This is a genomic window from Streptomyces rubrogriseus (genome assembly GCF_027947575.1).
In the GTDB taxonomy this organism is placed as follows: Bacteria; Actinomycetota; Actinomycetes; order Streptomycetales; family Streptomycetaceae; genus Streptomyces; species Streptomyces rubrogriseus.
The window spans coordinates 2508236-2951773 of sequence record NZ_CP116256.1; the positions used below are offsets into that span (position 1 = coordinate 2508236).

The following is a 443538-nucleotide window of genomic DNA, read 5'->3' on the forward strand; positions in this document are numbered from 1 at the left end:
GCGGGCTACAACACCGGCATCCGGGTCGAGAAGGGCGAGAGGTACGACTTCTCGGTCTGGTCCCGGGCCGAACACGGCACCACCCTCACCGTGACGCTCACGGACGCCGCGGGCACCCTCGCGAAGGCGCGCCAGGTGTCGGCGAAGGGGCAGTGGCGCAAGTACACGGCCACCTTCACCGCGACCCGCACCAGCAACCGCGGCCGCCTCGCCGTCACCACCACCGCCCCCGCCGCCCTCGACATGGTGTCCCTCTTCCCCCGCGACACCTACCGGCACCAGCCGAACGGCCTGCGCAAGGACCTCGCGGAGAAGATCGAGGCCCTGCACCCCGGCTTCCTGCGCTTCCCCGGCGGCTGCCTGGTCAACACCGGCTCCATGGCGGACTACAGCGCGGACTCCGGCTGGCAGCGCAAGCGCTCCTACCAGTGGAAGGACACGATCGGCCCGGTCGAGGAGCGCGCCACCAACGCCAACTTCTGGGGCTACAACCAGAGCTACGGCCTCGGCTACTACGAGTACTTCCGCTTCGCCGAGGACATCGGCGCCATGCCGCTGCCCGTCGTCCCCGCCCTGGTCACCGGCTGCGGCCAGAACAAGGCCGTCGACGACGACGCGCTGCTGAAGCGGCACATCCAGGACACCCTGGACCTCATCGAGTTCGCCAACGGCCCCCGCACCAGCGAGTGGGGCGGCAAGCGCGCGGAGATGGGCCACCCCAAGCCCTTCCACCTCACCCACCTCGAAGTCGGCAACGAGGAGAACCTCCCGAAGGAGTTCTTCGCCCGCTTCGAGCAGTTCCGCGCCGCCATCGAGGCGAAGTACCCGGACGTCACCGTCGTCTCCAACTCCGGTCCCGACGACTCCGGCGCCACCTTCGACACGGCCTGGCAGCTGAACCGCGACGCGGGCGTCGACATGGTCGACGAGCACTACTACAACAGCCCGCAGTGGTTCCTCCAGAACAACGACCGCTACGACTCCTACGACCGGAACGGCCCCAAGGTCTTCCTCGGCGAGTACGCCTCCCAGGGCAACACCTGGAAGAACGCCCTCGCCGAGGCCGCGTTCATGACCGGCCTCGAGCGCAACGCCGACGTGGTCAGGCTGGCCTCCTACGCCCCGCTGCTGTCCAACGAGGACTACGTGCAGTGGAGCCCGGACCTGATCTGGTTCAACAACCACGCGTCCTGGGGCTCGGCCAACTACGAGGTCCAGAAGCTGTTCATGAACAACACCGGCGACCGCGTCGTCCCCTCCACGGCCACCGGCACCCCCGACGTCAGCGGCCCCATCACCGGCGGCGTCGGCCTGTCGACCTGGGCGACCAGCGCGGCGTACGACGACGTGAAGGTGACCTCGGCCGACGGGGAGACCCTCCTGTCCGACGACTTCTCGGGCGACGCCTCGCGGTGGGCCCACTCGGGCGCCGGCAGCTGGACGGTCCAGGACGGCCAGTACGTCCAGACCGACGCGGCCGCCGAGAACACCATGGTCACGGCGGGCGACCCGGCCTGGCACGACTACGACCTGCACGTGAGGGCCACGAAGAAGTCCGGCAAGGAGGGCTTCCTGGTCGCCTTCGGCGTCAAGGACACCGGCAACTACTACTGGTGGAACCTGGGCGGCTGGAACAACACCCAGTCCGCCGTGGAGCAGGCCTCCGACGGCGGCAAGTCCACGCTGCTGTCCAAGGCCGGCTCGATCGAGACGGGCCGCGCCTACGACATCGACGTCGAGGTCAGGGGCCGCCAGGTCACCCTCTACCTCGACGGCGAGGAGTGGGGCAGCTTCACCGACGACAAGCCGGCCGAGCCGTTCCGCCAGACCGTCACCCGCGACGACCGCACCGGCGAGCTGATCGTCAAGGTCGTCAACGCCCAGGACACCGCGGCCCGCACCGCGGTGGACCTCGGCGGCGCGAAGGTGGCGTCCAGGGCCGCGGTCACCACGCTGGCCGCCGACCAGGACGCGGTCAACACCGAGACGGACGCCCCGGTGACCCCGGTGACCTCGACCTTCTCCGGAGCGGCGAGCGAGTTCACGTACACCTTCCCGGCGAACTCGGTGACGTTCCTGCGGATCAGGCAGCGCTGACCGTCGCCGGGCCCGGCGACCGGCGCACCGCGTCGCCGCCGGGCCCGGCTAGCGTTGGGCCCATGATCGTATGGCTGAACGGCACCCACGGCGCCGGCAAGACGACGACCGGCGCGCTCGTGCAGCGACTGCTCCCGGACTCCCGGGTGTTCGACGCCGAGAAGGTCGGCGAGACGCTCATGGACATCACACCGGGCCTGCCCGACACGGACAACTTCCAGCACTGGCCGCCGTGGCGGCCGCTCGTCGTCGAGACCGCCCGACGGGTGCTCGACTACACCGGCGGCACCCTGGTGATGCCGATGACGGTCCTGGTCGAGGAGTACTGGCGGGAGATCGCGGGCGGCCTCGCCGCGCACGGGGTCCCCGTACGGCACTTCGTGCTCCACGCCGACCAGGAGACCCTGCGGGCACGCATCGCGGGGGACAGCGTACTGGGACCGGACTCGCCGTTCCGCCTGCGGTACCTGGAGCCGTACGCCGAGGCCGCCCGCACCTGGCTGCACGCCGAGGCCGAGGTCGTCGACACCACGCACCTCACGCCCGCCGGGGCGGCGCTGCGGATCGCGGAGGCCGTCAAGGCGTAGGGGTGCGGTAGCGCCGGATCAACGCGGTCGTCTCCTGGTTGTACTTCGAGCGGCGCCGGGCGATCCACACGACGAGGGCCGCGCCGACCGGAGCCACCGTGTACTGGACCACCGCGTGCCGAAGCAGGGTCCCGCGGTCGGCGACCGCCCAGTCGCGGCCACCGAAGAGCGGGATGTCCTCGACCAGCTCCTCCTCGGCGGTGAAGTCCAGACCGTCGATCCTGCCCCGGCCCCGGCTGCCGTCCGCCAGCGTCCACGCGCCCCGGCACGGCCCGTCCCACTCGCAGTCGACGAACCCTTCGGTCACGGTCGGCTGCCCCTGCCGGTACCGGTCCGTGTTCCCCGCGGCGAACCACAGGGGAAGCGCGAGGGAGCACAGGCACACGACGAGCGCCGCGCGCTGCCACGGCCTCAGCCCGCCGACCAGCTCGACGATCCACGCACGCACAGCCACCCCCACGGTGCTCGGAGTCCGGAAGCGGCAGGCTAGCCGACGCCGCGGCAGCGCCCCGGGGCCGTCCCGTATCGCGTTGCATAAACGTGCATCGGCACGTATAGTCATGCTCTCCAGGAGGAGGGTTTTCCATGGCGGTACGTGCGGCGGTGGCCGGAGCGAGTGGGTATGCGGGTGGTGAGCTGCTGCGGCTGCTCCTGGCCCATCCCGAGGTCGAGATCGGCGCCCTGACCGGCAACTCCAACGCGGGGCAGCGGCTCGGCGCGCTGCAACCGCACCTGCTGCCGCTGGCCGACCGGGTGCTGGAGGCGACCACCCCCGAGGTGCTCGGCGGTCACGACGTCGTCTTCCTCGCGCTGCCGCACGGGCAGTCCGCCGCCGTCGCAGAGCAGCTCGGGCCGGACGTCCTCGTCGTCGACATGGGTGCCGACTTCCGGCTGAAGGACGCCGGGGACTGGGAGCGGTTCTACGGCTCCCCGCACGCCGGCACCTGGCCCTACGGCCTCCCCGAACTTCCGGGTGCCCGCGCCGCGCTGGAGGGGTCCAAGCGCGTCGCGGTGCCCGGTTGCTACCCCACGGCCGTGTCCCTGGCCCTCTTCCCGGCGTACGCCGCGTCGCTGGCCGAGCCCGAGGCCGTGATCGTCGCCGCCTCCGGCACCTCCGGCGCGGGCAAGGCGGCCAAGCCGCACCTGCTGGGCAGCGAGGTCATGGGCTCCATGTCGCCGTACGGCGTCGGCGGCGGCCACCGGCACACCCCCGAGATGATCCAGAACCTCGGCGCGGTGGCGGGGGAGCCGGTCACCGTCTCCTTCACGCCGACCCTCGCACCGATGCCGCGCGGCATCCTCGCGACCTGCACCGCGAAGGCGAAGCCCGGGGTCACCGCGGAGTCGGTCCGGGCCGTCTACGAGAAGGCCTTCGCCGACGAACCGTTCGTGCACCTGCTGCCCGAGGGCCAGTGGCCCGCGACCGCCTCCGTGTACGGCTCCAACGCCGTCCAGGTGCAGGTCGCGTACGACGCCGCCGCCGGCCGCATCATCGCCATCAGCGCCATCGACAACCTGGCCAAGGGCACCGCGGGCGGTGCCGTCCAGAGCATGAACCTCGCCCTCGGTCTCGACGAGACCACCGGACTGACGACGATCGGAGTTGCGCCGTGAGCGTGACGGCAGCGAAGGGATTCACGGCGGCGGGCATCGCCGCCGGGATCAAGGAGAGCGGCAACCCCGACCTGGCCCTCGTGGTCAACACCGGGCCCCGACGCTCCGCCGCGGGCGTCTTCACCTCCAACCGCGTCAAGGCCGCGCCCGTCCTGTGGTCGGAGCAGGTGCTGAAGAGCGGCGAGGTGACCGCCGTCGTCCTCAACTCCGGCGGCGCCAACGCCTGCACCGGACCCAAGGGCTTCCAGGACACCCACGCCACGGCCGAGAAGGTCGCCGACGTGCTCGGGACGGGGGCGGGCGAGGTCGCCGTCTGCTCCACCGGACTCATCGGCGTACTGCTGCCCATGGACAAGCTGCTCCCGGGCGTGGAGACGGCCGTCGGCCGGCTTTCCGAGCACGGCGGCGAGAAGGCCGCCATCGCCATCAAGACCACCGACACCGTGCACAAGACGTCCGTCGTCAGCAGGGACGGCTGGACCGTCGGTGGCATGGCCAAGGGCGCGGGCATGCTCGCCCCCGGCCTCGCCACCATGCTCGTCGTGATCACTACCGACGCCGACCTGGAGACCGAGGCCCTGGACCGCGCCCTGCGCGCCGCCACCCGGGTCACCTTCGACCGGGTCGACTCCGACGGCTGCATGTCCACCAACGACACCGTGCTGCTGCTCGCCTCCGGCGCCTCCGGCACCACCCCCGAGTACGACGCCTTCGCCGAGGCCGTCCGCACCGTCTGCGACGACCTCGGACAGCAGCTCATCCGGGACGCCGAGGGCGCCAGCAAGGACATCAGGGTCGAGGTCGTCAACGCCGCGACCGAGGACGAGGCCGTCCAGGTGGGCCGCACCATCGCCCGCAACAACCTGCTCAAGTGCGCCATCCACGGCGAGGACCCCAACTGGGGCCGCGTGCTCTCCGCCATCGGCACCACCGACGCGGCCTTCGAGCCCGACCGGCTGAACGTCGCCATCAACGGCGTGTGGGTCTGCAAGAACGGCGGCGTCGGCGAGGACCGCGAGCTGGTCGACATGCGCTACCGCGAGGTGCACATCGTCGCCGACCTCGCCGCGGGCGACGCCACCGCCACCATCTGGACCAACGACCTCACCGCGGACTACGTCCACGAGAACAGCGCGTACTCCTCATGAGCGACGGAACGAGCAACGCACCCACGCGGAAGCACACCGCGCTGCCCAAGGCCCAGATCCTCATCGAGGCGCTGCCCTGGCTGACCCGGCACCACGGCAAGACCGTCGTCATCAAGTTCGGCGGCAACGCCATGATCGACGAGGACCTCAAGGCCGCCTTCGCCCAGGACGTCGTCTTCCTGCGGCACGCCGGCCTCAAGCCCGTCGTCGTGCACGGCGGCGGCCCGCAGATCAGCGCCGCCCTCGACAGGCACGGCATCGTCAGCGAGTTCAAGGCCGGACTGCGCGTCACCACCGAGGACGCCATGGACGTCGTACGGATGGTGCTCGCCGGGCAGGTGCAGCGCGAACTGGTCGGGCTGCTCAACCAGCACGGGCCGCTCGCCGTCGGCCTCACCGGCGAGGACGCGCACACCCTCACCGCCACCAAGCACCAGCCCGAGATCGACGGTGAGCTCGTCGACATCGGGCGGGTCGGCGAGATCACCGAGATCGACACCGGCGCCATCGAGGCACTGCTCGCAGACGGCCGCATCCCGGTCGTCTCCTCGATCGCCCGTTCCCAGGACGACCACCACGTCTACAACGTCAATGCTGATACGGCGGCTGCGGCACTCGCTGCTGCGCTCGGCGCCGAGACTCTCATGGTCCTCACCGACGTGGAGGGCCTCTACGAGGACTGGCCGAACTCCGACGAGGTGATCAGCCGCCTCACCGCGTCCGAGCTGGAAAAGCTGCTGCCCGACCTCTCCAGCGGCATGGTGCCGAAGATGGAGGGCTGCCTGCACGCCGTACGCGGGGGCGTCACCACCGCCCGGGTCATCGACGGCCGGGTCCAGCACTCGATCCTGCTGGAGATCTTCACCGACGAGGGGATCGGCACGATGGTCGTGCCGGACGAACAGGGGGAGTCGTGAGCAACGAAGAGCTGACCGAGCGGTGGCAGGGCACCCTCATGAACAACTACGGCACGCCGCGCCTGCCCCTGGCGCGCGGCGAGGGCGCCCGGCTCTGGGACGCCGACGGCAAGGAGTACCTGGACTTCGTCGGCGGTATCGCGGTCAACGCGCTCGGCCACGCCCACCCGGCGGTGGTGGACGCCGTGAGCCGGCAGATCGCCTCCCTCGGCCACGTCTCCAACCTCTTCATCGCCGAGCCGCCCGTCGCCCTCGCCGAACGGCTGCTCCAGCACTTCGGCCGCGACGGCAAGGTCTACTTCTGCAACTCCGGCGCCGAGGCCAACGAGGGCGCCTTCAAGATCGGCCGGCTCACCGGCCGGCCGCACATGGTCGCCACCCGCGGCGGCTTCCACGGCCGCACCATGGGCGCCCTGGCGCTGACCGGCCAGCCCGGCAAGCAGGAGCCGTTCCTGCCGCTGCCCGGCGACGTCACGCACGTGCCGTACGGCGACCCGCAGGCGCTGGCCGCGGCGGTCACCGAGGAGACGGCGCTGGTGATCATCGAGCCGATCCAGGGCGAGAACGGCGTCGTCGTCCCGCCCCCCGGCTATCTGAAGGCGGCCCGCGCCATCACCGCCGCCACCGGTGCGCTGCTCGTCCTGGACGAGGTGCAGACCGGCGTCGGCCGGACCGGGCACTGGTTCGAGTACCAGGCCCACGAGGGCGTCCTGCCGGACGTCGTCACCCTCGCCAAGGGCCTCGGCGGCGGACTGCCGCTCGGCGCGACGGTCGCCTTCGGCCGCGCCGCCGACCTGCTCCAGCCCGGCCACCACGGCACCACCTTCGGCGGCAACCCGGTCGCCTGCGCCGCCGGACTCGCCGTCCTGGACACCATCGCCGACGAGGGACTGCTCGACAACGTCAAGCGGCAGAGCGAGACGCTGCGCGGCGGGGTCGAAGCGCTCGGCCACCCGCTCGTCGCCCACGTCCGGGGCGCCGGACTGCTCCTGGGTATCGTGCTCACCGAGCCGCTCGCCGCCCAGGTGCAGCAGGCGGCTCAGGACGCCGGAATCCTGGTGAACGCGCCCGCACCCGATGTCGTACGGCTGATGCCCGCGCTGAACCTCGGCGACGACGTGGTGGAGGCGTTCCTCGGGGCGCTGCCCGGCATCCTTGACCAGGCCGCCGAGACGGCCCACGGGGACGGACGATCCGGAGAATGAGACGACGATGAGCCACGCGCAGGAGCACGAGCAGACGGCAGGGCCCGCCCTGCCGCAGACCCGCACCGCACGCCACCGCCGGATCGTGGACATCCTCAACCGGCAGGCGGTGCGCTCGCAGAGCCAGCTGGCGAAGCTGCTCGCCGACGACGGGCTCACCGTCACCCAGGCGACGCTCTCCCGGGACCTGGACGAGCTGAACGCGGTCAAGATCCGCAACACCGACGGCGACCTCATCTACGCGGTGCCCAGCGAGGGCGGCTTCCGCACCCCGCGGGCGCCGCTCGGGGAGTCGGCGAAGGAGGAGCGGATGCGGCGGCTCTCCGCGGAGCTGCTGATCTCCGCGGAGGCGTCGGCGAACCTCGTGGTCCTGCGGACCCCTCCGGGGGCGGCGCAGTTCCTCGCCTCGGCGATCGACCAGGCGGAGCTGCACGACATCCTGGGGACGATCGCGGGCGACGACACGCTGATGCTGATCAGCCGGGAGCCCACGGGCGGGCAGGCCCTGGCGGACCACTTGCTGCGGTTGGCTCAGAACGGGGCCTGAAAGGGGCGGTGCGGTGATCTGCCGGCTGCGGGTAGTCGGTGGCTGGTCGCGCAGTTCCCCGCGCCCCTGAGGGCGTTGCAGTGAGGCGGGCCATAACGTCACCCCCCGGCGCAACCTGCGGGCATTCGTGCCGCCTGGGGCGGCACGGGTGGGCGATGGGGGTACCTCCCAGGCCGTTCAGGCACTGGGGGAGGCACCCGCCAACGCGGGCCAGTGCCACGCCGGTACCTCATCCCAAGCGGGCCCCCAGCCCTCCCGTGCAGCGCACCTCGTCCCCCGCCGTGATCAGCAGCCCCTCGACGCCGGGCAGCGACTCCAGCCACCGCAACCCCTCCCGCGACCCCATCGCGAACGCCGCCGTCGCCCAGCAGTCCGCCCACGTCAGCCGGGACGCCACCACCGTCACGGACAGCAGGTCGGTCACCGCCGAGCGTCCGGTGCGCGGGTCGACGACATGCGCCCCCCGCTCGGCGGAGCCGGACGTCGCCACGGCCAGCTCCGCCACCCCCGCCGCCGAGACGACCGCCGCGAGCCCGCCCGGCCGCAGCGGGTCGGACACACCGACCCGCCAGGGCCGCGCCGCCCCGGGCGTCCCGAGCAGCTGCACGTCCCCGCCCCCGTTGACGCTGACCCCGCTCGCGCCGCATGTCGCCGCGATCCCGCGTGCGGCGCGCTCCACGGCCCAGCCCTTGACGATCCCGGTCGGGTCGAGCCGGCCCCGGTACCGGGTGCTGAACCAGCCGTCGCTCACCCGCTCCGCCTCGGCCGCCAGCTCCAGCACCTCGGCGACCTCCGGCGCGCACGCGGCGACGGTCAGTTCCCCGCGCGCCAGCCGGGAGATCTGGCTGCCGTCCCGGTACGTACTGAACACCTCGTCGACCCGGTGCAGCCCGGCGACCGCCTCGTCCAGTGCCGCCCGTACGGCCGCGGGTTCCCCGCCGCGGACGTCGAAGGAGAAGACGGTCCCCATCGCCTCCTCCGCATGACGCACCGCGGCGGGAGCCTCGGCGGACCCGGTCACGGTGTCAGCCACCGGCCCGGTCCAGCGCCGACTGGAGGGACTGTTTGTACCCCGCGCTGGTGTAGGTGGCGCCGGACACGGCGTCGATGTCGGCGGTGCCCGCGGTGACGGCGGCCCGGTTGAGCCTGGGTACGGCGTCGGCCGTGACCTGGTCGCTGCGGCCGCCCCGGGGCGCCTGGAGGGCCTCGGCGCCGGTGATCCTCCCGCCGCTGACGGTGACCCGGACCTGCACGGGTCCGTACTGGGTCTGCGCGGCGTCCCCGGTGAGCACCTGCGTGCCCTGCCCGGCGCCGCCCGCGCCCCGTCCGCCCTCGCCCGAGCCCGAGCCGCTCGACTCCTGCCCGGCGGGGCCGGCGGCCGCGGCCGCCTTGTCGAGTGCCGACTGGAGGGACTTCCGGTACCCGGCGCTGGTGTAGGTGGCGCCGGACACGGCGTCGATGTCGGCGGTGCCCGCGGTGACGGCGGCCCGGTTGAGCCTGGGTACGGCGTCGGCGGTGATCCGGTCGCTCTGCCCGCCCCTGGGCGCCTGCACGGCCTCGGCCCCGGTGACCCTGCCCTCGCTCACCGTGACCCGGACCTGCACGGGTCCGTACTGGGTCTGCGCGGCGTCACCCGTGAGCGTGCCGGCTCCGGCGCCCCGGCCGCCCTGGGGCGACTGCGCGGCCACGGGCGGTGCCGCGCCGCCCGCCGCCGGGCCGGCGCCCGGGTCGGACGCCGGTTTCAGCGACAGCAGCAGCACGATCCCGGACACGGTGGCGGCCCCGGCGAGCACGGCACGCCGAACGGGGTGGCTTTTCCTCATCTGTCCTGGACTCCCGATGTCCGTCGCTCACATCTCGAACGACTCGTGGTGGATACGGCGAGCGGGGACCCCCGCGCCGCGCAGTGCCTCGTACACCGACTGGGCGAAGCCGGGCGGCCCGCACAGGAAGACGTCGTGGCGCTCGACGTCCGGGATCTTCCGGGCCAGGGTCTCCGCCGAGATGTCCGGGCGCTCCCCGTCCGGGCTGTTGACCGCGTACATCAGCCGGGCCCCCCGCTCGTCGGCGATCCCGGCCAGCTCGTCCCAGAGCGCCAGGTCCTGGGTGCTGTTGGCCCGGTAGAGCAGCGTGATGTCGCCGGACGCGCCGGGCAGCGTCTCGAACAGCGCCCGCATCGGCGTGATCCCCACCCCGCCGGCCACCAGCAGCACCTTGCCGCGGCTGCGGCGCTGGGCGGTCAGGGCGCCGTACGGGCCCTCCGCCCACACCCGGGTGCCCGGGGTCAGCTCACGGAGCCGGGCGCTGTGGTCGCCGATCGCCTTCACGGTGATCCGCAGCATGTCCGGGCGCGGTGCCGCCGACAGCGAGTACGGGTGCGAGCTGAACCGCATGCCGGGCGCCAGGAACCGCCAGCGGAAGAACTGACCCGCCTCCGCGCCCATCCGGTGCAGCCGGCGCCCGCCGATGAGCACCGACACGATGCCGGGCGTCTCCTCGATCACCGCCTCCACCCGCATCCGGTGCCGCAGGTTGAGCCGGAGGGGCGTCAGCACCCGGTACCAGAGCAGCAGCGCGGTCACCGAGCCGTACAGCACGTACCAGACCGTCCCGGCGACCGGCTCGACGGCGAAGTCGTTGCCGGTGGTCAGCTGGTGCCAGAAGGTCAGGAACACCGCCGCGTAGGTGAGCAGGTGCACGTGGTACCAGGCGTCGTACGGGATCCGGCGGCGGATGGGGCCGACGGACAGGAGCCCGATGACGACCAGCAGGCCGGTGCCGATGGCGGCCTTGCCCATGTCGGGCAGCTGGTTCACGGAGTCGACCGTCTGCGCGACGACGTCGCCGAGGCCCCGGCCGGCCTGCGCCGCGTAGCCCCACATGATCAGGAAGACGTGGGCCAGGACCAGGCAGAGGGTGTAGCGGCCGGTCATGGCGTGCCAGCGGGCGACCCGGTCGGAACCGACGCGCCGCTCCAGCGCAGGCACCCGCGCCATCTGGAGGACCACGAGCGCCATCAGGTACCCGGCGAGCAGGCCGGTGATCCGGCCGGCGCCGAGGATCCTGCCGGTGTCGTCGGAGATGGCGGGCGTGTTGCGCCACCACAGCCACAACACGCCCGCCGCGCCCGCCCACACGGCGAGCAGCAGGGGGACGGCGGGGGAGCGGCGCGGACGGATGCGCCGCATCGTCTGACGGCGGGCGGCACGGCCGCCGGCGAGCGTGGTGGTCACGGTTCCTCCGTGGGGACTTGACCCTTGGCCCACAGATACGCGCCGTGCCGGTCGAGCGTTCAGCCCGTACCGGCGATGCCGCCCGCGTTCAGTACCGGGTGACCGCCGTCGGCCCGCCCGAGGTGCCGATCGCGATGTGCGGGCGCTCCGCCGGATCGGCCCACCGCAGGATCCGCCGCATCGCCTCCTTCGGCACCGACACGCATCCGGCCGTCGCCCCGCGCCCGTCGACGTGCAGGAAGATGCCCGCGCCGCGGCCGCGCACCGGGCGGTCGTAGTTGAAGCCGACGACCAGGGCGTGCGCGTACTGAGCCGAGTAGGTGATCAGGTGCTCGGCCTCGGCGGCGTCGCAGTCGGCGGGGCGCGGCTCGGTCCAGCGGTTGTAGGCGGGGGAGGCGTTGTCCTGGCACCACCAGGAGTCCTCGTGGACCGGCCGGTACCGGTACGCCGTGCCGCGCGGTGCCGCCTCGATGCCGAAGGCGTACGGCAGGTCGTACAGCCCGGTCGGCGTGGTGTTCGTGCCCTGGACGCGCGTCGCCCCTTCGATGAGCCCGCCGGAGCCGAAGCGGGCCGGCGCGGAGCCGGCCGCCACCCAGCGACCGCGGTCCCCGCCCTCGCGGTCCCACCAGGTGATGGTGCCGGTGGTCGAGCCGGTGTCCGGTGCGACGGCGGTGATCAGCTGGGTGCCGCCGCCGGTGTCCGCCATCCGGTCCGGCAGCGGCCGGGGAGCCGACCCGTCGGCGGGGGCGGCGCCGAGCAGGAGGAGGGAGGCGGACACGAGGACGGCGACGACACCGGGGCGCATGGGTCAGACGGTAGAGGGAGGCAGCGGCAACGGCAGCCCGGGGAGGCCGTCGATGCTGGAGGCGATGTGCTCCTTCTTGGTGAAGTACGCGCTGAGCGAGGCGTCGTCCTCCCGCGCGAACCGCTTGCCGTGCAGGTCCCGGTCGCTCTCGTACGCCATGAAGGGAACGGCGTACCCGCAGGTGTCCCGGACGAGTTCGGCGCTCACGACGATCACGGCGCGCAGTCCGTGCACGGTGGGGTCGATGTCCGGGAAGTGGGTGAGCAGCTCGGGGAAGCGGGGGTCGTCGCGGAAGACCGGTTCGCCCCGGCCGTGCACCCGCACGATGTTCGGGGGGCCCTGGAAGGCGCACCACATCAGGGTGATCCGCCCGTTCTCCCGCAGGTGGGCGATGGTCTCCGCGTTGGAACCCGCGAAGTCGAGGTAGGCCACGGTCAGTTCGTCGAGCACCGCGAAGCAGCCCGTGAGGCCCTTGGGGGACAGGTTGACCGTGCCGTCGCCGGCCAGGGGAGCGGTGGCGGTGAAGAAGAGGGGCTGCGCCTCGATGAAGGCGCGGAGTCTGCCGTCTATGCGCTCGTAAGTCTTTCCCATGTCTAACGATTATGCGGGAGCGGGACGCCGGTGGCGGCGGTAACCTGCAAGATTGACGAAACATGCAGAGTTCTGCATACTCATGCATGACAGTGATCGTACGGTGAGGAGCGACCCAAGTGAGCAGCAACAGCGGTGACGTCCGGCTCTGGGGCGGCCGTTTCGCCGACGGTCCCGCCGAGGCCCTGGCGAAGCTGTCCGCGTCCGTCCACTTCGACTGGCGGCTCGCGCCCTACGACATCGCCGGTTCGCGCGCCCACGCGCGCGTGCTGCACAAGGCGGGCCTGCTCACCGAGGACGAGCTGACCCGGATGATCGCCGGACTGGACCGGCTGGAGGCGGACGTCGCCGACGGCTCCTTCACCGGCACCATCGCCGACGAGGACGTCCACACGGCCCTGGAGCGCGGGCTGCTGGAGCGCCTCGGCCCCGACCTCGGCGGCAAGCTGCGCGCCGGGCGCTCCCGCAACGACCAGGTGGCGACCCTCTTCCGGATGTACCTGCGGGACCACGCCCGGACCGTCGGCTCGCTGATCGCCGACCTCCAGGACGCGCTGGTTGGCCTCGCCGAGGCCCACCCGGACGTGGCCATGCCCGGCCGCACCCACCTCCAGCACGCCCAGCCGGTGCTCTTCGCCCACCACGTCCTCGCCCACGCCCAGGCGCTGGGCCGGGACGCGGAGCGGCTGCGCCAGTGGGACGAGCGCACGGCCGTCTCCCCGTACGGCTCGGGCGCGCTCGCGGGCAGCAGCCTCGGCCTCGACCCGGAGGCCGTCGCCCGCGACCTGGGCTTCGAGCACGGCAGCGCCGGCAACTCCATCGACGGGACGGCCTCGCGCGACTTCGTCGCCGAGTTCGCCTTCATCACCGCCATGATCGGCGTCAACGTCTCCCGGATCGCCGAGGAGATCATCATCTGGAACACGAAGGAGTTCTCCTTCGTCACCCTCCACGACGCCTTCTCCACCGGCTCCTCGATCATGCCGCAGAAGAAGAACCCCGACATCGCCGAGCTGGCCCGCGGCAAGTCCGGGCGGCTGATCGGCAACCTGACCGGCCTGATGGCGACCCTCAAGGCGCTCCCGCTCGCGTACAACCGCGACCTCCAGGAGGACAAGGAGCCGGTCTTCGACTCCATCGACCAGCTGGAGGTCCTGCTCCCCGCCTTCACCGGCATGATGGCCACCCTCACCGTGCACCGCGAGCGGATGGAGGAGCTGGCCCCGGCCGGGTTCTCGCTCGCCACCGACATCGCCGAGTGGCTGGTCAAGCAGGGTGTGCCGTTCCGCGTCGCGCACGAGGTGGCCGGCGAGTGCGTCAAGGTCGCCGAGGCCGACGGCAAGGAGCTGGACGAGCTGACCGACGAGCAGTTCGCCAAGATCTCCGAGCACCTCACCCCCGAGGTCCGCACCGTCCTCAACGTCCCCGGCGCCCTCGCCTCCCGCGACGGCCGCGGCGGTACGGCGCCCGGCGCGGTCGCCGTCCAGCTCGCCGAGGTCAAGGCGGACGTGGCGGCCCAGCACGCCTGGGCGGACGCCAAGAAGTAGCGGCAGGCCGCGCCGGCAAGCGGCGGCAGGCAGCAGCAGCCGGTGTGTCCGAGGGGCATCGCGGTTACGTTGGTCAACAGCTCAACAGCTCAACAGCTCAACAGCTCAGCAGCTCAACAGCTCCAGCAGTCGACCGAACGGAGTCCGCGATGCCCTTCGCCCGCCTGGCCGCGGCGACCACCCCCACCTGTCACATCGGGCTGGGACTCGCCGCCGTCGGCCGCCCCGGCTACATCAACCTCGGCCGCGACCGGGACCTGCCGGCCGACCGGACCGTCGAGGCGTTGCGCGAACGCACCCACGACCTCCTGGACGCCGCCTACGCGCAGGGCGTCCGCTACTTCGACGCGGCCCGCTCCTACGGCCGTTCGGAGGAGTTCCTGGCCGGCTGGCTCCGGGACCGCCCCGACGTCGACGACGTGGTGGTCGGCAGCAAGTGGGGCTACACCTACACGGCCGACTGGTCCACCGAGGCCGAGCGGCACGAGGTCAAGGACCACGGCGTCGCCACCTACGACCGGCAGCGCGCCGAGACCGACGCCCTGCTCGGCGACCGGCTCGACCTGTACCAGATCCACTCGCTCACCCCGGACAGCCCGGCCCTCACCGACAAGGAGCTGCACGCCAGGCTGGCCGAGGCCGCCGCGCAGGGCAGCACCGTCGGCTTCTCCACCAGCGGCCCCGCCCAGGCCGACGCCATCCGCGCCGCGCTCGCCGTGACCGTCGACGGCGAGCCCCTCTTCCGCACCGTCCAGTCGACGTTCAACGCGCTGGACACCTCCGCCGGACCCGCGCTGGCCGAGGCGCACCAGGCCGGGCTCACCGTGATCGTCAAGGAGGGCATGGCCAACGGCCGCCTCGCGGAGCCGCACGCTCCCGGCGTCCTGAAGGCCGTCGCCGAGGAGACGGCCCTGGGCTGCGACGCGGTCGCCCTCGCCCTGGTCCTGCGGCAGCCCTGGGCCGGTGTGGTCCTGTCCGGCGCGGCGACGGTCAACCAGCTCGGCTCCAACCTGCACGCCGCCGTGGTCGACCTCGACGACGACCAGGTGGCGCGCCTCGGCGCACTCGCCGAGGACCCGCACGTCTACTGGGAGCGCCGCGGGCAGCTGCCCTGGCACTGAGAGCGCCGACCCGCTGAACCCGTGACCGCCCCGAGAGGTGAGTCACGCATGCCCGACATGAGACAAGATTGTCTCATGTGGGTTATCGTTGTCTCATGGCCGTCGATCGAGAACAGGTACTGCGCAGCGCCGCGGCCCTGCTGACCCGGAAGTCCACCGCGACCATGGACGAGGTCGCCAGGGCCGCCGGCCTCAGCCGGGCCACGCTGCACCGGCACTTCGCCGGGCGCGACGCCCTCGTCCGGGCGCTGGAGTCGCTGGGCATCGCCGAGTGCGAGGCCGCCCTCGCGGCGGCCCGCACCGACGAGGGCCCGGCGGCCGACGCGGTGCGCCGGCTGGTCCGCGAGATGGAACCCTCCGCCGGTCTGCTCGCCTTCCTCTACACCGAGAACCAGCTGTTCGAGGGCGAGGAGCAGAACGAGGGCTGGGCCCGCATCGACACCGGGCTCACCGAGCTGTTCCGCAGGGGTCAGGAGGGCGGCGAGTTCCGCATCGACCTCACGCCCGCCTGGCTCACCGAGGCGCTGTACGGCCTGCTGGCCTCCGGCGCCTGGGCGGTGGCCGAGGGCCGCGTGGCCCGCAACGACTTCACCCACATGATCGTCGAGCTGCTGCTCGGCGGCGCACTCCGGAGAGAGGAACCATGAACCGCACCCTGCAGCCGGTCCACCCGACCGAGGCGGTGAAGCGCCCCGGCCGCTGGCTGGCGCTGTCCGTCCTGGTGCTGGCCGTGCTGCTGGTGGCCGTCGACGCGACCGTCCTCGGTCTCGCGACCCCCTACATCAGCGAGGACCTGGCACCCTCCGGCACCCAGCTGCTCTGGATCGGCGACGTCTACTCCTTCGTCATCGCCGGTCTGCTGGTCTCCATGGGCAGCCTCGGCGACCGCATCGGCCGCAAGCGCATCCTGCTCGTCGGCGCCACGGCGTTCGGCGCGATCTCCGTCCTCAACGCCTACGCGCACAGCCCCGAGGTGATGATCCTCGCCCGGGCCCTGCTCGGCGTCGCGGGCGCCACCCTGATGCCGGCCACCCTGGCCCTGATCCGCAACCTCTTCCACGACCCGCGCGAACGCAGCCTCGCCGTCGGCATCTGGGGCGCGGCCGCCTCCGCCGGTGCGGCGGTCGGCCCGGTGGTCGGCGGGTTCCTGCTGGAGCACTTCTGGTGGGGCTCCGTCTTCCTGATCAACCTGCCCGTGATGGCCGTCCTGGTCGTCGTCGGCGTGAAGATGCTGCCCGAGTCCCGCAACCCGAACCCGGGCCCCTGGGATCTGCTCAGCGTCGTCCTCTCCCTGGTCGGCATGGTCGGAGTCGTGTACGCGGTCAAGGAGACCGCCGCCCACGGGTTCGCCTGGCCCACGCTCGTCGCGGGGCTGCTGGGCGCCGCCGCGCTCTACGGCTTCGTCCGCCGCCAGCTGACCATGCCGGTCCCGCTGCTCGACATGCGGCTGTTCCGCAACCGCGGCTTCAGCGGCGCGGTCCTGGCCGACCTGCTGACCATCCTGGGCCTGTCGGGGCTGGTGTTCTTCCTCTCCCAGTACCTGCAACTCGTCCAGGGCAGGCGGCCCTTCGAAGCGGGCCTGGCCGAACTGCCCGCGGCCGTCGGCGCGGTGGTCGCCGGTCTGATCGCCGGCCGCGCGGCCCGGCGCTTCTCGGTCCGTGCCGTGGTCGCCGGCGGACTCGCCGCCGTCGGTCTCGCGCTCGCCGCGCTGACCGTCATCGGCCAGCACACGGGCTACCCGCTGCTCGGAGCGGCCCTGCTGGTCGTCGGCCTCGGCGCGGGCTTCGCGTTCACCGTCACCGCCGACGTGATCCTCTCCAGCGTCCCCGGTGAACAGGCGGGCGCCGCCTCCGCGGTCTCCGAGACGGCGTACGAACTCGGCGCCGCGCTCGGCATCGCGGTGCTCGGCTCCATCGTGACCGGCGTCTACCGCGACTTCACCGGGCCCGCGGGCACCCCGGACGCCGCCCACGAGTCACTGGGCGGCGCGGTGGAGGCCGCCGCCCACCTCCCCGGCCCCGCCGGCGAGGCGCTCCTCGACTCCGCCCGGCAGGCCTTCGTCGACGGCCTGACCCTCGCGGCGGGCGTAGGCGCCGCCGTGCTCCTGGCCGCCGCCGCGGCGTCCTGGTACCTGCTGCGCGGCCAGCGCCTGGAGGACGGGGTGGAACACCCGTAGCCCCGGGGCCGGAACACCCGTAGTTCAGGGGCGTGGAAACGCGACACGGCGGACCGCTCACCGAGCGGTCCGCCGTATCGCGTACGCCGGTCGGCGGCGCTACGCCGCCTTCGCCTTGCTCGCGTACATGTCCACGTACTCCTGGCCCGACAGCCGCATGACCTCCGTCATCACCGAGTCGGTCACCGCCCGCAGCACATAGCGGTCGCGGTCCATGCCCTCGTAGCGGGAGAACTCCATCGCCTCGCCGAAGCGGACCGTGACCCGGCCCGGCCGCGGCAGACCGGCGCCGCCCGGCTGGAGCTTGTCGGTGCCGATGACGGCGAACGGGACGACCGGGGCGCCCGTCATCAGGGTGAGCCGGGCGATACCGGTGCGGCCGCGGTAGAGGCGGCCGTCGGGGGAGCGGGTGCCCTCCGGGTAGATGCCGAAGACGTGGCCCTCCTCCAGGATGCGGCGGCCGGTCATCAGGGCCGCCACCCCGCCCCGGCCGCCGTCCCGGTCGACCGGGACCATGCCGACCCCGGTGAAGAACCACGCCATCAGCCGGCCCTTGAGGCCCTTGCCGGTGACGTACTCGTCCTTGCCGATGAAGAAGACCTGCCGGTCGCAGGTCAGGGGCATGATCACCGAATCGATGAAGGTGAGGTGGTTGCCGGCCAGGATCACCGGACCGTCGCCCGGGATGTTCTCCACACCCTCCACCCGTGTGCGGAACATCAGGCGCATGATCGGACCGAGCACTGCCTTGATGAACACGAAGCGGGACAACGTGGCCCTCCGGTGTCGGGGATGCGGTATGAGTCTGTGCAGGTGAGGACATTACTCGCGGCCCGGGGGATCACGCACCCCGGGTCACCCGGGGCCGGCGCGGCATCGACGCGAAATTGACGCGTGTTCACCGGACACGGCCCGGATCGAAGCACACACGGCACCCGGGCCGCGTGAGGCGCGCCGCCCGGGCGACGCCACCGGGCCCATGTCCTTTCGCCTACCCCGGCGTGCCGCCGCCAAGCCGACGCCACGTCAGCCGCCGCCGCACACGACATCCCCCCGCACCCGCGTGTTCCGGCCGCGGTCTCCCGCTCGTCATGTACGCGCCCCTACGATCGGCCCGCACGGGACGGTCAACGGCAGGAGGGCCCCATGGGAACGCAGGAGTCGGACGAGCGGGCGGGCGGCACCGGACGGCGGGCGCTCCTCGGCGCGGCGGTGCTCGGCGCGGGCGGCGCCGTACTGGGCGTGCCCGGCACGGCGAGCGCCGCGGGCACCCGGCACGGCGGCGGGGTGCGGAGCCTGCCCGTCCCGACCGTCATCGGACACCGGGGCGCCAGCGGCTACCGCCCCGAGCACACCTTCGGCTCCTACGAACTGGCCCTCGACCTCGGCGCCGACATCGTCGAGGCCGGTGACCTGGTCCCCACGAGGGACGGCCACCTCGTCTGCCGGCACGAACCGGAGATCGGCGGCACCACGGACATCGCCGACCACCGGGAGTTCGCCGACCGCAAGCGCACCAAACTGCTCGACGGGGTGTCCACCACCGGCTGGTTCACCGAGGACTTCACGCTCGCCGAGCTGAAGACGCTCCGCGCCACCGAACGCATCCCGGCCAACCGCCCGCACAACACCCTCTACGACGGCCGCTGGGAGATCCCCACCTTCGAGGAGGTGCTGCGCTGGCAGAACGAGCAGACCCGCAGGCGCGGCAAGCAGGTCTGGATCTACCCCGAGCTGAAGCACCCCACCTACTTCCGCAAGCTGGGTCTCGGCACGGAGGAGCGCCTGGCCCGGCTGCTGCGCAAGTACGGCAAGGACCGCAAGAACTCGCCCGTCATCATCCAGTCCTTCGAGCCCACCAGCATCCAGCGGATGAGCAGGCTGGTCCGCAACCCCCTCGCCGTTCTGCTGTCCGGCGCGAACAGCCGCCCCTGGGACTTCGTCGAGACCGGCGACCCGCGCACCACGGCCGACCTCGTCACGCCCAAGGGGCTGAAGGAGATCGCCTCCTACGCGCAGGGCATCGGCCCGACCCTGGACCTGATCATCCCGAAGGACTCCGCGGGGCGGCTCACCGAGCCGACGACGCTCGTCCGCGACGCGCACCGCGCGGGCCTGGTCCTGCACCCCTACACGATGCGCAACGAGAACCCCTTCCTGCCCGCGGACTTCCGCAGGGGCGGCGACCCCGACGCCTACGGCGACGTATTCGGCGCGTTCCGGACGTACTTCGCCACCGGTATCGACGGCATCTTCACCGACAACCCGGACACGGGCGTGCTGGCGCGCGAGGACTACGTCAACGACTGAGCGACCGCCCCCGGTTGGGGTGAACCTCCGGCCGCCCGGGCAACCCGCCGCCCGGGCGGCCGCGTCGATGTGCATATGACGCACGACCTGGTCACCTCCCTGCGCCCGCTGCTCACCGCCGAGGCCTCGGCCGAGGCATATGCGTCCGGAGCCGAGCCCGGCGACCTGGAACAAGCCGTCTGGCTGCGCCTGCTGGAACGCCTGGAGGCCGACGGCCCGCCCCCGGACCCGCACCGCTGGCTGCGCAGCGCCGTGCGCACCGAGGCCCGCCGCACCCGCCGCAGGGCCCGTCACGAGCGGCCGTACGGGACCGAACCCGCCGGTGTCGCCGGGTACGCGTACGAGCCGGAGCGGCTCGCGCTCACCGCGGCCCGGCACCGCGCCCTGCGCGAGGCCGTGCGCCGGCTGCCGGGGCGCTGCCCCCGGCTGATCGAGGCCCTGTTGTCGCCCAGGGACCTCACATACCGGGAAATCGCGGGGGAGTTGGGTATCTCACAGGGCAGTCTTGGTCCGGAACGCTCCCGATGTCTGGGATGTCTGCGTCGATTGCTGACGCCGGAGGTTGCGGCCGGCTGAGGACGGGGATAGGAGTGGGGGACCACAGGTGATCAGGTGAGCGGGAGGCATGCGCACATGGGCATGAGCGTGACCATCTCGGCGGCGACCGAACAGGATGCCGAGCAGATCTTCCGGCTGCAGTACCTCTGCTTCCAGAGCGAGGCGGCGCTGTACGCCAACTACCGCATCGACCCGCTCGTCCAGACCCTGGACTCCGTGCGCCAGGAGGTCGCCGCCGACTGCGTCTTCGTGGCGCGGCTCGGCGACGAGGTCGTCGGCTCGGTGCGGGGGCGGGTGACCGAGGACGGGGCGGCGTCCATCGGCAAGCTCTGCGTCCATCCCCGCCTCCAGGGGCACGGCATCGGGGCCCGGCTGCTGCGGGCCGCCGAGTCCAGCCTGGGCGGGGAGCGCGGCGCCAAGCGGTTCCGGCTGCACACCGGGCACCGCAGCGAGAGCAACCTGCGGCTCTACCGCCGGGTCGGCTACGAGACGGTCGGGACGGCCGAGGGCGCCGACGGCGTACCCATGATCGTCCTGGAGAAGCCGGCCGGGACGTACGCGACCACGGCCTGAGGGTCCTGGCCCGAAGCGCGCGTCCCGGGGGCGACCGCCCTACGGCCGCCGGGCCCGCGACCGCTACGCGGTGCGGGCCCGGCGCAGCCAGTACAGGGCCGACAGCGGCAGCAGCACGGGAATGAAGAGGTACCCCATCCCGTAGTCCGACCACACGGTCGCGTCGGCGAAGGCGGACGGCTCCACCAGTGTCCAGGTGCCGACGGTCAGCACCCCCACCAACTCGGCGGCGCAGCACACCTGCGCGGCCTTGCGGGCCGTCTCGCCGCCGCGCACCAGGGTGTACGTGATGAACCCGTAGACGACGCCCGCGAGGGCCGACAGCGAGTAGGCGAGCGGGGCCCGGTCGAACTCGGTCGCGATCTGGTACGCGGACCGCGACACCGCGCCGACGACCATCACGCCGTACAGCCACACCAGCAGGATGCCGGGCCCGCCGATCAGCCGCTGCCCGGCCCGCTTCTCCTCCGTGGCCACCACGTCAGCCTCCCCAGATGTCGAACAGCCGCACCTCGAGGACGGCGAGGACGACACCGCCGGCCGCGACCGTCACCGAGCCCCAGCGGGTGCGCTCGGCCAGCGACATGAACCCCGCAGCCGGCACACACGCGAAGGCACCCAGCAGATACGCCACGAAGATCGTCGTGCCCTGCTCCGGGTCCTCGCCCCGCGCCAGCTGCACGATCCCGACCACCAGCTGGATCAGCGCCAGCGCCGAGACCGCGGCCATGCCGATGAAGTGCCAGTCCTTCGTCGGCTGGTCACGGTAGGCGGCCCAGCCGCACCAAGCGGCCAGCAGCAGTGCGGCGACGCCGGTCACCAGCGTCAGGACGTCAAGCATGGCAGCGAGCCTATTACGGCCGAAAAGGGCCGCGGTCCCCGGGCCCGCAGGGCCGCGGTCCCCGGCCCCGTAGGGTCGCGGTCCCGGCCCGTAGGGTCGGGGGGCATGAAGCTCCACGCACAAGCCCTCCTGTTCGACAACGACGGCACCCTCGTCTCCTCCCTGGAATCCGTGCGCCGCTGCTGGACGCGCTGGGCCGTCGAGTACGGGATCACCGCCGAGCAGTTCGGGCAGGTGGAACTGCACGGGCGGCCGGCCGCCGAGATAGCCGCCGACCTGCTGCCCACCGCGAGGGTCGCCGAGGCCGTCGCGCGGATCGAACAGCTGGAGGTCGAGGACGTGCCGGGCGGGGGCGTGCACCTGCTGCCCGGCACCCGCGCGTTCCTCGACGCGCTCCCGGCCGACCGCTGGGCCGTCGTCACCTCCGCCACCCGCCGCCTCGCCGAGGCCCGCCTCGACGCCGTCGGCATCCTGCCCAAGACCCTCGTGGCCGCCGACGACATCACCCGCGGCAAGCCCGACCCCGAGCCCTACCTGCTCGGCGCCCGCGCCCTGGGCGTCGACCCGGCCGACTGCGTCGTCTTCGAGGACGCCCCCGCCGGGCTCCAGGCCGGCCGGGCCGCCGGGATGCGGACCGTGGCGTTGGCCACAACCCACCGGGCCGACGAACTCGACGCCGACCTCGTCGTCACCGACCTCTCGGCCTTGTCGGCACTGGCCACCGAGGGCGGAGTCGAGATCACCGTCCGGGGCTGATCCGCGCCCGCCGCGACCGTCCGTCGTCCACCGCTGTCCAGTATCCGGACAGCGGTCTCCGGCCAGGGGCATACGTCTGCTTTACTGATCGGCATGAGCACCACGAGCGACCGCACCCCTGCGACCGAGGCGACCACGACGCCCGGTGCTCGTTGTATGTGCCGCCGAATGTGCGCCTTCTAGAGGGCCCCCGCACCACCTGAGTCTCGCGCCCCGAAGCGAGCGCCCCCTCGTGCCCGCCCGCGCCCCACGCGCACGCGGCCGAGCCACGCCCCGCGCACGTTTCTCCCCGGTCCCACCGCCGTGGCGCACCGCCACCGCGAGAACCGTGCCGCGTTCCGAAGGGCCCCGAGAACCCGAAGAACAACGCCCCGTGCCCGGCGCACACCACCGCGCCGCGCACTCGACAGTGACGGAAACCCACGTGATCACCACATCGGGCCTCACCAAGGTCTATCGTTCACGCGGCCGTGAGGTCACCGCCCTGGACGGCGTCGACCTGCACGTCCGCGAGGGCGAGGTGTACGGCGTCATCGGCCAGTCCGGCGCCGGCAAGTCCTCGCTCATCCGCTGCGTCAACCTCCTGGAGCGCCCCACCGCCGGCACGGTCACCGTCGCGGGAGCGGACCTCACCGCGCTGGCCGGCCGCGGCCCCCGCGCGGGCCGGGAACTGCGGCAGGCGCGCAGCCGCATCGGCATGGTCTTCCAGCACTTCAACCTGCTCTCCTCGCGGACCGTCCAGGACAACGTCGAACTACCGCTGGAAATCCTCGGCAAGTCCGGGAAGGAACGTTCCCGCAAGGCGCTGGAGCTGCTCGACCTCGTCGGTCTCGCCGACAAGGCCAAGGCCTACCCCGCCCAGCTCTCCGGCGGCCAGAAGCAGCGCGTCGGCATCGCCCGCGCCCTGGCCGGCGACCCCAAGGTCCTGCTCTCCGACGAGGCCACCAGCGCTCTCGACCCGGAGACCACCCGCTCCATCCTCCAGCTGCTGCGCGACCTGAACCGGCAGCTCGGACTGACGGTCCTGCTCATCACCCACGAGATGGACGTCGTCAAGAGCATCTGCGACTCGGCCGCACTCATGGACCGGGGCCGCGTCGTCGAGTCCGGCACGGTCGGCGAACTGCTCGCCACTCCGGGCTCCGAGCTGGCCGCCGCGCTCTTCCCGGTCGGCGGCGAGGCGTCCGGCGACGACCGCACCGTCCTCGACGTGACCTTCCACGGCGAGGCCGCCACCCAGCCCGTCATCTCCCAGCTCTCGCGCACCTACAACATCGACATATCGATCCTGGGCGCCGCCATCGACACCGTCGGCGGCCTCCAGATCGGCCGGATGCGCATCGAACTGCCCGGACGCTACGAGGACAACGTCGTGCCCGTCGGCTTCCTGCGCGAACAGGGTCTCCAGATCGACGTGGTGAACGAGACGCCGGGGACGCCGGAGACGCCGACGACACCGGCCCAGTCGGCTTCGCTGGTGAAGGAAGGTGCCAAGTGACCTGGTCGCAGATGCAGCCGCTGCTGGAGCAGGCGTCCTGGGAGACCCTGATCATGGTCGGCTGGTCCACCCTGATCGCCGTCGTCGTCGGTCTGCCGCTCGGCGTGCTCCTCGTCCTCACCGACCGGGGCGGCCTGCTGCAGAACGTCGTGGTCAACAAGGTCATCGGGCAGATCGTGAACATCGGCCGCTCGATGCCGTTCATCATCCTCATGGTCGCGCTGATGAGCTTCACCCGCTGGGTCACCGGCACCACCATCGGCAGCGAGGCCGCCATCGTGCCGCTCGCCATCGGCGGCATCCCGTTCTTCGCGCGGCTCGTCGAGACCGCCGTGCGCGAGGTCGACGGAGGGCTCGTCGAGGCCGTCCAGTCCATGGGCGGCAACACCTGGACCATCGTCCGCAAGGTGCTGGTCCCCGAGGCGCTCCCGTCGCTGATCGCCAGCACCACCACCACCGTCATCGCCCTCATCGGCTACTCCGCCATGGCGGGCACCGTCGGCGGCGGCGGCCTCGGCGACCTCGCCGTCCGCTACGGCTACCAGCGCTTCGAACCCGACTTCATGTGGATCACCGTCGCGCTCCTCGCCGTCGCCATCTCGCTCATCCAGTTCGCCGGCGACTACGCGGCCCGCACCCTGCACCGCCGCGGCGGACGCGGCGGAGCCGCACCCAGGCTCCGGCTGCTCAGGGCCAAGGAGCCCGCCGCGGCCGACGTCGGCAAGGTCGCCTGACCGCGTCCCCACAGACTCCCCGCCGTACCGGGCGGGGCCGCACCACCTCAGGAAAGGCACTTTTCGTGCGTAACACCGCCAAGTTCACCACCGCCGTCCTCGCCGCCGGAGCCCTCACCCTCGGGCTGACCGCCTGCGGCTCCGACAAGGACTCCGCCTCCGACACCTCGGGACCGCTGGTCGTCGCCGCGAGCCCCACCCCGCACGCCGAGATCCTCGACTACGTCAAGGACAACCTGGCCAAGGACGCGGGCCTCGACCTCGAGGTCAAGGAGTTCACCGACTACGTCACGCCGAACACGGCGACGGAGGACGGCTCCGTGGGGGCCAACTACTTCCAGACCCAGCCCTACCTCGACGAGTTCAACAACAAGAACGGCACCCACATCGTGTCCGTCGTCGACGTGCACCTGGAGCCCCTGGGCCTCTACTCCCACAAGGTGAAGAAGGCCGACGACCTGAAGAGCGGTGCGACCGTCGCCGTCCCCAACGACACCGTCAACGAGGGCCGCGCGCTGCAGCTGCTCGCCGCCAACGGGATCATCACCCTCAAGGACGGCGTCGGCACCGCGGCGACCCCCTCGGACATCACCGAGAACCCGAAGAAGCTGGAGTTCAAGGAGCTGGAGGCGGCCCAGACCCCGCGCTCCCTGGACGACGTGGACGCCGCGGTCGTCAACGGCAACTACGCCATCGAGGCCGACCTGAAGCCCGCCCAGGACGCCCTCGTCCTGGAGAGCGCCAAGGGCAACCCGAACAGCAACCTCCTCGCCGTCAAGGAGGGCCACGAGGACGACCCGCGGGTCAAGAAGCTCGCGAAGCTCCTCAACTCGCCCGAGGTGAAGAAGTTCATCGAGGACAAGTACGCCGGCGCGGTCCTGCCCTCCTTCTGAGCCTCCGGCCGAGGCTCCCTCCGGTCCGCCGTCCGGGCCGGACACCGCGCCACCCACCGGGTCCGCTCCGTGCACACGGGGCGGACCCGGTGGTGTGGTTGAGTGCTTTCATGCTGCATGCTGGGCAGTTCGAGCAGGCCCTGACGGTTACACAGGTTACGGAGCGGCGCATGACGAGCACCTTCCCCAACATCTCCATCAGCACGGAGCGGTTGGTGCTGCGCCCCCTCGACGAGGACGACGTCCCCGCACTGGCCGCGATGATGAACGACGAGCAGGTCGCCGCCTGGACCCACGTCCCCCAGCCCTTCACCGAGGACAACGCCGCCACCTGGATCGGCGACCACGCCCCCGCCGAGCGCACCGCGGGCCGGGGACTCGACCTCGCCGTCACCGAGTTCCTCACCCAGCGACTGGTCGGCGTCGTCCAGCTGACCAAGACCAACTGGCACGTACGCTCCACCGAACTCTCCTACATAGTCGCCCCCTGGGCCCGGGGTGAGGGGTACGCGTCCGAGGCGGCGCTCGCCACCGCCCAGTGGCTCTTCGGCGACCAGAAGTTCGAACGCGTCGAGCTGCGCACCGCGGCCGACAACACCGCCTCCCAGCAGGTCGCCCAGAAGATCGGCTGCATCAGCGAGGGGGTGCTGCGCGGCGCCTGCATAGCGAGGGCACGCACCGACGACGGCGTCTGGACGGACGTCCGCACCGACTTCATCGTGTGGAGCCTGCTGCCGGAGGACCTCGAGGGCGCCACCGGACAGCTGACCGACCCCAACGGTTTCACCACCTTCACCGACTGGAACTGATACACGAGGGGCGACCCGCGCCACCACCCCGGACCAGGCCGCACCGGATACCCCCACGGGGCGCGCCCGCGACGGTTCCACGACCACGACCTGCGAAAACCCTGGAGACTGACGACGATGGCCGACCGGGTCACGGTGATCGGCTGGGACGGCTCGCCGCTGACCGCCGCGGCACGCTCCGCGCTGGGCGCCGCCACCCTGGTGGCCGGCGCAGCCCACCACCTGGCACTGCCCGAGGTACCGCCCGCCGCCGAACGCATCCGCCTCGGCAGCGTCGCCCTGGCCGCCCGCCGCCTCGCCGCGCACCGCGGCACGACGGTGGTGCTGGCCGACGGCGACCCCGGCTTCTTCGGCGTCGTACGCACCCTGCGGGCCCCCGAGTTCGGCCTGGAGGTGGAGGTCGTCCCCGCCGTCTCCTCCGTGGCCGCCGCCTTCGCCCGTGCCGGGATGCCCTGGGACGACGCCCAGGTGGTCGTCGCCCACCCCCGCACCCTGCGACGCGCCGTGAACGTGTGCCGCGCCCACACCAAGGTCGCGGTCCTCACCTCACCGGGCGCCGGACCGGCCGAACTCGGTCTGCTGATGGAGGGCGTCCACCGCACCTTCGTCATCTGCGAGGAACTCGGGACCACCCGCGAACGCGTCACCGTCGTCACCTCCGACAAGGCAGCCGACCACACCTGGCGCGACCCGAACGTCGTCATCGTGGCCGGCGGCAGCGCAGGACCGTCCACCGCTGGCGACGGCACCGGCTGGATCACCGGCCGCGACCCCGCCACCGGACCGCGCGGCTGGTCCCTGCCCGCCGCGGTGTACGGCGGTGACCTGGGCGAGGGCGAGGCCGACCTGCTGCGCACCGCCCAACTCGCCCGCCTCGGGCCCCGCCTCGGCGACCTGGTCTGGGACATCGGCTGCGGCAGCGGCGCCTTCGCCACCGAGGCCGCCCGCGCCGGCGCCGCCGTCATCGCGGTCGACCGGGACCGGGACGCCTGCGCCCGTACCGAGGCCACCGCACGGCACTTCGGCGTACAGCTCCAGACCGTGCACGGCAACGCGCCCCACGTCCTGGAGGACCTCCCCGAACCGGACGTCGTCCGGGTCGGCGGCGGGGGAGCGGCCGTGGTCTCCGCGGTCGCCGACCGCCGCCCGCAGCGCATCGTCGCGCACGCCGCGACCCGCGACGCGGCCGAACTCGTGGGCAGGGACCTCACGGAGCACGGGTACCGCGTCGAGTGCTCCCTGCTGCAGTCCGTCGGGCTCGACACCCGGGCCTGGACGGAAACGGAGCGGAGCGTCGCGTTCCTGCTCAGCGGAGAGATCGTGCGGCGCGAGGCACCCCGCTGAGGACCGACGAGGACCGCGCCCCGTGATCGGTTGTTCATACCGCGCGGGGTAGGCTGGCGGATTGTTGTACCGCATGCGGACACCCGGCAGTTCGTCAGTCGATGTCCGTAAAAACCCGCACCTTCGGAGGTGGGTGTGGTACGGCAGAACCGGAGGACGCGCAACGTGGCGCAGTCCACAGCGGGCCGTCGCGGATCAAGCTGTCGTGGCGGGGGGACGACCGCGACAATGGCACTCAATGGCTTTGTCGTCTTTTCCCGCGGGTCGTTCGTGCCGCTGGGCACGCCCGCTCGTTCTTCACTACGGGCGGTCGGTGCGCCGTCCCGGGTGAGCTGGTCGTAGAAGCACTAACCGATGGGCGAGGGGTTACGCATGACCGACACCGGCCAGATCCCGGGCGAGGGGCTGCCGGAGAACGCAGGCATGGTGGAGCAGCCGGGCGCCCCCGCACCCGGCGCGTACACCTACCTCTCCGAGGCCACCGCCGAGGACGAGGACCTGTTGTTGCTGCCGGGAGCCCAGAGTGCCTGGGGCAACGAGGTCGCGCCGCCGGCGCCGGAGCCGGTCGTCGAGACCGTGCACCAGCCCGGACCGCACGAGATGTCCGGCCGGGACAGCGGCTCGGTCGACCTCGGCGGCGTCCGCCTGCCCGACCCGGCGCAGGACCCCGCGGCCGCCCCGGTCCCGGCGCGCAGGCCCCTTCACCTCGGTCCGCCGATCCCCGACACCTCCGCCAGCCCGGTCCGCTCCCTCGCCGACCGCGGCCCCGCCGACGCGCCGGTACGGCATCCCGGCCCGCCCACCGCGGGCCCCGAGTACCTCGACGTCCCGCAGGCGGCCGTGCCGACCCCGCAGGCGGCGGCACCCTGGGGAGCGCCGCAGGCCCAGGAGGCCCCGGTGAACGCCGGGGCGGGGCATGCGGAAACGGTTGTTCCGGTACCGGAGCAGCAGGTGGCCGAGCCGGTGGGCGCGGCCCAGGCGCTCGTGACCCGCGTGGCCACGGAGGCCGTGGCGGCGACCGGCGGGACGCCCGCGGGCGCCGGGGAGCCCGCCGAACCGCAGGAGGCGCCCGCACCGGAGGCGGCGCACACCGACGCGGGGCAGCCGGTCGAGTCGGCGGACGAAGCCGTACCGGTCCCCGCGGCGCCCACGGCTCCCGTGACCGAGCCCGTCCAGACGACGGCCGAGGACGATGCCGGGCCCGAGGAGGCGCTCGCGGTCCCCGAGGTGCCCGAGGCCCAGGAGCTGTCCGCGCAGTCGGCTCCGGAAGAAGCGCCGGCGGAAGTACCCGCAGGGGTACCCGCGGAAGCACCGCAGGCACTCGACGAACCCCGCATGGCCGACGACGCCCCCGAGGCGCCCGTGCCCGCGCCGCAGGAAGCACCGTCCTCCGTGGCACCCGAGCCCGCACAGGGCGACGCCCAGGCACCCGACGCGCCCGTGGCCGTCGCGGAGCCCGAGGCGTCGGCACCTGAGGCGTCGGCACCTGAAGCGTCCGCGCCCGAAGCATCCGTGCCCGGGGCCGCCGTCCCCGGGCCCGCGCCGTCCCCGGCGCCTGAGCAGCCCGCTCCGGTCCAGGTGGAGGCCGCGCAGCCGACGCCGCCGGAGGCACAGCCCGCCCCGGAGGAAGCGCCGCACCCGCAGCCGGACGTCCAGCCCGCGCCGCAGCCCGCCCAGGGACCCCAGTCCCTCATGGACGCCACCATGCAGCAGGAGCAGGAGCAGGAGCAGGAGCAGGAGCAGGAGCAGGAGCAGGAGCAGGAAGAGGCGGCCGTGGTCGTGGCCGACGGCACCGCCGAGCCCGTCGTGGCGCACGCGCCCGCCACCGGCGCGCAGGAACCCGCGCCCGTACCGGCCCCGGTCGCCCAGGAACCGCACCCCGCCCAGCCCGTGGGGCAGTTCCTGCCCGTCGACGGCGGGCAGGTGCCCACGACCCCGCACCTCGCGCCCACCCCGCCCGAGGCAGTCCTGGTCCCGCCGGAGGCGGCCCCCGAACCGGAGCCCGTCGCCGCGGCCCCGGTGGCCGAGGAGGCCGTCGCCCCGGTACCGGCGCCGCGCGAGGCAGACCCGGAACTCGTCCAGAGCGTCGATGACCTGGACACCCGGGGCGCCGACGAGGACGACCACGCCGCCGAAGCCGCCGAAGCCGCCGAGGAGACCGCGGACGCGACGGAAGCGCCCGCCGTGGACCCCGCGTCCCAGGATGCCCTCGCCCCCCAGGATGCCCCGCACGACGGGAGTTCGGCCGGGGCCGCGGAAGCACCGCAGCCCGTCGGACCGGCGGCCCCCGCCTACGACGACGCCGAGCGCGCGGCCGTGCTCAAGGTCATGCGCGAACGCCGCGACATCCGCAACGGCTTCCGCAGCGACCCCATCCCGCACGAGGTACTGCTCCGCGTCCTGGAGGCCGCCCACACCGCGCCCTCCGTCGGCCACTCGCAGCCCTGGGACTTCGTCGTCATCCGCTCCGCCGACACCCGCCGCGCCATGCACGAACTGGCGACGCGTCAGCGCGACGCGTACGCCAAGTCGCTGCCGAAGGGCCGGGCCAAGCAGTTCAAGGAACTGAAGATCGAGGCCATCCTCGACACCCCGGTCAACATCGTCGTCACCGCCGACCCGACCCGCGGCGGCCGCCACACCCTGGGCCGCCACACCCAGCCGCAGATGGCGCCGTACTCCTCCGCGCTCGCCGTCGAGAACCTCTGGCTCGCCGCCCGCGCCGAGGGCCTCGGCGTCGGCTGGGTCAGCTTCTTCGACGAGCGCGAGATGGTCCGCGCCCTCGGTCTGCCCGAGCACCTGGACGTCGTCGCCTACCTGTGCGTCGGCTACGTGGACGAGTTCCCGGACGAGCCCGAGCTGATGCAGGCCGGCTGGTCCAAGCGCCGCCCGCTGTCCTGGGTGGTGCACGAGGAGACGTACGGCCGCAGGGCCCTGCCCGGCGAGGCGCCGCACGACCTGCTCGCCGAGACCGTCGCGCAGATCCGCCCGCTGGACGCCAAGGCGCTGGGCGAGGCGTGGGAGCGGCAGAAGCGGATGACCAAGCCGGCCGGCGCGCTCGGCATGCTGGAGATCATCTCCGCCCAGCTGTCCGGCCTGTCCCGGCAGTGCCCGCCGCCCATCCCGGAGCCCGCCGCCGTCGCGGTCTTCGCCGGTGACCACGGCGTGCACGCCCAGGGCGTCACCCCCTGGCCGCAGGAGGTCACCGCCCAGATGGTGGCCAACTTCCTGGGCGGGGGCGCGGTCTGCAACGCCTTCGCCACCCAGGTCGGCGCCGAGGTGTGCGTCGTGGACGTCGGGGTCGCCACCGACCTGCCCGCCACACCCGGCCTGCTGCCGCGCAAGGTCCGCGCGGGCACCTCCGACATGACCACCGGCACGGCGATGACCCGCGAGGAGGCCAAGCAGGCCATCGAGGTCGGCATCGAGACCGCCCGCGACCTGGTGGCGGCCGGCAACAAGGCGCTGCTCACCGGCGAGATGGGCATCGCGAACACCACCGCGTCCGCCGCGCTCATCTCCGTCTTCACCGGCGCCGACCCGGCCGAGGTCACCGGCCGCGGCACCGGCATCAACGACGAGACGCTGGCCCGCAAGACCGAGGTCGTCCGCCGCGCCCTCGAACTCCACCAGCCGGACCCGGCCGACCCGATCGGCGTGCTCGCGGCGATCGGCGGCTTCGAGCACGCGGCGATGGTCGGTCTGCTGCTCGGCGGCGCCTCGCTGCGCACACCGGTGATCCTGGACGGCGTCAGCGCCGGTGCCGCCGCCCTGGTGGCCCGCGCGATCGCCCCCGAGGTGCTCGCCGCCTGCATCGCCGGCCACCGCAGCGCCGAGCCCGGCCACGTGGCCGCGCTCAACAAGCTGGGCCTGCGTCCGCTGGTCGACCTCGACCTCCGCCTCGGCGAGGGCACCGGCGCCCTGCTCGCGCTCCCGATGGTGCAGAGCACCGCGCGCGCCATGCACGAGGTGGCGACGTTCGACTCGGCGGGCGTCACCGAGAAGTAGCGGTCGCACGACGCGGGGCCCGGGACCACGTGCCGGGCCCCGCGGGGCCCCCGTGCCCGCGGCCCCGTCCGCCGGCCGTCCAGCCACCGGACCAGCGGTCCACCCACCGGACCAACCGAGCCCCCACGGGCCACCCCGCCGTAAAATCCGCACGTCAGCGCCACCGCCGCAAGAGGAGCCGTCCCCTCATGGCCGAACACCCCGCCTACCCCGTAGGCCTCCGTCTCGCCGGCCGTCGCGTGGTCGTCCTCGGCGGCGGACAGGTCGCCCAGCGCCGCCTGCCCGCCCTCGTCGCGGCCGGTGCCGACATCCGCCTCGTCTCCCCGGAGGCGACTCCGTCCGTCGAGGCGATGGCGGACGCGGGCGAGATCACCTGGGAGCGGCGCCCGTACGCGGAGGGGGACCTCGCCGACGCCTGGTACGCCCTGATCGCCACCAGCGACACCGCGGCCAACGACGCCGCCTCCGCCGAGGGCGAGCGGCACCGCGTGTGGTGCGTCCGCTCCGACGACGCCGACCGGGCCACGGCCTGGACCCCGGCGACCGGACACAGCGAGGGCGTCACCGTCGCCGTACTCACCACCGACGCCCGCCACCGCGACCCCCGGCACACCGCCGCCATCCGCGACGCGGTGGTGGAGGGCCTGCGCGACGGCACCCTCGTCGCCCCGCACCAGCGCACCCGCACACCCGGCGTCGCCCTGGTCGGCGGCGGTCCCGGCGACCCGGACCTGATCACCGTCCGCGGCCGCCGCCTGCTCGCCGAGGCCGACGTCGTCATCGCCGACCGGCTCGGCCCCCGCGACCTGCTCGCCGAACTGCCGCCGCACGTCGAGGTCATCGACGCCGCCAAGATCCCGTACGGGCGCTTCATGGCCCAGGAGGCCATCAACAACGCGCTGATCGAGCACGCCAAGCAGGGCAAGGCGGTCGTACGGCTGAAGGGCGGCGACCCGTTCGTCTTCGGCCGGGGCATGGAGGAGGCGCAGGCGCTGTCCGAGGCGGGCATCGCGTGCACCGTCGTCCCCGGCATCTCCAGCACCATCTCGGTCCCCGGCGCGGCCGGCATCCCGGTCACCCACCGGGGCGTCGCCCACGAGTTCACCGTGGTCAGCGGGCACGTCGCCCCCGACGACGAGCGCTCCCTGGTCGACTGGCCGTCCCTCGCGAAGCTCACCGGCACGCTCGTGATCCTGATGGGCGTCGACAAGATCGGCAAGATCGCCGGGACCCTGATCGCGCACGGCAAGTCCCCCGACACCCCGGTCGCCCTCGTCCAGGAGGGCACCACGGCCGCCCAGCGCCGGGTGGACGCGACCCTCGCCACCGTCGCCGAGGTGGCCGTCGCCGAGGAGGTCAGGCCGCCCGCCGTCATCGTCGTCGGCGAGGTCGTCGCCGTAGGCCCGCACGGGACGGCCTGACGTGGCCGACCTCATCACGATCCACGACCCCGACGACCCGCGCCTGCACGACTACACCGGCCTCACCGACGTCGAGCTGCGCCGCCGCCGCGAGCCCGCCGAGGGCCTGTTCATCGCCGAGGGCGAGAAGGTCATCCGGCGGGCCGGCGAGGCGGGCTACGCGATGCGCTCGATGCTGCTGTCCGCCAAGTGGGTCGACACCATGCGCGACATCATCGACGCGGCACCCGCCCCGGTGTACGTCGTCGCCCCGGCGCTCGCCGAACGGGTCACCGGCTACCACGTGCACCGCGGCGCGCTGGCCTCGATGCAGCGCAAGCCGCTGGACACGGCCGCCGGCCTCCTGACGACCGCCCGCCGTGTCGTCGTCATGGAGTCCGTCAACGACCACACCAACATCGGGGCGATCTTCCGCTCCGCCGCCGCGCTCGGCATGGACGCGATCCTGCTCTCCCCGGACTGCGCGGACCCCCTGTACCGGCGCAGCGTCAAGGTCTCGATGGGCGCGGTCTTCTCCGTGCCGTACGCCCGCCTCGACACCTGGCCGGCCGGTCTGGCGACGGTCGGTGAGGCGGGCTTCACGCTCCTCGCCCTCACCCCCGACGAGCGGGCCGAGCCCCTCGACGCGGTCGCCCCGCACCGCATGGACCGGGTGGCCCTCATGCTGGGCGCCGAGGGCAGCGGCCTGACCCGGCGCGCCCTGGCGGCGTCCGACACGTGGGTGCGCATCCCTATGTCCCACGGCGTCGACTCCCTCAACGTCGGCGCGGCGGCCGCGGTCGCCTTCTACGCGGTGACGGCGGGACGCCCCTCGGCCTAGGGCCCGTCAGGCCGGGGCCCGGGCCCCGGTTCGGACCCTCAGCGCCCGGGGGTCCGCGGCTCCGGGAGGCCGCCCGGCGGGTCCGCCTGATCCTGCTGCGTCGCCCGCACGCCGCCGCCCCGGTCGTCGCCGAGCCCGCGCGCGGGCCCCTGGCAGCCCTGTGCGGCGGCGATACCCAACGCGACCAGCAGCGTCACGACCACGAACACGAACAGCCGCTGCCGCAGCAGCCGCGGATTGGCGGGCCGCCGCCAGCCGGACCCCGTCGTCCTGGGCCCCGTACGGCCGGATCCGCCGCGCGATGCGGGCCGGCCACCGTCGTTGCGCGAGGGGTTCCGGCCGGTCGTGTCGCGGGACGGCGTGGGCCGGGACCCGGACCGCGCCCCCGTACCACCACCGCGCGACGACGTGCCACCGCGGGACGGAGTGCCACCGCGCGAGGGCGTTCCGCCACGAGAGGGCACGCCGCCCCGCGACGGGCCGGAACCGCGGGGCGCGGATCCCCGCGACCCCGAGGTGCCGCGCGGCGCGGGAGTGCCCTGCGGACCCGGCCGGCCCTGCGGACGCCGCTGGGCACGCTCCGGGTAGGTGTCGGCGAGCCGCCCCGTGGGCACGTCCGCCTCACCACTGCGCGGCGCGGGCGGCCGTACGTCGGCCATGCCCTGGGCCTCCCGGGCGGCGATCTCCTTGAGCCGCAGCGACAGTTGCAGGGTGCTGGGGCGTTCCTCGGGGTCCTTGGCCAGGCACGCCCGCACCAGCGGGGCGAGCGCGTCCGGGACGCCGTGCAGCTGGGCCTCCTCGTGCACCACGCGGTACAGCATCACCTCGGAACTGCCGTGTCCGAAGGGCGAGTCGCCCATCGACGCGTACGCCAGCGTGGCCCCGAGCGAGAACACGTCCGTGGCCGGAGTGACCGCGGCCCCGCGCACCTGCTCCGGCGCGAGGAACCCGGGGGAGCCGACCGCCGTCCCGACGTGCGTGAGGGTGGAGGCACCGGTGGCCCAGGCGATGCCGAAGTCGATGATCCGCGGCCCCTTCGGGGACAGCAGGATGTTGGACGGCTTCAGGTCCCGGTGCACCACCCCGGCCTCGTGCACGGCGACCAGGCCCTCGGACAGCGCGGCGCCCACGGCCGCGACGTCGGCCGCGACGAGCGGGCCCCCGTCGACGACCTTGTCGTGCAGAGAGGGGCCGGGCACGTACTGCGTGGCGAACCAGGGACGGTCCGCCTCCAGGTCCGCGGCGACCAGCCTGGCGGTGCAGCCGCCCCGGATGCGCCGGGCCGCCGAGACCTCACGGGCGAACCGCGACCGGAACTCCTGGTCCTCCGCCAGGTCCGGCCGGATGACCTTCAGCGCGACCCGCTGCCCCTTCTTGTCGGAGCCCAGGTAGACCACGCCCATTCCACCCGCGCCGAGCCGCCTGTGAAGCCTGAACGAGCCGACGACGCGCGGGTCCTCGCGCCTCAGGCGCATCATCGCCATGTTCATCCCCGCTGCCCGGTCCCTGTGACGTGCCACAGCTTACGTTTCCACGGCCGCCCGCGCGCAGAGGCCGCGCCCTCTCGCGACAACGGATTGTCAGTGCCCGGCGCGAGAGTTGAGCGGCGGTCAGCACCCGCGCGGGCCGCCTGGCCGCGCTCCGCCCTTGATCCCAACCGGCCGCAGGAGCCGGGAGATTGGTGCGGGGGAGGGGGACCGGCCGGGGAGGGGCGGGGGTGGTGGGGAGCGGCCGCGCACCTGCGGCGCGACGGCGGGCGGGGAGCGGCCCGGGGCGGTGGCGGGGGCGCGCGGGGAGGCGGCCGGAGTGAGGGAAGTCACCGGACAGCCCGGAGATACCGGGACACGGTGGGCACCCCCGTCCAGGAAGACCCCGAGACCAGTGGGGCGGTCTCCACCCAGGGGAGTAGTCGGCCGGTCACGGCTCATCCTCCGGGAGGCCCGGCAATCGGTACGAGGGCATGACGTCCGGCGATCGCCCGACGCATAGATTTGAGGTCAAGCGGCGGGTGCAGCACTCGTCCCCCGAGGTCAGACACCCGCCGCTGCAACGAGACAACACTGATGACTCGACGAACGGTCAGGAGAGGGACCATGGCCCAGACGGCGCCGCGGACGCTGGTCCGCACACGGGAAAACCGCCGTCAGGGCCGTCGCCACCCCGCGGTGGCGACGCTCATGGCCCTCCCCCTGGCGGTCCTGCTCCTCCTCGTCTTCGACGGGTGGGAGACAGTGGCCACACAGGCGTCGTCCGTGGGTGTGGTGCTGGGGCGCTGAGCGGCGACCCCAGGCCCGGAAGAGCGGTCCGGGCGGGGACATCCATCCATGAAACCCCGTGGGGACGGGGGTGCGGCGGACGGCAAAAATGCCGGCGCAGCTGGGGAGCTGCGCCGGCATTGCTTTTCCCTCCCCGAGCGGCGCCGGGCCGGGCAGCGCGGCGGCGAGCCCCGCCTGCGTACCCTCACCCTCGTGACCACGGACGCCCCCGCCCTCCTCCCCGCCCTCCAGGCCCGCGTCAGGGAAACGGCCCACGCCCGCACCCCGGCCTGCCCCTGCGGCGCGGCCACCCTCGCCGACCGCCCCGACGCCACCGTCGTCCGGCACGCGGGCACCGTCGCCAAGGCCCACGCCGCGGACGCCGACCCCGCCGAGCTGTCCCTCCGTGTCACCGCGGCCGCCCGGCTCCCCGGCGTGCTGCTGCCCCCGCTCGCCCCGGCGCCCGTCGACCTGCACGGGCGGCTCGTCACCTACTGGCCCTACGGCACGCCCGTGGACCCCGAGGATCCGGACGCCGCCCCGTGGGAAGCCGCGGCGACCCTGCTCGCCCGCCTCCACCGCACGCCGGTCCCCGCCGCCCTGCCTCCCATGCGCGGCCCCGCGAAGGCGGCCCTGGCCGCGGCACGCCTGAGCGACACCGCCCCCGACCACCCCGCCACCGCGCCCGTGCTGGCGGCCTGGGCGGCACTCCCCGCCTGGGCGCGCGGCGAGGCCGCCATGCCGGGCCCGGCCGCCCTCTGCCACGGCGACCTCCACCTCGGCCAGCTCATACGCCACCCCGCCCCCGACGGACCCTGGCTGCTGATCGACGTCGACGACCTCGGCACCGGCGTCCCGGCCTGGGACCTGGCCCGCCCCGCGGCCTGGTACGCCTGCGGGCTGCTCCCGCCCGAGGAGTGGCACCGCTTCCTGACCGCCTACCGCGCCGCCGGCGGCCCCGCCGTCCCCGCCGAGGGCGACCCGTGGCCCGCCCTGGACGTCCCGGCCCGCGCCCTCACCGCGCAGACCGCCGCCCGGGCCGTCTCCAAGGCGGTCCTGGCCGGCCGGGCGCTGGACGAGGTGGAGCGCTCCCTCGTCGACGCGTGCGCGCGCATGGCGTCCGTACCGCCCGCAGACCCACGGGGCTGAGCCGAAGTTCCGCGAAGTAGGGTGCAACCGACCCGGGGCGGGACGGAGTCTGTCCTGGCGATACGCGAAGCAGGACCGACCGGCGAGGAGTTGAGCCGAGCATGCAGTGCCCCAAGTGCCACGCACCGATGCACACCTACAACCGCAACGGCGTTCAGATCGAGCAGTGCAGCGGCTGCCGAGGCATCTTCCTCGACTACGGCGAGCTGGAGTCGCTGACCCGCCTGGAGGCCCAGTGGTCCCAGCCCGCTCCGCCGGCCCCGCCCGCCGCGCCGCAGGCGTACCCGGCGGCCCAGGCGCCGGCCTGGGGTGCCCCGCACGGCGGCGGTCACGGCCACTACGGCCACCACCGCCAGAAGAGCTTCGGCCGCATGCTCTTCTCGAGCTGAGCCGCCCACGACGAAGCCCCCGGCCGCTCGAGGCGGCCGGGGGCTTCGTTCTGTGTGGACGATACTGGGATTGAACCAGTGACCTCTTCCGTGTCAGGGAAGCGCTCTCCCGCTGAGCTAATCGTCCGGGAAACACCAGGTGCGGTACTGCGTGCGCGATACTGGGATTGAACCAGTGACCTCTTCCGTGTCAGGGAAGCGCTCTCCCGCTGAGCTAATCGCGCGGGGATCCGTACGGATCGGTGATCCTTGCGGATCAGTGGACGATACTGGGATTGAACCAGTGACCTCTTCCGTGTCAGGGAAGCGCTCTCCCGCTGAGCTAATCGTCCTTGGAGGTGGAGACGGGATTTGAACCCGTGTAGACGGCTTTGCAGGCCGTTGCCTCGCCTCTCGGCCACTCCACCAGGAGTGTAGGAGACCCGGGAGGCCTCCTGTTCCTGCGAGCGGACGACGAGGCTCGAACTCGCGACCTCAACCTTGGCAAGGTTGCGCTCTACCAACTGAGCTACGTCCGCCTGTCGGTTCGGTCCGCTTGCGCGGCCCGGCGACGTGATGAACTCTAGCGGATTCCGGAGCCAGCACAAAAACGCGTTTGTGCAGCGTGCTGCGGTGCGTCCGGTCGCGGACCTGGTCAGGGCACCCGGAAGGACACGTTCGGGTCACCCGGGAGCCACCCGCCTAGACTCGACAGTGTGCTCGACCTCCCTCCCCTCGCTCGCTTCGGCGACCGTCTCGCCACCGGTCTCCTCGACGTCACGAGCGATCCCGCCGCCCTCGAATCCGAGGGCTTCTGGGCCGTCTGCGCGGCCTTCGAAGGCGGCCTGACCTGCGCACGCTTCGCGGAGGTACGGACCGAGCCGGTGCCCGTGCCCACGCCGGGAAAGTGGCGGGGCCCCGCCGTCGGCGACTGGACGTCCTCGCTCGACCGCGCCGCGTACACGACGGGCGTACGGCGCATCCGCGCCCACATAGCCGCGGGCGAGGTCTACCAGGCCAACCTCTGCCGGGTGCTGACGGCACCGATCGGCCCGGGCGCCGACGTGGACGCCCTCACCGCCCTGCTGGCCCGCGGCAACCCGGCGCCGTACGCCGGGACGGTCCGGCTGCCGGAGCACGGCGTCGAGATCGCCACCGCCTCGCCCGAGCTGTTCCTGCGCCGGGACGGCCGCACGGTCGAGTCCGGGCCGATCAAGGGGACCGGGCGGACCGAGGCCGACCTGCTGGAGAAGGACTACGCCGAGAACGTCATGATCGTGGACCTGGTCCGCAACGACCTGGGGCGCGTCTGCGCCACCGGCACGGTCACGGTGCCCGACCTGTGCGCCGTCGAGAAGCACCCGGGCCTCGTCCACCTGGTTTCCACGGTGCGCGGCGAGCTGCCCGCCGACGCCGGCTGGCCGGAGCTGCTCGACGCGGCCTTCCCACCCGGGTCCGTCACCGGCGCGCCCAAGTCCAGCGCCCTGCGGATCATCGACGCGCTGGAGACCGCGCCCCGGGGCCCGTACTGCGGGGGCGTCGGCTGGGTCGACGCCGACCGGGGCACGGGCGGGCTGGCCGTCGGCATCCGCACCTTCTGGATCGAGCGGGCCGCCGACGGCGCGGCCCGGCTGCGTTTCGGCACCGGCGCCGGCATCACCTGGGGCTCCGACCCGGAGGGCGAGTGGCGGGAGACCGAACTGAAGGCCGCCCGGCTGCTCGCGGTAGCGTCGGGGGCGTACGAGGTGCACGCGACGGGAGAGGCGCTGGCGACGTGAAGATCTGGCTCGACGGCGGGCTGCAGGACATCGGCGCTGCCCGCGTCTCCGTCCTCGACCACGGGCTGACCGTGGGCGACGGCATCTTCGAGACCGTGAAGGCGGTGGACGGCAGGCCGTTCGCGCTGACCCGGCACCTGGACCGGCTGACCCGCTCGGCCCGCGGCCTCGGCCTGCCCGCCCCCGACCACGACGAGGTCCGGCGCGCCTGCGCCGCCGTGCTGAAGGCCAACCCGATGCCGCTGGGCCGGCTGCGCATCACCTACACCGGCGGCCACGGCCCGCTCGGCTCCGACCGCGGCGAGCATGGCCCGACCCTCGTCGTCGCCCTCGGCGAGACCGGCCGCCGCCCCGACTCCACCGCCGTGATCACGGTGCCCTGGACCCGCAACGAACGCGGCGCGCTCACCGGCCTGAAGACCACCTCCTACGCCGAGAACGTCGTCGCCCTGGCCCGCGCCCGCGAACGGGGCGCCTCCGAGGCGCTGTTCGGCAACACGGTGGGCCGGCTCTGCGAGGGCACCGGGTCGAACGTCTTCGTCGTCCTCGACGGCGAGATCCACACCCCGCCGGTCGCCTCCGGCTGCCTCGCCGGGATCACCCGCGCCCTGGCCGCCGAGTGGACCGGTGCCCGCGAGACCGACCTCCCGCTGGACGTCCTGGAGCGCGCCGACGAGGTCTTCCTGACCTCGACGCTGCGGGACGTCCAGGCCGTACACCGGATCGACGACCGCGAACTGCCGGGTGCCCCGGGACCGGTGACGGCCAAGGCCATGCGGATCTTCGAGGAGCGGTCTGGGGACGACCTGGATCCGTGACCCGGACCGGCGACCCGCATCCGCGACCGGGATCGGGGAACGGCATCCGCGACCGGATCCGGGACCCGCACCCGCGAAGCCGCCGATATTCGGCTGCCGTTCTGGTCCGCGGTGGGTAGAACTGCCGTGATGACCACGACCCTGCGGCCGACCGAGCCGCTCCAGCGCGCCGCCGACGGGACCCGTTCGCGCCACTACCAGGTGTGTGTGAACAGCCGCCCCGTCGGTGTGCTGCACCTCGGCACCTCGCCCAGCCTCGGCGACTCGGTGGCCGTGATCCACAAGCTGCGCGTCGACGAACCGGACCGCCGACGCGGCCGGGGCACGGTGGCCGCGCTCGCCGCGGAGGAGGTGGCGCGCTCCTGGGGCTGCCGGCAGATCGAGGCGGGCGTCGACGGCGACGCCGAGGCGGGCACGCGGCTCGCGCAGGTGCTCGGCTACGCGGTGCGCAACCGCACCATGGCCAAGCCGCTCGGCGACACCCCGCCCGCCCTGCCCGCGGGCAGCCGGGCGCGGCCCATGACACCGGAGGACTTCGCCGCCTGGCACGCGTACGAGTCGGAGCGCTACGCCCGCACCTGGATGGAGCGGGGCGTGCCCGAGGCCGACGCGCACGCGAAGGCCCGCCGCGATCACGAAGTGCTGCTGCCCCAGGGGGCGGCCACCGAGAACATGCTGTTCAGCGTGTTGGAGCACGAGGGCGAGCGGGTCGGGATCCTGTGGCTCGCGCTGCGCGAGGACCGGGCCTTCGTCTTCGACGTCGAGGCCGACGCCCCGCACCGGGGCCGGGGACACGGCCGCACCCTGATGCTGCTGGCGGAGGCCCAGGCGGTCACCGCCGGCCACTCCCTGATCGGCCTCAACGTCTTCGCGGGGAACACCGCCGCCGAGCGGCTCTACGAGTCGCTCGGCTACGAGACCACGCGGTACAGCTACTGCAAGCCGCTGCTGTGACGGCGGCGGGCGATCCGGTCCCGGTCCTGCTCTCGGTAATTCTCCCGCTCCCCGCCACGGTCACCGGCACTCAGTCCCGCGGCTGGGCCAGCAGCCGGTCCGCGATCTCCTCGATGCGCTCGCGCAGCCCGTCCTGGCTCTTGCCGCCGTCGAGACGCTCGCCGCCGATCACGTAGGTGGGGGTGCCGGTCACGCCGATCGCCTTGCCCTCGGCCTGGTCGGCGTCGACGATCAGGATGTGCCGGCCGTCGATGAGCGCCGTGTCGAACTCCTCGGCGTCCAGTCCCAGTTCCCGGGCGACCTCGACCAGGAAGGGTTCTCCCCCACGGTCCAGCTCCGCCACCCGGTCCAGGACCGCTTCGGCGTACGGCCAGCCCCGGCCCTGGGCGACGGCCTCCTCGGCGGCCTGCGCGGCGGCGAAGGCGTGCTTGTGCTTCTCCAGCGGGAAGTGCCGCAGCCGCACCTCCAGACGGTCGCCGTAGCGGGCCCGCAGGGCACGGACGTCGTCCAGGGCGGTGTGGCAGTCCGGGCACTGGAGCTCGCACCAGACGTCGAGGACGGGCCCGGTGGGACGGGCGGGGGAGGAGTCGCTCATGCCCCCATCCTCCCAGCCCGCGGCACGCCGTCCCAACCGGCGTCGTACCGGGCCCGCCGGCACCTGCGGAGGAGCCGACCCCGAGATCTCCCTGATCTCGGTCCCCCGGCATGGCCTCGCGGCGGGCGGACGGTGCAGGATGGAAGGGACGAAGTACTCATGCCCGACCGGGCCCAGCCCTGGAGGACCGGATGATTGCCGAGACCGTCTGCTCCGCGGTGTCCGCGGCAGGCCTGGGCATCGCGGCGGTCACCGCGTACCGCAGGCGATTCCTCACCGCCGCCCGTGTCGCCGCCTACTCGCTGGTCCCGATCGGCCTGGTGATGACCGGGGTCGTCGAGTGGCTGGCCGACACGGCCTTCAGCCCGGTGGCCTGGGCCGGCTTCGGGGTGCTGGGCGTGGCCTGGGTGCTCTTCATGACCACGCGCGCGGTGGAGCGCCGTCGCGGCGGCACCCGCAAGGAGCGCAAGGAGGCCCGGGCCGCGGCACGGCGCGACGCGGTGGCTCCGGGCGCCTCCGCCCCCTCCCTCGGTGCGGGCTCCAGCTCGCCCAGGCCGGCCGCCCAGCCGGCGTCCCGCCCGGCGAAGGCGTCCCGGGGCGGTGACGACGACTTCAGCGACATCGAGGCGATTCTCAAGAAGCACGGGATATGAGGGCCGGGACGTGACAGCCGCCCCCCGGGGGCTGAAACGACACAGCGGTCCGAGCCCGACAGCCCGTGCTCCGGAATGATCAAGATCCGACCGGACATTGCGACATTCAACCAACACCCGGTCGTAACGGGCGTGTTGATCGCGTGGACCCCGCCCGCTGCGTCATCATCGCGGCGAGATGCCGGACACCACTCAGCTGGATTCCCAGCTGGACACGAGACAGAGCGAAACCGCGCGGGTGCAGGACGAACCACGCGGCTGCCTCTTCGCCCTTTCCCAGCCACCGCTCATGATCTTCCTAGCGGTGATCGGGTGTCTGCTGCTCATGGCTTCGTTGCACGATCTGCTGTTGCTGTGAGCCGTACCCGCGCTCCCCCGGCGCCACCCGCCGGGGGCCGCGTCGCCGTCCCCGAGTCCACGGCCGCACCGGCCCCGAAGGGCGGCGTCAGCCCGCCGCCTCCTTGCGCCGGGCCCGGTAGGCGGCCACGTGCAAGCGGTTTCCGCAGGTGCGGCTGTCGCAGTACCGCCGCGAGCGGTTCCGGGAGAGGTCGACGAAGGCGCGCCGGCAGTCGGGGGCCTCGCACCGCCGCAGCCGCTCCTGCTCCCCGGCCACCACGAAGAACGCCAGGGCCATCCCGCAGTCCGCGGTCAGGTGGTCCGCGACGGAGGCGCCGGGCGCGAAATAGTGGATGTGCCAGTCGTAGCCGTCGTGGTCGGTCAGCCGGGGCGTGGTGCCCGCGGCGGCGACGAGGTCGTTGATCAGTCCCGCGGCGGTCCGGGCGTCCGGAGCGGCGAAGACCGCCGCGAACCGCGCGCGGATCCGCCGCACCGCCGAGAGATCGAGTTCGGTGAGCACACCGACGTCGCTGATCTCGTGCGTTCCCACGAATTCCTGGAGGGCCGCGACGTCCGGCAGCCCGTCCGGAGCCGATTCGTCCTCCGGCACGGTGTTCACCAGATCCACCACGGTGTCGAGCGCGCACCGGGTGTCGTGGGTGATCAGCACATTTCGCTCCCTGGCCTGGGGGTCGGGCGGGCGCCCGCCGATGCTGGCCGATGGTAGTGGCTCGCGCGGCGGGCGAACCGGCCGCGAGCCGGTCCCGGCCGCCGATTGCCCCGAAGACTGCCCCTACAACGACGGCAGGCCCGCCTTCGTTCCCGGCACCGCGCACGCAGCGGCGGCGCTCCCGCACGCAGCGGCACCGCTCCCGCGCACGCAGCGGCGCCGCCCCCGCGGGAGATCCGCGGCGACGACGCCGGTGTGTGCCGTATGCGGTTGTCCGGGCCCGTGCCGTCACCCCGAGTCGACGGCGACGGGCGGCTTCACGCGGGGCCCCGCCCTAGCTTTCCGCCAGGATGTGCGAGAGCTCCTGATCGAGATCGAAGTGCCGGTGTTCCGTGCCGGGGGGCACGGCGGCGTCTGTGCGCTTCAGGAAGGACTCCAGGGCCCGCGCCGGGGCCTCGAGCAGTGCCTCGCCCTCCGGGGAGCTGAGAGCGATGCACACGACGCCCTGGCCGTGACTGCGGGACGGCCAGACACGGACGTCGCCGGTGCCGGTGGGACGGTGGAGACCTTCGGCGAGGAGGTCGCGGGCGAACACCCACTCGACGGTCTCCTCGGCTCCGGTGTGGAAGGTGGCGTGCACGGCGTAGGGGTCGGCCGTGTCGTACCGCAGGCCTGCGGGGACAGGCAGGGAGGACTCGCTCGACACAACGAGGCGCAGGTGCAGCTCGCAGCTGACCGTGGTGTTCATAAGCGCCAGGGCCTTTCGCTCAGTGTGCGCTCGGGGATTCGCACGTCGGCGAAATCGACATGCCACCTACGGTGCCGTTGTAAACCCCTCTGAGTGTTTTGCGTGCGTTTACGTAACTCTTCCGGCCGATGGATCGTTCGAGTCGTACGCCCATTCCGGTGACAGGTTTCGCTCCGGTAGTGTTTGGCCGTATGAACACGGGGAGTAACAAGCCCGGCGAGGCAGCCGTGGCGGCAGACCGTACGGGGACGGACGAGGCCACGGCCGAGCGGGCGCTCGGTTCGCGGGCGCCGGAATTCGTCAAGGCGCGCCGTGCGCTGCACCTGAGCTGGCAGGTCGGCGTCTTCATCGTCGGCCTCGCGGTCGTGGTGGCCGGCATCATCATGCTGCCGCTGCCCGGACCGGGCTGGGTCGTGATCTTCGGCGGCATGGCGATCTGGGCGACCGAGTTCGTCTGGGCCCAGCTGGTGCTGCGCTGGACCAAGCGCAAGGTCACCGAGGCGGCGCAGCGTGCCCTCGACCCGAAGGTGCGGCGCCGGAACATCATTCTGACCTCGATCGGCGTGGTGATCATCGCCGTGCTGGCCGGGATCTACCTGTGGAAGTTCGGCCTCGAGATGCCCTGGAAGATCAAGGACCAGTGATCACCCGCGGCGGTGCGCCCGACCGCCCGCGGGGTGCGGCAGATGCGGCCCCCGCTGGTCACCGGCGGCTCTGACATGGGGTAATGTTCTTCCTGCGTCCGGGCGATTAGCTCAGTGGGAGAGCGCTTCGTTCACACCGAAGAGGTCACTGGTTCGAACCCAGTATCGCCCACCGGATCAGCAGGCGGCCCGGCTCACGATCGTGAGCCGGGCCGCCTTCGTGTGCGCCGCCTCCAGGTGCCCGGGCGTTCCGCTTCCGCCCGCCTTCACCCAACCGTGACCTTCGGCGGCGCGGCCCTCCGCGGCCCCGCGGCTGTTCGGCCGGTCGGTCGCGCCGCGCCGACCTGTGGGTTCTCCGGGCTGCCGGACGGCATTCATGGAGAGGTGTGCCGGACCGGTCGCGACCCCCGTCCAGCAATTCCTGTCCGAATCATTGACGCACTCCCGGGCCCTCCGTACCTTGTGCCAGCAAGCGCTTACTTGAAACGATTCATGAGGCGAGAGCGACGTCGCGGGGAGGCTCGTATGCAGCAGGGCGGGAATGCGGAGCGGCAGGCCGGAAGGCGCACGATCCTCAAGGCGGCGGGGGCCTCGCTGGCCGTCGCCGGACTCGGGGCCACGGCCACCGCGTGCGGTGGCGGCAGCGGCTCCGGGGACGGAACGGTGACGATCCGTTACTCCTGGTGGGGCGCCGAGGACCGGGCCGAGCGCATCAACAAGACCATCGCGCTCTTCGAGAAGAAGTATCCGAAGATCAAGGTCAAGACCGACTTCCAGCCGTACACCGACTTCTGGAAGAAGTTCAACACCCAGGCCTCCGGGGGGAATCCACCGGACGTCTTCCAGAATGCCATCGGATTTCTCCGCAAATACGATGCCAAGAATGTCCTGCTCGATCTGAGCGGCCAGGTCGACGCGGGAAACCTCTCCATGGACGGATTCCGCGCGGGCCTGGAGAAGTTCGGCGAGATCGACGGCAAACTCCTCGGCGTGCCCGTCGGTTCCAACTCGATGGCCCTGGTCATCGACAAGCCCGTCTACACCCGGGCCGGCAACAAGCCGGAACAGGGCTGGACGTGGGACGACTTCGACGAGGCGATGACGAAGGTCCGCGACAGGACCGGCCGCGCCGGGGACAGCGGCATGTACGGCGTCATGTACCTCTACGACCTGTACCTGCGCCAGAACGGCAAGGCCTTCTTCACCGAGGACGGACTCGGCTTCACCGAGGCCGACCTGACCACCTGGTGGACCAAGGCGGAGAAGGGCGTGAAGTCCGGACTCTTCGCCGATGCCAAGAAGGTCGCCCAGATCAAGCCCAAGTCGGCCCTCTCCGCGGAACTCGCCGGCAGCGAGTTCACCTGGGACAACTTCACCGTCCGCTACACCTCCGAGGGCAAGAGCGAGTACGGACTCGCGCCGATCCCGACCACGGACGGGAAGCGCACCGGCCAGTACCTCGGCTCGCTGATGCTCAGCGGCTACAAGCGCACCGAGCACCCCAAGGAAGTCGCCCAGTTCATCGACTTCATGGTGCACGACCCCGAGGTCGCCAAGATCATGGGCTACGACCGCGGTGTCCCCACCACACAGGCCCAGTACGACGCCTACCGGCCGACCGACCCGGTCAACAAGGCCATCGCCGCCTACGAGGAGTCGCTCGTCGAGGCCGGTGTCCTGGAGCAGATCACCCCGCACCCCAACGGCGCCGACATCTGCGAGGCCGCGTTCCTGCGCATCGCCGAGGAGATGGCACTCGGATCGCGGTCCGTCGAAGAGGCCGTCGAGCAGTTCTTCACCGAGTCGAAGACGGCTCTCGCCGGCTGATGGGAAGCGCCGTGACACACGCCCCCGCGCTGGAGGGCCGGGCGGACCCCGAGCCGCGGCACGGCCCGGTGAAGTCCCCGCGCCCCGCCGAGCTGAAGCGGCGGGGCCGCCGGGAGAACCTGGCCGGATACCTCTTCATGTCCCCCTGGATCGCCGGGTTCCTGCTGCTGACGGCCGGCCCGATGGTCGCCTCGCTCTACTTCGCGTTCACCGACTACAACCTGTTCGACGCCCCCCGGTGGATCGGCCTGGACAACTTCTCCGAGATGTTCGGCGACCCGCGCTGGCGCCACTCGGTCAGGATCACGCTCTGGTACGTGGTCGTCGGCACGCCGATCAAGCTGATCGCGGCGCTCGGGGTCGCGCTGCTGCTGGCCCAGAAGCGGCGCGGACAGGCCTTCTACCGGGCCGCCTTCTACGCCCCGTCACTGATCGGCGCGAGCGTGTCCGTCGCCATCGTGTGGAAGGCGATCTTCTCGGACGACGCGGTCGTCGACCGTACCCAGCAGCTCTTCGGAATCGACGCCGGCGGCTGGACCGGCGACCCGGAACTGATCATCTACAGCCTCGTGGCACTCACCGTCTGGCAGTTCGGCGCCCCGATGGTGATCTTCCTGGCCGGTCTGAAGCAGGTCCCGCGCGAGCTGTACGAGGCGGCCGACGTGGACGGCGCGGGGAAGCTGCGGCAGTTCTGGAACATCACCCTGCCGATGATCTCCCCGGTCCTCTTCTTCAACGTCCTGCTGGAGACCATCCACTCCTTCCAGATCTTCAGCTCGGCCTACATCGTCGGCGGCGGCGCCGGAGGCAACGCCTGCGGTCCCGCGGACGGCACGATGGTCTACACCTGCTACCTGTACGTCCAGGGCTTCGAGAACAGCCGCATGGGCCTGGCCTCCGCCATGGCGTGGATGCTGCTCGTCGCGGTCGCCCTGGTCACCGCGGTGCTGTTCTGGTCCCAGAAGCGCTGGGTGCACTACGAGGAGGGCGGCCGATGAGCGCGCAGGCCACCGACGTCACACCGGACACCGACGCCCCACCGGCCCGGTCCACCAAGGCGGCGGCGTTCCGGCGCAGGCTGCCCGGGTCGCTCGCCTGGCACCTCGGGTCGCTGGCGATCCTCGCCGTGATCCTCTACCCGGTGCTCTGGGTGATCGGCGGTTCCTTCAAGGAGAGCGGCGACATCGTCGGCAGCCTGGACCTCTTCCCGGGCGACCCGATCACGGACAACTACACGAGCCTCGCCGACGGCATCGCGGACATCTCGATCTCCACGTTCTTCGTCAACTCGCTCTTCCTCGCCGTCGGTTCCGTGATCGGCATCGTGGTGTCCTGCTCGCTGACGGCCTACGCCTTCGCGAAGATCAGGTTCGCCGGCCGCAACCTGCTCTTCACGCTGATGATCGGCACCCTGCTGCTGCCCTACCACGTGCTGCTGATCCCGCAGTACGTGCTCTTCCGCAACCTGGACATGATCAACACGTACACCCCCCTCCTGCTGGGGAAGTACCTGGCCACCGAGGCGTTCTTCGTCTTCCTGATGGTGCAGTTCATGCGCAACCTGCCCAGGGAGCTGGACGAGGCCGCCCGCCTCGACGGCTGCGGACACCTGCGGATCTACTGGTCGATCGTGCTTCCGCTGTGCCGGCCGGCGCTGATCACCAGTGCGATCTTCACCTTCATCAACTCCTGGAACGACTTCATGGGCCCGCTGATCTACCTCAACGAGCCCGGCAAGTACACGATCTCCCTCGGCCTGAAGATGTTCGTGGACCAGGAGGGCCTGGCGAACTACGGCGGCATGATCGCCATGTCGCTGGTCGCCCTGCTGCCGGTCCTCGCGTTCTTCCTGGCCTTCCAGCGCTATCTGATCGACGGCATGGCGACGTCCGGCCTGAAGGGCTGAGGTGGGATTCCGATGACCGAAGCGCGTGCCAAGGCCCGTCCGGAGCCGGGGGAGTCCCGGTTCGCCCAGGGCTTCGCCCTGTTCGCCGAGTGCCTGCTCACCGGCGTGTGGATCGCGGTGGCGGCACTTCCGCTGGTCACCTACCCCGCCGCGTTCGCGGCCGGCGCGCGGCACCTCGGGCGCCGGCTGGCCCACGAGCGGGGCGGCTGGCGGGAGTTCGCCGCCGACTTCCGGGCGGCGGTACGCCACGGGTGGCTCGTCGGGGTCGCCGGCTGGGCCGCCCTCGCGGTGGTGTGGATCGACGTACGGGCCGTACGGGACGGTCTGCCGGGCGGTCCGGTGGTCGGCGCCCTCGGCGTCCTCGCCCTGATCGGCGCGGCCGTCGCGGGGCTGCGCGCGGCGGCGGCCTGGCACCCCGGCGCCTCCTGGCGGACGCTGCTCGCGTCGGCGGGCCGGCGCACCGTGCTCGACCCCGCCGGTTCCTTCCTCCTCGTCGGCGGGCTGGCCGTCGTGGTCTGCTCCGGCTGGTTCAGCGCACCGCTGGCCGTCGCCGTCCTGGGCGCCGTCGCCGCGGCGGCCGTGGCGGTGGAGGAGCGCTACCGGCGCCGCTGACCCGGCGCCTTCGCCCCGGTGCGGTCCGGTGCCGCGGCGGCCTCCCCTCCGTACCCGAGGCCGGTGTCTCCGAGCCGCACCTCGATCTGTCATGCCCTTGACACCCCTGCACACCCGCACGGAAAGGAAAGGCCATGTCCCCCATCCCCCGCAGGTCCCTCCTCAAGGCGGCCGCCGTCGCCGGCGCCGCCGCCCAGTTCAGCTGGGCGCTGGGCACGAAGAACGCACAGGCCGCGCCCGCCACCGCCCCGGTCGCCGACGACGGTCCCGTCACCCTGACCTGGCTGGAGGACGGCGGCCTCGGCGCCGCCCCCGGCTCCACCGTCGGCGTCCCCTGGCCCCGGGGCACCTTCCAGGAGGGCCAGGCGTTCGCCGTCACTGACGCCGACGGCAAGGCCGTACCCGTGCAGACCTGGCCGCTCGCCCACTGGCCCGACGGCTCCCTCAAGTGGACCGCCCACGCCGTCGCCTCGGGCAACGGCAGGCTCACCCTCGCCGCCGGCGCCCCGGCCGCTCCCGCCAAGAAGGTCGCCGTCGCCCGGCACGGCGGCACCATCGACATATCGACCGGTGTCATCACCGCGAGAATCGGCACGTCCGGATCGGCGCTGATCAAGTCGGTCACCCGGGGCTCCACCGAGATCGCGAAGAACGGCCGCCTCGTCCTGCTGCGCCAGCCCGAGATCGAGGACGGCGACCAGGGCACGGTCAAGTACGAGCGCTTCGACGGCGCGATCGACGACGTGAAGGTCGAGCAGGAGGGCCCCGTCCGCGCCGTCGTCCGCATCGACGGCAAGCACCGCAAGGGCCGCCGCGGCTGGCTGCCCTTCTCCATCCGTCTCTACTTCTACGCGGGCGCCGACTCCTTCCGCATGGTGCACACCCTCACCTTCGACGGGACGCAGGACCCCGGCAGGGCGAGCGGCGACTTCGTCCGCGGCCTCGGCGTCCGCTTCACCGTCCCCATGCGCGACGCCTCCTACGACCGCCACATCCGCATCGGCGGCGAGGGCACCGGACTGCTCCGCGAGGCCGTCAAGGGCGTCACCGGTCTGCGCCGCGACCCGGGGGCCGCCGTCCAGGCGGCACAGTTCGCCGGGGAGAAGCTGCCCGACCCCGCCACCTGGGACCAGCGGGTCACCACCCGCCTGAAGTACATCCCCGAGTGGGGCGACTACACCCTCTCCCAGCTGTCCGCCGACGGCTTCACCCTGCGCAAGCGCACCAAGAAGGGCCACGGCTGGATCGGCGCGGGCGGCGGCCGTCGAGCCTCCGGCTTCGGCTACGTCGGCGGCGCGAGCGGCGGCCTCTCCTTCGGCCTGCGCGACTTCTGGGAGAAGTACCCCGCCCAACTCGACATCCGCGACGCCCAGACCGACGAGGCGGAGGTGACCCTCTGGCTCTGGTCACCCGAGGCCCAGCCCATGGACCTGCGCTTCTACCACGACGGCATGGGTCAGGACACGTTCCCCGAGCAGCTCGAAGGCCTCAACATCACCTACGAGGACTACGAGCCGGAGTTCGGCACGCCCTACGGCATCGCCCGCACCTCGGAACTCCTCTTCTGGGCCAACGACGCCACCCCGAGCGCCGAGCGGCTCGCCGAACAGGTCGAGGCCGTGCGCGTACTGCCCCAACTGGCCGCCCCGCCCAAGCAGCTCATCAAGGCCGGGGTCTTCGGCCCGGGACTCTACTCCGAGCCCGACCGCTCCACCCCCGCCAGGACCAGGATCGAGGACCACCTCGACTTCCTCTTCACCTACTACAAGGACCAGGTGGAGCAACGCCGTTGGTACGGCTTCTGGGACTACGGCGACATCATGCACACCTACGACGCCGCCCGGCACACCTGGCGGTACGACATCGGCGGCTACGCCTGGGACAACTCCGAACTCTCCCCGGACCTCTGGCTCTGGTACGCCTACCTGCGCTCCGGCCGCGCCGACATCTTCCGCTTCGCCGAGGCCATGACCCGGCACACCGGCGAGGTGGACGTCTACCACCTGGGCCAATGGGCCGGGCTCGGCACCCGGCACGGCGTCCAGCACTACGCCGACAGCGCCAAGCAGCAGCGCATCGCCAACACCACCTACCGGCGCTTCTACTACTTCCTCACCGCCGACGAACGCGTCGGCGACCTCATGCACGCCAACGTCGACTCCGACGAGACCTTCCTCGCCCTCGACCCGCTCCGCAAGATCCGCACCGAGCCCTACACCCCCGACCGCAACGCCCTGTCGGTCGGCTTCGGCACCGACTGGAGCGGCCTGGTCTCGGCCTGGCTCACCGAGTGGGAACGCAAGGGCCCCAAGTGGGAGAAGGCCAGGGACCGCGTCCTGTCCACCATGGAGACCATCGCCGCCCAGCCCAACGGCTTCGTCCAGGGCAGCGGCCTGTACGACCTGGACACCGGGAGGTTCGCCGTCGCCGACACCCCGAAGGTCGAGGTCTCCCACCTGTCCGCCGTCTTCGGCCTGAACGAACTGTGCGCCGAACTGATCGACCTCGTCGACATGCCGAAGTTCGAGGAGGCGTACTACGACTACTGCCGCTACTTCAACGCGGGCAAGACCGAACAGGCCGAGCGCTACGGCACCAACTTCGGCAGCCTCATCCTCTTCCAGGGCCACTCCCGCCTCGACGCGTACGCGGCCGTACGCACCGGTGACGACAAGCTCGCCACGCGCGCCTGGCAGAAGTTCTACGACTCCGACGGCTACAAGGAGTCGGCGCCCTGGACCACGGAGAAGCTGAGCGGCCCCGTCGCCCTGGTCCCGGGCAGCGAGGCGAGCTGGGTGTCCACCAACGACACCGCGCTCTACGGCCTGGCCGCCATCGAGAACCTCGCACTCCTGGGGGACAGGATGCCGTAGCGGGCCCGTACGGGGCGCGGGCGCGGGCACACTGCACGGGTGGACTGGAACCATTACCGCTTCCGCAGCCGGTGGCCGCTGCCCGCGCCCGCCCCGGACGTCTACCGGGCACTGGAACGCATCGAGGACTACCCCCGCTGGTGGCCGCAGGTCCGCGAGGTCACCCGGCTCGACGACACCAGCGGCCTCCTCCGGTTCCGCTCCCTGCTTCCGTACGACCTCACCGCGACCGTGCGGGAGCGGCGCCGGGACCCGGCCGAAGGGGTGCTGGAGGTCGCGATGAGCGGCGACATGGAGGGCTGGGCACGCTGGACGGTCGCCCCGCGCGGCTCCGCCACCCTCGTCCGCTACGACCAGGAGGTCGTAGTCCGCAAACCGCTGCTGCGCCGCCTCGCCGTACCGGGACGGCCGCTGTTCCGGGCCAACCACCGCCTCATGATGCGGGCGGGGCGACGAGGTCTCGCGGCGCACCTGGCAGGCGGCCGGCAAGCGGTTTGATGGAATCGCCGGGCGCCCTGTATTGTTCGGTGCGTTCCCGGGCGATTAGCTCAGTGGGAGAGCGCTTCGTTCACACCGAAGAGGTCACTGGTTCGAACCCAGTATCGCCCACGCTCGGGAGAGCGACGTGTGTCCGCAAACTACGCGGACCACGTCGCTCTCTTCGTTTCCGCGCGGCTTCGCCGCGCGTTGTGGGGGCTCCGCCACCACGCCCCCGTCCCGGCGTCGTCCCGGGCCGGAGGGGAAGGCTCACGCCGCCGCCGGCAGGTCCGGGCGCAGCGGCCACGCCGGGTCCACCGCTTCCTCGGTGCCGTTGAGCGCGAACCACGCCTGCAGCCCGCGGGCCTGCCCGGCGTGCCACACCGCCTGGAGGGTGTGCAGCTCGGCGGGGGAGAGGCGCTCGAGGCGCGCCTGGAAACGGCGCCCCACCGCCCGCACGACCTCCAGCGCCGCCTGGGCGTCGGCCGCCGCGTCGTGCGCGCCCTCCAACTCCACGCCGTAGTGCGCGCACAGGTCGGTGAGCGTACGGCGGCCCTTGCGGTAGCGGTCCAGGTGCTTGTCCAGCACGTGCGGGTCCAGCACGTGCAGCGGCGTCCGCTCCAGCCAGCGGCCGAGCGACGAGGCGCGGTGCCGGCGCAACTCCCGGTCCAGCAGCGTCAGGTCGAACGGCGCGTTCATCACCACCAGCGGACGCCCCGCGCGGGCCTGCTCGGTCAGCGCCTCCGCCATCTCGTACATCACCGGCGCCGGCCACCGCCCGTGCCGCTGCACGTACTCCTCCGTCAGCCCGTGCACCGCCGTCGCCGACCCGGGCACCGGCACGCCCGGGTTCACCAGCCACCGGGTCACCCGCGGGCGCAGCCCCGGCGCGTCCTGGACGACGAGAGCGGCCGACACGATCCGGTCGGTCTCGGTGTCCACACCCGTCGTCTCCGTGTCGAAGGCGGCCAACGGCCCCTCGAACCAACTCGTCATAGGGCACTCAACTCCTCTTTCGAACACGGCAGCTGACGCGCCGTCCCTTGTCCCGGTTCGGTGATACCCGGGCTGTTTGCGACGTACGCCGGAAGGACACAACAGGAGTACGGGTCTTTGCAGTTCACAGACCCGCAGCGGGGATTCACCAGTTCTGGAAGGCTGTTGGTCATGGCCATTGCGCAGCCCGAACGGGGCGGGCTGCTGCCGGAGCACACCACGCCCGTACGCGGCTCTCTCGCCACCACCGCCTGCATGGAGACCTTGCAGGTCGGATACCTCCACGCGGTCGCCGCCGCGGCGGGCTGCTCGCTCTCCCAGCCCTTCCCGGACAACGGCATCGACTGGCACGTCAGCCACAGCGCCCCGGGCCACACCGTCGACGACGAGGTCACCATCAAGGTGCAGCTCAAGGCCACCTACCAGATCGCCCCCGGACCCCCCGGCCGCTCCTTCTCCTTCACCCTCGACAACGACCACCTGGCGAAGCTCGCCCGCACCCCGGTGTCGGTGCACAAGATCCTGGTCGTGATGATCGTCCCCCGGTCCCGGGACCAGTGGCTGCGCGCCGGCCACGACCGGCTCGACCTCAGGCACTGCTGCTACTGGACGAACCTCGCCGGCCACCCGGTCACGGGCCGGCAGCGCACCACCGTGCGGATACCGACCGCGCGGATCTTCGACGACCGGGCGCTGTGCGAGATCATGACGCGGGTCGGGACGGGAGGGAAACCATGACGCACCGCCCGACCGGCGACGGCCCCCCGCGGCCCGTCGAGCCCCTGCGGCCCGTCAAGCCCCCGGGGGCCGTACGGCCGCACCCGGCCGACGCCCCCGGCGACCGGCCCCGCGACGGCACCCCGCCCGAACCCGGCACCGTCGACCCGGCCGTGCTGACCGCCCTACTCCACCGGCACGGCTGGCGACGGCGCGGCGGTGCCCCCGGCCGCTACGGCCGCTGGACCCCACCGGGCCCGGCCGCGGGGGTCACCAGCCTCCTGGTGCCCGTCAGCCGCGCCTTCCCCGACAGCGACGACCTGCTCGGCGAGGCGCTGCACGCCCTGTCCCGCAGCGGCACGCCCGCCGCCCGCGAGATCCTGCTCTCCCTCGCCGTCCCCAGCGACGAGATCCGCTGGGAACGCGACATGCCGACGGGGCCCGGCGCCACGGCGACCTGGACGGCGGAGGAGCAGCTGCGCGCCGCCGCCCGCCGCATGCTGCTCGCCGGGGCGCTCGCCACGCGCGCGCGTGCCGGCTACTACGGCGCCCGGCACCGGCGTGCCGCCGAGACCGCCCTGGAGAACGTCCTGGTGGGCCCCGCCCCCGGCGGCCGCCATCTCGCGGCGTTCCTGCCGGTCGGCACCGGCCGCCCGCTGGCCGTACGCCTGCACCAGGCCCTGTACGCCGCCCGTGAGGCCGTCGACTACCGGCGGGCCACCGGTGGCGCGGAGGCCTTCGACTCGGCCGTCGCGGCAGGGGTCAGCCACGAGCTGACCGAGTCCCTGGTCGCCCTGGTCCGGGGCACCGAGGGCGCCCGGATAGCCGTCGGCTGGGCTCCTGCCGCGGGCGTGCCCGAGGGCTGCGGCACCCTCACCGAACCCGTCGAGTTCTCGCCGGGCGACCTGCCCGCCCTGCGCGAGGCCGCCGCCCGCTACCTGCGCGCGGAGCCCTCCGTGCCGGTGCGCGTCACCGGCACCGTGGTCCGTATGCGCCGGCCCGGACCCCGCGGCCCGGGCACCGTACGGCTGCGGGTGCTGGCCGGGGCCGAGGTGCCGCACGTGCGCGTCGCGCTGGACGAGGAGGCCTACCGGATCGCCGGGCACGCCCACCTCGTCGGACTGCCGGTGCGGATGCTGGGGCGGCTGGAGAGCCGGGGCGGGTTCCGCCGGCTCACCGGCGCCTGCGAGATCACGCCCGTCCAGGTCGACGACGCGGAGCGGGACCGGCTGCTGAAGGCCGTCCAGGAGCACGTCGAGGTCGCGGCCTTCTTCGAGGAGGCCTGCGGCGACGGAGGGGACTGCCGGGACTGATTTCGCGGTGGGCGTGCCGGGGTCGGTACGATCGCCCTCATGCGCGCGCTCCGGTATGGCGCCGCGGCCCCACCTTCAGTCAGGAGAGACCGGTGTCAGACGTCCGTGTGATCATCCAGCGGGATTCCGAGCGGGAAGAACGCGTGGTGACGACGGGCACTACGGCCGCCGAGCTCTTCGCCGGCGAGCGCTCGATCATCGCCGCCCGTGTCTCCGGCGACCTCAAGGACCTCGCCTACGAGGTCAGGGACGGCGAAACCGTCGAGGCCGTCGAGATCACCTCCGAGGACGGCCTCAACATCCTGCGCCACTCCACCGCGCACGTCATGGCCCAGGCCGTGCAGGAGCTGTTCCCCGAGGCCAAGCTGGGCATCGGCCCGCCGGTCAAGGACGGCTTCTACTACGACTTCGACGTCGAGAAGCCCTTCCACCCCGATGACCTCAAGGCCATCGAGAAGAAGATGCAGGAGATCCAGAAGCGCGGGCAGCGGTTCTCCCGCCGTGTGGTCACCGACGAGGCCGCCCGCGAGGAGCTGGCCGACGAGCCGTACAAGCTGGAACTGATCGGCCTCAAGGGCTCCGCGTCCAGCGACGACGGCGCGGACGTCGAGGTCGGCGCCGGCGAGCTGACGATCTACGACAACCTCGACGCGAAGTCCGGCGAGCTGTGCTGGAAGGACCTCTGCCGAGGCCCCCACCTGCCCACGACCCGGAACATCCCGGCCTTCAAGCTGATGCGCAACGCCGCCGCCTACTGGCGCGGCAGCGAGAAGAACCCGATGCTCCAGCGCATCTACGGCACCGCCTGGCCGACCAAGGACGAGCTGAAGGCGCACCTGGAGTTCCTCGCCGAGGCCGAGAAGCGCGACCACCGCAAGCTCGGCAGCGAGCTGGACCTGTTCTCCATCCCGGAGCAGATCGGCTCCGGCCTCGCCGTCTTCCACCCCAAGGGCGGCATCATCCGCCGGGTCATGGAGGACTACTCGCGGCGCCGCCACGAGGAGGAGGGCTACGAGTTCGTCTACACCCCGCACGCGACCAAGGGGAAGCTCTTCGAGACCTCGGGCCACCTGGACTGGTACGCCGACGGCATGTACCCGCCCATGCAGCTCGACGAGGGCGTGGACTACTACCTCAAGCCCATGAACTGCCCGATGCACAACCTGATCTTCGACGCGCGGGGCCGGTCCTACCGTGAACTTCCCCTGCGTCTCTTCGAGTTCGGCACCGTGTACCGGTACGAGAAGTCGGGCGTCGTGCACGGCCTGACCCGGGCCCGCGGCTTCACCCAGGACGACGCGCACATCTACTGCACCCGCGAGCAGATGTCGGAGGAGCTGGACAAGACCCTCACCTTCGTCCTGAACCTGCTGCGCGACTACGGCCTGAACGACTTCTACCTGGAGCTGTCCACCAAGGACCCGGAGAAGTTCGTCGGCTCCGACGAGGCCTGGGAAGAGGCCACCGAGACGCTGCGCCAGGTCGCCGAGAAGCAGAACCTGGAGCTGGTGGCCGACCCGGGTGGCGCCGCGTTCTACGGCCCGAAGATCTCCGTGCAGGCGCGCGACGCCATCGGCCGCACCTGGCAGATGTCGACCATCCAGCTCGACTTCAACCTGCCGGAGCGCTTCGACCTGGAGTACACGGCCGCGGACGGCACCAAGACCCGTCCGGTCATGATCCACCGTGCGCTGTTCGGCTCCATCGAGCGGTTCTTCGCGGTGCTCCTGGAGCACTACGCGGGCGCGATGCCGCCCTGGCTCGCCCCGGTGCAGGCGGTGGGTATCCCGGTGGGGGACGCGCACGTGCAGTACCTGGAGGAGTTCGCGGCGGAGGCACGGCGGAAGGGGCTGCGCGTCGACGTGGACTCCTCCTCGGACCGGATGCAGAAGAAGATCCGCACGCAGCAGAAGCAGAAGGTCCCGTTCATGATCATCGTCGGCGACGAGGACATGCACGGGGGCACGGTGTCGTTCCGCTACCGCGACGGTTCGCAGGAGAACGGCATTCCGCGCGACCAGGCACTGGCGAAGCTCGTTGACGTGGTGGAGCGCCGGATCCAGGTCTGACATTCTCCCGCGATCGCGGTGATCGGCCCCCGGGAGAAGCTCCCGGGGGCTCTTTCGGCTTCCCCGCGCCGACGCCATATGCTGCACGCATGACGAGTGAGCCGGAGCAGCAGCTGGGAGTGGGGACGCCGGACGCTTTCCAGCGTCTGTGGACGCCCCACCGGATGGCCTACATCCAGGGCGAGAACAAGCCGAGCGGCCCCGGCGCCGACGACGGCTGCCCCTTCTGCTCGATCCCGGCCAAGTCCGACGAGGACGGTCTGATCGTCCGGCGCGGCGAGCACGTGTACGCGGTGCTCAATCTCTACCCGTACAACGGCGGCCACCTGATGACCGTGCCGTACCGCCACGTCGCCGACTACACCGAGCTGAACGCCGTGGAGACCGCCGAGCTGGCCGAGCTGACCAAGCAGGCGATGACGGCACTGCGCGCCGCGTCCGGCGCCCACGGCTTCAACATCGGCATGAACCAGGGCACGGTGGCGGGCGCGGGCATCGCCGCCCACCTGCACCAGCACGTCGTGCCCCGCTGGGGCGGCGACACGAACTTCATGCCCGCGATCGGTCACACGAAGGTGCTGCCGCAGCTGCTGGGGGACACCCGCAAGATGCTGGCGGAGGCCTGGCCCTCCAGCCCGTCCGGCGTTTGAGGACGAGGCCGTTCAGGCCGAAGCGGGGGCCTGGGGGCGGCAGCCCCCGGGGAGGCCCGCCCCGGCCCCTCGCCAACCGCCGGAGGCCTACGCGTCGTAGACGTCCGCCTTCTTCGGCACCGCCTCCTGCACCGCCCCGCTGAGACCGCCCGCCCGGGCACCGAACTTCTCCGTGTCCACGCCGTTCTCCTTCAGCACCTTGATCGCCGCCGAGTGCACCGCCCGCAGCACCGGCGTGGCCGCCCGCAGCGCGTCGTCGGCCATGAAGCGGTGCCGCCACGGCCGGTCCGCCCAGGCGTGCCGCACGCCGAAGGGCTCGGGCAGCGTGAGCTTGCCGCCCAGCCAGTACAGCAACGGGGGATACCAGGTCAGCGGTGCCCGCGCGGCCAGCCGTACTACCTCGTCGGTGTCGACCAGCGGGAGCTTCACCGTGCGGGTCTCCCAGAACTTGACGGACTTCTGGACCGTCTTCTCCTTGGCCGCGGGCTTGCTGGTGAACAGGGAGTGCACCGGTCCCAGGGCGTGTCCGGTGACCTCGATGCGCAGCGTCTCGTGCAGCACCGTCACCGTGATCAGCATGGAGATGACCAACTGGCCGTCCCACAGCGTCCACTGGACGCCCAGGTAGTGCCGGTCGCCCGCGCCGAACTGCTGCTTGTCGCAGATCTCCTGTATGGCGTGCTGCTTGACCTGGTACGCCTCGACGTCGGTGCCCTCGGGCCGGGACACCGAGTCGGCGTTCTCACCGATCGGGGTCACGATCCAGTGCCGCACGGTCGGCTTGGTGAAGCCGCCGGTGTGCAGCGGGCCGCGCTCCAGCATCCGCAGCCGGTCGTGGATGGCCTTGATGACGTCCCAGCTGCGGAACGGGTTGATCTCCCGGTCCGGGTCGACGGGGACCAGTTCCTCGGCGAGCTGCCAGTTGCCCCAGCGGGTGCCCATGCCGAGGATGCCCTTGGGACCGGCGTAGAAGACGGAGTTGGACTGCTGCTCGGCGCTGAGCCGGGCCAGTGACTGCCGCAGTTCCTCGGCCGCCGTCTCGCCGGGGCTGCTCGGCACCGCCTCGGGCACCTTGGCGCCCACGCCCGCGCCGGACAGCAGGCCGCTCCAGCGCTCCCGGAGGTCCCGTGCCGTGCGCTCGCAGATCCGCTTGGCCCAGAACCAGCCGATCACCGGGGCCACGACGCAGGCGCGCGCGTACCAGGCCCAGAAGCCGCTGAAGGGCATCTTGAGCAGGAAGAGCACGGCGAGGACCGCCATCGCGAGCAGCAGGGCGGTGGCGAGGGCGCCGGCCCGCTTGTCCTCGCGCCGGGCGACGGTGGTGCGGATCTGGAAGACCAGGAGCCAGATCAGCAGTCCGGGCAGGAACAGCAGGCCGCACAGCACCATGACGGCGCTCAGCCAGTTGTCCCGGTCCCTGCGTATGCGGTGCGCCGCGAGGCTGTGTTCCACGACGACCTGCGGCTGGGTGCCGAAGGACTGGATGAGCGGGGCCCGCTTGGGACCGAGCATCCGGTCGATGATCGCCCGCGAGTACGCCTCGCCCAGGTTGGGCCGGAAGAGCTTGATCCGCGGCTTGCTCACGGCCGACTTGTGCCACTCGCTGTTGGCCTTGAGTATCTCCTCGGCCTCGCTGTCCCGGTAGGCGGCCGAGGCCAGCGCGAACGTGGCCGTCTGGCCGCCGTCGTCCGTGCGCGGCACCTGCGGTCCGAAGAAGTCCGCGTAACCGCCGTCAACGGTCATTCCCGCCCCCGATCGCCACCACTGTCGTTCCTGCGGCCTTCCCGACTTCCCTGCCCCGCACACCTGTTGATCTGGTCATCAGCGTATCCGCCGGGACCGCCGTGCGTCACGGGACGGCCAAAGGCGCCCCCGCGCGCCCGGATTGACCGCCGGGCGCGCCGTCGTACGCCGGGGCGGGCGGCAGCCTCCGGTGCGAGCAATGGACGCTGGTGCGGAGAGCGGGCCCCGGTGCGGCCGGACCGCGCACCGGAGCCCCGCGCTCCGTCGGGATGCGGCCCCGCACCCTTCTAGGACGCGACCCGCACCTCCTCGCGCAGCCGGTCCGCGACCTGCGCCGGCATCGGCTCGTGCCGGGCGTAGCGGCGGTCGAGGCGCGCGGTGCCGTGGGAGAGGGCGCGCAGGTCCACGGCGTAGCGGCCGATCTCGATCTCGGGCACCTCGGCCCTGATCAGGGTCCGGCCGCCGCTGGTCTGCTCGGTGCCCAGCACCTTGCCGCGCCGCCCGGACAGGTCGCTCATCACCGCGCCCACGTAGTCGTCGCCGACCAGCACGCTCACCTCGGCCACCGGCTCCAGCAGGTGGATCCGCGCCTCGGCCGCGGCCTCCCTGAGCGCCAGCGCGCCCGCGGTCTGGAAGGCGGCGTCGGAGGAGTCCACCGAGTGCGCCTTGCCGTCGAGCAGCGTGACCCGCACGTCGATCAGCGGGTGGCCGGCGGCGACCCCCTTGGCGGCCTGGGTGCGCACGCCCTTCTCGACGGACGGGATGAACTGCCGGGGCACCGCGCCGCCGACCACCTTGTCCACGAACTCGATGCCCGAGCCGCCCGGCAGCGGCTCCACCTCGATCTCGCAGATGGCGTACTGGCCGTGCCCGCCGGACTGCTTCACGTGCCGCCCGCGCCCGGCCGCCCGGCCGCCGAAGGTCTCGCGCAGGGAGACCCGGTGGGGTACGACGTCGACCTGGACGCCGTAGCGGCTGCGCAGCCGCTCCAGGGCCACGTCGGCGTGGGCCTCGCCCAGGCACCACAGGACCACCTGGTGGGTGTCCTGGTTGTGCTCCAGGCGCATCGTCGGGTCCTCGGCGACCAGCCGGGCCAGCCCCTGGGAGAGCTTGTCCTCGTCGGGTTTGCTGTGCGCCTCGATGGCGAGCGGCAGCAGCGGGTCGGGCATCTCCCAGGGAGCCATCAGCAGCGGGTCCTCCTTGGCCGAGAGCGTGTCCCCGGTCTCCGCGCGGGTCAGCTTGGCCACGCAGGCGAGGTCGCCCGCGATCACGTGCGAGACCGGCCGCTGCTGCTTGCCGAACGGCGTCGACAGGGCGCCGATCCGCTCGTCGACGTCGTGGTCCTCGTGGCCCCGGTCGGTCATCCCGTGTCCGGACACGTGCACCGTCTGGTCGGCGCGCAGGGTGCCGGAGAAGACGCGGACCATCGAGATCCGGCCGACGTACGGGTCCGAGGACGTCTTGACGACCTCCGCGACCAGCGACTCCTCCGGATCGCACATCCGCAGTTCGCGTCCGGCGCCCTCCGGAGTGGTGACCCTGGGTGCCGCGCGCTCCAGGGGTGTCGGGAAGCCGCGCGTGATCAGTTCCAGCAGTTCGACCGTGCCCAGTCCCTGCCGGGCTCCGTCGGCTGCGGGCGCGGCGGCCAGCACCGGGAAGAACACCCCGCGCGCGACGGCCCGTTCCAGGTCCTCGATCAGCGTCTTGACGTCGACCTGCTCGCCGCCGAGATAGCGCTCCATGAGGGTCTCGTCCTCGCTCTCCGAGATGATCCCCTCGATGAGCATGGAGCGGGCCTCGTCGAGCTGCGGCAGCTCCGCCTCGCCCGGCTCCGAGGCCACGCGCTCGCCGGACGCGTAGTCGAACAGCTTCCGCGACAGCAGTCCGACGAGCCCCGTCACGGGCGCGTGCCCGTCGGGGGCCGGCGGGCCGTGCAGCGGGAGGTACAGCGGCAGTACGGCGTCGGGGTCGTCGCCGCCGAAGGCCTCCGCGCAGATCCGGGTCATCTCCTCGAAGTCCGCGCGGGCGGCCTCCAGGTGCGTGATCACGATGGCGCGCGGCATGCCGACGGCGGCGCACTCCTCCCAGACCATGCGGGTCGAGCCGTCCACCCCGTCGGAGGCCGAGACGACGAAGAGGGCCGCGTCCGCCGCGCGCAGACCCGCCCTCAGCTCACCGACGAAGTCGGCGTACCCGGGAGTGTCCAGGAGGTTGATCTTGATGCCGTCCCATTCCACCGGCACCAGGGAAAGCTGTACGGAGCGCTGCTGGCGGTGCTCCATGTCGTCGTAGTCCGAGACGCAGCCGCCGTCCTCGACGCGGCCCGCCCGGTTCACCGCTCCCGCCGTCAGCGCGAGAGCTTCCACCAATGTCGTCTTGCCCGATCCGGAGTGGCCGACCAGCACCACGTTCCGTACGGACGCGGGGTGGTCGGCCGCCGTTGCCCTTCCGGCGGCTCCGGGATGGGTGTGTGCCTTGTCGCCCATGTCCTTGCCTCCCGTGCACGGTGAGGTCGCTGTGGGCGCGGACACGCGGGACCGCGTGCACTGGCGGCTCCGGCGACGCCCGCGGTCCTTCGAGCTTTCCACTCCCGTCACGCCGCGTCCATACGAAGGACCCGATCCCGGCGGCCACCGGCCGCCCGGCGGGGGCTCAGGGTGCCCGGCCACCGTCCGGGCGCGCGCGTGACTACGATGGGCCAGCCGGTGGCCAGCAAGGGCCGCGGCGCCACACCGACCGTCGGGAAGGCCATGCTGAACAAGTACGCGCGTGCATTTTTTACGCGTGTCCTCACACCGTTCGCCGCGTTTCTCATCCGCCGGGGCGTCAGCCCGGACACGGTCACGCTCCTCGGCACCGCCGGTGTGGTCGCGGGTGCGCTGGTCTTCTACCCCATGGGTGAGTTCTTCTGGGGCACGGTGGTGATCACCCTCTTCGTCTTCTCCGACCTGGTCGACGGCAACATGGCCCGCCAGCTGGGCCGCTCCAGCCGCTGGGGCGCGTTCCTGGACTCCACCCTCGACCGGGTCGCCGACGGCGCGATCTTCGGCGGCCTCGCCCTGTGGTACGCGGGCGGCGGTGACGACATCGTGCTGTGCGCCGTGTCGATCTTCTGCCTGGCCAGCGGCCAGGTGGTCTCGTACACCAAGGCGCGCGGCGAGGCGATCGGCCTGCCGGTCGCCGTCAACGGGCTGGTCGAGCGCGCCGAGCGCCTCGTCATCTCGCTGGTCGCCGCCGGATTCGCCGGGCTGCACAAGTTCGGCGTGCCCGGCATCCAGTACCTGCTGCCGATCGCCCTGTGGATCGTCGCCGTCGGCAGCCTCGTCACGCTGGTCCAGCGGGTCGTCACGGTCCGCCGTGAGGCCGCCGAGGCGGACTCCGCCGCGCAGCAGAGCCAGGGCACCGAGGCGGCCAAGTGAGCGCTCGGGACCGGCTGACCGACGGCCTGTACGGCGCCGGCTGGGGCACCGTGAAGAAGCTCCCCGAGCCCGCCGCCGTGCGCCTCGGCCGCACCATCGCCGATGTGGCCTGGAAGCGGCGCGGCGCGGGGGTGCGCCGCCTGGAGAGCAACTACGCGCGCGTGGTGCCCGGCGCGAGCCCCGAGCGGCTCGCCGCCCTCTCGCGCGCGGGCATGCGCTCGTACCTGCGTTACTGGATGGAGTCGTTCCGGCTTCCGGCGTGGAGCACCGAGCGGATCAAGGGCGGCTTCGCGCCCAAGGACCTGCACCACCTCACCGACGGCATGGACGCCGGCAAGGGCGTGATACTCGCCCTGCCGCACCTGGCCAACTGGGACCTCGCGGGCGCCTGGGTCACCACGAAGCTCGGCATCCCGTTCACCACCGTCGCCGAGCGCCTCAAGCCGGAGACCCTCTACGACCGTTTCGTCGCCTACCGCGAGGGCCTCGGCATGGAGGTCCTGCCGCACAGCGGCGGCACCGCCTTCGGCACGCTGGCCCGGCGGCTGCGCGACGGCGGCCTGGTCTGCCTGGTCGCCGACCGCGACCTGTCCGCCTCCGGCGTGGAGGTCGGCTTCTTCGGCGAGACGGCCCGGATGCCGGCCGGTCCCGCCCTGCTCGCCCAGCAGACCGGCGCGCTGCTGCTGCCGGTGACGCTCTGGTACGACGACTCGCCGGTGATGCAGGGCCGGGTGCACCCGCCGGTCGAGGTGCCCGAGTCAGGCACCCGGGCCGAAAAGACGTCTGTCATGACACAGGCGCTGGCCGATGCCTTCGCCACGGGGATCGCCGACCACCCGGAGGACTGGCACATGCTGCAGCGCTTGTGGCTGAAGGACCTCGACCCCGCCAAGGCACCGGGGGTGGCCGACGGGCGGGGCGGCGCGTCGTGAGGATCGGCATCGTCTGCCCGTACTCCTGGGACGTGCCGGGCGGCGTCCAGTTCCACATCCGGGACCTCGCCGAGTACTTCGTCCGGCTCGGCCACGAGGTGTCCGTCCTCGCCCCGGCCGACGACGACACGCCGCTGCCGCCGTACGTCGTCTCCGCGGGCCGCGCGGTGCCGGTGCCGTACAACGGCTCGGTGGCCCGGCTCAACTTCGGCTTCCTGTCGGCGGCCCGGGTCCGGCGCTGGCTGCACGAGGGCGGCTTCGACGTCATCCACATCCACGAGCCGACCTCGCCCTCGCTGGGCCTGCTGACCTGCTGGGCGGCGCAGGGCCCGATCGTGGCCACCTTCCACACCTCCAACCCGCGCTCCCGCGCGATGATCGCCGCGTACGCGATCCTCCAGGCCGCCCTGGAGAAGATCAGCGCCCGGATCGCCGTGAGCGAGTACGCCCGCCGCACGCTCGTCGAGCACCTGGGCGGCGACGCGGTCGTCATCCCCAACGGCGTCGACGTCGACTTCTTCGCCGACGCGGAGCCGAACCCCGAGTGGCAGGGCGACACGATCGGCTTCATAGGGCGCATCGACGAGCCCCGCAAGGGCCTGCCGGTGCTCATGCGGGCGCTGCCCGCGATCCTCGCCGCCCGGCCGCGGACCCGACTGCTCGTCGCCGGGCGCGGGGACGAGGAGGAGGCCGTCGAGAGCCTGCCGAAGGAGCTGCGCTCCCGCGTGGAGTTCCTCGGCATGATCAGCGACGAGGACAAGGCCCGCTTCCTGCGCAGCGTCGACCTGTACGTGGCGCCCAACACCGGCGGCGAGAGCTTCGGCATCATCCTGGTCGAGGCCATGTCGGCCGGCGCCCCCGTCCTCGCCGCCGACCTGGACGCCTTCGCCCAGGTCCTCGACCAGGGCGCGGCCGGCGAACTCTTCCCGAACGAGGACGCCGACGCCCTCGCCGAGGCGGCCGTACGCCTGCTGGCCGACCCGGAGCGGCGCGCCGCACTGCGGGAGCGGGGCAGCGCCCACGTCCGGCGCTTCGACTGGTCCACGGTCGGCGCGGACATCCTGTCCGTCTACGAGACGGTGACCGCGGGAGCGGCGGCGGTGGCGACGGACGACCGGGCGACGGGCCTGCGCGCCCGCTTCGGCCTGGCGAGGGACTGACCCGCCGGGACAGTCCCGCCCACCGATAGGGTTGCGGCCCGTGACCGCAACCCTCATCTGGATCCTGGTCGTCCTCGTCGCCGTCGGCCTGTACCTCAGCTGGACGGCGGGCCGCCTGGACCGGCTGCACGCCCGGATCGACGCCGCCCGTGCCGCCCTGGACGCACAGCTGCTGCGCAGGGCGTCCGTGGCCCAGGAACTCGCCACCTCCGGCGTGCTCGACCCGGCCGCCTCCATGGTCCTCTACGAGGCCGCGCACGCCGCCCGGCAGGCCGAGGAGGAGCTGCGGGAGGTCGCCGAGAGCGAGCTGAGCCAGGCCCTGCGCGCCGTGTTCGCCGACGCGCAGCAGGTGGACGTACTGCGCGAGGCGCCCGGGGGGGAGGCGGCGGCCCACGAACTGGCCGAGGCCGTACGGCGGGTGCCGATGGCCCGGCGCTTCCACAACGACGCGGTGGGGGCGGCCCGCAGGCTGCGTGAGCACCGAAAGGTCCGCTGGTTCCGCCTCGCCGGGCACGCGCCCTTCCCGCTGGCCTTCGAGATGGACGACGAGTCGCCGGCCGCCCTGGTGGAGCGGGCGGCGTAGCGCCCGGGGGACGAAAACGATCCACCGCCTTCTCATTGGCCCTTGCTGTGGCCTGCTCGCCTCACGTTTCCTCGTTGCTGCACAACCCCCCTTCTCCCCAGCGAGGTACCCGTGTCCAGCACGCTCTCCGAAAACCAGGCACCCGAGACCGGCACCGCCCGCGTGAAGCGCGGCATGGCCGAGCAGCTCAAGGGCGGCGTCATCATGGACGTCGTCACGCCGGAGCAGGCGAAGATCGCCGAGGACGCGGGCGCCGTGGCCGTCATGGCCCTGGAGCGCGTCCCCGCCGACATCCGCAAGGACGGCGGCGTGGCCCGGATGTCCGACCCGGACATGATCGAGGGCATCATCGGCGCCGTGTCCATCCCGGTGATGGCCAAGTCCCGCATCGGCCACTTCGTGGAGGCCCAGGTCCTGCAGTCCCTCGGCGTCGACTACATCGACGAGTCCGAGGTCCTCACCCCGGCCGACGAGGTCAACCACAGCGACAAGTTCGCGTTCACCACCCCCTTCGTCTGCGGCGCCACCAACCTGGGCGAGGCCCTGCGGCGGATCGCCGAGGGTGCCGCGATGATCCGCTCCAAGGGCGAGGCCGGCACCGGCAACGTCGTCGAGGCCGTTCGCCACCTGCGCCAGATCAAGAACGAGATCGCCCGGCTGCGCGGCTACGACAACAACGAGCTGTACGCCGCCGCCAAGGAGCTGCGCGCCCCGTACGAGCTGGTCAAGGAGGTCTCCGAGCTGGGCAAGCTCCCCGTGGTGCTCTTCTCGGCCGGTGGCGTCGCGACCCCCGCCGACGCCGCGCTCATGCGCCAGCTCGGTGCCGAGGGCGTCTTCGTCGGCTCCGGCATCTTCAAGTCCGGCGACCCGGCCAAGCGCGCCGCCGCCATCGTGAAGGCGACCACCTTCTACGACGACCCGAAGATCATCGCGGACGCGTCCCGCAACCTCGGCGAGGCCATGGTCGGCATCAACTGCGACACCCTCCCCGAGACCGAGCGCTACGCCAACCGCGGCTGGTAAGGACCCCGATCCATGAGTGACACCCCCGTCATCGGCGTCCTGGCCCTCCAGGGCGACGTACGGGAGCACCTCGTCGCCCTGGCCGTGGCCGACGCCGTGGCCAGGCCGGTGCGGCGCCCCGAAGAACTCGCCGAGGTGGACGGCCTGGTCATCCCGGGCGGCGAGTCCACCACCATCTCCAAACTCGCCGTCCTCTTCGGCGTGATGGAACCCCTCCGCGCGCGCGTGCGGGACGGCATGCCCGTCTACGGCACCTGCGCCGGCATGATCATGCTGGCCGACAAGATCCTCGACCCGCGCTCCGGGCAGGAGACGGTCGGCGGCATCGACATGATCGTGCGCCGCAACGCCTTCGGGCGGCAGAACGAGTCCTTCGAGGCGGCCGTCGACGTCGAGGGCGTCGGGGGCGAGCCCGTGGAGGGCGTCTTCATCCGTGCCCCCTGGGTCGAGTCCGTGGGCGCCGCCGCCGAGGTGCTCGCCGAGCACGACGGCCACATCGTCGCCGTCCGCCAGGGCGACGCGCTGGCCACGTCGTTCCACCCGGAACTGACCGGCGACCACCGCGTGCACCGGCTCTTCGCCGACATGGTGCGCGCGAACCGGGCGGCTCAGTCCTTGTAGGATTCCTGCGTTCGTTGCAGGAGATGGGTTACGCGAAGGAGACAGGCAGATGTCCGGCCACTCTAAATGGGCTACGACGAAGCACAAGAAGGCCGTGATCGACGCCAAGCGCGGCAAGCTCTTCGCGAAGCTGATCAAGAATATCGAGGTCGCGGCGCGCATGGGCGGCGTCGACATCGAGGGCAACCCGACGCTGTACGACGCCATCCAGAAGGCGAAGAAGCAGTCGGTCCCCAACAAGAACATCGACTCCGCGGTCAAGCGCGGCGGCGGCCTGGAGGCCGGCGGCGCCGACTACGAGACGATCATGTACGAGGGTTACGGTCCCAACGGTGTCGCGGTGCTCATCGAGTGCCTCACCGACAACCGCAACCGCGCCGCCTCCGACGTCCGCGTCGCCATGACCCGCAACGGCGGCTCCATGGCCGACCCCGGCTCGGTGTCGTACCTGTTCAACCGCAAGGGCGTCGTGATCGTACCCAAGGGCGAGCTGGCCGAGGACGACGTCCTCGGCGCCGTCCTGGACGCGGGGGCCGAGGAGGTCAACGACCTCGGCGAGTCCTTCGAGGTGCTCAGCGAGGCCACCGACCTGGTCGCGGTCCGCACCGCCCTCCAGGAGGCCGGCATCGACTACGAGTCCGCCGACGCCAACTTCGTCCCGACCATGCAGATCGAGCTCGACGAGGAGGGCGCGCGGAAGATCTTCCGGCTCATCGACGCCCTGGAGGACAGCGACGACGTGCAGAACGTCTTCGCCAACTTCGACGTGAGCGACGAGATCATGGAGAAGGTGGACGCATAGGCCGCGCCCTGTGCTCAGCGGGCCGACGGGGACACCACCCGTCGGCCCGTCGCGTTGTCGGTGGCACCCGATAGCCTGCACAAACAGGTGATCGACGAGAGGGGCCTGCTGGTGCGCGTACTGGGGGTGGACCCGGGGTTGACCCGTTGCGGGATCGGCGTCGTGGAGGGCGTCGCGGGCCGGCCGCTCACCATGATCGGCGTCGGCGTCGTCCGCACGCCCGCGGACGCCGACCTCGGCCACCGCCTCGTCGCCGTCGAGCAGGGCATCGAGCAGTGGCTCGACGAGCACCGGCCGGAGTTCGTCGCCGTCGAGCGCGTCTTCAGCCAGCACAACGTCCGCACGGTGATGGGCACCGCCCAGGCCAGCGCCGTGGCGATCCTGTGCGCGTCCCGCCGCGGCATCCCCGTCGCCCTGCACACCCCGAGCGAGGTGAAGGCCGCCGTCACCGGCAGCGGCCGCGCCGACAAGGCACAGGTCGGCGCCATGGTCACCCGCCTGCTCCGGCTCGCCGCCCCGCCCAGGCCCGCCGACGCAGCCGACGCCCTCGCCCTCGCCATCTGCCACATCTGGCGCGCCCCCGCGCAGAACCGCCTCCAGCAGGCCGTCGCCCTGCACACCGCACAGGGCCCGCGCCGCTCACCGAACTCCCACCCGTCGAAAGGCCGCCCCGCATGATCGCCTTCGTCAGCGGCACCGTCGCCGCCCTCGCACCCGACGCCGCGGTGGTCGAGGTCGGCGGCGTCGGCATGGCCGTGCAGTGCACGCCCAACACCCTCTCCACCCTCCGGCTCGGCAAGCCCGCCAAGCTCGCCACCTCCCTCGTCGTGCGGGAGGACTCGCTCACCCTCTACGGCTTCGCCGACGACGACGAGCGCCAGGTCTTCGAGCTGCTCCAGACCGCCAGCGGCGTCGGCCCCCGCCTCGCCCAGGCGATGCTCGCCGTGCACCAGCCCGACGCCCTGCGCAGAGCGGTCTCCACCGGGGACGAGAAGGCGCTCACCGCCGTCCCCGGCATCGGAAAGAAGGGAGCGCAGAAGCTGCTCCTGGAACTGAAGGACCGGCTCGGCGAGCCCATCGGCGCCCCCGCCGTGGGCGCCCCGGTCAGCACCGGCTGGCGCGACCAGCTGCACGCCGCCCTGATCGGCCTCGGGTACGCGACCCGCGAGGCCGACGAGGCCGTCTCCGCCGTGGCGCCGCAGGCCGAGGCCGCCGGGGGCACGCCGCAGGTGGGCGCGCTGCTCAAGGCCGCCCTGCAGACGCTGAACCGCGCCCGCTGACCACGCCCGTCACCACCGACCCGGTGCGCACGGCAAGGAGAATCAAGTGAACTGGGACGACACGACCGACGCGGAGGCCGCCGCCGAGCGGCTGGTCGGCGCGGCCGCCGACGGCGAGGACCAGGCCGTGGAGGCGGCCCTGCGCCCGAAGGACCTGGGCGAGTTCATCGGCCAGGAGAAGGTCCGCGAGCAGCTCGACCTGGTGCTGCGGGCCGCACGCGCGCGCGGGGCGACCGCCGACCACGTGCTCCTCTCCGGCGCCCCGGGCCTCGGCAAGACCACCCTCTCGATGATCATCGCGGCCGAGATGGAAGCCCCCATCCGCATCACCTCGGGCCCCGCCATCCAGCACGCCGGCGACCTCGCGGCGATCCTCTCCTCGCTCCAGGAGGGCGAGGTCCTCTTCCTCGACGAGATCCACCGCATGTCGCGGCCCGCCGAGGAGATGCTCTACATGGCGATGGAGGACTTCCGCGTCGACGTCATCGTCGGCAAGGGCCCCGGTGCGACCGCCATCCCCCTGGAGCTGCCCCCGTTCACCCTGGTCGGCGCCACCACCCGCGCGGGCCTGCTGCCGCCCCCGCTGCGCGACCGCTTCGGCTTCACCGCCCACATGGAGTTCTACGGACCGGCCGAGCTGGAACGCGTGGTGCACCGCTCCGCGGGTCTGCTCGACGTCGAGATCGACGCCACCGGCGCCGCCGAGATCGCCGGCCGCTCCCGCGGCACCCCCCGCATCGCCAACCGCCTGCTGCGCCGGGTCCGCGACTACGCCCAGGTCAAGGCCGACGGCCGGATCACCCAGGAGATCGCCTCGGCCGCCCTCGCCGTGTACGAGGTCGACGCCCGGGGCCTGGACCGCCTCGACCGCGGGGTGCTGGAGGCGCTCCTCAAGCTGTTCGGCGGCGGACCGGTCGGCCTGTCCACGCTCGCCGTCGCCGTGGGAGAGGAGCGTGAGACAGTGGAAGAGGTCGCCGAGCCCTTCCTCGTACGGGAGGGTCTGCTCGCCCGCACCCCACGCGGACGGGTGGCCACTCCGGCCGCGTGGGCACACCTCGGCCTCACCCCGCCGCGTCCGCAGAGTTCAGGAAACGGACAACCGGACTTGTTCGGGGCGTGACGACCCGCTCACGCGGGGCACATTCGCCGGAGCAGGAACCCCGGTGCCATGCTGGGCGTTGTTCCATGCGCGCGGACTCGCCTAGACTCCGCCGATGCCGCCCTTGTCGGCGGTGTACACACCCCCAACCATCAGGCCGCTCCCCATCGCGGTCGTGTGAAGGAAGTACCGACCCGTGAGTCTCGTGACCCTCCTCCCGTTCATCGTGCTCATCGGGGCCATGTTCCTGATGACCCGGTCGGCGAAGAAGAAGCAGCAGCAGGCCGCCAACATGCGGAACGAGATGCAGCCCGGAACCGGTGTCCGCACCATCGGGGGCATGTACGCCACGGTCAAGGAGGTCAACGACGACACCGTCCTCCTCGACGCCGGCCCGGGGGTCGAGCTGCTCTTCGCCAAGAACTCCATCGGTGCCGTCCTCACCGACGACGAGTACAACCGCATCGTCCACGGCATCGAGCACGACCTGAAGTCCGACGCGGACGTCGTTCCCGACGACGCCTCCTCCCTCACCGAGACCGACGCCTCCGACGACGACGCCTCCGACGACAAGTCCGTCGACCTCGGCAAGAAGGCCGAGCCCGCCGACGAGACGGCCGACGAGCCCAAGGTCGACGCCGCGCCCGCCGAGGCGAAGACGGACGAGCAGGCGAAGAAGTCCGACGGCGGTTCCGAGGCGAAGTAAGCCGTGCCCCGGGGTGCGCGGGACGGGTTCCCGCGCACCCCGCGTGACGCGCGGCTCGCACGGATCCGGACACCATGTGATGGCCGCCGGTGACGCCTTCTGGGCGCGAAGCGGCCCGAGAGGGAGTACACAAAGGTGGTAGCACCTAAAAAGGGAAAGAATGCGAGCGCTCAGAGTAAGCCCGGGCGCTCGCTGGCCCTGATCCTGATCGCCATCGTGGCGCTCACCGGGGGCATGTTCGCCTCCGGACACACGACTCCGCGTCTCGGCATCGACCTGGCGGGCGGTACCAGCATCACGCTCCGGGCCGTGCCGGAGGCGGGCCAGGAGTCCGCGATCAACAAGACCAACATGGACACCGCGGTCGAGATCATGAACCGCCGTGTCAATGGTCTGGGTGTTTCCGAGGCCGAGGTCCAGACCCAGGGCGACCGGAACATCATCGTCAACATCCCCAAGGGGACGAACTCGAAGGAAGCCCGGCAGCAGGTCGGCACCACCGCCAAGCTGTACTTCCGCCCGGTCCTCGCCACCGAACTCTCCGGCGCCAACGCGACCGGCACCCCCTCGGCGAGCGAGACCGGCGGCGCCTCCGACAAGGCGACCGACAAGGCCACGGACAAGGCCACCGACGGCGACAAGGCCACCGACGGGGACAAGGCGAGCGGCACGCCGTCCGACTCCGCCTCGGCGAGCGCCACCAGCCAGGGCCGCGCCGCCAGCGACGCCCTGAAGGCCGACCCCAGCCCGTCCGCGACCAGCTCCGACGGAACCTCCCCGTCCCCGAGCGCCAGCGCCTCCGGTGACGACGCCACCGCCAAGCTGCAGCAGCAGTACGCGGCCCTGGACTGCACCGACAAGAACGCCCGCGCCAAGGCCGGCGACGGCGCCAAGCCGAGCGAGCAGACCGTGGCCTGCGGCCAGAACTCGCAGGGCCAGTGGCAGAAGTACATCCTCGGCGCCGCCGCGGTCGACGGCACCGAGGTCGACGAGGCCGAGGCCGTCTACAACACGCAGACCGCCGCCGGCTGGACCGTGACGATGAAGTTCACGGACAAGGGCAGCAAGAAGTTCGCGGACATCACCGGCAAGCTGGCGCAGAACCAGTCCCCGCAGAACCAGTTCGCCATCGTCCTGGACAACGAGGTCGTCTCCGACCCGTACGTCAGCCAGGCGCTCACCGGCGGCAACGCGGAGATCTCCGGCAGCTTCGACCAGGAGGAGGCCCAGAGCCTCGCCAACATGCTGTCCTACGGCGCGCTGCCGCTGACCTTCAAGGAGGACAGCGTCACCACCGTCACCGCCGCGCTCGGCGGTGAGCAGCTCCACGCCGGTCTGATCGCGGGCGCGATCGGTCTCGCCCTGGTCGTCCTCTACCTGCTGTTCTACTACCGGGGCCTGTCGTTCATCGCCGTCTGCTCGCTGCTGGTCTCGGCCGGCCTCACGTACGTGATCATGGCGCTGCTCGGCCCGACCATCGGCTTCGCGCTGAACCTGCCGGCCGTGTGCGGTGCCATCGTCGCCATCGGCATCACGGCGGACTCGTTCATCGTGTACTTCGAACGCGTCCGCGACGAGATCCGGGAGGGCCGCACGCTGCGTCCCGCCGTCGAGCGGGCCTGGCCGCGCGCCCGGCGTACCATCCTCGTCTCCGACTTCGTGTCCTTCCTCGCCGCCGCGGTGCTCTTCGTCGTCACCGTGGGCAAGGTGCAGGGCTTCGCGTTCACGCTCGGCCTGACGACCCTGCTCGACGTGGTGGTGGTCTTCCTCTTCACCAAGCCGCTGCTGACGCTGATGGCCCGGCGCAAGTTCTTCTCCAGCGGTCACAAGTGGTCCGGCCTCGACCCCAAGGCCCTGGGTGCCAAGCCTCCGCTGCGCCGCACCCGCCGTCCGTCCCGTCCTGCCGCCGGCCATGTCGACCCGAAGGAGGCGTGAGAGATGTCGAAGCTCGGCACACTCGGCGCCCGACTGCACCACGGCGAGGTCGGCTACGACTTCGTCAAGAACCGCAAGATCTGGTACGGCATCTCGATCCTCATCACCATCACGGCCATCGTCGGCCTGGCGGTGCGCGGCCTGCACATGGGCATCGAGTTCCAGGGCGGCGCGGTCTTCACCACCCCGAAGAACATGAGCGCCTCGGTCGCCCAGACCGAGACCTGGGCGGAGGAGGCCTCCGGCCACGACGCCATCGTCCAGAAGCTCGGCGACGGCAGCCTCCGCATCCAGATCGCGGGCACCGACACCCAGCAGTCGGACCAGATCAAGGAGGACCTCTCCAAGAACCTGGACGTCTCCGCGGAGAAGATCAACGCCGACCTGGTCGGCCCCAGCTGGGGTGACCAGATCGCGAACAAGGCCTGGCAGGGCCTCGGGATCTTCATGGTCCTCGTGGTGATCTACCTGGCGATCGCGTTCGAGTGGCGGATGGCACTGGCCGCCTTCGTCGCACTGATCCACGACATCACCATCACCGTGGGCATCTACGCCCTGGTCGGCTTCGAGGTCACGCCCGGCACGGTGATCGGTCTGCTGACGATCCTCGGTTACTCGCTCTACGACACGGTGGTCGTCTTCGACAGCCTCAAGGAGCAGACCCGGGACATCACCAAGCAGACCCGCTGGACCTACGCGGAGATCGCCAACCGCTCGATCAACAGCACCCTGGTCCGCTCCATCAACACCACGGTGGTCGCGCTGCTGCCGGTGGCGGGCCTGCTGTTCATCGGCGGCGGTGTCCTCGGTGCCGGCATGCTCAACGACATCTCGCTGTCGCTGTTCGTCGGTCTCGCCGCCGGCGCCTACTCGTCGATCTTCATCGCCACGCCGCTCGTCGCCGACCTCAAGGAGGCCGAGCCGCAGATGAAGGCCCTCAAGAAGCGGGTCCTCGCCAAGCGTGCCCAGGGGGCCGCCAAGGGCGAGAGTGCGGAGTCCGCGGCCGACGAGGGGGCGTACGACGCCGACGAGCCGGACGACGCCGCGCCCGCGGTCGTCGGTCCCCGCAACCAGCCCGCGTCCCGCGGCAGGGGCCGCGGCCGACCCTCGGGGAAGCGCCGATGACCGAGCCGACCGGCATCACGGAGCTGCTGCTCAGCCGCATCCGTGACGTGGCCGACTACCCGGAGCCGGGCGTGGTGTTCAAGGACATCACCCCGCTCCTGGCGGACCCGGCGGCCTTCGCCGCGCTCACCGGCGCCCTCGCCGACGTGGCCCGGGGCACCGGTGCCACCAAGGTCGTCGGCCTGGAGGCCCGCGGCTTCATCCTCGGCGCCCCGGTGGCCCTGAGGGCGGGCCTCGGCTTCATCCCCGTGCGCAAGGCGGGCAAGCTCCCCGGAGCCACGCTCAGCCAGGCGTACGACCTGGAGTACGGCTCCGCCGAGATCGAGGTGCACGCCGAGGACCTCACCGCGGGCGACCGCGTGCTGGTCGTCGACGACGTCCTCGCCACCGGCGGCACCGCCGAGGCCTCGCTGGAGCTGATCCGCCGGGCCGGGGCCGAGGTCGCGGGCCTCGCCGTCCTGATGGAGCTGGGCTTCCTCGACGGGCGGGCCCGGCTGGAGCCGGCGCTGGCCGGGGCACCGCTGGAGGCGCTGCTCACGGTCTGAACCACGCGAACCGCACCGCTGGGGCGGGCCCGGAGGAATCCGGCGCCCGCCCCAGGCGTTGCAGGGGTTGACGGCCGTCACAGGCCCTCACATTGGCCAGAAGGCGATCCTGGAGGGCAGGATCGCTACCATGGGGTATCCGGAGCCTGACCGGGGGACCCGGATCGCGCACGAGGAGTCCTCTTGCCAGACGAGGCCCAGCCACTGACCGCCGCAAAGCCCGAGTCCGCCTCGGCGTCCGCGGCGAAGCCCGCGCCGAGCGCGCCCCAGGCGAAGAACGACACGCACGGGCCGATCCAGCACGCCCCGGCCGCGCCGGTCGACAAGCCCGCCGAGCAGCAGCCGCGTCCCAAGCCGCTGCCGGCCGAGCGCCCGCAGAACGCGCCCGTGGTCCGCGCCCCCGCCGGGCAGCCCGCCCGCTCCGGCTCCTCCAACCGCGTCCGCGCCCGCCTCGCCCGCCTCGGCGTCCAGCGCGCCAACCCGTACAACCCGGTCCTCGAGCCGCTGCTGCGCATAGTGCGCGGCAACGACCCCAAGATCGAGACGGCGACCCTGCGCCAGATCGAGCGCGCCTACCAGGTCGCCGAACGCTGGCACCGCGGCCAGAAGCGCAAGAGCGGCGACCCCTACATCACGCACCCGCTGGCCGTCACCACCATCCTCGCCGAGCTGGGCATGGATCCGGCCACGCTGATGGCCGGGCTGCTGCACGACACCGTCGAGGACACCGAGTACGGCCTGGAGGACCTGCGCCGCGACTTCGGCGACGTGGTCACCCTGCTCGTCGACGGCGTCACCAAGCTGGACAAGGTCAAGTTCGGCGAGGCCGCGCAGGCCGAGACCGTGCGCAAGATGGTCGTCGCCATGGCCAAGGACCCGCGCGTCCTGGTCATCAAGCTCGCCGACCGCCTGCACAACATGCGCACCATGCGCTACCTCAAGCGCGAGAAGCAGGAGAAGAAGGCGCGCGAGACCCTGGAGATCTACGCGCCGCTCGCCCACCGGCTGGGCATGAACACCATCAAGTGGGAGCTGGAGGACCTCGCCTTCGCGATCCTCTACCCCAAGATGTACGACGAGATCGTCCGCCTGGTCGCCGAGCGCGCCCCCAAGCGCGACGAGTACCTCGCCGTCGTCACCGACGAGGTCCAGCAGGACCTGCGCGCGGCCCGCATCAAGGCGACCGTCACCGGCCGCCCCAAGCACTACTACAGCGTCTACCAGAAGATGATCGTCCGCGGCCGGGACTTCGCGGAGATCTACGACCTGGTGGGCATCCGCGTCCTGGTGGACACCGTCCGCGACTGCTACGCGGCGCTCGGCACGGTCCACGCCCGCTGGAACCCGGTTCCGGGGCGGTTCAAGGACTACATCGCGATGCCCAAGTTCAACATGTACCAGTCGCTGCACACGACGGTCATCGGGCCCGGCGGCAAGCCGGTCGAGCTGCAGATCCGCACCTTCGACATGCACCGCCGCGCGGAGTACGGCATCGCCGCGCACTGGAAGTACAAGCAGGAGGCCGTCGCCGGCGCCTCCAAGGTGCGCACCGACGCCCCCCGGTCCTCCGGCAAGAGCAAGGACGACCACCTCAACGACATGGCGTGGCTGCGCCAGCTGCTGGACTGGCAGAAGGAGACCGAGGACCCCGGGGAGTTCCTGGAGTCCCTGCGCTTCGACCTCTCCCGCAACGAGGTCTTCGTCTTCACCCCCAAGGGCGACGTCATAGCGCTCCCCGCCGGGGCCACCCCGGTGGACTTCGCCTACGCCGTCCACACCGAGGTCGGCCACCGCACCATAGGGGCACGGGTCAACGGACGGCTGGTGCCGCTGGAGTCCACCCTGGACAACGGCGACCTGGTGGAGGTCTTCACCTCCAAGGCGGCCGGCGCGGGCCCCTCGCGCGACTGGCTGGGTTTCGTGAAGTCGCCGCGCGCCCGCAACAAGATCCGCGCCTGGTTCTCCAAGGAGCGCCGCGACGAGGCGATCGAGCAGGGCAAGGACGCCATCGTCCGCGCCATGCGCAAGCAGAACCTGCCGATCCAGCGCATCCTCACCGGCGACTCCCTGGTCACGCTCGCGCACGAGATGCGCTACTCGGACATCTCCGCGCTGTACGCCGCGATCGGCGAGGGCCACGTCTCCGCGCCGAACATCGTGCAGAAGCTGGTCCAGGCGCTCGGCGGCGAGGAGGCGGCCACCGAGGAGATCGACGAGTCGGTGCCGCCGTCCCGCGGCCGCGGCCGCAAGCGCCGGGCGAACGCCGACCCGGGCGTGGTCGTCAAGGGCGTCGAGGACGTGTGGGTCAAGCTGGCCCGCTGCTGCACGCCCGTGCCCGGCGATCCGATCATCGGCTTCGTCACCCGCGGCAGCGGCGTCTCCGTCCACCGCAGCGACTGCGTGAACGTGGACTCGCTCTCCCGCGAGCCCGAGCGCATCCTCGAGGTCGAGTGGGCGCCGACCCAGTCCTCGGTCTTCCTGGTCGCCATCCAGGTCGAGGCGCTGGACCGCTCCCGGCTGCTGTCGGACGTCACGCGCGTGCTGTCCGACCAGCACGTCAACATCCTGTCGGCGGCCGTCCAGACCTCCCGGGACCGGGTGGCCACCTCCCGCTTCACCTTCGAGATGGGCGACCCGAAGCACCTGGGGCACGTCCTGAAGGCCGTACGCGGCGTCGAGGGCGTCTACGACGTGTACCGGGTGACTTCGGCGCGCAGGCCGTCGTAGCGGGCCGCACAGGCGCACACACGAGAGGGGCTCCCGTACGCACCGTACGGGAGCCCCTCTCGTGTCCGGTCGGCGACGTCAGCCGCCGAACTCGTGCAGTCCCTTGAGCGCCTGGTCGAGGAGCGCCTGGCGGCCCTCCAGCTCACGCGCGAGCTTGTCGGCCCTGGCGTCGTTGCCTTGGGCGCGCGCCTGCTCGACCTGGGAGCGCAGCTTGTCCACGGCGGCCTGGAGCTGGCCGGTCAGACCCTCGGCACGCGCGCGTGCCTCCGGGTTGGTCCGGCGCCACTCGGCCTCCTCGGCCTCCTGGAGGGCCCGCTCGACCGCGTGCATCCGCCCCTCGACCTTCGGCCGGGCGTCACGCGGCACGTGGCCGATGGCCTCCCAGCGCTCGTTGACCGAACGGAACGCGGCGCGGGCGGACTTGAGGTCGGTGACCGGGACGAGCTTCTCGGCCTCCGTGACCAGCTCCTCCTTGAGCTTGAGGTTCTCCGCCTGCTCGGCGTCCCGCTCGGCGAAGACCGAGCTGCGGGCGGCGAAGAACACGTCCTGGGCGCCGCGGAAGCGGTTCCACAGGTCGTCCTCGTGCTCGCGCTGGGCCCGGCCCGCGGCCTTCCACTCGGACATCAGGTCGCGGTAGCGCGCGGCCGTCGGTCCCCAGTCCGTCGAGTTCGACAGCGCCTCTGCCTCGGAGACCAGCCGCTCCTTGATCCGCCGGGCCTCCTCGCGCTGTGCGTCGAGCTGCGCGAAGTGCTGCTTGCGGCGCTTGGAGAACGCCGAGCGGGCGTGCGAGAAGCGGTGCCACAGCTCGTCGTCGGACTTGCGGTCCAGACGCGGCAGACCCTTCCAGGTGTCGACCAGGGACCGCAGCCGCTCACCGGCCGCCCGCCACTGGTCCGAGCGCGCCAGCTCCTCGGCCTCGGCGACCAGGGCCTCCTTGGCGCCGCGCGCCTCGTCGGACTGCTTGGCCCGCTGGGCCTTGCGCTCCTCGCGCCGGGTCTCCACGAGCGCGACGAGCTGGTCCAGCCGGGCCCGCAGGGCCTCCAGGTCACCGACCGCGTGGTGGGCGTCCACCTGCTCGCGCAGGTGGTCGACGGCGGTCTGGGCGTCCTTGGCCGACAGGTCGGTGGTCTTCACCCGCTTCTCGAGGAGGCCGATCTCGACAACCAGGCCTTCGTACTTGCGTTCGAAGTAGGCCAGTGCCTCCTCGGGGGAGCCTGCCTGCCAGGATCCGACGACCTTCTCGCCGTCGGCCGTACGCACGTACACGGTCCCCGTCTCATCGACGCGGCCCCACGGGTCGCTGCTCACAGCGCCTCCTCCACATGATGCCTGCGGAGGGCTTCGCTACCCCCGGGCATCGTCCACAGTTTCGTCTCGGCCAACATAGGCGACCGGCGGGTGGCCTGTCCGCATCCCGCACGACCGAACTTTCGCTGATGGGGATCAGGATTTCGTGACGGTCGCCTTGTCGATCACGACCGTCGCGTTGGGCGCGGTGTTGCCCGTCGTCGGGTCCGCGGGCTGGGCTCCCGCGGCGGCGATCTTCTTCAGTACCGCCATGCCCTCCTTCGAGACGGTGCCGAACGGGGTGTAGCTCGGGGGCAGCTGGCTGTCCTGGTACACGAGGAAGAACTGGCTGCCGCCCGAGTCCGGCTGGCCGGTGTTCGCCATCGCCACCGTGCCCGCCGGGTACACGTTGTCCTTGAGGCTCTTGTCCTTCAGGTTCTCGTCCGGGATGTTGTAGCCGGGGCCGCCGTTGCCCTGGGCCGTGGGGTCGCCGCACTGGAGCACGTAGATGCCCTCGGTGGTGAGCCGGTGACACTTGGTGTGGTCGAAGTAGCCCTTGCCGGCCAGGAAGTCGAACGAGTTGACCGTGTGCGGGGCCGCCTTCGCCTTCAGCGCGATGTCCATGTCGCCGCACGTGGTGGCCAGCTTCATCGTGTACTTCGCCGACTCGTCGACGGTCAGCGCCGGCTCCTTCTTCCAGGTCTGCGTCTCGACCTTGCCCTCGGCCGGCTTGTCGCACGGGTCCGGCGCCTTGCTGGGCGCCGAGGCGCTCGGAGTGACCTCCGCGCCCGCGTTCGTCTTGTCGTCGTCGTCCCCCAGGACCACGCCGGTCGTGTACAGCGCGACACTGCCGATCAGAATCACGCCGAGCACCGACGCTATGGCGGCGTTGCGCATGCGTGCCTTGCGTCGCGCCGAGGTGCGTCGCTGCTGCTGCCGCAAGAACTTCTCCCGGGCGAGCTGACGCCGCCGCTGCTCCTGGGTGACCACCGGGTTCTCTCCTCATGCGTCTTCGTGTGCCGACCGGTACGCGTGGGTGCGATGAGCCGACCGTGGGCGTGTAGCCCCGTACCGTATATGGGTTCGCTGAGGAATCGGCACCGCCGGTAGGCTCTGACCATGGGCGCGACCCGTTCGCAAGCCCACCCGTACCGACCCAAACGAAGGACGATCGTGCTCATTGCCGGGTTCCCCGCCGGTGCCTGGGGGACGAACTGCTATCTCGTCGCCCCCGCCGCCGGTGAGGAGTGCGTGATCATCGACCCGGGCCACCAGGCGGCCCCCGGAGTCGGGGAAGCGATCCGCAAGCATCGGCTCAAGCCCGTCGCCGTCGTCCTCACCCACGGCCACATCGACCACGTCGCCTCGGTCGTCCCGGTGTGCGGCGCGCACGACGTGCCGGCCTGGATCCACCCCGAGGACCGCTTCATGATGAGCGACCCCGAGAAGGGGATCGGCCGCAGCATCGGCATGCCGCTCATGGGCGAGCTGACCGTGGGGGAGCCGGACGACGTCAAGGAGCTGACCGACGGCGCGAAGCTGGCGCTGGCGGGCCTGGAGCTGACCGTCGCGCACGCCCCGGGCCATACCAAGGGGTCGGTGACCTTCGGCCTGCCCGAGGCGGCGGACATCCCGCCGGTGATGTTCTCGGGCGACCTGCTGTTCGCCGGCTCCATCGGACGCACCGACTTCCCCGGTGGCTCCATGGACGACATGCTCGAGTCCCTGGCACGCGTGTGCCTGCCGCTCGACGACTCGACCGTGGTGCTCTCCGGACACGGCCCCCAGACGACCATCGGCCAGGAACGCGCCACCAACCCGTACTTGCGGCAGGTGGCGGCCGGCCAGGGCGCTCCGAACGCGCCCCGACGAGGAATGTGACGAGACCTTCCGTGAGCACCTTCAAGGCCCCCAGGGGCACCTACGACCTGCTGCCGCCCGACTCCGCCAAGTACCTGGCCGTCCGCGAGGCGATCGCCGCCCCGCTGCGCAACTCCGGCTACGGCTACATCGAGACGCCCGGCTTCGAGAACGTCGAGCTGTTCGCGCGCGGCGTCGGCGAGTCCACCGACATCGTGACCAAGGAGATGTACGTCTTCGAGACCAAGGGCGGCGACCGCCTCGCCCTGCGCCCGGAGACCACCGCTCCCGTGCTGCGCGCGGTCCTGGAGGCCAACCTGCACAAGGCGGGCAACCTGCCGGTGAAGGTCTGGTACTCGGGCTCGCAGTACCGCTACGAGCGCCCCCAGAAGGGCCGTTACCGCCACTTCTCCCAGGTGGGCGCCGAGGCGATCGGCGCCGAGGACCCGGCCCTGGACGCCGAACTGATCATCCTGGCCGACCAGTCGTACCGCGCGCTCGGACTGCAGGACTTCCGCATCCTGCTCAACTCCCTGGGCGACCAGGAGTGCCGCCCGGTCTACCGGGCCGCCCTCCAGGACTTCCTGCGAGGACTCGACCTGGACGAGGAGACCCTGCGCCGCGCGGAGATCAATCCGCTGCGCGTCCTGGACGACAAGCGCCCGGACGTCCAGAAGCAGCTCACCGACGCCCCGCTGCTGCGCGACTACCTGTGCGACGCCTGCAAGACGTACCACGAGGAGGTGCGCGAGCTGATCACGGCGGCGGGCGTGGTCTTCGAGGACGACCCGAAGCTGGTGCGCGGCCTGGACTACTACACCCGCACGACGTTCGAGTTCGTCCACGACGGCCTCGGCTCCCAGTCCGCGGTGGGCGGCGGCGGCCGCTACGACGGCCTGTCCGAGATGATCGGCGGCCCCTCGCTGCCCTCGGTCGGCTGGGCCCTCGGCGTCGACCGCACCGTCCTCGCCCTGGAGGCGGAGGGCATCGAACTGGACATCCCGTCGGCCACCTCCGTCTTCGCGGTCCCGCTCGGCGAGGAGGCCCGCCGGATCCTGTTCGCCAAGGTCACCGAGTTGCGCAAGAACGGCGTCGCCGCCGACTTCTCCTACGGCGGCAAGGGGCTCAAGGCCGCGATGAAGGCCGCCAACCGCTCGGGCGCCCGCTACACCCTGGTCCTGGGCGAGCGCGACCTCGCCGAGGGCGTCGTCCAGCTCAAGGACATGGAGTCCGGCGAGCAGACCGCGATCGGCGTCAACGAGATCGTGGCGGAGCTGGAGTCGAGGCTCGGCTAGCGGGCCGACTCGGCTGGCGGGCCGACACCCTTCAGGGGCACACGTTTTCGCTCGCGCGTGCCCCTGAAGAACGGGTGGTGGCCGGAACGCGCCGCTCCGGAGTGATCGCCGATCCGTTCATAGGCTCATCGAACGGTGCCCCTACAGGCTTGTGCGGCACAATGGCCCCTGCCCGAAGCAGGTCCCACTCCCCAGTGACGGAATCGGCGTGATGAGCAAGACGACAGTGAAGGACGTCTCCACCGTGGCAGAGTCCGCGCCGGACAGCGGCACCCGCACCCCGCGCACCGAGGGCGGCAGCCGGGCCCTCGCGCTGCTGCTGGTGATCACGGGCGCGGCCGGCCTGCTCGCCGCATGGGTCATCACGATCGACAAGCAGAAGATCCTCGAGGCCAAGGTCGCCGGCACCACGTTCACGCCCGGCTGCAGCCTCAACCCGGTCGTCTCCTGCGGCAACATCATGGAGAGCGACCAGGCCTCGGTCTTCGGCTTCCCCAACCCGATGCTCGGCCTCGTCGCCTACGGCATCGTCATCTGCGTCGGCATGAGCCTGCTGGCCCGTGCCACCTACCCGCGCTGGTACTGGCTGACCTTCAACGCCGGCTGCCTGTTCGGCGTCGCGTTCGTCTCGTGGCTGCAGTTCCAGTCCCTGTACCGGATCAACTCGCTGTGCCTGTGGTGCTGCCTGGCCTGGGTCGCCACGATCCTGATGTTCTGGTACGTGACGTCCTTCAACGTCCGCAAGGGCTTCCTGCCCGCGCCGGGCTGGCTGCGCGGCTTCTTCGGCGAGTTCACCTGGGTCCTGCCGGTACTGCACATCGGCATCATCGGCATGATGGTCCTCACCCGCTGGTGGGACTTCTGGACCAGCTGACCGGCCTTCCGCGCGGGCGGGCCCACCGGGCCCGCCGCGTTGTCGGTGCGGTCATTTAGGGTTCAAGGCGTGGAGCCCGATCTGTTCACCGCCGCAGCCGAAGAACGCCAGGAGAAGGACCCGACCGGCAGCCCCCTCGCCGTGCGGATGCGCCCGCGCACCCTCGACGAGGTCGTCGGTCAGCAGCACCTGCTCAAGCCCGGATCCCCCCTGCGCCGCCTGGTCGGCGAGGGCGCGTCCGGTCCCGCGGGGCCCTCGTCGGTCATCCTCTGGGGCCCGCCGGGCACCGGCAAGACCACCCTGGCGTACGTCGTCTCCAAGGCCACCAACAAGCGGTTCGTCGAGCTGTCGGCGATCACCGCGGGCGTCAAGGAGGTCCGCGCGGTCATCGACGGCGCCCGCCGCGCGGTCGGCGGGTACGGCAAGGAGACCGTCCTCTTCCTCGACGAGATCCACCGCTTCAGCAAGGCCCAGCAGGACTCCCTGCTGCCGGCCGTGGAGAACCGCTGGGTCACCCTGATCGCGGCCACCACCGAGAACCCGTACTTCTCGGTGATCTCCCCGCTGCTCTCCCGCTCCCTCCTGCTCACCCTCGAACCCCTCACCGACGACGACGTCCGGGACCTGCTGCGCCGCGCCCTGACCGACGAGCGCGGCCTGAAGGGCGCCGTCACCCTGCCCGGGGACACCGAGGAGCACCTCCTGCGCATCGCGGGCGGCGACGCCCGGCGCGCGCTCACCGCGCTGGAGGCCGCCGCCGGGGCCGCGCTCGACAAGGGCGAGGCGGAGATCGGGCTGACCACGCTGGAGGAGACGGTCGACCGGGCCGCGGTGAAGTACGACCGCGACGGCGACCAGCACTACGACGTCGCCAGCGCCCTGATCAAGTCCATCCGCGGTTCCGACGTGGACGCCGCCCTGCACTACCTGGCCCGGATGATCGAGGCCGGCGAGGACCCCCGCTTCATCGCCCGGCGCCTGATGATCTCGGCCAGCGAGGACATCGGCCTGGCCGATCCGAACGCGCTGCAGACCGCCGTCGCCGCCGCCCAGGCCGTCGCCATGATCGGCTTCCCCGAGGCCGCCCTCACCCTCAGCCACGCCACCATCGCCCTGGCGCTGGCCCCCAAGTCCAACGCCGCGACCACCGCCATCGGCGCCGCCCTGGACGACGTGCGCAAGGGGCACACCGGACCGGTCCCGGCCCACCTGCGCGACAGCCACTACAAGGGCGCGGGCAAGCTCGGACACGGGCAGGGCTACGTGTACCCGCACGACCTGCCCGAGGGCATCGCCGCCCAGCAGTACGCCCCGGACGGACTCAAGGACCGGACGTACTACACGCCGACCCGGCACGGCGCGGAGGCCCGGTACGCGGACGCGGTGGAGTGGACCCGCGGGCACCTCGGTCGCAAGCCGTCCTGAGCAGCCTGTAGACTCCCTCGGAGTGCCGTGTCCCGTGCAGTCAGAACGGGACGACCGGCCGGAACCCTCACGGGTTCCAGGAGCGTCGCGCACCGTCGATGGTGTCGCGGGCAGCCCACCACCACCCGGGGTCCCGGGAGCGGTCGGTGGGCCACTCGCGTGCTGCACGTATGTGCCCAGACCAGGGAGCGGCTGCCCGGCAGGTCCCGAGCGGACCCGGCGGGTTTCCCCGGCTGCGGATGCGACCTCCCTCAACCCTGACAAGCCGGAAACCCAGAAAAGAGACACAGACAGTGGCGAACCAGCCCCGCCCCAAGGTCAAGAAGTCGCGTGCCCTCGGCATCGCGCTGACCCCGAAGGCCGTCAAGTACTTCGAGGCCCGCCCCTACCCGCCGGGTGAGCACGGCCGCGGCCGCAAGCAGAACTCGGACTACAAGGTCCGTCTGCTCGAGAAGCAGCGTCTGCGCGCGCAGTACGACCTCAGCGAGCGTCAGCTCGTCCGCGCCTACGAGCGTGCCTCCAAGACCAACATGAAGACCGGCGAGGCCCTGGTCATCGAGCTCGAGCGCCGTCTCGACGCGCTGGTCCTGCGTTCGGGCATCGCCCGCACGATCTACCAGGCCCGTCAGATGGTCGTCCACGGCCACATCCAGGTCAACGGCCAGAAGGTCGACAAGCCGTCCTTCCGCGTCCGTCCGGACGACGTGGTGCAGGTGCGCGAGCGCTCCAAGGAGAAGACGCTCTTCACCATCGCCCGCGAGGGTGGCTTCGCCCCCGACGGCGAGACCCCGCGCTACCTCCAGGTGAACCTCAAGGCCCTGGCGTTCCGCCTGGACCGCGAGCCGAACCGCAAGGAGATCCCGGTGATCTGCGACGAGCAGCTCGTCGTCGAGTACTACGCCCGCTGATCCAGCGGAAACGCTGAACGAGCAGGCGCAGTACCAGCGGTACCTCAGCCCGCCGTCTCCCCGCCCTTCCGGGTGGGCGAGGCGGCGGGCTTCGCCGTCCGGGCGCCCGCCGGAGCCCGCCGCACGGCCGTCGGACGCGGCGCCGGCAGCGAGGCCCTCGCCCCGGGCTGGCGCAGGGCCCGCGCCACCGCTTCCCGGCGCCCGAGCCGCGCCCCGTGCCGTACGCACTCCTCGTACCGCTCGTCGCCCAGCTGCTCCCGGGCCGCGGCCTCGCACAGCTCGTGCGGCGCGTTGTAGTGCGCCGAGCCGAACAGCGCCAGCCCCACCGAGGGCCACATCCGCCCCGCCGCGCCCTGCAGCACCGCCGCCTCCGCCGCGTCGCCCTCCGCCACCGTGACCAGGGCCAGCAGCTCCACCGCGAGCACCGAGCCCAGCTGGTCGCGGAAGCGGTGCGCACTGCCCAGGCAGTCGGCCAGCAGCTCGCGGGCGCGCACCGGCTCACCGTCGCTCCAGGCCGCGTAGGCGAGGACGTACAGGGCGTACCCGCGAGCCCAGCGCTCGCCGTGGTCCTCGCACACCTGGCGCACGTCCTCGCACAGCCGCACCGCGTCCGGCAGATCGCCCTGGAAGGCCCGGGCCATCGCCAGCTCCACCTGGCCCATCAGCACGTTGCTGTTCAGCTCGCCGATCTCCCGGTAGCGGTGCAGCGCCGAGCGCAGCAGCGTCTCCGCGCGCGGCAGGTCGTCCGTCACCAGCGCCAGACAGCCGGTGCGGTGCTCCGCGTACGCCGCCGCCGTCGGATTCGCCGAGCGCTCCGCCTCCTCGCGGCACTCCTGGAGCGCCGCCAGCGCGGGCACCGTGTCGCCCTGGAGGATCGCCACGTAGGCGAGCACCCACAGCGCCTTCAGCCGGGACTGCTCGCCGGCCGTCGGCTCCGCGTCCAGCCGCACCGCCTGCTCCAGCCAGTGCCGCCCCTCCGACAGCCGTCCGCAGCCCACCCAGTGGAACCACAGGGCGCCCGCCAGGTACTGGCCCAGGTGCGCGCCGTCCGGTTCGTCCAGGCAGTGCTCCAGGGCGCTGCGCAGGTTGGGCAGTTCGGCGTCCACCCGCGCGGCGACCTCGCCCTGGCGCGGCGAGAACCACTCCAGCTCGCACCAGGTCGCCAGGCCCACGTACCAGTCCCGGTGCCGCCGCCGCAGCCGGTCCGCGTCCCCCGTCGCCGCCAGCCAGTCGGCGCCGTACGCCCGTACCGTGTCGAGCATCCGGTAGCGCACCCCGGCCGGGGACTCCTCGCGGGTCAGCACGGACTGGGAGAGCAGGGCGGAGAGCACGTCGAGCACGTCGTCGGCCGGCATCCCGTCCCCGCTGCACACGTACTCGGCGGCCTCCAGGTCGAACGGCCCGGCGAACACCGAGAGCCGCGCCCACAGCAGCCGCTCCGGCGGCGTGCACAGCTCGTGGCTCCAGCCGATCGCCGTGCGCAGCGTCCGGTGCCGGGGCAGGGCGGTACGGTCCCCGCCCGTCAGCAGCCGGAACCGGTCGTCGAGGCGGCGCAGCATCTGCCCCGGGGACAGCGCGTCCAGGCGCCCCGCCGCCAGCTCGATCGCCAGCGGGATGCCGTCAAGACGCCGGCACAGCTCGCGCGCCTCCCGCTGGTCCGCGTCCGGGTCCGCCTCGTGGCCGCAGGCGACGCTCCGCTGCCCGGCCCGGACCGTCAGCAGCTCCACCGCCTCCTCCGTGCCCAACGGTGCCAGCGGAACCAGCCGCTCGCCGGCCACCCCCAGCGGTCTGCGCCCCACGGCCAGCACCCTGAGCCCCGGCGCACGGCCCAGCAGCTCGGTCACCAGCGCCGCGCAGGCGTCCACCAGGTGCTCGACCCCGTCCAGGAGCAGCAGCAGCTCCCGCTCGGCCAGGTGCGCGAGCAGCGTCTCGCGGGGCAGCCGGGTCGTGTGGTCGGTCAGACCCAGCGCCTCCACGACCGCGTAGTCGACGAACTCCTCGTCCCGCACCGGCGCCAGCTGCACCCGCCACACCCCGTCCCGGGGCGCGCGGCGCGCGGCCGCCCGCGCGGCCAGCCGGGACTTGCCGACACCGCCGGAACCGGTGACGGTCACCAGTCGCGCGGAGTCCAGCGTCCGCGCCAGCTCCGCCAGCTGCGCCCCTCTCCCGACGAAGGCGTCGAGTTCCAGTGGGAGGTTGCCGTGCGGGATGCCGTCGCGCCGATGGTCTCGCATGAAACACGGAGCGTACTGAACCGTGTTCACTCCGTACAATCGCTTCGCCGAACCCCGCCGCACCGCGCCGCGCGCGACGGGGAATCCGGTACGGAGCCCCGCGCCCGGCGCGATAGGCTCGGTGCACGACTTTCCCGATGTTCAGGCACGTCTTTCAGGGAGCGGGTGCACACAGTGTCCGGTGGCGAGGTGGCCGGGATCCTGGTGGCCGTCTTCTGGGCGATCCTGGTCTCCTTCCTCGCCGTCGCACTGGCGAGGCTGGCCCAGACGCTCAGGACGACCACCAAGCTCGTGGCGGACGTGACCGACCAGGCCGTCCCGCTGCTGGCCGACGCCTCGGCGGCGGTGCGCAGCGCGCAGACCCAGATCGACCGGGTCGACGCGATCGCCTCCGACGTCCAGGAGGTCACCTCGAACGCCTCCGCGCTGTCCACCACCGTGGCCTCCACCTTCGGCGGCCCGCTGGTCAAGGTCGCGGCGTTCGGGTACGGCGTGCGCCGGGCACTCGGCGGTCGCAAGGAGGACATGTCCGCCCCGGCCGACCAGGCACGGCGTACCGTGATCGTGGGCCGCACGCTCCCGGCCGCGCGGCGGACGAAGCGGAAGAAGGGCTGACCGAGCGATGTTCCGCCGTACGTTCTGGTTCGGCACCGGCGTGGCCGCCGGTGTGTGGGCCACCACCAAGGTCAACCGGAAGCTCAAGCAGCTCACCCCCGACAGTCTCGCCGCCACCGCGGCGAACAAGGCGCTCGACGTGGGCACCCGGGTCAGGGACCGCGCGGTGGGTTTCGCACTCGACGTCCGCGACAACATGGCCCAGCGGGAGGCCGAACTGGACGACGCGCTGGGCCTGAAGGCCCCCGTCGACCGTGAACTGCCCGCACTGAGGCACCACGCCGCCATCGAGAACAGCAAGGACCCCAAGTACGTCGTCGACGACAGGACGACGCACTCGTACAACCGGAATGAGGACCACTGATGGAGTCGGCCGAGATTCGTCGCCGCTGGTTGAGCTTCTTCGAGGAGCGCGGTCACACCGTCGTCCCTTCGGCGTCGCTCATCGCGGACGACCCGACTCTGCTCCTCGTCCCGGCCGGCATGGTGCCCTTCAAGCCCTACTTCCTGGGTGAGGTCAAGCCGCCCTTCGACCGCGCCACCAGCGTGCAGAAGTGCGTGCGCACGCCGGACATCGAAGAGGTCGGCAAGACCACCCGGCACGGCACGTTCTTCCAGATGTGCGGCAACTTCTCCTTCGGCGACTACTTCAAGGAAGGCGCCATCAAGTACGCCTGGGAGCTGCTCACCAGCGCCCAGGACAAGGGCGGTTACGGCCTCGACCCCGAGCGCCTGTGGATCACCGTGTACAAGGACGACGACGAGGCCGAGCGCATCTGGCACGACGTCGTGGGCGTCCCCTCCGAGCGCATCCAGCGCCTCGGCAAGAAGGACAACTACTGGTCCATGGGCGTCCCCGGCCCCTGCGGCCCCTGCTCCGAGATCAACTACGACCGCGGTCCCGAGTTCGGCGCCGAGGGCGGCCCCGCCGTCAACGACGAGCGGTACGTGGAGATCTGGAACCTCGTCTTCATGCAGTACGAGCGGGGCGAGGGCATCGGCAAGGAGGAGTTCGAGATCCTCGGCGAGCTGCCGAGCAAGAACATCGACACCGGCCTCGGCCTGGAGCGCCTCGCCATGATTCTGCAGGGCGTGCAGAACATGTACGAGATCGACACCTCCATGGCCGTCATCAAGAAGGCCACCGAACTGACCGGCGTGGCCTACGGCGACGCCCAGGCCTCGGACGTGTCCCTGCGCGTGGTCACCGACCACATGCGCACCTCCGTGATGCTCATCGGCGACGGCGTCACCCCCGGCAACGAGGGCCGCGGCTACGTACTGCGCCGCATCATGCGCCGCGCCATCCGCAACATGCGCCTGCTCGGCGCCACCGGCCCGGTCGTCAAGGACCTCATCGACGTCGTGATCGGCATGATGGGGCAGCAGTACCCCGAGCTGGTCACCGACCGCGAGCGGATCGAGAAGGTCGCCCTCGCCGAGGAGAACGCCTTCCTCAAGACGCTGAAGGCCGGCACCAACATCCTCGACACCGCCGTCACCGACACCAAGGCCGCGGGCGGCACCGTCCTCGCCGGCGACAAGGCGTTCCTGCTCCACGACACCTGGGGCTTCCCGATCGACCTCACCCTGGAGATGGCCGCCGAGCAGGGGCTGTCCGTGGACGAGGACGGCTTCCGGCGCCTGATGAAGGAGCAGCGGGAGCGCGCCAAGGCCGACGCCCAGGCCAAGAAGACCGGTCACGCCGGTGCCGGTGCCTACCGGGAGATCGCCGACAAGGCCGGTGCCACCGACTTCGTCGGCTACACCGACACCGAGACCGAGTCCACGATCGTCGGCATCCTCGTCGACGGCGCCTCCTCCCCGGCCGCCACCGAGGGCGACGAGGTCGAGATCGTGCTGGACCGCACCCCGTTCTACGCCGAGGGCGGCGGCCAGATCGGCGACACCGGCCGGATCCGGGTCGACACCGGCGCCGTGATCGAGGTCCGCGACTGCCAGAAGCCGGTCCCGGGTGTGTACGTCCACAAGGGCGTCGTCCAGGTCGGCGAGGTGACCGTCGGTGCCAAGGCCCAGGCCTCCATCGACGACCGCCGCCGCAAGGCCATCGCCCGCGCCCACTCGGCCACCCACCTCACCCACCAGGCCCTGCGTGACGCCCTCGGCCCGACGGCCGCCCAGGCCGGTTCCGAGAACCAGCCCGGCCGCTTCCGCTTCGACTTCGGCTCGCCGTCCGCCGTGCCGACGGCCGTGATGACCGACGTCGAACAGAAGATCAACGAGGTGCTCGCCCGCGACCTCGACGTGCGCGCCGACGTCATGGGCATCGACGAGGCCAAGAAGCAGGGCGCCATCGCCGAGTTCGGCGAGAAGTACGGCGAGCGCGTGCGCGTCGTCACCATCGGCGACTTCTCCAAGGAGCTGTGCGGCGGCACCCACGTGCACAACACCGCCCAGCTCGGCCTGGTCAAGCTGCTCGGCGAGTCCTCCATCGGCTCCGGTGTGCGCCGCATCGAGGCCCTGGTCGGCGTGGACGCCTACAGCTTCCTCGCCCGCGAGCACACGGTCGTCGCCCAGCTCCAGGAGCTGATCAAGGGCCGTCCGGAGGAGCTGCCGGAGAAGGTCTCCGCGATGCTCGGCAAGCTCAAGGACGCCGAGAAGGAGATCGAGAAGTTCCGCGCGGAGAAGGTCCTCCAGGCCGCCGGCGGTCTCGCCGACTCCGCCAAGGACGTGCGCGGCGTGGCCCTGGTGACCGGCCAGGTCCCCGACGGCACCACCGCCGACGACCTGCGCAAGCTGGTCCTCGACGTGCGCGGCCGCATCCAGGGCGGCCGGGCCGCGGTCGTGGCCCTGTTCACCACGGTCAACGGCAAGCCCCTCACGGTCATCGCCACCAACGAGGCCGCCCGCGAGCGCGGCCTCAAGGCCGGTGACCTGGTGCGCACCGCCGCCAAGACCCTCGGTGGCGGCGGTGGCGGCAAGCCGGACGTCGCCCAGGGCGGCGGCCAGAACGCGGCCGCCATCGGTGACGCCGTCGACGCCGTCGAGCGCCTCGTGGCGGACACCGCCAAGTGAGCACGCCCGAGAACGACCAGGTGGACGGTCCGGCGATGCGCCGCGGCCGCCGCCTGGCCGTCGACGTCGGCGACGCCCGCATCGGGGTCGCGTCCTGCGACCCCGACGGCATCCTCGCCACCCCGGTCGAGACCGTCCCCGGCCGCGACGTCCCGGCGGCGCACCGACGGCTGAGGCAGCTGGTCGCGGAGTACGAGCCGATCGAGGTCGTGGTCGGCCTCCCCCGTTCCCTCAAGGGGGGCGAGGGCCCGGCCGCCGCCAAGGTCAGGCGCTTCGCGCAGGAGCTGGCCAAGGGCATCGCGCCCGTCCCGGTCCGGCTGGTCGACGAACGCATGACGACGGTCACCGCCAGCCAGGGACTGCGCGCCTCCGGAGTGAAGTCCAAGAAGGGCCGGTCCGTCATCGACCAGGCCGCCGCCGTGATCATCCTCCAGCAGGCCCTGGAATCCGAACGGGTGTCAGGCAGGCCACCCGGCGAGGGCGTCGAAGTGGTCATCTGATCGCGGTACGGTAACGTTCCGCGCGATGCGGAGGCATTCGAACAGCCACCGCACAGCAAGAGGCGGAACGGAAGCGGGCTCTTCGGCAAGGGGGCCCCGGTCCCCGTCGCCTCGCGGCTCTAGGGGATCGATGACTGAGTATGGCCGGGGCCCAGGCTCCGAACCGTGGCATCCGGAGGACCCGTTGTACGGGGACGGCGGATGGGGCGGACAGCAGGCCCAGGCGGGTCAGCAGTCCCCCTACGGCGGCCAGCCGCAGCAGTATCCGGAGCAGCAGGCGCAGCAGGGTTACGGCGACTGGAGCAACGGCGGCCAGTCGTCGTACGGCGGCGGGCAGCCCCAGTACGACCAGTACGCCCACCAGCACCCCGAACAGCAGTACGACCCGTACGGTCAGCAGCAGTACGACCAGCACCAGTACGGTCAGCAGCAGTACGACCAGCAGTACGCGCCCCAGGCCCAGCCGCAGCAGGGCTACGACAACGGCGGCTGGGGCGGCGGCGCACACCCCCAGGCGCAGTACCCGGCCGACCCGTCCGACCCCTACGGACAGCAGGCCGGCGGCTACGGCGCCGAGCAGCCCGACTTCTACGGCACCCCCGAGGCGTACCCGCCGCCGGAGCCGCCCACCCGCCGGCGCGCCGAGCCCGAGCCGCAGCGCACCGACTGGGACCCGGGACCGGACGAGGGGGAGCACGCCTTCTTCGCCGGCGGGGACGCGGACGAGGACGATGGCGCGCCGGGTGACGGCCGCGACAGCCGGGAGGACCGCAGAACCAGGGGCGGCGGCAAGCCCAAGAAACGCCGCAGCGGATGCGCCTGCCTGGTGGTCAGCCTGGTGCTCGGCGGCGGCGTGGCGGGCATCGGCTATTTCGGCTACCAGTTTTACCAGGATCGTTTCGGCGCGGCCCCGGACTTCGCGGGCGGCGGCAACGGCGAGCAGGTGACCGTCACCATCCCCAAGGGCGCGGGCGGTTCCACGATCGGCCAGGAACTCAAGCGGCAGGGCGTGGTGAAGAGCGTCGACGCGTTCATCTCCGCCCAGCAGAGCAACCCCCGCGGCAAGAGCATCCAGGACGGCGTGTACACGCTGCAGAAGGAGATGTCGGCCGAGAGCGCGGTCGAACTCCTGCTCAGCCCGAAGAGCCGCAGCAACCTGATCATCGCCGAGGGCAGGCGCAACGCCGACGTCTACAAGCTCATCGACAAACGCCTCGAGGTGAAGGACGGCACCACCGCCAAGGTCGCCAAGTCCGAGTACAAGAGCCTCGGCCTGCCCGACTGGGCGCTGAACCACAAGGACGTCAAGGACCCCCTGGAGGGCTTCCTCTACCCGTCCAGCTACTCGGCGGCCAAGGGCCAGAAGCCCGAGGACGTGCTCAAGCAGATGGTGGCACGTGCCAGCGAGCAGTACGAGAAGATCGGCCTCGAACAGAAGGCCGAGGGCCTCGGCCTGGAAGGCCCGTGGGAGCTGCTCACCACCGCGAGCCTGGTGCAGGCGGAGGGCAAGACGCACGACGACTTCCGCAAGATGGCCGAGGTCATCTACAACAGGCTCAAGACCGACAACACCGAGACGAACCAGAAGCTCCAGTTCGACTCGACCTTCAACTACCTCATGCGCCAGAGCAAGATCCACATCAGCGAGTCCGAGATCAACACCAACCCGGACCCGTACAACACCTACTACCACCGGGGCCTGCCGCCCGGACCCATCAGCAACCCCGGCGAAGAGGCCCTGCAAGCGGCGCTCAACCCCACCGAGGACGGCTGGATCTACTTCGTGGCCACCGACGGCGTGAAGAAGACCGAGTTCGCCAAGACCCACGACGAGTTCCTGAAGCTGAAGGACAAGTTCGATGCCAGCTCCGGCAACTGACCGGCGCCGGGCCGCCGTACTCGGCTCCCCGATCGCCCACTCCCTCTCCCCGGTGCTGCACCGCGCCGCCTACGCGGAGCTGGGCCTCGCCGACTGGACGTACGACCGCTTCGACGTGGACGAGGTGGCCCTGCCGGGCTTCATCGAAGGGCTCGGTCCCGAGTGGGCGGGGCTGTCGCTGACCATGCCGCTCAAGCGGGCGGTGATCCCGCTGCTCGACTCGGTCAGCGAGACGGCGGCCTCCGTGGACGCGGTGAACACCGTCGTCCTCACCGAGGACGGCCGCAGGATGGGCGACAACACCGACATCCCCGGCATCGTCGCCGCCCTGCGCGAGCACGGCATCGAGAAGGCCGAGTCCGCCGCGATCCTCGGCGCCGGCGCCACCGCGTCCTCGGCGCTCGCCGCACTGGCCCGGATCTGCACCGGCGAGATCGCCGTCTACGTGCGCAGCGCGGCGCGCGCCGACGAGATGCGGGGCTGGGCGGAACGGCTCGGCGTCGAGGTACGCCTCGCCGACTGGGCGGACGCGGCGGAGGCACTGCGTTCCCCGCTGGTCGTGGCCACCACCCCGGCCGGTGCCACCGACGCACTCGCGGCCGCCGTCCCCGAGATGCCCACCACGCTCTTCGACGTGCTCTACGCCCCCTGGCCCACCGCGCTCGCCGCCCGCTGGTCGGCTTACGGCGGTGCCGTCGTCAGCGGCCTGGACCTGCTGGTCCACCAGGCGGTACTCCAGGTGGAGCAGATGACCGGCCGGGCCCCCGCGCCGCTGGCCACCATGCGAAAAGCGGGAGAGCAGGCGCTCGCGGATCGCTAGCATCCCTCCGGTTCCGCAGGGGGCGGAACGGGAGGGGAAGACGTTCCATGTACACAGGTGTGCCGCTGGCCTCGGCCAAGAGCCAGATCTTCGAGGCCGTCCTGGGCTTCCTGCCCGACTGGGTGCAGATCACGGTGCTCGCCCTCGTCGTGCTCGCCGTCGTCGCGAGCTGGGTGGTCAAGGTGCGGCGCGGGCTCGCCCGGCGCCGCGCGAACCGCGCGGGGCTGCCCCTGTCCGGGGAGGCACGGCCGGGGCAGAGCGGGGCCGACTTCCTCGGTCCCTACGCGCCGGCGCAGCGGCCGGAGAGCGGCGCGGACTTCCTCGGTCCCTACGCGCCTGCGCGGCGGCAGGGCGACCGTCCCGCGTGACGCCGCCCGGGTCCGCCGCGTCCGGCGGGCGCTCCGTCCGCGTTCCGTCCGTGTGATCAGTCCGCGTTCCGTGCGCGCGTCCCGTCCGCGCGTCCGGCAAATGGACCGGCGACCGGGTCCGACGGCCGGACGTGGGAGGATCGGAGGCGGCGGACCGGGGCCGCGCACCCGGTCGGACCGTCGCGTACGCGAAGAAGGCGCGTATGCGGGGCATACCGGGGCGCGAGCACTGAGGAGCACCGTTGAGCAGGTTGCGCTGGCTGACCGCGGGGGAGTCCCACGGTCCCGCACTCGTCGCGACGCTGGAGGGGCTGCCCGCCGGCGTGCCGATCACCACGGAGATGGTGGCGGACCACCTGGCCAGGCGGCGGCTCGGTTACGGCCGCGGTGCGCGGATGAAGTTCGAGCGCGACGAGGTGACCTTCCTCGGCGGTGTCCGGCACGGGCTGACCATGGGTTCCCCGGTCGCCGTGATGGTCGGCAACACCGAGTGGCCCAAGTGGGAGCAGGTCATGGCGGCCGACCCGGTGGACCCCGAGGTGCTGGCCGGTCTCGCCCGCAACGCCCCGCTGACCCGGCCGCGCCCCGGCCACGCGGACCTCGCCGGGATGCAGAAGTACGGCTTCGACGAGGCCCGGCCGATCCTCGAGCGCGCCTCCGCCCGTGAGACGGCGGCCCGTGTCGCGCTGGGCGCGGTGGCCCGGTCGTACCTGAAGGAGACGGCCGGCGTCGAGATCGTCAGCCACGTCGTCGAGCTGGCCTCGGCGAAGGCGCCGCACGGGGTCTACCCGACGCCGGCCGACGTGGAGCGGCTGGACGCCGACCCGGTGCGCTGCCTGGACGCGGACGCGTCGAAGGCGATGGTCGCCGAGATCGACCAGGCCCACAAGGACGGCGACACGCTCGGCGGTGTCGTCGAGATCCTCGCCTACGGCGTGCCGGTGGGCCTCGGCTCGCACGTCCACTGGGACCGCAAGCTCGACGCGCGCCTGGCGGGTGCCCTCATGGGCATCCAGGCGATCAAGGGCGTCGAGATCGGCGACGGCTTCGAACTGGCCCGGGTGCCCGGTTCCCGGGCCCACGACGAGATCGTGAACACGCCGGAGGGCATCCGCCGCGTCTCCGGCCGCTCCGGCGGCACCGAGGGCGGGCTCACCACCGGTGAGCTGCTGCGGGTGCGCGCCGCGATGAAGCCGATCGCGACCGTGCCGCGCGCCCTGAAGACCGTGGACGTGACCACCGGCGAGGCCGCGCAGGCCCACCACCAGCGCTCCGACGTGTCCGCAGTGCCGGCCGCCGGCATCGTCGCCGAGGCCATGGTGGCCCTGGTCCTGGCCGACGCGGTGGCGGAGAAGTTCGGCGGCGACAGCGTGCCCGAGACCCGCCGCAACGTGCGTTCCTACCTCGACAACCTGGACATCCGATGAGCGCGCCGCTGATCGTCATGGTCGGCCCGATGGGGGTGGGCAAGTCCACCGTCGGGCAGCTCCTCGCCGAGCGGCTCGGCACCGGATACCGGGACACGGACGAGGACATCGTCACCGCCCAGCGGCGGGCCATCGCCGAGATCTTCGTGGACGAGGGCGAGGCCGCCTTCCGAACCCTGGAGAAGGAGGCCGTGCGGACCGCGCTCGCCGAGCACGAGGGCGTCCTCTCCCTCGGCGGCGGCGCGATCCTGGACGCGGACACCCGCGCGCTGCTGGCCGGGCAGAGCGTCGTCTACCTCTCGATGGACGTCGAGGAGGCCGTCAAGCGCACCGGCCTGAACGCGGCGCGCCCGCTGCTGGCGGTCAACCCCCGCAAACAGTGGCGCGAGCTGATGGAGGCCCGCCGGCACCTCTACGAGGAGGTCGCCACGGCCGTCGTGGCCACGGACGGCCGTACGCCGGAAGAAGTCACCCAAGCCGTCCTGGACGCAGTGGAGTTGCAGACTGTATCTCCCGGGGGACAACCCCCGGACCCCCGGCCGGAGGACGCTGTGGTGAACGACGTGACAAGGATCGAGATCGGCGGCACGGCCGGCTCCGAGCCCTACGAGGTCCTGGTGGGCCGTCAGCTCCTGGGCGAGCTGGGGGGCCTGATCGGCACGAAGGCCAAGCGCGTCGCGGTGATCCACCCCGAGGCACTCGCCGAGACCGGTGACGCCCTGCGTGCCGACCTCGCCGGACAGGGCTACGAGGCGATCGCCATCCAGGTGCCCAACGCCGAGGAGGCCAAGACCGCCGAGGTCGCCGCGTACTGCTGGAAGGCGCTGGGCCAGTCCGGGTTCACCCGCACCGACGTCATCGTCGGGGTCGGCGGCGGCGCCAGCACCGACCTGGCCGGGTTCGTGGCCGCGACCTGGCTGCGCGGGGTGCGCTGGATCGCCGTCCCCACCACCGTGCTGGCCATGGTGGACGCGGCCGTCGGCGGCAAGACCGGCATCAACACGGCCGAGGGCAAGAACCTGGTCGGCTCCTTCCACCCGCCGGCCGGTGTCCTGTGCGACCTGGCCGCCCTGGACTCACTGCCGGTCAACGACTACGTCTCCGGACTGGCAGAGGTGATCAAGGCCGGTTTCATCGCCGACCCCTCGATCCTGGACCTGATCGAAGCCGACCCGCAGGCCGCGCGGACGCCGGCCGGTCCGCACACCGCCGAGCTGATCGTGCGCTCCATCAAGGTCAAGGCCGAGGTCGTCTCGTCCGACCTGAAGGAAGCGGGCCTGAGGGAGATCCTGAACTACGGCCACACCCTCGGCCACGCCATCGAGAAGAACGAGCGCTACAAGTGGCGCCACGGCGCCGCCGTAGCGGTCGGTATGCACTTCGCCGCCGAACTCGGCCGCCTCGCGGGCCGACTGGACGACGCCACCGCCGACCGCCACCGCACCATCCTCGAATCGGTCGGCCTCCCGCTGCACTACCGCTACGACCAGTGGCCCAAGCTCGTCGAGAACATGAAGGTCGACAAGAAGTCGCGCGGCGACCTGCTGCGCTTCATCGTCCTGGACGGCCTCGCCAAGCCCACCGTTCTGGAGGGCCCCGACCCGGCCGTCCTCCTCGCCGCCTACGGCGAGGTGGGTGAGTAGTACCCCGGTGCGCCGTTCCGCCCGATTCGCCGGGCGGGACGGGCACTTCGGGCCGCCCTCGGCCGTTCACCAAACGACGGCCGGGGGCGGTACCGTTCGGTAGCACGACGGCGGGCCCCTTCCCGTCGTCAGCGCCCATCGCCTGTACGAGACGGAGTGGCACCGGATGCAGCACCCCGTGGGTTCTCCGCTGCCGCCGCCCCATCAGCCGGGGCACGGACCGGTCCCCGGCTGGTCCCCGGCCGCACACCACCCCGGCCCGCCCCAGGGGCCCGCCCCCGTGCCCCTCCGGCGCCGGGGTACCCCATGGCACCGCGGCAGGCCCCGGCCCCGCACCCGGGTCCCGCCCCGGCCCCACACCCGGGTCACGCCCCGGCCCCGCAGCAGCCGGCTCCCGGCCCGCCCGCGCCGGACACCACCGGCCACGTGCCGCTGCCGCCCGGCGGTCCGGTGGCCGTGCCCAGCGTGCCCCCCGCCACGGCCGCCGCGCCCGACCCCACCACGACCACCCTCGCGGTGCTGCTCATCGGCCCCGCGGGCGCGGGCAAGACCAGCGTGGCCAAGTACTGGGCGGACCACCGCCGGGTCCCGACCGCGCACATCAGCCTCGACGACGTGCGCGAGTGGGTCCGCTCCGGCTTCGCCGACCCCCAGACCGGGTGGAACGAGCACTCCGAGGCGCAGTACCGCCTCGCCCGCCGCACCTGCGGCTTCTCCGCGCGCAACTTCCTCGCCAACGGCATCTCCTGCATCCTCGACGACGCGGTCTTCCCGGACCGCCCCGTCGTCGGCCTCGGCGGCTGGAAGCGGCACGTCGGCCCCGGCCTGCTCCCCGTCGTCCTCCTGCCGGGCCTGGACATCGTCCTGGAGCGCAACGCCGAACGCAGCGGCAACCGGCGCCTCACCGACGAGGAGGTCGCCCGCATCCACGGCCGCATGGCCGGCTGGTACGGCTCCGGCCTCCCCATCATCGACAACTCCCAACTCGACATCCCGGAAACCGCCCACCTCCTGGACGAGGTCCTCTCCCGCTCCATAGCCAGCCCACCCAGCTGGTAAGCGCCCCGCAGGGGCGCGGGGAACTGCGCGACCAGCCCCCACCGGCCGGCCGGACGCGACACGACAACAGGCCCCCATCCCACTTGGCGCACCCCGCGTCCCCGGCCCCCGCCCACTCGGCCCACCCAAGCGGCGCCCCCACCGGCGGAGCCATACGCTCGGCTCATGTCAGAGGTCTACGCGGCCCGCCGGACGCGCCTACGGGAACGCTGCAACGCGGGCGGCAGCGCGGCGGCGCTCGTCTCCCGGCCCGCCAACGTGCGCTATCTCGCGGGCGCCGCCCCGCACGGCGCCGTGCTGCTCCTCGGCAGGACCGAGGACCTGCTCGTCTGCTCGGGCTCGCCGGACGACCGGCCGACGCAGGGCCGCCCCGACGAGTCGCTGCCGGTGCGTGCGCTGCCCGGCCCCGGCGGCGATCCCGCCGTCGCGGCCACCGACCTCGCCGCGGACCAGGGCGCCGAGTCCCTCGCCACCGAGGACCATCACCTCACCGTGGTCCGGCACCGCGCCATGCGCTCGGTCGCGCCGGCGCTGCGCCTGACCGACCTCGGTCAGGCCGTCGAGCAGCTCCGGGTGGTCAAGGACGAGGAGGAGATCTCCTGCCTGCGCATCGGCGCCGAGATCGCCGACCAGGCGCTCGGCGAGCTCCTGGAGTCCATCCTGGTCGGCCGCACCGAGCGGCACCTCGCCCTGGAGCTGGAACGCCGCCTCGTCGACCACGGCGCCGACGGCCCCGCCTTCCCCACCTCCGTGGGCACCGGACCCAACTCGGGGCGCCGCGGTCACCGGCCCACCGACCGGAGGGTGGAGGAGGGCGACTTCCTCTCCGTGTGCCTGGGCGCGACGTACCGCGGTTACCGCTGCGAGATCGGCCGTACGTTCGTCATCGGCACCTCGCCGGCCGACTGGCAGATCGAGTTGTACGACCTCGTCTTCTCGGCCCAGCGCGCCGGACGGGAGGCCCTCGCACCCGGCGCCGCCTGCCGCGACGTGGACCGCGCGGCCCGCCAGCCGCTGGACTCCGCGGGGTACGCGGAGCACCTTCCGGCACTCACCGGGCACGGTGTCGGACTCGAAATCGACGAGGACCCTCAATTGGCCCCCGCGGCCATGGGTAAACTGGACGCTTGTGTGCCGGTCACCGTCGAACCGGGGGTTCACCTCCCGGGCCGGGGCGGGGTCCGGATCGATGACACGCTCGTCGTGCGCCCCGAGGCGGACGGCGGACCCGAGCTACTCACCATCACGACCAAGGAGCTGCTCGCGCTCTAGCCTCGCGCTGTGCGCGCAACCCCGGGGTCGTCCACGTCAGTCCAGTCCAGGAGATTCCCAAACCGTGGCTTCCACGAACGACCTCAAGAACGGCCTGGTGCTCAAGCTCGAAGGCGGCCAGCTCTGGTCCGTCGTCGAGTTCCAGCACGTCAAGCCCGGCAAGGGCCCGGCCTTCGTGCGCACCAAGCTGAAGAACGTGCTTTCCGGCAAGGTGGTCGACAAGACCTTCAACGCCGGCGTCAAGGTCGAGACGGCCACTGTCGACAAGCGTGACATGCAGTTCTCGTACATGGACGGCGACTACTTCGTCTTCATGGACATGGAGACGTACGACCAGCTGATGATCGACCGCAAGGTCGTCGGCGACGCCGCCAACTTCCTCGTCGAGGGCTTCGAGGCCACCGTCGCGCAGCACGAGGGCGAGGTGCTCTTCGTCGAGCTGCCGGCCGCCGTCGAGCTGACCATCCAGGAGACCGAGCCCGGCGTCCAGGGCGACCGCTCCACCGGCGGCACCAAGCCGGCCACCCTGGAGACCGGTCATCAGATCAACGTCCCGCTCTTCATCACCACCGGTGAGAAGATCAAGGTCGACACCCGTACGAGCGACTACCTCGGCCGGGTGAACAGCTAACCGTGGCTGCTCGCAACACGGCCCGCAAGCGCGCCTTCCAGATCCTCTTCGAGGGCGATCAGCGCGGCGCCGACGTCCTGACGGTGCTCGCCGACTGGGTCCGGCACTCCCGGTCCGACACCCGGCAGCCGCCGGTGAGCGAGTACACGATGGAGCTGGTGGAGGGCTACGCCGGTCGGGCCGAGCGCATCGACGAGCTGATCGCCCAGTACTCGGTCGACTGGACGCTCGACCGGATGCCGGTCGTCGACCGCAACATCCTGCGGCTGGGCGCGTACGAGCTGCTGTGGGTCGACGCGACCCCGGACGCCGTCGTCCTGGACGAGATGGTGCAGCTGGCGAAGGAGTTCTCCACCGACGAGTCGCCCGCGTTCATCAACGGGCTGCTGGGCCGGCTGAAGGAACTGAAGCCGTCGCTGCGCCGGGAGTAGCTCCACGAGCCGTGCCCGCGCCGCACACACGCAAGAAACCGCCGGGGTGGCGGGAACCGAATGGTTCCGGCCACCCCGGCGGCACGTTTCTGCTGAGGTGGGCGAGGCTCAGAGCTCGTCGTGGGACGCCACCGCGCGGCGCGCGTCCGCGTCCAGGACGCCCCAGCTGATCAGCTGCTCGGTGAGGACCGAGGGCGACTGGTCGTAGATGACGGCGAGTGTGCGCAGGTCGTCCTGGCGGATCGAGAGCACCTTGCCGTTGTAGTCACCGCGCTGCGACTGGATCGTGGCCGCGTACCGCTGGAGCGGGCCCGCCTTCTCGGCCGGCACGGTGGCCAGCCGCTCCAGGTCCAGGACCAGCTTCGGCGGCGGCTCGGCGGCGCCGCCCGGGGTGGTGCCCGGCAGCAGCTCCTGCACGGGGACGCCGTAGAAGTCCGCCAGCTCGGCGAGGCGCTGCACGGTCACGGCACGGTCGCCGCGCTCGTACGAACCGACCACGACGGCCTTCCAGCGGCCCTGGGACTTCTCCTCGACACCGTGGAGGGAAAGGCCCTGCTGGGTGCGGATGGCCCGGAGCTTGGCCCCGAGCTGTTTGGCGTATTCGCTGGACATATGGCTCCCCGGACAAGGTGTCGACGCGGCAGGCTGTGTTGTCGGCCGCGCGGCTGGTAACTCACTGTGAGGTTACGCAGCGTTACTCTGCTGCGTCAAGCCGAATGGTCCGCACCGACTCTTCCGTGGTATTCGCCGTCCGTTACCCCATGCGGGTGATCCATGTGGGGCAGACGGGTGACGGGGGAGTGTCAGGGGGGTCACCGGAGAGGTTCTGTGAGCCTGCTACGGTAGGTGGCGCATATCCGACGTCCTTTAAGATCCGTCCCGTGAGGCGGAGAAGGGGGTCCGTTTCGTATGGACAAGCAGCAGGACCAGCAGCAGGATGCCCGGCCCGTTCTCGAAGGGCCCGACATCGCGCGGGTGCTGACCCGCATCGCCCACGAGATCGTCGAACGCGCCAAGGGCGCCGACGACGTGGTGCTCCTCGGCATCCCGACCCGGGGCGTCTTCCTCGCCCGGCGGCTCGCCGACAAGCTGGAGCAGATCACCGAGCGCAAGATGCCGGTCGGCTCGCTGGACATCACCATGTACCGCGACGACCTGCGCATGCACCCGCCGCGCGCCCTGGCCCGCACCGAGATCCCCGGTGACGGCATCGACGGCCGCCTCGTCGTCCTCGTCGACGACGTGCTCTTCTCCGGCCGCACCATCCGAGCCGCCCTCGACGCGCTGAACGACATCGGCCGCCCGCGCGCGGTACAGCTCGCCGTACTCGTCGACCGCGGCCACCGCGAACTGCCCATCCGCGCCGACTACGTCGGCAAGAACCTCCCGACGTCGCTGCGGGAGACGGTCAAGGTCCAGCTCGCCGAGGAGGACGGTCGCGACACCGTGCTGCTCGGTGCCAAGCCGGACGCCCCGGGCGCCCACCCGTAGCACCCCGCGTACGCACCCCTTCGTGCCGTACGCGTGCTCGGCGCGCCCCCGCACGCGCCCGGCCGCCCGAATTATCCCGCTCTTCCGCTTGAATCGCCTTACGGAGCCTGACAGATGCAGCGTCATCTCATCTCGGCCGCCGACCTCACCCGCGACGACGCCGTCCTGATCCTCGACACCGCCGAGGAGATGGCCCGGGTCGCGGACCGGCCGATCAAGAAACTGCCGACCCTGCGCGGCCGCACCGTCGTCAACCTCTTCTTCGAGGACTCCACCCGGACCCGGATCTCCTTCGAGGCCGCCGAGAAGCGGCTGTCCGCGGACGTCATCAACTTCACCGCCAAGGGATCCAGCGTCTCCAAGGGCGAGTCCCTCAAGGACACCGCCCAGACCCTGGAGGCGATGGGCGTCGACGCCGTCGTCATCCGGCACAGCGCCTCCGGCGCCCCCTACCGCCTGGCCACCTCCGGCTGGATCGACGCCGCCGTGGTCAACGCCGGGGACGGCACCCACCAGCACCCCACCCAGGCCCTGCTCGACGCCTTCACCATGCGCCGCCGCCTGGTCGGCCGTGACGCCGGGCTCGGCAAGGATCTGGACGGCCGCCGGATCACCCTCGTCGGCGACATCCTGCACAGCCGCGTCGCCCGCTCCAACGTCGACCTGCTGCACACCCTCGGCGCCGAGGTCACCCTCGTCGCCCCGCCCACCCTGCTGCCGGTGGGCGTCGAGACCTGGCCCTGCGAGGTCTCCTACGACCTCGACTCCACGCTGCCCAAGTCCGACGCGGTGATGCTGCTGCGCGTGCAGCGCGAGCGGATGAACGCCGCGTTCTTCCCCACCGAGCGCGAGTACTCCCGCCGCTACGGCCTCGACGGCGACCGGATGGCGAAGATGCCCGACCACGCCATCGTGATGCACCCCGGCCCCATGGTCCGCGGCATGGAGATCACCGCCGAGGTCGCCGACTCCGACCGCTGCACCGTCGTCGAGCAGGTCACCAACGGCGTCTCCATCCGGATGGCCGTCCTCTACCTGCTGCTCGGCGGCAACGAGCCCGCCGTTTCCCACGCCCGCCCCACCGAGGAGAAGTAAGAAGATGAGCAAGACCCTGATCCGCGGTGCGAAGGTGCTCGGCGGCGAGCCGCAGGACGTGCTGATCGACGGCGGCGTCGTCGAGGCGGTCGGCCGGGACCTGTCCGCCGAGGGCGCGGAGGTCGTCGAGGCCGACGGCAAGGTGCTGCTGCCGGGCCTGGTCGACCTGCACACCCACCTGCGCGAGCCCGGCCGCGAGGACTCCGAGACCGTCCTCACCGGCACCCGCGCGGCGGCGAGCGGCGGCTACACCAACGTCTTCGCCATGGCCAACACCTTCCCGGTCGCCGACACCGCCGGCGTCGTCGAGCAGGTCTGGCGGCTCGGCCAGGAGTCCGGCTACTGCGACGTGCAGCCGATCGGCGCCGTCACGGTCGGTCTGGAGGGCGCCAAGCTCGCCGAGCTGGGCGCCATGCACGAGTCCGCGGCCGGTGTCACCGTCTTCTCCGACGACGGCAAGTGCGTCCACGACGCCGTGATCATGCGCCGTGCCCTGGAGTACGTGAAGGCCTTCAACGGCGTCGTCGCCCAGCACGCCCAGGAGCCCCGGCTCACCGAGGGCGCCCAGATGAACGAGGGCGTCGTCTCCGCCGAGCTGGGCCTCGGCGGCTGGCCCGCCGTCGCCGAGGAGTCGGTCATCGCGCGGGACGTGCTGCTCGCCGAGCACGTCGGCTCCCGCGTCCACATCTGCCACCTGTCGACCGCCGGGTCCGTCGAGATCGTCCGCTGGGCCAAGTCCCGCGGCATCGACGTCACCGCCGAGGTCACCCCGCACCACCTGCTCCTCACCGACGAGCTGGTCCGGTCGTACAACCCGGTCTACAAGGTCAACCCGCCGCTGCGCACGGAGCGCGACGTCATGGCGCTGCGCGAGGCGCTCGCCGACGGCACGATCGACATCGTCGCCACCGACCACGCCCCGCACCCTCACGAGGACAAGGACTGCGAGTGGGCCGCCGCCGCCATGGGGATGGTGGGCCTGGAGACCGCGCTGTCGGTCGTGCAGGAGACCATGGTGGACACGGGCCTGCTGGACTGGGCCGGCGTCGCCGACCGGATGTCCTTCAAGCCCGCCAAGATCGGACAGGCCACCGGACACGGCCGTCCCGTCTCGGCCGGTGAGCCCGCCAACCTCACCCTGGTCGATGCGGCATACCGTGGCCAGGTGGACCCCGCGGGCTTCGCCTCGCGCAGTCGCAACACCCCCTACGAGGGGCGTGAGCTGCCGGGCCGTGTGACGCACACGTGGCTGCGGGGCAAGGCCACGCTCGTCGACGGGAAGCTCACGTGACATCTGTAGCACCGGTAATCCTGCTGGCCGCCGAGAAGGAATCGGCGGAAGTGACCGACTGGGCCGCCCGGGTCGGCTGGGTCGTCGGCCTCGGCCTCTTCGTCGCGCTCGTCTACTGGCTGATGCGCGAGGGCTGGAAGTGGCGCGGCACGCTCCAGGGCGACCTGCCCGAGCTGCCCGCCGCGCCGGACGAGCCCGGTGCGGCGAAACTGAGCATGAGCGGCCGCTACCACGGCTCCACCACCGCCGGGCAGTGGCTGGACCGCATCGTCGCGCACGGCCTGGGCACCCGCAGCCGGGTCGAGCTGACCCTGACCGACGCGGGACTGGACGTCGTACGCCCCGGCGCGGCGGACTTCTTCGTCCCCGTCGCCGCGCTGCGCGAGGCCCGGCTCGACAAGGGCATCGCCGGCAAGGTCCTCACCGAGGGCGGCCTGCTGGTCGTCACCTGGGCGCACGGCGACAAGCTGATCGACTCCGGCTTCCGCTCCGACCACGCGGCCGAGCACAACGAGTGGGTCGAAACACTGAACGACATGATCAACAAGACGGAAACGGAAGGCGCACGATGACGACCTCCACCAGGGGAGCCCACCGGACTCCCGCCGTACTCGTCCTGGAGGACGGCCGGATCTTCCGAGGCCGTGCCTACGGGGCCGTGGGGGCCACCTTCGGCGAAGCCGTGTTCTCCACCGGCATGACCGGCTACCAGGAGACCCTCACCGACCCGTCGTACCACCGTCAGGTCGTCGTGATGACCGCCCCGCACGTCGGGAACACCGGGATCAACGACGAGGACATGGAGTCCAGGAAGATCTGGGTCTCCGGCTACGTGGTCCGCGACCCCGCGCGCGTGCCCTCCAACTGGCGCTCGACGCGCTCCCTCGACCAGGAACTGGCCGCCCAGGGCGTCGTCGGCATCTCCGGCATCGACACCCGCGCCCTCACCCGCCACCTGCGCGAGCGCGGCGCCATGCGCGTCGGCATCTTCTCCGGCAACGCGCTGCCCGACGAGGGCACCATGCTCGCCGAGGTCCGCCAGGCCCCCGAGATGAGCGGCGCCGACCTGTCCGCCGAGGTCGCCACCACCGAGGCGTACGTCGTCCCGGCGATCGGCGAGAAGAAGTTCACCGTCGCCGCCGTCGACCTCGGCATCAAGGGCATGACCCCGCACCGCATGGCCGAGCGCGGCATCGAGGTGCACGTCCTGCCCGCCACGGCCACGGTCGACGACGTCTACGCCGTCGAGCCGGACGGCGTGTTCTTCTCCAACGGCCCCGGCGACCCCGCCACCGCCGACCACCCGGTCTCCGTGATGCAGGGGGTCCTGGAGCGCGGCACCCCGCTCTTCGGCATCTGCTTCGGCAACCAGATCCTGGGCCGCGCCCTCGGCTTCGGCACCTTCAAGCTGAAGTACGGCCACCGCGGCATCAACCAGCCCGTGCAGGACCGTACGACCGGCAAGGTCGAGGTCACCGCGCACAACCACGGATTCGCCGTCGACGCCCCGCTCGACCAGGTGTCCGACACCCCCTACGGCCGCGCCGAGGTCTCCCACGTCTGCCTCAACGACAACGTGGTGGAGGGGCTCCAGCTCCTCGACCGGCCGGCCTTCAGCGTCCAGTACCACCCCGAAGCGGCAGCCGGCCCGCACGACGCCGCCTACCTGTTCGACCGCTTCGTGAACCTCATGGAGGGCCAGCGTGCCTAAGCGCACCGATATCCAGTCCGTCCTGGTCATCGGCTCCGGCCCGATCGTCATCGGCCAGGCCGCCGAGTTCGACTACTCCGGCACCCAGGCGTGCCGCGTGCTCAAGGCCGAGGGCCTGCGCGTCGTCCTGGTCAACTCCAACCCGGCGACGATCATGACCGACCCGGAGATCGCCGACGCCACCTACGTCGAGCCGATCACCCCCGAGTTCGTCGAGAAGATCATCGCCAAGGAGCGCCCCGACGCGCTCCTGCCCACCCTCGGCGGCCAGACGGCCCTGAACACGGCCATCTCGCTGCACGGCAACGGCGTCCTGGAGAAGTACGGCGTCGAGCTGATCGGCGCCAACGTCGAGGCCATCAACAAGGGCGAGGACCGCGACCTGTTCAAGGAGGTCGTCGAGGAGGTCCGCAAGAAGATCGGCCACGGCGAGTCCGCCCGGTCCTACATCTGCCACTCCATGGACGACGTCCTCAAGGGCGTCGACGCGCTCGGCGGCTACCCCGTCGTCGTCCGCCCCTCCTTCACCATGGGCGGCGCCGGCTCCGGCTTCGCCCACGACGAGGAGGAGCTGCGCCGCATCGCCGGGCAGGGCCTCACCCTCTCGCCGACCACCGAGGTGCTCCTGGAGGAGTCCATCCTCGGCTGGAAGGAGTACGAGCTGGAGCTGATGCGCGACAAGAACGACAACGTCGTGGTCGTCTGCTCGATCGAGAACTTCGACCCCATGGGCGTGCACACCGGCGACTCGATCACCGTCGCGCCCGCGATGACGCTGACCGACCGCGAGTACCAGACCCTGCGCGACGTCGGCATCGCGATCATCCGCGAGGTCGGCGTCGACACCGGCGGCTGCAACATCCAGTTCGCGGTGAACCCCGAGGACGGCCGGGTCATCGTCATCGAGATGAACCCGCGCGTGTCGCGCTCCTCGGCCCTCGCCTCCAAGGCGACCGGCTTCCCCATCGCCAAGATCGCCGCGAAGCTCGCCGTCGGTTACACGCTGGACGAGATCCCGAACGACATCACGCAGGAGACCCCGGCCTCCTTCGAGCCGACCCTCGACTACGTGGTCGTCAAGGCTCCGCGGTTCGCCTTCGAGAAGTTCCCGAGCGCCGACTCCACCCTCACCACCACCATGAAGTCGGTCGGCGAGGCCATGGCGATCGGCCGGAACTTCACCGAGGCCTTCCAGAAGGCGCTGCGCTCGCTGGAGAAGAAGGGCAGCCAGTTCACCTTCGTCGGCGAGCCCGGCGACAAGGAAGAGCTGCTGCGCGAGGCCGTGCGGCCCACCGACGGCCGCATCAACGCCGTCATGCAGGCCATCCGCGCGGGCGCCACCCCGGAGGAGGTCTTCGACGCCACGAAGATCGACCCCTGGTTCGTCGACCAGCTCTTCCTCATCAAGGAGATCGCCGACGAGATCGCCGAGACCCGCGAGCTGACCGCCGACCTGCTCACCGAGGCCAAGCGGCACGGCTTCTCCGACCAGCAGATCGCCGAGATCAGCGGCCTGGGCGAGGACGTCGTCCGCCAGGTGCGGCACGCGCTCGGTGTCCGCCCGGTCTACAAGACGGTCGACACCTGCGCCGCCGAGTTCGCCGCCCGGACGCCGTACTTCTACTCCTCCTACGACGAGGAGAGCGAGGTCGCGCCCCGCGAGAAGCCCGCGGTGATCATCCTGGGCTCCGGTCCCAACCGCATCGGCCAGGGCATCGAGTTCGACTACTCCTGCGTCCACGCCTCCTTCGCGCTGTCCGACGCCGGGTACGAGACCGTGATGGTCAACTGCAACCCGGAGACCGTCTCCACCGACTACGACACCTCCGACCGGCTCTACTTCGAGCCGCTCACCCTGGAGGACGTCCTGGAGATCGTCCACGCCGAGCAGCAGGCCGGTCCCGTCGCGGGCGTGATCGTCCAGCTCGGCGGCCAGACCCCGCTCGGCCTGTCGCAGGCGCTGAAGGACAACGGCGTGCCGATCGTCGGCACCTCCCCGGAGGCCATCCACGCCGCCGAGGACCGCGGCGCCTTCGGCCGGGTCCTCGCCGAGGCCGGGCTCCCGGCCCCCAAGCACGGCACCGCCACCACCTTCGGCGAGGCCAAGGCCATCGCCGACGAGATCGGCTACCCGGTCCTGGTGCGGCCCTCCTACGTCCTCGGCGGACGCGGCATGGAGATCGTCTACGACGAGACCCGCCTCGAGGCGTACATCGCCGAGTCGACCGAGATCAGCCCGTCCCGGCCGGTCCTGGTCGACCGCTTCCTGGACGACGCCATCGAGATCGACGTCGACGCCCTGTACGACGGCGAGGAGCTGTACCTCGGCGGTGTCATGGAGCACATCGAGGAGGCCGGCATCCACTCCGGCGACTCGGCGTGCGCCCTGCCCCCGATCACGCTGGGCGGCTTCGACATCAAGCGGCTGCGCGCCTCCACCCAGGGCATCGCCAAGGGCGTCGGTGTGCGCGGCCTGATCAACATCCAGTTCGCACTGGCCGGGGACATCCTGTACGTCCTGGAGGCCAACCCGCGCGCCTCGCGCACCGTGCCCTTCACCTCGAAGGCGACCGCGGTGCCGCTGGCCAAGGCCGCCGCCCGCATCTCGCTGGGCGCCACCATCGCCGAGCTGCGCGCCGAGGGCCTGCTCCCGGCGCTCGGCGACGGCGGCACCCTGCCGCTGGACGCGCCGATCTCCGTCAAGGAGGCCGTGATGCCGTGGTCCCGCTTCCGGGACATCCACGGCCGCGGCGTCGACACGGTGCTCGGCCCGGAGATGCGCTCCACCGGCGAGGTCATGGGCATCGACTCCGTCTTCGGCACGGCGTACGCCAAGTCGCAGGCCGGCGCGTACGGACCGCTGCCGACCAAGGGCCGCGCCTTCATCTCGGTCGCCAACCGCGACAAGCGCTCGATGATCTTCCCGGCCCGCGAGCTGGTCGCCCACGGCTTCGAGCTGATGGCCACCTCCGGCACCGCCGAGGTCCTCAAGCGCAACGGCATCAACGCCACCGTCGTGCGCAAGCAGTCCGAGGGCACCGGCCCGAACGGCGAGAAGACCATCGTCCAGCTCATCCACGACGGCGAGGTCGACCTCATCGTCAACACCCCGTACGGCACCGGCGGCCGCCTCGACGGCTACGACATCCGTACGGCGGCCGTGGCCCGCTCCGTGCCCTGCCTGACGACGGTCCAGGCGCTGGCGGCGGCGGTCCAGGGCATCGACGCCCTCAACCACGGAGACGTGGGAGTGCGCTCACTCCAGGAACACGCCGAGTTCCTGATCGCCGCCCGCGACTAGCAGCCCCGAGGGGGACACCGGAAACGGTGTCCCCCTCTTCATGAGCCCCAGCGCACCACAGAGGCCTCACGAGGACACATGTACAAGATCTTCTTCAAGCTCGTCTTCTCCCGCATGGACCCGGAGCGGGCCCACCACCTCGCCTTCCGCTGGATCCGCCTGGCCGTCCGCGTCCCCGTCCTGCGCACCTTCGTCGCCGCCGCGCTCGCGCCCCGGTACAAGGAGCTGCGCACCGAGGCCTTCGGCCTGCGCATGCACGGCCCGTTCGGGCTCGCCGCCGGGTTCGACAAGAACGCGGTCGCCATCGACGGCATGGCGATGCTCGGCTTCGACCACGTCGAGATCGGCACCGTGACGGGGGAGCCGCAGCCCGGCAACCCCAAGAAGCGGCTGTTCCGCCTGGTGGCCGACCGCGCGCTGATCAACCGCATGGGCTTCAACAACGACGGCTCCCTGACCGTCGCGGCCCGCCTGGCCTCCCGTACGCCGGTCTTCCGGACCGTCGTCGGCGTCAACATCGGCAAGACGAAGGTCGTCCCCGAGGAGGAGGCCGTCGGCGACTACGTGAAGTCCGCCGAGCGGCTGGCCCCGCACGCCGACTACCTGGTCGTCAACGTCTCCTCCCCCAACACGCCCGGCCTGCGCAACCTCCAGGCCACCGAGGCGCTGCGCCCGCTGCTGAGCGCGGTCCGCGAGGCCGCCGACCGCGCGGTGACCGCCCGGCGCGTCCCCCTGCTGGTCAAGATCGCGCCGGACCTCGCCGACGAGGACGTGGACGCGGTCGCCGACCTGGCCGTGGAGCTGGGCCTGGACGGCATCATCGCCACCAACACCACCATCGCGCGCGAGGGACTCGGCCTGACCTCCTCGCCCGCCCTCGTCGGGGAGACCGGCGGTCTGTCCGGGGCCCCGCTCAAGGCACGCTCCCTGGAGGTGCTGCGCCGCCTCTACGCGCGCGTGGGCGACCGGATCACCCTGGTCGGCGTCGGCGGCGTCGAGACGGCCGAGGACGCCTGGGAGCGCATCCTGGCCGGTGCCACCCTGGTCCAGGGGTACAGCGCGTTCATCTACGAGGGTCCCTTCTGGGGCCGCGCCATCCACAAGGGACTCGCCGCCCGCCTGCGGCAGAGCCCGTACGCCACCCTCGCCGACGCTGTCGGCGCCGACGTAAGGAAGCACTCATGACGGTGATGGAGCCCTTCGGTGCCCGGCTGCGCCGCGCGATGGACGAGCGCGGCCCCCTGTGCGTCGGCATCGACCCGCACGCCTCCCTGCTCGCCGAGTGGGGCCTGAACGACGACGTGGCCGGCCTCGAGCGCTTCAGCCGCACCGTCGTGGAGGCGATGGCCGACCGGGTCGCCGTCCTCAAACCGCAGAGCGCCTTCTTCGAGCGGTTCGGCTCGCGCGGCGTCGCCGTCCTGGAGACGTCGGTCCAGGAGGCGCGGGCGGCCGGCGCGCTGGTCGTCATGGACGCCAAGCGCGGCGACATCGGCTCGACCATGGCCGCGTACGCCGAGTCGTTCCTGCACAAGGACGCGCCGCTGTTCTCGGACGCGCTGACCGTCTCCCCGTACCTCGGCTACGGCTCCCTCAAGCCGGCCGTCGACCTGGCGCGCGAGAGCGGCGCGGGCCTGTTCGTGCTGGCGCTGACCTCCAACCCGGAGGGCGGCGAGGTCCAGCACGCCGTGCGGGGCGACGGACGCAGCGTCGGTGCGACGATGCTGGCGCACCTGGCCGCCGAGAACGCGGGGGAGGAGCCGCTGGGCTCCTTCGGCGCGGTGGTCGGTGCCACCCTCGGCGACCTGTCCTCGTACGACCTGGGCATCAACGGTCCGCTGCTGGCGCCGGGCATCGGCGCGCAGGGGGCCACGCCCGCGGACCTGCCGGGCGTGTTCGGCGCGGCGCTGCGCAACGTGGTGCCGAACGTCAGCCGGGGTGTCCTTCGTCACGGTCCCGACGTGGCCGCGTTGCGGACGGCTGCCGACCGCTTCGCGGTGGAGATCCGGACCGCGGTCACGGCGTCCTGACCCTGGATACATCCTCAAATCAGAGGGAGTATGTCCTAAATGTCCGTCCTGGCGGAGGCTGACCAGGACTTTTCCGCTGTTCTCGCTGACTCTGGCGGACTTGACCGCTAGTCTCCGTCGAGAGTCACCGGGCGAGCGTGTTGCTCGTGGCTCACCAGGTGAGGGGCGACTAGGTTCCTCACCGGTCCGTATCCGACAGTTCGACATCCGAGGTGACGTAGGCGTGGCTCTTCCGCCCCTTACCCCTGAACAGCGCGCAGCCGCGCTCGAAAAGGCCGCCGCGGCTCGCCGGGAGCGGGCCGAGGTCAAGAATCGACTCAAGCACTCCGGCGCCTCCCTCCACGAGGTCATCAAGCAGGGTCAGGAGAACGACGTCATCGGCAAGATGAAGGTCTCCGCCCTCCTCGAGTCCCTGCCGGGCGTGGGCAAAGTCCGCGCCAAGCAGATCATGGAGCGACTGGGCATCTCCGAGAGCCGCCGCGTGCGCGGGCTCGGGTCCAACCAGATCGCGTCCCTGGAGCGCGAGTTCGGCAGCACCGGCAGCTGAGTCCGGACCACTCCGGGATTGCTGGAATAATCGCTGCATGGCTGCAACACCCCGGGGGACGTCCCCCGTACCCCCGGACGCACGTCCGCGGCTGACCGTGCTCTCCGGCCCTTCGGGGGTCGGCAAGAGCACGGTCGTCGCCCATATGCGCAAGGAACACCCCGAGGTATGGCTGTCGGTCTCGGCGACGACCCGCAGGCCCCGCCCGGGCGAGCAGCACGGTGTCCACTACTTCTTCGTCAGCGACGAGGAGATGGACAAGCTGATCGCCAACGGCGAGCTGCTGGAGTGGGCCGAGTTCGCCGGCAACCGCTACGGCACGCCGCGCACGGCCGTACTTGAGCGCCTGGAGGCCGGTGAGCCGGTCCTCCTGGAGATCGACCTCCAGGGAGCGCGGCAGGTCCGCGAGTCCATGCCCGAGGCCCGGCTGGTGTTCCTGGCCCCGCCCTCCTGGGACGAGCTGGTGCGCAGGCTCACCGGCCGGGGCACCGAACCGCCCGAGGTGATCGAGCGCCGTCTCGCCGCCGCCAAGGTCGAGCTGGCCGCCGAGCCGGAGTTCGACCAGACCCTGGTGAACACCTCCGTCGAGGACGTGGCGCGCGAGCTGCTAGCCTTGACGAACGTCGTGTGATCGTCACAGGTCACCCTGCGGTCATCCCGACAGAATCTTTCCCATCCATCGGAAGGTAGAGCGTGTCCTCTTCCATCTCCGCGCCCGAGGGCATCATCAACCCGCCGATCGACGAGCTCCTCGAGGCCACGGACTCGAAGTACAGCCTCGTGATCTACGCGGCCAAGCGGGCCCGCCAGATCAACGCGTACTACTCGCAGCTCGGCGAGGGCCTCCTTGAGTACGTCGGTCCGCTCGTCGACACCCACGTGCACGAGAAGCCGCTCTCGATCGCCCTGCGCGAGATCAACGCGGGGCTGCTGACCTCCGAGGCCATCGAGGGCCCGGCGCAGTAGTACCAGCAGCATCGGCGGTCAGCAGCATCGGCGGTAATATCTTCAGCCTTACGCTGACTTATCCACAGGCCCGGCAGTCCGACTGTCGGGCCTGTGGTGTGTGATGGGTCGTACACGCAGTCCGAACGGCGCACAGTCCGAACGGGGCGTGGTCCGAGCGCGTTATCCGAGCCGGGGAGAGACGGTGGACAAGCCCAAGGTCGTTCTGGGGGTCAGCGGCGGCATCGCCGCGTACAAGGCCTGTGAGCTGCTGCGCAGACTCACCGAGTCCGGGCACGAGGTCCGGGTCGTCCCCACCGCCTCCGCGCTGCACTTCGTCGGCGCCGCCACCTGGTCCGCCCTGTCCGGCCACCCCGTGTCGACCGAGGTCTGGGACGACGTCCACGAGGTCCCGCACGTGCGCATCGGCCAGCACGCCGACCTGGTCGTCGTCGCCCCGGCCACCGCCGACATGCTCGCCAAGGCCGCCCACGGCCTGGCCGACGACCTGCTCACCAACACCCTGCTCACCGCCCGCTGTCCGGTCGTCTTCGCGCCCGCCATGCACACCGAGATGTGGGAGCACCCGGCCACCCAGGAGAACGTGGCGACGCTGCGCCGCCGCGGCGCCGTAGTGATCGAGCCCGCCGTCGGCCGTCTCACCGGCGTCGACACCGGCAAGGGCCGGCTCCCCGACCCGGGCGAGATCTTCGAGGTCTGCCGCCGGGTGCTCGCCCGCGGTGTGCGCGAGCCCGACCTCGCGGGCCGGCACGTCGTGGTCAGCGCGGGCGGCACCCGGGAGCCCCTCGACCCGGTCCGCTTCCTCGGCAACCGCTCCTCCGGCAAGCAGGGCTACGCCCTCGCCCGCACCGCGGCCGCCCGCGGTGCCCGCGTCACGCTCGTCGCGGCGAACGCCTCGATGCCCGACCCGGCCGGCGTCGACGTGGTGCCCGTCGGCACGGCGGTGGAGCTGCGCGAGGCGATGCTGCGCGCAGCGGCCGACGCCGACGCCGTCGTCATGGCCGCGGCGGTGGCGGACTTCCGGCCCGCGACCTACGCCACCGGGAAGATCAAGAAGAAGGACGACCAGGAACCGGCGCCGATCACCCTGGTGCGTAATCCGGACATCCTCGCGGAGATCTCCACCGCCCGGGCCCGCTCCGGACAGGTGGTCGTCGGCTTCGCCGCCGAGACCGACGACGTCCTGGCCAACGGCCGGGCCAAGCTGAAACGCAAGGGCTGCGACCTCCTCGTGGTGAACGAGGTGGGGGAGCGCAAGACCTTCGGCTCCGAGGAGAACGAGGCGGTGGTCCTGGGCGCCGACGGCAGCGAGACACCGGTCGCCCACGGCCCCAAGGAGGCCCTGGCCGACACGGTCTGGGACCTCGTCGCCCGGCGGCTGGAATGAATGACCCATTTGCTCGAAGGAGCAGTGAAGACGACGCATTCGAGCGTGGCGCCCCTGGCCAAGGACGCTTCCTTCTGGGCAGAATGCCCGTGCCGCAGGTCACAGCCCTCCCGAGAGCTGAGACAGGTGGGCCCGCGGCAGAGTGCGACCGATAAACTGTTCTCGGACGTCGCCGGGTGCAGCTCCCCGTGCCGTCCACCAATGATCAGCCAGCAGCCGCTGCAACCCCAGGGAGCGTTGTGTCCCGTCGCCTGTTCACCTCGGAGTCCGTGACCGAAGGTCACCCCGACAAGATCGCTGACCAGATCAGCGACACGATTCTCGACGCGCTTCTGCGCGAGGACCCGACCTCCCGGGTCGCCGTCGAAACCCTGATCACCACCGGTCTGGTGCACGTGGCCGGCGAGGTCACCACCAAGGCCTACGCGGACATCGCCAACCTGGTCCGCGGCAAGATCCTGGAGATCGGCTACGACTCCTCCAAGAAGGGCTTCGACGGGGCCTCCTGCGGCGTCTCGGTCTCCATCGGCGCGCAGTCCCCGGACATCGCCCAGGGTGTCGACACGGCGTACGAGAACCGCGTCGAGGGCGACGAGGACGAGCTGGACCGGCAGGGCGCCGGCGACCAGGGCCTCATGTTCGGCTACGCGTCCGACGAGACGCCGACGCTGATGCCGCTGCCGGTCTTCCTGGCGCACCGCCTGTCCAAGCGCCTGTCCGAGGTCCGCAAGAACGGCACCATCCCGTACCTGCGTCCGGACGGCAAGACCCAGGTCACCATCGAGTACGACGGCGACAAGGCCGTCCGTCTGGACACGGTCGTCGTCTCCTCCCAGCACGCGAGCGACATCGACCTGGAGTCGCTGCTGGCCCCGGACATCAAGGAGTTCGTCGTCGAGCCGGAGCTGAAGGCGCTCCTCGAGGACGGCATCAAGATCGACACGGAGAACTACCGCCTCCTGGTCAACCCGACCGGCCGCTTCGAGATCGGCGGCCCGATGGGCGACGCCGGTCTGACCGGCCGCAAGATCATCATCGACACCTACGGCGGCATGGCCCGGCACGGCGGCGGCGCCTTCTCCGGCAAGGACCCGTCGAAGGTCGACCGCTCCGCGGCGTACGCGATGCGCTGGGTCGCCAAGAACGTCGTGGCCGCGGGTCTCGCCGCGCGCTGCGAGGTCCAGGTCGCCTACGCCATCGGCAAGGCCGAGCCCGTGGGGCTGTTCGTGGAGACCTTCGGCACCGCCAAGGTCGACACCGAGAAGATCGAGAAGGCGATCGACGAGGTCTTCGACCTGCGCCCGGCCGCCATCATCCGCGATCTCGACCTGCTCCGCCCGATCTACGCCCAGACCGCGGCGTACGGTCACTTCGGCCGTGAGCTGCCCGACTTCACCTGGGAGCGCACCGACCGCGTGGACGCGCTGCGCGAGGCCGCGGGCCTGTAGGGATCCGGGGCGCAGCGCGCCCCACGGCACGTGGCGAGGCCCGGTGCTCCCCGAGGGGGCGCCGGGCCTCGCCACATGTTCCGACCCCGGCGGTGTTGTCAGTGGCCTTTGCGAGAATGCAGGCGTGAGCAGCGAGAACGGACCGGAGCAGGGCGGCGCGCAGGACGCGCCGCCCGAGCAGCTCGCGCTCATCCGGGAGACGGTGCGCAGCGCGGCGGCCCCGAGGGCCAAGCCGCGCACCTGGCGCGGGGCCGCGCTCGCCAAGGAGCTGCCGGTCGCCAGGGTCCTCGTCGACAAGGGCGTGCTGCACCTCGACCGGTACTTCGACTACGCCGTACCCGAGGAGCTGGACGCCGAGGCCCAGCCGGGTGTCCGGGTGCGGGTGCGGTTCGGCGCCGGACGGCACCGGGTGCGGGACGGGCGGCGCGAGGGCGGCGGGCTCATCGACGGCTACCTGGTCGAGCGGCTGGCGGAGTCCGACTACGCGGGGCCGCTGGCCGCGCTGGCCCAGGTCGTCTCGCCCGAGCGGATCCTCGACGAAGAGCTGCTCGGCCTGGTCCGGGCGGTCGCGGACCGGTACGCGGGCAGCGTCGCCGACGTCCTCCAGCTCGCCGTACCACCGCGCAACGCGCGCGCCGAGAAGCGGGCCTCGCCGCAGCCACTGCCCGCACCGCCGGCCCCCGGGCCGGGGTCCTGGGCGCGGTACGAGCAGGGGGCCGCGTTCGTGGCCGCCCTGGCGTCCGGCGGCGCGCCCCGGGCGGTGTGGAACGCGCTGCCCGGCCCGCAGTGGACGGACGAGCTGGCGCGGGCCGTGGCGGCGACGCTGGCCTCCGGCCGGGGCGCCCTGGTGGTCCTGCCGGACGGGCGGGCGGTCGCCCGCGCCGACGCCGCGCTCACCGCACTCCTGGGCGAGGGACGGCACGCGGTGCTCACCGCCGACGCCGGTCCCGAGAAGCGGTACGCGCAGTGGCTCGCGGTGCGCCGGGGGGCCGTACGGGCCGTGATCGGGACCAGGGCCGCCATGTTCGCGCCGGTTCGGGACCTCGGCCTGGTCGCCCTGTGGGACGACGGCGACGACAGCCACAGCGAGCCGCACGCCCCGCAGCCGCACGCGCGCGAGGTGCTGCTGCTGCGCGCCGCCCAGGACCGGTGCGCCTTCCTGCTGGGCGGCTGGAGCTGCACCGTGGAGGCGGCCCAGCTCGTGGAGACCGGCTGGGCCCGGCCGGTGATCGCCGCGCGGGAGCAGGTACGGGCCGCCGTGCCGCTGGTGCGGACCGTGGGGGACCAGGACCTGGCCCGGGACGAGGCCGCCCGCGCCGCGCGGCTGCCCACCCTCGCCTGGCAGGCCGTCCGGGACGGGCTGCGGCACGGACCGGTACTCGTGCAGGTGCCCAGGCGCGGTTACGTACCCCGGATGGCCTGCGCGGCGTGCCGGACGCCCGCGCGGTGCCGGCACTGTTCGGGCCCCCTGGAGGGGCAGGAGTCCGGATCCGCCCTGCGCTGCGGCTGGTGCGGGCGCGAGGAGAACGCCTGGCACTGCCCGGAGTGCGGGGCGTTCCGGCTGCGGGCGCAGATCGTGGGCGCCCGGCGGACCGCGGAGGAGCTGGGGCGGGCCTTCCCCGCCGTGCCCGTGCGCACGTCAGGGCGGGAGCACGTGCTGGACACCGTGTCCGAGGCCCCGGCGCTGGTGGTGAGCACCCCGGGGGCCGAACCCGTCGCGGAGGGCGGCTACGCGGCGGCGCTGCTGCTCGACGGCTGGGCGATGCTCGGCCGCCCCGATCTGCGCGCCGGAGAGGACGCGCTGAGGCGCTGGCTGGCAGCCGCCGTCCTGGTGCGCCCGCAGAGCGCCGGGGGCACCGTCGTCGCGGTCGCCGAGCCGACGCTGCGGCCGGTGCAGGCGCTGGTGCGCTGGGACCCGGTCGGACACGCGCTGCGAGAGCTGGCGGAACGGGCCGAGCTGGGCTTTCCGCCGGTGTCGCGGATGGCGGCCGTGGTGGGGCCGCCGGAGGCCGTGACCGGCTTCCTCGACGCGGTCGAACTGCCCCGGGAGGCGGAGGTGCTCGGCCCGGTGCCCCTGCCGGTCACGCCGGCGGGGCGGCCGCGGCGGGTGGGGGCGCCCCCGCCCGGGGAACACTGGGAGCGTGCGCTGGTCCGGGTCCCGCCGGGGCGCGGGGCGGCGTTGGCCGGTGCGCTGAAGGCGGCTCAGGCGGCACGGACGGCCCGGGGGAGCGACACGGCGGTGTGGGTGCGGATCGACCCGCCCGACATCGGGTGAGGCGCGGGGTCGGGTGGGGCACGGACATGCCGTGGCCCCGCCGTCCCCGGGGAGCCGGGAGGGCGGGGCCGGTGTGACGTCTCGAACGGCCGGCACGGGTGGTCGGCACGGGTGGTCGGCCGGTGCGGATCAGCCGTTGCGAGGGCCGGGGAAGGCGGTCGGGCGGACCTCGTCGCGCAGGGACGGGCTGCCGGACGTCGGCTGGGTCGGCATGGAGCGGGCCGCCGGGACCGTGGGCACCGGGGGGAGGCCGGAGCCCACGTTGACCGGCCGCGTACCCGTCGGCTCCTCGGTGTGCTCGGCCGCCTCTGGGGCGGACACCGTCTGGGCGGCGGCGCGGCGGGAACCGTAGCGCCGGTGCACCGCCTGCTTGGTGACGCCGAGGGCGGAGCCCACCGCGTCCCACGAGAAGCCGAGCGAGCGGTCGAAGTCGACGGCCGCCGTGACCAGGGTCTCGACGCTGTCCCGCAGCTCCTGGGCGAGGCGGACGGTCGGGGCGGGGGCACGTCCGTAGACGACGAAGCCCGTGGAGGGGCCGGAGCGGCGCGGGCGGTAGACGTTGCCCAGCTGGGCGGTGAGGGTGCGCAGTGCGTCCACCTGCCGGCGGACCCGCTCGATGTCCCGCACCAGCAAGTGCAGGCTGGCCCGAGCCTGGGCGTCGTGGGTTGCGTGGTCGGCCATGAACAAGCCTCTCGAACCGGCGTTGAAAGGAATCGGGCCGCGCGGGCGGCCCGGTGTGTCAACTCTTTCTTGACCAACGTGCGGGTGCGGAGTTGGTCACGGGGCGGGGGCGTGGGGGTTTGTTCGTGCGCCCCCACGGCTTCGGCCTCACGGCCTCGTCCTCACGGCCTTCGCCCTCACGGCCTTCGGCCTCGGGGGGTCTGCCGCCCGCGCACCACCGTTCCCAGTCGGTCGAGTGGCTGAGCTGTCCCGTGGTGGGTGCTGGGCGGTCGGCGGCTTTCCCTGGTTGACGGCTCGTAGACTGGTGCGTCGCCCGCCAACGTTCCCGCCCGAGAGGCCCGTCCCACCCATGAAGCTCGTCTTCGCCGGTACCCCCGAGGTCGCCGTTCCCGCCCTGGACGCCCTGATCGCCTCCGGGCGGCACGAGGTGGCCGCCGTCGTCACGCGGCCCGACGCTCCGGCCGGGCGGGGGCGCCGACTCGTCGCCTCTCCCGTGGCCGAGCGGGCGGAGGAGGCGGGCATCGAGGTGCTCAAGCCGGCGAAGCCGCGCGACCCCGACTTCCTGGAGCGGCTGCGCGAGATCGCGCCCGACTGCTGCCCCGTCGTCGCCTACGGCGCCCTGCTGCCCCGCGTCGCCCTTGACGTGCCCGCCCGCGGCTGGGTCAACCTGCACTTCTCGCTGCTGCCCGCCTGGCGCGGCGCCGCCCCCGTGCAGCACGCGCTGATGGCGGGCGACGAGATCACCGGCGCGTCCACCTTCCTGATCGAGGAGGGCCTGGACTCCGGCCCCGTCTACGGGACGGTCACCGAGACCGTCCGCCCCACCGACACCAGCGGCGACCTGCTGACCCGGCTTGCCTTCGCCGGTGCCGGCCTGCTCGCGGCCACCATGGACGGCATCGAGGACGGCAGCCTGGAGGCCGTGCCGCAGCCCGGCGAGGGCGTCACCCTGGCCCCGAAGATCACCGTCGAGGACGCGCGGGTCGACTGGACCGCCCCGGCGCTGCGCGTGGACCGGGTGGTGCGGGGCTGCACCCCGGCCCCCGGCGCCTGGACCACCTTCCGGGGCGAGCGGCTCAAGCTCGTGCAGGCCGTTCCGCTGCCCGACCGGCGCGACCTCGCCCCGGGACAGCTCGCCGCCGGGAAGAACAACGTGTACGTCGGCACCGGCTCGCACGCCGTCGAGCTGCTGTGGGTGCAGGCGCAGGGCAAGAAGCCGATGCGGGCCGCGGACTGGGCGCGCGGGGCGCGGATCACCGAGGGCGAGCGGGTCGGGGACTGACCCGCGCCGCAGCGTCTCCGCATCACCGTTCACCTGCCCGGCGTACGCTGGTGAGCGCACTTCACCCCACACCCGGAGCACCTTTTTCGTGAGCGAGCAGCCTCGTCGTCCCCGCAAGCCCGGCAAGCCGTACCGCAGGCCCCAGAAGGACCCCGTCCGCATGCTCGCCTTCGAGGCGCTCAGGGCCGTGGACGAGCGGGACGCGTACGCCAACCTCGTCCTGCCGCCCCTGCTGCGCAAGGCACGGGAGAAGGAGGGCCCCGAGAAGTTCGACGCCCGGGACGCGGCCCTCGCGACCGAGCTGGTGTACGGGACGCTGCGCCGGCAGGGGACGTACGACGCGATCATCGCGGACTGCGTGGACCGGCCGCTGCGCGAGGTCGACCCGCCGGTGCTCGACGTCCTCAGCCTGGGCGTGCACCAGCTGCTCGGGACGCGCATCCCGAGCCACGCCGCCGTCTCCGCCTCCGTGGAGCTGGCCCGGGTCGTGCTCGGGGACGGACGGGCCAAGTTCGTCAACGCGGTGCTGCGCAAGGTCGCGCGGGACGACCTGGACGGCTGGCTGGAGCGGGTCGCCCCGCCCTACGACGAGGACCCCGAGGACCACCTGGCCGTCGTGCACTCGCACCCGCGCTGGGTCGTCTCCGCGCTCTGGGACTCGCTGGGCGGCGGCCGCACCGGCATCGAGGAACTGCTGGCCGCCGACAACGAACGCCCCGAGGTCACCCTGGTCGCGCGGCCGGGCCGGGCCACCCCCGAGGAACTGCTCGGCGAGGAGGCCGCCGTACCGGGTCGCTGGTCGCCGTACGCCGTGCGGCTGAGCGAGGGCGGCGAACCCGGGGCCGTCGAGGCCGTGCGGGAGGGCCGCGCCGGGGTGCAGGACGAGGGCAGCCAGCTGGTCGCCCTGGCCCTCGCCAACGCGCCCCTGGACGGACCGGATCGGCGCTGGCTGGACGGGTGCGCGGGCCCGGGCGGCAAGGCCGCGCTGCTCGGCGCCCTGGCCGCCGAGCGGGGTGCCTTCCTGCTGGCCTCGGAGAAGCAGCCGCACCGCGCCGGGCTCGTGGCCAGGGCCCTGGACGGCAATCCCGGCCCCTACCAGGTGATCGCCGCCGACGGCACCCGCCCGGCCTGGCGGCCCGGGAGCTTCGACCGCGTCCTGGTCGACGTGCCGTGCACGGGCCTGGGCGCCCTGAGACGCCGGCCCGAGGCGCGCTGGCGGCGTCGCCCCGAGGACCTGGACGGCTTCGCCCCGCTCCAGCGCGGGCTGCTCCGCAATGCCCTGGAGGCCGTGCGGGTCGGGGGCGTCGTCGCCTACGCGACCTGCTCGCCGCACCTCGCCGAGACCCGCGCCGTCGTCACGGACGTCCTGAAGCAGCACCCCGGCACCGAGCTGCTCGACGCCCGGCCGCTGCTGCCCGGTGTCCCCGGCCTCGGCGAGGGACCCGACGTCCAGCTGTGGCCGCATGTGCACGGCACGGACGCCATGTACCTGGCGCTGCTGCGCCGGACCTCGTGAACAACGCTGCGGGTCAGTACACCTAGCGTCTGCTCACCTTCACCCGCTCCCCGCCCGTCAGCTCCGGTTTCAGGTCCACCTGGACCTGATGGGTGGTCTGGTGGTCGACGGAGCCGCCCAGTTCGGCCGTCACCACGCCGATGCGGACGCCGCCCCGGCCGCTGCCCGCGCGGTGCACCTGCACGGTGAAGGTCAGGCTCACGTTCTCCACGGCGAAACCGAGGTCCCGGCCCTCCGCGTCGGCGCGGGCCTCCTCCAGTTCGCCCCGGATCCGGCCGATCACCTCGGCCAGTCCCACGAAACCCGGTTCGTTCGTCAATTCGCCTCCGTACAAAGCCCGTTCACTCTTGTCGCAGCAGTATGCGACAGGAGCAGACGCCCGTATAGTTCGCATATGGCTGCTGGCGGGGGAGGCCCGGCCGTCTCGCCGATGGCGACGCCGAGCTGGGCGGTGCGGATCCGGGGAGCGGACGGGGAGATCGCGGGAGCCGGCATTCTGCTGACTCCGCAATGGGTGCTCACCTGTGCCCACGTGGTGGACCGGACGGCGGACGTGATGACCGCGGAGTTCGTCGGCGCGGCCGGCCACGGTGTGCCCGCGGTCCCCGCCAGGCTGGAGCGGGACGCCTACGTGCCGGAGACGCTGGACGCCGACGGCGACCCCAGCGGCGACGTGGCGCTGCTGCGGCTGGAGCGGCCCCGCCCCGTCGGGGAAACGGTTCGGCTGCACCGGCTGTCCGCACCCAACCGTGAGGTGCGGATGTACGGCTTCCCGTACGAGCACAACGGCGGCATCTGGTTCCGCGCCACCGCCGTCGGGGTCTGCGGACGCGACGGGCAGGTGCAGCTGATCCCGGCCAGCCCCGGTGAGTTGGCCAGCCCGGGGTGCAGTGGTGCGGGCGTCGCCGACAGCGACACCGGCGAGGTCATCGGCATGGTGCTCAGCGGCCAGGAGGACCGGCACGGCAACCGGTTCTCCTTCATGAGTCCCGTCGAGACCATCGTGCGCCACCTGCCCCGGCTCGACCTCGTCACCACGGGTCCCAGCGCCGTCGACCCCCAACTGCGGTCCACCGCCGACGACATACTGCCGGAGCTGCTCGACCGGCCGTTCGCCCAGTGCCTCGCCGCCTGGCTGCGCGACGACGGCAGCCAGGTGAAGATCAGCGTCGTCCGGCACGGCGACGCGGCGCGCGAGGCCACCCTGCGCCGCGCCATCACCCTCGCCGACCGGGAGTTGCGCACACCGGTCTCCGTCGACCGGGCCTCCCTCGACCCGCCGGGCACCGTCCCGTCGGCCGGCGGTCACGACCTCGCCGTCTACGCGGAGGGGCGGACCTCGGCCGGTATCGCCGAGCGGATCGCCGAACGCCTGGGGCTGCCGCACCCGGAGGAAGCCCCGCTGGATCGCATCCGCGCCGCGAGGGCCGTCCTCAACCTGGTCGTCGTCGGAGTCGACGAGGCGGTCGATCCGCTCGGCGTGCTCGACCTGCTGGACGTGCTGCGTGCCGACGGCAGCCGTCTGCTGCTCGTCCTGCGCACGGCCGGGGACTGCCACCGCCGTGCCCGCGAGCGACTGCTCACCGGGCCCGAGCGGGCGCGGCGCGCCCGGCTCGTCGAGCGGCTGAAGGAGATCACCGGTCCGCTCGCCGAGGACCTGCGCGAACGCCTCGCCGCCGTGGCGCCCCAGGGCATGCGCCCCCTCGACTCCGACCTGGTGGCCGCACACGCCGCCCTCGCCGACCTGCTCCGCGCGGCGGGCGCCGCGGACCAGGACGGGGAAGGTCACGGGGAAGCGGCCCCTGGGCCCGGCCCGGACCTCGCGCGGTACGAGCGGCTGGCCGACCGGGTCGGGGGCCGGCTGACGGCGGGTGTCGCGGCACTCGACCGGCTCCGCGACCGGCGCGACGAACTCGCCGGGCGCCTGCGGAGCTACCAGGTCATGCACCAGCACTCCCTGCGGGGCGAGGAGGACCCGGCGGTGGACGGCCTCTACCTCCGGGCCCACACGCTGCTCCGGGCAAGGCCCTGCGACGTGCGCGCGGCGGAAGCGGCGGTGGACGCCTACACCCGGCGCGTCGACGGCCACACCGGAGCCACCGGACCGGCCGCCCGGGACGGGTACGGCGCCCGGGACGGGTATGGCGCCCGGGACGGTCACGGGGACGGGGACGGGTACGGGGACGGCCGCGGAGTCCGGGACGAGCACGGCGGAGAGGACGGCCGCGGAGCCGGAGACGGGCACGGCGCCCGGGACGTCCACGGTGCCCAGGACAGGCACGGCCGAGGAGACGACGGCCGCGAAGCCCGGAACGGGTACGGCGCCCAGGACGGTCACGAGGACGGATACGGGTCCGGGGCCGCCTACGGCCCCCGGGACGGGTACGCCGCCCGGGACGGCGACGGCCCCCGGGACGGGTACGCCGCCCGGGACGGCGACGGCCCCCGGGACGGCTACGGCGCCAGGGACGGCGACGGCGCCCGGGACGGCTACGGCGCCCGGGACGGGTACGGCGGAGGGGATGCGTCATGACACCGAGAAGGTCCCGGCACGACCCACGGCCGTACGGGGAGCCCCCGGCATGAGCGGGAGAGCCTGCGCCAGAGCCGACTGCCTGGGCGGCCACATCATGGTCACCGGGTTCTGCGACACCTGCTTCCGCCGGCCTCCCGCACCCGAGCCAGCCGCCACGCCGCCCGACACCGGCCCGGCCGGACCCGACGCCCCGGCCCGGCCCGCGCAGGGCCCGGGGCCCCGGCCGCCGGAGAGCTGGACCGCGACGGGCTGCTGGTCCTGCCCCACCTCCCCTCCCCGGAGCCCTCCGAGGCCGCCGACACCGTCGCCCGGCCCCCCACCGGCGGCCGGCGCTGCGGCGTCGACAACTGCGCCGGCACCATCGGTGTCTCCTACGACGGCGGCCCCGCGCCCGACCACGGGTTCTGCCCCGAGTGCGGGACGGAGTACTCGTTCCGGCCGAAGCTGCGCCCCGGAGACCGGGTCGCCGGGCACTACGCGGTGCTCGGCTACCTCGCCGTCGGCGGCCACGGCTGGGTCTACCTCGCCGAGGACACCCGGGTGCCCGGCCTGCACGTCGTCCTCAAGGGTCTGATCAACACCGGCGACGCCGTGGCCCGCCGGGCGGCCGTCGAGGAGCGCCGCTCGCTCACCACGCTGCACCACCGCGACATCGTCCGCATCGTCACCCACGTCCAGCACCAGGTGCCCGGCGACGCCGAACCGACCGGCTACATCGTGATGGAGTACGTCGGCGGCCGGTCCCTGTCCTGGATCCGCTTCGCCCCCGAGGAGGAGCTGGCGCGGCTGTTCGGCACCGGCGGCTTCGAGTTCGGGCACGTCATCACCTACGGCTGCAAGATCCTCGGCGCCCTGGAGTACCTGCACGACCGGGGGCTGCTCTACTGCGACATGAAGCCCGAGAACGTCATCCACTACGGCCGGGAGATCAAGGTCATCGACCTGGGCGCCATCCGCCGGATCGACGACCGCTCCTCCGGGCTCGTCCACACCCACGGATACGCCCCGCCGAAGAGCGAACGCGACCGGCGCGGACTCGACGTCGACAGCGACCTGTACACCGTCGGCCGGACCCTCAAGGTGCTCGCCGAACGCGCCGCCCGGCCCGCCGGACTGGCCGCCCGCTCCTTCGAGGCGCTGATCCGCCGCGCCACCCACCCCGAGCCCGCCGCCCGGTTCCGTTCCGCGGCCGAGATGTCCCGCCAGCTGTGGGAGGTGCTGCGCGAGGACCAGGCCCTCGGCGGGCGCGACCCGTATCCCGAGCGCTCCACCCGCTTCGAGCCCACCGCGGCGGTCTTCGGCGCCGCCCTCGGCACCGTCCCGGCACTCCAGTGGTGGACGCGACGCCCCGGAACCGGGACACCCGAGCTGCCGGCCGGGGCTCCCGAACCCCGGGCGGCGGCCCGGGCCCTGCCGGTCCCGCTCCCCGACGCCTCGGACCCGGCGGCCGTACTGCTCGGCGGGCTCGCCGCGGACACCCCCGACCGCATCGCCGAACGGTCGGAGGGCGATCCGGCGCTGCGGACCGTGGAGACGGCGCTGTGGCTGTGCCGCGCCTACCTGGAGGCCGGGGACGCCGCGCGGGCCGAGGAGTGGGTGGCCCGCGCCAAGGGGTGGAGCGGCGACTACGACTGGCGGATCTTCTGGCACCGGGGACTGATCCACCTCACGCGCGGCGCGGTGGACAAGGCGGAGGACGAGTTCGCCGCCACCTACGCGGCCCTGCCCGGCGAGGCGGCGCCCAAGCTGGCGCTCGGCTTCTGCGCCGAGTACCTCGCGGAGCGGCCCCGCGAGTCCGCCGAGGAGGGAGGCGGACCGGCCGACGCACAGGCGGCCGCACGGACGCGGGTCCGTCGGGCGCAGGCCGAGGAGTTCTACGAGGCCGTCCTGCGCCGCGACCCCACCCAGGGCAGCGCCGCCTTCGGACTGGCCCGGGTCCGGCTGCGCCGAGCCGGACGCCGCCCGGCCGTCGACGTCCTGGACGGCGTGCCGACCACCTCCCGGCACTACGACGCCGCCCGCGTCGCGGCGGTGCGGATCCTGACCGGCAGGCTGCCGGACCGGCCCGCCCCGCTCGCCGCCGAACTGCGCGAGGCCGCCGAACGGCTGGCGGGGCTGCACCTGGACGGCAGCGGGTCCTGGGACCGGCTGGTGACCGAACTGCGCGAGCACGCGCTCGCCTGCCGCCCGCCCGGCGGCTGGGGCAGCGGCTTCCCCGCCGGCGAGCTGTGCGGCCCGCAGGACACCGAGGAGGCGCTGCGCCGGCTGCTGTCCGCGTCGCTCAGGCGCCTCGCCGACCAGGCGGGCGGCGTCGACGAGCGCGGCGACCTGCTGGACACCGCGTACGCGGTGCTCCCGGCACCGGCCGGGCTGCGCGAGCTGGTGCGGGGGTGGCGGCGTACGGCGTGAGCACATGAGCACGTGACGGTGCGAGGCAGCGACGACGTGGGCGAGGGGGCACGGAGACGTGGAGACAGGAACGCCCCGGACGGGCGAGGCGGCCGGACAGGTGGCCGCCGGACTGGAGATCAGCCAGTGGAAGTACCTGCCCGGCGAGGCGGGCGACGCGCAGATGCACGCCATCCTCAGCGTGCGCGTGGACGGCACCGGGGGCGACGGGCACCCGGGCGGCCCGGTACTCGCGCAGGTGCTGGTCATGGACTGCTCCAGCTCGATGACCTGGCCGGTGGAGAAGCTGCACGCGGCACAGCGGGCGGCCGTCGCGGCGATCCGCAAGCTCCCCGACGGCACCCCGTTCGCGGTGGTCCGGGGCAACGAACAGGCGACCGTGGTGTACCCGGACACCCCGCGCATGGCCCGCGCCTCCGCCCGCACCCGGTCGCGGGCGGAGCGCGCCGTGCGCGAGACGGTCGCGGGCGGCGGCACCTGCATCGGCGCCTGGCTGGACCTGAGCCGCCGGCTGCTGACGGAGCAGGACGCCCCCATCGGGCACGTCCTGCTGCTCACCGACGGCAAGAACCAGCACGACGAGCAGATGCCGCTCGCCCGGGTGCTGGAGGAGTGCGCGGGCCGGTTCGTCTGCGACGCCTGGGGTATCGGCGACGGCTGGGACGGCCGGGAACTGCTGCGGATCACCAGCCGACTGCACGGCAGTGCCTCGTCCGTGCGCGAGGAGGAGGCGCTGCCCGGTGAGTACGAGGCGCTGATGAACCGCCTGCTCACCAAGACCGTCCCCGAACTGGTCGTCTCCGTGACCACCATGCCCGGGTGCACCGTGCGCTACCTCAAACAGGTCTTCCCCACCGAGGTGGAGCTGACCGCCGAGGACGGCACCGGCCGGTTCGTCACCCGGGCCTGGGGCGACGAGACGCGCCGCTACCAGCTGTGCCTGGCCGCCGACCCGACCGGCCGCCCGCGGGGGGAGGACCTCCAGCTCGCCGTGGTCGCCGTCGACGTGCCCGGCGGCCGCGAGGTCCGGCTGCCGCCGCCGCGGCCCTGCCTGGTGCACTGGACCGACGATCCGGCCCTGTCCCGGCACACCGACGCCCAGGTCGAGCACTTCGAGCAGCACCAGCGGCTCGGCGAGGCCGTCGCCGCCGCCACCGACGCCCACCGCCGGGGACAGCGGGACCTGGCCGAACAGCAGCTCGGCCGGGCCGTGCGGCTCGCCCACGCCATGGGCGCCGACGAGCAGCTGACCCGGCTGGCCCGGCTGGTGCGGATCGAGGACGCGCCGTCCGGCCGGGTCGCCCTGCGCCCCGAGGTCACGGCCGTCGACTTCCAGCACCTGATCACCGCGAGCAGCCACAGCACCTACGGCCCGGCGTCCGGCACCGGCGTCGGGACCGGCTCCGGTGCGGCAGGCGGCGCGCCGGGCCGCGGGGCCACCGTGACCTGCCCGGCCTGCTCGCGGAAGGCGCCGGCGGCCGCCCGGTTCTGCCCGGCCTGCGGCCACCGCTTCGGGGCGCGGCCGTGAGCACCACCGGCCGGGACCTCGTCCGCAGACTCAGGCTGCTGCTCGTGCTGGCGACCGCGACCACCCTCGCGCTGTTCTTCGCCTACCGCGGCGTGCACGACGACACCGTTCCGCTGTCCACCGCGAGCACGCCCGGCATCCGGGCCGTCGACACCGCGAAGAGCGCGCTGCGCCAGGCGAACGCCGTGGTCCGTGAGACCGGCGCGGAGGGGGACACCAGCGGCGAGTTCCTCACCCAGGTCTCGGTCGCCCAGCAGAGCCTCGCCCTGGCCGCCTCGGAGAACGTCACCGGCCTGGCGGGCCGCCACGACGTCCAGACCGTCACCGGGCTGATCGCCGTCTACTCGGGCTGGGTGGAGCGCCGGGGCCGCGAACCGGACGGCTCACCGCTGCGCGCGGCCTTCCTCCACTACGCCGAGAAGGTCCTCGGTCTCGAGGCCGAGGCCGGAACCGAGGGCGACATCATGAGCCGCCTGGACGACCTGCGCGGCGAACAGCTGGCCGAGGCCCGGCGGCAGGCCGCCTTCCCCTGGCAGCTGTGGCTCGGCTGGTGCACGGTCGCGGTGCTGTACGCGGCCCTGTGCGGGGCGCTGCTGGAGAGCCAGCGGTACCTGCGGCGCCGCTTCCGGCGGCCCGTGCAACTGCGGTTGCTGGCCGCCACCGCGGTGTGCGCCGTCGGCGTGCCCGTACTGGCCTGGCAGACCGTCTCGGCACACCGCGCGATGACCGACTCCGTCTTCGAGGTACGGGTGCCGCCGGCCGCCCCGGAGGCCATTCCCGAGGTGGCCGACGAGGTGCAGGGCGCGCTCGCGAACGCCGGGTTCTGGGCCTCGCTGTCCGACTGGATACTGCTGGGAGGGGCCGTGGTGGTGGCGCTGACGCTGTGGGGGCTGTGGCCGCGGATCGCCGAGTACCGGTTCCGGGGGCGGCGATGAGCCGCCCGGGCGCCCGCACCCTGGGCATCCTCTGCGTCTGTCTGGTCCTGCTGGGCGCCGGGGTGTACGCCGGGGTGCGCTGGGCGCGCGACTGGCAGGGCTCGGTCACCCTGCTCGCCAACTGGAGCGGCACGGAGCGCGAGCAGTTCGAGGAGCACGTCATCGAGCCGTTCGAGGAGAAGTACCGGATCGACGTCGTCTACCAGGGCAGCTCCGCGCTCAGCCAGGTGCTGGCCGCCGACATGGCGGCCGGCAACCCGCCCGACGTGGCGGTGCTGCCCGGCCCCGGCGAACTGCTCGCCTACGCCGTCGACGGCCGGCTCCACCCGCTGGACGGCCTCTTCGACGCCGGGGACTACGACCGGTTCTGGGCTCCCGAGGTCACCGTGCCGGGGCAGGGCGCCCACACGTACTGGCTGCCCGTGAAGACCGGCCTCAAGAGCATGGTGTGGTACGCCGGACCGGCACCGACGGCCGGGACGGCCGGCCCTCCCGCACGGTGGTGCGCCGGCCTGGAGTCCGGCGCGACGTCCGGCTGGCCGGGCACGGACTGGGTGGAGGACATCCTGCTCCAGCAGGCCGGTCCACGGGTGTACGAGGAGTGGGCCAACGGCAGGCTGCCGTGGACCGACGACGCCGTGCGCAGGGCCTGGACGACCTGGGCCGACCTGGTGGGCGCGGGCGACCGAGCCCGCGTCGAGCAGGTGCTGACCACCGCCTTCGACGCCGACTGCGCGCCGGGCAGCCTGGAACACCAGGGTTCCTTCCGCGCCGGGCACTGGCGGCAGGAGGGCGGCGACCACGTCCACTCCTCCGAGGTCGTGCCCGGCGCCGGAGCGGACGCCGGCGCCTGGGAGGTCTCCGGTGACCTCGCGGCCGTACTGAACCCGACCCCGGAGGCCGAGCGGCTGATCCGCTACCTCGCCGAGCCGGACACCGCGCTGCCGGAGTACACGGCGAACAGGTCGGCCGCGGCCGACGACGACCAGGACGCCACCGAGCGGGAGATCGGGGCCATCCTGCGCGAACCCGGCCGAACCCGCTGCTGGGACGCCTCCGACGCGATGCCCCGCACCACCCGCGACGCCTTCCACCAGGCAGTACTCCGCACCTTCGCCGACCCGACTGCCCTGGACACCCGCCTCGAGGAACTGGACCGTCTGCGCACACCCCAGAACCTCCCGGTCTGCGGCACGGGCTGAACGCCTCGGAAGGGACCGCGCCCCGAAGGGGCGCGGGGCTGTGACACTGTGCGGCTCCGCCGCGGGGGCGCGAGCAACCACCACCGGGCCCGCGGCCGACGACGAACCCCCGCCCACCCCGGACCCATCCCGGCTCACCCCCGGAGGGCATGGCAGGCTTGGCCCCATGGCCGCGCAGATCAACCCCAGCATCCTGTCCGCCGACTTCGCCCGCCTCGCGGACGAGGCCAAGGCGGTCGAGGGAGCCGACTGGCTCCACGTCGACGTCATGGACAACCACTTCGTCCCGAACCTCACGCTCGGCGTGCCGGTGGTCGAGTCCCTGGCCCGCGCGACCGACACCCCGCTCGACTGCCACCTGATGATCGAGGCCCCCGACCGCTGGGCGCCGCAGTACGTGGAGGCGGGCGCCGGTTCCGTCACCTTCCACGCCGAGGCGGCCGCCGCGCCGGTGCGGCTGGCCCGGGAGATCCGGGCCAAGGGCGCCCGCGCCTCCATGGCGCTCAAGCCCGCGACGCCGATCGAGCCGTACGAGGACCTGCTGCCCGAACTCGACATGCTGCTGATCATGACGGTTGAACCCGGCTTCGGCGGGCAGGCGTTCCTCGACATCATGCTTCCCAAGATCCGCCGCACCCGTGAGCTGATCAAGAAGCACGGTCTGGAGCTGTGGCTCCAGGTCGACGGCGGTGTCTCGGCGGCCACGATCGAGCGGTGCGCCGACGCGGGCGCCGACGTCTTCGTCGCGGGGTCCGCGGTGTACGGGGCGTCCGACCCGGCCGAGGCGGTACGTGCACTGCGCACGCAGGCCGACGCGGCGACGGTCAAGGCATCCTGGTCCTGCGACCACTGAGGAACAGAAAGTGAACGGCTCCCACCAGGGCTGATCAAGTGCGCCGAATCTGCAAGGATGAACGGCGTATCCAGAGTGTGAACAGCAGTGAGGAGATCGCCGTGTCGGGTATGTCGGCGGGCCGTTCAGCCATGCGGATGGGACCCGCTGAGCTGGTCCAGGCGGCGGCCATGGCCCGCCGCTTCTACCTCGAGGGCAAGTCCAAGATCCAGATCGCGGAGGAGTTCGGCGTCAGCCGCTTCAAGGTGGCCAGGGTTCTCGAGACCGCCCTCGAGCGGGACCTTGTACGCATCGAGATCCGGGTGCCGGCCGAGCTGGACGCCGAGCGCTCGGACGCGCTGCGCGCCCGTTACGGGCTGCGGCACGCCGTCGTGGTGGAGTCCCCGGCCGACGCCGAGGAGACACCCGACCCGGAGAACCTGGGGGAGGTGGCCGCCGACCTGCTCGGCGAGCTGGTCAACGAGGGCGACGTGCTGGGCCTGGCCTGGGGCCGGTCCACCATCCACATGGCGGCGGCGCTCGACCGGCTGCCGCCGTGCACCGTGGTGCAGCTGACGGGCGTGTACGACGCCGGGACCGCCGAGCGCGGCTCGGTGGAGGCCGTGCGCCGCGCCGCCCAGGTGTCGGGCGGCGACGCGCACCCCATCTACGCGCCGATGCTGCTGCCCGACGCGGCCACCGCGCAGGCGCTGCGGCACCAGACCGGGATCGCCCGGGCCTTCGAGTACTTCGACAAGGTCACGGTCGCCTGCGTCTCCATCGGCTCCTGGGAGCCCGGCATCTCGACCGTGCACGACATGCTCAGCGACGAGGAGCGCGCGCACTACGCGTCGCTCGGGGTCGCCGCCGAGATGTCCGCGCACCTCTTCGACGCCGAAGGGCGCCGGGTCGGGCGGGACCTGGGGGAGCGGTGCATCACCGTCAAGGCCGACCAGCTCCGGCGTATCCCCGAGGTCGTCGCGATCGCGGGCGGGCAGCGCAAGGCGGCGGCCATCGACGCGGTGCTGCGCTCCGGTCTCGTCACCAGCCTGGTCACGGACACGTCGGCCGCGGACTACCTGATGACGGCCGGCTCGGCACCGAAGTCGACGCTCAACCGGACCGACCCCGACGGAATCTGACGGCCGGTCGGTACGGAAGAGCAGAGGGAGGGCGCGCGACATGACCGAGGACTCCGCGGGACGGCTCGTGGTCACGCTGGACCTCGGCGGGGTCACGGACAGGGCGGGCCTGATGGACCGCTGCGCCCGTGACCTGGCGCTGCCCGACCGGTTCGGCCGGAACTGGGACTCCCTCGCCGACTCCCTCGCCGACCCCTCCGTGTGGCCCGAGGGCGCCGCCGACCGGGGCCTGGTCCTCGTCGTGGAGGGCTGGCGGGCGTACGCCGAGGCGCGGCCGGACGAGTGGGCCGTCGCCGAGGAGGTCTTCGCCGAGGCCACCGACCGCGGCCCGGGGCTGTTCGTCACCCTCGGCCCTGGAGGATCCTCCAGGGAGGCCGCTGACCAGCCTGGATGATCTGCCCGGGGATTATCGGCCACCCGTCATGGGACAATGAAGTACGTGCTCTTTCCCCCTGGCTGACCTGTCCGGGGGCCACCTCTGATCGACTGGGATGTGCAGCACGTGCGTTTCCTCAATGACATCCAGCCCTCGTACGACCTGACGTACGACGACGTGTTCATGGTGCCGAGCCGCTCCGCCGTCGGCTCCCGGCAGGGCGTGGACCTCGGCTCCCCGGACGGCACGGGCACCACGATCCCGCTGGTCGTCGCCAACATGACCGCCATCGCGGGCCGCCGGATGGCCGAGACGGTGGCCCGGCGCGGCGGCCTCGTGGTCATCCCGCAGGACATCCCGATCGAGGTCGTCACCGACGTCGTCTCCTGGGTGAAGAGCCGCCACCACGTCCTGGACACCCCGATCGTGCTGGCCCCGCACCAGACCGTCGCCGACGCGCTGGCCCTGCTGCCCAAGCGCGCGCACAACGCGGGCGTCGTCGTGGACGAGGACGGCAAGCCGGTCGGCGTGGTCACCGACACCGACCTGAACGGGGTGGACCGCTTCACCCAGCTCGAGGAGGTCATGTCCAAGGACCTGATCCTCATCGACGCCGACCTGGACCCGCGCGAGGCCTTCAACACCCTCGACGCGGCCAACCGGCGCTACGCCCCAGCCGTGGACAAGGACGGCCGTCTCGCCGGCATCCTCACCCGCAAGGGCGCCCTGCGCGCCACCCTGTACACCCCGGCCGTCGACGCGAAGGGCAGGCTCCGCATCGCCGCCGCCGTCGGTATCAACGGCGACGTCGCGGGCAAGGCCAAGCAGCTGCTCGACGCGGGCGTGGACACCCTCGTCATCGACACCGCGCACGGCCACCAGGAGTCGATGATCAGCGCCGTCAAGGTGGTGCGCGACCTGGACCCGCGGGTTCCGATCGTCGCGGGCAACATCGTCTCCGCCCAGGGCGTGCGCGACCTGATCGAGGCGGGCGCCGACATCGTCAAGGTCGGCGTCGGCCCCGGCGCCATGTGCACCACCCGCATGATGACCGGCGTGGGCCGGCCGCAGTTCTCCGCCGTCCTGGAGTGCGCCGCCGAGGCGAAGAAGTACGGCAAGCACGTCTGGGCAGACGGCGGTGTCCGCCACCCGCGCGACGTGGCGATGGCCCTCGCGGCCGGCGCGTCCAACGTGATGGTCGGCTCCTGGTTCGCCGGGACCTACGAGTCCCCGGGCGACCTCCAGCACGACGCCAACGGCCGCGCCTACAAGGAGTCCTTCGGGATGGCCTCCGCGCGCGCGGTGCGCAACCGCACCTCGGAGGAGTCGGCGTACGACCGGGCCCGCAAGGCGCTGTTCGAGGAGGGCATCTCCACCTCGCGGATGTTCCTGGACCCGGCCCGGCCCGGCGTCGAGGACCTGATCGACGCGATCATCGCGGGCGTCCGCTCGTCCTGCACCTACGCCGGTGCCGGCTCCCTGGAGGAGTTCGCCGAGAAGGCCGTCGTCGGCATCCAGAGCGCCGCCGGTTACGCCGAGGGCAAGCCGCTGCACGCCAGCTGGAGCTGACCGGCGCCCGCCACCGTCCACCGTCCCGTCAGGCCTGCTTGACGTCAGGCAGGCTTGACGCGACGCTGGGCGCATGACGACACCGCAGAGCATCGAGCCGCAGCACACCCTGCTGACCGCCGTGGCCCGCCTCGACGAGCTGCGCGCCCGCGAGTCCCTCGCCGGGTTCGGCAGCGACGACGAGGCCCTGGACCGCCCCCGGCTCCTGGAGCTGCTCGCACTGAGCGAGGTGGTCGCCCGCAAGGCCGCCTACGGGCGCCAGCTCACCGTCCGCGCCGCCCGCGAGGCCGGTGCCTCCTGGGCACAGATCGGCGCCGCCCTCGGCACCAGCAAGCAGGCCGCCTGGGAGGCGCACACGCGCTGGATCGACGCCCAGGAGGCCGCCCGCGACCAGCCCGGACAGATCGGCTTCGACGCCGCGGACGCGGCCGGGGCACGCGCCGCCGCGGGCGAGCCGGACGGTCACTGACCAGGCCCGATCCACCGTCCGCCGCCCCCGGGCGGACCATCGCACACCCCCGCGCGCAACGAACACCCGCGCTGCCGCGTCGAACGCAACGATCGTGCCCGAACGCGCAAGGTTGCTGCATTACCGGGGCACCGCCCCGCTCGTAGTGTTCTGCGCTGTACGTGGCGTGGCGGGGACCCCGCTCGGTGGGTCCCCGTTCTGCACGAGCGCGCCCGCCGGTCCCCGCCGCTCCCCAGGCCCGCCGGGACCCGTCCGCCCACCCCGGCGGCCCGACCGGCAGCGACAAAGGAGTCAACGCGTGCTCGACCAAGGCGCACCCCCGCACCACGACGCATCGGCCGTCCCACCGTCCCCGGGCCTCGCCGCGCGCCTCATGCGCCGCAAGCCGGTGGAACGCCTGGTCGCCGAGGGCGGCCAGGGCGAGGGCGGCAGCCTCCGCCGCTCCCTCGGCCTCTGGCAGCTCACGATGATCAGCATCGGAGCCACCCTCGGCACCGGCATCTTCGTCGTCCTCGGCGAGGCCGTCCCCAAGGCCGGACCGGCCGTCACGCTGTCCTTCGTCGTCGCGGGCCTCACCGCGCTCTTCTCGGCCCTGTCCTACGCCGAGCTGGCCGGCACCATCCCGGTCGCCGGGTCCTCGTACTCGTACGCCTACGCCACCATGGGCGAACTGGTCGCCTGGATCTGCGGCTGGTGCCTGGTCCTGGAGTACGGCGTGTCCGTGGCCGCCGTCGCCGTCGGCTGGGGCGAGTACCTGAACGAGCTGCTCGACGGCACCATCGGCGTCACCCTGCCCGCGGCCCTGTCGGCACCGCCCGGCGACGGCGGCTTCTTCAACCTGCCCGCGCTGATCGTCGTGCTCCTCGCCATGACGTTCCTGCTCGGCGGCGCACGCGAGTCCGCCCGCGCCAACACGATCATGGTCGTCGTCAAGATCGCGGCCCTGGTGCTGTTCTGCGCGATCGGCGTGCAGGGCTTCCGCTCCGGCAACTACGAGCACTTCATGCCGCTCGGCATGGCCGGGGTCAGCGCGGCCGGTGCGACGCTCTTCTTCTCCTACATCGGCTTCGACGCCGCCTCCACCGCCGGCGAGGAGGCCAAGAACGCCCAGCGCGACCTGCCCCGCGCGATCATGCTGTCCCTGGTCATCGTCACGGTGCTGTACGTCCTGGTCGCGGCCGTCGCCGTCGGCGCCAAGCCCTGGCGGACCTTCACCGACTCCGAAGCCTCCCTCGCGCAGATCATGACCGACGTGACCGGGCAGAGCTTCTGGGGCACCCTGCTGGCCTTCTGCGCGGTCGTCGCCATCGCCAGCGTCGTGCTGACCGTCCTCTACGGCCAGACCCGCGTCCTGTTCGCCATGTCCCGCGACGGACTGGTGCCCAAGGTCTTCTCCAAGGTCCACCCGAAGACCGGCGCGCCGCGGGCCAACACGCTGATCGTCTCCCTGTTCTGCGGCGTCCTCGCCGCCGCCATCCCGCTCGGGCAGCTCGCCGACGCCACCAGCATCGGCACCCTCTTCGCCTTCGCGCTCGTCAACATCGCCGTCGTGGTGCTGCGCCGGACCCGTCCCGACATGCGCCGCACCTTCCGGGTGCCGCTGTCCCCGGTCCTGCCCGCGCTGGGCTTCGGCTTCTGCGTCTGGATGATGGGGAGCCTGTCCACCGTCACCTGGGTGGTCTTCGGTGGCTGGATGGCCGTCGGGCTCGTGTTCTACTTCGGGTACGGCCACCGCCGCTCCCGACTCGCCACACCGGACCCGTCCGAGGCCCGGACGCACCAGAAGTGAAGTGAACGACCCGCAGTGCTGAACGATCTCGACGAACGCATCGTGCACGCCCTCGCCGAGGACGCCCGCCGCTCCTACGCGGACATCGGGCAGTCGGTCGGCCTCTCCGCGCCCGCCGTCAAACGGCGCGTGGACCGGCTGCGCGCCACCGGCGCCATCACCGGCTTCACCGTCCGCGTCGACCCCGCCGCGCTCGGCTGGGAGACCGAGGGGTTCGTCGAGATCTTCTGCCGCCGCAACACCTCGCCCGAGACCATTCAGCGGGGCCTGGAGCGCTACCAGGAGGTCGTGGCCGCGTCCACCGTCACCGGGGACGCCGACGCGGTCGCCCAGGTCTTCGCCTCCGACATGCGGCACTTCGAGCGGGTCCTGGAGCGGATCGCCGGGGAGCCCTTCGTGGAGCGCACCAAGTCGGTGCTGGTGCTCTCGCCGCTGCTGCGGCGCTTCTCGTCGGGCTCGCCCACGTAATCCCATGGGCAGGACGCCGGCCGGCGTCTAGCATCGGTGCCATGAGCCGACGACATTGATCCACCCGCGCCACCCGTAGCGCCTCCTCCCGAGGGCCGCCCCGGACGCCGTACTCCGGTGTCCGATCCGCCCCCTCGGGAAGGCCTCATGACCGTCTCACCTCTGCCCGAGCGTGCCGCCACCGCGCCCACCGACACCCGTCGGCTCGTGCGCACGCTGTACGCCTCCGCGTTCTGCGACGAGTTCGTCCTGCTCTACCCGGTGTACGCGCTGCTGTTCAGCGACACCGGCCTGTCCGTCTGGCAGACGGCCTCGCTGTTCGGCCTGTGGTCGCTGACCGGCATCCTGCTCGAGGTGCCCTCCGGCGCCTGGGCCGACGCCGTCTCCCGGCGGCTGCTGCTGGTCCTCGGCCCGCTGTTCACCGCCGCCGGCTTCGCCCTGTGGGTGCTCGCGCCCTCCTACGGCGCCTTCGCGCTCGGCTTCGTGCTGTGGGGCGCGGGCGGCGCGCTCGGCTCGGGCGCGCTGGAGGCGCTGGTCTACGACGAGCTCGAGCGGGCCGGCGCGGCCGGTCACTACGCCCGCGTCATGGGCCGGTCCCGGGCGATCGGCATCGCCGCGACCATGTCCGCCATGGGCCTGGCCGGTCCGGTGTTCGCCTGGGGCGGCTACGACGCGGTGGGCGCCGCGAGCGTGCTCGCCTGTCTGGCGGCGGCGGCCGTGGCCACCCGGTTCCCCGAGCACCGGACACCCTCCGGCGGCGGCGAACGCTGGTCCGCGACCCTGCGCGCGGGACTCGCCGACGCCCGCGCCGACCGGTCCGTGCGCGGTGCGCTGCTCCTCGTACCCGCCGTGACCGCGGTGTGGGGCGCGCTCGACGAGTACACGCCGCTGCTGGCGCAGGACACCGGCGTGGCGGCCGAGACCGTGCCCTGGCTGCTGCTGGTGATCTGGGCCGGAGCCACGGCCGGCAGCCTGCTGGCCGGTGCGGCGGAGCGCCTGACCACCAACGGCTTCGCCGCGCTGCTCACCGGTTCCGCGCTCGCCCTGGCCGTGGGCGGCCTCGCCGGCACGCCGGCCGCCCTGGTCCTGGTGGCCCTCGCCTTCGGCGGCTTCCAGCTGGCGACCGTGCTGGCCGACGCCCGCCTCCAGCAGCGCATCGACGACACCGGGCGGGCCACCCTGACCTCGGTCGCGGGCCTCGGCACCGAGCTGGGCAACCTGGCCACCTACGGTGCCTACGCGGCGGCGGCCACGGCATGGGGCCACGGCACCGCCTTCGCGCTCTCCGCCCTGCCGTACGTCCTGACGGCGCTGCTGCTGGCCGGCGCCGCCCGGACTACAGCCGCGGCTGCCAGGGCACGACGTCGAAGTCGCCGGTCCCCTTCCTGACCTTCTCGAAGGGCGCCGACCCCACGCACCGGGGCAGCTCCCCGCCCTCCGCGGGGCTGCCCGTCGCCGCCCAGCTGTAGCCGAGCCGGTCGTGGCGGCCCAGGTCGTGGACGGTGATGCCGACCCGCTTCCCCTCGGCGCCGGGGAGGTCGGAGTCGGTGATGACGCCGGAGACGACGGCCACGTCACCGCCGGTCAGGAGGCAGTCCACGGTGGCCTCGGCACGTGCGCCCTTGCCGTCCAGGTAGTGGCTGAACTCGAAGGTCCCGGTCGCCTTGAGAGGGTCCTCAGTGTCCTCGGCCGCCAGATGGGCGTCGAAGGTGAAGGTGATGTCGTCCCCCGCCGACCGGTACAGCTTGGCGGTGCCGGTCAGGGCGGCGGCCTCCCTCGGGGGCGGGCCGTCGTGCGATCTCCCGTCGGGGCCGGCGGCGACGGCCGCGCCCGTGGTGACGGCGGTGAGCAGCAGGGCGGCGCAGAGCGCGGCGGTCGTGGTACGGCGTTTCATGGCGGTCGTCTCCCGTGGATCGAAGCCGGTGAACCGAACGCTCACCACTGTCCCGGCGCCGCGCCCGCACCACATCGCGCCCAGGACGGGAGCCGCCTCCGCCGCGCGGCGGGGAGGGCCGCCCCGGTCTGCTCCCGGGGGACGAGTACCGCACCCGCCGGAGGGTGCGCAACGAATCGCCGCAGGGTGCCCGGGGCACGCAACGATCCGCTCACCGGCGCGCAACAGGTCCGTCTTGTCCGGCCGAGTCCGCCGACCGTACCGTCTATCTGGCCCCCCAACCCCCCTCGTGACCGGTGAGGAACACGCATGCGCACCGCCCTGCTCCAGAGCTCCGGCCGCCCCGGCTCCACCGCCGAGAACCTCGAGGTCCTCGACGAGGCCGCGGGCCGCGCCGCCGCCGCGGGAGCCGCGCTGCTCGTCACCTCCGAGCTGTTCCTGACCGGATACGCCATCGGCGACGCCGTCGGTGCCCTGGCCGAGCCCGCCGACGGCGACGCGGCCGACGCCGTCGCGGAGATCGCCGGGCGCCACGGCCTGGCCGTCGCGTACGGCTACCCCGAGCGGGACGGGGAGCGCGTCTTCAACTCGGTCCAGCTCATCGCCGCGGACGGCACCCGGCTCGCGGGCTACCGCAAGACCCACCTCTTCGGCTGCTTCGAGCGCGACCACTTCACCCCCGGCGAGCAGCCCGTCGTCCAGGCCGAGCTGAACGGCCTCACCGTGGGCCTGATGATCTGCTACGACGTCGAGTTTCCGGAGAACGTCCGCGCCCACGCCCTGGCCGGCACCGACCTGCTGCTCGTCCCCACCGCGCAGATGCACCCCTTCCAGTTCGTCGCCGAGTCGGTCGTGCCGGTACGGGCCTTCGAGAACCAGATGTACGTCGCGTACGTCGACCGCGTCGGCCGGGAGGGCGAGTTCGAGTTCGTCGGCCTGTCCGTCCTCGCGGGGCCCGACGGCGTCGCCCGCGCCCGCGCCGGGCGGGGGGAGGAGCTGATCCTCGCCGACGCCGACCCGGCCTTCCTGGCCGCCTCCCGGGAGGCCAACCCGTACCTGAGGGACCGGCGCCCCGGTCTCTACGGCGCCCTCGCCTGAGCCGCGAACCGCTCGTCCCGCCCCCTCCCGCTCCCTCCCGCTCCCCCCGTTCCGCCCGTTCCACCCGTGCAAGGAGTCCGCCCCCCATGACGTCCACCGTGCCCAACGCGATCGAGCACGCAGACGAGCAGCAGCCGCCGATCACCATGTTCGGGCCGGACTTCCCGTACGCGTACGACGACTTCCTCGCCCACCCCGCGGGACTCGGCCAGATACCCGCCACCGAGCACGGCACCGAGGTCGCCGTCATCGGCGGCGGCCTGTCCGGCATCGTGGCCGCCTACGAGCTGATGAAGATGGGCCTGAGGCCCGTCGTCTACGAGGCCGACCGGATCGGCGGCCGCCTGCGCACCGTCGGCTTCGACGGCTGCGACCCCTCGCTGACCGCCGAGATGGGCGCGATGCGCTTCCCGCCGTCCTCCACCGCCCTCCAGCACTACATCGACCTGGTGGGCCTTCGGACCCAGGCCTTCCCCAACCCCCTCGCCGAGGCCACGCCGTCGACCGTCGTCGACCTCAAGGGCGAGTCGCACTACGCCGAGACCCTCGACGACCTGCCGCAGGTCTACCGGGACGTGGCCGACGCCTGGGCGAAGTGCCTCGAAGAGGGCGCCGACTTCACCGACATGAACCGCGCCCTGCGCGAGCGCGACGTCCCGCGCATCCGCGAGATCTGGGCGAAGCTGGTCGAGAAGCTCGACAACCAGACCTTCTACGGCTTCCTGTGCGACTCGGAGGCCTTCAAGTCCTTCCGGCACCGCGAGATCTTCGGCCAGGTCGGCTTCGGCACCGGCGGCTGGGACACCGACTTCCCCAACTCCATCCTGGAGATCCTCCGCGTCGTCTACACCGAGGCCGACGACCACCACCGCGGCATCGTCGGCGGCTCCCAGCAGCTGCCGCTGAGGCTGTGGGAGCGCGAGCCGGGGAAGATCGTGCACTGGCCGCACGGCACCTCCCTGCGGTCCCTGCACGCGGACGGCGAGCCCCGCCCGGCCGTGACCCGGCTGAACCGCACCGCCGGCAACCGCATCACCGTGACCGACGCCGACGGCGACATCCGCACCTACCGGGCGGCGATCTTCACCGCCCAGTCCTGGATGCTGCTCTCGAAGATCGCCTGCGACGACTCGCTCTTCCCGATCGACCACTGGACCGCGATCGAGCGGACCCACTACATGGAGTCCAGCAAGCTCTTCGTGCCCGTGGACCGGCCCTTCTGGCTCGACAAGGACGAGGACACGGGCCGGGACGTCATGTCGATGACGCTCACCGACCGGATGACACGCGGCACCTACCTCCTGGACGACGGCCCGGACCGGCCCGCCGTCATCTGCCTCTCCTACACCTGGTGCGACGACAGCCTGAAGTGGCTGCCGCTGTCCGCGAACGAGCGGATGGAGGTCATGCTGAAGTCGCTCGGCGAGATCTACCCGAAGGTCGACATCCGGAAGCACGTCATCGGCAACCCGGTGACGGTCTCCTGGGAGAACGAGCCCTACTTCATGGGCGCGTTCAAGGCCAACCTGCCCGGCCACTACCGCTACCAGCGGCGCCTGTTCACCCACTTCATGCAGGAGGACCTGCCGGAGGACAAGCGGGGCATCTTCCTCGCCGGCGACGACATCTCCTGGACGGCCGGCTGGGCCGAGGGCGCCGTCCAGACCGCGCTGAACGCGGTCTGGGGCGTCATGCACCACCTCGGCGGCGAGACCGACGCGACCAACCCCGGCCCCGGCGACCTGTACGAGGAGATCGCGCCCGTGGAACTCCCCGAGGACTAGGGCGTCTCCGGCCGGGGGCCTAGACCCCGGCCGCCCTGGCCTTCTCGTAGACGAGGGCGGCGACGTCCTTGAGTTCCTCGGCGTCGCGCGTGGTGCTCTGCACGTCGACGAGGATCTCGTCCAGGCCGATCTCGGCGTGCGCGGCCAGGTCCTCGACGATCTGGTCGACGCCGCCCTGGAAGGGACGGCGGTCGGAGCCCTCGTAGTTCCTGGCGCTGTAGCGGGTGTTGACCCGAAGCACCGTCCGGATCGGCTCGGTGCGGCCCCGTTCGGCGGCCAGCTCCCGCAGCTCCCGCCACTGCCCGGCGACGGTCTCGGCGCCCGTGCCGGTCGGCAGCCAGCCGTCGGCGTGGTCGACCAGGCGGCGCCGGGCCCGGCCGCTGCCGCCCGCCGCCAGCAGGATCGGGATCGGCCGGGCGGGCTTGGGGCCGACCACCGCGGACGCGATCTTCGTGACCTCGCCGTCGTACACCACCGGGTCCGGGCCCCACACCGCCCGGCACACCCCGATCAACTCGTCGAGGGCGGCGCCGCGCTCGGCGAACGGCCGCACGGACGCCGCCGCGTACTCGTCGTGCGACCAGCCGGTGCCGAAGCCCGCCACCACCCGGCCGCCGCTCGCCGCGTCCAGCGAGGCCAGCGACTTGGCCAGTTGGAAGGGCACGTGCAGCGGGGCGACCAGCACACTCGTGCCCAGCCGGGCCCGCTCGGTGACCGCGGCGGCGAGGGCGAGGGTGACCAGCGGCTCCGCCACACTCCGGTACGTGTCCGGCCAGGGCAGACCCTCGACGCCGTACAGCCCCTGGGTCGCGGGCTCCGGGAACAGGGCGCGCTCGAACACCCACAGGCTCTCGTAGCCCATCCGCTCCGCCGCGCGCGCCACGTCGGGGACGTCCTTGCCGATGTCGTACTGCCGCATCTGGGGGAGGCCGAGTCCGAGCCGGGTCGTCATACCGGGGTGCTCCTTCGCAGTCGGGGTGCGATGTTGCCGATGGTTCCCACCAGGTTGCCCATGAGGCCCACCGGTTGCAACGTACAGCTATTGCGCGGGAGTTCCGGGAGCGCACGCCGCGGGAACCGGCCGGTCAGTCCGGTAGCGGGGTGAGCAGCATGCGGCCCGCGAAGCCCACCGCGGCGTCCAGTCGGACGGTGAACTCCCCGGCGACGTCCGGCAGCCGGCGCAGTGCCCACAGCGCGCGGGCCGCCGCCCAGGTGGCCTCGCGGGCGCGGTCCAGGCTCCAGGAGCCCAGCAGATGGGTCAGCGGGTCGGCGATCTGCAGGACGTCGGGACCCGGCATCAGCTCGTCGCGGATGCGCTCCTCCAGCGAGACGAGGAGATCGCCCACGCGGTCGAACTCGTCCTCCAGGTCGACGGGTTCGCAGCCGAGCGTACGACAGGTGTCCACCACGGCCAGCGCGAGGTCGTGGCCGATGTGCGCGTTGATGCCCGCCAGCGCGAACTGCAGCGGCCGTACGCCGGGATGGCGGCGGAACTGGAACAGGGGGCGCCAGCAGGCGGGCGGACGGCGGTCCTCCTCCGCCGCGTCCACGGCGGCCAGATAGCGCTCCGCGAACCGTACGTCCAGCGCGGTCGCGGCCGAGGCGTCCGCGAACCGGCCGCCGTCGATGTGCCGGTCCACGGCCTCCGTGACGGCGAGGTAGACGCGGTTGAAGACCGCGACTCCGTCCCGGGCCGGCAGCGCGGTGTCGAGGGCGCGCATCCGGGACAGGACGGTGTCCACCGTCAAGGCGGCCGTCGGGACTTGCTCGCAGTGCGCCATGGCCGCAGCGTCGCAGCTTTAGGCTGACGGGAGTGCCGGCGGGCCCGACGCTTCCCCAGAACGGGGGAACGCGCCCGCCGCGCGGGGGAGGGGGACCGTACGTGTCAGGCCGTCGTGGCCGGCGCCGGGCTGCTCGCAGGGCGGAGCGCAGGCGGGCCGCAGGACGCGCTGCGATGGTCGCGGCGGCGTCCGTCGTCGTCGCCGTGGGGACCGCCGCCGGAATGCTCACCGCGCTCGGCGACGAGGACGCCGGCGGTGCCGACGCCGGCCACCCGCGGGTGACGCGCTCGGTGCGGCTGGACGCCCTGCCCGTCTCCCCGTCCCCGTCCCCGTCGGCGGTGTCGTCGGGATCCGCGTCGCCGTCGGTGTCACCGTCGCCGACCGCCTCGAAGCCCACTTCCGCCCCTTCGCCGAAGCGGAACTCCGCGAAGAAGGAACCGCGGTCGACGGACGCCGCCACCCGGCTCTACCGGCACCCCGGCTCCCAGGTCCTCGACTGGGTCCGGGCCCACCCCGACGACCCGCGCCGGGACGTCATCGCGTCCCGGATCGCCGGCCACCCGGCCGCCGTCTGGTTCGCCGACCACACCCCGGCCACCATCACCTCCCGGGTCCGCGCCGTGACCGCCGCGGGCGCCGCCCAGGGCCGGGTGCCGGTCCTCGTGCCGTACGCGATACCCGACCGCGACTGCGGCGGCCACTCGGAGGGCGGCGCGCCCGACCTCGACGCCTACGACGCCTGGATCGACCGGTTCGCCGCCGGGCTGGGCTCCGGTGAGGTGATCGTCGTGCTGGAGCCCGACTCGGTCGCCCAGTCCGAGTGCCTGACCGCCGGTGGGCGCGCCGACCGCTTCGCCTCCCTGGCCCGCGCCGGGCGGGTCATCAAGGACGCCGACCCGGCCGCCCGGGTGTACTACGACGCGGGTCACTCCGGCTGGCACGCGCCGGCCAGGCAGGCGGGCTGGCTGAAGCAGGCCGGTGCCGCCTCGGCCGACTCCTCCGACGGCGTCTTCAGCAACGTCTCCAACTTCCACGCCACCGCCGACGAGGTCGCCTACGACCGCGCGGTCCTCGACGCCCTCGGCGGTCCGGCGAGCCTCGGTGCCGTCATCGACACCAGCCGCAACGGCAACGGCGCCCCGGCCGACGGCGAGTGGTGCGACCCGGACGGCCGCAGCCTCGGCCGCGCACCGACCCTCACCACCGGCATGGGGCGCATCGACGCCTACCTGTGGGTCAAGCTGCCCGGGGAGTCGGACGGCTGCCGCGGCGAGCCGGGGACCTTCACGCCCTCGTACGCCTACGACCTGGCGCGCTGAGCCCCGCCGTCACCACCGGCGCCGCCGTCACCGCCGTCAGCACCGGCGCCGCCGGATTCGGTCTTCGCGTCGTACGACGACGTGCCCTCGTCGAGCAGCGGCTGCTGCGTCTTGAGGTGGGCCGGGGCGAAGGCCCGCAGCGCGTGGTAGCCGGTGATGACGACCAGCGTGCCGAGCGCGATGCCGCTGAGCGAGAACGTGTCGGTGAACTCCATGCTGACGTTGCCGACGCCGATGATGATGCCCGCGGCGGCCGGCACCAGGTTCAGCGGGTTGCGCATGTCCACCTTGGCGTTGATCCAGATCTGCGCGCCGAGCAGCCCGATCATGCCGTAGAGGATGACGGTGATGCCGCCCAGCACACCGCCCGGGATCGCCGCCACGACCGCGCCGAACTTCGGGCAGAGGCCGAAGAGCAGGGCGAAACCGGCCGCCGCCCAGTACGCGGCCGTCGAGTAGACCCGGGTCGCGGCCATCACGCCGATGTTCTCGGAGTACGTGGTGTTGGGCGGGCCGCCGACGGCGGTGGAGAGCACCGAGCCGATGCCGTCGGCCGAGATCGCCGTGCCGAGCCTGTCGTCGAGGTTGTCGCCGGTCATCTCGCCGACCGCCTTGACGTGCCCGGCGTTCTCCGCGATCAGGGCGATGACGACCGGCAGGGCGACCAGGATCGCCGACCACTCGAAGCTCGGCCCGTGGAACGACGGCAGCCCGATCCAGTCGGCCTGGCCCACGGCGGAGAAGTCCAGCCGCCAGTGGTCGGTGAGCTTGCCGCTGCCGTCCACCGAGTGGATCCTCCCGAAGATCCGGTCGAGGGCCCAGGACAGGACGTACCCGAAGACCAGCCCCAGGAAGATCGCGATCCGGGACCAGAAGCCGCGCAGGCAGACCACGGCCAGACCGGTGAACAGCATCACGAACAGCGCCGTCCACTGGTCCTGCGGCCAGTACGTGGACGCGGTGACGGGCGCCAGGTTGAAGCCGATCAGCATCACCACCGCGCCCGTGACGACCGGCGGCATCGCGGCGTGGATGATCCGCGCCCCGAACCGCTGCACGGCGAGGCCCACCAGGAACAGCGCGACGCCGACGACGAGGACCGCGCCGGTCACCGTGGCGCTGGTGCCGCCCTGCGCCCGGATGACCGCGGCGACGCCGACGAAGGAGAGCGAGCAGCCGAGGTAGCTGGGCACCCGGCCCCGGGTGGCGAGCAGGAAGATGACGGTCGCGACGCCCGACATCATGATCGCGAGGTTGGGGTCCAGGCCCATCAGGACCGGAGCCACGAAGGACGCCCCGAACATGGCCACCACGTGCTGGGCGCCGAGCCCGGCCGTGCGGGGCCAGGAGAGCCGTTCGTCGGGGCGGACCACCGCTCCGGGGGCGGGCACCTTCCCGTCCCCGTGCAGTTTCCAGCGCACGCCGAGGTCCATGGTGAGGTTTCGCTTTCTCTGTACGTGAGGACTGTCCGGACCATTGTCGGGGGTGCCCGGCCGTGCGTTGACCTGCACCCTTCCCCGAGGGGCGTCCTGAGCGTCCGCTTAGGATGAGCGGGAACCGCCGTACCCGAGCACAGCCGAGCACGACCAGGAGCCCCACCCGTGACCGCCGAAGCCCCCACCGCGCCCGCCCTGTCCCACGGCCGGCTCGTCCCCGTGACCGTCCACTTCGACGACCTGGACGCCCTCGGACTGCTGCACAACGCCCGCTACCCGGTGATGGTCGAGCGCGCCTGGACCGAGCTGTGGGCCGGGCACGGCGTCCGGTTCGAGGGCGACTGGGAGGCGGCCGGCGACGCCTGCAACGCGGTCAGGGAACTGACGATCGGCTACGAGGCGCCGGTCACCCGGCCCGGCGCGTACGCCGTCCACCTGTGGCTGGACCGGCTCGGCACCACCGGTCTCACCTACGGCTTCCGGTTCTGCTCCGCGGACGGGGCCACCACCTACGCCCGGGGCACCCGGGTGCTGGTCCGGCTGGACGCGCGTACGCTGCGCCCGGCGCCGTGGAGCGAGGCGTTCAGGACTGCCGGCCGGGCACTTCTGCGACCGGTGGACTGATCTTCGGCCGGTTCCGGTCCCCGGCCCGCAGCACCCTCGCGAACACCATCAGGCAGCAGGCCAGCAGGGTCACCAGGCCGAACGACACCACCAGGCTGGTCGCCTGGGCCAGACCGCCGATCGCGCTCGGCGCGACCAGGCCCGAGGTGTACGTGATCGTGGCGACGCCCGCGATGGCCAGGCTCGGGTTGGAGCCGGCCCGGCCGGCCGCGGCGAAGCACAGCGGGACGACCACGGCGATGCCGAGGCCCATCAGCGCGAAGCCGGACATCGCCACCGCCGGGTGGCCGCCGACCACGACGAGCAGACCGCCGAGAGCGGCCAGCACACCGCTCACCCGCACCGTGCGGACCGCGCCGAACCGGTCCACCACCTTGTCCCCGGCGAGCCGGGCCAGTGCCATCGTCAGCGTGAAGCCGGTCGTGCAGGCCGCCGCCAGACCGGCCGAGGTCTCCAGCTCGTCCCGCAGGTAGACCGCGGACCAGTCCAGGCTCGCGCCCTCCGCGAACACCGCGCAGAACCCGACCGCGCCGATCAGCAGCGCCGACCTGGGCGGCAGCGCGAAGCGCGGCGGCGGGTCCTCGTCCTCGGCGGGCTGGAGGTCCAGCACCCAGGTGCAGGCGACCAGGCCGGTCACGGTCAGCACCGCGGCGGCCAGGAGGTGGTGGGTCCGGGCGTCCGTGCCCAGGTGGGCGGCGAGCGTCCCGGCCGCCGAACCGATCAGCGCGCCCGCGCTCCACATGCCGTGCAGCCCGGACATGATCGACTTGTCCAGACGGTTCTCGATCTCGACGCCCAGGGCGTTCATCGCCACGTCCGACATGCCCGCCGTGGCGCCGTACACGAACAGGGCGAGACACAGGGTGAGCAGGTTCGGGGCGAGGGAGGGCAGGATCAGCGCCAGCGTCCACAGGGCCAGCAGACCGCGCAGGGCGGTACGGGCGCCGAAGCGGTGGCTGACGCTCCCGGCCAGCGGCATGGCGAGGGACGCGCCGAGCGCCGGGAAGGCGAGCGCCAGTCCCAACTGGCCCGCGCTCACACCGGCGTGGTCCTGGATCCACGGCACCCGGGTCGCGAAGGAGCCGGTGACGGAGCCGTGCACGGCGAACACCGCCGCCACGGCGTACCGGGCGTGCTTCACCTCGCGCCGCCCGTAGGTCCCTGTGCTCATGGTCCACCCCTCCGTGTCCGTCAATCCGCGGCGTAAACTATCAGGGAGCCTGCCTGATAGATAGTGGATTACCGGTGCGGCCCCCGCGCCGCCGATCTGGAAGGATCCCGGCATGCCCGCATCACCGAGCACCGCCCGGGCCATCAACGACCGGCTCGCCCTTCATCTGCTCCAGCAGGAGGGCCCGTTGACGGCAGGGCAGTTGAAGCAGCTGACCGGCCTGTCCCGGCCCACCGTCGCCGACCTCGTCGAACGCCTCACCGCCTCCGGACTGATCGAGGTGGCGGGGGAGTCGGGCGAGCAGCGCCGCGGACCCAACGCCAAGCTGTACGGCATCGTCGCCGAGCGCGCCCACCTCGCCGCCCTCGACGTGCGCACCGAAGGCGTCGCCGTACTCGTCTCCGACCTGCTCGGCCGGGTCCTCGCCGAGGCCTCCGTGCCCATCGACGACCACTCCGGCACCGGTCCCGCGGTGGAGCAGGCGGTGAGCCTGGTCGAGCGCGCGGTCAAGGAGGCCGGCGCCGACCGGCTGCACACCGTCGGCATCGGCGCGCCCGGCCTGATCGACCCGGTCGGCGGGGAACTCCGGGACTCCACCGGGCTGCCGGAGTGGCATCGCCGGCTGATGGCCGCGCTCCAGGAGAAGTTCCCCGAGGCCCGGGTCGGCGTCGAGAACGAGACCAACCTCGCCGCCCTGGCCGAACAGCGCGACGGTGCCGCCCGGGACCGGGACACCTTCGTCCTGCTCTGGCTCGGCCTCGGCATCGGCGCCGCCGTCGTCCTCGACGGCACCCTGCGCCGGGGCGTGTCCGGGGGCGCGGGCGAGATCGGCTTCATGCCGGTGCCGGGCACGGCGGGCCTGCCGTCGGCCACCGACTGCGACGGCGGCTTCCACTCCGTGGCCGGGGCGGCGGCGGTCACCGCCCTCGCGGCGGAGCACGGCGTGACGGCACGACCCGCCGGTCCCGAGCCGCACGCCGCCGCACTGGTCCGGGAGGCGGTACGCCGGTCGGCGTCCGGGAGCGACCCCGCCGCGGAGGGCTTCCTCGACGCCCTCGCCGACCGCGTCGTACTCGGCGCCGCCGCCGTCGTCTCCGTCCTCGACCCCGGCTGCCTGGTCCTCGCCGGTGAGATCGGCCGGGCCGGCGCCGACGCCCTCGCCGACCGCGTCCAGTACCGGCTCACCCGCATGTCACCGCTGGCCACGGAGGTGCGGCCCAGCACCCTGGGCGGCGGCGCGGTACTGCGCGGCGCCCTGCTCACCGCCCGCGACCGTGCCCAGGACGACCTCTTCGCACCGCCGGAGCGGTAGCCCGCGTTCGCACCGCCGGAGCGGTAGCCCGCGGTGCCCGGGAGGGTCTCACTCGGGGCGGCCGGAAGGGCCTCACTCGGGGCGCCGGCCGGTGCCCGTGGAGCCCGCCTCCCGGAACGCCGCGCCGTCCGCCGCCAGCCACACCAGTACCGCCGGGAGCAGGACCGCCGCTCCCAGCAGCACCATGAAGCCCGCGGCACTCCCCGTGGACAGGGGCTCCAGATGCCGGGCGTGGAACAGGAGGTGGGCGACGGAGGAGACCAGATAGGCCACCAGGGACGTGAGCACCAGGCGGCGCTCCATCGTCGCCACCGCCGCGCACAGCACCACGGCGAGCGCGAGGCTCGCCCCGCCGAAGTCCCGGAGCAGATGCTCGTTGTAGGGCGGCAGGTGCGACACCCAGGGCCACTTCCAGAACAGCTCGGGCAGCAGCAGGATCCACAGTCCCAGCACCACCTGGCCGCCCGCGAGCAGTCCCAGCCCCGCCCGCAGCCCCGCCCGTCCGCTCATCCGCGCCGCCCGCCCTCCCCGCCGCCGAACCGAACCGCCAGGTACTCCTCGAACGTGCCCTCGCCGACCGCGTGTTCGGGCGCGAGATGCCCGCCCGCGCGGAACGCGCGGTAAGTCTTCCCCGCGAGCGGCACGTTCACCACGGCCCGCCGGCGTCCCGTGGCGCCCAGATAGGCGCGGGCCAGCGACGCGAAGGTGCGCACCTCGGGACCGCCCATGTCCGGCACCCGCCCGGCGGGCGCCCCCTGGGCCAGTTCGGCGAGCCGGTCCGCGACCTCCGCCACCTCCACCGGCTGGTCGGAGGCGTGGGCGGGCAGCACCACGACCGGCAGCTTGGCGAGCGCCCGGAGCATCTGCACCACCAGGTCGTGGAACTGGGTGGCCCGCAGCACCGTCCACCCGATCCCCGACTCCGCCACCAGCCTCTCCACCGCGAGCTTGGACCGGTAGTAGCCGAGCGGCACCCGGTCGACGCCGACGATCGAGATGTAGACCAGGTGGGTCACGCCGGCCCGCCGCGCCGCCGCGATCAGGTTCGCGGCCGACCGCTCGTCCCCGCCGCGCTGCGTGGTCGCGCAGTGCACGACCGTGTCGACTCCGGCGAGCGCGGCGTCCAGGCCGCCGCCACCCTCGCGCAGGTCGACGGAGTACGGCTCGCTGTGCCGGCTGAGCACCCGCACCTCGTGCCCGTCGGCGCGCAGCCGATCGGTGACGAGCCGGCCGAGCGTGCCGGTGCCGCCGGTCACCAGGATCGTGGTCATGTCGTTCAGCCCCTGTCGGACGTGGGGCTCCCGGGTGGAGCGCCCTGTCGTCAGCTGGGACCCCGCGGCACCCGCGGAATGTGACATCACCGGGGCGGATTCCTCACGGCCGGGCCGGCTGACGGCCTGCGACCACCAGTTTGTCCGGGTTCATCACGGCGTGCAGTCCGCTGGGCGTTGGGGGGACCCGACGGCGGGCAAGGGCCTTCGTCACCGCCGCCGGGCCCGTTCGGGCGGGGGTCAGCAGGCGCCGAGGTCCTGCCAGACACCCCATTCACCGGTGGTTCCGGGCTCCTCGCCCTTCGTCCACCACTTGGACTTCCACGTGTGCCCCTGGTGGGACACCGTGGTGCCGCCGCCGTACGACGAGGCCGTGTCCCAGGCGGGGGCGGTGCACTGCCCGGTGCCGTCCGTCGGGCTGGGGCTCGGCCCCGGGGACTCGGTGCCCGTGGGCGTGGGGGTGGGTGTCTGTGTCCCGGGGTCCACCACGGTCGTGCCCCGGGCGAGGTCACCCGCCAGGGCGTACGCCTTGCCGCCGATCGTCACCGTCCAGTTCGACGGGGTCGACACGGGCAGGTAGTAGTTGAACGCCAGGTCCACGGTCGCGCCCGGCGCCAGCGACTGCCACGCCGGCAGCTTCAGCGACACCCGGTGGAAGTCACCCTTCAGGCCGCCCGCGTTGCCGCCCGTGTGGTCGCTGCTGATGACCTTGGTCCCGAAACCGGACTGGTCGGAGGCGTTCCCCGGGGCCGAGGTCCCGTAGTCGAACTGGAACTCGGTGCCACCCGGCAGCGCGGTCCTCGTGTTGTTGGTGATCCGCAGCTTGGGCGTGATCGGGTAGTTGGAGTCGCCCAGCTTGAAGTCGGTGAACTCCACGTCCACGTCCACGGCCTGCGCCGGCAGGTCCGCGTCGGACTTCTTCGCGCCGTAGGGCGCGGCCGACTTGAACGTGTCGTACATCAGCGAGGTGAGCGTGTCACCCGGCTCGTACTGGCCCTTGGCGGCGTTCCAGCCGTAGTCGCCGGCCAGCTCCCAGATCATCGCGCCGCCGATGCCGCGGTCCACCACGTAGTCGGCCTTGGCCCCGACCGACTGCTCGTCCTCGGTGGACAGGAACACCTTCTTCTCGGCGTTCCACAGCCAGGGGGCGACCAGCGTCGAGTCGTACTTGCGGGCGTAGGTGCCCGTCAGCTTCGTGTCCGCCGGGAAGCCGTAGTCGGTGACGTAGTCGCCGACGATGCCCTTCTCGAGGTTCTTGGCGTGCCACATCGGGTTGGAGCCCGCCGGGGACTCCTTGCCGTTGGTGTCGAGGTCGTGCCAGAGGTTGTCGATGCCGACGGCGCCGTCACCGCACTTGGTCAGGCCGGAGCCCGCCGGGCAGGTGGACGCGGATGCCTTGCCCCACAGACCGTCGGTGCCGCCCTGGACGTTCTTGTGGCCGCGGGTGTAGTACGGCAGGCCGATGTTGATGCGGCCGGCCGGCATGGAGCCGCGGAAGTAGTGGTAGGCCCAGTCGGTGTTGAGGTAGCCGATGCCGCCGTACTGGGCGCTGCCGTAGACGTTGGCGGCGGCCAGTTCGGCGTCCTTGCCGTCGTCGAAGAGCGAGGCGTTCGGGCCGACGTACTCGTTCCAGGCGCCGTGCAGGTCGTAGGACATGATGTTGACGTAGTCCAGGTACTTCTGGACCTGGAAGGTCTCCATGCCGCGCAGCAGGTACCCGGAGGACGGCGCGGCGACGGACAGCAGGTAGTGCCTGCCGTCCGCGGCGCCCGCGCGGTCCAGCTTCTCGCGCAGCGTCTTCATCAGTGCCGCGTAGCCCTTGACCAGCCCGGCCCGGCGGCCGTTGGCGAAGGACCAGTCGAGCGGGTTGCCCGCGTCCTTCATCGTCGTCGGGTACTCGTAGTCGATGTCGACGCCGTTGAAGCCGTACTTCCGGACGAAGTCGACCGCCGAGTCCGCGAAGGTGTCGATGCCGGCCCGGTTGACCGAGCCGTCCGCGTTGGTGGCCATCGAGTAGAAGCCGCCCGAGTCGACGCGCGAGCCGTCTTCCGCGAAGTAGCCGCCCGTCTCGGCCCAGCCGCCCACCGAGATCATCGTCTTGACGTCCGGGTGCTGCTTCTTGAACTTGTTGAGGAGGTTGAAGTGGCCCTTGTAGGGGAGGCCGGGGTCCATCTCGGCGCCCTCGACCCCGGGCCAGGTCATGCCGGTCGCCGGGTTCTTCTCGCCGTCCGAGCCCACGGACAGCCTGTTGCCGCCGTCGACGTGCGCGAAGGCGTAGTTGATGTGGGTGATCTTGTCCCACGGGATGTCCGAGGCGAGGTAGGCCGGCTTGCCGTCCTTGCCCGTGCGCCAGCTCGTGAAGTACCCGATCACCCGGCGCGGGTGGTCGGCGCCCATCTTCTCCCTGCCGTCGGCGTCGTAGACCGAGCAGTAGGGGACGTCGACGCCGGGGGTCTCGTAGAGCCCGTCGGGTCGACAGGACTCCTGGCCGGCGGCTTGCGAGGCGGTCGCCGGGAGACCGGCGAGCAGCAGGCCGGCGACGGCGGCGACGGCCGCGAACAGGGCCGGCCCCGCTCTGTGGCGGGATCTGGAGCGTGACGGGGAAGGCACAGTCGGTTCCTCTCCACGGAAGTTGCGCAGACAGTAGAGAGGACTAGACCAGTGAGTCAATAGGTATGGACCAATCCCAAGGCGACGGCGCGGCCACCCAGTTGGCACCCTCCCGGCCCGGCCATGACCACCCTGTGAGCCACTCCACACGCTCCGTTCGCATGAAGGTGGATCAGGCGTGGCACACTGGCCCTGTACCAGAAGCAGCGCACTCCGGGGTCGGTGAAAGTCCGAACCGGCGGTTACAGTCCGCGACCCGGTCGCCTCCAGCGACCGGTTGACCAGGTGAAATTCCTGGACCGACGGTTAAAGTCCGGATGGGAGGCAGTGCGCGGCGGGCGAGCACTCGTGCGCGCCGCCGATTTCTGGGCGTGCCCCTCAGGGGTGCGCCCTGTGCGGCGTCGCTCCCGGTGTCCTCGTTCGTGACTCTGTCGTTCCGACAGCCCCGGAGTCCGTGCCCGAAGAGGCAGGAGGACCCGGGAAGTGTTCACCGGAATCGTCGAAGAGCTGGGCGAGATCACCGCAGTCGAGACCCTCGACGACGCCTGTCGCTTCCGCGTGCGCGGCCCCGCGGTCACCGAAGGTGCCCGGCACGGCGACTCGATCGCCGTCAACGGTGTCTGCCTCACGGTCGTCGACCACGAGGGCGACGCGTTCACGGCCGACGTGATGGCCGAGACCCTGGACCGCTCCAGCCTCGGCGCCCTCGCCGTCGGCTCCCGCGTCAACCTGGAGCGCCCCACCGCCGTCGGCGCCCGGCTCGGCGGGCACATCGTGCAGGGCCACGTCGACGGCACCGGCGAGATCCTGGAGCGCAAGCCCTCCGAGCACTGGGAGATCGTCAGGATCTCGCTGCCCGCAGACCTCGCCCGCTACGTCGTGGAGAAGGGCTCCATCACCGTCGACGGCATCAGCCTCACCGTCGTCGACGCGGGACCCGACTTCTTCACCGTCAGTCTCATCCCGACCACCCTCGCCCTGACCACGCTGGGCATCAAGCAGCCCGGCGACCCGGTCAACCTCGAGGTCGACGTCATCGCCAAGTACGTCGAGCGGCTGCTCGGCGCCCAGGGGAGTACCAAGTGAACTGGCTCAACTCCGAGGCGTTCACGCTCTTCGACCAGCACATCAAGTGGTCGGACATGATCGGCAACGTGATCGGTCTGCTCGGCCTCGCCCTCGGCTGGCGGCGCTCGATCTGGACCTGGCCCGTGCAGTTCGCCTCCGGGCTCGTCCTCTTCGCGGCCTTCGCCACCGCCCACCTCTCCGGCAGCGCCGGCAAGCAGATCGTCGTCATGGTCGTCGCCGCCTGGGGCTTCTGGCAGTGGAACCGCGGCCGGCGGCAGACCCAGGACGGCTCCGTCGCCGTACGGTTCGCCACCTGGCGCGAACGGGGCGCGCTGGCCGCCGCGGCCGCCGTCGGCACCCTCGCGGTCGGCGGCCTGTTCACGGCCTTCCCCACTCTGTCCTGGGACCCCTGGCCGGACGCGTACATCTTCGTCGGCACCGTCGTCGCGATGTACGCCCAGGCCCGCGGCATGGTCGAGTTCTGGTTCGCCTGGCTGCTCGTCGACCTCGTCGGCGTCCCGCTGAACTTCGCCAACGGCTTCGCCTTCTCCGGCTTCGTCTACGTCCTCTACGGCGCGCTCGTCCTGTGGGGCCTGCGCGACTGGTGGCTGCGCTCCCGCGACGCGGCCCGCCCCCTTCCGGAAGGAGCGCCCGCATGAGCACGGCACCCATCCTCTACAGCCCCGACGGCCCCGAGGACCTCGTCCTCGACCCCGTCGAGCAGGCCGTCGCGGACATCGCCGCGGGCCGCCCCGTCGTGGTCGTCGACGACGAGAACCGCGAGAACGAGGGCGACCTCGTCATCGCCGCCGAGAAGGCGACCGAGGAGATCGTCGCCTTCATGATGACCGAGTGCCGCGGCCTGATCTGCGCCCCCATGGAGGGCGAGGAACTGGACCGGCTCCGGCTCCCGCAGATGGTCGACGACAACACCGAGTCGATGAAGACCGCCTTCACCGTCTCCGTGGACGCCGGCGCCGCCCACGGCGTCACCACCGGCATCTCCGCCGCCGACCGCGCCACCACCCTCCGGCTCCTGGCGGGCGGCACCGCCGAGCCCGGCGACCTGGTCCGCCCCGGGCACGTCTTCCCGCTGCGCGCCCGGCCCGGCGGCGTGCTCGTCCGCAACGGCCACACCGAGGCCGCCGTCGACCTGGCCCGCCTCGCGGGACTGCGTCCGGCCGGCGCCATCGTGGAGATCGCCGGCGAGGACGGGCGGATGCTGCGGCTGCCCGAGCTGATCCCGTTCGCCCGCAAGCACGGCCTGACGATCATCTCCATCGAGGACCTGATCGCCTACCGGCGCAGCGCGGAACCCACCGTCCGCCGCGAGGCCGAGGTACGGCTGCCCACGAAGCACGGCGAGTTCACGGCGTACGGCTACCGCTCCACCGTTGACGGCGTCGAGCACATCGCCCTCGTGCACGGCGAGATCGGCGACGGCCGGGACGTCCTGGTCCGCGTCCACTCCGAGTGCCTCACCGGCGACGTCTTCGGCTCCCAGCGCTGCGACTGCGGCCCCCAGCTCGACGCCTCCCTGGACCGCATCCAGGCCGAGGGCCGGGGAGTCGTCGTCTACCTGCGCGGCCACGAGGGGCGAGGCATCGGCCTGATGTCCAAGCTGCGCGCCTACGAACTCCAGGAGCGCGGCCGCGACACCCTCGACGCCAACCTGGAACTCGGCCTGCCCGCCGACGCCCGCGACTACGGAGCGGGCGCCCAGATCCTCAAGGACCTCGGCGTGCGCGCCGTCCGTCTGATGACCAACAACCCGGACAAGAGCGACGCCCTGGAACGGCACGGCATCACGGTCACCGGCCGCGAGCCCATGCCCGTCCAGGCCGGCGAGCACAACCTCCGCTACCTGCGCACCAAGCGGGACCGGATGGGACACGACCTGCCCTGGCTGGACACGACCCCCGTGTCCACCTGCGGCAACCAGTAAGCAAGTACGACGAGGAGACACGTGAGCGGCAAGGGTGCACCGGAACTGTCCGTACGCAACGTCGGGGACCTCAGGGTCGCCGTGATCGCGTCGCAGTGGCACGACAAGGTGATGGACGGACTGGTGGACGGCGCCCTGCGCGCCCTGCACGAGCTGGGGATCGACGAGCCGACCCTGCTCAGGGTCCCCGGCAGCTTCGAACTGCCGGTGGTCGCCAAGGTCCTCGCGGGCCGCGGCTACGACGCGATCGTCGCCCTCGGCGTCGTCATCCGCGGCGGCACCCCCCACTTCGACTACGTCTGCCAGGGCGTCACCCAGGGCCTGGTCCAGGTCTCCGTCGAGACCGGCGTCCCCGTCGGCTTCGGCGTCCTCACCTGCGACACCGAGGAGCAGGCCCTGGACCGGGCCGGCATCGAGGGCTCCCGCGAGGACAAGGGCCACGAGGCGGTGACCGCGGCCGTCGCCACGGCGGCCACGCTCCGCTCAGTATCCGAACCGTGGCGATAGGCCGGTCGGCACTACGCGTAAAGTGGGCGGCACCATGTCCAAGAAGACTTTCGAGGAGCTCTTCACCGAGCTCCAGCACAAGGCCGCAAACGGCGACCCCGCCACCTCCCGCACCGCCGAACTGGTGGACAAGGGGGTCCATGCCATCGGCAAGAAGGTCGTCGAGGAGGCCGCCGAGGTCTGGATGGCCGCCGAGTACGAGGGCAAGGACGCGGCGGCCGAGGAGATCTCCCAGCTGCTGTACCACGTCCAGGTGATGATGGTCGCCCGCGGCATCTCCCTGGACGACGTCTACGCCCACCTGTAAAGCCGGACCCCCCTTCTCCACCCCTTCACACAAAGGAAGCCGACCTCATGCTGCGCATCGCCGTCCCCAACAAGGGTTCCCTGTCAGGCCCCGCGGGGGAGATGCTGCATGAGGCCGGCTACCAGCAGCGGCGCGAGTCCAAGGAGCTGCGGATCGTCGACCCGACCAACGAGGTCGAGTTCTTCTACCTCCGCCCCCGCGACATCGCGATCTACGTCTCCTCGGGCAAGCTCGACATCGGCATCACCGGCCGCGACCTGCTGGTCGACTCCGGCGCCCACGCCGAGGAGATCCTCCCGCTCGGCTTCGCCCGCTCCACCTTCCGCTTCGCCGGCAAGCCCGGCACCGCCACCGGCATCGACGACCTCAAGGGCCGCACCGTCGCCACCTCCTACGAGGGCATCGTCGCCGCCCACCTGGCCGACCGGGGCGTGGACGCCTCCGTCGTCCACCTGGACGGCGCCGTCGAGACCGCCATCGAGCTCGGCGTCGCCGAGGTCATCGCGGACGTCGTGGAGACCGGCACCTCCCTGCGCAACGCGGGCCTCGAGGTCTTCGGCGAGCCCATCATGAAGTCCGAGGCCATCGTGATCCGCCGCTCGGACGCGGAGCCCGACGAGACCACCGAGCCCAAGGTCCAGCAGTTCCTGCGCCGCCTCCAGGGCGTCCTGGTGGCCCGGACCTACGTGATGATGGACTACGACTGCCGGGTGGAGCAGCTGGAGAAGGCCGTCGCCCTCACCCCCGGCCTGGAGTCCCCGACCGTGTCCCCGCTGCACAACGAGGGCTGGGTCGCCGTCCGCGCGATGGTCCCGGCCAAGGAGGCCCAGCGGATCATGGACGACCTGTACGAGATCGGCGCCCGGGCCATCCTGACCACGGCCATCCACGCCTGCCGGCTCTGACCCGCCGCCGCCCCAGGAGCACGCCCGGAGCCACGCCATGCCCGACACCTCGCCGGAACACCTGCCGGCCCTGCCCGTCACCTTCCGTCCCGGACGCACCCGTGCCGTCCTGATCGTCCTCGCGGTCGTCACCTTCGTGACCGTCACGGTGCTCGGGATGGTGCTGGCCGGCCTCGGCCCGGGGGAGCGCCTCAGCTTCGTGCTGACGGCACTCCTCCTGGCGGGCGTGCTGCTCCTGCTGGCCCGGCCCCGGGTCGACGCCGACGAGACGGGTGTCACGGTCGTCAACCTGACCGCCAGGCGCCGCCTCGCGTGGCCCGAGATCCTCCGGGTCAACCTCCGTCAGGGCGACCCCTGGGTCTTCCTCGACCTCAGCGACGGCACCAGCCTGCCCGCGCTCGGCATCCAGCCCGGCATCGCCAAGCAGCAGGCCCTCGCCGACGCACGTGCCCTGCGCGACCTCGTGGAGGCCCGTTCCGGCGCGCTCCCCGAGGCACCGCGTGACTAGACGCGGCGCCGCCGACCCTGCCGCGGGCCCCCTTTTCGTGATTAATCTGGGAACGAGGACGCGGACGTCGCGTCCTCGCCCCCGTCGCTCCGCCCGGTGCGCGGGGTTCCTGCTACCCGAGGAGTGACTCCCTCCGGCGATGGACGGACCGTCCTGCAGTATCTGCGCCGCCCCCTGCTGTGACACCCCACAGGCGGCGGCCTCATGACCACCCCCCTGCTGCTCCTCGCAGCCGCGTTCCTGCTGATCCTCGCCAACGGCTTCTTCGTCGCGGCCGAGTTCGGCCTGGTGACCGTCGAACGGCCGGACGCCGAACAGGCCGCCGCGGCCGGCGACCGGCGCGCCCACCGGGTCGTCGAGTCCCTCAAGGAGCTGTCCTTCCAGCTCTCCGGCACCCAGCTCGGGATCACCATCACCTCGCTGGTCGTCGGCATGCTCGCCGAACCGGCGCTGGCCCGGCTGCTCGACGGCCCGTTCACGGCCGCCGGCGTCCCCGACGGCGCCGTGTCCGGCGTGTCGGTCGTCGTCGGCATGCTGCTGGCCTCCGCCGTGCAGATGGTGATCGGCGAACTGGTGCCCAAGAACTGGGCGGTCTCCAAGCCGCTCCAGGTCGCGCGCTTCGTCGCCGGACCCCAGCACGCCTTCGCCCGGCTCTTCCACCCGGTGATCGCCGCGCTCAACACCGTGGCCAACCGCCTGGTCCGCACGCTGGGCATCGAACCCGCCGAGGAACTGGCCTCCGCCCGCACCCCCGGCGAACTGGTCTCCCTGGCCCGGCACTCCGCCCGGGCCGGCGCCCTGGAACAGGACACCGCCGACCTCTTCGTACGGACCCTCTCCCTCGGCGAACTGACCGCCCAGCACGTCATGACCCCCCGCGTGAAGGTCAGCGCCCTGCACTCCTCGGCCACCGCCGAGGACGTCGTCAACCTGACCCGCGCCACCGGCCTGTCCCGCTTCCCCGTCTACCGGGAGAAGATCGACGAAATCGTCGGCATGGTCCACCTCAAGGACGCCCTCGCGGTCCCCGTGCACGACCGGCTGCGCACCCCGGCCGGCCGGATCGCCCGCCCCGCGCTGCTCGTCCCCGAGTCCCTGCCCGTACGGCCACTGCTCACCCGCCTGCGCAGCGAGCAGCCCATCGCGGTCGTGGTCGACGAGTACGGCGGCACGGCCGGCGTCGTCACCCTGGAGGACATCGTCGAGGAGATCGTCGGCGAGGTCCGCGACGAGCACGACGGCCTCGACGCGCCCGAACTGGCCCCCGCCCCGCCCGAGGACGGCCGCCCGGCCTGGGACGTCGACGGCAGCTGCCGCGTGGACGCCCTGCGCCGCGTCGGTCTGGACGCCCCCGAGGGGCCGTACGAGACCGTGGCCGGACTCGTCGCCGATCTGCTCGGCCGCATCCCGGCCGTCGGCGACCGCGCCGAGCTGCCCGGCTGGCGGCTCTCGGTCCGCCAGGTCGGCCACTACCGCGCCGAGCGGATACGCCTGGTGCGCACTGCCGCGGTCTCCGCCCTGGAGGCCGCCCGATGAGCGTCCTGCAACTCCTCTTCGCCGCACTGCTCGTGCTCGCCAACGGCTTCTTCGTCGGCGCCGAGTTCGCGCTCGTCTCCGTGCGCCGCAGCCAGATCGAACCGCTCGGCACCACTCGCGCCCGGCAGGTGCTGTACGGCCTGGAACGGCTGCCGCAGATGATGGCCGCCGCCCAGTTCGGCATCACCGTCTGCTCGCTGACCCTCGGCGCGGTAGCCGAGCCGACCGTCGCGCACCTCCTGGAGCCGGTCTTCGAGTGGATCCACCTGCCGCACGGCATGATCCACCCGCTCGGCTACGTCATCGCGCTGGCCGTCGTGGTCTTCTGCCACCTGGTCATCGGCGAGATGGTCCCGAAGAACCTGGCGATGGCCGCCCCCGAGAAGGCCGCGCTGTGGCTCAGCCCCGGCCTGGTCGCCTTCGCCCGCCTGTGCAGGCCGATCACCGTCGCGCTCGGCGCCTGCGCCCAGGGCATCCTGAGGCTCTTCCACGTCGAGCCCAAGGACGAGGTCGAGGCCGTCTTCACCAGCGAGCAGCTCAACCGGCTGGTGGAGGACGCCGGCCAGGCCGGGCTCCTCGACCCGGAGGAGCAGGAACGCCTCGAGGACGCCCTGGAACTGGGCTCCCGCCCGGTGACGGACGTACTCCTCCCGCGCGAGTCCCTGGTGACGGTCAGCCCCTCGGTCACCCCCGGGGAGATCGTCGCGCTCACCGCCCGCACCGGGTACTCGCGCTTCCCGATCGCGGCGGACCAGGGCGCCTTCATGGGGTACCTGCACGTCAAGGACGTCCTCGACCTGGAGGAGTCCGACCGCGCCGTCCCCCAGCACCTGTGGCGCCCGATGACCACGCTGCGCCCCGAGCTGCCCCTGGACGACGCCCTCACGGTGATGCGCCGCGCGGCCACCCACCTGGCCCAGGTCACGGACGCGTCGGGCCGGATCCTGGGCCTGGTCGCCCTGGAGGACGTACTGGAACTACTGGTCGGCGAGGTAAGCGACCCGGCCCACAGAAACAGAGAGGTAACCCTGGCCACCTGACCGCGGGCAGACGTGCCTCCCCCCCCCCCGCTCGAGCGAAGCCGAGAGTGGGGGGCACCCCGCAACGCCGGGCCGCCTCCCCACCCCCCCCGCACCGAGGCTCGGCCCTACACAGCCGACGGCCCACCCGGCCCGCGCCCCGACAGCACTTCCCCATACGCCTGCATCAGATCCGGCAACCGCAACGTCGCCAGATCGTCCCGGGTCAACGCCCCCGGATACACGGACAACCGCAGATCCCGGTACGCACAGCTCTTCTCGTACAGCGTCCGCAGAAACCGCCCGTTCCCCAACTCGTCGATCCACCCCTGATCCACCACGTGCCCGGCGATCGACCGCAACTCGTCGAGGGCCTCCTCGTCCCACACGTCACCGTTCTCCGCCGCGAGCACCTCACCGATCGAGGTCAGCTCCAGCGGCCGGTACGACGGGAAGTCCACCCGTGTCGTGAAACGCGAGGACAGCCCGGGATTGGCGCCCAGCAGCCGGTCCATGCCCTCCGGATAGCCGGCCAGGATCACCACCAGGTGGTCCCGGTTGTCCTCGGCCCGCTTCAGCAGCACCTGGAGTGCCTCGTCGCCGTACGCGTCGCCCTTGCCGTACCCGGAGTTGGACAGGGAGTACGCCTCGTCGACGAAGAGGACACCGCCGAGGGCGGAGTCGATCAGCTCGTTCGCCTTCACCGCGGTCTGGCCCAGGTACTCGCCGACCAGATCCGCCCGCTGCGCCTCCACCAGGTGGTCGCCGCCGAGCAGTCCGAGGGCGTAGAAGACCCGGCCCAGGATGCGGGCCACGGTGGTCTTGCCGGTGCCGGAGGGGCCGGAGAAGACGAAGTGACGTTTGGGCGGCTGCACGGGCAGGCCCTGCCCGGCCCGCAGCCGCGCCATGTTCAGCTGCGCGGACAGCGCCTTGACCTGGCGCTTCACCGGTTCCAGGCCCACCATCCGCTCCAGTTCGGCGAGCGCCTCCTCCAGCAGTGCCGGATCGGTGGGCCCGCTGGGCAGGGACGGGTCGGGTCCGCCCGCCTTCTCGCGCACCGACGGCCCGCCGAGCGGGGGCAGCGGGGCGGACAGCGCGGGTTCCGGGGCGGAGACCTTGACGCCGCGCTCCTCGGTGCCGAACAGAGGGTCGAGCCCGTCCAGGCCGTCCGTCCCCGCACCCGTCTGCGCGTACCCCGTGAGGTCGGCCGGGTCGTCGTAGCCGTCGCCCTCGGCGATCGCGGCCAGCCGGGCCGAGGTGTCCATGAATGCGGGGTCGACGCGGTGCACCGCCCGGTACAGCGGGAGCGCGGCGGCGCTGCGCCCGGTGCCCTCGTGGGCCCGCGCCAGCCAGTAGCGCAGCTCCTTGCGCTGCGGCTGCTCGCTGCGGCACCGCATCAGGGCCGCCGAAAGGAGCGGTTCGGCCTGCCCGTACATCTCCAGGCGGACCCGGGCCATGCCGCTGAACAGCCCCGCCTCGATGCCCAGTAAGGGGTCGCCGAGCAGTGGGTCGGTGTGCCGGACGAGCTGTTCCCAGTCCTTGACGAGGTAGGCGCGGCACGCGTGCAGGAAGCGGACCTGCGGGTCGGAGTCCACCGGTGGCAGCCCGGCCAGGGCGCGGTCCAGCTCCGGGACGTGCCGGCCGTCCAGCCAGTGCGAGGCGTGCGCCAGCAGCAGGTCGCGCGGGTTCTCCAGCACCGGCTGCACCCACCAGCCCAGCCAGTACCAGGAGTTGAGCGTCCGGCGGTGGCGGGCCCGCTGCTCGCCGAAGCGGTCGCGGTTGCGGAACATTCGCAGGAGCGCGTTCGTGGTGTCGACGCGCAACGCGTGCAGTCCCAGCCAGCCGTCGGCCATCGTGGGATCGATCCGCACCGCCGCCCGGAACTCCTCCTCCGCCTGCGGGTAGGCCCCCATGGTGTAGGCGTCCACGCCGCGCAGCCAGGCGAGTTCGGCCGGGGCCTGTGGGCCCTGCGTGCCGAAGTCCATCACGTCCCCCACCTACCGTGCCCCCGTCGGTATGCCACCGAGCCGTCGCTCGTCGGCCGCTTCGGCCAACGGCTGTACCGCGGACCGGAGTTGCAGGTGCGTGCGGCAATCTCCCGTAGGTCGCACCGAGGGCATCGTACCCGCGGCGGTCATTCCTCCGAAGGGTGCGGGAGGGGTCGTTCCGCGAGGTGGGAGCGGACGGAGCGCGCGACCCGACGGTGACCGTGGGTGAGCATTCGGCGTCGCGCAGGAGCCGGAAGGCGTGCCCAGGGCAGAACGAAGCCCCCGGTCACGGGGGAACAACCGGGGGCTTCGCGTCTGTCGGCGGCTTCGAACTACCGCACATTCAGAACGTAAGACCTGTACGGCCCCTGGGTCAAGCGAAGTTGGGGCACGTCGACGGGGTGCCGGGTCGCGATCTTCACGAGTTCAACACACTGCGGAAGGTCCGTCACTCTGTGTCAGGAAGTGGGCTCCGGAGGTGCTTCCCGCCGGCCCCGGCAGTACCTCGTACCCCTGTTCGCGCTGTCGCACCAGAAGGTGCGCGAAGGGGCGCGAGGGGTCCTCGGCGAAGTGCCGGCGCTCGGCCGGGATCCACCCGTCCCAGAACGTCCGCTGTTCCGCTCCGTCGCGCGCCCGTCCGCGCGCCCACGCCCGCTCCGCGGGCAGGTCCATCCACAGGAGTCCGGCCAGGTGCGGCCGCAGCGCCCCGCGCCCGGCGCCGACGCCCTCGACCAGGACCACCGGAGCGGGCTCCAGGGCGAGCGACGCCCCGAACCGCCGGGTCCGCCAGTCGTACGGCGCGTAGTGCGCGGTCTCACCGCGCCCCAGCGGCTCGATCACCTGGGCGAGCAGTCGCGCGGTCCAGCCGAACAGCTCGTCGTGACTGGCGATGTCGTCGAGGTGTAGCACCGGCGCACCGCCCAGTCCGGCCGCCAGCCGCCCGGCGAACGTGGACTTGCCGGACCCGGCGTGTCCGTCGACGGCGATCAGACGTACGGGCCCGCAGGAGGGGGGAAGCCGGCGGAGCCGGGCTGCGAGGTCGAGGATGGCGTGTCCCGGGGTGGCGCGGGGTGGACGTGTGCAGTCGCACTCTAACCAGTGGTCGACACCAATATTGGTGGCGTGGCGTGCGTGGAAGTGCTGGCAGGAGCGGGCACCTGCGGCCATAGTTGGCGCACGACCGTGCAACGACGGACCCGCCCGACCCGGACACCTGGGGGTCTCCCGCTCATGAGCAGAGTCGAACAGCCGTCCCGCAGAGCCCTGCTGGCCGCAGCCGTCGCCGCGGCCGCCGTGACGGGCGGAGCGATCCCGGCGACCGCCCGGGCCGCATCCCGCGCGGGTGCCGGCGGTGGCGCCGCGGGCCCCGACCGCGACGGCGCCCGGCGGCCGGTGGACTACCGGGCCTGGACCACCCTCGGCGACTGGCGGCGCGGGACCGTGCGCGGTGCCCGGCCGGTCGCGGGCGCCCGCCCGGGCGTCGTGATCGGTGCCCCGGCCGGCACCGTCGACTACGCCGACCCGCACACCGGCACCACCGCGGCCTGGGAGTACGCGACCTGGACCTCACCCGTCCACCGGCTCGCGGTGCCCTCGACGGAGGTCATCGCCTCCTGGAACGCGCACACGCCGGGCGGCACCTGGATCCAGGTCGAACTGAAGGGCACCTACTCCGACGGCACGGACACGCCCTGGTACGTGATGGGCCGCTGGACGGCCGGCGACGGCGAGCAGGACATCAGGCGGACCTCGGTCGACGACCAGGGCGACGGCAAGAGCAGCATCTGGACCGACACCTTCTCCATCGACGACGCCTCCACCGGTCTGCGCCTGGTCTCCTACCGGCTCCGGCTCACCCTCCACCGCCGCAAGGGCACCCGGAGCACGCCCACCGTCTGGCGGCTCGGCGCGATGGGCTCGGACGTCCCCGACCGCTTCACCGTGCCCGCCTCCACCCCCGGGTACGCCGGGGAACTGCGCGTCCCGCGCTATTCGCAGGAGATCCACAAGGGCCAGTACCCGGAGTACGACAACGGCGGCGAGGCCTGGTGCAGCCCCACCTCCTCGCAGATGATCATCGAGTACTGGGGCGGCCGCCTCACCGAGGACCAGCTCGCCTGGGTCGACCCCTCCTACGCCGACCCGCAGATCTGCCACGCCGCCCGGTACACGTACGACAACCAGTACGAGGGCTGCGGCAACTGGCCCTTCAACGCCGCCTACGCCGCCACCTTCAAGGGACTGCAGGGCGTGGTCACCCGCCTCGGCTCCCTCACCGACCTGGAGACGCTGATCGCGGCCGGCATCCCGGCCATAACGTCCCAGTCGTTCCTGGAGGAGGAGCTGACCGGATCGGGGTACGGCACCTCCGGCCACCTGATGACCGTGATCGGCTTCACCGCCGACGGCGACGTGATCGCCAACGACCCGGCCTCGGACGACAACGACGCCGTGCGCCGGGTCTACAAGCGGCGCGAGTGGGAGAACATCTGGCTCAGGACGAAGCGGTACAACGCCAGTGGCAAGGTCGTCTCCGGCACCGGCGGTGTCTGCTACCTGTACTTCCCGGCCCACCCCGGCCCGCGTCAGCGCAAGGCCCTCGCGGCGGTGGGCGTGCGCTGAGCGGCCCGGACCGGACCCTGTGACCAAGCTCTCGGCCGCAAAAGCCGCTCACGGTGGCAAGGTGGACACCGTGAGCGGGGGGACTCCGCCCAGCCGAAGCCGAGATCAGCGAGAAGCCATGACCGCACACAGCGCAGCCGCCACCCGTGTCCGTACCGGCGGCCCCAAGGACGACGACGGCCCGAAGATCCTGGAACACGTCATGGGCTGGACCCTCGTCGTGGTGATCGCGATGCTCGTGGTTCAGCTGGGCCTGCTGTGAGTGACCCGGGTGTGACCTGCCCCACGACCCGACCTGCCATACTGCGGAGGTCCCGCCGCCCGTAGGAGACCAGGGTCGAAATTGAATATCAGTCAACAACCTGCCGACGCCCGTCCCAGGGCACGCGGCACCGAGCGCTCGGCGGCACGCCGCGCCGAACTCATCGCCATCGGGCGGAGGTTGTTCGCCGACACGTCCTACGACGCGCTCTCGATGGACGACATCGCCCGCCAGGCGCATGTCGCCAAGGGGCTGATCTACTACTACTTCCAGTCCAAGCGGGGCTACTACCTGGCGATCATCCAGGACTCCGTCGCGGGCCTCGTCACCACCGCGGCGCGCGGCACCGAACTGCCGCAGGTGGACCGCGTCCACCGCACCATCGACGGCTATCTGCGCTACGCCGAGCACAACCAGGCCGCCTACCGCACCATCGTCAGCGGGGGAGTCGGCTTCGACGCCGAGGTGCACGGCATCCGGGACGGGGTGCGTGAGGCCATCGTCGCCACCATCGCCGAAGGGGCGTACGGCCGTTCGGACATCGGTCCGCTGGCCCGCATGGGCCTGCTCGCCTGGGTGTGCAGCGTCGAGGGCGCCACCCTGGACTGGATCGGCCGGCCCGAACTGCCCCGCGAGACCATGCGCGAACTGCTGGTGAAGTCGCTCGGCGGCACGCTGCGCGCCATCGAGGAACTGGACCCCGGCTACCCGGCCCCGGCCCCGGCCCGCCGCGACGACGCCTGACGACCGGGACGACGCAGACGAAGGGGCGGAAACCCGAGCAGGTCCCCGCCCCTTCGCCCCCCGTACGCGCCAGGTGGTTCAGTCGATCGCCTTGATCAGCTCACCGTTCGCGGTGTCGCCGCTCAGCTCCCAGAAGAAGGTGCCGCCGAGACCCTGCTCGTTCTTGTACGCCATCTTGGTGGCGATGGTCTGCGGGGTGTCGTAACTCCACCAGTCGCTGCCGCACTTGGCGTACGCGGTGCCGCCCACCGTGCCGGTCGCGGGGCAGCTGCTCCTGAGCACCTTGTAGTCCTCGATGCCGTTCTCGTACGTGCCCTTCGCCGGGCCGGTCGCGGTGCCGCCCGGCTCCGACTGGGTGACACCGGTCCAGCCGCGGCCGTAGAAGCCGAGGCCGAGCAGGAGCTTCGAGGGCGGGACGCCGAGCCCCTTGAGCTTCGCGATCGTCGCCGAGGTGTGGAAGTCCTCCTTCGGAATGCCGGAGTACGAGGTCAGCGGCGAGTGCGGAGCGGTCGGTCCGGTGGCGTCCCAGGCGCCGAAGAAGTCGTACGTCATCGGGTTGTACCAGTCGACGTACTGCGCGGCCCCGGCGTAGTCCGCCGCGTCGATCTTGCCGCCGGCCGTGGCGTCGGCCGTGATCGCCGCGGTGACCAGGTAGTCCTGGCCGAACTTGGCGCGCAGGGCGCTCATCAGCTTCGGGAAGGCGTCCCGGCCGCTGGTGTCGCAGCTGAGGCCGCAGGCGTTCGGGTACTCCCAGTCGATGTCGATGCCGTCGAAGACGTCGGCCCACTTGGAGTTCTCGACCAGGTCGTAGCAGGACTGCGCGAACGCCTCCGGGTTCTGCGCGGCCTGCGCGAAGCCGCCGGACCAGGTCCAGCCGCCGAACGACCAGAGGATCTTCAGGTCGGTGTGCTTCTTCTTCAGCTTGAGCAGCTGGTTGAAGTTGCCCCGCAGCGGCTGGTCCCAGGTGTCGGCGACGCCGTCGACGGAGTCGGCGGCGGTGTAGGCCCGGTCGGTCGCCGCGTAGGCGTCGCCCATGGCGCACTTGCCGCCGGTGACGTTGCCGAACGAGTAGTTGATGTGGGTGAGTTTGTCGGCGGAGCCCGACGACTCGATGTTCTTGACGTGGTAGTTGCGGTCGTAGACGCCCCATTCGGTGAAGTAGCCGACGACCTTGGACCCGGCCGCGGCCTGCGCGGCGGGTGCCTCGGCCTGCGCGGCGGTGGCCGTGGCGGGGCCGGCCCCGGCCAGCAGCCCGGCGCCGAGGGCGACGGTGCACAGGGCGGAGAACAGCGTCCGGATGGGGCGGACGCGGGGGAGGTGCGGGACGTGCATCGGGTGTCTCCTCGTGGGGGGGATGAGGGAAACGCGCGCCGATTGGCATGAACGCGGTAATGCGCTCGGTCCGTCACCGTAGGAGGACTAGACCAGTGTGGTCAATGGTTCGGACCATTCTCGGGCCGTGAAGCAGGATTCCTGCCGGACACCTGCCGGTTTCCTGCCGGAATCCCGCCGGAATCCCGTCCCTCGCAGGCCCGGTCGGGGCCATTCTCGGAATTCTTTGAGTAAGCGGTCGTTAACTGGTGACTCCATGCCTCCGATCGGGCATACTCACAGCGCACAGCCGCTGGTCAGCCGCTTCCGCGACCCGGGAGTGCGAGCATCGGCCAGGCCCGAACGACCCGGCGGAGCCGCCTCCACCCAAGGCGCACGTCCGCCGATGTGCCCGACAGGGAGGAGAGCGTCGCCATGCCCGACCGCGCCCCGCAGCCGGTGGACCGGCAACTGCCCACGGACGAGGCACGGGACCTGATCTCGCTCGTCCGCGACATCGCGCAGCGTGAGATCACCCCGAGCGCGGCCGAGGAGGAGGACGCCGGACGCTTCCCGCGCGAGGTCTTCACCCTCCTCTCCGACGCGGGCCTGCTCGGACTGCCCTACGACGCCGAGTTCGGCGGCGGGGAGCAGCCGTACGAGGTCTACCTCCAGGTCCTCGAGGAACTGGCCGCGGCCCGGCTCACCGTCGGCCTCGGCGTCAGCGTGCACACGCTCGCCTCCTACGCGCTCGCCACGTACGGCACCAAGGAGCAGCAGGCCGAGCACCTGCCGGCGATGCTCGGCGGCGGCCTGCTCGGCGCCTACTGCCTCTCCGAGCCCGCCTCCGGCTCCGACGCCGCCTCGCTGCGCACCAAGGCCGTGCGCGAGAGCGGCGGAGACTGGGTGGTCACCGGCACCAAGGCGTGGATCACGCATGGCGGCATCGCCGACTTCTACACCGTCATGGCGCGCACGGGCGAGGACGGACCGCGCGGCATCACCGCGTTCCTGGTGCCCGCCGACGCCGAGGGGCTGAGCGCCGCGGTGCCGGAGAAGAAGATGGGGCTCAAGGGCTCGCCCACCGCACAGGTCCACCTCGACGGCGTGCGGGTCCCCGACGCCCGCCGCGTCGGCGACGAGGGGCAGGGCTTCGCGATCGCCCTGTCCGCGCTCGACTCCGGCCGGCTCGGCATCGCCGCCTGCGCGATCGGCGTGGCCCAGGCGGCGCTGGACGAGGCGCTGTCCTACGCGGCCGAGCGCAGACAGTTCGGCAAGCCGATCGCCGACTTCCAGGGGCTGCGCTTCATGCTTGCCGACATGGCGACGCAGATCGAGGCGGGCCGGGCGCTGTACCTGACGGCGGCCCGCCTGCGCGACGCCGGGCTGCCGTTCGCCAAGCAGGCCGCCATGGCCAAGCTGCACTGCACCGACACGGCGATGCGGGTCACCACCGACGCCGTGCAGATCCTCGGCGGGTACGGCTACACCGCCGACTTCCCGGCCGAGCGGTACATGCGCGAGGCGAAGGTGCTGCAGATCGTCGAGGGCACCAACCAGATCCAGCGGATGGTCATCGCCCGTCACCTCGCGGGTCCCGAGGAGCGCTGAGGTCGGCGGCGACGGCGAAGTCGCCGCCGCCGCGGAAGTCGCCGGTGGTGAAGAAGTCGCCCGTGGCGAAGAAGTCCCCGAGGCCGCGCGGGGGTTCCGCGAGCCTGACCCACTCCGGGTCATGGCGTCCGGGCAGGGTGCGGCCGCCGTCGGCCCAGGTCCGCATCAGCTCACGGTAGATCGGCGGGTCCGGGATCTGCGGGGCCGGCGGAACCGGCCCCGCGGGCACCGGCACGAACACGCGGCGCCGACTCCCGGTCGACGAGTACGTGGGGGTCATACCCCGGCAACGCGGCGAAGTGCGGACAGGTCACCGGCGAAGGCAATCGAGCGTGAGTTCGTGGGCGTCCGCCACCGACCCGCGCCACGGCATCCTGCGGGCCGCGGCGCGGGCGGGGTGACGGAATGGGTGGGCGAGGCCCCCGAACCGGGCGCTCGGGGGCCTCAGGCCGCTTCGCGCCGCATCGTCGGCACCCGCATCGGGCGCGAGCCCGGTCCGCCGACGTGGGAGAAGGGCTGGGTCCGCCAGTCGAGGCCCCGGGGGAGCGTCAACAGCAGGGCGGTGTCCTGCTCGTGGGGCCGGAACGACTCGTCCGCGGGACGCGCCTCGGTGGCCCTGCGGCCGGTGCCGGCGCAGACCGTGAGCCCGAACGGGTTCCACGGGGAGGCGCACAGGGCGTGCTCCGGCAGCGTCTCCTCGTCCGCCAGCAGGGCGATGGGCTGCGCGCAGTCCGGGCAGAGCACCCGGTACATCTCGAAGGTGTCGTAGGCGTCGAGTTCCTCGTCGTCGAAGGCGTCGGGTTCGACGCCCTCCGATACGGGCTCGACGACCGGCTGCTGCCGCTTGGGCGTGGTACGACCAGGGCGCTTAAGACTCTGCATGGGATTCTCCCCCTCGGGCTGGGTCGTGACGGCACTGCGGCCTCGACCACAGCAAGCACTTCCCGTCCCCCCTCCGGGGTAATCACGAAGACATCACGGAGAACGTTCAACCAGTGTGGTCTTCGTCACATGCCGCTCGCAGATGCCCCGTGCGGTGCGTTTGTCCCCGCCCGGGCGCCGTTCGGCGACCCGTCACATCACGAACGGGGCATGACCCGCACTGCGCTGGTGTCCGAGGAGGTCAACGGCACTGTAGGTTCTTGCGCCATGGAGGAGCTGGACCGACAGATCGTGCAGCTGCTCGTCAAGGACGGGCGGATGAGCTACACCGACCTGGGCAAGGCCACGGGCCTGTCCACGTCGGCCGTGCACCAGCGGGTGCGGCGGCTGGAACAGCGTGGCGTCGTCCGCGGTTACGCCGCGGTCGTCGACCCGGAGGCCGTCGGGCTGCCGATGACCGCCTTCATCTCGGTGAAACCGTTCGACCCCAGCGCCCCCGACGACATCGCGGACCGCCTCGCCGGGGTCCCCGAGATCGAGGCCTGCCACAGCGTCGCGGGCGACGAGAACTACATCCTCAAGGTCCGGGTGGCCACCCCGCACGAGCTGGAGGAACTGCTCGCCCGGGTCCGCTCCCTCGCCGGTGTCTCGACCCGTACCACCGTGGTCCTCTCCACCCCCTACGAGTCCCGTCCGCCGCGCATCTGACGGCGCCCGCGCGGGAGCGCGGGGCCACGGCCGCGCGCCCGGCCGCCCCGGCTGCCGGGCGGCCCCCGCGAGGGGCGAGACTGGTGTCCATGAGTGAGTCCACTACCCCGTCCTCGACCGTCCTGCTGCGCCGCGGCGAGGTCCACAGTCCCGCGGACCCGTTCGCGACGGCCATGGTCGTCGAACGCGGCCAGATCGCCTGGGTCGGCTCGGAGGGCGCCGCGGACGCCTTCGCGGACGGGGTCGACGAGGTGATCGACCTGGACGGCGCCCTCGTCACCCCGGCATTCACCGACGCACACGTGCACACCACCGCCACCGGCCTCGCCCTCACCGGGCTCGACCTGTCCGGCGCCCCCACCCGCGAGGCGGCCCTCGCCCTCGTACGGGACTTCGCCGCCGCCCGCCCGGACGACCGGGTGCTCCTCGGTCACGGCTGGGACGCCGCCCGCTGGCCCGACGGGCAGCCGCCCGCGCGCGCCGAGCTGGACGCCGCGACCGGCGGCCGTCCCCTCTACCTCAGCCGGATCGACGTCCACTCGGCCGTCGTCACCACCGCCCTGCTCGACCTGGCGCCCGGTGACCTCGCGCGCGGGGACGGCCCGCTCACCGGCGAGGCCCACCACGCCGTACGCGCCGCGGCCCTCGGGGCCGTCACCCCCGCCCAGCGCGCCGGCGCCCAGCGCGCGGCCCTCGCGCACGCCGCCTCCCTCGGCATCGGAACCGTTCACGAATGCGCAGGCCCGGACATCTCCTCCGAGGACGACCTGACCGGCCTGCTGCGCCTGTCCGCCGAGGAGTCCGGGCCGCGGGTGATCGGCTACTGGGCCGAGCAGGACGTCGACAAGGCACGGGAGCTGGGCGCCGTCGGGGCCGCCGGAGACCTCTTCGTCGACGGCTCCCTCGGCTCCCACACCGCCTGCCTGCACCAGCCCTACGCCGACGCCGGCCACACCGGCACCGCCCACCTGGACGCCGCCGCCGTCGTCGCCCACGTCGTCGCCTGTACCGAGGCGGGCCTCCAGGCGGGCTTCCACGCCATCGGCGACGCCGCCGTGAGCGCCGTCGTGGAGGGAGTGCGCGCCGCCGCCGACAAGATCGGCCTCGCCCGCGTCCGGGCCGCCCGCCACCGGATCGAGCACGCCGAGATGCTCACCCCCGAGACGGTCGCGGCCTTCGCCGAACTGGGCCTCACCGCCTCCGTGCAGCCCGCCTTCGACGCGCTCTGGGGCGGCGAGGACGGCATGTACGCCCGGCGCCTGGGCGCCGAGCGGGCCCGCACGCTCAACCCCTTCGCCGCCCTGCTGCGCGCCGGCGTGCCGCTCGCCTTCGGCTCCGACAGCCCGGTCACCCCCCTCGACCCGTGGGGGACCGTCCGGGCCGCCGCCTTCCACCGCACCCCGGAGCACCGGGTCTCCGTCCGCGCCGCGTTCACGGCGCACACGCGGGGCGGCTGGCGGGCGATCGGCCGCGACGACGCGGGTGTCCTGGTGCCGGGTGTGCCGGCGGACTACGCCGTGTGGCGTACCGGCGAACTCGTGGTCCAGGCCCCGGACGACCGGGTGGCCCGCTGGTCGACCGACCCGCGCTCCGGCACCCCCGGCCTGCCCGACCTCACCCCCGGCCGGGACCTGCCCCTCTGCCTGCGTACCGTGGTGGGCGGCCGGACGGTCTTCGTACGGCCGGGCGAGTGATCTCCACGGCCGACGGGGCGATGATCTTCGCGCGGCCACGACCTGCGTCTCCTCCGCGCTGACCTGCGCATTGACATCAAAGGTGCAGGTGGAACGACTGTTGACAGGCGACGGCGGGGGGCCGGTAGGTTCGGCCGGGTCCACCACCGGACGCCCGACCGGGGAACCTTCCGCACACGCGTCGCGGCGCCGCTGAGTCAGGGACGGTGTGCCGCACCGGGGCACCGCCACTGGGAGCCAGGCTCAGTGCCCGCACCGCGACGAGGGAACGTTCCGGCCGGTCGGGAGGTGTGACCCGGGTGGGGCCCGGGCGCTCAGTAGACAACGGCCTGGGCCGATCCGCAGCCGGCGGGTCCCGGGCCGGCCCGAAGGGCGCCGGGCCCCCATCCGTCGCACAACGGCCTGAATCGGCCATCCCTACCCCGGTTCCGGGAAAACGACACCACCGTACGGCCGTCCTGTCGCGTCGGCGCAGGCCGCGGCGATTATGGTGGTCCTCTGTGTACGGACACGAAGGGGCAGTGGTGAACGACGGCGACGGGACGCCCGCGGCTGCGGCGCGGGAGAGGCGGTTCGGCCCGCTGGGCACGGCCCTGGTGATCATTCCGACCTACAACGAGGCGGAGAACATCAAGGCGATCGTCACGCGTGTGCGCGAGGCCGTCCCCGAGGCACACGTTCTCGTGGCCGACGACAACAGCCCCGACGGCACCGGCAAGCTCGCCGACGAGCTGGCGGCCGCGGACGACCACGTCCAGGTCATGCACCGCAAGGGCAAGGAGGGGCTGGGCGCCGCCTACCTCGCCGGCTTCCGCTGGGGCCTGGAGCACGGCTACGGCGTGCTGATCGAGATGGACGCCGACGGTTCCCACCAGCCCGAGGAACTGCCCCGGCTGCTGACCGCCCTCAAGGGCGCCGACCTCGTCCTCGGCTCGCGCTGGGTGCCCGGCGGCCGGGTGGTCAACTGGCCCAAGTCCCGCGAGATCATCTCGCGCGGCGGCAGCATGTACTCGAGGATCGCGCTCGACCTGCCGCTGCGCGACATCACCGGCGGCTACCGCGCCTTCCGCCGCGAGACCCTGGAGGGGCTCGGCCTCGAGGAGGTCGCCTCCCAGGGGTACTGCTTCCAGGTCGACCTCGCCCGCCGGGCGATCAAGGCCGGCTATCACGTCGTGGAGGTGCCGATCACGTTCGTCGAGCGGGAGCTCGGCGACTCCAAGATGAGCCGCGACATCCTGGTGGAGGCCCTGTGGCGGGTCACCACGTGGGGCGTGGGGGAGAGGGTCGGCAAGGTGCTCGGCCGCGACAGGCAGTCCGGCACGGCGGCCGACGGGCAGACGGCTTCGGGTGACAAGTCGACAGATTCCCCCGACGCGTCGGCGAAGGCGTCCGACGCCAAGGCCTGACCGCCCTCTTATGCCGCACTGAGCCGGGGCCAGGCACACTGGGAGTATGACGACTGGCGCTCAGACCCCCAGGTCCCCCGCCCGGCCTCCGCGCTCCCGGCTGCGCACCTTCCTGCCGCTGGGCGCCGCCGCCTGGCTGGTGCTGGAGATCTGGCTGCTGACCGTGGTCGCGGGGGCGACCAGCGGTTTCGTGGTCTTCCTGCTCCTGGTCGCCGGTGTCGTCCTCGGCTCCATGGTCATCAAGGCGGCGGGCCGCCGGGCCTTCCGCAACCTCACCGAGACGCTCAACCAGCAGCAGTCGGCCATGCGGACGGGCGTGCCGCCCGAGGCCCGCCCGGGCAGCGAGGGCAACGGCCTGATGATGCTGGGCGGGCTGCTGCTGATCCTGCCCGGTCCGATCTCGGACGTACTAGGCCTGCTCATGCTGCTGCCCCCGGTGCAGAAAGGCGTCAGCCGCTACGCCCAGCGGACGGTGGAGCGCAAGCTCCGCGACGCCGGGCCCGGCACCCTGGGCGACGCCTTCCGCCAGGCCCGGATGCAGCACTCGGACGGCAAGGTCGTCCAGGGCGAGGTCATACGGGACGACCCGGACGACACCCCGCAGGACCCGCGCCCACCGCTGACGCGCTGAGTCCGCGGTCCGGGCCCGGTCCGGCACGGCACGGCAAAACCGCGGGTGCCGTACATGAAGTCCATGTACGGCACCCGCGGTTTTTGTTCGGTTGTGTCGCCTACGGTTTCCCGCTACGCACTCTTGCGGCTGTCTCGCGGATGGACCGCGATGTTCATAGCGCCGGAGCGCAGAACGGCCAGCCGCTCCTCGAGGACCTCTTCGAGTTCCTCGCGGGTGCGTCGCTCCATCAGCATGTCCCAGTGCGTACGCGCGGGCTTGGCCTTCTTCTCCTCAGGGCCGTCGCCGTCAACCAGGAGTGCCTGGGCCCCGCAGACCTTGCACTCCCACTCCGGCGGGATCTCCGCCTCGACCGAGAAGGGCATCTCGAACCGATGCCCCTTCTCGCATGCGTACTCCACGGCCTGGCGCGGGGCCAGGTCGATGCCGCGGTCCGTCTCGTAGCTGGTCACCACGAGGCGCGTGCCGCGAAGAGCTCGCTCACTCATGAATCGTGCCTCCCGGGCTTGTCGCCCACAGGACAGGTGTCGCTGTCGTCGTCATCCGGTCAACGTCCGGGCGGCGGTAAAGATTCCCGTCCCGACTCCCGATCCGGGCCCTGCGTCGCCGTCGCAGCCGCAGCCTTGCAACCAGTGCAGTACCCGCCGACGTCCGGTTTGTCACCTCTGCTGGCAGATGTGACATAGCGATTCGGCACCTTTGACGCGCAGTAACGGTACGCCTGGCAGGCCAAACGCGTACACTACAGCCCTTTCGCGCCGAGTGCTAAATCCTTTCGGGTACCGGGTTGCCCGCGTCGCCGATCGCCCGCCGCACCGGGACCCGCGCGAGCAGCACGAAGCCGATGACGAAGAAGGCCACCAGCGAGATGATCGCGTCCCGGTAGCTCCCGGTCAGCTGGTAGGTCAGCCCGAAGAGCAGCGGCCCGAGCCAGCTCATCCCGCGGTCGCTCAGCTCGTACGCCGAGAAGTACTCCGCCTCCTTGCCCGGCGGAACCAGGTGGGAGAACAGGGAGCGGGACAGGGCCTGGCTGCCGCCCAGGACGAGCCCGATCCCGGCGGCCAGCACGAAGAACCACCCCGGCGCCCCGGCCGGCAGGAAGTACCCGGCCGCGAGGGTCACCGTCCAGGCGACCAGCGACCCGAGGATCGTGCGTTTGGCCCCGTACCTCCGGGCCAGCCGGCCGAGCGCCAGCGCGCCCACCACCGCCAGCACCTGGACCAGCAGCACCGCCACGATGAGCGTGGACTGTCCGAGGTCCAGTTCCTCGGAGCCGTAGACCGAGGCCTGGGAGATCACCGTCTGGATGCCGTCGTTGTAGACCAGGTACGCCAGCAGGAAGGCCAGCGTCAGCGGGCGGCGGCGCATGTCGCGGACGGTCGCCGCGAGCTGCCGGAAGCCGGGCAGCGCCGCCTCCCGTGCCGCCGCGCGCCGGTCGCGCAGCCGTCGGAGCGGAATGAGCGCGAAGGCGCCCCACCACAGTCCCGCCGACGCCAGACAGATGCGGACCGCCGCGCTCTCGCTCAGTCCGAAGGAGTCGTGGCCGGTGTAGAGGACCAGATTGACGATCAGGACCAGGGAGCCGGCCGCGTAGCCGAAGGCCCAGCCGCGGGAGGAGACCGCGTCGCGCTCCTCGGGCGGGGCGATCTGGGGCAGGTAGGAGTTGTAGAGCATCATGGCGACCGACTGCGCGGCATTGGCGACGACCAGCAGCAGGCCGCCCAGCAGGTAGCGGTCGCCGTCGAGGAAGAACATGGCGGTCGTGGCCGCGGCCCCGGTGTACGCGGCGGCGGCCAGCAGCGGCTTCTTGCGCCCCGAGCGGTCGGCCGCCGCGCCCACCAGGGGCATCACCAGCACCGCGACGATCACCGACAGCGACACCGAGTACGCGAAGAACGACCCGGCGCGCACCGGTATGCCCAGCGGGTGGACGTACCCGTCCGCGTCCGCCGCCGACTCCGCGACCGAGGTGAGATAGGGCCCCAGGAACACGGTGAGCACGCTCGTCGAGTAGACGGAGCACGCCCAGTCGTAGAAGTACCAGCCACGCTGCTCGCGCCGCCGTTCGGCGGCCGGGTCGGCCCCGTCCGCCGCATCCGTCCGCAGGGTGTCGGTGCCCACCGTGCCCTCGCTTCCCCGTGAACGCGCACCGTCCCCGGGGTGCGGCCGGGTCATCCCCAGGCGCCGCGGTCCTCCATGACCTTGCGCAGTGTGTCGATGTGATCGGTCATGATGCCATCCACCCCCAGGTCCAGAAGCCGGTGCATGCGGTCCGGATCGTTCACCGTCCAGACGTGCACCTGCAGCCCGCGCGCGTGTGCGGCCCGCAGGAAGCGGTGATCCACCACCGGGACGCCCGACTGCGTCTCGGGAACCTGCGCGGCCACCGCCGAGCGGCGCAGCGGGAACGGCACGCCCCAGGAACGCAGCCGCAGTCCGAGGACGCCGCGGGTGCCGTACGAGGTGGCCAGGCGCGGGCCGGCCAGCCGCTGGGCGCGGACCACGCGCGCCTCGGAGAACGAGCCGACGCAGATCCGGTCCCAGGCGTTGTGCCGTCCGATCAGCTCCAGGAGCGGCTCCAGGGCCGGCTCCGCCTTCACGTCGACGTTCCAGCGCACCCCGGGGAAGGTCTCCAGGAGCTCCTCGAAGAGCGGCACCGGTTCCTCGCCCGCCACGCGCGCGTGGCGCACGTTCTCCCACGGCAGGTCGGCGATCCGCCCGGCCCCGTCCGTCACCCGGTCCAGGGTCCCGTCGTGGAAGGCGACCAGCTTCCCGTCCCGCGTGGCGTGCACGTCGGTCTCGATGTACCGGTAGCCCGCCCCGACGGCCCGGCGGAACTGCCGCAGCGTGTTCTCCAGGCCGTCCGCCGCCCCGCCCCGGTGGGCGAAGGCGATGGGGCCCGGATGGTCGAGGTAGGGGTGGCGTATCGGGGTGGTCACCGACGCAGTATCGCGCGCCGGGGTTGACCGGCGGCAACCACCGTGCTGCCGTCCGGTGCCTCCGGCACGGCGAACGCGCGCAGGAACACCTGGGCGAGCGGGCCGATCGACACGGCGTAGAGCAGGGTGCCGAGGCCCACCGTGCCGCCGAGCGCGAAGCCCGTCACCACGACAGTGATCTCGACGGCGGTCCGCACCAGCCGCACCGAGAGCCCCGTGCGCTGGTTCAGCCCCGTCATCAGGCCGTCCCGGGGGCCCGGGCCGAAGCGCGCGGCGATGTACAGCCCGGTCGCCGCGCCGTTCAGGACGATGCCCGCCACCATCGCGGCGATCCGCAGCGTCCAGCCGTGGGCGTCCGGCACGACGCTCAGCGTGGCGTCCATCGCGGCGCCGATCACGAGCACGTTGGAGACGGTGCCGAGGCCCGGCCGCTGGCGCAGCGGGATCCACAGCAGCAGGACCAACGCGCCCACGACGGTCAGCACCACGCCCATCGACAGCCCGGTGTGCTCCGCCAGGCCCTGGTGCAGCACGTTCCACGGTTCGAGGCCGAGCCCGGACCTGACCAGCAGCGCCGAACTCGCCCCGTACAACACCAGGCCGCCGTAGAGCTGGATCAGCCGCCGTGCGAGTCGCTTCTCGGACAAAAGGTGCCCCCTGGGTGGTGGTAGTGGACTGCCACATGACACCCTGTGGCTTCAGAAGAAGAGTCAACCATGGCCAATTCGGGGAAGGTGGACTGATTTCCATGGCGCAGTGGACCTCGGCCGTGGGGGCGGGGCAGCTCGCGCGGCTGCTCGGCTCCCAGCAGGACCGCCCGGCCGGGCCCGGCACGCGCCGTCCGCCGGCCTACCGCGCGCTCGCCGACGGCATCCGGCTGCTCGTCCTCGAGGGCCGCGTCCCGGTCGCCGCCCGGCTGCCCGCCGAACGCGAACTTGCCCTCGCCCTGACCGTCAGCCGGACCACCGTCGCTGCCGCCTACGAGGCGCTGCGGGCCGAGGGCTTCCTGGAGTCCCGGCGGGGGGCGGGCAGCTGGACCGCGGTTCCGGCCGGGAACCCGCTGCCCGCGCGCGGACTCGAGCCGCTGCCCCCCGAGGCGCTCGGCTCGGTGATCGACCTGGGATGCGCGGCGCTGCCCGCGCCCGAGCCCTGGCTCACCCGCGCGGTGCAGGGCGCCCTCGAGGAGCTGCCGCCGTACGCGCACACCCACGGCGACTACCCGGCCGGCCTGCCCGCGCTGCGCGCGATGATCGCCGAGCGCTACACCGCGCGGGGCATCCCCACCATGCCCGAGCAGATCATGGTGACCACGGGGGCGATGGGCGCCATCGACGCCATCTGCCACCTCTTCGGCGGGCGCGGCGAGCGGATCGCCGTGGAGTCCCCGTCCTACGCCAACATCCTCCAGCTGATGCGCGAGGCCGGGGCCAGGCTGGTGCCCGTCGCGATGGCCGAGGGCCTCACCGGCTGGGACGTGGATCGCTGGCGCCAGGTGCTGCGCGACGCCGCGCCCCGGATCGCCTACGTCGTCGCCGACTTCCACAACCCCACCGGTGCGCTCGCCGACGACGACCAGCGGCGACGGCTGGTCGACGCGGCCCGCTCGGCGGGGACGGTGCTCGTCGCCGACGAGACGATGAGCGAGCTGTGGCTGGACGACGTCGAGATGCCGCGCCCCGTGTGCGCCTTCGACCCGGCCGGGTCCACCGTGATCACCGTCGGCTCGGCGAGCAAGGCCTTCTGGGCCGGGATGCGCATCGGCTGGGTCCGCGCCGCGCCCGACGTGATCCGCAGCCTGGTCGCCGCACGGGCGTACGCCGACCTGGGCACACCGGTGCTGGAGCAGCTCGCCGTGAACTGGCTGTTCAGCACCGGAGGCTGGGAGCAGGCCGTGACGGTGCGCCGCGAGCAGGCCCGGCAGAACCGGGACGAGCTGGTGGCGGCGGTGCGTCGGGAGCTGCCCGACTGGGAGTTCGAGGTGCCCCGCGGTGGGCTCACCCTCTGGGTGCGCACGGGGGGGCTGTCGGGATCCCGGCTCGCCGAGGCGGGGGAGCGGGTGGGCGTCCGCGTCCCGTCCGGGCCGCGCTTCGGGGTCGACGGTGCCTTCGAGGGGTACGTCCGGCTGCCGTTCACGGTCGGCGGCGCGGTCGCCGAGGAGGCGGCGGTACGACTGGCCGCGGCGGCCCGGCTGGTGGAGAGCGGCGGCGTCGGGGGCGGCGGAGAGGCACCGCGGACGTTCGTGGCCTAGGGCCTTTCGGGCTCGGCTGCCGGGGGCTCCGGGAGGGACGTGGGCCGGACGGTGGAGAGGCGGCGGGGGCCGGGACGGGCGGTGGGGGCGTCGTCCCGGCCGGGGCGTCAGGAGGTCTCCGCCGCGACCGCGTCGGCGGGAACCGTCTCAGCGGGCGCGGCTTCGGCCGGCGTCCCGGCCGTCGCCTTCTCCGCCGTCACCGTGTCCGGCTCCGTCTCCGCGGTCGCCTCCGGCTCGCTCGCGACCACGTGGACCGGGGTGCCCTGCTTCTCCATGGAGACGGCCTTGGCCTTCGCCCCGGCAGCCTCCACCTCCGCCTCGGCCTCCGGGGGGAGGGGCGCCTGCTCCCCGTCCGCCGGTGTCGTGCGCGGGGGGAGCAGGTCGAGCACCGCCTGCCGGTGGGCCTCGCTCGTCGCGTCGTCGTAGGGGTCCGGGGTGGCCGGGACCTGGAGGCGATGCACCGGGCCGGTGCCGATTCGGGCGTACCCCCGGCCGGGCGGTACCTGGTCGAGCGGAGTGGTGTGCGGGGGAGCACCCAGCGCGTTCGCCAGTTCGTCCGCGGTGGCCGGGCCGAGCACGACACGCGCGCGCGTGTGCTGCCGTACGGCGTCGGTGAGGCTGTCGAGGGCGTCGAGCTGGTCGGCGACGACCACCGTCACGTTCGCCGCCCGGCCGTGCCGCAGGGGGACCTGGAGCAGGGTCTGCGGGTCGCGGCGCCCGCCCGTGTCGGCGAGGTGCGTGAACGCGGTCGGACGGTCCAGGAAGACCCACAGGGGCCGCCGGGTGTCGTCCGGTGCCGCCAGGCCCTCCTGACGGGCCCGGTTCACGGCGATCAGCCGCCGCTCCGTCTCCGCGGCGGCCCACTCCAGGCTGGTCAGCGCGCCGGTGAGGCCGCACTCCACGGCCAGGACGCCGTCCCGGCCGACCAGGCAGGCGTACTCCCCGGTGCCCCCGCCGTCCACGATCAGCAGGTCGCCGTGGTGCAGCGCCTGGAGGGCGACCGAGCGCAGCAGGGTGGACGTGCCGGTGCCGGGCTGCCCCAGGACCAGCAGGTGGGGCTCGGTCGAGCGGATGCCGGTGCGCCAGACGACCGGCGGTACGTCCCGCTGCTCCACGCCGTGGGTGAGCGGGAGCGTGCGCTGGACGCGCGTCGGGTCGGTGAAGCCGAGGACGGTCTCGCCGGGCGCCGTCACGAAACGCTGGGCGGCGATGTCGGTCGGGAGCGCCGCGAGCACGTCGACGGAGAGGTGGTTGGCCTCCTCGTCCCAAGTGAAGCGGTACTCCCGGCCCCGGCCGGACTTCGCGGTGAGCAGGTGCTCGATCCGGGCCCGGGACTCCGCCTCCCCGTCGGTGAAGTAGGCGGGGTAGCGGATCACCAGGTGGGCGACGCGCCCGTCCTCGTCGAACTCGTGGGCGGGGAACGCCTTCTCCCAACCGCCGCCGTGGGCGTACAGGGGGTCGGGGTCCTCCGCGATGGAGAAGTACGGGACCAGCGCCTCGTAGAGCGACTGCAGGCGCCTGGTCCGGGTGTCGTCGGTGCCCTCGGGCGCCGCCGGGGTGCGTTCCCTGCCCTGCCAGGCTGCCGCCGCCATCAGGACGATGACGGCGAGCAGCGGGCCGTACGGCACGAGCGCCACGACCAGGACCACCGAGGCCACCAGGAACAGCAGCGCGCCGCGCCGGTCCCTGGGGGTCTCGGTCCATCTGCGCGTCCCGGCCGCGGCCAGTCGGCGCAGACCGCGAGCGATCGTGATCAGCGGCTGGAGGACGTCGGTGGCGCTGTCGGCCGCCGTCCGGGCCAGCTCCCGGCTCCGGGCGAGCTGTGCGCCGCCGTTGCTCAGAATGCGGGGGAGGGGCCGCCGGGCCACTGCTGCCTCCTGGAGGTGCGTACGTGCGGATGTCGGGCGGGGGAAGGGGGTCGTCAGAACTTGATGCCGCCGAGGAGGCCCGCCAGGCTCTCGCCGCCCGCCTTGATGCTCGGGGCGATGGCCGTACTCGCGAGATAGAACCCGAACAGTACGGCGACCAGCGCGTGCGAGGCCTTGAGGCCGTCCTTGCGGAAGAAGATGAAGACGACGATGCCGAGCAGGACCACGCCTGAGATCGAGAGGATCATGTGAGTTCTCCTGGTTCACGGGGACAGTCACCATGAGTACTTCCAGGCTCACAGCATGTATCCATACGATAAAAGGTGCAAATGGGGGAAATTCGACCGAATTACCTCAGGTGGCGGAGCGGTCCTTGGGCCGCCCGGGTGTGTCGCGAGCCAGTACCCTGGCGGTTCACCCGCACGGCCACACCGCTCGTGGCCGTGCGTACCCGTAGTCCCCGGCGTTCGTCAGACCCGTACGAGCGTCACGCAGGTAGTGAGAGGTGGTCCGGCCGATGAGTGAAGCCCCCGACCCCGAGGTCGTGGAGCTGGCGACCAAGATCTTCGATCTGGCCCGGCAGGGCCGGACCGAGGAGCTGGTGGCGTACGTGGACGCCGGTGTTCCGGCCGACCTCACCAACGACCGCGGCGACTCCCTCGTCATGCTCGCCGCCTACCACGGCCACGCCGACGCGGTCCGCGCGCTGCTGGCCCGTGGCGCCGAGGCCGACCGTGTCAACGACCGGGGGCAGACGCCGCTCGCCGGAGCCGCCTTCAAGGGTGAGACCGACGTGACCAAGGCGCTGCTGGAGGCGGGCGCGGACCCGGCGGCGGGCACCCCGTCGGCCGTCGACACGGCCCGGATGTTCGCCCGGACGGACCTGCTGGAGCTGTTCGGCGCCCGGTGACGGGGCGGTGGAGACGGTCCTGTCCAGGCCTGCTCCACATTTTCTGACCAGGGAAAACACTGGAAACGGGGGAGGCGGTACAGGGCCGCCGAAATTTCGGTCGCGGCAGATGTGACCGCCGGGCCATCATGACGACGTGGTTCACGGACGTGATGGCTGGGCAGGTGTTGCCGCACCGCGCGGGCCGTGACTCGGCCCGCAAGGGCCACCGACGAGAGGCAGAGGAACATGGTCTTCAGCAAGCAAGAGACGGCGGGCGCTCCGACGTGTTGGCGCACGGCCAGGTAACGCGTGCTCCCCGGTTGCGTCGACGCTTGATGTGAGGCTGTTTCCCATGTTCGATCCGGTCATAGCGCCCAGCGGTACGCTGCTCGGCCTGCTTCAGCGGGGTCGCGGCGACGGCACGCTGCACGCGCTCACCGCGCCGCGTGCCGAAGCGCTCGCAGCGCTGAACCACTGCGTGCTCCACGACCCCCGCCACGACTGGCAGGTCGAGAACCGCTCCCTCTACTACGCCCGCCTCTACCTCGACCTGAACGGCGAGCTGGACGCGATCGAGGCCCACCTCTTCGACCCCGAGGACGTCCTGGACGCCGACGAGTCGCGCACCGGGCTGGCCCTCGCCGTCCTCGGCCACCTCGCCTCCTACGGCAGGCTGGACGCGCTCCAGCTGCTGCGCCGGTACGCCGCCCACGGCGTCAACTGGGCGTGGGCCCTGGACGAGCTGGCACTGCGCGACGACGACGCGGGACTGCGTGCCCTCGCCGCGCCCGTCCTGGCCCGCTTCCCGCGCGACGCCGAGGGCGAGGCCGAGCTGGCCGCCGCGGTGCGGGACGCCTTCGAACCCAGGCCCTGGCGCCTGTGGGCCGAGGATCCCCGGGAATCGATCGCCACGCGCGTGCGTGCCGCCCAGGAGACGGGCTGCTTCGACCGCTGGCAGCGCCAGATGGACTCCTCCGGGCCGCGCCCCGGCTGGAGCGTGCGAGCCGTCTTCGAATGGGCCGAGCAGGGGGTCGAGCGCGGCACCCCGCTGCATGTGCCGGCCGCCCGCTGCCTCACGGCCGTCGCCGGGCCCGAGGACCGCCCCGAGATCGTCGAGGCCGCGCGGTCGGGCACCGAGGGCGCCCGCTGCACCGCCCTGCGCTATCTCGCCGACAGCAACGACCCGGACGTCCTCGACCTGATCGACGGAGCCGTGGCGACGGGGTCGACCCCCGTGGTGGAGGCCGCCGTCGCCACCTACGAGCGGATGCGCAGCCTCGCCGCCGTCGACCGGGCCCGTGGCTGGGTGCACCGGCCCGACGCCCTGGGGGCCGCAGCCGGACGGGTCCTCGCCTGCCGGGGCGCCGCCCAGGACCGCGATCTCGTGCTCGCCGCCCTGCGGGAGGCGGTACGCGGCGAAGGCCCCGACGCGCCGACCCTGTGGACCCTCGTCGACGGCACCGGACGGCTCGGCATCGCCTGCGCCGCGCCCGTACTGCGTCACATCTACCGCGAAACCGCCTCCTCCCACCTGCGCGGCCGGGCCGCCCGCGCGCTGGCCGCCACCGATCCGTCCTTCGCGGCGGGCTTCGCCATCGAGTGCCTGTGGGACTGCGAGGAGACCACCCGCGAACTGGCCGCGCGCCACGCCGAGACCGGCGACAACCGCGTCGTCGAGCGGCTGCGCAGGCTCGCCGCCGACCCGGCCGAGGAGGACGAGGTCCAGACGGCGGTACGCAGCCGCTTCGGGCCGGACTCGCCCGCCGTGTGAGAGCGCCGGCACCCGGCGCGGAGCGGAGCCGCGCCGGCCGCGCGGCTCGAGCCCGGTGACGCGCCGGGTGAACGGGGGATGGACCGCGGCTCAGCCGGGCGTGGCCGCCGTCCGGCCCGCCGGGTGGGCGGGGCAACGCTCACAGGACGTTCCTCGGCCGGAAAGATCGACGTTGACGCGAGCACGTCCAGTCCGGCGACAACACCTGTATGCGTGTCGTCATCGTGACCGAATCCTTTCCCTCCGATGTCAACGGCGTCGCCCACTGCGCGCTCCAGACCGCCCGGCACCTCGTGGACCGAGGTCACGACTGCGTCGTCGTCGCGCCGGCCACCTCCGCCGCCGCCGAGGCGGACACGCGGGCTCCGTGCCGCGTCGTCCGGATCCCCTCGTCCCGCTCCCCGGCTACCCGCAGGTCCGCGTCGCCCTGCCCAGCCGGCGGGTCGCCGCCGCGATCGCCGCGCACCGCGCCGACCTCGTGCACCTCGCGGGGCCCTTCGTCCTCGGTGTCCGGGGCATGGCCGCCGCCGCCCGGCTCGGCGTCCCGGCCGTGGCCGTCTACCAGACCGACCTCGCCGGCTACGCCCGTACGTACATGGGGGCGGGCGAAGCGGCCGCCTGGCGGCGCATCCGCTCCGTGCACGCCGCCGCCGACCTCACCCTCGCCCCGTCCAGCGCGGCCCTGCGCGACCTCGAGGCGCATCGCGTGCCCCGGGTCGGCCTGTGGCCGCGCGGAGTGGACACCGACCGCTTCCGGCCCGACCGGCGGGACCCGGCGCTGCGTCGCGCACTCGCCCCGAACGGCGAACCGATCGTCGGCTACGTCGGCCGCCTCGCCCCCGAGAAGCAGGTGGAGCTGCTGTCCGGCGCCTGCGCCCTGGACGGCGTGCGCGTCGTGGTCGTCGGCGACGGACCCAGCCGACCCGGCCTCGAGCAGACGCTGCCCGGCGCCGTCTTCCTCGGCCGCCGCACCGGCGACGAACTCGCCCGGATCTTCGCCTCGCTGGACGTCTTCGTGCACACCGGCCCCTTCGAGACGTTCTGCCAGACCGTGCAGGAGGCCATGGCGAGCGGCGTGCCCGTCGTCGCGCCGGCGGCGGGCGGACCGCTGGACCTCGTGGCGCACGGGCGCACCGGGCTGCTCGTGCCGCCGCGCGACGCCGCCGCCGTGCGGGACGCCGTGCGGTCCCTGTCCGCGGACCCCGGACTGCGGGCCGCCTACGGTGCCGCCGGGAGGACCACCGTGGAGGGACGGACCTGGGCGGCCGTCGGCGACCGGCTGATCGGGCACTACACCGACGTGCTCGCCTCCCGGAAGGCGGTGCCGGCGGCATGAGCGGGCTGCGGATCGTCCGGCTCGCCAACTTCGTCACACCCGCGTCCGGCGGACTGCGCACCGCGCTCCGCGAGCTGGGCAAGGGGTACCGCGCGGCCGGACACGATCCCGTACTCGTCGTCCCCGGCCGGCAGGCCGACGACCGGGAGACCGGACAGGGCCGGGTGATCACGCTCCCGGGGCCGCCGCTGCCGGGCACCGGCGGATACCGCGTCCTGACCGACCGGAGGCGCGTGGCCGTCCTGCTGGAGGAGCTGGCCCCCGACCGCCTGGAGGTGTCCGACCGCACCACCCTGCGCTGGACCGGCAGGTGGGCCAGGCGTGCCCGGGTCCCCGCCGTGATGGTCTCCCACGAGACCACCGACGGCGTGCTGCGCACCTGGGGCCTGCCCGAAGCCGCGGCCCGACGCACCGCCGACGCCCTCAACGTCCGAACGGCGCACGCCTACGCGCGCGTGGTGTGCACCACGGAGTTCGCCGAACGGGAGTTCGTCCGCGTCGGCGCCCGCAACGTGGTACGCGCCCCGCTCGGCGTCGACCTCACCGGTCGCGGCCCCGGACTGCACGACCCGGAGCTGCGGGCACGGCACGCGCGCGGGGACGAGCGGCTGCTGGTGCTGTGCTCCCGGCTGTCCGTGGAGAAGCGTCCCGGTACGGCACTCGACGCGCTGGCGGAGCTGCGGCGGCGTGGCGTGCGGGCGGTACTGGTGGTGGCCGGGGACGGCCCGCTGCGCCCGCGACTCGAACGACGGGCGCGGTCCCTCGGGCTGCCGGTGACCTTCCTCGGCCACGTCGCCGACCCCGGGCTGCTCGGCGTCCTCCAGGCATCCGCCGACGTGTGCCTGGCCCCTGGACCCGCCGAGACCTTCGGGCTCGCCGCCCTGGAGGCGATGGCGTGCGGCACCCCCGTGGTGGCGAGCGCGTCCTCGGCGCTGCCGGAGGTGATCGGCGCCGCCGGTGCCGTCGCCGCCGATCGCGGGGACGCCTTCGCGGACGCCGTGGAGCTGCTCCTGGCGCGCCGGGAGCGGGACCGCCGGGAGGCGGCACGCGCGCGGGCCGAGTGCTTCGGCTGGAACACGTCCGTCGAGGCGTTCCTGACCGCACACGAGGCGACCCTCCCGACGCGTGCTCCCGCGGAGCCGCCGCCGACGGCTCCCGTGCTGCCGGAGACCGCGCCGTGACGCCGTCGGCTGGTGGCCTGCCGGATCGGCGCCCCGGAGGTCTTCGCCCGGCGGCGGGCGCGTGGCCCGCCGAATGGGCGCCCTGGAGGTCTTCGCCCGGCCGCGGGCGCGCAGGGCCGACCGGTGTCGCAGACCGTCCCCGAGCCGTGTCGTGGCATCGGGGATCAGGCCACGCGGTACTGCTCGTCGCGGGCGTCGGTGAGGAACATCTGCCCCGGCGCGTGGGTGAGCGCGAAGGGCGGCCGCGAGGCCATGACCGCCGCCTGCGGAGTCACGCCGCAGGCCCAGAACACCGGGATGTCGTCGGGCTCGCGGTCCACCGCATCGCCGAAGTCGGGCCGGTCCAGGTCGTCGATGCCGAGCGCGGACGGGTCCCCGCAGTGCACGGGGCTGCCGTGCACCGCCGGGAGCAGGCTGCTCTCGTGGATCGCCGCCGACAGGTGCGCGGGCGGTACCGGACGCATCGAGACCACCATCGGCCCGCGCAGTCGCCCCGCCGGACGGCACGCGCGCGAGGTGACGTACATGGGGACGTTGCGGCCCTGCTCGACGTGGCGGATCGGGACACCGGCCGCGGCCAGCGCCCACTCGAAGGTGAAACTGCACCCGATCAGGAACGTCACCAGGTCGTCCCGCCAGTGCCCGCGCACGTCCGACGGCTCGTCCACCAGCTCGCCGTCCCGCCACACCCGGTAGCGCGGCAGATCGGTGCGCAGATCGGCGCCGTGGGCGAGCACCGTGGTCCAGGACCCGGCGTCGGTGACGTCGAGCACCGGACAGGGCTGCGGGTTGCGGGTGCAGAACAGCAGCATGTCGTAGGCCCAGTCGGCCGGCACCGAGATCAGGTTGGCCTGGGTGTGGCCGGCGGCGACCCCGGCCGTGGGGCCGGTCAGCCCCTTCCGGAAGCGGGCGCGGGCCGTCTTCGGGCTCCACGCGTGCGCGTGCTCGTCGACGAGGGCGAGCGGCCGGTCCCCGGTCGGGGAGTGCGGACGGTTCATGCCAGTTCCTTTCCGCGGGTCTCCGGCAGCCCCAGCAGGGCCAGTGCCGCTATGCCGTAGCCGATGGCGCCGAAGACCAGCGCGCCGCCCACGCCCCAGCTGTCGGCGAGGAAGCCGACCGTGGTGGGGAAGACGGCGCCCACGGCGCGTCCGGTGTTGTACGTGAAGCCCTGGCCCGCGCCCCGCACCGCCGTCGGGTACAGCTCGCTCAGATACGAACCGAACCCGCTGAAGATGGCCGACATGCAGAAGCCGAGCGGGAAACCCAGCACCAGGAGCAGGGTGTCGGCGCCGCGGGGGATGTTCGCGTACGCCAGGATGCAGACCGCCGACAGCAGTGCGAAGAGCCAGATGTTGCGCCTGCGGCCCAGCACGTCGGTGAGCACACCGCCGGTGAGGTAGCCCAGGAAGGCGCCCGAGATGAGGAACGTCAGGTAGCCGCCGGTGCCGACGACCGACAGATCGCGCTCGTCCTTCAGGTACGTCGGAACCCAGGTGGCGAGGGTGTAGTACCCGCCCTGGACGCCGGTCGACAGCAGGCTCGCGAAGAGCGTGACGCGCAACAGCCCCGGCGAGTCCGCCGTGCCCGACTTGAAGATCGCCGCGAACGAACCCCTGCCGGCTCCCTTCTCCCGGACCTCGGCGGCCCGCGGCGCGTCCTGGACGCTGCGCCGCACCCACACCACGAGCAGCGCGGGCAGTGCACCCGTCCAGAACATGACACGCCAGGCCAGGTCGTCCCCGGCCAGCGAGAAGACCAGCGTGTACACCAGCACCGCGAGCGCCCAGCCCACGGCCCACGAGCTCTGGATCGCGCCGAGTGTGCGCCCGCGGTGCCTGGGACTCGCGTACTCGGCCACCAGGATGGCGCCGACCGCCCACTCGCCGCCGAAGCCGAGGCCCTGGAGGGCGCGGAAGACGAGCAGCGTCTCGTAGTTGGGCGCGAAGCCGCAGGCCACCGTGAACACGGCGTAGGTGATCACGGTGAGCAGCAGCGCCCTGACCCGGCCGACGCGGTCCGCCAGCACACCCGCGAGCGCGCCGCCGATCGCCGAGACGACCAGCGTGACCGTGGTGAGCAGCCCGGTCTGGCCGCTGTCCAGACCGAAGTACGCGGCCAGCGCCACCATGGTCAGGGGCAGCGTGAAGTAGTCGTAGGAATCGAGGGCGTAGCCGCCGAACGCGCCGCCGAAGGCGCGGCGGCCCCGCGGGCCGAGGGCGCGCAGCCAGCCGAACGGACCCTCTTCCGTGGGGTGTTCGGCCGCGCCCCGGGGACGAGTGCCGGAGGGGAGGATCCGTGGGGGAGGGGGAGTGCTCATGGTGCACCTCGCAGTGGGAGGACGGAGGGTGCTGGTCGAGCGGTAGAGCGACGTACTTGGGGCACCGTAGGGGATCGTTCAACGATCCCTCAATACCCCTGTTGTTTCGTTCTGGTATCTGCGATTGAATTCCGGGCATGGCAGAGCAGTTGACGGGACTGGCCGACGACCGCGCCCTCCTCGGGCGCACCAGCACCGCCGAGCGGGTCTCGGACATCCTCAGGAGCCGGATAGCCGAGGGCTACTTCCCGCCCGGGACCCGCTTGTCCGAGGACAGCATCGGCGGCGCCCTCGGCGTCTCCCGCAACACCCTGCGCGAGTCGTTCCGCCTGCTCACACACGAACGGCTCCTGGTCCACGAGCTGAACCGCGGCGTCTTCGTCCGGGTCCTCACCGTCGAGGACGTCGAGGACATCTACCGCACCCGTTCCCTCGTGGAGTGCGCCGTCGTCCGCGGCCTCGGCGAGCCGCCGTACCCGCTGGACGGGCTCGCCGAGGCCGTCGAGGACGGGCGGCGGTCGGCCCGCGAAGGTGACTGGAAAGGCGTGGGTACGGCCAACATCCACTTCCACCGGGAACTGGTGGCCCTCGCCGGCAGCGAACGCACCGACGAACTGATGCGCAGCGTCTTCGCCGAACTGCGCCTCGCCTTCCACGTCGTGGACGACCCCCGGCGCCTGCACGAGCCGTACATCGCCCGGAACGCGGAGATCCTCGCGACACTGGAGAGCGGCGAGCGGGAGACGGCGGCGCGACTGCTCGCGGTCTACCTGGAGAACTCGCTCGAGCGCGTCGTGGAGGTCTACCTGCGGCGGGTCGGGGACGACGCGTAGGGCAGGGGCGCAGGGCGGGCCCGGGCCCGGCCGGCAAGGGGCCCATCTGCGTCGTTTGGGCCGATGTCAGACCGAGGACCTAGTCTGTGCACCGTGACTTCGCCTGCATCGACGGACAGCGTTCCGCCCCAGCTCAGCGCGGGGCCGCGCCCCGCCCCGGGCCCGGCCGCCGACGAGGGGCTGGCGCGGCGGCTGCGCGCGCTCGCCTGCACGGCGCCGCTGCACGACCTCGACGCACGCAAGGCCAACCTCGCCGGCGAGTACTCGGTGTACGGCATGGCGGAGGTCGCCCTCGCCGCCATCGACCTCGTCACGCTGAACATGGACTTCGACACCGGCGCCGACCACGACCAGATAGTGGCCAGGCTGATCCCGCGCGTCGCCGCCCAGGCCCCGCGCCGCCCCGCCGCCGAGCACGAACGGGTGGCCCGCTGGGTCCTGGAGAACCTGATCAACGTCGGCAGCGTCGACCGCGGCTTCCGCGCGGTGTACGGCACCTTCGGACCCGACGGCACCTACGTCCGCCGCGACTACGACTTCAAGCTGCTGGAGGAGGTCCCCGGCCCCGGCGGCACCGTCTACCTGCGCACCACCGACGAGGCGGTCAACGTCCTCGTCGGCGCCCTGGACACCGACGTCACCAGCGCCCAGATCGCCGCCGAGGTCAAGCTGGAGGTGCTGATCAGCCGCGGCCGCCTCGCCGACGCCCAGCTCGCCGCCGAACAGGCCCGGTACCGGACCGTGCAGTACTCCGAGACCCTGCGCAGGGCCCTGGACGCCACCCGGCGCAACGTCCGCGCGGTGGACTGGCTCAGCGCTGTCCCCGACATGATCGCCGAGGCCCTTGACCACGTCGCCGACCGGTACCGGCACGAGAACGCGATCCTCACCAACATCCGCAAGGCCCGTGACGAGACCGAGGACGCCGAGCACAAGCGCCGCGCCGCCGAGCTGGTCGACATCGTCAAGGACTGCATCCGCCGCCACACCCAGCTCCAGTCCCGCCTCCTGGAGGCCGGCCCGCTCTTCCGCGCCGAACAGGACCGGCAGGCCTTCGCCACCCCGCTGACCACCTCCGGCCTCGACCTGTACGGCCATCTCGTCGCCCCCGTACTGCCGTTGGCCGTGGAGCGGGCGCTGCGCGTCACCGACGCCTTCTTCGCCCGCGGCACCGGCCTGCGCACGCCCGTCTCCGTCCGGGTCGGCGACCTCGTCGACATACTCCTCACCCCACCGGTCGAGCGGGAGCACCTGGGCGCCGAGATGCCGGAGCCCGACCTGATCGCCACCCCGGACGACAGCCGCTTCAGCGAGGAGCAGCTCGCCTCGGCCATGGAACTGCTCGACCTGCCGCACGACGCCCCGCGCCGGCTCTCGGGGCTGCTGGCCGACGCCCGCGCCCGCGACGCCGAACTGCCGTACCTCGTCGCGCTGCTGGCCGTTCACGCGGCCAGCCCGCCGGTCGGCACCGCCTACCGCCAGGGGGAGCCGAAGCTGCTGTTCGCCGTCGACGACGGCACCGAGCTGGACGACCCCGAGTTCGGCGGCGCCGACCTCATCGTCGGCACCGCCCTGCTGGACGCGGCGGGGATGGCGGCGGACCGGACGGAGGCGGCATGACCGGCCCGCACCGCCCCGCCGACCGCCCCGGCCACCACCTCATCCACCACCGCGGCACAGCGCGACACCACAGCGAGGAGCACCGACCGTGACCGAGTACGTCGACCGGAGCGAACCGGAGGCGGGTGCCGCGCCGACCACGGCGGCCGTCACGCCCGCCGACGCCGCCGACGCGGCGCGGCTCGTAGCGTTCGGCCTCCAGCCCAAGCTGCTGCCCGCCCGGGACCAGGAGTACGCCGATCTGCTGCGCCGCTACCGCGAGGACCCGCCCTTCGCGCGGCTCGCCGACGCCGTGGCGGCGGGCCTGGGACTGATCGTCCTGGAGGTGTCCCCGCGCGCGGGGATGGCCGTGACCGCCGCCGAGGACTCGGTGTTCGCCGTCCGCATGGGCGACTACGCGCGCCGGGCCGCCACCGACTCCGGCGACCGCTTCCTGCACGGCCTCGCCCACCTCGCCGTGGCCGCCATGGCCTACCCGCGCCCCGAGGACCTCGCCGACGACGGCTACATCGGCCGCGTCACGGTCAACGGCGTGGACGCCTTCGTCCGCCAGGCCTGCCGCAGACTCGAGGAGCGGGCCGAGCAGCAGGGCGAGAACACCGACCCGGCCACCGACGCCCCGGGCCTGGAGGCCGCCTGGCGGATCTGGGTCAGGCGCAGCGCGACCGGCGCCACCAAGGACGCGCGCAGACTCCCCGGCTCCACCACCGGCATCGTCGGCAAGGCCGCCGCGTTCCTCACCGAGTCCGGCTTCCTCCAGCGCACCGGCGACGACCACGGCGGCACCTACCGGACGACGGCCCGCTACCAGCTCCAGGTACGGGACATGGCGGGCAGCGCCGCCCTGACCGAGCTGCTCGACCTGGGCGTCGTCCCGGTCACCGACGGCACGGCGACGCTGCTGCCCGCCGAGGAGACCGACGACCTGGAGCTGGTCGCCGACGCCGGCCTGCCCTTCCACTCCTCCTGACCCCGCCGGTCCGAACGCCCGCACCCCACCGAACGCCCGCACCCCACCGAACCACCGCGCCCGTCCCACCGTCCCCGACGTCCGAAGACTTACGAGAGTCCGCCATGTACGAGCTGTCCCGGGTCCGCCTCTACTCCATCGGACCCGCCGGTGCGCGCTACGCCGACACCGTGCTTGACCTGCGCGGTGTGGGCCGGCCCGTGCCCGACCCCGCCCCCACGCAGGCGGAGTTCTTCGAGGAGGAGCCAGTCGGCCCGCCGCGCCGGCCCGCGCCGGCCGGCGTGCTCTTCCTGGAGAACGGCGGCGGCAAGTCCGTGCTCCTCAAACTCATCTTCTCGGTGATGCTGCCGGGCCACCGCAACACCCTGGGCGGCGCCAGCTCCGGCGTGCTGCGCAAGTTCCTGCTCGCCGACGACTGCGGCCACGTGGCGCTGGAGTGGCAGCACGTGCAGACCGGCGAGTGCGTCGTCGTCGGCAAGGTCAGCGAGTGGCGCGGGCGGCAGGTCTCGGGCGACCCGCGGAAGTTCGCCGAGGCCTGGTACTCCTTCCGGCCCGGCCCCGGGCTGACCCTGGACAACCTGCCGGTCGCCGAGGCCACCGCCGTCCGCGCGCCCGTCGAGGGCGCCTCCGGGGCGCAGGGCAGGCGGCGCACCATGAAGGGCTTCCGGGACGCGCTCACCGAGGCCGGCAAGGCCTACCCGCACCTGGAGGTGCACTGGGAGGAGATCCACGACCGCTGGATCGAGCACCTCGGCGACCTCGGACTCGACCCCGAACTCTTCCGCTACCAGCGCGAGATGAACGCGGACGAGGGCGAGGCCGCCGGCCTCTTCGCGGTCAAGAAGGACTCCGACTTCACCGACCTGCTGCTGCGGGCCGTCACCGACACCCGCGACACCGACGGCCTCGCCGACCTGGTCGGCGGCTTCGGCAACAAGCTGGGCCGACGCGCCGAGCTGATCGCCGAACGGGACTTCACCGCCGGATCCGTCGACCTCCTGGGCCGGATCGTCGAGGCCGCCGAGGCGCGCACCCGCGCGCGTGACATCCACACCGCCGCCGAACGCCGCACCAGGAACCTGGCCCGGCGCCTCACCGCGCGCGGCGCCCAGGAGCGGGTGCGGGCCTCGGACCTCGCCCAGCGGGTCACGGCCGCCGCGTACGCCGTCACACACGCCGAGTCCGCCCGGGACCGCAGCGCCCTCATCGCCGCCGAACTCGCCTACCGGCACGCCTCGCTGGCCCTGACCGGCGCCGAGAAGGCCGCCGCCGCGCAGAAGCGCGAACTGGCCGAGGCCCGCACCCTGCACTCCGCCTGGCAGGCCGCCGAGGCCGTGTTGCGCCACCGCGCCGCCGCCGACCGGGTCGCCCGCGTGTCCGCGGCCATCCAGGAGGCCGAGCGGGACGCCGCCCCGGCGCTCGCCGCACGCGCCAAGGCCGCCGTCGCACTCGTCCGCACCCTGCACGCGGCGGCCGGAAAGGCCGAGCACCACGCCAACGAGGAGGAGGCGAGGTCCGCCGCCCTCCAGGAGGTCAGCGACGCCGCCCACCGGGACTCCACCACCGCCGCCACCGAGGCGCAGCGCGCCCGCAGCGAGGCCGGTCACCTGCGCCAGCGCCTCACCGAGGTCGAGCAGGAGACCGCCGAGGCCGTCCGCGCGGGCTGGCTGGACGACAGCGCGCCCGACGCCGACCCCGCCCGCGCCGCCCTCGCGGCCAGCGACGCGGAGAAGACGACCGTCGCCGCCTGGGACACCGCCCGCGAGACGGCCGGCCGGGCCACCGAGCACGCGCGCGAGGCCGCCGCCGCGGAGAGCCGCGCCGAACTGACCGCGGCCCGCGCGGCGGACGCCGCCACCGCGGCCGAGCGCGCCCACGAGGCCGAGCGGCGCACCGCCGAGGCGCTGGCGGCCGAGGAGCGGCTCGCCGAGCTGCTCGGCCTGACCTCCGCGGTCGGCCCCGGCATCCCGCGGCCCCGCGGGGACGCGGACCGCGACGACCGGGCCGCCGCCCCCACCGCGGCGGACGGCGCCCTGACCCCCGAGGAACTCGACCGCTTCGCCGACGAGCTTCGCGAACTGCTCGACGACACCGTCTCCTCCGCCGAACGCCAGCTGTTCGACCTGCGCACCGCCGCGGCCGACGACTCCCGCATCCTCGGCGCGCTCGGCGACGGCGGACTGCTGCCCCCGGGACCGGACGTGCTGGCCACCGTCGAGTTCCTCGGCGAGCACGGCATCCCCGCCCTGCCCGGCTGGCGCTACCTCGCCCAGGCCGTCGACCCCGCCGACCACGCGCGCGTGCTGGCCGCCCGTCCCGAGCTGGTCGACGGCGTGATCATCACCGACCCGGACTCGCACACGCGGGCCCGCGAGGTCCTCGGCGACGCGGCCCTGCTGCCGCGCTCCGCCGTCGCCGTGGGCACCGCCGCCGCCCTCCTCGCCCCCACCCCGGCCCCCGAGTCAGGCACCGGCGACGTCTTCCTCGTACCGCCGAACCCGGCCATGCACGACGAGCAGGCCGCCGACGAGGAGCGGCACGCGCTGCGCGCGCGGGCGGGCGAGCGGGACGAGGAGATCCGCGCCCTCGCCGCCCGGCTCGGCAAGGACCGTGAGCTGGCGGCCCGGCTCGCCTCCTGGCGCACCGGCTGTCCCGCCGGACGCCTCACCGAGCTGGCCCGGACCGCCGAGGAGGCCCGCGCCTTCGCCGAGGAGACCGAGGCCGAGCTGACCGAGGCCCGCGCCCTGCGCGCCGAGGCCGACGAGCAGGCCGCCGAGGCCGTCCACCTGCGGGACGAGCGGCAGGAGGCCGCGCAGAAGGCCCGCCGCGCCGCCGACGCCCTCGCCGGACTCGCCTTCCGGCTGCGCGAACGCGCCGGCTGGCAGGTCAGACTCCGTGAACTGGCCGACGAGGGCGCCGAGTCCGAGGCCCGTGCCCAGGCCTGTCTGGAGCGGGCCCGCGCCGCCGACGAGGACCGGCGCGCCGCCCAGCGCGCCGCCGACGACGCCCGCCGCACCGCCCGCGCGCTGCGCGCCGAGCGCTCCGAGATCGCCGGCGCCCCCGACGACGTACCCGAAGAGGCACCCGGGGACGGCACCGAGGCGCCGAAGGCGTCCCTGCCCGACCTCCGCGAGGCCTACCGCGCCGCCTCCCAGGTGTACGAGAAGGTCGGCGTCGGCGCCGACCTGCGCGCCGAACAGGCCCGCGCGGAGAGCGACGAGAGCGCCGCCCGTGCCGATCTCGACCGGCTGAGCAACAAGGTGCGCACCCGCGCCGCACAGCTCCTGGAGTCGCCCGACGGCTCCGACGGACCCTCCCGGCAGGCCGCCGCCGCCCGCGCCGAGGAACTGGTGCAGCTCCTGGAGACCCGCATGTCCAGCGCGAGCGAACAGCTCGGCCGGCTGCGCGGCGAGGCCGAACGGCACGCCCCCGAGGACGGCGACACCCACACCGACCTCCCCGAGGAGCTTCTGCCGCGCGACGCCGAGCACGCCCAGTCCCTGCTGCGCACGGCGACCGCCGAACTCACCACCCGTACCGAGGCCCTGGCCCGGTCCCGCGAGGCCCACGCCGAACTGCTCGACGCGCACCGCGCCGCCGAGGACGCGGCCGGCGGCTTCGACGAGATCGCCGCCATGCTCCGCGACCTGCTGCGCGACCACGCGCCCGAGGAGGAGCAGGACGAGCCCGAGCCCTATCCCGGCGACCTGGAGGACGCCCGCAGGGCCGCCGCCGAGGCCCGCCGTTCGCTGCGCGGCTGCGCCGCCGACCTGTCCGCCGCCGAGGCCGCCGTGCGCGAGGCGAGCGACGTCCTCGTCCGGCACGCCAACTCCACCCGCTACGAGCAGGTCCGCACCCCCGCCCGCCAGCAGATCCGCGAACTGCCCGCCGCCGCGCTGCCCGAGCACGCCGCCAAGTGGGCGGACGCCTTCGCGCCCCGGCTCCGCGTCCTCACCGACGAGCTGGCCCAGCTGGAGCGCAACCGCGACTCGATCGTGGACCGGCTGCGCGGCCTGGTCGAGTCCGCGCTGGCCACCCTCCGCTCCGCCCAGCGGCTGTCCCGGCTGCCGGAGGGCCTCGGCGAGTGGTCCGGGCAGGAGTTCCTGCGCATCCGCTTCGAGGAACCCGACCAGGCCACCCTCACCGAGCGGCTCGGCGAGGTGGTCGACGAGGCCACCCGCGCGGCCGTGAAGAAGAACTCCGACCTGCGCCGCGACGGCATGTCCCTGCTGCTGCGCGGCGTCGCCGCCGCCCTGCAGCCCAAGGGCGTCGCCGTCGAGATCCTCAAGCCCGACGCCGTACTGCGCGCCGAACGCGTCCCCGTCGGTCAGATGGGCGACGTCTTCTCCGGCGGCCAGCTGCTCACCGCGGCCATCGCCCTCTACTGCACGATGGCCGCGCTGCGCAGCAACGACCGGGGCCGCGACCGGCACCGCCACGCCGGCACCCTGTTCCTCGACAACCCCATCGGCCGCGCCAACGCCACCTACCTGCTGGAGCTCCAGCGGGCCGTCTCCGACGCGCTCGGCGTCCAGCTCCTGTACACCACCGGCCTGTTCGACACGACCGCCCTGGCCGAGTTCCCGCTGGTCATTCGGCTGCGCAACGACGCCGACCTCCGGGCGGGCCTGAAGTACATCAGCGTGGAGGAGCACCTCAGGCCCGGCCTGCCCCAGCCGACGCCCGCCGCCGAAGGGGAGGGCGAGGCGGTGCACAGCGAGATCACCGCGACCCGCATGTTCAAGCGTCCGACCCAGTCACCGGCCTAGGCCGGCCGCGAGCCGAGCCGGCCGAGCAGCCAGTCGTGCAAGACCCCGATGTGACATGCGATGCAGAATCACAGGGGTCCGGCACGAGGTTCACGAAGACAGCCGCAGCCACCAGGACGCCTCCCGGCCCGAGAGCAGGCTTGAGGACTGCCTGGTCGAATGCCCGCTGCACGCCGCCTCGTTCGACCTGCGCACAGGCCGGCCCATCAGCCTTCCGGCCCGGAGGCCCGTCGGCCCGACCCGTACGGCGGCCGGCTTCAGCTCGCCGGGCGACGCCGGGCGCGCGACACCGTCCGCGTGGCCGAGGGCCGGGTCAGCGACGCGAGGTCCGGTGGCTCTCGCCGTCCGGACGGCGCCGCCCGCTCAGGGGTGCGACAGCTGCCCCGAGCCGCCCCGCCGGCCTATCCGCCCCCGGCCCCGCTCGGCGGCCCGTGCCTGCCGCCTCGCCCGGCGACGCTCGCGGCGCATGGCCCGCGCGGTGCTGCTCGGCACGGACACGACACCGTGCCGCTGGTTCCACACCTGGCGGGTCACCCACACGTCCAGCACGCCCCAGGTGGCCACCACCGTGCCCGCCACACTGCCGAGCACCATCGGGAATGCCAGCCAGGACTCCGCCAGCGTGGACAGGAAGGCCACCATCGCCAGTATCAGCGTCACGGCGACCACCAGCACCGCGCGCACGGCCGCCGTACGCACCGGGTCCGGCATCCGGCGGCGCCGCGCGGGCTCCTCGCGCCACAACGGCCGGTACCCCGGCTGCTGCTCGCCCGCCCGGGTGTCCGGCCCGGCCGCCGGAATGTCGCGATCCGGCGCCTCCGGGCGCACCGCTGAAGGCTCCTCGGCCACCCCGGTCGCACCGTCGTCCGCGGGCGCCCCGCGCCGCTCCGCCGTGCCCATCAACATGTCACTCCCCACCGCCGGCAGACCGCTCGTCCGTGTCCGAGGACACGTCTCCCCTCTGACTGCCCGGCTTGCACTGCTTTACGCCGCCCAGGGGCGGGATGCGGCTCCTGTGGCCGATTCCGCCTCCGTTTCCCGTAGTGAAGGACGAACGAAGGGTCCCCAAGATTCCCGAAAATCCCGCGCAGTCGAATAATTTCGGCCAATCCGCCCGTCACGCCGTCGTGTCCGCCTCGCGCCCGTCCACCGATCCCGGGAGGCAATCTCCCGCAATGACCGGACAACTGACCATCGCCCGCCCCGGGTGCGGAGGTTCGGGCTCCGGACGGGCCTTCGAGTTACCTGTGCGTCAGTAGTAGGCTCGCGCCGTTTGTTGACGCACATGAGTACCCCCACCGTCGGGGGTCGAGCTGGGGGAGGCCATGCGCTTTCGCGGGAAGTCGATCCGCCGGAAGATCGTGGCGCTGCTCCTCGTGCCGCTGGTGTCCCTGACCGCGATCTGGGCCTTCGCCACGGTCCTGACGGGCAGGGAGGCGGCACGGCTGTTCAGCGTCTCCGCCGTCGTCGAGGAGATCGGCTACCCGGTCGAGGACACCGTCCGGGTCCTCCAGCAGGAACGCCGCCAGACCCTCGTCCACCTCGCCGACCCCCGCGCCTCCGACGGGCAGGCCGCACTGGAGCGCAGCCGCACCGCCACCGACGAGGCCGTCGCGGAGATCCGCCGCAACGCCACCGACGTCGGTATACGGGACGACCTCGGCCGGGCCGGGAACGAACGGCTCACCGCGGTACTGGACGCCTTCGACGGCCTCGGCTCCCTGCGCCGCAGCGTCGAGGACGGCACCGTGAACCGCGCCCAGGCCCTCGTCCTCTACAACCGCCTGGTCGACCCCTGCCACGACCTGCTGGCCAACCTCAACGTCGTCGACGACGTGGGCCTCGACAAGCAGTACCGCGCGCTCGTCAACGTCTCCCGCGCCCGCGAACTGCTCTCCCGCGAGGACGCCCTCCTCGGCTCCGCCCTGGTCACCGGGCGGCTCAGCCGCACGGAGGTGCGGGACGTCTCCGACCTCGTCGCACAGCGCACCGTGATGTACGACATCAACCTGCCGCTGCTGCCCGCCACCGAACGCGGCCGCTACCAGCGCTTCTGGAAGAACGCCGCCTCCGCCCCCCTCCGGGTCGCCGAGCAGGCCGCCGTCTCCTCCGACACCGGCACGCCGAGCGGAGTCACCGCCAAGAGCTGGGACACCGCCGCCGGGAGCGTCCTCAAGGAACTGGGCGAACTCGACGACAACGCCGCCGACCGCTACCAGGACCGTGTCGACCCGGTCGCCACCAGCACCATCGCCAAGGCCGTCGTCGCCGGAGCGCTCGGCCTGATCGCCCTGCTGTACTCCCTCTTCCTGTCCGTCCGCGTCGGCCGCTCCCTAATCCGCGACCTCAAGCAGCTGCGTCTGGAGGCCCACGAGGCCTCCGGCGTCCGCCTGCCCAGCGTGATGCGCCGCCTGTCGGCGGGTGAGGAGGTCGACGTCGAGACCGAGGTACCGCGCCTCGAGTACGACCGGAACGAGATGGGCGAGGTCGGCCAGGCCCTCAACACCCTCCAGCGCGCCGCCGTGGAAGCCGCCGTCAAACAGGCCGAGCTGCGCGCGGGCGTCTCCGAGGTCTTCGTCAACCTCGCGCGCCGCAGCCAGGTGCTGCTGCACAAGCAGCTCACCCTGCTCGACACCATGGAACGCAGGACCGAGGACACCGAGGAACTCGCCGACCTGTTCCGCCTCGACCACCTGACCACCCGCATGCGCCGGCACGCCGAGGGCCTGGTCATCCTCTCCGGCGCCGCGCCCTCCCGGCAGTGGCGCAAGCCCGTCCAGCTGATGGACGTGGTGCGGGCCGCCGTCGCCGAGGTCGAGGACTACGAGCGCATCGAGGTCCGCAGGCTGCCCCGCGTCGCCGTGACCGGACCGGCGGTCGCCGACCTCACCCATCTGGTGGCCGAACTCCTGGAGAACGCCACGGTGTTCTCGCCCCCGCACACCGCGGTGCAGGTACTGGGCGAACGGGTCGCCAACGGCTTCACCCTGGAGATCCACGACCGCGGCCTCGGCATGGCCGCCGACGCCCTCCTCGACGCCAATCTCCGGCTGGCCGAGACACCCGAGTTCGAGCTGTCCGACACCGACCGGCTCGGCCTGTTCGTGGTCAGCCGGCTCGCCCAGCGGCAGAACGTCCGGGTCTCCCTCCAACCGTCGCCCTACGGCGGCACCACCGCGGTCGTCTTCGTCCCCGATGCGCTGCTGACCGACGACGCCCCGGACACCAACGGCGTCGGCTTCCGCCTCGACCGTCCTCAGCACGTCAAGGACAAGGGGCGGGAGGAGGGCCGCCGTTCCGCCCTCGCCCACGTGCCCGCACGGCTCCCCGACCGACCGGCCGCGCTCCTGGACGGCCCCGTCGAACTGGAGGCGCCCGTAGACCTGGACGCCCTCGACGCCCTCCCCGGCGCGCTCGACGACCAGGACAGCGAACGCGGCGGCCTGTTCCGCCCGCGCCGCTCCCTGGCCGCGGCCGACGACGACCAGGCGGCCCGCCGCACCGGACCACGACGCCCCGGGTCCCGGGACGGTGACGAGGCGACGGCCGAGGACGCGACGGAGGCGAACGCGCCGGTGGCGCTGCCCCGTCGCCGCACTCCCAAGCTGGTCAGCTCGCACGGACGCCCCGTCACCGAACGCGGCGCCCGGAACAGCTCCGACGAGCCGCCCGCGGCCGGCCCGGAGCGGACGGAGCCCCGGCCGCGTCCCGCACCCGAGCGGACGAGCTGCCCGCGCTGCCCGCCCGCCGACGCGGAGACCGCCCCACCGACCGCACGACCGACCGAACCGCCGGGCGCACCGAGGGCCGCACCGCCGCGCGCACCGAGAGCCCCACCACCGGGCGCACCGGGGCCCCGCCACCGAGCGAGATGGCGGCGAGCCTGCCGCGCGCGAGGACGGTCCGCCCCCGAACCCCGAGGCGGGGGCGCTGCCCCGACGCGTCCGGCAGGCCAGCCTGGCCCCGCAGCTCAGGCAGAGCCCCGAACCGGCCGCCGCAGACCGCTCCGACCCCACCGACCGTGACGCCGACGAAGTACGCAGCCGCATGGCCTCGCTCCAGCGCGGCTGGCAGCGCGGCCGCAAGGAGAACGCCACGGGTGACGACCCACCCGGCGGCACAGCACCATCAGCACCACGAGGAACGACAAAGGGGGACGGTCGATGACCGCACCGAAGGCGACCGGCCACACCGCGACCAAGTCCGGCGAGCTGAACTGGCTCCTCGACGACCTGGTGGACCGTGTCGCGAGCATCCGCAAGGCCGTCGTCCTGTCCGGCGACGGCCTGGCCACGGGCGTGTCCAAGGACCTGACCCGGGAGGACAGCGAGCATCTGGCCGCCGTGGCGTCCGGCTTCCACAGCCTCGCCAAGGGCGTGGGCCGGCACTTCGAGGCGGGCAGCGTCCGGCAGACCGTCGTCGAACTCGACGAAGCCTTCCTCTTCGTCACCGCCGCCGGCGACGGCAGCTGCCTGGCCGTCCTGTCCGACGCCGACTCGGACGTCGGACAGGTCGCCTACGAGATGACCCTGCTCGTCAAGCGGGTCGGCGTGCACCTGGGCACCGCGCCGCGCACCGATCCGCCCTCGGGCGGGTAAGTGGGATGACATGAGCGCAGACGGTCAGGGAAGAAACCACTGGTTCGACGACGAGGCCGGCCCCGTCGTCCGTCCGTACGCCATGACGCGCGGCCGCACCAGCAGTGCGGCCCAGCACCGCCTCGACCTGATCGCGGTGGTCGTCACGGAACCGCACGCGGACGATCCGGAGGCGGACGTCACCCTCTCCCCGGAGCACGTGGACATCGTCGGCCTGTGCCGCGACGCCCCGCAGTCGGTCGCCGAACTCGCCGCCGGACTCGACCTCCCCATCGGAGTCGTGCGGGTCCTGGTGGGCGACCTCGTGGACATCGAACTCGTCCACGTCAACCGGCCCGTGCCCCCGGCCGAACTGCCGGACGAGAACATTCTGCGCGACGTGATCAACGGGTTGAGGGCACTGTGAGCCGGCCCCCGGGCCCGCCGGGCGGCGGCAGGTTAAGGAGAAGAGACCGATGATCTTCGGGCGTTCCCAGCGCGGCAAGCCGCCGGTCGAGCCCGTCACGCTCAAGATCCTGGTGGCCGGCGGGTTCGGCGTGGGCAAGACCACCCTCGTCGGCGCGGTCAGCGAGATCAGGCCGCTGCGCACCGAGGAGCTGCTCACCGAGGCCGGGCGGCCCGTCGACGACGTCAGCGGGGTGGAGGGCAAGCACACCACCACGGTGGCCATGGACTTCGGGCGGATCACCCTGCGCGAGGACCTGGTGCTGTATCTCTTCGGCACCCCGGGCCAGGAGCGGTTCTGGTTCATGTGGGACGAGCTGTCCGAGGGCGCGCTGGGCGCCGTCGTGCTGGCCGACACCCGGCGCCTGGAGGACTGTTTCGCCGCCATCGACTACTTCGAGCGGCGCTCCATTCCGTTCGTGGTCGGCGTCAACTGCTTCGAGGGGTCGGCGCGCTACCCGGGCGAGACCGTCCGCCAGGCCCTGGACCTCGACGAGGACGTGCCCCTGGTGATGTGCGACGCCCGGGACCGGGAGTCGGTCAAGGAGGTCCTCATCGGCGTCGTCCAGCACGCGATGGCCCAGGCGGCGGACCGCCGCCGGGCCGTCCCGACCTGAGGGCCCCGCCGTCGGGCCGTCCCGACCTGATGGCCCCACCGCCGGACCGCCGCACGTCGCCGCCGGCCCGACACCGTACCTCTGAGACAACCCGCACGGAGGCCGCGGCCGGACCCGCACGGCCCCGCTCGGAACCGACGGCGCCCGCCTATCCGGTCGCTCAGCCGCCCGCTCAGCTGGCTGGCGCCGTCGTCCGGTCCGTGCCGCGCCGAACCTCGTGGCCCGGCGCGTCCGCCCTGCCCAGCACCCAGCTCGCCCCGCCCAACGCCTTCGCGGCCTTCTTCAGCGGCGCCAGGCGGGCCGCCGCCCGCCGGTGGTCGGGCACGCTGCCCGGCACGCACAGGACCGTCGCCAGGGACAGCGTGACGGGCCGCCCGCCGGCCGACCACGCCACATCCAGTACGGCGGCGGCCAGCGGCTCCACCCCCTCCGGGTCGCTCAGGACCAGGAAGTCGTCACCGCCGATGTGCCCGACACGGGTCTCCCCGCCGGCCGTGCGCAGCAGCGTCCGCCCGACCGACCGGATCAGCTCGTCGCCCGCGGCGAACCCGGCCCCGTCGTTGACCTGCTTGAAGTGGTCCACGTCGAGCCAGCTCAGGGCGACCGCCCGCCCGGCCGCGATCCGCCGGTCCACCTCGTCCGTGATCGCCTGCGAACCGGGCAGCCGCGTCAGCGGATTGAGCCCGGCCGCCTCCTCCACCCGGCTCTCCGCCAGCGCCCGCACCAGGTCCGAGAGCCGTACGACGCCCACACACCGCCCGCGCGCGTCCACCACGGCCACGTCGTCCGACGTACGGCTCGGACCACCGACGGCCACCACGTCCAGCACCTCCCACGCCGTCGCGTCGACGCCCACCGTCCGCGGCGGGTCGCCGAGCTTCGCGGCGGGCCGGTCGGCGTACAGGGCGTGCCCGTAGCGCCCCGACATCGACAGCAGGAAGCGGGAGCGGTGCACCGAGCGCACCGGAATCCCGTCCCGGTCCACGAGCAGCACCCCGGACACGTCCGGCGAACCGGTCAGCAGCGCCCGCACCCGCCCCGCCGAGGCCGTCGCCGGCAACAGCGCGGCCGGGCGCACGAACTGCCGTACCGGAGGTCCCGGCCGGGAAGTCGGCACGAGGCCGGGGGAGCCGGGCGGAACGTACACGTCCGCCGCGGGCAGCCGGGCGGGCGGCGCGAACAGCTCGCCCTGCGCCAACTGCGCCCCCGCCGACCGCGCCACGGCGCACTGCGCCTCCGTCTCCACGCCCTCGACGGCCAGCAGCGCCCCCGACTCGTCGCACAGCACCCGCATCGCCCGCACGGCCGCCGGCCGCGCCAGCAGCGACGCGTCGAGCTTCACCAGTTCCGGCGCCAGGTCCGCCAGCAGCCGCAACGGCGCGTCCCCGTCACCGACCCCGTCCGCCGAGATCCGGAACCCCTGCCCCCGCAGCACGCCCACCGCGTCGAGCAGGGCCCGCCGCGGCACGTGCGTGTACGGCGGGCACACGTCCAGCGTCACCTCCCACGGCAGCCGCCCCGCCTCGCGCACGGCGTCGTGCAGGGGGCTGGAGACCACCGAGGTCCGCGAGCGTGCCCGCGAACACGTTGACGTGCAGCGGCAGCAGCGTCTCCCGGCGCACCGCCGCGCGCAGCGCCGACACCGCCAGCCGGCCGTCGACTTCGGGATCGCGCCGCGCCTCGGCGAGCACGTCGCCGCTCTCCGGCCTGGCCAGTATCTCCAGCGCCGCGACCCCGCCGGTCATCAGGTTGACCACCGGTTGGAAGGCGAAGCGGAGAGTGTCCGTCCAGGAGCGCACGGGAGCAGGATGGCGCGGCAGGCTCCCCACCGGGCCCGGTTCACGCGACGTTCACGCAGGATTCCGGTGCGCTCACACGGCGTGTGCCCGGCGAGTCGCCGTACCGCCCACTTCCCTCCCGGAGCCCCGGCCTGATAAATGCAGGGGACATGACACGACTCTCCGCCGCCCTCCGCGGTCTGGCCACCGCCTTCGCCGCCCTGCTCGCCGTCAGCGCCGTCCCCGCCGCGTCCGCCACCGCGCAGACACGGCACGAGCCGAGGGCTCCAGAGGACTTCGTGGCCCTGCGCGGCGTCGACCCGACGATCATCGAGGAGATGCGCTACGTCACCGCGCACAACTTCGTCGGGGAGCGCGTCGACGGCTACCGGCAGCCCCTGTGCATCCTCACCCGCCCGGCGGCCGAAGCCCTCCACCTCGCCCAGACCCGGCTGCTGCGGCAGGGCTACTCCCTCAAGGTGTACGACTGCTACCGGCCCCAGCGCGCCGTCGACCACTTCGTGCGCTGGGCCGAAGACCTGGACGACCAGGACATGAAGGCCGAGTTCTACCCGGACGTCGACAAGACCCGCCTCTTCGCCGACGGCTACATCGCCGAGAAGTCCGGCCACAGCCGCGGCTCCACCGTGGACCTCACCCTCGTACGGCTCCCGGCCAGGCCCACCCGCCCGTACCACCCCGGGCAGCCCCTGGTGCCCTGTTTCGCCCCGAAGGACGAGCGCTTCCCCGACAACTCCGTCGACATGGGCACCGGATACGACTGCTTCGACACCCGCTCGCACACCCTCGACCCCCGCATCGAGGGCGTCCAGCGCGCCAACCGGCTGCTGCTCAAGGACACCCTGGAGGCGGTCGGTCTGGTGAACCTCCCCGAGGAATGGTGGCATTTCACCTACAAGCCCGAGCCCCACCCGGACACCTACTTCGACTTCCCGGTCTCCGCGAAGTCGCTCTGCGGCCGCCGCTGACCGGCCTGCCGGAGTCGTCCCCTCCGTCATCGGATACAGTCCGCCGCGTGTCCGAAAATGAAACCTCCGTTCCCAACTCCGCGCTCGGCTCCCACTGTTCGAGCTGCGGATCGCCCTACGGAGAGGGCGTCTCCGGCTGGCCCCGCACCTGTCCCGGGTGCGGCACCGTGGCCTACCGCAACCCGCTGCCGGTCGCGGTGGCCCTCCAGCCCGTGTACGACACGCAGGGCACCGCCCTGGTCGTCATCACCCGCACCGTGACCCCCGCGCGCGGGGGCGTCGCACTGCCCGGCGGCTACGTCGACGACCGGGAGGACTGGCGGCAGGCCGTCGTCCGCGAGCTCAAGGAGGAGACCGGCATCGACGCGGCGAGCCGCGACGTACGGCTCGCCGACGCCATGAGCTCGCCCGACGGCCACCTGCTGCTCTTCGGGCTGCTGCCCGAGCGGCCGGCCGAGGGCCTGCCGCCCTCCGCCGCCACGGACGAGACCGAGGGATGGCACCTCCTGCGCAGGTCGGAAGAGCTCGCCTTCCCGCTCCACACCAGGGCCGTACGCGCCTTCTTCGAGGGCCGCTACATCTGAGCCGGGCGCTCCGCGAGCCCACGGACGCGGACCGGGCAGGACGGCTCGCTCAGACCGTCCTCGCCCTCCCGCTCCACGACGACCCGCCGCCCCTCCCAGCGGGACACGTACCGTTCGATCTCCGGTTCCACCCAGCCGTCGCCCGCGTCCGGCACGACCAGTCCACCGCCGGTCCGCCCCCGCGCGGGCGCCCACACCTCGAGCTCCGGCCCGCCGTCCGCGCCCAGGACCGGAATCACCGCTCCCGCGCGCGCGAACACCGGGATGCGCGCCGACGGCGCGTCGACCAGCACCTGCGCCGGCCCTTCGTACGCCCGCTCGGTCGCCACGTCGTACCAGCGGCCCCGCGGCAACCGCACGGCACGCCGGTCCACCCCCGCCCCGAGCACCGGGGTCACCAGCAGACAGTCCCCCAGCAGAAACGCGTCCTCGCAGTCCCGCAACATCCGGTCCTCCGGCGTCGACCACCACAGGGGACGCGCACAGGGAGCACCCGTACGCCGGGCCAGGTGCGCCAACGTCACGGAGTACGGCAGCAGCCGCCGCCGCTCGACGAGCGCCACGCGCGCGTGCTCCAGCACCTCGGGCCCGAACTCCCACGGCTCCCGGTGCCCGCCCCGCGGCCCTGCGTGGGTGCGGAACAGTGGCAGGTACGTGGCCAGCTGCAACCACCGCAGATACAGCTCAGGGGACGGATCCCCCTCGGAGCCGCCCACATCAGGCCCCGAGAACGGCACCCCGCACAGCCCGAGCCCCAGCACCCGCGCCAGCGACGCCCGCAACCCCGGCCACCCCGTCGCCCCGGACCAGGCGCCGCCGTAGCGCTGCAGGCCGGCCCACCCGGAACGGGAGAGGACGAACGGCCGCTCGTCGGGGGCCAGCACCCGCAGCCCCTCGTAACCGGCCCGCGCCATGCACAGGGCGTAGACGTTGTGCGCCTCCCTGTGGTCACCGCCCCGGCCCTCCAGCGCATGCCGGGCCGACCGGGGCAGCGTCGACTCCCCGAAGGCGGCGAACGAGGTGGGCTCGTCCAGGTCGTGCCAGAAGCCGGTGAACCCCTGCCCGAGCCGCTCCTCGTAGAGCCCGCCCCACCACCCGCGCGCACGCGCGTGCGTGAAGTCCGGGAAGACCACGTCCCCCGGACGCCCCACACCCCGGACGACCGTCCCAGCCGCATCCCGCACGAACACGTCCCCGCGGCCGCCGCCGTCGTACACGAGGTTGCCGGGCGCGGCCCGGACCGCCGGCTCCACGGCGGACACCAGCCGGACCCCCTCCCTGCGCAGCTCCTCGGCGAGCACGGGCAGCTTCGGGAACCGCTCCTCGTCGACGGTGAACACCTGCCGGGCAGCGCCGTGCCCGATGCCCAGATGCACCGCGTCCAGGGGCAGATCCCGCTCTTGATGGCCGGCCACGACCCGCCTCAGATCCTGCTCGTCGCCCGAATCCCACAGCGCGTGATGATGACCGAGCGCCCACGCCGGCGGCAGCGCGGGCGCCCCGGTCAGCGACGCCCAGGCCAGCAGCACGCGCGCGGGGGTGCCCACCGTCACCCAGCACCGCAGCGGACCGCCGTCCATCCGCAGTACGCTCCGCCCCGGCCGGTCGTGCCCCGACCCGGCCCCCTCCTCGCCCTCCCGCAACGCCACCGTGCCGTCCCACGTGCTGTCGTGGAAGACCAGGTGCGTCCCGGCGTCCGCCACCACCAGCTGCACCGGCATCGTGATGGACGACGCGGACGACGCGTCCTCGGCGGCGGCGAAGGGCAGGCCGGGGCCGGTGTTCCACAGCCGGTACGTGCCATCGCGCAGCCGGGGCCCCGCGGACCGCCCACCGAGCCCGAAGAAGCGGGCGTCGGCCGCCACCTCCGCCCGCTGCGTCCAGCGGGCGGGACCGCCGTCGACCGGCTCCCACCAGCGGGGCGGCAGCTCACGGCGCAGGACCACACCCCCGGGCGTACGCACCTCCACCGCGCCGTGCCGGGACACGGCCACCGTGGCGCGCTCCGCCACCACCCGCCAACCGCCGTCCTTGTCCGGCTCCAGCACCGCCCGCGGATCCGGCTCCGGACAGCGGCCCGCCAACGCGTACGAAGGCTCGGGACCGGCCCCGTCCCACCCCCAGAACACCGCTCCGTTCACCGCCACGAGAACGCGCAGCTCCGAGCGGTCGAACCGGAGGACCCCGCCCCCGGGCCCCGGCTCCACCTCCCGCAGCGGACCCGGCACCCGCGCCCGCTCCGCACCCCGCGGCGGCAGCCCGGCCGCGTCGGCCCGCCGCCTGCGCCACGCCGCCCGTACCGTACGCAACCCCTGCGCCACCCCCACGGAACCGACCGTCTTCATCGAACGCACCAGGTCACGACCGTCCATGCTGCTCACCCTGCCATCGACCGCCGCGCCCGGAGGCGTCGTTCAACTGCCGTTCACCCGTGACCGGACCACATCTTCATGTCACCGACTATGTGGGGCGCGCCCTGGTGCGGAAGTCGATCACATGGCATCGTCCCTGTCAGCCGCGTCACGCGCACACCCCAGCCCGTGCGCGGAGGACGCACACGACGCGCACAGTCCGGGAGCCGCCCCATGCCGACCGAGAACCCACAGCCGCTCTGGCAGCCAGATGCGCAACGCATCACCCAGGCACGCATCACCAGGTTCCAGGCCTGGGCGGCCGAGCACCACGGAGCCCCCGCCGAGGGCGGATACGCCGCCCTGCACCGCTGGTCCGTCGACGAGCTGGACACCTTCTGGAAAGCCGTCACGGAGTGGTTCGACGTCCGCTTCTCCACCCCCTACGCGCGCGTGCTCGGCGACCGGACCATGCCCGGCGCCCAGTGGTTCCCGGGCGCCACGCTGAACTACGCCGAACACGCCCTGCGCGCGGCGGGCACCCGCCCGGACGAACCCGCCCTCCTGTACGTCGACGAGACCCACGAACCGGCCCCCGTCACCTGGGCAGAGCTGCGCCGCCAGGTCGCCTCCCTCGCCGCCGAACTTCGCGCCCTCGGCGTACGCCCCGGCGACCGCGTCAGCGGCTATCTCCCCAACATCCCGCAGGCCGTGGTCGCCCTGCTCGCCACGGCCGCCGTGGGCGGCGTCTGGACCTCCTGCGCGCCCGACTTCGGCGCCCGCAGCGTCCTGGACCGCTTCCAGCAGGTCGAACCCGTCGTCCTGTTCACCGTCGACGGCTACCGCTACGGGGGCAAGGAACACGACCGCCGCGACACCGTCGCCGAACTCCGCCGGGAACTGCCCACCCTCCGCGCGGTGATCCACATCCCGCTCCTCGGCACCGAGGCCCCGGACGGCGCGCTGGCCTGGGAGACCCTCACCGCCGCGGACGCCGAGCCCGTGTACGAGCAGGTGCCCTTCGACCACCCCCTGTGGGTGCTCTACTCCTCCGGCACCACCGGCCTGCCCAAGGCCATCGTCCAGTCCCAGGGCGGCATCCTCGTCGAGCACCTCAAACAACTCGGCCTGCACTGCGACCTCGGCCCCGGGGACCGCTTCTTCTGGTACACCTCGACCGGCTGGATGATGTGGAACTTCCTCGTCTCCGGCCTGCTCACCGGCACCACGATCGTCCTCTACGACGGCAGCCCCGGCTTCCCCGCCACCGACGCCCAGTGGCGCATCGCGGAACGCACCCGCGCCACCCTCTTCGGCACCTCCGCCGCCTACGTCATGGCCTGCCGCAAGGCCGACGTCCACCCGGCCCGCGACCTGGACCTCTCAGCGATCCAGTGCGTCGCCACCACCGGCTCCCCGCTCCCGCCCGACGGCTTCCGCTGGCTGCACGACGAATTCGCCGCGAACGGCTCCGAGCTGTGGATCGCCTCCGTCAGCGGCGGCACCGACGTGTGCTCCTGCTTCGCGGGCGCCGTCCCCACCCTCCCGGTCCACATCGGCGAACTCCAGGCGCCCGGCCTCGGCACCGACCTCCAGTCCTGGGACCCGAGCGGCAACCTCCTCACCGACGAGGTCGGCGAGCTGGTCGTCACCAACCCCATGCCCTCGATGCCGATCCGCTTCTGGAACGACCCCGACGGCAGCCGCTACCACGACAGCTACTTCGACACCTACCCCGGCGTCTGGCGGCACGGCGACTGGATCACCCTCACCTCCCGCGGCTCCGTCGTCATCCACGGCCGCTCCGACTCCACCCTCAACCGGCAGGGCGTCCGCATGGGCTCGGCCGACATCTACGAAGCCGTCGAGCGACTCCCCGAGATCAGGGAATCCCTCGTCATCGGCATCGAACAGCCCGACGGCGGCTACTGGATGCCGCTGTTCGTGCACCTGGCCCCCGGCGCCGCCCTCGACGACGCCCTCCTCGACCGCATCAAGCGGACCATCCGCGCCAACCTCTCCCCGCGCCACGTCCCCGACGAGGTCATTGAGGTCCCCGGCATCCCGCACACCCTCACCGGCAAACGCATCGAGGTCCCGGTCAAGCGCCTCCTCCAGGGCACCCCGCTCGACAAGGCCGTCAACCCCGGCTCCATCGACAACCTCGACCTGCTCCACTTCTACGAGGAACTCGCTCGCAAGCGCTCCTGACCAGCACACCGACAAGCCGGCCGCCCCGCACGGCGGCCGGCTCCCCGCGCCCGCCCGGCCCCGTTGTCAGTGCCGCCGATTACTGTGAGTGAGCATTGATCGACCGTGCACAGGGGGAAGAAATGGCGCAAACCAACCAGACCGACCACACCATGCGACGGGTCCTGCGCCGCGAGATCGCGGGCACCATCGGCCTGCTCGCCGACGAACACGACTTCCGCGCCATGCGGCGCTACCGCAGCTTCACCTTCCACGACCACACCGTCTACCTACGCCAGGTGGAATCCCTGCTCAGGACCCGCGCGGCACAGGGCACCCACACCACGGTCGCGCTCTTCGACCCGGAGGAGTACGCGGACTTCTGCACGGCGGCGGGCCTCGAAGCCGACGCCTCCGCCAGCCGCGCCCGCTTCACCGCAGAACTCGCCGCCCACGGCCCCACCGTGCCCTACGAGGGCCAGCCCCTCACCGACCTGCTCCCGGCCCTCGTCGACGAAGCCGTCCGCCAGGCCACCTGGGAGTACACGTCGACCCTCCTCGCCCGCCTCGGCGACTGCGCCACCTGCGGGGAGGACCTCGGCCGCGCCGCCTTCACCCGGGCCTCCGGACTCCTGCGCCGCGTCCTCGAAACGGCACCACCGGGCAGCCGGCACCTGGTCTGCAGCGTCTCCGGCCATCCGGAGGAGACCCTCGTCTCCGTCCTCCTCGTCGACGAGGAGACCGACGGCACCCCGCACATCGACGAGGCCGAGGCCCTGGAGTTCACCAGCGTCCTCGCTCTCGGCCTGGCGACGCACAGCCCCGGCGGACTCGTCATGCGGATCAGCGCCCCGGGCGGCCCCGACCGCATCCACGGCTGGAGCCTGCGCGGATACGGCCTCGAACCCCTCACCGCCGCCCAGGTCTTCGACGCCTACTGCACCGACGTCGAGTCCGGCGACCTCATCTCCCCGGAATCCAACGTCGACTACTGCGCACCTCCCGACCTCGGAGACGACCGGCTCCCACCGGGTCACCACCACTGAACGCGGGCGGGGCGCCCCACCCGAAGGTGGAACGCCCCGCACCACAGCCCGAGCAGCAGGCCGCACCCGGCCCTACTCGCCGGACAGCACCGCCTGCGCGGCGTTCCGCGCCTCCTCGGCGCTGTCCGCCGCCCGGGCGGCGGCCGCGGCCCGCTCGCACTGCGCCAGCGTGAACTTGGCCAGCGTCGCCCGCACGTAAGGCAGCGACGCCGCACCCATGGACAGGGAGGTGACACCCAGACCGGTCAGCACACACGCCAGCAGCGGATCCGAAGCGGCCTCGCCACAGACACCGCAGCTCTTGCCCTCGGCCTTCGCCGCCTCGGCCGACAGCGCGACCAGGTCGAGCAGAGCCGGCTGCCACGGGTCCTGCAGCCGCGACACCGCGCCCACCTGACGGTCGGCGGCGAAGGTGTACTGCGCGAGGTCGTTCGTCCCCAGCGACAGGAACTCCACCTCCTGCAGCACCGAGCGCGCCCGCAGCGCGGCCGACGGGATCTCCACCATCGCGCCGAACTTCGCCCGCAGCCCGGCCTCGCGGCAGGCGTCGGCGAACGCCTTGGCATCCGCCCGGTCCGCCACCATCGGTGCCATGACCTCGAGATAGACCGGCAGCCCCTCCGCCGCCTTCGCCAGCGCGGTCAGCTGCGTCCGCAGCACGTCCGGGTGGTCGAGCAGCGTCCGCAGACCGCGCACGCCGAGCGCGGGGTTCGGCTCGTCGCCCGGGGTGAGGAAGTCCAGCGGCTTGTCGGCGCCGGCGTCCAGCACCCGCACGACGACCCGGCCTTCCGGGAACGCCTCCAGCACCTGGCGGTAGGCGGTGATCTGCTTCTCCTCCGACGGGGCGTTCGCGCTGTCGTCGAGGAAGAGGAACTCGGTCCGGAACAGGCCGACACCCTCGGCGCCGGCCTCGACCGCCGCGGGCACGTCGGCGGGACCACCGATGTTCGCCAGCAGCGGCACCTTGTGACCGTCCGAGGTCGCACCGGGACCCGTGGCGGCGGCCAGCGCGGCCTTGCGCTCGGCGGCCTCGGCCGCCAGCCGTGCCTTCTTCTCCTCAGCGGGGTTCACGAAGATCTCACCGGTGCTTCCGTCCACCGCCACGACGGTGCCCTCGGGAATCTCACCGGCGCCCGGCAGGGCCACGACGGCGGGCACGCCGAGCGCCCGCGCGAGAATCGCGCTGTGGCTGGTCGGCCCGCCCTCCTCGGTGACGAAGCCCAGGACGAGCGTCGGATCGAGCAGCGCGGTGTCGGCAGGCGCCAGGTCCCGCGCGATGAGGACGTAGGGCTCGTCGCTGTCCGGAACGCCCGGCATCGGGACCCCGAGCAGACGGGCGACGATACGATTCCGCACGTCGTCGAGGTCCGCCACGCGGCCGGCCAGGTACTCGCCGGCACCGGCCAGCAGGGCCCGGTAGGCGGCGAAGGCGTCGTACACGGCACGCTCGGCCGTGCTCCCGACGGTGATCCGCCGCTCGACGTCGGCCAGCAGTTCCGGGTCCTGGGCCATCATGGCCTGCGCCTCGAGCACGGCCTGCGCCTCGCCCCCGGCCAGGTTGCCGCGCGCCATCAGGTCGGCCGCCACAGCTTCCACCGCCTTGCGGGCGCGCCCCTGCTCACGCTCCGCGTCCTCGGCCGGAATCTGCTTCGCCGGCGGTTCCAGGACCGCCGTCCCCATGTGCCGAACCTCGCCGATCGCCACACCGTGGCTCACACCGACGCCTCGCAGCGTTGTCTCCATCTCACCCGTCCCGATAGTGCGGCGGGTCCCGCCGCCGCGGTGGTTGTCCTACCAGCAGTCGATGCCGCCGTGCGACGGCACGGACGTCACTTCCAGAGGAAGAGACTCTCGCCGGCCTTCACGTCGCCGTCCTCACGGAGGTCCGTGAGCGCCTCGGCGGTGGCCTCCAGGGCCACGATCGGGCAGACCGGCGACTTGCCCGCGGCCTCGACCGCGGCCGGGTCCCAGCGCACCACGCCCTGACCCCGTACGACGGTGTCGCCCTTGTTCACGAGCAGCTCGAAGCCCTCGCCGTTGAGCTGCACGGTGTCGATGCCGAGATGGGTCAGCACGCCGTGCCCGCTCTCGTCGACGACGACGAAGGCGTGGGGGTGCAGGGAAACGATGACGCCGTCGACCGGAGCGACCGCCTCGGAGGGCTCCCGCACGGGGTCGATGGCGGTGCCCGGGCCGACCATGGCCCCGGAGAAGACGGGATCGGGCACGGCGGCCAGTCCGATGGCGCGTCCTGCGAGCGGGGACGAGACGGTGGTCATGGGAAGCCTCCCAGGGCGGGGATCTGTACGGGCCGTCACTGTCTTGTCCCGGACGGCACACTGAGCAGCAGGGTATGTCATAGGAAGTACCGGTTCCGCATGAGTGTTCCGATTAGAGGTCTAGACCACACTCCTCACGGATTTGCACCCGTTCCACGGCCCCGTGTACAGTCGTTACTCCTGCCTGGGGTTGAGCGATGCGTAGCAAGGTGTCCTCGCCTCGGCAGCATCCAACTCATCAGATCCTATCGCTGGATCGCCTTCTGCATGCCCGCAGGACGGTGGTCAAGAGCATCGGGAAAGCCTGATAGTGTTGGAAACACCGAAGGGAAGCGCCCGGAGGAAAGCCCGAGAGAGTCTCTTGGGTGAGTACAAAGGAAGCGTCCGTTCCTTGAGAACTCAACAGCGTGCCAAAAGTCAACGCCAGATATGTTGATACCCCGACCTGATCGGATTCCTGATCGGGTTGAGGTTCCTTTGAAGTAACACAACAGCGAGGACGCTGTGAACGGTCGGATTATTCCTCCGACTGTTCCGCTCCCGTGATGTAAAGCATTCACGGAGAGTTTGATCCTGGCTCAGGACGAACGCTGGCGGCGTGCTTAACACATGCAAGTCGAACGATGAACCACTTCGGTGGGGATTAGTGGCGAACGGGTGAGTAACACGTGGGCAATCTGCCCTGCACTCTGGGACAAGCCCTGGAAACGGGGTCTAATACCGGATACTGACCCTCGCAGGCATCTGCGAGGGTCGAAAGCTCCGGCGGTGCAGGATGAGCCCGCGGCCTATCAGCTTGTTGGTGAGGTAATGGCTCACCAAGGCGACGACGGGTAGCCGGCCTGAGAGGGCGACCGGCCACACTGGGACTGAGACACGGCCCAGACTCCTACGGGAGGCAGCAGTGGGGAATATTGCACAATGGGCGAAAGCCTGATGCAGCGACGCCGCGTGAGGGATGACGGCCTTCGGGTTGTAAACCTCTTTCAGCAGGGAAGAAGCGAAAGTGACGGTACCTGCAGAAGAAGCGCTAAGCTAACTACGTGCCAGCAGCCGCGGTAATACGTAGGGCGCAAGCGTTGTCCGGAATTATTGGGCGTAAAGAGCTCGTAGGCGGCTTGTCACGTCGGTTGTGAAAGCCCGGGGCTTAACCCCGGGTCTGCAGTCGATACGGGCAGGCTAGAGTTCGGTAGGGGAGATCGGAATTCCTGGTGTAGCGGTGAAATGCGCAGATATCAGGAGGAACACCGGTGGCGAAGGCGGATCTCTGGGCCGATACTGACGCTGAGGAGCGAAAGCGTGGGGAGCGAACAGGATTAGATACCCTGGTAGTCCACGCCGTAAACGGTGGGCACTAGGTGTGGGCAACATTCCACGTTGTCCGTGCCGCAGCTAACGCATTAAGTGCCCCGCCTGGGGAGTACGGCCGCAAGGCTAAAACTCAAAGGAATTGACGGGGGCCCGCACAAGCGGCGGAGCATGTGGCTTAATTCGACGCAACGCGAAGAACCTTACCAAGGCTTGACATACACCGGAAAGCATCAGAGATGGTGCCCCCCTTGTGGTCGGTGTACAGGTGGTGCATGGCTGTCGTCAGCTCGTGTCGTGAGATGTTGGGTTAAGTCCCGCAACGAGCGCAACCCTTGTCCCGTGTTGCCAGCAAGCCCTTCGGGGTGTTGGGGACTCACGGGAGACCGCCGGGGTCAACTCGGAGGAAGGTGGGGACGACGTCAAGTCATCATGCCCCTTATGTCTTGGGCTGCACACGTGCTACAATGGCCGGTACAATGAGATGCGATACCGCAAGGTGGAGCGAATCTCAAAAAGCCGGTCTCAGTTCGGATTGGGGTCTGCAACTCGACCCCATGAAGTCGGAGTCGCTAGTAATCGCAGATCAGCATTGCTGCGGTGAATACGTTCCCGGGCCTTGTACACACCGCCCGTCACGTCACGAAAGTCGGTAACACCCGAAGCCGGTGGCCCAACCCCTTGTGGGAGGGAGCTGTCGAAGGTGGGACTGGCGATTGGGACGAAGTCGTAACAAGGTAGCCGTACCGGAAGGTGCGGCTGGATCACCTCCTTTCTAAGGAGCACATAGCCGACTGCAGGCAAATGTCCTGCACGGTTGCTCATGGGTGGAACGTTGACTACTCGGCACGGTCTTCTTGATGGATCACTAGTACTGCTTCGGCGTGGAACGTGACTTCAAAGAGGGACTCGTGTCGGGCACGCTGTTGGGTGTCTGAGGGTACGGCCGTGAGGTCGCCTTCAGTTGCCGGCCCCAGTGCACTCGGGAGTTTTTCCCGGGGTGATGGGTGGTTGGTCGTTGTTTGAGAACTGCACAGTGGACGCGAGCATCTGTGGCCAAGTTTTTAAGGGCGCACGGTGGATGCCTTGGCACCAGGAACCGATGAAGGACGTGGGAGGCCACGATAGGCCCCGGGGAGTCGTCAACCAGGCTTTGATCCGGGGGTGTCCGAATGGGGAAACCCGGCAGTCGTCATGGGCTGTCACCCGCTGCTGAACACATAGGCAGTGTGGAGGGAACGCGGGGAAGTGAAACATCTCAGTACCCGCAGGAGGAGAAAACAACCGTGATTCCGGGAGTAGTGGCGAGCGAAACCGGATGAGGCTAAACCGTATACGTGTGAGACCCGGCAGGGGTTGCGTGTGCGGGGTTGTGGGATCTCTCTTTTACGGTCTGCCGGCCGTGAGACGAGTCAGAAACCGTTGATGTAGGCGAAGGACATGCGAAAGGTCCGGCGTAGAGGGTAAGACCCCCGTAGTCGAAACGTCAGCGGCTCGTTTGAGAGACACCCAAGTAGCACGGGGCCCGAGAAATCCCGTGTGAATCTGGCGGGACCACCCGCTAAGCCTAAATATTCCCTGGTGACCGATAGCGGATAGTACCGTGAGGGAATGGTGAAAAGTACCGCGGGAGCGGAGTGAAATAGTACCTGAAACCGTGTGCCTACAAGCCGTGGGAGCGTCGGATACGTGCTTGCACGTATCTCGTGACTGCGTGCCTTTTGAAGAATGAGCCTGCGAGTTTGCGGTGTGTTGCGAGGTTAACCCGGGTGGGGAAGCCGTAGCGAAAGCGAGTCCGAACAGGGCGGTTCAGTAGCACGCTCAAGACCCGAAGCGGAGTGATCTAGCCATGGGCAGGTTGAAGCGGCTGTAAGAGGTCGTGGAGGACCGAACCCACCAGGGTTGAAAACCTGGGGGATGACCTGTGGTTAGGGGTGAAAGGCCAATCAAACTCCGTGATAGCTGGTTCTCCCCGAAATGCATTTAGGTGCAGCGTCGTGTGTTTCTTGCCGGAGGTAGAGCACTGGATAGGCGATGGGCCCTACCGGGTTACTGACCTTAGCCAAACTCCGAATGCCGGTAAGTGAGAGCGCGGCAGTGAGACTGTGGGGGATAAGCTCCATGGTCGAGAGGGAAACAGCCCAGAGCATCGACTAAGGCCCCTAAGCGTACGCTAAGTGGGAAAGGATGTGGAGTCGCACAGACAACCAGGAGGTTGGCTTAGAAGCAGCCACCCTTGAAAGAGTGCGTAATAGCTCACTGGTCTAGTGATTCCGCGCCGACAATGTAGCGGGGCTCAAGCGTACCGCCGAAGTCGTGTCATTGCAGCAATACGGCCAACGCTCAGCTGTGATGGGTAGGGGAGCGTCGTGTGCCGGGTGAAGCAGCCGCGGAAGCGAGTTGTGGACGGTTCACGAGTGAGAATGCAGGCATGAGTAGCGATACAAACGTGAGAAACGTTTGCGCCGATTGACTAAGGGTTCCTGGGTCAAGCTGATCTGCCCAGGGTAAGTCGGGACCTAAGGCGAGGCCGACAGGCGTAGTCGATGGATAACCGGTTGATATTCCGGTACCCGCTGTGAAGCGTCAAACATCGAGCATCGTGATGCTAAGGCCGTGAAGCCGCCCTGATCTCTTCGGAGTTGAGGGGAGTGGTGGAGCCGCCGAACCAAGCGGTTAGTAGGTGAGTGATGGGGTGACGCAGGAAGGTAGTCCATCCCGGGCGGTGGTTGTCCCGGGGTAAGGGTGTAGGCCGTGCGGTAGGTAAATCCGTCGCACACAAGGCTGAGACCTGATGCCGAGCCGATTGTGGTGAAGTGGATGATCCTATGCTGTCGAGAAAAGCCTCTAGCGAGTTTCATGGCGGCCCGTACCCTAAACCGACTCAGGTGGTCAGGTAGAGAATACCGAGGCGTTCGGGTGAACTATGGTTAAGGAACTCGGCAAAATGCCCCCGTAACTTCGGGAGAAGGGGGGCCACACCCGGTGACCGGATTTACTCCGTGAGCTGGGGGTGGCCGCAGAGACCAGCGAGAAGCGACTGTTTACTAAAAACACAGGTCCGTGCGAAGCCGTAAGGCGATGTATACGGACTGACGCCTGCCCGGTGCTGGAACGTTAAGGGGACCGGTTAGCTCCATTTCGGTGGGGCGAAGCTGAGAACTTAAGCGCCAGTAAACGGCGGTGGTAACTATAACCATCCTAAGGTAGCGAAATTCCTTGTCGGGTAAGTTCCGACCTGCACGAATGGCGTAACGACTTCTCGACTGTCTCAACCATAGGCCCGGTGAAATTGCACTACGAGTAAAGATGCTCGTTTCGCGCAGCAGGACGGAAAGACCCCGGGACCTTTACTACAGTTTGATATTGGTGTTCGGTTCGGCTTGTGTAGGATAGCTGGGAGACTTTGAAGCTCGCACGCCAGTGTGGGTGGAGTCGTCGTTGAAATACCAGTCTGGTCGTGCTGGATGTCTAACCTGGGTCCGTGATCCGGATCAGGGACAGTGTCTGATGGGTAGTTTAACTGGGGCGGTTGCCTCCTAAAGAGTAACGGAGGCGCCCAAAGGTTCCCTCAGCCTGGTTGGCAATCAGGTGTTGAGTGTAAGTGCACAAGGGAGCTTGACTGTGAGACCGACGGGTCGAGCAGGGACGAAAGTCGGGACTAGTGATCCGGCGGTGGCTTGTGGAAGCGCCGTCGCTCAACGGATAAAAGGTACCCCGGGGATAACAGGCTGATCTTCCCCAAGAGTCCATATCGACGGGATGGTTTGGCACCTCGATGTCGGCTCGTCGCATCCTGGGGCTGGAGTCGGTCCCAAGGGTTGGGCTGTTCGCCCATTAAAGCGGTACGCGAGCTGGGTTTAGAACGTCGTGAGACAGTTCGGTCCCTATCCGCTGTGCGCGTAGGAGTCTTGAGAAGGGCTGTCCCTAGTACGAGAGGACCGGGACGGACGAACCTCTGGTGTGCCAGTTGTTCTGCCAAGGGCATGGCTGGTTGGCTACGTTCGGGAGGGATAACCGCTGAAAGCATCTAAGCGGGAAGCCTGCTTCGAGATGAGGACTCCCACCCCCTTGAGGGGTTAAGGCTCCCAGTAGACGACTGGGTTGATAGGCCGGATCTGGAAGCACCGTGAGGTGTGGAGGTGACCGGTACTAATAGGCCGAGGGCTTGTCCTCAGTTGCTCGCGTCCACTGTGTTGGTTCTGAAACCACGAACAATCAGACTGTGTTGGTCACCCGGTTGATTGTCTGTTTCATAGTGTTTCGGTGGTCATAGCGTAGGGGAAACGCCCGGTTACATTTCGAACCCGGAAGCTAAGCCTTACAGCGCCGATGGTACTGCAGGGGGGACCCTGTGGGAGAGTAGGACGCCGCCGAACTCCTTTTAGAGCTCTGGCTCTTGGGCATGCAGCCCGAGAGCCAGAGCTTTTTTGCGTTGAGGTAAGGTCAGTGAGCATCATTGGCTCGTTTCCCCCAGGAGGCCCCCGCGTGGAGGTCCAGGAGACCCGCGTGCAGACCGACCGGGTCCTCACCATCCCGAACATCCTCAGCATGGCGCGCCTGGCCGGCGTGCCACTGTTCCTGTGGCTCATCCTGCGGCCCGAGTTCGGCGGCCCGCAGAGCGACGGCTGGGCGCTGTTGGTGCTGGCCCTGAGCGGGGTCAGCGACTACCTGGACGGAAAGCTCGCACGGCGTTGGAATCAGATCAGCAGCCTTGGCCGGCTGCTGGACCCGGCGGCCGACCGGCTCTATATCCTCTCCACGCTGGTGGGTCTCACCTGGCGCGAGATTCTCCCGCTCTGGTTGACCCTTGTACTGCTTGCCAGGGAAGCGATGCTGCTGGTGATGGTGGGCATCCTCCGGCGGCACGGCTATCCTCCGCCGCAGGTGAACTTCCTGGGCAAGGCCGCCACCTTCAACCTCATGTACGCCTTCCCGCTGCTTCTGCTGAGTGACGGCAGCGGATGGATCGCGTCACTCGCCGCCGTCTTCGGATGGGCGTTCGCCGGATGGGGTACAACCCTGTATTGGTGGGCAGGTGTTCTCTACGTGGTGCAGGTCCGCCGCCTGGTTCGTGCGGACGTCGCAGCCGATTGAACTCGCTGATTGTGCGGTCCCGGTGGCCGGATGGCCCGCGCTGGAAAAGTGCGGGACCCTGGACGGGTGAAGTCGGCTAAACCGTCTCTCAGAGGAGGACGCTTCCGACATGAAGGCCGTCGTGATGGCTGGAGGCGAAGGCACACGCCTTCGTCCCATGACCTCGAGCATGCCCAAGCCGCTCCTGCCGGTGGTCAACCGGCCGATCATGGAGCACGTACTTCGGCTGCTCAAAAGGCATGGGCTCAATGAGACCGTCGTGACCGTCCAGTTCCTGGCCTCACTGGTCAAGAACTACTTCGGTGACGGCGAGGAGCTCGGAATGGAGCTCACCTATGCCAACGAGGAGAAGCCACTCGGTACCGCCGGAAGCGTCAAGAACGCCGAGGAGGCATTGAAGGACGATGCCTTCCTCGTCATTTCCGGCGATGCCCTGACCGACTTCGACCTCACCGACCTGATCAACTTCCACAAGGAAAAGGGCTCGCTCGTCACCGTGTGTCTGACGCGCGTGCCCAACCCGCTGGAATTCGGCATCACCATCGTCGACGAAGAGGGCAAGGTCGAGCGCTTCCTGGAGAAGCCGACCTGGGGCCAGGTCTTCTCCGACACCGTGAACACCGGGATCTACGTCATGGAGCCCGAGGTCTTCAACTATGTCGACCCCGATGTGCCCGTGGACTGGTCCGGTGACGTCTTCCCGCAGTTGATGAAGGAAGGCAAGCCCATCTACGGCTATGTCGCCGAGGGCTACTGGGAGGACGTCGGTACCCACGAGAGCTATGTGAAGGCCCAGGCCGACGTTCTGGAACGCAAGGTCGACGTCGACATCGACGGCTTCGAGATCTCGCCCGGCGTCTGGGTGGCCGAGGGTGCGGAGGTGCATCCCGACGCGGTGCTGCGCGGGCCCCTGTACGTCGGCGACTACGCGAAGGTCGAGGCCGGCGCGGAGATCCGCGAGCACACCGTGATCGGGTCAAACGTCGTCGTCAAGAGCGGCGCCTTCCTGCACAAGGCCGTGGTCGCCGACAACGTGTACGTCGGACCGCACAGCAATCTGCGGGGCTGTGTGGTCGGCAAGAACACCGACATCATGCGCGCCGCGCGGATCGAGGACGGCGCGGTCATCGGCGACGAATGCCTGGTCGGTGAAGAATCGATCATCCAGGGCAATGTGCGGGTCTACCCGTTCAAGACCATCGAGGCGGGCGCGTTCGTCAACACCTCGGTGATCTGGGAGTCCCGCGGGCAGGCGCATCTCTTCGGTGCGCGCGGGGTCTCCGGCATCCTGAACGTGGAGATCACGCCGGAGCTGGCCGTGCGGCTGGCCGGTGCGTACGCGACGACCCTGAAGAAGGGGTCCACCGTCACCACGGCCCGTGACCACTCCCGTGGCGCCCGTGCGCTGAAGCGGGCGGTGATCTCCGCGCTGCAGGCCAGCGCCATCGACGTACGCGACCTGGAGAACGTGCCCCTGCCCGTGGCGCGGCAGCAGACCGCGCGGGGCAGTGCCGGCGGCATCATGATCCGGACCACCCTGGGAGTGCCGGACTCCGTCGACATCATGTTCTTCGACGGTCAGGGCGCCGACCTGTCGCAGGGCAGTCAGCGGAAGCTGGACCGGGTGTTCGCGCGCCAGGAGTACCGGCGGGCGTTCCCGGGCGAGATCGGGGACCTGCACTTCCCGTCCAGTGTGTTCGACTCCTACACCGGGTCCCTGCTGCGCAACGTCGACATCACCGGCATCGCGGAGTCCGGGCTCAAGGTGGTCGTCGACGCCTCCAACGGCAGCGCGGGGCTGGTGCTGCCGAGCCTGCTCGGGAAGCTCGGCGTCGACTCCCTGACGATCAATCCCGGTCTCGACGAGGCCAGGCCCACCGAGTCGGCCGACATGCGGCGCTCGGGTCTGGTGCGCCTCGGGGAGATCGTGGCGTCCTCGCGGGCCGCGTTCGGCGTGCGGTTCGACCCCGTCGGTGAACGGCTGTCGCTCGTCGACGAGAAGGGCCGCATCATCGAGGACGACCGGGCGCTGCTGGTGATGCTCGACCTGATCGCGGCCGAGCGGCGCAGCGGCCGGGTGGCGCTCCCGGTGACCACCACCAGGATCGCCGAGCAGGTCGCCGCGTACCACGGCACGCAGGTCGAGTGGACGACCACCTCCCCGGACGACCTGACGCGGGTGGGGGGCGAGGAAGGCGCGATCTTCGGCGGAGACGGCAAGGGCGGCTTCATCGTCCCCGAGTTCAGCAGTGTGTACGACGGCACGGCGGCCTTCGTGCGGCTGATCGGGCTGGTCGCGCGCACGCAGCTCACGCTGAGCCAGATCGACGCGCGGATCCCGCGGGCCCACGTCCTCAAGCGTGATCTGGCCACGCCGTGGGCGGTCAAGGGCCTGGTGATGCGGCGGGTCGTCGAGGCGGCCGGAGACCGGTTCGTGGACACCACGGACGGGGTGCGGGTGGTCGAGACCGACGGGCGCTGGGTGATGGTCCTGCCCGACCCCGCGGAGGCGGTCACCCATCTGTGGGCGGAGGGCCCCGACGACGCCTCCGCACAGGCACTGCTGGACGAGTGGGCCGCGGTGGTGGACAGCGCGGGCCGCTGAGAACACACCGCACGCGCGCGTGCCGGACACGTGTCCTCAAGGGGGCCGGTCCGGCACGCCGGTGGGGCCGTTCGGAGGTAGTGGCGGTGGCGTGCGACGATGTGCGGCATGCCGCAGCCACCCCCCGTTCGGAGCACACCCAGGCGGCCCGCGCGCCCGGACGCGTCCATGTCGCTGCTCACGAACGTCATGGACCACAGCCTCGACGACGGATACGCCGAGGCCGCCGCGCGCAAGCAGGCCGACGGCGGCGGGGGCATGCCCAAGACGCTGCGCGCCAAGCTGGGCCTGGCGGCCGGTCTGGTCCTCGCGGCCCTGGTCGTGACCGTCGGGGCGGCCCAGGCACGGGTCGCCGCCCCCGTCGTCGCCAAGGAGCGCGAGGAGCTGGTCGACCGCATAGAGGGGGAGACCTCGGCGGCCGACGAGCTGGAGAAGAGCGTCGACGAGCTGCGCGACGACGTGGACGCCCGCCGGCGCGAGGCGCTGGAGAAGAGCGGCGACGGCGACCGGTCCGACCTGGTGGGGATCCTGTCGGGCGCGGTGGAGGTGCACGGCCCCGGCGTGAAGCTCGTGGTGAACGATGCGAAGGACGTCGCCACGGGGGCCGACGGGCAGCCGCGCGGCACTTCCGGGTTCTCCGACACGGGGCGGGTGCGGGACCGGGACATGCAGCGAGTGGTGAACGGGCTGTGGGAGTCGGGCGCCGAGGCGATCTCCGTCAACGGGCAGCGGCTGACCGCGCTGTCGGCGATCAGGGCCGCCGGTGACGCGATACTGGTCGACAACAGGCCGCTGGTGCCGCCGTACACGGTGCTCGCGGTGGGGGACGGCGAGCGGCTGAGCAGGGGCTTCCAGGACAGCGCGGACGGGCTGTACCTGCATGCCCTGGAGGAGAGCTACGGCATCCGGACCGCCATCTCCGTCGCGGACGACCTCAAGCTGCCGGCCGCACCGAGTGTGATCGTACGTACAGCACAGCCGATAACCGAGAAGGGCACATCGTGATCGCCGTACTGGGCCTCGTCGTGGGAGTCGTGGCCGGATTGCTGGTCCGGCCCGAGGTGCCGGCGGCCGTGGAGCCGTATCTGCCGATCGCCGTCGTGGCGGCGCTGGACGCCGTGTTCGGCGGGCTGAGGGCCATGCTCGACGGCATCTTCGACGACAAGGTCTTCGTGGTGTCGTTCCTGTCGAACGTGGTCGTGGCCGCACTGATCGTGTTCCTGGGCGACAAGTTGGGCGTCGGAGCCCAGCTGTCCACCGGCGTCGTGGTGGTCCTCGGCATCCGCATCTTCTCCAACGCCGCGGCGATCCGACGCCACGTCTTCCGGGCGTGAGGCCGATGAGCGACGACGAGCAGCCCGCGAACAGGCTGCGCAAGGAGCTGCCGGACGAGGTGCCGCCGTCGCGGTCCCCGTCGGCGGACGACCCCGCGGGCGGCCTCCCGGGGGCCGGGCAGGGGGAGCGGAACGGAGTGACCGGCAGGCAGCGGCTCCTGAAGGGGCTGTGGCCGCCCCGCCTGACGCGGGCCCAACTGATCGTCGCCCTGCTCCTGTTCGGGCTCGGGTTCGGTCTCGCGGTGCAGGTGGCGTCCAACAGTGACAGCGACAGCGCGCTGCGAGGTGCCCGCCAGGAAGATCTGGTCCGCATCCTCGATGAACTGGACGACCGTACTCAGCGTCTTGAAGACGAGAAGCAGGGCCTCGAGAAGCAGCGCGACGAGCTGGAGAACAGCTCCGACCAGGCGGAGGAGGCCCGCAAGCAGACGCTCGAGAAGGAGCGGCAACTGGGCATCCTCGCGGGCACCGTGGCCGCGCAGGGGCCCGGCATCACGGTGACCATCGAGGACACGAAGGGGACGGTCGAGGCGGACATGCTGCTCGACGCGATCCAGGAGCTGCGCGCCGCGGGCGCGGAGGCGATCCAGGTGAACGGCGTACGGGTGGTGGCAGGCACGTATCTCGCGGACGCCGGCAACTCCGTCAGCGTCGACGGGAACAAGATCAACGCGCCCTATCGTTTCCAGGTCATCGGCAAGCCGCAGGACCTCGAACCGGCTCTCAACATTCCTGGAGGAGTGGTGCAGACTCTGGAGAAGGAACAGGCCACCGTTACTGTTGAGCGGTCGAGCAAGATCGTCGTGGACGCCTTGCGAGCGGCGGAGCGGCCTGACTACGCTCGGTCGTCCTCCCAGTGAACCGGCGGTGCATGGGGGGCGTCCGGCGAGGGCATGAGGTTGCGGGGGGTCGGCGCACCGATTGGGTGGTGCGTGGTGGAAACTGTCTGGTGGAGACGGACGTTGTGAAGGTGTCCGGGTCGGCCAGTGCGTTCAGTAAGGGTTCGTCCTGCCCCACGGGCGGGTCTGTTTCGGTCAAGGGGAATCGCCCGTGAAGTTGTTTGCGAAGTTGTTCGGCAAGAGCGCGCGAGAGGGCAGCGGCGACAACGCGACCGCCCGCCATCGCGCACAGCCCGACGCGGAGGGCCGGCGCCCGATGTACCGGGACCAGGTGGGTGGTCCCGGCGCGCCGTCTGTTGACCCTGCTCAGTCCGGCGGCATAGGTTTCGGCCAGCCCTCGGCCCCGGGTGCGGGTGGAGGGTTCACCCCCGACCCGTACGCGTCGAACGCCCCGGCGGGGCAGTCGCGGCAGGAGGATCCGTCCATGTCGGCCCTGGTCTGTACGAGGTGCGGCAACCGCAACGCGGAGAACAGCCGTTTCTGCTCCAACTGCGGTGCTCCGCTGCGGCCCGGCGCGGTCCCGGAGCGTGCCTCCGAGACGACCTCCACCATCTCCATCTCCGGTCTGGAGGCCTACGACGCCGAGGTCACCGGCCAGACGGCGGTGCCGGCGCTCTCGCCCGAGGCGCAGGCGGCCGTGGACGCGCTGCCGCTGGGCTCCGCCCTCCTGGTCGTGCGCCGCGGTCCGAACTCGGGCAGCCGCTTCCTGCTGGACGGTGAGCTGACCACCGCCGGGCGTCATCCGCAGAGCGACATCTTCCTGGACGACGTGACGGTCTCGCGCCGGCACGTGGAGTTCCGCCGCAGCCCGGACGGTTCCTTCACGGTCGCCGACGTCGGCAGCCTGAACGGCACCTACGTCAACCGCGAGCGCATCGACCAGGTCGCCCTGTCGAACGGCGACGAGGTGCAGATCGGCAAGTACCGGCTGGTGTTCTACGCGAGCCAGCGGGGTTACTGACCCGCCCCCGGGCCGCCCGCCCGGGGAACCTCCAGGGAAGGTCCATGTTTCAAACACCGAGCGGCGGTGCCGGGCAAGGCGCCGCCGCCACGGACAGTGGGCTGATGAGCATCGGCGCAGTGCTGAACGCGCTGCGTGACGAGTTCCCCGACATCACCATCTCCAAGATCCGTTTCCTGGAGTCGGAGGGCCTCGTCGAGCCGCGACGGACCCCGGCCGGGTATCGCAAGTTCGGCGCGCACGACGTCGAGCGCCTCGGCCAGGTGCTGCGCATGCAGCGGGACCACTATCTGCCGCTCAAGGTGATCCGCGAGCACCTGGACGCCGTGGAGCGCGGCGAGGCCGTGGCGCTGCCGCGGGTCGGCCGGCAGCGGGACGGCGAGGCCGCCGCACCCGAGCCCGCCGAGAGCCCGACGGTGGCCCGGATCGGGCGGGACGAGCTGCTCGCCACGGCCGGGATCGGCGACCAGGAACTGCGGGAGTGGGAGTCGTACGGACTCCTCGTCCCGCTGCCCGACGGGGCGTACGACGCCGAGGCGGTCACCGTGGCGTCGCTGGTGGTGCAGCTGGGGCGGTTCGGGATCGAACCGCGGCACCTGCGGGTGATGAAGGCCGCCGCCGACCGCGAGGCCGGGCTCGTGGACCAGGTGGTGGCTCCGCTGAAGCGCCACCGCAACCCTCAGACCAGGGCACATGCGGAAGCCCGCACCAAGGAGCTGGCGGGACTCGCGGTGAAACTGCACGCGGCGCTGGTGCAGACCGCTCTCGGCGTGCGGCTGCCCTGAAACGGGCGGGCCGGCGACCCGGATCGCCCACCCGATCCCGGCCCGACTACCCAAACGTCCCGGGCACGGCCTAGGGTTGCTGTGTGAACGAGCTCGATGTCGTAGGTGTCCGGGTCGAGATGCCCTCCAACCAGCCGATCGTGCTGCTGCGCGAGGTGGGCGGCGACCGTTACCTTCCCATCTGGATCGGACCGGGGGAGGCGACGGCGATCGCCTTCGCCCAGCAGGGCATGGCTCCCGCACGGCCGCTGACCCACGACCTCTTCAAGGACGTGCTGGAAGCCGTCGGCCAGGAGCTCTCCGAAGTACGCATCACCGACCTGCGTGACGGGGTCTTCTATGCCGAGCTGGTCTTCGCGAGCGGGGTCGAGGTCAGCGCCAGGCCGTCCGACGCCATAGCGCTGGCCCTGCGCACCGGTACGCCGATCTACGGCAGCGACACGGTTCTCGACGACGCCGGTATCGCCATTCCGGACGAGCAGGAGGACGAGGTGGAGAAGTTCCGCGAGTTCCTCGACCAGATCTCGCCGGAGGACTTCGGGACCAGCAATCAGTGAGACGCGGGCCCGTACGGGCACATCCGGCTAGCCTTTCCCGGGATCGGACACGGGAAACCACTCGTAGGGTGATTATCACTCGGCGTGCCGAGTGTGGCGATCGTTGACGCACCCTTGGTGACTGCCTACCTTCGAGGAGGCAGGTCAAGGACGGAGGTCGGCGTGAGAATCAGCGGCGACGGTACGGTTGGGGGTGGCCCCGGGCACAGCCTTGGGGCAGGCGGTCCGTACCCTCCCCCGGGCTCCCGGCTTCGCGCAGGCGCGGGCCACGCCCAGCACGGTGTTGCGGCCGATCCCGGTCCGCAGCGACCGGCAGCGGTGCCGACCAGCGGAGGGGCGACGTCCATGGCGTCCGAGCAGATCGGCTACCGCGGGCCGACGGCCTGCGCGGCCGCCGGCATCACCTACCGGCAACTCGACTACTGGGCCCGCACGGGCCTCGTCGAGCCCAGCGTGCGGCCCGCGCACGGGTCCGGGACCCAGCGGTTGTACAGCTTCCGCGACGTCGTCGTGCTGAAGATCGTCAAACGCTTCCTCGACACCGGTGTGTCCCTGCAGAACATCCGCACCGCCGTCCAGCACCTCAGGGAGCGCGGCTTTCGCGACCTGGAGCGGATGACGCTGATGAGCGACGGCGCCACCGTCCACGAGTGCACCTCGCCCGAGGAGGTGCACGCCCTGCTCCAGGGCGGGCAGGGCATCTTCGGGATCGCCGTCGGCGTGGTCTGGCGGGACGTGGAGAGCGCGCTGTCCCAGCTGCACGGCGAGCGGATCGACACGGGGGAGACCCTGGTCGGGCACAATCCGGCCGACGAACTGGCCCGGCGGCGCAACAACCGGGCGGTCTGATCCCGCCGCGCCCCGGGGCCGTCCGGTGAGGGCATTGTCAGTGGCGTAGGGCAGCATCGGAGATGTGAGAACCGCGCCCACGATCCTGCATCTCGACATGGATGCCTTCTTCGCCTCGGTGGAGCAGGCGTCCAAGCCGAGCCTGCGCGGGAAGGCCGTCGTGGTGGGCGGCCTCGGACCGCGCGGCGTGGTCGCCACCTGCTCGTACGAGGCCCGGGTGTTCGGGGTGCACTCCGCGATGCCGATGGGCCAGGCCCGCCGGCTCGCGCCGCACGCCGCGTACCTCGTGCCGCGCTTCGAGCTCTACCGGTCGATCAGCGAGCAGGTGATGCGGCTGCTGCGGGAGCTGTCGCCGCTGGTGGAGCCGCTGAGCCTGGACGAGGCCTTCGTGGACCTGGACGCCGGCGGGGCGGCCCGTGACGCCGAGACGGCGCGACTGGCCGGGGCGAAGCTGCGCACGGACATCCGCACCGTCACCGGCCTCACCGGGTCCGTGGGTCTCGCCGCCTCCAAGATGCTCGCCAAGATCGCCTCGGAGGCGGCCAAGCCCGACGGACTGGTGCTCATCCCGCCGGGAACCGAGCGCGCCATGCTGGAGCCGATGACGGTGCGGACGCTGCCCGGGGTGGGACCGGCCACGGGAGACCATCTGCGGCGGGCGGGGATCACCACGGTCGGCGAGATCGCCGAGGCGGGCGAGGACGAGCTGGTGCGGCTGCTGGGCAAGGCGCACGGCCACGCGCTCTACGCCATGGCGCTGGCGCGGGACGAGCGTCCGGTGGTGGCCGAGCGGGAGACCAAGTCGGTGTCCGTGGAGGACACCTACGACGTGGACATCCACGACCGGGTGCGGGTCGGCGTCGAGGTGGGGCGGCTGGCGGACCGGTGCGTGCGGCGGCTGCGCGCCTCCGGACTGTCCGGGCGGACCATCGTGCTCAAGGTGCGCAGATACGACTTCTCCACGCTCACGCGCTCCGAGACCCTGCGCGGCCCCACCGACGATCCCGCGGTGGTGCGGGAGGCGGCCGCCAGACTGCTGGACTCGGTGGACACCACGGGCGGCGTGCGGCTGCTCGGGGTGGGTGTCAGCGGGCTCGCCGACTACACGCAGGAGGACCTGTTCGCGCAGGCGGCGGGGGACCGGGCCGAGGAATCGGCCGAGCAGCCCGAGACCGAGCCCGCCGAGGAGCACAGACCCTCGCCCGCCGAGCGGCGGTGGCCGGCGGGGCACGACGTGCGGCACACGGAGCTGGGGCACGGCTGGGTGCAGGGCAGTGGTCTCGGGCGGGTCACCGTGCGGTTCGAGACGCCGTACTCGGAGGTCGGGCGGGTGCGGACCTTCGCGGTGGACGACCCGGAGCTGACGCCCGCGGATCCGCTGCCGCTGGTCGCCGACGCGGAGGACGGGGCGGGTCAGCCCTCGTCGGGGCCCTTGCCCTTGCCGGCCAGCTTGCCGAAGTCGTGGTCGGGAGGCGGGGGAGCGGCCGCCACGTCCAGGCCGTAGTGGTGGTAGAGCTGGAGTTCCTGTTCCGGCGAGAGGTGGCGGCCGACACCGAAGTCGGGCGCCTCCTTGATCAGCGCCCGGTCGAAGGGCACGCGCAGGGCGCCGTCGACCAGCTCGCTGGGCTCCAGCGGGACGAAGGCGTCCCTGCTGAAGAGACCGGTCCGTATCGCCGCCCACTCGGGGACGCCGGTGGCATCGTCGAGGTAGACCTCGTCCACGGTGCCGATCCTGGTGCCGTCGCGGTCGAACGCCTTGCGGCCGATCAGGTTCCGCGGATCGATGTCAGTACGCACGGGGCCCTCCACTTGATCGCACCACTGGGCCGGACTGGGGTCGCACACCAGCCGCCTAATCATCCGTAAGTACTACAAAAGGGCACAAATGCCCGGTCGGCCACTCGAAGTCCGTGCGGCGACCTCGCTGGTACGCTGGCAAACGGCTGCTGACCCCGCGCGGGAGAGTCCTCCGGACATCACCGGAGGCGCCGAAGGAGCAAATCCTCCCCGGAATCTCTCAGGCTCACGTACCGCACGGACGAGGTCACTCTGGAAAGCAGGGCGGGTGTCGACGGCTTCCGCTCTCACCGACGGTGAAAGCCGGGAGAGCCCCAGGGCTCACCCGGTGAAGCTCTCAGGTTGAGATGACAGAGGGGGAGGCCGTCCGGGTACCCGCGCCGTGGTGCCCCACGAAGGTCGTCAGACCAGGAGGCCTCCGCAAATGACCGCCCATCGCACCCCGCTCTCCGAACTCGAACAGGCCATGCCCTTCGAGCAGCGCCACATCGGCCCCGACCACGAGGCCCGGGCCAAGATGCTCGCGCAGGTCGGTTACGGTTCGCTCGACGAACTGACGGCCGCCGCGGTGCCGGATGTGATCAAGAACGCCGACGCGCTGGACCTGCCGGGCGCGCGCTCCGAGGCGGAGGTGCTGGCCGAGCTTCGTTCGCTGGCCGACCGCAACCAGGTCCTCGACTCCATGATCGGCCTCGGCTACTACGGCACCTTCACCCCGCCGGTCATCCTGCGCAACGTCATGGAGAACCCGTCCTGGTACACGGCGTACACGCCCTACCAGCCGGAGATCTCCCAGGGCCGTCTCGAAGCCCTGCTGAACTTCCAGACGATGGTCGCCGAGCTGACCGGCCTGCCCACCTCCGGCGCCTCGCTGCTCGACGAGGGCACCGCCGCCGCCGAGGCGATGGCGCTGTCCCGGCGCATGGGCAAGAACAAGAAGGGCCTGTTCCTGGTCGACGCGGACGCCCTGCCGCAGACCGTCGCCGTGATACGGACCCGCGCCGAGCCGACCGGCGTCGAGGTGGTCGTCGCCGACCTGAGCGCGGGCATCCCGGCCGAGGTCGCCGAGCGGGAGATCAACGGGGTCCTGATCCAGTACCCGGGTGCCTCCGGAGCCGTCCGCGACATCAAGCCGGTGATCGACCGGGCGCACGAGCTCGGCGCGCTCGTCACCGTCGCCGCCGACCTGCTCGCCCTCACCCTGCTCACCTCGCCCGGCGAGCTGGGCGCGGACATCGCGGTGGGCACCACCCAGCGCTTCGGCGTGCCGATGGGCTTCGGCGGACCGCACGCCGGTTACATGGCCGTGCACGAGAAGTTCGCCCGCAGCCTCCCCGGCCGCCTGGTCGGCGTCTCCGTGGACGCCGACGGCAACAAGGCCTACCGCCTGGCCCTGCAGACCCGCGAGCAGCACATCCGCCGCGAGAAGGCCACCAGCAACATCTGCACCGCGCAGGTGCTGCTCGCCGTCATGGCCGGCATGTACGCCGTCTACCACGGCCCCGAGGGCCTGCGGGCCATCGCCCGCCGTACCCACCGGTACGCCACGATCACCGCCGCCGGTCTCGCCGCGGGCGGCGTCGAGATCGTCCACGGCTCCTACTTCGACACCGTCACCGCGCGGGTGCCCGGCCGGGCCGACGCGATCGTGCACGCCGCCCGCGAGAACGGCATCAACCTGCGGCTCGTCGACGCCGACCACGTGTCGTTCGCCTGCGACGAGACCACCACGCGCGCCCAGGTCGGCGGCGTGTGGCACGCCTTCGGCGTCGAGGGCGACATCGAGTCGCTGGACGCGGAGACCGCGGAGACGCTGCCCGAGGCGCTGCTGCGCACCGACGACTTCCTGACCCACCCCGTCTTCCACCAGCACCGCTCCGAGACCGCGATGCTGCGCTACCTGCGCCGCCTGGCCGACCGGGACTACGCGCTGGACCGCGGCATGATCCCGCTGGGCTCCTGCACCATGAAGCTCAACGCGACCACCGAGATGGAGCCGGTCACCTGGCCCGAGTTCGGGGCGCTGCACCCCTTCGCGCCCGCCGAGCAGGCGCAGGGCTACCTCACCCTCATCCGCGAGCTGGAGGAGCGGCTCGCCGAGGTCACCGGGTACGACAAGGTCTCGCTCCAGCCGAACGCCGGGTCGCAGGGCGAGTTCGCGGGCCTGCTCGCCGTACGCGGCTACCACCGGGCCAACGGCGACGAGCAGCGCACCGTCTGCCTCATCCCGTCCTCCGCGCACGGCACCAACGCCGCGAGCGCCGTGATGGCCGGCATGAAGGTCGTCGTCGTCAAGACCGCCGAGGACGGCGAGATCGACGTCGAGGACCTGCGTGCCAAGATCGAGAAGCACCGCGACGAGCTGGCCGTGCTGATGATCACCTACCCGTCCACGCACGGCGTGTTCGAGGAGCACGTCGCCGACATCTGCGCGCAGGTGCACGACGCGGGCGGCCAGGTCTACGTGGACGGCGCCAACCTCAACGCCCTGGTCGGCCTCGCCAAGCCCGGCCACTTCGGCGGCGACGTCTCCCACCTGAACCTGCACAAGACCTTCTGCATCCCGCACGGCGGCGGCGGCCCCGGCGTGGGCCCCGTGGGCGTGCGGTCGCACCTGGCGCCGTACCTGCCCAACCACCCGCTGCAGCCCGCGGCCGGTCCGCAGACGGGCGTCGGCCCGATCTCGGCGGCGCCGTGGGGCTCGGCCGGCATCCTGCCGATCTCCTGGTCCTACGTCCGCCTGATGGGCGGCGAGGGCCTCAAGCGCGCCACGCAGGTGGCCGTGCTGTCCGCCAACTACATCGCCAAGCGCCTGGAGCCGCACTTCCCGGTGCTCTACAACGGCCCCGGCGGGCTGGTCGCGCACGAGTGCATCATCGACCTGCGCCCGCTGACCAAGGCCACCGGCGTGAGCGTCGACGACGTCGCCAAGCGGCTGATCGACTACGGCTTCCACGCGCCGACGATGTCCTTCCCGGTGGCGGGCACGCTGATGATCGAGCCGACCGAGTCCGAGGACCTGGCCGAGCTGGACCGGTTCTGCGAGGCGATGATCGCCATCCGCGCGGAGATCGAGAAGGTCGGCTCCGGCGCCTGGCCCGCCGACGACAACCCGCTGCGCGGCGCCCCGCACACCGCTGACGCGCTCGGCGGCGAGTGGGACCACGCGTACACGCGCGAGGAGGCCGTCTTCCCGGCCGGTGTGTCCGCCGCCGACAAGTACTGGCCGCCGGTGCGCCGGATCGACCAGGCCTACGGCGACCGGAACCTGGTCTGCTCCTGCCCGCCGCTGGACGCGTACGAGGACTGAGTCCCGCCGAGAAGGTGAGAGAGGCCCCGCCCGGGCCCGCGGTGCCCGGGCGGGGCCTCTCGGCGTCTCAGGCCGTGGCCAGCGACACCTCCGTCGACTTGACCAGCGCGACGACGGGAGTGCCCACGGACAGCCCCAGGTCGTCGGCGGCCTGCCGGGTGACGGCCGCGGTCAGCTCGGCGCCCTCGACGGCGACCGCGACCGTGGCCATCGCGGCGCCGGTGGTGAGGGCGGTGACCGTGCCCGGCAGCCGGTTGCGGATGGACAGGGCGTCCACGCGCCCGGTGGCCAGAGCCACCTCGGTGGACTTCACCAGGGCCCGTACGGCGGTGCCGGGGGTGAGCGCGAGGTCCTCGGCCGCCTCCCGGGTGATCGCCGCGGTGAGGTCCTGGCCGCCGGAGAGACGGACGGTGACCGTCGCCATGGCCTCGCCCGGGGTGACGGCGGTGACGGTGCCGGGGAGCTGGTTGCGGATGCTCAGGCTCATGGGGGCACCGTAGCCCGGTGAAGGCGTGGCGGCGGGTACGCGTGCGTCCGCGTCGCCTCGACCTCGCCGGGACGAAGACGCCGCGGGCCGTCTACGCCGGGGCGCCCGTAGAGCTGAGGGTGAGACTGCGGGGCGATCAGCCGGATCAGGTCGTGCTGCGCACGCCGCGTCGCAGGTCGGGCGCCGGGCGCCGCGGGATCGGCGGGTGACCCGAGCGGGAGGGTGATCGGCGGGAGACCTCAGCGGGAAGGTGTCGCCGGCGCGGGCGGGGGCGCCGTGCTGGAGCGGACGATCAGCTCCGTGCCCAGCTCGGTCCGTGGCGGGTCCGGACGCTCGCCGCGAGTACGGCGGAGCACCGTGCGCGCGGCCTGCCTGCCCATGTCGGCGAGCGGCTGGCGCACCGTCGTCAGGGGCGGGGCCGACCAGCGGACCTCGGGAAGGTCGTCGAAGCCGACGACGCTCATGTCCTGCGGCACCCGCAGCCCCCGACGGCGCAGTGCCTCGATCGCGCCGAGCGCCATCTGGTCGCTGGCCGCGAAGACGGCCGTCGGCGGCTCGGGCAGGCCCAGCAGGGCGGCACAGGCCGCGAAGCCGGACTCGTGACGGAAGTCCCCGGGTACGACCAGCGACTCGTCCACGGCGACCCCGGCGTCCTCCAGGGCGGCGCGGTAGCCGTCGTGGCGGGCCCGCGAGCACAGCAGCCGCGGCGGACCGGCGATCAGCCCGATCCTGCGGTGTCCCAGCGCCAGCAGATGCTCGGTGGCCGCCCGGCCGCCCGAATGGTTGGCGGCGCCGACGGTGGGCACGTCCAGGTCGGGGGCGCCGGCCGGGTCGACGACCACCAGGGGCACGCCCAGTATCCGCAGCTCCTGGTGGAGCACGGGGTCCAGGGCGGAGGTGACGACCACGACGCCGTCGGAGGCCCGGGCCCGCAGATTGCGCATCCACTGACGGGCGTCGCCCGAACGTCCGTGGATCGCGGAGACCACGGTGCCGACCCCGGCGGCGTGGGCCACCTCCTCGACCCCGCGGATGATCTCCACGGCCCAGGGGCTGTCCAGGTCGTTGAAGACCAGGTCGATCAGGGCGGCCCGGCGGCCGGGCGCCGCGGCGCGCTTGCGGTACCCGTGCCGGCGCAGCAGTTCCTCCACCCGCGCCCTGGTCCCGGGCGACACGTCCGAGCGGCCGTTCACGACCCGGGACACGGTCGGGACCGAGACGCCGGCGCGGCGCGCGATGTCCGTGATGGTGACCCTGCCCCGGCGGCCGGAGGCCGTCTCGGCCCGGGCCTCGTCTGTTGCCACTTCCCCCACCTCCGCCGACGCCGACCGCCAGACGTCCCGGAGTCTTCCGGAAACCGGGTGCTCGGGGGAAGGCGTTCCGGACCCGGAAACCGGGCATTCACCAGGTCCGCGCGGGCAGACTACGCGGAGTGACCGGCCGCGGACACGTGTGGGGGCCGGTGCACAGCCGTGGCTGCGGGCCGGCCCCGTGATGCACCGGGCGCAGGGGGACGCCCCCGCCCGGCCGGTGGTCAGGCGGCGGTCGTCAGGCCCGCGCCGACGGGACGGTGCGGGGCGATGACCCGACCGTCCGGCAGTAGCTCACCGGTGTCCTCGAAGAGGACGACACCGTTGCACAGCAGGCTCCACCCCTGCTCCGGGTGGTGCGCCACGAGACGGGCGGACTCCCGGTCGGCGGAGACGGCTGAGGGGCACGGTGGCTGGTGCTGACACATGAGTGGGGTCTCTCGGTCCGTGGTGATGGGTGAGGTCGCTGTGTTGTCTGTCCTGCGGCGTGAAGCCTCGTTCATGGCCGCCCCCCGTTGTCGAGTCGTTCGGAACCCAGTGTTGCCCCGCGGGCCTCGATCCGCAGGCATTTGGCAGCACCGCTTCTCACAGGTTGATGACGCATCACCCGCGCGGACGGTTCAGCTGAACCGCACTGTCACTTCGGATGGTTCGGCATGGCCGAATGGGGCTAGTCCGCGCGGGTGGGTGACGGGGCGACGGGGTGGCGAGCGGGGAGCGGAGCAGGTCAGGCGGGAGAACCCAGCAACCGCGTCGGCGTCACCCGGTGCGTGAGGACCGGCAGCAGTTCGGCGACCCGGTGCGGCCGGTGCGCCGCGATGCCCGGCGGGGCCGGCGCCAGCGGCACCAGCAGATCGGTGGCCGCGGGATGCCCCGTGGCGGCGTCCGCCGTGCAGTCGCCGTGCAGCCACAGCGTGAGCATGTACAGCTCGGGCACCGACAGCAGGCGCGGCTGGTAGGACTGGGGCACCGACTCGGCCTGCCGCAGCGCGCGTTCGGTCGAGGCGACGTAGGGGCCCTCGAAGAAGTGCGAGAACGCCCAGCCGTCGGGGGTCAGCATCGTCTCCGCCGCCGCCACCGCCCGGTCGCCCAACCGGATGTGGAACCGCCACCCGGCCAGCCGCGTCGCCGCCGCGCCCTCCGTCGTGACCCGGTCCAGGACGTGCACGGGAAGCGGCAGTTCGGGTGTGGCGGGTCCCTGGGCGCCGAGCAGGGCGGGGGTCCGGGCCTCGCGGACCGCGGTGGGCGAGGAGAGAGCGGTGAGGACGGAGCGCAGGGCGGGCGCGGGGGCCGGGGGGACACGCAGGGGCATGATGGGTCGCCTCTCATTCGAAGGCACGGTGGCGCGAGGGCGGAGCTGGGCGGACGACGCTGTCGGCTCACAGGGCTGGGAGAGGCAGGGGCCGGGTCCGGGAACCGAGAAGTGGGAGAGGCCTGCCGCGCGTCAACTCGACGGCAGGATCCTGCGACCGTGGGCGCCGGTCCACTGCCTGTCCGCGGAGTTTATACGACATGTGTTCAGACTGTGTTTCGGCTAGCCGATTCCGGTAACCGGTACAAGGTTGCATTCGGCCGTCGATATGCGGGAATCCTCCGGATTCCGGACCGGGTGTACGGCGGTGACCTCGGGGAATGTTCACCGAGCGGTCGGCCAATTGTCGTCGGCGTTTTTCACGAGTTGTCGGCCCGGGAAACTGCTCGACGTGCCATGCCCGGTGAATGTGCCACCGGTCACACCGGCACAGCGTAGCGGCTGCCGGGCCGGTGCGGGGACGTTATCGATCGCTTCGGCTGGGCATCATCCAACCTGACCGGCCACCGGCCAGCGGCGGCCGGATCTTCCACTCATCGCTCCGAGAAGGGACTCTTCCATGGGGGAGAAGGTCGTGGCAGGTCAGTTCGACCTGTCCGATCGCCAGCGCTACCGCGAGAAGCTCCAGCGGTGCCTGACGGGCCTGGAGCGACTTCTGGCGGAGAAGCGGTTCGACCGCCCGAAGAACCTGATGGGGCTGGAGATCGAATTGAATCTCGTCGGTGCCGACGGGATGCCGAAAATGTTGAATGCGCAAGTCCTCGAGCGCATCGCGAGCCGTGACTTCCAGACGGAGCTCGCCATGTTCAACCTGGAAGTCAACATCGCCCCGCACCGCCTCGGCGGCCGGGTATTCGATCGCCTCGCCGAGGAGATCCGCACGTCCTTGGCATATGCGGATCGCAAGGCGGGCGAGGTCGACGCCGGAATCGCGATGATCGGAATTCTGCCGACGCTGGACCGGGACGACCTGGTCTCGTCCAATCTCTCCGCCGTCGACCGCTACGCCCTGCTCAACGAACAGATCGTGGCCGCCCGCGGGGAGGACTTCACCCTCGACATCGAGGGCGTCGAACGACTGACCTGCACCTCCAAGTCCATCGCACCCGAGGCCGCCTGCACCTCGGTGCAGCTCCACCTCCAGGTCACCCCGGACCGCTTCGCCGACGTGTGGAACGCGGCCCAGGCGGTGACCGCCGCCCAGATCGCCCTCGGCGCCAACGCGCCCTTCCTCTTCGGGCGCGAACTGTGGCGCGAGTCGCGGCCCCCGCTGTTCCAGCAGTCCACCGACACCCGCCCGCCCGAACTGCAGGCCCAGGGCGTGCGGCCGCGCACCTGGTTCGGGGAGCGGTGGGTGACCTCGGCGCACGACCTCTTCGAGGAGAACCGGCGCTACTTCCCGGCGCTGCTGCCGATCTGCGACGACGAGGACCCACTGGACGTCCTCGACGCGGGCGGCGTGCCCTCCCTGTCCGAGCTGGTCCTGCACAACGGCACCGTCTACCGCTGGAACCGGCCCGTATACGACATCGCCGACGGCGTCCCGCACCTGCGCGTCGAGAACCGCGTCCTGCCCGCCGGGCCCACCGTCACCGACGTCATCGCCAACGCGGCCTTCTACTACGGGGTGGTGCGCGCGCTCGCCGAGGAGCCCCGGCCGGTGTGGACCAGGCTGCCGTTCGAGGCCGCCGCCGCCAACTTCGAGGCCGCCTGCCGACACGGCATCGACGCGCGCTTCGAATGGCCCCGGCGCGGCCGCCTCGGCGGCACCACCGAGGTCGACGCCGCCGTCCTCGTACGCGACGAGCTGCTGCCGCTCGCCGAGGCCGGTCTCGACGCGTGGGGGGTGGAGCCCGCCGACCGGGACTTCTACCTCGGCGTCATCGAGGAGCGGTGCCGCCGCCGGGTCAACGGCGCGTCCTGGCAGGCCGCCACGTTCCACCGGGCGCTGGAGGCGGGAATGTCCCGGGAGGCCGCGCTGGCCGCCACGACCCGCCGCTACGTCGAGCTGATGCGCGAGGGGGACCCGGTGCACCTGTGGCCGGTGGGCCTTGTGGAACCGGTGCCGCTCGGCTGACCGCCGTCCGACCCGCCCCCGCCGCGCGCCGCCCCATACTGATCGGGCAAGCTGTGACGTCCCAGCTGGAGGCAGGTGTGCATGGCGGAGGCGGGCCCGGTGGACGATGCGTTCCCTCAGAAGCGACTCGGCGAGCAGTCCTTGACCGAGGAGCGCCCCGCGCGGCGGATCCTGCGTGACGAGACGCTGCTCGTCCTCGCGCTGTCGCTCGGGGCGAGCGGTGTGTCCGCGCTCATCAGCTTCATCGGCTCGGTCACCCGGCCGGGCGGGCTCAAGGACCAGGCGGCCACGCTCAACGCCTCCGCGGCGCCCGGCCGTCCCTGGCTCGACCTGGCCTGGCAGCTCTTCGGGATCACCACGGCGCTCGTCCCGGTCGCCCTGGTCGCGCACTTCCTGCTGCGCGAGGGGCGCAGCCTGCGCACCCTCGGCTTCGACCGCACCCGTCCCTGGCCGGACCTGGGCCGCGGGGCCGCCGTCGCCGCCGTCATCGGCAGCACCGGCATCGCCTTCTACCTCGCCGCGCGCGGCCTCGGCTTCAACCTCACCGTGGTGCCCGAGGCCCTGCCCGACGTGTGGTGGAAGTACCCCGTCCTGATCCTCTCGGCGGTGCAGAACTCCGTCCTGGAGGAGGTACTCGTCGTCGGCTACCTGCTGCGCAGGCTCGACCAGCTCGGCTGGGGCGCGGGCGCGTCACTGGCGGCCAGTTCGGCGCTGCGCGGGTCGTACCACCTCTACCAGGGGATCGGCGGGTTCGTCGGCAACATGGTGATGGGCGTCGTGTTCGTCTACCTGTACCGCCGCTGGGGCCGGGTGGGGCCGCTGGTGGTGGCACACTCGCTGCTCGACATCGGGGCCTTCGTCGGCTACGGACTGCTCGCCGGGAAGGTGGACTGGCTGCCGACGGCGTGACCGCCCGGGGCCGCGCCGCCGCGGGGTCAGGCCAGCAGTTCACCGTCGATCACCGTCACCGCGTGCCCGCTCAGCAGCGTGCGCCCGCCGCGCAGTTCCGTGCGCACCCGGCCGGACCGGGACGACGCCTGGAGCCCGGTGAGGTCGGGACGGCCGAGGCGCTCGGACCAGAAGGGGGCCAGGGCCGTGTGCGCGCTGCCGGTGACCGGGTCCTCGTCGATGCCGACGTTGGGGAAGAAGCAGCGGGAGACGTAGTCGTAACCGCGGGCCGGGTCCTCGGCGCGGGCGGTGGCGATGATGCCGCGCTCCGAGTGGGCGGCCAGCGCCGCGAGGTCCGGCGTCAGCCCGCGGACGGTCCTCTCGTCGGCGACCTCGACCAGCAGGTCCCCGATGTTCGGCCCGGTGTCCAGGACGGTACGCGGCTCGGCACCCAGGGCCGCGGCGATGCCCGGCGGTGCCTCGACCGGGGTGAGCGGCGCGGTCGGGAAGTCCAGGGTGAACGAGCCGTCCTCCCGGGGCGTCGCCACCAGGACGCCGCTGCGGGTGGCGAACCGCACCGGCCCCTCGTGGGCGCCGGTGGTGTGCAGGACGTGGGCCGTGGCGAGCGTGGCGTGGCCGCACATCGCGACCTCGGTGGCCGGAGTGAACCAGCGCAGCGCCCAGTCCGCCTCGCCGTCCGCGGGCAGGCGGTGGGCGAACGCGGTCTCGGAGTGGTTGACCTCCAGGGCGACCCGCTGGAGCCGGTCGTCGTCCGGGAAGGCGTCGAGGAGCAGGACCCCGGCAGGGTTGCCGGCGAAGGGCCGGTCGGTGAAGGCGTCGACGATTCGGATGCGCATGGCCCGACGCTAGAGCCGGGACCGGGGCGCGGGCCAAGGCCAATTCCGGAGTGGCGGCCCCCTTTTCGAGGGTGCGCCTCGTGGGTCCGGCAGATCTTCGCGGCTTCGGCGGCTTCCGCGGCGCGCGCGTGCGGTCAGCGGCGGATCAGGCCGAGGGAGGCCGCGGTGGCGACGGCGGCGGTGCGCGAGTCGACGTCGAGCTTGGCGTAGACGCGCGCCAGATGGGACTTCACGGTGCCCTCGGTGAGGTGCAGCCGTCGGCCGATGGCCTGGTTGGACAGGCCGTCGGCCACCAGCGCCAGGACCTCGGTCTCGCGCCGGGTGAGGGTGGTGCCGGGGGTGCGCAGCCGACTCATGAGCCGGTTGGCGACGGCGGGGGCCAGCGCGGTGCGTCCGGCGGCGGCGGTGCGCACCGCGTCGGCCAGATCCTCGGGCGGTGCGTCCTTGAGGAGGTAGCCGGTGGCTCCGGCTTCGATGGCGGGCAGGGTGTCGGCGTCGGAGTCGTACGTGGTGACGATCAGCACCCGCGGGGCCCCGGGGCGGGCGGCGATGGCGGCGGTGGCCTCGGCACCGCTCATCCCCTTGCCGAACTGCAGGTCCATCAGCACTACGTCGATGTCGCCGCGCGCGGCGCGCGTGACGGCCTCCTCGGCGGTGGCAGCCTCGGCCACCACCACCATGCCGGGTTCGGTCTCCAGCACGGCGCGCAGACCGGCCCTCACCACGGGGTGGTCGTCGGCGAGGAGCAGGCGGACGGGACTGTCGGTCACGGGTGGGCCTCGGGCTCGGTGGGCGGGACGAGGGGCAGCCGGGCGGCCAGGGCGGTGCCGTGGCCGGGCACGGACTCGATGGACAGGGTGCCGCCCAGGGCGTCCAGGCGGGCACGCATGGCGGCCAGCCCGAAGCCGCCCGCCTCGGGGTCGGGCGGGGGGAGCGCGTCGGGGTCGAAGCCGGTGCCGTCGTCGACGACGTCCAGGGCGACGTGGTCGCCGAGGTGGCTCAGGGTGATCTCGACGGTGCCCGCGTCGGCGTGGCGGACCGTGTTGGCCAGCGCCGACTGGGCGACGCGCAGGAGGGCGACCTCGTGCGCCGTCGGCAGCGGGACCGGAGAGCCGGCGAGGCGGAAACGGGCGGTGATCCGGTGCCGGACGCGGGCCGTGGCGCACAGGCGCTCCAGGGCGTCGGCCAGCGTGGTGCCCTCCAGGGCGGGCGGAGTGAGGGCGGCGACGAAGCGGCGGGCCTCGGCGAGATTGTCCACGGCGGCCCGCCGGGCCGCGACGACGTGGCCGGCGGCGGCACCCGGCCGCTCGGGCAGCGCGCGTTCGGCGGCGCGCAGCAGCAACTGGATGCTGGACAGGCCCTGGGCGAGCGTGTCGTGGATCTCGCGGGCCAGCCGCTCGCGTTCGGCGAGCACGCCGGCCGTGTGCTGGGCCCGGGCGAGGTCGGCGCGGGTGGCGGTCAGCTCCTCGATCAGCCGTCGGCGGTGCTCGCTCTCGCGGTAAAGGGCCTGATAGCCCCACACCACCGCGACGGCGACGGCGGCGCCCAGCGTCGGTCCGATCACCATCGCCGGGCCGAAGGAGCCCGTGTGGGCGGCGAACCCGGCGACGGCCGCCACGGCGGTGGCGGTCACGGCGGCCAGTCCGGCGCGGCGCGACAGCAGGTGGAGCTGGAGGAAGTACAGCGGGAAGGCGACCCAGACCGCTTCGGGCGACAGCGCCAGCAGCGCCAGCCAGACGGCGCCCACCGCCGCCAGCCACCAGGCGGCGACCCGCCGGACGAGACGCACCCGAGGCAGGAGCGGCCCGGCCGCGTACACCAGGCCGCAGACCACCGCGACGGCGACGATCGTTCCGGTGGGGGAGCGGCCGTCCGTCACGGCCCGGGCGGCGACCAGCACGAGCAGCCCGACGACCAGCAGGTGCAGGCACCAGGTCAGGGCCCGGGAGGTCGGCGTCGGGGCGGGGGCGGAAACGTTCACAGTGCTCCCAGGCTACGAAAGGCCGACGCCCCGGAGCCTCCATCGAAAGTTACAACCCGCGTTCCGCCTTCCGGCCCGGGAAGTGACCTCCTGCGCCGGACGCGCCTGCGGGGGGCCGGCGGCGACGGTGGGGGCCGTACCGCTGCCACCGTCGGAAAGGACAGGCCGAGGCCGTGTTCGTCGCCTGGAGAGACCTCAAGTTCGCCAAGGGGCGCTTCGCCCTGATGGGGACCGTCATCGTGCTGATCACCCTGTTGGTCGGGCTGCTGTCCGGGCTCACGGCCGGACTGGGACGGCAGAACACCTCCGCCATCACGGACCTGCCCGCCGACCGGATCGCCTTCCGGGCTCCCGGCGGGGGAGGGGACCTCTCGTACGGCGACTCCACGGTCACCGAGCGGCAGTGGCGGCAGTGGTCCGAGGCCCCCGGCGTCGAGGCCGCCGAACCGCTCGGCATCACCACCACCAAGGCCACCGCGGGGGACCGGAGCGCCGGCGTCTCCGCCTTCGGCGTGCGGCCCGGCTCCCGCCTCGCCCCGGCCGACGGGATCGACGACGGCGCGGCGGTACTGTCCACCACGGCCGCCGACGATCTCGGGGTGCGGCGCGGTGACTCCTTCGCCCTGGCCGGGCAGCGGCTGCGGGTGGCCGCGGTGCGCGGCGACGCCTTCTTCAGCCACACCCCGGTCGTCTGGACCAGCCTGGACGTGTGGCGGAGGGCCGCGCCTCCCACCGGCGGCGACGGCGGCGACGGCGCCACCGGCGGCCGGGGCGACGCGGGACCCACCGCCACCGTCATCGCGCTGCGCACCACCTCGGAGGCCGACGTGGCGGCCGTGGACGAGACGGCCGGCACCACAACCGTCGCCACCGCCGACTCACTGTCCGCGATCGGCTCCTACACCTCCGAGAACGGCTCCCTGCAGCTGATGCGCGGCTTCCTGTTCGCCATCTCCGCGCTCGTCGTCGGCGCCTTCTTCACCGTGTGGACCATTCAGCGCAGCGGTGACGTCGCCGTCCTCAAGGCGCTCGGCGCCTCCACCGCCGGTCTCCTCAGGGACGCCCTCGGACAGGCCGTCGTCCTGCTGGTCGGCGGCACCCTGCTCGGCACCGGAGCCGCCGCCGCCCTGGGAGCCCTCGCCGCGGGCTCGTCCGTGCCGTTCCTCCTCACTCCCGCGACCGTGCTCCTCCCGGCCGCCGTGATGGTCCTGCTCGGCGCGCTCGGCGCCGCCCTGTCCATTCGCCGGATCACCTCCGTCGACCCGCTGACCGCCCTGGGGAGCGCCCGATGAGCCTGCGCCTGACCGACGTCACCCTCACCTACCCGGACGGCGGCGAGCGCCTGACCGCACTCGACCGGGTCAGCCTGGAGATCCCCAGGGGCAGCCTGACCGCCGTGGTCGGGCCCTCCGGCTCCGGCAAGTCCAGTCTGCTGGCCGTCGCCGCCACGCTCATCACGCCCGACGCCGGGACCGTCACCGTCGGCGGCACCTCCACCACCGGCCTGAGCCGCGGCGAGCTGACCGCTCTGCGCCGCCACCGGATCGGCATCGTCTTCCAGCAGCCCAACCTGCTGCCTTCCCTCACCGCCGTCGAACAACTGCAGGTGATGGCCCGGATCGACGGCCGCAGGCCGCGCGCCGCCCGGGGCCGGGCGATGGAGCTCCTCGACGCGGTCGGGCTGGCCGGACAGGCGGGCCGCCGCCCCCACCAGCTCTCCGGCGGCCAGCGCCAGCGCGTCGCCCTCGCCCGGGCCCTGATGAACGACCCCACCGTCCTCCTGGTCGACGAACCCACGAGCGCCCTCGACCACGAGCGCGGCGCCGCCGTCATCGCGCTGATCACCCGTCTCACCCACCAACGGGCGAGCGCCACCGTCCTGGTCACCCACGACCGCACCCACCTCACCGCCGCCGACCGGATCGCCGAGGTCCACGACGGCCGCCTCCGTCCGTCGGCGGGGGCTTGCACCGCGATACGTTCCGATATATCGTTGAGGCATCGCGACAGATCAACGACTGAATGGAGTGATGGTGATGCGTAATCACGGATACGAGCGTGGACACGGTGGACACGGCCCCGGCCACGGAGAGGGCGGTCCCTTCGGCCGCGGCGGCTTCGACGGCCGGCGTGCGGCGTTCGGCCCCTTCGGCCCGGGTGGTCCCGGCGGTGGCCCGGGCGGTCCCTTCGGGCCCGGCTTCGGTCACGGGGGCCCCTGGGGCGGCCGAGGGCGCGGCGGGCCCAGGGGAAGGGCGCGGCGGGGCGACGTACGCGCCTCGATCCTGGCCCTCCTGAAGGACCGGCCGATGCACGGCTACGAGATGATCCAGGAGATCGCCGAGCGCAGCGGCGGGGCGTGGAAGCCCAGCCCCGGTTCGGTGTACCCCACCCTCCAGCTGCTGGAGGACGAGGGGCTGATCGCCAGTGAGAGCGAGGGCGGCAAGAAGCTCTTCGCACTCACCGAGGCGGGCCGCACCGCGGCCGAGGAAGGCCCGGAGGCGCCCTGGGAGGAGGCCTCGCGGGGCGTCGACTGGGAGGCCCTCAACGACATCCGCCAGGCCGGTTTCGGGCTGATGGAGGCCTTCGGCCAGGTCTGGAAGACCGGCAGCAAGGAGCAGCGGGAGAAGGCGCTCGCCGTCATCGGCGACGCCCGCAAGAAGCTGTACCTGATCCTCGCCGACGAGGACTGACACGGGCGAGCGCCGGTGCGGACGAGAACGAGGGTGCCCCGCGGAGTGGATCCGCGGGGCACCTTCGCGTGCGGGGGCGTTCGCGGCCCGCGGGCCGTTGCCGCGGTGTTCCCGAGGTGTTCCCGGGCGTTCAGTCGACCCGCCGTATCACCGCCGCGTCGAAGACGTCCCACGCGCGCGGGAAGGCGCTCTCGTCGTGGCAGTGCCACGCCTCCCAGAACAGGTCGGCGAGCAGCGCCTCCGGGGGGGCGTCCACCCGGTACACGTACTGCCTGCCGTCGACGGCGGGCAGCGCCACCAGCCAGCACCTGCTCCTCATGCCCCTGTTCGACCCGCGGGGGCACGTTTCGGTTGCCCCGGGGGGCGGGTGGCAGGGCGGCGCGCGCCCGCCGGGCCGAAACGGCCTGATCTCATCCCCAAGGAGGAGATCTGTCCGGGCCGGTCCACTCCGCGTGGGACGGCGAAATGCTTCCCTTCGGGGATGACCGGGCTCCGTGGGACTGATGAGCTGGGGATGTGCAACCCCGTATCCCCCGGCAGTCGGCCGGCGAGCAAGGCGGCCGGTGGCCGGACGGCACCGCTCTCGAGGACCGGTTCGGCGTGGAACTGGCCTCGGCGGTCTCCGGCGCCCGCCGCCGGGCGGTGCGGGACGGGGACCGGCAGATCGACACCGCCCATCTGCTGCACTCGCTGCTCGAGTGCGACGCGGACTCCCGCGAGCTGCTCGGGGACGGTCCGCGGGTCGTCCGCGTCCTCGGTTACCTCGTGCAGCGCAGCATCGGATACGGCCTGCGCTGGCAGAGCTCCGTCGAGGACTCCGGCGCCGTACCCGTCGTGACCGGAGCCGCCGGGTTCTCCCCGCCCGCCGCGGCGGCCATGGAGGACGCGTGCGCACGGGCGGCCCGGCGCGGGGCGGCCCGGGCCGGTGGCCCGGACCTGCTCGCCGCCCTGGTCGCGGACCCGCGGACGCGCGCCGCCGAGGTGCTGGCCCGCGCCGCCGTGGAGCCGCACTCCGTGCTGGCCCGCGTGGAGAGCCACTTCGAGCCGACGCCCTGAGCCTGCCCGCGCCCTTCTCTCGTCCCGCCCGCGCCCTTCTCTCGTCCCGCCCGCGCCCTTCTCTCGTCCCGCTCTCGTGCCTTCCTCGGCCTTCCCTCGTCCCTCCCGCGCGTGCGCCACGGCGCCGTCCAGTCGGTGAGACAGGTGTCATCGGGGGTGACGGTCATGTCGACCCCTGTCATCATGTGCCGGTGCATACGTCTGACAGCGCCCGCGGCAGCCGCGGCAAGGGCACCGGGCTCGGCCTGGCACTGGCCTCCGCGGTCGCCTTCGGAGGTTCCGGAGTCGCGGCCAAACCGCTGATCGAGGCCGGGCTCGATCCGCTCCACGTGGTCTGGCTGCGGGTCGCCGGCGCGGCCCTGGTGATGCTGCCGCTCGCCGTGCGCCACCGCGCCCTGCTGCGCCGCCGTCCCGCGCTGGTCGCCGGGTACGGACTGTTCGCCGTGGCCGGTGTCCAGGCGTGCTACTTCGCGGCCATCTCGCGCATCCCCGTCGGCGTCGCCCTGCTGGTCGAGTACCTGGCGCCCGCCCTGGTCCTCGGCTGGGTGCGGTTCGTGCAACGGCGGCCGGTCACGCGCGCCGCCGCGCTCGGCGTGGTCCTGGCGGTCGGCGGCCTCGCCTGCGTGGTCGAGGTCTGGTCGGGGCTGGGCTTCGACGCCCTCGGACTGCTGCTCGCCCTCGGCGCCGCCTGCTGCCAGGTCGGCTACTTCGTCCTGTCCGACCAGGGCAGCGACGCCGGCGAGGAGGCGCCCGACCCGCTCGGCGTCATCGCCTACGGCCTGCTGGTCGGCGCCGCCGTGCTCACCGTCGTCGCCCGGCCCTGGTCGATGGACTGGTCCGTCCTCGCCGGCCCGGCACCCATGGACGGCACGCCCGTCGCCGCCGCCCTGCTGCTGGCCTGGATCGTGCTCATCGCCACGGTGCTCGCCTACGTCACCGGAATCGTGGCCGTACGTCGGCTGTCGCCGCAGGTCGCCGGAGTCGTGGCGTGCCTGGAAGCGGTCATCGCGACCGTCCTGGCGTGGGTGCTGCTGGGCGAGCACCTCTCCGCCCCGCAGGTCGTCGGCGGCGTCGTGGTGCTGGCGGGCGCCTTCATCGCCCAGTCCTCGACCCCGGCGAAGGGCTCCGCGGACCCGGTGGCCAGTGGCGGTCCCGAAAGGGAGTTGTCGAGCCGGGGAACGTCGACCTAGGGTGCGGATCATGCATTCCGACGCACTCGTCCTCCCGCCTCCGGCCGCCTGAGGCGGGCCCTGTAGCGAGCCCGGCGCGCCGTCGCCGGGCCGGACGGTGCTGCCCGCAGACGAAAGTCCTCGCGCCCCGGTCGTTCCGGGCCGCCCCGAACTTCCGCGCCTCGTGCGCGTCTGCGGAGAGAACTCGTGTCGAATGCCGTCTCCGGCCTGCCCGTAGGGCGTGGCCTGCTCTATCTGATCGTCGCCGGTGTCGCCTGGGGCACCGCCGGTGCCGCCGCCTCGCTGGTCTACCGCGCCAGCGACATGGGGCCCGTCGCCCTGTCGTTCTGGCGCTGCGCGGTGGGGCTCGTGCTGCTGCTCGCCGTCCGGCCGCTGCGCCCGCGGGTGCGCCCGGCGGTCCGCGAACCGTTCGCCCGCAAGACACTGCGGGCCGTCGTCACCGGCGTCGGGCTCGCGGTGTTCCAGACCGCCTACTTCGCCGCCGTGCAGTCCACCGGACTCGCCGTGGCCACGGTGGTCACCCTCGGCGCGGGGCCCGTACTGATCGCCCTCGGCGCCCGCCTCGCCCTCGGTGAACGGCTGGGAGCGGGGGGTGCCGCGGCCGTGGCCGGCGCCCTCGCCGGGCTCCTGGTGCTCGTCCTCGGCGGCGGAAGCGCGACCGTCCGCCTGCCGGGTGTGCTCCTCGCGCTGCTGTCCGCCGCCGGGTACTCGGTGATGACGCTGCTCACCCGTTGGTGGGGACGGGGCGGCGGGGCGGACGCGGCCGGTACGTCCGTGGGGGCGTTCGCCGTCACGAGCCTGTGCCTGCTGCCGTTCGCCCTGGCCGAGGGGCTGGTGCCGCACACCGCCGAACCGGTCCGGCTGCTGTGGCTCCTCGCCTACGTCGCGGCCGTCCCGACCGCGCTCGCCTACGGGCTCTACTTCGCCGGCGCGGCCGTCGTCCGGTCCGCGACCGTCTCCGTGATCATGCTCCTGGAGCCGGTCAGCGCGGCCGCGCTCGCCGTCCTGCTGCTCGGCGAGCACCTCACGGCGGCGACCCTGGCCGGCACGCTGCTGATGCTCGGCTCGGTCGCGGGGCTCGCGGTGGCCGAGACGCGGGCGGCGCGGGAGGCGAGGACGCGGCCCGCGCCCGCGTGACGGCGGGAGCCCGGCTGGCGGCGGGAGCCCTTCCTGGGGCCCGCGCCGCCCGTGCGGGCCGGTGTCACCCGGCCGGGAGGTAGTCCGGCAGCGCCGTGCCGGGAGCCAGGGCCGGGTCGGGGACCGGAGCGTCGTACCCCTTGCGCAACGGGACGAGACCGGCCCAGTGCGGGAGGGAGAGGTCCTCCGGTTCGTCGTTCACCCCGCCCGTGCGGAGCTTGGCGGAGACCTCGTTCAGGTCGAGGCGGATCACGGCGGTGGCGGCCAGCTCCTTCTTGTTGGCCGGCCGCGAGTCGCGGGAGCGGCCCGGGACGACATGCTCGACCAGGGCGTCCAGGGCCGTGCGCCGCTCCTCGGGATCCGTCACCTCGTACGCCGTGCCGTGCACCACCACCGACCGGTAGTTGATCGAGTGGTGGAAGGCCGAGCGGGCCAGCACCAGCGCGTCCACGTGCGTCACGGTCAGGCACACCGGAAGGCCCGGGTCGGTCGCCCCCGTCATCCGCAGCGGGCGCGAGCCCGTCGAGCCGTGCACGTAGAGCCGCTCGCCCACCCGTCCGTACAGCGTCGGCAGGACCACCGGGGCGCCGTCGCGGACGAAACCGAGGTGGCAGACGTACCCCTCGTCGAGTATCGCGTGCACCAGCTCCTTGTCGTACGCGGCCCGCTCGGGGGAGCGGGTGGGGACGGTGCGGTCGGTGGGCGGGTAGGTGCCGGTGGGCTGCGACGGCGTCCCCGTGGTCCCCTGCATGGCGTTCTCCATTGCACTAGTGCATAATCGGCTTTGTGCTAGGAGAGTATCGGATCACAGGACGGGGTGCAGCGGAGATTTCCGCGAGCGTCGAGCGCGCCGTGGGCTCGGGAGAGCTGGAGCCGGGGCAACCCCTGCCGCCGATGCGGGAGTTGGCGCAGCGGCTCGGGGTGAACCCGAACACCGTCGCCGCCGCCTACCGCACCCTGCGGGAACGCGGGGTCATCGAGACGGCCGGGCGGAGGGGCAGCCGGGTGCGCGCGAAACCGGCGACCACCGGGCGGGAGTTCATCCGCGTCGACGTGCCCGCGGGTGTGCGCGACGTGTCCGACGGCAATCCGGACCCGGCGTTGCTGCCCGCGCTGGGCCCCGTGTTCGCCGTGGCGGCCGCGCAGGGCGACCGCGAACCGGTGCTGTACGGGCACGCGCCCGTGGATCCGGAGCTGGCCCGCGTCGCGCGGGCCGAACTGGACGCCGACGGTGTGCCGGACGGGCCCGTGATGGTGACGTCCGGCTCCCTGGACGCCATGGAGCGGGTCCTCGCGGCCCATCTCAGGCCCGGTGACGCCGTCGCCGTCGAGGACCCGGGCTGGGGCAGCCTCCTGGACCTGGTGCCCGCGCTCGGCCTGCGCACGGTCCCCGTCGGGGTCGACGACCAGGGGCCGCTGCCCGAGGACGTGCGCCGGGTCCTGGCGGCCGGTGCCCGCGCTCTGGTGGTCACGGACCGCGCGCAGAACCCGACCGGCGCCGCGGTGGGCGCGGCACGCGCGCGTTCGCTGCGGTCCGTCCTGCGCGAGCACCCGGGGACGCTGCTCATCGAGGACGACCACGGGCACGGCATCGTAGACCTGCCGCTGCACCCCCTCGCCGGTACGACCCGACACTGGGCCTTCGTCCGTTCCGCGGCCAAGGCCTGCGGTCCCGACCTGCGGCTCGCCGTGCTCACCGGGGACCCCGTCACGCTCGACCGGGTGCACGGGCGGCAGCGGCTGGGCCCCGGCTGGGTCAGCCGTATCACCCAGCGGGCCGTGGCCCGGCTGTGGGCCGACGGTGCGGTGGACGCCCGCGCGGTGGCGGGGGTGTACGGGCGGCGCAGGGACGGGCTCCTCGTCGCCCTCGCGGAACACGGGGTCGCCGGGTACGGCCGCAGCGGCATGAACGTGTGGATCCCGGTGCCGGACGAGACGGGTGCCGTCGCCCGGCTCCTGCACGCCGGCTGGGCGGTCGCCCCCGGCGCCCGCTTCCGTCTGGGCGCGCCGCCCGGCATCCGGATCACGGTCTCGACGCTGGCGGAGGACGACCTCGGACCACTGGCGGAGGCGGTCGCCGCGGCGACGGGGCCGGGGTCGGGGCCGCCGCGGAGCTACGTCTGAGGCGGGGATCGGGAGGAGCCCGCGTGCCGGCCGGCGCCCGTGGCCCCGGCGCCGGGTGCGGTGCTTGTTCGGCCGGTCGGAGCGGCGCGTCGTGGGGCGCCCCGGGGCCTGTCGCGGGGCGTGCGGTAGGTGTTCCCCGTGCGCGGGCGCGGGCGCGGGCGCGGGTGCGGGTGCGGGTGCGGGTGCGGGTGCGGGCACCGGGCCGGGGCCCGGTGGCGGGGTGCCCGGTGCCGTCGCGCCGTACCGCGCCGCACGCCGCTCGGCCGGACGGCGTGGGACGCGCGCTTGCGCCCGGGCGTGCTGCCCCGGGGCCCTCCCGGTCCGCCGCGAACCGCCCCGGCGAACCCGGAGGCGGGTGGCACCCGGCACGGACGGTGGGCGATCCGGCGAGCTGTCCCACCGGGGCGTGATGCGGCACACGCCCCGGGGCCTCGCCCCTCTCAGACCCGCGAGCCCTGTCCCACTCCCGTCGTCCCCCGAGTCTCCGACGCGGGCGCGGGCGCGGTCCCGCCCCGGTCCGTTCTGGGCCGGGACTGGGTCAGGGCCGCGCCGGCGAGGACGACGACCGCGCCGACCGGGGTCGACCAGGACAGCGACTCGCCGAGCAGGGCGACGCCCGCGGCCGTCGCGATGACCGGGGTGAAGTAGGTGACCATCTGGGCCGTCGTCGGGCCGACCTCGGCGACCAGGTCGTACTGGATCAGGAAGGCGAGCCCGGTGCCGAGCACGCCCAGGGCCGCGACCGCCAGCAGCGGGAGTACCGGGAAGCTGGTGGGCACCGACGTGAACAGCGGTGTCACGACCGCCAGTTGCAGCGTGGCCAGGCCCAGTTGGGCACCGGTCAGCGACAGGTGGGAGTGGCTGGAGCCGGCCAGCGTGCGGCGGACGTAGATCCAGCCGACCGGATAGCTGAGCGAGGCCAGCAGGGCCAGCGCCGTGCCCGTGACGTCGAGGCCGTGGAACCCCTGCCAGACGCCCAGCACGGTCAGGACGCCGAGGAAGCCGATGCCGAGCCCTGCCACCCGGCGGCGCGTCGGCCGGTCCTCGGACAGGGCGACCAGCGACAGGGCCATGCCCCACAGTGGCGAGGTCGCGTTGCAGATGCCCGCGAGGGACGACGGGATGGTCAGCTCCGAGAAGGCGAACAGCGAGAACGGCAGCGCGTTGAGGAGGAACCCGGCGACCGTCAGATGCAGCCACGTCCACGCCCCGCGCGGAAGCCGCTCCCGCTTCACCGCCATCGCCGCGGCCACCACCGCCGTGCCGAACGCCAGCCGCCCGAGCGTGACCTGGAACGGGGCGAAACTCTCGGTGCCCACCTTCATGAAGAGGAAGCTGAAACCCCAGACGAGGGAGAGGAGGCCGAAGCGCAGCCGCCAGTCGAGGACGCGGCGGGCCGGGGACGGGGCGGAGGGGGACGGGACGCTGCTCATGCAGGCAACGATGAGGCAGTCGTCCTCGTAGCACAATCGAGAATTCGCACGGAATATCTCGTAGTATCGCTTACATGTTGAACCTGGAGCGCCTGCGGACCCTCGACGCCCTCGCCCGGCACGGATCGGTCAGCGGCGCCGCGGCCGGCCTGCACATCACCACCTCGGCGGTCTCCCAGCAGATGGCCAAGCTGGAGCGCGAGGCCGGGCAGCGGCTCCTCGCCAAGAACGGGCGGGGCGTACGCCTCACGGACGCCGGCCGGCTGCTCGCCGAGCACGCGGCCCGCATCCTCTCCCAGGTCGAGCTGGCCCAGGCCGACCTGGAGGCGCAGCGCGGACAGGTGGCGGGCGAGCTGCGGCTGTCGGCGTTCCCCACGGCCGCCCGCGGACTCTTCCCCGCCGCGCTGGCCGCCCTCCGTGCCGAGCACCCGGCGTTGCGCATCCGCTCCTCGGAGCTGGAGCCGGAGCGCGGCATCAACGGCGTGGTGCGCGGCGACCTGGACCTGGCCGTCGTGCTCGACTGGTACAACAAGCCGATGCCGCTGCCCGACGGACTCGTCAAGGCGCCGCTCCTGGACGACCCCGCCGATGTCGCCCTGTCCGTCGGCCACCGGCTGGCCGGCCGGGACGAGGTGGACCTCGCGGAGTTCGCCGAGGACGAGTGGATCACGTGGGGCGAGGGGGAGTTCTGTCATGAGTGGCTGATGTTCACGCTGCGCTCCAAGGGCATCGAGCCGATCGTCGGCCATCGCGCCGCCGAGACCCACACCCAGCTGGGGCTGGTCGCCGCCGGGCTCGGCGTGTGCATCGCACCCCTGCTCGGCCGCCGTCCGATGCCCGCCGCGGTCGTCACCGTGCCGCTGAAGCAGCGGGTACGCCGGCACGTGTACGTCGTCTGGCGCGCGGACGCCGACCGCCGCCCGTCGATCCGGGCGGCGGTGGACGCGCTGCGGGCGGCGGCGCGGGAGGTGGGCGAGGCGGGGTGAGACCGGGCGGGCCCGCGCCGGGCGGGCGCCACTCGGTTGCGGGCGCCGGGCCATACCGACGCCTCCCGGGCGGGCGTCACTCGGGCGGCGCCGGGCTGCACCGGCGGCTCTCGGGCGGGCGCCCGGCTACCCCGGTGCCAGCTTGCGGAAGTCCCAGGAGACGACCTTCTCCGGCGTCAGCCGCAGCCAGGCGTGCCGGCCGTCGTGGGGCATCTCCTGGAGGCCGAAGTTCTTGCGGGCGAACAGCGTCTCCGGAAAGTCGAGTTCGGCGCACAGCTCACCGGTGCGCGGCGCCTCGCCCACGAACGCCACCCGGCCGGACAGCTCCACGCCCCGCAACTCGTCGTACTCCTCGCCGGTGTCGACGACGATCGCCACCCGCGGATCGCGCCGCAGGTCCGTCCAGCGCCGGCTGCGCACGACCGAGTACAGCCACATCGAGGCACCGTCCCAGACGAACCAGAGCGTGCTCACGTGCGGGGCGCCGTCCGCCGAGACGGTGGCGACCCGGCAGGTGCGCTGGGTGGTGAGGAACGCCTCCAGCTCGCCGGGCGTCATCATGATCCGGCGCCCCCGGCGCTGCGTCACGGTCATCCGGCCAGCCGGATCGAGTCCCCGCTGACCGTGATCTGCACGGCGGGCAGCGGCTTGGGCGCGGGTCCGCCCTGCACGCTGCCGTCGGTGATCGAGAAGCTGCTGTTGTGGCAGGGGCAGTTGATGAGCCCGTCGGCCACGCTCTTCACGGCGCAGCCCTGGTGGGTGCAGGTGGCGGAGAAGGCCTTGAAGTCGCCCGCCGCGGGCTGGGTCACCACCACCTTCTGGTCGGGGAAGACCTTCCCGCCGCCCTCGGGGATGTCGGCCGTCGCCGCGAGGGCGGCCCCCGCCCCCGCGTTCTCGCCGCCGCCCGAACCGCCGCCGCCCGCCTCCTGGGAGGGGCTGCCGGAGGGAGCGGTGCCGCTGTCGCCGGACGCGTCGTCGTCCGAGCCTGAGCAGGCGGCCAGCACGGCGGTGAGCCCCGCCGCCCCGGCCGCCGCCACGACCGTACGACGGGCCGGTCCCGCTGCGGGATGAAACGATGCGCTGGTCATGCTGGGTCCCTTCCGGGGTGGATGCGTGATGATCTGCCGAGAGGTACGGCCCCGCGGCGCTTGTTGTTCAAGGCCGGCGGCCGTCCCTCGCCCACGGGCCGCCGGGCAACTCCGCGTGGAACGCCCCGAGTCGTACCGGGTGCCGCAATTACTTGCGTGTCCGTGCCCGTGACACCCGGATAGGCGCGCGCCCCGCCGGTGCCTAGGTTCCCTTCCGCGAGACACCGTCGCACCGATCCGCGCCCCGGGAGGCGTGAACGACGCGGAAGGTGGCTTGCACTGGCTTGTCATGCGCACGACACCCCACGGAGATGCCCATGAAACTCAGGAAGTTCGACGCCCGTGCCCTACGGGGGCTGCTCGCCGCCGGTGCCACGTCCGCCCTGCTCGTAGGTGCCGCGGCCGCCAACGGAGCGGCGGCCCCCGTACCGCCCGACGACCGGGGCCACATCGTCGGGGCCGACCGCGCCGGAGCCGTCGAGGGCTCCTACATCGTCACCCTCAAGGACGACGTCGCCAGAGCCGACGTACCGGCCTCGGCCAAGGCGCTGGCCAAACGCCACGGAGGCAGCCTGCGTTACACCTACACCACCGCCCTGCGCGGCTTCGCGGTGAAGATGACGGAGCGCCGGGCCGAGGCACTCGCCGCCGACCCGTCGGTCGCCCGCGTCGAGGCCGACGCCGTGGCCTACGCGGTCGGCACCCAGCCCAACCCGCCCTCCTGGGGCCTGGACCGCATCGACCAGCGCGACCTGCCGGTCGACCGCTCCTACACCTACCCCGGCGGTGCCCCGGACGTCACCGCCTACGTCGTCGACACCGGAGTCCGCCTCGGCCACCACGACTTCGGCGGCCGCGCGGCCAGCGGCTACGACTTCATCGACGACGACTCCGACGCCTCCGACTGCCAGGGCCACGGCACCCATGTGGCCGGCACCGTCGGCGGCGCCTCGCACGGCGTCGCGAAGGACGTCCGGCTGGTCAGCGTCCGGGTGCTCAACTGCCAGGGCACCTCGGGCAACACCTGGGCACCGGTCCTCGCGGGCATCGACTGGGTCACCAGGAACGCCGACGGCCCCTCGGTGGCCAACATGAGCATCGGCGGCGGCCGGACCCAGTCCGTCAACGACGCCGTCGACGCCTCCATCGCCTCGGGCGTCACCTGGGTGGTCGCGGCCGGCAACAACAACGCCGACGCCTGCTCGTACTCGCCCTCCTCCACCCCCGCCGCCGTCACCGTCGGCGCCACCGACAGCCGCGACGCCCGGGCCAGCGGCTGGTCGAACGGGCAGGGCTCCAACTACGGCTCCTGCCTGGACATCTTCGCCCCCGGCGACAACATCGTCTCCGCCTCCAACGCGGGCGACTCCGCCTCCCGTGCCGACAGCGGCACCTCGATGGCCTCGCCGCACGTCGCCGGTGCGGCCGCCCTGCTGCTGTCGGCCCACCCGGACTGGTCCCCCGCCCAGGTCCGCGACCGACTCGTCGCCGACGCCACGTCCGGCAAGGTCACCGACCCCCGCAACGGGTCCCCCAACCGCCTGCTGTTCACCGGTACCGGTGACGACACCCAGCCGCCCACCGACGGCGGGCGGTTCGAGAACACCGACGACTACCCGATCCGGGACGGGGCCACCGTCGAGTCCCCCCTCACGGTCAGCGGCGTCAGCGGCAACGCGCCCGCCGACCTCTCCGTCACCGTGGACATCCGCCACACCTACCGCGGCGACCTCAGGGTCGAGCTGGTCGCCCCCGACGGCGGCGTCTTCCTGCTGAAGGACTACGCGGCCCACGACGGCACCGACGACGTCCGGGGCACGTTCGCGGTCAACGCCTCCGGCAAGCCCGCGAACGGCACCTGGAAGCTCCGGGTGAGCGACAACTGGGTCAACGACACCGGCCACGTCGACGCCTGGTCGCTCCAGTTCTGAGCCGTCCGGCCTCCACACCCCCACCCCCTTGCCCCACCCCCACCCGAAAGGACACGACATGTCCGTGCTCAAGCGGGGAGCCGGAGCGCTCCTGGCCTCCCTCCTGCTGGCGGCCCTGCCCTTCACCGCCGAGGCGGCCGGGACGACGGCCCCCGCCCCCGGTCCGTCCGCCGCGTCCGCCGGGGCCACCGCCGCGACCGAGGGCGTCTCGCTCACCGGCGACCGGGCCGGGACCCTGGCGACGGCGCGGCCGGCGGAGCGGACCCCGGCGAAGCAGCCCGCGGGCGTCGCACGGGCGAGCTGGTACTACCACATCACCGCCTCGTGCCGGGGCTACGAGAACGCGATCGTCGCCGGCGCGGACTACTGGGGAGGCGGCGTCCGCACCGCCTCCAGTGGCACGCCCGTCTCCTGCACCAACGGCTACGTGGCGGGCTGCGGCATATCCAACGCCGTCGGCTGCAACTGGAACTACGGCGGCCGTATCGCCCTGTCCACCATGGTGCGCGACTTCGCCCTGCTCTCCGCGCACGAGTTCGGACACAACTGGTACGACCACAGTGCCGTGGGCTGCGCGAGCTGGAACAGCGCCTACGACGTCATGAAGACGCAGATGTGCTGACGACCGGCGTCCGGGACCGGACCGACGTCACCGCCGTGGCCGCCCGCGAGAACGCGCGGGCGGCCACGGCCGGTCCGGCCCGGGTTCACAGCCAGCCCGCGCGCTGGGCCTGCAGGGCCAACTGGAAGCGGTTCGCGGCGCCGAGGCGGGCCATGAGGATCTGGAGACGCCGGAACAGCGTGCGCCGGCTGATGCCCAGCTCACGGGCGGCGACCTCGTCGGTCGCACCACCGGCCAGAAGCCGCAGCAGCCGGCGGTCGGCCGGCGGGAGCCCGGCGGGGCGGGTGGCGGGACCGTGCAGCGGGACGGCGTCGCGCCAGGTCTGTTCGAACAGTGCCGCCAGCGCGGAGAGCAGACCGCAGGGCTGCACCACCAGCATGGTGTTGTGCACGTCAGCGTCCCTGATCGACAACGACACCAGCGCGAACGCCTCGTCGATGATCAGCAGCTTGACCGGCACCGACGGCAGCACCCTGGCCTGCTCACCCGCCTCGATACACGGTTCGATGACGTTCTCGAGCTGTCCGGGCCGCTCCAGCGACTCGCGCGCGTAGACGACCCGCTGGGTCACCCCGCGGGCCAGCGTCGCGAGCGCGTCGTCCGTCGCGCCCGCCAGGTGGACGTAGGGCGGGGACTCGAACTGCCGGATCTGCTCCCGGGCACTGGCCCACGCGTGGCGCATCCGCGGACCGACGTCCTCCCCGGTGACGACCTCGACGAGGCCGTCGTTGTAGGCGGCCAGGCGCCGACGACGGAACGACTCGAACGCGCCCCCGACGGCGATGCGCGACTCCTCCAGCTCGGCCGCCCGGTGCCGCGCGAGCACCTCCAGGCCCGCCGCGGGCGGCACCGGCGCCACGACGTCCGCGTCCCCGGCCGCCGCACTGGCCAGACCGGTGTCCGCCAGCGTGGCGTACGCCGCGGCGAGCCGGTCGCCGCTCAGGCCGGTCGCCGCGCCGATCGCCTCCAGCGGGGCGGGTGACAGCTCCAGCAGGGCCAGGTAGACCCGGCAGGCCGTGGGGTCGAGCCCCAGTACGCGGAGGGACTCGCCGAGCTTCTCGTTCGCCATGAGGCGATTATCGGCCCGACCGGTCCCATGGTGGCCGATCAGTGCCACTGGCACTCCTGAGCCCCGCGGCCCGCCGGGACGCGGTACCGTCCGGCGGAAGTCCAGCGAAAGAAGGTGCACGACGTGTCGAACCGTCGCAAGAACAGCCTGTACCCCACGCTCTCGGCGGAGCTGTCCGCACTGATGCGCACCGGCTGGGCGGACACGGAGCGGCACGACCTCGCGCCCGCCGAGCAGGCCCCCTACGCGGCCCTCCGCCGTGCCGCGCTCTCCGCACGGTTCCCCGGCGAACGGCTGGTGGTCCCCTCGGGCAACCTCAAGGTCCGCTCGAACGACGACACCTACCCCTTCCGGCCGTACTCCGGCTACGTGCACATGACCGGAGACCAGGCCCGGGACGGAGCCCTGGTGCTCGAACCCCGCCCGGACGGCGGCCACGACGCCTACTGCTACCAACTGCCCCGGGACAGCCGTGACGACGACGAGTTCTGGACCGGCGCCCACGCCGAACTGTGGACCGGCCGACGCCGCTCGCTGGCCGAGTCGGAGCGGGTGCTCGGCCTGCCGTGCCGCGACGTGCGCACGGCGGCCGCCGACCTGGCCGCCGTCGGCGAGGTGCGGACCCGGATCGTGCGCGGGGTCGACCCCGCCCTGGAGGCGGCCGTCACCACCGACCAGGAGCGCGACGCCGAGCTGGAGGACGCGCTGAGCGACCTGCGCCTGGTCAAGGACGCCTGGGAACTCGGGGAGCTGCGCAAGGCGGTGGACTCCACGGTGCGCGGCTTCACCGACGTCGTGGGCGAGTTGTCCCGGGCCGTCGCCTCGTCGGAGCGGTGGCTGGAGGGCACCTTCTTCCGCCGGGCACGTCTGGAGGGCAACGCGGTGGGCTACGGCACGATCTGCGCCGCCGGCGAGCACGCCACGATCATGCACTGGACGGACAACGACGGCCCGGTCCGCCCGGGAGACCTGCTGCTCCTGGACGCCGGTGTGGAGACGCGCTCCCTCTACACCGCCGACGTCACCCGCACCCTGCCGATCAGCGGCACCTTCACGCCGCTCCAGCGCGAGGTGTACGACGCGGTGTACGAGGCCCAGGAGGCCGGGATCGCCACGGTCAAGCCGGGCGCCGCGTACCGGGACTTCCACGAGGCCGCCCAGCGCCACCTGGCGGCGCGGCTGGTGGAATGGGGCTTCATCGAGGGCCCCGCCGAGCGGGCGTACGAACTGGGTCTGCAGCGCCGCTTCACCATGGCCGGCACCGGTCACATGCTGGGCCTGGACGTCCACGACTGCGCGCGCGCCCGCACGGAGGAGTACGTCGAGGGCGTGCTGGAGCCGGGCATGTGCCTGACCGTCGAACCTGGCCTGTACTTCCAGGCGGACGACCTGACCGTGCCCGAGGAGTGGCGGGGCATCGGCGTCCGGATCGAGGACGACCTCGTCGTCACCGAGGACGGCCACGAGAATCTGTCCGCGGGCCTGCCCCGCAGCGCCGACGAGGTCGAGGCCTGGATGGCCCGCTTCGCGGGCTGAGCCCGCGGACGCACCCCCGGGCCTCGCGGACCTCAAGGAGGACCCGCGTCCTTCTCCGTGCGCAGGAGGTCGCGGCGGGAGAGGGCGCCGGTCTTCCGTATGGCTCGGGCGACATGCTGTTCCACCGTCCGCGGCGAGAGGTGCAGCACCACCGCGATCTCACGGTTCATCAGTCCGCGGGCGGCCAGCTCCGCCACCTCCCGCTCCCTGGGGGAGAGCCGGTCGTCGAACGCGGGACGGCCCGGACGGCGGGCCTGCGGGGGCTGGTGGGAGCGCAGCAGGGTACGGGCCCGGGCGGCGTCGTAGACCGCGCCGAGTTCCGTGTACTCCTCGACACAGCGCCGCAACGAGGCGACGGCCTGGGCCCGCCCGCCGTCCGCCCCGGCGGCCCCGTCCGAACGGTCCCCGGCCGCCCCGCCGGCCGCACCGGAGGCTTCCGCTCCGCCGGTGAGCGAGCAGCGTGCCGCGCCCTCCGTCGTCAGGGCCCAGGCATAGGGACGGGGCAGCTCCCGGTAGGCAGCCGCGGCCTTCCGGTACGACCCGGCCGCCTCCCGGTGGCGGCCCTCGCACTCCTCCAGCGCGGCCCGGCTCCACACGACGGCGGCCCGGGCGGACGGCGCCTCCTGCCCCTCCAGTCCCCGGGCGAACTCCGCGGCCATCCGGCGGGCGGCCGTCACGTCCCCCGCCCGGGCCACCGCCTCCACCGCCCAGGGGGCCAGCTCGGCGGCCCACGCCCAGATGCCCTTGTCCGACACGGCCGTCCAGGCCGCCCCGGCCTGGTCCGCCGCGGCCGGCGGGTCGCCGCGGACCAGGGCGAGCCGGGTCAGCGTCCCCGCCGTGGCCGCGGCCAGCGGCATCCGCGTGCACTCCGGCGCGGGCGCCCCGAGGGCGGTCAGCCAGTGCACGGCCTCGGTCCAGTCCCCCTGGGCGAAGGCCAGCATGCCCCGCACCAGGTGGGCGTCAGCCGCCACCACGGGCATGTCGGCGGTGTCGGAGACGAACCGCTCGCACCGCTCGCCCAGTCCCGCCCACCGCCCGGACCACCAGTCCAGCAGCAGGCGGGTGCCCTGCGCCGTCTGCTCGGTGTACGAGGCTCCGATACGGGCCGAGAGGTCGAGCCCCGCCGCCAGCAGCTCCTCGCCCCACTGGTACGACCCCCGCCACAGCGCGGCGTCCGCGGCGTTGCACAGGCCCCGCGCCGCGTGCTCCCGGCAGCCGGCCGGCGCACCGTCGACGGGCAGCGCCGCCACCAGCTCCCGGGCCCGCGGGTCACCGCAGGCCACGGCCAGCGAGGCGTGGTTCGCGGCGACGGCGGCCCGCGCCACCTCGTTGTCCCCGGCGTGGGCGAGCCCGGCGGCCCGGCGCAGCCACTCCCGGTGCCCCGCCAGCGTCCCCGTCGGCCACTCCGGCATGGCCAGCGCCACCATCGCCCGGGAGGTGAGCGCCGGACGCACCTCGCCCAGCTCCTCGACCGCCGACTCCAGCTCGCGCATCCCGGCGGCCAGGTCCCCGACCTGGTTCGCCAGCATCAGGCCGAGGTCCAGCCGCAGTTGGCCCCGGACGTCCACCGGCAGACCGGGATCGCGAACGGCCTGGGTGAGCACCTCCACCGTCCGGTCCGAGCGCAGTCCGACCACCGCGCTGCGGGCCAGCAGCGGCGCCAGCCGGGCCCGGAACCGCGCCGGGACCTCCGGCACCGCCAGCGTCCGCTCCAGGAGCCCGATCGCCTCCTCGTGGTGGCCCCCCGCCACCGCGGCCAGCGCGGCCTTCTCCACCGCCTTGAGCCAGCCCTTGCGCCGGCGGCATGGCCCCGCGGTGCCGGGCCACCTCCGCCCACGGCACCGGCTGCACGGCGGGCGAGCACCCGCGCCGCCCGCCCGTGCAACTCCTCGCGCACCGGTCCGGGCACCCGCTCGAGCACGGCGGTCGCGGCGAGCGGCACGGAGAAGCCGTAGCGTCCCTGCGACACCTCCGACAGCGCCGCGCGGGCCAGCGCCGCGAGCAGCGCCGCACGGCCGCGCGCCGGGTCCGTCCCGGCCACGGACAGCAGTTCGTCCCGGGCGGCCGGTTCGCCCAGCACCGCGGCCGCCCACACGACGGGCCGGTCCGCGGGGGCCAGCGCGTCCGTACGGCTCAGCACCAGTTCGGCCAGCCGCACCGGAACGCCGGCCGCGTCCACGTCGGCGGCCGTGCACCGGGAGCCCGGGCCCGCGCGCAGCGTGCCGAGCAGGTCGGCCACCACCTGCGGCACCCCGCCGGAGCAGGCGTGCAGCCGGGCGGCCGCCTCGGGCGTCGCCCGTTCGCCCAGGGCCTCCGAGGCGGCCCGGCGCACCCGGTCCACGCTCCAGACGCGCAGCCGGTGCCGGAAGACCGCGAGAGCCGGAGGATAGGAAACGGCCGGGGCGCCCAGCGGCAGACCGCGGGTGCCCAACTCCTCGGGACGGTAGGCGAGCACGGCCGCCAGCCCCTCCCACGGCCGCTCCAGGACCCCGCGCAGCCACTCCGTCTCCTCCGGTGCCGCCCGGTGCACGTCGTCCACCAGCAGAAGGGCGGGGCCCCCGCCCGTCTCCGGCCGCTCCTGCGCCGTACCGCACCGCCACACGACCGGACGGGCCCCGGCCGCCTCCGGCAGGCCGCTCAGTCGGTGCAGCGCACGACTCTTGCCCAGGCCCGCCGTGCCCTCCACGAGGACGAGGACCGAGCCGCTTCCGCCGAGCGCCAGACGCAGGGGAGCCAGCCAGGGGGACCGTTGCACAGCGGTCATGTCGTCGACCATCGCTTTCCTTCGGCCCGTACGGCCCGAGGACGCGCCGCCCCGCCGCCGGGCAGGCGGGCGTCCTAGGCGAACGGGACGTTCTCCTGCCCCATCCTCAGCACGCGGCTTCCCGCCCGGGCAAGGGCGGCCCCCGCGGGCTCCACGACCCAGCGCGTGCTCCCCAGGCGTTCCACGTCCGACGGGCGGCCCGGAAACGCCCCGGCGGGCAGCGTGACGACGGCCCAGCAGCGGGGTCCCGCCGGGGTGTGCTCGGTGCCGTGCGCCGTGCAGTGGGCGGCGACGAGCGCGAGGGCCCAGCCGTCCTCGCCGTGGGGGCCGGCAGGCTCGGCCCGCACGCGGGCCGAGGGCGGGGCGCCGTCGAGCAGCTCGAGCACGTCGACGATGAGCTGGTCGCCCTCCACGTCGACGCCCACCGCGAGCCGCCCGGCCGGGCCCCCGGCGGCCCGCCGTACCGCGCGGACGAGCAGCTCGCCGCAGACCACGGTGAGTGACCAGGAGGAGTCCTCGTCCAGGCCGAGGCCCCAGCCGAGCAGCGTCGTACGGACACGGCGGCGTCCCTCGCGGACGGCCGCGGGCACGGCGGGAAGGAGGAAGGACGCCGTCCGCGACGCCGCGGTACACGGATCGAAGACCGAGTTGGCCAAGGCAGGCTCCTGGTGCGAAGAGCGGCGGGAAAGGGCACGCGCCGAGGCGCGGCCGGCCGATGACGGCAACCTAGGGACCGCGGCCACCGCGCGTACATACGGGCTCGGGCGCTACGGATACGCAAGAAAAGCCCTCCGCAGGGCGTGCGCCCGGGCCGGTCTCGCCGCCGGTCACCCGCGGTCACTATGCTCACTCCAGGTCCGGGGGAAGCCTCCCCGCGGGGACGGGCAGGGCTGAAGAGACGGGTGGCCGGCACAAGTGTTGAGAGAGGTCCTCGCGACCCGCTACATCACGCCGTTGCGTGAGGGCGGCTCGCTGCCGGGGCTCGTCGAGGCCGACGACCTCGGCACGTACGTCCTGAAGTTCACCGGCGCGGGCCAGGGCCGAAAGACGCTCGTCGCCGAGGTGGTCTGCGGCGAACTCGCCCGCCGGCTGGGCTTCCGGGTGCCGCGGCTGGTGACCGTCGACGTCGACCCGGTGCTCGGGCTCGGCGAGCCCGACCAGCAGGTGCAGGAACTGCTCAAGTCCAGCGGCGGCACCAACCTGGGCATGGGCTTCCTCTCCGGCGCGCTCGGCTTCGACCCGCTCGCCTTCGAGGTGAGCGCGGCGGAGGCCGGACGGATCGTCTGGTTCGACGCGCTGGTCAACAACGTCGACCGCTCCTGGCGCAACCCCAACCTGCTGCGCCTGCGCGGCGAGACGTGGCTCATCGACCACGGCGCCACCATGATCTGGCACCACAACTGGCCCGCCGCCGAGGCATCCGCCGCCCGCCCCTACGACGCCGCCGACCACGCCCTCGCACGCTTCGCGCCGGACGTCGGCTCGGCCGCCGCCGCGCTCGCACCGCTGGTCACCGATGAACTCCTCGCCGAGGTCACCGGCGAGATCCCGGACGTCTGGCTGCGGGACGAACCCGGCTTCGCCACACCCGACGACCTGCGCCGCGCCTACGCCGGGCCGCTGCTCGCCCGGGCCGCCACGATCCACGAACGCGTCAAGGGGGTGCGGTGAGCGACCGCCATGTCTTCGAGTACGCGCTGCTGCGCGTCGTGCCGCGCGTCGAGCGCGGGGAGTGCGTCAACGCCGGCGTGCTCGTCTACTGCCGTGCCAAGTCCTACGTCGGTGCCCGCACCCACCTCGACGAGGACCGGCTGCTGGCCCTGGACCCGCGGGTGGACCTGCCCGGGGTGCGCGCGGCGCTGCGTGCCGTGGAGGGCGTGTGCGCCGGAGGGGACGCGGCCGGCCAGGCGGCCGAGGACGACCCCGGCCGCCGGTTCCGCTGGCTGATCGCGCCCCGATCGACCGTCGTCCAGCCGGGCCCCGTCCACACCGGCCTCACGGCCGACCCGGCGGCCGAGACGGAACGGCTTCTCGAGCTGCTGGTGCGGTAGCGGCGGGGCCCGCCCGGACGTCCGGCTCGCGCTGCCCGGCTCGCGCTGCCCGGGCCGTGCGTCAGACGCGTCGGCGGCGCCTGATCACGTAGCCCGTCGCGAGCGCGGCGCCGGTGACGAAGCTCAGGCCGATGCCGATGTCCCAGTCGCTGGGACCGGTGCCCGAGGCGCCGCCGAGGCCGCCCTGTGTGCCGAGCGTCGGCGTCACGGCCGGGGAGGCCACGGGCGCCGGTGTGGTGACGACCGGCGCCGGGGCCGGCGCCGTGGTGGCCGGACGCGGCATGGAGGTGGCGGAGATCGTCGGGAGCTGGTCCCGGCCCGGACGGGCCGCGCCGCCCGCGCCGTCGTCCACCTCCCGGATCCCGCCCTGGTCGAACGGACCCTGGCCGGCGGAGTGCGACTGACCGGGCCGGTCCTGGCCGGTCCGGCCCTCGTCGAGGCGGCCCTCGTCGGGCCGGCTCTGGCCGGGTCCGCCTCCGTCGGGGCCGTTCCCGTCCGGTCGGGCCTGGTCCGGTCCGCTTCCGTCGGGCAGGCCTCCGTCGAGGCGCCCGTCGTCGGCTCCGTCCCAATCGAGCCGGCCGCCGTCGGTCCTGACCTCGTCCGGTGGGGCCTCGGCGGACGGGTCTTCGTACTCCGAGTCCGGGCGCAGCGGGTCCGGGCTGCCCGGACCCTCCTCCAGCCCGATCGTCACCGCTTCCTGGTAGGTGAAGCTCCGGCAGTCCGGCTCCAGGCTCGCGGTGAGGTCCTGGGCGGGTGCGGGGTCGGCCAGCGGCACGATCGCGGCGATCGCGACTGCTATGCCTGCTGCACCGGTTCGACGGCGCATGGACGCCTCCTTTCCGGCCACGGGTGGCTCGCGCTTCGACGCTAGGGGCCGGGCGGCCGGGCGGCCCGCAGCGCTGGGCCGATCGGGCGACCGAGGGGGAACGGCGCGGGGCGGGGACCAGGTAATGGATCACACCGGCCCGGTGTCCCGTTGACACCGGGTGCCAGGGCTTCTAGCGTCACGTCTGCGGAAGGTACTAAGCGGTCGCTCACCGCAGGGCGCACGCTCCGCACGGGCCGCATCCCCAGGACGAGGAGAAGCAGCGAATGTCCACCACTGAGCAGCGGGTCGCCGTAGTCACCGGAGCCGCGCGCGGCATCGGCGCCGCCACCGCCGTACGACTGGCCGCCGAGGGCCGCGCCGTCGCCGTCATCGACCTCGACGAGGCCGCCTGCAAGGACACCGTGGAGAAGATCACCGCGGCCGGCGGCAAGGCGATCGCGGTCGGCTGCGACGTCTCCGACGAGGCACAGGTCGAGGCGGCCGTCGCGCGCATCGCCGAGGAGCTGGGCGCGCCGACGATCCTCGTCAACAACGCGGGCGTGCTGCGCGACAACCTCCTGTTCAAGATGAGCGTCTCCGACTGGGACACCGTCATGAACGTGCACCTGCGCGGCGCCTTCCTGATGACGAAGGCCTGCCAGAAGCACATGGTGGACGCCAAGTTCGGCCGGGTCGTCAACCTGTCCTCCTCCTCCGCCCTCGGCAACCGCGGCCAGGTCAACTACGCCGCCGCCAAGGCCGGTCTCCAGGGCTTCACCAAGACCCTCGCCAAGGAGCTGGGCAAGTTCGGCGTGACCGCCAACGCCGTCGCCCCCGGCTTCATCGCCACCGAGATGACGAAGGCCACCGCCGACCGCGTCGGCATGGGCTTCGACGACTTCAAGGCCGCCGCCGCCACCCAGATCCCGGTCGCGCGCGTGGGCGAGCCCGACGACATCGCCAACGCCATCGCCTTCTTCACCGGCGAGGCCGCCGGCTTCGTCTCCGGCCAGGTCCTGTACGTGGCCGGCGGACCGCTCGACTAGGGAAGACGGAACACGGAGACCAGGAACGGTTGGGAACACTGACATGACTGAACTGCCCGAGCCCTCCGGCAAGGTCGCGCTCGTCACCGGCGCGAGCCGCGGCATCGGCTACGGCGTCGCCGAGGCGCTCGTCGCGCGCGGCGACCGGGTCTGCATCACCGGCCGCAACGAGGACGCGCTGAAGGAGGCCGTCGACCGGCTCGGCCCCGACCGGGTCATCGGCGTCGCCGGCAAGGCGCACGACGAGGCCCACCAGGCCGTCGCCGTCGAGCGCGTGATGGAGGCCTTCGGCCGGGTCGACTTCCTGGTCAACAACGCCGGTACCAACCCGGTGTTCGGCCCGATCGCCGACCTGGACCTGAACGTGGCGCGCAAGGTCTTCGAGACCAACGTGATCTCGGCGCTCGGCTTCGCCCAGCGCACCTGGCACGCCTGGCAGAAGGACAACGGCGGCGCGATCGTCAACATCGCCTCCGTCGCGGGCCTCTCACCCTCGCCCTTCATCGCCGCGTACGGCGTGAGCAAGGCCGCGCTGATCAACCTCACCGCGCAGTTGGCGCACGAGTTCGCACCCCGGGTGCGGGTCAACGCGATCGCCCCGGCGGTCGTGAAGACCAAGTTCGCCGCCGCCCTGTACGAGGGGCGTGAGGAGGAGGCCGCCTCGGGCTACCCGCTGGGCCGGCTCGGCGTGCCCTCCGACATCGGGGGCGCCGCCGAGTTCCTCACGTCGGAGCAGTCCGCCTGGGTCACGGGTCAGACGCTCGTCGTCGACGGCGGCATCTTCCTGAACGCCGGCGTGGCCTGATCTCGCCCACCAGGACCCCTCGAGATCGCCCCCGGCCACGGGCGCCGTTGACGAAAACGGCGCCCGTGTCCGCGTATCGGAACCCGGTGCACGATGACAACGTAGTCATCGCCAAATGATCAAAACCCCTGTTCAGAAGGGGGTTCAGGGGGCGTGGCGCTGCGGTATGGTCTGCCGACCTTGGTACGGCGGATCGAGGAGCGTGCGCGTGTTCAACCGGAAGCGGGGCCTGCGGCGGGTCGCGGCCATCGTGTCCATATCGTCACTGGTCACCGGATGCGGCATCCTGTCCTCCGACGGTCCGGAGGACGAGGAGCCGATCGTCGTCGGGACGACCAGCGCCCCCAGCACCCTCGATCCGGCCGCTTCCTGGGACGGCTCGTGGGAGCTGTTCCGGAACATCTACCAGACGCTGCTCAGTTACCCGAGCGGTGCCACCGCGCCGCAGCCCGACGCCGCCGAGCAGTGCACGTTCACCGACACCTCGAACCGGGTGTACCGCTGCGAGCTGCGCGAGGGCCTGACCTTCTCCAACGGCGACGCCCTCGACGCCCAGGCCGTCAAGTACTCGATCGACCGGATCAGGGACATCGACGTCAACGGTGGACCGGCCGGCCTGCTCGGCAGCCTCGAACGGGTCCAGGCGCCCAGCGAACGCGAGGTCGTCTTCCACCTCAACAAGCCCGACGCCACCTTCCCGTTCGTGCTCGCCACGCCCGCCATGTCGATCGTCGCCCCCGGCGACTACCCCGCGGACGCCCTGCGGGAAGGCAGCGGCGTCGTGGGCTCGGGCCCGTACACGCTCAAGTCCTACGAGGACGGCGAGCGGGCCGAACTCGTGCGCAACGACCGCTACAAGGGATTCGCCGAACGGCAGAACAAGGCGGTGACCGTCCGCTACTTCAAGGACTCCGCCGGCATGGTGAAGGCGCTGCGCGACGGGGACATCCAGGTGACCTACCGAGGCCTCGCGGCCGACGACGTCATCACACTCCAGGGCAAGGAGGGCAAGGAGGAGGGCCTCCAGCTGGTCGAGGGCACCGGTACGGAGATCAGCTACCTCGTCTTCAACCCAGAGGACCCCTGGGCGGGGCGCAAGGAAGTGCGCCAGGCCGTCGCGCAGGTGATCGACCGGACGGTGATCGCCCACAAGATCTACCAGGACACCGTCGACCCGCTGTACTCGATGGTCCCCAAGGGCCTCACCGGCCACACCACGGGCTTCTTCGACGACTACGGCGACCCCAGCGTCCCCAAGGCCCGCGAGATCCTCCGGGACGCCGACATCACCGAGCCGGTCCCGCTCACCCTCTGGTACACCACCGACCGCTACGGCTCCGAGACGGCCAAGGAGTTCGAGGAGATCAAGCGGCAGCTCGACGCCTCCGGGCTGTTCGACGTCACTCTCGAGAGCCGTCCCTGGAAGACGTACGTCGCCGGATACCAGAAGGGCGAGTACCCGGTGTTCGGACGTGGCTGGTCCCCGGACTTCCCGGACGCGGAGAACTTCATCGCGCCCTTCGTCGGGGAGCAGAACGCGCTCGGCACGCCGTACCTCACCCCGAAGATCACCGGCGATCTGCTGCCGCGCTCCCGCCGGGAGAGCGACCGCGCCAACGTGGAGCGGGAGTTCGAGCAGGCGCAGCAGATCATGGTGAACGACGCGCGGTTGCTGCCGCTGTGGCAGGGCAAGCAGTACGTGGCCGCCAGCACGGACATCTCGGGCGCGGAGCAGGCCCTGGACCCGTCGACGATCATGATGATGTGGCAGCTCCAGCGGAAGACGAGCTGGTAGCCGCTCCCGTTGTCAGTGGTCGGCGGTAGGTTCTTGGGCACTGGAAGCCACCGCACAGCGTAAGGAAGTTGACGTGACCGACATCGCCATGCTGCCCGAGTCCTGGCGCGAGGTGCTGGGCGGCGAGCTGCAGCAGCCCTACTTCAAGGAGCTGATGGAGTTCGTCGAGGAGGAGCGGGCGAACGGCCCCGTCTACCCGCCGCGCGAGGAGGTCTTCGCCGCGCTGGACGCCACGCCCTTCGACCGGGTGAAGGTCCTGGTCCTCGGCCAGGACCCGTACCACGGCGAGGGCCAGGGGCACGGGCTGTGCTTCTCGGTCCGGCCGGGGGTGAAGGTCCCGCCGTCCCTGCGGAACATCTACAAGGAGATGCACGCGGAGCTGGACACCCCGATCCCGGACAACGGCTATCTGATGCCGTGGGCGGAGCAGGGCGTCCTGCTGCTCAACGCGGTGCTCACGGTCCGGGCCGGCGAGGCGAACTCGCACAAGTCCCGCGGCTGGGAGCTGTTCACCGACGCGGTGATCCGCGCGGTGGCCGCCCGGACCGACCCCGCGGTGTTCGTGCTGTGGGGCAACTACGCGCAGAAGAAGCTGCCGCTGATCGACGAGGCGCGGCACGTCGTGGTCAAGGGGGCGCATCCCTCGCCGCTGTCCGCGAAGAAGTTCTTCGGCTCCCGCCCCTTCACGCAGATCAACGAGGCGGTCGCCGGACAGGGCCACGAGCCGATCGACTGGACCATTCCGAACCTGGGCTGAGCCGGGCCCGGCGCTCGGGCCGGTCCGTCACCGGCCGGCCCGCGCACACCCCGGTGCCGCCTGACCGGGAAAGCGGGCGCGTGCGGTTAGCGTCGTCGGGACACCCGACGAGGGCACGGAGGACGCGGTGGCGAAGGGACAGGAGCAGGCGGCGCCGGATGCCGTGCTGACGCGGATCGGCCAGGTCGCCATGCTGCACCACGCGGGCGACCGCGAGGAGGCCCGGCACCGCTTCCTCGCCCTGTGGGCGGAGATCGGCGAGCACGGCGACGCCCTGCACCGCTGCACGCTGGCCCACTACCTGGCCGACACCCAGGACGACCCGCAGGAGGAACTGGCCTGGGACCTGAGGGCGTTGTCGGCTGCCGAGGAACTGACGGGGGACCCGCCCGGCGGCCGGCACGAGGGCACGCCCGCCGCCCGCGCCCTCTACCCCTCGCTCCACCTGAACCTGGCCGCCGACTACGACCGGCTCGGACACCGCGAGGCGGCCCGGCTGCACCTGAGACACGCCCGTGCCGCCGCCGAGACCCTCGCCCCCGGGCGGTACGGAGAGGGCGTACGCGCCTCGATCGACCGGCTGGAGCTGCGCCTGCACGGCACCGGCCGGGACGCCGACGGGCCCGGCCGTCCCGACGGCCCCCAGGGGCGAGGGCGACCGCCGCGGCAGCGGCCCTAGGTCCGGTCCCGGCCCGGCGCCCGGCCGGTCACCAGGGTACGGCCGGGTTCAGCGGCCGTACGCGTCCTCGCAGATGCGGGCCTCGGGGCTGCCCGGCCGCCAGCCGCCGTACTGCTTGCCGAGGGAGCACACGTCCGCCTTCCCGCCGGTGCCCTCGCCGGACCCGCCGGGCAGTTCGGGCACCCGGGGCCGGGGGTCGCGGGCGCACGGGTGTGCTCGGGGGCCGCGGGAGCGGCGGGCCGCCGCTCGGTGGCACCGGCGGCCGGAAGCCGGTGCCGCGCGGCCGGGGGCGCCGGGGCCTTCGTCCGGCGGGGTTCTCCGGTGGCGTGCTCCGGGGTCGGGGAGGGCCCGATCATCTCCAGCGCCTCCCGGGCCGGGGCCTGCACCACCCGCGGCTCGGCCGGGCCGTCCGGACGTGGTGCGGACGAGCGGGCGCCGACCGTGGACGGGTCGGCCGCGGCCGGGCCCCGGACCGTCGTACAGCCGGTCAGGGCCGAGACAGCCACGGTCACGAGAAGCGTTGCGGTGGTCGTCGTTCGATGCACCCGCGCCACTCTGCTGGTTCGGGCGTCACGACCGGCGCCGGACAAGCGCAGGTTGCCCCGCACGGGTGATCTCCGGCCCCGTACGGAGTCCCGTGGGCGGCCCGGGGTGACGTCAGTCGCCCGTCGCGCCGTCCAGGCGTTCGCGGATCAGGTCCGCGTGCCCGTTGTGACGCGCGTACTCCTCGGTCATGTGGGTGTGGATCCAGCGCAGGGTGTAGCGCTCGCCGGTGCGCAGGTGCTTGCCCCGGGTCGGTTCGTCCAGGGGGACACCGGTCGCGTTGCGGCGGGCCGCCTCGATCTCGGCCTGCCAGGTGGCGCGGGCCTCGGCGAAGGTGTCCGCCCCGGTGAGCCGGAACTCGCCGTCCGGGTCCTCGTCGGAGTAGTAGATCGGGCCCGCGTCCTCCGCCGCCAGCACCCTGCGGTACCAGCTGCGCTCCACCTCCGCCATGTGCCGGACGAGTCCCATCAGGGACAACGTCGACGGCGCGACGGCGGCCGTCCGCAACTGCTCGTCGGTGAGCCCCTCGCACTTCCAGGCGAGGGTCCGCCGGTGGTATTCGAGCCAGCCCTCCAGCATGGTGCGTTCGTCGGCGTCGACGGCGGGTTCGTGGCGTTCGGTCGTCATGGCGGCATCCTCGCTCAGAACGGCGGGTCCCACCAGGAGTTTTCAGCGGTCCGGCACGCCGCCCAGCATGCCCGCGAGAAGCTCCCGCAGTCCCGACCGCACCTCCTCGGGGCCCGGCACCTCGGCGTGGAAGGTCCCGGCCACGCAACTGAACATCAGGCCGTCCGCCCAGGCGACCAGCGTCAGCACGTGCCGGGCCGGGTCGGCGGAGCCCATCGCGGTGACGAGGGCGCCCAGTTGCTCCCGGAACCGGGCACCCGCGGCGTCGAAGTGCGCCCGCAGTTCCGGGCGGCGCGTGGCCTCCAGCGCCAGTTCGTACCGGGCCAGGGTCAGCGCACGGTTACGGGTCAGCGCCCGGTGCGTCGCCAGCGCCAGCGCGTCCACCAGGGCGTCCAGGCCGGCCCGCGGGTCGGGCATCTCGTGCAGCGCCAGCACCCGGGCCTCCCGGTCGGCCAGCCGCCGCACCGCCAGCTCCAGCAGCGCCTGCCGGGTCCGCGCGACGTTGGAGGTGGAGCCCTGGGGGAGCCCCGCCGTCTCGTCGACCGCCCGGTGCGTGAGCCCGCGCATCCCGCGCTCCGCGAGCAGGGCCAGCGCCGCGTCGGCGACCAGGCCGGCCCGGGAGGCGCCCGCCGAGGGGCCGGGGGGTGCGGTGTGTGCGGACATGGAGATCAACCTACCCCTCTCACTACGGCTGTAGTACGGTCGGCGGCAGCTGTTACTACATCTGTAGTGCACCTCGCGTCGAGGAGAGGGTCGGGGAGAGCCATGACACGCACGAGGAGCGCCGTCGTGATCGGCGGCGGCATCGGCGGCCTGACCGCGGCGGCCGCCCTGCACCGGAACGGCCTCCGGGTCACCGTCCTGGAACGGGCCCCCTCGCTCCGGCCGATCGGCGCGGCCATCTCGCTGTCGCCCAACGCCCTGCGCGCCCTGGACGTGATCGGCCTCGGCGACGAGGTCCGCGACCTCGCCGCCTGGCAGGGCGACGGAGGGCTGCGCACCCCCGGCGGGCGCTGGCTCTCCCGCTCCAGTGCCGAGGCGGCCGCGGCACGCTTCGGCGGTCCGCTGGTGCTGCTCCACCGCTCCACCCTCGTCGAACGCCTGGCCGCGCTGCTGCCGCCGGACGCCGTCCGCACCGGCGCGGACGCGCAGCTCGCCGACCCGGGCGACGACGACCGTCCGGCCAGGGTGCGCACGCCGGACGGCGAGCTGGAGGCCGACCTGGTCGTCGCGGCCGACGGCATCCACTCCGCCGTGCGCCGCGCGCTCTTCCCGGACCACCCGGGCCCGGTCTACTCCGGCTTCACCACCTGGCGGCTGGTGATCCCCGTCCCCGGCGTCGGGTTCGCCTCCCACGAGACCTGGGGCCGGGGCCGTATCTGGGGCACGCATCCGCTCAAGGACGGCCGGGTGTACGCCTACGCCGCCGCCGTCACCCCGGCCGCGGGGCACGCGGCCGACGAGCGGGCCGAGCTGCTGCACCGCTACGGCGACTGGCACGACCCGATCCCCGCCGTCCTCGCGGCCGCCCGCCCCGAGGACGTCCTGCGCCACGACGTGCACCACATCGCCGAGCCGCTGCCGGCCTACCACCGTGGCCGGGTCGCCCTCCTCGGGGACGCGGCGCACGCCATGCCGCCCAACCTCGGCCAGGGCGGCAACCAGGCCGTCGAGGACGCGGTCGTGCTCGCCCACCACAACCAGGACCTCGCCGCCTACACGGCCGCCCGGCTGCCCCGCACCACCGCGATCGCCCGGCAGGCCGTCAAGGTGGCCCGCCTCAACCTGATGAGCAACCGCGCCGGGATCGCGGTCCGCGACGCCGCGATCCTCGCCCTGTCCAAGGCCGGACCCGCCCTGTTCCTGCGCGGCTTCGACGGCATCGCCGACTGGCGGCCCCCGCAGCCCCCGTATGCTTCCCGGCGGACCCAGGTCGGCGAGCGTTACGAGCGTTAGAGGAGCACATCCCGTGAAGGTCGGCTGCATCGGACTCGGCGACATCGCGCAGAAGGCCTACCTGCCGGTGCTCGCCGCCCTCCCCGGGATCGAACTGCACCTGCAGACCCGCACCCCCGCCACCCTCACCCGGGTCGGGGACAAGCTGCGCATCCCGTCGGCGCAGCGCCACGCCGACCTCGACGCGCTCCTCGCCCAGGGCCTGGACGCCGCCTTCGTGCACGCGCCGACGGCCGCCCACCCCGAGATCGTGACCCGGCTGCTGGAGGCGGGCGTACCCACCTACGTCGACAAGCCGCTCGCCTACGAACTGGCCGACTCCGAACGCCTGGTGACCCTCGCCGAGGAGCGCGGCACCAGCCTCGCCGTCGGCTTCAACCGGCGCCACGCGCCCGGGTACGCGCAGTGCGCCGAGCACCCGCGCGAGCTGATCCTCATGCAGAAGAACCGCACCGGACTGCCCGAGGACCCGCGCACGATGATCCTCGACGACTTCATCCACGTCGTCGACACGCTGAGGTTCCTGGTGCCCGGGCCGGTCGACGACGTGACCGTGCGCGCCCGCGCCGAGGACGGCCTGCTCCACCACGTCGTGCTCCAGCTCGCCGGGGACGGCTTCACCGCGCTCGGTGTGATGAACCGGCTCAGCGGCTCGGCCGAGGAGATCCTGGAGGTCTCGGGCCAGGACACCAAGCGCCAGGTGGTCAACCTCGCCGAGGTGATCGACCACAAGGGCCAGCCGACCGTGCGGCGGCGCGGCGACTGGGTCCCGGTGGCCCGGCAGCGCGGCATCGAGCAGGCGGTGCTCGCCTTCCTGGACGCGGTGCGCTCCGGCGAGGTGCTCAGTGCCCGGGACGCGCTGGCGACCCATGAGCTGTGCGAGCGGGTGGTCCGGGCCGTGCTGGACGGTTCCGCCTGAGCCGCGCCGTCCGTACGCCCTCGGCGGCGCCCCAGGCCGCGAGGGCCCCCAGCGCCGCGTACACCGTCCAGTCGCCGTAGCGGACGTAGGGCGTGGTGCCGTGGGTGACGGGGACCTCGTACACCCGTGGCGTGCTCGCGTCGGTGCCGAGCCAGGAGCCGATCCGGGCGCCGTTCGCGTCGTAGACGGCGGAGACGCCGGTCAGCGTCGCGTGCACCATCGGCCGGCCGGTCTCGGCGGCACGCAGCGCGGCGAGCGAGGCGTGCTGCTCGGGCGCCCAGGTGTGCTGGAAGGTCGAGGTCGAGGACTGGGCGACCAGTACCTCCGCGCCGTCGGCGACCAGGCTGCGGCTCATGTCGGGGAACGCGCTCTCGAAGCAGACCATCGGCCCGATCCGCAGGCCGTCGCCGACGTCCATCACCACCTGCTCGGTGCCCTGCCTGCGGTCCTCGCCCGCCGCCTTGCCGACGGAGGTGGCCCAGCCGAGCAGCGAACGGAACGGCACGTACTCACCGAAGGGGACCAGCCGCATCTTGTCGTACCGGTCGCCGGTCGGGCCCTCGGGGCCGACGAGCACCGAGCTCTTGTAGATGCCGGGTTTGTCGGAGCGCCGCGCGTCCACGTTGACCAGGAGGTCCGCGCCGGTCTCCCGGGACAGCGCGGCCAGCCGCCGGGCGAGGTCCGGCCGGTCGTCCAGGTCGAAGCCGACGCTGCTCTCGCCCCAGACGATCAGGTCGAGGTCCCGGTCCGCGAGCCGCCGGGTGAGCTGCTCCTCGCGGTCGAACCGCCGGTCGGCGCTGTCCGCGCCGGCGACCACGCCGGGCTGCACCACGGCGATCGCGGCCCGCTCGTCGGTGTCGGGGCGCGGCGACCAGACCCAGGCCGCCGAGGTGGCCGCGGCCGTGGCGACGAGCCCGGCCAGGGCCGGTACCCTCGCCCGGCGCACGGCGACGAGGACGGCGAGGGCGACGTTGACGGCGACCACCAGGAAGCTGAGCAGCCACACGCCGCCCACCGAGGCCAGCCGCAGCGCCGGGGCCACCTGCCACTGACTGGCGCCGAGCATCCCCCAGGGGCCGCCCAGTCCCTGCCAGGAGCGGACCAGCTCCGCCAGCAGCCAGCCCGACGGCAGGACGACGAGCGCCGCGGCGACCCGGCCGGAGGAGGGCGTCCCGCCCAGGGTCCGGTGCACCAGCCAGCCCCACGGGACCCACAGCGCGCCGAGCAGCACGGCGATGACGAAGGTGAAGACGTGCAGGTTGGGCAGCAGCCAGTGGTGCATGGCCAGCACGAACCCGAACCCGCCGCACCACCCGTCGTACGCCGCCCGCTTCCCGCCCGGCGCGGTCCGGGCCAGCAGGATCCAGGGGACCAGCGCGAACCAGGCCCACCACCACAGGGTCGGGCCGGGGAAGGCCAGCACGGGCAGGGCCCCGACGAGCACGGCGACGGCCGAGCGCCGCCACGGGGAGGCGAGCCAGTGGTCGAGCGTCTTCATGGACTCCTCCCTACCGATGATCCCTACCCGTTGGTTCCCCCAGTGTGCCCACGCGACGAGGGCGAATTCAGTTGATCACACCGAAGCCTGTTCGGCGCGTAACACCTCACCTAGGATGATCGATGATCGATCAAAACGTGGAGGTACCTCATGGCACGGCCCATCACGGTGGTCACCGGCGGCAGCCGGGGGATCGGAGCGGCGACCTGTCTGCGCCTCGCGGCGGACGGCCACGACGTCGTCGTGGGCTACGCGCGCGACTCGACGGCCGCCGAGACGGTCGTGGCAGGGGTGCGCGACGCGGGCGGCCGGGGAGTCGCGGTGCGCGCGGACACGTCCGTCGAGGCCGAGGTCGAGCGGCTCTTCGACGTGGCGGAGGAGCGGCTGGGTCCGGTCACGGGGCTGGTCAACAACGCGGCCGTGACCGGCCCGCTGGGACGGCTCGCCGACAGCGACACCGCGGACCTGCGCCGGGTCCTCGACGTCAATCTGCTGGGCGTGCTGCTGTGCGCCCGGCGGGCGGCGCGCCTGATGACGCCGCGGGGGAGCGGTGCGATCGTGAACGTGTCGTCGGGTGCCGCGACCCTCGGCAGCCCGGGGGAGTACGTGCACTACGCGGCGAGCAAGGCCGGTGTCGACGCGCTGACACTGGGCCTGGCCAAGGAACTCGGCCCGGACGGGATCCGGGTCAACGCCGTCGCACCCGGGGTGATCGACACCGAGATGCACGCGGCGGCGGGCGACGCCGGCCGGGCGGCGCGGATGGGGGCGGCGGTGCCGATGGGGCGTGCGGGCCGGGCGGAGGAGATCGCCGCGGCGATCTCCTGGCTGCTGTCGCCCGAGGCGTCGTACACGACGGGGACGGTGCTCCGGGTGGCGGGCGGACGCTGACCGAAGCCGGGGACGGGGCCGTCCGCGCGGCGGGCCGTCCGCGCGGCGGGGCGGCCCCGCGGCGGGGCCGCCCCGCGGCTCAGGCCGCCTCGATGACCTCGCCGCGGATCGCGGTCGCCCACTCGACCACCAGCAGCTCGTACTCCACGCGCTCCTGCGCGGACAGGGTCCCGCCCGCGCGCCGCCACAGCGCGCGGATCTGATCGTTCAGTTCCGCGGCGGACCGCACGGAACCAGGCGTCACGTAATCGGGGGACATGCCGACAAGCCTAGGGGCAAGCACTGACACTGCGCTACCGGACGGCTACACAAGCGGTTCGCCTCAGCCGGCGGACTCCGCGGCGTGCGGGCTGAGTACCCCCGCCGCCACCAGGGCGATGATGACGACGCCGAGCGCGATGCGGTACCAGACGAACGGCATGAAGCTCTTGGTGGAGATGAACTTCATGAACCAGTACATCAGTCGGCACTCTCGGCCGCTGTGACCTGCCGCTTCCACCACCCGGCAAGGCCCTCTGGGAGAGAACTGGGAGAACCTGGCGACTTCTCCCACTCGGTCTCCCGAACGAAGCGCAAAAACCGCTCCTGCAACGAATCCATCATCCGCTGCTCCATCGCCGTTGTCACGTTCGCGTACAGACCCTCAACTCCCGCCACCTCGTGACCCATGCGCGTCTCGACCGCGATCCGCGAGTGCTCGCCACCCGCTTCGTCGATCCACTCCTTCGCCCCGTGCCGCAGCAGGTACAGCCGCTTGCTGGCGTAGGCGGTTTTGGGCAGCGCAGGGACAGGCCGGCGTGAGGTGACCTTCTGGGGCTGCCCGAGCCGGATCCTCTCGAACTCCGGTGACGCGTCACGACCGTCGGCGATGGGCCGCCAGTAGTGGTAGGTGAAGTTCGCGTTCGCCAGCAGCCCGCCCGCGATCGACCGGAACACGTACTCGCCGTCGTGGCTGTCGACGAGTAGCTCCAGCAGCTCCGCCAGGAACGGCGGCACGACCAACGTCCGCCTGCTCTCGTACTTCGGCGGGAACAGCTTCAGCGCACCCTTCTCCCGCTGATGCTGCCACTGCACGCGGATCGCCGGCATCAGGTCGGTCCCGTACCGCTTGAGGTCGTCGGCGTGCCGCTCCTGGCGGTCCTCCTCGTCCGGGTCGTCCAGCGGGTCGCAGGCGGGCCAGGCGGGGTGGCAGTAGACGCGGCGCAGCGCGTACAGCTCGGCGGGCCGCATGCCGGTGCAGGCCATCGTCCACACGAAGACGAAGCCGTCCAGGCCCCAGAAGGCGAGCGCGTTGCAGGCGAGCTGGTGGACGTCCTCGATGCGCATCTCGCGCTTCCGCTCGCGCGGCTTCTTCTTGTACCGGCCGCGGCGCTGCTTCTTCCCCTTGGGCACCGGGGACGTCTTGCGGAGCTCGTCGCCGACGGCGTCGTCCATGAGCATGGAGAAGACGGTGAGGATCTCCTCCCCGTACTTGTCGCCCACGTTGGGCAGTGCTGTGAGCTGCTTCTTCCAGGCCCGGTAGGTGGACGGCTGGATGTCGGCGATGGCGGTCTCGCCCCACCGCGGCACGATGTACAGCCGCAGCATGGACCGGATGGCCTTGTCCCGCAGGTGCCCGACGTCGAGGGTGTCGACCCAGGTCTTCGCGTATCCGCCGACGGTGGTGGCGCCGTCGCGGCGGGAGATGTAGTCGTCGTTGCGGATCTCGGCTTCTCGGTCGAGGCCGTAGTTCTTGGCTACGGTCTCGTCGGTGAAGCCGCCCTTCTGGTCATAGATCCACTTGCCGCGGTCGTCTTTCTGTCGCGTGTTCCAGACGACTCTGCAGGTGTTCCCGCGCCACTCGGTGTAGGCCATGTTCTGCCCCTTGGGTGCTGGTGCGGGTGGCCGGCTGGCACCCCTGCCGCCGGCCCCGCCGCTGCGGCTGCGCTACGTGTGCTGGCCGATGATGCAGGCCTTGCACGAGGCGCAGTCGCCTCCTTGACGCTTGATCAGGTCGGAGACGGTGCGTCGTGCTTGTGCATCGTGCTCGACCCGAGGCGTCGCAACACACACGATTCTCCCAGCTATTCGACCTTGGAAGCCGTAGAAGCCGGGTCCGAGGTCGAGCATGAGCATGTCGTGCATGGGCTCCCCCTTTCGGGTGAGAGGGAACCTCCCAAGTACTAGGCGATGCTGCCATGCTGACGAACGGTTGTGACCGGGTTCGCCCTAAGTGACGACAGTTCAATAGGTAACGAAACGATAAACGGAAATGGTTGTACGAACAGGGCGATCAATCGCGGTCAATTCCGCGCTTTTCCCAGCGTTCGAGCACCTTCTCCACTACCTGCCGCTTCAGCTCACGGATCTCAGCGGCCGTCATGGTGTCACTGATCGCAACCGCCGCGTCCTGTACGACGTCCCCGACATCCTCTGCGAGATCCTCGGCGCGGACCGGTGAGAACACGGCCGCTGGGGTGGCGGGTTCGACAAGGGTGGCCGCAGTGGCCCCGCCCAGGATGTCGAGGCAACTGCCCGCCGCCCACTCCAGAACGGGCTCGATCTTCGTGTACGTGGTCTCTCGCACCGGCAGGCCGTCTTCGACCTTGCTGTAGGTGTTCACCTGCAGCCCGGCCCGCCGAGCGACGTCGACTTTGTGCAGCTTGAGTTCGGATCGTCGCTTAATGATCAGGCTTGCGAGCCTCTGAAGTGCATCTTCGTCATGTCGGGGTGCCATGCGCCACATCATCGCAGGACCACGTAGGAACAGCTAGGAACACCTGCGTTTCTGTCCTGAATCGCAACCCGGCTACGCGCGGAAGCGATCACATGACTGCGCGTATCTACGAGTTCACGCATGTTACTACGAGGTAGCGGTAGCGAAGGCTCGTAGAAACACGTAGATTCTCTTCATGGAAAGACCCCCAGCCACCTACCAGGTGCACGGTCCGTCCCTGCGTAAGCGGCGGATGGCCCAAGGCCTCACAGTCCAGGAAGCCGCCGACAAGGCCGGCATCTCCCGCAGCTACCTCCAGCGGCTGGAAACAGGCATCCGGGAGCGGATGGGGCCCAAGCGCTACACCCGGCTCCGCACAGCCCTCAACGCGACAGACGCCCAGCTCTGTCCACCCCACATACCCTCTGAAGGAAGGTGACCATGTCCACCCCCAACGTCACCCCCATCGACGTCGACTCGATGATGCGCCGTGACGGCTACGTCAAGCCCAAGGAAGCAGCCCGCGCCCTCGGTTGCGGTGAGCGGTGGCTGCTCGACGGCCTCAACAAGCACGGCTTCCCCCACACCCGCATGGGCCGCGCCAAGTGGCTCAACGAGGACCACATCCGGGAGATCCGCTCCCTGTGCGAGGTGCCGGCCGACCGCGCCAAGATCTCGCGCCTTCGCCGCGCCTCGACCAAGCCGAGGCCCGCCCGCGCCGCTGCCTGACCGGCAACGCAAAGAGGCCGCCGCGACCCGCTAAGCCCGCGACGACCTCACGCTCCACCCCATCCAGAGCACGCAACGAAAGGGGCTTCACGTGCCTCGATCTTCTCAGACCCCGCCGCCCGGCAGCGCGCATTACCGCCTGCTGGCCCTGCTCGACCGCTACAGCGACCCGCAGGGGAAGCTCGACGCCTACCTCGCCGAGAAGCTGCGCACGATCGTGGACACGATCGAGGCGGTCAACCCCGACCGCAGCGAGGACTTCTCCGAGGGCGTCGACTGGACGCTCGACCGCCTCCGCTCGCTGATCGGCGACCTGTCCGGCGGTGCCCGATGAGCGCGCGCGTCGAGTCCTCCGCCCGTCTGTCTCCGGAGCGCGAGGCCGAGATCGCAGCCCGTGCGGAAGCTGCCACCCCGGGGCCGTGGGAGGCCAACGCAGAGTACGGCGCCCACTTCTACGCCTATCTGGGCGGTCCGTACCTCCTCGGTGTCGGCACACTCAACTTCGGTGAGGGCAGTGCCGCCGAGGCCGACAAGGCACTCACCGTCAACGCCCGCGAGGACATCCGACAACTCCTCGCCGAGCTGGCCGCGGTCCGCGCCGAACGCGACCAGGCAGAGACGCGGGTGCGGAAGCAGATCGCCGACGACCTGCACCGGGCCGAATTGCCGTCGTTCCCTCGTGACGAGAGCCCCGAACTGGCGGCCAAGACAGTCCGATCCGTCGATGTCCGTATCGCCAACTGGGGCGACACCGCTGCGTACTGGGTGCCGAAGGACGGTGCCTGATGGACGCCGACACCTTCAACGCCCTGTTCAAGGTCGGTACTCCGGTCCGGGTGTTCCCGAACACCCGCGAGGACGGATCGCGGATCACCCGCACCCGCACGCCCGCCGTCCAGGTGATGCACGGTCTCGCCGTCGTCCACGTCGACGGCATCCGCTGCGCCTTCAACACCCGATACGTCGACATCCTGCCCGACAACTATCCCGTGGAGGCGTGATGGCTGCCGACATCTACGGCGCGCTCACCGTCGACCTGAACGACGCCCCAATCCGCACCGAGACCGGCCGCGACCTGTTCGGCAAGCCCATGGCCCGCCTCGTCATCGGCGAGAACTACCGGACCATCGCGATCACCGTGTCCAACTCCACCCCGGCGAAGGTCGCCGAACTCGCCGAAGCCGCCGCCCAGCTCGCTGCCTGCGCCGAACAGATGGCCCGCCTCGCCAGCCTCCCGGAGGTGGCGTGATGACCACCTACCTGCATGACGGCGTCCGCTTCGACCTGACCGTCACCCACACCGATGTGACCGGCGTCGAGTGGCAGTGGTCCGGCGCCTGGAACGAGGCCGGCGAACCGCTGATGGGGGCGACGGAGCAGGGCAGCAGCATCTTCCTGCCGCCGCTGATCTCCCTGCCCGACCTGTACCTGTGGCACGGGCCGCTCATCCCCACCCCGCGCAAGGCCACCGCCAACATCTACCGACGCGTCCTCAGGCAGGCCGCAGCATGACCGGCCCGGTCCCGTCCCGCCTGTCGCCCACGGCGGGGCTGGTCAACGCCATGGCCCGCCTCTACATCCGCCGCGCTGTCCCGTTCATCGCCATCCAGGAACAGCAGCTCGACGAAGCCCGCAACGAACGAGCACGACTCCGCACCGCGGCCAGCTTCCGCGAATCACGAGCAGCCGGCTACATCGACGACGACCTGGAGGGGCCGTGAGCATCGCCCAGGACTTCCGTACCCGAGCCAAGCACCGCGGCCTCACCCCGTGGCAGCTGATCCAGAAGATCGGCCGGCTCGAGCGCGAGGCCGACAACCGCACCTGCCTGATGGTCGAGATGGCCACCCAGATCGACGAGCTGACCGCCGAACGCAACCAGCTCGAGGAGCAGCTCGACACGGCGGCGATCGACCTGTCGACCGCACTCGACGACCTGCGGATCTCCCGCCAGGAAACCGCCCGCACCCAGGACGCCCTCACCGCGACGCAGGCGCAGCTCGCCAACGCGACCGCCGTCAGTGACCTGCCGCAGAACGTCGCCACCCAGCCCATCCCGATCGTCGACCGATTCGGCAACGGCCCCGTCATCCGGATCGGCGCCTCGCCGCTCGCCACCACCGACCCCGTCCAGGTCCCGGCCACCTGGACGCGCGACGCCGACGAGGACACGGAGCCGCTCCCGGCCGCCTAGACCGCCGCCCCGCCGGCCGAGACAGGTTGGCCGGGCGGCGCACCACGCAAGAACCCCCCGGACGCTCGTATCGCCCGGGGGATCCCACCCAAGCATCCCATGGAGGGATCCCGTGACCACCACAACCGCCGCCGAGAGGGTCGCCGCCCTGCGCGACGAGTACGCCCGGCTCGGCGAAAACGTCGACCACCTCACCGACCTGGACCTGCTCAACGAGTACGCGGAGCGGGCCGAGCGGGACCGCATCAACACCAACGACCGCTACATGCGGCTCCTCACCGAGCAGCGCCACTACGGCGACCGAGTGCGCCAGGCCGCGGTCCGTGAGATGACGGACCGGGTCGATCAGGTCGCAGCCCATGCCGTGCAGCGGCGAGCGAGTCACCTGGACCGCATCTTCTCCGCGGTCGACGTGCTGCCTGAGCGGGCCAACGCCGAGCGTGTGCAGGCCCTGAAGCGGATCGTCGCCGACACACGTCACTCGCTGTCCCTCTATGAGGGGGCCGACCCGGCGAAGGAGTGGCGGCCCGACGACAACGCTGCACTCGTCCACGCTGCCCGCGGTGTTGTGGGTGTTCTCCGTGGCAAGCCGGCCGTGTCTGCCGAGGACGTGATCCGGCTCGTGGGGGAGGCGCTGACCCCGAACGGCAACCTGCGTGATCTGTTCGACGTGGCGCACGCTACCCCGATCAAGCGGCAGCAGCCCGTCTTCGTCGACGACAACTGGGCCGAGATGGGCGGCGGCAGCTACTGGGCCTTCGAGCCGGCAGGCAGCCGGTACCGGGTCGTCGCCTACAGCCAGGGCGACACCTGGTGGATCGACCTTCAGGGCCCGACCGGTGCCCTCATTGCGGCTGGTGAGGCCACCGAGGGCGAGGTCGCCGCGACCGCCGCCGCGCTCGTAGAGCAGGCGCCCGATCTGGCCGCTTCCGGGCTGCGGCCCTGGCAGTGCTGGAAGCGCGTCACCGCCACCACGACGACTTCTGCGGCAACGGCCGCCTGACCCTCACCAGGAGATTCCCATGGACGAAATGACGCTGTTCCCGCTGTCCGCCCTGCAGACCGAGGGCTACGCCCAGCCGGAGCCCCGCAACACCGACGACGACGTGGCTGACGCCGAGTCGGTCGACGAGACGGCGCAGGCCGCCTGATGAAGATCCGCATCGACCAGAAGACGCTGGCGGGCGCGGCACGTGCCGCACACCGCCGGCTCCCCAACAATCCCCTGCAACCCGTCCTCGGTGGTCTGCTGCTGGAAACCGACGGCGACTCCGTCACCGTGTCCGGGTTCGACTACGAGACCGCCACCCGCGCCACCCTGGCCGCCGATGTCCTCGAGACCGGAAAGGCCCTCGTGTCGGGCCGGCTGCTCGCCGACGTGACCGCGGCCATGCCCGCCGGGCCCGTCGATGTGGTGGTGGATGAGCGGGAGCTGACCGTGTCAGCGCCCGGCACCACCTTCACCCTGCCGACGATGAGCCGCCGCGACTACCCGGCCCTGCCCGAAGCGCCCGCCGCCGCCGGCACCGTGGACGGCGACGCGCTGGCCGCCGCCGTCGTCCACGCCGCCCAGGCCTCAATGCCCGACAAGGAAGCCGTCGGCAACCTCGAAGGCTTCCTCGGCGTACACGTCGCAGCCGACGGCAACCAGCTCACCGTTTCCGCGTCGGACCGGTACCGGATCGTCCGGCACCGCATCCCGTGGACCCCCGACGGAGAGACCGACGGCTCCCTGCTCGTGCCCGCCGCCCACCTGGCCGCCACCGTCAAGCAGCTGGCCGGCGGCCCGGTACGGATCTCCTTCACCAACAACATCACCGTCGCCTGCCTGGCCAGCGACACGCTAACCGTCACCAGCCGCACCGTCGCCGCCCCCTTCCCCAACATCGAAGGCTTCTTCCCCGACCCGGGCAAGGCCGTCGGCTGGATGCGCGGCGACGCCGCCGAGCTGCTGGAAGCCGTGCAGCGGGCGGCACTCGTCAACGACAAGCCCGAGCAGGCGATCACCCTCACCTTCGGCCGCGGCCAGGTCACCGTGGCGGGCGGCGCGGAGGGCTCCAAGGGCGCCTCCCGCATCGACGCCGAAACCGTCGACCTCGACGGGTTCACCGCCGGCTACCGGCCCGGCTTCCTCGGCTCCCTCCTCGCCCCCATCACCGGCGCCGTCCAGGTGTGGTTCACCACCCCCAACAAGCCGGTGCTCATCCAGCCCGTCGACGAGAACGGCGCCGCCACCGACCACTACCGGGCCGTGTGCATGCCCGTCCGCCTCAAGTAGCCCCACAACCCCATACCGGCCGCGTCGGGCGATCCCCATGCTCCGCGGCATCCCAGGCCGGGCGTCCCGGGCCTCCCCCTCCCGGGACGCCCGGCCACCACCTAGCACATCCTCAGGAGCGTCACATGAGCACCGAAAGCACCACAAAACCCGCCGCGCCACTCCGGTGTCGGAACTGCGGCGACGAAGACGGACCGTTCGTACCCGGCACCGGCCTCTGCGAGGGCTGCGCGGACGGAGGCGGCCGATGAGCACCGTCGACGAGCTGGAGACCCAGATCGCCGCCCTCGAAGAAGAGATCGACGGCCTGAACGACCAGGTCCACGACCTCACCGAAGAACGGGATGACCTCAAGCGGGAGAACACCGAACTCGCCGAACGGCTGGACACCGCCAAGGACATCGCCAACGACCTCACCCGGGAGCTGAACCAGTGACCGCCGCCGTCGAGGTCGAGGCGCCGAAGGTCGTCGACGGGCTCTCTGCCGAGGCCTACCACGCGGACCGCACGTCGATCTCCTCGTCCGGGCTCCGCGCCCTCTTGACCCCGGGCTGCCCCGCCCAGTTCAAGTACGACCGCGACCACCCCCAGGCGCCGAAGAAGGAGTTCGACCTCGGTCACGCCGCCCACCTGTACGTGCTGGGGGAGGGCCCCGAGCTTGAGGTCATCGACTTCCCGGACTGGCGGAAGAAGGACGCCCAGATCCAGCGCGACGAGGCCTACCTCGCGGGCAAAGTGCCGCTGCTCACCAAGGACCACGACATGGTCCAGGCGATGGCCGACGCCATCCGCCAGCACCCGATAGCCGGGCCGCTGTTCACGCCCGGCAGTGGCGTCGCCGAACAGTCGATCTACTGGACTGACCCGGAGACCGGCGTCCGCTGCCGCATCCGCCCGGACTGGCGACGCGGCCCGATCATCGTCGACTACAAGACGATCAAGGACGCATCGCCCGACACCATCAGCCGCGCCATCAAGGACCGGTCGTACCACCAGCAGGACGCCCTCTACATCGACGGCGTCGAAGCCGCCGGGCTCGCACCCGACGGCGCCCGATTCGTCTTCGTCTTCCAGTCCAAGATCGCGCCCTACCTGGTCACCGTCCGCGAACTCGTCGACCAAGACCGCGACATCGGCCGCGCCCGCAACCAGCGCGCCCTCCGGATCTACGCCGACTGCGTCACCAACGACCACTGGCCCGACTGGACCGGGCCCGTCACCGAAATCCCCCAGATCGGCATGCCGACCTGGGACACCATCCGCCAAGCCGAGGAGTACCTGCAGTGACCAGCAACGAGATCGCCACCCGCGCCGAAGAGACGGACGCCGTCTCCACCTACCTCGCCGCCGACCCGCCCACCGAGTCGGAGCTGGAGGCGTGGGCCCGCGACGCCATCGCCATCTCCCAGATCTCGGCGAACATCGCCACCACCAGCCTGGCCGGCGCCTACCGCGGTAAGCCGGACGAGGTCACCGCCGTGATCCTCGCCGGACACGAGCTGGGCATCCAGCCGATGACCTCCCTGAAGTCCATCGACGTCATCCAGGGCCAGCCCGCCCTCCGGGCGCACGCCATGCGCGGCCTGCTGCAGGCCAAGGGCCACGAGATCGAGCTCGTGGAAGCCGACGACGACCACTGTGTGATGCGAGGCCGCCGCAAGGGCGCCGACGCGTGGCAGACGGTGGTCTGGGACATCGAGCGCGCCCGGCTGATGGGGCTGCTCGGCAAGGACCAGTGGAAGAAGCAGCGCAAGACGATGCTGATCAACCGGGCCACCGGTGAGATCTGCCGACTCGTCGCCTCGGACGCGCTGCACGGCATGCCCTACGCGGCCGAGGAGCTCGACGGCTACGCCCACGGCGAGGTCGTCCAGCCGAAGCGGGCCCCGCTGTCCGTCGCCTCCCTTACGGCCCCCGCAGCGGCGCCCGAGCCGCAGCAGGCGGCTTCGGACGTGGTGGACGTCGACACCGACGACGAGCACGCCGCCGCCGTCCAGGAGTTGCGGGCTTTCGGCAGCGAGCGGGGCATCGCCGACGACATCGACCAGCTCGCCTACGAGGCCCTCGGCGCGCCGCTGGAGCACGTCGGCGTCGCCGCCATCCGCGACCTCACCGCCAAGCTCCGCAACGCCGCGGCCTGACCATCCACGACGGCCGCCCCGCCCGCCGCAAACAGGCGGGGCCCCGGCCAGAACAGGAGACCACACCACATGCCGATCAACCACCGTGCCGAGGCCGAGAGGCTCCTCGCCTCCGCCGACACCTCCATCGCCGCAGCCCTCGAGGCCACGCTGCCGCTCGCCGACCAGCAGCACGCCGCCGTACTCACCGGCATCATCACCAACCGGGCCCTCGGCCACGCAATGCTCGCCCAGGGCGAGACCGCCGCCGCAGACGTCAGCGCCCACCGCGCCGCCCTCATCGGCTGGCGCAACGTCGTCTCCCACGCCGTCGCCTGGAACCTGTCGTTCGCCGAAACCGACGAGCAGCACGAGCCGTGGCTGGAGCTCGCCCACCAGCTCGAGCGGGCCGGCCTCGACATCACCGCCGACGTCGACGCCATCACCCCGCAGTACGGCAAGGACCCGCGCGCCGTGTGGAAGCCGCCCACCGTGCAGCGCGAAGACCACCTGCGCTGGTGCGCCGAGATGCCCACCCCGTGGTCCGACCCGGCCGCCTCCCAGAACGCCACCGAGCAGTAGCCCACCCCGATCGGGAGCCGCTGCGGCCCGAACCTGCAGCGGCTCCCGGAACCAGGAGAGCACACCATGACGACACTCACCCCGGACCAGGCCGCCGCCCGAGCCCGCCGCATCCTCGCCGCCCTCGGCCCCGTCCCCGCCTGGACGGAAGCCGTCCTCGACCAGGCCGTCCTCCACCTCGGCCGCAGCGGCAAGCCCTTCGGGGCGAACGACCTGCGGCTCATAGTCCCCGAGGACGACTGCCGGTCCGCCGGCCTGTACCTCCGCGGGCTCGTCGAACTCGAGAACCCCGTCGTCCTCCGCGTCACCGGCGAAGTCGTGTCGATCAACCCGAAGGCCCACGGCAAGAAGGTCAACGTCTACCGGCTCACCGCCGCCGGACGCCGCCACCTCGAGGCCCGCATCGCCGCCCGCACCGAGCAGCGGAGGGCCGCCGCGTGACCGCCGGCCAGCTCGACACCGTCATCAACGCCTACGTGTGGTTCGACGCGCAGCTCGCCACCTTCGGGCCCGGCGTGATCCTCGCCGTCGGCGTCCGGCTGGTGTGGCGCGGCACGTGGCGTGCCCTCGACCGCATCGCCGCCGCCCGCGAAACCGTCACCCGCATCCGCACCCAGGCCGCCCCCGACACGCGGCCCGGCACCGACCAGAACGCACTCCACACCTGCACCGCCATCTGGAACACCAGCACTCGAGAGGAGAAGCCGTGACCACCGCCGTCCGCCAAGCCCCCCACCACCGCACCCTCACCTGCTACACCGACTACCGCTGCCGGCGCCCCGACTGCGTCGAGCGGTACAACGAGCGCAACCGTGCCCGACTCCAAGCCCACAAGGACGGCACCTGGAACCGGTACGTCGATGCCGAACCCGTCCGCCAGCACCTGCTCGCGCTCGCCGACGAAGACGTGCCCCCCTACATCGTGGCCGCAACCGTCGGAGCCTCAAAGCAGACCGTCCACGGCATCCTCCACCCCAACAAGTCCAAGAACCGGGGCCGCCAGCGACGCATCAACCCCACCCTCGCCGCCAAGATCCTGGCCGTCACCCCCGACAACTGCCGCCGCGGCAAGATCTCCAGTACTGGAACAGTCCGACGGCTTCAGGCCCTGGTCGCTGCTGGCTGGCCTCTGAAGGAGATCGCAGCCCACGCCGGAGTCAACCACTCCAACATGAGCCGGCTGCTGCGCAACGACTTCATCCTCGCGAGCACCGCCAAGACCATCGCCGACACGTACAACGCGCTCGCCCACCGCAGCCCGGAGCGGCACGGAGTGGACAAGACCCAAGCCAAGCGGGCCCGGAACTGGGCCGCAAGCCAGGGCTGGGCCAAGGTCACGTACTGGGCCGAACGGATGGACGTCATCGACGACCCCGACTTCCAGCCCCTCTACGGCGTCACCAAGCGGGAGATCGTCGCCCAGGACGCCAACTGGCTGATGACCGAAGGCCGCCTCGACCGGGCCAGCGCCGCCGCCCGGCTCGGCGTGTCCAAGGCCTACATCGACCACGCCTTCCGCGACCACCCCCAGTACGCCGTCGAGGTGGCCGCATGATCGCCACTCGCATCGGTGCCGACCGCGGCCCCTACCTCCACGCCTCCACCACCCACACCTACGACGAGAACGGCGACATCGACCTCATCGCCGTCGAACACGCCCTCAACGGCCAGCCCGTCACCCTCACCCAAGCCGAGCAGCTGTACACGGCCCGGCTCCTCCACGACCGCGGCTACGGGCCGTCCGCCATCGGCCGGCGCATCCGCGCCGACCACTCCACCGTCACCGCCTGGCGCGACAACGGATGGAAGCCCGTCGCCGTGCACCCCAAAAGCCGGAAGAAGACCACGGCATGAGCGGAAGCACGGACCAGCGACGTGCGCCCCCGACCTCACCAGCGGGGCGAGACACGAGGTTCGCCCACGCAGCCACGGTGCGTAAACGGGCAGGTCAGAGCGCGTTTGGAGGCTCTCCGCCACCCGGAGAACCTACACGGAACAGGTTGCGGAGAACACGACAAAGGCCCCGCGGAAGCGGGGCCAGGAGGACGAGAGGAGAGGCCAGTGCTAGTCGCCAAGAGCGCGCCGTTGAGCAACGGCCATGGCTTCTCCGAGCATGCGCGCCTTGTGCGCGTCGTCGGAAGTCGTGCCGGCTTCCAGCTCCCTCAGGTAGCCACGCAGTTCGCGGAGCGTCATGTAGTCCTCGTAGCTCACGATCACAGCCGCTTCCTTGCCCCGGTTGATGAGGACGGTCGGCTCGTTGGCGTAGCGGGCGCGCGAGATGACCTCACCGAGGACGTTGCGGGCTTCGGCGATCTTGGCGCGGTGCTCGGTGGGGGTCGCGGTCATGGCAACAGCGTAGCGGATTTGTCACGCTGCACACCACGGCGACTTCGCTTTCTTAGCTATGATGGGCATGAGCGGGGCGGCAGTGACAAGCCGCCTTAGAGGCCCTGGTTCCGCGCGCCCAAAAGCCCCTCAACCAGCACTCTCCGAAAGAAGCCCCGATGCCTTGGGTCAAGTTGGACGACCGGTTCCCGTCGCACCGCAAGATCGCCTTGCTGTCCGACCGGGCGTTCCGGCTGCACGTGTCCGCGATCTGCTGGTGCGCCGAGAACCTCACCGACGGCCGCATCAGTGACCGCGAGCTGGCCCTCGTGACCCGCGTGCGAGGCGTCAAGGCGACCGCCAAGCAGCTGGAGGACGCCGGCCTGTGGGACCGCACCGACGACGGCTGGCAGATCCACGACTACCTCGACTACAACCCGTCCCGCGAACAGGTGCTCATCGAGCGGAAGAAGAACGCCGAGCGACAGGAGCGCTTCAGGCGCCGCAAGAACGGCAGGCCGACCCCACCCAGTAACGGGGGCAGTAACGGCGTTACGCCCGACGACGAAACGCGCGACGGCGACACGACGGCGACACGACGGAAGCACGACGGCGACACGACGGCGACACGAAGCAACACCGTTCAGAACGAAGAACCCCAGGTCAACGAGATTCGTAACGCCGTTACTAACGACGCCCCGACCCGACCCGACCCGAACCCCATATCTATGGCTGATGTAGATGGGGAGAGTGCAGGTTCTGTAGCGCGCACGGTTGAGCGGTCTGACGACCGCCTCACCCCCATCGATGTCGACGGCTTCGAACTCACCGACGCCATGCGCGCATGGTCCCTGCGCACCTTCGGCCCCAGCCTCGACGTCGACTACGAGACCGCCCAGTTCATCGATCACTTCCGCGCCCAGAACACGCGCCGCCCCAACTGGCCGGCCGAGTGGCAGAAGTGGATCCGCCGCTCCGCCAAGTTCGCCTCCGAGCGTGCCAACCGACCGCCCCTCCGCGCAGTCTCTGGCGGCTATCAGCCGTACCGCGATCCCACCGACGAGTCCGTCTACGACAAGGACCTCTGACATGCAGTACATCCCGCCGAACAACCTGCGAGGCCACGACCTCGCTCCGCTGCTGGCCGCCCGCGGCCTCCCCGCGGACTGGCTGGAGGTCAACGACTTCGACCCGCACAGCCCGCAGAACGTCGCCCGCCACACCTACAGCGAGGTCGCCGCCCTCGTTCCGTTCCACTACCGGTCCGCGGCGCCCACGCTGCCCGAGCTGCGGCAGTGGATCGACGTCCTGGTCGGTGCGGCGAAGGAAGCCCAGGCGGCCCGCAACGCTCCGATGGCCACCGTGCTGCACGGCCCCTCGCTGCTCCTCCTCGGCCGCGTCGGCACCGGCAAGACCTACGAGTCCTACGGGGCGATGCGGGAGCTGGCCGTCACCGGGGTCCGCGCCCAGTGGCACGTGACCACGGCCGCCGACCTGTACGCCGCCCTGCGTCCCCGGCACGGCATCGACTCGGAGGCCGAGTTCCGCACCTACCGCGACGCCCCGCTGCTCCTCGTCGACGACCTCGGGGCTGGCGGGAAGCCGTCCGAGTTCACGGAAGAAGTCAACTTCCGGCTGATCAACCACCGGTACGAGCGGCAGCTGCCGACCCTGTTCACGTCGAACGCCGACGCCGACAAGCTCCGCGACCGCCTCGGCGACCGGGTCACCTCCCGGCTGCGGGAGATGTGCCAGCGCGTCGTCGTCAAGGGCACCGACCGCCGGAGGGCCGCGTGATGAGCGGACCTACCCTGCGCCTGCTGTCCCTCGGTGCTGGCGTCCAGTCCACCACCCTGCTGCTGCTCGCCGCCGAAGGACGCCTCCCTGGCCTGGACGGCGCGATCTTTGCTGACACCGGCTGGGAGCCCGCCGCCGTGTACGAGCACCTCGACAAGTTGGAAGAGGAGATTGCCAAGCCTGCCGGGATCCCGATCTACCGGGTATCGACCGGCCGTATCCAGGACGACGTCCTCGACCCCGACAAGCAGCGCTCCCTGCCCGCACACACTCGGGACCCCGAAACGGGCGAGGACGGCATGCTGAACCGGCGCTGCACGCAGACGTACAAGCTCACGCCAATTCTGCGGCAGACCCGGCTGCTGCTCGGTGCGTCGACGTCGGACCCGGCACCGTGCCGGTACTGCGACGGCACCGGCACGCGGATCGCCCCGTGGCGGGCCAAGCGCAACGACATGACGTCTGGCCCATGCTCTGTCTGTGACGGCACCGGCACCCTCGCCCGCGTCAACCAGCCCCCGGCTGGCGCCTGGGCTGAGCAGTGGATCGGCTTCTCCACCGACGAGATCGGTCGCGTCTCCGACCGCGGCGACACGCGCTACTCGAAGTCCCGGCATCCGCTCCTGGAACTGAGCATGTCGCGCACCCAGTGCGACGCCTACCTGAAGCACCACGGCTGGACGTCGGTGGAGAAGTCCGCCTGCATCGGTTGCCCGTTCCATGGCAACGCCGAGTGGCGCCGTATGCGGGACACCGACCCCCAGTCGTGGCAGGAGGCCATCCGCTTCGACAAGGCGTACCGGACCGGGCCCGGCCTGCGCCACCAAAGGTTCCTGCACATCTCCCGCAAGCCCCTTGACGAGGCACCCATCGACAAGATCCGCCGCTCCGAGTGGCAGATGGACACGATCTTCGATGCCGCCTACGAGGCCGAACTTGCCGAACAGGGCGACCCCGACGGCTGCTCTCCCTGGGCGTGCCGCTCTGGCCAGCCCGTGATCAACGATGAAGAGGAAGCCGCGTGACGACCGACACCGAACTGTGGGCACCCGACGAGGCCGTGGTCGATCCCGGCCCGCGGCCTCCGGAGCGGCCCCGGGACGTCGAAGCTGAGCGCGTCCTCGTGGCCACTGCCATGCAGCAGCCGAACGTCGTCGACGAACTCGGCGCCGAAGGCTTCGACCCCGCCGACATCACCACCGACGCCTACCGGTGGACGTGGTGGGCCGTGGAAGAACTCCAGGGCCAGTTCCGCGACGGGGAGCTCAAGCACCTTGCCGTGCACCGGCTGCTGGAGACGTGGCATGCCGAGGGCCGCATGCCGACCCGGCCCCCGGCTGTCGAGCAGTTGCTGGACCTGTACCAGCAGTCGCACCCGGGCGCCGCCGCCTGGTATGCGAAGCGGATCGAGAAGAAGGCGATCGCCGCCCGGCTCGTCGCCCTCGGCTACGACGCCATGCTCAAGGGCGCCTCCCTGGCATTCGACGAGGACACGGACGTCGCCGCCATCCAGTCCGACCTCGACGGCGTCGTCCGGGTCGCTGACGACGCCGACATGGCCCCCATCGGCGACCTGCTCCTCGACAGCCTGGAGCGGGCCACCACCCCGCCCACCAACGAACAGCGCATCCCCACCGGCTTCATGGACCTCGATGCGCTGCTGTCCGGCGGGTGGGCGCCCGGCCAGCTCGTCGTCGTCGGTGCCCGGCCCGCCATGGGCAAGTCCACGATCGCCGCAGACTTCGCCCGCGGCGCCGCCATCAAGAACAAGATCCCGTCCTTGTTCGAGTCGCTGGAGATGGGCAAGGACGAACTGTCCGACCGGATCCTGTGCGCAGAGGCCCGCATCCCGCTGCACCACCTGAAGCAGGGCATCGTCTCCGACGAGGACATGGCGCGCGCCGCCCGGCACGCTCCCGCGATTGCTGCGGCCCCCCTGTGGATCAACGATGCGGCGACCCTGTCGCTGCCGATGCTGCGGGGCCGGATCCGCAACCTCGTCCGCACCCAGGGCCTCCGCCTGGCCATCGTCGACTACCTGCAGCTGATGCAGGCGCCGCGCGCCGAATCGAGGCAGCAGGCCGTCGCCGAGATCTCCCGGAACCTGAAGCTCATCGCGAAGGACTTCGGGATCACCGTGATCGTCCTGTGTCAGCTCAACCGTGGCCCCGAGCAGCGGCAGGAGAAGCGGCCGATGGTGTCCGACCTCCGCGAGTCGGGGGCGATCGAGCAGGACGCCGACATCGTGCTCCTCCTCCACCGCGAGGACGCCTACGAGAAGGAATCCCCGCGGGCCGGCGAAGCCGACCTGATCGTCGGCAAGCACCGCGGCGGACCCACCGCGACGATCACCGTCGCCGCGCAACTCCACTTCGCTCGCATGATCGACATGGCAGGTACGTGATGACGACCCAGCCCACCCCCGAAGACATCGCGGCAATGCGCGCCGACGGCAGCCTCCGCGACTACCTCAAATACCTCACCAGCCAGGCCGAAAGGCCCACCGCCAAGCCCAAGCCCGCCCTCACCGCGGTTCCGGCGGCCGGCTACCGCATCGCCCACACCGGCGGCTGGCCCCTCGGCACCGCCGCCTCGGGCCCGACGCCGCCGCCGGACGCCTGCACCTGCGCCCGCTGCAGCCACAACCCCACCAGCACCACGACTCACCGGAAGGACGCCGCCTGATGTACCGCCACGACAACGACACGCTCACTGTCATGGACTGGTTCTGCGGCGCCGGCGGCAGCAGTCAGGGCGTCGACGCTGTCCCCGGTGTCCGCGTCACCCGCGCCGCCAACCACTGGAAGCGGGCCATCGAATCCCACGCCGCGAACTTCCCCGACACCGACCACTACCAGGGCGACATCCGCAAGGCGCCCGTCTGGGACTGGCCCGTCTGCGACCTGTTCTGGGCCAGCCCCGAATGCACCAACTGGTCGGTCGCCAAGGGCAAGCAGCGCGACTTCGACAAGACGATGCAGTACGACCTGTTCTCCCTCCTCGAGGAGCGCGACGAGGAACCGCCGACCGCGGAGGAAGAGTCCCGGGCGCTCATGGAGGAAGTCCCGCTGTACCTGCGCGGCGTGCAGGAGCGCGGCGGCCTTGTCAAGGCTGGCATCGTCGAGAACGTTGTGGACGTCCGCAACTGGGACCAGTGGGACCGCTGGCTCGGAGAGATCCACAAGCTCGGCTACGACACCCGCGTCATCGCCCTGAACGCCATGCATGCCCGGCCGCGCAGCGTGCACCGGGCACCGCAGTCCCGCGACCGCCTGTTCGTCGGCTACTGGCACCGCTCGCTGGGCCGCACCCCGGACTGGAACAAGTGGCTGCGACCGCGTGCCTGGTGCGAGACGTGCGGCCAGCACGTCGACGCCCTCCAGGTGTTCAAGAAGTACGGCCGCGACATGGGCCGCTACCGGCAGCAGTACGTGTACCGCTGCCCCAACATCAGCTGCCGGAACAGCCTCCTCGAGCCCGAGACGCTGCCCGCAGCCGCCTGTATCGACTGGTCCCTGCCTGGTCAGCGCATCGGCGACCGGGCCCGCCCGCTTGCCGAAAAGACCCTCGCACGCATCCGGGCCGGCATTGCCCGGTTCGCTCACCCGCTCGACGGGCGGCGCCTTCAGGTGCCGCCGCTGATGGTGCCCGTCGAAGGCCGGGACGGAAAGGAGGCGAACACGGCGCTGGCCCCGCTGCGTACCCAGACCGCCCGGAACGAAACGGGCCTGGCGTGGCTGCCGTTCATCGCCGAACTCCGCGGCGGCGGCAGCGTGGCCCGGCCCGTGACCGAGGCCCTCGCTACGGTCACCGCCTCCGGGAACCACCACGGTCTGGTGCACCCGGACCCGCGGATAGCCGTGATCGATGGCGCGGTCGACATCGAGGACGTCCTGTTCAGGATGTTGGAGCCCCACGAGATCGGTCGCGCGATGAGCTTTGCCGACGAGTACATCGTTCTCGGTTCGAAGCGTGAGCGCGTGAAGCAGTACGGCAACGCAGTCCCGCCCAACATGTCCGAAGTCCTCGTCTGCGCCCTCGTCGAAGCGATCACCGGCGAGGAGCTCTCCCGGCACGAGGGCATCGCCGGATTCGCGGAGGCTGCCTGATGGCGACCACCCACCTGTGGGCCGGCGACCACGTCGGCCGCGACTTCACCGGCTCCCGCCCCGAAACCGGCTGCCCCTGCCCGAAGGCGGCGTGCGGCCTGGTCCTGGCGGACCTGATCCGCCCGGACTGCCCGGCCCATGCCGCCGCCCGATCGATGCGGCAATCCCACCCCACCCGCAACTGCCCCGGAGGAACCACGTGAGTGCCCCGATCATCTGTCGACCGCCGTCGTTCCCGATTCGACGCGTCCTCGACTGTCCGACCTGCAGGCAGAAGCGGCGAATGGCTGGTCGCGATCACGGCCCGTACTACGGCCCGACCATCACTTGCTGCGGCTGCGGCGACTCGTGGTCCTGTGGCGAACTGCTGCCTCGTCCGTTCAGGCGCGGATGGCGGACCGCCGAGATCGCCAAGGTCAAGCGGGCCTGGACTGAGGCGGGTCTGTACACGGCCGCTGACTACAAGGCGTGGCTGGCTGACGAACTCGCAGTCGTCGTGGCCGATTACGGCAGCTCTGTCGAGGACGTGCCGCTGCCCGAGTCTGCCGCCTCTGCGTAGGAGGACCGGTGGTGTCGAAACCCCCGCCGCACACGCGGCCCAACCCCAGGAGAAACCCGATGACCGACCGCCTCACCGACCAGCAGCTCACCAACATCGAGCGCGCCCTGCCGCGTCTCAGCGAGTACGCCGAGCAGTCCGACGACGTCCGCGCCGTCGCCGAGGGCGTGCCCGCGCTGCTCGCCGAAGTCCGCCGCCTCCAGGTCGAGCTAGCGAAGTCCGCCGAGGACGTCGACTGGCTCCGCTGCCTGGAGGCCGCGGGCGTCGACAACTGGGAGGGCATCGACACGGCGATCGAGATGCGCGACGAGTAGCAAGCCGACGGCCCGGGGCGCGCCTATCGCCCCGGGCCTGGCCCCGAGTTTTCCATCCCGTCCTGTCCTGGAGGAACCCGATGACCGACCAGACCACCGAGACCGCCCGCGCCCTGCTGTACCGGTACGGCCTGCCCGAGGACGTGATCGACGGCGTCCTGTGCCTGCACGCGCGGGAGCTGGCCGCCGAGATCCGCGAGGAGACGCGGCAGCTGAAGGAGCACGGCGTGCTGGAGCCGTGGAAGTACCGGCCGTGCCGTGACGCGGCCAACCAGATCGATCCCACGCGGAACGAGGACGACGTCGACCCGGACGAGGCGGGTGCCCCGCTGCCGCCCGCCGACCAGACCGCGCTCCGCGACCGCATCACCGACGGACAGGGCGAGCCTGTCGAGCTCCGCGGCCTGCCCCGTGAGGTCCGGCTCCTCGTCCACAGCATCGACCGGATGCGCCGCGAATGGGCCGAGATGCCCGAGCACGGCCCGGAGCGGCGAGGGCTCTGGACTGAGGTGCACAGCGCGTGCGAGGCCGTGTGGAACCGACCGCTGGCCGTGCTGCCCGCGCCCGTCGACCGGGCCACCGTCCTCCGCGAAGCCGCCGACCAGTACGCCAAGCTCACCGACCAGAACGAGGCCTACGACCGCGAGCACGGCGAGCTGGACGAGGAAGCCCGACTGCGGCACGAGGTAGTCCGCGACGTGGTCGCCGGGCTGCGCCGCATGGCCGACGAGACGGCAGCCACCGAGACGCACCCGCCCGCCGACGCAGGTCTTCCCGCCGGAACGCTGGAGGCCGCCGAGATCGGCGCCAACCGCCTGGACACCTGGGCCCGGTCGCCGCAGGGCCGCAACTTCCTCGCGCACGCCCTGGTCCAGCTCGCCCGTACCGGCTGGCTGCGCCCCGCCCCGGGTGAGCCCTTCGAGCCGAAGCGGGAGGACGCGCCGCCTGCTGAACCCGTCGTGACGATGCACGCGATCCCGCTGCCCGGCTCCAACGGTGTCAGCGCCTGCTGCGGGCGCCCGCCCTGCGAGTTCGTCGGCGAGCGCGTCACCCGCGATCCCGACAAGGTCACCTGCACCGGGGCCGCCGCCGGGGTGCGGCAGGACGGGGCGCCGTCGTGAGCCTCGCTGCCCGCCGTGCCGCCGCTCTCGACGTCCTGTCCCGCCGCCAGCCTCCCGCCGGGCAAAGCCCGGCCGAGACGCGGCCGTCGGGGGCTATGCCGACGGATTGGCGGGAGGCGCTCGCCTACCTCGACGCCCGGGACCGGGTGGAGGGCGGGGAGGAGGCGCCGCCCGTGTGACGGCCGTGCGGGGCGCTGTGTGCCCGTCTCAGCGCCCCGCACTCGCCCGGCGACTCTCGCGTCGCCGGAACCCCTCCCAACGGCCCTCAGGGGCCGTAGAAGCCTTTCGATCATCAGGAGACGACATGACCTCCGCAGACGAACTCCGCACCGCCGCCGAGAAACTGCGCCAAGTGGCCCCCAAGCTGCGCGGACTCTACGCACGCGTCGCCGATCCGGCCGCCGAGTGACTGGACCACGAGGCCAACTTGGCCCGCGACGCCCACCTGTGGGCAGAACGCGAGCCCTGCGGCTGGTGCGGAGAGCCCGCCCACGCTCACGCCCTCGCCGTGGCCCGCACCATCAACGGCACCGCGCCGTGACCGCGGACCCGCTCCCGTTCTGCGACCCGCTGTGGACCGACCCGGAACTCGACGACACCACCCCCGACGATCCCCGGCTCCGCGACCTCCGCGGCCAAGGCCTCACCGCCATCCAGCTGCACACCATCACCGACATAGCGCTCGCCACCGACCACCTCACCGAAAGGAACCCGATGACCGCCGAAACTCCCACCCCCGCCGTCGGCCAGATCTGGCAGGACAACGACCCGCGCAGCGATGGAAGGCGGTTGCTCATCGAGTGGATCGACGACACCCACGCAAGAGTTCGTCAGGTCGCGCTTACCGCCGACGGCCACCCCGTCCCCCTGCCCGGAGTACGCCAGTCCCGCATCCGTCTCGACCGCTTCCGCCCCACCAGCACCGGCTACCGCTACGTCGGCACCGCCTGAACCCACCCCGCCAGCCGCCGCCCCACACCCGGGGCGGCGGCCCGAGAAAGGCCAGCACCATGACCGAACGCACCCGCCCGAGGCGGCGCGCCCGCTACCGCTCGATCTACGTCAACGGCATCCCACTGTGGGAGTGCGGACGCTGCGGAGACCGCCAGCCCCCGAGCACCCCGCACCACACCCTCGCCGAGCACGAGGACACGTGCGGCCAGCCCGAGGACGGGCGATGACCGGCCGCCCGCTGCCGCCTGTCCTGCCGTCGGCCCGGGTGTGGCAGATCCTCCGCCGCTGCTACCCCGGCCAGAACCCCGCCGCCGTCCTCGAACGCGCGCTGATCATGCTCGCCACCGCCGACGGACACCTCACACCCAGCGGGCAGTTGAAGGCCGGAATCGGCGGGCGGCCTGCGGGACGGAGGCAGCCGTGACCGAGATGCCGGCTCGTGAACTCGAGGTACTGAAGCTGCTGGCCAACGGCTTCACCTACGAGGAGATCGCCGAACAGTTGTCCCTCGGCGTCGGTGGGGCGAAGGGTGCCGCGAGTCGCATGATGATGCGCCTCGGAGCCCTCAATGCCCCGCATGCCGTCTTCCTCGCAGTCCAGCAAGGAATCCTCCCCGGCCGCGCCAAGCGGCGCCCAGGCCCCCCACGACAACCGCTCACCCCCAGGCAAGCCCTGGTGCTCGACACCGCCGCCGACGGAGCCAGCCTCGCCGTCGTCGCCGCCCGCCTCGGCACCACGCGAGAACAGATCTCATCCAGCCTCTCCGGCGCCTACCTCCGCCTCGGCGTCCACCAGCACCCGCGAGCCGAACGCCGCGCCGCAGCCGTCGCCGAAGCCCGCCGCCGCGGACTCATCCCACCCGCCAAACAGGAGCGTGCAGCATGACCGACCTGCCCGCCGACGACCGGCTGCGCGCCTTGGTCCGCCAGGCCCTCACCGACGCCCGCATCTCCCAAGCCGAGATCGCCCGCCAGTTGGGCGTGTCCACCAAGCACCTCAGCCACATGCTCACCGGCCGCGCCCACCTCACCCTCACCTGGGCCGAAGGCATCCTCGGTCTCTGCGGCATGAACCTGCAACTCGCCATCCAGCCCGACCAGCCCAGGAGTGCCGCATGACCGACCTCCCGACCAGCCTGCCCTGCAACTGGGCTCGGACCCGCCAGCCGCATCCGCCGCACGACTGGGAGCCGCAGCCCGGCATGGTCCCCGTCCACTGCCCGGGGCGCCGCCAAGGGGACACGGACGAGCCAGAGCTGACCGCCGAGGAAGCCCGTACCCTCGCCGAGCACTACGAGGAGTGCCCGCAGTACGACAACCCGACCGCTCCGCACTGTCACTGCGAAGGCATCAACCAGGCCGACGACAACTACTGGACCGAACCGCCCAACCTCAATGGCTGACCGCTAGAACACGGAGAAGACCATCAAGAACCACAGCAACACCGCCGCCCTAGACGCCATCGCATCCTTCACCAACATCATGACCGTCCGTTACGCCGTCGGCAGCCACCCACACGCCGTCGACGTACTCACCGGCGGTTTCAGCCTTGCCGACCACCTCCAACGACTGGACCCCGCTAGCAGCGGCAGCGAGAAGGAGTGGGTCACATTCATGCTCAAGGCCGGCGGCGAGATCGCCCTGCGGGACAGCAGCATCATCGCCATTGAAATGCCCGCGGTAGAGCCGTAAACCCAGCCCGACCAGCGGCACAGAAGCCCCGCCGCTCAAATCCGGGTGGCGGGGCTTTCGTTGCGCTCCGTAGTCGGCGGCGCTCTGGTGCAGAGTTCGTTACATCCCGGGCGTAACTATCTCTGCAAGATCACCGGACGACTGTTAACGCAGCGTATAACCGGCATGCGGTCAGAACGTGCCGGTGCAGGCGAGGCAGACGTGCGACTGCTCCCAGGTGGCCCGCTGCGCCTCCGCCCACTGCACCGCCTTGTACACGACCGCACCCCAGCCCGCCCCACCCGCGGCGATCAGCAGGCCGAGCAAGATCGCGCCCTCCGTCAGGACCAGGACGCCGACGGCGATCGCGATCAGCGCCGCCCAATACGAGACCTTCGGCCGGGCCGGCGGCGCGTACTTCGCCTTCAACGGCGACTCCGCAGGCAAGCTCTGCCAGTAGTGCGGCAAGTCGGCGACGTTCGGGGACGAGCACTTCGGCGACGGGCAAGCGATCACAGCGACCCCCGGGATGCGGCGTAGTGGGGGCAGCAGGGTCGTGGGGTACCGGGCAGTACGGCAAGCAGGCTGCGGGCAGTGTGGGCCGGGCCACAGAACGGCAGCCGCAGGAGTCTCGCCTGTCGCAGGGGGAGCGCTTGAGTAGCTGGGCAACTCCAGAGTGAACCTGTAGAGAGGACTACAGTTCGTGTGTAGTCTGGTCTACAGATGGAGCGGGGGTCGCTCCGGAGGGGACCAACATGCTGACGATCACCACCCGCACCGGCGACTACTACGGCGACGGCAGCAGCAACCACATCTGGGAGACCCGCGACGCCGACGGCCAGCTCATCGCCGAACTCTACGTCTCCACCGACCGCCACGAGATCATGAACATCTGGGTCGACGAAGACCACCGCGGCGAGGGCCACGCCCGCGCCCTCTACGAGGCGGCCACCGACCAGATGAACGTCTGCCATGCCCCCGCTGCCCACCGCAGCCCCGAGGGCAACGCGTTCGCCGAGGCCGTCGGCGGCCCCACTGTCGCCCCTTACGCCTGCGACTGCTACGCCTGCGACTCTCTGGAGGACTGACCCATGCAGCAGTACGAACTTGAAGCGTGGCTCGGCGACGACCACGACCTCAGTGACGAGCAGATCGTTGAACTCTTGCAGGCCGCCCACGAGATTGAAGAGCAGTACCCGGACGAAGACGACCGCGACGACCGTGAATCTGCGCTCACCGCTGCGTACCGCCTGATAGTCGAGGCCCCGGAGGACCTCATTGCCGAGTTGGCCCAGGAGCGCGCCCGAGCTCGCGCAGCCGAGCGGAAGGCTCTCGTTGCCCTGCGGCAGATCGGTGTCACCCGCATCGGCAACGGCGACGCCACGGAGGCCGGGTTCGCACACCAAGCAGGCGTCGACCGGATGGCTGTTCGCAGGTGGCTCGGCAAGCGCTGATCACGACGAGGTCCCCGCCCGATCCGGGCGGGGGCCTCGTCGTCTGCTCAGCCGCGGGGCGCCGGAACCTCCGTCACCTCGAACGGCGCCGGCAGCGGCGGCAACGCCACACGCAACGCCCGCCCCAGCAGGGCCCGCGCCGTAATCTCCCACTCCGCCACTGGCCGGCCCGCCGGCCGCACGAACAGTAGGGAGCCGTCCGGGCGCTGGAACGTGCCACCCGTGAAACGGGGCTCCGCCTCGATCTCCACCACCTCCACGCCGTGCTCGGCCAAGAGCTGGGGGAGTGGGGCGTTGAGGAGGTGATCTGTCGACAAAGGGGCGGGCGCTAACGACGTGGTGCCGCTACTCTTCATGGAGAGCTCCATCCTTGACGGGGTCGGGGTTACAGGTCAGCGAGTCGCCACTCGCTGGTCGAACTGGCCGGGCGGTCGCCACCGCCCGGCCGTTCGCGTTCATGGAGAGAAGTTTTCGCCGCCCTCTTGATCAAGTCAAACGATGTGCACCGATGTGCACGTCAGTGCGGCAGCACCTCGTCGAGGTACTCCTGAACCGGCCCGTACAGGCCGTAGGGCACGTACTCCTTGATCTTCGAGTGGGCGACCCAGGCGACCGCGTCCAACTCGTCCTCGTCGGCCACCCGGGCCTCACCCTGGACGGGCGTGCACGCGGTGTAGAACATCTCGCGACCCGACTTCGGGTGCGACTCCAGGTAGCCGATCTGCCGGTCCGACGTCACAACCAGCCCGGTCTCCTCCGCGGTCTCCCGGACCGCTGCCTCCGCGGCGGCCTCGCCGTCCTCGATGGCGCCGGCCGGGAACTGCCAGAGGAGATCCCCCTCGCCGACGCGGCGGCGCACCATCAAGACGCGCCCCTCATCGACAATGATCGCTGCGGAGATGCCGGGCTTCTTGGTCTCGGTGGTCATACGGTCGCCTCCAGGGCGCTGAGGATGGGCGGGAAGATCTGGTCTGCGGGGATGAAGCGGGTCAGGGCGGTGCGCGGCACCCAGGTGACGTCGACGTTCTCGAGCGGGTCCCGGTTCGACGCGTCGCCTGCCAGATGGTCCGCTAGGTAGTACGAGGCCACCACACCTGTGACGGGGTGGACGCGTTCGCCGAGCTGCTCGCGGATGGTGCAGTGCACGCCGGTCTCGCCGTGCGTCTCCTGCACCGCCACCGTCGACGGGTCCGCCCCAGGTTTGACCATGCCTGCGGGGAACTGCCAGCGAAGCTCGCCGTCACCGCGCCGGCACACCAGCAGGATGTCGTCGCCGCGGACCACGACCGCTATCGCCACCCGCAACGCCTGCGCCTCAATGCGAGGTGCCGGGGGGCGCAGTAGGAGAGCGAAGCGGTGTCTCACGTCGTCCTTCGCCTCCCTGTGAGCGATGTCCAAGATCTGCTGCACCTCGGTCCGGTGAACCATGTCGGGGCTGGCGTGCCACCGGCTGATGGTCCGTTCGCTGATCCCGAGGTGTTCGGCGAACGCCTCGTTCGTCATCCGCATCGCCTGCTGCAAGAGGCAGGCCGACCGGCCGGTCCAGGTCTCTACAACGTCCATCGTGACGGCTCCCGTGCTCGTGGCGCTCGGGTCTGGCGGGGCGGCGACAGGCCGGTGTCACCGCCATGTCAGGGCAGGGCTGTTATGGCGTGCTGGTGTCCTCGGCGTGGCCTTCTGCCGTGCGCGCGTTGGGCGTTGGCTGGACGGCATGCTCACTCTTCCGCCGCTTCGAACTCCGGCCCCGCGCGATCGCTTCCGCCCAGGCGTGGCTCCGCCCGAACAGGTCGCCTACTTGCGCCCACGTGCGACCCGGATAGAGCCCCTGCACGGCGGCTCGCTGGATCGCATAGAGGGCCTGGTCGCTAGCCGCCAGCGCCTGACGTGCTTCAAGGGCGGCGCGGCCCCTGGCGAGCAGGTCGTCGATGGCTGCAACTTCGGCGACTTTGGCCTCCAGGGACTCCGTGAACGCATCTGTCATTGGCCCAGAGTAGAAGTCAACACGCCAGTTCTCAAGACGGTGTTGACACCGACTCAGGAACTCTTCAAGATGGTGTTGAAGCGAACGGCGCTCCACCGCCCGAAGCTCCAGCAGTCGCTCCACCGGCTGCACCAAAAAAGCGGCCCCAGCTCAGGGACTCCACTCCCTGGCCAGGGCCTCACCACCAGGTTCTAACAAGGAGATCCTGTGGCTACGCAGAAGCTTATCCCGGCGCCGACGTGCGCCGACACGGCGGGCACCGTCCCGCTGAACCCGGCCGCCGCCGAGGCGCTGCGCCGACTGGAGCTGGCGCTGACCACCCCGGACGCCGCGACCGTCGAGAAGGTGCGCGTTGCCCTCGGCTACCCGGTCGGCTGGAAGCCCAACCGGCACCTCGGCGAGACCGCGACGTACCTGACCGTGTGGTCGCAGATGGAGCTCAACGACCTGTTCGAGCAGGTCGGCGGCACCGTCACGACCCGGCAGGTCGAGCGCAGCACGTCCGACGGCTCCAGCTCCTGGACCGCCACCGAGATCGCCCTCACCGTGAAGGTGCCCGACGTCGGCTCCGTCGAGATCGTCACCGACATCGAGGACGACCCCGAGTGCGGCTACCGGACCGACATTCCCGTCGTCGCCGTGGCCCGCTACCGGGACGCCGAGGCGCGCGCCAACGAGCTGATCGTGAGCGCGAGGACCGGCAGCATGTCGGACCTGGACGCCGATGACCTGGCGCACAACGTCGACTTGATGGCCGGCTACCGTACCGTCCTCGCCAAGGCGGGCCGGCTGGACCTGATCGGCGGAGCGTCGTGACCGCCCCCGACGAGCGGGACCTGCTGGTCTTCGCCCTCTACCACGTACTGATCGCCACGTCCCCGGACGACGGAGACCGGGCCGGGATGGTGACCCTCCGCCTCGCGGACGGCCGGTACGTCGGCGACGTGTGGCTGTCGACGCCGGACCTGAAGCGAATCACCGGCCAGCTGTCCGACGACGAGTCGGATCTCCCGGCCGTGGCCGACGCCGACGCCGACGATGTGGTCCGCGCCGCCGAAGCCTTCCTCCGGAACGGCGGCGCATCGTGACGGAGCGGGAGCGGCGGGAGCGGCTGCGGGCGACGACTGAGCGCATCGTGGCCGGGCTGCCCGCCTGGGACGGCGAGTCGCCGAAGCTGCTGGTCACGTTCACCGACCCGGAGACCCAGACGCGGATCAGCCACTGGTTCGTCCCGGCCACCGCGGCGCCCCTGTCGCAGGCCGAGCCTCAGCCGTCGGGCCGCACCCGGCGCCTGCACGCCGTACCGGACGCGTCATGACGGACGCCGAACGCGAAGCGATGCGGCAGAAGGTCAAGGAAGCCAACCGGCAGTCCTCCAACCGGCCCCGCTAGGGCCCCTGTACCGCCGCGGTCGGCGGTGTCCAACCCCCGTCCCGCCGGCCGCGGTATTCCACCCCATCCCTGCCTGACCAGTAGAGGAGTACCCCCATGCCTGCTTCCACCCCGTCTGTCTGGCCGGTGGGTGTCGTAGCCCGCTACCGGACCGTCGGCGGCGCCGACGTCGACCTGACCGGCGACGGCAAGTGTGTCCGCGTCCGCTGCTCGGGCTGCGGCGTCGGCGGCGACGACGCCTACTACCCGCCCGCCGCCCACCGGCTCGCCGAGAAGCACGCCGGCAAGTGCCGCCGCGTGGCCGCACCCACCGCCTGAACCCACCGAAGAAGCCCAGGAAGGACGAAGTGGCTACCACCATCGACAGCCTCATCACCGACTACGCCCAGGACATCGCCTCCGAGGCTGGCCTGGATGCCGCGGACTACCAGCGGACCGCCGCCGGCCTCGCCAGCCTCCTCACCGACACCGCCGCCGACATGCCCGCCGGCCAGGTTCGCGACTGGCTGACCGACGCCGCAGCCGACTTGGACGCCTACCACCGCGCCAACGCCAGCGGAGACCAGGCGCGCACCCTCCTCACCCAGGTCGACGCCCGCCTCTACGAGGCCCACTACGACCTGACCTGAACCCCCACCCCACGCACCGCCGACTCAAGAAAGAGCCACCCATGTCTCCGTTCCTGTTCTCCGCCGACCACGCCCACACCGACCTGGGCCGCCGGGCCCGCGCCGCCACCCTGGTCGGCGAAGAGGCCGTCCTGCCGATCGCCTACCTGTTCGCCGAGTACGCCGCCGCCAAGGCCCGCGGCGACCGGGCGCGGGTCGCAGAGATCCGCCTCGCCGCCGACCCCGAGCTGGTCGCCGAGCTCGACGGGTTCGACGAGCCGGCCGCCGCCTGATGGCCACGGTCGAGATCGTTTCGTTCGGCTTTCTGCACGCCGAGGCTCCACAGGCCGACATCGTGCTGGATCTTCGCCGAGCGTTCCGTGACCCGCACGTGGACCCGCGGATACGGCAGCTCACCGGCCGGGACCGGGCCGTCCGCCAGGCCGTACTCGACACCGCCGGGGTCCGGCAGCTCCTGAAGACCACCACTCGGCAGGTCGCCGCCTACGCGTCCGGGCCGTCTGCCGACCGGATCGTCATCGGCTCCGGCTGTGCGGGCGGAAGGCACCGCTCCGTCGTCGTCGCCGATCAGCTTGCCCGCCGGCTCCGACGACGCGGCCACACCGTCACCGTCACCCACCGCGACATCCGCCGCCCCGTCGTACAGCGCTAACCGATCAGCCTTCGCCGGCCACTCCTGGGCCTGTGCTTCGAAGCAGGCGAAGGCACTGCACCACCCGACCACTACCGAGAGGAACCCGATATGCGCGAGAACGACCTGGACAGGGCGCTGCGGCAGCACAGTGAGGCCGTCCGCGAGGAGCGAACCCAGCTGGCCAACGACGCCCTGCGTGCCGAGGGAAAGCCGCTGAAGCACTGCGGTGTCGAGGCCAAGTCGAACCGTCACGGTGACTGGGTGTGCCGCCGCTGCGGCGACATCTTCTGATCCCGCACCCAGCCCTGGCCGACCGATCACGGGTCTACCGCCTCAAAGCAGGCCAGGGCACGCACCAGCCCGCATTCACCGACTGTAAGGAACCTCATGCCCTACACCACGACCTATCGCTACACGGCCGACGTGAAAGACCGCCAGACCGACCGCACCGGCGTCGTCGAGGGCGAGGTGACCGTCGGCAGCTCCGAGGGTCACACCGGGGCCCGTCGCCTCGTGCAATCCCGCTACTCCCGCCAGGGGCTCATCGTCACCGACGTCCGCTTCCGGCCGACGCGCTGACCGACTGCCAGCCCACCCCACCAGAGAGAGGAAGATCAATGAGTTACAGGAAGGGCGACCTGGTGATCGTGGTCGCTGCAGGCCCGGAGAACGAGGGCACGGTCGGCAAGATGGGTGTCGTCGTCGACGGCGGCGCCCTGTCCGGCGGCGACGTGTCCGTGAGGGGTATCGACGCCTGGCCCGTCGAGGCGATCAAGGGCTACCGGTCGTACACGCCCAACCAGCTGCGGAAGGCGTGAGCGCCGTGACCTGGTTCCGCCGCCGCCCCAAGACCGCCGCGACTGTCGCCGTCGACCTGGATGTGGCCCGTCGTGCCGCCGAAGCCGTCAACCGCGGCGACGTCGACGAGGCGAACCGCATCGTCAACGCCACCACCGACCCGCAAGCGCACGCCTTCGAGGCGTTCCGCTTCATCGACGTGGAGGCCTGATGCCGGTCACGTTCCGCAAGAGCTTCCGGATCCTGCCCGGCGTCCGCATCACCATCAACCGCCAGTCCTGGTCCATCACCGTCGGACCCAAGGGCGGGCCCAAGCGCACCTGGTCCAGCACCGGCCAGACCACCACCAGCTACGACCTGCCCGGCCCGTTCGGCTACCGCTCCACCCGCCGCCGCAACCACCGCTGATCGAAAGGACTTCGACCGTCATGACTGCCAGCCCGCCGAAGGTGAACGGCCACGCACGGCCGCCGGCCCTGCAAGTACTGGGGGACTGGCAGCCCGTCGCCGCCGAGACCGAGCCCGTCGAGGAACAGCGCAGCCCCGAGCCCGAGCCGGCCAAGGCCGAGCCCACAGCGGCCGACGTCGAGGTGGCCCGCGCCAGGGCATGGGCCGAGGCCGAGGAACGGCGTGTCGCTGCTGAGGCCGCCAAGGACGAGCGGCGGATCAAGGCCGAGGCCGAAGCCGACGCCATCCGCGTGGAGGCCGAGGAGGACGCCCGCAAGGTACGCCTCGCCAACGACCGGGCCGAGCGCAAAGCGCGCGAGGACGAGGCCGCGTCCGAGGCGCGGATCGCCGAGCACAACAGGCGCCGCGACGAAGCCGACCGGGCCCGGGAGCGCGCCGCCCGCGAGGACGCCGAGCAGCAGCAGACAGAGACCGAGAAGGCCAAGGTCGTCGAGAAGTCCAGCAAGCGGTGGCGCCGCGTCGCCCTCGGCTTCTACGCCCTGTGCGCCACCGTCGCGCTGCCCGTGCAGATGGCCGCGTTCTGGGACCCGAACGCCAAGTACCTGCTCGTCGCCCCGATCTTCATCGAGGTCATCGCTCTCGTCGCTCTCGTCGGTGCCGCAGCCGCCGTCACCGACGGGCGTCCGCAGTGGCACTACCGGCTCGTCGCCTGGGCCGGCGCCCTCACCGCCGCCACCATCAACGCCGTCCACGGGCTCGGCGCGTTCGACGCCGCCACCGCGTTCGGCACCGCCCTCGCCTCCGTCGCCGGGCCCGGCATGTGGGACCTCCACGAGCACGGCCGAATCCGCAAGCGCGACGGCGTCCCCACCCGCGGGGAGCGGAAGGCGGCGGAGAAGGAAGCCAAGCGGATCGCCGCCGAGAAGGCCGCGGAGGAGAAGCGTCGGGCCGCCGAGAAGAAGGCCGCCGACGAGGCCGCGGCGGAGGCCGCGAAGCAGCTCGCGGAGATGCGCCAGGCGGAGTTCGAGGACGTGTGGAAGCACGCCCGGAAGCTGGCCGCAGCGCTCGGTGAAACGACCGTGACCGAGGCTGTGTGGCGGCGCGCGCACAAGGACATCCGCGGCGCCGACCCCGGCGAGGACGCGGAGACGATCCGGGCCCGCAACGCGGCCGAGACGAGGGTCGAAGCGGCCCGCCAGAAGCGCCCAGTGAACACCCTCAGCAAGACCACGTCGTCGCAGGTCGATCAACAAGTGCCCCCTCGCCCTCGTCGCGGTCACGCAGGGGGCCCGAAGGTGCGCGGAGTGCGACGCCCGAACGACTCGCAGAGGTACAGCAGCGGGGCCCGAAAGCAGATGTCGCTGACCGCAAAGAGCAGCTCGTCCATGGAGACGAAATGAACGCATCGAAGATAGGCGTCACCTACGTCCTGACGCACCCCGAGTTCGGCTCGGTGAAGGTGGGCGTCACGACTTACGGATCACGCCGAATGCGAGACCTCTGGCGCCGTCAGGGATGGGTTCCGTACAAGGAGCTCCACCTCGTCTCCAAGCCTCTCGCCGAGACCGTTGAGCAGAACGTCCTGCTGCAACTCCGACACCGCTTCAACATCCCCGCACACCTCACGCATGACCTCATGCCCGAAGGGTGGACCGAGACCGTGAGCGCTCGACTCATGAGCCCGGACGCCGTCTGGGAGCTGGTCTGCCTGGAGGCGGGCGTACTCCAGATGAGCCCTTCCGTGGGCGCCTTCAAGCCCACTTCGCACCGACCGCCCAGCTCCTACCGACGCACCAAGGGCGATACACCCAAGTACCACCCGATCGCCCGGCTGCTGGCCAGCCAGGAGCGCCGGATCCTTCCGAAGACCGCCAAGAGCACTCGCCCGAACGCCAACTAACCCACCTCCTGGAGAAGATCGAAATGAACGTCACCCTTCGTCGTATCGCCGTGTCGGGCAGTGCCGCGGTTGCCGTCCTCGGCGGTGCCGCCACCATCACCCTGGCTGCCCCCTCGCCGGCTTCCGCTGCCGTCTCCGAGCACGTCGTCGAGCGGGCCGTCACCGCCCCCGTCACGATGCCCGACGGGCGCACGATCCGGATCACTGGCATGGGCGGCTACGGCCACCACGCCACCGACAAGCACATCGCCGTCGTCGCCGGATTCAAGACCGACACCCAGCCGGGTGGCCTCGACGGAATCACCAACGGACTCACCCCCGACAACTCCGGCACGGGCGCCCAGCTGCAGAACCCGCAGCAGGTCCCGGCCGGCTATCCGCAGAACATCCAGACCCAGGCATCCGGCGGCACGATCGGCGTCACGGTGGCTGTCGGCGTAGGCCTTCTGATCGGCGTGATCGTCATGCTCAAGCGGGGCTCGATGAAGTTCATCCAGGCCGCCGCGTGCATCGCCCTCGGCGTGTACCTCGCCCCCACGTTCGTCGGCCCGCTCGTGCAGCAGCTCGGCGGATCCGTCGGCGTCGGCCTCGGCAACGTCTGGTCCGGCTTCTAGGCCACACCCCTCCTGCGGGGCCCGCACGGGCCCCGCCCCCCGACTCTGGAAGGACACGGCCTGTGGCCACCGAGACCGAACCCGTCGAGCAGCAGATCCCGCCCATGCCCACCGACCCGCCCACCATCCCGCGCAAGCAGCGGATCGACACCGTGAAGCTGCAGGCCAAGGCCGCCTACGGCGAGCAGAAGCAGAACGTTCGGCAGCGCCTCGCCGCCTGGTTCGCCACCGCTGACATCGACGACCAGAAGCTCGCCGAGCAGGTCGTCGACAACAAGCGCCGCCAGGCCCAGCGACAGGACGACGAACTCCTGCGCCAGGTCGGCCGCGTCAACAGCCGACTCGCCCAAGCGCGCATAGACGCCGCCCGTCGCGGAGAGGAGACCAGCCCCCAGGTCGAGCGGATCAAGGGCGAGCTGGCCGCGCTGCAGGCCCGCGTCGAGACACGAGCCGCCGAAGGCCCCGCGGTCGCGGTGATGCCGCCCACCAACAAGGAACTGGACCGGGCCCGCTGGACGAAGAAGGCAACCCGGGTCGCCGCCGTCCTCGCTGGCGGCTACGGCTACCTGCACGGCATCGCAGTCGAACCAGCCCTCCTGCTGCTGTCGATCCCGGCCGGTGGCTTCGGCTGGTGGTTCCTTTCCCGCCCGCACGTTGAGGACAGCACGGAGGCGGGTGCCCCTTTCCTGCAGACCCCGGCCCTGCCCGCCACGTTCCTGGCGGACCCGACGCAGGCCGGGGGAGCGATGAGCGTCGGATCGCACGTCGTCATGAACGTCGAGCAGCTCGCCGAAGGCGCCAAGCCGTTCCCGCTCAGGACCGTGTCCACGCCGCAGCAGCTCGCTGAATGCGTGCTCCTCGCCGCCCGCGCCGAGAACGTGCCGATCGTCGAGGTGGCGGACGTGCAGCGGCAGCCGTGGGGGTGGCAGTGCGTCGTCCGCGTCGGCGAAAGCACCCCCGAAGCGATCATCGCCAAGTCGGGGGCACTGGAGACCCGGTTTGACCTGCCCACCAACGGGGTCCGGCCGCAGCCGCTCCGTGCCCGCCGCGCCTGCGCCATCCTCCGCCTCGTCGACGGCGACCCGTTCGCCACCGCACCCGGCCTGCCGTACCGGGCACCCAAGTCCCTGTCGATCACCGGCCGGTTCAGGATCGGCACCAGCGTCGGCGGCGACCCGCTCGAACTGTCCCTGGCCGGTGTCATGGGCCTGTGGGTTGCCGCCTCCGGTGGCGGCAAGACCGGCATCCTCCAGGCACTCGCCGAAGGAGTCACCGCCTGCTACGACAACATCACCATCGACTGCGACCCGCACGGTGACGGCCTCGAAGACCTCGGCGACGCCGTCCGGATCACTGCCCGCTCCAACGAGCAGATCGAAGCCGTCCTCCTGTTCTTCCTGGTCATGTCGAAGGCCAGGGCGCGGCTGCGGGCGAAGCTCGGCATGGGCAAGAAGTGGAAGCCGTCCGCATCCCACCCTGCCGTCACGATCTTCATTGACGAGTTTCCGAAGCTGTCCGACCTGGCCAAGCTCCTCGCCTTCGACCTGCTCCTCGTCGGCCGCAAGGAGCTGATTGAGGTGCAGTACGCCTCCCAGGGCGGCACGACCCGCTACCTCGGCGAGAACATCGCCCAGATGATGGCCCTCAAGGCCGTCGGCCCCTGCAAGGTCGGCGACACTCGCGCCGTGTTCGGCGACGACTCCGTCCGCGAGGGCTACCTGCCGCACAAGCTCAGCCCCGCCACCGATACCGACGCCAAGGATGCTGGCCATCTCTTCATCCAGGGCGTGCCCGGCATGGCCGACGAGCCGATCGAGTACGCCATCCACGAAGCACCCTCCGACGTGCTGCGGAAGCTAGCCGCGGAGCGCGCCGACGCCGGACTCCTCGACCCCGACCAGGACAGCCTCGACGGCATGCGCGGCGTCGACCTGCCCGAGTACGCCGAGGCGGAGTACGACAAGCAGGGCGACCTTAAGAAGCCGGCCCCGGTGTCACTCCTCACGTGGGAGCAGCTGCTGCGCCTGTGCGATGCCGAACCGCCCGCCGGATCGGAGCTGACGGACGGTCCGGCGCGGGCCGCGGTCGAGGACTCGGTCGCTGTCATGGAGAAGGCTGGCGTGGACCGGATGAAGACCGAGCCGCTGCTGGCCGCCCTGCACGAGTTCGACCCGGAGACCTACGGCGAGCTGGGTGTCGACGAGTTCAAGGCGCTGATGAAGCAGGCGGGCGCCGGGTCGCCCATAACGCTCGGGCCGATCGGTGAGGAGAAGAATCCGCGCGGCTTCAAGCGTGATCGACTCCGCCACCTGCTGTGACCAATATGTGAGGTATGCACGGCTGATCGGTCGCAGATCAGCCGTGCTCACACCGCAACACCGCAGGTCAGCGACCGCTCCCGCTCTCGCTCCGTCAACGCTCAGGGCTCGCTCCGAGCGGCACCCGATCAGGCCCTGCGCGGTCGCCGACCTGCACCTCTCCGGGGCGAGCAGTCCCGATCAGCAAGAACAAACCATCACAAACCAGAAACGGAGATCACCGCATGTCTGAGAAGTTCGAGCCCACGAAGAAGGGCGCCCGGGACCTCACCCGCTACCTGGACCGCCGCGGCAAGGGCACCACCGTGTACACGGTCGCCGAAGGCCGCGACTGGGGCCTCGGAAGCGAGCGCGTCTACAACAAGCACACCTTCACGGGCCGCTCGTGGGGCAGCGCCAACTGGACCACCGGCCACTACTCGCCGACGACGCTGCTGAGCAACTGCGGCACCGTCTACACCGAGCCGCCCCGCGGCGCCCGCTACCTCGGCGACCGCGCCCCTCAGGTCGCCGGCCCGCTCGGCAACGACGACTACGAGGGGATCTTGGACGAGGACGAACTGCGTGGCCTGGAGAAGCAGGCCCGACAGACGTCGAACCCGAAGACCCGACGGCGCCCCGGCATCTGGCGCGTCTGACCCACCCACCCGAAGGAGATCACCGTGCAGTACACCCACCAGTCCGTCCGTGACCTGGTCGACGCCAAGCGGCGCGGCGACAGGGCGGCGGCAGACCGCATCACGGCCGACGTCACAAGGCGCTACGACGCAGGGCAGGCAACGGGCGACGAGATCGTCGAGCTGGGCCAGGCCGACGTGCGCGTCCGCTTCGGATCGGGGGAGTGACCGCGATGCTGACCCTGCGCGCGGCCATCGCCGCCGGATTCACCCACACCGAGATCTACACAGCGGCCACTCAGCCGAAGTAGCTCCGCCCGGGGCGCCCCTTCACAGCCTGGCAGCCACAGGGGCGCCCCGGTCCCCACGCCCACCCGAAGATCGACGAGGAGACCCTCATCATGCCCCAATCCATGACCGACCAGGACTGGGAGGCGCAGAACGGCAGCCTCTCGCCCGAGCAAGTCCAGGCCCGCAGCCTGTGCTGGTGCTGCCGCGGAAACGGCGTCTTGTTCACCGCGTTCGGCGGTGTGCAGCGCCGGGTGCCCTGCCCCGAGAAGTGCGACAACGGCAAGGCCCGCCGATGAGCACGGCGACGATCACTCCCGCGCCGCCCGTCCTCGACCTGGACGCCCGACTCGCACTCGTCGACGCTGCCATGACGATCCGCCTGGACCAGGCCGCGGTCGCGTTCGAGGTGAACACGGCGCACCTGCCCGGCGCCGACCCGGTACCGCACATCGCCGAGACCCTGCCGCACCCGCCGACCACCGCGCCCAGCCCGTACCGGACGCCGCTCGCCGACCTGCTCCACCGGGCCCGCACCCGGATCGAAACCGACGGCTGGTGCCGCGACGCCGCCTTCGACGAGGCCGGCGCCGTCTGCCCGATCCGGGCGATCCGGCTCGAAGCCCGCGGCGACCGGGACCTCGCCCACGACGCATGCGTCGCCCTCCTCGACGCCATCCAGGAACGCTTTGCCGACGCCGAGACGATCCCGTCGTGGAACCGGCAGCAGACCAGTGCCGGCCCCGTCCTCGCAGCCTTCGACCGCGCCACCCACCACGCCCACACCCGCAATCAGTAGGAGACCCGCATGCCGAACGCCGACCAGGCCCGCGAGAACGCGATCCGCGTCCTCATCGCCTCACAGAAAGCCGACCGCGCCGGACGCGCCGCCGACCCCGTCCACCGGCAGGTCGTGCCCGCCCTCGACCAGGCCAAAGCCGCCGGCTGCAACCTGCGGTCCATTCACGCCGACGCCGACCGCCGGTACGGGCAGTGGCTCATCGACAACGCAGGCCGGTGACGCCGATGCCCGCCACGATCACCGTCGACGGTCTCATCCGGCAGCATGCTGTCGCCGTCGCCTACCTCGCCCACGAACCCACCCCGGCCACAGACGTGGGTGCGTTCATCGCGCAGCTCGGCGCAGTCGCCGACCATCTTCAGGTGGCGGGGATCGTCGGCCACCACGACCTGAAAGCCGCGGCCCGGCTCATCGCCGAGGCTGCCGACGAGCCGTCCCAGCGGCGCGGCGTACTGCTGCAGCGTGCAGCCCTGTGCCTGTCGGGTGTCGGCGACATGGCCGACGAATACCGGGACATGGTCGCCTGATCAGCCAGCGACGGCAGGGCCCCGACCGTCCACGGCCGGGGCCTTCGCCGTGGGCACCGCGCGCGCCATCCACCGGCCGTCCGTCATATAGCGGGGCATCATCACCGGCTGGAACCCGGCATCGACCAGTTGGGCGAGGCCCTCGACGCACTCGTCCTCCGTCGCCGCCTGGACGCTCACCCGGATCGCCATGACAGCAGTCTGCCCCGCCCGGATGGTGGGCGGGGCAGGAACTGGGGAAGCCGACTACCGGCGTCGCCGCCACGCCCGCCACAGCCGGTACGCCCGGTAGGCGAGCAGCGGCACCAGCACCACGGCGACCGCGATGCCCACCCACGGCGGGAGGGAGCCGGAGTCGGGGAGGTAGATGGCGGTCACTGGGGTTCCTCGGTTGCTGCTGGGCTCTGCTCTTCGCGTGTGCGGGAGTCGCCGTTGATGCGGATGCAGATGGTGCGGGCGCGTTCGTGGTTGACGTCTGCCCAGCCGCCGATTTCGCGGAATGAGTGACCGTCGAGGCGTGCGGCTGCGATGTCGGCGTTGAGTGCGGCTTTGGCGCGCTCAACTGCTGCTGCCCGCTTGCCGAGCTGCTTCTCCCAATCGGTCATGGGGTGGATGGTCTCACGGCTGCTGTCTGTTTCCTAGACGACTTCTGTCTAAGTCGTAGACGGCGGCACCGCCCGCTGTCATGCTGGTGTCTAGAAAGTAGACAGCCTGGAGGGGGTTGCCGTGATCACAAGGGTGCAGGTCGACATCCCGGTGCCGGATGCGGTGGCCCTGCTGGCCGGCCGTCATCTCCCACCCCGGGTGCGGGCGGCGGTGGCGGATGCTGCGGAGGCGGCCCGCCTGTATGCCGCCTGCCGCGGCCCGCAGTACACGGAAGCCCGGCAGCTCCTCGAAGCCCGGCTTCGGACCGCCAACAAGACGCTGGCCGCGCACAATCCTGGGCTCGCCGTGCGGTGGGCCGACATCCCAACCCTCATCACAAAGGAGACCCGATGACCCCCGACGAGAGGGAAGCCGTGAAGGCCCGCTTCCGTGCCAGGCTGCAGGCCCGGCGGCAGATGGCCTCCCGCGAGTACCTGCTGAACATGCTGTGCGCCACCAACACCCACGCGGACGCGGAAGCGATCCTTGACCGCTTCGAGCGGGAAAGCGAGACCAGCAAGCGCCTCAGCAGGGTGATGGACCTGTGCGACGAGATGGAACGCGACGGCATCACCTCGGGCGAGCCGTTCACCGTCCGCCGCGTCCACGCCATCGCCCTCGGCGACGACCAGCAGGAGGAGCGATGAGCATTCCCGCCCAGCCGCGTTTCGTCGTGGAGAAGCACGGGCCCGGCGCCTACTACGTCTTCGACACGGCCACCGGGGTCAGCCGTCACCCGTCCTTCACCCGTCGGGCCGCCCAGAAGATCGCCGACCGGAAGAACGCCGAGCAGCCCGCCAAGGAGGGGCGATGACCCCCAAGAACCGAGCCGCCTTCGTGGAACTGGAACCGACTGGCATGGGCCCTGACGAGCTATGGCAGCTCACCGGATTCGTCCGCTGCGACGACTGCGGCTACCTCATGCACACCACGACCCTCGTCACTCTGCCCGACCACAGGTGCACCCAGCGGCAAGCCCGCCACCGAGACCAGGAGCGGCCGTCGTGACTGCCGTGACGGCTGCTGACTGGTGGGAGGAGTCCCCGGCGGAAGCGGCAGCCGCCGACCGCCGGTACTGGACCGACCATGCCGGGGGCGGGGACGCTGAGCCCGTGTTCGAGATCGGCGGCCAGCGGTACGAGGCGGGGGACCGGGTGCGGTTCCCGCGCGCCGCCACCCGCAAAGACCGAGCCCGCATCTACGAGATCACCGAAGCGGGCCCCGGCGGGATCACCGCCGAGGCCGACGGATGCACCTACCAGCTCAGCCGGGGCGACATCGCCGCCATCGGCATCACGCACGCAGACGAGACGTGAGGAGATCGGCCATGACCCGCGAGGAGTACGAGGAGAAGCGGCGCCGCCTGGAGGCAGACGCCGCCGACGCAAAGGCCGCATACAACAGGGCGCGAGCACTGTACGACGGCATCTGCGACGAGCTGCGCAACCTCCGCATCGACTGGCAGGAGCAGCAGAAGACCGACCGCGCCGCCGAGAAGTGACCGCCCCACCGAGGGCCCGCACCAGACCGGTGCGGGCCCTCACGCATGCAGTGATCCATCACGCTTTGGCTACACCGTGGTCACACTGTCTTCACTAGGAGGATGATGCCCATCCCACACGCCAACAGGGGGGCACCATGCTGTTCAATCGAGACCCCGAGAAGGCCGAAGAGAAGGCTGCGCGCAAAGCCGAGAAGAAGCAGCAGCGAGACGAAGCGGCAGCGCAGCGGGCCAGCGAAAAGGAAGCCCTCAAAGAGTGGCGCCGCGTCCACCCGGCCGAGCAGACCATGAACACCGCGGCCATGCTGAAGATGTGGCCTTCTTCCAAGATGGGTGTCACCCAGCTTGGGCCGATCAAAGGCGGGTCCGCCGAGTTCATCAACGCCGGAGCCCACAGAGCCTGGACGGCTACCCGGCTCATCGCAGGCGTCGCCACCGCAGGCGTGACCGCCGCGGCGACTGGTCGGAAGAACAAGGGCGCCGCGGTCATCAACGTGACCTTCGGCAATGGGGCCGCCCAGACGTACACGGTCAAGCCTGAGCCGGCGTACCTGAAAGCGGCCAACCAGTACGTCACGGCGTTCAATGCCCTGGCCGCGCAGCTCGCCGAGGAAGACGACGAGGAGCCGCAGGGCTGAGCACCGCAAACGCCCAGGCCCGGCTGCCCCGCAAGGCAGCCGGGCCTACGCATGCTCGCGTCGACTGTGCCATTGGCGTCGAGTGTCAACCCCGTAGTGCACCATTGGCTCAAGCGTCACCCTGCTTCCCGCGCCATGAGGAGCCTGCCGTGCACGACAACCCCACCACCGACCTCGACGGTTACGACTGGCCCGTCTGTGCCGCCCCGAACTGTGGGCGTCAGCTTTGGGCCAACGAGACCGGCCGCTGGGCCTGCCGCCCCTGTGAGGACGCGACGAGTCAGCGGATAGCCGATCTGCCCGCCCTGTTCCGCCAGCTCGACACCACGGCGATGCTGATGCGGGGCGCGCGCCGGCCCGGCGGATCCGGTGGCACCGGCAGCAAGACGCCGCCGATCCCGCCCCGGCTGGAAGTCCTTGCCCTGGTTGGGCCCGGCGGTGTCGCCGCGCGGTTGTCGGCGATTGAGGATGCGTGGCGGGCCGCGCTCGGCTGGACCGTCGCCCCGTGGCGCGGCAGCCCCGCGCAGGCAGTGCCGCACCTGATCGGCTTCCTGGCCAACAACCTCCTGTGGGCGTGCTCCAGCTACGAGGAGGTCGGGCAGGACATCGACGACCTGCGCCGTCTGCACGCGGAGTGCAAGGCGATCGTTGACGGTGACCGGCGTCCCGGCCGGGTCAAGATCGGCCTGTGCCCGGTGCGCGTCGACGACCAGCCGTGCGGGACGCCGTTGACTGCGACCGCCGCCAGCCACCGCGTCCGCTGCCCCAGCTGCGGGACACGGTGGGAGACGCTGGGGGAATGGCGGGAACTCCGCGCCGCACAAGACGCCGTGACCGAACAGCAGGAGCAGCAGGAAGAGGTGGCCGCATGACGCCCAGACGTGTTTCGCGCCGCCCATACGGTTGCCCGCCTACCTTCCCGATGGGTGTCGAGAAGACCCGTAATCTCGAACTCGCGCAGGCGCAAGGCAGGCCCCTCGTAAGCACCTGCCCCCTGCACTCCTACCCAGCGCCAGACGATGCTGTGTGGGAGTTCGACGAAGTCCAAAGCGTATGGGTCGTCTCCTTCTACCCCTGCGAGCATCGTGGCTACCCGCAGTGGCCTGCTGCCAGCCATCTACTCGGCGAACCGGTAGCCCACGCCCCAAGGCGGCCCTGGTGGCGGCGGCTCATGGGCGCCAAGTGACTGCTCCGCTTCCGCACGCGGCGGACAGTCTGCCGATCGTGACCGCGAACGACGGGCAGCCGTACCTGCCGTGCGAAGCCGTCCTCGTCCTCCTGCGGGCCATCGCCGATTCCTGCCGGAACCTCGCCGACGACCCCGACTGCGACCTTCACACCGCCGGGACCGCCATCGACATCGAAGCCGACACCCTCGAATTCCGCGCCATCGCAGCCACCCAGGAGACGTCGTGAGCGACATCGCCGACTTCCTCCGCGCCCGGTACGCCGAACAGCGGGCGCTCGCCCTCGCGGCCAGCCCCGGACCATGGCAGGCCAACGACGAACACGACGAGGTGATCGCCGTCGACGGCATCACCGTCGCCGAAGGGTTCGCACTCAGCGGGCGGCAACTGCGAGCCACCGTCGACCACATCGCCGCCCACAACCCGACCGCCGTCATCGCCGACCTCGACGCCAAGCTCGCCATCGTCGACCTCATGGACCGGACACTCGTCGCGGCCGAAGGGGACACCGAAGTCGACCACTACGCCGGACTCAGTGCAGCAGAAGAGACCCTGTGCCGCCTCGCCCAACCGTTCGTCGAGCACCCCGACCACAAGGGCGAGGAATGGGCGCCGTGAGCGCCGTGAAGCAAGTAGAACCGTAGACGGAAACTACGAGTACTTGACTGAAAGTGCGAGTATCTGTAATCGTGATCCTTGATCGTGGAACACGAGTCACCACACGCTTCTGGAGCCCCCGCCGTGAACACCCCGGCGGGGGCCTTCTCGTATCCGGGGGAGGTGCTGTGGTCGCCTACCCCAACCCGCCACTGGACGAGATCCACTTTGCGCAGGTCGACGGCAACGACGACATCGGTGACCTCTGGGAGGCCGCCAAGGTCGCCGAGGTGAAGCCCGGCACCATCCGCGTCTGGGTCACCCGAGGAAAGATCGAACCCATCCTCGATGGCGAAGCAGGCCAGTACTTCCACCTCCCCACCATCCGGGCAGCAGCAGAAGGCGGAGCCAAACACCGGCCTGCCGACCCCGCCGCCAACAGTCGCGGCCCCCACGCCCACGCCGCCTGATCTCCCTGCGTGACGGCTCCCGCAGGGTCGGGCCTTGCAGCGCCCCCAGCGCTCGGCCCCCATGTCCGCCCGGCCTCTGTGGGGTGGCCGGGCGGACAACAACCCGCAGACGGGCGGCACGGTCACCGCCCCACGTCCCGCCGCCCGACACCCCCGTCCAGGCGGCGGGACACCCCAACCCTCTGGAGGCTGCCGTGCCCGACGAATACCTGATCCGGCTCGAAGCCTCCGGCGAAGTCACCCCCGCACCCGACACGGAACCGTCTGAGACCGAGGAGGAGCAGTGACCGCAGGACTCGCCCCCAGCCTCGTCTCCGGCTGGCTCAACACCCTTCGCAGCGCAGGCACCGCCTACCCGGCAGTCGCCGGAACGTTCGCCCAACTCCACACCGGGGACCCCGGCGCCGCAGGCACCGCCAGCATCAGCGCCGGCTCCACCACCCGGAACAGCTTCACGTTCGCCGCCTCAGCCTCCGGGTCCGCTCTCGCCCTCAGTGGCGCGCCCGCCGCCTGGACCAACGGCGGCACCAGCGAAACCCTCACCCACATCTCCGTGTGGACCGCGGCCACCGGCGGCACCTTCCTGTTCTCCGTCGCCCTCACCGCATCCAAAGCCTGGGCGGCAGCCGACCAGTTCACGCTCACCAGTCTGGGCGCGAGCCTCAGCCCGCAGTCCTCCTGACCGCCTGGAGGCGTCGGCTGTGACGACGTACCTCGCCCAGGCCAACACCGGCGCCGACGCCCTCGCCACAGTCCGCACCGTCACCAAACCCGCCGGAGTCACCGCGGGTGCGGTCGGCGTGTTCTGGCTCGTCCGCTGGCACGAGTCCGGCAGCTTCCCTGCCGTTACCCCGCCAGCCGGAGCTGTTCTCCGCGGCACGATCACGACGGCCAGCATGCAAACCCAGTGCTACCTGCACCGGATCGCAGCCGAAACATCGTTCGCGTACTCGTGGACCAGTGGCCGTTGGTCCACCCTCGCCGCCGTCTGGTTCTCCGGCGTAGACCCCACCGCCGATCTCGCCACCGTGCCCTTCCAGTCGGCGACTGGCAGTGGCACCGCCATCGGCACCCTCACCGTCACATCCAACGTGGACAGCGCGCTGGCCTGGCACGTCAACACCATCGACACCTCCGGCGTCACCCACCAGCCGCCCACCGGATTCACCGAAGTCGCCGACGTTTCGCCGTGGGCATCCGCCTACCGCATCACCGTCGCCAGCGGCAGCCAAGACGCCTCCGGCGCCACCGCCAGCCCCACCACCGCCTGGGCCGCCGGACTCGTCGCCCTCCCACCCGCCAGCACCGGCGGCGTGACCGGCGACGCCACGCTCGCTGGCACCGCCGGACTCTCCGCGGCAGGCATGCGCGGAAGAACGGGCGGGGCAGGGCTCGCAAGCTCCGCCAATCTCGCGGCTGGCGGCGTGCGACGGACCAGCAGCACAGCTGCCGCGGCTGCGACCGCTGGGCTGACAGCAGCCGGCATGCGAGGCCTCTCCCAGACGGCCGAACTCGCCGCGACCGCCAGCCTGGACGCCGACGGGCACGCCACCGTCTCCGGCGACGCAAGCCTCGAAGCCGCAGCCGAACTAGCGGGCGCAGGGAAGCGGACCACCGCGGCCGGAGCAGGCGCCACCGCTGCCGTCGACCTTGTGTCCAGCGGCCTGGTCGGCCACCCCGGACAAGGCCAGCTCGCGGCAACCGCCGACCTCAAGGCCGCAGGACTACGCGCCACCACAACCGCGGCAGGACTCGCCAGCAGCGCGGCACTCACGGCCGACGGACTGGTCGGCTCGCCGCCCGTCACCGGCGCCGCAGCACTCTCCGCAGCCGGCGTCATCGCCGCGGCAGGCCGGCGCACGACCACGGGCCTGGCCGTCCTGCAAGCCACGGTGACGCTCACCGCGGCCGGAGCGGCAGCAGGTGCCAGCAGCGCCGGCCTCGCAGCCGCCGCGGTCCTGTCGGCGTCCGGTACGACGTCGGGTAGCAGTGACGACATCGAGGTCATCGTCGGCGCCCCCTACAGTCCGTGGGCCGCCGGGCCGCCGCAAGCCTCCCTGTGGGCGTCCCGGCCGCCGCAGTCGAGCAGTTGGGAGGTGGGTGCCCCGTGGTGATCCCCGCCTCGTCGACTGAGTACGTGCACGTCCCCGTCACCGCACCGGCGGGCACGGACCTCTCCGGGTCGCCGGTGAAGATCGCCGTGGTGGCGCACGGCGACAACCCGAGCGCCGACGAATGGATGACCGCGGAGTGGGCGGACGGGGTGGCCCGGCTCCTCGTCGGTCCCGACGGTGGTGCGGTCACCCTCACACGCAGCACCTACCGGGTGTGGATCACCTTCGATCCGCCCGGCGCCGAAAACCTCGTCCGGCTCGCAGGCTCCCTCACCATCAGCTGACCTTCCAGCCCGAGGAGGGCAGTCGCCATCGCAGACAACTTGAGCAACACGGCCGAGAACCGCACCGTCGACTGGCTCTTCGGCTCCTCCACGACCGCCCCGACGCTGCCGCTGAAGATGGCCCTCGTCACCGCGGCAGGCAGTGATGCCGCCGCGGGCACCGAGGTCACCGGCGGCTCCTACGCCCGCAAGAACATCTCCGTCGCCGCCGCAGTCAACGGAGCCGTCTCCAACTCTGCAGACCTCGTCTTCACCGGCATGCCCGCCTGCACTGTGGTCGGCTGGGAGATCTGGGACTCGGCCGGCACGCCGGTCCGCTGGTGCTATGGCCCGTTCGACGCGTCCAAGACCGTTGCCGCGGGGGACGAGTTCAAGGTCGCCGCAGGCGCGTGGACGTTCTCTGCGTCGTGAGGAGGCCCTGATGCCGCTCCTCACCACCCTCCAGGACAATTTCAACGATGGCGTGATCGGCCCGAACTGGGGCGATTCCTACGGTGGTGTCACCGAGACCGGCGGTCAGGCTCGTGTGCCGCTGGTCGCTGGGGCCTACGCCGGCTACCAGACTGGTCGGGCGTGGACGCTGGCGGGGGCGTCGATCTATCTGAAGACGCCGGTGCTGCCTGCGGCCTCGACGGGGACGGATGTCGGCGTCCACTTCATGATCACGTCTGCGGTGGATGGCACCGGCATCGGCTTCAAAATCAACCGGGTCACCAGCAAGCTGCGCATGCAGTCGAACACGGACTACTTCGACGCTGGCGCCGTCGAGATCACCTACGACGCCACGAACCACCTGTGGCTGCGGCTGCGTGAAGACGGCACCAACGTGTACTGGGACACCAGCCCCAACGGGACGACGTGGACCAACCGGCGCACCCTCGCCACCCCGGCCTGGATCACCGCCGCAGTCGACACCTGCGCGGTGGATCTGTTCTGCTACCGCGACGCCGGGACCACAGACTTCGCTGCTTACGACAACGTCAATACGCTGTCGGACGGCGCGGTTGTCACCGGTACCGGCTCCGGCACCATGACCACCGCAGCGACTGGAACGGCGAAGCGCACCGCCACCGGAACCGGGGCAGGCATCGTCGACACCATGGCAGCCGTCACCGCGCAGGCCGTCTACCACGCCAGCGGGGCGGGCAGTGTCGACACCGACGCCACCGCCACCGCAGGCGGCACCGACCGCAACGACATCGACACCACCATCGGGCGCCCGCACAGCGGATGGGTGGTGAGCCGGCCGTGGAGGTAGCCGCGTCGAGCACCGAGTATGTGCGGGTCACCGCCACCAGCAAGGCGGGCGGCACCCCGATCAGCCCGGCCGCTCCGCCGCAGTTCGCGTTCCAGCCCAGCTCGGTCACCGGCAACCCCGTGGAGGGGGACTGGTTGGCGGGGGAGTGGGCCAGCCCGCACGCCCGCATCCTCATCGGCCCTAACGGCGGCGCCGTGACCCTGGAGCCCGGCGAGTACCGGGTGTGGCTCACCTGGGCTGCCGGAGCCGAAACCCCGGTCTACCGGGCCGGAACGATCACCGTCTACTAGGAAGTGCCCGCGCCATGGCCGACGACCTGCTCGTCATCATCCCCACCCGAGGCCGACCGCAAGCCGTCATGCCGATCGTCAGGGCGTGGCACGAGACCGGCGCGACGGCCGATCTGCTGTTCGCGGTCGACACTGACGACCCCGAGCTGTCCGCATACAAGCGCGAGGCGGCGAAGTTCAAGTCGGGCGGGCAGATCCGGTTCACGTTCGGCAAGCGGCGGCGGCTGGTCGGCACCCTCAACCAGCAGGCCGTGAAGGCGGCCAAGGACTACCGGTTCCTGGCGTTCATGGGTGACGATCACCGTCCCCGCCCCGCCGCGATGCCGTGGGATGCCCGCATCCGCGAGTGCCTGTCGGGCGGGCCCGGCATCGTCTACGGCAACGACCTGCTGCAAGGCGAGAAGATGGCCACTGCCGTCGCCATGACCGCCGACATCGTCCGAACGCTGAACTACATGGCGCCGCCCAGCATGGTGCACCTGTGCGTCGACCTGGTGTGGGTCGACTGGGGGCGCGGCATGGGGCGGATCACCTACCTCGACGACATGGTGATCGAGCACCTGCACCCGGCCGCGTCGAAGGCCGAACTCGATGCCGTGTACGAGGAGTGCAACAGCGAGCAGCAGGTGTCCGCCGACACGGCCGCCTACTACGAGTACCGCGACGGCGGCGGCCTCGAAGCCGACCTTGCCAAGCTGCGGAAGCTCATCGAGGAGGCGGCGTGATCCTCGCCTGCAAGGGCTGCGGTCGTACCAAGCCTGCCCCCGACGGAACACCGAACGACATCCACCCATCCGAGCACTGCGGAAGTTGCCCGCCATGGGCATGCGAGACATGCGGGGAGACGTGCAGCGCCACAGCGTTGTGCTCGTGCTGGCTGCCGCTCGACGGAATGGCGCATGCCGATATCAAAGCCCTCTTCGCGGCCGATGGCACGTTCAACCTCGGCGGACTGATCGGATCCAGGGGGAGCGATGGGCGTCCGTGACCACGAAACGCCCCCCTCGACCTGGTGCGATTGGTGGACCGAAGTCCATGACCTCACCGCCGACATCTCCTACGGCTGGGTTCCGCCGGAACTGACAGCAGACCCCGGCGACCCCAACCCCTGGTTCTGGCACTGGTGCAGCCAGCAAGGGCAGTGGAATGCGCAGGCCGCGCCCGAGCACTCGCTCGTGGCGCGTCAGCCGCTGCACATGGAGCCGTCCCTTCTGTGGTCGTGCTGCGGGACACACGGATTCGTCCGCAACGGGGAGTGGGTATCAGCGTGACCGCCGACGACGTCATCAAGGCATGGGACCAGGCCGACCCGACCGCGATCCACCCGCTGCGGCAGGTCTCCGAAGAGGCGTACTGGGAGGCCGGCCGCGCGCAGGCCGACATGCTCGCCACCGTCATCCCCGGCAACGCCAAGGTCATGGACTTCGGATGCGGTGACGGACGCGTCGCCATCCCCATGGCGGAATGGGGCTACGAGGTGACCGCAGTCGACGCCTCCCAGCGCATGCTCGACCGGCTGTGGAAGCGAGCCCCCGAACTGACCGCTGTCCAGGCCGACGCCGACGGCGTCGCCGCACACCTCGGCCGCCGCCGCATGGACGCCGTGTACTCCCTCGCCGTCCTCATCCACCACAGCTACAGCGACTGCCTGCACATCATCGGCAAGCTGCGGGCCGCGACCAAGATCGGCGGCATCCTCGTCCTCGACTGGCCCGTCTCCGACCAGCCGGCCGAAGCCGACAGCTGGATCGGCGTCACCACCTGGTCCCGGCAGCAGCAGGCCGACGCGTGCGCCGAGATCGGGCTGGAGCCTGTCGACAGCGGCCTGCCGTGGGGCGTGTACCGGGCCGTCAAGGCAGGCGTGGGTACGTAATGGGCGACGCTCCTCCCCTGACGTGGGAAGAACTCAAGCCATTCGAGCAGGAACAAGGCGGCTACTGGTACTACCCGTCAGGCTGTGACGTTTACGGCAACGGCAAGGTGTGGGTCCGCGTCCCTCGCCCTGAGCAGCCTGGTGAGATGGTCGGCTTCAAGAACCGGCTCGGCCTCCTACTGCGGGATGTCGAAACGCGTGCGATAGAGACAGGCAATGCCGAGATGGCTGCCTTGGCTGCCCAGTTGAAGCAAGTGGGGGTCCGATGCGAGTCCTCCTGACTGGCGCGTCGGGCTTCGTCGGCCGCCACCTCCACCGCGCGTTGGCCGATCGTGGCGACGACGTGTTCGCCCTCGACCTGCGGCCCACACCCGGCGTGGAAGTCGGTGACGCCCTCGACTTCTTCCGCCACGACGACACCCGCATGGATCTCGCCATCCACTGTGCGGCGATCGTCGGCGGTCGGGCCAGCATCGACGGCTCCCCGCTCGGCGTCGCCACCAACCTCGCCCTGGACTCCTGGTACATGCGGTGGCTGGTCTGCACCCGCACCCCGCGAGCCGTCTACTTCTCCAGCAGCGCCGCCTACCCGGTGGAGCTTCAGCAGCCCGGCGACGTGCGGAAGCTGTACGAAGAGGACATCGACCTCGACCAGCCCGAGCAGCCCGACGCCACGTATGGCTGGGCGAAGCTGACCGGGGAGAAGCTCGCCCGGTACGCGGAGGCGGAGGGCTGCCGGATCCTCGTCCCCCGCCCTTTCTCCGGGTACGGCGAGGACCAGGACGAGGCGTACCCGTTCCCGGCGTTCACCCGGCGAGCCCGCGAGCACCAAGACCCGTTCGAAATCTGGGGGTCCGGCGACTCCACCCGCGACTGGATCCACATCGACGACCTCGTCGGCGCCACCCTCGCACTCCTCGACGCCGAGGTGACCGGACCGGTGAATCTCGGCTGGGGCAGGGCCACCTCGTTCAACGACCTCGCCCGGATCATGTGCGCCGCAGCTGGCTACCAGCCGACGCTGAAGCACCGGCACGACGCCCCGCAAGGCGTCCACCACCGAGTGTGCGACCCCAGCCGGATGCTCGACCACTACATGCCCACTGTGACGCTGGAAGAAGGCGTGCGGCGGGCCGTCAATGTCTGACCCCACGGAAGGCCCGCGCCCATGGCTTCCCCTGTCCCTGACCTGCCCTTGTGGGCATGGAATCTGATCATCGCCATGCAGCAGCACGAAGAGCTGCACGGACGTGAGGACACCTGCCTGAAAGGCGTCCTCCATGCCGTCCCGCCCGAAGTCCTTCAGCAGGCCGAAGCGATCAGCGGCTACGTGAAGAAGGCCAGCGGCCAACAGATCGCCGACAACGCCATGGAGAAGTGGGGCGGCATTATGGACGCCTTCTTCGGGGCACAGAAGGCCGAGGCCGGGCCGGAGGCCGCGTCGTGACTGAGTCTGTTGCCATGCCGAACCCGTGCGAGCACGCATGGGAGTACAACAAGCCCGCCCACGCCAGCGCCTCCGTCCGCATCTGCTCCCTCTGCCACCAGATAGACGGCGAAGAACTGATGCGCACCCTCAACGAGTACGCGACCGCGTTCAAGCAGAAGCCGACGACCCTCGTCTACGCCTGGTCCGACGGCCGCACGTACAGCGTCATCGACCAGCCCGGCGGCATCCCCGACAGCGCACGCGAACGCGCCCTCCTACGCGGACTGCTCGGCCACGCCCTGTCGCAGCTCGATCAGTACGAGATCACCGGACCGCTCGGCATTGCCACCCAGGAGGCGACGTGAGTACGACTGCCGACAGCACCCGCCTCATCAAGACCGTTTGGCGCGGGGAGAAGCCGTGGCACTGGAAGGCCCTCAAGACCGGGCACGTCCAGCCGTTCGGCTACCGCACCTACTGGCGCAGCCGCTGGCTGTGGCAGATCCACTTCACGCCGGTCCACATCGCCCGCGACAACAGCCAGTGGGAGATCGGCCTCTGCCTCGGCAAGCGGACGATCTTCCTGCTCTCACACTCCTAGCCCACAACCTGGAGTCGGCACCATGCAGGAAGATCTGAGCCTCTGCGGCTGGGGCGACTGCCAGGAGACGGCCACGACCGCACTCCGCTTCCGCGATCAGCCCGGCCACATCCACAACTGCGACCCGCATGCTGCACTCAACCGAGAATGGTCCGACGTGATCGAGTCCGCGCCCATGCCGAACTGCCCGTTCGTGCACGGCGAGATGTGGATCGACATGCCCCGCGACCTCTGACCACCCGGAGCCCGCGCCATGGATCTCCACGCCTGGATCACCCAGCAAGTCGACGAGGTCGAGCGACTGATCGAAGAGAACGAGTTCTCGCCCAGCCAGACGGAAGGCGTCCGCCTCCGCTGCGAAGCCGACCGGCGCATCCTCAACCGGCACCGGCTCGATCCGACAGCCGCCAACAGCTCGTTCGAAGCCGCATGCGAAGGCTGCGGGCACGAGTGGCTGTGGGACGATCCCGTGCCGTTCGTCGACAACATCAACGACTGCCCCGAGCTGCTGGACCTCGCGCACGCGCACGGCATCACGCCCGAGATCCTCGCCAGCCTCGACCGGCCGCAGATCCCTAAGCCGCCGCCGCGCAGCGAGCGCCGCCTCGGCCTCGGCGACATCCTCGCCACCCCACCCGTCACCACCAGCCAGGTGCCCGCCGCACTACGCGGACCCCGCTGGAAACCCTGACCACCACAGGAGCCCGCGCCATGGCCCATGACGACAAGAAGGCCACAAGCATCCCGGTCTGCGACCGATGGCTGCACGAAGTCTGGTGGCGAATCGCCCGCTGGCCGGAGAGCGATCGGGCCGCTGGCCGAGTCGCGCTCGCCGAGTACCACACTCATCGTTCCGCACCCAAGGCGGTGACCGGCTGATGGCCCGCCTGCAGATCCTCGAACTCCCCGAAGGCAGCGGCGACGACCGGCCGCCCTTCGTGCTCGTCGTCGACCAGGTGCCCGCCAACGGGGACGGATTCGAAGCCCTCCGACGCGACCTGATGGACGACTACCTCGCCGCGCGCACCGGCGCCCGCGCCGTCCTCGTCTTCGAAGACACCATCGACATCCCCGCCAACGACACCAGCGCCTACCTCCGCGAAGCGGAAGCGACGTGGACCCCGGTCGACGAGATGGAAGTACTCCGTCAGCAGGCCAGGCACAGCGAAGAAGCCGAAGCCATCCGGAAGCGCGTCTCCAAGGAACAGAAGGCCGCCCTCACCGACGCCCTCGGCATGGACGGGATCCGCGACTGGGACGACATCCTCAACGCCGCACGCGGACTCCGCACGCAGCGCGACGCGCAGGCCGAGGCTATCGAGCGTGTCCGCAACCTGCACCGGCCCGTCGAACACAGAGGGCAGACCATCTGCTGGGAATGCTCCGACTACGACTTCCCCGGCCAGACCACCGACAGCCCGCCCGTCGCCCACGACCAGTGCGCCACCCTCCGCGCACTCAACGGGCCGTCCAAGTGGTGCTGCGGCCCTGCCTCCGACACCAACGGCATCACGCACCTCGCCGAGTGCCGAGGCAGACGCGATGCCTGACGTGACGGTGAAGCTGTCCGACGGCATCCGCGACATCACCGTCGAGATCACAGGCGCAGACGAAGCACTCCGCCGCGCCGAAGAAACCGCCATCCGGTTGTACGACGTTGCCATCGCAGGCAGCCCCACCGACAGGCGCGCCGGCTTCGCAGGCTGGTCACCCAGCAGCACAACCGAACGCAGCCCCGAGGAGTAGACGTGGTTCCCGCATCCGTCATGGAGCGCCTCAAGACAGAAGGACGCGCCATAACCATCTACCCCGTCGGGCTCCTCGCCGACCTGTCCCGCTTCGTTCACGAAGCAGATAGGGTCGCCGCCCGCCGACACCTCCGCGCATCACTGCATCGCGAGTGGGAGCGGATCAAGGCCCGCAAGTGGCGCGAGGCGAAGAACTACCTGAACGGCTACCTCGCTGAACACGACACGCTCGGCACCCGATGCGGCACCGGCTGGACGCGAGGGCGTGCACTGCGAGACCTGGCCCGGCATCTCATCGAGCTCGAATCACTCAAGGAGATCGAGCGGGTCTTCTCCGAGCTGCGCGCGAGTGGACCGTGAGCGGCGGCTGGCAGGGTAGCGACCGCAAGAGCCGACTACCGTCGAACTGGGCGACGATCCGCCGCAAGGTGCTCGACCGCGACCCGATCTGCAAGCTGTGCGGCGTGAGGCCGTCCACCCACTGCGACCACATCGAAGCCAAGACCGACGCCCACGCCGAAGACCGACTCCAAGGGGTCTGCGAACCCTGCCACCTGCAGAAGTCCAGCCGCGAAGGCCTCGCCGCGCAGCGCGCCAACCCGCGGCCCGGACGGACGAGGCCACAGGAACCGCACCCAGGGCTGAGGTGACACCATGCCCCGCTGGCTCATCCAATTCCCCGGAGCCCAAGGCCGCGACGACTTCCGCATCGACGACGACCTCGCCCTCACCTTCAGCGGAGACTGGGCCATCTTCACCGACCAGCACGGCCCCAACTACGCACTCCCCGCAGGCCTTGGCGTCATCATCGAACGGGTAGACGAAGACCAGCCCGCGCCGCAGAAGGAGTGATGACCTGTGGCATCCAAGGGACGCGGCCGGCGAGGCAACGCGGAGACCTTCCGCCGGTACTGGGGCCCGTCGGGCAAGGGCGGCGCACGCATCCGCTGGAATACCCCCGGGGACTGGACAAGGTGCAACAGGCTCCTCAGCCGCTACATGGCCGGCCGAGCCCGCGGCTACTGCCAGCTTCTCCACCGGAGGTACACCGGCAGCTACACCGGCAGTCGGGCCAACATCGGCCGACGACGGTGAGGAACCAGCCGACTGTCAGCGGGCGTTGAGACAATAGAACCCCGGCGAGTGCTACCAACACTCCCGGGGCCACGGCCAGCCCTGACACGACAGGACCAGCATGCCCAACGCTACACGCCCCACCACCATCACCTGCGCACGCTGCGGCGCGGAGAAGACTGTCGGACGCACCGGCCCGATACCCACCTACTGCTCCGCCTCATGCCGGGCCCGCGTCAAAGACGAGAGAGCTCGCGCAGACGGGCGGTACGAAGCAGAGCGGACCGCCGCCCGAGAAAAGACTCGGCAACAGCGGGAAGTCAACGCACGTCCGTGCCCTTACTGCACCGCGCCCATGGTCAACCCCCAGCGCAAACAGTGCGGCAGGCCCGAATGCAAGCGGGCCTTCAACGCCGAACGAATGCGAGATTGGAACCGGCAGTACAAGGCTGAGCATGGGCAGTGGTACACCAGGCACCGGCACGGAGAGGCGCAGCGGGTGTACATGCGGCGGCGCCGCCAGGAGATCGGGCACTGGAGGCTGCTCTATCCAGCAGCGGCTGCAGCAGCCGACGCACGCAGGCGAGCACTCGTGCAGCAGGCGCGAACCGACGAGGTGTTCGCACCGCTCGACATCCACGTGCGGGACGGCTGGACCTGCCAGCTGTGCCACGAGCCCATCGACCGAGCCATCGCATGGCCGCACCCCAAGAGCCCGAGCATCGACCACATCGTCCCTCTGTCCCGAGGCGGAGCACACGCACTGAGCAACGTCCAGAGCGCCCACCTCGGATGCAACAGCAGCAAGCGCGACAGGGACATGGAGGCCGCGGTCACCCTCCTCACCCGCCTCGCCGGCCAGGCGTAGGGCAGTCCACCAGGCTGGCCGCCGGGGCAGGGCAGGCATGCATGGCGTGAGGCGCGGCGACGTGGTCACCGTGATCATGGTGCAGCGAGCACAGGTGATCGCTCATGTGAGCCGAACGCTGCACGCCTGAGCCACACGCGCAAGTCAGGCCTATCGGATCGAAACGGACATAGGGTGCGATGGTGTCGTCACTCCAGGTCAGAGGGTCGGGCGGCGCGAACCGGACATAGGGGGCGTACCCCCCACCCGTCGTGATCGACAGATCGGCCTCGTATAGCACCTGACATCCCGCCCGGGTTTCCAAGGTCGCTGACCTGCGGTGATGCGAGCCGACCTGTCGTCAGGCTGCTCCGCGCACACGTCACGGCATGGTAACGGTGCAGGTGGAAGCCCTGTAGCCGTGACACGGGGCGGCTAGACTGGGGTCATGACCTCGACCCCCGCCCCCCGCCGCACCCGGTGTGAGCAGTGCACCGGCCCGCTGCCGTTGATGGCGCGGGCGGATGCCCTGTACTGCGGTGCGACCTGCCGGAAGCGCGCGAGCAGGGCGCGGATCGCGGTCGAGCAGGAGCGGGTGGCCGGCGAGCAGGCCTCGCGTATCCCGTCCGAGTTGACGGCGCGTCCGCGGTGGGTTCGGTACTCGTGGCGGAAGGTGCCGTTGCGGGTCGACGGCCGGTTCGCCTCGGTGGATGACCCGTCGTCCTGGTCGGACTTCCCGACTGTGGCGAAGGCGTCGGCTGGTGAGGGCGTCGGCTTCGTCCTGACGGCCAGTGACGGGATCGTGGTTGTCGACCTGGACCACGCGGTCGAGAACGGTCGAGTGCTGCCGTGGGCGCAGGCGATCGTCGACCAGTTGCCGCCGACGTACATGGAGCGCGGCCGGTCCGGTACCGGCCTGCATCTGTGGTTCCGCGGGTCGGTGCCGGCCGGGCGCCGGGTTCGCCGCGGAGAGGTCGCGATCGAGGTGTACTCCGACCGCCGCTACATGATCGTGGGTGACCGGGTTTCGGGTACGCCCCTCAGTCTTGCCGAGCTGCCTGACGCGGCCGGTTTGATCGCTTCGCTCTGACGCCCCGGCGGCGTCCTGCGGGCGTCGTTGTTTCCAGCCCTCTGTGCGCCCTGGTGGCGTGCTCTGACCCTGGAGGTCGTCATGGGCGCTCGTGGACCTATCGGTAAGCGCTCCGAGGAGCGCATGGGCCATCGCTCAAAGGAAGAGATCGACTCAATCACGAAGGCGCCGTCGGGGCCACCGACGGACCTACCGGACCTGCCGGGCGCGGACCCGTTGTGGCATCCCATCGCCTCGGACTGGTACCTCAGCCTGAGGGAGTCGGGGCAGGCGGCGTTCTATCAGCCGTCGGACTGGGCTGTCGCCCGCTACGCCGCGGACCTGATGTCGAAGGTGCTGCTGTCGGAGCGTGGTCCGAACGGCCAGCTGGTCGCGGCCCTGAACTCGGTGATGTCGTCGCTGTTGACGACGGAGGGGGACCGGCGTCGGGCCCGTATGGAGCTGGAGCGGAAGAAGCCCTCCAGTCAGGCCGATGCCGATGTGACGGTGCTCGATGACTACCGCTCCGCCTTCGGGGGTTGAGCAGGCGGCCGAGGAAGTCCCTGACGAGATCACCCCCGTCGTCATCGGGCCCACATGGACGCGCGGCGAGGACGGGTTGTTCGTCAAGCCGGCTTTCACGCTCGGCTGGCACGTTCTGCTGTGGACGGGCAAGAACCTGCAGCATCGCGGAATGCGGTGGCGGTACACCAGCGAGCAGGTTCGGCTGATCCTTTGGTGGTTCGCCCTGGACCCGGTGACGGGCGAGTTCGCGTACCGGGATGCGGTTCTCCAGCGCCTGAAGGGCTGGGGCAAGGACCCGTTCGGGGCGACATTGTGTGCCGTCGAGTTCGTCGGCCCCTCCCGCTGGACTGGCCGTATCGCGGGGCCGAGGGATGAGAGCGGGGTGCCCGAGGGGCAGCCGGTCGGTGAACCTCATCCAGAGCCCTGGGTGCAGGTCGCGGCTGTCTCAAAGGACCAGACCCGCAACACGATGATCATATTCGGGTCGCTTTTCACTCCGAAAGCCCGAGCCGAGTACAGCATCGACGTCGGCAAAGAGATCGTCTACGCCCACAAAGGAGACGCACGAATCGAAGCGGTGACCTCGTCGCCGCGCGCTCTCGAAGGTGGCCGGACGACGTTCACGCTCCTCAACGAGACGCACCACTGGATCGAGTCGAACCAGGGCCACGAGATGGCGGCGACGATCGAGCGGAACGCCACCAAGTCGGCGGACGGCTCCGCTCGCACCTTCGCGATTACCAACGCCTTCGAGCCCGGCGAGGATTCGGTTGCCGAGCAGACCCGTGACGCCTACGAGGCGGCGGAGGCCGGCCGTGCGGAGGACACGGGGATCCTGTACGACTCGCTGGAGGCGCCGCCTGAAGCCAAGCTGACGAAGCCGTGGCTGGAGAAGGTGCTCCTGGCAGTCCGCGGCGACTCGACCTGGCTGAACATCCCTCGACTGATCAAGTCGATTCTGGACCCGCGGAATCCTCCGTCTCGGTCGCGGCGGTTTTGGTACAACCAGATCGTCGCGGCTGAGGATGCGTGGATGGCCCGCTATGAGTGGGATGCCTGCAAGCGTGATGGCCTTCAGCTCGAGGACGGCGACGAGATCGTGCTGTTCTTCGACGGCTCCAAGAGCGATGACGCGACCGGTCTGTGCGCCTGCCGCATGTCGGACGGCTTCGTGACCGCACTAGGCGTCTGGCAGAGGCCGGCGAACTGGCCGTCCCCGAACACGCCGGGCTTCGTGCCGTATCGGGTGCCTCGGGAAGAGGTGCACGGTGTGGTGGAGAACGCGTTCGCCCGGTTCCGGGTGTTGGCGTTCTTCGCTGACCCGGGCTCCGGGCAGGACGACGATGACGGCGAGATGTACTGGGACGCCTTCATCGACCTGTGGGGTCAGACGTGGGGTCGGAAGCTGGCTTTGCGGTCGGTGGTGTCGGGTCCGAAGGCGCACGCGGTGCGTTGGGACATGCGTGACCCGAGGAATCAGGAGACGTTCACGGAGGCCGTGAAGCGCACGCACGCCGATGTGCTGGAGCGGACGCTGACGCATGACGGGCACAAGACGCTCCGCACACACGTCATCAACGCTCGTCGTCGGACGAACCGGTGGGGTGTGACGATCGGCAAGGAGCACCGTGAATCTGCCCGGAAGATCGACCTTGCGGTGTGCATGGTCGGGGCGCGGATGCTGCGCCGGATGATCCTCAACTCGCCGAAGCGCGCCAAGAAGAAGTCGCCAGGCCGGGGGAGGGTGGTGGTGCTGCGATGACCCTGTCGATTCCCGAGCTGCCGCTGGTGTATCTGTCTGACGAGGAGCAGGCGCTGATCAACCTGCTGCGTGCCGACATGCTGCGGGACCGGTGGGCGCTGCAGTTGCGGGACGCCTATTTCAACGGCGAGCAGCTGATCCGCGACCTGGGAATCTCGATTCCGCCGCAGCTCAAGGGTCTGCATACGGTGATCGGCTGGCCTCGGGTGGGTGTCGAAAGCCTGGAGGAGCGCCTGGATTTGGAGGCGTTCCGGTGGGCGGACGGCTCGGATTCGTCGGAGTTGACGGAGATCGCCGAGGCGAACGACCTGTTCGACGAGTCGTCGCTGGCTCACCTGGACGCCTTCGTGTACGGCCGGGAGTATCTGGCGGTCGGTTCGGGTGGTTGCGGAACGGATGAGTGCCCGCCGCTGATCACGGCGGAGTCGCCGTTGGACATGACGCTGATGTGGGATGCCCGCATGCGCATGGGCACCGCGGCGCTCCGCGAGTGCGCCGCCGACTCGTACATTGAGGCGGGCCCTGAGCAGCGGATGCTGGTCCTGTATCTGCCGGACCAGACGGTGATGTGCTTGCCGTCGGAGTCGGGAGGCTGGGAGGTCGTCGACCGGGACGAGCACAAGCTCGGTGTCGTGCCGGTGGTCAGGTTGGCGAACCGGCAGCGAACTGCGGACCGGGTCGGCAAGTCGGAGATCACGCCTGAGGTCATGTCGATCACGGATGCCGCCTGTCGGCGCCTGATGGGTATCGAGGTCGCGGCCGAGTTCTTCGGGGCGCCAGCTCGCTACATTCTGGGTGCAAGCGAGTCTGCGTTCCAGGATGCAGAGGGCAACGCCAAGTCGGCGTGGGAAACGTATATCGGTCGGGTGCTCGCGCTGGAGCGGGACGAGGAAGGCAACGTGCCGGACGTAGGTACGTTCCCCGCCCATGATCCGTCCGGCCAGACGAAGATCATCGATCTGTATGCGCGGATCATGGCGTCGCAGATGTCGGTGGCCCCGCACGTCCTCGGCTACAGCAGCGACAACCCAGCCTCCGCAGACGCGATCCGGTTCGCCGACAACCGGCAGGTGAAGAAGGCCGAGCGCCGCATCCGCCGGTTCGGTGCAGGGTGGCAGCAGGCCATGCGGCTCGCCCTGTGGATCCGTGACGGGGAGCCGCCGGACAAGACGCGTCGCATCGAAACAGTGTGGCGGAATCCGGCGACACCGACGGTGGCCGCCCAGGTGGATGCCACGGTCAAGCTGGTGCAGGCAGGCGTCCTCCCGGCGGACAGTGACGTCACCCTGGAGATGGCTGGGTTCACGGAGCCGCAGCGGCAGCGAATCGCGGCGGACCGGCGCCGTGGCGCCGGTCGGGCGGCTGGCAGCGCGCTACTCGACCGTTTCGCCGAGATCCGGGCTGGCTCGTCTACGGCGAGCACCGAGCCGTCGGAGGCCGACGGTGGCGTCGACGACCTCGGATAGCTCACCCGGTGTGGCCCGTTGGCGGTCCGCGCAGCAGGGCTTGACGGCTCTGCTGCTGCGGGATCTGCGAACGCTGCGGCGGCTGATCAATCCGCGCCGGTTGCAGGCGACGGTGCCCCCGTGGATCGAGGCAGTGGCCGCTGTGGTGGACCAGTACGCGGAAGTGTCGGCGGCTCTGGCCGCGGACTTCTACGACGGGCAGCGCGCAGACGCCGGTGTGCCGGACGGGTTCACGGCCCGGCTGGCGGACGCCCCGCCGGGCGAGCAGGTGGACGCGTCAATGCGGTGGGCCACGAAAGACGTATGGGACCGAGACGCCGACGTGGCGACCCCGGTGCAGCTGGAGCCGCTGGACGTCCGGCTGGAGGCCGCGTTCGTGAAGGCGGACATGGCCACACAGCGTCTTGTGGCTGATGTGGGCCGGGAGACGGTCCGTCAGGCGGTCAGGCAGGATCGGCAGGCTGTGGCGTATGCCCGGGTGGCAGCGCTCGGCGCCTGCTCCTTCTGCAAGCTCATGGCATCCCGCGGGTCGGTCTATGCCACGGCAGAAACCGCAGGTCGGGATGCGAATGACCGGTTCTCCGGTGACGCGTCGGTGGTGAAGTTCCACAACAACTGCCACTGCGGGATCCTGCCGGTCTTCCGCGGTCAACGGTTCCAACTGTCGCCGCACGCGGCGCGCTGGGACGAGATCTACCGCGAGTACGCCCAAGGCCATCCGGGAGACCAGCTTCGCCTGTTCAGGCGGGCCCTGGCGGAGCACGACGACCATCCGCTTCCCGGATCTCACTGATCAACCCGGTCGCCCTGGTGGCGGCCTTCCCCTTTTCCACAGCCCCTGGAGGGCCGATTCGTCATGCCCGAAGAGACCGAGACCAGCGAGCAGCAGACCGACTCCGGCACCGAGGAGACCGTCGACGAGACGGCCACCGAGGAGACGGACGGCGCCGAGCAGCAGGAGACCGCCCAGGAGGCGGACACCGGCAGTGAGGAGAAGCCGTTCGACCGGAAGCAGGCCGAGGCAAAGATCCGCAAGGCGAACTCGGAGGCCGCGAACCTCCGCAAGCGCCTGAAGGAACAGGAGCCTCTGCTCGCCGAGCTGAAGAAGCGCAAGGACGCGGAACTCTCCGAGTCCGAGCGCCTCAACGAGCAGCTCGCTGCCGCACAGGAGCAGATCACGAAGACGCGGCAGCGGCTGGTCCGCAGCCAGGTGCAGGCCCTCGCCAGCACTGCAACCCAGGAGCGGGCGGCGTTCGCCGATCCGGCTGACGCGTTCGGCGAGCTCGACCTGGACTCGTACATCGACGACTCGGGCGACATCGACGAGCCCGCCATCGAGGCGGATCTTCAGGCGCTGTTGGAGCGCAAGCCGCACTGGGCGAAGACCCAGCCCCAGGAGGGCCCGCGGCGTCCCGCGCCGGACCGCACACAGGCGTCCGGCGCCAACAAGCAACGGCCCCTCAACCCTGCGGACGAGTTCGCGGGGTTCATGAACACGCGGCTTACGCGCCGCTGAAAGAGGTAGATCATGGCGGCTACGCCTGCCCTCAAGCTGTCCGACGTCAACGATGCACTTCTGCCCCGCACTCTCGCGGGGCCGATCTTCGAAAAGTCGGTCGAATCCAGCGCGGTCATGCAGCTGGCCCGTCCGGCTCCGCTCGCCCTGGACGCGACGACCTCGGTTCCGATCCCGCTGGACGTGCCGACCGCCGACTGGGTCGGCCAGGCCGCAAGGAAGCCGCTGTCCAGCGGCGGTGTCGCGGTGAAGCAGATGCAGGCGAAGAAGGTCGCCGTGCTGATCCCGGTCGCCGAAGAGGTCGTCATGACCAACGCGGGCGGCCTGTGGACGCAGCTCCAGAAGGATCTGCCGACCGCGTTCGCCCGTGCCTTCGACCACGCGGCGATCCACGGCAAGACCATGAAGGGCGCCACCGGCCCCTTCGCCGACTACCTGGCGGCCACCGACAACGAGGTCGTCCTCGGTACGGCGCCGCGCGACGAGGGCGGCATCTGGGCCGACTTCGTCGACGGCATGGAGTTGGTCGTCGATGAGGACTGGGACTACACCGGTACCGTCGCGGACCACCGGCTGAAGCCGAAGCTGCTGCGTGCGACGGACGCGAACGGTCAGCCCATCCTGGTGGACACGCAGACGCCGGGTACGAACATGGCGGCGGCCGGCACGCTGGTTGGTGAGCCGCTCGCGTACTCCCGCAGTGTGTCGGGTAAGCAGCGTCGGCAGTCCGCCAGTACGGACACGGGCCTGCGGGCGATCGGCGGCGACTGGAGCCAGGCGGCCTACGGGATCGGCATGGACATCACCGTGCGGATCTCTAAGGAGGCGACCTACGTCGACGAGGACGGCGGCGTGCACTCTGCGTTCCAGGAGAACCTGGTGCTGCTGCTGGCGGAGGCCTACTACGGCTTCGTCATGGGCGCCGAGGACGCGTTCGTCCGCTTCACTGGCGCCGCGAGCGGTTCCTGATGGGGGCGGTCCCGGCTTCCGCGCCGGGCGGGACCGCCAAGCCGCTGCGGGTCGTGGCTCGTGTTCACGCGATGCCGCCGGAGCACAACGCTGGGGCCGAGCACATGCTCGTGTCGATGCTTCGGCCGCTGGTGGAACGTGGCCACGACGTGCAGGTGTGGCTGTCCCGCTACGGCAAGGCCCACCAGGAGTACGACTACCGCGGCATCAAGGTCGTCCCTCTGGAGTCCCGCCTGGACTTCCCGTCGGCGGTCCGCAAGGCGGACGTGCTGCTGGCGCATCTGGAGACGGTCCCATCGACGGCGTCGCTGGCCCGCGGCTACGGCAAGCCTCTGGTGGTGGTGTGCCACAACACGCACCGGCCGACGTTCCGGGATGCTGCGGCGGGCGGGACCGCCTTGGCGGTCTACAACTCGCTCTGGATGGAGCGGGAGGCGGAGCTGTTCTTCGCCGAGTACCCGAAGGCCATCCGGCCCACCGAGTCGCTGATCGTGCGACCTCCAGTGTTCGCCGACGAGTACGCAACGAAGCCCGGCAAGGCCATCACGCTGATCAACTGCAACCCGGAGAAGGGCGGCCGGGTCCTCAAGGCTCTCGCCGAACGGATGCCGGACCAACAGTTCCTCGCCGTGAAGGGCGCCTACGGCCAGCAGATCCTCCCCGACCTGCCCAACGTCGAAATCGTCGACCACGTCCGCGGCGAGGACATGCGGCAGCGGGTGTATACCCGCACTCGGGTGCTGCTGATGCCGTCGTCCTACGAGTCGTGGGGCCGTGCCGGCGTGGAGGCGCTCGCCAGCGGCATTCCTGTCCTGGCTCACCCAACGCCGGGCCTGTGCGAGTCCCTCGGCGAGGCCGGCATCTTCGTCGACCGAAACGACGTCGACGGCTACGAGGCGGTCCTGCGGAAGCTCGCGGCTCCTGCCGAGTACCGGCTGGCGTCGAAGCGGGCGAAGACCCGGTCCGCCGAACTGGACCCGGCTGCTGATCTGGCGGCGTGGTGTTCGGCTGTGGAGTCTCTGGCCTGAGGAGGGCGTGATGGCATTCGTCCCTCCGACCGCGGAGCAGCTCGGCCTGTACCTCGGTCTCGGTGAGATCGACGGAGCGCGGGCGGATCTGCTTCTCGCAACGGCGATCTCGCTCTGCCAGACGATCGTGAAGCCTCTCCCTGAGGGCGCTGAGGCGGTTGTCCTGTCGGTCGCGGGTCGTGCCTACGTGAATCCGCAGCAGGTGTCCTACGAGACGATCGGCCCGATGTCGGTGCAGCGCCCTCAGGGCTCTGGCGGCCTGTACCTGACGAAGGCCGACAAGAGTGCGCTCAAGAGTCTCGCCGGCCGGGGCGGGGCGTTCACGATCGACCCGACACCGGCGGAGGCGGATCCGTCGCCGACGTGGCCTGTCGACGACATGGGCTTCGCCGACGAGTTCGAACCGGGCTGGGGCTACTGATGCCCGCCCCGTACCCGTTCGGGGAGACGGTGCGGATCGTCCGCACCGGCCTGTCGCCGGGCCGTAATCCTCGGGGCCAGCCGCTGCCGGGACCGGACGAGTCGTTCGACATTCCGGGCTGTGTGGTCGCGCCGAGGGCGGAGACGCCGCAGGTGGGCGGCGAGCAGCAGCAGGAGCGGGACACGGTCATCGTCGGCTGGACCGTGTATGCGCCCGCCGATCAGCCCGGTATGCCGCTCCGCACCACGGACAAGGCCCGCATCCGCGGCGTCGACTGCGACATCACCGGCGAGCCAGGCGATTGGGGCCGCTCCCCATTCACTGGCACCCGCGGCGTCGTCCAGTTCGCCGCCGACCGTGTCACCGGCTGACGGAGGGAGGCCGTCATGCCTGGCAGGTTCAAGCCGAAGCGGAAGGGCATCGGGCAGATGCTGCGTATGCCTGGCATGCAGGCGGAGATGCTGCGCCGCGCCGAGGTCATCAAGGGCATCGCCGTGGCGACGTCCCCGGTCGATACGGGCAGCTACCGGCCTGGCCTGTACAAGTCGTCGTGGGAGACGGACAGTACCCGGCGTGGTGGCCGCCGCCGGGACCGCGCTGTCGCCTACGTCCGCAACCCGACCTACTACGCCCGCTGGGTGGAGTACGGCACGGAGAAGGTGCCCGCGCATCACGTGCTGCTGCGGGCAGCCCAGTTGGGTGGGCGGAACCAGTGACCGTGGTCGTCGACATTGAGGGTGAGCTGATCCCTCGCGCGCAGGCCCGCTGGCCGGACGCCGTGGTCCGGGACGAGCTGGACAACGAGCTGCTCAACGAGCTGCCGACGATTCAGATCACGCAGGTTCCGGCTGGGGAGCTTGCTGCCAGCAGGCTGGCCCGAATGCTCGTCGACATCGACGTGTACGCGGCCACCCGCCAAGCAGCGTTCGACTTGGCCCGCGAGACCGTCACGTGGGTGGAGCGGGAGCTGCGCGGCTCGACCACCAGCACGCTGACCATCGGCCGCGCCGGTGTCGTCACCCTGCCCGCCGCCCGGCCCTACGAGAACACCGCCCTGCGTCGCGTGGGCGGCACCTTCGAGATCTTCTGTCACCCGGTCTCCTGACCGGCTGTTCGGCCCGCGCCAGGCCCTTTCAGTACCCGCCCGTGCGCGGGCTTCACGCATGTCTGGAGACATCATGGTCAACATCACCCGCGCTGCGGATCTGCTGGAGGTCGGTGCGAACGGCGCCGGCTGGACGGCGCCGTTGGGCACGACGTCGCCGGGCGATCCGGCGATCCAGCCGCTGGCGCCGTGGCTGCCTCTCGGCGCCATCTCGGACGACGGTCTGGTGCAGGGCTTCGAGGAGGACTCGGAGTCGTTCACTCCGTGGGGTCTGACGGCACCGATCCGCACGTCGATCACCTCGTCGCTGCGGACGTTCGGGCTGACGGTGTGGGAGACGGGCCGGACGACGGTGCAGGCCCTGCAGTACCGCCTGGACACCGCGGACCTCACCCCGGTCGACGGGCTCACCTCGTTCGCGGAGACCGCGTCCCCGTCGCCGGACCGGCGGGCGTTCTGGTTCGTCGTCCTCGACGGCGACAACTTCCAGCGCGGCTTCTACTGCCCCGAGGCGGAGATCACCGAGCGGTCCGACGTGACGCACAAGCAGGATGAGGTCGCTGGCTACGAGTGGACGATCACTTGCTACCCGGACTCGGCCGGCTTCACGGTCTACCACTTCGACCGGGTGCCTGAGACCGAGGCGTACACCGGGTCCTGAGCTGGTGGGCGGGCCGATCACCGTCGGCGCGGGCCCGGCCCGCCCACCTTCCCCCCTTCCTTGCCCGCGCCTTTTGAGATGAGGAGCCCGCGCCGTGGCCAACACGAGCAGCAGCACCAGCAGGAAGCCGCGCACCGCGGCCCGTGCCGCATCCCGCCCCGCCACCCGTCGGGCGGCCGAGCCGGACGTGGAACCGGAGACCGACGACGTCGAAGTGTCGGCTGCCGAAGCCCAGGAGATCGAAGCTGACGGGTACGTCACCGCCGAACTGTGCGGGGAAGATGTGCAGGTGGTGCCGCCGTCGATGTGGCGCGCCTCCTGGCAGCGCGCCCTCAACCAGGGGCAGATCGACACCTTCGCGCAGAAGGTGCTCCACCCGGACGACTACGAGTACTACCTCGAGGTCGACCCGACGATGAACGAGTGGGTGGCGTTCGTCGAGGACGCGAGCGCCCGGTCGGGGGAGCCGCTGGGAAAGTCCAGGGGACGGTCGCGATCTGGCGGACGCACCCGGAGGCGGTAGAAGCCGACCTTCAGGACCGCCAGTACGACATCGCGGACGTCCTCACAGGGCGGCGGTCGTGGCGGTGGCTGCGGGTGCTCATCGAGCACCTGCCGCCCGAATCACACACCATGACCGCCCTCCGCAACGAGCTCACGCCGGAGCAGTTGGCGGCCCAGGCGGACAAGGGTGAGCCGGAGAAGGCTCCCTGGTCGCAGCAGGAGCAACTCCTCGCCGCCGCGGTGGACGCGGTACGCCGCCTGGAGTGGACGCTGATCTGCCTGAACGTCGACAAGAAGTCGAAGCGGCCGGATCCACCGGAGCCGATGCGCCGGCCCGGGGCGGGGCCGCGGAAGAAGAAGGCCACGCTCACGAAGACGTCGGCAAACACCCTGTTCGAGCTGCTGCAAGGGGGCGCCGCATAGGGGCGCTGGGAGGAGGCTCCTGGTGCCTGCCATCTCCGTTGGCTCCGTCGAAGTCGATGTTCTGCCCAACGCGACTGGTATCACCCGGCGGATGCAGCGGGCCGTCTTGCCTGCCGCGAATGAGGTGGGCGAGGAAGTCGGCCGCGTCATGGGCCGGTACATCTCCTCCGGGATCGCTGACGCGGTACGGGACGGCGTCCGGAACGGCGCCCGCGCCGCCCAACCGGCGGCCACCAGGGGCGGGCAGCAGGCGGGCGGCGCGTTCGCCCGGTCTCTGAAGGCCCGGCTTGAGGCCGCGTTCCGCAGCATGCCCAAGTTGAACGTCGGCCTGAACGACACGGGCGTCGACGCGGACCTGGCCCGGCTGCGGGCCAAGCTGGAATCCCTGGCCGGCAAGACCATCGGTATCGACATCGATGCAGAGACGGCCCGTGCCCAGGCTGCGGACATCGAGGAGCGGTTGCGCCGGATCGGCGCCGCACACCCCAACGTCGCCGTGCGCGCGGACACTGCGGCGGCTATCGCCCAGCTGAAGCTGTTGCGGGAGCAGATCGACGAGGTCAGCCGCGATCCGGCACACATTCGTGTGGAGACGGACGGCACTCTCGGCACGAAGCTGCGCGCCGCGGTACAGCAGGCTGAGGCGTCTCTCCCGAACGTCAACATCGGCGCTGACACCACTCCGGCGCAGGTTGAGATCGCCCGGCTGCGTGCCCAGTTGACGTCGCTGCGGGACGCCAGGATCGGCATCGACATTGACGCTGCGACGGCCATGTCGCGGCTGGAGGAGGTACAAGCCCGACTGCAGCGGCTGTCTGCGTCGGATGCCGACGTCGCTGTCCGTGTGGATGCTGGGGCTGCCGCAGCTCAGCTTGCCGCACTGCAGGTGCAGGTGAGCCGCCTGGATGGGCGCACGGCCCGCATCGACATCGACACGAGCTCGGCGGCATCGCGCATGCAGATGCTGATCACCGCGGCGGTCGCTCTGGGTCCGGCGCTGTTGCCGGTGCTGCCGGTGGCGGCGGCTGGTTTGGGTGCGATCGCGGCGGCGGCGACGGCTGCGGCGGTGGGTGTCGGTTCGATCGCTCTGGTGGCGGTGCCTGCGTTCATGCAGATGGGCAAGGTCATGCAGGCGCAGAAGGCCGCCCAGGATGCATCGACGCAGGCATCACTGCAGGGTGGCCAGGCCGCGTCGCAGGGCGCGCAGAAGGCGCTGCAGATGGCGGGCGCCCAGCAGTCGCTGGCGACGGCGCACCGCAACGCTGCCCGGCAGATCGCGCAGGCGGAACAGGGCGTGTCTGATGCGGTCCGTACCGCTGCGGAGGCCAACGAGCGGGCCGCCGACCAGGTCAAGCAGGCCAAGCAGTCGCTGGCGGACGCGGTGCAGCAGGCCGCGGACCGGCAGCGGCAGGCCGCCGAGCAGGTGGCGACAGCCGAGGAGTCCCTCGCGGACGCCCAGCGGGACGCTGTCCGGGCTCAGGACGATTTGAGTCAGGCCCGCCGGGAGGCGGCGCAGGATCTCGCCGACATGGAGTCGCGGCTGGCGAACGCGAAACTGTCGGAGCGGGACGCGACACTGGCCGTGCAGGAGGCGGAGCAGAAACTCCGCGCCGTACAGGCCGCGGGCGCCAACGCCTCCGAGCTGGACCGACAGCGCGCCCAGCTCGCCTACGACCAGGCCGTGCAGCGGCTCAAGGACCAGACGGCCGAGACGAAGGATCTGGCTGCGGAGAAGCAGGCCGCGGACAAGGCCGGCGTGGACGGGTCGGAGCGGGTCCGGGATGCGCAGGAGCGGCTGCAGGACGCGGAGAAGCGGGTTGGCGACCAGCAGAAAGCGCTGACCAAGGCTCGCCAGGATGCGGCCCGGCAGCAGGTTCAGGCCCAGCGGGACATTGCCGAGGCGCAGAACGATGTGGCTGAGGCGCAGCGGAATGTGGCCCGCACTCAGGAAGACGGCGCGAGGTCTGTGGCCCGCGCCCAGGAGCAGCTCGTTTCGGCGCAGCAGTCGGCTGCGGATTCGATCGCATCAGCGCAGCGGCAGATCGCCTCCGCGTCGCAGTCTGCGGCCGGGGGCGTTGATCAGGCTGCCCTGGCGCAGCAGAAGTACCAGCAGGAGCTGGCGAAGCTGACTCCGGCCGCGAGGGAGACGTATGACGCTTTCCTGGGGTTGAAGAGCGCGTTCGGGGCCTGGTCCAAGAGCTTGCAGCCGGCTGTGATGCCGATCTTTACGCGGGCGATCAACGGGCTGAAGAACAGTCTTCCCGGGCTGACCCCGTTTGTGCTGGCTGCGGCGGACGCCATCGGCCGGCTGCAGGACCGGGCGTCGGCCGGGTTCAAGTCGCCGTGGTGGAAGGAGTTCAAGGCCGACCTGGAGAGCTCGGTGGGTCCGGCGATCGAGGGGCTCGGCATCTCCTTCGGCCGGATCTTCAAGGGGATGGCGGGGGCTATCCAAGCGTTCCTGCCGCACATCGATTCGATCTCTCAGCGGATGCAGGACATCACGGGCCGCTTCGCGAACTGGGGCACCGGCCTCAAGGGGTCGCCTGAGTTTGAGCGGTTCCTGGACTACAGCGCGGACATGGGCCCTCGTCTGAGCGGTGCGCTGAGGGAGCTTGCCGGGGCAGTCCTGTCGATCGCTAAGGCGCTGGAGCCGGTTCAGGGGCTTGTGCTGGGCGCCGTGGAAAAGACGTCAGAGGGGATCGCCTGGCTGGCAGAGAAGGCTCCGTGGCTGGTGCAGACGATCTGGGGCATCACGGCGGCGTTCACTGCCTGGAAGATCGCCATGTGGTTGTGGGCTGCGGCGATGAAGCTCGCCGCGATCGCCTACAAGCTGTTCGACGCAGCCCTGAAGATGTCCACCTTCGGATGGATCGTTACCGCGATCATCGGCATCGTCGCTGTGGTCATCCTGCTGTACACGAAATGCGAGTGGTTCCGGGACGCGGTCAAGGCCGTGTGGGCGGCGATCAAGACGGCGGCGCTCGGCCTGTGGGACTGGCTGAAGGGGCCGTTCGCCAGCTTCTGGACGAGTACGCTGCCGAACTTCTTCAAGTCCGGCTGGTCCAACATCAAGAACTGGGTGCTGTACCCGATCCGGGACTTCTTTACGAAGATCATCCCGGGGTGGGCGACCACACTGAAGAACAAGGCGGTCGGGGCGTGGAACGGAACCCGTGACGGGCTGAACACCGCCTGGTCAAAGATCAAGTCGTGGGTGCTGTATCCGATCCGTGACTTCTTCACCAAGACCGTCCCGGGCTGGGGTACCTCCCTGAAAGACAAGATGATCGACGCTTTCGAGGCTGCGGCGTCGGGCATCAAGACCGCCTGGGACAAGGTCAAGAAGTACGCCAAGGAGCCCATCCAGTACGTGGTCGACGTCGTGTACAACAACGGCATCCGCGGCGTCTGGAACAAGATCGCATCCGCGTTCGGTGCGGACAAGTTGCCGTACTTCAAGTTCGCGTCCGGCGGCATCATGCCTGGCTACACGCCTGGCCGGGACGTCCACACCTTCTACTCCCCGACCGGTGGCGGCCTCGCCCTGTCCGGCGGCGAGGCCATCATGCGGCCCGAGTTCACCAGGGCCGTGGGTGCCGGGTTCGTCAACACGATGAACTCGGTTGCCAAGTCCCGTGGCTCGCAGGGAGTGAAGGCCGCGCTCGCCCCGGTGTTCGGCGGGAACCCATCGACGCCGACGGACACGTCGCTGAAGTACGCCTCCGGCGGCACGTTCCCGATGCAGCGGTTCGCGGACGGAGGCGTGTTCGGGTGGATCAAGGACAAGGCGTCGGCGGCGCTCGGTGTCGGCTCCGCAGCCTGGAACAAGATCAAGGAGGGGGCGTCGTGGCTGGGTGACACCCTCGAGCGGTCGGCTCGGGCTGGCGTCAAGAACGTCGTCGACCCGCTGCTGAAGTCCTTCCCCGGCATGGACACCGGCTTCGGGAAGATGATCCGCAAGATCCCCGACAAGATCATCGACACGCTGTTCGGGTACGCCAAAGAGGCCGACAAGAAGGGCGGCAGCGGCATCGGCGGCCCCCGCATCGCCGCAGCACTCAAGTGGGCGAAGACCCAGAACGGCAAGCCCTACCAGTGGGCAGGCAACGGCAACCCCTCGTGGGACTGCTCCGGATTCATGTCGGCGATCGAGTCCGTCATCCGCGGGCAGCAGCCGCACCGCCGCTGGGCGACGATGGCGTTCTCCGGAAAGACGGCACCTCCCGGATGGGTCTACCACGGCAACAGCCCATTCAAGATCGGCATCACCAATGCCGGTGTCGGCCACACCGCGGGCACCCTCGGCAAGACCAACGTCGAGAGCAGGGGCGGCGATGGCGTCATCGTCGGCAGCCGAGCCCGAAGCTACAAGGACTCGCTGTTCACCAGCTGGTACGGCTTCGAGCCCGGCAAGTACGACAACGGCGGCATGCTCCAGCCCGGCTTCAACCTCGCCTACAACGGGACGGGCAGGCCGGAGCCGGTGCTCACCGGGCGCCAGTTCAACGACGTCATCAGCGGTCGAGGCGGCCCGGACCTCAGCGACCTGTCGCTCAACGTCTACGTGGGCAACGAGAAGATCCGCGACATCGCACGCGTGGAAGTCCTCGACTCGCAGCAGCAGCTCGTCCAAGTCATCAAGTCCAGCTGAGGAGGTCACATGGCGATCCCCGGAAACCTCCTCAGCCAGACCACGGAGAGCGTCGACCCGAACACTTCCGGGTGGACGACGCTGCTCAACGCGACGATCAGTAAGGGGGGAGGCGGCCGGAACGGCGACGGCTGCCTCCTCGTCAAATCGGTGGCGGCAGGCGAAACCCGGGCTCGCACTGTCTCCTCCTACCCGGTCACCGCCGGAACCACCTACCAGGCCTTCGCCGACGCCTCCGGCGCCACCGTCCCCGAACGCATCGGCATCCGCTGGCTCAACGCCACCGGAACCGAGATCAGCATCACCTGGTCGCTGGTCACCATGGCTGCCGCAGCAGCTTGGCATCGCATCAGCGTGGCCGGTACAGCACCGACCGGCACGGCCAAGGCGCAGGTCGTGCTGTCGACGATGACGCCCGCCGCACCGAACGTCATCTCGTACTTCGAGAACGTCTACCTCGGCCTGCCGATCCGCACGACAGGCAATCTCTTCGGGTTCGGCACCGAGTCGACGGAGATCGACGCATCCGGGTGGACATCCGAGGTCAACGCGACGATCAGCCGGCAGGTGCCGGTCGTGTCCTGGTCGGTCGACTGGTACTGGGCGGGCGGACACACCCTCGCCGTCACTGCCGCCGCGGCAGGTAACGCTGCGGCGGTCGCCGTGGACCGTCCGACTGTCACCCCGGGCGTCGAATATCTGGCTTACGCCTACCTGCAGCCGCCGACCCTGTCGTCGGTGGCGTGGCTCGAGTTGCGGTTCTACGACTCCAACGGCAACCAGATCCAGGTCACGCGGGCGACGCTCGCGCCGCCGGGTACCGGCTTCTACCGGCAGCTGCTGTCGGCGGTCGCACCGGCGTCGGCAGCCACCTGCGGGATCGCGGCCGGTTTGGACGGGGCTGCGGCAGGGCAGGTGCTGCGCCTGGAGACGGTCGTCGTCAAGTCTCTGGTCCCGCTCGTCACGGGCACCGTCCTTCCGTACTCAAGTAGTAGCTTCGAGCAGGGCACGGGCGGCTGGTCGGTGGCGTCGGGGCCTGCCACGCTGGCCCGGTCCACGCCGTGGGGTGCCGCCGCCTACTCCGGCAACTACTCGCTCACCGTCACGTCGGCGACGGCGGCCACGTCGACGCTTCGATCGCCGCTCGCCCCGGTCGTGGAGGGCGTGAACTGGAGGGCGCAGATCATCGTCCGGCACTCTGCCGGATCGTGGACGTCAGCGACGGTACGCGTCCGCTGGTACGACGCGGGCAGTGCCAGTCTGGGCACGAGCACGGGTGTCGCCTACGCGGTGCCGCCCGGCTCCTGGTATCTGCTGACGTCGGACGCGGTCGCCCCCGCAGGCGCCACGCAGGCGGCGGTCGAGGTTGTGGCCGTCGCCGCTTCTACGGCGTCGGTGCTGTGGGTGGACGGGGTCGCCCTGTGGCAGGTGCTGCCCCTGACCGCCGTGGAAGCCGTCTCGGCCGACGGATACGTGCAGGTGACGCTGCGGGAACTGCCCGCCGACTATCTGGTCAGCCTGTACCGGATCACCCCCGACGGGGCGCGCACCCTTGTGCGGGGCCCGGACGGGCTGATCAACCAGCAGCCGGTCACGAGTGACGTCATGGTGCTGGAGGACCACGAGGCGCCGCTCGGCGTCGACGTGTCCTACCGTGTCGAGCTGTACAGCAGCCCCGGAGTGCTCGCCTCCACCCGCTCCTCGGACCCGGTACTGCTGATCCACGCCGACATCAACGTGGCCTGGCTGAAGGATCCCGGGAATCCGCAGCGGAACGTGCGGGTGCTGGTGCAGAAGGCGCCGGAGTGGGAGCGGCCCATCGAGCAGGCCACGCACGTGATCCGCGGACGCCGCAACAAGGTCATCCTGTCCGGCAGGCGGCAGGGCCTGGAGGGCGACCTCGCCATCTGGACCCGCACCGATGCCGAACGGCAGGCGCTCCACCTGCTCCTCGACTCCGGCAACACCCTGCTGTGGCAGGCCGCACCCGGCATGGGCGTCACCGACATGTACGTGTCTGTCGCCAACATCAGCGAAGGCCGGGTCACGCACCTTGCCCAGGAGCAGTGGCGGACGTGGACGCTGCCGCTCACCGAGCAGGACATGCCGGTCACGGTCGGCGTGAACGGGGCAGCTGGCCGCACTTGGCAGGACGTGCTCACCGAGTTCTCGACCTGGGCGGACCTTCTCGACGTGTACGGCACGTGGGAGGCCGTGTGGCTCGACCAGCGGGGGTGACCGATGTATCCCGTCTCTGACCGGTTCCTCGCCCGGCTCGCCGAATCCCACCGTGTCGCCACCGAAGTGACGCTGTTCCTCACGGACGGCAGCGTCGTCGACTTGGAGCACACGGGCGGCAGCGTCACCGTTGACCGCGGGCAGGCGATCCGCCGCACCTGCACCGTCACCGTGCCCGACCCGGCCCTGATCCCGCGAACCCCGTCGGATCAGCTAGCCACCTACGGCGCCCGACTGCGGGTGGCCCGCGGAGTCGAGTACGGGGACGGCAGCCAAGAGCTGGTGCCGGTCGGCGTGTTCCGACTCGACAGCGTCGAAGGAGACGTCAGCGAAGGCCCGGTCAGTCTCCAGGGCAAAGACCTGTCCGCGTGCATCGCCGACGACAAGTTCACGACGCCGTGGACAGCCTCCGGCACCGTACTCGGCGCCATCACCGCCCTGGTACAGCGGTCCCTGCCAGACGCCGAAATCATCGCGGCGATCTCTGATGCGGCGATCGGGCGGCGGGTCTTCGACGTTGAAGGCGATCCGTGGGCGGCCTGCCAGGAGATCGCCGCAGCAGCAGGCGCCGAGGTGTACGCCACCGCCGACGGCCAGTTCACCGTCGCCATCCTCCCCGACCTGCTCACCACCATCCCAGCCTGGGAGATCGCAGCCGAAGAGGGCGGCACCTACATCACCGCCTCCCGCGGCATGGCCTCCGACCGCGTCCACAACGGCGTCCTGGCCCGCGGCGAAAACACCAGCGAGAACATTCCGCCGGTGTCGGCGCTGATCACCGACGACGATCCGGGCAGCCCCACCTACTGGGGCGGCCCGTTCGGACGCAGGCCGATGTTCTACAGCTCGTCGACGCTTACCACGACCGGCGCCTGCCAGGCCGCGGCACGCCTGAAGCTGGCCGCCGCCAGAGCCCCGAACGCCACCGGCGACATTTCCTCCCTGCCGAACCCGGCGCTGGAGCCGGGCGATGTGCTGCGGATCGTGCACCCGGACGGCAGCCGCGAACTCCACCAGGCGGCCTCGTTCACGGTGCCCCTCGACGAGGGCGGCGACTTTCCGATCTCTACCATCTCCGCGAAGGAAGACTCGTGAGCGTGCACCGCGACCTCGCGTGGGCGCTGAAACAGCAGGCCCAGCGGGTGGGGGAGCAGGCCCCGTCCGTGCGCGGCGCCGACTGGCGGCAGGCCGTCGTGACCGCAGTCGGCACGGACGGCACGGTCGCGGCCGACGAGATCCCCGCGATCCGCTGCCTGCAGTCCTACCTCGCACCTGCTGTCGGCGACGTCATCGTCATCTCCCAGTCCTCGATGGGGAACTGGCTGGCGCACGGCCGCCTCACTTCGACCACCCCGGCCTGGACGACGCTGCCACTCGCCGGTGGCTGGACCGCGAACGCCTCCTACTACGCGCCCGCCTACCGGCTGTGGGGTGACGGTACTGCCAGCCTGTGCGGCCTCGCGCAGATGTCGGGGACGCTCACCTCCGGTACGACCGTTGCGACGCTGCCGCTGGAGGCCCAGCCGGCGGCTGGCGTGAGGGCCGCCGTGCAGGTCGCGATCGGCTACTTCGGCGCGATGACGATCTCCACCAACGGCGCGATCCAGCTCGGGGACTTCAGCGGGACCCTCCCCACCACCGGCAACAAATACGCGGAGTACGACGTGTTTGGCCGCTACCGGCTCAAGTAGAAAGGGGGCGCTTGTGCCCACCACGGATCGATACGGGCAGGGTGTACAGATCGCGTCCCTGGCCGACGCGCCGAACGCTGAGACTCTCGCCAGCAACATCGCCAACGCGATCGTCGAACGGTCGGCGATGCGCTTCGCGTCGGCGTCGGCCCGCAACGCCACCCTGACGGCGCCGGTTGCGGGCATGCAGGCGTGGCTGAACGACACGAAGCAGCTCACCGTCTACGACGGCACCCAGTGGCTGATCGCCGTAACCGCTACGGCGGGCATGCAGTCGTGGACACCGACCTGGTCCACGGACACCGGCCAGCACCTGCCGATCTTCGGAAACGCGGACGTGCGCTGCAAGTTCATGCAGCTCGGACCCGCAGTCTTCTTCAACATGTGGGTCGAGTTCGGCTCCACCACGAACTTCGGGGCCGGCGTGACGACGGGCGACAACTGGAGGTTCTCCCTCCCCAAGACCCCGAACGTCACCTCCATCACCGTGGGCACCTGCCACCTGTTCGTCGGGTCGCTCACCCGGGCCGTGTCCGGGCCGGCCCTCATCAACTCGGCTGGCTTCCTGAACTTGTACATCGGTTCTGGCCCGTCTAACGGCAACGTCGCCAACGGCGGCGTCGTCGACTCCCTGTCGCCGTTCACGTGGGGATCAGGCGACCGCCTGTCCGTCGTCGGCCAGTACGAAGCCGTCTAACCCGCCTCACTACCCGTCGCCCCGCCTGGTTTGGCCGGGGCGTTCCGCATCTCTGGAGGCCTGATGGCCGCACCGCTGCCCTACGCGACGTTCCTCCGCGTACTCCGCGCCGAGGGCTTGACCGTCATCGAGCACAAGACCGACGGGAGGTCCCCGGCAGACCACAACCGCAACCACAAGGGCGCCTGGGGCCCCGTCCACGGTGTCCTGCTGCACCACACCGTGACGTCCGGCCACGACCGCACGATCGAAATCTGCCGCACCGGACACAGCACCCTGCCCGGCCCGCTCTGCCACGGCGTCATCTGCAAGCAGGGCCACATCCACGTGGTCGGCTACGGCCGCGCCAACCATGCCGGGCTCGGCGACGACGACGTCCTCCAGGCCGTCATCAACGAGCACGCCCTGCCGCCGGACAACGAGGCGAACACCGACGGCAACCGGCACTTCTACGGCTTCGAGTGCGAGAACCTCGGCGACAACAAGGACCCCTGGCCCGCCGTCCAGGTCGACGCGATGGTGCGCGCGGCGGCGGCCCTGCTCCGGGCCCACGGCTGGAACAAGAACGGTGCTGGCGCCATCTCCGCGATCGCGCACGCCGAGTGGCAGCCCGGCAAGGTCGACCCCCGCGGCCCCGGCTACCCCGGGCACGCCGGTATCCGCTCGCGCGTCGCCGAGCGGCTGAAGCACCCCGCCTCGTGGAGCCCCGGCAGCACGGCTCCGACGAAGCCGACCACCCCCAACCCCCCTCAGGAGGAAGACATGGATGCAGGAGACGTCTGGGGTTTCCACGGCAAGCTCCCCGACGGCAAGCCGGACCCCGCCGACGTACTCGCCTACGTGCGCGGCACCAACGGCTCCGTCCGGGCCGTCGCCGAGAAGGTCGACGCGCTCACGGCCAAGGTCGACGGCGTGGAGCGGCAGCCCCTCACCGACGACCAGGTCGCGGCGATCGCCTCCGCGGTCGCCGCCCATCCGGCGCTGGCGCAGTCCATCGCCGACACCCTCGCCACCCGCCTCAAGGACTGACCCATGAAGATCTTCGGCAGAGAGCCTGCCCTCATCATCGCCACACTGTCTGCAGGCCTGTCCCTGCTGGTCACGTTCGGGTTCGGCCTGTCGGCGGAGCAGGCGGGTGCCATCGTCGCCGTCATCTCCGCCGTCTTCGCCGTGGCTACCGCCCTCATCACCCGACCCATCGCCCCGTCGGCGTTCACCGGACTCGTCGCCGCGGTCGCCGCACTCCTCGCCGCCTACGGCCTCGACCTGTCACCGGAGAAGATCGGCGCTCTCAACGCCGTCGTCCTCGCCGGACTCGCCCTCCTCACCCGCGGCCAGGTCGTCCCGTCCAGCCCGAGTACCCCGGCGACGGCCGAACCCCCGCGGGCGGTCTGATGCCGTGCCGTGCGGCCCGGCGGCTGTACAAGACGCTGGGCCGCCGCGGCTGCTTCCTCCTCATCCTCGGCACCGGCAAAACCTGCTGGGGCCTGTCCTTCCTCTTCGACCCGCCCGCAGACCACGGACTGAAACTGCTCACCGACGCGTGCAGCCTCCGGCACTGGGCGTGGCTGTGGATCGTCGCCGGACTCGTCACCGTCGGCTCCGCGTTCCTCCGGATCGGACGCGACAGGATCGGTTTCGCTGTCGCCCTGATTCCCCCCACGGTGTGGGCAACCGCCTACACGACCGCCGTCATCAGCGGCTACTACTCCCGCGGCGCCTACGTCGCACTCTGGTATCTCACCTCCCACGTGGGGGTCATCCTGTGGGCGGCCACGGTCCCCGAGTACTCGGTCCCCCGCGCACCGAGGCCTGCCCGGAGAGGCAAGGCCGCATGAACACGGCAGCCATCGTCGTCACGGTCCTCGGGTCGGTGCTCACACTCGTGGGCGTCTCGTTCACCGCCCGCGCCACGACCCGAGCCGCCCAGGCCACCGCTCGGGCGAATACGGCGGCGGCACAAGCGGCGGCCGAACCCAACCAGCGGGCCGCAGACTTGGCAGCCTTTCAAGCGATCCGCAGCGACATGCAGGAAGAGATCGAGGAACTCCGCACGGAGACGAGATCGATGAGATCCCTGGTGCGGAGCTTCGCCGGCTACGTCCTGGACTTGACGACGCAGATGCGCCGCAATGGCATCGAACCTCCGGCGCCACCTGCCCGCGTCGACGAGTACAACCGAACTGGAGTCTGAGCATGCCTGACCCGATCCCCCTCCAGCCCCGGCAGGATCCGGGCGCCGCGGATGCCCGTTCGCTCGAGCAGATGGGCCGCATCGACCCGCAGCCCATACCCGAACCCGCCACCCAGCCGTTCCAGGAACCGGTCTACCCCGACCTGCCCGACGGGTACATGCCCGACGAGCCCGCATGACAACGCCCCGCCCTCCACACGGAGGGCGGGGCGCTTCGTCGCGCTCAGGGCGCGAGCTGCTTCTTCACCTCGGCGACGTTCGGGCCGGAGTCCGTGGACGGCATCTGCCAGCGGTGCGCCTTGTTCTCACCGTCGATGTAGATCAGCGTGCCGCCCTTCGCCTGCTCGGGTGTCAGGTCGAAGACTTGGGCCCGCCACTGGTAGGCGCCCGGCTGTACTGGGTCGGCACCGTTGTACTTGTCCAGTGTCACGTTCGTCGAGTTGCCGCTGTCCCAGCCGATCATCTCGCCGTCCGGGGCCATCCATGTCCAGCCGCCGCCGCTGATCGGCGCCGGCTCGTCGGCGGCGACGTCAGCCGTCGCCCGGTCCTTCATGGTGACCACGGCGAACACCCCGTTCGTGGCGGTCTCCCCAGAGGCATCCTTGGCGAAGACGACCGTGTCCGGGGTGATCTCCAGGACGCCGGTTCCGCCGTCGCCCGCCGTCTGGGCTGACTTCCCCAGCGCCAGGCCCTCGCCGCCCTCCGAGGCGCCTGTGGACCCACCGCTAGGCTCGCCGCCTCCCGTCGGATCGCCACTCGACGTCGGCTCCCCAGGAGCGGACGTGCTGGGCTTCTCCGCCGGCTTGTCGTCGTCCCCGCCGCCGCACGCAGTGAGGGCCGCCAGGAGCAGGATGGCCGTAGCCGCAGTCGCTCGTCCGCGCACGCCGATCAGCCCCAGCCGCCGAGGAAGTCGCCGTTGAGCTGCGCCGAGCAGATGTTGTAGTCCCCGGACGCGTGGCCCTTCTTTGTCTCGCCGTCGACGGTCACCGAGCAGTTGATGTCGCCACCGCCCATCAGTTGCGCGTTGACCTGGTACCAGAGCGCTTCGTCGTCAAGCTTCAGCGTCTTCTCGAACGGCAGCCCCTTACCGGAGCGGCTGTCACTGTCGGAGCCGTAGTTGATGTCCACACCGGACGGCGCCGACCCCCACACCTTGAACACCACCTCACCCGACGGAGCGTCCGCCTCCTCGGCGGCGGGCGGATCGGCGGGCTTGTCATCGGCCTTCGGCTTCACCGTCTTCGTCACGGTGACCGTGGGCGCCGGCTTCGACTCGTCCTTCGCCGGCTTCGCCGCGGCTGCGGTCTCCGTGACGGTGACCGTCGGCTGCGGCTTCGCGTCCGCGCTCGTCTTCTCCGTCTCACTACCACCCGCGGCGCCGATACCGACGCCGACGAACAGAGTGAACACCGCGGCCGGGATCACGATCCGCTTCCGCGCCCACTTCGGGCCCGCCGACGGCGGCTGCGGAGGCATCGGCGGCTGCCCCGGGACCGGCGGCTGCTCAGGCGGCGGCTGATTGAACGACATGGTCCCCCCAAGGTTGAACGTTGGAACACGGTAGAGCAGATGTGAGGGAACTGTGAGGGCGGGTTACCGGTCTGTGACATAGGCGTCCCATCCAAACGGGCGCACTGTGTCGCCTCACTGCCCGTCTCGTTCACTAGTGGTGACCGACTACTTCTGCATCCGCTGCGCCGAAGCCCGGCTCGGGCCGGCCGCCGCCAGGGAGGCTCGCCGCAGTGCAGCCGCCGCCCCACGCTTCGCCCCGGAGCAGGTTTCCTCCCTCCAGGCTCTCTTTCGATCGGCGCGAACGCCCGGCGTGGACGTCGGCACCGCCCGGCGCTGCGAGGGGTGCGAGGTCGATCCGTCGCATAGCGCATAACGCCCGCAGCGGTGCTGGTGATTGGTCGGGGGTGGACTCTCGATAACATGCCATATCGCGGGCGAAAAAACGGTACAATTAGGCATGGCTGATGACTCGAACACGGCACCCGATACGGCTCGCGTCTTCCCTCTGGCGGACATCCTGTCTGTCACCACGGGCCTGATGCTCACACGCCGCACTCCCAGCCCTGGCGCGGCACTCGACGAGATCTTCCAGTACATGACCGGCGAGAAGCTCGCGTGGTGGCAGGCGCCGCGCGCCGCCGACGCGTGTACTGACGCGTTCATCCAGCAACACCCCTTCCTGGCAGACCTGAAGCCGCCCAAGGTTCACAAGAGCCCCATCGGCAAGGCGACGCTTCTCCTGTGGCTCACGACCGCCGAGCTGAAGCACGGCACCCAGCTGCCCGTCGAGCCGCTGACCGATTGGGTGCGCCAGGACTCGGGGCAGGAACTCTTGGACCGCATCGAGCTGGTGAACCTGCCGTCAGTCGAGGCGGGACCGTGACCGCCCTTGTCCAGCATCAGCCGGACGCCCTCCCTGCCGCCTACGACGCTGCGACGCTCGCCGTCCTGGCCGCCATGGAAGAGGCAGCCGAGAAGCACCTCGACGCCATCCGCCCCCACAACACCAAACGCGGATACGCCAACGACTGGGCGCTGTGGGAGGCGTTCCACGACTGGCTGGGGGAGCGCACCGGGCACCGCATCGCGTCGACCAACGTCACCAAGGGCACGCTCGTCGGCTTCGTCGTCTGGCTCGACACCATCAAGCTCGCCGCACCCAACAGCATCGACCGCAGGATCACCGGCGTCACCGTCACCGCCCGGAACGAACACGGGGTAGAGGTCCCGAAGGCCGCCACCGTCGCCGCGCGGCAAGCGCTCAAGCCGCTGAAGAACGATCCCGAACGGCAAGCGCGCGGCAGGGGCAAGGCCGCCGCCGTCACCCCCGAACAACTCCGGCAGATGAACGCTGCCGTCGCCGACGGACTCACCGGACTACGCGACCGCGCCCTCTGGCTCATGGCCTTCGCCATCGCTGGCCGCTCCGCCGAAGTCGCCGCGCTCCGCGCCGAGGCGATCGTCCACGTCAGCCAAGGACTCGAAGTCCACGTCCCCGCCGTGAAGGGCCGCCCGCCACGGGACGTCGTCGTCGGCTACGGCAAGAACCCCGACACCTGCCCCGTCCGCGCCTGGCTCACCTGGCGTGCCGCCGCAGGAATCTCCACTGGGCCCGCCTTCCTGCCCATCACCGTCCACGGCCGCCTCGGCGACCGCGCCCTCAGCCCGGAAGCGGTCCGGGAGATCATCGCCCGCAACGCCGAACGCGCTGGCCTCTCCGTCCGGCTCACCGGCCACTCGATGCGGGCCGGGTTCATCACCACCAGCCGGCGGGCCGGGAAGCGCGAAGAGAAGATCCGCGAACAGTCCGGCCACGCCGAGAACAGCCCTGCCTTCTGGGGCTACATCCGCGAAGCCGACAAGTGGACCGACGCCGCATCGGAGGACATCGGGCTGTGACAACCCCAAGCGACCAAGCGGCCATCGAGGTGCTCAAGCAGCGGGACTACGTGTGCAGCATCTGCCGCGAGACAAAGGTCGGGACCGAGTTCCGCTGGAGCCTCTACAAGCGCGACAGCTACTGCAAGGTCTGTCGTCGCGCGAAGGACAGGGAGCGCTACAAGAACAGCAACGGCGCAGGGAAGGATCGGGTCTTCGACCAGAGCCTCCGCCGCCTCTACGGCATCACCCTGGTTCGGTACAACGAGATGCTGGCGGAGCAAGGTCACCTCTGTGCCCTTTGCGGGGAGAAGCCGGAGACAGACCGGAGGATGCACGTGGACCACGATCACGCGACGGGCAAGATACGCGCCCTCCTGTGCCACCACTGCAACCTGCTGTTGGGCAATGCCAAGGACTCCGTAGACAGGCTGAAGCAGGCGATTGCCTACCTGGAGGTGCATGGCCAGCGACCTGCCGCCTGACCACGGCAACGCCCCCGCGGCCAGTCGGCTGCGGGGGCGTTCTGCTGTCCGTCGGGGTCTAGCCCCACCATGTGTCGCTCATGGCGCCTCCCCATGTAGGTGCGGCCTGCCGAGGGGTTACTCCCCACGCCCCGAGGGGTCGCTGCGAACGAGGCAGGCCGCCCAGACACGGTAGACGGAAGACGCCCGTCCTGTCACCGGCCGTGCCAAACTGGCCTCGGCCCCGTCGCGCATCCCCCGTCGCGACGGGGCTACCTGCTGGAAGGATGCTGCTGTGGGTGACGAGTTGCGCAGCTTGGTGGGCAGTCGACGGCGCGAGGTCGGCTTGTCGTACCAGTCCCTGGCCGCTGCGTGTCAGGAGTTTGGCGGGGCCGCGGCGGTGTCGTCGGGCTGGCTGCACCGCCTGGAGACGGGGGCTCCGATCAACGCGCCGTCCACCGACGCTCTGGATGCACTGGCCGCGGCTCTCAGGCTGGAGCCGGCACGGCTGCGCGAGGCTGCCGCCGCGCAGTTCTTTGGCGTTCGCGTGGACTGGGAGGCGTCGGGTGAGGCGGCTGACCTGCTCCGCATGGTGGGCGCTCTGCCGGAGCCTCAGCAGACTGCGCTGGTCGAGCTGGTCCGCGTGATGGCAAAGGACTGCTGAGCAGCTGCCTGCTCTGACATTCTGGTGGTGGTCACGCTCGTCTGCTTGCGGGAAACCGGGGCGCCCGAGATGGTGTCGGTGATAGCCGGGCGGGCCGTAAGCGCTGACGCGCAGCGAGCGGTGCTCAGTGGTCGTGGTTTCGGTGCTGCCACCGTGGCGCGACGGCCAGACTCCGAGTGTCCTCCCCTGAGACGTGGGGGAGGGCACTCGCGTGGTCAGGTGTTGTAGAGCGCTGTCTTGGGTCGGACAGCTTGCCCCGGGTACATCACACCCAGCCGGCGCTCCAGCCGCATCTCCATCTCGCGCGCAGCTTCCGCGCCCGCCGCATCTCCCGACCCGAGTAGATGCGCCACGTAGTGCAACGCCCGCGCTTCACCGACCGTAAGCAGCGGCAGCAGGTCCCCACCCTCGTCCAGCAGCGCCGACAGTTCCTCATCCCCAGGTTCCATGCCCCGGCCAACGCGTGCACCCCCGCCGCGGTACGGGCTCCGGCGGGTCCGTCACCTGTTTGGCGGCGCATGCAGCAGTCGGGCCAGCCTGGACCGCGCCGTAGCCACGTCCACGTCGTCGGTCGGAGCCTGCTCCAACGCGCGCAACGTCGCCCAAGCCTGAGCGCCGGTCAGGTACAGGGAGTAAACGCCCTCGTCGTCGGTGGGTTCGGCAACCGCTTCCTGGAATGACTTCACGGTGACGGCAACGGGGCGGACACCGAAGAGGTCACGGGATCACCCCTTCGCCGTCAGCAGTTCCCCGGGCTTGACGGCCACCTCGTCGATGTCGGTGGCCCCGGCCGCCTCCAGTTCCTTCCGCCGCCGGTCGGCGCTGATTCGGTCGTAGGCGACGGCGGAGGCCCGCGGGGTGCCGTCGGGGTCGGTCCAGGTGAAGCTGTAGCTCTGCATCGTGATCGGCATGAGGGTATTTTGCCTGGTGGCACTGTCAGCGGCCCCTACTGCTCCCACTCGTCGGGGCCACCGCCCTGCCACTCGATGCCTGCCGACCGGACGACGTCCATGTCGTCGAAGGACTGGAGCCCGGCCTCTTGGATGAAGGCGGCGACGTCGGTGGTCGTGTAGGCGATGCCGACGAATCGCCCGTTGATGCGGACGCGTCGGCCGCCGTCGGGGTCGGGCGGGTAGATGACGACGGGGTGATCATTCATGGGTTCAGGGTGGGCGGGATGCTGCCGCCGCGCATGCGGGGCGCCGTGCCCACTCGTAGGCTGGCTGTGCTCGGGGCTGTCTCGGAGGTTCGTCATGCCCCGCACTATCTGGTCCGGCGCCATCAGCTTCGGTTTGGTCACGGTCCCCATCCACGTCGTGTCGGCCACCGAGGACCACAGCATCCACTTCCACCGGGTGCACCTGGAGGACATGGCCCGGGTGCGGACCCGGAAGGTGTGCGAGCTGGAGGACCGCGAGGTCCGCACCGACGAGATCGGCAAGGGCTACGAGATCGCCCGCGACCAGATCGTGCCCATCTCCGACGAGGAACTGCGGGACCTGCCACTGCCAACGGCCAAGGCGATCGAGATCGTCGCGTTCATGCCGTGGGAGTCGATCGACCCGATCCGCATCGGCGACGGCTACTACCTCGCCCCGGACGGGCAGGTCGCCGCGAAGCCGTACAAGCTGCTCCGCCAGGCCTTGGAGAGGTCGTTGCGGGTGGCGGTGGCCCGGTACGCCTGGTCCGGCCGGGAACGGTTGGGTCTGCTCCGCGTCCGCGACGAGGCGATCGTCCTGCACGCGATGCGCTGGCCCGACGAGATCCGCGACCCGTCGCCGCTCCTGCCGCCGCCGGTGGAGCTCACCGACGAGGAGATCGAGGGGGCGCTCGCCCTCATGGACACCATGACCCGCGACGACCTCGACGCTCCGGAGTTCCGCGACACGTACACCGAGGCCGTGGCGGAGCTGATCGAGGCGAAGCGCGAGCATCGCGAACCGCCGGCCGCGCCGGAGCCTGCCGCAGAGTCGGGGCAGATCGTCGACCTCATGGCCGCCCTCCAGCAGTCCGTGTCGAAGGCCAAGGAGTCCCGCGGCGAGAACGCCGAGCACGCGGACGTGCACGAGATGCCGAAGAAGCGGGCCGTGAAGAAGCCGGCGAAGAAGACCGCGGCGAAGAAGACGGCCCGGAAGCCGCGGAAGTCGGCCTAGCTCTCGAGGAAGCCGAGCGCACTGTCGGGCCGGCACACGTCGCACGGCTTGACGCCTTCGGTGATGGCGCGGCGGGCTTCGTCGAGGCTGATGCCGCGGGTGCGCTTGCCCTCGTTCCAGCAGTCGCCGACGTGCACCTGGACGGGCGGGCTGTCCGGGTTGAGGCCCAGCTCCAGCAGCCAGTCGGGTGGCTTCGGCCGGTCTTGGATGCCGCGCTGCCGTTCGGCTTCCCGCTGCTCGGCGATCCTGATGGCGGCCCGCACTTGGTCGAGGGTGAGGGCGAGCCACGTCTCCAGGGTGCGGAGTCGCGGCAGGTCAGGCGGCAGGTCGGTCACGCCTCCAGCTTGCCCCAAAAATCGAACACGTGCTCCCATCAAGGTATGGGCAGATACCGCGTCGACTACCTCACCCCACGGCAGGAGCAGATCCTCCGCGTCATCCGCCAGGTCATCACCGACGACGGTGTCGCCCCTACCGTCGCCGAGATCGCCGACCAGGTCGGCATGCGGTCCTGGTCATCCGTCCACTACCAGCTGCGCGAGCTGGAAACGAAGGGCGCCATCGTCCGCGAGCCCCACCAGCCGCGCGGAATCCGGCTCGCATGATGACCTGCATGACGACGCGCATGAAGCTCGCATGACTGCCGGCCGCTACCGGGTAACCGTCACCATCGACGGCGAGCCGCTGCTCCAGGGCTGGTGGGACGACGAGATGGTGGCCCGCGGCAAGTACACGTCGTGGATCGGCGAGCACGGCAGCCGGCTGGGAGCCCGCGTCACCCTCGTGGATGAGGGGACGGGGGAGACGTTGACGGAGTGGCCAGACCCTGCCTGATCTGCTGCCATGCTGTCGGCTATGAGCGTCCGCCCGTTCCCGTCTGCTGCTCGCGCCCGCCGTCAGGTGATGCGCCGCCACGGCAATCAGATCCCCGCCCACCTGCTGCCCGCACCGCGTGACCCGCATGGCGAGCCGGGCGTGTACGTGCTGTCGACGCGACGCCCCGGCACTGTCAGCGACCCCTCGTAGACTGGTCTGATCCGTTGCTGGCACTAGCAAGCGCGGGTTTGTAGTGGCTGAGCTGAAGCGGCCCCGTCTGGTCACGCAGACGGGGCCTGCTGCTGTCAGGCCGCGTCGACCTCCGGGTGTCGGACGGCTTTCTTCGCCGCCATCTCCACCTCGTACCGGCTCGTCCCTTCGGCTGCCGCGTGCTCGACGACGGCGGCCTGGAAGGTGTCGGCGGCGTCTCGCCATGCGGCGCGGGTGTCGGCGTCGGGGTTGGCGGTGTAGGCGGCGTGCGCTTCCTCGGCCAGCCGCTCCAAGTTCACAAGATCTTCGAAGGTGTGTGCCACCCGGGGATCCTACGTGGCGTCGGCGGGTGGCTCGGGTGGGGCTGGCCGTCGCGGGTGCTCGGCACTGTCGCGGCGGACGTACCACTCCATGAAGCGGCGGATCTCTGCTGACCGGTCGCTGTCCACGCGTGCCGTGGCGTCGCCGAAGTCGGTCCAGAGTTGGTCGTCGACTCCGCGCACGCCGCGCAGCTTCTCCCGGTGTTGATTCGCCATGCGGCAATCATGCCCGGGTGGTTGACCACCCGTCTAGGGGGTGCGAATATTGGGGTGGTTAACCACCCTCTAGCTGGGAGTAGAGATGGCGAAAGTCCTGAAGGTTGGCGTCGAGATGGGCGGCCTGAGTGACGAGGACACGGTGCCGCTGCCTGACAACTGGGACCAGATGAGCGAAGACGAGCAGGGGAAGTGGGCTGACGAGGTGCTCGACGTTCACCTCTCCAACAACGTCAACGCGTGGTGGAACGTGGAGGATGAGTGATGGAGGCGCCTGTGGCTAGCCGACCTCTCCGTTGCACGAAGTGTGCTGGGCAAGTCAGCGTCGTTGAAGACGTCTCCGGAGTTGTCGACTGGGGGCTCGCCCTCGTGGACGACGACGGCACGGTTCGACCCGCCGTCCAGTACATGGAGTTCCAGCGAGGCGACCCCATCCGCGCTCGCGCGGTCTGCACGGATCCGGAGTGCGGCCACGAGTGGACGCTCCGTCGGCGCTTCGATCCCCTCCGGGGCGAGGAGCCAGCGGCGAGTTGGTCGCCCGTCACCGGCACTGGATGGCGCTAACAGATCGCAGCAGGATCGGTGAGTGAAGCCCCGGCCAGGGAAAGTGGCCGGGGCTTCGTCGTGCACTCTACGCCGCTGTGGTGATCTCGTCGCGGACGGCGGCCACCCACTCGTCCCGCAGCTCCTCATACCGGGCCCGCGTCGGCCCCCACAACCAGCCCCCGGTCGCCTCCAACAGGACGCGGATCTCCGCATCCACGGCCGCAGCAGACCGCAGCCCGGGGTGCGGCGAAGAGGAAGGCGGCATGCCCACGATCCTACGGCGACGGTCTGACAGGCGGCTACGAATCGGCGGAGCGGTCGGCAATGTACGTGCCCTTCGCGGGCAACGTCACCACAAGCCCTCGCTGCCGCAGATCCTCTACGGCTCGCCGAATGGTGCCCACGGCTACTCCGGCCTGTTCGGCCATCTCCCGCTCGCCCTCCAGGCGGGCGCCCGGCCGCAGCTCACCGGCTTCAATGCGGCGCGCAATCCAGTCCGCGACCTGCTGCCACGCATACACGGGCCGGGTCGGGTCGACGACAGGCTCCTGATCACCCATGAGTGGAACGTAGAGAGGCCTACCGCGCCACGCCTCCGCAGGTAGCGGCGTGCTGCTCCATGTAGCGGTATAGAGCAGTAGGCAGCGGTACCCTGCAATTGCATGCAGTGCCCCGGCGGCCGTGCGACCGACCCCGGGGCTGGCCGACACCCTGGGAGCGTCGACGATGACCAACCCTACGGACCACCCCACCATTCAGGAACGGGACGTCCAGCAGTTACTCGACGATGCCGCAGCCGCAACCGGCATCCTCCCTACCATCGGCCAATGCCAGCAGCTCAACGACGAACTGCGCCGCCTCCTCGCCGACCTCGACCAGCAGGTGCGGCATCGGCAGACGGGTCTCACGGCACGGTCTCGCGACTGGTACGCCGCCGACCGGCTCCTCGTCGATACGGGGGCGGTGCTGGCCGAAACGATGGGGCTCGGCCTGCTGTCCGCGGCGACCCATGTCGCGGCCCTCGGCCGGCAAGCCGCAGCCGTCCTGCGATGGCTCGAGGTGTAGCGGGCTGCGTGGCGGGTCAGTAGACGCGGGTGGATCGGGGTCGACTGCCGGAACGTTTGGCCAACGCTTGACCTGCGGTGATCGTTTCGCACGGGGCGCGTTTACATCGTTGAGAAATGTTCAGTGGACACGCTTCCCTCTTCAACAAAACTGAGCTTTACTCTGGGTTCCGGCATATGCACAGTCGGGCAGCACGGGGCGGGCGGCTACATGCCGGACGCTAGACGGATCAGCCACCGATCCATCGGCAGGATGAGGTCAGCAGTCTCCAGGGGGCGACCGGAATGGTCGAAGCGAGTGCGGACGACACGGAACGCCAACGTGTCCACCAGCAGACCCAACGCGTGCGCCTGCTCCTCCGCCAACTCCACACACCCCAGCTCCGCCGTGTACGAGACGTGCGACTGACGCCGGCCGCGCCACCAGGACGACACCAGCATCGCCGACCTGCCCCCAGGGTCCAGGCACTCCACCGTCTCGTGCCGCAAGGACGCACCCACGTCGACGCCAAGACGGGCAGCCAATTCCACCGTGGCGGGCCGCGGGCGGGTATCGGTGGTCTCGCTGGAGAACGGCCAGGCGGCGTCCGCATCCGTGAGAGTGCGCATAGCTGGAGGATGCGCCACATACACGGCCCGGCGCTCCTCGCCCGCCAAAACGCCCTGACGGCGCAGATGCACATAGGCGAGGCGAACGGTTTGAGGGTTTACGCCGAGTTCGGCAGCTAGCTCGGCACGCGACGGCAGATCCTGACCCGGCCGCCACTCGCCTGCGGCGATACGGCGCCGGATGTCAGCAGCGATACGCCGATACCGCGCATCCTCTGCCATCCGAACCCCTGACGATCATGACGTGGAGTCAGACGCTATGAGGCGGATGGCAAGCTGGATATATCCAGCCCAGGCGCGCCAGCCCAGGCAGGCGCACGGCAACTGAACAGAGAGACTTCGGCACCCGCAGCATTCAGGTGGCTGCGGTTGCCGCAGAGCCCCGACCGCCGCCCTGCGAAGGAGTGCACACACGCAGGGCTAGACGTGCTCCAGTGCACTCGAACGCCTGTTCACCTCTTCGGGTGAACTCGCCCAATCGAGTGCGTTCGTCTTCGGCCGACGGGCATCAGCACAGTTCACCCGCTAACCCTCAGGAGGTAACCCACGAGCCGCCACGCCCACCGACACCAGTTACGCGCCGCCCGCTGACAGGACGGCGCTCACCCTCCGGAAGTCCTCAGCCGCAAGGCACCGAGCTACCCACTCGGGACTTCCGCCAAGATCGGCCCGCGACTACCCCCAGTGGTCGCCGGCCTTGAAGCCGCCCTCCGGGATCGCTGGCCCTACCTCCCAAGTAGGCGCTCCCGGAGGGCGGTGTTCGATTCTCCACCCTTGCCGTGGGAGAACAGTGGGAGAACCGGGCCGCAAATCGCTCCAATCCTCTACGCGATTCCGCGAGAATCTACGCTGCCCTCCATGCCAATAGGCACTCGCAAACCTGCACCTACAACCCTGGCTAGTGCGCCGACTCGGCCGCATGAGGACTCAGCACACCCACGCTGACCAGCACAATGATGACGACGCCGAGCGCGATGCGGTACCAGACGAACGGCATGAAGCTCTTGGTGGAGATGAACTTCATGAACCAGGCGATGACCACGTACCCGGTGGCGAAGGCGATGACCGTGGCGAAGAGCGTCGGTCCCCAGGAGACGTGGTCGCTCTCCATCGCGTCCTTCAGCTCGAAGACGCCGGAGGCGAGCACCGCGGGGATCGCGAGCAGGAACGAGTACCGGGCGGCCGCCTCGCGCCGGTAGCCCATGAAGAGGCCGCCGCTGATCGTCGCGCCGGAGCGCGAGACGCCGGGGATGAGGGCCGCCGCCTGGCACAGGCCGTAGATCAGGCCGTCCCGCACGCCCAGGTTCTCCAGCTCCTTGCGCTGCTGGGGAGCGCGGTGCCGGCCGCCCTTCTCGTCCCGGGCGGCCATCCGGTCGGCGATGCCGATGATCACGCCGACGACGATCAGCATCGTCGCGGTGATCCGCAGGTCGCGGAAGGGGCCCTCGATCTGGTCCTTCAGCGTCAGGCCGAGCACGCCGATCGGGATCGAGCCGACGATCACCAGCCAGCCCATGCGCGCGTCGGGGTCGTGGCGCATCGACTTGTCGGTGAGGGAGCGCGTCCACGCCGCGATGATCCGCCCGATGTCCTTGCGGAAGTAGATGAGCACCGCGGCCTCGGTGCCGATCTGCGTGATCGCCGTGAAGGCCGCGCCCGGGTCGTGCCAGCCGGAGAACGCCGCGGTCAGCCGCAGGTGCGCGCTGGAGGACACGGGGAGGAACTCGGTCAGTCCCTGGACGAGTCCGAGGACGAGGGATTCAAACCAAGACATGGAGTTGCGTCAGTCCAAGTGGCGATCGGAGAACGGCGGGGAACGGTCGGCGGACACGCCGAACCGTCGCGTGCGGTGATCGGGACCTGGCGTGCCGTGGGGCAGCGTAGCGCCCCGAAATGAACCCCGGACGACGGGGGTGAGCGGGCCCGCTGTCGCTCTCCCTCGACGGCATCGACCTCTTCGAGGTCGACGAGGTCTTCGCGAGCGGGCCTCGTCGACCATCAGCTCAGCGCGCGCTCAGCCGGTGCCGCTTGCGCCAGGCCACCACCGCGCCCGCGAGCCCCGGCAGGGCGATGCAGGCCAGCGCGATCAGGAAGGCGGGGGAGGTCGGCGTCGAGGCACGGGCGCCCGCGACGACGTAGGCGGCGGTGTTGGGGATCGAACCGAGCCCCGTCGCCAGCAGGAAGGGGAGCAGACCCATGCGGGACACGGCCGCGCAGTAGTTGGACGCCGCGAAGGGCACCCCCGGGAACAGCCGCATCGCCAGCATCGTCCGGAAACCGTGCCGGCTCAGCTGCCCGTCCGCGGCCTTCAGCCACTTGCCCCGCAGCAGCGGGCGCAGCGCCTCCTGGCCGAGGACCCGGCCGAGGCAGAAGGCGACCCCGGCACCGAGCACCGTCCCCGCCAGCGCGGAGGCCAGCCCCAGCTGCGAGCCGAACAGCGCGCCGGCCGCCAGGTTGAGCAGCGGACGCGGCACGAAGGCGACCGTGCACAGCCCGTACGCCACCGCGTACGCGACGGCCGCCGCGGCGCCCCCGAGCTGAGGCGGCCAGCCGTTCGTCAGCAACTGCTGCGGCTGGAACAGCACCACCGTCGTCGCGGCCGAGGCCAGCAGGGCGACGAGCAGGGAGAGCCGGGACCACGGCGACAGCAGCACTCTCGTCACACGCGCGGCGAAGCCGGTCGGAGCGACCGGTCCTGCGGCGGCGACGGCGAGTTCGGCGGCGGCGGTCCGGGGAGAGACCGTGGCGGTGCCCCCAGAGCGGGTGGTGGCATCGAGCATCCGGTGACACTAACCGACAAATGTGTGTGATCGCCGTATGGTGCGTCTCATGAGCGTCACAGCCCGGCCGATTCCGGACGCGCCGCCGAGCACCCTCGCCGACACGGTACTGGAGCGGATCACCCTCGAATACCCGTCAGCGGCCGACCCGGGGCGGGCCGTCGGGCTCCGGGCGTACATGAAGGACGTGGCGCCGTTCCTGGGCATGACCTCGCCCGTTCGCCGCTCCCTGTCCCGCACCGTGCTGGCGGGGGTGCCCCGCCCGGAAGAGTCGGACTGCACCGCGGTCGCGCTGCGCTGCTGGCGGCTGCCCGAGCGCGAGTACCACTACTTCGCCGTCGACTACCTGCGCCGGTATGTGACGCACTGCTCGTCCGGATTCCTGCCCGTGGTGCGGTACCTGCTCACCACGGTCCCCTGGTGGGACACGGTCGACCTGCTCGCCGCACACGTCGTGGGGGGCCTGGTCACCGCCGACCGCGGCCTCACGGCCGACATGGACGCCTGGATCGAGGACGAGGACCGCTGGCTGGTCCGCGCGGCCCTCCTCCACCAGCTGCGGTACAAGGAACGCACCGACACCGACCGCCTCTTCGGGTACTGCCTGCGCCAGTCCGGCCACGGCGACTTCTTCGTCCGCAAGGCCGTCGGCTGGTGCCTGCGCGAGTACGCCAAGACCGACCCGGACACCGTGCGCGCCTTCGTGGCCGAGCACCGCGCGCGCCTCGCGCCGCTGTCCGCGCGGGAGGCACTGCGGACCATCGGCCCGTAGCGCCGGACCGGGACCGGTACCGCTCTCGAACTGCCGTTCCATCAAAAACCATTCGACGTGCGACGAAGCGTCGGCGATGATCTGCCTCATGTTCCGGTACGCCTTCCACCTCGCAGCATCCGCGGTCGCGGATGCCCCGAAGGCTGCCGTCGCCCACTTCACCGCCGCAGTCGACGGCGCCCGAAGCTGACCCTCCCCGGATCGTCCGGCGGACCCCGCAGGGGGAGGGTCGGCCGGCCCCAGGGGTCCCCACCACCGCCACGAGGCTTCGAGGTACCGCCATGTCCAAGACGGCGTACGTCCGCACCAAACCGCATCTGAACATCGGCACGATGGGCCATGTCGACCACGGCAAGACCACCCTGACCGCCGCCATCACCAAGGTCCTCGCCGAGCGCGGGGCCGGCGGCACCACCCAGTACGTTTCCTTCGACCGCATCGACCGTGCCCCCGAGGAGGCGGCGCGCGGCATCACGATCAACATCGCGCACGTCGAGTACGAGACCGACACCCGGCACTACGCCCACGTCGACATGCCCGGCCACGCCGACTACGTCAAGAACATGGTCACCGGCGCCGCCCAGCTCGACGGGGCGATCCTCGTCGTCTCCGCGCTGGACGGGATCATGCCGCAGACCGCCGAACACGTGCTGCTCGCCCGGCAGGTGGGCGTCGACCACATCGTGGTCGCGCTCAACAAGGCCGACGCGGGTGACGAGGAGCTGACCGACCTGGTCGAGCTGGAGGTACGCGAACTGCTCACCGCGCACGGCTACGGCGGCGACGCCGTGCCCGTCGTACGGGTCTCGGGGCTGAAGGCCCTGGCGGGCGACCCGCGGTGGACGGCCTCCGTCGAGGCGCTGCTCGACGCCGTGGACACGTACGTGCCCATGCCCGAGCGGTACCTGGACGCGCCGTTCCTGCTGCCGGTGGAGAACGTGCTCACCATCACCGGTCGCGGCACCGTCGTCACCGGCGCCGTCGAGCGCGGCACCGTGCGCGTCGGCGACCGGATCGAGGTGCTCGGCGCGTCCGTCGAGACGGTCGTCACCGGCCTGGAGACCTTCGGCAAGCCGATGGAGGAGGCACAGGCCGGGGACAACGTGGCGCTGCTGCTGCGCGGGGTCGCCCGCGACACGGTGCGCCGCGGGCAGGTGGTCGCCGCACCCGGCAGCGTCGTCCCGGCGCGGCGTTTCCGGGCCCGGGTGTACGTGCTCCCGGCGCGCGAGGGCGGCCGCTCCACGCCGCTCACCACCGGATACCGGCCGCAGTTCTACATCCGCACCGCGGACGTGGTCGGCGACGTGGACCTCGGCGAGGAGGCCGTCGCCCGGCCCGGGGACACCGTCACCATGACGGTCGAGCTGGGGCGGGACATGCCGCTGGAGACGGGGCTCGGCTTCGCGATCCGCGAGGGCGGCCGCACCGTGGGGGCGGGGACCGTGACCGCGGTGGAGTGAGCGCGCTGGGTGAGCGCGCTGGGGCGAGCGCGGCGGGGTGTGCGCGGTGGAGCGGGCGGTCCGCCGGGCACCGGCACAATGGGCGGGTGAACGAAGCCATACCCGTCAGCCGGGTCACCGACCACGGCACCGCCAAGCTCATGCCCGACGTCGACCGGGCACGGGCCTGGCTGCTCACCGTGGACGGGGCGCCGCAGTCGTACGTCGACCTGGACGAGCCGGCGCACCTGGAGTTCGAGTACACGCGCCGGCTCGGCCACGTCCTGGACACGGTCGCCGAGCCGGGGCGCGCGCTGGACGTCCTGCACCTGGGCGGCGGCGCGTTCACCCTGCCCCGGTACGTGGCCGCGACCCGGCCCGGCTCGCGGCAGGACGTCGTGGAGGCCGACCGGGGGCTGCTCGACCTGGTCGCCGAGCACCTGCCGCTGTCGCCGGGCGCGGGCATCACCGCCCACGGTGCCGATGCCCGCGCCTGGCTGGCGGCCGCCCCCGCGGACTCGGCCGACGTACTGGTCGCCGACGTCTTCGGGGGCTCACGCGTGCCCGCGCACCTGACGTCCCTCGGCTATGTGCGCGAGGCGGCCCGGGTCCTGCGCGCCGACGGCGTCTACGTGGCCAACCTGGCCGACGGGGCGCCGTTCGGCTTCCTGCGCGGTCAACTGGCCGGATTCGCCGCCTTCTTCGAGGAACTGGCGCTGATCGCCGAACCGGGGGTGCTGCGCGGGCGCCGCTTCGGCAACGCGGTGCTCGTCGCCGCGCACCGGCCGCTGGACACCGCGGCGCTGGCCCGGCGCACCGCCGCCGACGCCTTCCCGGCCAGGGTCGAGCACGGGCCCGCCCTGCGGGACTTCGTCGGCGACGCCCGTCCGGTGCGGGACGAGGACGCCGTACCGTCGCCCGAGCCGCCGGCCGGGGCGTTCGGCATCGGCTGAGCGACGCGACCGGCCGGTGTGCCTAGGACTCGGTCGGCGGTTCCTCGGTGAGGCGCACGGTGGCGAGGATCTTCTGGACCGTCGCCTCCGGGATCTCCTCCTTGACGCCCTTGGGGCCGTAGAGGTTCCAGGTGACGAAGTCGCCCGCGCCGTTCTTGAACGCGAAGGTGATCGCCTTGCCCTCGGTGTCGCACTTGCCCTTCTTGGGAGCGCCCTCCGAGTGCGCCGTGATGACACTCCCCTTGATGCCCGAAGCGGTGGTGTACGGCTTCGGCTTGCCGTACTTCACGCTCTTCTTGTCCGGCTCGGTGTAACCGCCGTAGATCCACCACGGCACCCGTGTCTCGGCCGCCTGGTCGGTGGTCTTGGCGCCGCTCTCGCCGCGGGTGCCCGTGGTGGCGAGGGCGGTGGTCTCCTTGCGGCCGTCCTTGTTCTCGTCGGTCGTGCACCACTCGGACTTCAGGTAGGCCGGAGCGGTGACCGTGGTGCGGTCGGTCTTCCCGTCCTCCTCCCACTCGAAGCCGACGCTGGTGTCGGTGCTGTCGATCTCCCAGTCCGCGGGCACGTCGAACATGGTGCCGAAGCGCGGGTTGGCGACGACCTTCCAGCCGTCGACGGTGGCCTTCGCGCCCTCGCCCCCGCGCGGGTTCTCGTCGGAGCCCGACGCGCTCGGGTCGGCGGTGGGGGACTCGGACTTCTCCACGGTCGGGCTCGCGGACGTCTTCTTGTCCTTGCCGTCGTCCGCCTTGTCGTCCTTGTCACCACCGAGCACCAGGAAGCCGGTGACGCCCGCGGCCACGACCACGGCGAGCGACGCGACGATCGCGACCAGCTTCGTCCGGTTGCCGCCACCTCCGCCACCGCCGCCCGTGGCCGGCTGCGGAACGGTGGCCGGCTGCGGCGTGCTCCACTGCTGCTGGCCGTACGCGCCGGGCTGCTGCTGGTAGCCCGGCTGCTGATACGGATTCGGCTGCTGGTACCCCGGCTGCTGGTACGGATTGTTCTGCGGGTTCTGCTCGCCCCCGGGCGGCTGCTGTCCTGGCCACATGAGCAGTCACCCTAATGCCGCCCAGGAAACGATTCGGTCACCGACCCTTGTCAGGGACGTACCGAAACCCGGAAGCCTAGGCGTCCGAAGGGGTGTACTCCCTGACGGTGGCCAGAATGCTGCGCACGGTGGCGTCGGTCACCTCGTCGGCGACGCCCGCGGCGCCGAAGAACGACCACGACACGAAGTCGCCGTCGGCGGACTTGAAGGCGAAGGTGGTCGCCTTGCCCTCCACGTCGCACTTGCCCTTCTTCGCCACCCCGGCCGACCGGGAGGTGGCCAGGCTGCCCTCGATGCCGGAGTCGGTGGTGAAGGGCGTCACCGGCCCCGTCGAGACCTTGTCCCGGTCCGGCTGGGCGAAGGCCCCGTAGACCCAGGTCGCGGAGTCGGTCCTGGCGATCTCCTCGGTGCTCCGGGCGCCGTTGTTGCCGCGGGTGCCCGCACTGGCCAGGGGCGTGTACTCGACCGAGCCGTCCCGGTCGCCGTCCGACCCGCACCACTTCTCCTTCAGCACGGCGGGGGCCTTCATGGCGACCAGGGGCTTCTCGTCGGGGTCGTCGTCCTCGGCGACGTAGGTCACCCAGTCGCGGGACTGCGGCACCCAGGACGCCGGTACGTCGAAGGCGAGGCCGTGGTCGGGGTTGGCCACGACGGTCCAGCCCTCGACGGTGGCCTTCGGGGCGCCGTCCCCGCCGCGCGGGTCGTCGGCGGGGGACGCGGACGGCGCGGAGGCGGACGGAGAGGAGGCGGTGGGGCCGGGCCGTGCCCCGTCGTCCTCGCCGCCGCCCAGGAGCACCGCCCCGGTCACCGCGGCGGCGACCACCACGACCGCGGCCGCGACGATCGCCACCACCTTCGTACGGCCGTCGCCGGGCCCCCGGCCGGCCGGTCCGCCGGACGCGACGGTGGGGGCGTTCCAGGGCGCGGGCTGCTGCTGTCCCGGGTGCGGCTGCTGCTGGTAACCGGGCTGCCGGTACGGGTTGGGCTGCCGCGGGTCCGGTCCGCCGGTGGATGACTGCTCTCCTGGCCACATGGGCGCACAGCTTACGGCGATCTTCACGGGTGCCTGGCCCTGGAAGCTACTCGCGGGTAACCTGCCTCCATGAGCGCAGATCAGATGTCGATCGGCGAGTTGCTCGCCGCCACCGTGCCGATGGTCCGGACCCTGAACCTCGAGTATCTGGAGACCACTCCGGAGAAGGCCGTCCTGGCCCTCCCGGACCAGAGCGAGTACCGCAACCACGTTGGCGGACCACACGCCGGAGCCATGTTCACGCTGGGCGAGTCGGCCAGCGGTGCGATCGTGCTGGCCGCCTTCGGCGACCAGCTCTCCCGGGCCGTGCCGCTGCCGGTCACCGCGGAGATCGCCTTCAAGAAGATCGCCCTCGGCCCGGTCACCGCCACCGCGACCCTCGGCCGCCCCGCCGCGGAAGTCGTCGCCGAACTGGACGCGGGCAGCCGGCCCGAGTTCCCCGTGAGCGTCGCCATCCAGCGCGAGGACGGAGCCGTCACCGGTGAGATGACCGTCATATGGACCCTGCGCCCCAACAGCTGACCCCCGCCGACCCGGTACGCTTCCCGGTGCGCCTCGATCGAGACGCACCGGGAACAGGTATCGGGTTCGCGAAGCGGAGGGTGGGGCGTTGCACGTCCAGGAATGGCTCGACACGGTGCCCGCGGCGGCCGTCTACGCCGTCGTCGGACTCGTCATCGGTCTGGAGAGCCTGGGCATTCCGTTGCCCGGCGAGATCATCCTGGTGTCGGCGGCCCTGCTGTCGTCGCAGCACGGCGGGATCGACCCGCTGGTCCTCGGCGCCTGCGCCAGCGCGGGCGCGGTGATCGGCGACTCCATCGGGTACGCCATCGGCCGCAAGGGCGGCCGGCCCCTGCTGGCCTGGCTGGGCAGGAAGTTCCCCAAGCACTTCAGCGAGGGGCATGTCGCCACCGCCGAGCGGTCCTTCCAGAAGTGGGGCATGTGGGCCGTGTTCTTCGGCCGCTTCGTCGCCCTGCTGCGGATCTTCGCGGGCCCGCTGGCCGGTGTGCTGCGGATGCCGTACTGGAAGTTCCTGATCGCCAACGTCCTCGGCGGCATCGTCTGGGCGGGCGGCACCACCGCCGTCATCTACTACGTCGGCGTCGTCGCGGAGGACTGGCTCAAGCGCTTCTCGTGGCTCGGCCTGGTGGTGGCGGTCCTGATCGGCGTCGCCTCGATGCTGATCGTCAAGCGCAGGGCGGGCAAGGCCCACCTGGAGCCCGAGCCGGTCACCGCCGGGGAGTGAAGCGCCCCGACAGGGGCGCGGGGAACTGCGCGGGCGACCACAGACAACCCGCAGCCGGCCTCCCGCAGGAGCTACCCCACCGCTTCCCCGTGCTGCCGAGCCAGCGCCGCGTACATCGTGCCGTTCAGCGTGACCCCCTGACGCTCCTCCTCCGTCAGCTCCCGCCTCACCTTCGCCGGCACCCCCGCCACCAGCGACCCCGGCGGCACCCGCATCCCCTGCGGGACCAGCGCCTGGGCGGCGACCAGTGAACCGGCGCCGATCACCGCGCCGTTGAGCACCGTGGCACCCATGCCGATCAGGCAGTCGTCCTCGACGGTGGCGCCGTGCACCACGGCGTTGTGCCCGATGGAGACGCGCTCGCCGACGGTGACGGGGAAACCGGGGTCGGCGTGGAGCGTGCAGTTGTCCTGGACGTTGCTGCTCGCCCCGACGGAGATCCGCTCGACGTCGCCGCGCAGCACCGCGCCGTACCAGACGCTCGCCCCGGCGTGCAGTGTCACGTCCCCGACGACCGAGGCGGTCGGCGCCACGAAGACCTCCGCGTCCACCTTCGGGTCCTTGCCGCCGATGCCCGTGATCAGCGCCTGCTGCGTCATCTTCGCCTCCTGCTCGGGTGTTGTACGGCACCGTACGCCACCCGGTGGGGTGAAGATCACAGCATGGTGCGGTCCTGGCCGCGGCGCGCGCGGTCTACCGTGAGCGGGTGCCCCACCGCAAGAACACGTTCTCGTCCTGGCGGAGCCGCCTCGCGCAGAAGGCCGTCCACGCGGGCTGGGCCTGGGTGCAGCGCACCGGTTCCGTCACCGCCGCGCACCCAGGGCGGTTCCGGTTCGGCGCGCTGGGCACGGGCACCCGGCTCGCCTTCCCGCTCGGCACGGTCTTCGGCGAACCCTGGATCCACGTCGGCGCGCACTGCATCATCGGCGAGCAGGTCACGCTGACCGCCGGGCTCATGCCCGACCTCGACCTCGGTCCGGAGCCGATCCTGCGCATCGGCGACGGGGTCGTCCTCGGCCGCGGCAGCCACGTCATCGCGGACACCACCGTCACCATCGGCAGCGACTGCTACTTCGGCCCGTACGTCTACGTCACCTCCACCAACCACTCCTACGACGATCCGCAGCAGCCCATCGGCAAGCAGTGGCCGCGGATGGACCCGGTGGAGATCGGCCCCGGCTGCTGGATCGGCACCGGCGCGGTGATCCTGCCCGGCGCGCGGATCGGGCGGAACGTGGTCGTGGCCGCCGGTGCCGTGGTCCGGGGCACGGTCCCCGACCACGCCGTGGTGGCGGGCGCCCCCGCCCGCGTCGTACGGCGCTGGACACCGGCCGAGGGCTGGCAGCCGCCGCTGCGGACCCCGGCTCCGGTGCCGATCCCCGACGGGATCACGCCGGGGCAGCTGCGGGAGCTGTCGAAGCTGGACGACGAGGCGGTGGCCCGTCTCGCCGAACTGGACGACCCGGAGCGGGCCTCGGGCAGGCTCGCCGAACCGGCCGCGGAGGGCTGAACGGGCGCCAGTGCCGGGCGGGCGTCGGCCTCAGCCCGTCGCCAGCAGCAGTGTCCCCACCAGCGCGAGGCCCGCGCCGGCCGCCTGCGCGGCACGCAGCCGATCGCTCGGGAACCCCCGCGCGGCCAGCGCGGTCACCACCGGCCAGGCCCCCACAGGACGCTGGTGGCCAGGGCGAACAGCGCTGTCATGATCCGGTCGCCTCGCAGTACAGTTCGGTGGACCTTCGGGTGCAGCAGACCATAGTTCGATCCGCTGCACCACGTCATTCAAAATAATGTACGCACCTGTACGAGTCCCTGGACGGAACGTGGCGGACCTCGACCTCCTGACCCAGTCCCTGGCGCGCAACGTCAAGCGCTGGCGCGGCGAACGCGGCTTCACCCTGGAGGCGCTGGCCGCGCGCGCCGGGGTCAGCCGCGGCATGCTCATCCAGATCGAGCAGGCCCGCACCAACCCCAGCCTCGGTACCGTCGTGAAGATCGGCGACGCCCTCGGCGTCAGCATCACCACCCTGCTCGACCGGGAACAGGGGCCTGCGGTCCGCGTCGTTCCCGCCGACGAGGCCGTCCGCCTCTGGCACACCGACGCCGGCAGCTTCAGCCGGCTGCTCGCCGGGGTGGAGGCGCCCGGCCCGCTGGAGATGTGGGAATGGCGGCTGATGCCGGGCGAGAGCAGCCTCTCCGACCCGCACCCCACCGGCACCGTCGAGCTGGTGCACGTCACCTCCGGCGAACTCGCCCTCACCGTCGACGGGGTGACCCACCACGTGCCCACGGGCGCGAGCGCCTCCTTCGAGTCCGACACCCCGCACACCTACGGCAACGAGGGTGACGCGCCGATGGAGATGATCATGGCGGTCTCGGTGCCGCCCGTCCGCTGAGACGGCCGCTCACCGGGGCTCGGGCGGTTGTTAGCGTGCCGCCATGCACGCACCCATCGGGAACTTCGACGGCGCCACGCCCGCCCCGGACCGCCTCGACGCGCTGACCCGCCCGGTCGCCGACGCCGTACGCCACTGGAGCGGCACCGTACCCGCCGACCAGATCCTCTACGTCGACACCGAACCGGACTGGGCCGACACCGCCACCTTCGTCGAGCACTACGGCCGTGAGCTGCTCGAACAGTCCGCCAACTGCGTGGTGGTCACCGGCAAGCGCGGCGGCGGCACGACGCTCGCCGCCTGCGTGGTCCTCTCCACCACCCGGGTCGACGTCAACGGTGTCGTGCGCCGCCGGCTCGGGGCGCGCAAGGCATCCTTCGCGCCGATGGACACGGCCACCGGGGAGACCGGCATGGAGTACGGCGGCATCACCCCGGTCGGCCTGCCCGCCGAGTGGCCCGTGCTGGTGGACTCGGCCGTCGTCGACCTGCCGTACGTCCTCGTCGGCAGCGGACGCAGGCGCGGCAAGCTGCTCGTGCCGGGCAAGGCCTTCGCGGAGCTGCCCGGCGCCGAGGTGCTGGAAGGACTGGGCGTCGCCTGACCCGTCACGCGGGGGCGTGGTGGGCGAGCGCCAGGTGCGGATCCGCCTCGCCCGGGGACGGCGCCGGGTCGGCGTGGACCAGGGCGGCGGACAGCCGCGGCACCGCGTGCAGCAGGGCGTGTTCGGCCGCCACGGCGATGCGGTGGGCCTCGCGGACCGTCGCCTCGCCGTCCACCACCAGCGCCACCTCGGCGCGCAGCCGGTGCCCGATCCAGCGCAGCCGCAGCTCGCCCACCCCGCGCACGCCGGGAACCTCGCCCAGTACGCGTTCGGCCCGGTCCACCAGCGCGGGGTCGACGGCGTCCATCAGCCGCCGGAACACCTCGCGCGCCGCGTCCCGCAGGACGAGCACGATCGCGGCCGTGATCGCCAGCCCCACGACCGGGTCGGCGAGCCGCCACCCCAGTGCCGCGCCGCCGGCGCCCAGCAGTACGGCCAGGGAGGTGTACCCGTCCGTGCGGGCGTGCAGGCCGTCGGCCACCAGCGCGGCGGAGCCGATCTCCCGGCCCACGCGGATCCGGTGGTGGGCCACCCACTCGTTGCCGGCGAAACCGACCAGGGCGGCCACCGCCACCGCCGGGACGTGTGCGACCGGGCGCGGGTCGAGCAGCCGGTCGACCGCCGTCCACGCCGCGAAGACGGCGGACGCGGCGATCGTCAGCACGATCACGATGCCCGCCAGATCCTCCGCCCGCCCGTAGCCGTAGGTGAAGCGCCGGGTCGCCGCGCGCCGGCCGAGGACGAAGGCGATGGCCAGCGGAACGGCGGTCAGCGCGTCCGCGGTGTTGTGCACCGTGTCCCCGAGCAGCGCCACCGATCCGGAGGCCACGACCACGGCCGCCTGTGCCAGCGCCGTGGCGCCGAGCACTGCCAGCGACACCCACAGCGCGCGCAGCCCGCGGGCCGAGGCCTCCAGGGCCGGGTCCAGCTTGTCCACGCTCTCGTGGGAGTGGGGTGTGAGCCGGTGGGCGAGGAAGTGCGCGAACCGGCGCCATCGGGCGGCGGGGGAGCGGTCGTGGTGGGGGTGTCCGTCGTCGGGGTGATCGTGCTGGAGGTGGTCGTGGTGATCGTGTTGGTGCTGAGGGCGGTCCTGGTGATCGTGATGGTGCCGGTGCGGGTCGCTCATGGGTGCCCCTTCCGGTGCTCGGTGCCGGGCGTCTTTCGGTGTCCGGCGGCCGGTGTGTCGGTGCGACGGGTGGACGCGCGCGGTCCGTCCCGCCATTATGTGCGTATGAGCGCACGCATGCACCTGTCACCTGCGGACGATGCGCACCCGCGTACACCGGGCGAGGAGCAGTTCGCCCTCGCCGCCGAGATCCTCGCGCTGCTCGGCGACCGCACCCGCCTGACCCTGCTGCACGCCCTGACCGGCGGCGAGGCCGACGTCACCACCCTCACCGAGGCCTGCGGGGCGGCCCGTCCGGCGGTCAGCCAGCACCTGGCCCGGCTGCGCCTCGCGGGGCTGGTCGGCACCCGCAAGGAGGGGCGCCGGGTCGTGTACTCACTGCGCGACGGACATCTGCGCCGCCTGGTCGACGAGGCGCTGAACGTGGCCGACCACCGGCTCGGCGACCGGCCGCTCCACGACTGAGCGACCTGCCGTCCCGGCCGTCCGGGCGCTCAGTCGGCGGTCCGCACACCGAGGTACCGCTCGGCGAACTCCGCCGCCGCGGCCGGTGAGGAGAACAGGCGCCGCAGCCGGGCCAGCGCGGCACCCGCGCGGTAGGGGTCCCCGGACGCCGTGCCGTGGTACATCTCCGCGAGCCACTGGGAGAACTCCTGGTAGTCCCACACCCGGGCGAGACACGCGTCCGAGTAGCCGGCCAGTGCGGAGTCCTCACCCTGCGTCAGGGACGCGACCAGCCCGTCGCCGAGCAGGAAGGCGTCGTGCAGGGCGAGGTTCAGCCCCTTGGCGGCGATGGGCGCGGTCAGGTGGGCCGCGTCCCCGGCCAGGAAGAGCCGCCCGAAGGTCATCGGCTCGACCACGTAACTGTGCATGTCGAGCACGCGCTTCTCGATCAGGCGCCCCTCTGCGAGCGGTGGTGCGCCCGCCGCGCCGAGCCGTACCCGCAGCTCGGCCCAGACCCGCTCGTGCGGCCAGTTCTCCGGGTCGTCGCCCGGCGGACACTGGAGGTAGTAGCGGGTCACCTCGGGGCTGCGCGCCATGTGCCCGGCGAAGCCGCGCGGATGCATGCCGAACACCACGCAGTCCGAGGACGGCGGTGCCTCGGCCAGCAGCGCCAGCCAGCCGACGCCGTAGTCGTGACGGGCGAGGCGGACCCGCCCGGCGGGCAGCGACGCGCGCGTCACGCCGCGGGCACCGTCGCACCCCGCGACGAAGTCCGCCTCCACGAACCGGCGTTCACCGGAGTCGGGGCAGACGTACGACACCGTCGGCCGGGCGGACCCGGCGCCGTGCAGGCGCACGTCCCGGACGCCGAACCGGATCTCCCCGCCGCGCACGTCCGCGTACTCCCGGACCAGGTCCGTCACCAGGAACTGCTGCGGGTAGACGAAGTGATGGCGCCCCGTCAGCCCGGTGTACCCGAAGCGGTACCGCTCCCCGGCGAACCGGAACTCGCACTCGGTGTGGGCCTGCGCCCGCTCCAGCAGGGTCCGTGCCAGCCCGCGCCGTTCCAGCCCGCGCACGGCCCACTCCTCGATGACACCCGCCCGCGGCCGGTGTTCGACGACTTCGCGGGTCTCGGTCTCCAGCACCAGGCAGTCGACACCCGCGGCGCGCAGGATGTTGCCGACGGTCAGCCCGGCCGGGCCCGCGCCCACCACGACGACTGAAAAGCGGTGCGGCGCCGCTGAGTTGGGAAGCCGGGAGGGTGCGGTCACGCGGACATTATGGCGGCGGTGCACGGGCCACCGGAACGGTCGCGACGGCCCTCCCCGCGGGAAAACACCTGGCGGGCCCGGCCGGCGCGGCTTATGCTCCCCGCGATGACTACTCCTCCTTCCGGCAGATTGGGGGACCCGTCCGCGCAAGGTGAGTGCTGATGGCCACTCACTTCGTGAACGGGGACTCCGACTCCCGCCTTTCCTTCTGGCAGCGCGTGCGCGAGTTCGCCGTGCCGCCCTCCATGATCGAGACCGCGACCGCGCGCCGCCGTGCCGGGGACTGGGCGGGCGCGTGCGCCGCCGCGGCCGTCGACGTCGACCTCGACCTGCGCTCCGTGGCCCGCACCCACGGCCGCTCCCTCGCCTCCCGGCTCCGCATCGACCTGCGGCACCTCGCTCCCGACCTGCTGCGCTGGCACATGCCGAGGATCGCCCCGGACGGACTGCTGCGCCCGGGCCTCACCCTCACCCTGGCCCGCTACGCCACCGAGGGCCGCGACGGCGTAGGGCCGGTGCATCTCGTCGCCCGTACCCCACCCGCCTGGGCGGACGGCGGTCAGCGCGTCAGCCTGGCCCTGTGGGACTGCTCGGGCGCGGACGCCGGTCCCGCACGGCACCCGCATCCCCGGCCGAGCAGACGCTTCCGGCTCGACCTGCACCGTCACCTGTGGGACGCGCGCCGAACCGATGAGCTGCGCCTGCGCTCGGGCGCCGACCTGCCGCCGTCCGCCGACGGCCCCTCCGAAACCGCCGGCCCGTGGGGAGCTGTGCCGCCGGGGCTGCGCTGCGCCGTGGGCCGGTGGGAGGCCGAGGCGCGGATCCTGCTCCGGGCCGAGGACACCGGCGGCGGGACGGTCGTCGTACGGGTCGGGTCCGGACAGCGGCTCGCCCTGGAACTGGACGCGGACGAATCCCCCTCGGCCACGGCGCCGCGGATCGTCGCGGTGCCCACCGGCGGTGCCGTGTCCGCGCTGCCGGTGCTCCCCGACGCGGCCACCTGGGTACTGCCCGACCTGGAACTGGTGCGCGCCGGTGCGATCGAGGCCGATCGGCTGCACCCGCTGGTGGCCCCCGCCCTGGTACCGGACCGGGCGCCGGGCGCCCGGCTCCGGACACCGGATCCGGTGATGGGGCCGCGGGTGGTGGACTGCCGGGGAGCCAGGCACCGGATCGGCCTCGTCGACGGGGTGCTGGCGGCGCTGGACCACGATCCGGCCGAGAGCCGGCGGGAGGAACTGCTCGCCGCGCTGACCGGCACGCCGTTGCCCTGCTTCCAGGTCATCGACGAGGCACACCGACGTCCGCAGTGCCTCCCCGACATCCGCGAACGCCTCAACCACGGGGACACCGCCGGTGCCCTCGCCGCCGTCGAGGCCCTGCTGGGACCCGCCGCACGGCTGCGCGACGGCGACCTGCGGGACGACCTGGAGGCCGCCGCGCTGCGGCGGGTCGCCCACGGGCTGTTCCGCGCGGGCCTCGACGAGCCCGCTCCGGGACGCCTCGCCCCGGACCCGCACCGGCCCCGCGAGGGCCGCTCCCGCCCTCGCCACGCGACGTTCGACTGACCCCGGGGACCGCGGACGTCTTGGCCGCACCGACCCCTCCGCGCCGACCCCTCCGCGCCGACCCCTCCGCGCCGACCCCTCCGCGCCGGACCCCTCCCACGACCGACTGCCCTCGCTATCGACTCCCAGGTGATGACAAATGACGACATGTTCTCCCGCCGTTCCCGCCCAGCTCGACGTCGCCGGTGACCTGCTGGCGCTGCTGCGCGACACGACCACCGAACCCAGGCCCGACATCCAACTGGAGGCACTCACCCTGGCCGTGGCGGCCGACCTCCCCGTGCTGCTCTGGGGAGAGCCGGGGATCGGCAAGACCGCGGCCCTCACACAGCTCGCCACGGCCCTCGATCTGCCGCTCACCACCGTGATCGCCAGCGTGCACGAGCCGTCCGACTTCTCCGGGCTGCCCGTAGTCGGCGACGACCCGGCGGAACAGGGCGTTCCGATGGCCCCGCCGGACTGGGCCGTGCGCCTGGTGCGGGCCGGCCGCGGGCTGCTGTTCCTCGACGAGCTGTCCACCGCGCCGCCCGCCGTACAGGCGGCGCTGCTCCGGCTCGTCCTGGAACGCCGGATCGGCGCGCTCCGGCTGCCGCCCGGCGTCAGGATCGTGGCCGCCGCCAACCCGCGGTCCTCGGCGGCCGACGGCTGGGAGCTGAGCCCGCCGCTGGCCAACCGGTTCGTCCATCTCCAGTGGACCCACGACCAGGACGTCGTCGTACGGGGCCTCGGCGGGACCTGGCCGCGGGCGGCCCTGCCGAGCCTCGACCCGGGCGGGCTGCGCGGGGCGGTGCGTTATGCGCGCCGCGCGGTGTGCGAGTTCCTCACCGCCCGCCCCGGACTCGTGCACCGGCTGCCCAGTGGTGAGACACGCCGGGGCGGTGCCTGGCCGTCGCCCCGGAGCTGGGAGATGACCCTGTGCCTGATCGCCTTCGCGACCGCGGCCGGCTCGTCCAGGGAAGTGCTCTCCCTGCTGGTGCGGGGCACGGTGGGGGACGGTCCCGGCCTCGAACTGATGGCGAGCCTGGACCGGATGGACCTCCCGGACCCGGAGACCCTGCTCGCCGACCCGGCGGGTGCCGTACTGCCCGAACGGGGAGACCTCCGGCAGGCCGTGCTGGACGGGGTGGTCGCCGCCGTGCGCAAACGACCGGAGAAGTCCCGGTGGGACTCGGCGTGGACGCTGCTGGCCCGGGCGATGGAGACCGGCGCCCCGGACGTCGTGGTCGTCCCGGCGACGACCCTCGCCACGCTGCGGCAGCAGGACTGGGACATCCCTGCCTCGATCGAGCGGCTCGCCGGGGCCATGTCCCTCTCACGGCGCGCGGACCGAGCGGCCGACCGCGCGGCGGCACGGCTCGCGGGTACCGCGAAGACGGGCCGATGAAGCGGACGAAGCCGATGACATCAGCCAAGCCGCTGAAGCCGCTCAAGCCGGTGAACCCGCTCAAGCCGATGAACCCGCTCAAGCCGGTGAACCCGGCGAAGCCGACGCCGAGCCCGGTGACGGCCGAGCCCGACCGGGTGCGGGTCGACCTCGACAAGCTCTTCGCCGCCCGGTTGCAGGCCGCCCGGGCCCGGCCCTATCTGGCGACGGCGCTGTTCGCCCTGCACGTCGTCCCGTCGCGCCGGGTGCCGACGATGGCCGTCGACCGGTACTGGCGGTGCTATGTCTCCCCGGTCTTCGTGGACCGCACGCCCGTGGAGGAACTGGCCGGCGTGTGGGTGCACGAGGTCTCGCACCTCCTGCGCGACCACCACGGGCGCAGCGACCGGGTGGCCCGCGAGCGCGGGCTGACCGGGCCGTCGGAACGGCTGCGGATGAACATCGCCGCGGACTGCGAGATCAACGACGACGTGTTCGGCGACGGACTGGTCCGTCCGGAGGGCGCGGTCGATCCGGCGTTCCTGCAACTGCCCGAGGGTCAGCTCATGGAGGACTACCTGAGTCTGTTCCGGCTCGGGCGGCTCACCGAGGGCCTGGCCTGGCTGGACTGCGGCAGCGGTGCCGACGGCCTCGACAGGGAGTGGGACCTCGGCCCGGACGGTGCGGACGGCCTCAGCGAGCAGGAACGGGACGCCGTGCGCTTCCGGGTGGCCCGCGGCATCAGCGCCGCCCCGGGGAGCGCCCCGAAGGGCTGGCGGCGATGGGCGGAGAAGGTGTTCCACCCGGCGCAGCCCTGGCGTCAGTTGCTGGGAGCGGCGGTCCGTTCGGCGACCTCCTCGGGCGGCGCGGGCGAGGACTACACGTACGGCCGGCCGTCGCGCCGCTCGGCGGGAACACCCGGAGTGGTGCTGCCCAGCCTGCGCCGCAGACCGCCCCGGGTCGCCGTGGTCATCGACACCTCCGGATCGGTCAGCGACGCCGAACTGGGCAGCGCCCTGCTGGAGGTCGCCGCGATCGCCCGTGCCGTCGGCGGCCGACGCGACCTGGTCAGCGTCGTGCCCTGCGACGCGGCGGCCCGCCTGGCGCACTCGCTGTGCCGGGACGAGGGGATCGAGCTGGTGGGCGGTGGCGGCACGGACCTGCGCACCGGCTTCGCCAAGGCGCTCGCGGCACGCCCGGCGCCGGACGCCGTCGTGGTGCTGACCGACGGGCAGACGCCCTGGCCGGAGACGCGGCCGGCGTGCCGGACGGTGGTGGGTCTGTTCCCCCGGGAGCGGACCGGCGGCTCCTGGAACGAGGACGACCCCGAGTACGTCCCCGACGCACCGCCCGACTGGGCCCGCGTGGTGGTCATCCAGTCGGGTCCGGGCGCCGGCCGGTGAGCCCCGGCGCGCTCAGCCCAGCCGCGGGATCTCGATCGCCGGGCATCGGTCCATCACCATGGCCAGGCCCGCGTCCCGGGTCCGCCCGTACGCCGCCTCGTCGACCACACCGAGCTGGAACCAGACCGCCCGGGCACCCTTGGCGACCGCCTCGTCGGCGACCGCTCCGGCCAGTTCGCTGTTGACGAAGACGTCGACGACGTCCACGTCGAACGGGATCTCCGCGAGCGACGCGTACCCCTGCTCCCCGTGCACCGACTCCGCCTTGGGGTGTACGGGGACGACGCGCTTGCCGAAGCGCTGCAGCGCCTCGGCGACGCCGTACGCCGCGCGCTGCCGGTTGTTCGACAGGCCGACCACGGCCCAGGTGTCGCCCAGCTCGGTGAGGATCTTGCGGACGGTTGCCTCGTCGCCGTACACCGGCGGCCTCCTCGTGCTCCCGGGCGACCCGCGGATCGGGCCACCCGTTCGGGACAACGGACGGCGACGTGCCGGGATTCCCCCCGGCCTAAGGGGTGCGGCGAGCGCGCCCCTGTGCGCCACCGCGTCGCCGCGCCTACGCTCGCCTCGTGCTGCGCATCATCGACGCCCGGACCGGAGAAACCGCCCCCGCCGCCCCCGCCCGACGGGCGCCGACCCGTGTCGAGGCGCACGTGCCGGGGCGTGACGCCACCGCCCTGCGCGTGCTGCTGGTCGCGGACCTCCTGGTGCGCGCCCTGGAACTCGACAGCACGCCCGCGTGGGCCGTGCTGACCGGCGCCTCGGAGCGGGACGGGCCGCGCAAGGAGGCCGCCGCCCTCGGCATCCGGCCCTTCGAGGACGGTACGGCCGGACCCGGACCGGGCACCGGGCAGGGCGTCCGCGTCGTGAGCGAAGCAGAGGATGCGGGCGAGGGCGAGGGCGGGGGCGGGGACGCACAGGGCATGACCACGGTCGCCGTCGCCCCCGTGCACCCGGCCGTTCCCGACCTCGCCGACCCCGACGCCGTGCGCCTCGCCCTGCTGGAACGGCACCACCACACGCGCGTGGAGCTCGACGCGACCGCGCTGGACGAGGCCCGCGCCACCCTCGCGGAGCTGCGCGGGGCGGTCGCCGACTGGGCCAGGCAGCCCTCGCGGCCGGTCCCGGGAGAGCTGCGCGACCGGCTGCGGGCGGCCTGGGAGGACGACCTGGACGCCCCCGGCGTGCTGCGCGTCCTGCGTCGGGTGGCGACCGACCCGGACCTCCCGGACGGAGCCCGGTTCGAGGTCTTCGCGTACGCCGACCGGTTCCTCGGCCTCCACCTCACCCGGGACGTCGGGTCCCCGCCGTGACCGGGGGCGCCGCCCCGCGCCCCGCCGATGCCCCCGGGGAACGCGGCACGGCGAGCGCATAGGCTGGCCGGATGCAGGACGAGTACCGCACGGTCGCCCGCGCGGGTGTGCACGAAACCGAGATCAACCGCTCGCGCTTCCTGTGCGCCCTCGCCCCGGCCGCCACCGAACAGGACGCCCAGGCGTTCGTCGCGGGCGTGCGCAAGGAGCACGCGGACGCCACCCACAACTGCTGGGCGTACGTCATCGGCGCCGACGCCGGGGTCCAGAAGGCGAGCGACGACGGTGAGCCGGGCGGCACCGCGGGCGTCCCGATGCTCCAGATGCTGCTGCGCCGCGACATGCGGTACGTCGTCGCCGTCGTCACCCGCTACTACGGCGGCGTCAAGCTCGGCGCGGGCGGCCTCATCCGCGCCTACGGCGGCGCGGTCGGCGAAGCCCTGGACGACCTCGGCACCCTCACCCGGCGCCGGTTCCGGCTGGCCACCGTGACCGTCGACCACCAGCGGGCCGGCAAGCTCCAGAACGACCTGCGCACCGCGGGCCGCGCGGTGCGCGACGTGCGGTACGCCGAGGCCGTCACCATCGAGGTCGGTCTGCCGGAGGCCGACGTGGACACCTTCCGCTCCTGGCTCGCCGACGCCACCGCCGGATCGGCCGGGTTCGAACTGGGCGGAGAGGCGTACGGCGACGCCTGACGAGACCGAGCGAGCAGCCCGGCCGGTCAGCCGGGGGCTGCCGGGACCGCCGGCGACCACGAGGGGCAGTGGTGAAGCAGGTGCCGGCAGGCGCTAGCGTGGTGGGGGCCGGTCCGGGCCCCCGGGCCGGCTTGTACCGGTTTCCGGTGCCATCAAGAGAAATATGCTGGTCAGGGCCCATTCATGAGATTGCTGCACACTTCCGACTGGCATCTCGGCCGGGCGTTCCACCGGGTGAACATGCTCGGCGCCCAGGCAGAGTTCGTCAGCCACCTCGTCGAGACCGTGCGCGAGCACTCCGTCGACGCCGTGGTGGTGTCGGGAGACGTGTACGACCGGGCGGTGCCGCCGCTCGCCGCCGTCGAGCTGTTCGACGACGCCCTGCACCGCCTCGCCGGGCTCGGTGTGCCGACCGTGATGATCTCCGGCAACCACGACTCGGCCCGGCGTCTCGGGGTCGGCGCCGGGCTCATCGACCGCGCCGGCATCCACCTGCGCACCGACCCGGCGGGCTGCGGCACCCCGGTGGTGCTGGGCGACGCCCACGGGGACGTGGCCTTCTACGGGCTGCCGTATCTCGAACCGGCGCTGGTCAAGGCCGAGTTCGGCGTCGAGAAGGCGGGGCACGAGGCCGTGCTCGGCGCCGCCATGGACCGGGTGCGCGCCGACCTCGCCACGCGCGCGGCGGGGACCCGTTCCGTCGTCCTCGCGCACGCCTTCGTCACCGGCGGTGAGCAGAGCGACAGCGAGCGGGACATCACCGTCGGCGGGGTCGCCGCCGTGCCCTCCGGTGTCTTCGACGGCGTGGACTATGTCGCGCTGGGGCATCTGCACGGCTGCCAGACCCTCACCGAGCGCGTCCGCTACTCCGGCTCCCCACTGCCGTACTCCTTCTCCGAGCACCGGCACCGCAAGAGCATGTGGCTCGTCGATCTGGACGCCGACGGGACGGTCACGGCCGAGCGGGTCGACTGCCCGGTGCCGCGCGCGCTGGCCCGGCTGCGCGGCACGCTGGCGGACCTGCTCGCCGACCCGGAGCTGACCCCGCACGAGGACGCGTGGGTCGAGGCGACCCTCACCGACCCGGTCCGGCCGGACGAGCCCATGGCCCGGCTCACCGAGCGCTTCCCGCACACGCTCAGCCTCGTCTTCGACCCCGAGCGCGCCCCCGACGAGCCCGGGGTGTCCTACGCCCGGCGCCTCGCCGACCGCAGCGACCAGCAGATCGCGGAGGACTTCGTGACCCACGTGCGCGGCGCCGGACCCGACGACCACGAGCAGGCCGTGCTCCAGGACGCCTTCGACGCGGTACGCGCGGACGAGACCGTGCGGGAGGTGGCCCGGTGAGGCTGCACCGGCTGGACATCACCGCCTTCGGGCCCTTCGGAGCCTCGCAGAGCGTCGACTTCGACGACCTCTCGGCCGCCGGGCTGTTCCTGCTGCACGGCCCCACCGGCGCCGGCAAGACCTCCGTCCTCGACGCCGTCTGCTACGCCCTGTACGGCTCGGTGCCCGGCGCCCGGCAGGGCGGCAGCGGCCAGGGCATGACGCTGCGCAGCGACCACGCGGCCGTGGGCACCCGCACCGAGGTGCGGCTGGAACTGACCGTCGCGGGACGGCGGTTGGAGATCACCCGGCAGCCGCCCTGGGAGCGCCCGAAGCTCCGCGGCAAGGGCACGACCGTCGACAAGGCCCAGACCTGGCTGCGCGAGTACGACGCCACGACCCGCGCCTGGAAGGACCTCAGCCGCTCCCACCAGGAGATCGGCGAGGAGATCACGCAGCTGCTCGGGATGAGCCGCGAGCAGTTCTGCCAGGTCGTGCTGCTCCCGCAGGGCGACTTCGCCCGCTTCCTGCGCGCCGACGCCGAAGCGCGCGGCAAGCTGCTCGGCCGGCTCTTCGACACCCGCCGGTTCGCCGAGGTCGAGAAGCGCCTCGCCGAACGACGCCGCACCACCGAGGCCCGGGTGCGTGAAGGGGACGCCACGCTGCTCGCCGACGCGCACCGGATGCAGCAGGCCGCCGGCGACGCCATGGCGCTGCCGGAACTGGCGCCGGGCGAGCCGGGGCTGGCCGAGGCGGTACTCGAAGCCGCCGCCGTCGCCCGCGGCACCGCCCGCGAGCTGCTGACGGTCGCCGACTGCTCGGCTCACCGCCGCCGAATCCGCCCAGGCCGGCGCCGAACGCCGGCTGGCCGACGCCCGCGAACTCGACCGGCTCCAGCACCGGTTCGCCGAAGCGCGGGAACGGGCCGCACGGCTGGCGGAGCGGGCCGACGCCCACCGCGCCGCCGAGGAGCGCATGGAGCGGGCCCGCAAGGCCGAGGCGGTGGCTCCCGCCTTGGAGCTGCGGGACGCCGCCGACAGCGAGCACCGCGGGGCGGCGGCCGCGGAGGCAAGCGCGCGTGCCCTGCTGCCGCAGGCCCTCGCCGATGCCGGTGCCGCCGGGCTCGCCGCCGCCGCCCGCCGGGCCGCCGAGGAACTGGGCGGCCTCGAGTCGGCCCGTCGCGCCGAACGACGCCGCGCCGAACTGGTCGAGGAGCGGGCCGGCCTCGACCGCCAGGAACGCGCCGACGACGAGGTCCGGCAGGACGCGGAGACCTGGCTCGCCGACTGGGAGACCACCCGCGCGAGACTCCAGAGCCGCGTCGACGCCGCTCAGGAGGCCGCCGCCCGCGCCGAACAGCTCGCCCTGCAGCGCGAACCGGCGCGGCGCAGGCTCGACGCCGCCCGGCGGCGCGACCGGCTCACCGACGACACCGAAGAGGCACGGCGGCGGGCGCTCGCCGCGGCGGAGGACGCCGTCGAGGCCCGCGCCCACTGGCTCGACCTCAAGGAACAGCGACTGCACGGTATCGCCGCCGAACTCGCCGCGAACCTCACCGACGGCGCGCCCTGCGCGGTGTGCGGCGCCACCGAACACCCCGCCCCCGCGCGCAAGACCGCCGGGCACGTCGACCGCGACGCGGAGGAGCGCGCCCTGGCCGGCCACCAGGCCGCCGACGAACGGCGCGCGAAGGCCGAACGGCACCTGGGCACCGTACGGGAGGCGCTCGCCGCCGCCACGGCGGAAGCCGGTGACGCGGCCACCGACCGGCTGGCCGAAGAGGCCGGGGAACTGGAGGGGGCGTACGCGCGGGCGCGGGCGACCGCTTCCACCCTGCACGCGGCGCAGGAGGAGCTGCGGCGGGCCGAGGGCGAACGCGAGCAGCGTGTCGCCGCCCAGCAGCAGGCCGTCGTACGGTCCGCCTCCCGGGTCGCGGGCCGTGACCGGCTGGAGCGGGAACAGGCCTTGCTGGAGGAGGAGTTGGCGCGGGCGCGGGACGGCGCCGAGAGCGTGACGGCGCGGGCGGCGCAACTGGAGCGACAGGCGGCGCTGCTCACCCGGGCCGCCGAGACCGCCCGCCTCGCCGAGGACACCGCCCAGCGGCTCAAGGACGCCGACGCCCGGCTCGCCGACGCCGCCTTCCGCGCCCGTTTCGACACCCCCGCCGACGCGGCCGCCGCCCTGCTCGACGACACCGCCCACCGCGAGCTGCAACGACGGCTCGACGCCTGGCAGTCGGAGGACGCCGCGGTCCGTGCGGTCCTCGGCGAGGCCGACACCGCCGAGGCGGCCCGGCGACCGCCCGCCGACCTCGCCGCGGCCGAGCGTGCCGCCGCCGACGCGGGCCGCCGTCTGCGCGAGGCGTCCTCGGCCCGCGACGCCGCCGCCCGGTGCTGCGCCGAGCTGGACCGGCTGTCCGCGCACGCCACCACCTCCGTGCGCCGGCTCGCCCCGCTGCGCGAGGAGCACACCCGGGTCGCCCGCCTCGCCTCGCTCGCCGCGGGCACCTCGGCGGACAACGAACGCCGGATGCGCCTGGAGTCGTACGTACTGGCCGCCCGCCTCGAACAGGTGGCCGCCGCGGCCACCGCCCGCCTGCTGCGCATGTCCTCCGGCCGCTACACCCTCGTCCACTCCGACGGCCGCACCGGCCGCGGCCGCAGCGGCCTCGGCCTGCACGTCGTCGACGCCTGGACCGGACGCGAGCGCGACACGGCCACCCTGTCCGGCGGCGAGACGTTCTTCGCCTCGCTCGCCCTCGCGCTCGGCCTCGCCGACGTCGTCACCGACGAAGCGGGCGGCGTCCGACTGGACACCCTCTTCATCGACGAGGGCTTCGGCAGCCTCGACGACCAGACCCTCGACGAGGTCCTCGACGTCCTGGACGCCCTGCGCGAGCGGGACCGCAGCGTCGGCATCGTCAGCCACGTCGCCGACCTGCGCCGCCGCGTCCACGCCCAACTCGAGGTCGTGAAGGGGCGGTCGGGATCGGTACTGCGCCAGCGGGGCGCCGGCTGAGCAGGCCGTCCCGGTGGTGTCTCCGGCGGCCCTCAGCGGCCCAGCGGTCTGCGGGGGAGCGGTGAGGAGTAGACGACGCTCGTGGTGACCGACCCGAGGGCGCTGATCCGGCCGGACACCTCCTCCAGGTGCCGCATCGAACGGGCCGCGACCTTGATGACGAAGCAGTCGTCGCCCGTGACGTGGTGCGCCTCCAGGATCTCCGGCGTGACCGCGACCAGGTCGTGGAACGGCTTGTAGTTGGCGACCGGGTAGCGCAGCCGCACGAACGCCAGGATCGGCAGGCCCAGCCGCTCGGGGTCGACGACCGCCGCGTACCCCTGGATGATCCCGGCCTCCTCGAGCCGCCGCACACGCTCCGTCACCGCGCTCGCGGACATCGAGACGGCACGGGCCAGTTCGGCGAAGCTGGCCCGCCCGTCCCGCTGGAGCGCTTCGAGGATGCGCCAGTCGGTGCCGTCCGGGGAATACTCGGTCATCCGGCAGAAGTAGCACGGATTCCCTGGTCGGACAAGGAGTAGACCGGGGAAACACCCTTCATACGGCACGGCGTGGTGCATAGATTTCTGGCTGGAAGATTCGCCGAGGAGAGGCCCCACCATGAGCGTCACCACCGCCGTCGCCGGGCACGTCAACCCCGTCCTGCGCGTGGCCCCCGCGCCGCCCGTTGAGGCCGCCGCGTACTTCCGGGCGAGCCTCGCCTTCCACACCGACGTCTCCGACGTCGCCGGCGCCCTCGCGGCCGGCGGTGACCCGGGGTTCGTGCTCGTCGACTGCCGCTCCACCGAGTCCTGGGACCAGGGCCACGTGCCGGGCGCCGTCCACCTGCCCACGGCGCTCGTCCCCGAGCGGGCCGGGGAACTCCTCGACCCCGCGGTGCCGGTGGTGACGTACTGCTGGGGTCCCGCCTGCAACGGTGCGACGCGCGCCGCCCTCGCCCTCGCCGAACTCGGTTACCCCGTCAAGGAGATGCTCGGCGGGTTCGAGTACTGGGTGCGCGAGGGCTTCGAGTTCGAGACGTGGCGGGGCGCCGAGCGAAGTGCCGCCGACCCCTTGACCGTTCCGGTGGACGCGGCCGACTGCGGTTGCTGATCGGCGTGTAGGTTCTGCCGCATGGTGCGATACGCGGAGCCGGGCGCGGTGGAGTGGGTCGAGTCGGGCGGCGGGCCGCTGATCGCGGTACCCGAGACGGTCCTGCCGTTCTGGACCGGCGCCGACGGCGAGGAGACGGACTCCGACTACGACCGGGCCTGCGAGGTCGACGGCCACGTCGGACTGCTCCCGGTCGGCGACTCCACCGCCCTCGTGCTCGGCGACGAACCCGCCTCCACCGCCTACCTCCCCGACCACGGCGCCTTCGTCCGCTGGTGCGCCGCGGACTCCGAGGACGAGGTGCTGGCCGGGGTACCCGCCGCCCTCGGCACCGCCGAGTGGCAGCCCGAGGTGTCCTGGCGCGTACCGGGCCCCGTCTTCCTGTTCGACGCTGCCTGGCCCGGCGCCGCGTCGGACCGCGCCGGCCGGGTGCGGGTCGCGCTGGACCCCGGCCGGTACGCGGTGCGCGCGGCCGAGGTGCGTCCCGGCCCGGAGACCTGGCTGAGCCTCGTACACCTGCGGCGGCTCGCCGACCGGTAGCCGGGACGAAAACGACGTGCGGGGCGGTCGCGGTCCGCCCATCATGGGTGCCCATGCCACGACTTCCGCACCCCGCCCCCGAAGACCTGCGCCGCGACCCGCTGCCCCTGCGCGGCCGCACCGCCCTCGTCACCGGAGCCAGCCGGCGCGGCGGCATCGGCCACGCCGTGGCCCGGCGGCTCGCCGCGTACGGAGCGAGCGTCTACCTGCACCACCACGTCCCGCACGACGCCGCCATGCCCTGGGGCGCCGACCGCGTGGAGGACGTGGTCGACTCCGTACGCGCGGCGCTCGGCGACCCGGAGGCCGCCGTGCACGCGGGCCCCGGTGACCTCACCCGCCCCGACGCGCCCGGCGAACTCGTCGCCACCGCCGCCGAAGCGCTCGGCGGACGGCTGGACGTCCTCGTCGCCAACCACGCGCTCAGCGGGTCCGACGGCACCCTCGACACCGTCGACGCCGCCATGCTCGACGCCCACTGGCAGGTCGACACCCGATCGGTGCTGCTGCTCATCCAGGCATACGCCCGCCACCGCGCCGCCCTGCCGCCGCGCACACCCGGCGGACGGGTGGTGATGATGACCTCCGGCCAGGACATCGCGGGCGGCATGCCCGGCGAGATCGCCTACGCGCTCCAGAAGGGCGCGCTCGCCTCCGTCACGCGCTCCCTGGCGACCACCCTCGCCGAGCACGCCGTCACCGTGAACACCGTCAACCCCGGCCCCGTGGACACCGACTACCTGACCGGCGAGGACTACGACGCCGTCGCCGCGCGCTTCCCCGCCGGGCGGTGGGGGATGCCCGACGACCCGGCCCGGCTCATCGCGTGGCTCGCCACGGACGAGGCGGACTGGATCACCGGTCAGGTCGTCGACTCGGAGGGCGGCTTCAGACGGTGAGGCGACCGGGCCGCCCCGGGCGTCACAGCCGCGACAGCTCGTCCACCAGGTCGTCCAGGCCCAGCGAGCCCTGGGAGAGGGCCGCCATGTGCCACGCCTTCGGGTCGAACGCGTCACCGTGCCGCTCGCGGGCCTTCTCCCGGCCCAGCAGCCACGCCCGCTCACCGAGCTTGTAGCCGATCGCCTGGCCCGGGATCGTCAGGTACCGGGTCAGCTCGCTCTCCACGAAGTCCGCCGGGCGGCTGCTGTGCGCGCCGAAGAACTCCTGGGCCAGCTTCGGCGTCCAGCGCTCACCCGGGTGGAACGGCGAGTCCGCCGGGATCTCCAGCTCCAGGTGCATGCCGATGTCCACGATGACCCGGGCGGCCCGCATCATCTGGGCGTCCAGGTAGCCGAGGCGCTGCTCCGCGTCCGTGAGGTAACCCAGCTCGTCCATCAGCCGCTCCGCGTACAGCGCCCAGCCCTCGGCGTTGGCGCTGACCATGCCGACCGAAGCCTGGTAGCGGGAGAGGTCCTCCGCCACGTGCGTCCACTGGGCGAGCTGGAGGTGGTGGCCGGGCACGCCCTCGTGGTACCAGGTCGACACCAGGTCGTACACGGGGAAGCGGGTCTGGCCCATCGTCGGCAGCCAGGTGCGGCCGGGGCGGGAGAAGTCCTCCGAGGGGGACGTGTAGTAGGGCGCGGCCGCGCTGCCGGGCGGGGCGATGTGCGACTCCACCCGCCGGACCCGCTCGGCGAGTTCGAAGTGCGTGCCGTCCAGCTGCTCGATCGCCTGGTCCATCAGGCCCTGCAGCCAGTCGCGGACCTCGTCGACGCCCTCGATGTGCTTGCCGTGCTCGTCCAGGTGGGCCAGCGCCACCCACGGCGTCTCGGCGCCCGGCAGGATCTTCTCGGCCTCCGCCTTCATCTCGGCCAGCAGGCGGTGGTACTCGGCCCAGCCGTACGCGTACGCCTCGTCCAGGTCCAGGTCGGTGCCGTTGTAGTAACGGGACCAGCGGGCGTAGCGCTCCCGGCCCACCGTGTTCGGGGCGCCCTCGACGGCCGGGGCGTACACGTCGCGCATCCAGTCCCGCAGCTCGACCACGGCCGCGGTCGCGCCCCGGGCGGCCTCGTCCAGCTCCGCGCGCAGCGCCTCGGGGCCGTCGGCGGCGAAGTCCTCGAACCAGCCGCGGCCTTCGCCCGTGTCCGCCCACTCACCGAGCTGCTCGACGAAGGTGGCGGTCGGCCGCGGCGCCGCGTACAGCTCGCGCTCCAGGCCCAGCGACAGGGACGCGCGGTAGCCCGCGAACGCCGCCGGGACCGCCCGCAGGCGCTCCGCGATCTGGGCCCAGTCCTCGTCGGTGCCGGTCGGGGTGAGGGTGAAGACCTCGCGCACCGAGTGGGCGGCGGTGCCCATGTTGCCGACCGAACGCAGGCCCTCGTCGGCCTCGTGCACCGCGATCTCGGCGGTGAGGCGCTCACGCAGCAGCCGGGCGCAGCGCCGCTCCACGTCGCTGTCACCGCCCGGCCGGCGCTCCGCCTCGTCCAGCCGGGCGAGGGTGGTGCGGGCCAGCTCCGCGAGGGCCTCCTGCCCGGCGGGTGAGAAGTCGGGCAGACGGCTGGAACTCTCCGCGACACCGAGATACGTACCGGTGACCGGGTCGAGGGCGATGAGCTCGTCGACGTACGCGTCGGCGACCTCGCGGGGCAGCGGGCTCTTGGTCTCTGACATGCGGACATCCTCATACGGATACCGGTGCCGCGTCAGCCCGGTGGACCGGGCCCGACCGTGCGGGCGGCCGGATTTCGCTCAGGGCGTGGCCGTCGACGCCGGGGCTGCCGTAGACGCCGGGGCTGCCGGGGGCCCGGGTGCGGCCGGGGCCGCGGCCGGCGGCAGCAGGGGGCCGCACTCCCACTGCTGGAAGATCAGCCGGGTCTCGACCCGGGCCACTTCGCGCCGGGACGTGAACCCGTCCAGGACCAGCCGCTGCAGGTCCGCCATGTCCGCCACCGCGACATGCACGAGGTAGTCGTCCGGGCCGGTGAGGTGGAAGACGGTGCGCGACTCCGGCAGCGCCCGGATCCGCTCCACGAACGGGCCCACCAGCTCCCGCCGGTGCGGCCGCACCTGCACCAGCAGCAGCGCCTGGAGACCGCGCCCCAGCTTCGCCGGGTCCAGCTCGAGCCGGTGGCCGAGGATCACCCCGGCCCGCCGCAGCCGGGTCACCCGGTCGAGACACGTCGACGGGGCGACGCCGACCTGGGCGGCGAGGTCGCGGTAGGTGGTCCGGGCGTCGTTCTGCAGCAGCCGCAGCAGATGGAGATCCACCGGATCCAGTACGACGGAATCGGCCATGGCCCGAACGTAGCACGGAGTACTGCCCCGCCGTCCCGGTCGGTGTTCACCCTTCGGCCATGGACTCAGCGCGCACGCACACGTCACCACTCGACGACGTACGCTCCACCGCACCCACGGGCAGGGCATTGGCCACCGAGGCCGTGCACGCCGGCCGCGACGACCTCGCCGCCCAGGGTCTGCACGCCCCGCCCATCGACCTGTCCACGACCTACCCGTCGTACGACAGCCGCGGCGAGGCCGCCCGCATCGACGCGTTCGCCGCGACCGGTGCCGAGCCGGACGGACCGCCGGTCTACGGACGCCTCGGCAACCCGACCGTGGCCCGCTTCGAGACGGCACTGGCCCGGCTGGAGGGGACCGAGGCCGCCGTCGCCTTCGCCAGCGGCATGGCCGCGCTGAGCGCGGTCCTGCTGGTCCGCGGCTCGATGGGGCTGCGCCACGTCGTCGCCGTACGGCCCCTGTACGGCTGCAGCGACCACCTGCTGACCGCCGGACTGCTCGGGTCCGAGGTCACCTGGACCGACCCGGCGGGTGTCGCGGACGCGCTGCGCCCGGACACCGGACTGGTGCTCGTGGAGTCGCCGGCCAACCCGACGCTGGCCGAGGTCGACCTGCGGGCCGTCGCCCACGCCTGCGGATCGGTGCCGCTGCTCGTGGACAACACCTTCGCCACGCCCGTGCTCCAGCGCCCCGCCGAGCACGGCGCCCGGCTGGTGCTGCACAGCGCCACCAAGTACCTGGGCGGGCACGGGGACGTACTGGCGGGCGTGGTCGCCTGTGACGAGGAGTTCGCCGGGCGGCTGCGACAGGTCCGCTTCGCCACCGGTGGAGTGCTGCACCCGCTGGCCGGCTACCTCCTGCTGCGGGGGCTGTCCACCCTGCCCGTGCGGGTACGGGCCGCCTCTGCCAACGCCGCCGAACTGGCCGGGCGGCTGGCCGCCGACCCGCGGGTGGCCCGCGTCCACTACCCGCGCATCGGCGGTGCGATGGTCTCCTTCGAGGTCCACGGCGACCCGCACGCGGTCATCGGCGGCGTCCGGCTGATCACCCCGGCCGTGAGCCTCGGCAGCGTCGACACGCTCATCCAGCATCCGGCGTCGATCAGCCACCGCATCGTGGACGCGGACGACCGGCGGGGGGCCGGGGTCGGCGACCGGCTGCTGCGGCTGTCGGTCGGCCTGGAGGACGTCGACGACCTGTGGGCCGACCTGGACCGGGCGCTCGGAGAGCGGGCGGCCGGGGCCGTCCCGCCGCGGGAGGCGCTGGCGACGGCCGACTGACCGCGCCACGCGCCCGCCGCCCGTCACTCCCGGCCGATCCGCTCCGCCTGCGCCAGCCGTGCCGCGGCTCGGGCGGCCGGGTCCAGGCGGGCCGTGACGACCAGGGTCCCCTCCTCGATCTGGTAGTCGAGGGGGAGGCCCAGACCACGCATCGCGGCGACCATGCCGGTGTTCGACGCCTGCGTGATCGCGTACACGCTCTCGCAGCCCGCGTCGGCCGCCATCGCCACCAGCCGGGCCAGGAGTTCGCCGCCGATGCCACGGCGCTGCCACCCGTCCTCGACGAGCAGCGCGACCTCCGTCTCGTCCCCGTCCCACAACAGGTGGCCGAGTCCCACGATCCGCCCCGAGGCGGTCTGCACGGCGAGGGTGCGGCCGAAGCGGGGGCTGAGCAGGTGGTTGAGGTACCGGTCGGCGTCCCCGACCGGGCCGTGGTACCGCATCCCCAGCGTCCGCGCCGAGCAGCGCTCGTGCATCGCCTTCGCGGCCGGAACGTCACGCGTGTCGGCCCGGCGGACCGTGATGTCGCTGCCCTCGGGCAGCGTCAGCACGTCCCGGCCGCGCGGGACCCGCGGACCGAGCCGGGCGTCCAGCTCGACCAGCGCCCGCGCCCGCGCGAACTCGGCCGGAGTGAACGGCAGATGAGGCCGCTCCACGCTGATCACCCCGCCCTCGGGGGCGCGCAGCCGCAGCACGGTGTCCTCCAGCGCGCCCTCCGGCGGTACCGCGGCCGCCGCTCGTGCCCCCGCCCCGCCGGCCGCGGGCGCGGGGAGGGACCTGATGGTGCAGCGGCCCAGCAACTGACGCAGTGCCAGCGGGAGTTCCGCCGCGTCCAGGGCGGTGCGGGCGGCCAGGCCCAGCACCCGGGTGGGTGCGTCGACCAGGTCGTGGGCGTCCGCCCGCTCGGTCCAGGTCCGGGCACCGCCCGCCGTCGTCACCACGTCGGCCAGCTCGGCCGCGCTCAGCTCGCCCGGGGCACGGAGCAGGAACTCGTCCACCGTGCCCTCGGTCAGCGGGTGCGTCTGCAGGCTCAGGATGTCGATCCGCCGGTCGGCGAGGGCCGCGCAGAGCACGGCCAGCGACCCCGGCGCGTCCCGCACCGTCGTGCGCATCCGCCACAGCGCGCTCTCACCGCCGGGCCCGGACCCGCCCGGCTCGCTCCCGTCCGGCCCGGTTCCGTCCGGTCCGGTCCCGGCCGGCCGCTCGGCGGTCGGCGGCCGGGCGCCGGTATCGTCGGCCGGCGGCGCCTGCCCGTGGCGTCGTGACCACCGGGTGTGGAAACCCGCCGTGGCGAACAGTGCCGCCAGCGAGGCCAGCACCAGGGCGGGCACCGTGGGACCGTGGTCGACGAGGCGCGCCACGGCATCCGTCACATCAGACATGTCTCGACTCATGCACCCACTGTGAAGGAACGGTGTTGCGTGATCACGAACGCTCTGTGACCGATGGGTAAAGAAGGCTTCTGGGGTGTTCTCGCCTTTCGGGTGGATATGCGCGTCAGGCGGCCGCGGGTGCCGCCGCCAGCGCCTCCCGCAGCCGCCGCGCCTGTGTCACCAGCCGTGACGTACCGCGGCGGTCCGCCACCCCCGACAGGTGCGGCAGATGGCCCCGTTCGCCCGTCAGCTCGGCGCACTCGGCCGCCACGGCCAGCAGTTCACCGAGCCCACGGGCCGACGATGCCGTGGCGCCACCGGTGGAGAGATCGGCGAGCAGCACGGGGAGCACCTGGCGCAGGACCGCCCACACCGTGGCATTCGCCCCCGTCGACGCGGCGGTGCGCACCGCGTCCGCCAGCCGCGCCGGTTTCACCGCGCCGCGCCGCACCAACTGGCCGAGATCCGCGCCCAGTCGGTCGGCTTCGAGCCGACCGCGCGCCGCCAGTACGAGCAGGGCGTCCACCGCGGCGAGCCGGTCCTCGGCGTGCCGCGCACCCAGTCCGTACGCCACGGACAGATGCACCGCCTCGCCCACCTCGCCGTCCGCGTCGGCGAGGTGGGGCAACACCGCGGCGGCGGTGCCCTGCTGGTCGTGCACGGCCGCCTCGGACACGTCCCGCAGCAGCCGCGCGGCCACCAACTCCGGTCGCTCGGGCAGCAGAGCGAACCAGTGCGGTCGCATCGCGCCGCTCCAGTGACTGCAGTACCAGTGGTCCGAGTCAGGGTTCACCGGACGCCCAAGCAGCCGCAGGGCGGCGGGGAACTCCTCCGCCCGGAGGTCGGGCACCTCACCGAGTTCCACCAGGATCCGGGTGTCCGACGTCCGCCGGGTGACGGACGGGGCGGCCCGCTCGGTGAGCAACCGGCGCGCGAGCCGCTCCCCCTCCTCGGTGCCCAGCGCCGCCGCGCGTTCCGCCGCCGCGAGCGCCGCCGGGCGGTCGTCCCGCCGCACCCGCAGCAGCGCCTGGCCGAAGTCGACCGCCGCGACCCGGGCGCCCGTGCGGCGGTAGGCGTCCAGGCGGTCCACCAGCTCGTCGGGTTCGAGCAGACCCGTGCCCCAGGTGGGGGTGGCCAGCAGGAACGGCTGGGGATCGGTGCGCAGCCGGTGCGCCACCTCCCAGACGCGGGCCTCGAAGGGGCGGGCCAGGGAGTTGTGCGCGCAGCCGGAGTTCGTCAACCCGTCGCGGACCACGCGGTGCAAGGTGTCCGTCCGGACCTTCCCGTACAAGGTCGCCAGGAGCAGGTCGAAGGCGCGCGCGTCGTCGAACAGTTCGTGGCGGCGGGCGAAGAAGTCGTCGGGCCGGTGGCCGTGCCGCGGCTCCCCCTCGGCCCACCAGCGGCGGGCGACCACCGGTTCCAGGGCCTCGAGCAGGGCGTCCCGGTCCAGGTGCGCGTGCCGGACCAGCCCGTCCAGGGCGCGCTCGAACACGGACACGTCGCTCCCGGCAGCCAGCAACGCGCTGATCTCCTCGGCGACTTCGACGGCCGCCGCGGGAGCGGGGGCTAGGCGCACCCGCTGCGGCGGCGGAGGCAGTACCTCCTCGTGGGCCACGGGCAGCGCGTCCGGCGGTGTCGCCCCCAGGGTGCGCACCGCCCGGGCGCGCAGGGCGGGGATCAACTGCTCGGCCGCCCCGGCCAGCTCCTCCCGGACTTCCACGGCGGTGACCTTGCCGACATGCCGCTCGACCAGCTTCAGCGCCCGCTCCTGCGCGTCGGAGTCCTCGTGCCCGAACGCCCGGGCGGCGGCGGGCAGCAACTCACCGGCCGCGGACCGGTTCTTGGTGAGTACCTTGCCGAGCAGCACGAGCTGGGCCCGCACCAGCTTCTTCTCGGTGCGGAACAGCACCGCCTCGGTCATCTCCGCCAACCGCCGCGGGGACAACTCTCCGGCCAGGGCCAGGGCGGCCAGCACCGACTGGGCGTGGGAGGCCACCGTCGGCATCGCGTCCGAGGCGAGCGCCGTCCAGTCGGCCGTCCGCCGGCGCTCCTCCTCGCGGGTCAGGGCCAGGTCCTTCAGCAGACGCAGGAACACCCGTAGCTCGGCCGGTGCGCCCCCGCGCAGCAGCCGTGCCACGCACGCGTCGACCACGGCCCGTCGGTCGAGCACGCCCTCGCCGGTCAGCCCCGCCAGGGCGCTGGTCCAGCTCTCGGGTCCGTCGCCGGACAGCCATCCGAGCTGCGCGCCGACGCCTTCGGTGCGGAAGAGGGCGGCGACCAGCTCCGCGAGGTGCGGGTCCCGGCGCAGGCGGTCGCCGACCGTCCCACCGCGCTGCCAGCCGCCGCCGACGTGGGCGAGCCAGCCCTGGACGTACGCCTCCGTCGTCGGCACCGGGCAGCCGGACAACCGCACCAGGCCGGCCATCAGCTCGTACGACACGTTGGAAGCGGCCGGTCGCTGGGCGAGGCGGTGCGCCACGTCGGCCAGCCACCCGCGATCGCGGTCGCCCAGCACATGCAGCAGGACCGCCGGAGACGCCTGCGACCAGCGCATGTCGACGGCCGCGAGCCAGTTCGCCACGGCCGCGGCGCCGGTCTGGCACGCCGCCCCGGCCGCGTGCAGCGCCGGATGGGCCCGGCGGGAGTCCGCGGACCAGCGGGCCGCCTTCAGCTCCTGTCGGACCGACTTCAACTCGGGGAAACAGGCGCGCCGCTGCGCATCGGTCATGCCGTCGAGCAGCGCCACGACCTCGGCCGTCCGACCCGCTCGCACCGCCGCCACCAGCAGCCCCGTCGTGTCCGCAGCCGCAGCCGCAGTCGCCACCCCACTCGCCGCCGTCGTCGTCATCGCGCACCCCCGTCGACCCGAACCGCACCCTGCGGCTCGCCGGAACCCCGCCGTACCATCCGCACCGCCAGCGCGTGCTTGCACGGACCGCGCCCGCCCCGGTACTTGGCCCACCACAGGCAGCTGCACGAGAGCACCCCCGCCTCCTCGCGCACCCGGTGCACATGACCGTCCTCGGCCGTGACCGTCCCGATCGCACCGTCCAGGACGACCCGGCCCGCCGCCACCAGGGCGCGGGCCGAACGCAGCCGGGGATTGTGCCGCTCCACGCGCTCCGCGTCGTACGGCAGCTCCCGGTGGAAGTAGGCCGCCTCGGCGGTGTCGTACCCGACGCGCCCCGAGGTGCCGAGGCGGACCAGCGCCGCACGCACCCGCTCGGCGGTCAGGCCCGAGGCGGTGGCCAGGTCGGCGATGTCGATCCGGGGCTCCCAGGCGAGGAGCACCGAGATCAGCTCGGCGTCCGCGGCCGCCTCGTCGGTGGCGAGCGCGTCGAGGACACCGCCCTCACCGGAGAACCCGCGGGCGGCGTCGGGGGACAGGGTGAGGGTGAGCCGCATACCCGGCAGGAGCACCTCCCAGGCGGAGGCCGTGGCGGAGGCCCCCGAGGCGACCGCCGGTCCGTAGACCCGCAGGGCCGTGGCGTGCCGCAGTACGCGGTGCAGCGCGACCAGCCGCTCGGGACCGGGCAGGCACACCGCGCCGGGCACCGCGCGCGTCGTCGGCCGCAGTGAACGCCCGGAGGGCACCACCCACCGGGGGCCGGTCGCCGCGCTCCTGCCGGCGCGGGGCAGCGCACGCAGGAAGCGCACCGCCTCGGCCGCGTCCAGTTCGGCCCGCAGGTCGAAGCCGGCCGCTATGACCTGGGCCTCGGCGAAACCGCGCAGCCACCGGTCGGGCAGCGGCACCTTCTTCTCGACGACCGGGCCGTCCAGCGTGGTCACCGCCAATTCCTCGGGACCCACCCGCAGGTGCAGCGGGTCGTCGGCGCCGATCCGGGACAGGGCCTCGCGCAAGGGGTTGTTGACGTCGACGTTGGTCGTGCCGTGTCCGACCTCGCCGCCGTCGAGGCCCGCCTCCAGCACGTCCAGGCGGGCGTAGACCCCGCCGCAGCCGGAGAAGGACTCGAAGCGGAGCCGGTCGCCGCTGCCCGTCACCACCGGGTCGAGCGAGGCCCGCAGCTGCGGCTGGTAGTACCGCGCGGCGGCCACGTCGGCCACCGCGAGCAGCGCCGTGGCCGCCTTCTGCGGCGTCGTCAGGAAGCCCGCGAAGAACCGCGGATGGTCCACGGCGCCGGCCGGCGTCGCACCCCGGGAGGTCTCCAGCCCCAGGTGCTGCCCGCCCGCAGCGGATTCCAGCACGGAGGGTCGTCGATAGGCCACGGCCTGCAAAGATCGCGTCATGGAAAAACCGTAGAGGCGACCACTGACAATCGTTTTGACCTGCGGAAACAACCGAGTTGAAGGGGAAGTCGAAACACCCGCCGCAGGGCGGCGCAGGGCCGCGCACCGGGGGATGACGCCGGTGCGCGGCACAGCCGACAGGGTACGGGACTACTGGCCCACCCGGCCGGGTCGGAGCACCTTCGTGAACAGCACCGTGCCGTCCTGTTCGCGCAACCGCACCGTCATCTCGGCGCTGCCGCCGTCGATGTCCACCTCGCCGAAGAACTGGTAGCCGCCCGCGGGGGAGACGTTCGAGGCGGTCGGCGCCTTCACGAAGACCCGTTCGGGACCGAAGGTGCCGTCCAGCGCGCTGGCCGGGAAGGCGCCCGCGTTGAGCGGCCCGGACACGAACTCCCAGAACGGCTCGAAGTCACTGAACGCGGCCCGCGACGGCTGGTAGTGCTGGGCCGAGGTGTGGTGCACGTCCGCCGTCAGCCACACGGTGCCGGTGATCCTGCGGTGCTTGACGAAGCGCAGCAGTTCGGCGATCTGCAGCTCGCGGCCCAGGGGTGCGCCGGGGTCGCCCTGCGCGATCGCCTCGATGTGGGGCGCGCCCTCGGTGGTGTCCGGCACGACGAGACCGATCGGCATGTCCGCCGCGATGACCTTCCACACGGCACGCGACCGCGCCAGCTCCCGCTTGAGCCACTCCAACTGCTCGCGGCCCAGGATGCCCTGCGGGTCCACGGTCTGTTCGCCGGGGGAGTTGGCGTTGCGGAACGTCCGCATGTCCAGGACGAACACGTCGAGCAGCGGGCCCTGGCGCAGCACCCGGTGGACCCGACCCTCGCGCGCGCCGGGGCGCAGGGAGGAGACCGGGAAGTACTCGCCGAACGCGCGCCGGGCGCGGGCCGCCAGGACGTCGACGCTCTTCTCGGTGTACCGGTCGTCCGTGTCCGCGATCACCTGGCCCGGGTACCAGTTGTTGCGCACCTCGTGGTCGTCCCACTGGACGATCGACGGGACCTGCGCGTTGAAGCGCCGCAGGTTCTCGTCGAGCAGGTTGTAGCGGAAGTTGCCGCGGAACTCGGCGAGGGTCTCGGCGACCTTGGACTTCTCCTCGGTCGTGATGTTCCGCCAGATGCCGCCGTCGGGCAGGGCGGCCGTCTCCGCGATGGGGCCGTCCGCGTAGATGTTGTCGCCGCTGCACAGGAAGAAGTCCGGGTCCAGGGCGCCCATGGCGTCGTAGATGCGGTAGCCGCCGAGGTCGGGGTTGATGCCCCAGCCCTGGCCCGCGAGGTCGCCGGACCACACGAAGCGCACGCCGTCGCGCCGGCGGACCGGCACGGTGCGGAAGGTCCCGGTGACCGGCTCGCCGGTGCGGCGCGGGTCGTCCGGGTCGGCGAGGAGCACGCGGTAGTGGATCTGCTCGCCCGGCGGCAGGCCGCGCAGCCGGGTGGTGCCGGTGAAGTCGGTGTCGCGCCCGAGCAGCGGGCCGTGCCACCGGTGCGGGTGGCGGAACGACTCGGTCGCCGACGTCTCGACGATCATCCGGGCCGGCCGGTCCGACCGCACCCACACCAGACCGGAGTGGGAGGTCACGTCTCCGGCCTGCACGCCCCAGCCCGCCCCCGGCCGCCCGGAACGGGCGAACGCCGGCGCCGTCCCGAGGGCGGTGGGCAGGGTCAGGGCGGCCGACGCGGCGAGCGAACCGCGCAGCACGCCGCGGCGGCCGGGCAGCGGACGGTGTGACATGGATGCGCCTCCAGAGACGGGATCCGGCCCGTTGCCGGGGTGCGTTCGGGCCATGTGCAGAGCCAGACCTACTGGCACGGCGCGGCGCCCACGGAAATTCCGGGTGAACAACCCGGACGAGCGAGTGACGCGCGACCCTCGGGCCCGTGCGCCCGCGCGAGGCAGACGCGCCACGTCACACGGCCTGTGCCATCCTCGCCACCCCTGCCCGGATCCGTCCCGGCGACAGATGGGCGTACCCCAGGACCAGCCGCACCTCCTGCGCCCGTGCTCCGGCCGCCCCGCCGGGCCCGTAGGCCGACAGCGGGCGCACCGCGATGCCCGCCTCCGTCACGCGCGCGAGGAAGCGCTCCTCGGGACCGTGCCGCCCGGGAAGCGTGGCGATGGCGTGCAGCCCGGCGGCGATGCCGGTGACGCGTGCGCCGGGGAAGTGCTCCGCAAGCGCCGCGACCAGGGCGTCGCGGCGCTCCCGGTAGGCGCGCTGGCAGACGCGGAGCTGGCGGTCGTAGTCGCCGCGCTCGACGAAGCGGGCGAAGAGCGCCTGGTCGAGGGCCGGGTGCCCGAGGTCGGTGGTCCGCTTGCGCTCGACGACGTCGTCCGCCAGCCAGTCCGGCACCAGCAGCCAGCCCAGCCGCAGCCCCGGCGCCAGGGACTTGCTCACCGAGCCCGTGTAGGCGACGCGTTCCGGATCGAGCCCCTGGAGCGCGCCCACGGGGGCACGGTCGTAGCGGAAGTCGCCGTCGTAGTCGTCCTCCAGGACGAGGCCGTCCACGGACCGTGCCCAGTCGAGCAGTTCGGCGCGCCGCCGCGCCGAGTAGGCGATCCCGGTGGGGAACTGGTGGGCCGGTGTCGTCACCACGAGCCGGACGCCCGACGCGTACAGCGGGCCCGTGGCGAGGCCCTCGTCGTCCAGGGAGAGGGGCACGGTGCCGAGGCCCGCCGCGGCGTACAGGGCGTGGTGCTGGGGGCTGCCGGGGTCCTCGACACCGGCGGTGCGCGTCCCGCGCGCGTGGAGCACGCTCGCCAGTAGCGAGGTGGCCTGTGCCACGCCGGAGACCACCATGATCCGTTCCGGGTCGGCCACCACGCCCCGGCGCCGCGCGAGCAGCTCGGCCAGCGCGGTCCGCAGCCGGGGCAGCCCGCGCGGGTCGGGGTAGCCGAGGCTCTCGTGCGGCAGCTCCGTCAGCACGCCCCGCTGCGCGGCGGCCCACGCCGAGCGCGGGAAGAGCGACAGATCCGGTGTCCCCGGCACGAAGTCGACGCGATCGGAGGGGGAGCGCGGGGCGAGATCACGCGCGCGCGGACGGGCGGCCCGTACGGCGTCCCCCACCCACGTCCCCGCGCCCCGCCCGCTGCGCAGATAGCCCTCGGCCGTCAGCTGCTCGTATGCCTCCGTCACCAGCCCCCGCGACACCTTGAGGTCGGACGCCAGGTCCCGGCTGGACGGGAGGCGGGTGCCCGGCGTGAGCCGGCCCGAGCGGACCGCGTCGCGCAGGGCCTCCTGCAAGGCGCGGCCACGCGCGCGTGCCGGAGCCGAGGCGGCGGGCAGCAGCAACTCCCAGGCCGCACTGCCGGCGGCGGAGCCCGGAGGGCCGCCAGGAGGGCCGCCCGGGCCGGTCGACGGCGTCATGAAAGAAGTCCCCCCGAACATCACGTCCGCACCACGTCTTCCCAATCGTCTCCACTTTACGAGGGGTTGGACCCGCTGGTGCGTAAACCGGAGTGACAGACCACAGCGAGGGGGCAGGCCGAGGTCGCGCCCCGGAATCGTACGCGCAATCCAGGAGCGCCCGTGGACGCCAAGAACCGTTTCGAGACGAAGACCACCTTCGCTCTCTCCCGACTCGAATGGCTGGGCTTTCTCACCGTATCGGTCGTACTCGCATTCCAGCATCTCGCGGAAATCCGCTGGGCCGTCTTCGTGCTGCTGTTCGCGGTGATCGACGTCGTCGGATACCTGCCCGGCGCGATCGCCTTCCGGCGCAGCCCGGACGGACACGTTCCGCGCGCCTGCTACGTGGCCTACAACACCATGCACAGCCTGGTCACAGCTGGTGTCATGGCCGGGGCGTGGGCGCTGTTCGTCGGGCCGGAATGGGCGCTGCTGGCCCTCCCGATCCACCTCATGGGCGACCGGGCCCTCTTCGGGAACTCCCTCAAACCCTTCGGTGTCTCCTTCGAGCCGGAAACCACCCCGGAGTTCCGCAGGTTCGAGCAGCGGTACCACTCGGCGGCGGACTCCGGTGAAAGCGCCGCCGTGCGGACTTCCGTGGAGGACGCCGATGCCCTCCGTGCTTGACACACTCGCCGCGCACAGCGACAACCCCAGTTCCTTTCTCGCCCTCAACAGCGGCAACGCGTACTTCCACGACGGCGGGTTCGACGGCGCCTGCGCCTATCGCACCTCGGGCCGCTACGTACTGCAATTCGGCGGCCCGTTCACCGCGCCGGAACACCGTGCCCGCCTGCTGGACGCGTTCGCCGCCCACGCCGGCCGCCGTCTGGTCGCCGTGCAACTGCAACGGGCGGACGCCGAGCTGTACGCGGCGCACGGCTTCACGGTCAACCAGCTCGGGGCGTCGTACGCGGTCGACCTGAGCCGTTTCACGCTGCGCGGCTCACGGTTCGTCCGGCTGCGGAACAAGATCTCGCGCGCCCGGCGGGCGGGCCTGGAGGTCGCCGAGGTCGTGGCTGGCGACGACTGCGCCGAACTGGACCGGATCGACCAGTGCTGGCTGCGGGACAAGGGCCGGCACGTCAAGGAGCTGCGCTTCCTGGTCGGCCAGCGCGACGGTAGCCTGCAGCGGCACCGCCGGCTGTTCGTCGGCCGGATCGACGGCGAGACGGCCGGCTACATCAACTACTCGCCGGTCTACGGCAGCCGCTCCGGCTGGCTGCACGACCTCAGCCGGCGCCGCCCCGACGCTCCGCCCGGCGTGATGGAGGCGCTCAACGCCACCGTCATGGAACGGCTGACCGCCGAAGGAGCGGGCTGGCTGCACTTCGGCTTCACGCCGTTCACCGGGCTCGACCCGGAGCACGAACTGCCCGGTGCCAGCCGTGTGTTCACCCGGTTCGCCCGTCTCCTGGCCGAGCGCGGCGACGTGATCTACCCGGCGGCCTCCCAGCTCGAGTACAAGCAGAAGTGGGCCCCGCACGTGGTCCTGCCGGAGTACATCGCCTTCCGCGGCAGGCCCCGCCCCGGCGCGGTCTGGCAGTTGCTGCGCGCCACCAACGCCCTCTGAGCCACCGCGTCCACGGCCGCCCGAGTGCCGCGCCGATTCCGTATGCATCCCACCCTGGAGGACCGCACGCCCATGAGATTCCTAGAGCGTGAACGCGCCACCCTCGCGAAGCTGCTGCCCGAACTGGACCCCGCCCTGCACGAGACCCCGCTGATGGAGCTGGAGCGGCCGGGCAGCCCGGGCATCCGGCACTTCCGGGACAGCGGCGGTCCAGGACTGCTCGTCCCCGAGGCCCACCAGGGCCGGGGCGCCACCGCGCTCGACGCCCTGCGCGTGCAGCGGGCCATCGGCAGCCGCTCGCCGTCGCTGGCCGTGGCCACCACCATGCACCACTTCTCCATGGCCACCCTGGTCGGGATCGGCGGCCTCGGCGACGGCTTGGAGTGGATGCTGATCGAGGGCGTGGCCTCGTCCAACCGCGTGATCGCCTCCGGTTTCGCCGAGGGCCGCAGCGGCGCGGGCATCCTCGACCCGTCGGTGACCGCCACGGTGACCGCGGACGGCGTCCGGATCAACGGCGTCAAACGGCCGTGCAGCCTGGCCCACTCCATGGACGTGCTCACCGCCAGCGTGCTGATCCCGCGCGAGGACGGGCAGGGCGACGAACTCGCCGTGGCCGTCGTGCCCGCGGAGAGCGAGGGGATGAGCGTCAGCGGCTTCTGGTCCAGCGCCTTCCTCGCCGGGGCCGAGAGCGAACAGGTCACGCTCACCGACGTCCTCGTACCGCCGGAACTCCTGCTGCGCACCGGGACCACCTCCGGTGAACAGCTCGACGAACTCCAGACGGCCGGTCTGATCTGGTTCCAGACGCTGATGACGGGCAGCTACCTCGGCGCCGCGAGCGCGCTGGTGGAGCGGGTGCTGCTGAACGACCGCATCCCCGAGCACGAGCGGGTACGCCTCTTCGTCGAGACCGAGGCCGCCATGGCCACCGCCGAGAGCGTGGCCCGGCGTATCGACGCCGGTGACCTCGACGAGTCGGCGCTCGCACAGGCGTTGTACGTGCGCTACGGCGTCCAGGACGCCATCGCCCGAGTCGTCCCGCGCGCGGTCGAACTCCTCGGCGGCCTCAACTTCATGACGTCCGACGAGGTGGGCCACCTGGCCGCCTGCGCCAACGGACTCTCCCTGCACCCGCCGTCGCGCCCCCGGATGACCGCCCAGTTCTCCGCGTACCTGGCGGACCGGCCACTCGCCATCGCCTGACCGCGCCCCCCACCGTCCATCGGTGGGCCGAGACCCGTTGGGAGAACCCACCCCCCATGCCGTCAGACAACCAGCGTCTCGCCCTCCTGCCCGTCGGCCGTACGGGACGACTCGACCGCCCCTCCCTGCTGCTCACCGGCGGTTCCGGAGTGCTCGGACGTGCCCTGATCGACGAGCTCTCACCCGACTTCGACCTGCTGTGCCTGCGCCGCGACACACCCTTGCGCGATCCGCGGGTGCGCGAGCTCCAGGGCGACCTGGTCGCTCCCCGGCTCGGCCTGAGCCCGCTGGCCTGGCACGAACTGGCCCTCGAGGTGGACGTGGTGCTGCACTGCGCCGCCGAGACCAACTGGCGGACCCCGCCACAGGAGATCACGCGCACCAATCTGCGCGGTGCCGACAACGTGCTCGACCTGGCGGCCCGGGCCGACGCCCCGCTGTACCTGGTGAGTACCGCGTTCGTGGCCAACACCCGCATCGAGGAGGACCGTCGGCGCTTCCCGGGTGCGGCCGCCCACCTCGACTCCACGGCCGGGGCCGAACAGATGACACGCGAGGCGGGCGTGCCCGGCGCCATCGTCCGGCCCTCGGTCGTCTTGGGTGACTCCGTCAGCGGGCGGACCGCCGGTCAGCGGGGGCTGACCAGGATGATCGGCTCGATGGTCCTGGGGCAGGCCCCGGTGCTGCCCGGAGCCCCCGAGGCCCGGATCGACATGGTGCCCCGGGACTATGTCTCGCGGGCCATCGGCGACCTGGTCCGGGGCGGTGTGGCCGACGGAGAGTACTGGCTGACGGCCGGCAAGGAGGCCATTGGCCTGCGGGAGTTCGCCGACGTCTGCGCGGACGTCGCCGTACGCCACGGCCTGCCCCGGCCCCAGCGCCCCCGGTTCATCCCCGTCGATGCCGTTCACCGGATGCTCCTGCCCATGCCGGCGGACACCTCGCTGCCCGCGTCCCTCCGGCGGCGCCTGGAGTACTACGCGGAACTGCTGCTGGTGTTCCAGCGGGACCTGCCCTTCGACACCTCCCTCGGCGAACCCGACTGCGGCACCCGCCCGACCCGGACCGACATCCGGGCCGCGCTCGTACGCAACGCCGAGAGCTGGGCCGGGGACAGGGCCGGCCTGCTCGGACGGAACCGATCCGCCGCGACCGCCCCCATGGAGGTGGCTTCATGACCATGTCACCCCCGTCCACCGGGACCACCGCCCCGTCCTCCGGCCTCCGGACTACCGGGTCCGACTCCGAGGCTGCCGGGCCGCGCGCCGGAACCGCCGCGCCGGCCGACCGGCCCGACGTCGTGGACCTCTACCTCAAGCACATCGGCTCCGGCCGTGCCGTGATGGGCCGCGTCATGGGCGGCATGGCCGAGGTCCGCTCCGAGGGAGTCTGGATCCACACCGACGACGGCCGCCGCTTCCTGGACTTCGGCGGCTACGGCGTCTTCATCATGGGCCACCGCCACCCGGCCGTCGTCGAAGCGGTGCACCGGCAGATCGACACCCATCCGCTGGCCAGCCGCGTCCTACTCGAACCCGTCGCCGCCCGGGCCGCCCAGGCCCTGGCCGCCCACACCCCGCCCGGCCTCGACTACGTCCACTTCGTCAACTCCGGCGCCGAGGCCACCGAGGCGGCCCTGAAACTGGCCCGCGCCCACGGACTCACCTCGGTGATCACCACCCGCAGCGGCTTCCACGGCAAGACCCTCGGCGCGCTGAGCGTCACCGCCAACGCCACGTACCAGACGCCCTTCCAGCCCCTGCTCCCGGACGTCACCCAGGTGGCCTACGACGACCCGGCCGACCTCGAACAGGCGCTGGCCGCCCACCGCGACCGGGCCTGCGTCATCGTCGAACCCGTCCAGGGCGAGGGCGGCGTACGCATCCCCCGCCCCGGCTACCTCGGCCAGGTGCGGGCGCTGTGCCAGGCGTACGGCGCCCTGCTGGTCGTCGACGAGATCCAGACCGGCATGGGACGGCTGGGCACCTGGTGGGGCGTCGACGCCGAGGGCGTGCGTCCGGACGTGCTGCTCGTCGGCAAGGGACTCAGCGGCGGTGTCGTACCGGTCGCCGCGATGGTCGCCACCGCGGAGGCATACGCCCCCTTCAGCCGCGACCCCTACCTGCACACCTCCACCTTCGGCGCCTCGCCGATCGCCTGCGCCGCCGCCCTCGCCACGGTACGGGCCATGGAGGAGGAGGACACCGTGGCCCGGGCCGCCGCGCTCGGCCCGCGCATCCTCACCGCCGTACGGGAGGTGTGCGCGCCGTACCAGGGCGGACTGGTCCGCGAAGTGCGCGGCCGGGGTCTGCTGATCGGCATCGAGTTCGCCGAAGAACAGGCGGTCGGCGAACTCCTGCTGGAACTGATCTCCCGCGGTGTGCTCGTCAACAACTCCCTCAACTCCACCCGGGTGCTGCGGCTGACCCCGCCGGCCCTGGTCGAAGACTCCGCCCTCGACCTGTTCCTCACCACCCTCGGCGCGGCCCTGCGCGGCACGGCCGACCGTATGACCGGCTGACACCGGCTCCTGGCGCCGGCGCCAGCAACCAGCTCCGGACACCAGCGTCCGAAAACCCTCCGGGAAGGAACCGAACGACCCATGCGCCACGTGGTCCTGCACGCCCTCGCCGACGGACTGGCACCCGCCGACGTCTACGCCCGCATCAGCGACTTCCGCCGCTATCCCGAGCACAGCGACACCTTCCGCGAGGTGCACGTCGAGCCTCCGCTGCCCGACGGCTCCACGGTCTCGGACTGGACCGTCGAGTTCCGGGGCGGCCTGATGCGGTGGCGGGAGCGCGACACCTACTCGCCCGAGACGTACTCCATCGCCTTCGAACAGCTCAGCGGCGACTTCCAGGCCTTCGAGGGGAGCTGGCGCTGCGAAGCGAGGGACGGCGGCACGCTCGTCGTCTACACCGCGGCCTTCGACCTCGGCATCCCGTCCATGGCCGAGATCCTCGACCCGGTGGCCGAGTCGACCCTGCGGACCAACATCGCCCGCGTGCTGCGGGGCCTTGCGGGCGCGGAGGTGATCGATGAGCGCGCGGCTGCGGCTGGTGACTGACCGGGCGGCCGTCGCGGGCGCCCCGCCGCCGGTCGCCGACCCGCCGCGCGCGGAGCCGCTGCACGAGGAACCGGGACCCGGCGCTGCCCGTTGCCTCGGGATGTACGCCAAGCTGGCCGCCGGCGTGACCGTCGTGACCGCCCGCGGCGAGGACGGCCCGCTGGGTATGACGGTGTCAGCCGTCACCTCGCTCTCCGCCCGCCCGCCGCTGCTCCTTGCCTGTCTGCGCGACGGCTCCCGCACCCTCGCCGCAGTCCGCGCCCGCCGGGCCTTCGCCGTGCACCTGCTGCGCGAGGAACAGCAGGAGCTCGCGGGCCGGTTCGCGTCCCCCACCACGACCGCGGCGGAGCGGTTCGCCGGGACCGACACCCGACAGGTGCTGGGTGTTCCCGTGCTGGCCGGCGCGCTCGCCTGGTCGGTGTGCCTGACCGAGGACGTACGCCGCTACGGCGACCACCACCTCGTCGTCGGCCGGGTGGCCGCCGTGCACGTGGGCGGTGGACGCCCGCTGCTGTGGCACGACCGCCGGTTCGGTGTGCTGACCGAGCCGGTGCCGGACGCCGCAGGATGACCAGGCTGCCGGCCGGAACGCCGTACTGGGACCCCGCGGAACTGCCGACGCAGCCCCAGTTGCACGGCGTGGTCACCGCGGACGTGGCCGTCGTCGGGGCCGGGCTGGCCGGGCTGTCCTGCGCCTACCACCTGGCGGAGCGTGCCCCCGGGCTCGACATCGCGGTGGTGGACGCCGAGCACCCGGCCGCCGGCGCCAGCGGCCGGGGCACCGGTCTGCTGGGCCCCCGGGCCGGCCCCGCGGTCGACCGCGCGGTGCGCCGCTTCGGTCCGCAGACGGCGCGCAGGATGCACCGGGCCAGTGAGCGGGCGGTGCGGGACGTCCTCGCCCTGTGCGCCCGGCTCGACGTGCCCTGCGGGCTGCGGCCCGGCGAGCAACTGGTGGCCACGCGGTCGTCCGCGGGCCTGGTGGCACTCGCCCGCCAGGCCCGCGCCTGCCGCGAACTCGGTCTGGACGTCCCCGTCCTCACCCCGGCCGGCATCCGCGACCGGGTCGGCGTGCCCTACCGGGCGGCACTCCTGCACCGCCCCGCCGCGACCCTCGACCCGGCCGCCCTGACCTGCGCCCTCGCCCGTGCCTGCGCCGACAAGGGCGTGCGGTTCTACGGCCGCAGCCCGCTGCTGGCCCTCCGCCCCGGCGATCTGGTCGGCCCCGAGCTGGTCCTCCCGCACGGCAGGCTCTACGCCGGTCAGGCGGTGCTCGCCGTCAACTCGGCCGCGCAGGCACTGGACCTGCCGGTCGGCACCGTCCAGCCGCTCGAGGTGTACGCCGTCGCCACCGAACCGCTGAGCGCCCCGGCCTACGAGGCACTGGGCGGGCGCGCCGGACACTCGGTCGTCGACGCCGTACCGATGGCGCCGTACTTCCGGCTGCTCCCGGACCGGGGCCTGGTGGCGGGCGGCGGTACCGCCACGGTCCCCGGGGGTGTCGGCGCTCCCCGTCTCCAGGCCGTCAGGGAACGTGCCTGGGCCTGGCTGGAGAGGTGGCTGCGGTCCCTGCATCCGGACCTCGCCCGGGTAAGGGTCACCCACCGCTGGTCCGGCCGCATCGGCATGACGGGCGACGATCTGCCGGTGGTGGGGCCGGTACCGGGCTTCGACGACGTCTGGTACATCGGCGGCTGCTGCGGGCACGGACTCGCCCTGTCCGTGGCGCACGGCGCGCACGTGGCCGCGGCCCTGCTGGGTGAGCCGGAACCCGGCGAACCGCTCCCGTGGCACCGTTCCCGGGCCCCGCGCCTGCCCGCACGCGGACCCGCTGGGTCCCTGCTGCGGGCGTACGTGGACACACTGGGGCGAATCGCTCGGCATGCCTGCTGACGGCGGGCGCGGTCCGTATCCGTACCCCAGTTCCGCAGACCCGGTCTCGCAGCCCGACAGACCACCCTCAGAACCCGACCAGGAGGTTCCACGATGCGACCCCACCTCGGTACGGACGGCCGTCTGCCGTCGGCCCTGTCCATGGGAACCGTAGATGTCGCCTTCCACCTGGCGACGGGCGGCAACCCGGTGCCCCTCGCGTTCACGTTCGGGTTCGAAGGCCGTGCCCCCACCCTGGACTCCGTACGCGCGCGGGTCGCCGAACGCGTCCACCGCGTCCCGACGTTGCGCTACCGCATCGCACGGGACCGCAAGAAGTTCCGACGAGTGGACCGGATCGCGGTGGACCGGCATGTGCACGAGGCGTGGCTGCCCGAGGACACCGACGGGTCGGCGACCAGCCGCCTGATGCTGTCCCGGCCGATGAGCACGGACGACCGGCCACCCTGGGACGTGTGGCTGGTCCACGGCCCGGCGGACCGCCACACCCTGGTCTACCGGACCGACCACACCTTCCAGGACGGCATGGGCGCCGCCTACACCGCCCGCGCTCTCCTCGGGGACCACCCCGAGGGCGCACCGGCCCCACAACGTCCCGCCCGGCCCACCGCACACGGCCTCGCGGACGCCCTGGGCGAGGTGCTGGCCGCCTTCCGCGCGCCCACCCCGAAACCCGCGTTCGACGGAGAATCCACGGGCCGCGTCGACGTCTGCCACGCCGACACCCCGCTGGCCCGGCTGCGCGCCATCGCCCGCGCCCACGGCGGCACGGTCACGGACGTCTATCTCGCTGCCCTGTCCCACGCCGTCCGCACCTGGTACCTGAAGGACACCGGCTCGGCCCATCCGCCGCTGCCCGTGTCGATCCCGATGTCGGTCCGGGCCCCGGGGGAGGAGTACGCCCCGGGCAACCGCATGGTCACCGCCCGGCTCCTGCTGCCCTGCGACGAGGAGTCGCCCCAACGGGCCCTGGCCCGGGTCGTCGCCCGCACGGGCCGGCTGCGGGAGAGCCGGCGGCGCGACGCCATGCGCCTGCTGCTGTCCGCCTCCCCGCGGCCGCTCGGCGCCGGCGTCGGCACCCGCCTGGTCCGCGGGGCGTTCGTGGCCGGCCCGGTGAGCAGCGTGAACTTCGGTACGGCCCTGGTCCACCAGGGGGTCGCGGCCCGCCGCGCGGCCGTCTTCGCCGGCGTCGCGTCGGGCATCCGGTGTGTGACGACGCTGACGAGCCAGCACGACACCGCGTGTCTGACCGTCGTTCACGACGAGGCCCTGGCGACCGCGGACGAACTCCCCGACCTGTGGCTCGCGGCGCTGCTGGAGCTGGAGCGGCCGTAGCCACGGCACCACGCGCAGGCCCCGGACACACCGTCCGGGGCCTGCGCGTGGTGCCGTGTCAGGGAGTGCCGCGCAGCGTCCCGGTGGTGAGGAAGACGCTCTCCGCGGCCACCGTGCCGATCAGCGGCAGATACGGGGAGAGGCGCTCGACCGCGTACGGCAGCGTGTACAGGTCGGCGGCCGCCGCGTCCCAGCCGTGCTCGGCCCACCAGCGCTCCGGATCGGCGATCTGCCAGTTCCAGGCCAGTCCGATCGTCGACAGGGCGTCCATGAAGGGCGCGACGAACGGGGAGGACGTGGTCGCGGAGTTCACGCACTCGGCGCCGAACATGCTGCCGGGGGCGGAGAGTTCGGTCATCGCGGCGACGACGGCCGCCACCTCCGGGGGCGGAAGGAAGTACAGGGGTGCCTCGCAGAGCCATGCGGTGGGCCTGCCGGGGTCGAATCCCGCCGCCCTGAGTTCCTCTTGCCAGGATGCCGTGCCGTCGGCTTCGACGGCGGTGCGGCGTCCGCAGGAGAGCCGGCTCCAGTCCAGTACGTACTCCTTGAAGGCATGTACGGCCGCGTCCTCCACCTCGAAGACGTGCACGCCGGTCGGCCAGTCGAGCCGGAAGGCACGGGTGTCAAGACCGGCGCCGAGCAGCACCACCTGGCGGCAGCCCGAACGGGCCGCGGCGAGAGCGTAGTCGTCGAAGAAGCGGGTGCGTACCACCTGATAGTCGGGCAGCATGCGCTGCAGCGGCCCGTCACCGGGCGGGCCCCCGTCGAACCCGGCCGCGTGGAGGAAGTCGGCGGCCCACGGGTCGCGGACGATCGGCGCGGGCCGGAGGTTCTCCGCCGCGTGTGCGGCGGCCGTCCAGAGCGCCGCGCGGGAAATGCCGTGCGGGGTCGCGGCGGCCGGCGCGAACGGTGACTGCGGACGTGTGGATTCCGGCATGGGATCTCCTTGAGGTGGGGCGGGGTGGCTGTGCGGACCCGGATCATCCGGAGCGGCGACGGCCCAGCAGGAAGGCCGCGGCGCCCAGCGCGAGAAGGCTTCCGGAGGGGCGGGTGGGCCGCTGGCCGCCCATCGCGGCGGGGGTGCGCGGCTCGTGGATGTTCAGTGCGAACTGACGGTTGGCCACGTCGGAGAGGACGCCCCGGACCTGTTCGGGACTGGTGACGGCGGCCAGCAGTAGCTCCATGGAGTTCCGGGCGAACTGGTTGCGGCCGAGGAACTCGCGGCCCAGTGCGAAAAGGATCTTCGGCACCTCCCCCTGGAACACCTCGGGCAACGTGATCTCGGGAGCCAGGCACCGCACCGAACCGTCGAGGTTCGCGAAGGACTTGCCCAGCAGTGAGACGGCCGGCGGCGAACCGATCCCGCGCTTGGTCGCCTTGGCCAGCACGGTGGTGAGCGCCACGCCGAAGTTCATGTCCTCCAGGGAGAGATGGGAGACCTTGGGCACGAACGCGGCCATGTCGGCGGCGAACGCGGGCATGTTGGCCCACGGCGTCACACGGCCCATCTCCGCCCAGTGCTGCGCCAGCCCGGCCCCGTCGTTCTGCGCCAAGGTCATGAACAGCGGCAGCAGCTGAAGACTGGTCCTGCGGTCCAGGCGGCCGACCATGCCCCAGTCGATCAGCGTCGCGGGTCCGCCGGGAGCGGCGAAGACGTTGCCGGCGTGCGGGTCGGCGTGGAAGAAGCGATGGACGAAGTACCCGTGGTACATGAACCGCAGCAGGTCCTTGCCGATCTCCACCCGCTCGTCGTCCGTGAAGTGGGCGCGGTCGACGTGCCGCACCGACTTCCCGTCGGCCAGCGACTGGACGAGGACCCGGGGGCTGGCGTGCAGTACCCGGGGCACCTCCAGCGAACGGAACGACCGGACCTGCCCGCGGGCCTCGTCCATGTTGCGGGCCTCGCCGGTGAAGTCCAGCTCCGGCTCCATGGCGTCGAAGACCGAGCCGAGCATCGCCTCGATGTCGATGACCTCGTTGAACCGGGGGGCGACGCGGGCCACGATCTTCGACGCCCGGCGCATCAGGGCCATGTCCGCGAGTACGCCCTCGCGGATGCCGGGCCGCTGGATCTTCACCACGGCCGCGCGCCCGCCGGGCAGCGTCACGCGGTAGACCTGCGCCAGGGACGCCGCCCCGAGCGGGGCGACGGTCTCGATGTCGTCGAAGCGCAGCTTCCAGTCCGCCCCGAGGTCCCGGGCCAGTACCGGCTCGAACTCCGAGAACGGCTGGACGTCGACCTGGTCGTGCAGGTTCTGCAGCTCGTCCCGGAGGGACTCGGGGACCATGTCGGGCCGGGTGGACAGGATCTGGCCGAGTTTCACATAGAAGGGTCCGAGGCTCTCCAGGGCATGCCGTACCGCCTTGGCGCGGCGCTGCTCCGCCCCGGCGGTGGCCTCGGCCGCGGACCCGGCGGAGCCGTCGAGGCCCTCCGCCGGGGAGCGCGTGTCCCGCTTCGTACGCCTCCGCAGCCGGGTCGCCTGTCCCACCTCGTCGGCCACGAGGCTGCCCAGGACCCTGACCACGAGACGCAGCCGATCGCCGACGACGGACGTCATCGTGTGTGATCCTCCTCAGATCGGGATCCGGGTACGGAACGGCGGTCGGCGTGCACCCCGGAGACGGCCGGGCGGGACGATGGCACGGCCGGTCAGCCCGAGGTCGAGGACTGTCCGCCCGGGGACGGCTTTCCGCCCTGCCCCTGCTGACCGGTCAGGCCTTGCAGGGCCGCCAGCCCCTGCTGACCGGCCTGGGCCGGCAGGTTGGTCAGGTTCTGCAGGCCCTGGACCGCCTCGAGGAGCTTGGGCAGCACCTGGAGCAGCTGGGTGAGCTGGGACGGGAGCGCCATCAGGTCGCCCGCCCCGCTCGCCGCGTGTCCGAGGCCTCCGGCCAGCTGACCGAGCCCGCCGAGCGCGCCGGCCGCGCCGCCGACCGCGGCGAGCGGATTGGCCGCCCCGCCCAGCGCGGCCAGGGGTTGCCCGCCCCGCCCAGCGCGGCCGCGAGCGGGTTGCCGCCGCCCGCGGCACCGGTGAGCGCGGCCAGGGGTTCTGCGCTGCGAGGTCGGCGAGCGGGTTGCCGGCCGCGCCGACCCCGCCGAGGGCGGCCAGCGGATTGGTGACACCCGCGAGCGCGGTCGCCGGGTTGACGGCCCCGGCCAGTGCGGCGAGGGCGTTCGGGGGCAGCCCGGCCAGTGTGTCGACGGCGTTGTCGGAGCGGCGCGACGATCCCGAGCCGCGCGACGATCCCGAGTCGTCGTCCCGGTTCAGGAGGTCGTCGAAGGCATCCTTCCAGCTGTCGGTCATGTCACCGACCAAATCCTTGAAGATGTCCTGGACGTTCTTGCTGTTGCCCATGAGTGGGGTCCCTTTCCGTTTCTCTGCGATGGGAGAGGTGCGGTTTTCGGGTGTTATCGGGCGCAGCCTTCCAAGGCTTTCGCGCAGACGTTCTTCAATCGCGCGCGGCCCCTGGTGAAGGCGGCTTCGGCCGCCTTGACGGAGATGTTGTGTATGCGGGCGAACTCCGCAGTGGAAATACCCTTGGCGCGGGCGAGTATGACCTCCTGCTCCCGCCCCCGCAGGTGTTGTACCTGGCCCAGAAGCCATCTGCCGAAGTCCTCGTCGCAGACGTCCTCCTCGGTCGTACCGGGGGGTTCCGCGAGCGCCGCACGCTGGAGGAGTCTGCTGCGACGCTCCATGTCACGGTAGAAGTCGATGCAGAGGCGAAGCGCCACGGACGTCAGAAAGGCACCCAGTCGATTCCTGTCCAACGCGGCGTGGGCGGCTGCCCGGGCCATGGTTTCCTGAACGCAGTCCTCGGCGTCCTGAAAACTTGGTAGTCTTCGCCGAACCAGCCGCATGAGGCGGTCCTGATGCTGGAAGATTTCTTCCCAGGAGCATTCAGCGGGCGATTGGCAGGTGGAATGTCGCACCATCGTGGATTGCAGCCCGTTGTCTCTCGGATTGAGCAGGGGGAACCGCGGCCGACTTTCCATTTGTTCGGCCATGTGGATTTCCTACCCGAGGCCCTGGAGCGGCAAACCGGAATATGCGCCTCCATCAGTCGGCAGAAATGTTTTTCCGTGCTCATTTCCGAGGAGCGGGCCGCCGCGCCCAGTCGCGGTTCCAGTTGCGCCACATGTCCCGTACGGTCTGGTGCACTTGGGAGCTGCCGGCGCGCAGCTCGGTGGTGTACGCCTGGACCGCTTCCTTGCCCACCAGCCGCGCTCCGCCGGTGAAGTAGGAGCCCCGGACGTGCTGCGGTGAGCGGTACTTGCCCCACAGCAGGATCTTCATCAGCGGCCAGAGGGTGAACACCCCGGACGGGCACCGGTCGTCGGGGTCCAGGGTGCCCCACACCGCGGGGACCAGTCCGCTCTCGCCCAGCAGCTCGTAGATGCGGGCGATCGTCTGCTCCTTCGTCAACTCACCTTCACGATAGGCGAGTACGGCGTCGCGCGACTGGTCGAACATCCGCTCCACCCAGGGGTTGTCCATACCCTGGAGACCTCGGTACGGCGGCTGCTCCAGCAAGTCGAAACAGGCCGGGTCGTGCGTCTTCTCGAACGTCACGGCGACCTGGTTCTGGGCGTTCGTGCCGTACAGCGTGGTGATGGTCCACACGCGGTTCCAGGCGTTCCACAGGTCGAAGTCGTCGAACGCGATGTAGCTGCAGGACACCAGGTCGTCGTAGAACCGGAACATGCGCTTGGTCCAGTGGTCCAGGTACGCGAACCGGGAGGTGTCGAAGTCGTTCTGGCGCACCGCGTCGATCAGCCGGTGGCCCAGGGCGTTGAGCGCCATCACGGTGACGGCGAGTCCGCTGGAGAAGAGCGGGTCGATGAAGTCACTGGCGTGCGGCAGCAGGCACCACCGGTCGCCGACGACCTTCTGCGAGGCGAACTGGGTGCGGTCGGTGGACACGTAGGGCCGGACCGCCCGCGCCCGTTCGAACTGCCGGGCCACACTGGGGAACCGGCGTACGTACTGCCAGAACTCCTCCTCCGCCGAGATGTCCTCCGGCCGGGGGTGCTGGTCGAGATCGAGGTTGAGGCCGACACTGCACAACTGGTTCGTGCTGGTCGACTGGTTGTCGAACGGGATGGCCCAGAACCATCCGCCCGGGAACATGTGGTGGAGCGTTCCCTGGCTGAACGGGCTGGGCATGCCGTGCTGGGCACGCGGGGGCGCCACGGCGTCGAAGGGGCGCACGTCCACCATGTGCGTGAAGATCGTGCGCGACCTCGTGCGGTAGGGCGGTTCCTGCCGCAGCCCGAGGCGCTCGGGCAGGACCGCCCGCATGCCGCCGGCGTCGACCACGTACGAAGCCCGGAAGGTGCCCCGGTCCCGGGTGACGAGAGTGGCGCCGTCCTCCTCGAACTTCACGTCGTCGACCATGGTGTGGGTGTACGCGGTCACGCCGTAGGACACGGCGACGTGGAACATGTACGCGTCCACGTCCTGCCGGAAGTAGTGCGAGTCGGGACCGAGCGGAGGCCCCCAGGTGGGGTACTGGGTGCACTCGTCGGGCCGGGTGGGCTCGCCCTCCCGGTGGTAGATGAAGCTGAAGTTCCGCTTGACCCCGCTGTTCGACGACACGTGGCGGCGCAGTGCCGCGTTGGTCGCCAGGTGATCGAGCTCGGGGACGTCGTAGCGGCGGGCCAGGACCCGGAGCCCGAACGTGGTCTCGGGGACGGTGGACTCTCCGATGGCGAACCGGGGGTGGCCGCTGCCCTCGAGCAGCAGCACTCGCACGCCGTGACGTGCGAGTACCGCCCCCAGCATCGTCCCGCCGATGCCGCCTCCGACGATGGCGACATCGAAAACACGCTGGTCTTCTTGCATGTCTGCGGTTCCTTTCGCGACGGGAAGAGCGAGTCGCCGGGCTCCCCGGTCACCGGTGGGCGACCGGGGAGCCCGGCAGCACCCGGCGCAGCCCGCAGGCCACCAACCGGGCGGAGAAGGACACGGCGAACCAGGGGGTGGGCGCCAGTCGGGCCAACAGTCGGCGGTCCCCGGGCACTTGCCGCCCGCCGCGCCCGGTGACGTCCAGCCACACGCCGAAGTGCAGCAGCCGCGCCTCGGGTCCGGCGTCCCGAGCGGGGAACGGCCGCATGTGCTCGCGCACCGCACGCGTGAGGGTCGTGCGCCGCACCGTGCCCACCTGCTGTCGGGTCAGGAAGTGGTCGAGCAACTGGGCGGAGCGGCACGGGAATCCACCGCGGCCGAGCGGAGTGCGCCCTACCAGCCCGGCGTCGTGGAACGCCGCGGCGGCCAGCAGGCCGACCCGGTCGTAGGCGAGCCCGTGGGTCCGCGCACAGGCGTCGGCCAGCAGGAACGTCCGCAGAGAGTGCACGGCGACGTGGGGCGGCAGGAGCCGGCACATCTCCTTCAGCGCGGCGCCCGCGAGGGGGTGCCCGAGCAGCTCCGCGAGGGCCGGGCGGCCGAGCAGGGGCTGCCATGCCTCGGGCAACGCCTTCGGTGGATCGGAGTGTGAACTCGCCCCGCTCCCACCGGGATCGGGGACCTCCGGCATCTCGGGCCCTGCGACCATGGCCCAACCCCCCTTGTCTCACGACCCATTGGCTGTGTCCGTCTCACCTGTCTTTACGCCCGGGCCGCCGCCGCCCCCCGCCCCTCGTTCCGCAACGCCTCGTCCGTGTAAGCGCGTTGGCGTGCAACCGACGGCGCGCGATACCGGTGATGCGCTCCGGGCGTACGTTCCGGCCGTCCAATCGGAGCCATGGCCTGTTCGAATGAATGAGCCCTACTCATCCGTTGTGGCGGTGCGGGAGCGGGTGACGGCCGGGAGGATGCGCCCTGCGCTCCCACTGGTGGAAGATTTCTGTAGTAAACCTCGTGAGGTGCGGGGAGTGTTCAGGGCAGGACCGAATCTCGCCTGTGCTGAAATGCGGTGTTGGTATGGTCAGTTTCCCGATCGCCGAAGATTTGCGACTTCCGGCGGAAATCGATGCCTCGGCTCTGCCGGATACTCCCGAAGGGCCGCCTGAGAGAATTCTGCTGACGGGAGCCACCGGATTCCTCGGCGGTTCCCTGCTCGCCGACCTGCTGGATGCCACCGATGCTCGAATCCATTGCCTGGTGAGAGCGGAATCGGCCGCTGAGGCCCGGGAGCGGCTCGCCGGTCAGTTGCGCGCCCGGAATGTGCCGGAGCACCACAAGTCCCGGATCGACGTCGTGCCCGGCAGCCTGGCGAAGCCGCGGTTCGGCTTGACCGACGAGGAGTTCTCGGGCCTCTCGCGCGACATCGACGTCATTTACCACTGCGGCGCCTGGGTCAATCTCCTGGCGAGTTACCCGATCCTGCGCGGCTGCAATGTGTCGGGGACCCTGGAAATCCTGAGACTGGCGACCCGGACCCGCCGAATTCCCGTGCATTACATCTCGACGATGGGGGTGATCCCGGCGGCCCGGGAGGCCGGGACCGGTGTCTCCGGCTACTGCGCCACCAAATGGGTCGCCGAGCAGTTGGTCGCGCAGGCCGCGGACCGCGGATCGCCCACGATGGTGCACCGGCCCGGGGTGATCCTGGCGGACTCGCGCACCGGCCTGGTGGGGAAGTCGGACTGGTTCGTCCACCTGACGACGGCGAGCATCCGCGCCGGCTGCGCCCCCGACCACCCCGGCCTCCTGCCGGTCGGCACGGTCGACTTCACCAGCCGCGCCATCGTCGAGCTGTCCCTGAGCCGGCCTGCCCGAGGACAGGTGTTCCACGTGATCGATCCCGAGCCGCTGCCCTTCCGGTCGTACTTCCAGGGCTTCGCGGACGCCGGTGTCGACCTTCCGCTCGTCCCGTTCGACACCTGGCTGGAGCGGCTTCGCGACCTGGGCGACGAGGTCCCCCGCAGCACCCTGCGGCTGGCCGGCGAGACCCTCCGGCAGATGATCCCCGCCCCGGGGCCGGACACCGCCGGCCCCACCGCGGCGACCGCGCACCGCGCCCCGCCCGTGCTCGACTCCGACTACTTCCGCAGGATGCTCGCCTTCCTGAGCCGCGACGCCCTGCTGCCCGCCCAGTGACCCACGTACGGTCCTCTCCACCCGTGCCTCCCGTCACCCTCCCCGCATCTCAACAGCTGGAGTTTCCGCAATGTCCCCTTTCACCCTGGAAGACCTGACGGCGATGGTGGCCGAGATCGCCGGCGCCGAAGCGGCCCGGGCGCTCTCGGAGCAGCCGGCCGACGCGCCCTTCACATCGCTGGGGTTCGACTCGATGGCCGTCATCGAACTGGCCGAGCGGATCCAGGAGCGCTACGGCGTTCCCATCCCGGACGAGGCGGTGCACGACCTGCGCACCGTCCGACGGACCCTCGACTACGTGAACGGCCGGGCGGCCGTCGCGGCGGCGGACGGAGCCCGCTGATGGCCCGGGGCGCGGGACGGCTGACCGGCATCGGCGTCTACCGCCCCGGTGGCCTGCTCACCAGCGCCGAACTCGACACCAGGTTCGGTCACGAGGACGGCTATATCGAGCAGATCACCGGGATCCGGACCAGGCTGAAGGCCGACCCCGACGACACCTTCGTCGAGATGGCCGCGCAGGCGGCGGACAAGGCCCTGGCCCAAGCGGGCGTGCTCGCCGAGGACCTGGACTGTGTCCTGTTCTCCTCCGCCAGCAGCGTCGGCCAGGCATCGTGCCGGGCCGCCAGTCTCACCCACCGCATCGGAGCCGGCCGGGCCGGCGGGTTCGACGTCAACGGCGGGTGCGCCGGGTTCGGTTACGGGCTGGCCCTGGCCTCCGGACTCATCGCCGCACAGCAGGCGCGTCAGATCCTGGTCGTCGCCGCCGAGCGGCTGAGCGACATCACCGACCCCGACGACTGCGCGACCGTCATGGTCTTCGGCGATGCCGCCGGGGCCGCCGTGGTCAGCGCCGCGGAGCACCCCGGGATCGGACCGGCGGTGTGGGGAACCCACGGCCCCGGTGAGCCCTGGATGACCAGCGCCCCGCCCAAACCCGGTGCCGCCCGCCCGTACATGCACATGGACGGCACCCGGGTGGTCCGCTGGTTCGGTTCGCACATGCCGCAAGTGGCCCAGGAAGCACTCGACGCGGCCGGGCTCACCTGGGACGACATCGGCGCCTTCGTGCCGCACCAGTGCAACGGGCGGCTGATCGACGCGATGGTGCGCCGACTGCGCCCGCCCGAGCACGTGGCGATCGCCCGCAGCATCGTCACCGACGGCAACACCAGTTCGGCGTCCATCCCGCTGGCCCTGGAGTCGCTGCTCGCCTCGGCCACCGTACGGCCCGGCGACAAGGCGCTGCTGCTGGGCTTCGGCGCCGGGCTGACCTGGTGCGCCCAGGTGGTCGAACTTCCGTAAGGAGCACCTCATGAACGTCACGTCCGCGTCCCCCGCGGTCGACCTCAGGGCCGTCGGCGCACCCGAAGCCGGTGTCGTGGCCCGACCCCTGTCCCGTCTGTCCGACGCCGATCTCGGCACCCTGCTGATGATCCGCCACTTCGAACTGGCCGTGCTGGAGCTGTTCTCCCAGGGCCGGCTGCACGGCACCACGCACACCTGCCTCGGCCAGGAGTACATCCCCGTCGCGCTCTACCCGCTGCTGGACGAGGGCGACTACGTCTTCAGCAACCACCGCGGGCACGGCCACTACCTGGCCCGCTTCCACGACCCGCACGGCCTGCTCGCGGAGATCATGGGGCGGGCCGGTGCCGTCTGCCACGGCGTGGGCGGCAGCCAGCACATCTACCGCGACCGCTACCTGTCGACCGGCGTACAGGGCCAGAGCCTGCCCGTCGCCGTGGGAGTCGGCCTGCACCTGAAGGGGGCCGAGCCGGGCCGGATCGCGGTGGTCCACATCGGCGACGGCACCTGGGGCGAGGGCGCCGTGTACGAGGCGCTCAACATGGCGCAGCTGTGGCAGGTCCCGGTGCTCGTCGTGGTGGAGCACAACGGGATCGCCCAGTCGACACCGACCGAGCGGCAGATGTCCGGCACCGTCGCGGCCCGGGCGGCGGCCTTCGGGGTCGGCCACCTGCGGATCGACTCCGTGGACGTCACCGACGTACGCGCCGCCCTCACCCCCGTGGTCGAGCAGGTCCGCGACCGGCACCGGCCGTACGTGGTCGAGTGCGTCACCCACCGGGTGGGCCCGCACAGCAAGGGGGACGACACCCGCGCGGCCGAGGTCCGGGAGCGAGCGGCCAGGCACGACTGGTACCGCCGCTACCGACAGGACCATCCCGCGCAGTTCGCCGCCGCCGACCAGGCACAGGCGGAGGCCGTCGCGGCCGTCGTACGAGAGGTCGGCGCGCGTCCGGCGTCCCGATGGGAGGCCCGATGACCAGGCGCCAGCGCGTGGCCGAGAACCTCAACAGCGCCCTGCACCACCTCCTCGGCGCCCACCCCGGCACGTATCTGATCGGTGAGGACGTCGCCGACCCCTACGGCGGGGCGTTCAAGGTGACCCGGGGGCTCTCCGACCGCTTCCCGGACCGGGTGCTGTCCTCACCGCTGAGCGAAGGCGGCATCGCCGGGGTGGGCGCGGGCCTGGCCCTGGCCGGCAACCGGTCCGTGGTCGAGATGATGTTCTCGGACTTCGCCGCGCTGGCCTTCGACCCGCTGCTGAACTTCGCCGCCAAGTCCGTGTCGATGTACGGCCGCAGGGTCCCGATGAGCATGGTCGTGCGCTGCCCCACCGGCGGCAACCGGGGGTACGGCCCGACGCACAGCCAGAGCCTGCAGAAGCACTTCCTCGGCATTCCCTCGCTGCACCTGCGGGAAGTCTCCCCGTTCCACGACAACCAGCGCGTACTGACCGCGATGCTCGACCGCGAGGAGCCCGGTGTGCTCTTCGAGGACAAGGTGCTCTACACCCGCGCCATGTACCGGGACGGGGTCGTGGACGACCTCTTCCGCTACGAGGTGCTGGCCGATCCCAGCGAGACCGCCCGGGTGTTCGCGCCGGACTGCGGGCCCCCCGACTGGATCCTCCTGGCCCCGGGCGGACTCACCGAACGGGCCGTCACCGCCCTGCGCACCCTGCTCCTCGAAGAGGAGATCACGTGTGAACTGCTGGTGCCCTCCCAGCTCTACCCCTTCGACAGCAAGGCGCTGCTCCCGGTGCTGTCCCGTGCCGACCGCATCTGTGTCATGGAGGACTCCACGGCCGACGGGACCTGGGGCGAACTGCTCGCACAGCAACTCCACGAGCAGCTGTGGAGCCGACTGGCCCGCCCGGTACTGCCGCTGAGCGCCGAGCCGTGCATCGTCCCGACCGCGGCGCACCTGGAGCACGACGTGCTGCTCCAGCCGTCCACCATCCACCGCGCGATCATGGAGGCGACGAAGTGATCGGCATCGAGCTGCCCACGCTCAACACGAACGACTCCAGCTACACCCTGGTCGAGTGGCTCGTCCCCGACGGCAACAGCATCGAGGGCGAGGAACCGCTGGCGGTCGTGGAGACCTCCAAGGCCAGTGAGGAGATCGAGAGCACCGGCTCCGGAATCCTGCACGTCCTCGTCGGCGGCGGCCAGGAGTGCCGGCCGGGGCAGACCATCGCCTACCTCTTCGAGTCGGCCGAGGAGCGCGACTCCTACCGGGCGTCGGCCGCCACCCCGGCGGCGACATCCGCAACCCCAGGCGCGGAGCTGAGCATCACCAACGCGGCCCGTGAGCTCGCCGACCGCCACGGCGTGTCCGAGGACGAGCTGCGCGGTCTCGGGCGCACGGTCATCCGTACGGCCGACGTCGAGGCCCTGGTGCGGCGGGCCGCGTCGGAGCCCGCCACCGCCGGGCGCCAACTGTCCAAGCGGCAGCGGACGGTGGGAGCGGTGGTGACCGAGTCGATGCGGACCGTTCCGGCCGCGGCCGCCTACGCCAAGGTCGACGTCGGTCAGGCGGAGGAACTGGCCCGGCGGCTGTCCGAGCGCACCGGCAGTTTCGTCTCCCTGCCCGTCCTGCTGATCAAGGCGGTGGCGCGCCGGCACGCGGCACATCCCCTGATGTTCGCCGCGCTCACCGACGACGGCGCGGTGCGCGAGAGCGAACGGGCCCACGTGGGCGTCACCATGGACGCGGGCCGAGGTCTGTACACCCCGGTGGTGCACGACGCCGCCGAGCTGAGCGGCGACCGGATCGCCGACCTGCTCACCGGCTTCCGGAGCAAGGCGTTCCGGGGCACGTTCCAGGCCGCCGAACTCGCCGGAGCCAACATCATGGTCGCCCCGCACACCACCGAGGGCATGGTCCTGGCCACCCCCATCGTCTTCCCCGGCCAGACCTGCGTGGTCTCCGTCGGCGCCGTCGACGACCAGGTGCTCCTGGACGCGCAGGGCACTCCCCGCACCCACCGGTTCGTCCACCTCGGCCTGGTCTACGACCACCGGGTGGTCAACGGCCGGGACGCGATGGCCCTGCTCAAGGACGTCAAGGAGGAGCTGGAGGCACCGGCCGCGCTCGGCTGACCGCCGACCCGCCGCCACGGACCCCCACCACACGGACCCCCACCACCCCCGGGGGACCGCCCGTCGGACAGGAAAGGACACCCCCGACATGACCACCGACACCACGCCGCACAGCCGCGCCTACGACCTGCTCGCCTCGGTTCTCAGCAACAAGTTCGAAGTGCCCACCGAGGCCATCGTCCCCACCGCGACCTTCGAGCAGCTGGACCTCGACTCGCTGGCCGTGGTGGAGCTCTTCGTCGTACTCACCGAGGAACTCGGCATCGAAGTACAGGACGGCGAGGCCGACCCGGACCTCACCCTGGCCGGCGTGGCCGACCTCATGGTCGAGGCCGTCAAGTCGTGACCGGCGCCCGTCCCGACGTCGCCGTCACCGGGATCGGCCTGGTCACTCCGGCCGGCACCGGTCGCGAGGCCACCTGGGACGGCGTGTGCGCGGGCCGCCCCACCGCCCGGCACGTCCCCGAACTCAAGGGCCTCCCGGTCGACTTCGCCTGCCTCGTACCGGACTTCTCCCCCCGCGCTCACATCCCAGGCTCACGCCCCTGGCAGTACGACCGCTTCACCCAGTTCGCCCTCTGCGCCGCCCTGGAGGCGGTCTCCGACGCCGGTCTGGACCCGGCCGACTGGGACGCGGACCGCGTCGCGGTGGTCTTCGGCAGCTCGGCCGGCGGCACCGGCACCATGCTGGACCAGCACCGCAAACTGCTCGAGGTGGGCACGGCACGCGTGTCACCGCTGCTGCTGCCGATGTTCCTGCCCAACATGGCCACCGGACAGCTCACCATTCACCTGCGGGCCCGGGGCCCGGCGCTGTGCACGGTCACCGCCTGCGCCTCGGGCGCCACCGCCATCGGCACCGCCCTGCAACTGCTGCGCTCCGGGGCCTGCGACATCGCCGTCGCGGGCGCCTCCGACGCGGTCGTACAGCCCCTCTGGGTCACCGGCTTCGACCGGATGGGCGCGCTGTCCCGGCGCGGCGACGACCCGCCGGCCGCCTCCCGGCCCTTCGACACCGCCCGGGACGGCTTCGTCATGGCGGAGGGCGGTGCGGCCCTGGTCCTGGAGCCGGCGAGTGCGGCCAGGGCCCGCGGACGCCCCGGCTACGCCCTGCTGGCGGGCTACGGGGCATCGTCCGACGCCCACCACCCGGTGGCACCCGACCCCGAGGGCAAGGGCGCCGCCCTCGCCGTGCGGCGGGCCCTCGACGACGCCGGCGCCCGCCCCGCGGACGTGCAGCACATCAACGCGCACGGCACCAGCACGCCGCTCAACGACGCCGCCGAGGCCCGTCTGATCCGCCGCCTCTTCCCTCACCGGCCCTCCGTGACCTCGGTCAAGGGCACCCTCGGCCACCTGCTCGGCGCGGCCGGAGCGGTCGAAGCGGCGATCACCGCCCTGTCCGTGGCGCACGGCCGGGTGCCTCCCGTGGCCAACCTGGAGAAACAGGAAGGAGACGCCGAGATCAACGCCGTCACCGGCACCAGCCGGGACCAGCCCGTCGACCTGGCCCTGAGCCATTCCTTCGGCTTCGGCGGCCACAACGCCGTACTCGCCTTCAGAAGCTGCCCCACCGAACCGGTCCGGGAGCCCGCCGCTCCCGCACCGTGAGCATCTGCGATGGACACGAGGCTGAGGAGGCGGTTCAAACTCCGCGCCATTGCTCAAAGAAAGGGAGAAGACCGTGAGTTTTCTCGATCCCCGTAGCCCCGGTGCCAACTCGGACGACATCGGCACGGACATCACCGAGGCCCCGCACCGCCTGCGCGCGGTCGCCCAGGCCTGCGGAGCGCAGGTCGTCGCGACCGTCGACGTACCGGCGGGAGAGGACGACTGGAACACCCCGTCCACCGAGGAGCATCCGCGTCCGGTGGTGCTCGTGCACGGCACCTTCGGCAACCGGGGCTACACCTGGAACACGGCGACACCGCTGTTGCGACAGCACGGTCACCGGGTCTTCCGGCTCGACTACGGCCAGCACGGCCACCCCGTGATCTTCGGCCTGGGCGACATCAAGCACTCCGCCCGGCAGCTCGCGGACTTCGTCGACGAGGTACTGCGGCGGACCGGAGCCCAGGAGGTCGACGTGGTCGGCTTCTCGCAGGGCGGCATGGTGCCGCGCTACTACCTGAACGCCCTGGGCGGAGGACCCAAGGTGCGCAACTTCGTCGGCATCGCGCCCAGCAACCACGGAGTCACGGCACAGGGGCTGATGAACCTCGCCCGCCAGATTCCCGGCGCGGTGGAACTCCTCGAACAGGGTGCCGTCGGGGAGGTCGTGCCGGCCTGGCCGCAGCTCCAGCACGACCACCCCTTCCAGCGTGAGCTGGCCGATCTCGGCGAGACCACGGAGGGGGTCCGCCACACCGTCATCGCCACCCGGTACGACGACGTGGTCACTCCGTACACGTCGTGCGCCCTTGCGGAGACCGAGGGCCGCTACGTCAACAACATCGTCCTTCAGGACATCGACCCGGACGACCACACCCCGCACGTGAGCATGCCCTACAACGCGACCGTGCTGAACGAAGTCCTCAAGGCGCTGGCCGACTGAGCCCTGCTGCCGTCCAGGAGAACGCGGGCGACCAGCGCCGGGTCGTCGTTCATCGGGACGTGGCCGCAGCCGGGCAGCCGCACCAGGCGGGCCCGCGGAATGGCGCGCTTGGCGCGTATGCCCTGCCGGGGCAGGAGCAGCCGGTCCCGGTCGCCCCACGCCACGGTGACGGGGACGCCGGGCACGTCGTCGGTGAACAGCACGCTCCGTCCGGCCCGGAGCGTCTCGGAGAACCCCTGCGCGTGTGCGAGCGCCAGCGTCTCGGCGACGACCGCCTCGGGGGAGCGGCGGCCGGGACGGGCGTAGATCGTGCTCGTCAGCGCGGTGCGGCCGACCGCGGTGCGGGACAGCCGCTCGACCAGCGGGAGGGGCAGGCTCCGGGCGGTCCGGCGCATCCCCATCAGGACGCCGAAGGCGTAGCGCCGCTCGGCCTGCGTCCAGAAGCCGGCCGGGGACAGGGCCGTCACCGACCGCGCCAGGTTCTCCCGGCCGAGCCCCAGGGCCAGCAGACCGCCCAGCGAGTTGCCGGCCACGTGCGGCCGGTCGAGCCCCAGCGCCGCGCAGAAGGCGCCGAGTACCGCGACCGTCGTCGGCAGATCGTGCGGCAGGCCGTGCGGCAGTGCGGACGACTGCCCGAACCCCGGCAGGTCCACGGCTACCACCTCGCGCTCGGTCGCGAGGATGTCGACCACCGGGTCCCAGGCCTGCCGGTGGTGACCTATGCCGTGCAGCAGTAGCAGCGGCTCGCCCTCACCCACGCGCGCGTAGGCGAGGGTGATGTCCTGCGGACCGTGCTCGGTGGGGGCCGTGAAGGAGAGCGTTGCGGACACGGGGGCTCCTTGTTGCTCCTTGCCGCGAACACATGTTGTGGGAACACGTGTCTGCGGGAACGGATGAACGACGACGTTGCGTAGACACCTTGTCAGTAAGAGCTACCGACGGGTAGCCCCCGGTCGTCGGCCGGCCTCGGGCGGGGGCGATTCCGCCTGGACACGGCGGGACGCGTCCGCTGGGATGGAGCGGTGACCACCGACACCGCGACCGACGTCTTCGAAGAACACCGGCCCGTCCTCCTGGGCGTCGCCTACCGCATGCTCGGCCGCCTGGCCGACGCGGAGGACGTGGTCCAGGAGGCGTGGCTGCGCTGGTCCGGCGCCGACCGCGCCGCCGTCCGCGAACCCCGCGGCTACCTGGTGCGCGTCACCACCCGGCTCGCCATCGACCGGCTGCGCCAGGTCAAGTCGCGCGGCGAGACCTACGTGGGCCCGTGGCTGCCCGAGCCCTACGTCACCGACTTCGGGGACGCGGTGCCGGACACCGCCGAGCGGGCCGTCCTCGCCGACTCCGTCTCCCTCGCCGTCCTCGTCGTCCTGGAGTCGCTGTCGCCGCTGGAACGGGCGGTGTTCGTCCTCAGGGAGGCCTTCGGCTACCCGTACGCGGAGATCGCCGCCATGCTGGAGCGCGGCGAGGCCGCGGTGCGCCAGCTCGCCGGACGCGCCCGCAAGCACGTCGACGAGCGGCGCCCCCGCTACGACGTCGACCCGGCGCAGCGCCGCGACCTCACCGAGCGCTTCCTCGCCGCCGCGGCCGAGGGCGATCTGGCCGGCCTGCTGGCCACGCTCGCGCCGGACGTCCGGCTGGTGGGCGACAGCGGTGGCCGGTCCAAGGCACCGCTGCGCGTGCTGGAGAGCTCCGAAAAGGTGGGCCGCTTCCTGCTCGGTGTCGCGCGGCAGGGCATTCCGGACGCCACCTTCCACTTCCTGGAGCTCAACGGCGGCCCGGCCCTGCTGGTCCGCTCCGGCGGCAAGCCGGACTCCGTCATCCAGGTGGACGTCGTCGACGGCCGCATCCAGTCGATGTACATCATCCGCAACCCGGACAAACTGGTGTCGCTGGCCGGCGTTCCCTGATCCCGCCCCGGCTTCCCTCCGGCAGCTCACGGCCCCGGCCCCCGTCCCGCGACGGGGGCCGGGGCCGGTTCCGTCGCGGGATTGGTCTTGACCAAGGGGGTGGGGCGTTTTATGGTCGCAGAGAACTGCAACAACCTTTAATAAACAAGGGCGTCAAAACGCCGCCGGACCACGGCGATTGCGGAGGACAGGGTGGGGACCACGCAGCTGGAATCGGTGCCGGAGCCCAAGTACTGGCACCTCAGGACCGTGCTCAGCGAGGCGCTGGACTCGGAGTTCGAGGTGGGCGAGATCCTGCCCAACGAACGCGATCTCGCCGCCCGCTTCGGCGTCGCGCGCGCGACCCTGCGCCAGGCCCTGGAACAGCTCGAGCTGGAGGGCAGGCTCCAGCGTCGCCGGGGCGTCGGTACGACCGTGGCGCCGCCGCGCGTCGGCGTGGCCGTCGGTACCCGGGAGCACGCCTGGCCCGGGACGGCCGACGACGCCTGGCAGCCGGCCGACTGCGTCCTCGCGGCACCTCCCGCGGCCGTGGCCGACGCCCTGGGGACCGACCGCGACGAGCCGGTGCACACCGTCCGCCGCTCCCGCGTGAGCCACGGCCAGCCCGTCGCCGCGGAACTGCTCTACGTCCCGGCGTCCTCGGTGCCCGACCTCACCGCCATCGACGCGCCCTCCGGCCCCGCACGCGCGCGTGCCGTCCTGCGTGAACTGCAGCGCGGGGACCTGGAGCGGCAGGAGAGCGCCGTCGAGCTGGGCTCGGCCGGCGCGGACGACGCGAAGGAGCTGGACCGCCTCCCGGGCGCGCCCGTCCTCGTCGTCACCACCCGCTACCTCGCCGAGGGCCGCACCGCCGCCCTCTCCGTCGCCACCTACCGCGCGGACACCTGCCGGCTGACGTTCGGCGACTTCGGCGACGTGCAGATCCACCACGGCCCCGAGACCCAGGCATCCTGACCGGCGCAGCCCCACCGCCGCCCGTGGATCAGCGGCGGGCCGTCGCGCCCTCGACCGCGAACAGCTGCTCCTCCACATGGTCGAGGGCCAGCCGCAGCGCACCCGTCGCCACCGCGGCCTCGCCGAGCAGCGACAGGGCCACCCGCGGCGGACGCAGGCAGTAGCGGGCCAGCTCCCGGCGCAACGGCTCCAGCACGCCGTCGAGGCCGGCCGCCCAGCCGCCGATGACGACCATCTCCGGATCGAGCGCCAGCGCCAGCGCCGCCACGTCGTGCACCAGCCGCTGTATGAAGCGTTCGACGGCCGCACGGGCCCGTTCGTCGCCCTCGCGGGCCTCGGCGAAGACCTTGGCGACCGCCTGCTCGTCCAGCGGGTGCAGCGGCTGGTCCGTGGTGGACAGCAGCGTCTCCGGCGTCACGTCCCGGCCCAGCAGGTGCAGCGCGCCGATCTCCCCGGCCGCCCCGCCGTACCCCCGGTGCAGCCGTCCGCCGATCAGCGCCCCCGCCCCGGGGCTGAGCCCGGCCAGCACGAACACGATGTCGTCGCACTCGGTGGCGGTCCCCTTCCAGTGCTCGGCCACCGCCGCCGCGTTCGCGTCGTTCTCCACCAGCACCGGGCACTTGAAGGACCGGCTCAGCCGCTCACCCAGGCCAAGACCCGTCCACCCGGGCAGCGCGGTGCCCAGGCGGACCGTGCCGTCCGCCTCGACGATGCCGGGCGTGGCCGCGCCGACCGCCCGCAGCGAGCCGCGCGCCACACCGGCCCGGCGCAGCAGCTCGGCCACGGCCGTACGCAGCCGCTCCAGCCGCTCGTCGGCCGGCGCGTTCTCGTCCACGTCCTTGGCCTGGGCGCCGATCACCCGGCCGTCCAGGCCGGACAGGAGCGCGGCCACGCGGTGCGGGCCGATCTCCAGGCCCAGCAGGTGTCCCGCCTCCGCCCGGAACCGGAACCGCCGCGCGGGCCGCCCCTGCCGCCGGGCCGTCCCCTCGTCGGCGGCCGCCTCGACGACCAGACCGGCCTCTATCAGCCCCTCGACGACGCCCTCGACGGTCGGCCTGGACAGCCCCGTCACCCGGGTGATCTCGGTCAGCGTCGCGGCGTCCGTCGCACGCAACGCGTGCAGCACCACAGCGGAATTGATCCTCCGCAACAGCGAAGGATCCCCGCCGGTCAGGCCTGCCAAGGTCCGTCCTCCCAGCTCGTGCGCGTGTGGGCCGGATGGTACTCGGCCCGCCGGACCCCGGCGAGTTCCGGCCCGCCGTTCCCGCTCCCCGCGGCGCCCTCAGCCGGGCGCCACGAACCCCGACTCGTACGCCGTGATCACCGCCTGGGTGCGGTCGCGCGCCCCCAGCTTCGCCAGTACGGCGCTCACGTGCGACTTCACCGTCTCCGTGCCGACCACCAGCCGTGCGGCGATCTCCGCGTTCGACAGCCCCCGCGCCATCAGCCGCAGCACCTCGCCCTCCCGCTCGGTCAGCCGGGCGCGCGCCAACTCGGCGCGGGCCGCGCGGTTTCCGCCGCCGTCGCCGTACTCGGCGGCCAGCTGCCGCACCGAGGCGGGGAACAGCAGGGACTCGCCCTCGGCGATCAACCGCACGGCGTGCACGATCTCGGCCGGCCGGGCCCGCTTGAGCAGGAAGCCGTCGGCGCCCGCGCGCAGCGCCTCGTACACGTACTCGTCGTTCTCGAAGGTCGTCACCACGAGGATCTTCGGCGGGTCCGCCACCGTCCGCAGCAACGCGCGCGTGGCCTCGATCCCGTCCAGCAGCGGCATCCGGACGTCCATGGCGACCACGTCCGGCCGCACCTGCCGCACCAGCGGGACGACCGCCGCCCCGTCGGCCGCCTCACCGACCACCTCGATGTCCGGCTGCGCCTCCAGCACGGCCCGCAGACCCGCGCGCACCAGGGGTTCGTCGTCGACGAGGAGCACTCTGACCGGCATCCGCCCAGCGTAGATCAGCCGAGCGGCAGCTCGACGCGCACCTGCCAGTCACCGGCGCCGTCCGGCCCCGTGCGGGCCCGCCCGCCCAGCAGCGCGGCCCGCTCCCGTATGCCGCGCAGACCGCTCCCGCGGCCCGGGGCGGCCCTGTCGTCCGGCAGCGGATTGCGCACCTCCAGGGTGAGCGCCCCGTCCACGACCCCGATACGGACCAGGGCCGGCACCGGACCCGCGTGCCGCAGCACGTTGGTCAGCGCCTCCTGGAGGATGCGGTAACCCTCCCGGGAGACCGGGCCCGGCAGGCCCTCCAGCGGGCCGGTGACCTCGGCGTCCACCGTGGCCCCGGACGCGCGCGCGGACTCCAGGAGCCGGTCGGCGTCCCTGAGCGTCGGCCGGGCGCTCACCGGCCGCTCCGCCTCCCGCAGCACCCCGAGCACCCGCTCCAGGTCCTCCAGGGCCGCCCGGCCCGTCTCCTCGATCGCCGTCAGGGCCCGGTCGGTGAACTCCGGGCTGTTCGCGGTGCGAGCGGCCCCCGCCTGGACGACGGCCACGGTCAGCGCGTGACCGATGGAGTCGTGCAGCTCACGGGCGATCCGGGTGCGTTCCAACAGCTGCTCGGTGCGCACCTCGAGGGCCGTGAGGCGTTCGGCGGCCGACGGGCCGAGCAGTCGCCGGGCGGCGGCGGTGAGCACCTCGCCGAGGCCGACCACGGCCGCGTACAGCACGAGGAGCGGGAGCGGCGCCAGCAGGCCGTACAACCAGTGCGGTCGGCCCGACAGGGCGGGCAGGTCCTCGGTCACGTGCCCGGCCGTGCGCGCGGCCAGGGTGTACGCCACGATCGGCAGCCAGACCGTGAGGTAGGCGGCCACCCCGCCGAGCAGCGTCCGCACCTCCAGCCAGAGCACGGTCCGCCAGCGGTCCCGCCAGGCGGTGGCCGGCAGCGTGGCGAAGTCCGGGTCCGCCTCGTCCGGTGTCAGCAGCAGCCGGGCCTGCATCACCTCGCCCACCCGCACCGCCGGGATCAGACCCACCGGCACCAGCACGAGCAGCGGCACCCAGGGCAGCTCCGGTTCGACCCACCACCACACGCTGACCGCGGCCACCGGCACCCACAGGTGCAGCAGCCGGGTGTACGTCCTCCCGCGTACCAGCGGGCGCAGCAGGCGAACCATCCCGTCATCGTGTCATCCGGCACCGGCGGGGCGGCTCCCCCGCACGGGGGAGGCACGGTCCACCGGCGGGGGAGGCCCCCGCGCGGCGCGTCCGCCACGCTGTTGCCATGACCAGCATCGACGTCCGCGACCTCACCAAGGAGTACGGCACCCGACGAGCCGTCGACGGCCTCTCCTTCACCGTGCGCCCCGGCCGGGTCACCGGCTTCCTCGGCCCCAACGGCGCCGGGAAGTCCACCACCATGCGGCTCGTCCTCGGCCTCGACCGGCCGACCGCCGGGACCGCGACCGTGGGCGGCCGCCCCTACGCCGCCCTGGAGGAACCCCTGCGGCTCGTCGGGGCCCTGCTCGACGCGGACTGCGCCCACGGTTCGCGCACCGCACGGGACCACCTGCGCGTCCTGGCGGCGAGCAACCGCCTTCCGGCCCGCCGGGTCGACGAGGTGATGGAGCAGACGGGCATCGCCGCGGTGGCCCGCCGCCGGGTGAAGACGTACTCCCTGGGCATGCGTCAGCGCCTGGGCATCGCCGCCGCGCTGCTGGGCGATCCCGAGGTGGTGATGCTGGACGAGCCCTCCAACGGACTGGATCCCGAGGGCATCATCTGGATCCGCGGACTGCTGCGCGGGCTCGCCGCCGAGGGGCGCACGGTGCTGGTCTCCAGCCACCTGATGAACGAGACCGCGTCCTTCGTCGACCACCTCGTCGTCCTCGGCCGCGGCCGGCTCCTCGCCGACACCCCGATGCGGGAGTTCATCGACGCGCGCGTGCAGCCGCGGGTGCGCATCCGGACGCCGGACGCGACCGCGCTCAAGGCCGCGCTCGCCCGGCACGGACACGACGCCGTGGAACACGACGACGGTTACTGGACCGTGCACCACGCGCGCGTGGACGACGTCGGCCGGATCGTGTCCGGCGCGGGCGTACCCGTCCTCGAACTGGCCTCGGCCGAGGGCACGCTGGAACAGGCCTACCTCGACCTGACCGCCGCCGAGACCGAGTTCGCCGCACAGCCCGAGGAGGCCCGACCATGAACCTCACGCCCGTCCTCCGCGCCGAGGCGCTCAAGGTGCTCACCCTGCGCTCGCTGTGCGGCACCCTGCTGGCCCTGGCCGTGGTCACCACGGCGTTCTCCGCTCTGGCCGGGTCGTCCGACGCCTCCGATCCGGACTTCGACCCGCTGTTCACGGCCCTGTCCGGTGTCATGCCCGGCCAGATCGCGGCCATCGCCTTCGGTGCCCTCGTCGTCTCCTCCGAGTACCAGGGCAACGGGATCCGGCTCTCCCTGGCCGCCGTGCCGCAGCGCGGCCGGTGGTTCGCGGCGAAGCTGGCGGTCATCGCCGTACCGGCCCTGTTGGTGGGGCTGGCCACCGCGCTCGCCGCCCTGCTCGCGGCTCGTGCGGGCCTGGGCACGGCGGCGGACGGGCTCACCGCGGGCGAGCAGGTCCGCGGCGTCGTGGGCTGCGGGATCTACCTCATGCTCATGGCCCTGTTCGCCGCCGGGCTCACCACCCTGTTCCGCAGCGGAGTGGCCACCCTGTCCACCCTGATCCCGTTCATCCTCGTCGTCTCCTTCGTGATCGGGGACGCGGCGGGCACAGCCGCCGACTTCCTGCCCGACAAGGCGGGTCAGATCGTCCTCTACCGGACGCACGACGGGACCCTGGGGCCCTGGACGGGGCTCGCGGTGACCGCGCTGTGGGCGGCGGCCGCGCTGCTGGCCGGATTCTGGCGGCTGCGCCGCCGGGACGCCTGACCACGGACGACCGGCGGGGCGGCTGACGCCCCGCCAATTGTCAGTGGCGGCGGGTTTACTGGAGGCATGAACATCGCGCGGCACCTCGCCCTCGTCGACGAGCTGTGCTTCCGGCCCTTCCCGGCGGAGCACGGCCCGTCGGACGGGGGCACCGCGGCTCCCGGGTACTTCACGGCGGTGCTGGAGAGCAGCCGCGGCCTGCGCGGACGAGCCCCGGGCGAGCGGGCGGCGACGGTCGAGCAGTACGAGAAGGACCGGGACGCCCTCTACGAACGGCTCGCCACGCGCTGGGGGCCGACGGACCCCTACAACCTGCAGACGGTCCTGCTGCGGACCGAGCGCGAGGAGATACCCGAGCCGTGGGCCGGGCTGAGCGCCGCCGCGCGGGTGGCGTGCCTCTGGGAGGCCGAGGGCACCGGCCGCTGGGTCGCGGTGGCCGTCGCCGACCGCGACGAGGCGGACGAGGTGCTGCTGCTGGCGGTGGTCACGCAGGAAGCACCACCGTGACCGCGGCTGCCCACGCCTAGGCCTGCGCCCCCGCCCCGTGCGCCCCCGCCCCGTGCGCCTCCGTCCCGTGCGCCGCCTCCCGCAGCCGGGCGTACTCCTGCGCCATCGTCTGCGCCGTCCAGTGCGCGTTGAGCCCGCTGGGATTGGGCAGCACCCACACACGCGTGCTCCCGAACGTCCGCTCCTGCGGCCCCACCCGGGCCTTCGGCTCGTCGAAGGCGGCCCGGTACGCGGTGACACCCACCACCGCCAGCCAACCGGGCCGCAGCCGCGCCACCTTCCGCGCCAGCAGCCGGCCGCCCTCCCGGTACTCCTCGGCGGTCAGCTCGTCCGCCCGCGCGCTGGCCCGCGCCACGACGTTCGTGATGCCGAGCCCGTACGAGGGCAACAGCCCCTGCTCCGACGGCCGCAGCAGCCGCGGAGTGAACCCGGACAGATGCAGCACCGGCCAGAAGCGGTTGCCCGGGCGGGCGAAGTGGTGGCCCGTCGCCGCCGTCATCAGGCCGGGGTTGATGCCGCAGAACAGCACGCGGAGGCCGTCCGCGACGACGTCCGGTACGAGACGGTCGCGGGCGGCCTCCAGCTCGGCCCGGGTGAAGCGGGTCAGAGGATCGCTCCGGGGGTGTAACCGGCGGCCTCCGGGTGCCGCTTGACGATGTCCTCGATCCGGCCGACGACCACGCCGACCTGGTCGGCCGCGGCGCCGGTGAAGGAGAGCTTGTCGGCCATCAGCGCGTCCAGGGCGGCACGGTCCAGCGGGATGCGGTCGTCGGCGGCCAGCTTGTCGAGGAGTTCGTTGCGCTCGGCGCCCTGCTCGCGCATGGCCAGCGCGGAGGCGACCGCGTTCTCCTTGATCGCCTCGTGCGCGACCTCGCGGCCCACCCCGCCCCGCACCGCGCCCATCAGCACCTTCGTGGTGGCCAGGAACGGCAGGTAGCGGTCCAGCTCCCGGGCCACGACGGCCGGGAAGGCGCCGAACTCGTCGAGCACGGTCAGGAACGTCTCCAGCAGCCCGTCCAGCGCGAAGAAGGCGTCGGGGAGCGCCACCCGGCGCACCACCGAGCAGGACACGTCGCCCTCGTTCCACTGGTCGCCCGCCAGCTCGCCGGTCATCGAGGCGTAGCCGCGCAGGATCACCGTCAGGCCGTTGACGCGCTCGCAGGAACGGGTGTTCATCTTGTGCGGCATCGCGGACGAGCCGACCTGGCCCGGCTTGAAGCCCTCGGTGACCAGCTCGTGCCCGGCCATCAGGCGGATCGTCTTGGCCAGCGAGGACGGCGCGGCGGCGAGCTGCACCAGCGCGGTGACGACCTCGTAGTCCAGGGAGCGCGGGTACACCTGGCCGACCGAGGTGAACGCCTGCGAGAAGCCGAGATGCCCGGCGATCCGCTGCTCCAGGTCCGCCAGCTTGCCCGCGTCACCGCCGAGCAGGTCCAGCATGTCCTGGGCGGTGCCGACCGGGCCCTTGATACCGCGCAGCGGGTAGCGGCCGAGCAGCTCCTCCACCCGGCCGTACGCCACGAGCAGCTCGTCGGCGGCGGTGGCGAACCGCTTGCCCAGCGTCGTCGCCTGCGCCGCCACGTTGTGCGAGCGCCCGGCCATGACCAGCTCGCCGTACTCGCCGGCCAGCTTGCCGAGGCGGGCCAGGACGGCCACGGAACGGTCCCGGACCAGCTCCAGCGAGAGCCGGATCTGGAGCTGCTCGACGTTCTCCGTCAGGTCGCGGGAGGTCATGCCCTTGTGGACGTGCTCGTGCCCGGCGAGGTCGTTGAACTCCTCGATCCGCGCCTTCACGTCGTGCCGCGTGACCTTCTCGCGCTCGGCGATCGAGGCCAGGTCGACCTGGTCGAGGACGCGCTCGTAGTCGGCGATCGCGGCGTCGGGCACCTCGATGCCCAGGTCCTTCTGGGCCCGCAGCACGGCGAGCCAGAGCTGCCGCTCGAGCTTCACCTTGTGCTCGGGCGACCAGAGGGTGGCGAGCTCGGCGGAGGCGTAGCGTCCGGCGAGGACGTTCGGGATGCGGGGCTTGGCGGGAGCGGAAGTCACGTGGACGGATTCTACTGGCGATTCGTGCAGGTCGGCGCCGCGGGGCGGTTCGTCGGAACCTACGAAGGGCCGTCGGAAGCTACGAACGGCCGTCGGCACCTGCGAAAGGCCGCGCGGTGCCGGGGTTCACCGCGCGGGGTCCTCGTAGGGCAGCAGGTCCGGGCGCTTGGGCGGCAGGCCGTCCCCGGACGAGCGGCCGGTCAGCCTGCGGCCTATCCAGGGCAGCAGGTGCTGCCGGGCGAACCGGACGTCCGCGGTCCTGCGCGTCACCCACCCCGGCGGCGGCGTCGCCGGGATCGGTGCGTGCCACTCGGGGTCCTCGGGCTGGTGGCCGAGCGACTGCCACACCGCCTCCGCGACCCGGCGGTGGCCCTCGGCGGTCAGGTGCAGCCGGTCCACGTCCCACATCCGCGGGTCGGCCAGCGACTGGGCCCCGTACAGGTCGACGACCACGGCGCCGTGCCGCCCGGCCAGGTCGTCGATCACGGCGAACAGGGCCTCCATGCGGGGCCGGAAGCGCTCCAGCACCGGACCCTGGCGGCCGGGACTGCGCATCAGCACCAGCTGCTCGCAGTGCGGGGCGAGCCGTTCCACGGCCTGGGTCAGCAGGTCCCGCACCCGGGCCATGTCGCACTTGGGCCGCAGCGTGTCGTTGAGCCCGCCGACCAGCGTGATCACGTCGGCTCCCATGGCGGCGGCCACGTCCACCTGCTCGTCGACGATCTGTCCGATCAGCTTCCCGCGCACCGCCAGGTTGGCGTACCGGAAGCCGGGGGAGCGGGCCGCCATCCGGGTGGCGAGGAGGTCGGCCCAGCCACGGTAGGAGCCGTCGGGCAGCAGGTCCGACATGCCCTCGGTGAAGGAGTCGCCGACGGCGACGAGACTGGTGTACGCGGGGTTCGTCTGCATGGCGACGGAAATGGTATCCCCTGCACATACCCGCCGGTCGGTCGCCCTCCGCCGCGTCGTCCCCGAGGGCCCGCGGGGCCCGCCGGACGCCGGGCTCACGTCCGTTGCCCGAACAGCTCCCGCAGGACGTCCTCCATGGTCACCAGGCCCGCCAGCCGCCCGTCGGAGCCGAGCACCGCCGCCAGGTGCGTACGGCTGCGCCGCATGGCGGTGAGCACGTCGTCCAGCGGGGTGCGCTCGCGCACCCGGGCGATGGGGCGCATGTCCCGCAGCCGGAACGGCAGGTCCCGCGGCGAGGCGTCCAGGGCGTCCTTCACGTGCAGGTAGCCGACGATCCGCCGCCCGTCGTCCACCACCGGGAAACGGGAGAACCCCGACTGCGCCGACAGCCGCTCCAACTGCTCCGGGGTGATGCCCACGCGCGCGTGGACGACGCGTTCCAGCGGCAGCACCACGTCCCGCACCGGTCGGCGGCCCAGCTCCAGGGCGTCGTGCAGCCGCTCCCGTGCCCGGTCGTCGATCAGCCCGGCCTCGCCCGCGTCCTTGACGATCTCCGCAAGCTCCGCGTCCGTGAAGGTCGCCGCCACCTCGTCCTTGGCCTCGACCCTGAGCAGCTTGAGCAGCCCGTTCGCCAAGGCGTTGACCGTGAAGATCACCGGGCGCAGCGCCCGGGACAGCGCCACCAGCGGCGGCCCGAGGATCAGCGCGCTGCGCACCGGCTCGGCCAGCGAGATGTTCTTCGGGACCATCTCGCCGAGCAGCATGTGCAGATACGTCGCCAGCGCCAGGGCGAGCACGAACGACACCGCGTGCCCGGCGCCCGACGGCACGCCCACCGCGTGGAACACCGGCTCCAGCAGGTGCGCGATCGCCGGTTCCGCGACGATGCCGAGGACCAGCGTGCACAGCGTGATGCCGAGCTGCGCCGCCGCCAGCAGGGCCGACACGTGCTCCAGCCCCCACAGCACGCGCTTCGCGCGGGTGTCGCCCTCCTCGGCGTACGGCTCAACCTGGCTGCGGCGCACGGAGATCAGCGCGAACTCGGCGCCCACGAAGAACGCGTTGACGACCAGGGTCGCCAGACCGATCAGCAGCTGTACGGCGGTCACCGGCCGGCCTCCCCTTCGTTCTCCCCGTCGCCCGGGCCGGGCTCGGCGGCGTCGGTTTTGTCGGCTCGGTCGGGTCCGTCGGGTCCGTCGGTTCCGTCGTCAAGGGGGGCGTGCATCAGCACCCGGGCGGCCCTGCGCCCCGTGGCGTCCACGACGTCCAGCCGCCAGCCGGCGACGTCGAGGCTGTCGCCGACGGCGGGGATGTGCCCGAGACCGGCCGCCACCAGTCCCGCGACCGTCTCGTACGGGCCCTCGGGCACCCGCAGGCCCAGCCGCTCGAGCCGGTCCACGCGCGCGGATCCGTCGGCCCAGTACAGCGCGCGCCCCGCTTCGTCCGTGCCGGCCGGGTCGAGGTC

At 72.0% G+C, this 443538-nt stretch carries 468 protein-coding genes, 7 tRNA genes, 3 rRNA genes, 7 pseudogenes and 2 riboswitches (2 of these 487 only partly in view); of the genes and pseudogenes, 354 read left to right on the forward strand and 131 right to left on the reverse strand.

Features of this window, described 5'->3' with window-relative positions; genetic code table 11:
- Positions 1–2097, forward strand: the 3' portion of a protein-coding gene (locus Sru02f_RS11100; RefSeq protein WP_109033704.1) for an alpha-L-arabinofuranosidase C-terminal domain-containing protein. The gene continues 378 nt to the left of window position 1, outside the view; only the last 2097 of its 2475 coding nucleotides appear in the window; its start codon lies beyond the left edge, outside the window; it ends in the stop codon at positions 2095–2097.
- A 62-nt stretch (positions 2098–2159) separates the two neighbouring features.
- A complete protein-coding gene (locus Sru02f_RS11105) occupies positions 2160–2684 on the forward strand; it encodes an AAA family ATPase (protein WP_109033705.1) in 525 nt (174 codons plus the stop codon).
- Here the strand turns inward: Sru02f_RS11105 and Sru02f_RS11110 are convergent.
- Complete coding sequence (locus tag Sru02f_RS11110) at positions 2674–3138, reverse strand: hypothetical protein (protein ID WP_244941914.1); 465 nt, start codon at positions 3136–3138, stop codon at positions 2674–2676. The two genes, Sru02f_RS11105 and Sru02f_RS11110, sit on opposite strands and share 11 nt — an antisense overlap.
- 131 nt (positions 3139–3269) lie before the next feature.
- Here Sru02f_RS11110 and argC point away from each other — a divergent pair, with 131 nt between their 5' ends.
- Genes argC through Sru02f_RS11135 form a run of 5 tightly spaced genes read left to right on the forward strand, consistent with a single transcriptional unit; the run spans position 3270 to position 8115 of the window.
- The gene (gene argC, locus Sru02f_RS11115) at positions 3270–4298 is read left to right on the forward strand and encodes an N-acetyl-gamma-glutamyl-phosphate reductase (protein ID WP_109033706.1); all 1029 of its coding nucleotides are present in this window, start codon (positions 3270–3272) and stop codon (positions 4296–4298) included.
- Positions 4295–5446 (forward strand): bifunctional glutamate N-acetyltransferase/amino-acid acetyltransferase ArgJ, encoded by a 1152-nt coding sequence (argJ, locus tag Sru02f_RS11120; protein WP_109033707.1) that lies wholly within the window; start codon positions 4295–4297, stop codon positions 5444–5446. Before argC ends, argJ begins: the two co-directional genes overlap by 4 nt.
- On the forward strand, positions 5443–6363 hold the full coding sequence (argB, locus tag Sru02f_RS11125; RefSeq protein WP_109033708.1) for an acetylglutamate kinase: 921 nt from the start codon (positions 5443–5445) through the stop codon (positions 6361–6363). The genes argJ and argB overlap by 4 nt, the downstream gene beginning before the upstream one ends.
- A complete protein-coding gene (locus Sru02f_RS11130; RefSeq protein ID WP_109033709.1) occupies positions 6360–7568 on the forward strand; it encodes an acetylornithine transaminase in 1209 nt (402 codons plus the stop codon). Before argB ends, Sru02f_RS11130 begins: the two co-directional genes overlap by 4 nt.
- A 7-nt stretch (positions 7569–7575) precedes the next feature.
- The gene (locus Sru02f_RS11135) at positions 7576–8115 is read left to right on the forward strand and encodes an arginine repressor (RefSeq protein WP_030190204.1); all 540 of its coding nucleotides are present in this window, start codon (positions 7576–7578) and stop codon (positions 8113–8115) included.
- A 229-nt stretch (positions 8116–8344) separates the two neighbouring features.
- Here Sru02f_RS11135 and Sru02f_RS11140 read toward each other — a convergent pair whose 3' ends face one another.
- From Sru02f_RS11140 to Sru02f_RS11160, 5 genes are all read right to left on the reverse strand, one after another.
- Positions 8345–9085, reverse strand: coding sequence for an FAD:protein FMN transferase (locus Sru02f_RS11140; protein WP_109034124.1), 741 nt, complete (start codon positions 9083–9085; stop codon positions 8345–8347).
- A gap of 55 nt (positions 9086–9140) precedes the next feature.
- Positions 9141–9938, reverse strand: a complete 798-nt coding sequence (locus tag Sru02f_RS11145; RefSeq protein WP_167469720.1) for an FMN-binding protein — start codon at positions 9936–9938, stop codon at positions 9141–9143.
- Between the two features lie 27 nt (positions 9939–9965).
- Complete coding sequence (locus Sru02f_RS11150) at positions 9966–11348, reverse strand: ferredoxin reductase family protein (RefSeq protein WP_174855168.1); 1383 nt, start codon at positions 11346–11348, stop codon at positions 9966–9968.
- An 88-nt stretch (positions 11349–11436) separates the two neighbouring features.
- A complete protein-coding gene (locus tag Sru02f_RS11155) occupies positions 11437–12153 on the reverse strand; it encodes a L,D-transpeptidase family protein (RefSeq protein WP_109033710.1) in 717 nt (238 codons plus the stop codon).
- 3 nt (positions 12154–12156) lie between these two features.
- Positions 12157–12744 (reverse strand): pyridoxamine 5'-phosphate oxidase family protein, encoded by a 588-nt coding sequence (locus Sru02f_RS11160; RefSeq protein ID WP_109033711.1) that lies wholly within the window; start codon positions 12742–12744, stop codon positions 12157–12159.
- Between the two features lie 119 nt (positions 12745–12863).
- Here Sru02f_RS11160 and argH point away from each other — a divergent pair, with 119 nt between their 5' ends.
- The 4 genes from argH to Sru02f_RS11180 all read left to right on the forward strand — a co-directional run bounded on the left by argH (position 12864) and on the right by Sru02f_RS11180 (position 17588).
- Positions 12864–14291, forward strand: coding sequence for an argininosuccinate lyase (argH, locus tag Sru02f_RS11165; protein ID WP_109033712.1), 1428 nt, complete (start codon positions 12864–12866; stop codon positions 14289–14291).
- 149 nt (positions 14292–14440) lie between these two features.
- The gene (locus Sru02f_RS11170) at positions 14441–15412 is read left to right on the forward strand and encodes an aldo/keto reductase (RefSeq protein ID WP_109033713.1); all 972 of its coding nucleotides are present in this window, start codon (positions 14441–14443) and stop codon (positions 15410–15412) included.
- 95 nt (positions 15413–15507) lie between these two features.
- Positions 15508–16059, forward strand: coding sequence for a TetR/AcrR family transcriptional regulator (locus tag Sru02f_RS11175; RefSeq protein ID WP_174855169.1), 552 nt, complete (start codon positions 15508–15510; stop codon positions 16057–16059).
- Positions 16056–17588 carry an MFS transporter gene (locus Sru02f_RS11180; protein WP_109033715.1) on the forward strand — a complete coding sequence of 511 codons (1533 nt, stop codon included), beginning with the start codon at positions 16056–16058 and terminating at the stop codon, positions 17586–17588. The genes Sru02f_RS11175 and Sru02f_RS11180 overlap by 4 nt, the downstream gene beginning before the upstream one ends.
- Positions 17589–17687: 99 nt before the next feature.
- Here Sru02f_RS11180 and Sru02f_RS11185 read toward each other — a convergent pair whose 3' ends face one another.
- Positions 17688–18359: a lysophospholipid acyltransferase family protein gene (locus tag Sru02f_RS11185; protein WP_007447704.1), complete on the reverse strand. Its 672-nt coding sequence runs from the start codon at positions 18357–18359 to the stop codon at positions 17688–17690.
- Between the two features lie 375 nt (positions 18360–18734).
- Here Sru02f_RS11185 and Sru02f_RS11190 point away from each other — a divergent pair, with 375 nt between their 5' ends.
- The 3 genes from Sru02f_RS11190 (at position 18735) to Sru02f_RS11200 (ending at position 21029) form a co-directional block, all read left to right on the forward strand.
- A complete protein-coding gene (locus tag Sru02f_RS11190; protein WP_109033716.1) occupies positions 18735–19898 on the forward strand; it encodes a glycerophosphodiester phosphodiesterase in 1164 nt (387 codons plus the stop codon).
- A gap of 75 nt (positions 19899–19973) precedes the next feature.
- The gene (locus Sru02f_RS11195) at positions 19974–20474 is read left to right on the forward strand and encodes a sigma-70 family RNA polymerase sigma factor (protein ID WP_109033717.1); all 501 of its coding nucleotides are present in this window, start codon (positions 19974–19976) and stop codon (positions 20472–20474) included.
- A gap of 57 nt (positions 20475–20531) precedes the next feature.
- Positions 20532–21029, forward strand: a complete 498-nt coding sequence (locus Sru02f_RS11200) for a GNAT family N-acetyltransferase (RefSeq protein ID WP_109033718.1) — start codon at positions 20532–20534, stop codon at positions 21027–21029.
- A 63-nt stretch (positions 21030–21092) separates the two neighbouring features.
- On the opposite strand, the gene Sru02f_RS11205 is transcribed toward Sru02f_RS11200, so the two are convergent.
- Together Sru02f_RS11205 and Sru02f_RS11210 are read right to left on the reverse strand one after the other, a co-directional pair.
- On the reverse strand, positions 21093–21509 hold the full coding sequence (locus tag Sru02f_RS11205) for a hypothetical protein (RefSeq protein WP_003977262.1): 417 nt from the start codon (positions 21507–21509) through the stop codon (positions 21093–21095).
- A gap of 1 nt (position 21510) precedes the next feature.
- Positions 21511–21870, reverse strand: coding sequence for a hypothetical protein (locus tag Sru02f_RS11210; RefSeq protein WP_003977263.1), 360 nt, complete (start codon positions 21868–21870; stop codon positions 21511–21513).
- Between the two features lie 105 nt (positions 21871–21975).
- On the opposite strand from Sru02f_RS11210, the gene Sru02f_RS11215 reads away from it, so the two are divergent.
- From Sru02f_RS11215 to Sru02f_RS11255, 9 genes are all read left to right on the forward strand, one after another.
- The gene (locus Sru02f_RS11215) at positions 21976–22626 is read left to right on the forward strand and encodes an HAD family hydrolase (RefSeq protein WP_109033719.1); all 651 of its coding nucleotides are present in this window, start codon (positions 21976–21978) and stop codon (positions 22624–22626) included.
- Positions 22627–23050: 424 nt separating this feature from the next.
- Positions 23051–24124, forward strand: coding sequence for a methionine ABC transporter ATP-binding protein (locus Sru02f_RS11220; protein ID WP_167469721.1), 1074 nt, complete (start codon positions 23051–23053; stop codon positions 24122–24124).
- Complete coding sequence (locus tag Sru02f_RS11225) at positions 24121–24858, forward strand: methionine ABC transporter permease (protein ID WP_003977266.1); 738 nt, start codon at positions 24121–24123, stop codon at positions 24856–24858. The genes Sru02f_RS11220 and Sru02f_RS11225 overlap by 4 nt, the downstream gene beginning before the upstream one ends.
- A 65-nt stretch (positions 24859–24923) precedes the next feature.
- A complete protein-coding gene (locus Sru02f_RS11230; protein WP_109033721.1) occupies positions 24924–25751 on the forward strand; it encodes a MetQ/NlpA family ABC transporter substrate-binding protein in 828 nt (275 codons plus the stop codon).
- 170 nt (positions 25752–25921) lie between these two features.
- On the forward strand, positions 25922–26560 hold the full coding sequence (locus tag Sru02f_RS11235; RefSeq protein WP_164278000.1) for a GNAT family N-acetyltransferase: 639 nt from the start codon (positions 25922–25924) through the stop codon (positions 26558–26560).
- Positions 26561–26677: 117 nt separating this feature from the next.
- Positions 26678–27904, forward strand: a complete 1227-nt coding sequence (gene cbiE, locus Sru02f_RS11240; RefSeq protein ID WP_109033723.1) for a precorrin-6y C5,15-methyltransferase (decarboxylating) subunit CbiE — start codon at positions 26678–26680, stop codon at positions 27902–27904.
- 372 nt (positions 27905–28276) lie between these two features.
- A complete protein-coding gene (gene cobT / locus Sru02f_RS11245) occupies positions 28277–31912 on the forward strand; it encodes a nicotinate-nucleotide--dimethylbenzimidazole phosphoribosyltransferase (RefSeq protein WP_109033724.1) in 3636 nt (1211 codons plus the stop codon).
- Between the two features lie 188 nt (positions 31913–32100).
- On the forward strand, positions 32101–33333 hold the full coding sequence (cobA, locus tag Sru02f_RS11250; RefSeq protein ID WP_109033725.1) for a uroporphyrinogen-III C-methyltransferase: 1233 nt from the start codon (positions 32101–32103) through the stop codon (positions 33331–33333).
- A 1-nt stretch (position 33334) separates the two neighbouring features.
- On the forward strand, positions 33335–34153 hold the full coding sequence (locus Sru02f_RS11255) for a TrmH family RNA methyltransferase (protein ID WP_109033726.1): 819 nt from the start codon (positions 33335–33337) through the stop codon (positions 34151–34153).
- A 38-nt stretch (positions 34154–34191) separates the two neighbouring features.
- Here Sru02f_RS11255 and Sru02f_RS11260 read toward each other — a convergent pair whose 3' ends face one another.
- Positions 34192–35643, reverse strand: coding sequence for a serine/threonine-protein kinase (locus Sru02f_RS11260; protein WP_176587505.1), 1452 nt, complete (start codon positions 35641–35643; stop codon positions 34192–34194).
- A 603-nt stretch (positions 35644–36246) separates the two neighbouring features.
- Here Sru02f_RS11260 and Sru02f_RS11265 point away from each other — a divergent pair.
- The 3 genes from Sru02f_RS11265 to Sru02f_RS11275 all read left to right on the forward strand — a co-directional run bounded on the left by Sru02f_RS11265 (position 36247) and on the right by Sru02f_RS11275 (position 37946).
- Positions 36247–36429 (forward strand): hypothetical protein, encoded by a 183-nt coding sequence (locus tag Sru02f_RS11265; protein ID WP_109033872.1) that lies wholly within the window; start codon positions 36247–36249, stop codon positions 36427–36429.
- A gap of 192 nt (positions 36430–36621) precedes the next feature.
- Positions 36622–37557: an aminoglycoside phosphotransferase family protein gene (locus tag Sru02f_RS11270; RefSeq protein ID WP_109033874.1), complete on the forward strand. Its 936-nt coding sequence runs from the start codon at positions 36622–36624 to the stop codon at positions 37555–37557.
- Positions 37558–37658: 101 nt separating this feature from the next.
- Complete coding sequence (locus tag Sru02f_RS11275; RefSeq protein ID WP_109033875.1) at positions 37659–37946, forward strand: TFIIB-type zinc ribbon-containing protein; 288 nt, start codon at positions 37659–37661, stop codon at positions 37944–37946.
- Between the two features lie 55 nt (positions 37947–38001).
- Here Sru02f_RS11275 and Sru02f_RS11280 read toward each other — a convergent pair.
- The 5 genes from Sru02f_RS11280 to Sru02f_RS11300 all read right to left on the reverse strand — a co-directional run bounded on the left by Sru02f_RS11280 (position 38002) and on the right by Sru02f_RS11300 (position 38464).
- Positions 38002–38073 (reverse strand) — tRNA-Val (locus Sru02f_RS11280).
- 25 nt (positions 38074–38098) lie between these two features.
- Positions 38099–38170: transfer RNA gene (locus Sru02f_RS11285), tRNA-Val, on the reverse strand.
- Positions 38171–38206: 36 nt separating this feature from the next.
- Positions 38207–38278, reverse strand: a tRNA-Val gene (locus Sru02f_RS11290).
- A 1-nt stretch (position 38279) separates the two neighbouring features.
- Positions 38280–38353, reverse strand: a tRNA-Cys gene (locus tag Sru02f_RS11295).
- A gap of 38 nt (positions 38354–38391) precedes the next feature.
- Positions 38392–38464: transfer RNA gene (locus Sru02f_RS11300), tRNA-Gly, on the reverse strand.
- 177 nt (positions 38465–38641) lie between these two features.
- Here Sru02f_RS11300 and Sru02f_RS11305 point away from each other — a divergent pair.
- From Sru02f_RS11305 to Sru02f_RS11315, 3 genes are all read left to right on the forward strand, one after another.
- Positions 38642–39703 carry a chorismate-binding protein gene (locus tag Sru02f_RS11305; protein ID WP_109033877.1) on the forward strand — a complete coding sequence of 354 codons (1062 nt, stop codon included), beginning with the start codon at positions 38642–38644 and terminating at the stop codon, positions 39701–39703.
- Entirely contained in the window at positions 39700–40521 is an 822-nt protein-coding gene (locus Sru02f_RS11310) for an aminotransferase class IV (RefSeq protein ID WP_109033879.1), read from the forward strand. The genes Sru02f_RS11305 and Sru02f_RS11310 overlap by 4 nt, the downstream gene beginning before the upstream one ends.
- 129 nt (positions 40522–40650) lie before the next feature.
- Complete coding sequence (locus Sru02f_RS11315) at positions 40651–41475, forward strand: GNAT family N-acetyltransferase (RefSeq protein ID WP_164274888.1); 825 nt, start codon at positions 40651–40653, stop codon at positions 41473–41475.
- 70 nt (positions 41476–41545) lie between these two features.
- Here the strand turns inward: Sru02f_RS11315 and Sru02f_RS11320 are convergent, their stop codons facing one another.
- Complete coding sequence (locus Sru02f_RS11320) at positions 41546–42070, reverse strand: DsbA family protein (RefSeq protein ID WP_174855171.1); 525 nt, start codon at positions 42068–42070, stop codon at positions 41546–41548.
- 191 nt (positions 42071–42261) lie between these two features.
- On the opposite strand from Sru02f_RS11320, the gene Sru02f_RS11325 reads away from it, so the two are divergent.
- Together Sru02f_RS11325 and Sru02f_RS11330 are read left to right on the forward strand one after the other, a co-directional pair.
- Positions 42262–42723 carry a hypothetical protein gene (locus Sru02f_RS11325; RefSeq protein WP_109033884.1) on the forward strand — a complete coding sequence of 154 codons (462 nt, stop codon included), beginning with the start codon at positions 42262–42264 and terminating at the stop codon, positions 42721–42723.
- A 178-nt stretch (positions 42724–42901) separates the two neighbouring features.
- Positions 42902–43081: a hypothetical protein gene (locus Sru02f_RS11330; protein WP_003977283.1), complete on the forward strand. Its 180-nt coding sequence runs from the start codon at positions 42902–42904 to the stop codon at positions 43079–43081.
- An 87-nt stretch (positions 43082–43168) separates the two neighbouring features.
- Here the strand turns inward: Sru02f_RS11330 and Sru02f_RS11335 are convergent, their stop codons facing one another.
- Both Sru02f_RS11335 and Sru02f_RS11340 read right to left on the reverse strand, forming a co-directional pair.
- Positions 43169–43729 (reverse strand): CGNR zinc finger domain-containing protein, encoded by a 561-nt coding sequence (locus Sru02f_RS11335; protein ID WP_109033886.1) that lies wholly within the window; start codon positions 43727–43729, stop codon positions 43169–43171.
- Between the two features lie 334 nt (positions 43730–44063).
- On the reverse strand, positions 44064–44477 hold the full coding sequence (locus tag Sru02f_RS11340; protein WP_004002642.1) for an SsgA family sporulation/cell division regulator: 414 nt from the start codon (positions 44475–44477) through the stop codon (positions 44064–44066).
- A 191-nt stretch (positions 44478–44668) separates the two neighbouring features.
- On the opposite strand from Sru02f_RS11340, the gene Sru02f_RS11345 reads away from it, so the two are divergent.
- From Sru02f_RS11345 to Sru02f_RS11385, 9 genes are all read left to right on the forward strand, one after another.
- Positions 44669–45121 (forward strand): TIGR02611 family protein, encoded by a 453-nt coding sequence (locus tag Sru02f_RS11345; protein ID WP_109033887.1) that lies wholly within the window; start codon positions 44669–44671, stop codon positions 45119–45121.
- Between the two features lie 100 nt (positions 45122–45221).
- A tRNA-Val gene (locus tag Sru02f_RS11350) sits at positions 45222–45293 on the forward strand.
- Positions 45294–45646: 353 nt separating this feature from the next.
- Complete coding sequence (locus tag Sru02f_RS11355) at positions 45647–46948, forward strand: ABC transporter substrate-binding protein (RefSeq protein WP_109033889.1); 1302 nt, start codon at positions 45647–45649, stop codon at positions 46946–46948.
- On the forward strand, positions 46948–47946 hold the full coding sequence (locus Sru02f_RS11360; RefSeq protein ID WP_174855172.1) for a carbohydrate ABC transporter permease: 999 nt from the start codon (positions 46948–46950) through the stop codon (positions 47944–47946). The genes Sru02f_RS11355 and Sru02f_RS11360 overlap by 1 nt, the downstream gene beginning before the upstream one ends.
- Entirely contained in the window at positions 47943–48854 is a 912-nt protein-coding gene (locus Sru02f_RS11365) for a carbohydrate ABC transporter permease (RefSeq protein WP_109033890.1), read from the forward strand. Before Sru02f_RS11360 ends, Sru02f_RS11365 begins: the two co-directional genes overlap by 4 nt.
- A gap of 12 nt (positions 48855–48866) precedes the next feature.
- On the forward strand, positions 48867–49466 hold the full coding sequence (locus Sru02f_RS11370; RefSeq protein ID WP_109033892.1) for a hypothetical protein: 600 nt from the start codon (positions 48867–48869) through the stop codon (positions 49464–49466).
- 134 nt (positions 49467–49600) lie between these two features.
- Positions 49601–52339: an exo-rhamnogalacturonan lyase family protein gene (locus Sru02f_RS11375; protein WP_109033894.1), complete on the forward strand. Its 2739-nt coding sequence runs from the start codon at positions 49601–49603 to the stop codon at positions 52337–52339.
- A gap of 39 nt (positions 52340–52378) precedes the next feature.
- Positions 52379–52837, forward strand: a complete 459-nt coding sequence (locus Sru02f_RS11380; RefSeq protein WP_109033896.1) for an SRPBCC family protein — start codon at positions 52379–52381, stop codon at positions 52835–52837.
- 39 nt (positions 52838–52876) lie between these two features.
- Positions 52877–52948 (forward strand) — tRNA-Val (locus Sru02f_RS11385).
- Between the two features lie 138 nt (positions 52949–53086).
- Here Sru02f_RS11385 and Sru02f_RS11390 read toward each other — a convergent pair.
- Positions 53087–53812: a 3'-5' exonuclease gene (locus tag Sru02f_RS11390; RefSeq protein WP_109033898.1), complete on the reverse strand. Its 726-nt coding sequence runs from the start codon at positions 53810–53812 to the stop codon at positions 53087–53089.
- Between the two features lie 171 nt (positions 53813–53983).
- Between Sru02f_RS11390 and Sru02f_RS11395 the strand changes: the two genes are divergently transcribed.
- From Sru02f_RS11395 to Sru02f_RS11410, 4 genes are all read left to right on the forward strand, one after another.
- The gene (locus Sru02f_RS11395; RefSeq protein ID WP_109033900.1) at positions 53984–54550 is read left to right on the forward strand and encodes a DUF4365 domain-containing protein; all 567 of its coding nucleotides are present in this window, start codon (positions 53984–53986) and stop codon (positions 54548–54550) included.
- Entirely contained in the window at positions 54547–55842 is a 1296-nt protein-coding gene (locus Sru02f_RS11400) for a hypothetical protein (RefSeq protein WP_109033902.1), read from the forward strand. The genes Sru02f_RS11395 and Sru02f_RS11400 overlap by 4 nt, the downstream gene beginning before the upstream one ends.
- Before the next feature lie 92 nt (positions 55843–55934).
- Positions 55935–57911, forward strand: coding sequence for a threonine--tRNA ligase (gene thrS, locus Sru02f_RS11405; RefSeq protein ID WP_109033904.1), 1977 nt, complete (start codon positions 55935–55937; stop codon positions 57909–57911).
- A gap of 89 nt (positions 57912–58000) precedes the next feature.
- Positions 58001–58561 (forward strand): HIT family protein, encoded by a 561-nt coding sequence (locus tag Sru02f_RS11410; RefSeq protein ID WP_109033906.1) that lies wholly within the window; start codon positions 58001–58003, stop codon positions 58559–58561.
- Positions 58562–58648: 87 nt separating this feature from the next.
- On the opposite strand, the gene Sru02f_RS11415 is transcribed toward Sru02f_RS11410, so the two are convergent.
- Both Sru02f_RS11415 and Sru02f_RS11420 read right to left on the reverse strand, forming a co-directional pair.
- Positions 58649–60304, reverse strand: a complete 1656-nt coding sequence (locus Sru02f_RS11415; RefSeq protein WP_109033909.1) for a hypothetical protein — start codon at positions 60302–60304, stop codon at positions 58649–58651.
- A 287-nt stretch (positions 60305–60591) separates the two neighbouring features.
- Complete coding sequence (locus Sru02f_RS11420; protein ID WP_109033911.1) at positions 60592–62790, reverse strand: elongation factor G-like protein EF-G2; 2199 nt, start codon at positions 62788–62790, stop codon at positions 60592–60594.
- Between the two features lie 207 nt (positions 62791–62997).
- Between Sru02f_RS11420 and pgsA the strand changes: the two genes are divergently transcribed.
- The 15 genes from pgsA (at position 62998) to relA (ending at position 78261) form a co-directional block, all read left to right on the forward strand.
- The gene (gene pgsA / locus Sru02f_RS11425; protein WP_109033913.1) at positions 62998–63723 is read left to right on the forward strand and encodes a phosphatidylinositol phosphate synthase; all 726 of its coding nucleotides are present in this window, start codon (positions 62998–63000) and stop codon (positions 63721–63723) included.
- On the forward strand, positions 63720–64655 hold the full coding sequence (locus tag Sru02f_RS11430) for a phosphatidylinositol mannoside acyltransferase (protein WP_109033914.1): 936 nt from the start codon (positions 63720–63722) through the stop codon (positions 64653–64655). The genes pgsA and Sru02f_RS11430 overlap by 4 nt, the downstream gene beginning before the upstream one ends.
- Positions 64652–65815, forward strand: a complete 1164-nt coding sequence (locus tag Sru02f_RS11435; protein ID WP_109033916.1) for a glycosyltransferase family 4 protein — start codon at positions 64652–64654, stop codon at positions 65813–65815. The genes Sru02f_RS11430 and Sru02f_RS11435 overlap by 4 nt, the downstream gene beginning before the upstream one ends.
- Before the next feature lie 40 nt (positions 65816–65855).
- Positions 65856–66398, forward strand: coding sequence for a hypothetical protein (locus Sru02f_RS11440; RefSeq protein ID WP_109033917.1), 543 nt, complete (start codon positions 65856–65858; stop codon positions 66396–66398).
- Between the two features lie 111 nt (positions 66399–66509).
- Complete coding sequence (gene pdxS, locus Sru02f_RS11445; protein WP_109033919.1) at positions 66510–67421, forward strand: pyridoxal 5'-phosphate synthase lyase subunit PdxS; 912 nt, start codon at positions 66510–66512, stop codon at positions 67419–67421.
- Between the two features lie 12 nt (positions 67422–67433).
- Entirely contained in the window at positions 67434–68042 is a 609-nt protein-coding gene (gene pdxT / locus Sru02f_RS11450) for a pyridoxal 5'-phosphate synthase glutaminase subunit PdxT (protein WP_109033921.1), read from the forward strand.
- A 49-nt stretch (positions 68043–68091) separates the two neighbouring features.
- Positions 68092–68844: a YebC/PmpR family DNA-binding transcriptional regulator gene (locus Sru02f_RS11455; protein WP_109033922.1), complete on the forward strand. Its 753-nt coding sequence runs from the start codon at positions 68092–68094 to the stop codon at positions 68842–68844.
- Positions 68845–68955: 111 nt separating this feature from the next.
- Entirely contained in the window at positions 68956–69522 is a 567-nt protein-coding gene (ruvC, locus tag Sru02f_RS11460) for a crossover junction endodeoxyribonuclease RuvC (RefSeq protein WP_109034131.1), read from the forward strand.
- A complete protein-coding gene (gene ruvA, locus Sru02f_RS11465) occupies positions 69519–70124 on the forward strand; it encodes a Holliday junction branch migration protein RuvA (RefSeq protein ID WP_109033924.1) in 606 nt (201 codons plus the stop codon). Before ruvC ends, ruvA begins: the two co-directional genes overlap by 4 nt.
- 46 nt (positions 70125–70170) lie before the next feature.
- The gene (gene ruvB / locus Sru02f_RS11470; protein ID WP_109033925.1) at positions 70171–71244 is read left to right on the forward strand and encodes a Holliday junction branch migration DNA helicase RuvB; all 1074 of its coding nucleotides are present in this window, start codon (positions 70171–70173) and stop codon (positions 71242–71244) included.
- A 175-nt stretch (positions 71245–71419) separates the two neighbouring features.
- Positions 71420–71929 (forward strand): preprotein translocase subunit YajC, encoded by a 510-nt coding sequence (gene yajC / locus Sru02f_RS11475; protein WP_109033927.1) that lies wholly within the window; start codon positions 71420–71422, stop codon positions 71927–71929.
- 135 nt (positions 71930–72064) lie between these two features.
- Entirely contained in the window at positions 72065–73864 is a 1800-nt protein-coding gene (secD, locus tag Sru02f_RS11480) for a protein translocase subunit SecD (RefSeq protein ID WP_167469724.1), read from the forward strand.
- A 3-nt stretch (positions 73865–73867) separates the two neighbouring features.
- The gene (gene secF, locus Sru02f_RS11485) at positions 73868–74989 is read left to right on the forward strand and encodes a protein translocase subunit SecF (RefSeq protein WP_003977312.1); all 1122 of its coding nucleotides are present in this window, start codon (positions 73868–73870) and stop codon (positions 74987–74989) included.
- On the forward strand, positions 74986–75534 hold the full coding sequence (locus Sru02f_RS11490) for an adenine phosphoribosyltransferase (protein ID WP_109033929.1): 549 nt from the start codon (positions 74986–74988) through the stop codon (positions 75532–75534). Before secF ends, Sru02f_RS11490 begins: the two co-directional genes overlap by 4 nt.
- A gap of 183 nt (positions 75535–75717) precedes the next feature.
- Positions 75718–78261: a GTP pyrophosphokinase gene (relA, locus tag Sru02f_RS11495; protein ID WP_109033931.1), complete on the forward strand. Its 2544-nt coding sequence runs from the start codon at positions 75718–75720 to the stop codon at positions 78259–78261.
- Between the two features lie 78 nt (positions 78262–78339).
- Here the strand turns inward: relA and Sru02f_RS11500 are convergent, their stop codons facing one another.
- Positions 78340–79569 carry a DUF349 domain-containing protein gene (locus Sru02f_RS11500; protein ID WP_109033933.1) on the reverse strand — a complete coding sequence of 410 codons (1230 nt, stop codon included), beginning with the start codon at positions 79567–79569 and terminating at the stop codon, positions 78340–78342.
- A gap of 135 nt (positions 79570–79704) precedes the next feature.
- Entirely contained in the window at positions 79705–80538 is an 834-nt protein-coding gene (locus Sru02f_RS11505; protein ID WP_109033935.1) for a peptidylprolyl isomerase, read from the reverse strand.
- 183 nt (positions 80539–80721) lie between these two features.
- Here Sru02f_RS11505 and Sru02f_RS11510 point away from each other — a divergent pair, with 183 nt between their 5' ends.
- The 5 genes from Sru02f_RS11510 (at position 80722) to rpsD (ending at position 85910) form a co-directional block, all read left to right on the forward strand.
- Positions 80722–81429, forward strand: coding sequence for an MBL fold metallo-hydrolase (locus Sru02f_RS11510; protein WP_109033937.1), 708 nt, complete (start codon positions 80722–80724; stop codon positions 81427–81429).
- Between the two features lie 11 nt (positions 81430–81440).
- A complete protein-coding gene (gene hisS, locus Sru02f_RS11515) occupies positions 81441–82703 on the forward strand; it encodes a histidine--tRNA ligase (RefSeq protein ID WP_109033939.1) in 1263 nt (420 codons plus the stop codon).
- 211 nt (positions 82704–82914) lie between these two features.
- The gene (locus tag Sru02f_RS11520; protein WP_164276556.1) at positions 82915–83577 is read left to right on the forward strand and encodes a vitamin K epoxide reductase family protein; all 663 of its coding nucleotides are present in this window, start codon (positions 82915–82917) and stop codon (positions 83575–83577) included.
- 69 nt (positions 83578–83646) lie between these two features.
- A complete protein-coding gene (locus Sru02f_RS11525) occupies positions 83647–85002 on the forward strand; it encodes a replication-associated recombination protein A (protein WP_109033942.1) in 1356 nt (451 codons plus the stop codon).
- 293 nt (positions 85003–85295) lie between these two features.
- Entirely contained in the window at positions 85296–85910 is a 615-nt protein-coding gene (gene rpsD / locus Sru02f_RS11530) for a 30S ribosomal protein S4 (RefSeq protein ID WP_003977321.1), read from the forward strand.
- Positions 85911–85954: 44 nt separating this feature from the next.
- On the opposite strand, the gene Sru02f_RS11535 is transcribed toward rpsD, so the two are convergent.
- The gene (locus Sru02f_RS11535; RefSeq protein WP_373103441.1) at positions 85955–88144 is read right to left on the reverse strand and encodes an ATP-binding protein; all 2190 of its coding nucleotides are present in this window, start codon (positions 88142–88144) and stop codon (positions 85955–85957) included.
- A gap of 165 nt (positions 88145–88309) precedes the next feature.
- Between Sru02f_RS11535 and Sru02f_RS11540 the strand changes: the two genes are divergently transcribed.
- The 13 genes and pseudogenes from Sru02f_RS11540 (at position 88310) to nusB (ending at position 101825) form a co-directional block, all read left to right on the forward strand.
- Positions 88310–88759, forward strand: coding sequence for a DUF948 domain-containing protein (locus Sru02f_RS11540; protein ID WP_003977323.1), 450 nt, complete (start codon positions 88310–88312; stop codon positions 88757–88759).
- A 7-nt stretch (positions 88760–88766) separates the two neighbouring features.
- Positions 88767–89123 (forward strand): hypothetical protein, encoded by a 357-nt coding sequence (locus tag Sru02f_RS11545; RefSeq protein WP_109033946.1) that lies wholly within the window; start codon positions 88767–88769, stop codon positions 89121–89123.
- Positions 89123–91795: an alanine--tRNA ligase gene (gene alaS / locus Sru02f_RS11550; RefSeq protein ID WP_109033949.1), complete on the forward strand. Its 2673-nt coding sequence runs from the start codon at positions 89123–89125 to the stop codon at positions 91793–91795. The genes Sru02f_RS11545 and alaS overlap by 1 nt, the downstream gene beginning before the upstream one ends.
- A 35-nt stretch (positions 91796–91830) precedes the next feature.
- Positions 91831–92295, forward strand: coding sequence for a Holliday junction resolvase RuvX (gene ruvX / locus Sru02f_RS11555; protein ID WP_174256671.1), 465 nt, complete (start codon positions 91831–91833; stop codon positions 92293–92295).
- A 130-nt stretch (positions 92296–92425) separates the two neighbouring features.
- Positions 92426–94174 (forward strand): endolytic transglycosylase MltG, encoded by a 1749-nt coding sequence (mltG, locus tag Sru02f_RS11560; RefSeq protein WP_109033953.1) that lies wholly within the window; start codon positions 92426–92428, stop codon positions 94172–94174.
- Complete coding sequence (locus Sru02f_RS11565) at positions 94155–94994, forward strand: shikimate dehydrogenase (protein ID WP_109033955.1); 840 nt, start codon at positions 94155–94157, stop codon at positions 94992–94994. The genes mltG and Sru02f_RS11565 overlap by 20 nt, the downstream gene beginning before the upstream one ends.
- A 47-nt stretch (positions 94995–95041) precedes the next feature.
- Entirely contained in the window at positions 95042–95362 is a 321-nt protein-coding gene (locus tag Sru02f_RS11570) for a hypothetical protein (protein WP_109033957.1), read from the forward strand.
- 242 nt (positions 95363–95604) lie between these two features.
- Positions 95605–96789 (forward strand): chorismate synthase, encoded by a 1185-nt coding sequence (gene aroC, locus Sru02f_RS11575; RefSeq protein ID WP_109033959.1) that lies wholly within the window; start codon positions 95605–95607, stop codon positions 96787–96789.
- Positions 96786–98432: a 3-dehydroquinate synthase gene (gene aroB / locus Sru02f_RS11580; protein ID WP_109033961.1), complete on the forward strand. Its 1647-nt coding sequence runs from the start codon at positions 96786–96788 to the stop codon at positions 98430–98432. Before aroC ends, aroB begins: the two co-directional genes overlap by 4 nt.
- Positions 98433–98598: 166 nt before the next feature.
- Positions 98599–99491: pseudogene (locus tag Sru02f_RS11585) on the forward strand (Pro-rich N-terminal domain-containing protein).
- Positions 99492–99656: 165 nt separating this feature from the next.
- Complete coding sequence (locus tag Sru02f_RS11590; RefSeq protein WP_109033965.1) at positions 99657–100763, forward strand: aminopeptidase P family protein; 1107 nt, start codon at positions 99657–99659, stop codon at positions 100761–100763.
- Between the two features lie 64 nt (positions 100764–100827).
- Positions 100828–101394: an elongation factor P gene (efp, locus tag Sru02f_RS11595; RefSeq protein ID WP_003977335.1), complete on the forward strand. Its 567-nt coding sequence runs from the start codon at positions 100828–100830 to the stop codon at positions 101392–101394.
- Positions 101395–101396: 2 nt separating this feature from the next.
- Positions 101397–101825 (forward strand): transcription antitermination factor NusB, encoded by a 429-nt coding sequence (gene nusB / locus Sru02f_RS11600; RefSeq protein WP_003977336.1) that lies wholly within the window; start codon positions 101397–101399, stop codon positions 101823–101825.
- Between the two features lie 108 nt (positions 101826–101933).
- On the opposite strand, the gene bldD is transcribed toward nusB, so the two are convergent.
- Positions 101934–102437, reverse strand: coding sequence for a transcriptional regulator BldD (gene bldD, locus Sru02f_RS11605; RefSeq protein WP_003977337.1), 504 nt, complete (start codon positions 102435–102437; stop codon positions 101934–101936).
- Positions 102438–102734: 297 nt separating this feature from the next.
- Here bldD and pyrR point away from each other — a divergent pair, with 297 nt between their 5' ends.
- From pyrR to Sru02f_RS11675, 14 genes are all read left to right on the forward strand, one after another.
- Complete coding sequence (pyrR, locus tag Sru02f_RS11610; RefSeq protein WP_109033967.1) at positions 102735–103316, forward strand: bifunctional pyr operon transcriptional regulator/uracil phosphoribosyltransferase PyrR; 582 nt, start codon at positions 102735–102737, stop codon at positions 103314–103316.
- Between the two features lie 114 nt (positions 103317–103430).
- Positions 103431–104411, forward strand: coding sequence for an aspartate carbamoyltransferase catalytic subunit (locus Sru02f_RS11615; RefSeq protein ID WP_003977339.1), 981 nt, complete (start codon positions 103431–103433; stop codon positions 104409–104411).
- A 4-nt stretch (positions 104412–104415) separates the two neighbouring features.
- Positions 104416–105702, forward strand: coding sequence for a dihydroorotase (locus Sru02f_RS11620; protein WP_109033969.1), 1287 nt, complete (start codon positions 104416–104418; stop codon positions 105700–105702).
- The gene (locus Sru02f_RS11625) at positions 105699–106274 is read left to right on the forward strand and encodes a PH-like domain-containing protein (protein ID WP_109033971.1); all 576 of its coding nucleotides are present in this window, start codon (positions 105699–105701) and stop codon (positions 106272–106274) included. Before Sru02f_RS11620 ends, Sru02f_RS11625 begins: the two co-directional genes overlap by 4 nt.
- A complete protein-coding gene (gene carA / locus Sru02f_RS11630) occupies positions 106271–107413 on the forward strand; it encodes a glutamine-hydrolyzing carbamoyl-phosphate synthase small subunit (protein ID WP_093455765.1) in 1143 nt (380 codons plus the stop codon). The genes Sru02f_RS11625 and carA overlap by 4 nt, the downstream gene beginning before the upstream one ends.
- A complete protein-coding gene (gene carB / locus Sru02f_RS11635; protein ID WP_109033973.1) occupies positions 107406–110714 on the forward strand; it encodes a carbamoyl-phosphate synthase large subunit in 3309 nt (1102 codons plus the stop codon). The genes carA and carB overlap by 8 nt, the downstream gene beginning before the upstream one ends.
- Before the next feature lie 78 nt (positions 110715–110792).
- The gene (locus Sru02f_RS11640; protein WP_109033975.1) at positions 110793–111899 is read left to right on the forward strand and encodes a quinone-dependent dihydroorotate dehydrogenase; all 1107 of its coding nucleotides are present in this window, start codon (positions 110793–110795) and stop codon (positions 111897–111899) included.
- Complete coding sequence (gene pyrF / locus Sru02f_RS11645; protein WP_167469728.1) at positions 111896–112741, forward strand: orotidine-5'-phosphate decarboxylase; 846 nt, start codon at positions 111896–111898, stop codon at positions 112739–112741. Before Sru02f_RS11640 ends, pyrF begins: the two co-directional genes overlap by 4 nt.
- Positions 112742–112964: 223 nt before the next feature.
- On the forward strand, positions 112965–113288 hold the full coding sequence (locus Sru02f_RS11650) for an integration host factor (RefSeq protein WP_003977346.1): 324 nt from the start codon (positions 112965–112967) through the stop codon (positions 113286–113288).
- 37 nt (positions 113289–113325) lie between these two features.
- A complete protein-coding gene (gene gmk, locus Sru02f_RS11655; RefSeq protein WP_003977347.1) occupies positions 113326–113919 on the forward strand; it encodes a guanylate kinase in 594 nt (197 codons plus the stop codon).
- 62 nt (positions 113920–113981) lie between these two features.
- Entirely contained in the window at positions 113982–114254 is a 273-nt protein-coding gene (gene rpoZ, locus Sru02f_RS11660; RefSeq protein ID WP_003977348.1) for a DNA-directed RNA polymerase subunit omega, read from the forward strand.
- Positions 114255–114438: 184 nt separating this feature from the next.
- Positions 114439–115641 (forward strand): bifunctional phosphopantothenoylcysteine decarboxylase/phosphopantothenate--cysteine ligase CoaBC, encoded by a 1203-nt coding sequence (coaBC, locus tag Sru02f_RS11665; RefSeq protein WP_164275181.1) that lies wholly within the window; start codon positions 114439–114441, stop codon positions 115639–115641.
- Between the two features lie 239 nt (positions 115642–115880).
- Positions 115881–117089: a methionine adenosyltransferase gene (gene metK, locus Sru02f_RS11670; RefSeq protein WP_087810371.1), complete on the forward strand. Its 1209-nt coding sequence runs from the start codon at positions 115881–115883 to the stop codon at positions 117087–117089.
- A 124-nt stretch (positions 117090–117213) separates the two neighbouring features.
- Positions 117214–119364 (forward strand): primosomal protein N', encoded by a 2151-nt coding sequence (locus Sru02f_RS11675; RefSeq protein ID WP_109033979.1) that lies wholly within the window; start codon positions 117214–117216, stop codon positions 119362–119364.
- A gap of 129 nt (positions 119365–119493) precedes the next feature.
- On the opposite strand, the gene Sru02f_RS11680 is transcribed toward Sru02f_RS11675, so the two are convergent.
- On the reverse strand, positions 119494–120045 hold the full coding sequence (locus Sru02f_RS11680) for a hypothetical protein (protein ID WP_109033981.1): 552 nt from the start codon (positions 120043–120045) through the stop codon (positions 119494–119496).
- Positions 120046–120394: 349 nt separating this feature from the next.
- Between Sru02f_RS11680 and fmt the strand changes: the two genes are divergently transcribed.
- Positions 120395–121327, forward strand: coding sequence for a methionyl-tRNA formyltransferase (gene fmt / locus Sru02f_RS11685; protein WP_109033983.1), 933 nt, complete (start codon positions 120395–120397; stop codon positions 121325–121327).
- An 88-nt stretch (positions 121328–121415) separates the two neighbouring features.
- Entirely contained in the window at positions 121416–122843 is a 1428-nt protein-coding gene (locus Sru02f_RS11690; RefSeq protein WP_109033985.1) for an RsmB/NOP family class I SAM-dependent RNA methyltransferase, read from the forward strand.
- A gap of 22 nt (positions 122844–122865) precedes the next feature.
- On the opposite strand, the gene Sru02f_RS11695 is transcribed toward Sru02f_RS11690, so the two are convergent.
- Positions 122866–123162, reverse strand: coding sequence for a trypco2 family protein (locus Sru02f_RS11695; RefSeq protein WP_174855174.1), 297 nt, complete (start codon positions 123160–123162; stop codon positions 122866–122868).
- Positions 123163–123237: 75 nt separating this feature from the next.
- On the opposite strand from Sru02f_RS11695, the gene Sru02f_RS11700 reads away from it, so the two are divergent.
- From Sru02f_RS11700 to Sru02f_RS11765, 14 genes and pseudogenes are all read left to right on the forward strand, one after another.
- Positions 123238–125376 carry a trypsin-like serine protease gene (locus tag Sru02f_RS11700; RefSeq protein ID WP_109033989.1) on the forward strand — a complete coding sequence of 713 codons (2139 nt, stop codon included), beginning with the start codon at positions 123238–123240 and terminating at the stop codon, positions 125374–125376.
- Between the two features lie 261 nt (positions 125377–125637).
- Positions 125638–125766, forward strand: a pseudogene (locus tag Sru02f_RS11705) (hypothetical protein); the annotation flags it as partial.
- Positions 125767–125859: 93 nt separating this feature from the next.
- On the forward strand, positions 125860–127788 hold the full coding sequence (locus Sru02f_RS11710) for a tetratricopeptide repeat protein (RefSeq protein ID WP_373103443.1): 1929 nt from the start codon (positions 125860–125862) through the stop codon (positions 127786–127788).
- 58 nt (positions 127789–127846) lie between these two features.
- Positions 127847–129316, forward strand: a complete 1470-nt coding sequence (locus Sru02f_RS11715; RefSeq protein ID WP_109033991.1) for a VWA domain-containing protein — start codon at positions 127847–127849, stop codon at positions 129314–129316.
- Positions 129313–130251, forward strand: coding sequence for a hypothetical protein (locus Sru02f_RS11720; RefSeq protein ID WP_109033993.1), 939 nt, complete (start codon positions 129313–129315; stop codon positions 130249–130251). Before Sru02f_RS11715 ends, Sru02f_RS11720 begins: the two co-directional genes overlap by 4 nt.
- Complete coding sequence (locus Sru02f_RS11725) at positions 130248–131453, forward strand: ABC transporter substrate-binding protein (protein WP_109033996.1); 1206 nt, start codon at positions 130248–130250, stop codon at positions 131451–131453. The genes Sru02f_RS11720 and Sru02f_RS11725 overlap by 4 nt, the downstream gene beginning before the upstream one ends.
- Before the next feature lie 166 nt (positions 131454–131619).
- Positions 131620–132306, forward strand: coding sequence for a ribulose-phosphate 3-epimerase (gene rpe, locus Sru02f_RS11730; RefSeq protein ID WP_109033998.1), 687 nt, complete (start codon positions 131620–131622; stop codon positions 132304–132306).
- Between the two features lie 77 nt (positions 132307–132383).
- Complete coding sequence (locus Sru02f_RS11735) at positions 132384–133427, forward strand: sugar-binding transcriptional regulator (protein WP_087810377.1); 1044 nt, start codon at positions 132384–132386, stop codon at positions 133425–133427.
- A 40-nt stretch (positions 133428–133467) separates the two neighbouring features.
- Positions 133468–133821, forward strand: coding sequence for a barstar family protein (locus Sru02f_RS11740; RefSeq protein ID WP_109034001.1), 354 nt, complete (start codon positions 133468–133470; stop codon positions 133819–133821).
- A 108-nt stretch (positions 133822–133929) separates the two neighbouring features.
- On the forward strand, positions 133930–135372 hold the full coding sequence (locus tag Sru02f_RS11745) for a GuaB1 family IMP dehydrogenase-related protein (RefSeq protein ID WP_164279790.1): 1443 nt from the start codon (positions 133930–133932) through the stop codon (positions 135370–135372).
- A gap of 73 nt (positions 135373–135445) precedes the next feature.
- The gene (locus tag Sru02f_RS11750) at positions 135446–135841 is read left to right on the forward strand and encodes a hypothetical protein (RefSeq protein WP_109034005.1); all 396 of its coding nucleotides are present in this window, start codon (positions 135446–135448) and stop codon (positions 135839–135841) included.
- A 298-nt stretch (positions 135842–136139) separates the two neighbouring features.
- Entirely contained in the window at positions 136140–137630 is a 1491-nt protein-coding gene (locus tag Sru02f_RS11755; protein WP_109034007.1) for an amino acid permease, read from the forward strand.
- A 15-nt stretch (positions 137631–137645) separates the two neighbouring features.
- Complete coding sequence (locus Sru02f_RS11760; protein WP_003977367.1) at positions 137646–138098, forward strand: Lrp/AsnC family transcriptional regulator; 453 nt, start codon at positions 137646–137648, stop codon at positions 138096–138098.
- A 147-nt stretch (positions 138099–138245) separates the two neighbouring features.
- On the forward strand, positions 138246–139487 hold the full coding sequence (locus Sru02f_RS11765) for an MFS transporter (RefSeq protein ID WP_109034009.1): 1242 nt from the start codon (positions 138246–138248) through the stop codon (positions 139485–139487).
- On the opposite strand, the gene Sru02f_RS11770 is transcribed toward Sru02f_RS11765, so the two are convergent.
- Positions 139435–139992 carry a Repetin gene (locus Sru02f_RS11770; RefSeq protein WP_164274137.1) on the reverse strand — a complete coding sequence of 186 codons (558 nt, stop codon included), beginning with the start codon at positions 139990–139992 and terminating at the stop codon, positions 139435–139437. The two genes, Sru02f_RS11765 and Sru02f_RS11770, sit on opposite strands and share 53 nt — an antisense overlap.
- 309 nt (positions 139993–140301) lie before the next feature.
- On the opposite strand from Sru02f_RS11770, the gene Sru02f_RS11775 reads away from it, so the two are divergent.
- On the forward strand, positions 140302–141090 hold the full coding sequence (locus tag Sru02f_RS11775; RefSeq protein WP_109034011.1) for a carbon-nitrogen hydrolase family protein: 789 nt from the start codon (positions 140302–140304) through the stop codon (positions 141088–141090).
- An 86-nt stretch (positions 141091–141176) separates the two neighbouring features.
- Entirely contained in the window at positions 141177–142874 is a 1698-nt protein-coding gene (locus tag Sru02f_RS11780; protein WP_109034013.1) for a flavin monoamine oxidase family protein, read from the forward strand.
- A 19-nt stretch (positions 142875–142893) separates the two neighbouring features.
- Here Sru02f_RS11780 and Sru02f_RS11785 read toward each other — a convergent pair whose 3' ends face one another.
- The gene (locus tag Sru02f_RS11785; RefSeq protein ID WP_109034015.1) at positions 142894–143826 is read right to left on the reverse strand and encodes an LLM class F420-dependent oxidoreductase; all 933 of its coding nucleotides are present in this window, start codon (positions 143824–143826) and stop codon (positions 142894–142896) included.
- A 133-nt stretch (positions 143827–143959) separates the two neighbouring features.
- Positions 143960–144655: a DUF5995 family protein gene (locus Sru02f_RS11790; RefSeq protein ID WP_109034017.1), complete on the reverse strand. Its 696-nt coding sequence runs from the start codon at positions 144653–144655 to the stop codon at positions 143960–143962.
- A gap of 173 nt (positions 144656–144828) precedes the next feature.
- Between Sru02f_RS11790 and Sru02f_RS11795 the strand changes: the two genes are divergently transcribed.
- Positions 144829–145974 carry a glycoside hydrolase family 6 protein gene (locus Sru02f_RS11795; RefSeq protein ID WP_109034019.1) on the forward strand — a complete coding sequence of 382 codons (1146 nt, stop codon included), beginning with the start codon at positions 144829–144831 and terminating at the stop codon, positions 145972–145974.
- On the opposite strand, the gene Sru02f_RS11800 is transcribed toward Sru02f_RS11795, so the two are convergent.
- The gene (locus tag Sru02f_RS11800) at positions 145956–147407 is read right to left on the reverse strand and encodes a uracil-xanthine permease family protein (RefSeq protein ID WP_109034021.1); all 1452 of its coding nucleotides are present in this window, start codon (positions 147405–147407) and stop codon (positions 145956–145958) included. The two genes, Sru02f_RS11795 and Sru02f_RS11800, sit on opposite strands and share 19 nt — an antisense overlap.
- Positions 147408–147575: 168 nt before the next feature.
- Here Sru02f_RS11800 and Sru02f_RS11805 point away from each other — a divergent pair, with 168 nt between their 5' ends.
- Positions 147576–148034, forward strand: a complete 459-nt coding sequence (locus Sru02f_RS11805; protein WP_109034023.1) for an acyl-CoA thioesterase — start codon at positions 147576–147578, stop codon at positions 148032–148034.
- On the opposite strand, the gene Sru02f_RS11810 is transcribed toward Sru02f_RS11805, so the two are convergent.
- Complete coding sequence (locus tag Sru02f_RS11810) at positions 147994–149205, reverse strand: MFS transporter (protein ID WP_109034025.1); 1212 nt, start codon at positions 149203–149205, stop codon at positions 147994–147996. The genes Sru02f_RS11805 and Sru02f_RS11810 overlap by 41 nt on opposite strands.
- A 112-nt stretch (positions 149206–149317) precedes the next feature.
- On the opposite strand from Sru02f_RS11810, the gene Sru02f_RS11815 reads away from it, so the two are divergent.
- Positions 149318–150517: an ROK family transcriptional regulator gene (locus Sru02f_RS11815; protein ID WP_109034026.1), complete on the forward strand. Its 1200-nt coding sequence runs from the start codon at positions 149318–149320 to the stop codon at positions 150515–150517.
- A 72-nt stretch (positions 150518–150589) separates the two neighbouring features.
- Here Sru02f_RS11815 and Sru02f_RS11820 read toward each other — a convergent pair whose 3' ends face one another.
- The 3 genes from Sru02f_RS11820 to Sru02f_RS11830 all read right to left on the reverse strand — a co-directional run bounded on the left by Sru02f_RS11820 (position 150590) and on the right by Sru02f_RS11830 (position 154398).
- Positions 150590–151027, reverse strand: a complete 438-nt coding sequence (locus tag Sru02f_RS11820; protein WP_239106276.1) for a hypothetical protein — start codon at positions 151025–151027, stop codon at positions 150590–150592.
- Entirely contained in the window at positions 151024–151788 is a 765-nt protein-coding gene (locus Sru02f_RS11825; RefSeq protein WP_109034028.1) for an SDR family oxidoreductase, read from the reverse strand. The genes Sru02f_RS11820 and Sru02f_RS11825 overlap by 4 nt, the downstream gene beginning before the upstream one ends.
- 240 nt (positions 151789–152028) lie before the next feature.
- Complete coding sequence (locus Sru02f_RS11830; RefSeq protein WP_109034030.1) at positions 152029–154398, reverse strand: chitinase C-terminal domain-containing protein; 2370 nt, start codon at positions 154396–154398, stop codon at positions 152029–152031.
- A gap of 204 nt (positions 154399–154602) precedes the next feature.
- Positions 154603–154733, forward strand: a riboswitch (FMN riboswitch).
- Positions 154734–154881: 148 nt separating this feature from the next.
- Here Sru02f_RS11830 and Sru02f_RS11835 point away from each other — a divergent pair.
- From Sru02f_RS11835 to Sru02f_RS11875, 9 genes are all read left to right on the forward strand, one after another.
- Complete coding sequence (locus Sru02f_RS11835; protein ID WP_109034031.1) at positions 154882–155484, forward strand: riboflavin synthase; 603 nt, start codon at positions 154882–154884, stop codon at positions 155482–155484.
- Positions 155481–156125, forward strand: a complete 645-nt coding sequence (locus Sru02f_RS11840) for a nicotinamide mononucleotide transporter family protein (RefSeq protein WP_109034033.1) — start codon at positions 155481–155483, stop codon at positions 156123–156125. The genes Sru02f_RS11835 and Sru02f_RS11840 overlap by 4 nt, the downstream gene beginning before the upstream one ends.
- On the forward strand, positions 156122–157411 hold the full coding sequence (locus Sru02f_RS11845; protein WP_109034035.1) for a bifunctional 3,4-dihydroxy-2-butanone-4-phosphate synthase/GTP cyclohydrolase II: 1290 nt from the start codon (positions 156122–156124) through the stop codon (positions 157409–157411). Before Sru02f_RS11840 ends, Sru02f_RS11845 begins: the two co-directional genes overlap by 4 nt.
- 21 nt (positions 157412–157432) lie before the next feature.
- Entirely contained in the window at positions 157433–157918 is a 486-nt protein-coding gene (ribH, locus tag Sru02f_RS11850) for a 6,7-dimethyl-8-ribityllumazine synthase (RefSeq protein ID WP_109034036.1), read from the forward strand.
- A gap of 34 nt (positions 157919–157952) precedes the next feature.
- A complete protein-coding gene (locus Sru02f_RS11855) occupies positions 157953–158225 on the forward strand; it encodes a phosphoribosyl-ATP diphosphatase (RefSeq protein WP_011027788.1) in 273 nt (90 codons plus the stop codon).
- Between the two features lie 47 nt (positions 158226–158272).
- On the forward strand, positions 158273–159130 hold the full coding sequence (gene hisG, locus Sru02f_RS11860; protein ID WP_109034038.1) for an ATP phosphoribosyltransferase: 858 nt from the start codon (positions 158273–158275) through the stop codon (positions 159128–159130).
- A gap of 37 nt (positions 159131–159167) precedes the next feature.
- The gene (locus Sru02f_RS11865; protein WP_109034040.1) at positions 159168–159638 is read left to right on the forward strand and encodes a PH domain-containing protein; all 471 of its coding nucleotides are present in this window, start codon (positions 159168–159170) and stop codon (positions 159636–159638) included.
- A gap of 204 nt (positions 159639–159842) precedes the next feature.
- Complete coding sequence (locus tag Sru02f_RS11870; protein ID WP_109034042.1) at positions 159843–161174, forward strand: hemolysin family protein; 1332 nt, start codon at positions 159843–159845, stop codon at positions 161172–161174.
- Positions 161171–162214: a hemolysin family protein gene (locus Sru02f_RS11875; protein WP_109034044.1), complete on the forward strand. Its 1044-nt coding sequence runs from the start codon at positions 161171–161173 to the stop codon at positions 162212–162214. The genes Sru02f_RS11870 and Sru02f_RS11875 overlap by 4 nt, the downstream gene beginning before the upstream one ends.
- 107 nt (positions 162215–162321) lie before the next feature.
- Here the strand turns inward: Sru02f_RS11875 and Sru02f_RS11880 are convergent, their stop codons facing one another.
- Positions 162322–164178 carry an AAA family ATPase gene (locus tag Sru02f_RS11880; RefSeq protein WP_109034045.1) on the reverse strand — a complete coding sequence of 619 codons (1857 nt, stop codon included), beginning with the start codon at positions 164176–164178 and terminating at the stop codon, positions 162322–162324.
- Positions 164179–164607: 429 nt separating this feature from the next.
- Positions 164608–165228 (reverse strand): uridine kinase family protein, encoded by a 621-nt coding sequence (locus Sru02f_RS11885; protein WP_164273702.1) that lies wholly within the window; start codon positions 165226–165228, stop codon positions 164608–164610.
- 183 nt (positions 165229–165411) lie between these two features.
- On the opposite strand from Sru02f_RS11885, the gene Sru02f_RS11890 reads away from it, so the two are divergent.
- The 3 genes from Sru02f_RS11890 to Sru02f_RS11900 all read left to right on the forward strand — a co-directional run bounded on the left by Sru02f_RS11890 (position 165412) and on the right by Sru02f_RS11900 (position 167809).
- The gene (locus tag Sru02f_RS11890; RefSeq protein ID WP_167469730.1) at positions 165412–166803 is read left to right on the forward strand and encodes a peptidase C39 family protein; all 1392 of its coding nucleotides are present in this window, start codon (positions 165412–165414) and stop codon (positions 166801–166803) included.
- Positions 166804–166921: 118 nt separating this feature from the next.
- Positions 166922–167065: an SCO1431 family membrane protein gene (locus Sru02f_RS11895; protein WP_109034050.1), complete on the forward strand. Its 144-nt coding sequence runs from the start codon at positions 166922–166924 to the stop codon at positions 167063–167065.
- 81 nt (positions 167066–167146) lie between these two features.
- Entirely contained in the window at positions 167147–167809 is a 663-nt protein-coding gene (locus tag Sru02f_RS11900; RefSeq protein WP_109034051.1) for a TetR/AcrR family transcriptional regulator, read from the forward strand.
- 78 nt (positions 167810–167887) lie between these two features.
- Here the strand turns inward: Sru02f_RS11900 and Sru02f_RS11905 are convergent, their stop codons facing one another.
- Positions 167888–169141, reverse strand: coding sequence for a glycoside hydrolase family 18 protein (locus tag Sru02f_RS11905; protein ID WP_109034053.1), 1254 nt, complete (start codon positions 169139–169141; stop codon positions 167888–167890).
- A 414-nt stretch (positions 169142–169555) separates the two neighbouring features.
- Between Sru02f_RS11905 and Sru02f_RS11910 the strand changes: the two genes are divergently transcribed.
- Positions 169556–170731, forward strand: coding sequence for an acyl-CoA dehydrogenase (locus Sru02f_RS11910; protein WP_109034055.1), 1176 nt, complete (start codon positions 169556–169558; stop codon positions 170729–170731).
- Here Sru02f_RS11910 and Sru02f_RS11915 read toward each other — a convergent pair.
- Positions 170694–171011 (reverse strand): hypothetical protein, encoded by a 318-nt coding sequence (locus Sru02f_RS11915; RefSeq protein WP_003977398.1) that lies wholly within the window; start codon positions 171009–171011, stop codon positions 170694–170696. The genes Sru02f_RS11910 and Sru02f_RS11915 overlap by 38 nt on opposite strands.
- 164 nt (positions 171012–171175) lie before the next feature.
- Complete coding sequence (locus Sru02f_RS11920; protein ID WP_003977399.1) at positions 171176–171613, reverse strand: hypothetical protein; 438 nt, start codon at positions 171611–171613, stop codon at positions 171176–171178.
- 267 nt (positions 171614–171880) lie between these two features.
- On the opposite strand from Sru02f_RS11920, the gene Sru02f_RS11925 reads away from it, so the two are divergent.
- The 4 genes from Sru02f_RS11925 to fxsA all read left to right on the forward strand — a co-directional run bounded on the left by Sru02f_RS11925 (position 171881) and on the right by fxsA (position 176052).
- Entirely contained in the window at positions 171881–172321 is a 441-nt protein-coding gene (locus tag Sru02f_RS11925; protein ID WP_104633953.1) for an Lrp/AsnC family transcriptional regulator, read from the forward strand.
- Positions 172322–172410: 89 nt separating this feature from the next.
- Positions 172411–174015: an amidohydrolase gene (locus Sru02f_RS11930; RefSeq protein ID WP_167469732.1), complete on the forward strand. Its 1605-nt coding sequence runs from the start codon at positions 172411–172413 to the stop codon at positions 174013–174015.
- A gap of 524 nt (positions 174016–174539) precedes the next feature.
- Positions 174540–175421 (forward strand): polyprenol monophosphomannose synthase, encoded by an 882-nt coding sequence (locus Sru02f_RS11935; RefSeq protein WP_109034140.1) that lies wholly within the window; start codon positions 174540–174542, stop codon positions 175419–175421.
- Between the two features lie 46 nt (positions 175422–175467).
- Positions 175468–176052, forward strand: coding sequence for an FxsA family membrane protein (fxsA, locus tag Sru02f_RS11940; RefSeq protein ID WP_109034059.1), 585 nt, complete (start codon positions 175468–175470; stop codon positions 176050–176052).
- A gap of 113 nt (positions 176053–176165) precedes the next feature.
- Here fxsA and Sru02f_RS11945 read toward each other — a convergent pair whose 3' ends face one another.
- The 4 genes from Sru02f_RS11945 to yczE all read right to left on the reverse strand — a co-directional run bounded on the left by Sru02f_RS11945 (position 176166) and on the right by yczE (position 179638).
- Positions 176166–176540, reverse strand: coding sequence for an RNA polymerase-binding protein RbpA (locus Sru02f_RS11945; RefSeq protein WP_003977404.1), 375 nt, complete (start codon positions 176538–176540; stop codon positions 176166–176168).
- A gap of 277 nt (positions 176541–176817) precedes the next feature.
- Positions 176818–178173, reverse strand: a complete 1356-nt coding sequence (locus tag Sru02f_RS11950; protein ID WP_109034060.1) for an MFS transporter — start codon at positions 178171–178173, stop codon at positions 176818–176820.
- 50 nt (positions 178174–178223) lie between these two features.
- Complete coding sequence (locus tag Sru02f_RS11955) at positions 178224–178991, reverse strand: glycerophosphodiester phosphodiesterase (protein ID WP_109034062.1); 768 nt, start codon at positions 178989–178991, stop codon at positions 178224–178226.
- Complete coding sequence (yczE, locus tag Sru02f_RS11960) at positions 178988–179638, reverse strand: membrane protein YczE (protein ID WP_244941915.1); 651 nt, start codon at positions 179636–179638, stop codon at positions 178988–178990. The genes Sru02f_RS11955 and yczE overlap by 4 nt, the downstream gene beginning before the upstream one ends.
- A gap of 101 nt (positions 179639–179739) precedes the next feature.
- Here yczE and Sru02f_RS11965 point away from each other — a divergent pair, with 101 nt between their 5' ends.
- Entirely contained in the window at positions 179740–181239 is a 1500-nt protein-coding gene (locus Sru02f_RS11965; protein ID WP_109034065.1) for an SCO1417 family PLP biosynthesis transcription factor, read from the forward strand.
- A gap of 107 nt (positions 181240–181346) precedes the next feature.
- Here Sru02f_RS11965 and Sru02f_RS11970 read toward each other — a convergent pair whose 3' ends face one another.
- A complete protein-coding gene (locus Sru02f_RS11970; RefSeq protein WP_109034067.1) occupies positions 181347–183107 on the reverse strand; it encodes a hypothetical protein in 1761 nt (586 codons plus the stop codon).
- Between the two features lie 53 nt (positions 183108–183160).
- A complete protein-coding gene (locus Sru02f_RS11975; protein ID WP_003977410.1) occupies positions 183161–183355 on the reverse strand; it encodes a hypothetical protein in 195 nt (64 codons plus the stop codon).
- A gap of 269 nt (positions 183356–183624) precedes the next feature.
- Here Sru02f_RS11975 and Sru02f_RS11980 point away from each other — a divergent pair, with 269 nt between their 5' ends.
- The 4 genes and pseudogenes from Sru02f_RS11980 to Sru02f_RS11995 all read left to right on the forward strand — a co-directional run bounded on the left by Sru02f_RS11980 (position 183625) and on the right by Sru02f_RS11995 (position 188287).
- Complete coding sequence (locus tag Sru02f_RS11980) at positions 183625–184017, forward strand: ankyrin repeat domain-containing protein (RefSeq protein WP_109034142.1); 393 nt, start codon at positions 183625–183627, stop codon at positions 184015–184017.
- A gap of 334 nt (positions 184018–184351) precedes the next feature.
- Complete coding sequence (locus Sru02f_RS11985) at positions 184352–185770, forward strand: hypothetical protein (protein WP_109034070.1); 1419 nt, start codon at positions 184352–184354, stop codon at positions 185768–185770.
- Between the two features lie 209 nt (positions 185771–185979).
- Positions 185980–187106, forward strand: a pseudogene (locus Sru02f_RS11990) (glycosyltransferase family 4 protein).
- On the forward strand, positions 187103–188287 hold the full coding sequence (locus Sru02f_RS11995; RefSeq protein ID WP_109034072.1) for a glycosyltransferase: 1185 nt from the start codon (positions 187103–187105) through the stop codon (positions 188285–188287). The pseudogene Sru02f_RS11990 and the gene Sru02f_RS11995 overlap by 4 nt, the downstream one beginning before the upstream one ends.
- 164 nt (positions 188288–188451) lie before the next feature.
- Here the strand turns inward: Sru02f_RS11995 and Sru02f_RS12000 are convergent, their stop codons facing one another.
- Both Sru02f_RS12000 and Sru02f_RS12005 read right to left on the reverse strand, forming a co-directional pair.
- A complete protein-coding gene (locus tag Sru02f_RS12000) occupies positions 188452–189285 on the reverse strand; it encodes a putative hydro-lyase (RefSeq protein WP_109034073.1) in 834 nt (277 codons plus the stop codon).
- Complete coding sequence (locus Sru02f_RS12005) at positions 189282–190604, reverse strand: MFS transporter (RefSeq protein ID WP_109034075.1); 1323 nt, start codon at positions 190602–190604, stop codon at positions 189282–189284. The genes Sru02f_RS12000 and Sru02f_RS12005 overlap by 4 nt, the downstream gene beginning before the upstream one ends.
- Before the next feature lie 137 nt (positions 190605–190741).
- Here Sru02f_RS12005 and Sru02f_RS12010 point away from each other — a divergent pair, with 137 nt between their 5' ends.
- The 5 genes and pseudogenes from Sru02f_RS12010 to Sru02f_RS12030 all read left to right on the forward strand — a co-directional run.
- Positions 190742–191437 carry a GntR family transcriptional regulator gene (locus Sru02f_RS12010; RefSeq protein WP_109034077.1) on the forward strand — a complete coding sequence of 232 codons (696 nt, stop codon included), beginning with the start codon at positions 190742–190744 and terminating at the stop codon, positions 191435–191437.
- 93 nt (positions 191438–191530) lie between these two features.
- Positions 191531–193057: a hypothetical protein gene (locus Sru02f_RS12015; RefSeq protein WP_109034079.1), complete on the forward strand. Its 1527-nt coding sequence runs from the start codon at positions 191531–191533 to the stop codon at positions 193055–193057.
- Positions 193058–193145: 88 nt separating this feature from the next.
- Entirely contained in the window at positions 193146–194027 is an 882-nt protein-coding gene (locus Sru02f_RS12020; protein WP_109034080.1) for a hypothetical protein, read from the forward strand.
- 104 nt (positions 194028–194131) lie between these two features.
- The gene (locus tag Sru02f_RS12025) at positions 194132–198796 is read left to right on the forward strand and encodes a coiled-coil domain-containing protein (protein ID WP_109034082.1); all 4665 of its coding nucleotides are present in this window, start codon (positions 194132–194134) and stop codon (positions 198794–198796) included.
- A gap of 94 nt (positions 198797–198890) precedes the next feature.
- Positions 198891–199028: pseudogene (locus Sru02f_RS12030) on the forward strand (Rieske 2Fe-2S domain-containing protein); the annotation flags it as partial.
- 131 nt (positions 199029–199159) lie between these two features.
- On the opposite strand, the gene Sru02f_RS12035 reads toward Sru02f_RS12030, so the two are convergent.
- Positions 199160–199702 carry a hypothetical protein gene (locus tag Sru02f_RS12035; protein ID WP_109034083.1) on the reverse strand — a complete coding sequence of 181 codons (543 nt, stop codon included), beginning with the start codon at positions 199700–199702 and terminating at the stop codon, positions 199160–199162.
- Between the two features lie 419 nt (positions 199703–200121).
- Here Sru02f_RS12035 and Sru02f_RS12040 point away from each other — a divergent pair, with 419 nt between their 5' ends.
- The 4 genes from Sru02f_RS12040 (at position 200122) to Sru02f_RS12055 (ending at position 204455) form a co-directional block, all read left to right on the forward strand.
- Positions 200122–202821, forward strand: coding sequence for a nitrate- and nitrite sensing domain-containing protein (locus tag Sru02f_RS12040; RefSeq protein WP_373103446.1), 2700 nt, complete (start codon positions 200122–200124; stop codon positions 202819–202821).
- A gap of 138 nt (positions 202822–202959) precedes the next feature.
- Positions 202960–203394: a roadblock/LC7 domain-containing protein gene (locus tag Sru02f_RS12045; RefSeq protein ID WP_109034087.1), complete on the forward strand. Its 435-nt coding sequence runs from the start codon at positions 202960–202962 to the stop codon at positions 203392–203394.
- Positions 203395–203404: 10 nt separating this feature from the next.
- Positions 203405–203800: a DUF742 domain-containing protein gene (locus tag Sru02f_RS12050; protein ID WP_003977426.1), complete on the forward strand. Its 396-nt coding sequence runs from the start codon at positions 203405–203407 to the stop codon at positions 203798–203800.
- Between the two features lie 49 nt (positions 203801–203849).
- Positions 203850–204455, forward strand: coding sequence for a GTP-binding protein (locus Sru02f_RS12055; RefSeq protein WP_109034089.1), 606 nt, complete (start codon positions 203850–203852; stop codon positions 204453–204455).
- A 172-nt stretch (positions 204456–204627) separates the two neighbouring features.
- Here Sru02f_RS12055 and Sru02f_RS12060 read toward each other — a convergent pair.
- Positions 204628–206254: pseudogene (locus Sru02f_RS12060) on the reverse strand (EAL domain-containing protein).
- A gap of 149 nt (positions 206255–206403) precedes the next feature.
- Here Sru02f_RS12060 and Sru02f_RS12065 point away from each other — a divergent pair.
- Both Sru02f_RS12065 and Sru02f_RS12070 read left to right on the forward strand, forming a co-directional pair.
- Positions 206404–207222 carry a M15 family metallopeptidase gene (locus tag Sru02f_RS12065; RefSeq protein ID WP_109034091.1) on the forward strand — a complete coding sequence of 273 codons (819 nt, stop codon included), beginning with the start codon at positions 206404–206406 and terminating at the stop codon, positions 207220–207222.
- A 47-nt stretch (positions 207223–207269) separates the two neighbouring features.
- On the forward strand, positions 207270–207806 hold the full coding sequence (locus tag Sru02f_RS12070; RefSeq protein ID WP_109034093.1) for an NUDIX domain-containing protein: 537 nt from the start codon (positions 207270–207272) through the stop codon (positions 207804–207806).
- Here the strand turns inward: Sru02f_RS12070 and Sru02f_RS12075 are convergent.
- Positions 207797–210178 (reverse strand): glycoside hydrolase family 31 protein, encoded by a 2382-nt coding sequence (locus Sru02f_RS12075; RefSeq protein ID WP_109034095.1) that lies wholly within the window; start codon positions 210176–210178, stop codon positions 207797–207799. The genes Sru02f_RS12070 and Sru02f_RS12075 overlap by 10 nt on opposite strands.
- Before the next feature lie 213 nt (positions 210179–210391).
- Here Sru02f_RS12075 and Sru02f_RS12080 point away from each other — a divergent pair, with 213 nt between their 5' ends.
- Both Sru02f_RS12080 and Sru02f_RS12085 read left to right on the forward strand, forming a co-directional pair.
- Positions 210392–212368, forward strand: a complete 1977-nt coding sequence (locus tag Sru02f_RS12080; RefSeq protein ID WP_109034097.1) for an acetoacetate--CoA ligase — start codon at positions 210392–210394, stop codon at positions 212366–212368.
- Positions 212369–212490: 122 nt separating this feature from the next.
- Complete coding sequence (locus Sru02f_RS12085) at positions 212491–213393, forward strand: hypothetical protein (RefSeq protein WP_109034099.1); 903 nt, start codon at positions 212491–212493, stop codon at positions 213391–213393.
- Positions 213394–213465: 72 nt separating this feature from the next.
- Here the strand turns inward: Sru02f_RS12085 and ptsP are convergent, their stop codons facing one another.
- Together ptsP and Sru02f_RS12095 are read right to left on the reverse strand one after the other, a co-directional pair.
- Positions 213466–215136 carry a phosphoenolpyruvate--protein phosphotransferase gene (ptsP, locus tag Sru02f_RS12090; protein ID WP_109034101.1) on the reverse strand — a complete coding sequence of 557 codons (1671 nt, stop codon included), beginning with the start codon at positions 215134–215136 and terminating at the stop codon, positions 213466–213468.
- 86 nt (positions 215137–215222) lie between these two features.
- Positions 215223–215672, reverse strand: coding sequence for a PTS sugar transporter subunit IIA (locus Sru02f_RS12095; RefSeq protein WP_104635706.1), 450 nt, complete (start codon positions 215670–215672; stop codon positions 215223–215225).
- A 555-nt stretch (positions 215673–216227) separates the two neighbouring features.
- Here Sru02f_RS12095 and Sru02f_RS12100 point away from each other — a divergent pair.
- The 13 genes from Sru02f_RS12100 to Sru02f_RS12160 all read left to right on the forward strand — a co-directional run bounded on the left by Sru02f_RS12100 (position 216228) and on the right by Sru02f_RS12160 (position 231571).
- Positions 216228–217755, forward strand: a 16S ribosomal RNA gene (locus Sru02f_RS12100).
- Between the two features lie 279 nt (positions 217756–218034).
- Positions 218035–221156: ribosomal RNA gene (locus Sru02f_RS12105) — 23S ribosomal RNA — on the forward strand.
- A gap of 86 nt (positions 221157–221242) precedes the next feature.
- Positions 221243–221359: ribosomal RNA gene (rrf, locus tag Sru02f_RS12110) — 5S ribosomal RNA — on the forward strand.
- The 16S, 23S and 5S rRNA genes sit together here, the layout of an rRNA operon.
- A 109-nt stretch (positions 221360–221468) precedes the next feature.
- Entirely contained in the window at positions 221469–222077 is a 609-nt protein-coding gene (locus Sru02f_RS12115; RefSeq protein WP_007388195.1) for a CDP-alcohol phosphatidyltransferase family protein, read from the forward strand.
- A gap of 109 nt (positions 222078–222186) precedes the next feature.
- Entirely contained in the window at positions 222187–224682 is a 2496-nt protein-coding gene (locus tag Sru02f_RS12120) for a mannose-1-phosphate guanyltransferase (protein ID WP_011027759.1), read from the forward strand.
- Between the two features lie 168 nt (positions 224683–224850).
- Entirely contained in the window at positions 224851–225687 is an 837-nt protein-coding gene (locus Sru02f_RS12125) for a DUF881 domain-containing protein (protein ID WP_164279260.1), read from the forward strand.
- A complete protein-coding gene (locus Sru02f_RS12130) occupies positions 225684–226016 on the forward strand; it encodes a small basic family protein (RefSeq protein ID WP_003977440.1) in 333 nt (110 codons plus the stop codon). The genes Sru02f_RS12125 and Sru02f_RS12130 overlap by 4 nt, the downstream gene beginning before the upstream one ends.
- A 5-nt stretch (positions 226017–226021) precedes the next feature.
- Complete coding sequence (locus tag Sru02f_RS12135) at positions 226022–226876, forward strand: DUF881 domain-containing protein (protein WP_109030017.1); 855 nt, start codon at positions 226022–226024, stop codon at positions 226874–226876.
- Between the two features lie 148 nt (positions 226877–227024).
- Positions 227025–227876 carry an FHA domain-containing protein gene (locus tag Sru02f_RS12140; RefSeq protein ID WP_203697801.1) on the forward strand — a complete coding sequence of 284 codons (852 nt, stop codon included), beginning with the start codon at positions 227025–227027 and terminating at the stop codon, positions 227874–227876.
- 44 nt (positions 227877–227920) lie between these two features.
- Positions 227921–228661, forward strand: coding sequence for a transcriptional regulator FtsR (gene ftsR / locus Sru02f_RS12145; RefSeq protein ID WP_109030019.1), 741 nt, complete (start codon positions 227921–227923; stop codon positions 228659–228661).
- Between the two features lie 83 nt (positions 228662–228744).
- Complete coding sequence (locus Sru02f_RS12150; RefSeq protein ID WP_003977444.1) at positions 228745–229218, forward strand: bifunctional nuclease family protein; 474 nt, start codon at positions 228745–228747, stop codon at positions 229216–229218.
- A 162-nt stretch (positions 229219–229380) separates the two neighbouring features.
- Entirely contained in the window at positions 229381–230067 is a 687-nt protein-coding gene (locus Sru02f_RS12155; protein WP_174855012.1) for a MerR family transcriptional regulator, read from the forward strand.
- A 64-nt stretch (positions 230068–230131) separates the two neighbouring features.
- A complete protein-coding gene (locus Sru02f_RS12160; protein ID WP_109030020.1) occupies positions 230132–231571 on the forward strand; it encodes a DNA polymerase IV in 1440 nt (479 codons plus the stop codon).
- Here Sru02f_RS12160 and Sru02f_RS12165 read toward each other — a convergent pair.
- Complete coding sequence (locus Sru02f_RS12165) at positions 231481–231864, reverse strand: PRC-barrel domain-containing protein (RefSeq protein WP_174855013.1); 384 nt, start codon at positions 231862–231864, stop codon at positions 231481–231483. The two genes, Sru02f_RS12160 and Sru02f_RS12165, sit on opposite strands and share 91 nt — an antisense overlap.
- A 150-nt stretch (positions 231865–232014) precedes the next feature.
- Positions 232015–232110, forward strand: a riboswitch (glycine riboswitch).
- A 178-nt stretch (positions 232111–232288) separates the two neighbouring features.
- Here Sru02f_RS12165 and gcvP point away from each other — a divergent pair.
- On the forward strand, positions 232289–235174 hold the full coding sequence (gene gcvP / locus Sru02f_RS12170) for an aminomethyl-transferring glycine dehydrogenase (protein ID WP_109030022.1): 2886 nt from the start codon (positions 232289–232291) through the stop codon (positions 235172–235174).
- A 67-nt stretch (positions 235175–235241) separates the two neighbouring features.
- Here gcvP and Sru02f_RS12175 read toward each other — a convergent pair whose 3' ends face one another.
- The 4 genes from Sru02f_RS12175 to Sru02f_RS12190 form a co-directional block, all read right to left on the reverse strand.
- Positions 235242–235661 (reverse strand): TOBE domain-containing protein, encoded by a 420-nt coding sequence (locus Sru02f_RS12175; protein WP_109030023.1) that lies wholly within the window; start codon positions 235659–235661, stop codon positions 235242–235244.
- Between the two features lie 239 nt (positions 235662–235900).
- The gene (locus Sru02f_RS12180; RefSeq protein ID WP_109030024.1) at positions 235901–236965 is read right to left on the reverse strand and encodes a LacI family DNA-binding transcriptional regulator; all 1065 of its coding nucleotides are present in this window, start codon (positions 236963–236965) and stop codon (positions 235901–235903) included.
- Positions 236966–237195: 230 nt separating this feature from the next.
- Positions 237196–237399: a DUF5999 family protein gene (locus Sru02f_RS12185; protein WP_003977451.1), complete on the reverse strand. Its 204-nt coding sequence runs from the start codon at positions 237397–237399 to the stop codon at positions 237196–237198.
- Between the two features lie 299 nt (positions 237400–237698).
- On the reverse strand, positions 237699–238283 hold the full coding sequence (locus tag Sru02f_RS12190; protein WP_164279256.1) for a hypothetical protein: 585 nt from the start codon (positions 238281–238283) through the stop codon (positions 237699–237701).
- A gap of 559 nt (positions 238284–238842) precedes the next feature.
- Here Sru02f_RS12190 and Sru02f_RS12195 point away from each other — a divergent pair.
- Both Sru02f_RS12195 and Sru02f_RS12200 read left to right on the forward strand, forming a co-directional pair.
- Positions 238843–240360 carry a glutamate--cysteine ligase gene (locus Sru02f_RS12195; protein WP_109030026.1) on the forward strand — a complete coding sequence of 506 codons (1518 nt, stop codon included), beginning with the start codon at positions 238843–238845 and terminating at the stop codon, positions 240358–240360.
- A gap of 81 nt (positions 240361–240441) precedes the next feature.
- Entirely contained in the window at positions 240442–241269 is an 828-nt protein-coding gene (locus Sru02f_RS12200) for a CPBP family intramembrane glutamic endopeptidase (protein ID WP_109030027.1), read from the forward strand.
- A gap of 26 nt (positions 241270–241295) precedes the next feature.
- Here the strand turns inward: Sru02f_RS12200 and Sru02f_RS12205 are convergent, their stop codons facing one another.
- The 3 genes from Sru02f_RS12205 to Sru02f_RS12215 form a co-directional block, all read right to left on the reverse strand.
- Positions 241296–242105, reverse strand: coding sequence for a PhzF family phenazine biosynthesis protein (locus Sru02f_RS12205; RefSeq protein ID WP_109030028.1), 810 nt, complete (start codon positions 242103–242105; stop codon positions 241296–241298).
- 134 nt (positions 242106–242239) lie between these two features.
- Positions 242240–242875: a response regulator gene (locus Sru02f_RS12210; RefSeq protein WP_109030029.1), complete on the reverse strand. Its 636-nt coding sequence runs from the start codon at positions 242873–242875 to the stop codon at positions 242240–242242.
- Positions 242872–244086 (reverse strand): sensor histidine kinase, encoded by a 1215-nt coding sequence (locus tag Sru02f_RS12215; RefSeq protein WP_109030030.1) that lies wholly within the window; start codon positions 244084–244086, stop codon positions 242872–242874. The genes Sru02f_RS12210 and Sru02f_RS12215 overlap by 4 nt, the downstream gene beginning before the upstream one ends.
- A gap of 173 nt (positions 244087–244259) precedes the next feature.
- Between Sru02f_RS12215 and Sru02f_RS12220 the strand changes: the two genes are divergently transcribed.
- The 3 genes from Sru02f_RS12220 to Sru02f_RS12230 are packed head-to-tail and all read left to right on the forward strand — an operon-like array spanning position 244260 to position 246776.
- Positions 244260–245378, forward strand: coding sequence for an ABC transporter permease (locus Sru02f_RS12220; protein WP_109030031.1), 1119 nt, complete (start codon positions 244260–244262; stop codon positions 245376–245378).
- The gene (locus Sru02f_RS12225) at positions 245375–246130 is read left to right on the forward strand and encodes an ABC transporter ATP-binding protein (protein WP_109030032.1); all 756 of its coding nucleotides are present in this window, start codon (positions 245375–245377) and stop codon (positions 246128–246130) included. Before Sru02f_RS12220 ends, Sru02f_RS12225 begins: the two co-directional genes overlap by 4 nt.
- Positions 246123–246776, forward strand: coding sequence for a PadR family transcriptional regulator (locus Sru02f_RS12230; protein WP_011027749.1), 654 nt, complete (start codon positions 246123–246125; stop codon positions 246774–246776). Before Sru02f_RS12225 ends, Sru02f_RS12230 begins: the two co-directional genes overlap by 8 nt.
- 130 nt (positions 246777–246906) lie before the next feature.
- On the opposite strand, the gene Sru02f_RS12235 is transcribed toward Sru02f_RS12230, so the two are convergent.
- Positions 246907–247095, reverse strand: a complete 189-nt coding sequence (locus Sru02f_RS12235; RefSeq protein WP_167469353.1) for a hypothetical protein — start codon at positions 247093–247095, stop codon at positions 246907–246909.
- Between the two features lie 197 nt (positions 247096–247292).
- Here Sru02f_RS12235 and Sru02f_RS12240 point away from each other — a divergent pair, with 197 nt between their 5' ends.
- The 3 genes from Sru02f_RS12240 (at position 247293) to Sru02f_RS12250 (ending at position 250159) form a co-directional block, all read left to right on the forward strand.
- Complete coding sequence (locus tag Sru02f_RS12240) at positions 247293–247832, forward strand: Clp protease N-terminal domain-containing protein (protein ID WP_109030034.1); 540 nt, start codon at positions 247293–247295, stop codon at positions 247830–247832.
- 185 nt (positions 247833–248017) lie between these two features.
- Positions 248018–249022: an EamA family transporter gene (locus Sru02f_RS12245; RefSeq protein WP_109030035.1), complete on the forward strand. Its 1005-nt coding sequence runs from the start codon at positions 248018–248020 to the stop codon at positions 249020–249022.
- Between the two features lie 186 nt (positions 249023–249208).
- On the forward strand, positions 249209–250159 hold the full coding sequence (locus Sru02f_RS12250; protein WP_109030036.1) for a DMT family transporter: 951 nt from the start codon (positions 249209–249211) through the stop codon (positions 250157–250159).
- Positions 250160–250223: 64 nt separating this feature from the next.
- Here the strand turns inward: Sru02f_RS12250 and Sru02f_RS12255 are convergent, their stop codons facing one another.
- Complete coding sequence (locus Sru02f_RS12255; protein WP_109030037.1) at positions 250224–250910, reverse strand: pyridoxamine 5'-phosphate oxidase family protein; 687 nt, start codon at positions 250908–250910, stop codon at positions 250224–250226.
- A 35-nt stretch (positions 250911–250945) separates the two neighbouring features.
- Here Sru02f_RS12255 and Sru02f_RS12260 point away from each other — a divergent pair, with 35 nt between their 5' ends.
- Positions 250946–252283: an aminotransferase class I/II-fold pyridoxal phosphate-dependent enzyme gene (locus Sru02f_RS12260; protein WP_109030038.1), complete on the forward strand. Its 1338-nt coding sequence runs from the start codon at positions 250946–250948 to the stop codon at positions 252281–252283.
- Between the two features lie 440 nt (positions 252284–252723).
- Here Sru02f_RS12260 and Sru02f_RS12265 read toward each other — a convergent pair whose 3' ends face one another.
- On the reverse strand, positions 252724–253716 hold the full coding sequence (locus tag Sru02f_RS12265) for a DMT family transporter (RefSeq protein WP_109030039.1): 993 nt from the start codon (positions 253714–253716) through the stop codon (positions 252724–252726).
- Positions 253717–253790: 74 nt separating this feature from the next.
- Between Sru02f_RS12265 and Sru02f_RS12270 the strand changes: the two genes are divergently transcribed.
- Positions 253791–254702, forward strand: a complete 912-nt coding sequence (locus tag Sru02f_RS12270; protein ID WP_109030040.1) for a LysR family transcriptional regulator — start codon at positions 253791–253793, stop codon at positions 254700–254702.
- Positions 254703–254828: 126 nt separating this feature from the next.
- Here Sru02f_RS12270 and Sru02f_RS12275 read toward each other — a convergent pair whose 3' ends face one another.
- Positions 254829–255296 (reverse strand): pyridoxamine 5'-phosphate oxidase family protein, encoded by a 468-nt coding sequence (locus Sru02f_RS12275; RefSeq protein ID WP_167469354.1) that lies wholly within the window; start codon positions 255294–255296, stop codon positions 254829–254831.
- Positions 255293–255790: a Rieske (2Fe-2S) protein gene (locus Sru02f_RS12280; protein ID WP_109030041.1), complete on the reverse strand. Its 498-nt coding sequence runs from the start codon at positions 255788–255790 to the stop codon at positions 255293–255295. Before Sru02f_RS12280 ends, Sru02f_RS12275 begins: the two co-directional genes overlap by 4 nt.
- Positions 255791–256107: 317 nt before the next feature.
- Between Sru02f_RS12280 and Sru02f_RS12285 the strand changes: the two genes are divergently transcribed.
- Entirely contained in the window at positions 256108–257721 is a 1614-nt protein-coding gene (locus Sru02f_RS12285) for a serine protease (protein WP_109030042.1), read from the forward strand.
- A gap of 58 nt (positions 257722–257779) precedes the next feature.
- Positions 257780–258343: a hypothetical protein gene (locus Sru02f_RS12290; RefSeq protein ID WP_109030043.1), complete on the forward strand. Its 564-nt coding sequence runs from the start codon at positions 257780–257782 to the stop codon at positions 258341–258343.
- 85 nt (positions 258344–258428) lie between these two features.
- Here Sru02f_RS12290 and Sru02f_RS12295 read toward each other — a convergent pair whose 3' ends face one another.
- A complete protein-coding gene (locus tag Sru02f_RS12295) occupies positions 258429–259412 on the reverse strand; it encodes a helix-turn-helix domain-containing protein (RefSeq protein WP_167469355.1) in 984 nt (327 codons plus the stop codon).
- 123 nt (positions 259413–259535) lie between these two features.
- Between Sru02f_RS12295 and Sru02f_RS12300 the strand changes: the two genes are divergently transcribed.
- A complete protein-coding gene (locus Sru02f_RS12300) occupies positions 259536–260948 on the forward strand; it encodes an aminopeptidase P family protein (protein WP_109030045.1) in 1413 nt (470 codons plus the stop codon).
- A 32-nt stretch (positions 260949–260980) separates the two neighbouring features.
- Here the strand turns inward: Sru02f_RS12300 and Sru02f_RS12305 are convergent, their stop codons facing one another.
- The 3 genes from Sru02f_RS12305 to Sru02f_RS12315 all read right to left on the reverse strand — a co-directional run bounded on the left by Sru02f_RS12305 (position 260981) and on the right by Sru02f_RS12315 (position 264368).
- Complete coding sequence (locus tag Sru02f_RS12305; protein ID WP_373103711.1) at positions 260981–262477, reverse strand: LuxR C-terminal-related transcriptional regulator; 1497 nt, start codon at positions 262475–262477, stop codon at positions 260981–260983.
- On the reverse strand, positions 262477–263712 hold the full coding sequence (locus Sru02f_RS12310) for a hypothetical protein (RefSeq protein ID WP_373103449.1): 1236 nt from the start codon (positions 263710–263712) through the stop codon (positions 262477–262479). The genes Sru02f_RS12305 and Sru02f_RS12310 overlap by 1 nt, the downstream gene beginning before the upstream one ends.
- Before the next feature lie 74 nt (positions 263713–263786).
- A complete protein-coding gene (locus Sru02f_RS12315) occupies positions 263787–264368 on the reverse strand; it encodes an ATP-binding protein (protein WP_174855014.1) in 582 nt (193 codons plus the stop codon).
- Positions 264369–264627: 259 nt separating this feature from the next.
- Here Sru02f_RS12315 and Sru02f_RS12320 point away from each other — a divergent pair, with 259 nt between their 5' ends.
- Positions 264628–265383: a HipA family kinase gene (locus Sru02f_RS12320; RefSeq protein ID WP_109030048.1), complete on the forward strand. Its 756-nt coding sequence runs from the start codon at positions 264628–264630 to the stop codon at positions 265381–265383.
- Complete coding sequence (locus Sru02f_RS12325; protein ID WP_109030049.1) at positions 265380–265763, forward strand: DUF3037 domain-containing protein; 384 nt, start codon at positions 265380–265382, stop codon at positions 265761–265763. Before Sru02f_RS12320 ends, Sru02f_RS12325 begins: the two co-directional genes overlap by 4 nt.
- Positions 265764–265824: 61 nt before the next feature.
- Here the strand turns inward: Sru02f_RS12325 and Sru02f_RS12330 are convergent, their stop codons facing one another.
- Positions 265825–266589 carry a hypothetical protein gene (locus tag Sru02f_RS12330; RefSeq protein ID WP_109030050.1) on the reverse strand — a complete coding sequence of 255 codons (765 nt, stop codon included), beginning with the start codon at positions 266587–266589 and terminating at the stop codon, positions 265825–265827.
- A 266-nt stretch (positions 266590–266855) separates the two neighbouring features.
- On the opposite strand from Sru02f_RS12330, the gene fabG reads away from it, so the two are divergent.
- The 5 genes from fabG (at position 266856) to Sru02f_RS12355 (ending at position 271653) form a co-directional block, all read left to right on the forward strand.
- Positions 266856–267617, forward strand: a complete 762-nt coding sequence (gene fabG, locus Sru02f_RS12335; protein ID WP_109030051.1) for a 3-oxoacyl-ACP reductase FabG — start codon at positions 266856–266858, stop codon at positions 267615–267617.
- Positions 267618–267660: 43 nt separating this feature from the next.
- On the forward strand, positions 267661–268422 hold the full coding sequence (locus tag Sru02f_RS12340) for an SDR family oxidoreductase (protein WP_109030052.1): 762 nt from the start codon (positions 267661–267663) through the stop codon (positions 268420–268422).
- Between the two features lie 208 nt (positions 268423–268630).
- Positions 268631–270217, forward strand: a complete 1587-nt coding sequence (locus Sru02f_RS12345; protein ID WP_174855015.1) for an ABC transporter substrate-binding protein — start codon at positions 268631–268633, stop codon at positions 270215–270217.
- A gap of 73 nt (positions 270218–270290) precedes the next feature.
- Positions 270291–270974 carry a uracil-DNA glycosylase gene (gene ung / locus Sru02f_RS12350; protein ID WP_003977484.1) on the forward strand — a complete coding sequence of 228 codons (684 nt, stop codon included), beginning with the start codon at positions 270291–270293 and terminating at the stop codon, positions 270972–270974.
- A 127-nt stretch (positions 270975–271101) separates the two neighbouring features.
- Entirely contained in the window at positions 271102–271653 is a 552-nt protein-coding gene (locus Sru02f_RS12355; protein WP_109030054.1) for a hypothetical protein, read from the forward strand.
- Positions 271654–271701: 48 nt separating this feature from the next.
- Here Sru02f_RS12355 and Sru02f_RS12360 read toward each other — a convergent pair whose 3' ends face one another.
- The 3 genes from Sru02f_RS12360 to Sru02f_RS12370 all read right to left on the reverse strand — a co-directional run bounded on the left by Sru02f_RS12360 (position 271702) and on the right by Sru02f_RS12370 (position 273486).
- Complete coding sequence (locus Sru02f_RS12360) at positions 271702–271836, reverse strand: hypothetical protein (RefSeq protein ID WP_373103451.1); 135 nt, start codon at positions 271834–271836, stop codon at positions 271702–271704.
- Between the two features lie 474 nt (positions 271837–272310).
- Positions 272311–272823, reverse strand: a complete 513-nt coding sequence (locus tag Sru02f_RS12365) for a DinB family protein (protein ID WP_109030056.1) — start codon at positions 272821–272823, stop codon at positions 272311–272313.
- A 42-nt stretch (positions 272824–272865) separates the two neighbouring features.
- On the reverse strand, positions 272866–273486 hold the full coding sequence (locus Sru02f_RS12370) for a TetR/AcrR family transcriptional regulator (RefSeq protein ID WP_109030057.1): 621 nt from the start codon (positions 273484–273486) through the stop codon (positions 272866–272868).
- 102 nt (positions 273487–273588) lie between these two features.
- Between Sru02f_RS12370 and Sru02f_RS12375 the strand changes: the two genes are divergently transcribed.
- On the forward strand, positions 273589–274779 hold the full coding sequence (locus Sru02f_RS12375) for an FAD-dependent monooxygenase (protein WP_109030058.1): 1191 nt from the start codon (positions 273589–273591) through the stop codon (positions 274777–274779).
- Between the two features lie 13 nt (positions 274780–274792).
- Positions 274793–275698: a Gfo/Idh/MocA family protein gene (locus Sru02f_RS12380; protein WP_109030059.1), complete on the forward strand. Its 906-nt coding sequence runs from the start codon at positions 274793–274795 to the stop codon at positions 275696–275698.
- On the opposite strand, the gene lnt is transcribed toward Sru02f_RS12380, so the two are convergent.
- A complete protein-coding gene (gene lnt / locus Sru02f_RS12385) occupies positions 275622–277196 on the reverse strand; it encodes an apolipoprotein N-acyltransferase (RefSeq protein WP_109030060.1) in 1575 nt (524 codons plus the stop codon). The genes Sru02f_RS12380 and lnt overlap by 77 nt on opposite strands.
- Before the next feature lie 150 nt (positions 277197–277346).
- Between lnt and Sru02f_RS12390 the strand changes: the two genes are divergently transcribed.
- Positions 277347–278087 carry an SDR family NAD(P)-dependent oxidoreductase gene (locus Sru02f_RS12390; RefSeq protein WP_109030061.1) on the forward strand — a complete coding sequence of 247 codons (741 nt, stop codon included), beginning with the start codon at positions 277347–277349 and terminating at the stop codon, positions 278085–278087.
- Between the two features lie 79 nt (positions 278088–278166).
- Here the strand turns inward: Sru02f_RS12390 and Sru02f_RS12395 are convergent, their stop codons facing one another.
- The 4 genes and pseudogenes from Sru02f_RS12395 to Sru02f_RS12410 all read right to left on the reverse strand — a co-directional run bounded on the left by Sru02f_RS12395 (position 278167) and on the right by Sru02f_RS12410 (position 280803).
- Positions 278167–278346, reverse strand: coding sequence for a hypothetical protein (locus Sru02f_RS12395; protein WP_052838833.1), 180 nt, complete (start codon positions 278344–278346; stop codon positions 278167–278169).
- A 63-nt stretch (positions 278347–278409) separates the two neighbouring features.
- Positions 278410–278541, reverse strand: a pseudogene (locus tag Sru02f_RS12400) (undecaprenyl-diphosphatase); the annotation flags it as partial.
- Between the two features lie 5 nt (positions 278542–278546).
- Positions 278547–279941, reverse strand: coding sequence for a site-specific integrase (locus tag Sru02f_RS12405; protein WP_109030062.1), 1395 nt, complete (start codon positions 279939–279941; stop codon positions 278547–278549).
- Between the two features lie 418 nt (positions 279942–280359).
- Positions 280360–280803, reverse strand: coding sequence for a hypothetical protein (locus Sru02f_RS12410; protein WP_159107488.1), 444 nt, complete (start codon positions 280801–280803; stop codon positions 280360–280362).
- 175 nt (positions 280804–280978) lie between these two features.
- Here Sru02f_RS12410 and Sru02f_RS12415 point away from each other — a divergent pair, with 175 nt between their 5' ends.
- The 20 genes from Sru02f_RS12415 (at position 280979) to Sru02f_RS12510 (ending at position 290539) form a co-directional block, all read left to right on the forward strand.
- Positions 280979–281221, forward strand: a complete 243-nt coding sequence (locus Sru02f_RS12415; protein WP_109030064.1) for a helix-turn-helix domain-containing protein — start codon at positions 280979–280981, stop codon at positions 281219–281221.
- Positions 281222–281223: 2 nt separating this feature from the next.
- Positions 281224–281511, forward strand: a complete 288-nt coding sequence (locus Sru02f_RS12420) for a hypothetical protein (protein ID WP_109030065.1) — start codon at positions 281224–281226, stop codon at positions 281509–281511.
- A 91-nt stretch (positions 281512–281602) separates the two neighbouring features.
- Entirely contained in the window at positions 281603–281845 is a 243-nt protein-coding gene (locus Sru02f_RS12425; RefSeq protein WP_109030066.1) for a hypothetical protein, read from the forward strand.
- Positions 281842–282297, forward strand: a complete 456-nt coding sequence (locus Sru02f_RS12430) for a hypothetical protein (RefSeq protein ID WP_109030067.1) — start codon at positions 281842–281844, stop codon at positions 282295–282297. The genes Sru02f_RS12425 and Sru02f_RS12430 overlap by 4 nt, the downstream gene beginning before the upstream one ends.
- Complete coding sequence (locus Sru02f_RS12435) at positions 282297–282512, forward strand: hypothetical protein (RefSeq protein ID WP_109030068.1); 216 nt, start codon at positions 282297–282299, stop codon at positions 282510–282512. Before Sru02f_RS12430 ends, Sru02f_RS12435 begins: the two co-directional genes overlap by 1 nt.
- On the forward strand, positions 282512–282760 hold the full coding sequence (locus Sru02f_RS12440; protein ID WP_109030069.1) for a hypothetical protein: 249 nt from the start codon (positions 282512–282514) through the stop codon (positions 282758–282760). Before Sru02f_RS12435 ends, Sru02f_RS12440 begins: the two co-directional genes overlap by 1 nt.
- Complete coding sequence (locus Sru02f_RS12445) at positions 282760–283023, forward strand: phiSA1p31-related protein (protein ID WP_109030070.1); 264 nt, start codon at positions 282760–282762, stop codon at positions 283021–283023. Before Sru02f_RS12440 ends, Sru02f_RS12445 begins: the two co-directional genes overlap by 1 nt.
- Positions 283020–283232, forward strand: a complete 213-nt coding sequence (locus Sru02f_RS12450) for a hypothetical protein (RefSeq protein WP_109030071.1) — start codon at positions 283020–283022, stop codon at positions 283230–283232. The genes Sru02f_RS12445 and Sru02f_RS12450 overlap by 4 nt, the downstream gene beginning before the upstream one ends.
- On the forward strand, positions 283229–283705 hold the full coding sequence (locus Sru02f_RS12455; protein WP_109030072.1) for a hypothetical protein: 477 nt from the start codon (positions 283229–283231) through the stop codon (positions 283703–283705). Before Sru02f_RS12450 ends, Sru02f_RS12455 begins: the two co-directional genes overlap by 4 nt.
- A 112-nt stretch (positions 283706–283817) precedes the next feature.
- On the forward strand, positions 283818–284708 hold the full coding sequence (locus Sru02f_RS12460) for a hypothetical protein (RefSeq protein WP_109030073.1): 891 nt from the start codon (positions 283818–283820) through the stop codon (positions 284706–284708).
- Between the two features lie 19 nt (positions 284709–284727).
- Entirely contained in the window at positions 284728–284856 is a 129-nt protein-coding gene (locus Sru02f_RS12465; protein WP_280524878.1) for a hypothetical protein, read from the forward strand.
- Complete coding sequence (locus Sru02f_RS12470) at positions 284856–285983, forward strand: DNA polymerase III subunit beta (protein WP_109030074.1); 1128 nt, start codon at positions 284856–284858, stop codon at positions 285981–285983. The genes Sru02f_RS12465 and Sru02f_RS12470 overlap by 1 nt, the downstream gene beginning before the upstream one ends.
- Before the next feature lie 247 nt (positions 285984–286230).
- Positions 286231–286419, forward strand: coding sequence for a SlyX family protein (locus Sru02f_RS12475; RefSeq protein WP_109030075.1), 189 nt, complete (start codon positions 286231–286233; stop codon positions 286417–286419).
- A complete protein-coding gene (locus Sru02f_RS12480; protein WP_109030076.1) occupies positions 286416–287270 on the forward strand; it encodes a PD-(D/E)XK nuclease-like domain-containing protein in 855 nt (284 codons plus the stop codon). The genes Sru02f_RS12475 and Sru02f_RS12480 overlap by 4 nt, the downstream gene beginning before the upstream one ends.
- Positions 287267–288124, forward strand: a complete 858-nt coding sequence (locus Sru02f_RS12485) for a hypothetical protein (RefSeq protein WP_109030077.1) — start codon at positions 287267–287269, stop codon at positions 288122–288124. The genes Sru02f_RS12480 and Sru02f_RS12485 overlap by 4 nt, the downstream gene beginning before the upstream one ends.
- Before the next feature lie 69 nt (positions 288125–288193).
- On the forward strand, positions 288194–288685 hold the full coding sequence (locus Sru02f_RS12490) for a hypothetical protein (RefSeq protein ID WP_109030078.1): 492 nt from the start codon (positions 288194–288196) through the stop codon (positions 288683–288685).
- Between the two features lie 66 nt (positions 288686–288751).
- Positions 288752–289126 carry a hypothetical protein gene (locus Sru02f_RS12495; RefSeq protein ID WP_159107489.1) on the forward strand — a complete coding sequence of 125 codons (375 nt, stop codon included), beginning with the start codon at positions 288752–288754 and terminating at the stop codon, positions 289124–289126.
- Positions 289123–289395, forward strand: a complete 273-nt coding sequence (locus tag Sru02f_RS12500) for a hypothetical protein (protein ID WP_109030079.1) — start codon at positions 289123–289125, stop codon at positions 289393–289395. The genes Sru02f_RS12495 and Sru02f_RS12500 overlap by 4 nt, the downstream gene beginning before the upstream one ends.
- Positions 289392–290240 (forward strand): hypothetical protein, encoded by an 849-nt coding sequence (locus Sru02f_RS12505; protein ID WP_109030080.1) that lies wholly within the window; start codon positions 289392–289394, stop codon positions 290238–290240. The genes Sru02f_RS12500 and Sru02f_RS12505 overlap by 4 nt, the downstream gene beginning before the upstream one ends.
- Positions 290237–290539, forward strand: a complete 303-nt coding sequence (locus Sru02f_RS12510; protein WP_109030081.1) for a hypothetical protein — start codon at positions 290237–290239, stop codon at positions 290537–290539. The genes Sru02f_RS12505 and Sru02f_RS12510 overlap by 4 nt, the downstream gene beginning before the upstream one ends.
- Positions 290540–290749: 210 nt before the next feature.
- Here the strand turns inward: Sru02f_RS12510 and Sru02f_RS12515 are convergent, their stop codons facing one another.
- Entirely contained in the window at positions 290750–291031 is a 282-nt protein-coding gene (locus Sru02f_RS12515) for a type II toxin-antitoxin system Phd/YefM family antitoxin (RefSeq protein WP_109030082.1), read from the reverse strand.
- 158 nt (positions 291032–291189) lie between these two features.
- On the opposite strand from Sru02f_RS12515, the gene Sru02f_RS12520 reads away from it, so the two are divergent.
- The 18 genes from Sru02f_RS12520 to Sru02f_RS12605 all read left to right on the forward strand — a co-directional run bounded on the left by Sru02f_RS12520 (position 291190) and on the right by Sru02f_RS12605 (position 301555).
- A complete protein-coding gene (locus Sru02f_RS12520) occupies positions 291190–292098 on the forward strand; it encodes a hypothetical protein (RefSeq protein ID WP_109030083.1) in 909 nt (302 codons plus the stop codon).
- Position 292099: 1 nt separating this feature from the next.
- Positions 292100–292807 (forward strand): ATP-binding protein, encoded by a 708-nt coding sequence (locus tag Sru02f_RS12525; RefSeq protein ID WP_109030084.1) that lies wholly within the window; start codon positions 292100–292102, stop codon positions 292805–292807.
- Positions 292807–293832, forward strand: coding sequence for an adenine nucleotide alpha hydrolase family protein (locus Sru02f_RS12530; RefSeq protein WP_218030700.1), 1026 nt, complete (start codon positions 292807–292809; stop codon positions 293830–293832). The genes Sru02f_RS12525 and Sru02f_RS12530 overlap by 1 nt, the downstream gene beginning before the upstream one ends.
- Complete coding sequence (locus Sru02f_RS12535) at positions 293829–295211, forward strand: replicative DNA helicase (RefSeq protein WP_167469356.1); 1383 nt, start codon at positions 293829–293831, stop codon at positions 295209–295211. Before Sru02f_RS12530 ends, Sru02f_RS12535 begins: the two co-directional genes overlap by 4 nt.
- Positions 295211–295492 (forward strand): hypothetical protein, encoded by a 282-nt coding sequence (locus Sru02f_RS12540; RefSeq protein ID WP_109030086.1) that lies wholly within the window; start codon positions 295211–295213, stop codon positions 295490–295492. The genes Sru02f_RS12535 and Sru02f_RS12540 overlap by 1 nt, the downstream gene beginning before the upstream one ends.
- The gene (locus Sru02f_RS12545; RefSeq protein WP_109030087.1) at positions 295492–296916 is read left to right on the forward strand and encodes a DNA cytosine methyltransferase; all 1425 of its coding nucleotides are present in this window, start codon (positions 295492–295494) and stop codon (positions 296914–296916) included. Before Sru02f_RS12540 ends, Sru02f_RS12545 begins: the two co-directional genes overlap by 1 nt.
- The gene (locus Sru02f_RS12550) at positions 296916–297119 is read left to right on the forward strand and encodes a hypothetical protein (protein ID WP_109030088.1); all 204 of its coding nucleotides are present in this window, start codon (positions 296916–296918) and stop codon (positions 297117–297119) included. Before Sru02f_RS12545 ends, Sru02f_RS12550 begins: the two co-directional genes overlap by 1 nt.
- An 80-nt stretch (positions 297120–297199) precedes the next feature.
- Positions 297200–297475 (forward strand): hypothetical protein, encoded by a 276-nt coding sequence (locus tag Sru02f_RS12555; RefSeq protein ID WP_109030089.1) that lies wholly within the window; start codon positions 297200–297202, stop codon positions 297473–297475.
- 59 nt (positions 297476–297534) lie between these two features.
- Positions 297535–297789, forward strand: a complete 255-nt coding sequence (locus tag Sru02f_RS12560; RefSeq protein ID WP_109030090.1) for a hypothetical protein — start codon at positions 297535–297537, stop codon at positions 297787–297789.
- A gap of 80 nt (positions 297790–297869) precedes the next feature.
- Positions 297870–298910 (forward strand): hypothetical protein, encoded by a 1041-nt coding sequence (locus Sru02f_RS12565; protein ID WP_109030091.1) that lies wholly within the window; start codon positions 297870–297872, stop codon positions 298908–298910.
- Positions 298907–299089 carry a hypothetical protein gene (locus Sru02f_RS12570; RefSeq protein WP_109030092.1) on the forward strand — a complete coding sequence of 61 codons (183 nt, stop codon included), beginning with the start codon at positions 298907–298909 and terminating at the stop codon, positions 299087–299089. The genes Sru02f_RS12565 and Sru02f_RS12570 overlap by 4 nt, the downstream gene beginning before the upstream one ends.
- A 358-nt stretch (positions 299090–299447) precedes the next feature.
- Positions 299448–299861 (forward strand): hypothetical protein, encoded by a 414-nt coding sequence (locus Sru02f_RS12575; RefSeq protein WP_109030093.1) that lies wholly within the window; start codon positions 299448–299450, stop codon positions 299859–299861.
- A 59-nt stretch (positions 299862–299920) separates the two neighbouring features.
- On the forward strand, positions 299921–300091 hold the full coding sequence (locus Sru02f_RS12580) for a hypothetical protein (protein WP_159107491.1): 171 nt from the start codon (positions 299921–299923) through the stop codon (positions 300089–300091).
- A complete protein-coding gene (locus Sru02f_RS12585; protein WP_109030094.1) occupies positions 300088–300288 on the forward strand; it encodes a hypothetical protein in 201 nt (66 codons plus the stop codon). The genes Sru02f_RS12580 and Sru02f_RS12585 overlap by 4 nt, the downstream gene beginning before the upstream one ends.
- A gap of 5 nt (positions 300289–300293) precedes the next feature.
- Positions 300294–300749: a LuxR C-terminal-related transcriptional regulator gene (locus Sru02f_RS12590; RefSeq protein ID WP_244941818.1), complete on the forward strand. Its 456-nt coding sequence runs from the start codon at positions 300294–300296 to the stop codon at positions 300747–300749.
- On the forward strand, positions 300746–300982 hold the full coding sequence (locus Sru02f_RS12595) for a helix-turn-helix domain-containing protein (protein ID WP_109030096.1): 237 nt from the start codon (positions 300746–300748) through the stop codon (positions 300980–300982). Before Sru02f_RS12590 ends, Sru02f_RS12595 begins: the two co-directional genes overlap by 4 nt.
- Positions 300979–301266 carry a hypothetical protein gene (locus tag Sru02f_RS12600; protein ID WP_109030097.1) on the forward strand — a complete coding sequence of 96 codons (288 nt, stop codon included), beginning with the start codon at positions 300979–300981 and terminating at the stop codon, positions 301264–301266. The genes Sru02f_RS12595 and Sru02f_RS12600 overlap by 4 nt, the downstream gene beginning before the upstream one ends.
- 79 nt (positions 301267–301345) lie before the next feature.
- Entirely contained in the window at positions 301346–301555 is a 210-nt protein-coding gene (locus Sru02f_RS12605) for a hypothetical protein (RefSeq protein ID WP_109030098.1), read from the forward strand.
- Positions 301556–301726: 171 nt separating this feature from the next.
- On the opposite strand, the gene Sru02f_RS12610 is transcribed toward Sru02f_RS12605, so the two are convergent.
- Positions 301727–301963, reverse strand: coding sequence for a hypothetical protein (locus tag Sru02f_RS12610; protein WP_109030099.1), 237 nt, complete (start codon positions 301961–301963; stop codon positions 301727–301729).
- Positions 301964–302289: 326 nt separating this feature from the next.
- On the opposite strand from Sru02f_RS12610, the gene Sru02f_RS12615 reads away from it, so the two are divergent.
- Positions 302290–302622, forward strand: coding sequence for a GNAT family N-acetyltransferase (locus Sru02f_RS12615; RefSeq protein WP_109030100.1), 333 nt, complete (start codon positions 302290–302292; stop codon positions 302620–302622).
- Positions 302623–302625: 3 nt separating this feature from the next.
- Positions 302626–302988 carry a hypothetical protein gene (locus tag Sru02f_RS12620; protein WP_109030101.1) on the forward strand — a complete coding sequence of 121 codons (363 nt, stop codon included), beginning with the start codon at positions 302626–302628 and terminating at the stop codon, positions 302986–302988.
- A 47-nt stretch (positions 302989–303035) separates the two neighbouring features.
- Here the strand turns inward: Sru02f_RS12620 and Sru02f_RS12625 are convergent, their stop codons facing one another.
- The 4 genes from Sru02f_RS12625 to Sru02f_RS12640 form a co-directional block, all read right to left on the reverse strand.
- Positions 303036–303344 (reverse strand): hypothetical protein, encoded by a 309-nt coding sequence (locus Sru02f_RS12625; protein WP_109030102.1) that lies wholly within the window; start codon positions 303342–303344, stop codon positions 303036–303038.
- A 161-nt stretch (positions 303345–303505) separates the two neighbouring features.
- Positions 303506–303916 (reverse strand): NUDIX hydrolase, encoded by a 411-nt coding sequence (locus Sru02f_RS12630; protein ID WP_109030103.1) that lies wholly within the window; start codon positions 303914–303916, stop codon positions 303506–303508.
- Positions 303913–304551, reverse strand: coding sequence for an NUDIX domain-containing protein (locus Sru02f_RS12635; RefSeq protein WP_109030104.1), 639 nt, complete (start codon positions 304549–304551; stop codon positions 303913–303915). Before Sru02f_RS12635 ends, Sru02f_RS12630 begins: the two co-directional genes overlap by 4 nt.
- An 82-nt stretch (positions 304552–304633) precedes the next feature.
- Complete coding sequence (locus tag Sru02f_RS12640; protein ID WP_159107492.1) at positions 304634–305092, reverse strand: hypothetical protein; 459 nt, start codon at positions 305090–305092, stop codon at positions 304634–304636.
- A gap of 84 nt (positions 305093–305176) precedes the next feature.
- Here Sru02f_RS12640 and Sru02f_RS12645 point away from each other — a divergent pair, with 84 nt between their 5' ends.
- The 22 genes from Sru02f_RS12645 (at position 305177) to Sru02f_RS12750 (ending at position 315896) form a co-directional block, all read left to right on the forward strand.
- Entirely contained in the window at positions 305177–305785 is a 609-nt protein-coding gene (locus Sru02f_RS12645; RefSeq protein WP_109030106.1) for a hypothetical protein, read from the forward strand.
- Entirely contained in the window at positions 305782–306057 is a 276-nt protein-coding gene (locus tag Sru02f_RS12650; protein WP_109030107.1) for a hypothetical protein, read from the forward strand. Before Sru02f_RS12645 ends, Sru02f_RS12650 begins: the two co-directional genes overlap by 4 nt.
- Positions 306054–306287 carry a hypothetical protein gene (locus tag Sru02f_RS12655; protein WP_109030108.1) on the forward strand — a complete coding sequence of 78 codons (234 nt, stop codon included), beginning with the start codon at positions 306054–306056 and terminating at the stop codon, positions 306285–306287. Before Sru02f_RS12650 ends, Sru02f_RS12655 begins: the two co-directional genes overlap by 4 nt.
- A 170-nt stretch (positions 306288–306457) precedes the next feature.
- Complete coding sequence (locus Sru02f_RS12660) at positions 306458–306679, forward strand: hypothetical protein (protein ID WP_109030109.1); 222 nt, start codon at positions 306458–306460, stop codon at positions 306677–306679.
- A 29-nt stretch (positions 306680–306708) separates the two neighbouring features.
- Entirely contained in the window at positions 306709–306990 is a 282-nt protein-coding gene (locus Sru02f_RS12665; RefSeq protein ID WP_109030110.1) for a hypothetical protein, read from the forward strand.
- A 41-nt stretch (positions 306991–307031) separates the two neighbouring features.
- Positions 307032–307262 (forward strand): hypothetical protein, encoded by a 231-nt coding sequence (locus Sru02f_RS12670; RefSeq protein WP_109030111.1) that lies wholly within the window; start codon positions 307032–307034, stop codon positions 307260–307262.
- Positions 307262–307642: a RapZ C-terminal domain-containing protein gene (locus Sru02f_RS12675; RefSeq protein ID WP_109030112.1), complete on the forward strand. Its 381-nt coding sequence runs from the start codon at positions 307262–307264 to the stop codon at positions 307640–307642. The genes Sru02f_RS12670 and Sru02f_RS12675 overlap by 1 nt, the downstream gene beginning before the upstream one ends.
- Before the next feature lie 90 nt (positions 307643–307732).
- Positions 307733–307915, forward strand: a complete 183-nt coding sequence (locus tag Sru02f_RS12680) for a hypothetical protein (protein ID WP_109030113.1) — start codon at positions 307733–307735, stop codon at positions 307913–307915.
- Between the two features lie 96 nt (positions 307916–308011).
- On the forward strand, positions 308012–308203 hold the full coding sequence (locus Sru02f_RS12685) for a hypothetical protein (protein WP_109030114.1): 192 nt from the start codon (positions 308012–308014) through the stop codon (positions 308201–308203).
- Between the two features lie 38 nt (positions 308204–308241).
- Positions 308242–308442 (forward strand): hypothetical protein, encoded by a 201-nt coding sequence (locus Sru02f_RS12690; protein WP_109030115.1) that lies wholly within the window; start codon positions 308242–308244, stop codon positions 308440–308442.
- Positions 308439–308633 (forward strand): hypothetical protein, encoded by a 195-nt coding sequence (locus Sru02f_RS12695; RefSeq protein ID WP_109030116.1) that lies wholly within the window; start codon positions 308439–308441, stop codon positions 308631–308633. The genes Sru02f_RS12690 and Sru02f_RS12695 overlap by 4 nt, the downstream gene beginning before the upstream one ends.
- Positions 308633–308830 (forward strand): DUF4236 domain-containing protein, encoded by a 198-nt coding sequence (locus Sru02f_RS12700; RefSeq protein WP_109030117.1) that lies wholly within the window; start codon positions 308633–308635, stop codon positions 308828–308830. The genes Sru02f_RS12695 and Sru02f_RS12700 overlap by 1 nt, the downstream gene beginning before the upstream one ends.
- A 20-nt stretch (positions 308831–308850) precedes the next feature.
- Positions 308851–310230, forward strand: coding sequence for a hypothetical protein (locus Sru02f_RS12705; RefSeq protein WP_109030118.1), 1380 nt, complete (start codon positions 308851–308853; stop codon positions 310228–310230).
- The gene (locus Sru02f_RS12710) at positions 310227–310730 is read left to right on the forward strand and encodes a GIY-YIG nuclease family protein (protein ID WP_109030119.1); all 504 of its coding nucleotides are present in this window, start codon (positions 310227–310229) and stop codon (positions 310728–310730) included. The genes Sru02f_RS12705 and Sru02f_RS12710 overlap by 4 nt, the downstream gene beginning before the upstream one ends.
- 23 nt (positions 310731–310753) lie before the next feature.
- A complete protein-coding gene (locus Sru02f_RS12715) occupies positions 310754–311344 on the forward strand; it encodes a hypothetical protein (RefSeq protein ID WP_109030120.1) in 591 nt (196 codons plus the stop codon).
- A 62-nt stretch (positions 311345–311406) separates the two neighbouring features.
- Positions 311407–313662: a hypothetical protein gene (locus Sru02f_RS12720; protein WP_109030121.1), complete on the forward strand. Its 2256-nt coding sequence runs from the start codon at positions 311407–311409 to the stop codon at positions 313660–313662.
- Positions 313663–313886: 224 nt separating this feature from the next.
- Positions 313887–314300: a hypothetical protein gene (locus tag Sru02f_RS12725; protein WP_109030122.1), complete on the forward strand. Its 414-nt coding sequence runs from the start codon at positions 313887–313889 to the stop codon at positions 314298–314300.
- Between the two features lie 24 nt (positions 314301–314324).
- Entirely contained in the window at positions 314325–314507 is a 183-nt protein-coding gene (locus Sru02f_RS12730; protein ID WP_109030123.1) for a hypothetical protein, read from the forward strand.
- Positions 314508–314680: 173 nt separating this feature from the next.
- A complete protein-coding gene (locus Sru02f_RS12735; protein WP_159107493.1) occupies positions 314681–314866 on the forward strand; it encodes a hypothetical protein in 186 nt (61 codons plus the stop codon).
- The gene (locus Sru02f_RS12740; protein ID WP_109030124.1) at positions 314863–315366 is read left to right on the forward strand and encodes a DUF6197 family protein; all 504 of its coding nucleotides are present in this window, start codon (positions 314863–314865) and stop codon (positions 315364–315366) included. The genes Sru02f_RS12735 and Sru02f_RS12740 overlap by 4 nt, the downstream gene beginning before the upstream one ends.
- 9 nt (positions 315367–315375) lie before the next feature.
- Positions 315376–315588, forward strand: a complete 213-nt coding sequence (locus tag Sru02f_RS12745) for a hypothetical protein (protein WP_109030125.1) — start codon at positions 315376–315378, stop codon at positions 315586–315588.
- Between the two features lie 5 nt (positions 315589–315593).
- Complete coding sequence (locus Sru02f_RS12750; RefSeq protein WP_109030126.1) at positions 315594–315896, forward strand: hypothetical protein; 303 nt, start codon at positions 315594–315596, stop codon at positions 315894–315896.
- Here the strand turns inward: Sru02f_RS12750 and Sru02f_RS12755 are convergent, their stop codons facing one another.
- Genes Sru02f_RS12755 through Sru02f_RS12765 form a run of 3 tightly spaced genes read right to left on the reverse strand, consistent with a single transcriptional unit; the run spans position 315897 to position 316501 of the window.
- Positions 315897–316088, reverse strand: a complete 192-nt coding sequence (locus Sru02f_RS12755) for a hypothetical protein (protein WP_109030127.1) — start codon at positions 316086–316088, stop codon at positions 315897–315899.
- Between the two features lie 54 nt (positions 316089–316142).
- Entirely contained in the window at positions 316143–316274 is a 132-nt protein-coding gene (locus Sru02f_RS12760) for a hypothetical protein (protein ID WP_280524879.1), read from the reverse strand.
- The gene (locus tag Sru02f_RS12765) at positions 316271–316501 is read right to left on the reverse strand and encodes a hypothetical protein (RefSeq protein ID WP_159107494.1); all 231 of its coding nucleotides are present in this window, start codon (positions 316499–316501) and stop codon (positions 316271–316273) included. Before Sru02f_RS12765 ends, Sru02f_RS12760 begins: the two co-directional genes overlap by 4 nt.
- A gap of 133 nt (positions 316502–316634) precedes the next feature.
- Between Sru02f_RS12765 and Sru02f_RS12770 the strand changes: the two genes are divergently transcribed.
- The 56 genes from Sru02f_RS12770 (at position 316635) to Sru02f_RS13045 (ending at position 355551) form a co-directional block, all read left to right on the forward strand.
- Entirely contained in the window at positions 316635–316895 is a 261-nt protein-coding gene (locus tag Sru02f_RS12770) for a hypothetical protein (RefSeq protein ID WP_159107495.1), read from the forward strand.
- Positions 316892–317188 carry a hypothetical protein gene (locus Sru02f_RS12775; protein WP_159107496.1) on the forward strand — a complete coding sequence of 99 codons (297 nt, stop codon included), beginning with the start codon at positions 316892–316894 and terminating at the stop codon, positions 317186–317188. The genes Sru02f_RS12770 and Sru02f_RS12775 overlap by 4 nt, the downstream gene beginning before the upstream one ends.
- Entirely contained in the window at positions 317185–317355 is a 171-nt protein-coding gene (locus tag Sru02f_RS12780) for a hypothetical protein (RefSeq protein ID WP_159107497.1), read from the forward strand. The genes Sru02f_RS12775 and Sru02f_RS12780 overlap by 4 nt, the downstream gene beginning before the upstream one ends.
- The gene (locus Sru02f_RS12785) at positions 317352–317549 is read left to right on the forward strand and encodes a hypothetical protein (protein WP_109030129.1); all 198 of its coding nucleotides are present in this window, start codon (positions 317352–317354) and stop codon (positions 317547–317549) included. The genes Sru02f_RS12780 and Sru02f_RS12785 overlap by 4 nt, the downstream gene beginning before the upstream one ends.
- Entirely contained in the window at positions 317546–317857 is a 312-nt protein-coding gene (locus tag Sru02f_RS12790; protein WP_109030130.1) for a hypothetical protein, read from the forward strand. The genes Sru02f_RS12785 and Sru02f_RS12790 overlap by 4 nt, the downstream gene beginning before the upstream one ends.
- A gap of 11 nt (positions 317858–317868) precedes the next feature.
- Complete coding sequence (locus Sru02f_RS12795; protein WP_159107498.1) at positions 317869–318042, forward strand: hypothetical protein; 174 nt, start codon at positions 317869–317871, stop codon at positions 318040–318042.
- 137 nt (positions 318043–318179) lie between these two features.
- On the forward strand, positions 318180–318680 hold the full coding sequence (locus tag Sru02f_RS12800; RefSeq protein WP_109030131.1) for a hypothetical protein: 501 nt from the start codon (positions 318180–318182) through the stop codon (positions 318678–318680).
- A 149-nt stretch (positions 318681–318829) separates the two neighbouring features.
- Positions 318830–319552: a hypothetical protein gene (locus tag Sru02f_RS12805; RefSeq protein ID WP_109030132.1), complete on the forward strand. Its 723-nt coding sequence runs from the start codon at positions 318830–318832 to the stop codon at positions 319550–319552.
- Positions 319553–319904: 352 nt separating this feature from the next.
- Entirely contained in the window at positions 319905–320096 is a 192-nt protein-coding gene (locus Sru02f_RS12810) for a hypothetical protein (protein ID WP_109030133.1), read from the forward strand.
- A complete protein-coding gene (locus Sru02f_RS12815; protein ID WP_109030134.1) occupies positions 320093–320485 on the forward strand; it encodes a DUF6221 family protein in 393 nt (130 codons plus the stop codon). Before Sru02f_RS12810 ends, Sru02f_RS12815 begins: the two co-directional genes overlap by 4 nt.
- A gap of 167 nt (positions 320486–320652) precedes the next feature.
- Complete coding sequence (locus Sru02f_RS12820) at positions 320653–320934, forward strand: hypothetical protein (RefSeq protein ID WP_109030135.1); 282 nt, start codon at positions 320653–320655, stop codon at positions 320932–320934.
- A 283-nt stretch (positions 320935–321217) separates the two neighbouring features.
- Positions 321218–321616, forward strand: a complete 399-nt coding sequence (locus Sru02f_RS12825; protein WP_109030136.1) for a phage tail fiber protein — start codon at positions 321218–321220, stop codon at positions 321614–321616.
- A gap of 19 nt (positions 321617–321635) precedes the next feature.
- Positions 321636–323048, forward strand: a complete 1413-nt coding sequence (locus Sru02f_RS12830; protein WP_109030137.1) for a hypothetical protein — start codon at positions 321636–321638, stop codon at positions 323046–323048.
- The gene (locus tag Sru02f_RS12835) at positions 323042–323332 is read left to right on the forward strand and encodes a hypothetical protein (RefSeq protein WP_109030138.1); all 291 of its coding nucleotides are present in this window, start codon (positions 323042–323044) and stop codon (positions 323330–323332) included. The genes Sru02f_RS12830 and Sru02f_RS12835 overlap by 7 nt, the downstream gene beginning before the upstream one ends.
- Before the next feature lie 39 nt (positions 323333–323371).
- On the forward strand, positions 323372–323743 hold the full coding sequence (locus Sru02f_RS12840; RefSeq protein WP_109030139.1) for a phage tail fiber protein: 372 nt from the start codon (positions 323372–323374) through the stop codon (positions 323741–323743).
- Positions 323744–323753: 10 nt separating this feature from the next.
- A complete protein-coding gene (locus Sru02f_RS12845; protein ID WP_109030140.1) occupies positions 323754–324590 on the forward strand; it encodes a hypothetical protein in 837 nt (278 codons plus the stop codon).
- Positions 324581–324880: a hypothetical protein gene (locus tag Sru02f_RS12850; protein ID WP_109030141.1), complete on the forward strand. Its 300-nt coding sequence runs from the start codon at positions 324581–324583 to the stop codon at positions 324878–324880. Before Sru02f_RS12845 ends, Sru02f_RS12850 begins: the two co-directional genes overlap by 10 nt.
- Before the next feature lie 14 nt (positions 324881–324894).
- The gene (locus tag Sru02f_RS12855) at positions 324895–325605 is read left to right on the forward strand and encodes a hypothetical protein (protein WP_109030142.1); all 711 of its coding nucleotides are present in this window, start codon (positions 324895–324897) and stop codon (positions 325603–325605) included.
- A gap of 542 nt (positions 325606–326147) precedes the next feature.
- Positions 326148–326753, forward strand: a complete 606-nt coding sequence (locus tag Sru02f_RS12860) for a class I SAM-dependent methyltransferase (RefSeq protein WP_109030144.1) — start codon at positions 326148–326150, stop codon at positions 326751–326753.
- A gap of 265 nt (positions 326754–327018) precedes the next feature.
- Complete coding sequence (locus tag Sru02f_RS12865; protein WP_109030145.1) at positions 327019–327900, forward strand: NAD-dependent epimerase/dehydratase family protein; 882 nt, start codon at positions 327019–327021, stop codon at positions 327898–327900.
- A gap of 75 nt (positions 327901–327975) precedes the next feature.
- A complete protein-coding gene (locus Sru02f_RS12870) occupies positions 327976–328200 on the forward strand; it encodes a hypothetical protein (protein WP_159107499.1) in 225 nt (74 codons plus the stop codon).
- The gene (locus Sru02f_RS12875) at positions 328197–328547 is read left to right on the forward strand and encodes a hypothetical protein (protein ID WP_159107500.1); all 351 of its coding nucleotides are present in this window, start codon (positions 328197–328199) and stop codon (positions 328545–328547) included. Before Sru02f_RS12870 ends, Sru02f_RS12875 begins: the two co-directional genes overlap by 4 nt.
- The gene (locus Sru02f_RS12880; protein ID WP_109030148.1) at positions 328544–328783 is read left to right on the forward strand and encodes a hypothetical protein; all 240 of its coding nucleotides are present in this window, start codon (positions 328544–328546) and stop codon (positions 328781–328783) included. Before Sru02f_RS12875 ends, Sru02f_RS12880 begins: the two co-directional genes overlap by 4 nt.
- A gap of 22 nt (positions 328784–328805) precedes the next feature.
- A complete protein-coding gene (locus tag Sru02f_RS12885; protein ID WP_109030149.1) occupies positions 328806–329018 on the forward strand; it encodes a hypothetical protein in 213 nt (70 codons plus the stop codon).
- 18 nt (positions 329019–329036) lie between these two features.
- Complete coding sequence (locus tag Sru02f_RS12890) at positions 329037–329474, forward strand: hypothetical protein (RefSeq protein WP_109030150.1); 438 nt, start codon at positions 329037–329039, stop codon at positions 329472–329474.
- 20 nt (positions 329475–329494) lie between these two features.
- Complete coding sequence (locus Sru02f_RS12895) at positions 329495–329662, forward strand: hypothetical protein (protein ID WP_159107501.1); 168 nt, start codon at positions 329495–329497, stop codon at positions 329660–329662.
- Positions 329662–330333, forward strand: a complete 672-nt coding sequence (locus Sru02f_RS12900) for a hypothetical protein (RefSeq protein ID WP_109030151.1) — start codon at positions 329662–329664, stop codon at positions 330331–330333. The genes Sru02f_RS12895 and Sru02f_RS12900 overlap by 1 nt, the downstream gene beginning before the upstream one ends.
- A complete protein-coding gene (locus Sru02f_RS12905) occupies positions 330326–330529 on the forward strand; it encodes a hypothetical protein (RefSeq protein WP_109030152.1) in 204 nt (67 codons plus the stop codon). Before Sru02f_RS12900 ends, Sru02f_RS12905 begins: the two co-directional genes overlap by 8 nt.
- Before the next feature lie 2 nt (positions 330530–330531).
- The gene (locus Sru02f_RS12910) at positions 330532–330891 is read left to right on the forward strand and encodes a hypothetical protein (protein WP_109030153.1); all 360 of its coding nucleotides are present in this window, start codon (positions 330532–330534) and stop codon (positions 330889–330891) included.
- A gap of 294 nt (positions 330892–331185) precedes the next feature.
- Positions 331186–331383, forward strand: coding sequence for a hypothetical protein (locus Sru02f_RS12915; RefSeq protein WP_109030155.1), 198 nt, complete (start codon positions 331186–331188; stop codon positions 331381–331383).
- A gap of 814 nt (positions 331384–332197) precedes the next feature.
- Positions 332198–332473, forward strand: a complete 276-nt coding sequence (locus tag Sru02f_RS12920) for an HNH endonuclease (protein ID WP_159107502.1) — start codon at positions 332198–332200, stop codon at positions 332471–332473.
- Positions 332474–332900: 427 nt separating this feature from the next.
- Positions 332901–333542: a bifunctional DNA primase/polymerase gene (locus Sru02f_RS12925; protein ID WP_109030158.1), complete on the forward strand. Its 642-nt coding sequence runs from the start codon at positions 332901–332903 to the stop codon at positions 333540–333542.
- Between the two features lie 81 nt (positions 333543–333623).
- Complete coding sequence (locus Sru02f_RS12930) at positions 333624–334064, forward strand: phage terminase small subunit (protein WP_109030159.1); 441 nt, start codon at positions 333624–333626, stop codon at positions 334062–334064.
- Positions 334036–335808: a terminase gene (locus tag Sru02f_RS12935; protein ID WP_109030160.1), complete on the forward strand. Its 1773-nt coding sequence runs from the start codon at positions 334036–334038 to the stop codon at positions 335806–335808. The genes Sru02f_RS12930 and Sru02f_RS12935 overlap by 29 nt, the downstream gene beginning before the upstream one ends.
- Complete coding sequence (locus Sru02f_RS12940) at positions 335805–337274, forward strand: phage portal protein (protein ID WP_109030161.1); 1470 nt, start codon at positions 335805–335807, stop codon at positions 337272–337274. The genes Sru02f_RS12935 and Sru02f_RS12940 overlap by 4 nt, the downstream gene beginning before the upstream one ends.
- Positions 337252–338067 carry a VG15 protein gene (locus tag Sru02f_RS12945; RefSeq protein ID WP_109030162.1) on the forward strand — a complete coding sequence of 272 codons (816 nt, stop codon included), beginning with the start codon at positions 337252–337254 and terminating at the stop codon, positions 338065–338067. The genes Sru02f_RS12940 and Sru02f_RS12945 overlap by 23 nt, the downstream gene beginning before the upstream one ends.
- A gap of 63 nt (positions 338068–338130) precedes the next feature.
- A complete protein-coding gene (locus tag Sru02f_RS12950) occupies positions 338131–338790 on the forward strand; it encodes a hypothetical protein (protein ID WP_109030163.1) in 660 nt (219 codons plus the stop codon).
- A gap of 12 nt (positions 338791–338802) precedes the next feature.
- A complete protein-coding gene (locus tag Sru02f_RS12955) occupies positions 338803–339759 on the forward strand; it encodes a phage major capsid protein (protein ID WP_109030164.1) in 957 nt (318 codons plus the stop codon).
- A gap of 116 nt (positions 339760–339875) precedes the next feature.
- A complete protein-coding gene (locus Sru02f_RS12960; protein ID WP_244941755.1) occupies positions 339876–340787 on the forward strand; it encodes a glycosyltransferase family 4 protein in 912 nt (303 codons plus the stop codon).
- Between the two features lie 10 nt (positions 340788–340797).
- Entirely contained in the window at positions 340798–341208 is a 411-nt protein-coding gene (locus tag Sru02f_RS12965; protein WP_109030166.1) for a hypothetical protein, read from the forward strand.
- Positions 341208–341579 carry a hypothetical protein gene (locus Sru02f_RS12970; protein WP_109030167.1) on the forward strand — a complete coding sequence of 124 codons (372 nt, stop codon included), beginning with the start codon at positions 341208–341210 and terminating at the stop codon, positions 341577–341579. Before Sru02f_RS12965 ends, Sru02f_RS12970 begins: the two co-directional genes overlap by 1 nt.
- 15 nt (positions 341580–341594) lie before the next feature.
- Positions 341595–341924 carry an HK97 gp10 family phage protein gene (locus Sru02f_RS12975; RefSeq protein ID WP_109030168.1) on the forward strand — a complete coding sequence of 110 codons (330 nt, stop codon included), beginning with the start codon at positions 341595–341597 and terminating at the stop codon, positions 341922–341924.
- On the forward strand, positions 341921–342313 hold the full coding sequence (locus Sru02f_RS12980) for a hypothetical protein (protein WP_109030169.1): 393 nt from the start codon (positions 341921–341923) through the stop codon (positions 342311–342313). Before Sru02f_RS12975 ends, Sru02f_RS12980 begins: the two co-directional genes overlap by 4 nt.
- 58 nt (positions 342314–342371) lie before the next feature.
- Positions 342372–342974 carry a phage tail tube protein gene (locus Sru02f_RS12985; RefSeq protein ID WP_167469358.1) on the forward strand — a complete coding sequence of 201 codons (603 nt, stop codon included), beginning with the start codon at positions 342372–342374 and terminating at the stop codon, positions 342972–342974.
- A gap of 94 nt (positions 342975–343068) precedes the next feature.
- Positions 343069–343497, forward strand: a complete 429-nt coding sequence (locus Sru02f_RS12990) for a hypothetical protein (protein ID WP_109030171.1) — start codon at positions 343069–343071, stop codon at positions 343495–343497.
- A gap of 110 nt (positions 343498–343607) precedes the next feature.
- Complete coding sequence (locus tag Sru02f_RS12995; protein ID WP_109031397.1) at positions 343608–343901, forward strand: hypothetical protein; 294 nt, start codon at positions 343608–343610, stop codon at positions 343899–343901.
- A gap of 22 nt (positions 343902–343923) precedes the next feature.
- Positions 343924–348552, forward strand: coding sequence for a hypothetical protein (locus tag Sru02f_RS13000; protein WP_109030172.1), 4629 nt, complete (start codon positions 343924–343926; stop codon positions 348550–348552).
- A gap of 9 nt (positions 348553–348561) precedes the next feature.
- On the forward strand, positions 348562–350790 hold the full coding sequence (locus Sru02f_RS13005) for a hypothetical protein (protein WP_109030173.1): 2229 nt from the start codon (positions 348562–348564) through the stop codon (positions 350788–350790).
- 3 nt (positions 350791–350793) lie between these two features.
- Positions 350794–351885, forward strand: a complete 1092-nt coding sequence (locus Sru02f_RS13010; RefSeq protein WP_109030174.1) for a DUF5047 domain-containing protein — start codon at positions 350794–350796, stop codon at positions 351883–351885.
- Entirely contained in the window at positions 351882–352481 is a 600-nt protein-coding gene (locus tag Sru02f_RS13015) for a hypothetical protein (protein ID WP_109030175.1), read from the forward strand. Before Sru02f_RS13010 ends, Sru02f_RS13015 begins: the two co-directional genes overlap by 4 nt.
- 13 nt (positions 352482–352494) lie before the next feature.
- Positions 352495–353178 (forward strand): hypothetical protein, encoded by a 684-nt coding sequence (locus Sru02f_RS13020; protein ID WP_109030176.1) that lies wholly within the window; start codon positions 352495–352497, stop codon positions 353176–353178.
- A gap of 63 nt (positions 353179–353241) precedes the next feature.
- Positions 353242–354207 (forward strand): peptidoglycan recognition protein family protein, encoded by a 966-nt coding sequence (locus Sru02f_RS13025; protein ID WP_109030177.1) that lies wholly within the window; start codon positions 353242–353244, stop codon positions 354205–354207.
- 3 nt (positions 354208–354210) lie between these two features.
- A complete protein-coding gene (locus Sru02f_RS13030; RefSeq protein ID WP_109030178.1) occupies positions 354211–354573 on the forward strand; it encodes a hypothetical protein in 363 nt (120 codons plus the stop codon).
- Positions 354573–355016: a hypothetical protein gene (locus Sru02f_RS13035; RefSeq protein WP_109030179.1), complete on the forward strand. Its 444-nt coding sequence runs from the start codon at positions 354573–354575 to the stop codon at positions 355014–355016. Before Sru02f_RS13030 ends, Sru02f_RS13035 begins: the two co-directional genes overlap by 1 nt.
- Positions 355013–355372, forward strand: a complete 360-nt coding sequence (locus Sru02f_RS13040) for a hypothetical protein (protein WP_109030180.1) — start codon at positions 355013–355015, stop codon at positions 355370–355372. The genes Sru02f_RS13035 and Sru02f_RS13040 overlap by 4 nt, the downstream gene beginning before the upstream one ends.
- A gap of 2 nt (positions 355373–355374) precedes the next feature.
- On the forward strand, positions 355375–355551 hold the full coding sequence (locus tag Sru02f_RS13045) for a hypothetical protein (protein ID WP_159107503.1): 177 nt from the start codon (positions 355375–355377) through the stop codon (positions 355549–355551).
- 44 nt (positions 355552–355595) lie between these two features.
- Here Sru02f_RS13045 and Sru02f_RS13050 read toward each other — a convergent pair whose 3' ends face one another.
- A complete protein-coding gene (locus tag Sru02f_RS13050) occupies positions 355596–356255 on the reverse strand; it encodes a hypothetical protein (RefSeq protein ID WP_109030181.1) in 660 nt (219 codons plus the stop codon).
- 5 nt (positions 356256–356260) lie between these two features.
- On the reverse strand, positions 356261–356902 hold the full coding sequence (locus Sru02f_RS13055) for a hypothetical protein (RefSeq protein ID WP_373103453.1): 642 nt from the start codon (positions 356900–356902) through the stop codon (positions 356261–356263).
- 439 nt (positions 356903–357341) lie between these two features.
- Here Sru02f_RS13055 and Sru02f_RS13060 point away from each other — a divergent pair, with 439 nt between their 5' ends.
- The 4 genes from Sru02f_RS13060 (at position 357342) to Sru02f_RS13075 (ending at position 359890) form a co-directional block, all read left to right on the forward strand.
- On the forward strand, positions 357342–357767 hold the full coding sequence (locus tag Sru02f_RS13060) for a DUF7736 domain-containing protein (protein ID WP_109030182.1): 426 nt from the start codon (positions 357342–357344) through the stop codon (positions 357765–357767).
- A complete protein-coding gene (locus Sru02f_RS13065; RefSeq protein ID WP_109030183.1) occupies positions 357764–358783 on the forward strand; it encodes a tyrosine-type recombinase/integrase in 1020 nt (339 codons plus the stop codon). Before Sru02f_RS13060 ends, Sru02f_RS13065 begins: the two co-directional genes overlap by 4 nt.
- The gene (locus Sru02f_RS13070) at positions 358780–359247 is read left to right on the forward strand and encodes an endonuclease VII domain-containing protein (RefSeq protein ID WP_109030184.1); all 468 of its coding nucleotides are present in this window, start codon (positions 358780–358782) and stop codon (positions 359245–359247) included. Before Sru02f_RS13065 ends, Sru02f_RS13070 begins: the two co-directional genes overlap by 4 nt.
- Before the next feature lie 274 nt (positions 359248–359521).
- Positions 359522–359890: a helix-turn-helix domain-containing protein gene (locus tag Sru02f_RS13075; RefSeq protein ID WP_159107504.1), complete on the forward strand. Its 369-nt coding sequence runs from the start codon at positions 359522–359524 to the stop codon at positions 359888–359890.
- A gap of 215 nt (positions 359891–360105) precedes the next feature.
- Here the strand turns inward: Sru02f_RS13075 and Sru02f_RS13080 are convergent, their stop codons facing one another.
- The 3 genes from Sru02f_RS13080 to Sru02f_RS13090 form a co-directional block, all read right to left on the reverse strand.
- Complete coding sequence (locus Sru02f_RS13080; protein WP_109030186.1) at positions 360106–360339, reverse strand: hypothetical protein; 234 nt, start codon at positions 360337–360339, stop codon at positions 360106–360108.
- 276 nt (positions 360340–360615) lie between these two features.
- The gene (locus Sru02f_RS13085) at positions 360616–360801 is read right to left on the reverse strand and encodes a hypothetical protein (RefSeq protein WP_109030188.1); all 186 of its coding nucleotides are present in this window, start codon (positions 360799–360801) and stop codon (positions 360616–360618) included.
- 35 nt (positions 360802–360836) lie between these two features.
- The gene (locus Sru02f_RS13090) at positions 360837–361049 is read right to left on the reverse strand and encodes a hypothetical protein (protein ID WP_109030189.1); all 213 of its coding nucleotides are present in this window, start codon (positions 361047–361049) and stop codon (positions 360837–360839) included.
- Positions 361050–361143: 94 nt separating this feature from the next.
- On the opposite strand from Sru02f_RS13090, the gene ku reads away from it, so the two are divergent.
- Positions 361144–362043 (forward strand): non-homologous end joining protein Ku, encoded by a 900-nt coding sequence (gene ku / locus Sru02f_RS13095; RefSeq protein WP_109030190.1) that lies wholly within the window; start codon positions 361144–361146, stop codon positions 362041–362043.
- Here the strand turns inward: ku and Sru02f_RS13100 are convergent.
- Positions 362040–362378, reverse strand: coding sequence for a DUF6233 domain-containing protein (locus tag Sru02f_RS13100; protein WP_109030191.1), 339 nt, complete (start codon positions 362376–362378; stop codon positions 362040–362042). The two genes, ku and Sru02f_RS13100, sit on opposite strands and share 4 nt — an antisense overlap.
- A gap of 45 nt (positions 362379–362423) precedes the next feature.
- Between Sru02f_RS13100 and Sru02f_RS13105 the strand changes: the two genes are divergently transcribed.
- Together Sru02f_RS13105 and Sru02f_RS13110 are read left to right on the forward strand one after the other, a co-directional pair.
- Complete coding sequence (locus Sru02f_RS13105; protein ID WP_109030192.1) at positions 362424–362648, forward strand: LexA family protein; 225 nt, start codon at positions 362424–362426, stop codon at positions 362646–362648.
- Positions 362649–362679: 31 nt separating this feature from the next.
- Entirely contained in the window at positions 362680–362877 is a 198-nt protein-coding gene (locus tag Sru02f_RS13110) for a hypothetical protein (protein ID WP_109030193.1), read from the forward strand.
- 287 nt (positions 362878–363164) lie between these two features.
- On the opposite strand, the gene Sru02f_RS13115 is transcribed toward Sru02f_RS13110, so the two are convergent.
- Together Sru02f_RS13115 and Sru02f_RS13120 are read right to left on the reverse strand one after the other, a co-directional pair.
- Positions 363165–363392, reverse strand: coding sequence for a hypothetical protein (locus Sru02f_RS13115; protein ID WP_109030194.1), 228 nt, complete (start codon positions 363390–363392; stop codon positions 363165–363167).
- Between the two features lie 9 nt (positions 363393–363401).
- Positions 363402–363605, reverse strand: coding sequence for a hypothetical protein (locus Sru02f_RS13120; RefSeq protein ID WP_109030195.1), 204 nt, complete (start codon positions 363603–363605; stop codon positions 363402–363404).
- Positions 363606–363690: 85 nt separating this feature from the next.
- On the opposite strand from Sru02f_RS13120, the gene Sru02f_RS13125 reads away from it, so the two are divergent.
- Positions 363691–363870 (forward strand): DUF7167 family protein, encoded by a 180-nt coding sequence (locus tag Sru02f_RS13125; RefSeq protein WP_109030196.1) that lies wholly within the window; start codon positions 363691–363693, stop codon positions 363868–363870.
- A 366-nt stretch (positions 363871–364236) separates the two neighbouring features.
- Here Sru02f_RS13125 and Sru02f_RS13130 read toward each other — a convergent pair whose 3' ends face one another.
- Both Sru02f_RS13130 and Sru02f_RS13135 read right to left on the reverse strand, forming a co-directional pair.
- On the reverse strand, positions 364237–364416 hold the full coding sequence (locus Sru02f_RS13130; protein WP_109030198.1) for a hypothetical protein: 180 nt from the start codon (positions 364414–364416) through the stop codon (positions 364237–364239).
- A 34-nt stretch (positions 364417–364450) separates the two neighbouring features.
- Positions 364451–364711, reverse strand: a complete 261-nt coding sequence (locus Sru02f_RS13135) for a GntR family transcriptional regulator (RefSeq protein WP_109030199.1) — start codon at positions 364709–364711, stop codon at positions 364451–364453.
- A 166-nt stretch (positions 364712–364877) separates the two neighbouring features.
- Here Sru02f_RS13135 and Sru02f_RS13140 point away from each other — a divergent pair, with 166 nt between their 5' ends.
- On the forward strand, positions 364878–365216 hold the full coding sequence (locus tag Sru02f_RS13140) for a DUF6415 family natural product biosynthesis protein (RefSeq protein WP_109030200.1): 339 nt from the start codon (positions 364878–364880) through the stop codon (positions 365214–365216).
- A 206-nt stretch (positions 365217–365422) separates the two neighbouring features.
- Here Sru02f_RS13140 and Sru02f_RS13145 read toward each other — a convergent pair whose 3' ends face one another.
- From Sru02f_RS13145 to Sru02f_RS13155, 3 genes are all read right to left on the reverse strand, one after another.
- Positions 365423–366046 (reverse strand): GntR family transcriptional regulator, encoded by a 624-nt coding sequence (locus Sru02f_RS13145; protein ID WP_109030201.1) that lies wholly within the window; start codon positions 366044–366046, stop codon positions 365423–365425.
- Between the two features lie 676 nt (positions 366047–366722).
- Positions 366723–367598, reverse strand: a complete 876-nt coding sequence (locus Sru02f_RS13150) for an undecaprenyl-diphosphate phosphatase (protein ID WP_109030202.1) — start codon at positions 367596–367598, stop codon at positions 366723–366725.
- A 229-nt stretch (positions 367599–367827) separates the two neighbouring features.
- Positions 367828–368604, reverse strand: coding sequence for a TVP38/TMEM64 family protein (locus Sru02f_RS13155; RefSeq protein ID WP_109030203.1), 777 nt, complete (start codon positions 368602–368604; stop codon positions 367828–367830).
- A gap of 49 nt (positions 368605–368653) precedes the next feature.
- On the opposite strand from Sru02f_RS13155, the gene Sru02f_RS13160 reads away from it, so the two are divergent.
- The 3 genes from Sru02f_RS13160 to Sru02f_RS13170 all read left to right on the forward strand — a co-directional run bounded on the left by Sru02f_RS13160 (position 368654) and on the right by Sru02f_RS13170 (position 371768).
- Positions 368654–369376: a DNA alkylation repair protein gene (locus Sru02f_RS13160; protein ID WP_109031399.1), complete on the forward strand. Its 723-nt coding sequence runs from the start codon at positions 368654–368656 to the stop codon at positions 369374–369376.
- Between the two features lie 281 nt (positions 369377–369657).
- Positions 369658–370836: an elongation factor Tu gene (gene tuf, locus Sru02f_RS13165; protein ID WP_109030204.1), complete on the forward strand. Its 1179-nt coding sequence runs from the start codon at positions 369658–369660 to the stop codon at positions 370834–370836.
- An 86-nt stretch (positions 370837–370922) separates the two neighbouring features.
- Complete coding sequence (locus tag Sru02f_RS13170) at positions 370923–371768, forward strand: spermidine synthase (RefSeq protein ID WP_109030205.1); 846 nt, start codon at positions 370923–370925, stop codon at positions 371766–371768.
- A 22-nt stretch (positions 371769–371790) separates the two neighbouring features.
- On the opposite strand, the gene Sru02f_RS13175 is transcribed toward Sru02f_RS13170, so the two are convergent.
- Positions 371791–372816 (reverse strand): hypothetical protein, encoded by a 1026-nt coding sequence (locus Sru02f_RS13175; protein ID WP_109030206.1) that lies wholly within the window; start codon positions 372814–372816, stop codon positions 371791–371793.
- Between the two features lie 76 nt (positions 372817–372892).
- The gene (locus Sru02f_RS13180) at positions 372893–373849 is read right to left on the reverse strand and encodes a hypothetical protein (protein ID WP_109030207.1); all 957 of its coding nucleotides are present in this window, start codon (positions 373847–373849) and stop codon (positions 372893–372895) included.
- An 84-nt stretch (positions 373850–373933) separates the two neighbouring features.
- Here Sru02f_RS13180 and Sru02f_RS13185 point away from each other — a divergent pair, with 84 nt between their 5' ends.
- Both Sru02f_RS13185 and Sru02f_RS13190 read left to right on the forward strand, forming a co-directional pair.
- Positions 373934–374371: a DUF4442 domain-containing protein gene (locus tag Sru02f_RS13185; protein ID WP_109030208.1), complete on the forward strand. Its 438-nt coding sequence runs from the start codon at positions 373934–373936 to the stop codon at positions 374369–374371.
- 88 nt (positions 374372–374459) lie between these two features.
- On the forward strand, positions 374460–375095 hold the full coding sequence (locus Sru02f_RS13190) for a DedA family protein (RefSeq protein WP_109030209.1): 636 nt from the start codon (positions 374460–374462) through the stop codon (positions 375093–375095).
- A gap of 71 nt (positions 375096–375166) precedes the next feature.
- On the opposite strand, the gene Sru02f_RS13195 is transcribed toward Sru02f_RS13190, so the two are convergent.
- Entirely contained in the window at positions 375167–375694 is a 528-nt protein-coding gene (locus tag Sru02f_RS13195; protein ID WP_109030210.1) for a gamma carbonic anhydrase family protein, read from the reverse strand.
- 107 nt (positions 375695–375801) lie between these two features.
- Here Sru02f_RS13195 and Sru02f_RS13200 point away from each other — a divergent pair, with 107 nt between their 5' ends.
- Complete coding sequence (locus Sru02f_RS13200) at positions 375802–376605, forward strand: acyltransferase (protein ID WP_109030211.1); 804 nt, start codon at positions 375802–375804, stop codon at positions 376603–376605.
- Between the two features lie 30 nt (positions 376606–376635).
- On the opposite strand, the gene Sru02f_RS13205 is transcribed toward Sru02f_RS13200, so the two are convergent.
- On the reverse strand, positions 376636–376761 hold the full coding sequence (locus tag Sru02f_RS13205) for a hypothetical protein (RefSeq protein ID WP_280524885.1): 126 nt from the start codon (positions 376759–376761) through the stop codon (positions 376636–376638).
- Positions 376762–376915: 154 nt separating this feature from the next.
- Between Sru02f_RS13205 and Sru02f_RS13210 the strand changes: the two genes are divergently transcribed.
- Both Sru02f_RS13210 and Sru02f_RS13215 read left to right on the forward strand, forming a co-directional pair.
- The gene (locus Sru02f_RS13210; RefSeq protein ID WP_174855016.1) at positions 376916–377488 is read left to right on the forward strand and encodes a helix-turn-helix domain-containing protein; all 573 of its coding nucleotides are present in this window, start codon (positions 376916–376918) and stop codon (positions 377486–377488) included.
- A gap of 43 nt (positions 377489–377531) precedes the next feature.
- Entirely contained in the window at positions 377532–378089 is a 558-nt protein-coding gene (locus Sru02f_RS13215) for a YbaK/EbsC family protein (RefSeq protein WP_109030213.1), read from the forward strand.
- Positions 378090–378093: 4 nt separating this feature from the next.
- Here Sru02f_RS13215 and Sru02f_RS13220 read toward each other — a convergent pair whose 3' ends face one another.
- The gene (locus tag Sru02f_RS13220; RefSeq protein ID WP_109030214.1) at positions 378094–379215 is read right to left on the reverse strand and encodes a cation diffusion facilitator family transporter; all 1122 of its coding nucleotides are present in this window, start codon (positions 379213–379215) and stop codon (positions 378094–378096) included.
- Positions 379216–379320: 105 nt separating this feature from the next.
- On the opposite strand from Sru02f_RS13220, the gene Sru02f_RS13225 reads away from it, so the two are divergent.
- Positions 379321–379680: an ArsR/SmtB family transcription factor gene (locus tag Sru02f_RS13225; RefSeq protein WP_003977520.1), complete on the forward strand. Its 360-nt coding sequence runs from the start codon at positions 379321–379323 to the stop codon at positions 379678–379680.
- Between the two features lie 29 nt (positions 379681–379709).
- Here the strand turns inward: Sru02f_RS13225 and Sru02f_RS13230 are convergent, their stop codons facing one another.
- Positions 379710–380933: a 4-hydroxybenzoate 3-monooxygenase gene (locus Sru02f_RS13230; protein WP_109030215.1), complete on the reverse strand. Its 1224-nt coding sequence runs from the start codon at positions 380931–380933 to the stop codon at positions 379710–379712.
- A gap of 161 nt (positions 380934–381094) precedes the next feature.
- Here Sru02f_RS13230 and Sru02f_RS13235 point away from each other — a divergent pair, with 161 nt between their 5' ends.
- From Sru02f_RS13235 to Sru02f_RS13245, 3 genes are all read left to right on the forward strand, one after another.
- The gene (locus Sru02f_RS13235) at positions 381095–382501 is read left to right on the forward strand and encodes a hypothetical protein (protein WP_109030216.1); all 1407 of its coding nucleotides are present in this window, start codon (positions 381095–381097) and stop codon (positions 382499–382501) included.
- Positions 382502–382640: 139 nt separating this feature from the next.
- Complete coding sequence (locus Sru02f_RS13240) at positions 382641–383885, forward strand: AAA family ATPase (protein ID WP_109030217.1); 1245 nt, start codon at positions 382641–382643, stop codon at positions 383883–383885.
- 14 nt (positions 383886–383899) lie between these two features.
- On the forward strand, positions 383900–385267 hold the full coding sequence (locus tag Sru02f_RS13245) for a vWA domain-containing protein (protein WP_244941757.1): 1368 nt from the start codon (positions 383900–383902) through the stop codon (positions 385265–385267).
- A gap of 12 nt (positions 385268–385279) precedes the next feature.
- On the opposite strand, the gene Sru02f_RS13250 is transcribed toward Sru02f_RS13245, so the two are convergent.
- Positions 385280–385687, reverse strand: coding sequence for a CoA-binding protein (locus Sru02f_RS13250; protein ID WP_109030219.1), 408 nt, complete (start codon positions 385685–385687; stop codon positions 385280–385282).
- A gap of 149 nt (positions 385688–385836) precedes the next feature.
- Between Sru02f_RS13250 and Sru02f_RS13255 the strand changes: the two genes are divergently transcribed.
- From Sru02f_RS13255 to Sru02f_RS13270, 4 genes and pseudogenes are all read left to right on the forward strand, one after another.
- The gene (locus Sru02f_RS13255) at positions 385837–386580 is read left to right on the forward strand and encodes a hypothetical protein (protein ID WP_174855017.1); all 744 of its coding nucleotides are present in this window, start codon (positions 385837–385839) and stop codon (positions 386578–386580) included.
- 71 nt (positions 386581–386651) lie between these two features.
- On the forward strand, positions 386652–387278 hold the full coding sequence (locus Sru02f_RS13260; protein WP_109030221.1) for a YigZ family protein: 627 nt from the start codon (positions 386652–386654) through the stop codon (positions 387276–387278).
- A 183-nt stretch (positions 387279–387461) separates the two neighbouring features.
- The gene (locus Sru02f_RS13265) at positions 387462–388625 is read left to right on the forward strand and encodes an exonuclease SbcCD subunit D (RefSeq protein ID WP_109030222.1); all 1164 of its coding nucleotides are present in this window, start codon (positions 387462–387464) and stop codon (positions 388623–388625) included.
- Positions 388622–391622, forward strand: a pseudogene (locus tag Sru02f_RS13270) (AAA family ATPase). The gene Sru02f_RS13265 and the pseudogene Sru02f_RS13270 overlap by 4 nt, the downstream one beginning before the upstream one ends.
- A 32-nt stretch (positions 391623–391654) precedes the next feature.
- Here the strand turns inward: Sru02f_RS13270 and Sru02f_RS13275 are convergent.
- Positions 391655–392101 (reverse strand): Lrp/AsnC family transcriptional regulator, encoded by a 447-nt coding sequence (locus Sru02f_RS13275; RefSeq protein ID WP_007447234.1) that lies wholly within the window; start codon positions 392099–392101, stop codon positions 391655–391657.
- 121 nt (positions 392102–392222) lie between these two features.
- Between Sru02f_RS13275 and Sru02f_RS13280 the strand changes: the two genes are divergently transcribed.
- Genes Sru02f_RS13280 through Sru02f_RS13290 form a run of 3 tightly spaced genes read left to right on the forward strand, consistent with a single transcriptional unit; the run spans position 392223 to position 394153 of the window.
- Positions 392223–392714, forward strand: coding sequence for a rhodanese-like domain-containing protein (locus tag Sru02f_RS13280; protein ID WP_109030224.1), 492 nt, complete (start codon positions 392223–392225; stop codon positions 392712–392714).
- 21 nt (positions 392715–392735) lie between these two features.
- Positions 392736–393254, forward strand: coding sequence for an immunity 21 family protein (locus tag Sru02f_RS13285; RefSeq protein WP_109030225.1), 519 nt, complete (start codon positions 392736–392738; stop codon positions 393252–393254).
- A 53-nt stretch (positions 393255–393307) separates the two neighbouring features.
- On the forward strand, positions 393308–394153 hold the full coding sequence (locus tag Sru02f_RS13290) for an SDR family oxidoreductase (RefSeq protein WP_109030226.1): 846 nt from the start codon (positions 393308–393310) through the stop codon (positions 394151–394153).
- Between the two features lie 22 nt (positions 394154–394175).
- On the opposite strand, the gene Sru02f_RS13295 is transcribed toward Sru02f_RS13290, so the two are convergent.
- Together Sru02f_RS13295 and Sru02f_RS13300 are read right to left on the reverse strand one after the other, a co-directional pair.
- On the reverse strand, positions 394176–395864 hold the full coding sequence (locus Sru02f_RS13295) for a DUF885 domain-containing protein (protein WP_109030227.1): 1689 nt from the start codon (positions 395862–395864) through the stop codon (positions 394176–394178).
- 78 nt (positions 395865–395942) lie between these two features.
- The gene (locus tag Sru02f_RS13300; protein ID WP_109030228.1) at positions 395943–396488 is read right to left on the reverse strand and encodes an Lrp/AsnC family transcriptional regulator; all 546 of its coding nucleotides are present in this window, start codon (positions 396486–396488) and stop codon (positions 395943–395945) included.
- Positions 396489–396547: 59 nt separating this feature from the next.
- On the opposite strand from Sru02f_RS13300, the gene Sru02f_RS13305 reads away from it, so the two are divergent.
- Positions 396548–397771, forward strand: a complete 1224-nt coding sequence (locus tag Sru02f_RS13305; protein WP_109030229.1) for a trans-sulfuration enzyme family protein — start codon at positions 396548–396550, stop codon at positions 397769–397771.
- Positions 397772–397794: 23 nt separating this feature from the next.
- Here the strand turns inward: Sru02f_RS13305 and Sru02f_RS13310 are convergent, their stop codons facing one another.
- From Sru02f_RS13310 to pdxR, 5 genes are all read right to left on the reverse strand, one after another.
- Complete coding sequence (locus Sru02f_RS13310; protein WP_109030230.1) at positions 397795–399153, reverse strand: GNAT family N-acetyltransferase; 1359 nt, start codon at positions 399151–399153, stop codon at positions 397795–397797.
- Positions 399154–399268: 115 nt separating this feature from the next.
- Positions 399269–401992: a DUF7825 domain-containing protein gene (locus tag Sru02f_RS13315; protein WP_109030231.1), complete on the reverse strand. Its 2724-nt coding sequence runs from the start codon at positions 401990–401992 to the stop codon at positions 399269–399271.
- Positions 401989–403392 (reverse strand): SWIM zinc finger family protein, encoded by a 1404-nt coding sequence (locus tag Sru02f_RS13320; RefSeq protein ID WP_109030232.1) that lies wholly within the window; start codon positions 403390–403392, stop codon positions 401989–401991. The genes Sru02f_RS13315 and Sru02f_RS13320 overlap by 4 nt, the downstream gene beginning before the upstream one ends.
- Before the next feature lie 150 nt (positions 403393–403542).
- On the reverse strand, positions 403543–405129 hold the full coding sequence (locus Sru02f_RS13325) for an alkaline phosphatase D family protein (RefSeq protein ID WP_109030233.1): 1587 nt from the start codon (positions 405127–405129) through the stop codon (positions 403543–403545).
- Positions 405130–405304: 175 nt separating this feature from the next.
- Positions 405305–406759, reverse strand: coding sequence for a MocR-like pyridoxine biosynthesis transcription factor PdxR (gene pdxR, locus Sru02f_RS13330; protein WP_109030234.1), 1455 nt, complete (start codon positions 406757–406759; stop codon positions 405305–405307).
- A gap of 162 nt (positions 406760–406921) precedes the next feature.
- Between pdxR and Sru02f_RS13335 the strand changes: the two genes are divergently transcribed.
- From Sru02f_RS13335 to Sru02f_RS13375, 9 genes are all read left to right on the forward strand, one after another.
- Positions 406922–407428 (forward strand): hypothetical protein, encoded by a 507-nt coding sequence (locus Sru02f_RS13335; RefSeq protein WP_109030235.1) that lies wholly within the window; start codon positions 406922–406924, stop codon positions 407426–407428.
- A complete protein-coding gene (locus Sru02f_RS13340; protein WP_109030236.1) occupies positions 407412–408374 on the forward strand; it encodes a bifunctional lysylphosphatidylglycerol flippase/synthetase MprF in 963 nt (320 codons plus the stop codon). The genes Sru02f_RS13335 and Sru02f_RS13340 overlap by 17 nt, the downstream gene beginning before the upstream one ends.
- A gap of 72 nt (positions 408375–408446) precedes the next feature.
- Entirely contained in the window at positions 408447–409580 is a 1134-nt protein-coding gene (locus tag Sru02f_RS13345; RefSeq protein WP_109031400.1) for an acyl-CoA dehydrogenase family protein, read from the forward strand.
- Positions 409581–409636: 56 nt separating this feature from the next.
- The gene (locus tag Sru02f_RS13350; protein WP_109030237.1) at positions 409637–410758 is read left to right on the forward strand and encodes an SDR family oxidoreductase; all 1122 of its coding nucleotides are present in this window, start codon (positions 409637–409639) and stop codon (positions 410756–410758) included.
- Positions 410755–412101: an aspartate aminotransferase family protein gene (locus tag Sru02f_RS13355; RefSeq protein WP_109030238.1), complete on the forward strand. Its 1347-nt coding sequence runs from the start codon at positions 410755–410757 to the stop codon at positions 412099–412101. Before Sru02f_RS13350 ends, Sru02f_RS13355 begins: the two co-directional genes overlap by 4 nt.
- 81 nt (positions 412102–412182) lie before the next feature.
- On the forward strand, positions 412183–412650 hold the full coding sequence (locus tag Sru02f_RS13360; RefSeq protein WP_109030239.1) for an aromatase/cyclase: 468 nt from the start codon (positions 412183–412185) through the stop codon (positions 412648–412650).
- On the forward strand, positions 412622–413221 hold the full coding sequence (locus tag Sru02f_RS13365) for a flavin reductase family protein (protein ID WP_174855018.1): 600 nt from the start codon (positions 412622–412624) through the stop codon (positions 413219–413221). Before Sru02f_RS13360 ends, Sru02f_RS13365 begins: the two co-directional genes overlap by 29 nt.
- Positions 413218–414540: an NAD(P)/FAD-dependent oxidoreductase gene (locus tag Sru02f_RS13370; RefSeq protein WP_109030240.1), complete on the forward strand. Its 1323-nt coding sequence runs from the start codon at positions 413218–413220 to the stop codon at positions 414538–414540. The genes Sru02f_RS13365 and Sru02f_RS13370 overlap by 4 nt, the downstream gene beginning before the upstream one ends.
- Positions 414541–414633: 93 nt before the next feature.
- The gene (locus tag Sru02f_RS13375; RefSeq protein WP_109030241.1) at positions 414634–415875 is read left to right on the forward strand and encodes a wax ester/triacylglycerol synthase domain-containing protein; all 1242 of its coding nucleotides are present in this window, start codon (positions 414634–414636) and stop codon (positions 415873–415875) included.
- Between the two features lie 58 nt (positions 415876–415933).
- Here Sru02f_RS13375 and Sru02f_RS13380 read toward each other — a convergent pair whose 3' ends face one another.
- The 6 genes from Sru02f_RS13380 to Sru02f_RS13405 form a co-directional block, all read right to left on the reverse strand.
- The gene (locus tag Sru02f_RS13380) at positions 415934–416812 is read right to left on the reverse strand and encodes an SAM-dependent methyltransferase (RefSeq protein ID WP_109030242.1); all 879 of its coding nucleotides are present in this window, start codon (positions 416810–416812) and stop codon (positions 415934–415936) included.
- Between the two features lie 43 nt (positions 416813–416855).
- Entirely contained in the window at positions 416856–418433 is a 1578-nt protein-coding gene (locus tag Sru02f_RS13385) for an ABC1 kinase family protein (RefSeq protein ID WP_109030243.1), read from the reverse strand.
- Between the two features lie 92 nt (positions 418434–418525).
- Positions 418526–418723 carry a hypothetical protein gene (locus Sru02f_RS13390; protein WP_373103455.1) on the reverse strand — a complete coding sequence of 66 codons (198 nt, stop codon included), beginning with the start codon at positions 418721–418723 and terminating at the stop codon, positions 418526–418528.
- A gap of 558 nt (positions 418724–419281) precedes the next feature.
- A complete protein-coding gene (locus tag Sru02f_RS13395) occupies positions 419282–419878 on the reverse strand; it encodes an RNA polymerase sigma factor (protein WP_109030245.1) in 597 nt (198 codons plus the stop codon).
- Between the two features lie 79 nt (positions 419879–419957).
- Positions 419958–421715, reverse strand: coding sequence for an NAD(P)/FAD-dependent oxidoreductase (locus Sru02f_RS13400; RefSeq protein WP_109030246.1), 1758 nt, complete (start codon positions 421713–421715; stop codon positions 419958–419960).
- A 49-nt stretch (positions 421716–421764) separates the two neighbouring features.
- Positions 421765–422424 carry an HD domain-containing protein gene (locus tag Sru02f_RS13405; protein WP_109030247.1) on the reverse strand — a complete coding sequence of 220 codons (660 nt, stop codon included), beginning with the start codon at positions 422422–422424 and terminating at the stop codon, positions 421765–421767.
- A 347-nt stretch (positions 422425–422771) separates the two neighbouring features.
- Between Sru02f_RS13405 and Sru02f_RS13410 the strand changes: the two genes are divergently transcribed.
- The 9 genes from Sru02f_RS13410 to Sru02f_RS13450 all read left to right on the forward strand — a co-directional run bounded on the left by Sru02f_RS13410 (position 422772) and on the right by Sru02f_RS13450 (position 430877).
- Entirely contained in the window at positions 422772–423911 is a 1140-nt protein-coding gene (locus Sru02f_RS13410) for a thioester reductase domain-containing protein (protein WP_244941758.1), read from the forward strand.
- Positions 423912–423981: 70 nt separating this feature from the next.
- Positions 423982–424254, forward strand: coding sequence for an acyl carrier protein (locus tag Sru02f_RS13415; RefSeq protein WP_003977559.1), 273 nt, complete (start codon positions 423982–423984; stop codon positions 424252–424254).
- Complete coding sequence (locus Sru02f_RS13420) at positions 424254–425216, forward strand: ketoacyl-ACP synthase III (RefSeq protein WP_109030249.1); 963 nt, start codon at positions 424254–424256, stop codon at positions 425214–425216. Before Sru02f_RS13415 ends, Sru02f_RS13420 begins: the two co-directional genes overlap by 1 nt.
- Before the next feature lie 10 nt (positions 425217–425226).
- The gene (locus tag Sru02f_RS13425) at positions 425227–426198 is read left to right on the forward strand and encodes a thiamine pyrophosphate-dependent dehydrogenase E1 component subunit alpha (protein ID WP_109030250.1); all 972 of its coding nucleotides are present in this window, start codon (positions 425227–425229) and stop codon (positions 426196–426198) included.
- Positions 426195–427208, forward strand: a complete 1014-nt coding sequence (locus tag Sru02f_RS13430) for an alpha-ketoacid dehydrogenase subunit beta (protein ID WP_109030251.1) — start codon at positions 426195–426197, stop codon at positions 427206–427208. Before Sru02f_RS13425 ends, Sru02f_RS13430 begins: the two co-directional genes overlap by 4 nt.
- Positions 427205–428323, forward strand: a complete 1119-nt coding sequence (locus Sru02f_RS13435; RefSeq protein ID WP_109030252.1) for a 2-oxo acid dehydrogenase subunit E2 — start codon at positions 427205–427207, stop codon at positions 428321–428323. Before Sru02f_RS13430 ends, Sru02f_RS13435 begins: the two co-directional genes overlap by 4 nt.
- Before the next feature lie 88 nt (positions 428324–428411).
- A complete protein-coding gene (locus Sru02f_RS13440; RefSeq protein ID WP_109030253.1) occupies positions 428412–428669 on the forward strand; it encodes an acyl carrier protein in 258 nt (85 codons plus the stop codon).
- Positions 428666–429934 carry a beta-ketoacyl-[acyl-carrier-protein] synthase family protein gene (locus Sru02f_RS13445; RefSeq protein WP_109030254.1) on the forward strand — a complete coding sequence of 423 codons (1269 nt, stop codon included), beginning with the start codon at positions 428666–428668 and terminating at the stop codon, positions 429932–429934. Before Sru02f_RS13440 ends, Sru02f_RS13445 begins: the two co-directional genes overlap by 4 nt.
- Positions 429935–430007: 73 nt before the next feature.
- Positions 430008–430877 (forward strand): alpha/beta fold hydrolase, encoded by an 870-nt coding sequence (locus Sru02f_RS13450; protein ID WP_109030255.1) that lies wholly within the window; start codon positions 430008–430010, stop codon positions 430875–430877.
- Here Sru02f_RS13450 and Sru02f_RS13455 read toward each other — a convergent pair.
- On the reverse strand, positions 430829–431707 hold the full coding sequence (locus tag Sru02f_RS13455) for an alpha/beta fold hydrolase (protein WP_109030256.1): 879 nt from the start codon (positions 431705–431707) through the stop codon (positions 430829–430831). The genes Sru02f_RS13450 and Sru02f_RS13455 overlap by 49 nt on opposite strands.
- A 192-nt stretch (positions 431708–431899) precedes the next feature.
- Here Sru02f_RS13455 and Sru02f_RS13460 point away from each other — a divergent pair, with 192 nt between their 5' ends.
- Both Sru02f_RS13460 and Sru02f_RS13465 read left to right on the forward strand, forming a co-directional pair.
- Complete coding sequence (locus Sru02f_RS13460; RefSeq protein ID WP_109030257.1) at positions 431900–432787, forward strand: RNA polymerase sigma-70 factor; 888 nt, start codon at positions 431900–431902, stop codon at positions 432785–432787.
- Positions 432788–432979: 192 nt separating this feature from the next.
- Positions 432980–433741, forward strand: a complete 762-nt coding sequence (locus Sru02f_RS13465) for a GntR family transcriptional regulator (RefSeq protein WP_109030258.1) — start codon at positions 432980–432982, stop codon at positions 433739–433741.
- Positions 433742–433769: 28 nt separating this feature from the next.
- Here the strand turns inward: Sru02f_RS13465 and Sru02f_RS13470 are convergent, their stop codons facing one another.
- The 3 genes from Sru02f_RS13470 to Sru02f_RS13480 form a co-directional block, all read right to left on the reverse strand.
- A complete protein-coding gene (locus tag Sru02f_RS13470) occupies positions 433770–434924 on the reverse strand; it encodes an ROK family transcriptional regulator (RefSeq protein WP_109030259.1) in 1155 nt (384 codons plus the stop codon).
- A gap of 99 nt (positions 434925–435023) precedes the next feature.
- A complete protein-coding gene (locus Sru02f_RS13475; RefSeq protein ID WP_003977570.1) occupies positions 435024–435686 on the reverse strand; it encodes a response regulator transcription factor in 663 nt (220 codons plus the stop codon).
- A gap of 14 nt (positions 435687–435700) precedes the next feature.
- Positions 435701–436855 (reverse strand): sensor histidine kinase, encoded by a 1155-nt coding sequence (locus Sru02f_RS13480; protein WP_109030260.1) that lies wholly within the window; start codon positions 436853–436855, stop codon positions 435701–435703.
- A gap of 107 nt (positions 436856–436962) precedes the next feature.
- Between Sru02f_RS13480 and Sru02f_RS13485 the strand changes: the two genes are divergently transcribed.
- The 3 genes from Sru02f_RS13485 (at position 436963) to Sru02f_RS13495 (ending at position 439118) form a co-directional block, all read left to right on the forward strand.
- Positions 436963–437889, forward strand: a complete 927-nt coding sequence (locus tag Sru02f_RS13485) for an ABC transporter ATP-binding protein (RefSeq protein ID WP_109030261.1) — start codon at positions 436963–436965, stop codon at positions 437887–437889.
- Entirely contained in the window at positions 437886–438611 is a 726-nt protein-coding gene (locus Sru02f_RS13490) for an ABC transporter permease (protein WP_109030262.1), read from the forward strand. The genes Sru02f_RS13485 and Sru02f_RS13490 overlap by 4 nt, the downstream gene beginning before the upstream one ends.
- Positions 438612–438677: 66 nt before the next feature.
- Positions 438678–439118: a hypothetical protein gene (locus tag Sru02f_RS13495; RefSeq protein ID WP_109030263.1), complete on the forward strand. Its 441-nt coding sequence runs from the start codon at positions 438678–438680 to the stop codon at positions 439116–439118.
- Positions 439119–439134: 16 nt separating this feature from the next.
- On the opposite strand, the gene mug is transcribed toward Sru02f_RS13495, so the two are convergent.
- The 5 genes from mug to Sru02f_RS13520 form a co-directional block, all read right to left on the reverse strand.
- Positions 439135–439701 carry a G/U mismatch-specific DNA glycosylase gene (mug, locus tag Sru02f_RS13500; protein ID WP_109031402.1) on the reverse strand — a complete coding sequence of 189 codons (567 nt, stop codon included), beginning with the start codon at positions 439699–439701 and terminating at the stop codon, positions 439135–439137.
- A 20-nt stretch (positions 439702–439721) separates the two neighbouring features.
- On the reverse strand, positions 439722–441164 hold the full coding sequence (purB, locus tag Sru02f_RS13505; RefSeq protein ID WP_109030264.1) for an adenylosuccinate lyase: 1443 nt from the start codon (positions 441162–441164) through the stop codon (positions 439722–439724).
- A 126-nt stretch (positions 441165–441290) separates the two neighbouring features.
- Positions 441291–442073, reverse strand: a complete 783-nt coding sequence (locus tag Sru02f_RS13510; protein WP_109030265.1) for an SGNH/GDSL hydrolase family protein — start codon at positions 442071–442073, stop codon at positions 441291–441293.
- Between the two features lie 95 nt (positions 442074–442168).
- Complete coding sequence (locus Sru02f_RS13515) at positions 442169–443182, reverse strand: hemolysin family protein (protein WP_109030266.1); 1014 nt, start codon at positions 443180–443182, stop codon at positions 442169–442171.
- Positions 443179–443538, reverse strand: partial view of a hemolysin family protein gene (locus Sru02f_RS13520; protein WP_109030267.1) — the 3' portion only. Its footprint extends 1047 nt past the window's final position; the window shows 360 of its 1407 coding nt (coding positions 1048–1407); its start codon lies beyond the right edge, outside the window; its stop codon occupies positions 443179–443181. Before Sru02f_RS13520 ends, Sru02f_RS13515 begins: the two co-directional genes overlap by 4 nt.

Excerpts from the sequence above, each read along its gene's own strand:
- Sru02f_RS11795 (WP_109034019.1), top strand. The coding sequence starts at position 144,829 with ATGGTCGCGGCGGCGTCCGTCGTCGTCGCCGTGGGGACCGCCGCCGGA.
- Sru02f_RS13395 (WP_109030245.1), bottom strand. The coding sequence starts at position 419,878 with ATGGCCGAACAAATGGAAAGTCGGCCGCGGTTCCCCCTGCTCAATCCG.
- rpe (WP_109033998.1), top strand. The coding sequence starts at position 131,620 with ATGGCCGCGCAGATCAACCCCAGCATCCTGTCCGCCGACTTCGCCCGC.
- Sru02f_RS12625 (WP_109030102.1), bottom strand. The coding sequence starts at position 303,344 with ATGAAGAGTAGCGGCACCACGTCGTTAGCGCCCGCCCCTTTGTCGACA.
- Sru02f_RS12375 (WP_109030058.1), top strand. The coding sequence starts at position 273,589 with ATGACACGCACGAGGAGCGCCGTCGTGATCGGCGGCGGCATCGGCGGC.
- Sru02f_RS12080 (WP_109034097.1), top strand. The coding sequence starts at position 210,392 with ATGCCGACCGAGAACCCACAGCCGCTCTGGCAGCCAGATGCGCAACGC.
- Sru02f_RS12190 (WP_164279256.1), bottom strand. The coding sequence starts at position 238,283 with ATGCCCCTGCGTGTCCCCCCGGCCCCCGCGCCCGCCCTGCGCTCCGTC.
- Sru02f_RS12230 (WP_011027749.1), top strand. The coding sequence starts at position 246,123 with ATGCGTAATCACGGATACGAGCGTGGACACGGTGGACACGGCCCCGGC.
- Sru02f_RS11235 (WP_164278000.1), top strand. The coding sequence starts at position 25,922 with ATGACGAGCACCTTCCCCAACATCTCCATCAGCACGGAGCGGTTGGTG.
- Sru02f_RS12055 (WP_109034089.1), top strand. The coding sequence starts at position 203,850 with ATGATCTTCGGGCGTTCCCAGCGCGGCAAGCCGCCGGTCGAGCCCGTC.
- Sru02f_RS13310 (WP_109030230.1), bottom strand. The coding sequence starts at position 399,153 with ATGTCTGATGTGACGGATGCCGTGGCGCGCCTCGTCGACCACGGTCCC.
- Sru02f_RS12095 (WP_104635706.1), bottom strand. The coding sequence starts at position 215,672 with ATGACCACCGTCTCGTCCCCGCTCGCAGGACGCGCCATCGGACTGGCC.
- Sru02f_RS12935 (WP_109030160.1), top strand. The coding sequence starts at position 334,036 with ATGACTACCGCTCCGCCTTCGGGGGTTGAGCAGGCGGCCGAGGAAGTC.
- Sru02f_RS12065 (WP_109034091.1), top strand. The coding sequence starts at position 206,404 with ATGACACGACTCTCCGCCGCCCTCCGCGGTCTGGCCACCGCCTTCGCC.
- Sru02f_RS13135 (WP_109030199.1), bottom strand. The coding sequence starts at position 364,711 with ATGGGTGATCAGGAGCCTGTCGTCGACCCGACCCGGCCCGTGTATGCG.
- Sru02f_RS12405 (WP_109030062.1), bottom strand. The coding sequence starts at position 279,941 with ATGGCCTACACCGAGTGGCGCGGGAACACCTGCAGAGTCGTCTGGAAC.
- Sru02f_RS11770 (WP_164274137.1), bottom strand. The coding sequence starts at position 139,992 with ATGAAACGCCGTACCACGACCGCCGCGCTCTGCGCCGCCCTGCTGCTC.
- Sru02f_RS11620 (WP_109033969.1), top strand. The coding sequence starts at position 104,416 with ATGAGCAAGACCCTGATCCGCGGTGCGAAGGTGCTCGGCGGCGAGCCG.
- Sru02f_RS13060 (WP_109030182.1), top strand. The coding sequence starts at position 357,342 with ATGGCTGATGACTCGAACACGGCACCCGATACGGCTCGCGTCTTCCCT.
- pdxR (WP_109030234.1), bottom strand. The coding sequence starts at position 406,759 with ATGACGCCGTCGACCGGCCCGGGCGGCCCTCCTGGCGGCCCTCCGGGC.
- Sru02f_RS13325 (WP_109030233.1), bottom strand. The coding sequence starts at position 405,129 with ATGTCACACCGTCCGCTGCCCGGCCGCCGCGGCGTGCTGCGCGGTTCG.
- Sru02f_RS11980 (WP_109034142.1), top strand. The coding sequence starts at position 183,625 with ATGAGTGAAGCCCCCGACCCCGAGGTCGTGGAGCTGGCGACCAAGATC.
- Sru02f_RS13215 (WP_109030213.1), top strand. The coding sequence starts at position 377,532 with ATGCACGCACCCATCGGGAACTTCGACGGCGCCACGCCCGCCCCGGAC.
- Sru02f_RS12295 (WP_167469355.1), bottom strand. The coding sequence starts at position 259,412 with ATGGCGAACGAGAAGCTCGGCGAGTCCCTCCGCGTACTGGGGCTCGAC.
- Sru02f_RS12225 (WP_109030032.1), top strand. The coding sequence starts at position 245,375 with ATGAGCCTGCGCCTGACCGACGTCACCCTCACCTACCCGGACGGCGGC.
- Sru02f_RS11490 (WP_109033929.1), top strand. The coding sequence starts at position 74,986 with ATGACCGAGCCGACCGGCATCACGGAGCTGCTGCTCAGCCGCATCCGT.
- Sru02f_RS11215 (WP_109033719.1), top strand. The coding sequence starts at position 21,976 with ATGAAGCTCCACGCACAAGCCCTCCTGTTCGACAACGACGGCACCCTC.
- Sru02f_RS11420 (WP_109033911.1), bottom strand. The coding sequence starts at position 62,790 with ATGGGCGACAAGGCACACACCCATCCCGGAGCCGCCGGAAGGGCAACG.
- Sru02f_RS13350 (WP_109030237.1), top strand. The coding sequence starts at position 409,637 with ATGCCGTCAGACAACCAGCGTCTCGCCCTCCTGCCCGTCGGCCGTACG.
- Sru02f_RS12940 (WP_109030161.1), top strand. The coding sequence starts at position 335,805 with ATGACCCTGTCGATTCCCGAGCTGCCGCTGGTGTATCTGTCTGACGAG.
- Sru02f_RS11905 (WP_109034053.1), bottom strand. The coding sequence starts at position 169,141 with ATGCACGTCCCGCACCTCCCCCGCGTCCGCCCCATCCGGACGCTGTTC.
- tuf (WP_109030204.1), top strand. The coding sequence starts at position 369,658 with ATGTCCAAGACGGCGTACGTCCGCACCAAACCGCATCTGAACATCGGC.
- Sru02f_RS13265 (WP_109030222.1), top strand. The coding sequence starts at position 387,462 with ATGAGATTGCTGCACACTTCCGACTGGCATCTCGGCCGGGCGTTCCAC.
- Sru02f_RS13275 (WP_007447234.1), bottom strand. The coding sequence starts at position 392,101 with ATGACCGAGTATTCCCCGGACGGCACCGACTGGCGCATCCTCGAAGCG.
- Sru02f_RS11640 (WP_109033975.1), top strand. The coding sequence starts at position 110,793 with ATGTACAAGATCTTCTTCAAGCTCGTCTTCTCCCGCATGGACCCGGAG.
- Sru02f_RS12890 (WP_109030150.1), top strand. The coding sequence starts at position 329,037 with ATGGATCTCCACGCCTGGATCACCCAGCAAGTCGACGAGGTCGAGCGA.
- Sru02f_RS11195 (WP_109033717.1), top strand. The coding sequence starts at position 19,974 with ATGACGCACGACCTGGTCACCTCCCTGCGCCCGCTGCTCACCGCCGAG.
- Sru02f_RS13295 (WP_109030227.1), bottom strand. The coding sequence starts at position 395,864 with ATGTCAGAGACCAAGAGCCCGCTGCCCCGCGAGGTCGCCGACGCGTAC.
- Sru02f_RS12085 (WP_109034099.1), top strand. The coding sequence starts at position 212,491 with ATGGCGCAAACCAACCAGACCGACCACACCATGCGACGGGTCCTGCGC.
- Sru02f_RS12745 (WP_109030125.1), top strand. The coding sequence starts at position 315,376 with ATGCCGAACGCCGACCAGGCCCGCGAGAACGCGATCCGCGTCCTCATC.
- Sru02f_RS12585 (WP_109030094.1), top strand. The coding sequence starts at position 300,088 with ATGACCGGCCGCCCGCTGCCGCCTGTCCTGCCGTCGGCCCGGGTGTGG.
- Sru02f_RS12195 (WP_109030026.1), top strand. The coding sequence starts at position 238,843 with ATGGGGGAGAAGGTCGTGGCAGGTCAGTTCGACCTGTCCGATCGCCAG.
- Sru02f_RS12510 (WP_109030081.1), top strand. The coding sequence starts at position 290,237 with ATGATCGCCACTCGCATCGGTGCCGACCGCGGCCCCTACCTCCACGCC.
- Sru02f_RS12520 (WP_109030083.1), top strand. The coding sequence starts at position 291,190 with ATGCCTTGGGTCAAGTTGGACGACCGGTTCCCGTCGCACCGCAAGATC.
- Sru02f_RS11825 (WP_109034028.1), bottom strand. The coding sequence starts at position 151,788 with ATGACCACGATCCTGGTGACCGGCGGCACCGGCACGCTCGGCCGGCTC.
- Sru02f_RS12370 (WP_109030057.1), bottom strand. The coding sequence starts at position 273,486 with ATGTCCGCACACACCGCACCCCCCGGCCCCTCGGCGGGCGCCTCCCGG.
- Sru02f_RS11160 (WP_109033711.1), bottom strand. The coding sequence starts at position 12,744 with ATGGGAAAGACTTACGAGCGCATAGACGGCAGACTCCGCGCCTTCATC.
- Sru02f_RS11180 (WP_109033715.1), top strand. The coding sequence starts at position 16,056 with ATGAACCGCACCCTGCAGCCGGTCCACCCGACCGAGGCGGTGAAGCGC.
- Sru02f_RS11105 (WP_109033705.1), top strand. The coding sequence starts at position 2,160 with ATGATCGTATGGCTGAACGGCACCCACGGCGCCGGCAAGACGACGACC.
- Sru02f_RS12305 (WP_373103711.1), bottom strand. The coding sequence starts at position 262,477 with ATGCTGGCGAACCAGGTCGGGGACCTGGCCGCCGGGATGCGCGAGCTG.
- Sru02f_RS12885 (WP_109030149.1), top strand. The coding sequence starts at position 328,806 with ATGCAGGAAGATCTGAGCCTCTGCGGCTGGGGCGACTGCCAGGAGACG.
- Sru02f_RS11320 (WP_174855171.1), bottom strand. The coding sequence starts at position 42,070 with ATGAGCGACTCCTCCCCCGCCCGTCCCACCGGGCCCGTCCTCGACGTC.
- Sru02f_RS13030 (WP_109030178.1), top strand. The coding sequence starts at position 354,211 with ATGAAGATCTTCGGCAGAGAGCCTGCCCTCATCATCGCCACACTGTCT.
- Sru02f_RS12970 (WP_109030167.1), top strand. The coding sequence starts at position 341,208 with ATGCCCGCCCCGTACCCGTTCGGGGAGACGGTGCGGATCGTCCGCACC.
- Sru02f_RS11260 (WP_176587505.1), bottom strand. The coding sequence starts at position 35,643 with ATGAACATGGCGATGATGCGCCTGAGGCGCGAGGACCCGCGCGTCGTC.
- Sru02f_RS11700 (WP_109033989.1), top strand. The coding sequence starts at position 123,238 with ATGGCTGCTGGCGGGGGAGGCCCGGCCGTCTCGCCGATGGCGACGCCG.
- Sru02f_RS12420 (WP_109030065.1), top strand. The coding sequence starts at position 281,224 with ATGTCCACCCCCAACGTCACCCCCATCGACGTCGACTCGATGATGCGC.
- Sru02f_RS11375 (WP_109033894.1), top strand. The coding sequence starts at position 49,601 with ATGTCCCCCATCCCCCGCAGGTCCCTCCTCAAGGCGGCCGCCGTCGCC.
- aroB (WP_109033961.1), top strand. The coding sequence starts at position 96,786 with ATGAGCGCGCCGCTGATCGTCATGGTCGGCCCGATGGGGGTGGGCAAG.
- Sru02f_RS13110 (WP_109030193.1), top strand. The coding sequence starts at position 362,680 with ATGACTGCCGGCCGCTACCGGGTAACCGTCACCATCGACGGCGAGCCG.
- Sru02f_RS12710 (WP_109030119.1), top strand. The coding sequence starts at position 310,227 with ATGAACGCATCGAAGATAGGCGTCACCTACGTCCTGACGCACCCCGAG.
- Sru02f_RS11175 (WP_174855169.1), top strand. The coding sequence starts at position 15,508 with ATGGCCGTCGATCGAGAACAGGTACTGCGCAGCGCCGCGGCCCTGCTG.
- Sru02f_RS12780 (WP_159107497.1), top strand. The coding sequence starts at position 317,185 with ATGAGCATTCCCGCCCAGCCGCGTTTCGTCGTGGAGAAGCACGGGCCC.
- pyrF (WP_167469728.1), top strand. The coding sequence starts at position 111,896 with ATGACGGTGATGGAGCCCTTCGGTGCCCGGCTGCGCCGCGCGATGGAC.
- Sru02f_RS12365 (WP_109030056.1), bottom strand. The coding sequence starts at position 272,823 with ATGACGACCGAACGCCACGAACCCGCCGTCGACGCCGACGAACGCACC.
- Sru02f_RS13185 (WP_109030208.1), top strand. The coding sequence starts at position 373,934 with ATGTCGATCGGCGAGTTGCTCGCCGCCACCGTGCCGATGGTCCGGACC.
- Sru02f_RS12775 (WP_159107496.1), top strand. The coding sequence starts at position 316,892 with ATGACCCCCGACGAGAGGGAAGCCGTGAAGGCCCGCTTCCGTGCCAGG.
- Sru02f_RS12235 (WP_167469353.1), bottom strand. The coding sequence starts at position 247,095 with ATGAGGAGCAGGTGCTGGCTGGTGGCGCTGCCCGCCGTCGACGGCAGG.
- Sru02f_RS12005 (WP_109034075.1), bottom strand. The coding sequence starts at position 190,604 with ATGAGCACTCCCCCTCCCCCACGGATCCTCCCCTCCGGCACTCGTCCC.
- Sru02f_RS11330 (WP_003977283.1), top strand. The coding sequence starts at position 42,902 with ATGCCGGACACCACTCAGCTGGATTCCCAGCTGGACACGAGACAGAGC.
- Sru02f_RS12040 (WP_373103446.1), top strand. The coding sequence starts at position 200,122 with ATGCGCTTTCGCGGGAAGTCGATCCGCCGGAAGATCGTGGCGCTGCTC.
- Sru02f_RS11615 (WP_003977339.1), top strand. The coding sequence starts at position 103,431 with ATGCAGCGTCATCTCATCTCGGCCGCCGACCTCACCCGCGACGACGCC.
- ruvX (WP_174256671.1), top strand. The coding sequence starts at position 91,831 with ATGCGCCGCGGCCGCCGCCTGGCCGTCGACGTCGGCGACGCCCGCATC.
- Sru02f_RS12950 (WP_109030163.1), top strand. The coding sequence starts at position 338,131 with ATGCCCGAAGAGACCGAGACCAGCGAGCAGCAGACCGACTCCGGCACC.
- Sru02f_RS11680 (WP_109033981.1), bottom strand. The coding sequence starts at position 120,045 with ATGGCCGACCACGCAACCCACGACGCCCAGGCTCGGGCCAGCCTGCAC.
- Sru02f_RS13490 (WP_109030262.1), top strand. The coding sequence starts at position 437,886 with ATGAACCTCACGCCCGTCCTCCGCGCCGAGGCGCTCAAGGTGCTCACC.
- Sru02f_RS12700 (WP_109030117.1), top strand. The coding sequence starts at position 308,633 with ATGCCGGTCACGTTCCGCAAGAGCTTCCGGATCCTGCCCGGCGTCCGC.
- gcvP (WP_109030022.1), top strand. The coding sequence starts at position 232,289 with ATGACCGCCCATCGCACCCCGCTCTCCGAACTCGAACAGGCCATGCCC.
- Sru02f_RS13220 (WP_109030214.1), bottom strand. The coding sequence starts at position 379,215 with ATGAGCGACCCGCACCGGCACCATCACGATCACCAGGACCGCCCTCAG.
- Sru02f_RS12590 (WP_244941818.1), top strand. The coding sequence starts at position 300,294 with ATGCCGGCTCGTGAACTCGAGGTACTGAAGCTGCTGGCCAACGGCTTC.
- Sru02f_RS12025 (WP_109034082.1), top strand. The coding sequence starts at position 194,132 with ATGTACGAGCTGTCCCGGGTCCGCCTCTACTCCATCGGACCCGCCGGT.
- Sru02f_RS12975 (WP_109030168.1), top strand. The coding sequence starts at position 341,595 with ATGCCTGGCAGGTTCAAGCCGAAGCGGAAGGGCATCGGGCAGATGCTG.
- Sru02f_RS12285 (WP_109030042.1), top strand. The coding sequence starts at position 256,108 with ATGAAACTCAGGAAGTTCGACGCCCGTGCCCTACGGGGGCTGCTCGCC.
- Sru02f_RS11565 (WP_109033955.1), top strand. The coding sequence starts at position 94,155 with ATGCCAGCTCCGGCAACTGACCGGCGCCGGGCCGCCGTACTCGGCTCC.
- Sru02f_RS11785 (WP_109034015.1), bottom strand. The coding sequence starts at position 143,826 with ATGACGACCCGGCTCGGACTCGGCCTCCCCCAGATGCGGCAGTACGAC.
- Sru02f_RS13405 (WP_109030247.1), bottom strand. The coding sequence starts at position 422,424 with ATGGTCGCAGGGCCCGAGATGCCGGAGGTCCCCGATCCCGGTGGGAGC.
- Sru02f_RS11920 (WP_003977399.1), bottom strand. The coding sequence starts at position 171,613 with ATGCAGAGTCTTAAGCGCCCTGGTCGTACCACGCCCAAGCGGCAGCAG.
- argB (WP_109033708.1), top strand. The coding sequence starts at position 5,443 with ATGAGCGACGGAACGAGCAACGCACCCACGCGGAAGCACACCGCGCTG.
- Sru02f_RS11945 (WP_003977404.1), bottom strand. The coding sequence starts at position 176,540 with ATGAGTGAGCGAGCTCTTCGCGGCACGCGCCTCGTGGTGACCAGCTAC.
- Sru02f_RS13290 (WP_109030226.1), top strand. The coding sequence starts at position 393,308 with ATGCCACGACTTCCGCACCCCGCCCCCGAAGACCTGCGCCGCGACCCG.
- Sru02f_RS13090 (WP_109030189.1), bottom strand. The coding sequence starts at position 361,049 with ATGAATGATCACCCCGTCGTCATCTACCCGCCCGACCCCGACGGCGGC.
- Sru02f_RS12515 (WP_109030082.1), bottom strand. The coding sequence starts at position 291,031 with ATGACCGCGACCCCCACCGAGCACCGCGCCAAGATCGCCGAAGCCCGC.
- Sru02f_RS11455 (WP_109033922.1), top strand. The coding sequence starts at position 68,092 with ATGTCCGGCCACTCTAAATGGGCTACGACGAAGCACAAGAAGGCCGTG.
- Sru02f_RS12255 (WP_109030037.1), bottom strand. The coding sequence starts at position 250,910 with ATGCAGGGGACCACGGGGACGCCGTCGCAGCCCACCGGCACCTACCCG.
- gmk (WP_003977347.1), top strand. The coding sequence starts at position 113,326 with ATGGCTGCAACACCCCGGGGGACGTCCCCCGTACCCCCGGACGCACGT.
- Sru02f_RS12735 (WP_159107493.1), top strand. The coding sequence starts at position 314,681 with ATGCCCCAATCCATGACCGACCAGGACTGGGAGGCGCAGAACGGCAGC.
- Sru02f_RS12540 (WP_109030086.1), top strand. The coding sequence starts at position 295,211 with ATGACGACCCAGCCCACCCCCGAAGACATCGCGGCAATGCGCGCCGAC.
- Sru02f_RS11740 (WP_109034001.1), top strand. The coding sequence starts at position 133,468 with ATGACCGAGGACTCCGCGGGACGGCTCGTGGTCACGCTGGACCTCGGC.
- Sru02f_RS11145 (WP_167469720.1), bottom strand. The coding sequence starts at position 9,938 with ATGAGGAAAAGCCACCCCGTTCGGCGTGCCGTGCTCGCCGGGGCCGCC.
- Sru02f_RS11845 (WP_109034035.1), top strand. The coding sequence starts at position 156,122 with ATGAGCACGGCACCCATCCTCTACAGCCCCGACGGCCCCGAGGACCTC.
- Sru02f_RS12725 (WP_109030122.1), top strand. The coding sequence starts at position 313,887 with ATGTCTGAGAAGTTCGAGCCCACGAAGAAGGGCGCCCGGGACCTCACC.
- Sru02f_RS13260 (WP_109030221.1), top strand. The coding sequence starts at position 386,652 with ATGCAGGACGAGTACCGCACGGTCGCCCGCGCGGGTGTGCACGAAACC.
- Sru02f_RS11910 (WP_109034055.1), top strand. The coding sequence starts at position 169,556 with ATGCCCGACCGCGCCCCGCAGCCGGTGGACCGGCAACTGCCCACGGAC.
- Sru02f_RS11995 (WP_109034072.1), top strand. The coding sequence starts at position 187,103 with ATGAGCGGGCTGCGGATCGTCCGGCTCGCCAACTTCGTCACACCCGCG.
- Sru02f_RS11315 (WP_164274888.1), top strand. The coding sequence starts at position 40,651 with ATGACCACGACCCTGCGGCCGACCGAGCCGCTCCAGCGCGCCGCCGAC.
- Sru02f_RS11820 (WP_239106276.1), bottom strand. The coding sequence starts at position 151,027 with ATGAGCGGACGGGCGGGGCTGCGGGCGGGGCTGGGACTGCTCGCGGGC.
- Sru02f_RS12280 (WP_109030041.1), bottom strand. The coding sequence starts at position 255,790 with ATGACCAGCGCATCGTTTCATCCCGCAGCGGGACCGGCCCGTCGTACG.
- Sru02f_RS12390 (WP_109030061.1), top strand. The coding sequence starts at position 277,347 with ATGGCACGGCCCATCACGGTGGTCACCGGCGGCAGCCGGGGGATCGGA.
- Sru02f_RS11210 (WP_003977263.1), bottom strand. The coding sequence starts at position 21,870 with ATGCTTGACGTCCTGACGCTGGTGACCGGCGTCGCCGCACTGCTGCTG.
- cobT (WP_109033724.1), top strand. The coding sequence starts at position 28,277 with ATGACCGACACCGGCCAGATCCCGGGCGAGGGGCTGCCGGAGAACGCA.
- Sru02f_RS12275 (WP_167469354.1), bottom strand. The coding sequence starts at position 255,296 with ATGACCGTGACGCAGCGCCGGGGGCGCCGGATCATGATGACGCCCGGC.
- Sru02f_RS13425 (WP_109030250.1), top strand. The coding sequence starts at position 425,227 with ATGAACGTCACGTCCGCGTCCCCCGCGGTCGACCTCAGGGCCGTCGGC.
- Sru02f_RS13380 (WP_109030242.1), bottom strand. The coding sequence starts at position 416,812 with ATGCCGGAATCCACACGTCCGCAGTCACCGTTCGCGCCGGCCGCCGCG.
- Sru02f_RS13035 (WP_109030179.1), top strand. The coding sequence starts at position 354,573 with ATGCCGTGCCGTGCGGCCCGGCGGCTGTACAAGACGCTGGGCCGCCGC.
- Sru02f_RS13305 (WP_109030229.1), top strand. The coding sequence starts at position 396,548 with ATGGACTCAGCGCGCACGCACACGTCACCACTCGACGACGTACGCTCC.
- Sru02f_RS12450 (WP_109030071.1), top strand. The coding sequence starts at position 283,020 with ATGACCGGCCCGGTCCCGTCCCGCCTGTCGCCCACGGCGGGGCTGGTC.
- Sru02f_RS11370 (WP_109033892.1), top strand. The coding sequence starts at position 48,867 with ATGACCGAAGCGCGTGCCAAGGCCCGTCCGGAGCCGGGGGAGTCCCGG.
- cobA (WP_109033725.1), top strand. The coding sequence starts at position 32,101 with ATGGCCGAACACCCCGCCTACCCCGTAGGCCTCCGTCTCGCCGGCCGT.
- Sru02f_RS13105 (WP_109030192.1), top strand. The coding sequence starts at position 362,424 with ATGGGCAGATACCGCGTCGACTACCTCACCCCACGGCAGGAGCAGATC.
- Sru02f_RS13375 (WP_109030241.1), top strand. The coding sequence starts at position 414,634 with ATGCGACCCCACCTCGGTACGGACGGCCGTCTGCCGTCGGCCCTGTCC.
- Sru02f_RS12580 (WP_159107491.1), top strand. The coding sequence starts at position 299,921 with ATGACCGAACGCACCCGCCCGAGGCGGCGCGCCCGCTACCGCTCGATC.
- Sru02f_RS13440 (WP_109030253.1), top strand. The coding sequence starts at position 428,412 with ATGACCACCGACACCACGCCGCACAGCCGCGCCTACGACCTGCTCGCC.
- Sru02f_RS13025 (WP_109030177.1), top strand. The coding sequence starts at position 353,242 with ATGGCCGCACCGCTGCCCTACGCGACGTTCCTCCGCGTACTCCGCGCC.
- Sru02f_RS13480 (WP_109030260.1), bottom strand. The coding sequence starts at position 436,855 with ATGGTTCGCCTGCTGCGCCCGCTGGTACGCGGGAGGACGTACACCCGG.
- Sru02f_RS12435 (WP_109030068.1), top strand. The coding sequence starts at position 282,297 with ATGGACGCCGACACCTTCAACGCCCTGTTCAAGGTCGGTACTCCGGTC.
- Sru02f_RS11880 (WP_109034045.1), bottom strand. The coding sequence starts at position 164,178 with ATGGACTTCGGCACGCAGGGCCCACAGGCCCCGGCCGAACTCGCCTGG.
- Sru02f_RS11890 (WP_167469730.1), top strand. The coding sequence starts at position 165,412 with ATGAGCAGAGTCGAACAGCCGTCCCGCAGAGCCCTGCTGGCCGCAGCC.
- Sru02f_RS12490 (WP_109030078.1), top strand. The coding sequence starts at position 288,194 with ATGCCGATCAACCACCGTGCCGAGGCCGAGAGGCTCCTCGCCTCCGCC.
- Sru02f_RS12620 (WP_109030101.1), top strand. The coding sequence starts at position 302,626 with ATGCAGCAGTACGAACTTGAAGCGTGGCTCGGCGACGACCACGACCTC.
- Sru02f_RS12550 (WP_109030088.1), top strand. The coding sequence starts at position 296,916 with ATGGCGACCACCCACCTGTGGGCCGGCGACCACGTCGGCCGCGACTTC.
- Sru02f_RS11390 (WP_109033898.1), bottom strand. The coding sequence starts at position 53,812 with ATGACGAGTTGGTTCGAGGGGCCGTTGGCCGCCTTCGACACGGAGACG.
- argC (WP_109033706.1), top strand. The coding sequence starts at position 3,270 with ATGGCGGTACGTGCGGCGGTGGCCGGAGCGAGTGGGTATGCGGGTGGT.
- Sru02f_RS13420 (WP_109030249.1), top strand. The coding sequence starts at position 424,254 with ATGGCCCGGGGCGCGGGACGGCTGACCGGCATCGGCGTCTACCGCCCC.
- Sru02f_RS12615 (WP_109030100.1), top strand. The coding sequence starts at position 302,290 with ATGCTGACGATCACCACCCGCACCGGCGACTACTACGGCGACGGCAGC.
- Sru02f_RS13005 (WP_109030173.1), top strand. The coding sequence starts at position 348,562 with ATGGCGATCCCCGGAAACCTCCTCAGCCAGACCACGGAGAGCGTCGAC.
- Sru02f_RS13045 (WP_159107503.1), top strand. The coding sequence starts at position 355,375 with ATGCCTGACCCGATCCCCCTCCAGCCCCGGCAGGATCCGGGCGCCGCG.
- Sru02f_RS12290 (WP_109030043.1), top strand. The coding sequence starts at position 257,780 with ATGTCCGTGCTCAAGCGGGGAGCCGGAGCGCTCCTGGCCTCCCTCCTG.
- Sru02f_RS12600 (WP_109030097.1), top strand. The coding sequence starts at position 300,979 with ATGACCGACCTCCCGACCAGCCTGCCCTGCAACTGGGCTCGGACCCGC.
- Sru02f_RS11355 (WP_109033889.1), top strand. The coding sequence starts at position 45,647 with ATGCAGCAGGGCGGGAATGCGGAGCGGCAGGCCGGAAGGCGCACGATC.
- Sru02f_RS12075 (WP_109034095.1), bottom strand. The coding sequence starts at position 210,178 with ATGGACGGTCGTGACCTGGTGCGTTCGATGAAGACGGTCGGTTCCGTG.
- Sru02f_RS11865 (WP_109034040.1), top strand. The coding sequence starts at position 159,168 with ATGCCCGACACCTCGCCGGAACACCTGCCGGCCCTGCCCGTCACCTTC.
- fabG (WP_109030051.1), top strand. The coding sequence starts at position 266,856 with ATGTCCACCACTGAGCAGCGGGTCGCCGTAGTCACCGGAGCCGCGCGC.
- Sru02f_RS13475 (WP_003977570.1), bottom strand. The coding sequence starts at position 435,686 with ATGCCGGTCAGAGTGCTCCTCGTCGACGACGAACCCCTGGTGCGCGCG.
- Sru02f_RS12545 (WP_109030087.1), top strand. The coding sequence starts at position 295,492 with ATGTACCGCCACGACAACGACACGCTCACTGTCATGGACTGGTTCTGC.
- Sru02f_RS13140 (WP_109030200.1), top strand. The coding sequence starts at position 364,878 with ATGACCAACCCTACGGACCACCCCACCATTCAGGAACGGGACGTCCAG.
- Sru02f_RS12010 (WP_109034077.1), top strand. The coding sequence starts at position 190,742 with ATGGCAGAGCAGTTGACGGGACTGGCCGACGACCGCGCCCTCCTCGGG.
- ftsR (WP_109030019.1), top strand. The coding sequence starts at position 227,921 with ATGTTTCAAACACCGAGCGGCGGTGCCGGGCAAGGCGCCGCCGCCACG.
- Sru02f_RS12705 (WP_109030118.1), top strand. The coding sequence starts at position 308,851 with ATGACTGCCAGCCCGCCGAAGGTGAACGGCCACGCACGGCCGCCGGCC.
- Sru02f_RS13365 (WP_174855018.1), top strand. The coding sequence starts at position 412,622 with ATGAGCGCGCGGCTGCGGCTGGTGACTGACCGGGCGGCCGTCGCGGGC.
- Sru02f_RS13280 (WP_109030224.1), top strand. The coding sequence starts at position 392,223 with ATGAGCGTCACCACCGCCGTCGCCGGGCACGTCAACCCCGTCCTGCGC.
- Sru02f_RS11765 (WP_109034009.1), top strand. The coding sequence starts at position 138,246 with ATGACCGTCTCACCTCTGCCCGAGCGTGCCGCCACCGCGCCCACCGAC.
- Sru02f_RS11975 (WP_003977410.1), bottom strand. The coding sequence starts at position 183,355 with ATGATCCTCTCGATCTCAGGCGTGGTCCTGCTCGGCATCGTCGTCTTC.
- Sru02f_RS12715 (WP_109030120.1), top strand. The coding sequence starts at position 310,754 with ATGAACGTCACCCTTCGTCGTATCGCCGTGTCGGGCAGTGCCGCGGTT.
- Sru02f_RS13055 (WP_373103453.1), bottom strand. The coding sequence starts at position 356,902 with ATGTCGTTCAATCAGCCGCCGCCTGAGCAGCCGCCGGTCCCGGGGCAG.
- Sru02f_RS13120 (WP_109030195.1), bottom strand. The coding sequence starts at position 363,605 with ATGGCGAATCAACACCGGGAGAAGCTGCGCGGCGTGCGCGGAGTCGAC.
- Sru02f_RS12410 (WP_159107488.1), bottom strand. The coding sequence starts at position 280,803 with ATGGCACCCCGACATGACGAAGATGCACTTCAGAGGCTCGCAAGCCTG.
- Sru02f_RS12470 (WP_109030074.1), top strand. The coding sequence starts at position 284,856 with ATGAAGATCCGCATCGACCAGAAGACGCTGGCGGGCGCGGCACGTGCC.
- Sru02f_RS13130 (WP_109030198.1), bottom strand. The coding sequence starts at position 364,416 with ATGCCGCCTTCCTCTTCGCCGCACCCCGGGCTGCGGTCTGCTGCGGCC.
- Sru02f_RS12870 (WP_159107499.1), top strand. The coding sequence starts at position 327,976 with ATGCAGCAGCACGAAGAGCTGCACGGACGTGAGGACACCTGCCTGAAA.
- Sru02f_RS13160 (WP_109031399.1), top strand. The coding sequence starts at position 368,654 with ATGAGCGTCACAGCCCGGCCGATTCCGGACGCGCCGCCGAGCACCCTC.
- Sru02f_RS12135 (WP_109030017.1), top strand. The coding sequence starts at position 226,022 with ATGAGCGACGACGAGCAGCCCGCGAACAGGCTGCGCAAGGAGCTGCCG.
- alaS (WP_109033949.1), top strand. The coding sequence starts at position 89,123 with ATGGAGTCGGCCGAGATTCGTCGCCGCTGGTTGAGCTTCTTCGAGGAG.
- Sru02f_RS11915 (WP_003977398.1), bottom strand. The coding sequence starts at position 171,011 with ATGACCCCCACGTACTCGTCGACCGGGAGTCGGCGCCGCGTGTTCGTG.
- Sru02f_RS13010 (WP_109030174.1), top strand. The coding sequence starts at position 350,794 with ATGTATCCCGTCTCTGACCGGTTCCTCGCCCGGCTCGCCGAATCCCAC.
- Sru02f_RS13145 (WP_109030201.1), bottom strand. The coding sequence starts at position 366,046 with ATGGCAGAGGATGCGCGGTATCGGCGTATCGCTGCTGACATCCGGCGC.
- Sru02f_RS13400 (WP_109030246.1), bottom strand. The coding sequence starts at position 421,715 with ATGCAAGAAGACCAGCGTGTTTTCGATGTCGCCATCGTCGGAGGCGGC.
- fmt (WP_109033983.1), top strand. The coding sequence starts at position 120,395 with ATGAAGCTCGTCTTCGCCGGTACCCCCGAGGTCGCCGTTCCCGCCCTG.
- Sru02f_RS12800 (WP_109030131.1), top strand. The coding sequence starts at position 318,180 with ATGCTGTTCAATCGAGACCCCGAGAAGGCCGAAGAGAAGGCTGCGCGC.
- ku (WP_109030190.1), top strand. The coding sequence starts at position 361,144 with ATGCCCCGCACTATCTGGTCCGGCGCCATCAGCTTCGGTTTGGTCACG.
- Sru02f_RS13175 (WP_109030206.1), bottom strand. The coding sequence starts at position 372,816 with ATGTGGCCAGGACAGCAGCCGCCCGGGGGCGAGCAGAACCCGCAGAAC.
- pgsA (WP_109033913.1), top strand. The coding sequence starts at position 62,998 with ATGGGCCAGCCGGTGGCCAGCAAGGGCCGCGGCGCCACACCGACCGTC.
- Sru02f_RS13195 (WP_109030210.1), bottom strand. The coding sequence starts at position 375,694 with ATGACGCAGCAGGCGCTGATCACGGGCATCGGCGGCAAGGACCCGAAG.
- Sru02f_RS12755 (WP_109030127.1), bottom strand. The coding sequence starts at position 316,088 with ATGGCGATCCGGGTGAGCGTCCAGGCGGCGACGGAGGACGAGTGCGTC.
- Sru02f_RS13225 (WP_003977520.1), top strand. The coding sequence starts at position 379,321 with ATGAGCGCACGCATGCACCTGTCACCTGCGGACGATGCGCACCCGCGT.
- Sru02f_RS12785 (WP_109030129.1), top strand. The coding sequence starts at position 317,352 with ATGACCCCCAAGAACCGAGCCGCCTTCGTGGAACTGGAACCGACTGGC.
- Sru02f_RS13245 (WP_244941757.1), top strand. The coding sequence starts at position 383,900 with ATGACATCAGCCAAGCCGCTGAAGCCGCTCAAGCCGGTGAACCCGCTC.
- Sru02f_RS12200 (WP_109030027.1), top strand. The coding sequence starts at position 240,442 with ATGGCGGAGGCGGGCCCGGTGGACGATGCGTTCCCTCAGAAGCGACTC.
- Sru02f_RS12915 (WP_109030155.1), top strand. The coding sequence starts at position 331,186 with ATGCCCCGCTGGCTCATCCAATTCCCCGGAGCCCAAGGCCGCGACGAC.
- Sru02f_RS11400 (WP_109033902.1), top strand. The coding sequence starts at position 54,547 with ATGACGCACCGCCCGACCGGCGACGGCCCCCCGCGGCCCGTCGAGCCC.
- hisG (WP_109034038.1), top strand. The coding sequence starts at position 158,273 with ATGCTGCGCATCGCCGTCCCCAACAAGGGTTCCCTGTCAGGCCCCGCG.
- ptsP (WP_109034101.1), bottom strand. The coding sequence starts at position 215,136 with ATGGAGACAACGCTGCGAGGCGTCGGTGTGAGCCACGGTGTGGCGATC.
- Sru02f_RS11395 (WP_109033900.1), top strand. The coding sequence starts at position 53,984 with ATGGCCATTGCGCAGCCCGAACGGGGCGGGCTGCTGCCGGAGCACACC.
- Sru02f_RS12740 (WP_109030124.1), top strand. The coding sequence starts at position 314,863 with ATGAGCACGGCGACGATCACTCCCGCGCCGCCCGTCCTCGACCTGGAC.
- Sru02f_RS12125 (WP_164279260.1), top strand. The coding sequence starts at position 224,851 with ATGTCGCTGCTCACGAACGTCATGGACCACAGCCTCGACGACGGATAC.
- Sru02f_RS13150 (WP_109030202.1), bottom strand. The coding sequence starts at position 367,598 with ATGTCTTGGTTTGAATCCCTCGTCCTCGGACTCGTCCAGGGACTGACC.
- Sru02f_RS12565 (WP_109030091.1), top strand. The coding sequence starts at position 297,870 with ATGACCGACCAGACCACCGAGACCGCCCGCGCCCTGCTGTACCGGTAC.
- Sru02f_RS11410 (WP_109033906.1), top strand. The coding sequence starts at position 58,001 with ATGACGAGTGAGCCGGAGCAGCAGCTGGGAGTGGGGACGCCGGACGCT.
- Sru02f_RS13355 (WP_109030238.1), top strand. The coding sequence starts at position 410,755 with ATGACCATGTCACCCCCGTCCACCGGGACCACCGCCCCGTCCTCCGGC.
- Sru02f_RS12685 (WP_109030114.1), top strand. The coding sequence starts at position 308,012 with ATGCCCTACACCACGACCTATCGCTACACGGCCGACGTGAAAGACCGC.
- Sru02f_RS12845 (WP_109030140.1), top strand. The coding sequence starts at position 323,754 with ATGCCGCTCCTCACCACCCTCCAGGACAATTTCAACGATGGCGTGATC.
- Sru02f_RS13485 (WP_109030261.1), top strand. The coding sequence starts at position 436,963 with ATGACCAGCATCGACGTCCGCGACCTCACCAAGGAGTACGGCACCCGA.
- Sru02f_RS12955 (WP_109030164.1), top strand. The coding sequence starts at position 338,803 with ATGGCGGCTACGCCTGCCCTCAAGCTGTCCGACGTCAACGATGCACTT.
- Sru02f_RS13285 (WP_109030225.1), top strand. The coding sequence starts at position 392,736 with ATGGTGCGATACGCGGAGCCGGGCGCGGTGGAGTGGGTCGAGTCGGGC.
- Sru02f_RS11930 (WP_167469732.1), top strand. The coding sequence starts at position 172,411 with ATGAGTGAGTCCACTACCCCGTCCTCGACCGTCCTGCTGCGCCGCGGC.
- Sru02f_RS13390 (WP_373103455.1), bottom strand. The coding sequence starts at position 418,723 with ATGGCGCTCCCGTCCCAGCTCACCCAGCTGCTCCAGGTGCTGCCCAAG.
- Sru02f_RS12765 (WP_159107494.1), bottom strand. The coding sequence starts at position 316,501 with ATGACCGATTGGGAGAAGCAGCTCGGCAAGCGGGCAGCAGCAGTTGAG.
- Sru02f_RS11170 (WP_109033713.1), top strand. The coding sequence starts at position 14,441 with ATGCCCTTCGCCCGCCTGGCCGCGGCGACCACCCCCACCTGTCACATC.
- pyrR (WP_109033967.1), top strand. The coding sequence starts at position 102,735 with ATGGACAAGCAGCAGGACCAGCAGCAGGATGCCCGGCCCGTTCTCGAA.
- carA (WP_093455765.1), top strand. The coding sequence starts at position 106,271 with ATGACGACCTCCACCAGGGGAGCCCACCGGACTCCCGCCGTACTCGTC.
- Sru02f_RS12605 (WP_109030098.1), top strand. The coding sequence starts at position 301,346 with ATGACCGTCCGTTACGCCGTCGGCAGCCACCCACACGCCGTCGACGTA.
- Sru02f_RS12985 (WP_167469358.1), top strand. The coding sequence starts at position 342,372 with ATGTCTGGAGACATCATGGTCAACATCACCCGCGCTGCGGATCTGCTG.
- Sru02f_RS11135 (WP_030190204.1), top strand. The coding sequence starts at position 7,576 with ATGAGCCACGCGCAGGAGCACGAGCAGACGGCAGGGCCCGCCCTGCCG.
- Sru02f_RS13180 (WP_109030207.1), bottom strand. The coding sequence starts at position 373,849 with ATGTGGCCAGGAGAGCAGTCATCCACCGGCGGACCGGACCCGCGGCAG.
- Sru02f_RS11965 (WP_109034065.1), top strand. The coding sequence starts at position 179,740 with ATGGCGCAGTGGACCTCGGCCGTGGGGGCGGGGCAGCTCGCGCGGCTG.
- ruvA (WP_109033924.1), top strand. The coding sequence starts at position 69,519 with ATGATCGCCTTCGTCAGCGGCACCGTCGCCGCCCTCGCACCCGACGCC.
- Sru02f_RS12900 (WP_109030151.1), top strand. The coding sequence starts at position 329,662 with ATGGCCCGCCTGCAGATCCTCGAACTCCCCGAAGGCAGCGGCGACGAC.
- Sru02f_RS13415 (WP_003977559.1), top strand. The coding sequence starts at position 423,982 with ATGTCCCCTTTCACCCTGGAAGACCTGACGGCGATGGTGGCCGAGATC.
- Sru02f_RS11325 (WP_109033884.1), top strand. The coding sequence starts at position 42,262 with ATGATTGCCGAGACCGTCTGCTCCGCGGTGTCCGCGGCAGGCCTGGGC.
- Sru02f_RS12635 (WP_109030104.1), bottom strand. The coding sequence starts at position 304,551 with ATGGACGTTGTAGAGACCTGGACCGGCCGGTCGGCCTGCCTCTTGCAG.
- Sru02f_RS11535 (WP_373103441.1), bottom strand. The coding sequence starts at position 88,144 with ATGCGAGACCATCGGCGCGACGGCATCCCGCACGGCAACCTCCCACTG.
- Sru02f_RS12120 (WP_011027759.1), top strand. The coding sequence starts at position 222,187 with ATGAAGGCCGTCGTGATGGCTGGAGGCGAAGGCACACGCCTTCGTCCC.
- Sru02f_RS12000 (WP_109034073.1), bottom strand. The coding sequence starts at position 189,285 with ATGAACCGTCCGCACTCCCCGACCGGGGACCGGCCGCTCGCCCTCGTC.
- Sru02f_RS12865 (WP_109030145.1), top strand. The coding sequence starts at position 327,019 with ATGCGAGTCCTCCTGACTGGCGCGTCGGGCTTCGTCGGCCGCCACCTC.
- cbiE (WP_109033723.1), top strand. The coding sequence starts at position 26,678 with ATGGCCGACCGGGTCACGGTGATCGGCTGGGACGGCTCGCCGCTGACC.
- Sru02f_RS13430 (WP_109030251.1), top strand. The coding sequence starts at position 426,195 with ATGACCAGGCGCCAGCGCGTGGCCGAGAACCTCAACAGCGCCCTGCAC.
- Sru02f_RS12795 (WP_159107498.1), top strand. The coding sequence starts at position 317,869 with ATGACCCGCGAGGAGTACGAGGAGAAGCGGCGCCGCCTGGAGGCAGAC.
- Sru02f_RS13040 (WP_109030180.1), top strand. The coding sequence starts at position 355,013 with ATGAACACGGCAGCCATCGTCGTCACGGTCCTCGGGTCGGTGCTCACA.
- secF (WP_003977312.1), top strand. The coding sequence starts at position 73,868 with ATGTCGAAGCTCGGCACACTCGGCGCCCGACTGCACCACGGCGAGGTC.
- Sru02f_RS11360 (WP_174855172.1), top strand. The coding sequence starts at position 46,948 with ATGGGAAGCGCCGTGACACACGCCCCCGCGCTGGAGGGCCGGGCGGAC.
- mltG (WP_109033953.1), top strand. The coding sequence starts at position 92,426 with ATGACTGAGTATGGCCGGGGCCCAGGCTCCGAACCGTGGCATCCGGAG.
- Sru02f_RS11780 (WP_109034013.1), top strand. The coding sequence starts at position 141,177 with ATGACGTCCACCGTGCCCAACGCGATCGAGCACGCAGACGAGCAGCAG.
- Sru02f_RS11810 (WP_109034025.1), bottom strand. The coding sequence starts at position 149,205 with ATGAGCACAGGGACCTACGGGCGGCGCGAGGTGAAGCACGCCCGGTAC.
- Sru02f_RS11190 (WP_109033716.1), top strand. The coding sequence starts at position 18,735 with ATGGGAACGCAGGAGTCGGACGAGCGGGCGGGCGGCACCGGACGGCGG.
- Sru02f_RS12185 (WP_003977451.1), bottom strand. The coding sequence starts at position 237,399 with ATGTGTCAGCACCAGCCACCGTGCCCCTCAGCCGTCTCCGCCGACCGG.
- Sru02f_RS12630 (WP_109030103.1), bottom strand. The coding sequence starts at position 303,916 with ATGACCACCGAGACCAAGAAGCCCGGCATCTCCGCAGCGATCATTGTC.
- Sru02f_RS13300 (WP_109030228.1), bottom strand. The coding sequence starts at position 396,488 with ATGGCCGATTCCGTCGTACTGGATCCGGTGGATCTCCATCTGCTGCGG.
- Sru02f_RS13385 (WP_109030243.1), bottom strand. The coding sequence starts at position 418,433 with ATGACGTCCGTCGTCGGCGATCGGCTGCGTCTCGTGGTCAGGGTCCTG.
- Sru02f_RS12595 (WP_109030096.1), top strand. The coding sequence starts at position 300,746 with ATGACCGACCTGCCCGCCGACGACCGGCTGCGCGCCTTGGTCCGCCAG.
- Sru02f_RS13085 (WP_109030188.1), bottom strand. The coding sequence starts at position 360,801 with ATGCCGATCACGATGCAGAGCTACAGCTTCACCTGGACCGACCCCGAC.
- Sru02f_RS12560 (WP_109030090.1), top strand. The coding sequence starts at position 297,535 with ATGACCGACCGCCTCACCGACCAGCAGCTCACCAACATCGAGCGCGCC.
- Sru02f_RS11155 (WP_109033710.1), bottom strand. The coding sequence starts at position 12,153 with ATGCGCCCCGGTGTCGTCGCCGTCCTCGTGTCCGCCTCCCTCCTCCTG.
- Sru02f_RS13315 (WP_109030231.1), bottom strand. The coding sequence starts at position 401,992 with ATGACGACGACGGCGGCGAGTGGGGTGGCGACTGCGGCTGCGGCTGCG.
- Sru02f_RS13155 (WP_109030203.1), bottom strand. The coding sequence starts at position 368,604 with ATGCTCGATGCCACCACCCGCTCTGGGGGCACCGCCACGGTCTCTCCC.
- Sru02f_RS12680 (WP_109030113.1), top strand. The coding sequence starts at position 307,733 with ATGCGCGAGAACGACCTGGACAGGGCGCTGCGGCAGCACAGTGAGGCC.
- Sru02f_RS11800 (WP_109034021.1), bottom strand. The coding sequence starts at position 147,407 with ATGGACCTCGGCGTGCGCTGGAAACTGCACGGGGACGGGAAGGTGCCC.
- Sru02f_RS12415 (WP_109030064.1), top strand. The coding sequence starts at position 280,979 with ATGGAAAGACCCCCAGCCACCTACCAGGTGCACGGTCCGTCCCTGCGT.
- Sru02f_RS11790 (WP_109034017.1), bottom strand. The coding sequence starts at position 144,655 with ATGGCGCACTGCGAGCAAGTCCCGACGGCCGCCTTGACGGTGGACACC.
- Sru02f_RS12035 (WP_109034083.1), bottom strand. The coding sequence starts at position 199,702 with ATGTTGATGGGCACGGCGGAGCGGCGCGGGGCGCCCGCGGACGACGGT.
- Sru02f_RS12525 (WP_109030084.1), top strand. The coding sequence starts at position 292,100 with ATGCAGTACATCCCGCCGAACAACCTGCGAGGCCACGACCTCGCTCCG.
- Sru02f_RS12690 (WP_109030115.1), top strand. The coding sequence starts at position 308,242 with ATGAGTTACAGGAAGGGCGACCTGGTGATCGTGGTCGCTGCAGGCCCG.
- Sru02f_RS12440 (WP_109030069.1), top strand. The coding sequence starts at position 282,512 with ATGGCTGCCGACATCTACGGCGCGCTCACCGTCGACCTGAACGACGCC.
- fxsA (WP_109034059.1), top strand. The coding sequence starts at position 175,468 with ATGACGACTGGCGCTCAGACCCCCAGGTCCCCCGCCCGGCCTCCGCGC.
- Sru02f_RS13495 (WP_109030263.1), top strand. The coding sequence starts at position 438,678 with ATGAACATCGCGCGGCACCTCGCCCTCGTCGACGAGCTGTGCTTCCGG.
- Sru02f_RS12670 (WP_109030111.1), top strand. The coding sequence starts at position 307,032 with ATGTCTCCGTTCCTGTTCTCCGCCGACCACGCCCACACCGACCTGGGC.
- Sru02f_RS13080 (WP_109030186.1), bottom strand. The coding sequence starts at position 360,339 with ATGGAACCTGGGGATGAGGAACTGTCGGCGCTGCTGGACGAGGGTGGG.
- Sru02f_RS12555 (WP_109030089.1), top strand. The coding sequence starts at position 297,200 with ATGGCTGGTCGCGATCACGGCCCGTACTACGGCCCGACCATCACTTGC.
- Sru02f_RS12750 (WP_109030126.1), top strand. The coding sequence starts at position 315,594 with ATGCCCGCCACGATCACCGTCGACGGTCTCATCCGGCAGCATGCTGTC.
- Sru02f_RS11725 (WP_109033996.1), top strand. The coding sequence starts at position 130,248 with ATGAGCCGCCCGGGCGCCCGCACCCTGGGCATCCTCTGCGTCTGTCTG.
- Sru02f_RS12430 (WP_109030067.1), top strand. The coding sequence starts at position 281,842 with ATGAGCGCGCGCGTCGAGTCCTCCGCCCGTCTGTCTCCGGAGCGCGAG.
- Sru02f_RS11895 (WP_109034050.1), top strand. The coding sequence starts at position 166,922 with ATGACCGCACACAGCGCAGCCGCCACCCGTGTCCGTACCGGCGGCCCC.
- pdxT (WP_109033921.1), top strand. The coding sequence starts at position 67,434 with ATGAGTGACACCCCCGTCATCGGCGTCCTGGCCCTCCAGGGCGACGTA.
- Sru02f_RS12445 (WP_109030070.1), top strand. The coding sequence starts at position 282,760 with ATGACCACCTACCTGCATGACGGCGTCCGCTTCGACCTGACCGTCACC.
- Sru02f_RS12675 (WP_109030112.1), top strand. The coding sequence starts at position 307,262 with ATGGCCACGGTCGAGATCGTTTCGTTCGGCTTTCTGCACGCCGAGGCT.
- Sru02f_RS13235 (WP_109030216.1), top strand. The coding sequence starts at position 381,095 with ATGGCCACTCACTTCGTGAACGGGGACTCCGACTCCCGCCTTTCCTTC.
- Sru02f_RS12395 (WP_052838833.1), bottom strand. The coding sequence starts at position 278,346 with ATGTCCCCCGATTACGTGACGCCTGGTTCCGTGCGGTCCGCCGCGGAA.
- Sru02f_RS12965 (WP_109030166.1), top strand. The coding sequence starts at position 340,798 with ATGGCATTCGTCCCTCCGACCGCGGAGCAGCTCGGCCTGTACCTCGGT.
- Sru02f_RS12660 (WP_109030109.1), top strand. The coding sequence starts at position 306,458 with ATGCCTGCTTCCACCCCGTCTGTCTGGCCGGTGGGTGTCGTAGCCCGC.
- Sru02f_RS12330 (WP_109030050.1), bottom strand. The coding sequence starts at position 266,589 with ATGCGCCGTCGAACCGGTGCAGCAGGCATAGCAGTCGCGATCGCCGCG.
- Sru02f_RS13370 (WP_109030240.1), top strand. The coding sequence starts at position 413,218 with ATGACCAGGCTGCCGGCCGGAACGCCGTACTGGGACCCCGCGGAACTG.
- Sru02f_RS12265 (WP_109030039.1), bottom strand. The coding sequence starts at position 253,716 with ATGAGCAGCGTCCCGTCCCCCTCCGCCCCGTCCCCGGCCCGCCGCGTC.
- Sru02f_RS12930 (WP_109030159.1), top strand. The coding sequence starts at position 333,624 with ATGGGCGCTCGTGGACCTATCGGTAAGCGCTCCGAGGAGCGCATGGGC.
- Sru02f_RS11545 (WP_109033946.1), top strand. The coding sequence starts at position 88,767 with ATGTTCCGCCGTACGTTCTGGTTCGGCACCGGCGTGGCCGCCGGTGTG.
- bldD (WP_003977337.1), bottom strand. The coding sequence starts at position 102,437 with ATGTCCAGCGAATACGCCAAACAGCTCGGGGCCAAGCTCCGGGCCATC.
- Sru02f_RS11855 (WP_011027788.1), top strand. The coding sequence starts at position 157,953 with ATGTCCAAGAAGACTTTCGAGGAGCTCTTCACCGAGCTCCAGCACAAG.
- Sru02f_RS12960 (WP_244941755.1), top strand. The coding sequence starts at position 339,876 with ATGCTTCGGCCGCTGGTGGAACGTGGCCACGACGTGCAGGTGTGGCTG.
- Sru02f_RS12045 (WP_109034087.1), top strand. The coding sequence starts at position 202,960 with ATGACCGCACCGAAGGCGACCGGCCACACCGCGACCAAGTCCGGCGAG.
- Sru02f_RS12050 (WP_003977426.1), top strand. The coding sequence starts at position 203,405 with ATGAGCGCAGACGGTCAGGGAAGAAACCACTGGTTCGACGACGAGGCC.
- Sru02f_RS11590 (WP_109033965.1), top strand. The coding sequence starts at position 99,657 with ATGTCAGAGGTCTACGCGGCCCGCCGGACGCGCCTACGGGAACGCTGC.
- Sru02f_RS11775 (WP_109034011.1), top strand. The coding sequence starts at position 140,302 with ATGCGCACCGCCCTGCTCCAGAGCTCCGGCCGCCCCGGCTCCACCGCC.
- Sru02f_RS12925 (WP_109030158.1), top strand. The coding sequence starts at position 332,901 with ATGACCTCGACCCCCGCCCCCCGCCGCACCCGGTGTGAGCAGTGCACC.
- Sru02f_RS12995 (WP_109031397.1), top strand. The coding sequence starts at position 343,608 with ATGACCGCCCTCCGCAACGAGCTCACGCCGGAGCAGTTGGCGGCCCAG.
- Sru02f_RS11275 (WP_109033875.1), top strand. The coding sequence starts at position 37,659 with ATGCAGTGCCCCAAGTGCCACGCACCGATGCACACCTACAACCGCAAC.
- Sru02f_RS12905 (WP_109030152.1), top strand. The coding sequence starts at position 330,326 with ATGCCTGACGTGACGGTGAAGCTGTCCGACGGCATCCGCGACATCACC.
- Sru02f_RS11140 (WP_109034124.1), bottom strand. The coding sequence starts at position 9,085 with ATGGGGACCGTCTTCTCCTTCGACGTCCGCGGCGGGGAACCCGCGGCC.
- Sru02f_RS11815 (WP_109034026.1), top strand. The coding sequence starts at position 149,318 with ATGCCCGCATCACCGAGCACCGCCCGGGCCATCAACGACCGGCTCGCC.
- Sru02f_RS13360 (WP_109030239.1), top strand. The coding sequence starts at position 412,183 with ATGCGCCACGTGGTCCTGCACGCCCTCGCCGACGGACTGGCACCCGCC.
- Sru02f_RS12895 (WP_159107501.1), top strand. The coding sequence starts at position 329,495 with ATGGCCCATGACGACAAGAAGGCCACAAGCATCCCGGTCTGCGACCGA.
- Sru02f_RS12205 (WP_109030028.1), bottom strand. The coding sequence starts at position 242,105 with ATGCGCATCCGAATCGTCGACGCCTTCACCGACCGGCCCTTCGCCGGC.
- Sru02f_RS11925 (WP_104633953.1), top strand. The coding sequence starts at position 171,881 with ATGGAGGAGCTGGACCGACAGATCGTGCAGCTGCTCGTCAAGGACGGG.
- Sru02f_RS13125 (WP_109030196.1), top strand. The coding sequence starts at position 363,691 with ATGGCGAAAGTCCTGAAGGTTGGCGTCGAGATGGGCGGCCTGAGTGAC.
- Sru02f_RS12465 (WP_280524878.1), top strand. The coding sequence starts at position 284,728 with ATGGACGAAATGACGCTGTTCCCGCTGTCCGCCCTGCAGACCGAGGGC.
- Sru02f_RS12495 (WP_159107489.1), top strand. The coding sequence starts at position 288,752 with ATGACGACACTCACCCCGGACCAGGCCGCCGCCCGAGCCCGCCGCATC.
- Sru02f_RS11200 (WP_109033718.1), top strand. The coding sequence starts at position 20,532 with ATGGGCATGAGCGTGACCATCTCGGCGGCGACCGAACAGGATGCCGAG.
- Sru02f_RS13320 (WP_109030232.1), bottom strand. The coding sequence starts at position 403,392 with ATGACGCGATCTTTGCAGGCCGTGGCCTATCGACGACCCTCCGTGCTG.
- Sru02f_RS12855 (WP_109030142.1), top strand. The coding sequence starts at position 324,895 with ATGGCCGACGACCTGCTCGTCATCATCCCCACCCGAGGCCGACCGCAA.
- Sru02f_RS11340 (WP_004002642.1), bottom strand. The coding sequence starts at position 44,477 with ATGAACACCACGGTCAGCTGCGAGCTGCACCTGCGCCTCGTTGTGTCG.
- Sru02f_RS11415 (WP_109033909.1), bottom strand. The coding sequence starts at position 60,304 with ATGACCGTTGACGGCGGTTACGCGGACTTCTTCGGACCGCAGGTGCCG.
- Sru02f_RS11870 (WP_109034042.1), top strand. The coding sequence starts at position 159,843 with ATGACCACCCCCCTGCTGCTCCTCGCAGCCGCGTTCCTGCTGATCCTC.
- Sru02f_RS13340 (WP_109030236.1), top strand. The coding sequence starts at position 407,412 with ATGCCCTCCGTGCTTGACACACTCGCCGCGCACAGCGACAACCCCAGT.
- Sru02f_RS12340 (WP_109030052.1), top strand. The coding sequence starts at position 267,661 with ATGACTGAACTGCCCGAGCCCTCCGGCAAGGTCGCGCTCGTCACCGGC.
- Sru02f_RS11750 (WP_109034005.1), top strand. The coding sequence starts at position 135,446 with ATGACGACACCGCAGAGCATCGAGCCGCAGCACACCCTGCTGACCGCC.
- Sru02f_RS11365 (WP_109033890.1), top strand. The coding sequence starts at position 47,943 with ATGAGCGCGCAGGCCACCGACGTCACACCGGACACCGACGCCCCACCG.
- Sru02f_RS11875 (WP_109034044.1), top strand. The coding sequence starts at position 161,171 with ATGAGCGTCCTGCAACTCCTCTTCGCCGCACTGCTCGTGCTCGCCAAC.
- Sru02f_RS12310 (WP_373103449.1), bottom strand. The coding sequence starts at position 263,712 with ATGACCGCTGTGCAACGGTCCCCCTGGCTGGCTCCCCTGCGTCTGGCG.
- Sru02f_RS13510 (WP_109030265.1), bottom strand. The coding sequence starts at position 442,073 with ATGCAGACGAACCCCGCGTACACCAGTCTCGTCGCCGTCGGCGACTCC.
- Sru02f_RS11345 (WP_109033887.1), top strand. The coding sequence starts at position 44,669 with ATGAACACGGGGAGTAACAAGCCCGGCGAGGCAGCCGTGGCGGCAGAC.
- Sru02f_RS13345 (WP_109031400.1), top strand. The coding sequence starts at position 408,447 with ATGAGATTCCTAGAGCGTGAACGCGCCACCCTCGCGAAGCTGCTGCCC.
- lnt (WP_109030060.1), bottom strand. The coding sequence starts at position 277,196 with ATGAAGACGCTCGACCACTGGCTCGCCTCCCCGTGGCGGCGCTCGGCC.
- Sru02f_RS13240 (WP_109030217.1), top strand. The coding sequence starts at position 382,641 with ATGACGACATGTTCTCCCGCCGTTCCCGCCCAGCTCGACGTCGCCGGT.
- Sru02f_RS12270 (WP_109030040.1), top strand. The coding sequence starts at position 253,791 with ATGTTGAACCTGGAGCGCCTGCGGACCCTCGACGCCCTCGCCCGGCAC.
- Sru02f_RS12530 (WP_218030700.1), top strand. The coding sequence starts at position 292,807 with ATGAGCGGACCTACCCTGCGCCTGCTGTCCCTCGGTGCTGGCGTCCAG.
- Sru02f_RS12175 (WP_109030023.1), bottom strand. The coding sequence starts at position 235,661 with ATGAGCCTGAGCATCCGCAACCAGCTCCCCGGCACCGTCACCGCCGTC.
- Sru02f_RS12475 (WP_109030075.1), top strand. The coding sequence starts at position 286,231 with ATGAGCACCGTCGACGAGCTGGAGACCCAGATCGCCGCCCTCGAAGAA.
- Sru02f_RS11985 (WP_109034070.1), top strand. The coding sequence starts at position 184,352 with ATGTTCGATCCGGTCATAGCGCCCAGCGGTACGCTGCTCGGCCTGCTT.
- Sru02f_RS11265 (WP_109033872.1), top strand. The coding sequence starts at position 36,247 with ATGGCCCAGACGGCGCCGCGGACGCTGGTCCGCACACGGGAAAACCGC.
- Sru02f_RS11520 (WP_164276556.1), top strand. The coding sequence starts at position 82,915 with ATGAGCAAGACGACAGTGAAGGACGTCTCCACCGTGGCAGAGTCCGCG.
- Sru02f_RS11570 (WP_109033957.1), top strand. The coding sequence starts at position 95,042 with ATGTACACAGGTGTGCCGCTGGCCTCGGCCAAGAGCCAGATCTTCGAG.